Here is a 362,922-nt window from a genome sequence, read left to right on the forward strand (position 1 = left end):
TCTGTGCCCGATTCCATCTGGGACCGCTCCTCCGCTCGATATGGCGCGGACATAGACAGCTATCCCTCGTTTGCCGTTCTTCGGGAGATGCTGTGACCGGACTTGATGATTAAGTGCCAAGGCGCGCCTTGGCGAGTAAGGCGCGTTGTTGAGAACTGTCCTTGTGGACGCTGATAGGCGCAGTGCCCAAGGCGAAGCAGGCGAATGCAGAGCGATTCACTCTTATGGCGTGAGTTCGGCGCAAGGACGATGACACGCACCCTCATGCCAAAGTTCGACCTTGGCGTGTTGCAGGTTCTTGACGATGTCTGAGCGTGGTATCGCGCAACCCTCAATGCATTCCATTTGTTCGTCAATTGGTCGAAAATAATTCCATTGAGGAATTTAATTCCGTCGCTACACTAAATTTAGCGCAAAGAGGAAACTGACGAGGCTTTGAGATCCGAGTGCGGATGTCGTCGCCTTCCTCGCCAGCGCTCAGGCTTTCTATTTCCCAGGCTTGATTGTTCGGCGTCGGTGATCCCCGGCGTTTGAAGGCCATGGGCGTTTAAAGGGCGTGGCGAGATGACGACCAATAATCAGGTAATGTCCAACCTCGCGCGGGCGACCACTGCGACCTTGACGACCGTCCTCTTCAAGAAGGGTGTACGAAACGTCTGGATCCGGGGTACTGCGCCGCTATTGCATGGCCAACCCAAGATCGTGGGGCCGGCATTCACGCTGCGGTTCATCGCAGGCCGTGAGGACATCAACACCCCCGCTGCGTGGTCTTCGCCTGTTTCGACTCGCGCCGCCGTCGAGGCTATGCCGCCAGGCTGCGTTGCGGTCGCCGATGCATTGGGGACGACTGACGCGGGGATATTCGGGGATATCCTGTGCGCGCGCATGCGCGCTCGCGGCGTCAACGGTCTCGTCAGCGATGGCGTCGTTCGCGATCGTGCGGGCATCATCGCGAGCGAATTGCCGACCTGGTGCAACGGAATTGCCGCCCCGCCCGCCGTCGCGCAACTGGCCTTCGCCGGCTGGGAGCAGCCGATCTCGTGTGGCGGAGTGGCCGTCTTCCCGGGAGACATCATCGTGGCGGACGACGATGGCGCAATCGTCATCCCCGTCGCGATGGCCGAGGACGTCGCTTCTATCGCTGCCGAACAGGAGGATCTCGAGACGTGGATCCTTCGCGAAGTGCGCAATGGTCATCCGCTCACCGGGCTCTACCCGCTGAACGAAGAGAACGAAGCCAGATATCAGCGCGAAATGGGCCGCAACTGATGTCCGGCCGGCCCAATCGTTTGCCAGGCGCAGCCTGTTTGGCAGGTCGTGCCAAGCCTTTTGAAAGCGCTTTGTCATGATCGAGATCAACAACGTGTCCAAGCAGTACGGGGCGTTCCATGTCCTGACGGACTGCAGCACCAAGGTCGCCAAGGGAGAGGTCGTGGTGGTCTGCGGACCGTCCGGATCGGGCAAGTCAACCCTGATCAAGACGATCAACGGCCTTGAGCCGATCAACAAGGGCGACATCAGAGTAAACGGAACATCCGTGTGCTCGCCGAAGACCAATCTTTCCCAGCTTCGGTCGAAGGTGGGCATGGTGTTTCAGAATTTCGAACTCTTCCCGCATTTGTCGATCATTGAGAACCTGGCGATCGCACAAATCAAGGTCTTGGGCCGAAAGCGGAATGAGGCCGAGGACAAGGGGCGGACGTATCTGGATCGTGTCGGTCTGAAGGATCAGGCGACGAAATATCCAGCTCAACTCTCGGGCGGACAGCAGCAGCGTGCCGCGATCGCTCGCGCACTCTGCATGGATCCGATCTGCATGCTGTTCGACGAGCCGACCTCGGCTCTCGATCCGGAAATGGTCAGCGAGGTTCTGGACGTCATGGTCCAGCTCGCGGGAGAGGGCACCACGATGATGTGTGTCACCCACGAAATGGGTTTTGCGCGAAAGGTGGCGGATCGCGTGATCTTCATGGATGCGGGCAGGATCATCGAAGACACCTCGAAAGCCGAATTCTTTGGAAATATCGAGGCGCGAACCGACCGTGCGAAGCAGTTTCTCTCTCGAATTCTCCAACATTAGACGTTGTCGCTGGCCAGAACCGAAGGGACAGACAACGTATGTTCAAGAATTATTCCTGGGACTGGGGCGTGTTTCTGCAGCCCGTATCGACCGGAGAGCCCACGAATTATCTGGGGTGGCTGCTTGCCGGATTGTACAACACGGTCGTCCTGGCGCTGTCAGCAAGCCTGATCGCATTCGCGGTCGGTGTGGTGATGGGGGTGCTCCGCACGACCCCGAACCGGTGGCTTGCGGCATTGGGAACGACCTATGTCGGCATATTCCGAAACATCCCGGTGATCGTTCAGCTGTTCGCCTGGTACTTCGTGCTCCCCGAACTGCTGCCATCCGGTATGGGGATGTGGTTCAAGCAGCTTCCCGCTTCAACCCAGATGATGACATCCGCCGTGCTGTGCCTGGGCCTGTATATGGGCGCACGCGTGTGTGAACTGATCCGCTCCGGCATCGAGACGCTGCCCAAGGGACAACGATCCGCGGCTCTCGCATTGGGGCTGACGCTGCCTCAAGCCTACCGGTACGTTCTGCTTCCCGTCGCTTTCCGTGTCGCAATTCCCCCGCTGACCTCCGAAATGATCAACGTATTCAAGAATTCGGCCGTGGCCTCGACGATCGGTCTATTGGAGCTGTCCGCTCAAGCGCAGCAGCTTGTTGATTACACGGCTCACCCTTACGAGTCTTTCGCGGTGGCCACGGCAGTGTACATCTTGATCAACGTGATCGTCGTTTTGATCATGCGTCAGGTCGAAGTGTCAGTACGTTTGCCTGGCTATATCGGGGGCAAGTCATGACCGCTATCGACTTGTTGTCGGATATCACGAACTCACTCCCCTCTCTTGCGGCAGGCATGGTCACGAGCCTCAAGATCACCGCGATAGCGGTTGTCTTCGGTATCGTCTGGGGCGCGATTCTCGCCGTCATGCGCCTGTCTTCTTTCAGACCCTTTGCGCTGTTCGCGCAAGGGTACGTGATGCTTCTCCGTTCCATTCCCTTGATCATGGTGTTGCTCTGGTTCTTCCTGATGGTGCCACAGCTCATCCAGAACCTGTTTGGCGTGTCGCCGCGCACCGACATTCGTTTGGTCTCGGCGATGGTGGCATTTTCCCTTTTCGAGGCTGCCTATTACTCCGAGATCATCCGCGCTGGGATTCAGGCCGTGTCGCGGGGCCAGCTGAGCGCGGCCAACGCATTGGGTATGCCGTATCTGATGGCGATGCGGCTGATCGTGCTTCCCCAGGCCTTGCGCGCCACGGTTCCCGCACTCCTGACGCAGGGCATCGTCCTCTTCCAGGACACGTCCCTCGTCTACGTCATCGGCCTCGCCGATTTCTTCCGGTCTGCGAAGAACATCGCCGATCGTGACGGGAACACGGTCGAAATGATCCTTTTTGCAGGCAGCGTGTATCTCGTCATTTCGCTGCTTGCGTCCGCCGGCGTGCAGTTTCTTCAAAGAGGAGGACGATATGTCAAAATGGGCTAATTCTCTGATGCTCGGTGCCCTGTTAGTCGGCTCGCCTGCGTTTGGTCAGGAAGGCGGCACTTTGGCAAAGGTCAAGGCAAACGGCGTCATCACGCTCGGGGTTCGGGACTCTGCCGTCCCGTTCTCTTATCTTGACAATGACCAACAGGTGATCGGCTATTCCAGAGAACTTTGCGGACTTGTCGTCACGGCGCTCAAACAGAAACTGAACCTGCCGGATCTTGCGGTGAAGGAGGTGACCACCACGCCTTTGAGCCGCATCCCGCTGATCATCAACGGCACGATTGACCTGGAGTGCGGCTCAACGACCAACAATACGACCCGGCAGAAGCAAGTCGCTTTCTCCGATACGACATTCGTCATCGGTACACGGATGCTCGTGAAGAAGAGCGCCGGCATCAAGGAGTTTGCCGATGTTGCCGGGAAGAACGTCGTCACCATAGCGGGCACGACCCCGGAGCAGATCCTTCGTGAGGTCAATAACAAGAATAATCTGAAGATGAACATCATCAGCGCGAAGGATCATGCTGAATCGTTCCTGACGTTGCAGACCGGTCGCGCGGCCGCTCTCTTCATGGATGACGCGCTCCTTTACGGCCAGATGGCAAAATCGTCGGATGCCAAGGACTACGAGATCGTCGGACAACCCCAATCATTCGAAGCCTATGCGCTCGTCCTGCGCAAGGATGATCCGGATTTCAAGGCGCTTGTCGACGAAACGCTCGTCGCGTTCATGAAGTCCGGCGGGGCGAGCGAGCTCTACAAGAAATGGTTCATGTCTCCGATTCCGCCCAAGGGTATCAACTTGAACTTCCCGATGTCCGAGCAGCTTCGCGAGGCATTTGAGAAGCCGAATGACAAGGCTTTTCAGTAGTGCAGACACTGCGTTCCGAGCCGTATCACAAAGTGCGCCATGGCTGACGGCCTCACGTGCTGAGGGGCCGTCCAGGCGCGGACGCGCGTCCAGCTAAGCAAGCGAGATTGAATAATGTCACCAGAAGAGAAGATCGTGGCCATGGGATTGACGTTGCCAGCGGCGTTGCCGCCGAGAGGCAACTACGTTTCCTATCGCCGAGTTGGAGAAGTCTTGTTCTTGGCCGGTCATGGGCCTCGACTGGCAGACAACACGTATCGCCTTGGGAAGGTCACCTCGGAGGCGGATATTCCACGGGCCTATGCCGATGCACAGCTGACTGGCCTAAACATGCTCGCGACCTTGAAGAGTGCGGTTGGCGAGCTTAGCCGGATCGTGGCGGTCGCGAGAGTGATCGGCATGGTCAACGCCGAACCGACGTTTACGAAGCACCCGAAAATTATTGACGGTTGCTCGGATCTGTTGGTCGAGGTCCTCGGCGACGCAGGTCGTCACGCTCGTGCGGCAGTTGGGGTATCTTCGCTTCCAAACGGTATGACCGTCGAGATCGAGGCGATCGTTCACATTGCCACATGACGTTGCGAGCCGCTGGAGCGTAAGGAGCGGGTGTTCTGATTAAGAGAACGCCGCGAGCGCGTACGCATACTATTGGGCCGGAGTAGCCGCTGCCATACTCGACGAGGATTGCTCGGATGAGAAGGCAGTTGAGGCGGATCAGAAAGCGTCATCCACGAGACCACCCGGTCACAGCCCAAGACAAGGTCATATCGTTACAACTTGCAAGCTGCTGATTGGAGCGCGCCATCATGAAAAGGGTTAGTTCTGGGATCAATCACGTCGAGTACGCGATGGGCGAGCTCCGCGTCGTTGCTCTGCGTGACGGTTACGTTGACATGCCGCCCAGCAGATTGCGTCAGACGGACGGGCGGCCATTTGGGGCCGAGCTTCCGCAGCAGGTCGACTTGGTCGAAGGTCGGCTTCGTTTGTCGGTCAATGCCTTTCTCATCATTGACGGTGATCAGCACACGCTCATCGACACCGGAGCATCAAACTCGTGGGAGCCAACGATGGGCCTCCTGTTGAGTGCTCTGAGCGAGGCAGGCGTGGTCCGCGGGGCGATTGATACGGTCGCTTTGACGCACACGCATTCCGATCATGCAAATGGGCTTGTGGCCGCCGACGGGGCCGACGCATTTCCCAATCTTCGTCGACTATTTGTCCCCCGTGAGGAACTCTCGATGTTCGACAGAACCGAAAGGCTGGCTCGATTCCGGCCGCGCCGTTTACCATTGAATGACGGGTGCAAGCTGAGCGACTGCATCACGTCCATGCAAGCTCATGGGCACGAGGTCGGTCACACAGGGTTCGAGGTTTCGAGCAACGGCGAAACGTTGTTGGTTTGGGGAGATATCGTCCACGTGCCCTCGATCCAATTTGCCAGGCCCGAGCTGAGCTGGGAGTTCGATGCGGATCAGAGTGAGGCCCGTGCCACCCGGCAGAAATCGCTTCATCGCGCCGCACAGGCAAACGTGGCTGTCGCGGGCGCTCATCTGGACTTTCCCGGCATTGGGATGGTGTCTGGCGGTGGCGGCACGTTCCATTTCAGATCGCTGTGAAAGGTTCGAAGGCAATTCTGACCGGCCGCGACGCTGGTTGTGCTCGAATTCGAAAGTTGCTGGTGATCCGCTGCCGTTTGCGGAGCCGCCGTTAGGCGACAAAAGACGGCAATGCGCCTCTCTAGGGCGTTTCCTCCCATAACTTAGCGGGGTCTCGTGAGAGACCCCGCCATTTTTCGCCAGGGAAGGAAAGCGCGAGGGGACGAATGTTGGGTTGAGGGGTGTCGCGCTGGTCGCATTTGCGCGCGGATTTGAGAGCTCAGGAGAAGCAAGGATGATCGATATCGAGGCCATCGCAAAACTCGACCGCGCTTGTACTCTCCACCCATTGACTAATCTTAAGGAGTTCGCCCTCGGGAAGGTTGGACCGACGATAGTTACTGGCGGAAAGGGAATTCGTATCGAGGATGCGGAAGGTCGTAGTTACATCGATGGATTTGCCGGCCTCTACTGCGTCAACGTCGGATATGGCCGAACCGATGTTGCCGCAGCAATCGCGCGGCAAGCCTACAATCTCGCATACTACCACAACTATGCAGCTCATACGACCGAACAGCTGGCCATTCTGTCTGATCGCGTGATCCGAATGGCGCCAGGTACCCCTAGCAAGGTGTTCTTCGGGTTGTCCGGATCAGATGCGAATGAGACACAAGTAAAGCTCGCTTGGTACTACAACCATCTTCGTGGGCAGCCTCGAAAGAGAAAAATCATTTCTCGCAGGCTTGGCTACCACGGCTGTTCCGTGTTCTCGAGCTCCATGACGGGACTATCTTTCTTCCACGATAACATGGACCTTCCAGTCCCCGGCGTACTGCACACCGGAGCGCCCCACTTCTACCGGGAGTCCGAACCAGGTGAGACGGAGGAGGAATTTTCCCGTCGTCGCGCGGCCGAGCTCGAGGGGCTCATCGTGAGAGAGGGAGCGGAAACGGTTGGTGCCTTTATTGCTGAGCCGGTACTGGGAACGGGAGGAATCGTGCCGCCCCCTCGGGGATACTGGCGCGAAGTGCAGGCCGTGCTTCGGCGATATGATGTCCTTCTGATCGCCGACGAAGTGATCTGCGGGTTTGGACGAACCGGGGCAAACTTCGGCAGCTTGCTGTACGATATAGAACCTGATCTCACTACAATCGCGAAAGGGCTGACATCCGGATATGCTCCTCTTTCAGGCGCCATCATTAACAAGAAGATCTACGATGTCATGGAGGAGGCGGCAGATCGGGTCGGTGTATTCTCGCATGGGTATACTTATTCCGGTCATCCAATTTCGGTTGCAGCAGCCAACGCCGTTCTCGATATCTTCGAAAAAGAAAGGCTTAGCGATAGAGCCCGCATCGTGGGTGCGCATTTTCAAAGGCGGCTCAAAGAGCGCTTTGCCCAAATGGAAGTGGTCGGCGATGTGCGAGGTGTAGGTCTGCTCGGTGCGGTTGAGTTTGTGGCCGATCGCACAACCAAACGCCGATTTGATCCTAATCTTAAGGTCGCCGCCAGGATCGTTAAAGCTGCCCGTGATCGCGGTCTTATTGCGAGGGGAATGCCACATGGCGATATTCTCGGGTTCGCGCCGCCTCTGGTCGTTTCTGAATCTGAGATCGATGAGATCGTGGAAATTGCTTATGCGGCGACCATGCAAGTCGTCGACGAACTGGCTAGATAAATCTCCGGTAGCCACCTGGATCGGTGGGGTGGGCCGATAGTGTGCCTCTTCGGACAAGAGAGAATCCAGCGGGGCAGGCCGAGCGCGGAAAGGGCACTTTCGCTAGAGCGAAGGCAAAGACGCGCGAGCTTGGCCAGGTTTCCCTTTCATTCCTTTTGGTTGAATCACTCTCAAAAAGCGTTCCCTTGTGCAATTTCGGCGTGGTTTCTAATGTCCATCGATGCGCTCCCACGCTGAATGCTTAATCAATAGACCCTGGAGAAGTCGCAATGAATGCACCGGTGCTCATTCGGACTGTCGACACGCATGCGGAGGGGATGCCGCTGCGCGTCATCGTCGAGGGGTTGCCGCCCATTCGTGGCAACTCGATGCACGAACGGCTGGCGTGGGCCAGGACGAATCTGGAGTGGGTACGAGATCTACTCGTCAACGAACCCAGGGGCCACGGGCCCATGATGTTCGCTATCCTCACGCCACCCGTGCTCCCTGACTCCGATTGGGGTGTGATCTACATGAGCGGGGGTGGCTTCTGGCCGATGTGTGGGCACGGAACGATTGGCCTTGTCACGATGCTTGTCGAGCGTGGACTGGTTCAGGTCAAAGAGCCGGTTACCGAAGTTCGACTAGATACGGCTGCCGGCTTGATTGTCACAAGCGTCCGGGTGGAGTCTCGAAAGGCTGTCAACGTAACTTTCACGAACGTGCCCTCCTACGTTCTTGCGCCAAATGCTCGTATCGAGGTGCCCGGTTTTGATAAAATTGTGGTCGATGTGGCCTACGGCGGGAACGTGTACGCGATGATTGATGTCAAGCAGCTAGGGTTGCGGGTTCGTCAGGAGGATCTTCACACGCTTGTTGACCTAGGACTGGAAGTTGTCAAAGCAACGCGCGAGCAAGTTCGATACAGGCAACCAACAGGAGTCGATCTCGGTCGGCTTAGTTCGTCGCTCTTTACGGAAGAGCCGGAACAAGGCGCTCCGGCGCGCAACCTCATGGTCAAAGAGCCGCGCTATTTTGACCGCTCGCCTTGCGGTACGGGGACCTCAGTGCGAATGGCCCTGGCTCACTCCCGTGGTGAAATCGGACTGAACCAACCGCTCGTTTGCGAGTCGATGTTCGGCACACGCTTTGAAGGGCGGTTGGTCAGCTGCACTGATGTCGACGGCATTCCCGCGGTTGTCCCACAGATCACGGGGCGCGCCTGGATCATCGGTGGGGCTGAATTCACGCTTGACCCGTCGGATACATTTCCAAGGGGATTGAAGTATTGATCGGCATTGAGGTCTAAAAGGAGACGTCTCTGGGCCACTTGTAACCGCCGGATGAACGTGAAGCCAGTGCGGTAGTGCAATGACAATGATCGTGCGACGAATGCCCAGTTTCTGCCAGATAAGCCCAGCGGTGCGACCAGTAAGTCATTGATTGTTCTCTACTCGCTGCTATCTCTTAATCTGCTGCTCTGTCGTAACCGCTCGCTAGCGAGGCATGGCGCGACGCTGGTGGGCAGCGCATCGTTCGATGGCTTTCAGGACCAGGTAGCGAGACTAGCCCTATCGACCCGTTAGGCGGAGGTATGCGTGCATCCAGCGAGATAAGCTGTTGGGCTCCGAGGAAGCGCGGCGTTGTTCACCGTTCTCGCTCCAGAACGCCGCAATGAAATCGCAACGAATTGGGTGAAACGAGCGTGAACAAAACGGGACGGAAGTGCCCGTCACAGCGAGAAAAATCAACAACTTAGAAGATGCTCACTGCGTTCGGGACGCAGGGGTCGCAGGTTCGAATCCTGCCACTCCGACCAGAAATCATTAGGTTTTTCCTTCTGATCGTTGGTCGTTCCCGAGTCAACCACCGTTTCAACCCCCGAAACATACCGGCCCTTTTTACCAATCGCCGTAGCTGCCCCCTGCAAAAAGTCAGGGTGGTGGTGGCCATAAGTGTCCTGCAGGACCTCGGGAGACATGCCCAGGAACCCTGCCGCCTCCCAGCCCAGAGTGGCACGCCACGCTGCATAGCTATGTCGCAGCGCCCCGACCGCGCACCCAATCCCGCAACGGGACCTGAACGGAGACGTTGACCGTCGCGAGGACGGCGATCCACGAGATGCCGGCGATCAGGCACACCGCAAGTCCGATCCCGGGCAAGCGCGTCGGGTCCGAAGTTCGCCCTCATCCAGGGCAGCATGAACGCACCGACGACAGCCCCAGGCCGATCGCCCCGAGCAAGATGCCGTAGAGTTCTGGACCGCCGGCGACCTGATTGCACGCGACGAGCTCGAGCTGCCCTGAAGCTTAGCCAACCAATCCTCGCAGTCGTGCCGCCCTTGATGATGTCTTTCGCGATAGCGCGCAGCTTCGCTTCATCCCAAGGCTGGTGAGGACCCCCCCAGTCAGCCGTGTCGGGCGTCATGGATTGTGCCGAGGGACCATCATCGCTGTCAGGAATGCTCTTGCGATGTGAACGGGCAACTACGCGCGATCTGAGACTTTGGTCTGAAACTTCACCGGACCTAGGCCAGCGCGCATGAGACCTATGTACCTTGTTCCATGTCATTCCCCGGCGCAGGTTCGGCTTGGCTGGATCGTGATTGTGCAGGGGCTAGACATGTATCTCTCCAAAAACGAGTCAAAGCGCCGCTTGAAAGAGGCTGAGGACGCGCGCGCGAACCGCCTCGAGATTGTCAGCGCCCTTTCGCAGGGCACTATTTCGAAGCGCGATCTGTTTCGATGGGGCCTTCTGACGGCAACAGGCGCAATCCTGGCGAAGAACGGATTGAGTCCATTCGCAACAAGTGCATATGCGCAGGTGCCGACAGGCACGCCGCCAAGTCCTCTGTTCGGCGCAAAGAAATTCACCCACCGGATGCCGCGCCAGGAATTGCAGAAGCCAATTCCACTGTTGCGCCAGACCAATGGCGACGCGGCGTGGCAAGTCGCTCCTGGGGTGAACGAGCCTGCCGCCAGGAATTTCTCGTACCACACCGACTACGACAATTCGGGACGCGCCGGCTATCGCAATCCGGTCACCTATATCGGGCCGATGGAAGGGCGTCCGCCGGGGCCGCTATTCGCGCACCAGCGCTGGGAGGAGTTCTATCCGAAAGTCGGCTATCTGATGTCGATGGGCCAATGCCGCTCGGCGACGAAGTTCTGTGACGAGATGCCTGACCAGAATCCGAACGCCGTGTGGTCGTTCGGACCGCGACCGCCCGGAATGCAGGGCGCGCGGGAGGGGCGAAGGACGGGCTATGGCGCGCCGTGCCTGATCAAGGCCCGCTACGGCGAGCCCGTACTGACGCGAATCTATAACGATCTGCCGGTCGATCGCGCCCTCAACGGCGGCTTTGGGCGCAACGAAATCTCGATCCATTTCCACAATGCGCACAATGGCGCCGAGAGCGACGGCGCCTGTAACGCTTACCATTTTCCCGGGACGTTCTACGATTATCACTGGAGCACGGCGCTGGCGCGACGCGACATGCCGAGCGTCTGGCTGACCAGCGATCAGAATCACCTGCGCAAGGCCTCAGGTCCCGACGATGGAGACGGTGTTGTTCCGGTCGCCGGAGATTTTCGCGAACTACAGGGGACGCTGTGGCTGCATGACCACCGGTTCTTCTTCACTGCTGAGAATGTCCATAAGGGAATGTTTGCGAGTTGCAACTTCTACAGCGGTCCCGACCGCGGCAGCGATAGGGCCGACCGAAACAACATCAATCTGCGACTGCCAAGCGGCAATCGACTCGCCTGGGGCAATATCGATTTCGACGTCAATCTGGCGATCACCAACCCCGCCATGGACAAGGATGGCCAGCTGTTCTTCGATATTTTCGACACCGACGGATTCGTCGGCGACATGCTTCTGGTCAACGGGTCCTATTATCCGTATTTCGAAGTCCTTCCCCGCCGGTATCGCTTCCGCATCCTGAACGCCGCGATGTCGCGTTTCATCAAGCTGGCGCTGGCCGTGAACAAGAGCCTGAGGTTTGCGCCGGAAACGCCGGTCCCCTTCTATTTTATCGCCAATGACGGAAATTTTGTCGTGAGCCCGATCCAACTCACTCAGCTTGACGAGCAGGGCGTCGCGGAGCGCTACGATATCGTCATCGATTTTTCCGCGTTCCGGCCCGGCGACAGCCTGTACCTCCTCAACCTCCTGAAGCAGTCGGATGGACGCAAGCCGGATGGTGCTGTCTCGCTGAAGAAGGCCTTCAAGGGAGAGGAAGATCCGTGCGTCGGCCCCATCCTTGAATTCCGTGTCGTTTACTCGCTGAAGAGCGTTGACGATCCGAGCACGACCTATACGGCGGAAAGTCCGGATCCCAGCGTCGACCTGAGCGATCCGGATTGGAAGTCGGGTCGGCGGACGCTGACAACGCAAATTCCAGTGGTCGCGCCGGTTCGGGAAAGGGTGATCGAGTTCGGGCGGTTCGGCGATGGAGACTCGCGCAACAATCCAGAAAAACAATGCATCCCGGACTGCGGCGACACTCAGATATTCCCATGGTCGATCCGCGTGAACGGGCAGGCGGCGCACACGCTGAATGCAAACCGGATCTCGGCCCTCATTCCCAAGCCCGGTGAAGTCGAGCATTGGACCCTCATCAACGGCGGGGGCGGATGGGATCATCCAATCCACCTCCATTTCGAAGAGGGCGTCACTATCAATCGCGGTGTGGGCACGATCCCCGCAACTGAACTGCTGGTGAGGAAGGATGTCTGGCGGTTGAGGCCGGACGGCCGGGTCAAGTTCCAGGTTCGGTTTGGCGAATTTGGCGGTGCCTATGTCAACCATTGTCACAACACGGTTCACGAAGACTTCGCCATGCTGTTGCGATACCAGCTGCTGTCGCCGCCGCCTGGCGATCCTGATTTTGCCAAGACTGGGTCAAAGCCGCACTACCAGCCGACGATGACGCCGCTTCCGTCCGCGAGCGGCGTGACCTGGAAGCAGCCCGAAGTCTTGCCGGAGGCGGATCCGGTCAACAGCCGCTTCTTCACGGGTCCTGTTTCGAAGACTTAGGGGGCGAACATGCGCATCAACGTGGCGTCACTCGCGCATTTCTGGAGGAGAGCGGCGGCAAGCAGCTGGCTTGCTGCGCTCGTCATGTTTGTCTTCACCGGGATAACGCAGGCCGCAGAAACGCGCTGGAAGGAGGGTTACATCCCCAACGTCCCGGTGGTCACGCAGGATGGGCGTACGTTGCTGTTTTATGATGACGTGATGAAGGGCAGGATCAGCATCATCAGCTTCATTTACACCAGCTGTCGCGACATCTGCCCGGTCGTGACGGCGAGGCTGTCCCAGCTTGAGGACAACCTCGGCGACAGCGCGGGGCGGGATTACTTCTTTGTATCGATCAGCATCGATCCGCTGAATGATACGCCCGACAAGCTGAAGGAGTACAGCAAGGCCTTCGGCATAGGATCGCGCTGGCTCTTCCTTACCGGCAAGGCGCAAGACATCGAGCTCATTCGGCATCGGCTTGGTGAACGCAGCAGGGCTCTGACCGAGCATCGTAACGAAGTCCTTTTGTTCAACGACGTGACCGGCGAGTGGGAGAGGAATTCGGCATTTGGCGATATCAACGTGCTGGCGTCAGCCGTTCGCGCCATGGATCCCGTTCAACGCGCCGCCTTACGGCCCACAGAGCAGGCCAATGCGGGTACGTTCGTGGACGACCCGTTGAATCTGCCGGGACAGGCTCTGTTCCTGAAAACCTGTGGCGGGTGCCATACCATCGGACGCGGCAATAGAGTGGGTCCCGATCTCCAGGGCATCAGTACCCGAAGGAGCCGCGATTGGCTCACCGCCTATATCATGAAGCCGGAGAAGATGAGAGCCAGCAAAGATCCCGCCGCGCTCGCGCTTGCCCAAAAATATCCGGAAGTGCGGATGCCAAATCTGGGACTGTCGGAATTCGATTCGAGCGACGTCATCGCCTACATCGAGGCAATGACGTACGCAAGGCGTGCGGACGAGTCCACGCCACACGCCCACCACCATCATCATTGATGTGAAACCGGCCGGCGCGAAGCAGCGCTATCTGGCACCAAGCTGAATTTCGAAGGTTTTGCGCAGGACGTTTCCGTCACTTCCTGCCACTGAATAGGCTGCCGTGTAGCTGCCAGGCGTCCACTCGGCAGCTTTGCGTTTTCGTCCGGAAGCAACGAAGTACTGGGCCTTGTTGCGGTCGAGAGCGGGCGCCTCGTACTCCGAAAGGATGACGCCGTCGGGATCGCGGACCGTGACGGTCTGTTGATCGCCTTCCCGCAAGCCGATCACGCGGACGTAGGCAATAAGCGCCTCGGATTGCAAGCTCACGGGATATTTCGTTACTTCGCCGGACTCGATCTGGTCCATGGTCGGAGAGTGATCGGTGAAGCCGACGTTGAGGATTTCCCGCGACCGGTATTTCAACTGGTCGCTCGTCAATCCGGTCCAGATGGAATGCCCGCTCCCGCAGAGCGTGGGCTCCGATTCGTAAGCGAACGGGTCCACGATCTTGTTCCGATGCCTTACCGTGAGATGAAGGTGCGGAAACTCCGTATCGCCGGAGAGACCGATCAGGCCGATCGGATGCCCTGGCGAGACGCGCTCGTTTCTGCTGACGCGCACGCTGCCCCTGGCCAAATGGCAGTATTGGGTCTTCCATCCATTGGCGTGATCGATAACCACGCCGTTGCCGCATTCCTTGCCTTTGATTGCCGTCCTGCCGATCGTGCGTACCGAAATGTCATCAATCTCGTCACGGATCGCGGTGACCGTACCGGCAGCAGTCGCGAGGACTTCCACGCCCTGACGCTGAACAGCCATATCGGGAATTCTGATATCGGTACCGTCGTGGGCGTCGTAACTTCGACCGCCGCATTGATAGTCCCGAACCTGGTCGGTGCCATCATGGTCGACATAGCTCTGGATGAAGCAGGTGGAGCCTAGCACGCATCGGACGGGGAAGAGCAACTCGATCTCGTCGATTGCGCCCGCGCTAGCCGGAAGAACGACAGAGAGAAGAAGACTTGAAAGCAGCCGGAGGCCTGTCGCAGAACGCACCATACCGTCCGTCCTCCAGCCTGGGCTGGCAGCGTCATTCCTTTCGCACGAAAAGCCGCACTCGTGGATGCCTGGATTCTTACGAATGCAAACTGACCGGTGAGCGGGATTCGTTGAATTTCTGCGCAGCGATCACCACTTCCAGACGATTGCGAACCTGCAACTTCTGCATCAGGGCCGTCATGTAGTGCTTGACGGTCTTCTCGCTGATCTTGATCGCAATTGCGATCTCCTTGTTGGTCTTGCCATTCATGAGCAGGCGAACAATTTGCCGTTCGCGAATACTCAGGATCACAGCCTGCGCGGCCTTGCGCCTCAGCGAAGCGTCGCGAAGCCCGGCAATAACCCTGCTTGCGAAGCTCTGCGTTATATATGTCTCGCCGCTTTGAACCGACCAGATGGCCTGTATCAATTCGGCGGTGTTGCTTCCCTTCAGGACATAACCGCTGGCGCCCGCGTCCAGTGCGCGGATGGCCGAATCGACGCCGGTAGCTGCTGTGAAGGCAACGATTTTCGTCGTGGGCGAAATCCTTATCGCGTTCTCGATCGCGGCGTAGACGTCGCCCGGAATGCTGAGATCGACCACGGCGACCTGTGGCTGATTCCGTTCGCAGAGGTCGATAACATCGTAGGCTGTTGTCCCCGATCCAACGATCTCGAAACCCTTGGTGCGACGTAGCAGAGCGTGAATGGCTTCGATCATCAGCGGATGATCATCGATGACGGCAATTGTGACCGTACTCATGATTACTCCTACAAATTTCTTGTCGCACAAAGCCGGCGGCTCGGCCGGCCTGGAAGCCGAAACGCACGTCAGTCAAAACCAGGCGATCCAGTTCAGCGAAAATTAGGTAACGATCAATATTCCATATTCTTAGTACAGAAATCTCGAAAGTAAATGCAGATTGAAGGATGATGTTAATGTTATGTCGGCCCCGCGGCAAATTGGTTCGCCAAACGACAACGCCGCTACCTTAGTCCGTCAGGCTGGCGAGTGGTATCTTCACCGAAACACGAGTTCCGTCTGTCAATGAGATCACATCCAGCGATCCGTTGAACGCTTCGACGCGTCGGCGGACCCCGTTCAATCCCAGCCCTGCATGGTGACCTCGCTTGTGCGCCTGCGGTGGCGCAGTGGTTCTTGCTCCACTGTCGCTTACGACAACCGTTAGCGAGTTATACTCAATATATACAGCCACACGTTGTCCGTTTCCGCGGGCGTGCTGATATGCGTTGTTCAGCGCCTCCTGGACGATTCGGTACAGGCAGACTCGCAGCGGCGCGGGACATAATGGAAGATTTTCGATCTCCGATTTGACAGTTGTACCGGTCCTGCCTTCATGCTGTCGAACGGCGAGGCGCAAGGTTTCGGTCGTTGAGAGATCGCTGAGCTCGGGCAATACTAGGCCAGTCGCGATGTCGCGCAACTCGGTCAGCGTACCGTTCAGCAGTTCGTCAACATCTGCGACAGAGGGCCTACCATCGTCGGGGGCTTCCGGATCGTTTGTCTCCAGCAGCTCGCCGAGCTTCAGGCCGAGTACCGTCAGGACCTGGATTGGCCCGTCGTGAAGGTCTTGACCGAGTTGATTCAGGAAGCGCTCGTTCGATTGAATCGACTCCAACCGCGCGTTATCTGCTTCCTGGCGCAGTTTGTCGTTAAGAAGCGCCAGCGCAGCCGTTTGCGCCACTTTTTCCTTCAAGGCGACGCGGTGCCTTCGGACAGTGCTGGCTGCGCGCTTAACCAGCAGGAACAGCACGAACATCATCGGTGCCGCGATGGCGGCAACGATGGCAACCGACTTGATCCGGATGTCCCGCAACTCGCCGGCGAGCCTTTCGCCGTCGTTGAGGACCTTGCCTGCCGCGATGATCTCCTTCGTTCCCGACCGGTACAGCGGGGCGTAGACCTCGATCATGGGGTGCTGCGATACTTGATCGGCAATTTCTCGAATGGCTGCCGTCGCCTGTCCCAGAAGAGCGGCGTTCATCTCGGTCGGGATGGACTTCGTTCCGACACGATGCTTGTTGCCGCTGGAGTAGGCCAAGGTGCCGTCGCGCCGCCAGACCTCGATCGATTTCGAACGTCTGCCAAGCCTTGTCTCGAATATCTCGTCGAGCTTCTTGACGCTATCGTCCGACAATTTGTTGGCGGTTGCGAGCTCCTGCACCAACGGACTCAGAAAAAGATCGAGAAGTGATGCGCCTTCTTCGGCAGCCGTTAGCGTCAAGCTCGTCTGCAAGGCGTTGGACACGGCATAAGCAAGCAGTGTCATCGAGCAGATGATGGTGACTGCTGCCGCAAGCAGGAAGGTCGGCAGCAATCGCGTGGGACGCTGTAAAATGTCGGCCGAGGCCAATCCAATTTGCCAACCGGGCTGCGACATGGACGATATTCTTGAATCCAATGACATCGACTCGCCACACCACTCCGAGAAAAAACCAAATTCGATCCGGGTTATTCCCGGAACTGACCTTTCGCGTCCTTATGCCGCACTGTTGCAAACGTCATCGAGAGGATGTTTGAACGTATCGCGACGACAGTCCGGGAAAGTTAGGCAATAAATCCGGGAAATTTCGGCAATAAAAACGCCGCTTCCTTGCCACACCGATGAAACACAGGGGCATGGACGGGGCGCGTGAGACCGCGGCGCCAATTGTCCGTGCCCCAAAAGCGTCGAGGCGCAGGAACGCCGGTACGAGGCAAGCAACAATGGTTTCGGGCTTGTGGCTTGCTATCGACCTACGTCGCCGCGCGATGAGACCAAGGTCCGAGCAATCACCCCGGCTTCAGTCCCGACGAAGCTGGGACCTTGTCCCCTACCTCTCTGATCGTTTGCGGGCCTTAGTGGGCGCATCGCAAACGTTCCTGAGCAGCAGGGGATCCAGTCATGAGCACCAGCTTCGTCGTCAACCTCGCCGACCTCACCAAGATCCTGGACCAGATCAAGGTAGCTGAACGGAATGTTGCGGGAGAGAGCCTGGTCGATATCATCGGTCAGGACGCGGCGCTGCTGCCGATCGGACTGCGCACTGTGGACGGCAGCTTCAATCACCTTTTGCCGGGGCAGAGTCAGGTCGGCGCTGCCGACGAGATATTCCCGCGATTGCTAACCCCGGTCTACATCAACGAGGCTGACGGCGACACCATGATGCTGGTTCCTCCGGGAACCCCGGGTTTTCCCAACGGCCTGTTCGTGACCAACACCAATTATGATCCCGCGGTCCCGGTGGCTCCCGGTGCATTCGTCAACCCGCACAGTGTGGCCGATGCCGATCCGCGCATCATCTCCAACTTGATCGTGGATCAGACCCTATCCAATCGCTCCGCGCTGGTCGCCGCGCTCCAGGTGGTGGGCGCCGCCGACCCGAACGCGGCCGCCGACTCGATCCTGGCGGCGCGTGCCGCGGCGATCGCGGCTGCGGGCAACAGCGCCACCCACGGCGCTTATGTCGCCGCTGACGTCTCGGCCCTGGCGGTGAATAACGGCATGGCCGACGTGCTCGCCAAGCTGGTCGAGTTTCGCAACGGCATGAACGACAATTCGTTCGACCCGGCCGACCAGGCGGCGGTCGGCGACGCAGCTTCGGCCGCTCATACGGCCAAGTTGGCGCAAGATGCCGTCGTCGTCGCGCTGCAATCCGCAACCGGCGTCGCACAATCCGACATCGACAAGGCCGCGACCCTGCAGACGGCACTGACCGCGATGGACACCGCGCTGAGCGGCTATTCCGCAGCGCTCGGCGACGGACTGTCGTTTTCCGAATTCGCCCAGATCCTCCAGGCGCAGGTCGATGTGGCTGGATATTCCGCCATGGCGACGTCGAACCTCGCGGCGCTGGTGGCGGCCGAGCAAGGCACCACCGCGGCCGGCGCTTCCGCGGCCCTTGTCGCTGCGCTGCAGGACAACGGCCTCGAGATTTCGCCGGATGGTTCGCTTCTGATCGAGAACCGGTCTCCGGACATCGGCCTTTCCCCGCCCAACAGCGCCTGGATGGCCTTCTTCGGCCAGTTCTTCGACCACGGTCTGGACCTTGTGACGAAGGGTGGTAACGGCACTATCTACATGCCGCTGCAGGCAGACGATCCGCTGATCGCGGGCGCTGACCACATCCTCGGCACCGCGGACGACCTTCCGCCCGAGCTGCGCTTCATGACGCTGTCGCGCACCACGCCGTTCGACGCGAACGGCAACCCGAACCCGAACGGCACCGAGTCGCAGAACACCACGACGCCGTTCGTCGACCAGAACCAAACTTATACTTCCAGCGCCTCGCATCAGGTCTTCCTGCGCGAATACAAGTTCACCGTCGATTCGAATGGCGACAATGTCGCGGATTCGTTTGCGGCCAACACCGGTCATTTGCTCAACGGCGCTCATGGCGGCATCGCCAATTGGTCCGAGGTGAAAGCCCAGGCAGCGACGAAGCTCGGCCTGATGCTCAACGATGCCGACGTGCTCGACGTGCCCCAGCTGGTGGTCGATGCCTACGGTCGCTTCAAGCCTGGAGCGCACGGCTACGCCCAGGTCATGGTGACCGTAACCGAGGTGGTCGGCGCCCAGACCTTCACGACCCTGATGACCGTCGAGGGTAAGGCAGGGGGCCTCGACCTCCATAACATTACGCTGGCAGACCTGCCCGCCAGCTTTACGCCGCACGCCGGCGCGACCTCGTTCTCAGTCCACACCGTCGGCACCGGCCACGCTTTCCTCAACGACATCGCCAATACGGCGGCCCCGGTCATCGTCAATGGCCAGTTGCGGCCGGACGACGTCGATCCCGATACGGGCGTCGACGCACAAGTCGTCGGCAACTCCGTTCCGATGGACAATCAGGGCCATAACCTCGTCTACGATAACGAGCTGCTCGACCTTCATTTCGTCACCGGCGACGGCCGCGGCAACGAGAATATTGGCCTCACTGCTGTCCACACCATCTTCCATTCCGAGCATAACCGTCTGGTCGAGGTGAACAAGGACACCATCATCGCCTCGGCGAGCGCGGCCGTGGTCAATGAATGGATGGCGCCGGATATCAACGGCGTCCGCAACGGCATCTCCCAGGCCGAGCTCGATGCCATCCTGGCCGAGCCGAATGCTGCGCTCAAGGACGCCGCGATCGACGCGTTGAATTGGGATGGCGAGCGTCTGTTCCAGGCGGCCCGCTTTGTCACCGAGATGCAGTATCAGCATCTGGTGTTCGAGGAATTCGCCCGGCGCATCCAGCCGAACGTCGATCCGTTCGTGTTCACCAATTCCGCCGATCTCAACCCGACGATCATCGCCGAATTCGCACACACCGTGTATCGCTTCGGCCACTCCATGCTGACCGACACGGTCGACCGTCTCGACAACGATCTGTCGCTGGTCAACAGCGACACCCCGAACGCAGACGACGCGGCGCAGGTCACCCTGATCAAAGCCTTCCTCAATCCGATCGAATTCACCGCGGGCGGCATCACTCCCGACGGCCTCAGCGATGAGACCGCCACCGGCGCGTTGATCCGCGGCATGTCTCGTCAGGTCGGCAACGAGATCGACGAATTCGTCGTCGAAGCCTTGCGCAACAATCTGCTCGGCCTGCCCCTCGATCTCCCGGCCCTCAACATCGCCCGCGGACGAGAGACCGGTATCCCGCCGCTCAACGAGACGCGCGCTCAAATCTACGCGATGACCGGCGCAGCCGACGTCAAACCTTACGTCAGCTGGACCGATTTCGCCCAGCACATCAAGCATCCGCTGTCGGTGGTGAACTTCATCGCCGCCTACGGCACGCATCCGCTGATCGAGGCGGAAACCACCTCAGAAGGCAAACGCGCGGCCGCCATGGTGCTGGTGCTCGGCACCGACCAGGACGTGCCGGCCAACGCCAACATGAACCCGCCGGTTCCGGCGCACACGATCCACGCGTCGGATCCATTGGCGGCCGATCGGCTCGACTTCCTCAATGCCACCGGTGCCTACGCAGCCGACGGCACGGGACCGAATGATGACAGCCTTGGCGGTCTCAACCACATCGATCTGTGGATCGGCGGCCTTGCCGAGGAACTCAACGAGTTCGGCGGCCAACTGGGCTCGACGTTCAACTTCATCTTCGAGTATCAGCTCGAGCACCTGCAGAACGGTGACCGCTTCTACTACCTGAGCCGCACGCAGGGCATGAACCTGCTCAACCTGCTCGAACCCAACACCTTCACCGATCTGGTGATGCGCAACACGGATCTCGGCGATCTTCATTCGACCCATCTGCCGGGCGTCCTGATGTCGACCACCGACATGATCCTGGAACTCGACCGGTTTGCGGGTCAGGAGAATTACAGCGGCGATTCCTCCCGCGACCAGACCGATCCGCTCAACCGCAGCGACCTCGATCCAACCCACGATGATCCCTTCCTGCAGGCGATTGATCCCAAGGTGCTGCGTATCGAGGGGACTGCCCGGATCGTGAACGGTAACCCCGTGTTCGATGCCGATGGCAAGCCAATCCTGGACGGCGGCGTGCTTAAATTCTCGGGCGGCGAGCATGTCGCGCTTGGCGGCACCGAGGGCAACGACCGCCTGATCGGCGACAAGGGCATCGACACGCTCTGGGGCGACGGTGGCAACGACTACCTCAACGCCGGCATGGAGTCCGACCAGGTCTTCGGCGGAGATGGCGACGATATCATCGAGGATCCGTTCGGCGACGACTTCCTCCGCGGCGAGGCGGGAGACGATGTCATTGTAGCTGACCAGGGCATCGATCTGCTGTTCGGCGGCGAGGGCAGCGACTTCATCATGGGCGTGACGGACACGAAGGAAGTGTTTGCCGGGCCCGGCAATGACTTTATCCTCGGCGGTACTGCGCCCGACGGCCTGATGGGCAATGAAGGCGACGATTGGCTCGAAGGCGGCGAGGGCTTCGATAGCCTTTCCGGTGAAAACTCTGACCTGTTCTTCGATTCGCCCATCATCGGCCACGACATTCTCGACGGCCAGGGCAACGACACCGACTATGACGGTGAGTCCGGCGATGACATCATGGTTCAGGGTGCGGGCATTCAGCGCAACAACGGCATGCTGGGGTTCGACTGGTCGATCCAGAAGGGCGACGAGACCAATGGCATTATCGACCTCGGGATCTCGCGCTTCCTCACTCAAACCGCGCTGACGCTCCGCGACCGCAACGACTCCGTCGAAGGCGCCTCGGGCTGGAAGCACAACGACACCCTGATCGGCACCACCGCGCCGGTCGGCGCGGTCGGTGTCGGAACCGGCCCGGTCGGGGGACCTGCGACCGATAGCCAGCTGCTGTCGCAGAACGTCGACCTGATCCGCGGCATGGAAGACTTCATCAAGCTCGCGCCGGGAGGCTTGCTCGGCCAATCGGCGGCGACCGTTGCGGCGATCGCAGGCGGAGCGCACTTCCGCGACCTCGCCCCCGACACGACAGTCTTCGATCCGGCCAACGGCGGCGACATCCTGCTCGGCGGTGCTGGCAGTGACGTGATCACCGGCAACGCCGGCAACGACATGATCGACGGCGACCGCTGGCTCAACGTTCGCATTGCCGTTCATCAGACCAAAGATGCCACGGGGCCCACGGGCGCCGTGCTGTTCTCGGTCGACGGTCTGACAAGCATCGTGACTGGGTCCGGCCATTCCGACTGGGACGGCAAATCGCTCGCCGACCTGATGCGCACCGGAGAAATCAATCCGGGCCAGCTCGAAGCTGTCCGCGAGATCATATCGGATGGCGCCAGCGCAGCCGATGTCGACGTGGCGACCTTTGCCGGAGCCCGTGCGGACTTCACGATCACCCGCAACGCCAACGGCACCGTGACCGTGACCGACAACGTCGTGGCTCCGCTACTCGGCGCAGACGGGCTGCGGATTCCGTTGCTCGATGACGAGGGCATCGACACCCTCGCCAACATCGAAATTGCTCGTTTCACGACCCGCGATGCGGCGGGCTTGCCGAACGGCACGGTCGATGTCTTCATCGGCCGCGCCACCGGCTCGGTGACGATCACGGGCGCCGAGAACGTTCTCACGGCCGACCGCTCCGGCATTGTCGACGTCAACGGTCTGCCCGGGGCAGGCGGCTTCTCCTATCGCTGGGAGCAGTCGACCGATGGCCTGAACGGCTGGACACTCGCCCCAGGCACCGCGAACCAGCAGAATTACGCGGTGCCGGCCGGAAATCTCAATTTCTTCCGGGTCACCGTCAGCTACGTTGACCAGGATGGCCTCGCAGAGAGTTTCGTCTCGGCGAATTCGGCCAAGGTCGGCGGCAACGCGACCAACGACGTCCTGAACGGCAATATTCTGGCCAATCTCCTCAACGGTCGGGGTGGCAACGACACGCTGAACGGATCCGACGGGGATGACGTCATCAACGGCGGTGCCGGCACGGATGCGCTCAACGGAGGGCAGGGCAACGACCGACTCGACGGCGGAGCGGCCGCCGATGCGATGGCGGGTGGAGCCGGTGACGACACCTATGTCGTCGACAACGGCGCCGATACGGCGACAGAGCTCGTCAACGAAGGCACCGATAATGTGCAATCCTCGGTCACCTTCACGCTCGGCGCCAACGTCGAGAACTTGACGCTGACGGGAACCGCTGCGATCAACGGCACAGGCAACGCGCTCGCCAACGTGATCACCGGCAATGCAGCTGCGAACGTGATGTCCGGGCTTGCGGGGAACGACACTTTCAACATCATCGCCGGTGCCAGCGGCGCCGACACCATCAACGGCGGCGCAGACACCGATACGCTGGCCGTCGGGGGCACAGCGGGTAACAACACGTTGAATGTCACGCTCGCTGGCTCGGCACTTGCGCTCGTGTCGGGAAGCACGCTGACCAGCGTAGAGTCGGTCACAGCCGATCTCGGCGCAGGTGTCGATACTCTGGCCTATGCTGCGGCCAGTCCGGGGGTGAATGTGGATCTGCTCGCCGGAACGGCAAGTGGCTTCACCTCGATCGCCAATATCGAGAATGTCGTTGGTACCAACAATGCCGACACGATAACCGGCAACGCCGCGGCGAACACGCTCTCGGGTGGCGGCGGTGTCGACGTCCTCAATGGCGGCGTGGGCAACGACCGGCTCGATGGCGGCACGGGCGCCGATATCATGACCGGCGGTCTCAACAGCGACATCTACGTCGTCGACAACGCCGGCGACCAGGTGATCGAGTCGGCACTCGAAGTCGGGGTCGATACGGTGGAGACGACGCTTGCCGCCTACACGCTGACGACCGGCGTCGAGAATCTGACCAACACCGCCAACGGGGCGTTTGCAGGCAACGGCAACGCAAGCGACAACGTCATCACCGCGGCGGCCGGAAACTTCGCCGACACCCTGAGCGGTCTCGGCGGAGCAGACACGCTCAACGGTAACGGAGGCAACGACACGCTCAACGGCGGAGACGGCAACGACATCCTCAATGGAGGCACCGGAAACGACATCCTGAATGGTGGTGCCGACGACGACACCATCACCTGGAACGCCAGTCTGCTGGGTCTTACCCCCGACGGCCGCGATGTCGTCAACGGCGGGACGGAGGGGGCGCTCGGCGACACCTTCATCGTCAACGGCAGTGCCACCAATGAAGTCTACAGGATCTATTCCAACACCGACGACTGGAACAACAATGCGGCCGACGGCATTCAGAGCAGCGCTGTTCACGCAGGTCTCATCGGTCTCGGTGCGGGAACGGAAATCGTCGTTACCCGCAACACCAACGGTGTGGCCGGAGCGGTGACAAACGCCAACATCATTGCTGAACTTTCCGAAATCGAAGAAATCGTCATCAATACCGGCCTTGGCACAGATACAGTCCTTCCGATCGGAAATTTCAATCCGACGAACCTCTCGTTCAACACCATCACGGTGAACGACCAAGGTGGCGCGACCACCGTCGACCTGACCAATCTGGGATCGGCACACCACGTTGCCTTCCATACCACCGGTAACGACGACGTCATGATCGGTGCTCGTCCCCAGGACGAAGTCATCCCCGATGGTATCCCCGCTTCCGGCGGCAACGGCGGTGGCGGCGGTAACGACAACCCGGCCGGCGGCGGCAGCATCACCTTCAACGCCTCCGACGTGCTGGCGCTGAAGAACCTCGTCAACGGCCTCCAAGGCGGCGAGGACAATGACGCGGTCGGCATCCGCGATCTGGAAGGCACCGGCAACAACCTGGCGCATCCGAATTACGGTTCGGCAGACCAGCCGTTCATCCGCATCACCGACGCCCATTACGGCGACTACGATCCGGCGACCGGCAATCGCGCCATCAATCCGCTGTTCAACGGGCTCGATCCTCGCGCGATCAGCAACGCGCTCGGCACCCAGGAGGCTGGGCTTCCGAAAGAGGCGTCCGGCGTCAACAGTCTGTTCACGGCGTTCGGTCAGTACTTCGACCACGGCCTCGACTTCCTCGGCAAGGGCGGCAATGGCACGCTCCAGATTGGCGCGCCCGGGACCGGACACGCGCCGGGCACGGACAATCCCGCCGATCTGACCCGCGGCACGGTTGCCGGGATTGACGCCGATGGCGTGCCCCAGCACCTCAACAAGACCTCGCCCTTTGTCGACCAGAACCAGGCTTACGGCTCCGACGAACTGGTCGGCCAGCTGTTGCGGGAGGGCGATGGCAACGGCGGCTTCACGGGCCGGCTGCTCGCCGGCGGACCGGACCCGTCGAACCCGGACTTCAACCTGCTGCCCACGCTGCGGGAAGTCATTCTGCACCATTGGGCCAACAACACGGTGTTCACGGCGGACTCGCTGCCCGGCGACCACCACGTCGCATTCCGCGACTACTTCCCGGGCCTCGTTAACGGCGGTGTCATCGACGACGCGATGCTGCCTGCGATGGTCAACAACTTCATGAACAGCGGCTTCCCGCTGCTGCTCGACACCAATCCCTTCATGAGCCTTCTCGACCACTATGTGGCCGGTGACGGAAGGGCCAACGAGAATATCGCGCTGACTTCGATCCACACCATCTGGGCTCGCAACCACAACTTCCATGTGGACGGGCTTCTGGCCGCCGGCTTCACCGGCACAGCTGAGGAACTGTTCCAGGCGGCCAAGATCGTCAACGAGGCCGAGTATCAACGCGTGGTCTATACCGAGTTCGCCGATCATCTCCTTGGCGGAATGCGCGGCGACGGCGACCACGGCTTCGACGGCTATCATCCAGAGGTCGATGCCCGGGTCAGCCATGAGTTCGCTACGGCAGCCTACCGGTTCGGCCATTCGTTGATCGGTCAGACGATGACGGTGCTGAATGCCCAGGGTCAACCGACCCAGGTCAACCTGTTCGACGCCTTCCTCAACCCGACCAACGATGCAAGTGCGTTCGTGAACACGCTGCCTCCGGGCTACGTGCCGAAGCCTGGCTACGAACAGCTTGGTGTTGGTGCCATCCTCGGCGGCAGCGTCCTGCAGGCGGCCGAAGCGGTCGACGTCAACATCGTGGATGCCGTGCGCAACGATCTCGTACGGATCAGCGCGGACGTGTTCGCCTTCGACGTGGCGCGGGAATGGGACGTCGGCATCGGCTCGATGAACCAGATCCGCGCCGACCTGATGGCCTCTGCCGACCCGTACGTTCAGGAAGCGGTGGGTTTCGCAGGCGGCAACCTCACGCCCTACACCTCCTGGGAAGACTTCCAGACCCGCAACAATCTGAGCGATGCTTTGATCGCGCAGTTCAAGCAGGCCTACCCGGATCTCGTGCTGGCGGCCGGGGACATTGCCGCATTCCAGGCGATCAATCCCGGTATCGAACTCACCGGTCCGAACCACGATACCGTGAAAGGCATCGATCGCGTCGACCTGTTCGTCGGCGGGCTCGCGGAGAAGCACATCAATGGCGGCGTGGTCGGCCAGACCATGTGGGTCGTGCTTCACGAACAACTCGATCGCCTCCAGGAAGGCGATCGCCTGTACTATCTCGATCGCGTCGAGAACCTCGACTTCTATCAGACCGTCGAGGAGCAAGGCTTCGGTGCAATCATTGCGCGCAACACCGGTCTTGCAAATCTTTCGGAAGACGTGTTCGCGACCATCCAGACCGGCAGTGGCACTGGTACCGGCACTGGCACTGGTACCGGAACGGGAACAGGAACAGGCACCGGAACCGGGAACGGTGACGATGCGGGCAACGATGATGACGACGACAACGATGGAGATGACACCGGTTCCGGCGGCGACGACGATGGTGACGACGATGGCGACGATGCCGGGTCAGGGACAGGCACAGGCACAGGCACAGGTACAGGTACAGGTACAGGTACAGGTACAGGCACGGGCGATGGTACCGACACGGCGCCGCCGATCGCCGCGATGGTCCTGGCGGGTACGCCGCAGACCGACGTTCTCACCGGCGCTGGCGGGGACGACAATATCGTGGGCTTCGCCGGCGATGACGTCCTGGTCGGCAATGCTGGTGCGGACTCGATCTCGGCCGGCGAGGGCGCCGACTTCGTGAACGGCGGCGCCGGGCGCGACGTGATCCTCTCGGGGGCCGGCGACGACCAGGTATTCGCCGGCGACGGTGCCGATATTGTCTACACCGACGCGGGAGTGGATCGCATCTTCGCCGATGGCGGCAATGACCTGATCAATGCCGGCGCGGGTGACGATACGGTGTTCGGCGGTGCAGGCAACGATCTGATTGTGGCCGAGATCGGCGACGGCAACGACGCGTATTTCGGCGACGATAGCGACGGCGGCAGCGGCATCGATACGCTCGACATGTCGGCAATCACCGCAAACGCCTACGTCAACCTGGGCTCCGGACCGATGTCGAACGGAACGGCGATGAGCTCCCAGACCGGCAACGATACGCTCTGGGGAGTCGAGAACGTCAACACCGGATCCGGCAACGACACCATCGTCGCCAGCAACTCGGTGAACGTGATGAACGGAGGTCTCGGCAACGACATCTTCAAGTTCAACTCGGTGGCAGCGGCCAACGGTGACACCATCGTCGGCTTCGAGCCTGGCGACCGGCTCGACCTCAGCGGCATCGACGCCGACTACTCGGTCGTCGGAGACCAGGGCTTCACGCTGGTTACGGGTGCAGCCTTCACCGCGGCCGGACAGCTCGCGGTGACCTATGAAACCCGGGCAGACGGCGACTTCACCATCGTCCAGGGCAACGTGGACGGCAACACGGCCGCCGATTTCAAGATCGAGATCGCCGGACACCAGAACGTTGCGACCGCGAACACCACGCTGTAGTCGCGGCCGCCGAGAGACGGGATTGGCCCCGTCCCGTCTCTCTCGCTCCCCTCAGATTCCTCCGACCAGACGGCTTCACACCCAATGGCGAAATCGAAAGAACTTACCGCTGCGAAACGCCGCCGGCTCAGGGAATTGACGCAGGGCCTGCGAGGCGTTGCTCTCTTCCTCTTCATGGTCTCCGGCATGATCAACGTGCTGGCGTTGACCGGCTCGGTTTACATGATGCAGATATACGACCGGGCTCTGACCAGCGGCAGCGTGCCGACGCTGCTGGTACTCTCTACGCTTGCGATCGGGCTTTATTTGTTCCAGGGCTGTTTCGACGTAGTTCGCTCCCAGGTACTGGTGCGGGTCGGAGCTCGGATCGACCGCAAGATTGCACCGCTGGCGCATCGGGTCGCGATCGACATGCCGCGCTTCGGCTTCTCGACCTCCGAGGCGCTCGAGCGCGGTCGCGATGTCGATACGGTCCGCGGCTTCCTCGGCAGCCAGGGTCCTTCGGCGCTGTTCGACCTGCCGTGGATGCCAATCTACCTCACCTTCATCTATGTCCTGCATCCGATGCTGGGCGCACTGACCGTAGCTGGCGCCCTCGTTCTCGTCGTGCTCACGGTCGTGAGCGAGATCATGACCAAGCGGCTCGCCGTCAATTTACGAAAATCTGCGATCGCGCGAAATGGCATTGCGGACTGCAATGCGCGCAATGCCGAAGTCCTCAAGGCGATGGGCTTCGCGGGCCGTGCCGTGGGCCGCTTCAACGAGGCCAACGGGGAGCATCTCGAGCTCCAGACCCGCGCCAACGACATAACCGGCTCGTTCGCTGCGGTGTCGCGCGTGCTGCGCATGGTGCTCCAGTCGGCGCTGCTCGGTCTCGGCGCCTATCTCACCATCAAAGGCGAACTGTCCGCCGGCACGATCATCGCAGTATCGGTGGCCTCTGCCCGGGCGCTTGCTCCCGTCGATCTCGCGATTGGCAATTGGAAATCCTTCATCGCCGCGCGCATGGCCTATCATCGGCTTCGTGACACCGTTGTGGCGCTCGCTGCCGCCGATGAACCCATGCAACTCCCCGAGCCGACCGAGCGTCTCTCGGTCGACAAGATCACGGTCGCGGTGCCGGGATCAGGTCAAGTCGTGCTGAGCGAGGTCGGCTTCGAGCTCGAGGCCGGCCAGGCGCTCGGCATCATCGGCCCCAGCGCCGGCGGCAAGACCACGCTGGTGCGGGCGTTGACCGGGATTTGGCCAGTGCTGCGCGGCAGCGTCCGGCTCGACGGCGCAGATCTTTCGCAATGGCGGGAGGACGAGATCGGCAAACATATCGGCTATCTGCCGCAGGAGATCGCCCTGATGGATGCCACCATCCAGGACAACATCTGCCGTCTCGAGCCGGATCCGGACTACCGTAAGGTTATAGAGGCTGCGAAAGCGGCTGGCGTCCACGACATGATCGTCCGGATGCCGGACGGTTATCGCACCAGGCTTGGACCTCAAGGCTGCGCGCTATCCGCTGGCCAGCGGCAGCGGGTGGCGTTGGCACGCGCGCTCTATGGCAATCCCTTCATCGTCGTCATGGACGAGCCGAACTCGAATCTCGACGGAGAGGGAGAGGCGGCGCTGACGGCCGCGATCGAGAGCATACGAGCCCGCGGCGGCATCGCCATCGTGATCGCGCACCGGCCAAGCGCGCTGGTTGCAGTCGACCTCGTCGCCATCGTTCAAGCTGGCCGCATGGTCGCATTCGGCAAGAAGCAAGACATCATGACCCCGGTCCTGCAGCCGACGGCGGCTACCGAAACCCGTGAGACCGAATCCCAGATGAGGAGGCCCGCATGATCAACATTCAGGCCACCAAGCGGCAAACCAGCGAGACCGGGCCCGACCGTGAGGACTACGAGGAGAAGGAGGATCGGCGCCGTCGTTTCGTGCCGCTCATCTTTCTGCTGATCGTCGGCTCCTGCACTGCCTACCTGAAGAGCTTCCTGCCGGCGACGCTGGCGGAGCACGATGATCACCGGCCGCCGCACAGCTCGGATACTGAGGAGCAGGCCATCAAGGAGGACGACGCCGTCGCCGATTCGGAAGCCGAGCCCGGTGATGTCGAGATGGCTCCAAAAACGTCCGGCAAGACTGAAGCGGTACGGATTTCAGCCCGCCCGGACGAGGAAGCCGTTGCGTTTGGGTCCAGTGACGTCATCGCACTGGCGCGCACCTCGCAGCCGAAACTCGACACCGATTTCGGCGGCGAAACGCCGAGGAGCGCCAGCGACAGACGCTTTCCTGACCGCCCCGATGCTCCGAATGGCGGTGGCGGTGGCGGTGGCGGCGGAGGCGGGGGTGGAGGCGGCGGCGACAAGCCCAACAATACGCGCGATCCTCCAGGTCCGGCGCCGGATATCCGCAATCGCGCGCCGCGGCTTTCCGGCCCGGTCCACCTGCCCGATGTGGCCGGATGTCAGGCGCTCACCATCACCATCATGGCGCTGCTGGCGGGCGCCACCGATCCGGACGGCGATCGTCTCACCGTGGTCGGCCTGTCCTCCTCGTCCGGCACGTTGACGCGGACTGAGGACGGCGGCTGGGAGTTCGCGCACGACCGCGGCATGCTCGGCGAAGTCACTCTGACTTACGCCGTCAGCGACGGCAGCGATTTCGTGGTTCAGACCGCATCCTTCAATGTCGTCGAGGCGCCACCGATCATCGGGACCGAAGGCGACGACAATCTGCTTGGTACCAAGTGTGCGGATACCATTATCGCGCTCGGCGGCAACGACAACATCGACGCCCGCGAGGGGAACGACAAGATATTCGCGGGCGATGGCGACGATCACATCTTGGCCGGCGCGGGCGACGACGTCGTCTACGCGGGCGCAGGTAACGATATTGTATTCGCGGGCGCCGGCAACGACATCGTATTCGGCGGCGCCGGCAACGACAGAATTTTCGGTGAAGCCGGCAACGATACACTTTACGGCGAAGATGGCGACGACCACATCGAAGGCGGCGCAGGGCGTGACATCCTGTTGGCGGGCTCTGGAAACGATTTTCTTCAGGGAGATGAGAACGACGACACGCTCGATGGTGGTGCGGGCAATGACCAGATGTCGGGCGGCACCGGAAACGACGTATTGGCCGGAGGCGCGGGCAACGACGTCATGACCGGCAACGCCGGCAACGACACGCTTGCCGATGGAGCGGGCTCGGACGTCGTCATGGGTGGCGAAGGCGACGATCACGTCCTGGCTTCGGCTGACGCGACAAGCGACACGTTCGAGGGCGGCATTGGGACAGACACACTGGACTATTCGTCGGCCGAGCGCAGCATCGTCGTCGACCTCGGCACCGGCAGTGCGGTCGGTGAAGACATTGGTGCAGACAGCATCGCCGGGTTCGAAGTCGTTGTCGGCGGCGCCGGCGATGACATTCTCAGTGCGGGCACGACCGCAGCATCGATCGACGGCGGGGCCGGCGACGACGTGATCACGGGAGGTGCCGGTGATGACGTTCTGGTTGGAAACTCAGGCAACGACTCCATTTCAGACGGCGCCGGGGCCGACATCGTCAAGGGTGGGGAGGGCGAAGATCGCGTCCTGGCTTCGGCCGATGCGACAAGCGACACGTTCGAGGGCGGCAACGGGACCGACACGCTGGACTATTCGTCGGCCGTGCGCAGCATTGTCGTCGACCTCAGCACCGGCAGTGTGGTCGGTGAAGACATTGGTGTGGACAGCATCGCCGGGTTCGAGGTCGTTGTCGGGGGCGCCGGCGATGACATTCTCGGTGCGGGCACGACCGCAGCATCGATCGACGGCGGGGCCGGCGACGACGTGATCACGGGAGGTGCCGGTGATGACGTTCTGGTTGGAAGCTCGGACAACGACTCCATTTCGGATGGCGCCGGTGCCGATATCGTCAGGGGTGGGGAGGGCGACGATCATGTGGTCGCATCCGCCGATGCGGCTCCTGACAATTATGACGGAAATTCGGGTTACGACACGCTGGATTATTCGGCGACCGCGCTGAACGTCACCATCGATCTGCGCAACGGAACAGCGCAAGGCATCGGGATTGGCGAGGACCTGATTGCGGGTTTCGAGGAGATCATTGCGGGTTCCGGCGACGATCGCATCGTGTCCGCCGACGCCTCCGTGACGATGACGGGCGGCGCCGGTCGCGACGTTTTTGAGTTCCAGCGCGGGTCCAATGAGGATCCCGGTCGCGACGTGGTACGGAAGATCACGGACTTCACGATCGGGGACCGAATCGTCGTCGCAAGCTATCAGATCATTCTTGGTGATGATGACGCGCAGCAACAGATCGAGGACTTGTTCGAACAAGTCTACGCGGATGACGACAATAGCGGCCATGGCAGAGCGGTTCGCTTCCGCTTCGAAGACCTTGCGGATGGTCAATATACCGCCATTGACGTGGCCGACCGCCCCGATCCGGAAGACGTCCTGACTATCGAGATTTCCGGTCACCACCATCTGCAGTTCGCGGCCATTCACTCGTAAAGGACACCAAGCCATGAAGCATGTCGATGCCTCCGACTTCGTGCCCGCTCCGGCACCCGCCAGGTCCGACAGGCCGGCTGTAGCCGCGAGGCCTTTTCGCCTCTGGCCACGTATCCTGGCTGGCACGGTGCTGAGTGGAATGCTCGTGGCCGGCTGCGGCGGCTGGGCCGCGATGGCGATGCTGGAGGGGGCCATCGTTGCTCCGGGCTCCGTCAAAGTCGACCAGAACCTCAAGGAGGTCCAGCATCGGGACGGCGGCATCGTCAAGACGCTTGCGGTTCGGCAGGGAGAGTTCGTGCGTGAGGGACAAATACTGGCAACCCTCGACGACGTTCAGATCCGGGCGGAACTTCTCATCGTGTGCTCCCAGCTCGTCGAATCGCTTGGACGCCGCGCGCGTTTGCTAGCCGAACGCGACAACTTGGCGGCCATTGAAATCCCGTCGGATCTTCATGCCATCTTCTCGAGGACTGCCGACGACGTGATCCACGGTGAAACCCGCCTCTTCACCGGCAACAAGATCGCCAGGGACAGCCAGAAGGAGCAGCTCGAACTGAGCATCGGCCAGACCGGCGAGGAGATCAGGGGCATGGAAGCGCGCCTCGCCGCAAAGGAGGAGGAGTTGAAGCTGGTGATGTCCGAACGCGACAAGCTGCAAGATCTGTTCGAGCGCAAGATTGTCGAACATCAGCGCGTTTACGCAGCCCACCGTGATACGGCGCGCCTGCTCGGGGAGCGCGGCGAAATTCAGGCAAGCATCGCTCGCGCCAAGGTGCGGACCAGTGAGATTCGGGTCCAAATCATTGCCGTCGATCATAACGCGGCCACGGAAGCCCAGAAAGAGCTGCGCACGGTGGACGCGCGAATCGCGGAGCTTCACGAGCGTCGGCTCGCGATCGAGGATCGCCTTTCTCGCACCGAAATCCGTTCGCCGGCTTCTGGCCACATCAATGAACTGTTTGCCTTCACGGTGGGAGGCGTCATCACGCCGGCTGCCAAGATCGCGACCGTGGTCCCGGAGAACGCTGAACTGAAATTCGAGATCAAAGTCTCACCGGCTGACATCGATCAGGTAAGAGTAGGGCAGCCTGCCCGCATCAGGCTTACTGCCTTCAATCGTACAACGACACCGGAATTGAAGGGCACGGTGGCGATGGTGTCGCCAGCATCGGCGCGCGATCCGGCAAACGGTCAGGAGTACTATTTGACCCAGATAAAGCTGCTTCCAAGCGAGGATGAGATTGTCCAACTGAAGGGGCTCAAGCTCGTCCCGGGCATGCCCGCTGAAGTGTTTGTATCCACACAGGAACGCACCGCGGCCTCCTATCTCCTAAAGCCATTCAGCGATCAGATGAACCGCGCATTCCGCGAAAGGTAGATTATTGGCCGATAGTCCGCTGATTGAGCCGTGAAGGTGAGCTTGATCATGTGAGTCAGCTCATGTGAGAACCTGCCGCCTCGCTCGATGACGGGTGCGGATGCCAAGCTCATCGTCAATGTTTTCGCGATGACTGCCTGGATTTACTCAATTCCCGATGTGACCCCCCTAACCGTTCCGGCCGTTTACATCGCGGCTGTAACCGATTGACCTAGACGGAGCCTCCGCGAGTCGTTTTTACAGCTAAGTATCTATAATAACGCACAAAAGCCAGGGGCGGCTTGTGCGCGCGGCATGGCTCTTCGTTCGCCGGCAAAGATAGTCCGGCGCTGCGCGGTAGGTCAGAGGACTACCGTCGCACCACCAGCACGCCCACCAGGAACGCCATCATCGGCGACGGCAACGGCGCCTCGCGCACCATGCCGCGCGCGATGTTCGCTCAGCGCTGCTCCGGGACCTGCTTGGCGAACTGGCTTTCACCATCGGCGTCATGCCCCAATCCGAGGCGAAGTGATCTCGTTCGCGGCCAAACGCGGGCCGTCGGACGCGGAAGATGGCAGCCTCCTGTTGCTCGCGCCGCGCGAGCGCCATCACCGTCATCGTCGCGACCGCCGCGGGCAACGTCATCTCGTCAACCAGGGTGGACACCGCGCCGGCGACGCCGCGTGCGTGATGGGCTCGCATGGTCATGATCTTGTTCCATGCACTGCATGGAACTGGCGGCGAGGGGAGGCCGGTTCCCGAGTAACGCCGAATGATCGGGCGCCGGCAAGTTGCGCAGAAGCTCGCTTAACGACGCCGTTGCGTCGGCTCAGCTGATGTCGTCGATCTCGCGCGAGCGGACGTGAATTCTGGTGGTTCCTTCCACCGTCATCCTGATGTGGGCATGGAATCCTCGCTGATGTAGGGAACAGCCGAAAATTTAGGCGAAAGCCGAACAATTTTAGCTTTCATGAAGGGAGTTTTCTTAGGAGAGCTTGCCAGTCTGAGCTCCACGACCAATGGGGCTCTACATGTCAAACACGACGGTTACCAGCGCGTCGAGTTTCTTGAATTCTCTCGGCGCCAACACCAATGCGGGCGCTTATACCGACGCATATACAAACTCCAGCCTGATCATCAGCAGCCTGAACTATCTGGGCATCAGTCACGTTCGCGACTCTTACAGCGCAATCGGGCATGCAAATGCCGTCGTCGACGCGCTTGCCAATGCAGGTATCTCTTTCGATTTTCGCGTCAGCTACACGCTGCCCGAGTCGGGCAGCAGCGGGCTGGCCAGCTACATCGCTTCTCTTGCGGAGTTCGCGACGGAGCACCCGGGCGCTCTGTCGTCCATCGAAGGCATCAACGAAGCCAACCTGAACACCTTTTCCTACAACGGACTGACCTCGCTTGAAGGCGCAGCAGCGTTTCAGGAGGCTCTTTATACCGCTGTGAAGGCCAACGGTGTTCTCAGCGACGTCACCGTCGTCAACTTCAGTATCGGATACCAGACCGACGCGACGAACGCTGTAGTCGGCGACATGAGCGCCTATTCGGACGCGGCGAATGCCCACGTCTATGTGCAGACAGGCGCGCTTGCTGACGCTCAGATCGAAGACGATCTCGGTCTGGCGCAGGATATTTCGACGAACGATCCGGTCATTGTGACGGAGACCGGCTATACGACATTGTCGAGCGTCACCGGCATCGGCGTAAACGAAGACGCGCAGGCGAAGCTTGTCCTCTCCAATCTGCTTCTGGCGTATGAAGACGGATCCTCCGCCACCTATCTTTACGAGCTGTTTGACTCGCCATCCTCGGCGTCTCGCGGCGAAAAGGAAGCCTCGTTCGGTCTCTTCCATGTTGATGGAACGCCTAAGGAAGCCGCTGTCGCCCTCCACAATCTGACGACCATCTTGAGCCACGGTGACGACGGCAGCTCTCATACCGGCTCGGATCTGAGCTATACGCTTTCCAATGCGCCCAGCAACACTCATACGATGCTGATGAACAAGTCAGGCGGCGTCAGCGATCTCGTCGTATGGGCCGATACGCTCGTATGGGACAATGCGACCCAGACCGAAATCACGACGCCGGAAACTTCCGTTACCGTTCGTCTCGGGCAGGTGGAAAGTGTCATTTACGTTTATGATCCGCTGACAGGTACCGACCCGATTGCGGTGTATTACAACACCAGCACGATCCAGATCGGGCTCAGCGATCACCCGTTGGTGATCGAAGTCGGCGCGCCTTCCGCAGCGGCCGAAGTCCCGACGACGGTGGACTACGACCTCACGATGACATCGGCCGACTTCGTCGCTCAGATGGACACTCTGGTGAGCGCCGCCGGACTGGAAAAGGTGACCTTGAGCGACTCGCATGTTCTGGCCGTCTCGTCGTCCGAGACCATGCAATACGTCATTGCCCGCTATGGCGATCTCCTGTCGAAGATCGACGGCGGTTATTCCTTCTCCGTCACCTGGAGCGGCAGCGGCTGGATCAAGGAGCAGGATTTTGACGCCGGCGGTTCCCTTACCGAGACCATCGTTTGGGGTGTCAGCAGCAGCGGTGCGATCACCTCGAAAAGCATTGCGCAGACCGACGGGCGGCTCGACTATTATCACTACGGCATTACCGGCCAATCCTACACGTCAGATCACACTGCGTACGATGCGGGCGGCAAGGTCACGCTGATCGAGCGCTTCCACGCCGATGGCAGCTATCAGTACAAGGCTGTGTACAACACTGACGGTTCCAAGGTTTATGATTACTTCAGCGGCACCGGTGCGCTGAGCACGGAAATCAGCGTGACGTCTTCCAGCACGGTCACGACCACCTATGATCCCGCGACCGGATACAAGCTCCAGGTTCATACGATCAATTCGGACGGCAGTGCCGACAACAAGGCCTATACAAACGGCGTGTTGATGAAGGACAACGTCCTTCACAGGGACGGCTCGTCCGAGGTCTACGTCTACAATGTCATCGGCCAGTCCTATACGACGACCCACCAGGTGACTGACGCGAACGGCAAGGTCACGCTGATCGAGCGCTTCCACGCCGACGGCAGCTATCAGTACAAGGTGGTTTACAACTCGGATGGCTCCAAGGTCTACGATTACTATACGAGCACGGGAGCTCACAGCTCCGAAGTGGTCATCACGTCGGCCGGCACCACGACAACGACCTATGATGCGACGACGGGCTACAAGCTCAGCGTTTATACGGCAAACGTGGACGGCAGCGCCGACAACAAGGCCTATACAAACGGCGCTTTGATGAAGGACAACGTCCGTCACAAGGACGGCTCGTCCGAGGTCTACGTCTACAATATCGCGGGCCAGTCCTACACGACGACCCATCAGGCGAGCGACGCGAGCGGCAAGGTGACGCTGATCGAGCGCTTCCACGCCGACGGCAGCTATCAGTACAAGGTGGTTTACAACTCGGATGGCTCCAAGGTCTACGATTACTATACGAGCACGGGAGCTCACAGCTCCGAAGTGGTCATCACGTCGGCTGGCACCACGACAACGACCTATGATGCGACGACGGGCTACAAGCTCAGCGTTTATACGGCAAACGTGGACGGCAGCGCCGACAACAAGGCCTATGCAAACGGCGCTTTGATGAAGGACAACGTCCGTCACAAGGACGGGGCGTCCGAGGTCTACGTCTACAATATCGCGGGCCAGTCCTACACGACGACCCATCAGGCGAGCGACGCGAGCGGCAAGGTGACGCTGGTCGAGCGCTTCCACGCCGACGGCAGCTATCAGTACAAGGTGGTTTACAACTCGGATGGCTCCAAGGTCTACGACTACTATACGAGCTCAGGGCTTCACAGCTCCGAAGTGGCCATCACATCGACCAGCACCACGACAACTACGTATGACACAGCGACGGGCTACAAGCTCACGGACTACATTGCGAATGCAGACGGCAGCGCTGAGAACAAGACTTACACCAATGGTGTGCTGACGAAGGACAACGTCCTTCACAAGGATGGCTCTTCGGATGCCTATGTCTATCAAATCACCGGGCAGTCCTACACTTCGACCCATCAAGCCAGTGACGCCGGCGGCAATGCAACACTTGTCGAACGGTTCCACTCCGACGGCACTTACGACTACAAGGCGGCCTACCACGCGGATGGTTCGAAGCTCTACGACTATTATACCAGCACCGGCAAATTGAGCACGGAGGTCTCGGTCACCTCGACCGGCACCACCACCGCCACCTACGACACCTTGGCCGGCTACAAGCTGACCGAGTACACGGCCAACGTGGACGGTAGCGCAGAGAATAAATCCTATACGGGCGGTGTGCTGATCAAGGACAGCGTTCTTCACAAGGACGGCTCGTCGGATGCCTATGTCTATCAAATCACCGGGCAGTCCTACACCTCGACGCATCAAGCCAACGACGACGGCGGCAACCTAACGCTCGTCGAACGCTTCCACTCCGACGGCAGCTACGATTATCTGGAAAAGCACAATTCAGATGGTAGCAAGGAAATCTCCAACTACTCCAGCACCGGTGCGATCCTCAACCACACGCTCATCGAGGCTGGCGGCGCCCGTGCTGTCGACTATTACAGCCAGGATGGGACCGGTGATATCCGCACCGATACGATGGATCTTAGCGGCAACCTGACGATGCGCGAATATACGCACACCAGCGGGGCCCACGAAGTCTATGCTTATGCCGACAACTTGAATCTTGCCGGTGGCACGGGCAACGATTCGTTCTACTTCCGCTCCACCAATGGCGGCACGGTAGCCTATCAGGGCGGCAATGACACGGTCTACAGCTTCAACACCGATACCTCCGCCGGCACGGACAAGATCTCGGTCAGCTCTTTGCTTGCTGCAAGTTTCAACGATCTTCACATGACCCAGCAGGGTTCGGATGTCCTGGTCACACTGGACAGCCACGATACAATCCTGATCAAGGGGTCCACGGTCGCGAACCTTCACAGCGATTACTTCATGTTCACGTAATAGCGGCTCGGGTCCAAAGCTCGTGTCCAAGAAGGGCGCTTGCGGCGGCAGAAAGCGCCCTTGGCTCGCCGGCACTGATGGAGCGGCGCGGCACGGCAGGTCGGGGGACTACCGCCTCGCCACCAGCACACCGAGCATGAATGCCACCATCAGCGACGGCAACGGCGCCTCGCGCACCATGCCGCGAACGATTTCCGGCCAGTGCCGGTCTGGGACGAGTCGCGGGGACCTGACGTGAACCGTCGGCTCGATGCCCCAGCTCGACGCGAGTTCGGCGATCTCGCTCGTGGCCAGTCGCTCGCCGTCGCGGACACGGAAGATGGCGGTGTCCACCCGCTCGCGCGGCGCAAGCAGCATCAGCGTCGTGATGGCCGTGCGCAACGTCATCTCGCCGAAGCCTTGCAGCCTTACCGATTCCTCGGGGTCGGACGTCATGCGAATTACCTCACAGCGCGAAATGGCGCGCGATGGTGAATGCCGTCGCCGCGCACAGGACCAGCGTGGACACCGCGCCGGCCACCCCGCGGGCGAGATAGGTCCGCGTCAGGTGCCTAGTCATGATTTTGCTCCATGCTCGGCATGGCAATGGCGGGGGCCAACGTTGGTTCCTTGCGCGCCAGGCGAATCGCAAACGCCGGCTATTTCCGCAGCAACTCGCTCAGTGCCGCCGTCGCTTCGGCGCAGCGGATGTCGTCGATCTCGCGCGACAGCCTGAGCGCGCTCGATCTGAGTTCTTCGACCTTCCAGCTCTCCGGATGCTGGTTTTCGAGCTGACCGAGACGCTTGTTGAGATCGTCCAGTCTCGATTGAAGCTGCCCGATGCTGGCGGCCCCGTTCACTTTCCAAACGCGTTGTGCACGCATCGTCGTTCCCCTGCTAGTCTCACGGCGTTGTGAGAGCGGTTCGTGGCCGGAATGGGAGTTTGTTTTGTCCGGCTTCAGACGGCAGGGAACCGTTGCAGATGGGCAACGCGAGTTCCCTCGCGGTATCGGGGTGCGGCTCGAGCTATCGCCCAGATCGTGCGCGTCAGGCAGCGCGCGGCCACTCGGGCGACTGCTTTTCAAGCCGGCTTTCGAGAATTGCGATACTCACCTGGATATTGTCGCGCCGGGCCCTCAGGTTCTGCGCGAGCATGGGGTAGGCGAGGTTTTTGGGATCGGAGATTCCAGCTCTCCGCTCTTCGTCCAGAATGTCGGCGTCGATCATCTGCATGCGCCAACGCAGATCGGAGATCAGGGCGTGGAGCTGGGTCGGCATGGTCGCTTCGAAACGGTACGTCGGCTGCATGGCAATCGCCTCACTTTGAGACAGACCCACTGCGGATCTGAGGGATTGACTGTCGTGCAGCAAGGAGAATGCCAGCGCGCGGGCTGAGGGAGCAGATCTGGTTCTCCGCCGGGCGCGATTGCTTCGAGGACGCTCCGGAACGATTGCCACTCCTTCCCGTTGCTGCAGGGACCTCGACAACGAGGCGATCGAGGGACCCATGCCGCTCATCCGCTATTTCGTCTTCATCGGCGGCGCTCTGCTCGCCCTCCTGTTCCTTGCAGATCACTACATGGGTGGCCCCGTGAGCGCGGCCGCCGGGACGGGTCCGGATCGATCGATTGCGCGCGTTCATTCTGCGCAAGTCTGGCCCGAGAAGATCGTGCTTGATACCAGGGTACGGCAAATTTCCCTGTCCAAGGCCGAGGCGGTTCCGCCGACCTCCGTACCTGCCGTCGTAAACGCGATCCCGACGCAGGAGAGCCCGCGCCAAGCTTTTGCGATGGTGACGCAGCCTGCCGCGACGCCGAAGGAAGTGGCGCGGACCGTTCCGAACAAGCGCATTGCGGAGCGGCACCATCGACGCCAGCCATCGCGCATGGCGGCGCGCGATCAGACGATGTTCTTTAACGCGCCTGTCTCAGCCTCGGCGGGATGGTAAGTCGCGCGCTGTGAGGGCGTTTCCGCGCGATGTGTATGCGTTAAATCACAAGCCATAGTCGGCGCTTCCCCCGTGACGGTAGGGCTGCCTCTCGGTTGGGCACCCTGCCGGACACCGAGGCTGTGCGCGCGGCGCGTCGCGCGATAGGCTCTGCCGCGACGTGATCCGGGAAGCGGACGAAGGAAAGATTCGTGGCGAGATTTGTGAATGTCGCGGCCGGCCAGCTTGGCCCGGTCGCGAGGACCGAGACGAGGACCGAAGTCGTGGCGCGGCTGATGGCCCTGATGCGCCAGGCGAGGGCCAATGGCTGCGACCTGATCGTCTATCCCGAGCTCGCGCTGACCACCTTCTTTCCGCGCTGGTATTTCGACGATCAGGCGGAGATCGACAGCTTTTTCGAGCGCGAGATGCCGGGGCCGGAGACTCAGGCGCTGTTCGATCTCGCTCGCGAGATCGGCATCGGATTTTATCTAGGCTATGCCGAGCTGACGATCGAGGCTGGAATTGTCAGGCGCTACAACACCTCCATCCTGGTCGACCAGAGCGGCACGATCGTCGCCAGGTATCGCAAGGTCCATTTGCCCGGCCACGCAGAACACGAGCCGTGGCGCGAATTCCAGCATCTGGAAAAGCGCTATTTCGAGCCGGGTAGCGGTTTCGGCGTGACCGAGGTGTTCGGTGGCGTGATGGGGATGGCGATCTGCAACGACCGCCGCTGGAGCGAGACCTACCGGGTGATGGGCCTGCAGGGCGTCGAGATGGTGATGATCGGCTACAACACGCCGGTGCACAATCCGCCTGCGCCTGAGCATGACGATCTCTCGCTGTTCCACAATCATCTGGTGATGCAGTCCGGCGCCTACCAGAACGGCACTTTTGTGGTCGGCGTCGCCAAGGCCGGCGTCGAGGAGGGCGTGGACCATATCGGTGGAAGCTGCATCATCGCGCCCTCCGGCGAGATCGTCGCGAGATGCACGACCAAGGGCGACGAGATCGCGCTGGCGCGCTGCGATCTCGACCTCTGCAATTCCTACAAGCGCACCACCTTCAATTTCGACGTCCACCGCCAGCCGCGGGCCTACGCGATGATCGTCGAGCGGAAGGGCGTGACCCTCATGGCCGATGGGACGCCGGTGCGGCCGAAGGGATGATTTGGCCTCGTGTGTCGCGGCGTCGTCAATCCCAATACTCAAAAAGATTCCACTTTACCGAAATTCGGAAATGGCGTATGTGTCGCCCAACCCGGCTCATCCTTGAGGGGCGATCTTGTGGTCGTCATGTTCGCGAGCCGGGCTTGCGGTGGACGCGGCAGCGTCGGGCGCGAGGTCAAGGGCAGGGCGGATTGCTCTCCGTGAGCCCAAAACTTCGTGCTGGACGAGCGGCGCTGTCAGGTTCGTCTCGCCTGTAAGTTTCCGGCTCCGTCGACAGGGCTGGGAAAACTGCGGCGAAATGGCGAACCGCGCGTACGGCAAAACCGTGTGGTCATGACCGTCGTTGCTACGGTCAAGCTCTTGCGGATGCGGCAGTCGCGTCAACCGGCGCGGTGCCGGCGACTTTCGCGAAGGCGAGGGAGGCCAGAACGAACTCGGCTCCCGGGAGAGCGCGGCATAAGCCGTCCAACCACTGCGCAGGGAAGGCCGAGTGATTGGCTACACCTGTATGCTGCTGTGCGGTTTTCTCTGCGTGTGCTTTTCGCGCAGCGGACCGCGGGTGCCAGCCGGCACCCGGACTTCCCTGCGCCCTCTTGGCTTGGAGAGGATGGAGAAACGGAGCAAAGCTCGGGCGAATTGCGTCGCGAGGATGCGAAGGCGTGCCTGCAAGTCGAAATGTGTGTTGGAGGATAAGAGCGACGTGGAGAAAACGCGCGCTGACGCGCCTCGCGTGCCCCCGGACGCAGCGCAGCGCCCTTCAGCGGTGCGCTACAGATCCGGGGCCCATGTTTCCGAGACCCAGTTCATGTGGCATGGGTCCCGGCTCTGCGCAGCAATGCCAACGCCAAAGCGTTGCTGCGCGTCCGGGACACGGCGCCGGTACTCTTAATGTCTACCATCACGACCAGGTCTCTGGATTAGGAAACAATCATTCCCTATTATGCCGCAATGCAGAAAGCCGCACGACCATCCCAGCCTGTCGCCCATTCACCCGGCCGTCCCCGGGAATTCGACATGGACACGGCTCTGGACGGAGCGGTGCGGGTGTTTTGCGAGCGCGGCTATCATGCCACGTCGATCGGCGACTTGACCGCTGCGATGCGGCTGGCCACCGGCAGCGTCTACAAGGCGTTTCGCGATAAGCATGCGGTGTTTCTCGCCGCATTCGAGCGCTACGCCGCTCTGCGCGGGGAGCAGACCCGCGCCGCCGCGGCACGCGGCGAAAACGGTCGTGAGCGGCTGCGCAACGTCTTGCTGTCCTATGTCGAGCATTCCCAGGGTCTCGAGGGGCGGCGTGGCTGCATCGTGGTTGGCAGCGCGGTCGAGCTCTCAGCGGTCGATCCCGTGATCCGCGCGCGCGTCACCGCGCAACTCATGACCAACGAAAAGTTCATCGCCGGCCTCATTCGCGAGGGTCAGGCTGACGGCTCGATTCCGGCCCATGTCGAGGCCGATGACACCGCGCGGCTGATGATCTGCATGACACAGGGCCTGCGCGTCGTCGGCAAGGCGCGCCTGCCGCTCGATGGCGAGCGGCTGGCCGGCGTCGCCATGAAACTACTCGCCTGAATCCTTGACAAATTAGGGAACGTTCGTTCCCGATATCTGGAGTCCGTAAATGACGATGAATGCCACCATCGAGACCGCGCCCGGGCCGGATGTGGTGTCGCAGCGCCTGACTTTCGTGCTTGCTGCGGCTTGTGGCATGATCGCCGCCAACATCTATTATGCCCAGCCGCTGATCGCCCCGATCAGCGCCGCGCTCGGCCTGTCGCATGCAGCAGCCGGGCTGATCGTCACCATGACCCAGATCGGCTACGGCACCGGGCTCCTCCTGATAGTGCCGCTCGGCGATCTCGTCGAGAACCGCATCCTGATCTGCTCCGTCATTACGCTCGGCGCCGCGGCGTTGCTCGCCGCCGCCTTCGCCACCCATGCGCTGCCGTTCCTGATCGCGGCGCTGTTCATCGGGCTCGGCTCGGTCGCGGTGCAGATCATCATTCCTTATGCGGCGCATCTGGCGCCGGAAGCCATCCGCGGCCGTGTCGTCGGCAACGTCTCGACCGGCCTGATGCTCGGCATCATGCTGGCGCGCCCGGTGTCGAGCTTCATCACCGCGGCCCTGTCGTGGCATGCGGTGTTCTTCTGCTCGGCGGCGCTGATGATCGTGCTCGCAGCCGTGCTCTGGATGACGTTGCCGGAGCGCAGGCCGGTCGCGCGCATGCATTATGGCACGCTGCTGCTGTCGATGCCGCATCTGGTGCGGACCACGCCGCTGCTGCGGCGCCGCGCGCTCTACCAGGCGAGCCTGTTCGGCGCTTTCACCCTGTTCTGGACCGTGGCGCCACTCCAGCTCGCCAGCGCGTTCGGCTTCTCCCAGAGCGGCATCGCGCTGTTCGCCCTCGCCGGCGTCGCAGGCGTGTTCGCGGCGCCGATCGCGGGACGGCTCGCCGACCGCGGCCATAGCCGCGTGGCAACCCTGGTTGCGATGCTGCTCGCAGCCGCGGGCTTTCTCGTGACCTTTATCGGGGCTGCCGGCTCGATGCTGAACCTCACCTGCCTGGTCGTGGCTGCGATTGCCATCGATATCGGGGTCCAGGGCAACGTTGTGCTCGGCTTCCGCGCCATCTTCGCGCTCGGGCACGAACACCGCAGCCGCCTCAACGGCCTCTATATGGCGACGTTCTTCGCGGCCGGCGCCGCCGGCTCCGCGGTCGGCGCCTGGGCCTTCGCGGAAGGCGGCTGGACACTGGCATCGGCCATTGGCCTCGCCTTGCCCGTCGCGGGCCTGCTCTATGCGGCCACCGAGTAGCGGTAAAGTTGTGCGATGCAGCCCGTTTACCAAACGCTCAGGCATGCGTTTTCCACCTCGCGGTTTGGGCGCCACTGTAGTACTTTGGTCGCAAGCGGGCCTGGTTAACGGGCGGCAGGGGGAGGCTGATGAAGCGTGCGGGGCTGTTTGGCGTGCCGCGGGTACGGCCATGGTCGTGGCAGGCGTTTCTGCTGGGATTCGTCGTTGTCGCAATGTCGGCGGTGCTTCAGGGCATCTGCGTAGCGCTCGGCGCAAAACTCTATTTCGCGGCCTTCCTGCCCAGCCTGTTCGTGCTCGGACTTGTCGCGGGTGTGCCGGCGGCGGCATTCGCCGCGGTGCTGACCATTCCGCTGGTGTGGTGGGCGTTCATTCCGCCCTTCTTCGAGTTTACCCCGCTATCCAGCGCGAATGCGGATTCCATCAACCTGTTCTGCCTGCTCGCCGTGCTCCTGATCGGCCTTGCCGATCTCTGCCGGGAGACAATGGCGATCATCAGCCGCGGCGGGCTGAAGCGTACGGGCGAGAGCGCGGCAACAAATTCGCAATAAATCGGCATCGCGCGGCCACGCGCGTTGCGCGCGCGCAACAGTCCGGCAACCATGCGCGCGCTTGCCGCGCGCCGCTAACTTTTCGAAAAAGATTTGGCCGCAATTTCTCCCGCGGGAATGACGAGGGAGTTTTCGGACATGAACGGCCAAATAACCGGTCACGCCATCTTGGAGAACGTGCGCCGCTATCGCGGTATCGCATCGCTCTATCGCCAGACCGCTGCGTTCCGCCCGGGCCAGAGCTGGTCGCTGCTGGAGCAGGCGAGGGATTGGGAAGCGCGGGCGCTGACGGAGCTCGAAATCTATTTCGCGAGCCGCGTGGACCAGGCCGCTGTGCTGGCGGCCTGATCGTTAACCGTCGCGGCAAGGAGATCGGCGACAAGCCGCGCGAACGAGCTGCGAGGGATGTCCGACGACGCGAACGAATCGCCGAAACAGATGATGCCGGGCGCGGCCTCCCACATCGGCGTGAACTGGCTCCGGTCGGGACCAGAACCCGTGGCGACTACGGAGTTGCCCCGGCGCCTGCGTATGATAGCAAGTCGCCCGGGCCTGCTTCACGTCGGCCGGGGGCGAGCGATGACCACCTTCAACCGCATCTTCACGACCGAGCGCTTGCTTCAGATCATCGTCATTCTCGCGGCGACGATTGCAATGAAGCTGATGGGCTGAACGTCGGCGGGCTATCGCTCGCCGAACTCGGGTACATCGGGCAGATAATTCGAGCCCTCCGATCCCAGGAAATCGAACATCGCCTGCGCCGGCGGCAGCAGCACCTTGTCGCTGCGGCGAATCACGTACCATTGCCGAACGATCGGCAGGCCCGCGACGTCGAGCACGATCAGGCGGCCCTCGGCAAGCTCGTGCGCCACGGTGTGGGCCGAGATGAAGGCGATGCCGAGCCCCGCGATGACCGCCTGCTTGATGGTCTCGTTGCTGCTCATCTCCATGCCGATGACCGGCTCGAGGTCCGACTTCTGAAACATGCCTTCCATGAGCGTGCGCGTGCCCGACCCCGGCTCGCGGGTGAGGAAGGTCTCGTGCACGAGGTCGGTCAGGCTGAGGCCGGAATCCTTCGCCAGCCAGTGCCCCTTGCGCGCGACGATGATGTGCGGATTGCGCCCGAGTTGACGGACGTCGACGCTGACGTCGGCCGGTGGCCGACCCATCACCGCGAAATCGAGGTCGTAGCCGTGCATGGCCTCGCGGATCTCCTCGCGATTGCCGATGGTGAGCTTGATCTCGATCTTCGGATGCCGCTTCGAGAACGCCGCGATCGCGTGCGGCACGAAATACTTCGCGGTCGAGACTGCGCCGAGCTGCACGGTGCCGCCGGTCCTTCCCGCAAGCAGGTCGAGCGCGCCCTGGCAGTCCATGATCGCAGCTTCGACGCGCCCGGCGAGCGCAAGAACCTCCTTGCCGGCCTCAGTCAGCAGCATGCCGTCGCCGGTCCGCTGTACCAGCGGCAGGCCGGCGAGGTCCTGAAGCTGACGGAGCTGCTGGGTGACGGCCGGCTGGGTCAGGCCGAGCTGGCTCGAGGCCGCCGTCACGCTGCCCTTGGCCGAAAGCGCCGCGAGCGAGCGAAGCTGCCGGATCGTCAGATGCCGGAGCTGGGCCGCTGCATGGCCATGACCATTATAAGAAATTTCTTTGGCACCCATTATAATTAGAAATTTTCCTTATTAAGTCGGCGCTGTCAATCTTCATTGTGTTGGGACCAACCGCACCGACCTCCGCCGGGGAGGGAACTGGATGCGGCGCCAGCAAAGGGATGGACGCAGATGACCGGGCAACCCAGGCTGGACGATCACCTCCAACGGTACTCGGAGACCGCGCCCCACGCGCTGGCGGTGGCAGCTGCGGTCGACGCCATCGCGGCGGCGGCCATCGAGATCGCCGACCTTATCGGCACCGGAGATCTCGCGGACGCCTCGGGCCTGACGACGGGTCGCAACAGCGACGGCGACGTCCAGCGGGATCTCGACGTGCAGGCCGATGCGATCCTGCGCCGTTGCCTCGGCATGCTGCCGATCGCAGCACTGGCGTCGGAGGAGATGCGTGAGCCGCAGATCGGCGACCGCGAAGGCCGCATCTGCGTCGCGATCGATCCGCTCGACGGCTCCTCCAACATCGACATCAACATGACGGTAGGCACGATCTTCTCGATCCTGCCCGCGCCCGATGACCTGTCGCTGGCCTTCCACCAGCGCGGCACCGCGCAGCTCGCGGCGGGCTTCGTCACCTACGGCCCGCAGACCTCGCTGGTGCTGACGCTCGGCGAGGGCGTCGACATCTTCACGCTCGATCGTAAGGCCGGCTGCTTCCGCCTCGCACGCAGCGGCGTGCAGATTGCCGAGGCCTGCGCGGAGTTCGCGATCAACGCGTCGAACCGCCGGCACTGGGAGCCGCCGGTGCGCGCCTTCGTCGACGAGTGCCTCGCGGGCGTCGAAGGGCCTGCAAACCACGATTTCAACATGCGCTGGGTCGGCTCGCTAGTCGCCGAGGCCTATCGCATCCTCACCCGCGGCGGGATCTTCCTCTATCCCTCGGACGCGCGCCCCGGCTATGGCGACGGCCGCCTGCGGCTTACTTACGAGGCGCATCCGATGGCGATGATCATCGAGCAGGCCGGCGGCTCCGCAACGACGGGGCGCGAGCGAATCCTCGACCTCGCAGCGCAAAACCTGCACCAGCGCGTGCCCCTGATCATGGGATCGAGCAAGGAGGTGCGGCGGCTCGAAGAGCTGCATTGCGACCCGCTGCTGGTGGCCAGCGGCTCATCGCCGCTGTTCGCGCGGCGCGGATTCTTCCGCATCTGAGCGAGGCGACGCATGTCCAGGAAGTATCCCATCATTTCGATCACCGGCTCCTCGGGCGCCGGAACCACGTCGGTCAAGAAGACCTTCGAACAGATATTTTTCCGCGAGAAGGTCAACGCCGCCTACATCGAAGGCGACGCGTTCCACCGCTATGACCGCACCGAGATGCGCACGCAGATGGCCAGGGAAGCCGAGCGCGGCAACAGGCATTTCAGCCATTTCAGTCCCGAGACCAATCTGTTCGAGGAGCTGGAGCGGGCGTTCCGCGACTATGGCGAAACCGGCACCGCGACGACCCGGCACTACGTCCACGACGCCGAGGAATCCGCGCTGCACGGCGCGGCGCCAGGCACCTTCACCGAATGGGAACGGTTGCCGGAGAACTCGGACCTTCTGTTCTACGAGGGGCTGCACGGCGCCGTCGTCACCGACAAGGTGAACGTCGCGCGCTATGCCGACCTCAAGATCGGCGTGGTGCCCGTCATCAATCTCGAATGGATCCAGAAGCTGCATCGCGACCGCAGCGCGCGGGGCTATTCGACCGAGGCCGTCACCGACACCGTCCTGCGGCGGATGCCGGATTACATCCACTACATCTGCCCTCAATTCTCCGAGACCGACATCAACTTCCAGCGGGTCCCGACGGTGGACACCTCCAATCCGTTCATCGCGCGCTGGATTCCGACGCCGGACGAATCGATGGTCGTGATCCGCTTCAAGAATCCGCGCGGCATCGACTTCCCCTATCTGCTCTCGATGCTGCCGCAAAGCTGGATGTCCCGCGCGAACTCGATCGTGTGTCCGGGCGCGAAGCTCGATCTTGCGATGCAGCTGATCCTGACGCCGCTGATCATGCAGCTGATCGAGCGCAAGCGAAACCTGAAGTGAACAAGGGAAGAATCCGATGAACATCTCGGTTCACGCCGACGCCGACCTCACGGCGGTCGCGCATAGCGATCTCGCCAACGCCGTCCGCTTCCTCGCGGTCGACGCCATCGAGACCTCGCAGTCCGGTCATCCCGGCCTGCCCATGGGCATGGCCGACGTCGCGACGGTGCTGTTCTCGCGCTTCCTGAAATTCGACTCGGCGCATCCCAATTGGCCCGACCGCGATCGCTTCGTGCTGTCGGCGGGGCACGGCTCGATGCTGCTTTACGCGCTGCTGCATCTGACCGGCGGCGACGTCAGCCTCGGCGACATCAAGGCGTTCCGGCAATGGGGATCGAAGACGCCGGGCCACCCCGAATACGGCCACACGCCGGGCGTCGAGACCACGACCGGGCCGCTGGGGCAGGGCATCGCGACGGCTGTCGGCATGGCGATGGCCGAGCGGATGGGCAATGCGCGTCATGGCGACGGTCTCGTCGATCATTTCACCTACGTGATCGCCGGCGACGGCTGCCTGATGGAGGGCATCAGCCAGGAGGCGATCTCGCTTGCCGGACATCTTCAACTCGGCCGTCTGATCGTGCTGTTCGACGACAATGGCATCTCGATCGACGGGCCGACCTCGCTGGCAACCTCCGACGACCAGCTCGCGCGTTTCGCCGCTTCCGGCTGGTCGGTGCGCAGCATCGACGGACACGATCCCGAAGCCATCGCAAAGGCGATCGCAGAGGAGCGCGAGACCGCAAAGCCGTCGCTGATCGCCTGCCGCACCATCATCGGCTATGGCGCGCCGGACCGGCAAGGCACCGAGAAGGCGCACGGCGCCCCGCTTGGTACCGAGCAGACGGCAGCCGCGCGCCGGACGCTCGGCTGGGACTATCAGCCCTTCGTGGTTCCTGTCCCGATCATGAAGGCGTGGCGGATGATCGGACAACGCGGGCAAGTCGAGCGCCTCGCCTGGCTCGACCGCTACGAATGCGCGACGCCCGAGCAGCGCGACCTGTTCGTCGAAGGCAAGGCCGTTGCCCTGCCGGCTGCCTATGCGCTGGCCGCGGCGAAATTGCGCGAACGCTTTGCGTCCGAGCGTCCGAAGCTCGCGACGCGGCAAGCTTCGCAACAGGTGCTCGACGGCATCGCCGGGACCATTTCTGGCCTCGTTGGCGGGTCGGCCGATCTGACGCATTCGAACCTGACCCATGCCAAGACGCAGACTCCTGTGAGTCGCGACGCGTTCGCCGGCAATTACATCCATTACGGCATCCGCGAGCACGGCATGGCGGCCGCGATGAACGGCCTGGCACTCCATGGCGGCTTCATTCCCTATGGCGGCACGTTCCTCGCGTTCTCCGACTACAGTCGGCCGGCGATCCGTCTCGCGGCCTTGATGAGGCTGCGCGTCATCCATGTGATGACGCACGATTCCATCGGCCTCGGCGAGGATGGTCCGACGCACCAGCCGGTCGAGCATCTGGCGGCGCTGCGGGTGATCCCGAACCTCCTGGTGTTCCGCCCCGCCGACGCGGTGGAGACGCTGGAAGCTTGGGACTGCGCGCTCAATTCCGAAGACCGCCCCTCCGTGCTGTGCTTCTCGCGTCAGGCGTTGCCGACCTTCCGCAGCGATGCGCGCGGCAAAAACCGTGTCTCCCGCGGCGCCTATCTCGTCGTCTCGCCGGACGGCGGCCGCGACGTGACGCTGATCGCAACCGGCTCGGAGGTGTCGATCGCGATGGAAGCCGCCCGCCTGCTCGCGACCGAGCACATCCGCGCTGCCGTGGTGTCCGCGCCTTGCTTCGCCCTGTTCGAGGAACAGCCAGACGAATACCGCGCCACCGTGCTCGGCACCGCGCCGCGCGTCGGTGTCGAGGCGGCCGTACAGGGCGATTGGTCGCGCTGGATCGGCGCTGACGGTGAGTTCGTCGGCATGCGCGGCTTCGGCGCTTCGGCGCCGGCACCCGTGCTGTACCGCGAATTCGGCATCACACCGCAAAGCATCGCAGAAGCCGCCCGCCGGGCAATCGCCCGCAAGCGACAATAAGGAGAACCACTCGTGGCACGTATCACCCTCAGGCAACTGCTCGACCACGCAGCCGGCCATGGCTACGCGGTGCCGGCGTTCAACATCAACAACATGGAGCAGGGCATCGCGATCATGCAGGCGGCGGCCGAGGTCGATGCGCCCGTGATCATCCAGGCCTCGCGCGGCGCGCGCAGCTATGCCGGCGATCTCATGCTCTCGCACATGATCGATGCGCTGGAGCGGACCTATCCGGACATTCCGCTCTGCATGCATCAGGACCACGGCAACGACGAGGCGACCTGCGCCTCCGCCATCGCCCACGGCTTCACGTCCGTCATGATGGACGGCTCGCTCAAGGCCGATGCCAAGACGGCAGCCGATTACGACTACAATGTCGCGATCACCCGCCGCGTCGTCGATCTCGCTCATTGGGTCGGCGCTTCCGTCGAAGGCGAGCTTGGCGTACTCGGCTCGCTCGAACACGGCGGCGGGGAGCAGGAGGACGGACATGGCGTCGAAGGCACGGTCAGCCACGACCAGCTTTTGACTGATCCCGACCAGGCGGTCGACTTCGTCCGTGCCACCAAGGTCGATGCGCTCGCCATCGCCATGGGTACCTCGCACGGCGCCTACAAGTTCAGCCGCAAGCCGGATGGCAACATCCTGGCGATGCGGGTGGTCGAGGAGATCCACCGCCGGCTGCCGAACACGCATCTGGTGATGCACGGCTCCTCGTCGGTGCCGCAGCCTCTCCAGGACATGTTCAACCAGTATGGCGGCGAGATGCCTCAGACCTGGGGCGTGCCGGTCGAAGAGATCGTTCGCGGCATCAAGAGTGGTGTGCGCAAGGTCAATATCGACACCGATTGCCGCCTCGCAATGACGGCGGTATTCCGCAAGGTCGCCGCGCAAAGTCGCAGTGAGTTCGACCCGCGCAAGTTCCTCAAGCCCGCGATGGATGCGATGCGCGAGCTCTGCCGCGAGCGTTTCGAGCAGTTCGGCACCGCCGGCCATGCCAGCGAGATCAAGGTCGTCCCGATGAGCGAGATGGCGCGGCGGTACCGCGCCGGCGAGCTCGATCCGCGCGTCGATGCCCGTGAGCCCGTCGCAGCCTGAGCAGATTCAGAGATTAGAAGAGAGAAACGAGGGAGAAAGCCATGAACGCACATACAGGAACCGTCCGCGGCAAGGAGCGCTATCGCTCGGGCGTCATGGAATACGCCCGCATGGGCTATTGGGAGCCCGACTATGTCCCGAAGGACACCGACGTGATCGCACTGTTCCGCGTCACGCCGCAGGAAGGCGTCGACCCGATCGAGGCGTCGGCCGCGGTCGCCGGCGAATCCTCGACCGCGACCTGGACGGTGGTATGGACCGATCGGTTGACGGCTGCGGAAAAATATCGCGCGAAATGCTACCGCGTCGATCCGGTGCCGGGCACGCCGGGCTCGTACTTTGCCTACATCGCCTATGACCTCGACCTGTTCGAGCCGGGCTCGATCGCCAACCTTTCGGCCTCGATCATCGGCAACGTGTTCGGCTTCAAGCCGCTGAAAGCGCTGCGTCTGGAAGACATGCGCTTTCCGGTTGCCTACGTTAAGACCTTCCAGGGACCCGCGACCGGCATCGTGGTCGAGCGCGAGCGGCTTGACAAGTTCGGCCGGCCGCTGCTGGGCGCGACGGTGAAGCCGAAGCTTGGGCTGTCGGGCCGCAACTACGGCCGCGTGGTCTACGAGGCGCTGAAGGGCGGGCTCGATTTCACCAAGGACGACGAGAACATCAACTCGCAGCCCTTCATGCACTGGCGCGACCGCTTCCTCTACTGCATGGAGGCCGTGAACCGGGCACAGGCCGCCTCGGGTGAGGTGAAGGGTACCTACCTGAACGTCACCGCGGGCACGATGGAGGACATGTACGAGCGAGCGGAGTTCGCCAAGGAACTCGGTTCGGTCATCGTCATGATCGACCTCGTCATCGGCTACACCGCGATCCAGTCGATGGCGAAATGGGCACGGCGCAACGACATGATCCTGCATCTGCATCGCGCCGGCCACTCGACCTATACGCGGCAGAAGAGTCATGGCGTGTCGTTCCGCGTCATCGCCAAATGGATGCGGCTCGCCGGCGTCGACCACATCCATGCCGGAACGGTGGTCGGCAAGCTCGAGGGCGATCCCAACACCACGCGCGGCTATTACGACGTCTGCCGTGAGGACTTCAATCCGACGAGGCTCGAGCACGGCCTGTTCTTCGACCAGCCATGGGCCAGTCTCAACAAGATGATGCCGGTCGCATCGGGCGGCATCCATGCCGGCCAGATGCACCAGCTGCTCGACCTGCTCGGTGAGGATGTCGTGTTGCAGTTCGGCGGCGGCACCATTGGACATCCCATGGGGATTGCGGCCGGCGCGATCGCCAATCGCGTGGCGCTGGAAGCGATGATCCTCGCCCGTAACGAGGGCCGCGACTACGTCCACGAGGGTCCGGAGATCCTGGCCAGAGCGGCCGAGACCTGCACGCCGCTGAAGGCGGCGCTCGAAGTCTGGAAGGACGTCACCTTCAACTATCAATCCACCGACACGCCGGACTTCGTTCCGACCGCGCTGGAAACCGTTTGAGGAGATTTGACATGAAGCTGACCCAAGGCTGCTTTTCGTTCCTGCCCGATCTGACAGACGATCAGATCACCAAGCAGGTGCAATATTGCCTGACCAATGGCTGGGCGGTGAACATCGAGTTCACCGACGATCCGCATCCCCGCAACACCTATTGGGAGATGTGGGGCCTGCCGATGTTCGATCTCCAAGACGCCGCCGGCGTGATGATGGAACTCGCCGAATGCCGCAGGGTGTATGGCGACCGCTACATCCGCATCAGCGGCTTCGATTCGAGCCATGGCTGGGAATCGGTGCGGATCTCGTTCCTCGTCAACCGGCCGCCGCAGGAAGCCGAGTTCGACCTCGTGCGGCAGGAAGTCGGCGGGCGCGCGATTCGCTACTCCACGGTGCGCAAGCCAGCCGCGGCAGCGTCGCCATAAGCCATTGCTCTCCGCGTGGAGCACTCCCTGCTCCAGATCCTTGGCGGACAACTGCTCCGCCGCCGCCCCGCGGCGGGGCTTTTTTGTTCGAGGTGCCCATGCTCGACATTGCCCGTGCCACGCCCGCTGAAGGCGGTGAGACTACGTTCGATCTCCGCAAGGAAGCCGAAGCGGCGGGGATCACCGAGACGTTGCAACAGCTCGAGCGGGAGTTGATCGGCCTTCGGCCGGTCAAAGACCGCGTGCGCCAGATCGCATCGCTCCTGCTGATCGAGCGCATCAGGCAGCGTGCGGGTCTCGCCTCGGCGCCGCCCACACTGCACATGTCGTTCACCGGCAACCCCGGCACCGGCAAGACGACCGTCGCGCTGCGCATGGCGAAGATCCTGCACGGCCTCGGCTTCGTGCGGCGCGGGCAGGTCATCTCGGTGACGCGCGACGATCTCGTCGGGCAATATATCGGCCACACGGCGCCGAAAACGAAAGAGATATTGAAGAAGGCAATGGGCGGCGTGCTGTTCATCGACGAGGCCTACTATCTGCACCGGCCCGACAACGAGCGCGACTACGGCCAGGAGGCGATCGAAATCCTGCTCCAGGTGATGGAGAACCAGCGGGAGGACCTCGTTGTGATCCTCGCCGGCTATGGCGAGCGCATGACCAGCTTCTTCGCCTCCAATCCCGGCTTCCGCTCGCGCATCGCCCACCACATCGACTTTCCGGATTATGCGGAAGCCGAACTTCTCGTCATCGCCGAGCTGATGCTGAAGGAACGGGGCTATCGCTTCTCGGCGGCGGCGCGCGAGGCCTTCGAGAAGTATATCGCGCTACGCCGGACCCAGCCGTTCTTCTCCAACGCGCGCTCGATCCGCAACGCCGTCGACCGCATTCGCCTGCGGCAGGCCGATCGGCTGGTGTCGGATCTCGACCGCATGCTCGATGTCGCCGACCTCGAAACGATCGATCCCATGGACGTCCTGGCGAGCCGCGTCTTCAGCGGCGGAGCCGATGTGAGGAGTGCAAAGCCATGACCGCAGAGATCATCATCGCTCCCTCGATCCTGGCGGCAGACTTCGCGCGCCTTGGTGAGGAGGTCGCGGCGATCGACGCGGCCGGCGCCGACTGGATCCATTGCGACGTGATGGACGGCCATTTCGTGCCGAACATCAGTTATGGTGCCGACGTTATCAAGGCGATCCGACCGCTGACGAAGCGGGTCTTCGACGTGCATCTCATGATCGCGCCGACCGATCCCTATCTGGAGGCGTTCGCAAAGGCGGGCGCCGATGTCATCACCGTCCATGCCGAAGCTGGGCCGCATCTCGACCGCTCGCTCCAGGCGATCCGCGCGCTTGGCAAGAAGGCCGGTGTCAGCCTGTGCCCGGCAACGCCGGAAGCCGCGATCGAATACGTGCTTGATCGTCTCGATCTGGTGCTGGTGATGACGGTCAACCCCGGCTTCGGTGGTCAGTCCTTCCTCGACTCCCAGGTCGAGAAGATCAGGCGCATTCGCAGCATGATCGGCGACAGGCCGATCAGGCTCGAGGTCGATGGCGGCATTACGCGCGACAATGCCGCTGCCGTGGCCGCGGCGGGTGCCGATACGCTCGTGGCGGGTTCGGCCGTCTTTCGCGGCAAGAGCGCTGCCGACTATGCCGCCAATATCGCAGCGATTCGCGTCGCTGCCGAGTCAGGCCGGGTTGTGAAGTTCCAGGATAATTCCGCACGGGCGATGCGGACCGCAGAGAGTGCGCTCATCCGGTAGACTACGGGTGGGACGCGAGCCGCTGCGCTGTGGTGGCGGTTGTCCCACGGCGGGCCAGTTTTCTCCGGGGTTCCACGGAGGATGCCGCACAAAACGATGAGCCGTTTCAGGGCGGGGTAACCACGCGCGTCAGACGAAAGTTCGATTAACGACCGCGCAATGCTATGTGTCTCAATCTGCGATTAAGGAACGCTGAGAGAGCGCGGGAATGCGGATCGAGGACATCTGCAGGCATGAGGCCTGCACACGGCGCGGAGCGACGGCATGAGCATGCATCGCTTGTTCGCCGAACAGATTCGCTGCGCCACCGACGCGGCCGGACAGGTCGATCTCGTCAAGCTGGGCGAGCTCGTCAGTGCGGCCTACGAGGCAGGCGACCGCGACCGCCAGCGTATGACGGATATGCGCGCGCACACGCACGATGAGGTCGAGCAAGACCTGCTGCGAACCCAGGAGTTCCTCGACACCATCGTCGAGAACATACCGATTGCCGTGTTCGCCAAATGCGCGAAGGATTCCCGCTACATTTTGCTCAATCGCGCCGGCGAGGACTATTATGGCCTGCCGCGCGAGCAGATGCTGGGCAGGACGCCCGAGGAGATCTTCCCGGCCGACGTCGCCCGCGTGGTCAACGAGCAGGATCGTCGCGTCGTCGCCAGCGGCATGCCGATGTTTCTCGAGGAGCACCTGCTTGAAGTTGGCGTGAAAGGCCACGACCGGGTCGTCAATTCGCGCAAGATGCTGATCACCGATGATGCCGGCGATCCGCAATATCTGGTCGGTGTGATCGAGGACGTCACCGAGCGCGTCGCGACCCAGGAACGCATAAGACATCTCGCCCATCATGACGTGCTGACCGACCTGCCGAACCGCAGCGCCTTCAACGCAGTGTTGGACGAACGGCTGGAGCGGGCGCTGGAAGCGGCGACCAGTTTTGCAGTGCTCAGCCTCGATCTCGACCGCTTCAAGGAAGTCAACGACGTGTTCGGTCATCCCGTCGGCGACATGCTGATGCGGGCCGCGGCCGATCGCCTTGCCGCGGAGGCTGACGGCGCCTTTATCGCCCGCATCGGCGGCGACGAATTCATGATCCTGATGCCCGACGACGTCCGCCGGGAGAACGTTCTGGCGCTCGCCGAACGCCTGGTCGAAACGATAGGCAAGGAGCTAGAGGTCGACGACTATCTCTCCCATGTGGGCCTTAGCGTCGGCATCGCGTTCTATCCAGATGACGGCGTGGATGCCGCCACATTGCTCGCCAATGCCGATTCCGCGCTTTATCGTGCCAAGCGCGAGGGCAGGGGCACGGTCCGCTTCTTCGAACCCGAGATGGACCAGGAACTGCGCGACCGCAGGCTGCTGCAACACGATCTGAGGCAGGCGCTGGAGCTGAACCAATTCCTGGTCTACTTCCAGCCGCAGGCGCGGATTGATGGCGAAGTCATCGGCTTCGAGGCGCTGCTGCGCTGGAACCATCCGACGCGGGGCTTCGTGCCGCCCGACGAGTTCATTCCGCTCGCCGAGGAGAACGGGCTGATTATCCAGATCGGCGAGTGGGTCCTTGGCGAAGCGTGCCGCGAGGCGGCGTCCTGGCCGCGGCCGTTGCAGGTGGCGGTCAATCTGTCGCCGGTCCAGTTCCTGGCCGGCGACCTCGAACGCGCGATCCACCGGATCCTGCTGGAGACCGGACTTGCGCCGACCCGACTCGAGGTCGAGATCACCGAGGGCGTGCTGATCGGCGACTTCACCCGCGCGCTCAATCTGCTGCGGCGGCTGAAGGCGCTCGGCATCCGCATTGCGATGGACGATTTCGGCACCGGCTATTCCTCGCTGTCCTATCTGCAGTCGTTTCCGTTCGACAAGATCAAGATCGATCGCAGCTTCATCTCCAATCTCGAGACGACGCCGCAATCAGCCGAGATCGTCCGCGCGGTCCTGAGCCTCGCGCACGCCTTGAATATCCCGGTCGTCGCCGAGGGGGTGGAAACCGAGGCGCAGCGCGCCTTCCTGGCGCGCGAGGCCTGCGAGGAGATGCAAGGCTATCTCGTCGGCCGGCCCGACCTGATCGAGCGGTATCTCGATCTGATTGGCGTGGCCGTGGAGCAGCGCCTTTACGCCTAGACCCCAAGTTTTCCAAACCGGCGGGTTCCACGTGCAAACTTGCGCGTTTGGAACTAAAATATGTGCGCGCATTTCTCAAAAGTTAACTGCGATCAGTCGCGCTGTGCACGCAGCAAATGTTTTGCACAACTGCCATCGCCCTGACGCAAATAAGGGCAATAAGCCCTGTGAATGCGAGGGAGGGTCTCATGGAGAACGTACGTCGCTACCGGGCGCTAGCGTCACTCTGCCGCCAGCAGGCGGCCTACCGGCCGCTCCAGACTTGGGAGTTGCTGGGCCAAGCCGAGCATTTCGAGCATCTCGCCGAAGTCGAGCTCAAGGCGCATTTCGACGCGTGCAATGCGAAAGGCGAGGATGACGCCGTCGCCGCCGCCGCGTGGGAGGAGCCCGTCGCGGCGTGAGAGCATCCGGGCGGCTTCGCTAATGCGACATCAGCGTCGGCACCGTCATGGCTTCCAGCATGGCGCGGGTGACGCCGCCGAGAACGCGCTCGTGCAATCGTGAATGGCCGTAGCCGCCCATCACCAGGAGATCGAGGCTCTCGTCGGCCGCCAGCGACAGGATGGTCGGCTGAATCTCGGAGCGGGTCGCCGACAGGCCGACCGTGCGGGTCGACAATCCGCGCCGGCCGAGATGTCTTGTCAGATTGCGCGCCGAGACGTCGTCGGAAACGGCGTCTGCCTCGTTGATCGTGATGATCACGATCTCCTCGGCGCGGGCCAGGAACGGGGCGGCATCGCGCATCGCGCGGGCGGCGAGGCGGCTGCCGTCCCAGCAGATGCCGATCCGGTTCGCCCTGAATGCTCCACGGAAGTTATACGGCAGGAAGAGCACAGGGCCGCCCGCCTGGAACAGGATCTCGCTCGGTATGTCGTTGTCGAACGAGCCTTGCGCTGGATCGGGCTGCAGCACGATGCTGAGATCGTGTAGCCGCGCCATCCCGCCGAGCGAGCCGGCTGCATCCGCCGGGATCGCGCCGAGCGGGTGGCATGTAAAGGAAAGACCGGCGTTCGCCGCTTCGCTCTTGAACACTGTCAGCGCCGCCTCGGCCCGCTCCACCGCGCGCTCACGTTCCATCTCGAACACGGCTGCCACTGCGGCGCCGCCTTCCATCACGTAGGCCGCGCTGGTTGCGACATAACCGACGGCGACCGCGTCGATGTGGGCGTTGAGGTGCGCGGCCAGCGAAATCGATCCGTCGATCACGGGGCGCATAGGACGTTCGGTCGGGACGTGAACGAGAATGTCTTTGTACATGGCGCGCCTCCTATGGACATCATCCGTTGGCCGCAGTCTTTCACTGCGCAGGGGGGCCGTGTTGAGCTGCATCAAACGTGCAACCGCGATTTGGGCCGCGGCGCTGGCCGCATCAACTTTGCCAAGATTTAATCGCGTGGACGGGACGCTGTAAGGTGGTCACCGCCATGTTGGGTACAAGGCGACTCACCCTACATGGACATTTCGACATGAACGATCGCGTCAATTCCGAAACCCCCACGTTTCGCAAGATCCTGAGGCCGCGCGGGCTTGCGCTGCTCGGCACCGTCGCCGCGCTTGGCGTGGCCGTGCTGGCGACCGCTCCCGGCTCTTCGCCGTTCAGCGTGAGCTCCTTCATCGCACCCGCTCAGGCCGCGGAGGCCGCCGCGACACCTCCGGGCTTCGGCGATCTCGTCAGCAAGGTCAAACCGGCCGTCATCTCGGTGCGGGTCAGAATCGACCAGGACAACGACAAGAGCGCGATGCTGCAACAGAACCGGATGGATTCGGACGAGGACTCGCCGTTCGACCAGTTCTCGCGGCAATTCGGCTTCCGCGGTCCGGGCGGCATGAACGGCATGCCGCGCCAGCGCCACCAGGTGATCACGGGCGAAGGCTCCGGCTTCTTCATCTCGGCCGACGGCTATGCCGTGACCAACAACCACGTCGTCGATCACGCCGAGTCCGTACAGGTGACCATGGACGACGGCACGATCTACACCGCGAAGGTGGTCGGTACCGATCCGAAGACCGATCTCGCTCTGATCAAGGTCGATGGCAATAAGGATTTTCCGTTCGTCAAATTCTCCGACCAGAAGCCGCGCATCGGTGACTGGGTGGTGGCGGTAGGCAATCCCTTCGGCCTCGGCGGCACCGTGACGGCCGGCATCGTTTCGGCCAGCGGCCGCGATATCGGCAACGGGCCTTATGACGATTTCATCCAGATCGATGCGCCGATCAACAAGGGCAATTCCGGCGGCCCGGCCTTTGACATGAACGGTAATGTGATCGGCGTGAACACCGCGATCTTCTCGCCCTCCGGCGGCTCGGTCGGCATCGGCTTCGACATTCCGGCCTCGACCGCAAAGCTCGTGATCGCACAGCTGAAGGACAAGGGCGCGGTTACCCGCGGCTGGCTCGGGGTGCAGGTGCAACCGGTGACGTCGGATATCGCCGACAGCCTCGGCCTCAAGGAGGCGCGCGGCGCGATCGTCGACAACCCGCAGGACGGCAGCCCGGCGGCGAAGGCGGGCATCGAGGCCGGCGATGTCATCACCGCGGTGAACGGTACCGCGATCAAGGACTCCCGCGATCTCGCCCGCACCATCGCCGGCCTGGTGCCGGGCACGTCCGTGAAGCTCGATGTCCTCCACAACGGCGGAAGCAAGACGGTGACGCTCGCGCTCGGCGAGTTGCCGAACGATCGGCAGGCCCAGGGAAGCGGCAAGGCCGATGACGGCAAGACGCAGCCAGGCGCCGGCACGCCGCGCCTCGGGCTCAGTCTGGCTCCGGCCGGCGACGTGCAGGGCGCCGGTCAGAAAGGCGTGGTCGTCACCGAAGTCGATCCGGAAGGGCCGGCCGCGCAGCGCGGCATCCAGACCGGCGACGTCATCCTCAATGTCGGCGGCAAGGCCGTCGCCAATATCGGTGATGTCCGCTCGGAGCTGGCGCAGGCGAAATCATCCGGCAAGCGCAGCGTGCTGCTGCAGGTGAGGAGCGCGGAGGCGACCCGGTTCGTCGCGGTGCCGCTCGCGTAAGTCGAATTTCGATCGGCGCAAATCAAAAAGGCGGCCCTCGGGCCGCCTTTCTCTCGTTCGCCTTCAGGATGACCGGGCGCCCGCAGATAACATTCTCGTTAACGGCAGCGATGATGACCCGGTTCGTCCGAAAAAGCCGTGTTCGCACACCACAGTTTCGAGATGGTGCAAGGACTCGGCGGCAACGAAGCCGCCGAGCGGTTGCAAAGCGTGGAACCTCCCGCCGCCTCGTGGAGCCGGCCGGTGGTTCGCATTTGATCGGTGCCGACATGGATCGATTGAAGGTCTCGCTGAGGAGTGCGCTGCTCGTGGCGCCGTTCGTGCTGTGGGGCGGAAACGCGCTCGGGCGTGACGACGGCCGCTACGCGGACTCACCCCTCAAGCCGTGGTTCGACAGCCTGCGCAGCCATCTCGGTCCGTGCTGCTCGGACGCGGATGGATTTGCCGTCGCCGATCCCGACTGGGAATCGCACAACGGGCACTATCGCGTGCGGCTCGACGGCGAGTGGGTGGAGGTACCGGACGAAGCCGTGATCACCGAGCCGAACCGGGCCGGCCGCACAATGGTGTGGCCGGTGAAAACCGCGTTCGGCATTGCGATCCGCTGCTTCATGCCTGGCAGCATGATCTGACAGAGTCAGCGCGACCGTTTGGAGGATTTGCGCTTCGGCTTCGAAGTATTCTTCGAAGTCTTATTGGATGTCTTCTTGGCAGTTTTCCTGGCAGTCTTCTGCTTCGAGGCCTTCTTCGGGGCCTTCTTGCCTTTCTTGCGCGCCTTCGACAGTCCGATCGCGATCGCCTGCTTGCGGTTCTTCACGCGTCCGCCACGACCGCCGGGCCCGCTCTTTGCGGTGCCCTTCTTGTAGCGTCGCATCTCGCTTTCGACATCGCTGCCGGAGCTACGTGAGTAGCGGCGTTTCTTTGCCTTGCGCGCCATGCATTGTTCTCCCTTTGGCCGAGGAGAACCATCCGGGAATGGCATGGTTCCGAAACCGGGCAGGCAGCGTTCCGGATGCGCGATGCAGCCTAGAAGGAATTCGCCAATTCGATCTCGGCTTCCAGCACCTGGATGCGCCGTGCCGCCTCGCCGAAGGACAGACCCCGCGCATATTGCGCGGGTTGATACGCCTCCTCGCTCAGCCGTTTCAGCCTGAGGCCCTGCGCCCTGGTCATCTGCTCGGCGAGGAAAGCCCTGGCGTCGTATTTACCCTGAACCTGCATGTCGCGTCTCCGTCCTGAAATCGTGGCTTGACTATATGTTCTTATTTTGTTCTAACAAGCCATGGACAACAGAATTAATGAAATTCGACGCAAAATTAGCGCCTTGAGGCTAGAGATGGCCGATGTCGAGGCGTCCGTGCGCGAGCTGGTCGACCGCGATCGCGACTGCGCAGAGAAGGCCTCGGCGCAGATGGATCTGCGCCGGAAAATCAACCTGCTGATTGGCGAATGGAAGGCTGCAGGTGGCGGCGATGTCCTGCCGAATGTCCGCGACAGGGTACGCGTTCGTTCCGCGAAGACATCAGGCAACCCCCTGCGCGTGATCGCGCGCCGCTGAGAATTTTGGGAGCGCGCGGTGGAGGAAGACCCGGACGCCTACCGGATTCTGAAATTACGCGCCGAAATTCTCGAACTGGGCTCCGCGATCCGGCAGTTGCGGCGCGAGGCGCTCGACGATGCTGCGGCCCAATTGTTGATCGCGCGCAAGCGGGCCAGGCTCGAACACCTCGTCAAGGCATGTTCTTCGGACGCTCCCTGACATCCGACGCAGCAAAAGCGTGCGCGCGCTCGATTCGCGTGGCGATCATCGATGTCGGATGCCGACAGGAACGCCGTGCTTCACGGTGACAAGAAAGCCCCGCCGTGGCGGGGCCTTCTCGGTTGCGAATCCACTTATTTCGAGCTGCTCGGCGTGTTCACACTGCCGGCCTGATTGGTGCCCGGGCCGACATTGCCTTGGCTCGAGGGATTGGCAGCACCGCTGGATTTCGTGTTGGCGCCCGTGGTCTGCGACGACGATGACATCGAGGATCCATGTTTCGCCTTGTGCGATTTGGCCTGCACTGCGAACGGCGCCGCGGCGAGGCCGGTTGCCAACATCATTGCGAGGGCGAGCTTGGTCGACTTCATGCGCGGGAACTCCCTGAGTTAAATTGACGCAGGCAGCCAACCGCCATTCGGCGCGGGAGTTCCGGACAAAGAGAATTTCGCCCCTCACGCGTGCTTCAAGATTGCTTGTCCTCTACGAGGATGAATACGGCGCCGGTGAGCGTCGCGCCGATCGCGAACGTCGTCACCAGGGTGAGGGCGAACACTACGACGGCCTGGGTTCCGCCATGACTCAGCAGGTTGGCGACGGCCGGATTGGAGAGAATGAGCGCGAGGCCGAAAACAAGGCCGAGCGCTGCCCCCATCAGCGCATGTGTCATCAGCTTGATGAGCCCGGTGGGAGAGATCAGGTCCGACGACTTTTTCGCGCGCATGGGAACTGCATCCCGATCTGGCATACGAACGCAGACGATATCCGCTGGTTCCATCCGGATGGAGGACCGGATGGAGGAATTGTCATTGCCCGCTTCATCCGACGTTCATGCCGGGCCTGCGAGGATGAACGCCACAACACGGGAACATCCGATATGGGCAAGGTAGTCTTTCTTTACCGCTCGCTGGCCTATCGAAACGCCGCTGCGGACATCCTTCGCAAGGCACGCAAGCTGCCGCGCGGAGCCGAGCGCAGCGCGGCTCGCCGCTATGCACATGCGCTGCGCGATCTCGCCCGGACAGAAGCCTGGCTCGAAGGGCGCGTCGCGCGCGACCGGCGGACGGCGCAGCGCATGACGAGTGCGGCGTCCGGCTAACCGGATGCGCGCTGCAATTCGGCGGAGCCTGCGGCTTCGAATTTGCCGGGTGCGGTTGTCGCGGCAGTCTTGCGTGTCAACGGCACCTCCAGGCGGCACAACAGGCCTTCGGCGCGCCAATCGAATTGCGCCTGCCCGCCGAGCTGGGACTCGACGCTCGCAAGCAGGCTCCGCGTACCGAAGCCGCGGGATTTCGGAATCCCGACCAGCGGGCCGCCGGATTCCTCCCAGGTCAGCGTGAGCAGCTCGTCCTCGACCTGCCAGCCGATCCCGAGGCGTCCCGACCGCGTCGAGAGCGCGCCATACTTCGCCGAATTGGTGAAAAGCTCATGCAGCGCCAGCGCCAGCGTCTGCGCGGTCGCCGGCAGCAACTGAACTTCGGGACCTGCCAATTTGATCTGTCCGCCGAGGGAATAGGGCGCAAGCTCCTCGTCGATCAGCTTCGAGAGTTCGGCGCCCTGCCAGCTCGACAGCGACAGGATCGTATGCACGCGCGCCAGCGCATTGATGCGTCCCTCGACGGCGCTGACATAGGCCTTGACCTCGTCGGCGCGGGTGAGGCGCACGATCGATTGCGCGAGCGCCAGCGCATTCTTGGCCCGATGATCGACTTCGCGTGCCAGCAGGTTCTGCCGCTCCTCGGCGCGCTTGCGTTCGGTGATGTCGACCGTCACGCCGCTGACGCGCACGACCCTACCGCTGTCGTCGACCGTGGCGGCCGCCGTGCCGACACACCAGCGCACGTCGCCATCCGGCCGCACAATGCGGAACTCCGTTTCGTAGGCGCGCGTGCCCTTGTTGAATTCGGCGATCGCCTTGCGCAGCTGATCGACGTCGTCGGGATGCAGCAGTGCCTGAACGTTGGCCGGGTTGACCTCGAAGCTGTCGGGGCCGACACCAAAGATACGATATTGCCCCTCGTCCCACATCCAGTCGCCGGTGATCCAGTCCCAGTCCCAGGACCCCATCTTGCCTGCGGCGATCGCCATGCTGCGCCGCTCTTCGCTCTCGCGCAGCTTCGCGGTGGAATTCTCCAGCTCGGCGGTGCGCGCACGCACGCGGTCCTCGAGATCCTGGTTCAGCCGCTCGAGTTCGCGCGTCTTGCGATAGAGCTCGGCAAACACCTTGACCTTGGCGCGCAGCACCTCCGGCACGACAGGCACCGGCACGTAATCGACCGCGCCCATTTCATAGCCGCGCAACCGGTCGATGTCGCTGACCTGAATCGCCGAGATGAAGATCATCGCCGTCTTCTGGAAGCGCGGATGCTCGCGGATCATCGCGGCGAGCTCGAAGCCGTCGAGCTCGGGCATGCAGACGTCGACAAGAATCACCGCGATCTCGGTCTTGAGCAGTAACTCCAGCGCCTCGCGGCCCGACGAGGCGACCACGAGGTTCTCGCCGAGCTCCTTCAGGATCACCTCGTAGGCGAGCAGCTTGGCCGGCTGGTCGTCGACGAGGAGGATGTTGACCTTTTCGTGGTCCATTCGCAGATCCAAACTCAACGGTGCAGCCACATGCGGATCGCAAGCAGCAATTGATCGGTGTTGACGGGTTTGGCGAGGTAGTCGGACGCGCCGGCCTCCAGGCATTTCTCGCGGTCGCCCTTCATCGCCTTGGCGGTCAGCGCGATGATCGGAAGGCGGGCGAAGGCCGGATTTTCACGGATGACGCCGATGGTCTGGTAGCCATCCATCTGCGGCATCATGATGTCCATCAGCACGATGGCGATTTCCGGATTGGATTCGACTAGGGTCACCGCCTCGCTGCCGGTCGTGGCCGTCAGCACCTTCATGCCACGCCGTTCCAGCACGCTCGACAGCGCGAAGATGTTGCGGGCATCGTCGTCGACGAGCAGCGCGGTCCTGCCGATCAGGTCTTCGTCGGAACTGTTCAGCTTCTCCAGCATGCGCTGCTTCTCGACGGGAAGTTCCGTGATCACGCGGTGCAGGAACAACGCGGTCTCGTCGAGCAGGCGCTCCGGAGATTCCACACCCTTTACCACGATGCTGCGCGCCATGGTGTGGAGTTCCGCATCTTCCTCGGCCGACAGCTCGCGGCCGGTGAAGACCACGACCGGAACGTTCGACAGCGCGTCGTCGTTGCGAATCTGGTCCAGTACATCGAAGCCGCTCATGTCGGGCAGCCGCAGGTCGAGCACGACGCAATCACAAGGCGACTCGCGCAGCATCGAGAGTGCGTCGGCGCCGGTGCCGGTCGTCACGATCTCGATGTCGTCGTGATGCAGCAGTTCGCGGATCGAGAGCTGCTCGGCCTCGTTGTCCTCGACGATAAGCAGCCGCTTGCGCCGCGGTCGCGCATATTCCTTGATCTGCGTCAGCGCGGCCGAGACGCCCTCGGTCGTCGTCGGCTTGTTGACGAAGGAGAAGGCCCCGCGCGCCAGCGCATGCTGGCGGTCCTCGTCGAGCGTGATGATCTGCACGGGGATGTGGCGGGTCAGCGGATTGTGCTTGAGCTGGCTCAGCACGGTCCAGCCGAGCATGTCGGGCAGGAACACGTCGAGCGAGACCGCTCTCGGCTGATACTGCTTCGCAAGCTCCAGCGCCTCCGCGCCGCGGGCGGCGACCAGGACCTTGAAGCCCTTGTCGCGCGCGAGGTCGACCAGAACGCGCGCGTAATGCGGGTCGTCCTCGACGATCAGGAGGATGCTGTCGCCGGGTTCGAGGTTGAGCCGGTCGTCGGAAAGCTGCTCGATGACGCGTTGCTGTTCGGGCATGGTGGGCTGCAGCGCCGGCGGCTGGCTGTATTGAGACGAAGGTGCGGCGCGCGGCGCGAGCGTCGGGCCGGAGTATTTCAGCGGCAGATAGAGCGTGAAGCACGACCCCTTGCCCGGCGAGCTGCGCAGGTGGATTTCGCCGCCGAGCAGGCTTGCGAGCTCGCGGCTGATCGCAAGGCCGAGGCCGGTGCCGCCATATTTGCGGCTGGTGCCGGCATCCGCTTGCTGGAACGCCTCGAAGATCAGCTTCTGCTTCTCAAGGGGAATGCCGATGCCGGTGTCGGACACTTCGAACGCGATCACGGCCGGTGCCGAGTTCAGCACCGGGTGATCCGTCCCCCAGCCGCCGACCGCGCCGGCGACCGTCAGGCGCACTTCGCCTTCGGCGGTGAACTTGAAGGCGTTAGAGAGCAGGTTCTTCAAAACCTGCTGCAGGCGCTTGGAGTCGGTGACGATGCTGCGCGCGAGATTCGGATCGACGTCGATCTTGAACGACAAATTGCGGTTTTCCGCCTCGTGACGGAACGGTCGCCCGACGGTCTCGAGCAGGTTCGCGGTCAGGATTTCCTCGGCGTCGACCGTCACCGTGCCGGACTCGATCTTGGAGAGATCGAGAATGTCGCTGATGAGATTGAGCAGGTCGGTGCCGGCGCCGTGGATGGTGCGGGCGAATTCGACCTGCTTGCCAGTGAGGTTGCCGTCCGGATTGTCGGTGAGCTGCTGTCCCAGGATCAGGATCGAGTTCAGCGGCGTGCGCAGCTCGTGGCTCATATTGGCGAGGAATTCGGACTTGTACTTCGAGGTAAGCGCAAGCTCGGTCGCCTTTTCCTCCAGCGCGCGGCGGGCCTGCTCGATCTCCTGGTTCTTGCGCTCGACCTCGACGTTGCGCTCGGCGAGCTGCTGCGCCTTTTGTTCGAGCTGGTCGTTGGTCTGCTGCAATTCGCGCTGCTGGGTCTGGAGCTCGCCGGCGAGCTGCTGCGACTGCTTGAGCAGGCCTTCGGTCTGCATCGTCGCCTCGATCGAGTTGAGCACGATGCCGATCGAGTCCGTGAGCTGCTCCAGGAATGTCATCTGCGAGGTCGTGAACGAGGTCAGCGAGGCGAGCTCGATCACCGCCTTGACCTGGCCCTCGAACAGCACCGGCAGTACGACCAGGTTCTTCGGTGCGACGCGGAACAGTGCCGAATTGATCGGCACCACGTCGGCCGGAATGTCGGCGATGACGCGCGGCCGTCGGTCGAGGGCGCATTGGCCGATCAAGCCGTCGCCGAGCGGCAGCACGCGCTGATACGGATAGACGCCGTCGCCGGCGTAGGAGGCGAGCAGCAGAAGCTGCGGACTGTCCTCGCTCTCGACCTGGTAGATCACGCCGGTATGCGCGTTCACCAGCGGCGACAGCTCGGTGAGCAGCAGCCGGCCGACGGTGGCGAGGTCGCGCTGGCCCTGGAGCATGTTGGTGAATTTGGCGAGGTTGGTCTTCAGCCAGTCCTGCTCGGTGTTCACGTCCGTCGTCAGACGGAGGTTCGTGATCATCGTGTTGATGTTGTCCTTCAACTCCGCGACTTCGCCGCGGGCATCGACCTGGATCGACCGTGTCAGGTCGCCCTTGGTCACGGCGGTCGCGACTTCCGCGATCGCGCGCACCTGCGAGGTGAGGTTGGCCGCCAGCAGGTTGACGTTGCCGGTGAGGTCCTTCCAGGTGCCGGCTGCGCCGGGCACGTTGGCCTGGCCGCCGAGCCGACCCTCGACGCCGACCTCGCGCGCCACCGACGTCACCTGGTCGGCGAAGATCGCCAGCGTCTCTGTCATGTTGTTGATGGTGTCGGCGAGCGCTGCGACCTCGCCCTTCGATTTCACGGTGAGGTTCTGCTTGAGGTCGCCGTTGGCGACCGCGGTCACGACCTTGACGATGCCGCGGACCTGCTCGGTCAGGTTCGCCGCCATGAAATTCACGGTGTCGGTGAGGTCCTTCCAGGTACCGGCGACGCCCGGCACCGCGGCCTGACCGCCGAGCTTGCCCTCGGTGCCGACCTCGCGCGCGACGCGCGTGACTTCGCCGGCGAAGGCGTTGAGCTGGTCCACCATGGTGTTGATGGTATTCTTCAGCTCGAGGATTTCACCCTTCACGTCGACGGTGATCTTGCGGGACAAGTCACCGCGCGCCACAGCGGTGGTCACTTCGGCGATGTTGCGGACCTGCGTGGTGAGGTTCGCCGCGAGCAGGTTGACGTTGTCGGTGAGGTCCTTCCAGGTGCCGCCGACGCCGGGCACGACCGCCTGACCGCCGAGCCGTCCCTCGGTGCCGACCTCGCGCGCCACGCGCGTCACTTCGGCGGCGAAGGAGCGGAGCTGCTCGACCATCGTGTTAAGCGTGTCCTTCAACAGAAGGATTTCGCCGCGCACGTCCACGGTGATCTTCTTCGACAGGTCGCCGCCGGCGATCGCGGTCGCGACCTCGGCGATGTTGCGGACCTGTGCCGTCAGGTTCGAGGCCATGAAGTTGACGTTGTCGGTCAGGTCCTTCCAGGTGCCGGCAACGCCGGGCACCTCGGCCTGACCGCCGAGCTTGCCCTCGGTGCCGACCTCGCGCGCGACGCGCGTCACTTCGCCGGCAAAGCCGTTGAGCTGGTCCACCATGGTGTTGATGGTGTTCTTCAGCTCGAGGATCTCGCCCTTCACGTCCACGGTGATCTTGCGCGACAAGTCCCCGCGTGCCACGGCGGTGGTCACTTCGGCGATGTTGCGGACCTGGGCGGTCAGGTTGCCCGCCATCGAGTTGACGCTGTCGGTGAGGTCTTTCCAGGTGCCTGCGACGCCGGGCACGTTGGCCTGACCGCCGAGGCGGCCTTCGGTGCCGACCTCGCGCGCGACGCGCGTCACCTCGCCGGCGAAGCGGTTGAGCTGGTCGACCATCGTGTTCAGCGTGTCCTTGAGCTGAAGGATCTCGCCGCGGACGTCCACCGTGATCTTGCGCGACAGGTCGCCGCCGGCGATGGCGGTAGCGACCTCGGCGATGTTGCGGACCTGGGCGGTGAGGTTGCCCGCCATCGAGTTGACGTTGTCGGTGAGGTCTTTCCAGGTGCCGGCGACGCCGGTCACCTGCGCCTGACCGCCAAGCTTGCCCTCGGTGCCGACCTCGCGTGCGACGCGCGTGACTTCGCCGGCGAAGGCGTTGAGCTGGTCCACCATGGTGTTGAGCGTTTCCTTCAACTGAAGGATTTCGCCCGACACGTTCACGGTGATCTTCTTCGACAAATCGCCCTTGGCCACCGCGGTCGCCACTTCGGCGATGTTGCGGACCTGGCCAGTTAGGTTCGAGGCCATCGAGTTGACGCTGTCGGTGAGGTCCTTCCAGGTGCCGGCGACGCCGCGCACCTGGGCCTGGCCGCCGAGCTTGCCTTCGGTGCCGACCTCGCGCGCGACGCGCGTGACTTCGCCCGCGAAGGCGTTGAGCTGGTCCACCATCGTGTTGATGGTGTCCTTCAGCTCCAGGATTTCGCCGCGAACGTCCACGGTGATTTTCTTGGAGAGGTCGCCGCCCGCGACCGCGGTCGTCACCTCGGCGATGTTACGGACCTGTGCCGTCAGGTTCGAGGCCATCGAGTTGACGCTCTCGGTGAGGTCCTTCCAGGTGCCGGCGACGCCGAGCACGTTGGCCTGGCCACCGAGCCGTCCCTCGGTGCCGACCTCGCGTGCGACGCGCGTGACTTCGCCGGCGAAGGCGTTGAGCTGGTCCACCATCGTATTCAGCGTTTCCTTCAGCTGAAGGATTTCGCCGGACACGTTCACCGTGATCTTCTTGGAGAGGTCGCCGCCGGCGATGGCGGTGGCGACATCGGCGATGTTGCGGACCTGTGCCGTCAGGTTCGACGCCATGAAGTTGACGTTGTCGGTGAGGTCCTTCCAGGTACCGGCGACGCCCGGCACCTGGGCCTGGCCGCCGAGCTTGCCTTCGGTGCCGACCTCGCGCGCGACGCGCGTCACTTCCGAGGCGAAGGAGTTGAGCTGGTCCACCATCGTGTTGATGGTGTCCTTCAGCTCCAGAATCTCGCCGCGCACGTCCACGGTGATTTTGCGCGAGAGGTCGCCGCGCGCCACGGCGGTGGTGACGTTGGCGATGTTGCGGACCTGCGCGGTGAGGTTGCCGCACATCGCGTTGACGGAGTCGGTCAGGTCCTTCCAGGTGCCGGCGACGCCGGGCACGATCGCCTGGCCGCCGAGCTTTCCGTCGGTGCCGACCTCGCGCGCCACGCGCGTCACTTCCGAGGCGAAGGAGCGGAGCTGGTCCACCATCGTGTTGATGGCTTCCTTGAGCTGAAGGATCTCGCCGCGGACGTCGACCGTGATCTTCTTGGAGAGGTCGCCATTGGCGACCGCGATCGTCACCTCGGCGATGTTGCGAACCTGGTTGGTCAGGTTGTTCGCCATCGAGTTGACGCTCTCGGTCAGATCCTTCCAGACGCCGGTCACTTCCGGCACCTGGGCCTGGCCGCCGAGCTTGCCTTCGGTGCCGACCTCGCGCGCGACGCGCGTCACCTCGGAGGTGAACACGCCGAGCTGCTTGATCATGGTGTTGACGATGTTCGCCGACTGCAAAAACTCGCCGCGTAGCGGGCGGCCGTCGACGTCGAGCTTTACGGTCTCGAGCAGGTCGCCCTGCGCCACGGCTGCGACCGCGCGCGTCACCTCGCGCGTCGGCCACAACAAATCGTCGATCAGCGTGTTGACGGAGCCTTCCATGTCGGCCCAGGAGCCGCTGGCGAGGCCGAACTTCACACGCTGGCGCGTCTTGCCCTCGCGGCCCACCACCTGGCCGACAAGCTCGAGTTGCTGAGCCATGCGCTGGTTGGCGGCGATGATTTCGTTGAAAGTGTCGGCGAGCTTGCCGTCGATGCCGAGATAGTCGCCGCTCATGCGCACGGAAAAATCGCCGCTGCGCATGGCCTGCAGGGCGAGCAGCAATTCCGCCCGGGAATCCGGCTCCGACATGCTGTTGGTTTTTGGCTTTGGGACGCGACGACCGGAGCGTGATCCAGTTCCGGGATCGAGGTCGCTCATACTGATTCCCCCGCAGGCGTCGGCCGAATCCAAGGCAAGACGCGATTATCAAAATAGAGCGTCAGCCAAATTCGAAATCAAGCACCAACGTGGCGGCGCCGGGAATTGGAACCTGCTTTGCTCAGCCCAACGGAGATAATCCCCATGGGACGGAATGGTTCCATCGCGGCCTCCAGGATTTTCGGGCCGGAGGTGCTTGTCCCCTGTGCCTGTTTGGGGCTCGGGGCCATCGGAGAGTCGGCCCTGCCGTTAGGCCGCCAACACAGGGAGAGCGTCCATGAGAGCAGGATTAATTGTCGTCGGGGATGCAGGCCGGGACAGGATGCCGGAAAGCGATCGCACCGTTTGGCCGGAGAGCCAGCAACATCATCCGGGTAACAAATGATAAAGGTTACTTGTCCGCCATGGTGCGTTCGGCGTCCTTGACCTGTGAGCGCAACAGCGGGAGCTGCTCGCGCGCGAACGCTGCAAGGGCGGCGTTGTCGGGGGCCTTGAGGTAACGTTCGAGCAGGTCGATGACCGATTCGTATTCGGGAATCTGCGCGGCATAGAAGCTTCTTACGTAACTTGGTCCGTCCGAGGTTTCGGGCTGGACCAGGGCGCTTGCGCGGGCTGTCTTGGCGACGCGCGGTTCGGTGCCGATCGCTTCCTGAATCTGTTTCAGTACCTTGTCGCGCCAGTCTGCTTCTTCGGCGCGCAGGGCGGCGAGGTTGTTGACCTCCGCATTGCCCTTGAGGTCGGTGCTTTCCAGCAGGCCCTGCTGGAAGCGGCTGAACGCGTAGAGGCCGCTGACGACCTCGGTCGCGGTCGGCGGGGGATCGCCAAGGCGCCGCTCCCCGGTGCTGTCGGCGAGCGCCGCAGTGCTGACGAACGTCAGGACTATCGCGACAAGAATCTTCATGGGCATTCAACGGCGGACGGTGGGGCGAAGTTCCGCCCGTGTTACGATCCCGTAAGGGCGCTTGCGACGCGAAGGTTCCGTCCCCAATTTGAGTTCATGAAACAGTCTGATATCTTCAGGGACAACGCCGACAACTGCCTTCAGCTCGCAGAGCGGGCCGAAGGACAACCGGCGCACAAACGCTTTTCACGGATGGCGGACGCGTGGACGGCACTCGCGCACGAGCAGGAATGGCTCGACGGCGAGGTCCCGCCCGTCGTGGTCCGCATCCCTCGACAGCGGGACGCGTGACGCTCTCGTTTTCGTGAATCTGCGTGTGAGACTGCTCACGGAGTGCAAGCGACCAATTTGGGATCATTCGGGAACAGTCGATCGCGCTGATTTTCGATTCCAGAAGGAGGTTTTTGCAATGGCTCCACGTCTGGCTCTTCTCTCACTCATTCTCGCCTTTGGCGTCTCGGTCGCGTTCGCGACGGTGACGACCGTGCGGCAGGTGCATCATGAAAATGCATCGCCTGCCTTCCACGCGGCGCATATCTAGCGTCTTTCCGGAACATTCGACGCGGCCGGGCGTAAGCGCTTCGATGGATCAAGAGAGGCGAACGAACATCATGGCGAATTCGCATCAAGGCATCGCCAAGGACCAGCGCGGCGAGGAGCAGCCGCGTGACAAGCAGCGGGCACAGACCGTCCACAAGACGGATCCGCAAGCAAGCCGCAACGGCTCGCCCTCGCGAGAGGCGACGCGCGATCCGAAGCTGAATGACGAGAGCAAGACGCCGGGCTCAGGGGCGATGCCGGACGGTTCAAACGACGCGACGGGCTAGTTCCCGCGAGGAACGGATCCGCTCGCAAAAAGTCGACGGATTGTTTCCGGTAGTCATGCCCCTGGTGCGCCGGAAGCAATCTCCAAGGACGGCCCTGGAACCCTCGGTGCCGGGGTCGTTTGCTTGTGCGGGTCGTTTGTTTGTGGATGTCTCGTAAGACAGGTCAATCCTCTGCGTCGCGGTCGCCACCGATCGGCGCGTGCCCGTCCGGGCCGCGCGCGAAGACGCCGTAATTGCTCGACTTGACGCCGCTGCCCGCATCGTCTCCCACAGCGGCCAGGCCGAGCCTGAGCAGCTCGCGAACGGCTGCCGCCCGCGTCGGCATGCGATGCTTGAACCGGAAATCGTCGAGAGCAGACAGTTCTTCCGGCGAGAGCATCACCTGAAGCCGCTCGGCGCGGAGGTCATTCATTGGAAATCACTCCAAATGAGCTGTTTGAGTAGTTTACTCAACAATCCAATTTGGCAAGAGTTCCGCAAGCTGAGCCACAGGCGTCAAATGAGTAAAAAAATAAAATGAAATCAATAAGTTAAGTTGTTTTATCGGGTCCCGGAAAGGCGTATCCTTGGCCAAAAGGGAGAGACGTCATGACGGAAGAAGTCAGATTGCCCCGCAAGCTTTCCGAAGAGACCGAAGCAGCCAAACCGGTGCGCCCGAGCCACCAGAAGGTCATCGACCAGGCGGAGCGCTGGGCCAACAGTCCGGGCCTTCAACCGCCGAAGTCGCAGCCTTCGCCCAGCGCGAAAGCGGTCTAAGGTTTCAAGAAGGGAGAGCCCTTTAACGAGGGCGAACAGGCCGATCGGTGCGCGGTCCGTAGGAGGCGATGCGAAGCCTGCGCCTGAGCAACCAGGCCGATACGGAAATGACGGCCCAAACCGTCGATGCCGCGATGAAGGCGAGTGCGACGCTGGCCCCGACAGCGACATGAAACACACCTCCGAAACCGGCGCGCAGACCGAAGGCGACCACAAGCCAGGCGCCGAAGGCGAGGATCGTGGCGGAGCGCGCCGAGACGAAGCCTCATCAGCACGTGACGCGGAGCACACCGGAACGATCGCTCGTCTATCCGGGTTGCCTCCACACTGGCTGAGTGGAGAATTGAAATGCTGAATCAAGTCGAACTGGACCAAAGCGAGATGGGCAAGTTGATCGGCAGCGACAAGGTCGAGGGAACATCGGTCTATGGCGCCGATCGCAACAAGATCGGCTCGATCGAACGCGTGATGATCGACAAGGTCAGCGGCAGGGTGTCCTACGCCGTGCTCGGCTTCGGCGGCTTTTTGGGCCTCGGCAACGACCACTATCCGCTGCCCTGGCAGTCGCTGAAGTACGATACGGAGCTTGGCGGTTATGTTACCGGCATCACCACCAAGGAACTGGAAGGCGCGCCGAAATACCGCGAACGGAATGATTGGAACTGGAGCGATGACGCCGCGGTCCGCGGCATCAACTCCTACTACGGCGTCCCATTCGCGTAGGTCAGACCGACTGGGGTTCGCACGGACAGACGGACAAGCCCTGGAAGGGATCTCCGGAGAAGGAGCAGGGATCGGACGAGGTGAAGCCCGATCTCGAGAAATGGCACGTGACGAAGACGCACCGACACACCGGTGCGTCTCGTTCCGATACCCCCGCTGGCGCGCAGCCCCTGCAATGTTGAAGCTGTCATTGGACAGTTCCACTCGGCGACGCTTCTGGCACGGCTCGTAACGCTCGAACTGGGAGAGCGTAGCCACTAGCGCGAGCGTTCCAGCGCCACGACGATCAGGGCCCGGATGCCGTTCTGATCGGCCGCGCCGTTGATCCAGGTCAACGTGCGCCGACCGAGACAGGCATGTCTGGTCGTGGGGCTAAACCATGGAGAGCACGCATGATCAGGTTGTTTGCCGCCGCTGCGTTTGCCGTAGCCATTGCAACGTCGGCGCAGGCGATGTCGCCCGCGCCGCTTCATCAGCCGGACGGCATGGCCACACGGGTCGCCTTCCTTTGCGGGCCGGGTCGGACGTTGGTCGGCGGCGTCTGCATCTCCAGAGTCGCCAAACGGCAAATCCGCAGATGTGCGGTGTGGGGCGCGGGCCATGTCTGCCGTCAGTGGCACTGATGCCGGACGAAAGTGACGGACAATGAGAGCTCGCCGCTGTTGTCAGTGCAGGGAGCGGCGAGCCTCACGCGGACCTTAATAACAGGGTGGATACGGATAGTAACCACAGGCCCTGCGGTAGCGATAAGCGCCATAGGCCGCGGCGCCTCCCACGGCGGCCGCACCGTAATAGGCGCGCCGGTGCACTCTGCGGTTGACGCCTGCCACGCTCATCGGTGTAAGCGGTCGCCCAACTCTCGCCTCGGCGCGATCAAGCGATACGGATGGCCCGTTCGCCGGCGAGTAATCCGGCGACAGCGGAACTGCGGTCAAGAGCCCAGCCATCACGATCAGTCCAAGAAGCTTGGCGGTTCTTGTCATGTGTTCTCTCCCTGAGATGCGATCATCAGAGGGAACGTGTCATGGCGTTCGGGCTCACCCTTGACCAATATCAATGGAACCCAACTCCAATGCGCCGCAGAAAATCGAGCTGGTCGCGAGCCGTATCGTGCATCTTCGCGCAGTCGTGGGCACGATAGCGTGCACAATGACGTGGCTGTCGAGTTCGCCAGCGCGGGCTGAGCGGCGATCGCCGTAGCGACCTCGCGTCCGTTCACCCCGCCACCGCCTCCTTACGCCCTGGTCCCGGATGCACATGCACCTGCTTCGCATGCAGCACCTCGCCGCATTCCGAGCACACCATCACGGGGTCGAACTGCTTGCCGCAGGTCTTGTGCTCGTGCAGCAGCGGGCGGCCGCGTTCGTCGCCCATGTGGGCGTCGCCCCAATGCACCATCGCCATGATGATCGGGTAGAGGTCGAGGCCCTTCTGGGTGAGGATATATTCATAGCGTTTGGGCGCCTCTGAATAGGGGACGCGGCGCAGGATGCCGAAGCGGACCAGCTTCTTCAGCCGCTCCGAGAGCAGGTGCCGCGTGATCTGAAGCGAGGATTGAAAACCCTCGAAGCGCCGCACCCGCAAAAAGCATTCGCGCAGGATCAGCAGCGTCCAGCGGTCACCGACCACCGCGACGGTGCGGGAGAGCGAGCAGGGCTCTTCGTCCAGCGTGTCCCAATTCATGATGCCGTCTCCCGGCCGAGCCTAGTAAGTCAGAAAAAGGAACTGACTTGAATGATCAGCGCTATTTGCAAAGAAGCCTAACAGTCCGTCGCGAAGTTTGACAGTTCTATTTTAGAACTATAGCCTTCGGCCCAATTACACGCTCTCACCGGAGGAGGCGACTTTGCCCAAGCGAAACGCGACAGCTGCCGTGATCGGGGCCGGCGATTTCATCGGCTCGGAGATTGCCAAGAAGTTTGCCGCCGAAGGTTTCGCGGTCTTCGCCGGCCGCCGCAACGGCGACAAGCTCGCGCCGCTGGTGCGGGACATCGAGGCCGCGGGCGGCGAGATCCATGCGCGTTCGCTCGATGCGCGGAAAGAGGAGGAGGTCATCTCCTTCCTCAACGACGCCGACAAGCACGCGCCGCTGGACGTCTGCATCTTCAACGTCGGCGCCAACGTCAATTTTCCGATCCTCGACACCAGCGAGCGCGTGTTCCGCAAGGTCTGGGAGATGGCCTGCTATTCCGGCTTCCTCGCGGGGCGCGAAGCGGCGCGGCTGATGCTGGCGCGCGGCGGCGGCAAGATCTTCTTCACCGGTGCGACCGCGTCCCTGCGCGGCGGCAGCGGCTTTGCCGCCTTCGCCAGTGCCAAGTTCGGCCTGCGCGCGGTGGCGCAGGCGATGGCGCGCGAGCTTGGGCCGAAGAACATCCACGTCGCCCATCTCATCATCGATTCCGGCGTCGACACCGAATGGGTGCGGCAGCGCCGGCTCGAAGCCCTCGGGCCCAATGCGCTCGACAATCCCGACCTCCTGATGCCGCCATCGGCTGTGGCCGATTCCTATTGGCAGCTCTATCAGCAGCCCAAGAGTGCCTGGACCTTCGAGATGGAGATCAGGCCGTTCGGAGAGAAATGGTGACCGCCGCGCAAAAGTCCGGCTAGACTGATCCAAACACAAATCGAAACTTCGGGAGGCCCAAACGTGAAGACCGCGATCACCGAACTGTTCGGCATCGAGCACCCCATCATCCAGGGCGGCATGCATTTCGTCGGTTTTGCCGAACTGGCTGCCGCCGTCTCCAATGCCGGCGGGCTCGGCATCATCACCGGTCTCACGCAGAAGACGCCGGAATTGCTCGCCAAGGAGATCGCGCGCTGCCGCGGCATGACCGACAAGCCGTTCGGCGTGAACCTCACCTTCCTGCCGACCTTCGCGGCGCCGCCCTATCCGGAATACATCGCGGCCATCGTCGAGGGCGGCATCAAGGCGGTGGAGACCGCGGGTCGCAGCCCGGAAGCCTACATGCCGGCGCTGAAGGCCGCTGGCATCAAGGTCATCCACAAATGCACGTCGGTCCGGCATTCACTGAAAGCCGAACGCATCGGCTGCGACGCCGTCAGCGTCGATGGCTTCGAGTGCGGCGGTCATCCCGGTGAGGACGACATCCCCAACATGATCCTGCTGCCCCGTGCGGCGGAGGAGCTGAAGATTCCGTTCGTCGCCTCCGGCGGCATGGCGGACGGCCGCAGCCTCGTTGCGGCGCTCTCGCTGGGCGCGGCCGGCATGAACATGGGCACGCGCTTCATCGCCACCAAGGAAGCGCCGGTGCATCAGAACGTGAAGAACGCGCTGGTCGCGGCCACCGAGCTCGACACCCGCCTGATCATGCGGAGCTTGCGCAACACCGAGCGCGTGCTCAAGAACGCCAACGTCGATCGCCTGCTCGAGATCGAGCGCGAGAAGGGCGACAAGCTCAAGATCGACGACATCCACGACCAGGTCGCGGGCGTCTATCCCAGGATCATGCTGGAGGGCCAGATGGATGCGGGCGCCTGGAGCTGCGGAATGGTGGCCGGCCTCATCCACGACATCCCCTCATGCAAGGAACTGGTGGATCGCATCATGGGCGAAGCGGAAACCATCATCCGGAGCCGCCTGATGGGGTTCCTGGACGGGACGGGTGCAGCGCGAAAGGTCGCCTGACACCGCAAACTTCTTAACCACGGCGGCATTTGGCCGCTGGAATTGCGCGCGACGCCTCCTAGATAGAAGTAAATTACCCCTTAACAATCAATTTCAGGAGGCGTCCGTGGTCCTGAAGAGCGTATCTTTTGTCGTTGCCCTCGGCGTCGTGCTCGCATGGGGCGGCCTCGCGCGCGCTGATGACTACAAGCCCGGTGAATATCTCGGCCTTGACCTGTCCAAGGCAGTCCTGTCGCCGAAGCGGCTCGGGCCCGAGACGCAATTCGCTCCTGTTGCGCTGGAGGCGCGCGGCGGCAACGAAGCGCAGGCGCGGGCCGAACCGGTAGATGTGCCGAAGAAGGTCGCGGCTGAACGTGTGCATGTGTCCGAGCCGAAGGTCGCGCACGCTAGGCCCGCGCAGCCGCGCGGCGCCGCTCGCACCAGACTCGCGCATCGTCACGGCAATCCTCTGGATGCGCAGGCGATGGACACCCGAATCCAGACCTGGCCGTGCCGCAGCGGCGGCATCTGCAACTGGAAGCATTAGCTGGCGAGACAGCCGGACCCAACGCTCTCCCCGTAAGAACGGGGCGAACGAGTGCACCGTCGCGCAGGTGTAGCCCGATCCGTCATCTGTCCGTCGCAAAACCGTAGGCATGGAGTCAAGAAACCGTAAGCCGGGAGTCAAACGGCGCAGGCACCTTCCGTCGCGATTCGACGAAGGTTCCCTGAATGGCAACGCTCCGCGCCGCGCGCGCCTGGACCCGGCGGCAGTTCCTGGTCCGCTCCACCTCAAGCCTCGCCGTCGCCTCGCTCGGCACACTCGCCAAGCCGCACCTCGGCCGCGCCGCGGATCGTCCGCAGATCGCAGGCGGCATCCAGTCCGGCGATATCTCGGACGGCTCGGCTGTGATCTGGGCGCGCGCTGACCGGCCTGCGCGCATGCAGGTGGAGTGCTCGACCGTCGAGAGCTTCAAGACCGTCATCGCGTCAGCTTCGCGCGATGCGTTGCCGGACGCCGACTTCACGTCAAAAGTCCTTCTGAACGATCTGCCACCGGGGCAAGACATCTTCTATCGAGTCCGCTTCGACGACGTCGCGACCGGCGTTGCCGGCGAAACCCGCGTCGGCCATTTCCGCACCGCGCCGTCTGCCGGCCGGTCGATCTCGTTCCTGTGGTCGGGTGATGTCGCGGGGCAGGGCTGGGGCATCGACATCTCGCGCGGCGGCTATCGCAGCTATCGCACGATGCTCGACAACCGCCCGGACTTCTTCATCCACTCCGGCGACCACATCTACGCCGACTGCACGATTCCCTCCCAGCAGAAGCTGCCGAACGGAGAGACCTGGCGCAATCTGGTGACCGAGGAGAAATCCGAGGTCGCGCACACGCTGGCGCAGTTCCGCGGCAACTACAAATACAACCACCTCGACGAGCATTTCCGCGCTTTCCACGCCGAGGTGCCGATGTTCGCGCAGTGGGACGACCACGAGGTCACCAACGACTGGTCGCCGACCGGCAGCTATGACGACGCCGGCCACGAGGACGACGGCACGCCGCGTTTGGTCGCGCGCGCCCGCCGCGCCTTCTTCGACTTCATGCCGATCCGCGACATCGGCGCGCGGAAGGGGCGGGTCTATCGCAAGATCGCCTATGGTCCGCGGCTCGATGTCTTCATGATCGACATGCGCAGCTATCGCGACGACAGCTGGAACAAGGGCGATGACCATCGCGGCTGGATCCTGGGCGCCGAGCAGCTCGCCTGGCTGAAGCGCGAGCTCGCCGCCTCGCGCGCTACCTGGAAGGTGATCGCCGCCGACCTGCCGATCGGCCTCGTCAGCCCGGATGCGGTTGCGCTCGGCGACGGGCCGCCCGACCGGCGCGAGCACGAAATCGCCGATCTGCTGGCCTCGATCAAGCGCACCGGTGTTCGCAACATCGTCTGGCTCACCGCCGACATGCACTACACCGCTGCGCATTATTACGATCCAAACAAGGCGCAGTTCAGGGATTTCGAGCCGTTCTGGGAATTCGTCTCCGGTCCCCTGCATGCCGGCACCTGGGGGCCGGGCGAACTGGACGACACGTTTGGTCCGGTCGCGATGTACCAGAACGGATGCAGCGAAGCGCAGGGCGAGAATCTGGCGCCCTGCTTCGGCTTGCAGTTCTTCGGCCGCGTCGATATCGACGGCCGCAACGGCGTGATGACCGTGACGCTGAAAGACGTCGACGACCGCGACCTCTGGTCGGTCGACATCGAGCCGCAGCCGCAGGCACGCCCGGCCGTGGTGGCGCAGCATTCCTAAGGCATGCGCAGGCCGATGCCGCCGCGCACGGGCCGGGTCACGGGCTGCGGGGCTTCTGCGCGCGCATTCATCCAGGCCGGCAGCTGCGGGGCCGTGGATTGCCGGACGAAAAACTCGCCCTGCTTGGGTGAGCCCATATAGGCGAAGCCGTCGGCATAGGTCGGCGTGGCACCGGCAAGGGCGGCCGCCAGGATGGCCATCGTCAGAATCGTCTGCATGATCGTCTCCGTGTCGCGTGCGGCCGGAATGACCGCCATGGTCTGATGCTGACAGGAGAGGGGCATAAGCTGAAATGCCGTTTGGCTGTCGCGGCGATGCCCGCCGGCTATTTTGCTAACCCGATCTTGATTGGTCCAGGGGTGCCATCCGCGCTAAAGTGCCCGCTCCCGCCGCCTCTTTTCCATCACCGAAGAGTCCGTTCCCGCGGACCCACCGCGCGCTGAAATACGTCAGGAGTTAACTCATGGGCAATCTGAAGACACAGGGCATCAGCATGCCCAAGCTCGGCCTCGGCACATTCCGCATGCAGGGCGATGCCTGCCGCGACGCGGTCGAGAGCGCGCTGTCGATCGGGTATCGCCACATCGACACGGCCGAGATGTACGGCAACGAGGAACCGATCGGCGCGGCTCTCGCCGCGGCGCGGCTGCCGCGCAGCGAGCTGCATGTCACGACGAAGGTCTGGCACGAGAATCTGGCGCCGGACGCGATCCGACGGGCCTTCGACGCCAGCCTGAACAAGCTGCGACTCGACCATGTCGATCTCTATCTCGTGCATTGGCCGTCGAAAGCCGCGAACTGGGGCGCGGTTTTCGACACCTTGATGAAGCTGAAGGAGGAGGGGCGCACGCGGGCGATCGGCGTTGCCAATTTCACCACGGCGCTGCTCAAGATCGCGGTCGAGGACATCAAGGCGCCGATCGCCTGCAACCAGATCGAGTATCACGCCATGCTCGATCAATCGAAGGTGCTGGCCTATCTCCAGGCCAGGTCGATTCCGCTGGTCGCCTATTGCCCGCTGGCGCAGGGACGCATCGCCTCGGATCCGGTGCTGGCGGAGATCGGCACCAGGCACAATGCGACGGCTGCGCAGGTTGCGCTGAAATGGCTGCTCGATCAGGACGGCGTCGCGGCGATCCCGAAGGCCGCGCGCCGCGAGAGCCAGCAGGCCAATCTCGACGCAATGAAGATCACGCTCGACGATGCCGACCGCAAGAAGATCGCCGCGTTGCCCAAGGACAGTCGCTGCGTCAATCCCGGCTTTGCGCCGGCGTGGGATTAGCTTTGCCAGCACAGTTTTGAGACGCAAAGAAATGGCCCCGCGAGGGGCCATTTCCATGATGCGTTAGGCATTAATCCCAGTGGTGACGGTGACCGCGCTTGACCACCACGACCCGGTCGCGATGGTGCCAGCCGCGATGCCAGCCATGATCGCGATGCTCGCGCATTTCGGCGCGGGCGCCGTAGCCGTGATGGCCGCTCTTGATCACCACCGTTTCGGCATTCGCCATCGTCGGTGCAACGATCGCGAGCGCGCCGAGAGCCGCAACCACAAAACCAAGCTTCTTCATGATGTCCTCCTCCAATTCAATGCCAATGAGAACTGCGCATGCGCGCGAACGTTCCGGAGGAACGGGAAGAGAATTCTGAACACTTGTTCAGGTAGTTAATCGCAGCGTTGCTGCGCGGGTGTCGGCGCGCCGGTGGCGACGTATTTGCCGTCCCTGATCGTGTACTGGCCGCGCTCGCTGCGATTGTAGATCGCACGCAGCCTTCCTTGCTTTGACACCAGCAGGCCGAACTCTCGCGTCTGCTGGAGCGAGGGGAAGTACACCATCAGATTGAGCAGGCCCTCGGCGTTGACCGTTGCGGACACCACTTCGTTCTCGTCCCTGGCCTCGCCGAAATCACGCCGGTACATCACCCGGCCGTCCTTCCGGATCTCGTAGGTCAAGAGGGCGCCCTTGTCGCGGTCGGGCCGAGCTGCGCAGTCGACCGCCCATGAGCCGAGCAGGCCCCATTGCTCGACCGTTGCCGCAAGCGACCCGGCGCCGGCTGCGGCGGTGAACGCGACCCACAGCACCGCTGCCGCGATCAAGCGGCTCAAACCACGCGTCATGTCCTGAAGATCCCGCCTCGAAGAATTCCAAAGTGTAGCAGCCTGCTCGCAGCCGTCCATGGCAGCAGCCGATCGCGCGCGAATTTGATCCGCGTCAATGAGGCGGCCTGATTGCCCTGTAGGATGGTGCTTCCGGTAGGCGAATTGGATAGATCGATGCTGAATCAAGTCGTGGATTTTGCGGGCGAAGTGCTGCCGGGGAGCCGTGCCGCGCCGCCTTACTCCGAGACCGCGTTTCTGGCCGAGCTGGGCGACCGCCTGAGGTCCTCGCGCATGCGTTGCGACCTGTCGCGCCGCGAACTCGCCCGCCGCTCCGGGATTTCCGAGCGCTACATCGCCCAGATCGAGGCCGGTAAGGGCAACGTCTCGATCGTGCTGCTGCTGCGGCTGGCCTCCGCGATCCACGGCAGCCAGCCCCAGGCGGCCTGACGCTTTGAGGTGACCGCGATGGGGCAGCTCGTACTGGCAGCGAAGGTCACCCATGTTCCATCCTTGATGTTGTCGGAGCAGCCAGGAAGCTCCTTGCGCGCCGCGCGCGAAGCGGCCGTCCAATCCCTGCGCGAGCTTGGACGGCGGGCGAAACAGCGTGGCGTCACCAGCTTCGTGGTGTTTGACACCCATTGGCTCTCCAATTTCGGCTATCACATCAACGCCAATGCCCGGCATCGCGGCTCGTTCACCAGCCACGAGGCGCCGCAGATGATTCAGGATCTGCGCTACGACCTGCCGGGCGACACGCGGCTCGCCGAGGCAATCGCCAGCGGGGCCGGCGATGCAGGCCTCAATGTCATCGCGCACCAGGTGGCGAGCCTCGGGCTCGAGTACGGCACCATCGTGCCGATGCACTACATGAACCCGGATGGCTTCGCGAAGGTGATCTCGGTCGCCTCGCCGCTGTTCACGTCCTTCGAGGAAAGCCGTACCCTCGGCGAAGCGACGCGCCGTGCGATCGAGAAATCCGGCGAACAGGTCGCGATCGTTGCCAGCGGCTCGCTCTCGCATCGGCTCTGGCCCAACAAGAAGCTGGGCCCTGAGGCGTGGACGAGTGTTGCCAGCGAGTTCAACCGCCAGGTCGATCTCCGCGTGCTCGAGCTTTGGCAAAGCCGCCGCTACCGCGAATTCCTCGACATGCTCCCGGACTATGCCACCAAGTGCAATGGCGAAGGCGGCATGGCTGACACCATCATGCTATTCGCCGCGCTTGGCTGGTACGAGTACCATGGCAGAGCCGAGCAGCTCTGCGAGTACTTTCCGTCATCCGGCAGCGGCCAGGTGAACGTGGAGTTTCACGTCGAGGCGTGAGGCATAGCCTTCACGCTCGCGCCTTCTCGACATTGGCGCTGCGGGCTGGCACGCCGAACTCCCGGCGGCAGACCTCGGCCAGCACGGCGACGCCGTCGCGGATCTGCTGATGCGAGGGGCTTGCAAAGCACAGCCTGAGGCGCGAGCTGGAATGGCTCTTGTCGGTCGACCATTCCGGCCCCGGGTTGATCGAGACGCCGGCCGCGAGTGCAGCCTGGTACAGCTTCAGCGTGTCGACCTGATCGGGCAGCTTCACCCACAGGAAGATGCCGCCCTTGGGCTCCTCGAACTCGGCCGCGGTGCCGAATTGCTCGTTGAGGGCTTCCATCAGCGTATCGAGCTTGGTGCGCAGCGCCTTGGTCAGCGCCGGCACGTGGCTTGCGAAGTGCGGCTTGCAATAGGCGGCGAGCACCATCTGCTCCAGCGCGCCGGAGCCGGCGTCCGTCTTCAGTGCCAGCATCCGCGACATCACATCCCAGGGCGCGACGATGAAGCCGACACGCAGCGCCGGCGCGATCGATTTCGAGAACGAGCCGATATGGATCACGCCGCCGTTCGGGCTCATCGCGTAAATTGCCGGCGGCCGCTGGCCGGACCAGACGAGGTCGGCATAGCAATCGTCCTCGAAAACAGGCACGCCATATTCGGCGGCCAGCCGCACCAGTTCGGCGCGGCGGCTCTCCGGCATGATGCTGCCGGTCGGGTTCTGCACGGTCGGAATGGTGTAGATGTATTTCGGCCGGATGCCGCGGCTCTTCAGGTCGGCCAGCGTCGAGGCCAGCGCGTCCATGCGCATGCCGTCCTCGTCGAGCGGGATGCCCACCACGTTGACCCCGAGCCGTGCCAGGCGTGTCAAGGAGCCCTGATAGCTCTCCTGCTCGAAGATCACGGTGTCGCCGCGGCTCAGCAGCGTCGAGTTGACGAGGTCAAGCGCCTGCAGCGAGCCGGAGACGATCAGCAGATCGTCCACGGTGCAGTTGATGCCGGCATCGCGCTTGAGTTTTGTCACCAGGAATTCGCGCAAGGGCATGTAACCTTGCGGACCATGTGCCAACCCGTAAGTGGCAAGCGATCGGCCCTCACGTTGCAAGGCCGTGCTGGCGGCCTCGATCAGCTCATCCAGTGGCAGCTGCCCGGAATCGTTGTTGCCGCCGACAAAACTGTATTTGGCAAGGCCCGTCCAGCGCGCGGAAGGGGCCGGTAGCCCTGCGGGAAACAGGGGCGCGAAATCGAAGCTGGACGTCATGGGGGCGTTCCTCTTTTCTGTTTCTTGTTGAGCGGCCGGCGTTGCGCCGGTCAGCCTTGCTTCTGTCGTGCCGGCCGCCTCACTTCTTGCCGGCCGTCCGGGTCGGACGGCCTTGGCTGATGAAAGCGTAATGTGCATTGGCGACGCCGCCAACCATCAAGGCCTCGACAACAGGCTCGGCGATCTCGCCCGCGGCGGCCCAGTCGACGAGGAAATTGGCTCCGGTCCCGCCGCGAACGTCGTCGGTCGGAATGAAGATCGAGACGGTGGCCAGAGGCTTCAGCGCCACCTGACCCTTCAGGTAGGTCTCCACCTGCTTGCCTGCCGTGTCGAAATAGGCGATGCGTTTGACCACCAGAGGCTGGGTCTCGGAGGCGTTGTGCACGCTCAAGGTCACCGAGAAGTCGACACGCAGCTTGCCCTGGCTCATCGCGACGCTGGAATAGGCCGGCACGTAGAACCCGCCGGAGACCGTGAGTTCCTCCTTCGGCAGTGCGGTGAGCGAATCGGCAAAGTTTTGTTCGATATTGACCTTGGACTGCGCGGCCGCAGGCAAGACGGATGCGAGCGTGCCTATCAACACGGCGGCAGCGAACGCCAAACGCATGTGACGAATTGCTCGCTTGCCGCGCCGCACTCGATCACTAGGGTGCGGCAAAACGGACCGATCTGGCATGCACGAGCTCATTCGCGACATCACTCTCTGTATTCTGTTTGCCTGGATGCTGGGCTTGCTCGCCCATTTCTCCCGGCAGCCGCTGATCCTGGCCTATCTTATCGCCGGCTTCTGCATTGGTCCATTCGGCGCCGGCTGGGTCAAGTCGCAGGAATCGATCAGCGTCATCTCCGAGCTCGGCCTGATCTTCATGCTGTTCATGATCGGCCTGGAGATCGACCTGAAGAAGATCGTGCGGGCCGGAAAGGTGATCCTGTTCGCGGCGGGCGGCCAGCTCCTCGGCGGCTGCCTGCTCGGGGTGCTGTTCTTCGCCGGCATCGGTCTGTCGCTCGGCGGGGGGCAGTTCGACGCGGTCTATCTCTGCGTCGCCTGCGCGCTGTCGAGCACGGTCATCATCGTCAAGGTGCTGTACGAGAAGCGCGAGCTCGATACGCTGCCCGGCCGTATCACGCTCGGCGTACTGGTGCTCCAGGACATCTTCGCCATTCTCTTCCTGGCGGTGCAGCCGAGCCTTGCCAATCTCGAGATCAGCGTCATCCTGCTCTCGATCGCCCGGGTCGCGGTGCTGGTGGCCGCCGCGCTGTTGGTCAGCCGCTACGTGCTGCCGCGCCTGTTTCACCAGATCGCCCGCCGCCCCGAACTGATCCTGCTCGGCGCGCTCGCCTGGTGCTTCCTGGTCGCCGAGACGGCCGAGCGGCTGTCGCTGTCGCGCGAGATGGGCGCCCTGATCGCCGGCGTCTCGCTCTCGACCTTTCCCTATGCGCTCGACGTCACCGCCAAGGTCACGACGCTGCGCGACTTCTTCATCACGCTGTTCTTCGTCGCGCTCGGCATGACCATTCCCGTGCCAGGCCTCTCCGTGATCGGACTTGCCTTGATGATCGCGGCGTTCACGGTGCTGAGCCGCCTCGTCACCACCTTCGCCCCGCTCTATCTGATGAAGCAGGGCCTGCGCGCCAGCCTGTTGCCGGCCCTGAACCTCGCGCAGATATCCGAGTTCTCGCTGGTGGTGATCCAGACCGGCGTTGCCGACAACCACATCGCAGCCGAGACGGCGAATGCGGCCTCCTTCGCCTTCGTGGTGCTGGCCGTGCTCTCGACCTTCGTGATGACCCGCAGTGACGAGATCACCCGCTGGGCGATCGGCCCCTTGAAGCGCATCGGTCTGAAGGACCTCGACGACGGCCACGCGCACGGTGAGGACGGCCACGAGGGCGGCCACGGCGAGGCCCGCCGGATCGTCATCCTCGGCTTTTTCCGTGCGGCGAGCGCGCTGCTGGCCGAGATCGAACGGCAAGCACCGGTGCTGCTCGAGCAGATCACCGTGATCGACTTCAATCCCAATGTGTTCCAGACGCTGCTTTCGCGCGGCCTGCACGTGATCTATGGCGACATCAGCAGCGCCGACACGCTGCTCCATGCCGGCGTCGGCAAGTCCGAGATGATCATCCTCAGCGTGCCGGATGCGCTTCTGAAGGGCGCCAGCAACGAGAAGCTGGTCCGCCACGTCCGCACCCTCAACCCGACCGCCATGATCGTTGCCACCGCCGATCTCTTGTCGGATGTGGACGAACTCTACGCGGCCGGCGCCAGCTACGTCACCGTGACCCGGCTCAGCGACGCCCATGAGTTGTTCACGGTGATCGAGGCGGCCCAGGCCGGCCTGCTGGCCGACAAGCGCGCCGAGCTCGATCAGCGGCTCGGCGAGCGGCGCGAAGTGCTGCCCTGACGGTGTCCGGCGGCCTTCCTCCCGGGCTATTTGCTCCCAAATCCCTGGTATCTTCGGTGCAAGCCTTCAGCGGTGCACGCCTGAAACCCTCTGACCGGGTCGCCATCGGGCATATGCGGTTGCGTCCAGGACACTAGCGCCCCGGCCCAAGTCCGGCTAAGCCTCCGGGCCATAACCGATAGAGATTGGGAAATGCCCGATAGCGTTCAGGAAGTCTTGCAGGCCTTTGCCCGGGGTGAGCTCGTGGTCGTCACTGACGACGAGGACCGCGAGGGCGAGGGCGATCTGATCGTCGCCGCGTCGCTCTGCACCGCCGAGAAGATGGCGTTCATCATCCGCCACACCTCCGGCATCGTCTGCGCCCCTGTGACCACCGAGGACGCGCGCCGGCTGCGGCTCGATCCGATGGTCGCCCACAACGATTCCGCGCACACCACCGCGTTCACGGTCTCGATCGACTACAAGCCCGACGGCGGCACCGGTATCTCCGCCGAGGAGCGCGCCTCGTGCTGCCGCGCGCTGTCCAATCCCAATGCCGGCGCCAACGACTTCGCCCGTCCCGGCCACATCTTCCCGTTGATCGCCAAGGACGGTGGCGTGCTCCTGCGCTCCGGCCATACCGAGGCCGCGGTCGACCTGTGCAAGCTCTCCGGCCTGCCGCCGGTCGGCGTCATCAGCGAGCTGATGAACGACGACGGCAGCGTGATGAAGGGCGAGCAGGTCGCCCGCTTCGCCGCCCAGCACAAGCTCAAGCACGTCACCATCGCCGACATGATCGCCTACCGCCAGGCGCGCGAGAAGCTGATCGAGCGGGTGGCGACCTTCGTCACCGAGAGCCCGATCGGCCCGCTGCAGGGCTATGCCTACCGTTCGCCGTTCGATTCCATCGCCCACGTCGCCTTCGTCTATAACGGCGTCGGAGACGGCAAGAACGTGCTGACGCGCTTCCACAAGCCCAACATCGTCAAGGACACGTTTACCGGCCACAAGCGCATGGCGGCGGTGCTCGAGCAATTCAAGAAATCCGGCCGTGGCGTGCTGGTTTACCTGCGCGACGGCGCAGCCGGCGTCCCCGTGGCGCCGCTGCCCGATGAGAGCGCGACCGAGGCCGACCGCAACCGCCAGTGGCGCGAGGTCGGTGTGGGCGCGCAGATCCTGCGCGATCTCGGCGTCACCTCGATCCGGCATCTCACCTCATCGGTGCACGACTACAAGGGCCTGTCGGGCTTCGGCATCGAGATCGTCGCCAACGAGCAGCTCGAAAGCTAGCGCTGTCATGCTCCGGCGCGACCTGCGTCCCCGGGATTCACGCAGACCCATACATCTGCAACGCAATTGCACTTGTTGCCGCGGCGCTTTACTTTGTCGGGCAAATTTCGACGGAACCAGACGAAAGGACGTTTCATGAGCGTGCGCCCTCAGGCCAAGGACAAGCCGGCTGCGGCTTCTTTTCAATGGGACGATCCGTTCCTGCTCGACGAGCAGCTCACCGAAGACGAGCGCATGGTGCGCGACACCGCTCGCGCCTATGCCCAGGACAAGCTGATGCCGCGCGTCGCCAAGGCCTATCTCGAAGAGACGACCGATCGCGAGATCTTCAACGAGATGGGTGAGCTCGGCCTGATCGGCATCACCCTGCCTGAGGAGTATGGCTGCGCCAATGCGAGCTACGTCGCCTATGGCCTCGTCGCGCGCGAGATCGAGCGGGTCGATTCCGGCTATCGTTCGATGAACTCGGTGCAGTCCTCGCTGGTGATGTACCCGATCTACGCCTATGGCGACGAGAACCAGCGCAAGAAGTACCTGCCCAAGCTCGCCAGCGGCGAATGGGTCGGCTGCTTCGGCCTGACCGAGCCTGACGCCGGCTCCGATCCGGCCGGCATGAAAACCCGCGCTGAGAAGGTTTCCGACGGCTATCGCCTGACCGGCAGCAAGATGTGGATCTCGAATGCGCCGATCGCCGACGTGTTCGTGGTCTGGGCCAAATCGGCCGCCCACGACAACCAGATCCGCGGCTTCGTGCTGGAGAAGGGCATGAAGGGCCTGTCCGCGCCGAAGATCGGCGGCAAGCTCAGCTTGCGCGCCTCCATCACCGGCGAAGTCGTGATGGACGGCGTCGTGGTCCCCGAGGACGCGCTGCTGCCCAACGTCTCCGGCCTCAAGGGTCCGTTCGGCTGCCTCAACCGCGCCCGCTACGGCATCTCCTGGGGCGCGCTCGGCGCGGCCGAGGACTGCATGCACCGCGCCCGCCAGTACACGCTCGATCGCAAGCAGTTCGGCAAGCCGCTCGCCGCGACCCAGCTCGTGCAGAAGAAGCTCGCCGACATGGAGACCGAGATCGCGCTGGGGCTCCAGGGCTCGCTTCGCGTCGGCCGCCTGATGGACGAGGGCAAGTTCGCCCCGGAGATGATCTCGATCATGAAGCGCAACAATTGCGGCAAGGCGCTCGACATCGCCCGCGTCGCGCGCGACATGCACGGCGGCAACGGCATCTCGATCGAATACCACGTGATGCGCCACGTCCATAATCTCGAGACGGTCAACACCTATGAGGGCACCCACGACGTCCACGCCCTGATCCTGGGCCGCGCGATAACGGGTATTCAGGCGTTTTTCTGATTGCTCAGCTGTCATCGCCCGCCTTGTGCGCAGTTGCGCACCGGAGCGGGCGATCCAGCATCCCAGAGACCTCGCCTTCGCCACCGGCGCCGCGGCGTAATGGATACCCCGCCTTCGCGGGGGGTATGACGGCGAGGGGTGGGACCGTAGTGCACAGGAAGTCCCATGTCCGACAACGACGACGTCCCGTTCAACCGCAACTTTCCACTCAAAGCCGGAAGCGTCGAGGAAGTCCGACCCGGCGTGCGGCGCGTGCTCTGTAACAATCCGAGCCCGTTCACCTTCACCGGCACGGTCAGCTACATCGTAGGCCAGGGCAACGTCGCGATCATCGATCCCGGTCCGAACGACGAGGCGCATGCCGCGGCGCTGCTCGATGCCGTGCGCGGCGAGACGGTGAGCCATATCTTCGTCACCCACACCCACCGCGACCATTCGCCGAACACCGCGCGGATCAAGCAGGCGACCGGCGCGCCGGTTTATGCCGAAGGCCCGCACCGCGCCTCGCGCCCGCGCTTCGAGAGCGAGAAGCACAATCCGGAATCCGGCGTCGACCGCGACTTCGCGCCCGATATCAGGATCGCCGATGGCGACGTCGTTGAAGGCGACGGCTGGCGTCTGGAGGCCGTGGCAACGCCCGGCCACACCGCCAACCATCTTGCATTCGCCTGGCCCGAGCGAAAGTTCAACTTCGTCGGCGATCACGTGATGGGCTGGTCGACTTCGATCGTGGCGCCTCCCGACGGCTCGATGATCGACTACATGGCCTCGCTCGACCGCCTGGCCGCACGCGAGGAGGATCTGTATTTCTCCGGCCACGGCCCCGAGATCCCGGACGGGCCGCGTTTCGTGCGCTTCCTGATCCGTCACCGCAAAGCGCGCGAATCCTCGATCCTGCATCGCCTTGCCAAGGGTGAGACCGACATCCCGACCATGGTCCGCGCGATCTATATCGGCATCGATCCCAGGCTGACGACCGCCGCCGGCTATTCCGTGCTGGCGCATCTGGAGGATCTCGTCGCCCGCGGCGTGGTGGCGACGGATGGCGATCCCGTGATTGGCGGGACGTACCGGATGGCGAACGCCTAGCTCACGGTCACTTCTTGACCGTCTTCGCCGGCGCCTTCGGCGGGATCACCGGCGTCTTCTTCACCGGCTTGAGCGCGTCGGCATCGGCTGCGGTGTTGAGATCGTCGATGAATTTTTTCACGCGCGCGGCGTTGCTGCCGAGGTCGCTCTCGAAATAGCGCGAGGCGGAGCGGATATCGACGCGGGAATCGTCGCCGTCGGGCACGACGCGGATCGCGATGTCCTCGCGGAATCCCATGATCGGCGAGCGCGCCACCGCCTCGATGCGGCCGATGCGGCGCGGCGGCTGCGGCGCGCGCTCGTCGATGACAAGCCATTTGCGCTTGTTGACGAGCTGAAGTGCGATCGCATAGGCGCGGTCGACGGAAATCTCGAGCTCAATCGGCTCGATATCAGGATAGAACTGGCGCTGCTGCTCGGCCGAATAGAGGCCGGCATAGACGGCCGTGTTGGTGCCGTCGCCGGTACGCAGACGCGCCAGCGCATCGAACCGCGGCGGGTCGATCGGGTCCGTGGTGATGTCGTGGATCGCCGGCAGCTTGCGGTATTGCAGGCCGAGATAAGCGGGATAGCCGAGGATCGCTGCGTCGATAAGGAAGGCAAGCAGGATGCGCGCCATGCCGCGCGAGCCGTTCTGCCAGATTGCGGCAAAACCGGCGAGCCCGAACAGGATCGAGAGCGCGGCGATCCCAAGCCCGCCGAAGAAGGTCGCCAGCGCCGGCTTCATCTCCAGGAAGCCGAAGCGGAGGATGAGGATCGAGACCACCACCGCCACGACTGCGAACACGGCCAGATTGCGCGCCCAACTTGCGAGGCTGGACACGGGCTCCGACTGATAGGGAGCGGAAAACCTGCGGGCCATCGGGTGAGCTCTGCCGAAGTCTTGGGGCGCGGTGCCGGCCGATCTGGCGCGACGATGGGCCGTTGAGACCACGCCCCGGCCGTAAATTCAAGCGTTCCGCAGGCGTCCGGACCGTCATGGCCGGGCTTGGCCCGGCCTTCCACGCCTTTCTGCAGCCGAGACGCGGATGCCCGGGACGAGCCCGGGCATGGCGCCTGTGACGGTCTACCTATGCCGCCGCGTTGGGAAAGCGATAATCCTTGAACTGGTCGCGCAGCGCCGTCTTCAGAATCTTGCCGGTGGCGGTGTGCGGGATGCCGTCGACGAAGGCGACGTCGTCCGGCATCCACCATTTGGCGATCTTGCCGTCCATGAACTTCAGGATGTCCTCGCGGCTGGCCTGCTGGCCCTGCTTGAGCTGCACGATCAGGAGCGGCCGCTCGTCCCATTTGGGATGGAACACGCCGATCACGGCGGCCTCCGCCACGGCGGGGTGGCCGACCGCGAGGTTTTCGAGGTCGATCGAGGAAATCCACTCGCCGCCGGACTTGATGACGTCCTTGGAGCGGTCGGTGATCCGCATGTAGCCGGCCTCGTCGATGGTCGAGACGTCGCCGGTGTCGAAGAAGCCGTCCTCGTCGAGAATGTTGGTGTCAACGCGGTAATAGGCCTTGGCGACGGCCGGGCCGGAGACCTTGAGACGGCCAAAGGTCTTGCCGTCCCACGGCAGCTCCTTGCCGGCATCGTCGGTGATTTTCATCTCCACCGCGAACGGCGCGTAGCCCTGCATCTGCAGCACGTCCAGCCGCGCCTCGCCGGTGGCATTCTGGAACGGCGGCTTCAGCGCCGCCACGCTGCCGATCGGGCTCATCTCGGTCATGCCCCAGGCGTGGCGCACGTTCGCGCCCATGTCGAGGAAGGCCTTGATCATCGAGCGCGGCATCGCCGAGCCGCCGCAGATCACCATCTTCAGGTCCGGCAGCTTCAGATTGTTGGCGGTCATGTGCTGGAGCAGCATCAGCCACACCGTCGGAACGCCGGCGGTGTGCGTCACCTTCTCGGTCGAGAGCAGCTCATAGACCGAGGCGCCGTCGAGCTTGGCGCCGGGCATCACCAGCTTGGTGCCCTGCGACGGCGCGGAGAAGGCGATGCCCCAGCTGTTGGCGTGGAACAGCGGCACCACCGGCAGCATGGTCTCGGAGGCGCTGGTGCCGAGCGCGTCGACATTGTTCGCCATCAGCGCGTGCAGCACGTTGGAGCGATGCGAATACAGCACGCCCTTCGGATCGCCCGTGGTGCCGGACGTGTAGCACATCGCGGCTGCCGTGTTCTCGTCAAAATCCTTCCATTTGAATTGGCCGTCGGCCTCCGCAATCCAGTCCTCGTAGGCGACCACATTCTTCAGCGTCGTCTGCGGCATGTGCGCCTTGTCGGTGAGCACGACGTAGCGTTCCACGCTTCCCAGCTTGTCGGCGATCTTCTCAAGGACCGGAACGAAGGTGATGTCGGTCATCACGATGCGGTCCTGCGCATGGTTGATGATCCAGGCGATCTGCTCGGGGAAAAGGCGGGGATTGACGGTATGGCAGATGGCGCCGATCCCCATGATGCCGTACCACGCCTCGAGATGGCGCCAGGTGTTCCAGGCGATCGTTGCGACACGGTCGCCGAGCTTGATGCCGTCGCGCTCCAGCATCTGCGAGACCTTGAGCGCGCGCTTGTGGATGTCGCCATAGGTGGTGCGATGGATCGGCCCCTCGACCGATCGCGTGACGACCTCCTGCTTGCCATGAATCCTGGCGGCGTGTTCGATGATACGGTGGCAGAGCAGGGGCCAATCTTGCATCAAACCAAGCATTCCGTCGTTCCTCCGAGAATTCGCTGGGCGGTTGTCGCTCTCAGCGCTGGGCCAAAGAATTGTCATGAGTTTTAGCCTGCCGGACTTTCGCCGCAAATGGTCTTGTCGCGGCTATATGTCCGCCGGCGCGGCAATGGTTACCGTCGCGCTGGGGCTGTCGCTCGTGCTCGCCGAGAGGGCGGAGGCGCGAAAATATGCTGGTCCGCTGGATATCTTCGGTCTTGGTACACCACGGCCGCGCGCGACGCATCATTCCGCCAAGATCCCGCTACCGAAACCGCGCCCTGAGGAAGCCCCCAAAGCATCGGACGAGGCCGCGCCGGAGGCCGAAGGCAAGCCTTCCCCGGACAGGCCTTCCCCGGACAAGCCTTCTCCCGACAGGCCGAACGCCAGCAAGCCCGCCGAGGCCGCGGCGCCGCCCGAGAAGCAGGTCTCGGCCTGCCGCCTTGCGCTGACCGAGGACATCGCAGTCGCGCCCTCGATCCCGGATATCCGCGGTCCAGGCGCCTGCGGCGGCGAGGATCTGGTGCGGCTGGAGGCCATCGTGCTGCCGGACAAGCGCAAGGTGGCGGTCAAGCCGGCGGCGATTCTCCGCTGCACCATGGCGTCAGCGATCGCCGATTGGGTGCGCAAGGACATGGTGCCGCTGGCCGCGAGCCTCGGCTCGACCATCAGCGATCTCGACAATTTCGACAGCTTCGAGTGCCGAGGCCGCAACCGCGTCGCCGGTGCGATACTGTCCGAGCACGGCAAGGCCAACGCCATCGACGTCCGCGCCATCAAGCTCGTCAACGGGCAGTCGATCGGCCTGACCGACCGCACCTTGTCGCGCGACGTGCGCGAGCGCGTGCTGCATTCGGTCTGCTCGCGTTTTACGACCGTGCTCGGCCCCGGCTCGGACTGGTACCACGAGGATCACATCCATCTCGATCTGGCCCAGCGGCGCAACGACTACCGGATCTGCCAGTGGAACGTCTGGGACCCCCTGCCGCAGGTCGCCCCGCTGCTGCCGGCGGAACGGCCGGAAGAGGCCCCGCCGCGCGAGGTCGCGGCCAAGGCGGACGGCAAATCCGAGGCTGCCAAAGACCAGGCGGATGAGGCCGAAGAGCCCGAGAAGCCCGCGCCTCCCGCACCGAACCCGGCATCCAAGAAGCCCGCAACAAAAAAGCGCCGGTAAAACCGGCGCTTTTGCAATTCAGGAGATCGGGAGACGATCAGTATTGGCTCGTTTGGCTGGCGCCGCCCTGCAGCGCTAGCCGCGAGTTGTACGGGGAGTCACCGTGCTTCGGCTCGAGCACGACCACGATCGTGCCGACCTTGACGCGGCTATAGAGGTCGATTGCGTCCTCGTTGGTCAGGCGGATGCAGCCCGACGAGATCGAGGCGCCGATATATTCCGGCTGGTTGGTGCCGTGAATGCGGAACAGCGTGTCCTTGCCGCCCGAGTAGAGATACATGGCGCGCGAGCCCATCGGATTGTCCGGACCGGGCGCGACGAAGGTGGGCACGCCCAGGCGCGAAATCTCGCCGGGGGTCGGGTGCCAGGCCGGCCACTCGGTCATGCTGCCGACCTTGGCAATGCCGGACCAGGCCATTGCCTCTTCGCCGACGGTAATGCCGTAACGGATCGCCTTGCCGCCATCCATCACGTAGTAGAGATAGTGATTGTCGGAATCGACCACGATCGAGCCCGGCGCTTCCTTGCGATGGTAATCGACGATAGCGCGGCGGAACGGCTCAGCGACCGGGGTGTTCTCGTACCGAACCTTGGCAAGGAGTTCCTTGTCCTTCGGCTTGAAGGCCTTGGTGTCGGTCGCCTCAAAATGCGTGGCCTGCATGCAGCCCGACAGCATCAGGCCAGCGGCCAAAATACCCAGCATAACTTTCAGCGACGACATGATCTGATTCCAATCGAAAACAACAAGCTTTCGCGGGGCTTGAGCCAAGCCCAAATTCCACGATTCCGTTGACCCCCATTATCGTTGAAATCTGCCACAATTCCAGCGTTTCGGACCTTCTCCCGCACTGCGAGCCCCTAGCTGTGGCTTTTTTGCCGCAAGTTTTGCACCCCAGAGCTCGCTTTTGGACAAAGGATGCCGAACTGTCGATTCCATGCCACGGTCGGGCCACGGCGCCGCCACAAATGCAAACGCTCCGTTAATGTGCTTGTCATCATGAACTTGTCAGAATCGCGCTAAGGGCTGTCATTCTGTCGCAGGCCCTGCTGGAGTTGTGCATGTTTTCTGTGTTTCTTCCCTCCGAGGGCTCCCTCAAGAAGGCGGTCGTCGACGATCTCGCGGCACTACCGGAGGCGGCGGTCTGGATCGACCTGGTCAATCCGACCGCGGCCGAGGACAAGGCCGTTGAGCGGCTCGCGGGTATCGCGATCCCGACCCGGGAAGACATGCAGGAGATCGAGATCTCCAGCCGCCTCTATATCGAGAACAGCGCGCGCTACATGACTGCGACGCTGATGTGCCACTCCGATACCGACATGCCCCGGACCACGGCGGTAACCTTCATTCTGGGCGACCATCGGCTGGTGACGGTGCGCTACGATCTGCCGAAGCCCTTCGCCCTGGTCGAGGCCAAGCTTGCCCGTTCGTGCGTGCCCACGATCACCGGCGAGATGGTGCTGGTGGAACTGCTGGACGCCGTGATCGACCGCTGCGCCGACATTCTGGAGAAATGCGGCGCCGACATCGACCAGGTCAGCCACGACATCTTCGAGCCCGAGAGCGAGCGCCACGGCCACGCCAAGCAATATTCCCAGATCCTGATCTCGATCGGCCGCAAGGGCGATCTCACCTCGAAGGTCCGCGAGAGCCTGGTGTCGATCGGCCGCGTCGTCACGTTCCTGTCCGCGGTGGTGGAGGGCGTGAAATGGTCGAAGGACATGCGCGAGCAGCTCAAGACCATGCAGCGCGACGTCGCCTCGCTGACCGACCACGCCTCCTATCTCTCCAGCAAGATCACCTTTGTGCTCGACGCCATGCTCGGCGTCGTCAATCTCGAGCAGAACAACATCATCAAGCTGTTTTCGGTCATGGCCGTCGTCCTGATGCCGCCGACGCTGATTGCCTCGATCTACGGCATGAACTTCAAGGCGATGCCGGAACTCGAGTGGGCGCACGGCTATCCGTTTGCGCTGGTGCTGATGCTGATCGCGGCGATCGTCCCGTACTGGATCTTCAAGTGGAAGAAGTGGCTCTGATCTCGTAGCCCTCTCGGGAGATAGCTACCGAGACCTTACGCCGGTCGTAGAGACACGGTGCTTGGTGTCGCAGAATAGAGCGGGATTGAGGCCGTGCGGTGATGTGTGCGCAGTGCCCCAATTCCTCTCGTAAAATTTGAGCAGTGGGCTGAACGTTTGCGCGAAACTTGTCTGCGATAAGCAGTGGGTTAGCCGCGAGGAACAGCCATGGTTGAAAAACACATAACGTCGCTCCGCAACGTCATTGATCTGGCGAACTATCGTCAGGTCCTGGCGAGCGGCAAGGCGGCGTCGATGTCGGCACGCATGTGCCGGCACTGTGGTGCTCCGCTGCTCGACGGTGAGAATGACGACGACTGCTCGACTGCATTTAATGCCGCAGCTCCCCGGCTGCGCGATCGGTCGCGTCGGATTCGAATCGACTGAGCAACGGAAAGAAGGGCGGGCGATCCAGGTCTTGCGGCGGCGTTGTCTGGATCGCCTTGCTTCCCTGAGCACTTCCAATTCTCTCATTGCGAGGAGCGACTTGTCTGCCGTAACTCGAGGAGCGAAGGCGGCAGCGACGAAGCGATCCAGACCGTCTCCGTGGAGGCAGTCTGGATTGCTTCGCTTTCGCTCGCAATGACGCGCACCTACACGTGCTGGCCGCCGTTGATGTGGATCTCGGCGCCGTTGACGTACGAACTGGTGTCCGTGCACAGCACGTAGATGATCTTGGCGACCTCGTCGGGCGTACCGAGGCGGTGCATCGGGATCTGCTGCTCGACGATCTTCTCAGTGCCCGGCGACAGGATCGAGGTGTCGATCTCGCCCGGCGCGATCGCGTTGACGCGCACGCCGACCCGGCCGAAATCCGAGGCCATCTCGCGCGTCAGGGATGCCAGCGCGGCTTTGGAGGTCGCATAGGCCGCGCCTGCGAAGGGATGCACCCGCGAGCCCGCGATCGAGGTGACGTTCACGACCGAGCCCTTGGCCGCCTTCAATTCCTCGATCAGCCCCCGCGCCATCATGATCGGCGCGAAGAAGTTGACGTTGAACACGTGCGTCCAGGTATCGAGATCGGTGTCGACCGAGCCGAGCCTTGAGCCTCCAGGGCCCTTTGGCGAGATCGCGGCGTTGTTGACGAGCGCATGGAGCATGCCGCCTTCGAGGCGGTCGCGGATGTCGGAGATCGCACGCGTGGTATCGGCGGGGGTGGCAAGGTCGACCTGGATGTGATCCTCGGGGCCTGCGTCCCACGGGCAATCCTCCGGGAACGGATGCCGCGAGCAGGTGATGACGCGCCAGCCCGCCGACGAGAAGCGGATCACGGTGGCGTGGCCGATGCCGCGGCTCGCTCCGGTCAGGAGCAGCGTGCGGCGCGGCGCATTGGACGAATGCGGCATGGACATCTTTCAGATCGGCCAAAGCTCTAGGGATACATCCGCGTCTTGGACCACGGCTCGCCGGCCGCGTCACGGCGAAATTCGATGCGGTCGTGCAGGCGAAATGGGCGGTCGTGCCAGAACTCGATGCGCGCCGGCGTGATGCGCCAGCCGCTCCAGCCCGGCGGACGCGGCACCTCGCCGATGACGTGCTTGGCCGCGACCTTGGCGATGGCCTGCTCGAAGGCGAAGCGGCTTTCCAGCTCCTGCGACTGCTTGCTCGCCCAGGCGCCGATCTGCGCCTGCTTGGGGCGGGTCGCAAAATAGGCGTCGGCCTCGGCGTCGGTCACCGGCGTCACGTTGCCGCGGATGCGGACCTGACGGCGCAGCGACTTCCAGTGAAAAAGTAACGCCGCCTTAGGATTTGCGGCGAGTTCGCGGCCCTTCTGGCTCGCGATGTGGCTGTAGAAGACGAAACCATCGGTATCGAAGCCCTTCATCAGCACCATTCGCGCGTCCGGAAGCCCTTCCGGGTCGACGGTTGCGAGCGCCATCGCGTTCGGATCGTTCGGCTCGTTCTTGATGGCCTCGTTCAGCCAGGCCTCGAACAGCGCAAACGGCTCGTCGGCGGCGGTGAAATCACCGGATGTTAAGGGTGTCTGGTGTTTCATCGAAGTCGTGTCGGTCATGTCTGGAGTCCGAGTTGCGTCCTGCGGCCCAAAACGCGTTGTTGTCCGCTTCCGCCCTATATAGGGCATGGGGACGCGTTGGCCTATCGGCGATCCGGCCGTCCGGCTTCGTCATGACCGTCGTTCTGATCGGGCTCGGCACCAGCGGCTGCAGCTTTTCGCGCAATGACACGAGTGCCTACGCCAAGGCCGACGACAGCGACCTCACCGGCTCGATCGCGATGCCGGCGAAGGAGGCGGCCCCCACCGAGACCGATCTCGCCTTCGCCCGAAACGCCGCCTCCGACGTCCTCAGCAAGGGCGACAAGGATTCCAGCCAGCATTGGGAGAATCCGGAGACCGGGGCGCGCGGTTCGGTTACGCCGATCGCGCAATCCTATGCCGCCGAGGACGGCCGCAAGTGCCGCGATTTCCTGGCGAGCTACGTCAACGGCCGCACCGAAAGCTGGCTCCAGGGCGCCGGCTGCCAAAGCACCCGTGGCCGTTGGGAGATTCATACGCTAAAGCCATGGCGGAGCTGAGCATGATCCGGACCCGAAGGGCCGCGTTCGCGAAAAGCGGGAACCGGTTTTTCGATAAGATCGTGCTCCAGAGGTAGAGAATCAGCCCCGAAGACTAGTTGCAAAAATGCCACTCGCCCCCACATGAGGCTCAGATGGGGCGGGGAGCCCTTTGAACATATCGATTTCCCGAGAGGAGACGTGACGGATGCGCGACCCCTATGAGATCTTGGGGGTGCCGCGGAGCGCCAACGCTGCCGCGATCAAGAGCGCCTATCGCAAGCTTGCCAAGAAGCATCATCCCGACAGCAACAAGGATGACCCGAAGGCCGCAGAGCGCTTCTCCGAGATCAATTCGGCAAACGAGATCATCGGCGACGAGGACAAGCGCAAGCAGTTCGACCGCGGCGAGATCGACGCCGACGGCAAGCCGCGCTTTCAGGGCTTTCCGGGCGGCGGCGGGCCACGCGGTCGCGCGGGTCCCGGCGGGTTCGAAAGCTACACGTTCCGCGGTGGCGGCGCTGGCCCCGGTCAGGGGGCTGGCGCGTTCGAGGACATCCTCAACAGCATGTTCGGCGGTGCGCGCGGCGCGCGGCCCGGGGCCGGTGGCGCCGGGCAGTTCGAATTCGACACTGGCGGGATCGGGGTTGATCTCGACCTGAATGTCGCCATGACCGTCTCGCTGGAAGAGTCGGTGCAGGGCGGAGAGAAGCGCGTCCGGCTGCCGACGGGCAAGGAGCTCAACGTCAAGATTCCGGCCGGTGTTACCGAGGGCCAGCAGATTCGGCTCCGGGGGCAGGGCGAAAGCGCTCAGGGCCATCCGCCGGGCGATCTTCTGATCACCATCAGCATTGCGCCGCACCCCTTCTTCAAGGTCGAAGGCGCCGACCTCAGGATCGACCTGCCGGTCACGCTCTATGAGGCGGTGCTCGGCGGCAAGGTCCGCGTGCCCACTCTCGGCAATGCCGTGGAATTATCGGTCCCGAAGAACACCTCCAGCGGCCGGACCTTCCGCCTCAAGGGCAAGGGATTGCCAAAAGCCGGCGGAACCGGGGATCTCTTCGTCACCATCAGGATTATGCTACCGGACGGGAACGACGCCGAGCTTGAAGCATTGATGGAGAAGTGGCGGGACCAACACCCCTACAATCCACGTAGCGGGCTTGGCTGATGCATGATCCGCAAAAGCGCGTAGCGGTTTTGTGAAAAGATCATGCGCAAACAAAGAGCTAAGGCGCGGGCTATCGCGCTTTAGGGCGAGATCTGAACTGAAGGGGTTCTCCTAAGGTCTAGAGCATCCTCCCTGCAGATGATGCTCATCATACAGGTGAAGCGTGGTAGCGCTTCGACGCTCGACGTGTCGGTTGTCCGGCGGGGCAGCCGATAAAAAGGTGCGGCCTCGAGAGGGGGACCAGCGCGGTACCAAAAACCCCAATCGAGGCCGCCCGCGTCGATCGGCGGATCGAACGCTGCTCATTTTCGCGTGATCATCCGGTGCGATAATGAGACGCGCCGATGTCTTGATTCCAAATTTTCAATGTCGGAATCGAGGCACCGCGTTTGTGTGGTTGTCTAGGTACCGTTTTTCTCGGCCTGGTCGTACACGGCCTGCGCCACCTTGGTCAGCCGGTCGCGATCGCCGCCGCCGCTGACGACGTAGCCGACGCCGCGCTCGGCCCAGAACAGCGCGCCGTCCTTGTCCGTCCTGGCGTACCGCATCTGCGTCGCGCCGTTCTCGGTTTTGGCGGTGTAGATCGTGTATCGCTCGCCCGAGGCGCCCTCATACATCAGGAACGACGCCGGACCGTTCGGCCCCGGCAGGAGCCGGCCGCCGACCAGCTTCAGCCCGCTCGCCTCCAGGTTCGGCGCGAACACGGTCCAGCCGCAGCGCCTGGTGAGCCACGCCTGGAGGTGGTCGCGCTCGTTGCCGCCGACTTCGACGGGGTGGCGAACCTCGACGACATAGAGGCGGTGGGCGTCGAGCGCGTCCGTCGTGAAGCTCTGGAAGGTCGATGGTGCGTTGGCGGCGCCATGCGCCAGCCAGCCGGCAGTGCCGCCGGTGACGAAGGCAACCAGCACGGCCGCGGCGGCGCCATAGAGCCAGTGCCGCGGGCGGCGTTCCAGCCGCTCGAGCTCAAGCCGCGCCGGCACCGGCTCCTGGGCGACGGAATCATAGCGGGCGTGCAGCATCTCGGCCATGGCGCGCCACGACTGCACGCGTTCGGCATCGTCAGGCTGGGCGGCAAGCCAGGCCTCGACGTCGGCGCGGCGCTCGGCCGGCAACTCGCCGTCGACATAGGCGTGCAGCTCGTCTTCGGTCACTGGGATCTTGCGGTCGTTCATATCGGTCGTCTCTGGCTCTGCGGCCCAAAATGTCTTTCGTGATTCAACTGCGCCGCGTCCCACTCCATGCGTGGGAAGCGCCATGCGCAATGCATCAACCCTGCCATCATCATTTCACCCGCCTGAGCGCCGGGCGCTCGCCCTCCAGCGAGGCTTTAACGTGGGCACGGGCGCGGGCCAGGCGCGACATCACGGTGCCGATCGGCACGCCCTGGATGTCGGCGACCTCGCGGTAGCTCATGCCCTCCAGCATCACCAGGAGCAGCACCGAGCGCTGCTCCTCGACCAGCGTCGCCAGCGCCTTCTCGATGTCACGTCCTTCGGCTTCGGTCCCGCTGGCATCCGGGTTGTTCTCCGTCAGCTGCATGAATTGCGGACGCCTTGCCAGCGAGCGCCGCCGGTTCTTGTTGAGGTTGGTCAGGATCGTGTACAGCCAGCTCCTGACGTCACCCCCGAGGAACAGGCGCTCCGAACGCAGCGCCCGCACCAACGTATCCTGCACCAGATCGTCGGCCGCATCCGCCTCGCGCGTGAGCGCGCGGGCGTAGCGGCGCAACGCCGGGATCATGGCTTCCACACTTTGGCGAAACGCACTCATGCCGTCTTGACGTCCTGATGTTCGGCGCGAGCGCCACAACGATCATAACACCCGAGCGGAACAGCTATTCCGGCGCTCGAAACAGCGTTAACGCCGCGTATTAGGACTATACCGCAAGGGAGGGCTGGTGTACCTCCAGACCTTGACCCAGCTCGACGGGACGTTAGGAAATGGCGCAGAATTCGGGACTGATGCAAGGCAAGCGGGGGGTGATCCTCGGCGTTGCCAACAACCGCTCGATCGCCTGGGGCATCGCCAAGGCATGCCACGCGGCCGGCGCCGAGCTCGCCTTCACCTATCAGGGCGACGCGCTGAAGAAGCGCGTCGAGCCGCTCGCCGCCGAGATCGGCGGCCTCGTGCTCGGCCATTGCGATGTGACCGATGCTGCCAGCATCGATGCCGCCTTCGCGGTGCTGCAGGAGAAATGGGGCAAGATCGATTTCCTGGTGCACGCGATCGCCTATGGCGAGCAGCTCGACGGCCGCTACGTCGACACCACGCAGGAGAATTTTTCCAAATCGATGCTGATCTCCTGCTACTCGTTCACGGCGGTGGCGCAGCGCGCCGAGAAGCTGATGACCGACGGTGGCTCACTGATCACGCTCAGCTATTACGGCGCCGAGAAGTGGATGCCGCATTACAACGTGATGGGCGTCGCCAAGGCGGCGCTGGAGGCCAGCGTGCGCTATCTCGCCGCCGATCTCGGCGAGAAGGACATTCGCGTCAACGCCATCTCGGCCGGGCCGATCAAGACGCTCGCGGCGTCCGGCATTGGCGATTTCCGCTATATCCTGAAGTGGAACGAGGCCAACGCGCCGCTGCGGCGCAACGTGTCGACGGAGGACGTCGGCGGCAGTGCGCTGTACCTCCTCTCCGATCTATCGCGCGGCGTCACCGGCGAGGTGCATCACGTCGATTCCGGCTACCACGTGCTGGGCATGAAGCGCCCGGACGCGCCGGATATCCCGCTTGGTGGATAGAGCATGATCCGGAAAAGTGGGAACCGGATTTCCGATCAGATCATGCTCAAACAACAGAGCTAGCCTTTATCTGGAATGGCCGTGCCCACGATCTATTATCTTCGCCACGGCGAGACCGAGTGGAATGCGCTCGGGAGGCTTCAGGGCACCAAGGACATTCCGCTGAACGCGCGCGGCCGCGGCCAGGCCGTGCAGGCTGGCGGCATTCTCGCCGATCTGTTCAAGCGCAACGGCCGCGACAAGGCGGGGCTTCCCTACGTGTCGAGCCCACTCGGCCGTGCGCGCATGACCATGGAGCTCGCCCGCGGCAAGCTCGAGCTGCCGGTGGCCGGCTACGCGCTCGATGATCGCCTGCGCGAGATCGGCTACGGCACCTGGGAAGGGCTCACTCTGGCCGAGAGCGAGGCCTCCGATCCCGATGTCTACGCCCGGCGCCTCGCCGACAAATGGACAGTGGGTCCCGCGGGCGGGGAGACCTACGCTGATGTGCAGGTCCGCGTCCGCGCCTGGTACGACCAGCTCCGGACCGACACCGTCGCCGTCGCCCATGGCGGCACCTGCCGGGCCCTGATGGTCTCGCTCGGCCTGGAGACGCCGGCGAGCGCCGCCGAGCTCTATATCGAGCAGGGCGCTGTCTACGTGTTTCGCGACGGACGGCTGGAGAAGTATAGTTAAGGCGGGCCGCCGCCGTCCGGAGCGGCGGGTTTGACCCCCGGCCCCCCGCGCGTTACCACACGCCGGAACCGAGCCAGCGAGCAGCGATGTCCTTCAACACCTTCGGTCACATGTTCCGCGTCACCACCTTCGGCGAGAGCCACGGGGTGGCGATCGGCTGCGTGGTCGACGGCTGTCCGCCGATGATCCCGCTGACTGAAGCCGACATCCAGGGCGATCTCGATCGCCGCCGGCCCGGCCAGTCGCGCTTCACCACCCAGCGCCAGGAGCCGGACCAGGTCAAAATCCTGTCCGGCGTGATGGCGCATCCGGAGACCGGCGTGCAGGTGACGACAGGCACGCCGATCGGGCTCCTGATCGAGAACACCGACCAGCGCTCGAAGGACTATTCCGAGATCAAGGACAAGTTTCGCCCGGGTCATGCCGACTTCACCTATGAGGCCAAATACGGCCTGCGCGATTATCGCGGCGGCGGCCGCTCCTCCGCGCGCGAGACCGCGACGCGCGTCGCCGCCGGTGCGATCGCGCGAAAGGTGCTGCCCGATGTAAAGGTACGCGGTGCGCTGGTGCAGATGGGCCCGCACAAGATCGATCGCGACAAATGGGACTGGGACGAGATTGCGAAAAATCCGTTCTTCTGTCCGGACAAGGACAAGGCCGCCTTCTTCGAGACCTATCTCGACGGTATCCGCAAGAGCGGCTCCTCGATCGGCGCGGTGCTCGAGATCGTCGCCGACGGCGTGCCGGCAGGACTGGGCGCGCCGATCTACGCCAAGCTCGACGCCGAGCTTGCATCCGCAATGATGAGCATCAATGCGGTGAAGGGCGTCGAGATCGGTGCCGGCTTCGGCGCGGCCGAGCTCACCGGCGAGGAGAACGCCGACGAGATGCGTACCGGCAATGACGGCACGCGCTTTCTGTCCAACCATGCCGGCGGCGTGCTGGGCGGCATCTCCACCGGGCAGCCGGTGGTGGTGCGCTTCGCGGTGAAGCCGACCTCGTCGATCCTGCAGCCGCGTCTGACGGTGGATCGCAAGGGCGCCGACACCGAGATATTCACCAAAGGCCGCCACGACCCCTGCGTCGGCATCCGCGCCGTTCCCGTCGGCGAAGCCATGATGGCCTGCGTGCTGGCCGATCACTTCCTGCGCGACCGCGGGCAGGTTGGGCGGTAGGGCAGGGCGAGCGGTCGTGTCGCGGTACTAGCCCACCGCGCAGCTTGACGATCCCACAACTTCGTCCGCAAATGCGGACATGCAAAACTCCGAGATCCAGCGCATCACCAACTGGCTGATCGACGGCGCGAGGTCGTCGGGGACACCCTCCGAGATGATCGCCGAGGTCTGCGAGCATCTGGTCGCGGCCGGCCTCCCGCTGTGGCGGTTCGGCATCTTCATCCGCACGCTGCATCCGGAAATCTTCGGCCGCAATTTCGTCTGGCGGGAGGGGCAGAAGGTCGAGATCGGCACCGTCGATTTCGAGATCCTCGAGACGCCTGAATTCGCACGCAGCCCGCTGCGGATCGTGTTCGAGGAGGGACTGGAGGTCCGGGGGCGGATGGACGATCCGGACAGCAAGCGGTTTCCGTTCCTCGACGACATGCGCGCCGAAGGCGTGACCGACTATTTCGCGGTGCCGATGCCCTATCTCGACGGCTCGATCCACGCGACGAGCTGGGTCACGCGGCGTCCCGGCGGTTTCAGCGAAGACGACATCGCGGCGATCCGGACCCTCGTGGCGCCGCTCGCGCGCGTCAGCGAGATCATCAGCCTGCGCCGCACCGCCGAGATGCTGCTCGACACCTATGTCGGCAACCGCGCCGGCGCGCGCATCCTCGGCGGCCAGATCCGCCGCGGCCACAACGACACCATGCAGGCGGCGATCTGGCTCTCCGACCTGCGCGGCTTCACCGCGTTGTCGGACCGGCTGCCGGCCGAGACCGTGGTCGAGATCCTCAACCATTATTTCGACTGCCAGGTCACCGCGATCCGGGGCCATGGCGGCGAGGTGCTGAAATTCATGGGCGACGGCCTGCTCGCGGTGTTCCCGATCGACGAATATGTCGGCGACGCCGCCCATGTCTGCTCGCGCGTGCTGGAGGCGGCGCGGGAGTCCCGCGCCAGCGTCGAGGCGCTCGCCTATCCCGTCGGCGACGTCGTCGAGCGCTTCCGCTTCGGCGTCGCGCTCCACGTCGGCAACATCCTCTACGGCAATATCGGCGGCGGCAATCGCCTCGATTTCACCTGCATCGGTCCTGCGGTCAATCTCGCGGCAAGGCTGGAGAAGATCGCAGGCCGGACGGGACGGACCGTCGTGGCGTCCGAGGGCTTTGCCAGCGTCTGCAACGGCGGCTGGCGCGAGCTCGGCGAATTCCCGATCGCGGGCTTTTCCAAGGCGCAGCGCGTCTACGGACTGGCGGAGGAAACGCCGGTGGTGATGGCCTGAGGTAGTCCCCGGAAGTCGGCCGCCGCCAAACCGGTCGGCAGAATTTCAGGTGCCACTCGCCATCACCGACCTCAGCGGTACATCCAACTGATAGACAAATCCGGACGCTTCATAGGCGAGGCGCACCTGCCCGTTCAGTTGCTGGCCGAGTGACTCGATCATCCGGGTGCCGTAGCTCCGCCGGGTCGGCGGCGTCACTGCGGGTCCGCCGCTTTCGCTCCACTTCAGCCGCAGCCTCTGCTCGATCTCGTCTACGGTCCATGCGATCTCGACATGGCCGGAGGAATTGGACAGTGCGCCGAATTTCGTCGTGTTGGTGCAGAGCTCGTTGAATGTCATCGCGAGCGCTATCACGGCACCGGATGTGATCCTGAGGTCCGGTCCATTGAAATGGAATCGTCTGCCCCCCTGAACGTCAAAGGGATCGGTGGCGCCGCTCAGGGTATGGGTGAGGCTCGCATTTGCCCAGCTGACCTGGATCAACAGGTCGTGGGCACGCCCCAACGCCAGCAAGCGGCCGTCCATGGCCTTTTGCCCCTGCTCCAGATTGATTGCGGCCCGGAAGCTCTGGGCTGCGATTGCGCTCACCGTCGCAAGCGTATTCTTGATGCGATGATGCAGTTCTCCGAGAATGAGCTTTTGCAGCTTGTCGGCAGCCTGGCGCTCCTGGGCTTCGATGCCCGCTTGAGCGAGCAGCAGCTTGGCGTCGGTGTCGGCCTGTTCCAGCAAGAGGCGGAGATTGTCGTTTTCCGCGACCAGAATCGATTCCTGCGGCGATCGAACCACCTCGAGGTCTTCCCCGGAGGCCGTGGTTGCGCTCGGGACGATCTTCAACGCGCCCGCCCCGATCATTCCCTGCAACTGAGAGATCATTTCTTCGACAGCGAGCGGCTTGCGAAAGAAGCGGCTGTCTGCCGGCGCTTCGGCTTCAGACGGCTTTACCTGGCCGGACACCAGCACGATCTTGATGGCAGGCCAGCGATCGTGCACCGCGTGGGCCAGCTTCAGGCCGTCCATGCTGCCGGGCATTTGGATGTCGCTGAACAGAAGCGAGATGTCCGATCGCGACTCGAGGATCGCGATTGCTTCGTCGGCGTTGACGGCCTCCACGGGGTGGAATCCTGCATCCTCCACGATATCGACCGCGCGCATGCGCAGTATCATCTCGTCTTCGACGACGAGAACGTTCGGCGAGGACGTTGGAATCGTTGACATCTGTGCACCACTTTCCTGCATCGGCCGACAAGCCCGGTCGGCGCCTTGCAATTGTTGGTCTAGCGGCGCGCAGTCACCAAACGAGCGTCATGAACTCTGACATCCGACCCACTTCTGCGCAGGCACGATGCTTTGAAGTCCGGCCAGACTTGGCCGGAGCAATTCCGGACAACAGGATGGATTGCGAGCCGATCCGCTTTTGCCAGAGCGACTGTCTCGCGCGCCTTCACTTCGGGAGCAAAGCCGGGCAACACAATCACGGACGCTCCGAGGAGGAAGAACATCGCGAACGCGATAAGAGATTTCATCATTCGGGGGCCGCTTTGGCTGTTGTCTGCCCCCGCTTCGTTTGGGGAGTGCTGCTACAACGGCCAAACCGAAATATCGTTCATTATATGCAACTTATATTCGAGGTCGCATCTGTCGGCGGATGCCGACCGTGGCCGGTGGTCGCTCGACATGAAGAGACCGCCGTCCAGGGTTGGCTTTGCCGCTACCTTGGCACTTTCGGGCGAGGCGGGCTGATCCAGTTATGAATGTGCGAGGCGGTTTCGCTCAACTGCGCTGCCTTGAGAAGCGCTTCGCGCTGGGCTCCGGGTGGCGCGATCTCTGCGCGGCGGCGGGCTTCGTCTGCCAATTGGGCAAGACGATCGCTGAGCGGGATGCTTGTCTTGGTGGTGTTTCGCACGGGAGCTCCGCATGTGGGCGGGAGCGCGAGAATCTCTCAGTCACCGTTGGAGGCCGGGATGAGCCGGTGATGGCTCACCATGCGCTTCCTGGCGGCCAATAGATACCTTATTCGGCGGGCAAATCGGGCTGGAAACGAAAGACGGCGCGCCTCATTCCTCCGGCTCCGTCGTGAACAACAGCGGATAGCCCTTGGCCCGGCCGGCGTCGGTGGCGCGGGTCGCCTTGGTCTCGGCGACGTCCCTGGTGAACACGGCGACCACGCAGGCGCCCAGCTTGTGCGCGGTGATCATGACCTTGTAGGCCTGATCCTCGGTCATGCGGAATTCGGCCTTCAGGATCATGGTGACGAATTCACGCGGCGTGAAATCGTCGTTGATCAGGATGACCTTGTGCAGCTTCGGCCGCTCGACCTTGGTCTTGGTCCTGGTTTTCGGCTTGGTGACGGTGTCGTTCATTCCGCCTCCTGGACACGGCGGGCTCGGGGTTCGGCCGGAGCGCTCAGCCTCCGGTCTTCTCACCATATTGCAGGACCTGCACCTTCTCCAAGGTGATCAGCCCGCTCGACATCATGCCGTCCAGGATGGGCAGGAATGCGTTGATGTTGTCCTCACTGTCGACGATCTCGATCAGCAGCGGCAGGTCTTCTGACAGCCGCAGGATCTTCGATGTGTGCAGCCGGCTCGACTTGCCAAACCCCATCGGTCCGCGCAGCACGGTGGCGCCTGCCAGATGCCGCTCGCGTGCCGTCATCACGATGGCTTCATAGAGCGGCTTGCCGTCGAAATGGTCGCTCTCGCCGATGAAGATCCGGAGCGAGACAGCCTGATTGGGGATTTGCATGGTCAGCTCCTTTTCAAGCGGTTGTAGCGGCTTGCCATCATATGGCCTGCCCACACCGATACCAGCCAGCAGACGACCGACGCCGCGATATAGGCCAGCGCCGTGTATTTCAGGCCGCCATGGAGCAGGCGGAAGGTCTCCAGGCTGAAGGTCGAGAAGGTGGTGTAGCCGCCGCAGAAGCCGGTCATCACGAACTGCCGGTGCCCGGGACTGGCCAGCACACGGCCGTCGGGACCGGTCAGCGCCGCATAGAAGCCGATGATCAGCGATCCCGTGGCGTTGATGAAGAGCGTCGCGAAGGGAAAGCCCGGACCGGTATCGAGCGCGAGCCCGACCAGATAGCGCGTCAGCCCGCCGGCGATGCTGCCGGCTGCAACCCAGGCATAGAGCGTCGCACTGTGCCAGCGCTCGGCGGAGGAGGGAGCGTTCATCTGCGTCTATCCTCCAAGGCTGTCAGCAAGGAGGAAACCGCAGCTCACAGCGGCAAGACACAGTCCGACCGAGAACACGATATTGCCGAGCGCATGCATCGGCTCGCCGTTGCGCGCCAGGGTGAGCGTCTGCAGGCTGAATGAGGACACCGTGGTGTAGCAGCCGAGGAAGCCGGTGACCGCGAACAGCCAGGGATCGGGCGCGGCGAACACCGACCCGGGGTGGGTCGCCAGCGCGCCAAAAATGCCGATCAGGAAGGCGCCGGTGACGTTGATGGTCATGGTTCCCCAAGGAAAGGTCTCGCCCATCCGCCGCGCGATCGCGCCGGAGACGAAATAGCGCGCACAGCCGCCAAGGACGCTGCCGATCGCGATCGCAATCACTCCGCTCAGCACGACGAACAGTCCTCCGTCATCTCATTTGCTCCGCTGCGAGCCCGTTGCCGACGGCGAAGAGTCCCACGAGCGCGACCAGTGCGAAGCCGAGCCCGGCCAGGAACGTTGCGGCCGGACCATAGGCATCCCACAGCGCGCCGGCGATCACGCTTGCGGCCAGCAAGGCAAGGCCGGTGAACAGGTTGAAATAGCCGAACGCGGTGCCGCGCAAGCTCGGCGGTGCTGCGTCGGCGACGAGGGCCGAGAGCAGGCCTTGCGTCAATCCCATATGCAGCCCCCACAATACGACGCCAAGCGCGAGGCCCGCGAGATTGGGCAGCAGCGCAAGCGCAAGATCGGCGCCGGCGAGGAGGACAAGGCCGAGCGCGAGCAGGCCGGTGCGGTTGATCCGGTCCGAGAGCACGCCGGCCGGATAGGCCGACAGCGCGTAGACGACGTTCATCAGCACCAACACGGCCGGCACCCACATCGCGTTGAGCCCGATGTTCTGCGCGCGCAGGATCAGAAAGGCCTCGCTGAAGCGCGCCAGCGTGAAGACGATTCCAACCGCGACGACACGCCAGTACACCGATCCGAGCTGCCGCATCGCGACGGCGTTCAGCGGATTGCTCGACGGCTCCCGGCGCGGGTCCGGATCCGGCTCGCTCACCGCAAATGTGACCAGTCCGAACGACAGGAACGCTGGCAGCACTGCCACCCAGAACACGATCGTAAAATTGTCCGCCGTCCACCACATCAGGCCGATCGCCACGAGCGGACCGACGAACGCGCCGATGGTGTCGAGCGACTGTCGCAGCCCGAAGCTCGCGCCGCGCAGGCCGATGGGTGCGATATCGGCGATCAGCGCATCGCGCGGGGCGCCGCGAATGCCCTTGCCGACGCGGTCGATGAAGCGGGCGGCAATCAGCCATCCGACGCTTGGAGCAAGCGGAAACAACGGTTTTGTCAGCGCGGCCAGCCCGTAGCCGAGCGCGGCGAGCAGCTTGCGCCGGCCGAGCCAGTCCGACAGCGCGCCGGAGAAGATCTTCGTGATCGAGGCGGTCGCCTCGGCAATGCCCTCGATGAAGCCGACGGTGAGCGTGGAGGCGCCGAGCACGGTGACCAGATAGACCGGCAGCAGCGCATGGATCATCTCGGAGGAGATATCCATCAGCATCGAGACGAAGCCGAGCACCCAGATCCCTCTGGGCAGCCCCGCACGCGCAGCATTCGGTGTCGTCGTCACGCCTTGGACTTCTCCTTGACCTTCACGTCCTGACCCTCTCCTGGCCTTCTTCCAGGCAACAAAAAACCCGCCATTGGCGGGTTCGTCCATGCTCCCGCCGAAGGCAGAGGCCCAAAAGATTGCCTCTCCTCAAGCAGGAGTCATCAGCCCATTACAGCCGGAGGCCGCCGGGCGGTTGTCGGGGGACTCCATCCCCATCTGTGCGGCCAGCCTAGCATGGAAATCGCGCCGGACAAGTGGGCGGGACGCTCTGTCCAATGGCTCGTCATTCCGGGAGCGCCACACGAGCCGCGGCACGGCGGGGCCGGACGGCGCGTGTGTTCCAGCGGCGCAAGCGCGGCAACATGACGGCAGCTTTGCGCAAAGCGCGCCAGTCCCGACTCGCAAATCCTGTCTCGCAAGATTCTCAGCTCGCACAGCTTAACTGGAATGTGAAGCGCAAGCGATCTTCGCACTTTGCGGCAAGGAGATTGCATGTCACCATCGCGTCATACGACGGGAGGCTGCGATGCGCTTGCTGTTCTCGATCGGGGCTGTGCTGTTGACCGGCATGTTCGCCGGAGGGGATGTTGCGGGCATCGCGGCACCAGGACCCAGGTTTGGTTCGCCTGGATCCGAGCCGCCCAAGATTCATCCGCGACGGCTGGCGGCCGACCGGGACGCGCAGACGGTCGATGTCGAACTGATCCTCGCGGTCGACGTGTCCTACTCGATGGACATGGATGAGCTCGCGATCCAGCGCGAAGGCTATGCGCAGGCGATCCAGTCGAAGGAATTCCTGCAGGCGCTGAAGCTGGGTCCGAACGGCCGGATCGCCGTGACCTATTTCGAGTGGGCCGCTTCGACCGACCAGAAGATCATCATTCCCTGGCGGCTGATCGACGGGCCCGAGACGGCGGACGCCGTCGCCGCCGAAATCATGAAGACGCCGATCCGGCGCGCCTCGCGCACCTCGATCTCCGGCGCGATCAATTTCGCGATGCCGCTGTTCGATGAGGACCCCTATCGCGGCCTGCGCCGCGTGATCGATATTTCCGGCGATGGTCCCAACAACAATGGCGGCCCGGTCACGGTGGCGCGCGACGCCGCGATCGAGAAGGGCATCGTCATCAACGGCCTGCCGATCATGGTCAAGGAGCCGTCCTATTCGACCATGGATATCGACAATCTCGACTACTACTACGAGGATTGCGTCACCGGCGGCCCCGGTTCCTTCGTGATCACGATCAAAGATCGCGACAAGTTCAAGGAAGCAATCCGCACCAAGCTGCTGATGGAGGTCGCCGGCCGCACGCCGGAGCGCCCCGTGATGCACGTTGCGGAGAAGGAAAAGGAGCCGCGCGTGAGCTGCATGATCGGCGAGAAGATCTGGTCGGACCGCTGGGGGCGCTGAACGCCCACCTCCAATGAGACCTTTTGCCCGATCCCGCCCCGTAAGATCTTAACTGCGCGTTAACTGTCGCGTGGCCCTAATCGGTTGTTTCCAATTGTTTCCGGATAATGTTCTGACGTCGCTGTCGGCGCGCGAACGAAGCGGGCCCGTCAGACCAATCCGCCGAGCAACCCGATGGCCATCGTCACCTCGAGCACCAGCCAGATCGCTCCCGCCAACGAGCGGCTGTATCACCAGAGCTCCCTGCTCGGTGACTGGAAGGGCAATTGGGTTGGCAATAATCAGCCCGTCGGCTTCAAGGTCGTGAACATCCGCGGTAACCGGGCGCAGGTCGAGTATACCCACAACGGACACACCGAGCGCGGCTTTGCCCAGGTCAGCGGCACGCTCATCACCTTTGGCGGGGTCACGGTCGGCACCAAGGACGGCAAGAACATGGTGCTCCTGTTCTCCTTCGGGGGCGCCGGCAAGCAGACCGCCAATCTCGAGAAGCAGGCGCCGCCGGCCTCCGACAGCCGCCTGATGGGAAGCTGGGGCGGCTATTCCAGCGACAACGGCAAGAGCGCGAGCTTCAAGGTGCTCTCCGTCGATGGCAAAGAAGCGCAGGTCAGCGTCACCACCGACGGCATCACCCGTCAGGGCACCGGATACGTCTACAAGAACGTCATCATGTTCGGCCAGACGCAGATCGCGACCGACGACGGACAGAACGGCAAGATCATCTACCAGGTCGGCACCAAGTCCTTCATGGTGCCGGTGACGAAATATCCGCCGGCGGATTCGTCGTCCTCGGTGGACAAGACGGCGTAGGGGCCTCACGGCCGTCGCTGCGATATGAGGTCAGCGCCGCCGCACACCGTCGTTGCGAGCGCAGCGAAGCATTCCAGAATCTTTCCGGCATTGGCATGGCCGTATGCCGCAGGCTCGCGCCGGCATGAGGAAGATCAGATCCGTGCCTCCAGGATCAGGTTGAAAGGCGTTTCGGCGGCGCGGCGGAAACGCGTCAGGCCGCCCTCGCGCACGACCTTGCACAGCCTTGCTTCGCCGGCTTGTGCGCCCAGCGCGAGGCCGACCTCCTGGTCGAGCGAGGCCGGCGTGCAGATCATGGTCGACGCCGCATAGTAGACGCGGCCGACCGGATTGAGATTGTCTTCGAGGCGGTCGCCCGCGAACGGCTCGACCAGCATGCAGGTGCCGTCCTTGGCCATGGCTTCGCGCACGTGGCTGATGGCGCCGACCGGATCGCCCATGTCGTGCAGGCAATCGAAGAAGCAGACGAGATCGTAGCCTTCGGCCGGATAGGTCTTGGCCGAGTGAACAGCGAAGCTGACCCGGTCGCCCAGCTTTGCTTCAGTGGCCGCCTTTCGCGCGGCCTCGATCGAGCCCTCGTGATAGTCGAAGCCGTAGAAGCGGGAGTTCGGGAAGGCTTCCGCCATCAGCCGGGTCGAGACGCCGTGCCCGCAGCCGACGTCGGCGACCTTGGCGCCGCGCTTCAGCTTGTCCACGACGCCGTCGAGCGCGGGCAGCCACGCCTGTACCAGGTTATGCATGTAGCCGGTGCGGAAGAAGCGGGCGGTGCCGCAGAACAGGCACTCGCTGCGGCGATTCCAGCCGACGCCCTTGCCGCTCTTGAATGCGTCCGTAATCTTCGGCTCGTCGAGAAACGCCGCGGCGATGACATTGCCGACCGCGCCGAGAAACACCGGGCTGTTCTCGTCGGCAAGCGCCATCGCCTGCTCCGGGAGCATCGAGAACTTGCCGGAAGCGGAGTCGTACTCCACGTAACCGGAAGCCGCCTGGCTCGCCAGCCATTCGCGGACGTAGCGTTCGTTCGTTCCGGTGGCGCTCGCCAGCTCGGCGGAATTCATAGGCCCCTTGCCGGCGAGGGCGCGGTAGAGGCCGAGCTTGTCGCCCAGCAGGAGCAGCGATGCGTTCATCGCCGCCCCGACCTCGGTGATCATCTTGCCCATAAAGGCATTCAACCTGTCGGAATTGACCTCCATGACAGCCTCCGTGCAATGTCGGGCATTTTCAAAGGTCTTGCGCAACTGCGCGTTGCAGGACGTCTTCAAGCCGTCGCGGTCAAAGCGACGGTCTGGGCTTGCGCGTCCTGTAAATGGGTCAATCCGGAACGAGGGAGGTTCAATGCGTCAGGAAGAGGTGAATCCTGGAACCCCATGGCGTGATCGGCGGCGTCGCATCGCTGGCATTTGCGCGATCCGGGGCGTATAATTTGCGGGCTTTCCAGACGGTTACCCGAATGCCCGGCCTTGCACGTTCCTGCACTCTTGTCGCTCTCTTGGCGGTGCTTTGCCTCGGCGCAGCTCCGGTACGAGCACAAGTGGCGCCTCTGCAATATTGGATCCCGGGCGGACCATTCGGCTTTGGCGGCAGTGTTGTCCAGAGCGCCGACGGCTACGGCAACTTTCCAAGCTTCAATGCCGGCGATGCTGGCGGCTACGATTTTCGCCCGGGCTTCTTTGTCGGAAGCCAGCGCGGCACCCTTGGTTTGAGCGGCCTCAGCCAGAGCGCGCCCGCCGGCAATTTCAGCGCGCTCTCTTATGACAGCACGCAGTTCGGTTACAACACCAAGACCGCGGGCGGCATGCCCGTCACCTTCTTTGCCGGTTTCGACACGCTGAAATACGGCAACGGGATTGGCAGTTCGCTTGCGCCGCTCACCTCCGGCACCGCACCGGGCTATGGCGGGTTTGCCGGTGTCGAATTCAAGCCGACCTCCAACCTCAGCCTGTCGTTCGGGGCCGGGTTCGCCCAGCAGCAGTCGGGACGCATGGACAGCGACATCAACTCGTCGATGCTGCCCGGCGAGTCGCCGGCGTTGGGCGGACTTCGCCGCTAGCTATCGGCTGAACCGCGCCACCAGTTCCTCAAGGGACGGTTATGTCGCGCGGCGGCCGGATGGCGTCTGGAGCATGCCCCCGGAAAGTGTGTCGCCTGGGCGGACCGTCCCGTCGCGCGATCGATCAAAATCAGAGCCACTGTCATTAAGCCGCTGGCAAGGAGCAGCCAATCCTGCGGCACGCGCAGAAGAATTGCCGCGCTGCCGCCGATCAGCGACCAGATCACGGGGATTATAAGCAGGCCGGCAGGAAGGGTCCCGCGCGTGAGCAGCAGCATGCCGAATGTGAAGATCGTGACCGGGCACGGCGTCACTCCGAACATGGGCAGTTCGGGCCAGGAATGTCCTGTGATCAGGCCGATCAGTGGATACAGCAGCGCAGAATAGGTCACGAAGAATAGTCCGATCCAGCCAGCCAGATGGCAGCGAAAGCGGAACATGACACGGTGCTGCACCAGTCCTGCATGGATCAGCGCAGCCGCCTGAAGCACAAAGAGCGCGCCAAACAAAATGGCCGCCTTGTTGATCGTTGCGAAGAACACCAGGTGATAAGCCACGCCGGTCCAAGCCCACATGACGGCAAGGATCGCTGCGATGACACGATCCGACCAGCGGTTGGGCGCAACGAGCAGGACCAGCGCCGTGCCGCCAAGCAGATAGGCCAGCACCTGTGCCGGCCAGATCGCCTGGTTGTAGCTAGCGAAAATTGCGAGGAATTGGTATTCGGTGAACGGCAACATGGGCTAGCCGGGATTCCGGTGCGCCAGCTCCGGCATGATCGCGAACAGGAGCAGCAGCGACGCATAGATCGCGCCTTCGGCCGTCACGAAGCGAGCGATCTGTTCGCGCAGGCCGATTCCGCGAAGCGCCACACCGACGACGACGTCCGCGATCTGCTGCATGGCAAGCGCGGTCGCTCCGACGCCGAGCAGGGCGCGTGTCCGGGGCTCGAGCCGCACCGCACGCGGCGCCATCCGTGCGGCGACGAGGATGGCGGCCAGCAGGAACGGTGTCTCGCATAGCACGGCTCCGAGTGACCCGATGCGCGGCTCCAGCAAGAACACGCGGATTGGCCCCAGCAGAAATCCCGCGCCGAAGACGATCAGAAAATAAAGGCCGGCAGCCGCCATGATCCGCAACGTCATCAGCGCATCACCTGCTCCGGGGCGCGCCGGAGCGATTTCGGCAGATCCGGCCCGGCTCCGAAGCGCATGATGACATCGGGACGCCGATCGCCGAGGCCGAGCGAGGTCGCGAATTGCGGCCTGAGCGCCGCCACCTCGACCGGCTGGTTGAGGAAGGAATATTTGAGCCCGAGCGCGGTCGCCTGCAGGCCGAACCGCTGACAGGCACGGCCGACCGCAATCCAGTGCGGCGGGTCGCCGCGATCGGCGGCAAGCACGACGACGCCCGCCGAGCTGTCGAGCTCGGCGCGGTATTTCCCGTTCTCGCCGCTTTCGGTGAAGAAGAACCTCAGCAGCGGGCGCGCGATCCATGCCGGCAGGGACGGATTTCCCGAGGCCCGCGAGAACAACCCGTCCATGGTTGCGACCGCATCCGTCTCGTTGAAGCGCATCCAGCTCACGAGCTCGCGCATGAAGGCCTCGTCGCGCATTTGCGCGGAGTTGCCTGCGAGCACATAGTCGGCGACCTTCGCGATCGCGGCGCGTTCGGTCAGCAGGATCGCCGAGACATTCGGCTCGCGACAGGCATTCTCGAGCTGGCGCAACGCGTCGGGCCCGGCCGCGCGGCCGTCGAAGGTTGCACGGGTGCATTGCCTGAGCGGAATCGCGTCCGCGAGCGCCGATGCGGCAGGCGGGGCCTGTTCGAGTGCGATCACGATCCGGTCGCCGTCGACGATCGGGTTTGCGCGCCAGCCCAGCGTCGATGCCGCGAGGACGAGGTTCTCCACGGCGCAGCCGAGGCTGACGAAAAGGTGGTGATCGTCCGGATCGACCGCCGGACAGCGGCGCGCGAAGTCGGGCGCAATCACGATGTCATTGCCGCCTGCAGAGAAGATCCAGGGCTGGGTGTTGTGGCTGTTGGCGGCGAGTGTCGCAAAGCGTACGAGCTCGCGATCTCTCGGCGTCGCGCGCAGCGGCGCCCGCGACGCTTGCACGGCCTCCTTGTAGCTCATTGTCGTCGCTGCCGCGGGCCGGCCGGTGAGTGCCGCTGTGGAAAGCCCGAGCGCGGCCGCCATGAGTTGTCGCCGGTCAATCGTCATCATCCGCTCCGCGGCAATTCCGCACGACGCTTCTAGCGCCGCCGCAGACCCGGAGGCTTGACCGACGTCAAGGTCCGGAGTGCCTCGGCTAGCGCGTAAACCGCGCCACCAGCTCGACATGCGGCGTGTGCCGGAACTGGTCGACCGGCACGACGGTGTCGATCCTGTAGCCGCCATCGATCAAGAGCCGCGCATCGCGGGCGAAGGTTGCGACGTTGCAGGAGACCGCGATCACCACAGGAACCTTGCTCGCGGCGAGTTTCAGCGCCTGCGCCTGGGCGCCCTGGCGCGGCGGATCGAACACCACGGCGTCGAAGTCGCGCAGCTCCGGCGGCACCAGGGGGCGGCGGAACAGATCGCGCGGCTCGCATTTGATCGGCTTGAGGCCGGGCGTGCGCGCGGCCTTCGCCAGCGCTGCGATGGCGGCGGCGTCGTTGTCATAGGCGGTGACGCGGGCTTTCTCGGCGAGCCGGAGCGCAAACGGGCCGGCGCCGCAGAAGAGGTCCAGCACCTTCTTGGCCTTGCCGATGCGTTCGGCGACGAGCGTGGCAAGCGTCTCTTCGCCGGCAACGGTCGCCTGCAGGAACGAGCCCGGCGGCAGCGTCACCTCCGCCCGGCCCATCCTGACCGTCGGCAGCAGGCGTTGCAGCACCAGCTCGCCATGCCGCGTCAGCCGCGCCAGGCGATGCTGCTCGGCGACGCGCGACAGTGCCGTGACCAGCGGCGTCGGCAGCGGACCGGAGCCGCGTACGTCGATGTCGAGGCCGTTGATGGTGGCGGTGACCTGGATGTCCAGCGGCTTGGTCACCGACATTTTGGACGACAGCAGCTCGGCGAGCGCCCAGGCGGCATCGAGCACGCCGTCGAGCCCGGGATCGAGGATCGGGCAGCGATGAATCGGGATGACGTCGTGCGAACTCGCCGCCGAGAAACCGACCTTGAGCACGTCGTGCGAGCCGAAGCGGCCGTGCAGCGTGACGCGCCTGCGCCCCGTACCATGGGCGTCCACCAGCGGCGCCACCTCGCAGTCGATGCCGGCCTGGGCCAGCGTCTCGACCACGATGCCGCGCTTCCAGGCCTGGTACGGTTCGGTTGCCCAGTGCTGGATCGCGCAGCCGCCACAAACGCCAAAATGCGGACAGAACGGTGCGATGCGTTCGGGGCTGGCGACGTCTACCGCGAGCAGCTTGCGGCGGTCGGGATGGTTGCCCGGGACGTGGTCGACCTCGACGGTCTCGCCGCCGAGCGTGTAGGGCACGTAGACCGCATCGCCCGCCCTGAGCGAGACGCCGTCGCCGCGATGGCCGACGTGGTCGATCCTGACACGCTCAACCACGGCGCGCGCCCAGGAAGAATTCGATATTGCCGTCGCCGCCGGTGATCAGCGACGGGAACACCTCGATATCGGTGCAGCCGAGCGAGGCTGCAAAGGCGGCGATGTCGTCGCAGATCTGCTGGTGCACGGCGGCGTCGCGAATGATGCCCTTCTTGTTGTGCTTTCGGTCCGCCTCGAATTGCGGCTTGATCAGCGCCAGCAGGCTCATCGGCGCGGCCGCCAGCGACAGTGCCACGGGCAGCACCGCCTTGAGCGAGATGAAGCTGACGTCGATGACGACGACGTCGGGTCGCGCCGGCAGGCGCTTGCCGTCATAAGCGCGGATGTCGGTTTCTTCCATCGACACGATCTTGGGATGGTCGCGCAACGACGGATGCAACTGGCTGGTGCCGACATCGATGGCGAACACAAGGCTGGCGCCGTTCGTGAGCAGTACCTCGGTGAAGCCGCCGGTGGAGGCGCCGACGTCGAGGCAGACATGGTCCTCGATTTCGATCGGATAGCGCTCCAGTGCGCCGGCGAGCTTGACGCCGCCGCGGGAGACATAGGGGTGCGCAGGCTCGGCCTGGATCACGGCGTCCTCGGCGATGGTCTCCGACGGTTTTGCGACCTGCTTGTCATCGGCCGTGACGAGCCCGGCCTCGATCGCCGCGCGCGCCCGCGCCCGGCTCTCGAACAGGCCGCGCTCGACCAGCAGAACATCGGCGCGCTTGCGGGCAGGGGACATCGGTTCTCCGAAGGATCAAGTCGCACACGCGGCGAGATCGTATCGGACGTCGGCCGATCTCGGTCGCACCCGGCCGGAACACATTGGCGCCCGCCAGCCGGATTGTCGGGAGAGCGATCCGCCGACCAGGCACCGCGGCACAGTACAACGCCTCTCCCGGAGGGAGAGGCGAGGGGTATCCGATCGACGATCAGATCAGGCGAGCTTGACCGTCTCGGTCTTGACGTCCTTGCCGAGCGCCTCGAACACCTTGGCGACGATGCCCTTGGCGTCGAGACCGGCGCGGCCGTACATCGCGGCCGGCGTGTCGTGGTCCTGGAACACGTCGGGCAGCACCATGGAGCGGAAGCGCACCATGCCGCTGTCGAGCGCACCCTGATCGGTCAGGAATTGCGCGACGTGCGAGCCGAAACCGCCGACCGAGCCTTCCTCGATCGTGATCAGGATCTCGTGGTCACGGGCGAGCTTGAGCACCAGCTCGGTGTCCAGCGGCTTCATGAAGCGCGCATCCGCGATCGTCGTCGAGAGGCCATGGGCGGCGAGCTCGTCGGCCGCCTTCTCGCATTCGGCCAGGCGTGTGCCGAAGGAGAGCAGGGCGATCTTGTTGCCCTGGCGGATCACGCGGCCCTTGCCGATCTCGAGCGGAATGCCGACCTCGGGCATCTCGATGCCGCGGCCTTCACCGCGCGGATAGCGCAGCGAGCTCGGACGGTCGTTGATCGCGACCTGGGTCGCCACCATGTGCACGAGCTCGGCTTCGTCGGCCGCGGCCATGATCACCATGTTCGGCAGACAGCCGAGATAGGCGTTGTCGAACGAGCCGGCATGCGTCGCGCCGTCGGCGCCGACCAGGCCGGCGCGGTCGATGGCGAAGCGCACGGGCAGGTTCTGGATCGCGACGTCATGCACGATCTGGTCGTAGCCGCGCTGGAGGAAAGTCGAGTAGATCGCACAGAACGGCTTGTACCCTTCGGTCGCGAGACCGGCGGCAAACGTCACCGCGTGCTGTTCGGCGATACCGACGTCGAAGGTGCGGTCCGGGAAGGCCTTGTTGAAGATGTCGACGCCGGTGCCGGACGGCATCGCCGCGGTGATGGCGACGATCTTGTCGTCCTTCTCCGCTTCCTTGACGAGGCTCTGGCCGAACACGTTCTGGTAGGCCGGCGCATTCGGCTTGGACTTGGCCTGGGTGCCGGTCGCGACGTCGAACTTGACGACGGCGTGGTACTTGTCGGCGGAGGCTTCCGCCGGGCCATAGCCCTTGCCCTTCTGGGTCACGACGTGGACCAGGATCGGGCCGGTTTCCATGTCGCGAACGTTCTTCAGCACGGGCAGGAGATGGTCGAGGTTGTGGCCGTCGATCGGGCCGACGTAATAGAAGCCGAGCTCCTCGAACAGCGTGCCGCCGTCCATCATGAAGCCGCGGGAGTATTCCTCGACGCGGTTGGCGCGGTTGGCGAGGATCTTGGGCAGGCGCTGGTTGATCTGCTTGGCCACATCGCGCAGCGTGCGATAGGTCTTGCCGGAATAGAGCCGCGACAGATAGGCGCTCATGGCGCCGACCGGCGGCGCGATCGACATGTCGTTGTCGTTGAGGATGACGATCAGGCGCGAGTTCATCGCACCGGCATTGTTCATGGCCTCATAGGCCATGCCCGCCGACATCGCGCCGTCACCGATGACTGCGATAACGTTGTTCTTGCCGCCTGCGAGGTCGCGCGCGACCGCCATGCCGAGGCCGGCGGAGATCGAGGTCGAGGAATGCGCGGCGCCGAACGGATCGTAATCGCTCTCGCTGCGCTTGGTGAAGCCGGACAGGCCGCCGCCGGTGCGCAGGGTGCGGATGCGGTCGCGCCGGCCGGTGAGGATCTTGTGCGGATAGGCCTGATGGCCGACGTCCCAGATCAGCCGGTCGCGCGGAGTGTCGAAGACGTAATGGATCGCGGTGGTGAGCTCGACCACGCCGAGGCCCGCGCCGAAGTGACCGCCGGTCACCGAGACGGCATCGATGGTCTCCTGCCGCAGCTCGTCGGCGACCTGGCGAACCTGCTCGACCTTGAGCTTGCGCAGGTCGTCCGGCGTCCGGATGGTGTCGAGAAGCGGCGTTTTACTGTATGCGTTCACGGCGATTTCCAATTTGTCAGCGCCGGAAAGATCGTTCCGGTGCGCGATGGGTTTGCACAATATCGGCGCAGCGCGAGTCCTTAAACCGTCGGAGCCACCTGCATGGGGCAATGCCCCGTCTTCAAGCTTAGGTGAGCTTAAGTGCGCTCCGGTTCAGTCTCTGTGATCCCTGTCACTTAGATCGGCTTCGTCCGTCCCAACCAATTTCATTAGCAGTTTGAAGCGCTTGTCGTCGGTAATCAGTGCCCACGCAAGGCTAACAAAAAGCCACACTCCGCGCAGCTTTACACCAAAGCTTGGGCCAAAGCCAACCCGCTGGGCCGATTACGGGTATGCAGGTGCAACCCGTGGGCCAGAGTGGTTAACCCGGGCACCAGCGGAAGGGTTCCTGCCTTGCCCGGTTCCTCGGCAGGATTTTGGCCGAGAGCAAGGTCTTTTGGACGGGATTCAGAGGGGCAAAGGCCCTCGTGGGGGAGTTCCCCGATCGTCGTGCTTCGCCACCCGGGCCCAAACACGCAAATGGCAACGTGCGATCATGAAAAATTGCGGGCGGCCGTTGCTCGCGGCGGGCGGCTTCGAACGGTGGGCCTTACTGGACGTCGAGCGGCGCGGTTCCGGTAGCCTGGCCGCTGGCATCGGTGGTGATCTTGTCGACGCGCGCCTCGGCCTGGCGCAGCAGCTCCTCGCAGCGGCGCTTCAGGGCCTCGCCGCGCTCGTAGATCGTCACGGATTCCTCGAGCGGCACCTTGCCGTCTTCGAGCCGCTTCACGATCGTCTCGAGCTCCTCGATCGCGCGCTCGAAGGTCAGCCTGGAGACGTCGACTTGGGTGTTTTCGGCCATCTAGGTTTCCGATTGCCCGATTCGCTTCAGATCCAGAAGAAGCAGAGTTTTGCGGGCTTAATGTGGCGGGGGCGTCAGGCGCCCATCAGGGCGCCGACATGCGCCGTAACAGATTCTTTCAATCCTTGCAGGTCGTAGCCGCCTTCGAGCACAGAAACAACGCGCCCCCCGGCGCTCTTGTCGGCGAGGTCCATCAGCTTGCGCGTCACCCAGGCATAGTCCTCCGCGCGCAAATTCAGCGAGGCCAGCGGATCGCGGTAGTGCGCGTCGAAGCCTGCCGAGATCACGAGCAACTCGGGGCTGAATTTTTCGAGCTGCGGCAGGATCAAATTCTCGAATGCGGAGCGGAATTCGGGGCCGCCGTCCTCGGAAGCGAGCGGCGCATTGACGATGGTGTCGTGGTCGCCGCGCTCGCCCTTGGCGCCGGTGCCTGGAAACAGCGGCATCTGGTGCGTCGAGCAGTACATCACGGTCGGGTCGGACCAGAAGATGTCCTGCGTGCCGTTGCCGTGATGCACGTCGAAATCGACGATGGCCGCACGCTTGATGCCGTATTTGCGCTGCGCATGGCGCGCGGCGATGGCGACGTTGTCGAAGAAGCAGAAGCCCATCGGCTTGCCGATCTCGGCGTGATGGCCCGGCGGGCGCACCGCGACGAAGGCATTGCGATGCTCGCCGTTCATCACTGCTTCGGTCGCCGCGACCGCGCCGCCGACGCCGCGCATCACCGCTTCCCACGTGCCCGGCGACATCGAGGTGTCGCCGTCGATATAGACCTGGCCGCTGGTCGGCGCGATGTGGCGCAGCTCGGTGACGTAATCCTCGTTGTGGCACAGCGTGACCAGATCGAGGTCGCCCTCCGGAGCCTGGTCGCGCGCCAGGAACTGGAAGCGCTCATTCGACAGCGCTTCCTCCACCGCGCGCAGGCGGTCGGGCCTTTCAGGATGTCCCGGCGGCGTGACGTGGTCGAGGCAGGCCTTGTGGGAGAGGAGAAGCGTGCTCATCAGGTCGGCCTCACAGCTACGGGCTCTCGACGTCGCTTGGCGCATCCGGCGCCAAAACGCAATGCAAAACACAATCTATGCGTTCCATCGGGAATGGCAAAGGGTTGTCCCGGACCGGTCCATTTGATCCGAATCAATTCACGCGCAGGATGCGGCTCAGCGGCAGTGGCCCGATCGGTCCGTGCGCCCTGAAGAACGCGAACAGCGCGTCCGCGTCGTAGCCGCCATATTGCGGCGCCGTGCCCTGCTTGGCGACGGTAAAACCGTCGCCGCCGACGGCGAGGTAATCGTTGAGGGTGACACGGTAGCCGCTTCCGGCTTCGACCGTCCTGCCGTTGAGCGTGATCTTCTCGGCGATCACGCGCTCGCCGAAGGGCTTTGCCGCGTCCCAGGCATAACTGAACCCGTTCGACACCTGGAGGATCCGCGGCCGCTTCGGATCGAGCCATTGCTGCTCGAGCATGTCCTTGAGCTGGCTGCCCGTCAGCGTCATGGTGACGAGGCGGTTGCGGAACGGCTGGCTCGCGAAGACGTCGCCGAAGGATATCGCGCCGTTCTCCCTTGGAACGATGTCGGTGCGGATACCGCCGGGATTGGTGAGCGCGATGACGGCGCTGCCCTCCTTGGCGTCCCTGGTCGCGGCAAGCTGCGCGTCCGCGATGATATCGCCGAGCGCGCTTTCGCCGGCCTCGTTCGGAATGCGCGACAGCGTCTGCGTCACCGATCCGGCCGGACGATTGGCGATCGGCGCCGACAGCTTGTCGTAGGCATCGATCAATGCGGTCTGCTCGGGATCCCTGGCCAGCGAGGCATTGGCGACGATGACGTTCTCGCCCCTGGCGCCGACGACGTCGCGGGTTACAGGATCGAGCTTGAGGTCGATGGCAGTGACCAGCGTGCCGTATTTGTCGCCGCTGGTGACGAGCCGCCCGTCGATGTCGCAGACATAGGCGCGGTGAGTGTGGCCGCTGACGACGACATCGACGGCGCGATCGAACTTCTTCACGATATCGACGATCGGGCCCGTGATCGCCGGGCATTCATTGTAGTCGCCGGCGGGCTCGCCGCCCTGATGGATCAGCACCACGATCGCCTCGACCCCGCGCGCCTTCAGTTGCGGCACCAGCGCGTTCACCGTTTCGGCTTCGTCGCGGAATTCGAGGCCAGTGATTCCGGCCGGCGAGACGATGCCCGCCGTCTCCTTCAAGGTCAGTCCGATGAAGGCGACGGGGATGCCCTCGAATTTCCTGATCTCATAAGGCGGCAGCACGCTCTTGCCGGTCGACGTCTCGAAGGTGGACGCGGCGAGATAGTGGAATTTGGCGCCCGTGAAGGCATGCGGCCCCTGGCAGCCGTCGACGGGATGGCAGCCACCATTCTGCATCCGCAGGAGCTCAGCCGTGCCTTCGTCGAATTCGTGATTGCCGACCGAGGTGATCGCGAGCCCCATCATCGAGAGCGACTCGATCGAAGGCTCGTCGTGGAACATCGCCGACAAAAACGGGCTGGCGCCGATCAGGTCGCCGGCAGCGACGAAAATCGTGTTCTTGTGCCCCTCGCGCAACTGCTTCACCAGCGTCGCCATGTATTCGGCCCCGCCGGCGGTCACCGTCACTTTCTTGGTTCGATCCTCGGGATCGCCGATCCGGATGCCGCCCGGCGGCGGGCGCAGATTGCCGTGGAAATCGTTGATCGCGAGGATGCGCAGCTCGACCGGCGCTGCGGTCTGGGCCGAGGCGGGGAGGGCGGCGAGTGCCAATGTGAAGGCGGTCAGGCGGAAGAGATGTCGCATGGAACCAGATTAATCGTTCCGCGCGAAGATTTCACGAAGCCTTTTGCCGAAACACCGCGCGTGCCGCGCGCCTCCCCCCAGGGGAGAGTCGCGTGCTTCACCGCTTCTTTCTGTTCGCGAACGCGTTGAACGCGGCAATGGCTTCTTCCGATTTCAGCCGCTCGCCGAACAGATGGGCTTCCTGGTCGATGCGGCGGGTGAGCTCTTCCGGCTGCACGCGCAGCAATTTGCGCGAGATCGCGACGGCTTCGGCGGGCAGCTTGCAGATCTCGCGCGCCACCTTGCGCGCCTCGACCTCGGTATGTCCCGGCGAGACCACGGTGTTGACGAAGCCGGCGGCATGCGCCTCTGCGGCAGTGAAACTCCGCCCCATCACCAGCATGGCGAAGGCACGCTGATAGCCCATCGTGTTCGGCATCAGGAGGCTGGCCGCGCCGACCGGCACGAGCCCGAGGCGGATGTAGGGCGCCGAGAAGGTCGCAGCGTTCGAAGCCAGCACGTAGTCGCAGTGGAACAGCATCACGGTGCCCATGCCGATCGACGCGCCGTCCACGGCCGCGATGATCGGCTTGACGTTGAGGGCGAGCGAATAGAGAAATCTGGCGCCGTCCGACAACGTCTCGGGGCGGGAGGTGTCGGCGTGCATGAAATCGTCGATGTCGTCGCCGGCGGTGAACACGCCGGAGCCGCCGGTGATGATCATGCAGCGGATGTCGGGATTGTTCTGCGCAGTGTCGATCGCGCGGCTCATCTCCCGGTACATGTCCTGCGTGATCGCGTTCTTCTTGCTCGGGCGACGCAGGGTGATCACCCGCGTTTCCCGCTCTTCGGTGACGACGATATTGCCATTCGGCATGAAAGCCCCCTGCAGTCGCCGCGACGCTTGACGCTTGCGAGTCTCGCGAGGCGTCAGCCTACATCATCCTGCAGGCGTGCCAATGCGCTCGCTGGACCTTTTCCGAGCCGAATTGCTGGCGGCCACGATCGTCATGGTGGTGCTGGTGCTGCCGGTGGTCGTCATCCGGCCTTACCCCAGCAGCACCGCATCCGCCGCAGCAACCGAATCCGCGCTCTCCGTCACGGTGCGCTCGAGCGCACCGGCCTGCACGGTGATGTTCTCGGCGAAGAAACGCGCCAGCGAGACGTAGCGCGCGGCGTCCGTGTTGCCGTCGGCTTTCGCGGCGAGCGCTTCGGATGCCAGCATGCAGCCGCCGAGCGTGGCGCCGAACTGCTGCAGATACGGGGTCGCGCCGGCGAGGGCCTCGTTGGGCGCGGACGCAACGCGCTCCAGCAGCCATTTGCTGGTGCGCGTCAACGCATCGAGTGCCTCGCGCAGCTTTGTACCCGTGGTGCCGAAGGCGGGATCGTTGGAGGCCTCGACCTGCTTGACGGTTGCGGAGAGCTCGTCGAGCAGCGCCCACACCGCAGCGCCGCCATTGGCCGCGAGCTTGCGCGTGACGAGGTCGATGGCCTGGATGCCGTTGGTGCCCTCGTAGATCGCGGTTATGCGGGCGTCGCGGTAGTGCTGCGCGGCGCCGGTCTCTTCGATGAAGCCCATGCCGCCATGCACCTGCACGCCGAGATAGGCGACCTCGTTGCCGATATCGGTGGAATAGCCCTTGGCCATCGGCGTCAGCAGCGCTGCGCGCGCGGCAGCGTCGGCGCGGACCTTCGGATCCTTGGCACGCGTCGAGACGTCGAGCGCAACCGCCGTCGCATAGCAGATGGTGCGCGCCGCCGCGGTCTGCGCCCGCATCCGCATCAGCATGCGCTTGACGTCGGGATGGACGAAGATCGCATCCGACCCGTCGCCCTTCTTGCCGACGGCGCGGCCCTGCTTGCGTTCCTGTGCATACGACAGGGCCTGCTGAAAGGCCCGGTCGGCGACGCCGACGCCCTCGAGGCCGACGCCGAGCCGGGCCTGGTTCATCATCGTGAACATGCAGCGCATGCCCTGGTTCTCTTCGCCGATCAAAAAGCCGATCGCGCCGCCATGGTCACCCATGGTCATGGTGCAGGTCGGCGAGGCATGCATTCCGAGCTTGTGCTCGACGCCGCTTGCGAAAATGTCGTTGCGCTGCCCCAGCGAGCCGTCGGTGTTGACCATGAACTTCGGCACGAGGAACAGCGAAATCCCCTTGGTCCCGGCGGGCGCGTCGGGCAGGCGTGCCAGCACGAAATGCACGATGTTGTCGGTCATGTCGTGCTCGCCATAGGTGATGAAGATCTTCGTCCCCTTGATGCGATAGGTGCCGTCGGCCTGCTTTTCGGCGCGGGTGCGCAGTGCGCCGACGTCGGAGCCGGCCTGCGACTCGGTGAGCTGCATCGTGCCGGTCCATTCGCCGGAGACGAGCTTTTCGAGATAGATCTTCTTCAACTCATCGCTGCCATGCGCATCCAGCGCCTCGATCGCCGAGGCCGTCAGCAGCGGACAGAGGCCGAAGGCAACGTTCGCGGCGCTCCAGATCTCGGTGCAGGCGGCATTGATCGCGATCGGCAGGCCCTGGCCGCCGAAATCCTCAGGGCCCGACACCGCGTTCCAGCCGCCCTCGGTCCAGCGCTTGTAGGCATCCGGCCAGCCCGGCGCGGTCGTGACCTTGCCGTCGTCAAGCTTGATGCCGTGCTCGTCGCCGACACGGTTGAGCGGCGCCAGCACGTCCGAAGCGAACTTGCCGGCTTCCTCCAGCACGGCGCTCACGATGTCGGCGTCGAATTCGCCGTAATGGCCGGCTTCCAGGGCGGCCTTCAGGCCGGCGCCATGGTTGAGCGACAGCAGCATGTCAGAGATCGGCGCGCGGTAGGTCATGGCTCACTCCCCGTGGACAGGTCTTGGCGGGACAGATCTTGGCGCCGTATTCCCATGAAACGGCAGAGGTCTCAATGGGCGGGAGGCCGGGACAGCGGCGGTCCGGAACGGAGCGTTGCAAGGGCCCAATAATAGAGTGTGGCGCGATTTAAAGCCGGCGATTGCCGCCCGTATTTGCCCCCCGGGGGCTCTGAGTTTGATTCTGGGGGCCCAATTCGATCTGCGTGATGCTCGTCACAGCCAGAGAGAACCGCCTGGCGTACTCCTGCGGTCACAGGTGCCGAGGGGAATGGTTCTCCTCATCAGGGGGCGGAATGGTCCGCCCGATCTCAACAGGAGCAGACGATGCAGAACATAGAGCATAAGAGTTCGGAAATCATCGAGCTGACGGATTCGGATCTCGAAACGATTGTCGGCGGTAACTGGCTGGGCGACGCCTTCCGCGCCATCGGCGGCGCGATCAAGGACGCCGTTGAGTGGGTCGGCGGCGCGATCTTTGGCGCATTCCAGGGCCCGGGCAACCTGCGCGGCCCGTTCGGTCCCGGCTCGGGACCGGGCCAGCCGCCCCTCTGATATCATCCTTCCAGACTTCCCCGCTAAATTGGAGGCCGCCCGGTTGGCGGCCTCTTTCATTTGCGCCTGAAGCTATCCGAGTTCCTAATCCCTTTGGAAATGCCATTTCGTCCGCCATTATTGAGGCGGACTCCGCCCACATTTTTTGGATGGCTCAAGTCGCGCACGCGCCGTCGGCGGTGGTATTTTGCCCTTCAACCGGTTGAAATACCGCTTCTCTCCCTATAGACCGGCAGCGACCGGAGAGAGAATCCGCGGGCGCCAATTCTTCCGCCATCTCCGGTCGCCTGATGGGGCGTAGCCAAGCGGTAAGGCAGCGGATTTTGATTCCGCCATTCGGAGGTTCGATCCCTCCCGCCCCAGCCAGCTCGCCCGCCCAGCCCACAATCACTCACGAAACCGGCCTGGCTGGGGAGCTGCTGCACAGCTCTGCGACACATATATTCCGCTCAAGCTCCGCGCTGGGCATGTACAGCGCTCTCACTTTTTTGTCGCCCGTGCGCGGGCATCGGCGGCAACTCGCTTGAAGCCCTCGTAGTTCAGGGCCTGGGTCACACGGTACTGACCGACGATGTAGGCAGGCGTGCCCATCAAACCGAGCGAATCCGCCTGGGCGAGGTTGCGTCGCAGGAGCTTGGTGATGTCGTCCCCGTGGGCCTGGAGATCGGCATCGAGACGATCCATGTCGACGCCGGACTTCGCGATCGCTTCCCGCATCCGCTCGGCGGGAATCTTCGGCCCCGGCATTCCCATCATCGCGAAATGCGCGTCGTCGTAGCGATTCTGATACTTGGCGGCCAGAGCCCACTGCGCGCCCTTGATCGAGTCCGGCGTGAGGATGGGCCAGTCCTTGTAGACGAGGCGGATCTTGCCATCGGACTTTACCAACCGCTCGAGCTCGGGCTCCGCCTGTTTGCAGAAGGGGCAATTATAATCGAAGAAGACTACGATCGTCAGATCGCCCTTCGGGTTTCCCGCGGTCGGTGTCGCGGGATCGTAGAGGATGGCTTCGCGCGATACGTCCGCTTCGGTGGGGCCGTCGTCGGCGCGCGCGGGACCGACGAGGTAGCGGACGCCTGCGACCCCGATCATCTGGGCGAGCGTGCGTCGAGAAATGTGCTGAAGCATGTTTGCACTCCTTTTCCGTGAGGTGGGGTCAGTCGGCCGAAGCGACGGTCGACAGTTTTCCGAGCAGGGCGTCGGCATCGACCGCGCCAACGATTTTGATCGAGGGATTGGCGCTTCCGTGCGAGCCGAACAGCAGGATCGTCGGCGGCCCGACGATTTCGAAGCGTTTCATCAAGGCGCGGCTCGCGTCATCGACGGCGGTCACGTCGGCCCGTACCATCCTGAAATCCTGCAGCCGCTCTCGTACTTCAGGTTTGCGCAGGACGGCGTCCATGACCCTGCATTCGACGCACCAGTCGGCGGAGAAGTCGAGCATGACTGGCTTCCCGTCGGTACGCGCCGCAGCGAGTTCGTGCTCCAGCGCGGCGACCGATCGGATCGTTTGGACGGGGGCTTCAGGTCCGGGTTCGCGCGTCACGAATTGATCGAGGATGCGGGTCGCGTTGAGATCGTCGTCGCCCGCCGATCCGATCATCAGGACAGAGCCGACCAGGAGCGCGAAGCTCGCCATGCCCATCGACACGAAGCGCCATCGACTGTTCGCCATCAGGAACTGCGTTCCGAAATAGACCGAGACACCCGTCGCAAGGGCGCCCCAGAGCCGCAGCGTGGTCTGCTCCGATAGAACCCGGGAGAAGATGGAGATCGCGACGGCGAGGAGGATGATCCCGAAGGCATGCCTGACGCAGACGAGCCAAGGGCCTGGCTTGGGCAGGAATCTCGGCCCTAGCGCTCCGAAGACCAGGAGCGGCACGCCCATGCCGATGCCGAACAGGAAGAGGGCGGCCATGCCGCGCAGGACGTCGCCGGTGCGCGCGACATAGAGCAGGGCGGTGGCAAGTGGAGGCGTCACGCAGGGGCCGGCGATCAGCGCCGATCCGAATCCGAGAACGGCGGCGGCGGCCAACGGTCCGCGACTGCCTCCGGACGCCGCGCCTGATATCCGGTCGACAAAGGCAGCCGGGAGCTGGATTTCGAAGAGTCCAAACATCGAGAGTGCGAGGATGACGAGGACCGCGCTCATCACGCCCAGCGCGACGGGTGTCTGCAACAGGATCTGCAGGTTCTCTCCGGATCCGGACCAGGCCGCGAATGCGCCCAGCATGGAGTAGGCCGACGCCGACGTGCCGACGAACGTTGCCGCGAGGGCAAGACCGCGACCAAACGAAAGGCGCTCCTGCGAGCGGGCCATCAGGCCGAAGAAGATCGGCACCAGCGGGAAAGTGCATGGTGAGAACGACAACAGAGCGCCGAAGCCGAAGAATGACGCCAGCATGCCTCCAAGCGTCACCCAATAGGAAATGCCATCGGCAGACGTGGGCGCGGCTTTCGTCGAACCGCCGTCGCTGGGTCCGCCGGCTGCGTCTGGAGCGTCCGCGAACGGTGATGAGAGTCCAGACCGGGCAGCGCGCGCGTCGTCGCGGTCCTTGATCGCCAGCGTCTGCAGATCGATCGTCTTGGCGACCGGCGGGTAGCAGATTTGGTACTGTTCCGCACAGCCCTGATAGGCAACTACGATTTCGTGCAGCCCTCGCAGATCGGTCGACGCGATCTTGGCCTTTGCGGAGTTCCGGTAGATTTCCTGCGGTCCGAAATCCGGATCATCCTTGAGTTCTCCCTGGGGCGTTTGGACCGTGACGGGCGTCCCGGGGGGGACCACGTTCTTGGCGGCGATCATTGCGCGGTAGAGGTAGCTGCCCGGCCCGATCGTCCAGACGAGCGACAACCCCGCGTCGTCGCGCGAAACCTTCAATTGGAACGCCTGGTCTGCAGACGGCGGCGTTACCGCCTGCGCCGTCGCGAACGAGGACAGCAGAACAAGCAATACGATCGAAAGTCGCTTAAAGCCTGGCATGTTCGGTGGCGGCCTTGCGTTTTGTGAGCGGATGCCGCGTCTTGGATAGGCTACCTTAAGCCAGCCTTAAGGCGGGCGACCGAGAGGAACCCTCGGAGGTGCTGATGCGCATACTTGTCGTCGAAGACGATCCGATCCTGTCCGACGGTCTGCGGGCGGGCTTGTCGTTGACAGGCGCGACCGTCGACGCGGTCGAGACGTGCGAGGACGCCGACGCCGCGCTCGCGACGTCGCGCTACTCGGCGGTCGTGCTCGACATCATGCTGCCGGATGGAAGCGGCCTGGAACTGCTCCGCAAGCTCCGGGGACGCCGGGACGCGACGCCCGTCCTTCTCCTGACGGCGCGCGACAGCGTCGGCGACAAGGTCTCGGGACTGGATTCCGGAGCCGACGACTACCTGGCCAAACCGTTCGATCTCGATGAACTGGCAGCGCGCCTGCGCGCCATCGTCCGCCGGGAAGGGGGACGTGCCGCTCCAACCATGACCCACGGTGCGATCGTGCTTTCGCCAGCTGATCTTTCGGCGACTGTCGCCGGCGAGCCCATCAACCTATCGCGCCGCGAGTTCGCGATCCTGGCAGCGCTGATGGAGCGTCCGGAGCAGGTCCGTTCGCGTGCCGAACTGGAGGAGCGCCTCTACGGATGGCAGGAGGACGTCGAAAGCAACGCGGTCGAGGTCCATATCCACAATCTGCGAAACAAGATCGGAAAGGACGCGATCCAGACGCTGCGCGGCGTCGGATATCGGATGGGACGGACCCAATGAAATCGCTGAAGCTGAGGCTGTTCGCAATGCTCGTCTCGGCGACGGGTCTCATCTGGTTGGCCGCGGTGATCTGGATCTACGTCGGCAGCCGCGGTGAGCTGGAGCACGTTCTCGACACGCGCCTGCAGGAGGCCGCGCGCATGGTGGCCTCGCTCGCGTCCGGATTCGACGGCCTTCCCGGAAGCTCAGCGCCTGCCGCCGTGCAGCCGCTCGGCAGCTACGAGCGCCAATTGTCGTGCCAGATCTGGTCTCTCGACGGTCGCATGGTCGCGAAGTCGAGCGGCGCGCCCGACCAGCAGCTCTCGCCCGCCGCATCCGGCTTCTCCGACCGGATCATCGACGGCGAACCCTGGCGCGTGTTCTCCGTCGAAGACGCCGATCACAATCTGCGCGTGATGGTCGGGGACCGCGTCGGGCTGCGGGAGCGATTGGTGACCGATCTTATCAAGGGGCTGATGCTGCCCGCGCTGCTGATCGCGCCGCTACTTGGTGCGGCGATCTGGGCGAGCGTCGGGCAGGGCCTGCGCCCGCTGCGGCGAATGGCCCAGGATCTCTGCGCGCGGGAGCCGGACGACATGCGGCACGTGGCAACCGACCGGGCTCCAGCCGAAGTCAGGCCGCTGGCGGTCGCGCTCAACGGCCTTCTCAGCAGGGTGGAGGCCGCCCGCCGGCACGAACGAGAGGTAACTGCTTTCGCCGCTCACGAACTGCGCACGCCGCTGGCGGGCCTGAAGACGCAGGCGCAGGTGGCTCTGGCCGCCGAGGATCCACAGGTCGTGCGCGGTGCACTCGAGCAGATCGTAACCGCCGTCGACAGGAGCGCACGCCTGGTGCGCCAACTGCTGACGATCGCAAGGCTGGACTCCGACACCGTCGATGCGCCGCTGGCGCCCGTCGCGGTCGGACCGATCTTGGAGGAAATCGTCGCTGCTACTCCAAGGAACGATCGCACGACCGTGACGATCGATGCCAGCGTCCGGGCGATGGTGCTCAACACCAACGCAGAATGCCTCCAACTCGCGCTTCGGAACCTGCATGAAAACGCCATACAGCACACCCGCGAGGGGTGTGTCGTCTGGACCGCCGGAAGGAACGCCATCGCGATCGAGGACGAGGGGCCGGGGATTCCAGCCGACGAACTCGATCAAATCGGCAAGCGCTTTTTTCGCGGAAGACTGCGGAGTCCGGTCGGAAGCGGGCTGGGCCTTGCGATTGTCAAGCTCGCGCTTGCGAAGGTGGGAGCGGAACTCACCATATCGAACCGCGAGGGTCGCAGCGGCACCAGATCGGAGCTGACGTTCGGCGTTCGAGCAACGACCGGTGCCGCGGCATGACGCGCGACAGGCCTCTTGCCTACACGCAGGTCCGGGCGTCCCCCTTCAGCTTTACGGGAATCGTGAGGTAGTGCACTCCATTGGCTTCGGCCGGGGGGAATTTGCCGGCGCGGATGTTGACCTGGATGGAGGGCAGCAGCAGCCTGGGCGCCGATAGTTTGATGTCGCGCGCCTGACGCATGGCCACGAATTCGTCTTCAGAGACACCTTCCTTGACGTGGACGTTGTTCTCGCGCTGCTCGCGCACAGTGGTCTCCCAGGCGAAGGTGTCGCGGCCGGGAGCCTTGTAGTCGTGACACATGAACAGCCGTGTCTCCGGTGACAGAGCCAGGAGCCGCTTGATCGACCGGTAGAGCTTGTGCGCATCGCCGCCGGGAAAGTCGGCGCGCGCCGTGCCGTAGTCCGGCATGAAAAGAGTGTCGCCGACGAACACGGCGTCCTCGATCTTGTAGGAGATGTCCGCAGGTGTGTGCCCCGGCGTATAGAGGGTCTCGACACTGAGTTCTCCGATGCTGAATCGTTCGCCGTCCCGGAACAGATGATCGAAATCGCTGCCGTCGGTCTTCAAGTCGGTGGCGTTGAAGATCGGTCGGAAGATGCGCTGGACATCCTTGATGTGCTCCCCGATGCCCACTTTCGCGCCGGTCATCGCCTTGATGAACGGCGCGCCCGAGAGATGGTCGGCGTGCGCATGAGTCTCAAGAACCCATTCGATGGTGTTGCCCGCGTCTTCCGCTGCTTTCAGCATCGCCTCGACGGAGCGCGTATCCACCTCGCCTGAGTTGTGGTCATAGTCGAACACCGGGTCGATGATCGCGGCCGTTTTCGTTGTCGGATCGGCCACCAGGTAGCTCACCGTGTTGGTCGGCTCGTCGAAGAATGATCGGATGATGGGTCGCGCCATTTCTGGAACCTCCTGATGTCAGCGTCCGGTGGCCTTGACGTATATATTAGCAAAAGCTAAATAAGCAATGTCTAAACCAGAAGAGATGGACCGATGGCGTTCCCAACGTTCGATTCGGAAACTTTCGAGAAGCAGGCCGTCGAGGTTGCCGCCATCTTGCGGGCGCTCGCCAATGAGCGCCGGTTGATGATTCTGTGCAGGCTCGTTGAATGCGGCGAGGACAACGTGAGTTCCCTCGCTGAAGTCGCGGGCCTGTCGCAATCAGCTTTGTCCCAGCATCTCGCAAAGATGCGCGAGGAGGGACTCGTCACGTTCCGGAGGGAGAGCCAGACGCTCTGGTATCGCATTTCCGATCCGCGCATCGAGCAGCTCTTCGCAGCGCTCTACAGGCTGTTCTGCGCGCCTGTCAGAACGAAGAGCAGATAGGCCAACAGAAGGAGCCAAGAATGTCGCTACCCACAATCAATCCAGCAGACGCGCGCAATCTTATCGACAGTGGCGCTATCCTCATCGACATCCGCGAAGTGGATGAGCACGCTCGCGAGAAGATCCCGGGCGCCCGGAACCTGCCGTTGTCGACGCTCGACGAGGCCGATCTTGCAGCGCATCAGGGCAAGCAGGTCATCTTCCACTGCAAGAGAGGCGCTCGCACGCAAGCCAACGCATCGCGGCTCGCGTCGAAGCTGGACGGAGCCTGCGAAGCCTTCATCGTCGAAGGTGGGCTCGATGCATGGCGCAAAGCGGGTCTGCCGCTCGCGACTGGCCAGCATTGACTGCTCGAGGTTCAACACCAGGCGCCGATCGGCGCAAGAAGTCTCGCCTTCGTGGATACGCTGGTCGGACTTCCTGTGTTCCTCCGGTTCTTCGCCGGCCGGCCTTCGTCGTGCCGGGTTCGTTATGGCCGGCGTCATAGGGTTTTTGCGGTATGGCTCGCATCCTCATGCGGGCGCCTGGGACCGCAGCATCTGCCGGTGCAAGTCGCATGACGTTGCGAATTGAGGAGTTTTCACGATGCTTTCGCTGACGCAAGGCGCGCTCGGCGTCGCCTCTGGTTCCCTGGTCGGCTTTTCGCTGGGGCTGGTCGGAGGGGGCGGCTCGATTCTGGCCGTGCCGCTCCTGATCTATCTGGTCGGGGTATCGGACCCGCATGTCGCGATCGGGACCAGTGCGATCGCCGTCGCGGCGAACGCTGCCGCTAGCCTTGCAAACCACGTCCGCGCCGGCAACGTGAAATGGCGCTGCGCCTCTGTGTTCGCGCTCGCAGGCATCGCCGGTGCCCTTCTCGGTTCGACGCTCGGCAAGATCCTCGATGGTCAGAAGCTGCTCGCACTGTTCGCCGTCGTCATGCTCGTCGTAGGCGCCCTCATGTTGAAGGGGCGCTCCGGCGCAGGCGAGCCGTCGGTGCGGCTCAACCGGGAAAATCTGCCGAAGCTCCTCGCTTCGGGGCTCCTCACGGGAGCTTTGTCCGGATTCTTCGGCATCGGCGGCGGATTCCTGATCGTCCCGGCGCTGATCGCGGCCACTGGCATGCCGATCCTCTATGCTGTCGGATCGTCTCTCCTTGCGGTGACGGCATTCGGGCTGACAACGGCGGCAAACTATGCCGTGTCGGGCTTTGTGGATTGGTCTCTGGCCACGTTGTTCATCGCCGGCGGCGTTCTCGGCGGGCTCCTCGGCGCCCGTTCGGCCAATTCGCTTGCCGACCGCAAGGGGGCGTTGAACACCGTGTTCGCTGCAATGATATTCGCGGTGGCAATCTACGTGCTAATCCGCAGCCTGGGTTTGTTGTGACGACGCGAAGCCAAGCGGGACAGCAGCCCGATCGCGTGCGACGGCCCGATCGGTCCGTCCTCCGCTCACATCCTGGTACACCAATTGGGGTTCCTTCATGCCGATGAAGCCGCAAACCTGGGTATCCGCTCTCCAGGCACAAACGTCTCTTCGCGGGGACGGAGATGGCCGTGACCTGCGGCTGGATGCATGCCGCGGGCTGGCGCTATGGTTCATCCTCATCGATCATATTCCCGACAGTTCGCTCGATTGGCTCACCCTACGCAAATATGGCTTTAGCGATGCCTCGGAAGTGTTCGTGTTCGTATCGGGGTACACCTGCATGCACGCCTATGGCGGCGGGTTGCGCGAACAGGGGTGGCCAACGACGGTGGTTCGCGCGCTGCGGCGAGGCGGGGAAATCTACGCTTCGTTCCTTCTATTGCTGATCGCCTATTTCGCTCTGGTCTGGCTGCTCGGCGACGGTCACCGCTATCTTGATGAGACCAACACGAGGATATTCTTCGAAAATCCCGGTGCGGCCATTCTCCACGCCGCGGCGATGCAGTATGCGCCCCTCAATACCGACATACTGCCAACCTTCGTGCTTCTGCATCTGGCCTTTCCCGGCCTTCTTTGGCTTTTTACCCGCAACGCTGCGGTAACACTGGTAGCATCGCTTCTTATTTATCTGATGGTGCAGCTGTTCAGCTGGCACGTGCCAGCGTGGCCCAGCGGCGAGTTGTATTTCAATCCGTTGGCGTGGCAATTGCTGTTCGTGCTTGGTGCCTGGTATTCGTGCGAGGCGACGGGTCGGTTGAGGGCAATGGTCCGGTCGCGCGCCGCACTGGTGCTGTCGATGCTCTATCTTGCATTCAGTCTTGCCATCGCGTTGAGTTGGCAAATTGAGGCGCTTGAACAGATGACGCCTGATTGGCTTTCATCAATGATTTATCCTATTGATAAAAGCCACCTTTCACCGTTGCGGGTGCTGCACTTTCTGGCATTGGCGATCGTTGTCTCCCGCCTGATGCCTCGGGACTGGCGCGGCCTGATGAACCCATGGACGGTGGCGATGATCCGCTGCGGCGAAAACTCGCTGGCGATGTATTGCCTGAGCATTTTGCTGTCATTCTTCGGCTATGTCATTCTGGTCACAGCTTCCAGCACCATCGCGATGCAAGTCGCCGTTGGCATTGCCGGTATCGCCCTCCTGGTTGGAACGGCTACTCTCATGACCTGGACTGCCAAGCAGGATCGGCCTGGGCCAAAGCTGTTTTGAGGGCATAGCGCAATGAGCATCATCATTGGGCGATCAGATCGATAACAAGAAGCAGAACGCTTGAGGTGAGGCCCGCAACGGCACCCAGCGCGGGCAAATGAAGGCACCCGATGGCGGCATTTCGTTTCCGCTTTCTCGGCGGAGTGTCGCGCCGGGCAGACAGCAGGAATGGCTGTAAGGGCGCAAAAAGCGGACGTTAGACCGATTTCGTCGCTATTCAGGATAGCAGATCGCGTCCGACATGACGCTGACATGGATCAACTGTGTGCTGTAGTCCCTCGGTGTATTCTTGTCGTGTCGGCCAAGACTCGCGGCTCGCTTTCACAGATGCCCGGTGTCGCTCGATCGTCGGCAGACAATGGAACATTGATCATGCGTCTCCGTCCGGTGAACTTGAGCCTGCGCTCCTGGCAGAGCTTGGCGCGAGCAGTGCTTACGCTCGCGTTCGTCGGCCTCCCAGCCGCGTCGATGGCTGACGAGGAAGTGAAGCTTAGTCCCGCACAAGCGCAAACCCTGGGCGTTCGCGTCGTACATCCCGTCTCGAGCCGAACTGATCAGACCCTGCCGTACCCCGCTCAGATCGTGATCCCGACTCCCCAATTGTGGGTCGTGAGCGCTCCGGTAGCCGGTATGGTCGCCAGTCTCTCGGTCGCGCGAGGCGACCGGGTGGACTCCGGCCGGCCGCTGGTAACGCTTGAGAGCCCTAGCTTTGTCTCGCTTCAACGTGACTATTTGCACGCCTTCGCCCAAGACGTGCTTGCCGCCCAGCAGCTGAAACGGAATACGGATCTGTTTGAGGGAAAGGCGGTGCCGCAACGTGTTCTGGAGACCAGCCAGGCCGAAGCGCGGCAGGCAAGCATCGCCTTGGCCGAGCGGCGGCAAATGCTTCGGCTCAGCGGATTTTCAGACGACGCAATTGCGCGCCTGACCAGCGAGACGGCGATTACGGCAACCGTTTCGGTCGCAGCGCCACAGCAGGCAACGGTGGTCGAAATTGTGGTTTCCCCCGGCCAACGGGTGGAGCAAGCTGCGCCGCTCGTCAAGCTCGCTCGATTGTCGGCCCTTTGGGCCGAGATTGCGATTCCGGCATCGAGCATCCGTGCTATCCGGCCCGGCGCGAAAGTGGAAATCGACGGTTATGCGACTCCGGGCCATGTCGTGTTGGTCTCGGAAACGACCGATGCGGCGAGCCAAACCATCCTGGTGCGCGCGGAAGTGCCGAACACGGGTGAACTACGCCCCGGACAAACTGCCGCGGTGCGGATCAGCTTTCTTTCGTCGGGTGAAAGTGCCTGGGAGATTCCGTACGCGGCGCTCGTGCGTCGCGGTGATAATGCGTCGGTCTTTGTTGCAACCGAGAGCGGATTTCGCCTGGTGCCCACGACGCTGCTCGCCGAGGATCAGGATCATGTCGTGGTCGCGGGCGGGATTACGGACAAGGATGAGGTGGCCGTCAGCGGCATCTCGGCCCTCCGGGGAATTCTGCTGCGGCTCGGAGCCAGCGAGTAATGCTTGAGCGTCTGGTCGCGTTCGCGCTTTCGCAGCGCATGTTCGTCGCTTTGAGCGTGCTTCTGCTCATCGGCGCAGGCGTCGTTGTTTTGCCTACCCTGCCGATCGACGCATTTCCCGACGTTTCGCCCGTACAGGTGAAGATCATCATGAAGGCGCCGGGCCTGACCCCGGAAGAGGTTGAACAGCGGATCACGGTTCCGATCGAGCTTGAATTGCTCGGATTGCCCAACAAGAAGATCCTTCGCTCGACGACAAAATATGCACTCGCCGACATCACGCTCGACTTTGAAGATGGCACCGACATCTACTGGGCGCGCAATCAGGTCTCCGAGCGCTTATCGAACATCGCGCGCGATCTGCCTGAGGGGGTGACCGGTGGTTTGGCTCCGATCACTAGCCCCCTCGGCGAAATGTTCATGTTCACGATCGACAGCCCCGATCTCTCGCTGGCGGAGCGTCGAACGTTGCTCGATTGGGTGATCCGGCCGGCGTTGCGGACTGTTCCGGGGGTTGCTGACGTCAATTCGCTCGGCGGTCATGTCCGGGCATTCGAGATCGTGCCTCTGAACGATGCACTCGCAGCACGCGGCATTTCGTCTGAACTGTTCCGGCGGGCGATCGAGACAAATAGCCGCAACGATGGCGCGGGCCGCGTCAACCAGGGTGAAGACAGCGCACTCGTCCGCATCGAGGGCAGCATCCGCTCAATCGATGACATCAAGGCGATTGTCATTGACACCCGGGACGGGGTCCCGATCCGAGTGAACGATGTCGCCCGTGTTCAGGTCGGTTCGCTGACGCGCTATGGAGCTGTCACGATCGACGGTCGGGGCGAAACGGTCGAAGGACTCGTGCTTGGATTGCGCGGTGCCAATGCCGGCCAGCTCGTCAGCGATGTGCGCCGGCGCCTAGAGGAGCTGCAACCGTCGCTTCCGAAGAGCGTTACCGTCAACGTGTTTTACGATCGAAGCCGGCTGGTTGGCCGCGCCGTCGGGACGGTTGTCCGGGCGCTGGGGGAAGCCACCATCCTCGTCATCGTCTTGCTACTGTTGTTTCTCGGTAACTGGCGTGCGTCGCTGGTGATTGCCCTAAGCCTGCCGCTCGCGATCATGATCGCTCTGATGGTCATGCGCGTGGTCGGGATGTCGGCCAATCTGATGAGCTTGGGCGGCCTTGCGATCGCGATCGGCATGTTGATCGACGCTTTGGTGGTCGTCGTCGAAAATATCGTGGGAAACCTCAGCAAGGATCAGGAAGGACAGACAGCACCGCTCATTCACATTGTGTTTCGTTCAGTCTGCGAGGTGCTCGAACCGGTTGCAACGGGCGTAATGATCATCATCATTGTTTTCGTGCCGCTGCTTGCGTTGCAAGGTCTCGAGGGAAAGCTCTTCATCCCCGTGGCGCTCGCGATCATCTTTGCATTGGCCGCATCGCTTTTGCTGGCGCTCACCGTCCTTCCTGTCGCTACCTCGTTTCTTCTCAAGGCGGCCCCGCATCGGGAACCATGGCTGATTCGACTTGCTTCACGAGGCTACGCGCCGGCGCTACGCTGGGCATTGGCGAATGAACGCAAGGTGATGGTGGCGGCAGTGGCATCTCTCGTTGCTGCGGGCTTCGCCTACACCCAGCTCGGCAAGACATTCATGCCGACCATGGACGAAGGCGACATTATCGTCAGCGTCGAGGCAATTCCGTCGATCAATCTCGATCAGTCAATTGCGATCAATACCAGGCTTCAAGCCGCGATTTTGACGCAGGTATCCGACGTTGCGGGTGCCATCGCCCGAACGGGATCGGATGAGCTGGGTCTCGACCCGATGGGGCCCAATCAGACCGACACGTTTCTGGTCTTAAAGCCGCCGAACGAGCGGAAGACGACGGAAAAGTCCGTCCTGCTTCAGCAGCTTCGGCATGTGCTCGCCGACTTTCCGGGGCTGTCTCTCAGCTTTACGCAGCCGATCGACATGCGTGTCCAGGAGATGATAAGCGGCGTGCGTGGCGACGTCGCGGTGAAGATCTTCGGTCCTGACATCGCGAAGCTCAACGAAATTGCAAGCAGCCTCTCCGCGATCCTGTCCAGCATCGATGGTGCCGAGGATGTTTACACGACGCTCAACGAAGGCGCGCAGTACTATACGATTGTGGTCAATCGACTGGAGGCGGGTCGTCTCGGCTTGGCGGTGGACGCGATTGCCGCCTCTCTGCGCACGCAGATTGAGGGGCGCACCATCGGCACGGCGCTTGAAGAGGGGCGCCGCACGCCGATACTGGTGCGCGGCAGCGAGAAGACCCGCGAAGCACCCACCATGCTGGCCAATTTGCCCCTGACGCTTGCGTCCGGTCAGCACGTGGCCCTCTCACAGGTTGCGCGTATTCATCGGGTCGACGGTCCCGTGAAGATAGACCGCGAGGACGGGACCCGGATGAGCGTGGTTCGATCCAATGTTCGAGGTCGCGACATGGTGGGCTTCGTCCAGGCTGCGCAGCAGAGGGTTGCAACAGAGTTGGCGCTGCCGCAGGGCTATCGGCTGACCTGGGGCGGCCAGTACGAAAACCAGCAACGCGCCGCTGCACGTCTGTCGGTCGTCGTCCCGGTCGCCATTGGACTGATTTTCGTACTGCTTTTTACCACCTTCGGCTCGATGCGCCAGGCGCTGATGGTCCTGATAAACATCCCCTTCGCTCTCATCGGCGGCGTCTTTGCTCTCGTTTTGACGGGCGAGTACCTGTCCGTTCCGGCTTCAGTCGGGTTTATCGCGCTGCTCGGCATCGCCGTTCTGAATGGCGTTGTGCTGGTCTCCTACTTTAATCAGTTGCGCGCGCACGGCGTCCCGGAGGAGAGCATTGTCATGGAGGGCGCCAAGCGCCGGCTCCGGCCGGTGCTGATGACCGCCAGCATTACCGCGCTCGGACTGGTCCCGTTGCTGTTCGCCTCCGGCCCTGGCTCCGAAATTCAGAAGCCGCTGGCCATCGTGGTGATTGGCGGGCTGCTGTCATCGACGCTTTTGACGCTTGTACTTCTGCCAATTCTCTATCGTCGGTTCGGCCGCGCGGCTAAGGGGTCCAAATGACGGTTGAATCTGTCTGCCTGACGCTCGTCGCTGCTCGCAGGCTTCGCGAGGAACTGTTTGATTATCTCAGCGAGCAGCGCGATCTGCTATCCGGTTTTACGGCCTCAGAGAGCGCCGGCCACGGTCCGACCGTGCGGCTGCACACGACGGCCGAGCAGGTGAAGGGGCACGCCGATGAGGTCTTGGTGCGGACAATTCTGGAGAGGCGGGATGCTGCACGATTGCTGGGCCGGTTAAAGACGGCGTTCGCAGGAACGAGGCTGGTTTATTGGATCACGCCAGTCGTGGAATTCGGCACGATTGACGATCAATAGGAGAAACCTGAAGATTGAGCGGAGTTGCATTGTGTAAGGTCGCACTCGGTTCAACAGGAAGCCTACATGAGCACCTTCGAAGACAAAGTGTTCCTTTCCCTGGTCGTCGCAGTCTCACTCGCGTTCGGATGGATTCTCTGGCCATTCTACGGCGCGATTCTCTGGGGCGTTGTGGCGGTCGTGGTGTTTGCTCCGCTGTACCGGCGACTGTTGGAGATTCTCGATCATAGGCACAGCCTGGCTGCTATCTTGACGGTCATGATTATCGTGATGATGGTCATTTTGCCGTTGGCGTTGGTCGGTGGAGCGCTGGCTCGGGAAGCATCTTCCGTGTACGGGCGTGTCCAGTCAGGCGAACTGGATCTCGTCCGGTCGTTCCAGCAGATTGTGGATGCACTTCCCTCCTGGCTAACCAGTCTGCTCGATCGCTTCGGCCTCGCGAGCCTTGGTGGGGTTCAGGACAAAGTGTCTGGTGCCCTCTTGAAGGGCAGCCAGTTCATTGCTGCACAGGCGCTTGAGATCGGTCAAAGCACTTTCGGGTTCTTTGTGAACCTCTTCGCCATGCTGTACTTGCTGTTCTTCCTGTTTCGCGACGAGACGACGCTGTCGAGGCGCGTGAAAGGCGCAATACCGCTGCGCCCGGAACAATTGAACGCTCTTCTGCTCAAATTCACCATCGTTATCCGGGCGACCGTCAAGGGAGACTTGCTCGTCGCACTGCTGCAAGGTGGTCTTGGCGGAGTGATATTCTGGTTCCTGGGTATAAACGCATCGCTGCTGTGGGCAGTCTTGATGGCCTTCCTCTCGCTGCTGCCCGCGATAGGGTCTGGCTTGGTCTGGATGCCGGTGGCGATCTATCTACTTGCAACCGGCGCTATCTGGCAGGGCATCGTCCTGATTGCCTACGGTGCCTTCGTCATTGGCCTGGTGGACAATTTCCTGCGGCCGATGCTCGTGGGTAAAGACACCAAGATGCCCGACTATGTGGTGTTTTTTTCGACGCTTGGCGGGATCGAAGCCTTCGGTCTCAACGGCTTTGTCATCGGCCCCGTGATCGCTGCCATGTTTATCGCGCTGTGGGATATATTCTCGGACTCGCGACAGAGGAGCGACGGCGCCGCGGCTTGAGTCTTTTCAAGAGCTCAAGCGGCCATGACAGGGCATGGGCCCGAAAAGCGGATTATTCAGCGGACGTCCGTTGATCCATCGCAACAAAGATTTGGAGCGCTGCTATCTAATCCCCGGGTCCCGACCGAGGCCAACCACGCGGGGGGCTTGAGTGGAATAGCTTATGATGTCTCACTTTCGCGCGCTGAATGCCCCGACGCCGTATCTGTTTTTTACAGGAAAGGGCGGTGTTGGTAAGACGTCTCTTGCGTGCGCCACCGCCGTTGCCCTTGCGGACCGCGGACTTCGCGTTCTTCTCGTCAGTACCGATCCTGCCTCGAACCTCGACGAGATGCTCGAGGTCGGTCTGACCGATCGCCCAACGCCGGTGCCAAACGTGACCGGACTTTCGGCGATGAATATCGATCCCGAGGCTGCTGCGGAGAGTTATCGTGCACGGGTCCTTGAACAGCTCGGACCGCAAGTTACCGCTCCCGAGCGGTCGACCGTGCGCGAGCAACTGTCCGGCGCCTGCACCACTGAAATTGCCGCCTTCGACGAATTTGTAGGGCTGCTCGACGGCGATATTGCGGGCTTCGATCACATCATATTCGACACCGCCCCGACCGGCCACACGCTACGCCTCCTCAGCCTCCCAAAGGCATGGACCGGCTTTCTCAAGGATAATGATCGGGGAGCGTCCTGCCTCGGGCCACACTCGGGTCTGAAGATGCAGGAGAATCGCTTTCGCAAGGCGCTCGAGGCGCTGGGTGATTCCGCGCGGACCACCATCGTCCTGGTCACTCGCGCCGACCGGGGTGCGATCCGTGAAGCGGCCAGGACGGCCGGCGAACTCGACGGGCTCAATCTGTCGAACCAGCTCATCGTGGTGAATGGGGGTTTCCACGCCTCGGACCCGACGGATGCCGTCGCAGTTGCCCTCGAGCGGGATCAGGACGAGGCGTTGGCGGCAATGCCTGCCTCTCTCAAAAAACTGCCGCGAGACGAAATTCCATTGGTCGCTTTCGACATCGTCGGCCTGACGGCACTGAGGGGGCTCCTGTCGCCCTCCAGTCAACCGTCAGGTGCAATTATCAAGTCAGACCCAGAGACAATTGACCTGCCGGGTCTTGAGCGGTTGGTCGATGAAATTGCGCTGGGCAAGCACGGACTCATCATGGTCATGGGGAAGGGTGGCGTCGGAAAGACGACGATCGCTGCCGCTGTCGCCGTGGGATTGGCCAAGCGAGGCCATGCGGTCCACCTCAGCACGACCGATCCTGCAGCTCACGTTGCCTTCGTCGTTGATGGCGTTATGCCCGGCCTGACGGTCGACCGGATCGACCCGCGGGTCGAGACAGAGCGGTATGTCGCGAAGATATTGGCGAGCCGGGGCCGTGACCTCGACGAGCAAGGCAAGGCCCTGCTCGTCGAGGACCTTGCTTCGCCATGTACCGAGGAGGTCGCCGTGTTCCATGCCTTCTCGCACGTTGTTGCGGAGGCCCGGAGCGCGTTCGTGGTGCTCGATACTGCGCCAACTGGCCACACACTGCTCCTGCTGGATGCGACCGGCGCCTATCATCGCCAGATGACCAGCCAACTTGCACCGGGCGGATCGGGGCGTATCGTTACCCCGCTGATGAGGCTGCAGGACCCCGCATACACAAAGGTGATCCTGGTTACGCTGCCGGAGACGACGCCCGTTTCCGAGGCCGCTTCCCTTCAGGATGACCTGCGGCGTGCCGGTATCGATCCGTTCGGCTGGGTCATCAACAAGAGCCTCGCCGTCTCGGGGACTCGCGATCCTCTGCTGCGGCTTCGGCTCGATCATGAGCGAACGCAGATCGCTCGCGTTCGAAACAGGCTTACAAAGCGGGCCTTCATTATTGGATGGCGAAACAAGCCGCCGATCGGAGTGGACGAACTACGAACTCTGTCATGAACGTCCAGAAGCCAAGTCCATCCGACGACCAACGAGCTCCCGATACGTCGAGTTGGGCACCGTTGGCAAATGAAGAGCGGACATCTGCGGGGGGCCTGCTTCGCGCAAATGCCGGACCGCACTCCAGCTGTTTGACGCAGATCAACGTGATTGGAAATGTACCTTGCAAACTGTTTAGCCATGCAAACAACGGAGCTGCAAACAACGGGGCTAACGACACCTCCTCGTCGAACTCACACGGTGTGGGAGTGGATCTGGAAGTCCGCCATATCTGGATTTTGCGGTAGCGCCGCTTCGACGGCGCTCATGTACTTCAAGGCCAAGGCCGGAATCCTGCCGTCATTCCAGCCCTACGAGAACTTCCAGATGGCTGCAGGCCACTTGTTCGGGCACGACATTCACCCAGGAATCCTTTGGCTGGTTTCGTTTTTCAACGGATCGACCGTGATCGGCCTCGTCTTTGGGTATCTCTATCGATATCTGCCCGGGGGCAGCGGCACCTCCAAGGGACTGGTCTTCGGCATCTGCGGTTGGCTGGTGATGAATCTCCTGGCGTTTCCGATGATCGGTCTCGGCTCGTTTGCAACCTCAACCGGACTGGGCTTTTGGCCTGCGATGTTTTCGTTGGCCATGCTCACAACGTATAGTCTGGCGATGGGATCAGTTTACGGCGTACTGGAGCGATCTGAAGGAGCGAGACGATAGCGTGCATGGGATCATCAACCAACGGAAGCCCATCGACCTGATCGCCGTGGCGCAAGATCCGAATTGAAATTCCTCGTTTCTTCAATCGATAGTCTAGTATAACTCGACAATCGCTCGAGCGTATCGTCGATACCTAAGGCTGGTTGATCGATACGCTGCATGCCGGGCAAACCCGGCTGAGCCCGGCGAGCCTGTTTCGTCTCTCTCTATGCTGACGCACCAAACATCCGCCGGATCGCCGGCCACCATTCTCCGGTCATCGTATATTCGAGGCCAAGCCGCGCTCCGCAGGCGATGGCCAGCATCGTGATGGGCGCGGAGAGAGCGAGTGTGGAGAATGCGGAAAGGCCTTGTCCGATGGTGCAGCCCATAGACAGGATGCCGCCCGTTCCCATCAGCAGGGCGCCGATCATGTGACGCTTCAGCTCACGAGCGTCGTCGCAGGCCTCCCAGCGGAAGCCGCGCGAAAACAGCGCGGCGAGAAATGATCCGAGGACGACACCCGCAACCGACCCGATGCCGAAGTCGGCGCGACTGCCAGAGAACGTCGCAACGTACAGAATACTGTTTCCAAGCGGGGCGACGAAGGTGAGAGAGGCCAGACGATCGGGGTCGAACTCGTCGTGGCCGAGCCAGCCGGTCGCGAACCAGCCAAAGGCGACCGCCAGCCCCGCGGTGCCGCCGGCAAACAGCAAGCGCCGCGAGCGAAGGAGGTGGCCGTCAGCCAAGGCCCAGCCGACCAGCGAAAGCGACACGCAACTCGCCACGATGGCCCGTGCGTGAGTCCCGAAAACCGGCGCGAGCAGGGAGTCGAGACTTTGTGTCGTGCCTTCGGGAAGCCGGACGGAGAGGGGCTCGATCAGGGCGAGCCGCATGAAGCCGGTCAATCCACGCATTGCTGCGAGGGCGGAAATGCCTATCACGAGATAAGCTACGATTGCCCTGAGATCTCCGCCGCCGATTCGCACCAGTGTCCCAAAACCGCACGTGCCCACCAGAGCCATCCCGATGCCGAAGGCCAGCCCGCCTATGATTGCTCCGCCCAGTCCGATTGAGGAAGACAAGTAGATCGACGTGGAAAGGTCGATGAGACCAAGCGCCGCCATCGACTGGGTCAGGAGCAATGCAATCCCGGCAGCGAACGCAAACGACTTCAGCCGGCGCGTATCGGACGCGTAGAAGGCATCCTCCAGCATCGCAAGCGTGCAGAAGCGACCCGCGCGGCCGGCGACACCAAGCGCAGCGCCGGCGAGCAGCCCGTACACCAGGCTGACCTGAGAGAGGGTGAGCATATCCTCCGGATTTTCCTTGTCGTTCGCTTCGGGCAGTCTGCGCCAGGAAAGACCAGGAATCCAGAGCAATCCCGGCGTCAGCGCCGTCGGCGGCGTACCGGCTCGCAGAACACGTCGTAGATCGCGGTCAGAATCTTGCGTACGTCGTCATTCGCCAGGCTGTAGTAGATGGCCTTGCCGTCGCGACGGGTCGTCACCAGGCGATCGAGTCGTAGGCGCGCGAGCTGCTGGGACACTGTCGACTGGCGTTCACCGAGAAATTGCTCGAGCTCCGTGACCGATTTCTCCCCCTCGGCGAGAATGCAGAGCAGCAACAGCCGTGATTCATGCGAGAGCGCCTTCAGCATGTCGCTCGCCTCGCGTGCCCTCTCGATCATCTGCTCGAGCTCGGCGGAGCCCTCGATATCCTTCAACTTCGGCAGCGGCATGTCTTGCTCATTCCTCTCGCACCGTCAGGACTGACCTGCCCGCAATCCCGCATTGAGAAGGATCCGGTCCAGCAGCCCGAAAAAGAACGCATCCCCCGGGTAGCCCCTGATGCGTCCAACTTCACGCCCTTTATCTACTATCACGAATGTCGGTGTGAAAGGACCGGCGTCAATCCCAACAAGGTCCGTCGGCAGAGGTCGATCCACGTCAATGCGACGAAGCGGTGCGGATCGGCTCTCGTCCGTATTGGGGTAGATTGGTGCGATCTCGGCATTGAACCGCGCGCACCACACGCAACCTGCGCGCTCGAACATCACGAGCTCGGCGGCAAGCGCGCTCCCCAACTGAAGCGGCAACAGGGCAATGGCTATTGCTGCCAAGAATAGGAAACGGGCAGGGGACATCGCTGGACGTATCTTCTGGACTTCTCGACGGTATTATATCATTAAATTCGTATACGTATAGAGGGGAGCGGAGCAGTATGGGTCTGGACGTCTCGCTCGGCGCCGCCTTTCTTGCCGGTCTTCTCTCATTTCTCTCACCCTGCATCCTGCCGCTGGTACCGCCTTTCCTCTGCTACATGGCCGGCGTCTCGGTGACGGACCTGCCCGCCGAGGGGGCCCGGACAAGAGGGCGCGTTCTGCTTTCCGCCCTTTGTTTCGTGGCTGGATTTTCCCTCGTCTTCGTCGCCCTTGGATCGAGCGCAACGCTGCTGGGGCGCTTCATCTCGGCACATCTTTCGGCGCTAGGCACGATTGCGGGGATTCTGATCATTGTCATGGGCGTGCACTTTCTGGGGTTGATCAGAATTCCACTTCTTTACCGTAGCGCGACCGTCCAGATCGAGAATAAGCCGGCGGGTCTTGCCGGAGCATTCGTGATGGGACTTGCCTTTGCGTTCGGGTGGACGCCTTGTGCCGGGCCGATCCTTGCAGCGGTGCTGCTGATGGCGGGCTCCGAAGATACGACCGGTCGCGGTGCGCTGCTGCTGCTGTCCTATTCCGCGGGGACCGGCGTTCCCTTCATGATCGCCGCCGCCTTTACCGGCCATTTCATCGCGTGGCTTGGACGCGCGCGCAGGCACCTGGGGACCATCGAAAGGGCGATGGGCGTGTTTCTCGTAGCGACGGGCCTCGTGTTTCTCTCGGGCTTCATGCCCTGGATTTCTCAATGGCTGCTCGAGCGCTTCCCCGGGCTGACCAACGTCGGTTGACTAGCCGAAGCGAAAGTCGAGGAGTTGGGCGAAGGATTGCAGCTCGATCAGGTAACGATGGACAAGCGGAGCGTCGCCGGAGAGCGCGGCGCGGGATATCTCGCCGGAGCTTGCGATAGCGCCGTCGATCAGCCGGCGAAACTCAGACTGCTTCGAGATTTCGACGCTCGCCCAGTCGTTACAGCGCTGCAACCGGTCGCCGAACACGCTGGCGGCCGCAACCGTCCCTTCGGCCCGATGAGGAAGTTGTTCGCCGAATCGCGTCGCTTCGTCGCGAAGCGTGGTCATTGCAGGCCCGAGTTCGAAGACACAGTCGCTGAGATCGTAAAGGCCGGAGTGACGTCGCAGCTCGCGAAGCGCGCGTCGCAGGCCTTGCACTTCCCTGATCGCGCTGTCGGCATCGCCGCGGTCGAGTGCACGGTCGGCGGCAATGAGCTGTTCCCGCCCTGTTGTGAGAAAAGCATCCAATGCGACCGGTGGATACGGAGGTATTGCCGTGCCCTTGAAGTGCTGCAACTGCTTCCAGCCGACCAGGGCATCGCTGATCTCGATCTGCGCGAGTGCGATGTTACCCGTCCTCGCATAACTCATGGCCGTGCGCAGATTTGCCATCACAGGAACGATCCCGTTGGCGAATTCCGGGGGAGCTTCCGCGCCCGCGGCAGCGACATTCAAAGTGAGCCACAGCAATATCGTCGTGACGCGCCGCAACATCGGAAATCCTTGTCATATTCTAATATTCGAATATCATGAACGCAATTCTATAATGTGCAAGCAGGCAGGATGCACCTTTCCATCGCAACACCAAACGGCCTCACCAGACGCGGATTTCTCGCGTTCGCTCCCGTGGTGCTCGTGATGATGCAATCATCCGTTGCGCGCGCGGAGGCGATGCTGGGCGACGATGGGCTCTATCACCAGCCATGGTTCTTGCAGAGCTTTCTCGACCTTCGCGAGGATCTCGAGACGGCTGCTTCAAACCGCAAGCGGCTTGCCGTCATGTGGGAGCTGCGCGGCTGTCCATATTGCCGCGAAACGCACCTTGTGAACTTCGCCGACCCGGCGATCGCGGGCTATATTCGAGACAATTTTGAAGTCTTGCAGCTCAACCTGATCGGCTCGCGCAAGGTCGTCGACTTCGACGGGACGGAACTTGCCGAAAGGGACCTGGCGCAGAAATACGGCATCCGGTTCACTCCCACGTTTCAGTTCTTTCCGGCGACGGCCGACGGCATCGGCGGCAAGGAGCCTGCTGCGCGCGAAGTCGCCCGGGCGCCCGGCTATCTGAAGCCGCAGCACTTCCTTGCCATGTTTCACTTCGTGCGCGAGGAAGGCTACAGGCGGGGCAGTTTCCGCGACTTTCTGGAGCACCCGAAGGGGTAGGCGGGGCGGCTGCGGACAGTCGCAGAAATGTCCTTGACATCGTCCATCATATACAAATATCGTAATAAGTGAATTTGATGGGATCGTAAGTCCGTCATCACAACAAGCGAGAGTCTCGCAAAGGGATGGAAACATGCGCCGCCTCCTGCCGGCTGCCTTCCTGCTTGCCGTTTCTGCAGCCGCCGCGACGGCGCAGCAATCCGTCAAGCTCGATGTCGTCAACGACTCGCTCCCGAAATCCTTGAGCGGCGCGCCGGGCAATGCCGATGCAGGGAAGAAGGTTTTCCTGGCGCGCACGCTCGGCAACTGTCTCGCCTGTCATCAAGTGACGAGCCTCAAGTCCGAGGAATTCCACGGCGAGTTCGGCCCGTCGCTCGACGGTGTGGCCGGCCGCTACACCGAGGCGCAACTCAGGCTCATCGTGGCCGATCCCAAGCTCATCTTCACCGACACCGTGATGCCGGCGTTCTACAAGAACGAAGGCCTGAGCCGCGTGCGCCCCGAATTTGCCGGCAAGACCATTCTTTCGGCCGCGCAGGTCGAGGATGTGGTCGCATTTCTCGAAACACTAAAATGATGCCCCAGGAGAAATTGAGATGAAGCCCATCAGTCGAAGGCAGGCATTCGCGCTCGGGGGCGGCTTCGTCGCGCTGACCCTGGTGCCAATGGCTGCCGATGCGCAGGTGTCGAACGATGCCGCGCAATGGATCGCGAAGTTCACCGGCGGAAAGGAAGCGGCGAAGGGCAAGATTTCACTCGATTTGCCCGAGATTGCAGAGAACGGCAACACGGTCCCCCTGTCGTTGACCGTCCAGAGCCCGATGACCGCGGAGTCTTACGTCAAGGAAGTGATGCTGATTGCGGACGGCAATCCGAATGCCGGTGTTGCCACGCTGATGTTCTCGCCGCTCTCCGGCAAGGCGGAGGCTGCGGTCCGCATCCGGCTGGCCGCGACCCAGAACGTGATCGCACTCGCGAAAATGAGCGACGGTTCGCTGTTCACCGAGCAGAAGACGGTGAAGGTGACCATCGGCGGCTGCGGCGGCTGACAGAGGGGAAACGATCATGGCAGACAAACCGCGCATCAAGCTTCCCAAGGAAGCCACCAAGGGCGAGATCATCCAGATCAAGACCCTGGTTTCGCACGTGATGGAATCCGGTCAGCGCAAGGACGCGCAGGGAAAGCCGATTCCGAGAAAGATCATCAACAAGTTCAGCTGCGAGTTCAACGGCAAGCCTGTCTTCGCTTGCGCGCTCGAGCCCGCGATCTCGGCCAACCCGTACATCCAGTTCACCGCGCGGGTCGACGAGGACGGCACGTTCAAGTTCGCATGGACCGACGATGACGGCACGGTGATCACGGCCGAGGAAAAGATCGCGATCAAAGCTTGATCCCCACGATCAAATCAGAACGGAGAGCGCGAATGCCGTATCGTCATGTCGGCCTGCTGGCCGCCGTCGTTGCCATAACCGCGCTGGCTGGCGTACCCGCTGCCGCTCAGGATGCCGGGCGAAAGGGCATACCTGCGCCTCCCGGACACGTCTTCAAGACCATCATCTCGGGTTACGAATTCCGCACCAAGGAGACCCGGGCGGTGCAGGACGACGACCTCGAGAACCCGGGCTTTCTCGCCGTCGAGCGCGCCGCCGATGTCTGGAAGAAAGTCGAAGGCAGCGAAGGCAAGTCGTGCATGAGCTGCCATGGCGAGGCAGAGAAGTCCATGAAGGGTGTCGGCGCCGCCATGCCGAAGTGGGACGACAAGCTGAAGAAGCCGGTCAATCTCGAGCAGCGCATCAACATGTGCCGCAGCGAACACATGAAGGCGGAGCCTTGGGCATTCAAGTCACAGGCGCTCACCGATATGACCACTTTCGTGCGGTACCAGTCGCACGGAATGCCGGTGGCGGTGAAGACCGACGGCCCGATGTCACCCTGGTTCGAGCGCGGCAAGCAGATCTACTACACCCGCTATGGACAGCTCGATCTCGCCTGCGCGTCTTGCCACGAGCGCAACAACGGAAAGTTCATGCGCGCCGACTTCCTGAGCCAGGGGCAGACCAACGGCTTTCCCACTTACCGATTGCGGGATCAGCGCCTGGTCCCGCTGCACGAACGCTTCGAGGGCTGCATGTTCGACGTCCGCGCCGAGCCCTTCAAGCCGCTTTCCGACGAGTTTCTCGCGCTCGAGCTTTATGTCGGTTGGCGCGGCATTGGACTGCCGGTGGAGACCCCTTCGGTCCGCAACTGAGCCATCTGGAAGGCATGCAAGGGAACGGAACGGATGATCTCGCGCCGTGAATTCATTCAGGTTGCCGCAGCGACGGCCGCGCTTGCTGGTGGAACAGGTCTGGGCCTTGGCCGGGCTGCCGCCCAGCAACGGCTGACGCAGAAGGACCTGCTGGCATTCGAGCCGCTCGGCAACGTAACGCTCGTGCATGTCACCGACATCCACGGCCAGCTGATGCCGCTCTACTTTCGCGAACCCTCGACCAATCTCGGCGTTGGGGAAGCGAAGGGACTGCCGCCGCACGTTACGGGCGCTGAGTTCCTGTCACGGTTCGGCATCGCGCCCGGCTCGTCGGCTGCCTATGCGTTGACGTCCGAGGATTTCGAGGCGCTGGCGAAGAACTATGGCAAGATCGGCGGACTGGATCGCGCCGCTACCGTGATCAAGTCGATCCGCGCCGAGCGCGGCGATAAGGTCGTGCTGCTTGACGGCGGCGACACCTGGCAAGGCTCGTGGTCGTCTCTGAAAACGCGCGGCCAGGACATGATCGACTGCATGGCCCTGCTGAAGCCGGACGCGATGACCGGCCATTGGGAGTTCACGTATGGCGCCGAGCGGGTCAAGCAGGCGATCGAAGGTCTGGGTTTCCCGTTTCTTGGGCTGAACATCCGCGACACCGAGTGGAATGAGGCGGCGTTCGAGGCCTCCACCATGCTCGAGCGCGGCGGGGTCAAGATCGCTGTGCTGGGCCAGGCGTTTCCGTATACGCCGGTCGCCAACCCGCGTTGGATGATTCCGAACTGGTCTTTCGGCGTGCGCGAGGAGGACGTCCAGGCGCAGGTCGACAAGGCTCGCAAGGGCGGCGCGCAGCTCGTGGTGCTGCTGTCGCATAACGGATTCGATGTTGATCGCAAGCTAGCCAGCCGCGTCAAGGGGCTCGACGTTATCCTCACCGGGCACACGCATGATGCGCTGCCGGAGGCGGTGAAGGTTGGCAAGACCCTGCTGATCGCGTCCGGTTCGTCCGGAAAGTTCGTCTCGCGTCTCGACCTCGACGTGCGCGCCGGCGAGGTGAAGGCGTTCCGCTACAAGCTGATTCCGCTCTTTTCCGACGCCATCGCGCCGGACGAGGAGATGGCGGCCAAGATCGCCGAGGTGCGCAAGCCGTTCGCCGGAGAGCTCGGCAAGATTCTCGGCAAGACGGAGTCGCTGCTCTACCGGCGTGGCAATTTCAACGGGACTTTCGACGATCTCATCTGCCAGGCGCTGTTGCAGGAGCGCGATGCGGAGATCGCGCTGTCGCCCGGCTTCCGCTGGGGTACCAGCGTGCTACCCGGACAGGACATCACTTTCGAGGACGTGACCAACGCAACCGCGATCACCTACCCCGCAGTCTATCGCATGGGCATGACCGGCGCGCGGCTGAAGGAGATCATCGAGGACGTCGCCGACAACCTCTTCAACGTCGATCCCTACTATCAGCAGGGCGGCGACATGGTGCGGATCGGAGGTCTCGCCTACGCCATCGACGTCGCCAAGCCGCAGGGCCAGCGCATTACCGCCATGCAGCTCGTCAAGACCGGAGCTCCGATCGAGGCAGGCCGGGAATACCAGGTGGCAGGCTGGGCCAGCGTGAACGAGGGAACGGAAGGCCCTGCGATCTGGGATGTGGTTGCGAACTACCTGACCCGACAGAAAACCGTGCGGCTCGAGCCCAATCGTGCCGTCAAGGTCACCGGAGCTTGAGATCGATGACGACAGAGAGTCCGAAGCAATCCCGACGGAGCTTTCTCGCTGCCGGTGCCGGCGTTGCCGCGACCGTCCTGGCGAAGCCCGCAACTGCCGCCGGCAATCCTGCAAACCAGCCTCCGAACGTACCCGACTGGAGCAAGTCCCTCGGTGAAGGCGTGGCGGTGCGCCCCTATGGCAAGCCGTCGAAATTCGAGAAGGACGTCATCCGTCGCGATGTCGAATGGCTGACGGCGTCACGGGAATCGTCGGTCAGCTTCACGCCGCTCCACGAGCTCGAAGGCATCATCACGCCCAACGGGCTCTGCTTCGAGCGCCATCACGGTGGCATCGCGGAGATAGACCCTGCGGATCATCGCCTGGTGATCCATGGCCTCGTCGAACGCCCGTTGATCCTCTCGCTCGAGGAATTGAAGCGCTACCCGCGCGTCAATCGCATTCATTTCATGGAATGCGCGGCCAATTCAGGCATGGAGTGGCGCGGCGCGCAGCTCAACGGCTGCCAGTTCACGCACGGCATGGTTCATTGCGTGCAGTATACGGGCGTCTCCCTGCGCACCCTTCTGGAAGAAGCGGGCGTCAAAAGCAACGGAAAATGGCTCCTCGTGGAGGGCGCCGATGCGGCCGCGATGGACCGCAGCCTGCCGATCGAGAAGGCGCTGGATGACTGCATCATCGCCTACAAGATGAATGGCGAGGCCCTCTATCCGGAGCAGGGCTATCCGATGCGGCTCGTGGTCCCGGGCTGGCAGGGAAACCTGTGGGTGAAGTGGCTTCGCCGGATAAAGGTCGGCGATCAGCCCTGGCACACCCGGGAGGAGACGTCGAAATACACCGATCTGTTGCCGAACGGAAAGGCGCGTCGCTTCACCTGGGTGATGGACGCCAAGTCGGTGATCACGAGTCCAAGCCCGCAAGCCCCGATCAAGCACGGCAAGGGCTTCACAATCATCTCGGGCCTGGCCTGGAGCGGCAACGGCAAGGTCAAGCGCGTCGATGTTTCGCTCGACGGCGGTCGCAACTGGCGTCAGGCGCGGCTCGACGGCCCCGTGCTCGACAAGGCGCTGACGCGCTTCTACTACGAGTTCGACTGGAACGGCGAGCCGCTTCTGCTGCAATCGCGCGTGCAGGACGAGACCGGCTACGTGCAGCCGACCAAGGTCGACCTCCGCAAAATCCGCGGCGTCAATTCGATCTATCACAACAACGGTATCCAGACCTGGCACGTACTGGCCAATGGTGAGGTCGAGAATGTTGAAGTTGCCTAGATTGTTTGCCGCGGCGGCCCTGGCCTGCCTGATTAACACTCCGCTGTTGGCCGGAGAGAAGCCCGACGCGAAAGGCGGACCGAAATACAACATCGGACGCGCTCCGACTGCGGAGGAAATCCGCGGCTGGGACATCGACGTTCGGCCGGACGGGCAGGGACTACCCGAAGGCAAGGGTACGGTCGCCCAGGGCGAAAAGCTCTTCATGGACAATTGCTCCTCCTGCCATGGCGAGTTCGGCGAGGGCAATGGCCGCTGGCCTGTGCTCGCCGGCGGCAAGGGATCACTGACCAGCGACAATCCGGTAAAGACGGTCGGCTCGTACTGGCCTTATGCCTCGACGGTATTCGACTATGTCCGCCACGCCATGCCCTATGGAAACGCGGAGTCGCTCTCGGTCGATGAGTATTATGCGCTGGTGGCCTATGTTCTGTTCCTGAACGACGTGATCACGGATCAGAATTTCGAGCTCAGCAACAAGAACCTGGCGTCGATCAAAATGCCCAATGAGCAGGGCTTCTACATGGACGACCGCACGACGTCGGAAAAGGCTTTCTGGCAGAAGGATCCCTGCATGAAGGACTGTCTCGGACCGGTCAAGATCACGGGACGGGCCGCCGCCATCGATGTGACGCCCGAAGATTCGAAGGAAGGCAAGCCGCGAGGCGTCGAGTGACAAATTCCGTGGTGAGCCGCCGTGTCCTTTGCTTCACGGCCCTCTCCGCAGCGGTTTTCGTCGATGCGGCAATGAATGCGACCCGCGCCGCCGAGCCGCACAGGCTCGCGCTCCAGATCAGTGATGACGAACCCGCAAAGATGCGGGCGGTACTTGATATCGCGGCCAACGTATCTCGCTACTATTCCGGCCACGGCGAGGAGGTCGAGATCACCGTGGTCGCCTTCAATGGGGGACTGGACATGCTGCTGGACGATCGCTCGCCCGTCCACGAGCGGATGGGAAATTTCGCGAAATCCATGCCCAACGTGAGTTTTGTCGCTTGCGGCAATACGCTCGACACGCTGACCGCGAGGGACGGCAAGCGGCCCCGGCTGATGCCGGGCGTCAGGGTCGTCGAGGCCGGTGTTGCCGAGCTGCTCGACCTGGCGGAGAAGAACTGGACGATCATTCGTCCGTAATTGGGGTCGTCCTGAATGCGCCTTCTGGCCGTGCTTTTCGTCCTGGTATTTTCTCAGCCGCTGTTGGCCGCCGAGCAGGAACGCGAGCTGACCGTCGGCGGTCGCGTGGCGCTGGCGACTTTGCGCACGCCGAAGCCGATGACGGCGGAGACGCCGCTGGTGGTGATGACCCACGGCACGCTGGCCCACAAGGACATGGAGACCATCCAGGGGCTCGCCAGGCTGCTGCAGGAGCGCGGCATCGCGACGCTGGCGCACAATCTGACGCTCGGCCTCGATCGTCGCAAGGGCATGTTCGATTGCGCACAGAAGCACGACTATCTGACGGGCGACGCCGTCGCGGAGATCGGCGCGTGGATTGCCGAAGCCGGGAAGTCGTCGCGGCGGATTTATGCCTTTGGCCATTCCCGGGGAGCCAACCGGGTTGTGCGCTACCTGACGGCCGGATCTGACGCCGTGCGTGGGGCGGTGCTGCTTGCTCCGGCGACCCGCGCGACCGAGATCGACCTGCGCGCGGCCTATGCCAAGACCTATGGCGCGCCGCTCTCGCCGTTGCTGGATCAGGCTTCACGGGCGGTCGATGCGGGCCGCGGCGGCGAGTGGATCAATGTTCGCGGGTTTATCTATTGTCGCGATGCGGTCGTCACGCCGCGCGCCTTCCTGTCCTTCTACCGGGATGATCCGCTGCAGGACACGGCGGCTTTCGCCGCCACGCTGAAGCTCCCCGTCCTGGTACTCGCCGGCGCCAAGGACACCACGGTTCCCGATGTCCTGCCGTCATTCGGCCCATTGGCGGCCAGGCAGAGCGGCAACATTCGCATCGCGACCATCGACGATGCGGATCATTTCTTTCGGGACCTGGCGGCGGAAGACGCTGCGGACCGCATTGCGGAGTTCGTCAAGCAGACGCCTTAGGAGGAATCATGGAACGTCGATCGTTGCTGAGTGCCGGTGTCACGTTGCTGCTGGGGGCTTTCGGGGCCGGACAGGCCGTTGCCGCAGCTGGGCCCGGCCCGCGGCAGCGCGTGGTCTACCATCTTGCAGATATCGATCGCGTCGTGTTCGTGCTCGGCAATATCCAGAACCACGTCGACGGCGTTGGCGGGCCTGGTCAGGCCGACATTCGGCTCGTCGTTCACGGTCCGGCGCTGCGCGCCTTTCACGCGCTGTCGGCGGATAGCCACGTCGTCTCCACGATGGAGCGGCAAAGAGCAAGTCGGCTTCGACGCTTGCGCCAACACGATGAAGGCCCAGGGCGTGAAGCTCGACGATCTCACCCCGGGGTTCGTCGTGGCCGAGAAGGGCGGTGTCGTCCGGCTGGCCGAGCTGCAACAGCAGGGCTATGCCTATCTGCGCCCCTGAGCGCTTCGAAAATGCGTTATCGCCCTGTTCGACATCTGGTCGGTTTTGATCTGGCTCATTTGGGGAAAATGCAGGATCGATAGACTGGGCAGATCTCGAGGGAGTCGAAGCGAACGTGCTGACGTCCATCGCCGATCTCATAGGTGAGGATCTGCTGTCGTGGATCGGCGGGCTTCTGGTCGGCGGCCTTTTCGGCTTCTTCGCGCAACGCAGCCGTTTTTGCCTCCGCGCCGCGGCGATCGAGTTTTCGCGCGGGCAAGCAGGGCAGCGACTGGCGGTCTGGTTGTTGACCTTTGCCGGCGCTCTGATGGGAACGCAGTTGCTGGTTGCACTCGGATGGCTTGACGTCTCCGAGGCGCGTCAGCTTGCCCAGCAGGGCAGTATCTCCGGCGCGCTGATCGGCGGCTTGATGTTCGGTTGCGGCATGGTGTTGGCGCGAGGCTGCGCGAGCCGCCTGCTGGTGCTTTCGGCCAACGGCAACCTGCGCGCCCTTCTATCGGGTCTGGTGTTCGCTGTTGCGGCACAAGCAGCCTATCGCGGCCTGCTGTCGCCGGCTCGGGAGTGGCTGACCAATCTTTGGCTGATCAACGGCGGCCCGTCGCGGGACATCATGAGCCTGGTGGGCGGCGGGACGCCGGAAAAGCTTGCCTTCAGCGCGATCTGGCTGTTGGCCGGCTTCGGTTTCGCGTTTCGCAGCCGCCTTGCTCCACGGTTGCTCTGGTCCGCGCTTCTGACCGGCGCGGCCGTCGTTGCAGGCTGGGTTTTCACTTACCAACTGTCCCAGTCCTCTTTTTCGCCCGTGGCGCTGAAGAGTCTCACTTTCAGCGGACCATCCGCCGAGGTCCTGACCGTCGTGCTGAACAGTCCTTACATTCGTCTTGATTTCGATCTGGGTATCATCCCGGGCGTTTTTCTCGGTTCTTTCGCCGCCGCCGCCTGTGGGCACGAGCTCCGGCTGGAGGGCTTTTCCGACGGGCTCGGCATGCGCCGCTACCTGATCGGCGCCGTCCTGATGGGGTTCGGCGCCATGCTGGCCGGCGGCTGCGCCGTCGGCGCCGGAATCACGGGCGCCTCGGTGTTCGCATTGACGGCATGGCTCGTGCTTATCGGCATGTGGGTCGGGGCGGCACTCACCGATCTGCTCGTCGACCGCGGCTGGTCACCACAGCTGCGCCACGCCGCCAGCGCCGAGCGCGCGTGACGTGCCGGTATTATTTTAGATATTGCTAAATTCAATTTATTGAATATAAATAGTCTCGATGGCCATAGCGGCGGCCGCGAAAGTCGCTTTCGGGGAAGACGCACCATGACGACGATCACCCATGATATCGCACGAGACGTGCCGCGAAGTGCCCGGATCGACTGGTCCCCTTATCTGGTCGGCGCCGGCATCGGCATCCTGAGCTGGATCGCGTTCGGCCTGTTTGGCGATCCGCTCGGCGTCACCACCGCGTATTCACGCATCGCATCGCTGTTTGCCACGCCGTTCATCGGTGCCGATGCGGTTGCGCAAAACAGCTATTGGAAGAGCATGCCGCTGAAGTGGGACTACGGCGTTTGGTTCCTGGTCGGCATTCCCTTCGGCGCCTTCGTATCGGCCGTGCTGTCGGGGACCTGGCGCCTCGAACTCGTGCCCGAAGTCTGGAAGGAGCGTTTCGGCCCATCGGTGACGAAGCGCTTCATCGCCGCTTTTGCCGGCGGGGTCGTCATCATGTACGGCGCGCGCCTCGCCGGCGGCTGCACCAGCGGCCACGGCATCTCCGGCGGCCTTCAGCTTGCGCTGTCGAGCTGGCTGTTCCTGGGGGTGATGTTCGCAACCGGTCTCGTCGTGTCGGCCGTCATGTTCCGCAAGTCCTGAGGAGACGATCATGCTTGCTATCTTTGGTGCCTTGGTGATGGGGGCGGCCTTCGGTTTCCTGCTGCAGCGTGGCAAGGTGACAAGCTGCAACGTGATCGAGAACCAGTTCCGCCTGCGCGACTTCACGGTCCTCAAGGTCATGGGCACCGCGATCGTGGTCGGCGGGATCGGCGTCCTGCTGCTGGTCGATACCGGCAACTCCAAATATTACGTCAAGGATGCCAACATGCTCGCGGTCGCGCTGGGCGCGGCGCTGTTCGGCGTCGGAATGGTGGTCTACGGCTACTGCCCCGGAACGGCTCTCGGTGCGATCGCGACCGGCAGCGTTCATGCGTTGGTGGGTGCCCTCGGCATGGTGGCCGGCGCGATTCTCTATGCGCTGAGTTTCGACTGGCTCAAGGGGCATGTCTTGAATGTCTGGGCGCTTGGCAAGGTCCGGTTGCCGGATCTGACAGGTGTGCCCGACGCGGCGTGGTTCATCGCGCTCGCGATCGGGGCCGGATTGTTCTTCTGGTGGGTCGAGACGAGTCAGCCGAAGCGGGCCTGAAACACCGGGCGCCGGCAGGGCGGCTCAGTGAGCCTTCCTGCCGCAATACAGCCGGTGCAGGGTGGCAAACAGCTCTTCCACCCGCGGATCGGAAATGCGGTACCAGATCGTCTGGCTGTCGCGCCGGGAGGCGACCAGCCGTTCGCCGCGCATTTTCGCAAGATGCTGCGAGAGCGCCGAGGGTGAAATCCCGACGGAGTCCGCGAGGGTGCCGGCGCTCGCTTCGCCGAGCTCGACCAGCTGGCACAGGATCAGCAGGCGATGCTCATTGGCAAACATGCGCATCAGCGCGGCGAGCTCGCTCGCTTTTTTCTCCAGGATCTGAGTATCCGGCTTGCGCATCTGGTCCTTCAATAGCATTCGGCATTCCATCGTCAAGGGCCGCGCCGGCACCGCTTCCTTCGCGAAGATCGAGCGTGATGCCGCGATCGTTTGGATCCAAAAGGTTGAATATATTCGATAATTAGAATGTGAATTGCGGTGCGGCGGCTGGGTCGGTTTAGCGAAGCAAAGAAGGAATCTGCCATGTTGTCAGGATTGCTGAAGAAGTTTGCGGGGGCGACCAGCGTTGCTGCGATCGATCATGATGAGCTGGTGCAGGCGCATCGCGAGAAGAGCTGCACGATCGTCGATGTCCGGGAGCCGCACGAATTCCGTAATGGTCACATTCCCGGTGCTCTCAATCATCCGCTGTCGCAGTTCGATCCGGCGAGATTGGCGCAGGGCAAGCCGATCGTTCTGATTTGTCAGGCGGGAGGTCGCTCGGCGACCGCGCTGCGCCGCGCACTCGCCGCCGGCCAGCAGAACGTGCGCCATTATCCGGGCGGCATGAGCGGCTGGCGTTCGCGTGGTGGCCCTGTCGACTAGCCGTCTGCAGGTCGTCAAGCTCTGCGCGATCAACGGTACGAAGGGACAACGAAAGCCTGTCGCCAACCAGATCGGCGTCAGTCCAGAAGCGTTCTATCGGGAATTGGCCGGCTGATGCTCTACCAGAGGTGCCGCCAAAAGCGGCCGCGGTCCGAAGGCGAATCCAGTCGGCCCTTCTGCTCGTCGGTGAGAGTGGCGTAGAATGCCTCGAAAGCGGGACGCATGGTCTTGACCGACTGCAGCATCCCTTCCATGCGCTTCTCCATGAACTCCATTCGACCGACCGCGGTGGTTGGCACGTCGGTCGAACAGGCGAGGCGGAGGGCCTCCGAGGCTTTGTCGGATGCCGCCTTCAATTCATCGAACTTGGCACGTTGCGCATCTGTTGGCTTGATGACCTGTTCGAGCCGGTCAATGCGCCATCCGGAAAAGCCGGCGGCAGCGGGGCTGCACATGCCCCCGAATCCACCGCGACCCAAGAACCCCGGCCCCATCATCATGCCGGAGCCCATCATGTCCCGTCCCCATCCATGCGCCCCAGGTCCGTAAGGCTGGGCGTTGGCGGCTGGGGAAGACATTGCGATGGCGATTGATACGGAAGCTATTGTGACGAGTTGATTGAATTTGAGCACGGCATGGTCCTCCATTGCTAATCAATCTCTCGGTCGAGGCCCGACCTTACGAGGCGATGCTCGGTATGCCGTTGAGATGGATCAAAAGTGTCGCACAGCCCGCGAGACGTCCTGCATCCAGCAGCTGGACGACACGGATGGGCCGGGGCGATGTCTGCGATAGATCAATTCACCCTCGAATTGGGCACCTAGACTGATCGGAAGTTCAGTGGGAGGGCCCGATGGCCATCAGGGACGTTCTTCTAACGTTGACCAGCTACCCCGAACCGACCCCGGTTTCGGTCGTGGAAAAGGCGGTTGCGGTTGCGTCGTCCTTGGGTTGTCACATCGCCGCGCTCGCATGCGAGGTTCATGTTCAAGTTCCCGGCACGTTTCTTTCGAATTCTCTCGTGAATGTCGCGGGAATGGCTGCCAGCGAGGCCAAGAAGAGCCGGGAGAGCGCACAGGCGCTGCTCGCCGCGTTTGATTCCATCGCGGACAAAGCCGGCTTATCGCGCGAGAGGATCCTGGATAAATGCTTGACCAACGAGCTGCCGGACGTACTCGTGGAATATGGGCGGCTGCGCGATCTGATCCTGGTGCCCGTCCCCGAGGCCTACGATCAACGGTTTGCGGAGGCCATTATATTTGGCACGGGAAAGCCAACCTTGGTCCTGCCCGAAGCACAGCGAACCAAGCCATTCGAACTCAAGACCGCGGTGGTTGCATGGGATTTCAGCCGGGCTGCCGCTCGCGCGGTTGCCGATGCGATTCCGATCCTGGAGCATGCAAGGCAAGTGCGGGTCATAACGGTCGCGAATGAGAAGACCCTCGATACGAAGCATTCAGGCGATGAACTTGCCAAGAACCTTTCGCGGCACGGAATCGATGTGATCCTCGACAACGTCGATGCGGCGGGGCGGCCAATTGGGAAGGCCCTTGAAGCGCATGTCGCCTCCTGCAACGCAGACCTCCTCGTGATGGGAGCATACGGGCACTCTCGGCTCCGGGAGTTCATACTTGGAGGTGCGACCCAAAGCATGTTGTCGAACCCTCCCATCCCGATTTTGTTCTCGCACTGATCGATAGGGTTCTGCCCCCGGGGCGCGTGACGTCGGCCCGCGGCTTCAGGGCATTGTCAGGAGAACGATATGAGCCGCCTTCATGTGCACACCGAGAACCATCTCGTTGATCGGATCGGATGGCTCAGAGCTGCAGTCTTGGGAGCCAATGACGGTATCATCTCGACCGCGAGCCTGGTCGTCGGCGTTGCGGCAGCGGCGGCAACCCGAAGCGACGTCCTTATTGCTGGTATTGCCGGATTGGTCGCCGGCGCGATGTCGATGGCCGCGGGCGAATATGTCTCCGTCAGCTCGCAGTCGGATACCGAGCAGGCCGATCTTGCTCGGGAGCGCAAGGAGTTGAGCGAGAACCCTGGATTCGAGCTCGACGAACTTGCCGAGATCTACGTCAAGCGGGGTGTCGACACGTCGTTGGCGCGGCAGGTAGCGGTGCAATTGATGGTGAAGGACGCGCTGACGGCTCACGCGCGCGACGAATTGGGAATCTCGGAGATTACCGCAGCACGTCCGGTCCAGGCCGCGTTTGCCTCGGCTGCAATGTTCTCGGTGGGGGCCGCCATGCCCTTGCTGATGGTTTTCGTGTCGCCTGCCAGCGCCCTGGTCCCGATTGTGTCCGCTGCATCGCTGGCCTTTCTTGCCGTGCTGGGAGCGGTCGGCGCAAAGGCGGGAGGCGCGAATATGCTGCGTGCGACTGTCCGCGTGACATTCTGGGGCGCCTTTGCCCTGGCGCTGACCGCCGGCATCGGGAAGTTGTTCGGGACTGTGGTCTAGGGTCCGGACCCAATTGGTCCACCAAATAATGGCAGCGGCCCGAAGTGCATTTTGGCAGGCAGCGCGCCCAAAGGGTTCAGCAACGTCCCTCGGCTCCTGGCGACAAATCATTTCCAATAGCGACAAGGTGACTGCAGTCACATCAACCCCTCGTGCGTGCCGACACATTGCCCGTGGTTGCGGGATGGCCTCGCAGCGTCAACGGGAGAAAACGACGATGAGCGTTCCGACGAACAACGACTTTGCAAATTGTGAGCTGTCCCTTGAGGAGCTCGATTCCGTCGCTGGCGGCGGTCTGTGGGGCTGGATCAAGCACGAAGCGTCCTCGGCCTGGGACTGGCTCAAGCACGATGGCCTGAAAGTCGCGGAAGCCATCATCAAGGTGATCGCGCATCCCCCGACTGGCCCCGGCCCGGGTCCAACCGTGCCCCCGCTCAGAATGTCCTGACCCTGGACGGGACCAGCCGGTCAAGCTTGGGATTCCCGGGCCATCGGCCCGGGAATTTCGTCTGAGCGAACGAAAGAGAGGCCAAAATCCGGTGCGGGCTCCCCTCCATGCTCCTGTGTGAGGGGCCTCACAGTCTGGACGAACCTCGGGTCCTATACCTGTGACCACTGATTGAGAGGGGCGGTCCCTCCTAAGGCAAACAGGAGATGGCAATGACAAAATCTGAGACCTCGAAGAACGAACACTCTGCAATTCTGCTCGATGATGCGGCGCTGGAGACGGTGGTGGGCGGTTCTACCGAAAGCATGCTCCAGAGCATTCTGGATTCGCGCGCGGTCGGCGGCTGGACGATGCGAGACGTCTTCGCCAGGCCGGTGCTGGGACAGTACATCCCGCATTAGTCCCGCCGGACATGAAACGGACCATTTGCGGGTCGATCGTTTGTCGGTGGAATGTCTCCGTCGTCAATCCGGAGTGAAGAGGTCATCCGATCGGATGACCTCTTTCGTTCCGCCATTCGTTAGGGTTCGACGACGACAGGTTGGTGAGTCCGCCGCTTCATCCGGATCTCGTCGCGCGGGTATCACGACCGACGTCGGTTCATTTCAAAGTCGAGAACGAATAGAACTCAAAATCCCGGTTGTCGCGTCGACGACTTGCAAAGCCTGCTGAGCCTTGGCCAAGGCCAGAGCCGACCTCGCGCACTGATCGGGAAGCTGGGCAATCTTCTTGCGCTGGCTGGTCAGAATATTGGTCGACTGCTCGACGGCGAATTTCACCACGTCGCGGGTTGGGTCATTCTCACTGACGCTGATCAGCTCCTTCTCGATCGTGATCAGATATTCGAAACTGGACAGCTCTTGCGAAATCTCGACGAGATTCTGAATCGTGGACTTGACGCAATCTGCATCGACAGCGGAGATGTCGGGCCTCTTCGAGGTCTGGACCAGATCGCCCATCAGGCCCGCGAACATCGGCCTGAGATCCTCGACCTTCTTCAGGTCCGCCTGGCTGAGAACGCCCGCCATGCACACGTTCGTGGCGACCAGCAATCCAATGCATTGTCTGGTCAGCTGAGCGACGACCACGCGGGCCGCTGCGGTAAGTGTGACGCTGTCCGCTCGTCGTTTCATTTGATGCGTCCGATATCCTCAGCCCCGACAGTGTCATTGAAATATCAGCGCAAGCTTAGCGCCGCACGGCAGAGCGCTCAATTGTATTTTCCGCCAGCGCCGCGCGCAGGACTGGCCGTTCGGGGGTGTCGCGGCCCGTTGTGCAAAAAATGGCTCCTGTGTATCATTGGAGAATACTTCAGGCGTTCCCTGCTGGTTTTGACAAGCGACAAGCAGTTGCGCCGAACTTTCTTGCGGGGAGATTGAGGCGTGACTGAGGGCCCCGAACGTATTTTCCGCGCCAGTGCGTTGCAGCGTGCGGCATCGCCCGACGAACTCGATCATCTCGTTGCGATCACCAAACCGGCCGATTGGATTCTCGCCGCAGTCGTGACGATTGCGCTGGTCGCCGCGCTCGTCTGGGGCATCTACGGCCGAATTCCGTCGCGCGTGTCGGGGCAGGGCATTCTGGTCGGCAGCGGCCGCGTCGTCGATGCGGTGTCCGGCGCGGATGGCAGGCTCGCATCGCTCGGCGTTGCGGTCGGCGACCATGTCGAGCGCGGGCAGGTGATCGCCCAGATCTCGCAGACCGAGATCGAGCAGAAATACGGCAACGCCGTGGAAACCTACAAGGAGCGGCAGCGTGAGCACGACGACATGGCCGCGAAGGTCGAGGCGGAGCTCGCAGTAAAAGCCTCCAACTTCGAGAAGCTGGAGACCGCCTTCAACAAGGTCATCGAAGCGACGGGCCAACGCGTTCAGTCCCTCGATATCGACGTGAAGAATCTCGAGCAACTGATGGTGAAGGGCCTGACGACGCGCAAGACGCTGGAGGATCGCCGTCTCGAATTGACCGAGGCCCAGCAGCGGCGGACGGACTCGCAGAACGAGATCCTCAAGCTCCACGCGCAAAAGACCGATCTCGAAACGCAGCGATCGCGCGAATTGCAACAGGCCGAGTTCGCGGCCAACAATGCGCGCCGTGAGATGCAGGCACTCGCCGGAACTTTGGGACGGAATTCACAGGTCTTGAGCCCGATTGCGGGGCGCGTGCTGGAGATCAAGACGTCGACAGGCTCGGTCCTCGCCGTCGGCACGCCGGTCGTCCTGATCGAGGACGAGGGCGCAAGGCTCGAGGCCATCGTTTATGTCCCCGCAGACCAGGGCAAGAGCGTCAAGCCGGGCTTTCAGGTGCGCGTGGCGCCCAGCACGGTCAAGCGCGAGGAATTCGGCACGATGATCGGAGTTGTCTCGAGCGTTTCCGAATTTCCCGTGACTCCCCAGGGCATGACGGCCGTGCTCCACAACGATCAGCTGGTAAAAGTGTTTTCCCATGACGGTGCGCCCTATGCTGTCGCCGTGTCCCTCGACCAGGATGCATCGACGGCAAGCGGCTATCGATGGGCGGTCGGAAAGGGTCCGCAGGTTCATCTGACCAGCGGCACCTTGGCCCAGGCCGAGATCACCACCCGCAACCGGCGTCCGCTGGACCTCGTCGTTCCTCTCATCAGGAAGCTTACCGGGATCGATGGGTAGTCCAGCTTCGCCGACGTCAGGAGTCAAGAAGACGCCCACCGTCCTGCAGATGGAAGCGGCGGAATGCGGCGCGGCGTGTCTTGCCATGGTGCTGGCGCATTACGGGCGGTGGGTGCCGCTGGAGCAACTTCGCGTCGAATGCGGGGTGTCGCGCGACGGCAGCAAGGCGAGCAACGTCGTCAGGGCGGCACGGCGCTTCGGCCTGTCTGCCAAGGGATTTCGGCAGGAGCTCGCGACGCTCCGTTCGGCGCCGACCCCCTGTATTATCCACTGGAACTTCAATCATTTCGTCGTTCTCGACGGGATCGAGGAAAAATACGCCTACATCAACGACCCCGCCTTCGGGCGGCGGCGCATCGGCATCGACGAGCTCGACCGGAGCTTTACCGGCGTCGTGCTCACCATGGAGCCGACGGCCGATTTTGTGGCGCAAGGAAGCAAGCCCGGCGGATTGCGCTTGCTGGTCCGCGAGCTGCGCGGCTCGAAAGCTGCGGTCGGTCTGCTTGTCCTGCTCAGCTTCGTCATGGTCATTCCGGGGCTCGTCGCCGCGAGCTTTTCCAAGATTTTCATCGACGACGTGCTGATCCAGCATTTGAACGGGTGGTTGCGCCCGTTGCTGGTTGGCATGGCCGTCACGGCGCTGATTCGTACGGTCTTGACGCTGCTGCAGCAGTCCCTGTTGCTCAGGCTTCAGACAAAGCTCTCGGTGGTGATGATCAGCCGGTTTCTCTGGCGGGTGATGGCATTGCCCATGGAGTTCTTCACCCAGCGCCATGCCGGCGACATCGCGACGCGCGTTGCGGCCAACGAGCAGATTGCGCGGCTGCTCGCGGGTGGAATTGCCGCGAACGTGCTCAATCTTACCTCGGTGGTGTTCTTTGCGCTCGCGATGCTGATCTACGATGCGTGGCTTGCCGCGATCTGTATCGGCCTGTCGCTGCTCAACGTTCTGTCCTTGCGGCTCTCGCACCGGCGCCGGGAGGACCTCAGCCGCGGCCTCTCACAGGAGCGCGGAAAGTCGTTGGGAGCAGTGGTCAGCATTGTCAGAACCATCGAGACGATCAAGGCAAGCGGCCTTGAAGACGAGGCGTTCGGGCAATGGTCCGGCATCCAGGCCAAGCTTCTGAATGCGGAGCGCCAGCTGGCATCGTCGTCGATCATGCTCGATATGATCCCGACCTTGATCTCCGGAATGACCATGACGGCGATCCTGATTCTCGGCGGCATGCGGGTCATCGAGGGGTCCCTGACGCTCGGCAGCCTCGTCGCTTTCCAGTCGCTGATGGCCAGTTTCTCCGAGCCGGTCGCGACGCTCGTCAATCAGGCCAGCGGATTCCAGTTGATCCGTGGCGCGCTCGACCGCCTCGAAGACGTCTACAACTATCCGCTCGGCAACAAGCCGAACGGCGATGCATCGAACAAGCGCTTTCCCGCCAGGCTTGCTGGGCGCATCGAGCTCAGGAACGTGCAGTTCGGCTATTCCCTGCTCGAGCCTCCCCTGATCGCCGACCTTTCGATTGCCGTCGCTCCGGGATCGCGCGTCGCCCTCGTCGGTGCGTCAGGCAGCGGAAAATCGACGCTGGGCCGTCTGATTTGCGGGCTCAACAAGCCCTGGGCCGGAGAGGTCTTGATCGATGGGGCGCGGCTTGAGGATGTTCCGCCCGAAATCCTCGCGAACTCCATTGCCTATGTTGATCAGGACATTTTCCTGTTCGAGGGCACGGTTCGCGACAACCTCACGCTGTGGGACCGGACGACGCCGGACATCGATCTCATGAGGGCGTTGAAGGACGGCGAGATCCAGGACGAGATCGCGGTCCGGGCCGGCAACTACGACTCATACGTGAACGAGGGTGGGACGAATTTCAGTGGCGGGCAACGTCAGCGCATCGAGATCGCGCGCGCGCTGGTCGGTCGCCCGTCCCTCATCGTTCTCGACGAGGCGACCGCCGCGCTCGATCCGGTCACGGAGAAGGCGATCGACGACAATCTGCGCCGCTCCGGCTGCACCTGCATCATCATAGCGCATCGTCTCAGCACGATCAGGGATTGCGACGAGATCGTCGTGTTGCGCCAGGGAAAGGTCGCCGAGCGCGGGACGCACGAGACTCTGCTGGCGCTCGATGGCGAGTATGCACGGCTGGTGTCCCAGGAATGACGCATCCGATCGAAAGCATCGCGTCCGGCACGGGCCTCGTCGCATCGGCGAAATTGCCGATCAATATGGCGCTCGATGGTCGCAGGCCCATCCTGCTCGATCATCATGGCCATGTGTTCGAGATCGTGGCCGGTCACGTCGACATATTCGCTGTCGATGTCGACGACGGCAAATGCGGCGGCAGACATCATCTGTTCCGGATCGAGGCCGGAGACATCATCCCCGATCTGCCATCAGCCGGCGGCTTGAGCTTCATCGCGGTCGGCACCGAAGGCACACGCGCGTCCGCGCGTCTCAGAACCGACCTGCCGTCAGCGGCCTGCGCAACGCGTTGGATCGAGCGGCTCGCTCGCTTTGTCGCGGGCCCGGCACCGTTATGGCAGATGGCCGAACTGCCGGAGGGGGCGAGTGCGCTGGCCGCCGGCGAAAGCCGCCGGGGTCCGATGCGCGGTCTGCTCTGGCTGACGGTGGAGCGGGGCGCTGTGAAATTAATGGGCGTCGGAGCGGCCTATGCAAGCGGAAGCCGCCTGCTGCCGTTGACGGCAGGCCTGTGGGTGGAAGCGGGCGACGACGGCTGCGTTGCGAGCGCCGACAGCCGGGGGCCGGGTGACGGCGCGATCTGGCCCGCGATTGATCAGTTTCATAAAGCCTTCGTTGCATGTGTCCAGGGCATGCTGGCCCGTGAGACGCAGGGCGAGAGCGAGCGTCTGGCGAACCGGAACGCACTCGCGGCTTCGCAATCGATGGAAGCCTTCGATCGCCTGTCCGGCATCATCGTGCGACGTTTCGATCACGACGCGGTCGATGCATCCTATTCGGACAGGCTGGCCGGTGCCTGCCAGATCGTCGGCAACGCGATGCGTACGCCGATTGCGATCTCCGGCCGGATCGACGGCAGCCCGCAGGACTTCCCGAGCCTCGCTCAAATCGCGCAGGATGCCCGCTTGCGGCTGCGCCAGGTGCTGCTTCGGTCGGATTGGTGGAGAACCGATGCCGGCCCCCTTGTCGGCTGGGTTGGCGAGCAACGCAAGCCGGTCGCCCTGGTTTATGAGCCGGGCCGCGGATATGTCATGATCGACCCGCTCACGAAAGCGCGCCGGTTGGTCGATCGCTCCCTTGCAACCCAATTCGCGCCGGAAGCGGCGATGTTCTATCCCCCGCTGCCATCACGATCGCTCAAGTTCTCCGACCTTCTTCAGTTTGCACTGCGTTATGCGCGCGGCAGCGGCCTGCGTATTGCAGCGGCGGTGGTGGTGATCGGCCTGCTGTCCTTGGTGACGCCCTTCGTCACCAATCTGCTCATCAGCTCGATCATCCCGAGATCGGAGCTCGACCAGCTCGTCTTCTGTGCGTTGGCGCTTGGCCTGACGGCGTTGGCGGTGGCCGGCGTGCAGGTCATGCAGGGGCTCGTCATGCTTCGCATGGAGGCAACGATCGATTGGCGGTTGCAGGCGGCGATGATCGATCGCCTGCTCAGGCTGCCGACCGCCATCTTCCGGGAGTTCACGGCCGGCGAGCTGGTGGACCGCGCCATGGGCATTGATGCCGCGCGGCGTGCTTTGACAGGCCACGCGTTGCGCGGAATGATCGCCGGCCTGTTCTGCGTGTTCAGCCTCGGCTTGATGCTCTACTACAGTCCCAGGCTGGCGTTGATCGCGATTGCGCTGACCTTCGTGAGGGGCGCCGCCATCATCTCCACCAATCTGCTGCGGCTGCATTTCGAGAACAAGCACTTCAATCAGCAGGGCAAGGTCAGCGGATTCGTGCTCCAATTGCTGACCGGCGTCGGAAAACTGCGCGTGTCGGGGGCAACGCAACGTGCGCTCGGAATCTGGTCGAAGCAGTTTGCGACACAGAAGCAGTATTTCGTCTCGTCGCAAGTCGCGAGCAACGGCCTCGGCGCGTTCGAGACCGCATTTCCGTTGATCGCGACGCTGATCATCTTCGCCTACGCGTCCTATTCGGACAGCAATCTGCTGAAGGACATCGGCACGTTCTTCGCCTTCTTTTCGGCCTTTGGTCAATCGATGGGAGCCGTCGGGGCCTGGGCCGGCGGCGTGAGCGAGGCGCTCATCGCCATTCCGCCGCTGTTCCGGCTGCGGCCTCTCATCGTCAGTCCGACGGAGATCTCCGACGAGCGGAAGTCGCCGGGTGAATTGACGGGAGCGATCGAGCTTGCGCGCGTGTCGTTCCGGTATCTTGCGAGCGGCCCCCTGGTGCTCGACGACGTCACGCTGAAGATCGCGCCGGGAGAATATGTTGCGATCGTTGGGCCGTCCGGGAGCGGAAAATCGTCCTTGTTCCGGCTGCTGCTGGGTTTCGAGCGATCGGAATCGGGTGCGGTATTCTACGACGGCAAATCGATCGAGACGCTGGATGTCAGCGCGTTGCGTCGCCAGCTCGGCGTCGTCCTGCAGAACGCGAAGCTCGCGAACGGAAGCATCTACGAGAATATCTGCGGTGGGCTCCGGCTGCCGCTCGATCAGGTCTGGGAAGCCGCGCGGCTCGCAGGAATGGAAGACGACATCAAGGCGATGCCGATGGGCATGCTGACCCAGGTGTCCGAGGGCGTCAGCACGCTCTCCGGCGGCCAGCGGCAGCGCATCATGATTGCGCGGGCCATCGCGCGGCGTCCGCGCGTCCTGCTGTTCGACGAGGCGACGAGCTCGCTCGACAACCGGTCCCAGGCCGTCGTCAGCGACGCACTGGAAAATCTGAACGTCACCCGGATCGTGATCGCGCACCGGCTGAGCACCGTCCAGCGCGCTGACCGGATCATCGTGCTTGTCGACGGCAAGATCGTCGAAACCGGGACGTTCGAGCAACTCAGCGCCGCTTCGGGAACGTTCGCGGCATTTGCGCAGCGGCAGATGCTTTGAGATATGCCGGCGACATCGTTCGCGCGTCGGCCGGCGCTTGAAAGCAGAAGCTCCCGGACAGGGTCCGGGAGCTTCGCTGTGAGTTGACTTGGAGCGTCTTGCTTCGGGCTTGAGGCTCAGTTCTGCTTCATCGCAGCCTGACCACCGACGACGATCGCGCCACCACCGACGAAAATGCCGGCAAGGACGGCAACCGGCGTGCTCGAGAGGAACTTGCCGATGGCTTGACCCGCGTCGTGGATGAAGTGGGTCACGCTGCTGAACCAGCCGCCGCCGGCGACTTCATCGAGCTGGTCGATCGAGAGTTCGAAGTTCGCGCTGTCTTGCTTGATCAGATGGGCCATGTTGTCTCTCCTGTCTGGATGCTGCGGGATCATCCCCGCAACTGTGGACAGGATGCCGCATGCGTCCGACGATCGCCGTGACCGGAGTCACGCTGTTGCGGCGAGCGATGATTTTGTCGCTGGCGTGCCAGTCTTGGCAGGATTGTCCAGGCAGCGCTTATCCCTCGTATTGATCCGGGCCCATCGCCCATGACGCTTGATCATGTCCGTTCGCGTAGTTGCGATTATTGATTGCCGGATTGCGATTGACCATCGGCCGCATGAACATTGGATGGGTCGCGCTGCGCACTTCGTGCTCGACAGTGAAAAGATGCTTGCCGCTGTCGAGATCGACGATGTCGCAGAAGCGGTACTGGTACTGATTGTCCTCGCGCGAGACCAGGTCGCGGGCCAGCAGCTTGCGGTAAGGGCCGGAGAAATCGGTGATGTACATCTGCACATGGTGGCCGTCATAATCGCCTTGCGGCCGATCGGTCTCGCGAAACAACAGATGCTGGTCGCGGCCCGTCCTCACGGCGGCGACCGTGCCGTCGCCGTTCCACAGCTCGGATGGCATGCCCATGATTTCAGGGTAGAAGGCGCAGATGCGGGCCGCGGATCCCACCGGCACGTCGAACTCGACATAGGGAATGCCCAGCGCAATGCGCCCGAAGCGCGCGGCGTCGGGCTCGTAGCAGCGCAGGCGGTTGCCCCACGGACAGGTCGCTTCGACATGGTCGTTGCGCTCGGCGAACGCGAACGCCGTGCCCTCGAGCTTCTTCGCCACCGACGCCAATCGCGTCAGCAGCGCCTCGCGGCCTTCGATGACCAGCCCGGTATGGCCACGCAGCACCTGCGGCCTGCCGCTCGGCAAATGAAACTGGCTCCGTCCGGCGTTGATCCACATGTTGGTGTCGGACACCATCAGATAGGGATCGCGGGTCAGCCCGAGCCCGGTGACGTAGAACAGGGTGGCGAGGCGCTGGTCCGGGACCTGGATGTTGACGTGCTCGAAATGGATCGCGTTGCCGAGATCTTCTTTGGATCGATCGAATTGTTGCGGCATGGACGGGGCTCTGGTGGGGGATGGATGGAAGCATAATAGAGCACAATTTCCGCCAGTCGAAATGATTTGCCGGTCGCATCTTGAAGGCGGGGCAGGGAACGGCATGGCGTCCGTTGCTACCTTGCCGCAAAAGCCAATCCCTGTAAGCTGACGAAAGACACATAAGGAAAGAGGTCGATGGGAGGAGTTCTGGAGGGCGTGCGCGTCCTCGATTTCGGGCGCTATATCGCGGGGCCCTATTGCGCGACCTTGCTGGCCGAATTCGGCGCCGAGGTCATCCGCGTGGAAAAGCGCGACGGCAGCGAGGACCGTTTCGTCGCGCCGGTCGGCGAGGGCGGCGAAGGCGCGCTGTTTCTCCAGGTCAACCGCAACAAGAAGTGCATTACGCTCGATCCGATGAAGCCGGAAGGGCAGGAGGTGATGCGCCGACTGATCGCGACCGCCGACGTGGTCGTCGCCAATCTGCCGCCGCAGACCCTCCGTGCCATGAAGCTCGATTATGACTCACTCAAGGCGATCAAGCCCGACATCATCCTGACGACGGCAACCGCGTTCGGCGGGCCGGGGCCCTGGTCCGACCGCGTCGGTTTCGACGGCGTCGGCCAGGTCATGTCGGGCTCGGTGTACATGACCGGCGCCGGCGATCCGCCATACCGGGCGGCGGTCAACTGGGTCGATTTCGGAACGGCGCTGCATTGCGCGTTCGGCACGCTCGCCGCGCTGATCGAGCGCGGCAAATCCGGGCGCGGGCAGGTCGTCGAGGGCGCATTGCTGGCAACCGCGCTGTCCTTCACCAATGCGACGCTGATCGAGCAGGCCGTGATCAACGTCAATCGCGTGCCGACAGGCAATCTCGGCCAGACCGCGGCGCCGGCGGACATCTATCGCACCCAGGACGGCTGGGTGCTGTGCCAGGTCACGGGGCATCCGCTGTTCAAGCGCTGGGCCAGGCTGATGGGCGAGGAAGAGCAGTGGCTGAACGATCCGCGCTTTGCCGACGACATCAGCCGCGGCAACAACGGCCCCGTCATCAGCGAGCGGATGGCGCGCTGGTGCGCCGAGCGCACCACGCAGGAGGCCGTCGACACGCTCGGAAAGGCGATGATTCCGACCGGGCCGGTGCTGAGCCCGCAACAGGCGCTGGATCATCCCCACATCCGGGCCGCCGGCTTCATGCAGGACATCGACTATCCCGGCTTGCCGAAGCCCGCGCCGGTGACGCGCGCCGCCGTCCGCCTGTCGGAGACGCCGGGCGAAATCGTGAGCCGGCCGCCGACGCTCGGCGAGCATACCGATCTTGTCCTGACCGAGCTCGGCTACGACAAGGCCGCGATCGCGGCGCTTCGGCAAGGCGGCATCGTCTAGTCAATGCGCATCACGAATTTGCCCGATTACGAATGAGGCTGCGTGGCGGCGGTCGGAGACCGCCGCAGCCGCATCGAAGCGCCGCCGCGGGGCGGCGGATCGTCGTCGTCATCCAGCCTGCGCAGCGCGGCGAGGATGTCCGCGAGCCGGACGACGTGGTCCAGGCCGGGAATCTCGCGCAATGCAGGATGGGATTCGACCGCGTACATGTCCGAAGCCCACGAAGACAGGATGATCCGCTTCTCCGCTGTCGAGAGGGCGCGGTCGTTCAGGACGGCGGTCGGCGATTCGTAATGTGCGGCGGGATAAAACAGCGGGTCGAGACCGCCGGTGGTAGCATTGGCCTTGGTCATGGTTGTCTCCCTCTACACTCCTTTCAAAGGGATGGTTCCTGCTCGGCGGACGGCGACCAAGGTCGCCATCCGCCATGCTGGTTGCGGGCAGTGCCGAACTCGTTTTGGCGAGGCTAAGCCGCCTTCTTCTGCTCGATCTGCGGTGACGAGGCGCCCGCGATCGGGATCCGGCGCGGCTTCATCGCGTCCGGAATCTCGCGCACGAGATCGATGATCAAGAGACCGTCCTGAAAGGCGGCCTGCTTGACCTGGACGTAGTCGGCGAGATTGAACACGCGGCGGAACGGGCGTGCCGCGATGCCCTGGTAGAGATATTCGCGCGCGGCGCCGTCGGGCTTCCTGCCCTCGACGGTGAGCGCGTTCTGTTCGGCGGTCACGATGATGTCGCTGGCGCCGAAGCCCGCCACCGCCAGCGTGATCCGGTAGTGGTCTTCGCCGGAGCGTTCGATGTTGTAGGGGGGATAGTTGTCCTCGCTCGCCTGGCGCAGCGTGCTGTCGACGAGGTCGGCCAGGTGGTCGAAGCCGATGGTGGAGCGCCACAGGGGCGCGAAGTCAAAATTGGTCCTCATACCAAGTCCTCCAAAGAGCAAGATGGATACGAAGGAGCGCAAGACAGGGAATCGGAGCAGGTCCGAAGACCCCGGCCGGCGCCCGCGCCGGACCCGATCGGGCATCCGGCACACCGCTCTCGCGGCGAAAGACGACTTAGAATGGCGCAAGGACGTTGCAAGAGGGGAACTCCAAAAAATTTTCAGCCAGCGCCGGCGCCGGTGGGCGACGCCCTCCAACGGGCCGGGGAGCGGCGAGGGGACGTCTTGACAAGGACGGCAGTCCGAATATTTTTTACGCCGGAAGATTCCTCTTCCAACACGCTATTCGAAAAGGACTTTGAAAGACCGTCTGGAGTGACGATGATGCTCGATCAAGATCTGGCCCGCATTCGCGCGCACCGAAACAATCTCTCCCGCTACCGGCGCTTGCTGAAGACCAAGCTGTCGGACATCGAACGCCAGTTCATCGAACGACGTCTCGCCGAGGAGCAGGCCGCGCTGGACGCTCTCGCCGCCGGTACCTTCCCACTCACATTCATCCTTCCGAACACGCCATCGGGCGCCGCTGCCACGGGAGCGGAACGATGAGCAACGTCCGCGATCTCCTCATCCGGGGCAGCGGGAAGGTGATCTGGCACTATCGCCTGCTGCTGGCCGGCGCCAGGACCGAGAGCGAACGCAAACTCGAGCCGCGGCCTGACTGGAAGCTGCCGCGCGAAATCCCGTGACCGGTTTCGGCTGCGCTAGTTCGATGCCAGCGCTTTCTTGGCGACTTCCGCCATCCAGCCGGAGGCGACGGGAAGGATTGCGTCGTTGAAATCGTAGCGCGGGCCGTGCAGCTCGGCGCCCTCGCGCAATTCGCCATTGCCGATCCAGACGAAGGCGCCCGGCCGCTGCTGAAGATAGTGGGCGAAATCCTCGCCGGCCATGCTGGGCGCGAGGTCGCGCCGCAGCTCGGCCTGGACCTTGTCCGCGGCGAGGCGCGCGAGACCCGCCTCGGTCGGCGCGTTGATCACGACGCCGACGCCCATGACGATCTCCGGCGTCACCTTGACGCCGAAGCTCGTGGCAATGCCGGCGCAGATCTGATCGATCCGCGCCAGGATGGTGTCCTTCACCGCATCGCGATGATACCGCAGCGTGCCGCCGATCGCGACGCGTCCGGCGATCTGGTTGCGCGCCGTGCCGCCCTCGAGCGTGCACAGCGAGAGCACGGCGGTGTCGAGCGGATCGACACTGCGCGACACGATCGATTGCAGCGCCACGATCAAATGGCCCGCCGCCATCACCGGATCGCGCGTCAGATGCGGCATGCCGGCGTGCCCGGCATGGCCCTCGATGGTGATGGTGATGCGCCCGCCGGAGGCCATGACGACGCCGTCATGCACCGCGATGGTGCCGGCGGCAAGGCCCGGCCAGTTGTGAAAGCCGAACACCCGCTGCATCGGAAAGCGCTCGAACAGCCCGGCGGCGACCATCGCGCGCGAGCCGCCAAAGCCTTCCTCGGCCGGCTGGAAGATGAAGTCGACCGTCCCGCTCCAGCTGGTGTCGGAGGCGAGTAGCGCGGCGGCGCCGAGCAGCGAGGCGGTGTGCCCGTCATGCCCGCAGGCATGCATCACGCCGGCAGTTGTCGAGGCGTAGGGCAGGCCCGTGTCCTCGGTGATCGGCAGCGCGTCCATGTCGGCGCGCAGGCCGACGCGGCTCTGCGCATGGCCGCGCATCAAGGTCGCAACGATGCCGTGGCCGCCGATTCCGGCCTCGAAGGGAATGCCGAGCTCGGCGAGTTTTTCCCGCACGAAGGCGGAAGTGGCCTCTTCCTGCAGGGACAGCTCGGGATGCGCATGCAAATGCCGGCGCCACGCGGTCAGTTTCTGGTGCAGCTCGGGTGTCAAGGTGGGTCTTTCGGATGATGACGGCTGCCGCCACCATAACCGATTATTCGCCCGCCGCATCCAGCGCGGGGGAATAGCTCGCGTGCAGCAACACGCGTACTATGGCGCGAGCTTCGCCAGCCCGCTCCAGTCGAAACTGATGCCGTGGCCCGGCCGGTCCGGCGCGAGCGCCATGCCGTCCTGAAGCACCAGCGGGTGCTCGATATATTTGTCCAGCCCGAACCCGTGAGCTTCGAGGTATGACCGGTTCGGGCAGGCCGCGAGCAGGTGGACGGTGATGTCGTGCGCGCCGTGGCTGGTGACGGGCAGGTTGAATGCCTCGGCCAATCGCGCGATCTTCACGAAGGCACTCACGCCGCCGCAATTGGTCACGTCGGGCTCGGGATAGGACACCGCCCCGGCGACGATGTAGTTCTTGAACTCCCACAGCGAGCGCAAATTCTCGCCCGCCGCGATCGGCACGCCGCCGGCTTGCATGATACGCGCGTGGCCCGCGACATCGTCGGGAATGATCGGCTCCTCGAGCCAGGTGAGGTCATGGGGGACGAAGGCGCGGGCGGCGCGGATCGCTTCCTCGACCGTCCATTTCATGTTGGCATCCGCCATCAGCGGAAAACCGTCGCCGAGATGCCTGCGCATCGCCGCGACCCGCGCGACGTCGGATTTGAGGTCGGGCCGGCCGACCTTCATCTTGATGGCGCGAAAGCCCTTGGCCAGATTGCCGTCGGTCTGCTTGAGCAGCGCCTCGACGGAGAGATCGAGGTCGATGCCGCCGGCATAGCACGGCACACGCGCATCGAAGCCGCCGAGCAGCCGGAACAGCGGCAGCTTCGCGCGCCGCGCCTTCAAATCCCACAGCGCGATGTCGAGCGCGGAGAGCGCCAGCACCGCCGGCCCGCCGCGCCCGCCATAATGCAGCGCCCACCAGACCTGATGCCAGATCGCTTCGGTGTCGTCGGCCTCGCGGCCCTCGACGAGCGGCGGGATCTCGCGCTTGAGGATGTCGGCGACGGCGCCACCATTGCGTCCGACCGTATAGGTGTAGCCGACCCCTTCGGCGCCATCGGCATCGCGCACCCGGCAGGTGATCAACTCGAACGCCGCGATCTCGCCATGGGTCGAGTCGGAGAGCGTGACGGGGAGGGGGATCCGGTAGAATCCGGACTCGATGGTTGAAATGCGCGGCATGCGGCCTCCCTGCGTTTTCTTTGCAGGCTAGGCCGGCAGGCACCGCCAGGCAATGCAGTCGTGGTGAAAATCCTGGCGCACCTTGCGAGGGCCCCCGGCGTCGGTCGAGGCTAGCGGGTTGATGTAGATCAAGGAGGACCATCGCCGGGGTGGAGACATGCCGTACGACTTTCGATCAGAAGGAGCACCCGATGTGGATCCTGATGTATGTATTCTCCTACTCCGTCAGTCCGGCCGCCACGAATGACAGGGCCGAATGGAGACTGCTTCCGAATGTCGTATTCCAGGAGTTCTCCAACGAAAAGCGATGCAAGACGGCCAAATCGAAACTCGAGGACAGCTTGAAGGATGCCGGCGCGAGGTTGAGAAGCGGCCTGGAGGATTTGAAGGCCCTGGGCAAGGCCGACCCGGCGCAGATCATCATCGCTTTCAATGTGGAATGCGTCCCGAAATGAGTCGCGTGTCGACTGACCGCTTGCAGATGCAAGCCTGAGCCGGGCTACTGTGACGCCGCCCCCGCCGCCGGCCGCCGCGAAGCGTCCTCGGCCAGCTGCTGACCCTGGGCGAGCCTGCGCTCGATCAAGCCCATGACGGTGCTCGCGTCTTCGAATGCGCGCGAATGCGCCTGTCCCTGCAGGCGGGTGATGTCGAACACCAGAATATTGGCCCGCGCCAGCTCGCCCTTGTAAGGCTCTTCTTCGGGATTGACATCGCCGAGCCGGGCGAGGCCGCCCGCGATCGACTTCGACAGTTTCAGCGCGCCGTCATCCTGCGACAGGAACAGCGCGAAGCGCGGCCGCGACGTCCCCATGCCCTGCATCTGTTCGCGAAACGCCGCGAACGCGACGTCGGGGGCCACCATCGCCACGTTCTTGATCTTGCCGCCGATCTTCCCGGTCCGTCGTGCCCTGGCCTGGAGCGCATCCAGCGTGATCAGGCAGCCCATGGAATGGCAGAGCACGGTGATCTCGCGGATTGCGGGATTGAGTGCGACCTGGTCGATCAGCCCGTCGAGCGATCCGGCGGAGTCGCGGGCGACCTCGCCGTCGCGCTCGTAGGCGCGCAGTCCGACCAGACCTTGCGAGGGCCACGAGAACAGGATCGGAATCACTGGGGCCTTCGAGTCCTGGACGATCTGTGCGAAGCGATAGACCGCATCGTCGAAGCGGTTGTTGAAGCCGTGGATGAAGATCATCGCCTTGCTGCGGCGGGTCGTCCTGGCGACGCTGTTGACGGTGGTGTTGAAGGCGACCTTGTCGAGGTAGTCGGCCGACACCGTGACGAACTCGCGGCGCGGATCGCCGGGCGGCACCACCGGCCACTGGATCGCTCCGACCACACGGGCCTCGTCAGGCGGAATCGAGACCGAGACGATCGCGTAGGACATCGCGGCCGCGCGCTCGCGGCTGAACATGTCGCCGGTGTCGGTGGCTGCGCGCTCGCGAGTCGTCGCGACAAGGACCGGGACACGCGAGGTGCTCTCCGCGGCCTCGACCGGAACGAGCACGCCCTGCAAGGGCCGTCCCGCACAGGAAGCGCAAGCCAGAGACAGGATCAAGGCGGCTGTCACACGCCGGCAATTGCGGAAGGTGGCCTGGAAGCTCATGCTGCGGCGAAGCATGGCAACGGTTCCGTGCCTCGACGCTTGATTTAGATCAAGCGTAGCAGGCCGGTGGTGTTTTGGCTGGGCAGCTCACCGCATCGTCGCAAGCTGCACGGCCAGCGCACACGCCCGGTCGTATTCGTCGAGATTGATCCATTCGTCGATGGTGTGCGCCTCGTTCTGGCCCGCGCCGAAGGTGACGGTCGGGACGCCGTGGCGCACCATCCAGTTGGCATCGAGGCCGCCATTGGCGGCGCGCACGTTCGGGGTTCCGCCAACGGCAGAGACCGCCTCGATCGCGCGTTTCACGACGGGGAGGGTCTCCTTCATCCGAAACGGATAATAGTCGGTCTCGGCCTTGAACTTGACCTTGCCGGATTTGCCTTGCGCGTTGGTGACTTTCTTGGCCGCCTTCTCGAACGCGGCCTTGTAGGCTTTGGTGATTTCCTTGAAGAACTTTCCGTCATGACTGCGGCTCTCGCCGCGCACATGCACGTAGTCGGTGACGACGTTGGTGGCGTCGCCCGCGGGCCGGCCCTCGCCGCCGGTGACGGGGCCGACATTGCTGGTGCCTTGCTGCTTGCCCTTCACCACCTTGCCGAACCAGCCGCCGGCCTTCACCTCGGCGAGCGCGAGCGCCATGATCATGGTGGAGGAGATGCCGCGCTCTGGTGCGACGCCGGCATGCGAAGCGCGGCCGAATATCTCGACGCTCCAGCGGTCCGCGCCGACGGCGCCGATCACGACGTTGGAGGCCGAGCCGCCGTCATAATTGAAGGCCATCACCGGCGAGCCGAGCTCGTCCAGCTTGACGTGGCGCGCACCGTAGAGCCCGCTCTCCTCGCGCACGCAGAACAGCAGCGTGATCGGCGGATGATCGAGCTTCTGCTTGGCTAGCTCGGCGGCCAGCGTCACCAGCACGCCGCAGCCGCAGCGATTGTCGCCGCCGAGCGCGGTCCTGGCCTCGTTGACGATCTTGCGGCCGGATTTCTTCGGCTTGGCGCCGGCGCACAGCGGCACGGTGTCCATGTGGGTCATGAACATGATCCGTGGCTGGTTGTGTAGCGTGCCGCGACCGGGCAGGTCGACGATCAGGTTGCCGGTCTCGGTCGGCACCGGAATGCGGGTATTGGCGTCGTCGAGCCGGATCGCCTTGGCCGGCACGCCGCTCTCCTTCAGCGCGGCGGTGAGCTCACGCCCGATCGCCGCCTCCTGTCCGGTGACGCCCTCGATCGCGAGGAAGCGCATGAGGCGGTCGGTGGCGGCTTTGGTGTCGACAGGCATGGAGTTCATTCCCTTGATGCAATGTGCGCATCAGCATCCCCTGAGGCGCGCCGTTGTGCAAGGGCCTGAAACGGTGCGGCGAGCTTGCAGGATGGGTAGAGCGCGAAGCGAAAGCCATCCTGCGTGCTGGCGTCACATCGACCGCATCACGTATCCGCCGGCTGCCAGGGCGCACACAAGGGCGAGCCCAATCAGAAATGCTTCCTGCCCGGTGCAGTAACGCGTATGGACGCCCGGTTTGCCCATTATAGGAGTCCGTCGACCCTGCTCGCGTTCCTTCTTGCTGAACAATCGATAGTGCCCGATCATGCAGATGGGATGGAAAGCAAGCAGAACGGCAGCGACCGTGAACACGAGAATCGAGGTGTTGTCGTATTTTTGATGGTGGGCTAGAGGCAATACGACGCAGAATACGACCACGATCAGCATCATCAGGATATTGATGATATCCGGAACGGGAAACCACGTTTGGTTGTTGTTGTCTCCCACGTCGATCTCGCGTTTGATGCGCAGCTGGAACAAGGCAAATTGCGCCGCAAGAGTGACCGATATCAGCGTGTTGAGATTGAGCAGGCTCGAGTCCGTGTTCGGGGCCATGGGACCATCCTCGCGAAAGGTTTGCCGCACCAGCGGGGGACCGTCGAAAGCCGAGCCAGTCGACGCTGGGCACGGGCGATGAAGATGCACTTTGCGAGAAAAGAAACTAGCGCGTGCATAATGGAGGTCTTGTGAAATGGCTCACAATCCCTTCCGGACGCGCCGCCATTTCGTTCGCATGCCGCACGCGCGCTGATGATGGCTCTACCCATCCTGCGAGGTCAGACGCTCCGCGTGTATGCCATGAAGACCAGCGCGCCCAGAAGGAGCGCCCCCGCCATGAACAGCAGCACCGCCGGCAGCCCGGCCAACGCGGCTACCGCGCCGGTGACCGATTGCATCAGCGCCGCGCCGAGGAAGAAGGCGAGGTTGATCGCCGCGAGCGCCTTGCCCGCCATCTGCGCGTCGACCAGCTGCCGCGACATGCCGAACAGCAGCGGCTGGGCGGAGGTGGCAAGGCCGATCAGCACGAACAGCACCAGGTCATATTGCGGCGGCATCACGGGCACGCCGAACAGCGCGGAGACCGCATAATGCGGCGCGCCCAGCGCCATCAGCGCCAGCAGCAGCGCCCCGATCAGATGCGTGCCCGCCACCAGCCCGCGGCGGCGACCGAGCCTGCGATCGATCATGCCGATGCACAGGGGCCCCGCGATCATCGCAAGCGTGAACGCGCCGAGCTGGTTGCCGGCCTCGACCCGCGACAATCCCTTGATGTCCATCAGCCACGGCCCGCCCCACAGGCCGCGCAGCACCAGCGAGGTCGCCAGCGACACCAGCGCCAGCGCGATCAGGCCGCGCAGCGGTCGTGAGAAGCCCAGCCGCAGCACCTCGATCATCTGCGACAGCGGCGAGGAATCGTCCTTGTGCTCGGCTGGCTGTCTCGGCACCAGCAGGAACACCGCAAGCGCGACGAAGACGCCGCCGAGCGCCGAGATCCAGAACCCGGCACGCCAGCCGTAATGATCGACCACGAAGGCGAGCGGGCTCGACGACAGCAGCATGCCGATATTGCCGATCGAGAGGATCGCGCCCGACCACAGGCCGAACCGGGCCGCAGACAATTGCTTGGCCGCCAGCGTCATCGGACACATCAGCATGCCCGAGGTCGCGATGCCCAGCAGCACCTGCCCGACCGCGAAGCTTTCGGGCCCGGTCGCGAACCCCGACGCGATGGCGCCGACCACGGTTCCCGCGAGCAGGCTCAGCGATACCGGCCGCACGCCGAAACGGTCCATCGCGGCACCGACCGGGATCTGCGCCGCGGCAAAAGCAAAGGGATAGACCGAGGTGAGGCTCGCCAGCGCCTGCGGCTCCATGTGGAAATCCGCCGCCATCAGGTCGAGGCTGACAGCCGGAATGGTGCGCAGCAGGGTCGAGAGCATGTGCCCGCAGGCCAGCGCAAGCAGCGCAAGGATCAGCGCGCGGGTGGCGCCTCCCGCGTCGTCAGTGGCTGCGGTCTCCATGAGTGCCCCGTCCCGAGAAGGTTTTGGGGTGGGGTACATGATTGAGGCGACGGTGCCAATGGGGGCGCGCCGCGCAACAGCCTTGCCAGACTGCACCGATCCCGTTCGTGCGCGCCGGCGAGATCGACCGGGACGCTCTACGACCAGACGCCGACGGCGCTCAGCAGCTGCGCCTGACTGAAGGGCTTGGGGATGAAGCGAGCGTGGGTTGGCAGTTCCTCGTCGGTGGGACGCCTCTTCCCCGACATGATGACGATCTTGACCGGCGGCCAGCGGTCGCGCACCGCAGCGGCCAGCTTCAGGCCATCCATGGAACCGGGCATGTCGATGTCGGTCAGAATGAGATCCACGGCTTGCGTGCGCAGAACATCGATCGCCCTGTCCGCGTTGCAAACCGAAATCACGGTATGATCCGCCTGCTGCAATCCATCTTCGACGTCCAGAAGGATCAACGGCTCGTCCTCTACAAGAAGTATCTTCAATCCGGGTCTCCTATCTGCTCGCGGCTCAAGTGATGAAGACCAGGCTGGTTGCTCGGATCTTCGTTGCTGTGCGCGCGTGGGACGGAAGCGCGGAAGTGCGGCATCACCTGAGGCTGCCCAGGCCGTCCGGCTCGGGACAATTTCGCTGGTGATTTTCGATGGCTCGGTTTGCCAGCATGGTGGGCCGGCGTTCGTCCATTCGAACCCGCGCATGGATGCTCTGGACGATCAACCGGCTCGCCAGTCCGGGATTTCCGAGCCGGTCCGTTCGCACGAGACAGTCACAAGCGATGGCAAGGGAGCTGTGGATGAGGGGTAAGAGGCCACTTCGTTCATGACGCACCAACCCGCGCCAACGGCCCATGTTCCCGTTCGCCACCGCGATCGCAGCGATGCCGATATGTGCCAAAGCGAACATCGGTCGCAGTCGGGAAATGCGGTCGAAGCCGACAGCATTGAAACCTTTCAGTGCTGCACCGCTTGCCATTGCGGCGTGTGCCGCAGCCAGGAAGATCATCTTCCTGGTTCCATCCATGGATTTGATGCAGACCAAGGCTTGGGCTCGGCTTCTGTTCCTTAACTGACGCGGTAGTTGGACGCCGGCCAGTCACCAATTTCCTTTGACTTCGAATATACCTGCGCGAATAAGGCTTATGACCGCGCCGGCTGGTGCGAACGGAGTTCTATGGAACACGACTTTAAAGCCGACATCGATGCCATCGAGGCGATTGCGGCGGTCCCGACCATTCTCGCAGTCGTGTCCCAGGTTACAGGACTGGGATTTTCGGCCATCGCGCGCGTCACCGGTGATCGCTGGATCTGCCTCGCGGCCAACGACCAGGTCGGGCTCGGCCTCGGGGCGGGTGGGGAGTTGAAGGTCGAAACGACCATCTGTCACGAAGTGCACCAGGCGCGCGAGGCCGTCGTCATCGATCACGTCGCCCGGGACGAGCGCTACGCGAACCATCATACGCCGGCGATGTACGGCTTTCAGTCCTACATCTCGATGCCGATCTTTCTTGCCGACGGGAGCTTCTTCGGAACGCTCTGCGCGCTCGATCCGAAGCCGGCAAAGCTGAAGGATCCGGGCATCACTGGCATGTTTCGGCTGTTCGCCGACCTGATCGGCATCCATCTCGATGCGGCAAGGCGCCTCGCGACCGCGGAGGCGAAGCTGCTCGATGCCAAGGCCGCGGCCGAATTGCAGGAGCAGTTCATGGCGGTGCTCGGGCATGATCTGCGCAATCCGCTGGCTGCGATCGCGGCCGGCACGCGCCTTCTTGCAAGCACGCCGCTCGATGAAAGGGCGATCTCTCTGGTCGCCATGATGGCGACGAGCACCGTCCGCATGTCTTCGCTGATCGAAGACGTCATCGATCTTGCGCGCAGCCGTCTCGGGGGCAAAATATCGCTGGCGCCATCGATGGAGCCGCTTGAGCCTTTGCTCAGGCAGGTGGTCGATGAAATGCGCGCCACGCATCCCCAGCGCCGAATCGAAGCCGAGTTTGCCGTCACGAAGCCGGTCTTCGCCGACCGCCAGCGGATAGCCCGGCTGCTTTCCAATCTCCTCGGCAACGCGCTCAGCTACAGCCCGGCTGAGAGCCTCGTCTTCGTGCGCGCCCAGACCTATGGAAGTTTTTCGCTTTCGGTCACCAATCACGGCCCGGCCATTCCGCCGGCCACTCTGGGCAAGTTGTTCGTGCCCTTCGTTCGCGGACAGGACACGGGCAACCAACAAGGCCTGGGCCTTGGCCTGTTTATCGTGTCACAGATTGCATCGGCCCACGGTGGCACCATCGATGTGACCTCGACCGACGATGTGACACGCTTCACCTTTCAAATGCCGCTGGTCGTCCTCGACGAGAGGGCTCGGCTGGCGGCCGGGCCGGTGATCTCGTAGACCGCCGGTCTCGCGCATCCATCCTCCGCGCCGCTCAGCGCTTGCCATCTGGTGTCGCCTTCGCAGGCTGCGTGCTGCTCGGCGGATCGGATGCCGGAAAGCTGTCCTTCAAGCTCTTCTCGAGTTCGCGGTCGGCCTTGTCCGGGCGGCGGGCTTTTCCGGCTGGTTCGGCATGCTTGTCGGCACGGGCCGGATCGTACTTTTCGGTCATCTCACGCTCCTTCGTTGTTCAGCCAACGCGGGGGGTGACAGCCCTGTTCCAGAACCGGGAACGATTGGTCCTGTGCCTGCTTGAATCCCATTGTGAAGGGAAATGTGATGGCGCGGCTTGAAGACGGCCGTCGAGACACCTACGGAAGCGCGCCGGGGCGAGCGGGGACCCACCGTGCTCGTGCTGCTCGCCGCCAGTCTTGCCTTGTCCATCGTCCTCCTGGCGGTGGTATGGGAAATTTCCTGAGGGGCTGACGACTGGCTGCACTCGCGCTGGGCCGAAGTCCCCAGGACGATCACGTCAGTTCACCGAGCATTTTGCGGGCCTCATCCAGCAGCACCCGAGCCGCCCTCAACTCTGCAATGGCTTCTCCAGTGAACAGGCCATGCGTCCGCGCATTCCCGTTCCCTCTCGGCGCCCCGGTTCCCCGCGCCCCGCCGTGCATGCGGCAGCGCGCCTTGCCGTGCGCGGCAGGTGCGCGGCAGGTGCCGCCATCGCGGGTCCTGGCGCCGCAGCGGGGACTGGCCCGCATCGGGACGGTATTGCGGGGGTGACCGTCGGTCATGGGTTGGCGCCTTGCCTTGCGTCGCTCGGGCCCGCCTCCGCCACGATCACGTTCGCATGCTGCGTGACATTCCCCACGATCGCTCGTCCTCCGTCCTGCACCGACAGATTCCGAACCGTGATCGTGCGCTCGTCGCTGTTGCGATGGCGGCTCAGGGCCTCGACCTGAGCGGCGAAGGTGCGGGTCAGCCGGGTCAATGCGCGTGTGACGCTCTCCTGCTGTGGAAGATTGTCGGTGATGGCGAGACGACAGGCGCAGCGCATCGTCGCCATGTGAACGGACACCATCTGAGACACCAGCATGGCTTCGATGGAATCCTTCGGTGCAATGCTCCTGATCATCGAGACCATGAAGGCCAGATTGGCCTCGTCGGGCTTCTGACCGATCGCGCTCGCCTTGACCAATTGCTTGACGATGCCATGCAGCGCGTCGCGGTCCGCCGCGCCGAGCGCCTCGGCCAGCAATTGCTCACCGGCTTGCGGGTCGGGATGACTGATCGCAATGCGGCGCTTGTAGAGTCTGATCCGGGGGCTCGCGGCGGGGCCGCCGCGATCGTTTGCCGCAACCGGCGAGGTGATGGGGCGGTTCGGTACTGTCGTCATGTGCTGTGTCCTGTGCTGGCGCAGACGCGCGAGCGACCGTTCGCTCGCTGCGCGCGATTACGAATTTTGAGATATCGATGAAGGGCTTACGCACAATCGCGTCGAGGCGGCCCGTGGTCGGGCGGCGTGGACGCTGGCGATTGTTGCGATGATGGCATCATGAAGGTGTTTTGCCCGACGTGTCAAACGACATTGCGGGGCACCAAGCCCTTGCGGGGCATGCAAGTCCTTGCGGAGCATGCAAAGTCCTTGGGCCGACCGGGACCGGCTACTGTGCATGGGGTTGTTTTCTCAATTTTTGTTTGGATGCCGCTCTGACGTGCCGCGCGGCGGAATGCGTGCGCGGAAACGCGATTGCGAAATCCGGCGCGGCCGCTCATCATGTCCCTCGAATGCGCCGCATCAATACATGCAAAGCGGCAGCTAGCGTCCGGGGAGAGAACGAATGCAACGAACGCTTCGCCTGCTGGCGATCGTCGCCGGGTTGTGCGTGACGAGCGAGGCTCTCGCGCAGAAATATCCGGTGCGGCCGGTCAGGATCATGGTCGGATTCAGCGCGGGCGGTCCGGTCGATGTCGTCGCGCGGATCATTGGCGATCGCTTGAGCAACAAGCTCGGCCAGCCCTTCGTCGTCGAGAATCGCGCCGGCGCCAACGGCATGATCGCCGCCGAGGGCGTCGCGCATGCGGAAGGCGACGGCTACACGATCCTCGCCTGCAACTCGTCCACCATCACGCTCAACAAGACGCTGTTCAAGGACATCCGCTACGACCCGCAAAGAGACTTCGCGCCGCTGACCAGCGTCGTGTCGGCGCCGCTCGTCCTCGTGGTCAATCCCGAGAATCCCAAGACGGCCAACGTCAGCACCGTTGCCGATCTCGTCGCCGCGGCAAAGGCTGCACCGGGCGCGCTCGCCTACGGCTCTGGCGGCAACGGCAACCTTGCCCATCTCGCCATGGAGTTGCTCAGCCGGAAGGCCGGCATCAAGCTGATCCACGTGCCCTATCGCGGCGGCGCTGCGTCCGAGGTCGGTATTCTCGCGCAGGAGGTGCTGGCGGTGTTCGATCCCTTGTCGGCCGTGCCGCTGGTCAAGGCCGGAAAGCTGCGCGCGCTCGCGGTGTCGTCGGCCGAGCGGTTGCCGTCGCTGCCGGACGTGCCGACCGTCGCCGAAGCCGGCTATCCCGGCTTCGACATCTCGTTCTGGGTCGGCTTCTTCATGCCGAAGGCGACGCCCGCGCCGATCCTGGAAACGCTGCATCGTGAGATCGTCGCCGCTGCTGAGGATCCGGCGGTCGTGGAGCGGCTCGGCTCGCAAGGCGTCGTGAGCGTGCTCAGCCCCGCCGACTACGCCGCCACGATCGCGAAGGAGACCAAGGAGCTTTCCGAGGTCGTCGTGGCCGCGAACATCAAGGCGGAGTAGGGGCTGCTGCGCTTGTGCGTGGTCGTGCGCTCCGCTGTACCTCTCCCGCTTGCGGGAGAGGGAGCGCATCGGTTTCCATCACAGCCACAGGATCTGCTTGCGATAGCTGAGATCGTTGAGCAGCGGCGCGGCCGGTCCCTGGTGGAACACGGCGCCGCGCTCCAGCGCGAAGACGCGATCGGCGAGCGCGAGCACGAGGTCGAGGTTGTGCTCGACGATCACGATCGACATGTGCCGGCGGAGCTGGTCGAACACCCCGAACAGTTCGAGCGTCACCGCCGGTGCGAGACCCTCGAACGGCTCGTCGAGCAGCAACAGGCTCACATTGCCCGACATCGCGCGGGCCACCGCGACCATCTGCTGCTCGCCGCCGGAGAGATAGTCGGCGGCAACGTTCATGCGCTCCTTCAGGCGCGGAAAATACTGCAGGATCTGCTCCTCGTTCCAGACCACGCCGTCGCTGCCGTCGGTCTTGCGGGCGAGGCGGCCGAGCGCGAGGTTTTCGCGCACGGTCATGCCCGCGAACAGCCCGCGGCCCTGCGGCACATAACCGACGCCGCGGCGCGCGATGTCGGGGGCCGGGAGGCGGGCGATGTCGGCGCCACGGTATGTGATGCTGCCCGACGCCGCCGGCACGAGGCCGGCGATCGTCTTCAGCAGCGTCGATTTGCCGGCGCCGTTGCGGCCCAGCAGCGCGACGATCTCGCCCTCGCGAACGTCGAGCGCGGCGTCGCTCAGGATGTGGCTCTTGCCGTAAAAGGTGTTGACGCCATCGAGGAGCAGGACGGCGGCGCGCTCGCTTGCATCCTCAATGCTGCGCCGGTGCGCGACCGCGGGAATGCCCTTGCCGGTGTAGATCTCCTGCACCCGCAGATCGGCGCGCACCGCCTTGGGGCAGTCCGACATCAGGACCTCGCCCTGGTTCATCACGGTCACCACTTGCGAGAAGCCGAGCACGCGGTCGATGTCGTGCTCGACGATCAGCACGGGAATGTTGGTCGCGATGTTCTGGACGAGGTTGGACACGCGCTCGCGCTCGGCCGCCGCAAGGCCGGCGAGCGGCTCGTCGAGCAGCAGCACCTGCGGCCTTGAGCCGAGCGCGATGCCGAGATCGACCAGCCGCTGCCCGCCATAGGAAAGTTCGCCGCCCTCGATCTGCTCGATGCCTTCGAGCCCGAGGAATTTTGTCAGCGCGGCGGTCTCGGCGTGGATGTCCTCGTACGCGTCGATGTCGTTCCAGATGTTGAAGCGCATCGGCCGCCGCGCCTGCAGCGACAGGCGCAAATTCTCGTAGATGCTCAGTCCGCGGAACAAATTGGTGATCTGGAACGAGCGCGCCAGCCCCTGGTGGCAGATGGCATTCGCGGGCACGCCGGCGATGTCGCGGCCCCGCAGGCGGATGGTGCCTTGATCCGGCGCGTAGAGGCCGGAGACCAGATTGAACAACGTGGTCTTGCCGGCCCCGTTCGGCCCGATCAGGGCGTGGATATCGCCGGCGGCGACGCTGATGCTCGCATTCTCGACCGCGCGGATGCCGCCGAATTTTTTGGAGACGCCGGTCACCTCGAGCACAGTGCCCTGGAGCGATTCCGGTTGGAGGAAATCAGGCAGCGGCAGGCCGTCATAGATCTTGCGCCGGCTCATCGCGGCTGTTTCTTCCGCGGGTGGACGAAGGCGCCGCATGACCAGCGCGCCGATGCCGACGAGGCCGCCGGGCGAATACATCACGAAGGCCACGAAGATGAGTCCGAACCAGAACAGCCAGTCCGACGTCCAGATCGAGAACAGCTCTCTGAACAGGATGAAGAACAGCGCGCCGAGTGCGGGGCCGAGCAGACTGCGCATGCCGCCGATGACGACCATGGCCAGAAGCTCGCCGGCGAACGGCACCGAGACGGCCTCCGCCGAGACCAGATAGTTCAGGAATGCGATCAGCGCGCCGGCAAGCCCGGTGACCACGGCGGAGATCACGAACACCGCGAGCTTGTAGCGCTCGACCGGATAGCCCTGGAAGCTCGCGCGCAGCTGGTTCTCGCGGATCGCCACCAGGACATGGCCGAACGGCGAGCGCACGAGGCGCATCAGCATGTAGAGGACGGCGAGCCCGACGACAGAGACCACGATGTAATAGTTGAGCGCATTGTCGAAGCTCATGGAGCCGATGCTGCCGCGCTTCAGTCCGCCGAGCCCGTCCTCGCCGCCGGTGAGACTCGTCCAGCGGAAGGCGGTGGTGTAGACCAGCGCGGCCAGCGCCAGTGTCAGCAGTGAGAAGTAGACTCCGCGCCGGCGCAGGATCAGCATGCCGATGACGCCCGATGCGATCGCGACGACGATCATCGATCCCAGTAGCGGCAGCCAGATCTCGCCGGGGAAGAAACGCAGCTGGATCAGGCCCGCGGCATAGGCGCCGATGCCGAACCAGGCGCTGTGGCCGAACGAGACGAGGCCGGTATAGCCGATGCAGAGGTTGAGCCCCTTGGTCGCGATCGCGAGCCCGACGATCCAGGTGCCGGTGTTCAAGGACAAGCCGAACGCCTTCAGCAGGAAGGGCAGCGCGACGATGGCCACGGTCGCAATCAGCAGCGGCTTCAGCCTGTGGATGGGCGAGGCGCTCCTCATTCGAACTTCTCGATGCGTTCGCCGAGCAGGCCGCGTGGGCGCACCAGCAGCACCAGGAACATCAGGATGTAGATCGAGGCTTCACCGGCGGCCGGCTCGAAATGAATGGCGATGCCGCGCACCACGCCGACGAGCAGGGCGGAGATGACGACGCCCCAGAAGCTGCCGAGGCCGCCGATCACGACGACGACGAAGGCAATGGTCATGATCTCGGCGCCCATCGCCGGATGCACGGTGGTGATCGGCGCGAAGAAGGCGCCGCCGAGCGCGGCCATGCCGACGCCGAGCATTACGATCCCCGTCATGTAGGGCTGCAGCCGGATGCCGAGCGCCGCGACCATGTCGGGCCGCTGGATGCCGGCGCGCACCACGCGGCCGAACGAGGTCTTTTGCAGCAGCAGCCAGATCCCGAGCAGTATGGCGGCGACGACAGCGAGGATCAGCAGGCGATAGCGCGAGAACAGGAAATCGCCGACGATGACCGAGCCGCGAAAGCTTTGCGGGATCTCGGTCGAGACCGGCGCCGCGCCCCAGATCATGCGGATCGCCTGCTCTGCGACCATCGCAAGCCCGAAGGTCACGAGCAGGCTGAGGATCGGATCGGCGGAGTAGAAGCGCCGCAGGATGAAGCGCTCGAAGAGGATTCCGAGCAGCGCGACCGCGAAAGGCGAGATCGCCACCGAAGCGCCGAAGCCGAGACGCCTGGTCAGCTCGACGCTGACATAGGCGCCGAGCGCATAGAAGGCGCCATGCGCCAGATTGACGATGCCGCCGACCGAGAAGATCAGCGACAGCCCGAGCGCAATGAGAAGGTAATAGCCTCCGAGCACGAGGCCATTCACCACCTGTTCCAGCAAGAACTCGAACTGCATGTTGCGTCCAAGCCGCGCCTCAGGCCTTCATCTCGCAAGGGTTCTGTTCCTTGGTCGGATAGATCGTCTCCGGCGGATCGCCCGCCCCCGGAACCGCATCGCCCAGCACCAGCATGTCCCACTGGTCCTTCATCTGGTCCTTCGGCTTCACGGTGAAGGGATAGGCCTCCTGCACGAGCTGATGGTCCCAGGAGCGGAAATAGGCCTTTCGCGCCTTGCCGATGTCGAACTGGGCCTGCTTCTCGAAATAGGCGATCAGTTCGTTGCTCTCGGTCGACTTCGTCGTGTTGATCGCTTCCGCCAGCAGCTTCAGCGTGACGTAATCGATCCAGGCGTGGTTCTCCGGCGGCTTGCCGTACTTCTTGCTGAAGGCCGCGACGAAGGCCTGCGACGTCGGATTGTTCAGCGTGTGATACCAGACCGTCGGCCAGGTACCGCCGAGATTGCCCGCGCCCGCGGCCCATGCATCGCCGGTGTTGAGATTGAAGCCGACCAGCGGGTAGGGCAGGCCGAACTCGGCATATTGCTTGACGAGGTTGGTCACCTGGTTGCCGGCGAGATTGCAGCAGACCACGTCGGGCTTGGCCTGGCGCACTTTCAGCAGATACGGGCTGAAATCGGTGGCGTCGGTTGCGATCAGCTCGTCGCCAATCAGGTTCGCCTCGTGCGTGCCGAAGAACGCCTTGGCGGCCTTCAGCAGGTCGTGGCCGAAGATGTAGTCGGCCGTGAGCGTGAAGAACTTCTTGCCCTTCACCATGCCCTGCTGCGACAGCGCGGTACCGACCGCGTTGACCATCACGGTGTTGGGGATGTCGCAGTGGAAGGCGTATTTGTTGCAGTTCTTGCCGCGTAGCGCGTCCGAGCGCGCGCCGGTCGAGAAGAACACCTTCTTGTTGCGCTCGGCGACCTGCATGATGGTGAGCGATGAGGCCGACGAGATCTCGCCAAGCAGCACCACTGCGCCGTCCTGCTCCAGCATGCGCTGCGCCTTGGTTGCGGCGGTGGCGGGGTTGATCGAGTCTTCCGATAACAGGTCGATCCGCTTGCCGAGGATGCCGCCGGACGCGTTGATCTCCTCGGCGGCGAGCTTGACGCCCAGTTGGGCGTAGCTGCCGATCACTCCGAGGAAGCCGGTCAGCGGTGTCAGGTGTCCGATCCGGATCCGCTCGGCCTGGGCCTTCACGATCGCCGGAAACCCAAATGCGGACGCGCCGACGAAGGCTGCGCCCGCGCGTAACAACGTCCGTCGCGGGTAGCGGATCATGTCTGTCTCCTCCCGGGTGCACCGCGTGCCTCCCTTCAAAATCGGCAATCCGACAATGTGAGAGACGTTCTTCTAATGCTGGAGGATAATCCCGAACGCCGTCGCCGGTGTCAACCGGCAAAATCGCCGTTGATGCGCGTCCTAGACTTTCGGCGTGAACGCCTTGTGCGCCCGATCCTTGGCGCCGAATTCGGCCGACAGGCGGTCGGCGGCGGCCTGCACGATCTGCGCGCCGTCATGCAGCGCCTGGTTGGAGAGCCGCCAGATCGGCCCGGATATGCCGAGCGCGCCGATCACCTGTCCGGTGAAGTCGGTCACGGGCACGGCGACGCAGCGCACTTCCGGATTGAACTCGCCGTCGTCGAAGGCAACCCCGGTGCGCTGCACCTCGGCGATCTCGCGCATCAGCGCGCCGGGATTGCTGATGGATTTGGGCGTCGAGGGCTTGAGCTCCACGCGATCGATGAAACGCTTGAACTGTTCCGGGCGGAGCGAGGCCAGGATGATCTTGCCGAGCGCGGTGCAATGGGCGGGCCGCACCACACCGACACGGTCGGTCAGCTGAAACGCGCCGGGACCGCTGGTGCGGGCGACGACGATCACTGCATCGCCCATACGCACGGCAAAATGGCCGCTTTCGCCGGTCTGGCGCGACAGCTCCTCCAGTACGGGCGTTGCGACATTGACCATCTCGATCTCGTCCAGCGCGCTTGCCGCGAGCGCGAACAAGGGGCGCCCGATGCGGTAGCGCTTGTTGTCCTTCTCCTGGCGGAGGTAGCCGAGCGAGACCATGGTCTTGGCGAGATGAAAGGTCGTCGAGTTGTGCAGGCCGACCAGCTTGCTCAGTTCCGCAAGCCCGATTCCCTCGCGGTGGCGCGCCACTTCTTCGAGGATCGAGAAGGCGCGCCCGAGCGACTGAACCCCGCCGCCGCGCTGCTTGTCTTCGGCATCATCGTCGCCCTCAGCCTTGGGGGCGGAGACCAGTTTGGCAATCGCGGCCTTGCGCGGGCTGGCGGGCTTCTCGCTTGTGCTGGGCTTGGTACGCGATCTCAAGGACACCCCTCCGGCAAATCCGTCGTGACTCGATGCTGCGACAGTAGCACGCCAATTCGTGCCGGCGTCGGACTCGAGCTTCGCATTTTCCGCCGGCACGAGCCTACCACAATATAAATTGACGTACAGCATTATGAGAAATAGGGTGCCCGCGGCCTAACGACGACCGCGCCGTGTTTTCCGCCCCGGTCCACAAGAAGTCGTGGGCCGAGAGGGAGACGGGTTGATGTCGAGAAACATGCTCAATGGCGCCCAGGTCATTGTCGACTATCTGATCCAGGAGAAGGTGCCGCAGGTGTTCGGGCTCTGCGGCCACGGCAACATCCAGTTCATCGATGCTCTGTACGAACGTTCTTCCGAGATCAAGACGATCTCCGTGCATCACGAGAGCGTCGCCGGCTTCATGGCGGACGTCTATTATCGCGTCTCCGGCAGGCCAACCGCGACCTTCACCTCGTGCGGGCCCGGCTCGGCCAATCTTCCGATCTCGCTCGCCAACGCCTTCCTCGATTCCGTGCCGTTCATGGCGATCACCGGCAACGTGCCGACCAGCCAGTTCAACCGCGGCGCGTTCCAGGAGATGTACCGGCACTATCAGGCCGACTTCCCCTCGACCGTGCGCACGATGTGCAAGAAGGTGTTTCAGCCGACGCGCGGCGAGATGGTTCCGCTTGCGATACGGCAGGCCTGGAAGACGATGATCACGGGCCGGCCGGGGCCGGTAGTGGTCGACGTCCCCTTCGACGTCTTCATGGAATCAGCCGCGGAAGAGGCGCCGAAGGCGATCGAGTGGAACGCCAACATTTCCAGCCGCTGCGGTGCCGATCCTGAGGGCGTGGAGAAGGCGGTCGACATGCTGCTCGCGGCCGAGCGGCCGGTCATGCTGGTCGGGCAGGGCGTGCGCTATGGCGGTGCGGCGGACGAGCTGCGCAAGCTGGCCGAACGGCTTCAGATTCCGGTCGCCGCGTCCGCGAGCGGTCTCGGCGCGCTCGACGTCAATCATCCGCTTGCGCTCGGCCTCGTCGCGCGCGCCGGGCACTATCAGGCCAATCACGCGACGCGGCAGGCCGACGTGCTGCTCGCACTTGGCGTCCGCTTCGACGATCGCACCTCGAGTTCGTGGATTCCAGGCTATTCCTTCACGATTCCGCCGACGCGGCTGATCCACGTCGACATCGATCCCGAGGAGATCGGCCGCAACTATCCCGTCGCGCTGGGACTGATGGCCGATGTTCGCACCTTCCTGCGCCAGGTGCATGCGGAGCTCGACCGCCGCGACAACCTATTCAAGAAGTCAGACGCCCGCAAGAAATGGCTGGCGCAGATCGACACCTACCGAAAGGAGTGGGACAAATTCGTCGCGCCCGGCTTCTCCGACGACACCACGCCGATCAACCCGCAGCGCGCGGCCGCCGAGATCGACAAGGCGCTGCCGGAAGACGCCATCCTCGTCTCCGACATTGGCGTGCACCACAACTGGCTGCTCGGCTTCTGCAAGCCGAAGCGGCCGGACTCGCTGATTGGCTCGATGGGATTCGGTCCGATGGGCTTTGGCGTCGCCGGCGTGATGGGCGCGAAATTCGCGGCGCCCGATCGTCCCTGCGTGTCCGTCTGCGGCGACGGCGCCTTCTTCATGCATGCCCACGTGCTCGGCACCGCGGTCGAGTACAATCTGCCCGTGGTCTGGGTGGTCTGGAACAATTACGCTTATGCCTCGATCCGCGGACTTCAGCGCGGCTATCTCGGCGGGCGCGAGCTTGCGACCGACTTCAAGCATCCGGACACAGGCCAACGCTACAATCCGGATTTCGCGGCGATGGCGCGCTCCTGCGGCGTCGAGGGCGTGCGGGTCGATCGCGCCGGCGATCTTGGCGAGGCGATCCGCAAGGGCATCGCCGCCAACAAGCCGTATCTGATCGACGTCGACATCGCCGCCGACGTCAATCCGTCGGGCGCCGGCGTCTGGGAGCTGCCGGGCCTCGGCCAGAGCAAGGCCGGCATCGGCACCCGGTTCCAGCCGGGCTGACCGAGGGTCGCAAATCGCCCATCAAGAACATGTCGGGGAGATCGGAATGACGTTCGCAGGCAAAAAGGTCGTCGTGGTCGGCGGCTCCTCAGGCATCGGACTTGCCACGGCGGAGCTTGCGACGAGAGAGGGCGCGGAGGTCATCATCGCCTCGCGCAGCGCCGCAAAGCTCGATCCGGTCGCGGAGCGGTTGAAGGTGACTGCGATCCCCGCCGACGTCACCAGCGACCAGAGCGTCGCCGAGCTGTTCCGCCGCACCGGCCCGGTCGATCACGTCGTGCTGACGGCCGCCCAGCTTCGCACCGGCCCGTTCAAGACTGTGGCGATGGACGATGTCCGCGCCACCATGGAAGGCAAGTTCTGGGGCGCCTGGCGCGTCGCGCGCGAAGCCGAGATCAGGCCTGGCGGCTCGCTTACGTTCGTGACCGGCTTCCTCAGCGTTCGGCCGCGGCCGAACTCGGCGATCATCAGCGCCGCAAACGGCGCGCTGGAATCGCTGGCCCGCGCGCTCGCGCTGGAGCTGGCACCGGTGCGCGTCAATGCGGTCTCGCCCGGCGTGATCGACACGCCGATCCGGGCTGCGATGCCGGAAGCGGCGCGCCAGGAGATGCTGGCCAGGACGGCGGCCGCGCTGCCGGTCGGCCGTGTCGGCATGGCCGAGGACATCGCCCGGCAGATCGCGAGCTTCATGGCGAACGGTTTTGCGACCGGATCGATCGTCTATGTCGATGGCGGAGCGCTGGTGAATTGAGACGCGCGAAAGGGAGCATGATCATGGCCGAGGAGAGCAACGGCGCCTTCATCCGCAACATTGCCGAGGTGCCCTGGCGCGAATTCCCCAATCACTTCGGCGGCGCGCTGTCAAAGCCGCTGGTGATGCCGGAGACCGCGGGCTCGCGCCGGATCGACTACCGCATCTCGATGTACCAGCCGATGGCTTATGTCGCGCGGCACCGCCACAAGGTGCAGGAACAGGTTTATCACGTCCTCGACGGCGAGGGGCTGATGGAGATCGCCGGCAAGAACCACATCGTGCGCAAGCACGACGTGATCTTCCTGCCGCCCGGCGTCGAGCACGCGATCTCGAATTCGGGCCTGACCGACCTCGTTTTCCTGGTGGTGACGTCGCCGGTGACCGACGACGAGAAGCCGGTGTGACTGGTTAGCGCTCGCTCGATGCGAGGCGGATAGCGCGGGCCTTCGCGCTCTTTCCGGCCGCACGTGCCGCAATCATGCTGCGCGCCTTGCCATGGGTGCCCTTACGGATCACGGATGCAAGCCGCTTGCGCAGCCGGTCGGTCGCCAATCGCGCCGCCAGCTGCTCTGCCTTGCGAATGATGGTTGTGACCGAGGGCGTCAGGTTGACCGGAACCCAGGCGACGTCCTTCGTCTTGGACAGGCTGCCGATGCCTTCGCACGGCGCTTCGCGCGGCAGATCGATCCGGATCGCGAGCGCTTCGGTGCGTTCGGTCCAGTCCTCGGCCTTGGTGCCGGTGATGATGCGGACATAGTCGCGCGTCTCGCGCGGCAACTCGCTTTCTTTGGCAAGCCATTTCTGGATCCGGCCGGGGCCCGCATTATATGCGGCCGCGGCGAGGCCGAGATTGCCGAAATCGTCGCGGAGCTTGCGCAGGAACTTGGCCGATGCCGGCAGCGCCTTCATCGCATCGAAGGGATCATCCAGCCCGACCTCGGCTGCCGTTTCCGGCATGAACTGTGCAACGCCCTGCGCGCCGGCCTGGCTGACCTCGTTGGACTTGAAGCGGCTCTCCTGCCAGATCAGGCGCGCGAAGAACGGCACCGGAATGCCGCTGGCCTCGGCGGCTTCACGAAGCGCGTGGCAAAAGCGTTCAGTCGGCGACACCGGCGCTTGTGCGACCGGTTCGGCCGCAGGCAGCGGCTCGGGTGTCTCCTCATAGGCCGCGCGTGCATTGGCGAGCTCGATCGCGTGCACGCTTGCGAGGAACAGCTCGACCACCGGAACAAGTGGCGAGGCTTGGGTGTTTTGAAGAACGGCGCGATCGAAGGCCGATGTTTGCCGGGACGCCGACGGATCGAGGTCGCACATCAGAATCAGAAACGCGGCGCAAGCCGCGATGACAAATCGCATTGCGTGGACAACCTCGAACTGTGGGATGAACGGGCCAGCGTTGCGCCGGCGATAAGAAGTTCTTAACCGTCCGATTGCGGCAAAGCTGCGGTCTCGTCGGTTCCGTCGGTGTTACTACGGTGTTCCCGCAGAGAAACTTTCCGCGGTTCTTACGGGGCATTGGCGAATTGGGACGAGCGACATGATGCGATGGGTAATTGGCGCGGTGATCTCGCTGTGGGTGACCTGTCCGGCGCTCGCGAACAATCTCGATGCTGCCGCGGTGAACGACGCTGCGCGTCCTGCGAAGCAGCCTGCGACCGACAAGGTCACCGCATCGGTCGTGAAGCTCCAGGTCCTGCTCGATCGGGCGCAGTTCTCACCCGGCGAAATCGACGGCAAGTTCGGTGAGAACGCGCAGAAGGCGCTGAAGGCATTTGCCGAGCAGAACGGGTTCGCATCCGACAAGACTATTGCGCCGGAGCTGTGGGACAGGCTGAGCGCGGCAAGCGAAGGTGCCATGATCGTCGAATACAAGATCACCGACTCCGACGTGAAGGGGCCGTTCCTGAAAGAGCTGCCCAGCAAGCTGGAGGACATGAAGTCGCTGCAGGCGCTGAGCTACACCAGCGCGCGCGAAGGGCTCGCCGAGAAATTCCATATGAGCGAGGATTTGCTGCGGACGCTCAATCCCGGCAAGTCGTTCGACAAGGCGGGCGAGACCATCGTCGTCGCGAATGTCTCGGCACAGCGCGAGCTGCCGCGTATCGCGCGGCTCGAGGTCGACAAGACGGGCGAGACCTTGAAGGCGTTCGACGGGAGCGACCGCCTCGTCGCGTTCTACCCGGCGTCAATCGGCAGTCCGGACCGCCCCACGCCGAGCGGCGCGCTCAAGGTGACCGCTACCAACGAGAAGCCGACCTATCACTACAATCCCGAGTACAAGTTCCACAGCGTCAAGTCGAAGAAGCCGTTCGACGTCAAGCCGGGGCCGAACAATCCCGTCGGAGCGTACTGGATCGGTCTCTCCGCGCAGGGCTACGGCATTCACGGAACGGCGGAGCCCGACAAGGTCAGCAAGTCCGCTTCGCACGGCTGCGTCAGGCTGACCAATTGGGACGTGCGCCGGCTTGGCGACAACGTCAAGCGCGGCACGCCGGTCGTTTTCCTGGATGCGCCGACGGACTCCTCGTCCAGGCAGCAGGAGAAGTCCCGCGGCAAGCGCGCCTCGCACTAGTCCTTGAACTAGTCCTTGGGAAAGTCCTTGCGCATCGCGATCTCGGCGGCATCGCCGGGCGACAGCACCGTCTGGTCGAACGCTGCTTGCGGCCCCGTCATGATGTCGTAGAGCGAGATGCCCTTCACGGGCTTGCCCATGAGTTCGCGGACGCAGTCGGCGAGCGTGCCGTTATAGACGAGATAGGGCGGGCCGCGGTCCTTCTGCCTCTCGCCCTTCAGCGACGGCCACTTCTTCAGCTCGGCCGGCGCGTCATAGGCGATCGGCGATTCCTCTTTGAACATGCGCTTGGCCCCTGAAGGCGTGGATAGCCCAAAAATCCTAGGGTTGCCCGGTAAACGCTTGTTAAAGAATTAGTTCAAATCAGCCGGCAACGAAGGCGAGCAGGGTGCCGTTGGCCTTGGCGGGCGGCACGCAGATCGCAGCCCCGCTGCGCACAGCTGCCGAGCCAAGCGCCTTCTGGGTTGCCGCCAGATCGCTGCTGACGAGCACCAGCGCCGCGCCGCCGCGCTCGGAGAGACCTGCGAGCGGCACGCCGGGATAGCGGTTGCCGAGCTGCTCCAGGGTCAGATAGACGAAGTCGGCACGATCGCCGCCGGAGGGCACGGCCACCGCGCCGTCCGCCTCCGCCTTCGGCGCGCGGTCGATCAGGTGCGCGAGGTGCGCGGCTTCCTTCGCGGGCTCCGGCGTTGCGATCAGCGTCTGCTTGATGTGCCTCGCCGCATTGGCGTGCTTCATCAACTCGGGAATCCACACGGTCTCGCGCGTCTTGTGCTGGCAGGCGAAGATACGCACGCCGCCGGGCGCTTCCGCGGTCGGCCACATGAAGGTGCGGAATTTTGCCGCCGACACCGTGCCATCAGGCAGCGTGACAGGTCTTTCGAAATAGGTGGGACCGATTGGCTCCAGGCCGCGTGCGCGAATCTCCTCCGCGCCGGCGGCGGCATCGACCGCGGTGAAGGCGATACGCTCGATGCCTTCGCCGCGCTTGTCGAGAAAGGCGCGCGCGGGCGCGTTGTGCTCGGTCGCCGCCAGCACGCCGAGCAGTTCCATGTAATCAGGATCGAACATGATGGTGTAGTTGCCGGTGCCCATATGGGCGCTGTGGGTGCCGCGCGGCGAGAGTGTGAAGCCGAGCTGCCGATAATTCTCGGCGGCCTTGTCGAGGTCCTGAACCATGACCACGGCGTGGTCGATACCGATGACGTTCTTGAGGGTCACTGTTCTTTCCCCGAATGCAAACTGGACTTGAGCTGAATCTGGACCGCGCCAGCTGATCCTGTCTACGCCGGATGGGCGGTCAAGTCATTTTCAAATCGGCGGGACATGCAGAATTTCATTCCGCAAAATGCGGCATGGATGCGTAATGGCATCAGCGCGCCTGCTCGATATAGGCCGCGAGGATGGCGCGCTCCTCGCTCGTCATCTCGGTGATATTGCCCGGCGGCATCGCATTGGACCAGGCGGCGACGCGGCCGATCAGGCGGATGTTGCGATGGATGTGCTCGGGCGCGTCGAGCAGGATGCCCTTCGGCGCCGTCACGATGCCCTCCCAGACCGGCTCGGCGGCGTGGCACATGCTGCAGCGGGACATCACGATCTCCTCGACATTGGCGACCGTGACGGGCGCCGACAGCGCGCCGGTCTTGACCTCGCGCGGTCCGGCGGCGGACAGGAACAGGATCGCGATCACGCCGGCAGCGGCGACTCCCCACACCCACCAAGGCGATTTGCGCCCCGCATGACCCTCGTTGAAGAAGTGGCGGATCACGGGACCGAGCGCCAGGATGATCGCAACGATGATCCAGTTGAAGCGGGTGGCGTAGAGCAGAGGATAGTGGTTGCTGATCATCAGAACGACCACGGGGAGCGTCAGGTAGTTGTTGTGAACCGAACGCTCCTTGCTGGTCTTGCCGAGCTTCGGATCGGGCGCTTGCCCTGCGATCAGGGCGGCCACGATCTTCTTCTGGTTCGGGATGATCAGCGTGAAGACGTTGGCGACCATGATGGTGCCGATGATCGCGCCGATCTGGTTGAAGGCGCCGCGGCCGCTTAGCACATGAGTGAAGGCGTAGGTCAGCGCGACCAGGAACAGATAGCCGCCGATGGCAAAGGGCAGTTCGCGCTGCGCGAGCCCGGTGCGGCAGGCGCCTTCATAGAGCAGCCACGCCAGAGCAAGGCTGCAGAAGCTGAACAGGCCGGCCTGGAACGGCGTGAGGTCGAGGATCGACTTGTCGACCAGGAACAGGCCGGCCTCGAGATAGTACACCACCACCATCAGCGCGAAGCCGGACAGCCAGGTGGTGTAGGCTTCCCATTTGAACCAGGTCAGCTCGTCCGGCATCCGGGCGGGCGCGACCAGATATTTCATGATCCGGTAGAAGCCGCCACCATGGACCTGCCAGGCTTCGCCCTGCACGCCGTCCGGCAGCTCGCTGTCAGGCTTGAGGCTGAGGTCGAGGGCGATGAAGTAGAAGGAACTGCCGATCCAGGCGATCGCCGCCACCACATGCAGCCAGCGGAGCAGCAGGCTCGCCCATTCCGATACGATGGATCCCCACATGATCACCCCGACAGGTGCGACACCAATGCCGCAGCTTTGATGACCGCAATCCGCGGCCCCGCCCTTACAATGTGTCGCACCGATCAGCCGCATTTTCCAGTACGATGGGCTGCGGCTGATGCACATCGTGCGGGCATGAGCTGACGTGCGATTCGGCAGGCGTTTGACCTGTCGCAGAACGATTGCGGGTCGATCGGCGTAGACGCGCGACAGGTGAAGGCCGGGAGGAAGACGTGAAGAGCAGGATTTCGGCCGCGGCGCTGTCCGCGGGATTGCTGGTCGCCGCTATGACCGGTGTGCGCGCCGAGCCGGTGCTGCAGGGCAAGGATGCCTACGGCGATTGGCAGGCCGACAAGCCCGGCACGGTCAGGTTGATCCGGCCGCAAGATCTGGTCAGGCCCGGTGCCACGCGGTCGGTCGCGAGCTTCTCGCGCGTGGTGCCGCGTCCGTCCGAGGCTGCGCTTGAGGTGCCGGCCGGCTTCAAGATCGAGCTGTTCGCCGAAGGCCTGCGCGCGCCGCGCACTATACGCGTGGCGCCGAACGGCGATGTCTTCGTCGCGGAGACGCGGGGCGGGACCATCCGCGTGCTTCGCGCCGGCGAGGGCGGCAAGGTCGCCAGCAACGAATTGTTCGCCAGTGGCTTGAGGCAGCCGTTCGGCATTGCTTTCTTCCCGAACGGCGACAATCCGCAATGGGTCTATGTCGCCAACACCGACAGCGTCGTCCGCATTCCGTATCAGGCCGGTGACCTCAAGGCGCGCGGCAAGGCCGAAACGATCGTGGCGAGCCTACCGCATGACGGCGGCCATTCCACCCGCGACATCGTCTTCACGCCTGACAACAAGCGCATGCTGGTCTCGGTCGGCTCGCTCAGCAATGTCGCGGAAGGCATTGGCACGCCGCCGGGCGGATTGGAAGCATGGTCGAAAGCGCAGCCGCTCGGCGCGGGCTGGGCCAGCGAGACCGAGCGCGCCACGGTGCTCGCCTTCAATCCCGACGGCAAGGAGCGGAAGATCTATGCCACCGGCATCCGCAATTGCGTCGGACTTGCGGTGCAGCCGCAGACCGGTCTGCCCTGGTGCTCGACCAACGAGCGCGACGGCCTCGGCGACGATCTCGTGCCCGACTATGTGACGAGCGTGAAGGAAGGCGCGTTCTACGGCTGGCCGTGGTTCTATATCGGCGGCAACGAAGACCCGCGCCACGCCGGTGCGCGGCCGGATATCAAGGACAAGGTGACAGTGCCAGATGTGCTGGTGCAGCCGCATTCGGCCTCGCTCGGCATGACCTTCTATCAGGGCACGCAGTTTCCGTCCGAGTACCAGGGCGACGCCTTCGCCGCCGAGCACGGCTCCTGGAACCGTTCGAAGCGCACCGGCTACAAGGTCATCCGCATCCGGATGAAGGACGGCAAGCCGACGGGCGAGTACGAGGATTTCGTCACGGGGTTCGTGGTGAGTGACACCGAGGTGTGGGGGAGGCCGGTGGGCGTTGCGGTAGCGAAGGATGGATCGCTGCTGGTGTCGGAAGATGGCAACGGCACGATCTGGCGGGTGACGCATTAGAGTCGTGCCGCGCGATAGGTGCACCCTCGCCCCTTGTGGGAGAAGGTGCCTTCGCAAAGCGAATCCGGGTGAGGGGTTCTATCCGCGGTCCCTTCGCTTGTTGAATTTGCGGAGCGAGCCACTCATCCGGCGCTTGGCGCCACCTTCTCCCACAAGAGGCGAAGGGAAGCGGCACTGTGCTCACTTCTACCCCCGTCTCACACTCGCCCCGCCATCCACCGGAAGCGTCACACCGGTGATGAAGTTCGCCTCGTCAGACGCCAGGAACAGCGCGGCGTTCGCGACGTCCCAGCCGGTGCCCATCTTCCTGCGCAGCGGCACCTTGCTGTCGCGTTCGGCTTCGACCTCGGCGCGGGTCTTGTGCCATTCGCGGGCGCGGGTATCGACTGCCATCGGGGTATTCATCAAGCCGGGCAGGATGACGTTGGCGCGGATGCCATATTCGGCGTTCTGGTAGGCGAGCTGCTCGGTGAAGGCGATCATCGCCGATTTCGTCGCCTTGTAGGCGACATAAGGATACGTCGTGATCGCCGCCATCGAGGAGATGTTGATGATCGCGCCGCTGTTCTGCGCGCGCATGATCGGGATCACCTCTTTCGCCGCGAAAATGCAGCTCTTGAGGTTGATGGCGACGACGCGGTCGAAAGCTTCCTCGGTGAGTTGCAACAGCTCGGAATCGCCGCCGGACAGGCTGACGCCGACATTGTTGTGCAGCACGTCGATCCGGCCCCAGCGCGTCTGCGCGTCCGCCACCATCGCCTTGATGTCGGCGGATTTCGTGACGTCGGCCTTGAAGGCCGCCGCGGTGCCGTGCTTGGCGGCGATCATGGCGGCAGTTTCCTGCGCCGATTCCAGATGATGATCGACGCAAAGCACCTTGGCGCCCTCGCGCGCAAAGGTGATTGCGGTGGCGCGGCCGTTGCCCATGCCTTCGCCGGGGCTTTGCCCGGCTCCGACCACGATGGCGATCTTGTCGTTCAGGCGCATGTCAGTTCACTCCCGGGATCGGGTACTGCTGAAGTACCTCTTTGTAATATGGCTCGTTGTCGATCTCCATGGTGGCGAGCACGCGCACCACGCCGCAATAGAAAGCGATAGTCAGGACGAGATCGACCATGGGCTCGTCGGAGAGATGCTGCTTGATCTCGGCGAAGGTCGCTTCCGACATCGCGAGCGCGCGGACCATCTCGCGGGCGCCTTTCAGGATCGACCTGGCAAGCGGCTCGAGCTTCGAGGGCTTGCCCTCGGTCTCCGCAATCAGGCCGGCGATGTCCTCGTCGGTGACGCCGAATTCCTTGCCGATCTTCACATGGTGGGTGAACTCGTATTCCGACTTCTCGATCCAGCCGACCTGGAGGATCGCAAGCTCCCGCAGCCGCGGGTCGAGCTTGCTCTTGAAGCGTATATAGCTGCCGATGCCGTTGAAGGCGCGCGCCATCTCCGGCGAGTTGACCAGCAGCTTGTGCAGATTGGTGTTGCGCTTGAGCATGTCGCGATATTCGGGCGCGACCTGGTCGGCCTCGAGATAGGGCAGGCGGGCCATCCCTTTGTTTCCTTCTACTAGTGTTCCTGTGACTCGCGTTCTGGCGCTTGCAGCGTCACGCCGCCGTCGACAACCAGCACCTGGCCGGTGATGTAGCGCGCGAAATTGCTGAGCAGGAACTTGACGGCGTGGCCGACATCCCAGCCGGTGCCTTCGGTTTGCAGAACGGAGGCCTTTGCCCGCTGGGCGCGGGCCTGCTCGCTCATGCCGCGGGCATAGACCATCGGTGTGTACATTGGTCCGGGGCAGATGCAATTGACGCGAATGTTGTCGCGGCCGTGATCGACCGCCATCGCGCGGGTGAGACCGATGATCGCGGCCTTCGACGTCGTGTAGGTCGTGAGCCCGCGCGGCCGCAGCGCCGAGATCGAGGAGATGTTGACGATCGCGCCGCCCTGCGCGGTCTTGATCATGGCGGGGATCGCGTGTTTCGAGAGCAGGAACATGGTCTCCACATTGACCTGCATGACGCGGCGATATTGCTCGGGCGCCTCGTCGACCACGCTGCCACGGCTGCCGATGCCGACATTGTTGTCGAGGAAATCGAGCCGGCCCCAGCGGTCGAGCGCGGCTTCGACCAGCTGCTTGCAATCGCCCTCACTGGTGACGTCGCCGCCATGGGCAGAAGCAGTGCCGCCCTCCGCCGTGATCATCTCGACGGTGCTTTGGGCGAGCTTGGGGTCGCGGTCGCCGACCAGCACCTTGGCGCCGGCGCGGGCCAGCAACATTGCTGCAGCGCGGCCGTTGCCGATGCCGTCGCCCGCGGCGCCACCGCCGCTGATCAGCGCCACCTTGCCGGCGAGGCCGGCATCGTCCTCAGGGCCCTGCATCTCGTTCCATCCCTTTTTTCGTGCAAACTAGCAATGGAGTGCCGAGGTGAGAAGGCCAACTGTCCCGCGCAGATGTCATTGACATCGCACGGAATTGCATGCCGCCCCGCGAGATGACCGGCGGTTGAGCCGCGATGGTCCGGAACCCTCTTCACACAACCGCGTTTGTTGCGCGGGCTTTTCCGCGTTAGGCTCCTCTCGGGGTTTCCCAATCGCCAGTGGCTCGCCGATGAATTTGCTCGACCCACAAGGGCCGGTGGCTGCCGCCAACAGCACCATCCTGGTCGATTCCGTCTTCATCATGCTCGCGATCGTGGTGCCGACCATTTTCGCGATCCTGGCCTTTGCATTCTGGTTTCGCGCCTCGAATCCGAAAGCAAAATTCCAGCCCGACTTCGTCTATTCCGGGCGCGTCGAGATGGTGGTGTGGGCGATCCCCGCGCTCACCGTCATCCTGCTCGGCGGTGTTGCCTGGATCGGCTCGCATCGGCTCGATCCCGCGGCGCCCGTGCCGGGCACCGGCAGCCCGGTGAGGATACAGGCTGTCTCGCTCGACTGGAAATGGCTGTTCATCTATCCGGACCAGCGTATCGCCACGGTCAACACGCTGACGGTGCCGGCCGGCGCGGAGCTGAATTTCCAGCTAACATCGTCGAGCGTGATGAACACGCTCTTCATCCCGCAGCTCGGCAGCATGATCTACACCATGAACGGCATGGTGACGAAGCTCAACCTGCGCGCCGACAATGAGGGCAAGCTGCAAGGCCTGTCGGCGCATTTCTCCGGCGATGGCTTCCCGGACATGATGTTCGACGTCAACGTGATCTCGCCGCTGTCCTTTCCCGACTGGGTCGCGACCACGGCGAAGACCGATGCCGTGCTGAACGAGGACAGCTACAAGAAGCTGATGCAGCAGGGCATCGAAAAGGGCAGGCCGACCTATCGCCTCGACGATCCCCGCCTGTTCGACCTGATCGCGACCCAGCACATTCCGCCTGGGCCGGGGCCGGAGCTCGCATCCGAAGCGGGCCGATCGCACAGTGGAGCCCATGATGCTCGGTAAGCTCGATTGGTCGGCCATTCCGCTCGATCAGCCGATCCCGCTGATCGCGGGCGCGGTGGTGTTGGTCGCCATCCTCGGCGTGCTGGGCTGGGTCGTGGTGAAGGGACATCTGCCCTACCTCTGGCACGAGTGGATCACCAGCGTCGATCACAAGCGCATCGGCGTGATGTATATCCTGCTGGCTTCGGTGATGCTGTTGCGCGGCGGCAGCGACGCCATCATGATGCGGATCCAGCAGGCGGTCGCCTACCAGTCGCAGGGCTATCTGCCGCCCGAGCACTACAATCAGATCTTTTCGGCCCACGGCACCATCATGATCTTCTTCGTGGCGATGCCGTTCGTGATCGGGCTGATGAACCTGATCGTGCCGCTGCAATTGGGCGTGCGCGACGTCGCATTCCCGACGCTGAATTCCGTCGGGTTCTGGCTGACCGCGACCGGCGCACTGCTGGTCAATCTCTCGCTCGTGATCGGCGAGTTCGCGCGCACCGGCTGGCTCGCGTTTCCGCCGCTGTCGGAACTGTCCTACTCGCCGGGCGTCGGCGTCGACTATTACGCCTGGTCGCTCCAGATCTCCGGCGTCGGGACGCTGGTCGCCGGCATCAATCTGGTCACGACGGTGCTGAAGCTGCGCACCAAGGGCATGAACTATCTGCGCATGCCGATGTTCTGCTGGACCACGCTGGCCTCGAATCTGCTGATCGTCGCGGCCTTCCCGATCCTTACCGCCACGCTCGCGATGCTGTTGCTCGACCGTTATCTCGGCTTCCACTTCTTCACCAACGAGGCCGGCGGCAACGTCATGATGTTCATGAACCTGATCTGGGCCTGGGGGCATCCCGAGGTCTACATCCTGGTGCTGCCGGCCTTCGGCATCTTCTCCGAGGTAGTCTCGACCTTCTCCGGCAAGGCGCTGTTCGGCTATCGCTCCATGGTGCTCGCCACCATGGCGATCTGCGTCATCTCCTTCATGGTCTGGCTGCATCATTTCTTCACGATGGGGGCCGGGCCCGACGTCAACGCCATCTTCGGTATCGCCAGCATGATCATCGCGGTGCCGACGGGGGTGAAGATCTACAATTGGCTGTTCACGATGTATGGCGGTCGCATCCGCTTCGCGACGCCGATGCTGTGGGCGGTCGGCTTCATGGTCACCTTCATCATCGGCGGATTGACCGGCGTTCTGGTCGCGGTGCCGCCGGCAGACTTCATGCTCCACAACAGCATGTTCCTGGTGGCGCATTTCCACAACGTCATCATCGGCGGCGTGCTGTTCGGCGCGTTCGCCGGCTTCGAGTACTGGTTTCCGAAGGCATTCGGCTTCCGCCTCGACGAGCGCTGGGGCAAGCTGGCTTTCTGGTTCACCTTCCTCGGCTTCTACGTCACCTTCGTTCCGCTCTATGTCGCCGGCATGCTCGGCATGACGCGGCGCATGCAGCATTACGATGTCGCGGCCTGGCGGCCCTGGATGCTGGTGGCGGCCGCCGGCATGGCCGTGTTGACGATCGGGGTGATCTGCCAGATCATGCAGCTCGTCGTCAGCATCCGCAATCGCGAGGCGCTGCGCGACCGCACCGGCGATCCTTGGGACGGTCGCTCGCTGGAATGGGCGACCTCGTCGCCGCCGCCGGTGTTCAACTTCGCCTTCGATCCCGACGTCCGTGGTGAGGACGCCTATTGGGACATGAAGGCCCATGCCCAGCAGCAATCGCTCGAGCATGATCTGCCCGAGTATCATGATATCGAGATGCCCAGGAACTCGCCGACCGGTTTCGTTTGCGCCTTCTTTGCCACCATCATGGGCTTTGCCCTGATCTGGCACATCTGGTGGATGGTGATCCTGGGCGGTATCGGCGCGGTCGCGACCTTCGTGGTGTTCGCCTGGCGCGACCATGACGAATACGTCATTCCGGCCGGGGAGGTCGCAGCGATAGACCGCGTCAATATCGAGGAGCGGCGCAACCTCGTCAGCATGGCGGGGGCGGTCTGATGTCGATGACCGCGACCGCCGGCCGTGCGCACGCCGATCCCCATCACATCGGCGTCGTCATCGAGCATCCGGGGCCGGCGCCGAAGCGCATCGTCACCGCCTATGGCTTCTGGGTCTTCCTGCTCTCCGACATCGTGATGTTCTCCTGCTTCTTCGCGGCCTATGCGGTGCTGGTCGACCAGACCGCCGGCGGCCCCAGGGGCTCGGAGATTTTCGAGCAGAGAAATGTCGCGATCGAGACGGTCTGCCTGCTGTTGTCGAGCTTCACCTGCGGCATGGCCGGTATCGCGGCCGACGTCCGCAACCGCTTCTGGTTCTACCTCGGCATGGCCGTGACGTGTTTGCTCGGCCTGATCTTCCTGGTCATAGAGTTCCGCGAATTCGCCGATCTCGTCGCACGTGGCTATGGTCCGTCGCGCAGCGCCTTCCTGACCGCGTTCTTCTCGCTGGTCGGCTGCCATGGCCTGCATGTCTCGGCCGGCGTCTTGTGGCTGCTCACCATGATGGCCCAGGTGTTCGCAAAAGGCTTTCGCGCCGACATATTGCGGCGGATGATGTGCTTTGCGCTGTTCTGGCACGCGCTCGACATCATCTGGGTCGGCGTTTTCTCCGTCGTCTATTTGCTTGGGAGCGGCGTATGAGCGATCAGACGCATATGCAGGCCGAACATGACCTCGCACCGGGCGATGAGGAGCAACACGGCGTTGGGGCCAGGATCCTCGGTTACGTCGTCGGCCTTGCGCTTGCGCTGCTGCTCACGGCGACGTCGTTCTTCATCGCCGGCACCGATCTGGTCTGGCAGCCCTCGATCCCCGTCGCGCTGATCGTGCTGGCGATCGCGCAGATGGGCGTGCATCTGGTGTTCTTCCTGCACATCACCACGGGTCCGGACAACACCAACAATGTGCTGGCGCTCGCCTTCGGGCTGATGGTCGTGTTTCTGGTGGTCGGTGGAACCGTCTGGATCATGGCGCACCTCAACCAGAACATGCCGCCGATGGACCAGATCATGCAAATGCGCCGATAGCGGCGTACGAAAAAGAAGAGCCGCTTGTTGTGACAAGCGGCCCAAGTCTAGGGAGGAAACGCCCGAGCAAAGACAACCCGATGAGGATCGTCTGCCAAGGAAGCACTCGCGCAAAGCGCGTGCGCACGTTGATAAGTGCAGCAACTCGCGACGGAGTTCAATTCCGGATCAATACTGTCTCCGGCTACCACTCACGGCTGCGTGATCGCCTTGTTCACTTTGGCCGGCGGCAATTATACGCCTTGCGGAAGCCGGCGGCCTGGGCGTCGTCCTCGGAACAGAACCAGCGGTCCGGCTTGGTGGTCGCGGGGTAGCTCGGACAGCCCCGCAGATGATAGATGCCGATATTGCCGGTGACGCGTGCGCGCACCGCGAGCTTGCCCTTGATGCTGCAGCTCGGCGGCATCGTCAGGTCCTCCGGGAACAGCACCGCGCGGATTTCCTTGTCGCGGTCGGCGCGGCAGGCAGCACCCAGGAGCGTGCCGTCCTTTTTGCCGGTGCGGAATTCTTGCGGTGCAACAAAGCAGCCCTTCCAGATCCCGGCGGAGGCCGATCTGGCGTCGGTCGCGGCCGGCTTGACGTTGGCCTTGATCGGCTCACGCGCCACGGCAAAGCCGAGCTTGACCAGCTGCTCGTTCAAGCTGGTCTTGTCGCCCTCGGCCGTGCAGATCGCGCGGTGCCGCTTGCCGAAGCTCTTTTCCGGCCCGACATCATCGCAACGCACGGATCGCTTGTCGATCAGTTTGGCGAGCTGGTCGCGGGCCTCGATGCCGCAGGTCCAGGAATCGGCATGATCGTCGATGCAGACCTGGTCCAGCTCGGGCGCGTCGACGCCGTCGAGGCGGTAGGTGACGTCGCCGAGCTGGATGGCGTTGCCGTCGCGGACTGTCGCGGCGGCGGTCAGCGCGGAGGCGGGGCCGGAGGTGCCCAGAAATCCGGACAGAGCGAGACAGAAAACGAGCGCGAAAGCGCGGGCGGCGGCAAATGAATTCTCGCTGGACATACGGTCTCGCTATCGATTGCTCTTTCGCCTTGTTCCTAGCATCCGGATGTGGCGATACCAATGGTCTGCGCCCTGCGAAGTGCGACATTCCGGCCTCGCGGCTTTACTCAGCCGTAGCTCTGATCCTATCGTTCGCCGGCCTTGCAGGACCGTGCAGGCCGAATCGCCCGGAAAGCGGCGAGGGCGGGAGGAAAAATTTGCGATGAAAGACCCCGTGGACGTCCTGATCATCGGCGCCGGCGCTTCAGGCGCGGCGATGGCGTGGTCGCTGGCCGAGACCAAGATGCACATTCTTTGCCTGGAGCAGGGCGGCTGGATGAACCCGGCGGAATATCCCAGCACGGGCCGGGACTGGGAGGCCAAGTTCTATGGCGAGTGGTCGTCGAGCCCAAACGTCCGCGGCCGGCCCGAGGACTACCCGATCAACGACGACAATTCGCCGATCAAGGTCGTCAACTACAACGCGGTCGGTGGCTCGACGGTGATGTACACCGCGCATTGGCCGCGGCTGCATCCCTCCGATTTCAAGGTCAAGACGCTCGACGGCGTCGCCGACGACTGGCCGATCGACTATGACGCGCTGACGCCGTTCTTCGAGGAGAACGACCGCATGATGGGCACGTCAGGCCTGTCGGGCGACCCGCTCTCGCCGCTGACGCATCCGCCGATGCCGCAACAGCCGCTTGGATTGTCCGGCGCGATCATCGGCAAGGCCATGAACAAGCTCGGCTGGCACTGGTGGCCGTCGGATACGACGGTCGCGACCATGGACTATGATGGCCGGGCGCGCTGCATCAATCTCGGCCATTGCACGCCGGCCTGCGCGCAAGGCGCCAAATCCTCCACCGACATCACCTATTGGCCGCACGCGGTCCGCGCCGGCGTCGAGCTGCGCACCCATTGCCGGGTGCGCGAGATCACCACCGACGAGAACGGCATGGCCTCGGGCGTGGTCTACTACGATAATGACGGCGTCGAGCAGTTCCAGCCGGCGCATGTCGTCATCATCGCCTGCAACGGCGTCGGCACGCCGCGGCTGCTGCTGAACTCGGCATCCAGCCGCTTTCCGAACGGTCTTGCCAATTCGTCCGGCCTGGTCGGCAAGAACCTGATGTTCCATCCCTATGCGCAGATCTACGGCTATGTGAAGGAGCCGACCGACAGTAACCGCGCGCCGCCGACCTGCCTGTGGAGCAAGGAGTGGTACGACACGGATCTCTCGCGTGGCTTCGTGCGCGGCTACGGCGTGCAGTTCGTGCGCGGTGCCGGCCCGGTGTTCGAAGCCGTCGTCAGCGAGCAGAAGGGCATTCTGCCCTGGGGCGCCGATCATCACCGCGTATTCCGCAAGCTCAATGGCCATCGGCTCGGGTTTTCCGCGATCTGCGAGGACCTGCCGGAGGAGCACAACCAGGTCACGCTCGATCCGGTGTTGAAGGACAGCCACGGCATTCCCGCGCCGAAGATCGACTACACCATCAGCGAGAACAGCCGGAAGATGATGGACCATGCGCTGGCGCGCGGCCGGGAAATTCTCGAGACGGCAGGGGCGACCGACATCTGCGTCAATTCACCGATCCCCTGGGGCGGCTGGCATCTGCTCGGCACCGCGCGGATGGGCACCGATCCGGAGCGCTCCGTCGTCAACGAATGGGGCCGCACGCATGACGTGAAAAATCTCTTCATCATCGACGGCAGCATCTTCGTCACCTCGGGCGGCGTCAACCCGACCTCCACCATCCAGGCCCTCGCGCTCTACATCGCCGACCAGATGAAGCAGCGCCTCGCAAACCTGTTCGATTGATTGTGATGTGGATCGAAGCGAGCCGCGACTTCGCTGCACCTCTCCCGCTTGCGGGAGAGGTCGGCGTGAAGCGCCGGGTGAGGGCTCTCTCCTCTGGGAGAATCTCCTTGCGAAGGCACCATCTCCCCGACCCTCCCCCGCAGGCGGGGGAGGGAGTACACCTTCGATGCGGCGCGAATTTTGGAAGAGGACACAATGCCTGATCAACTCTCCCTCTCTTCGCGGCAACGCGACGACCTCCGCACCATCGCCGCGATGATCGTTCCCGCCAGCGACGAGTACAAGGTGCCCGGCGCCGACGATCCGGCGATCCAGGCCGACATGCTGGCGACGCTCGGCCGCGACACCGGATTGGTGACGGCGGCGCTGGACCATCTGGCGCGGCTCGCGGACCAGCCGCTCGCTGAGCTCGATGCCGAGAGGCGCGATGCGGTGGCGCAGGAGTTTCGCAAGCACGGCGGTGCGGCTGCCGCAACTCTCGTGCGGGTGGTGCTGCAATGCTATTACCGGGACGACCGGGTGCTGCGCTCGCTTGGGCTGGAGCTGCGCGCGCCGTTCCCCAAGGGCTATGTGCTTCCGGACGGTGACTGGTCGCTGCTCGATCCGGTCAAGGCCAAAGCCGGCACCCTGCGACGGGCGCCCTAACCAACAGTCCAGGCTTGCGCCCCAGGCGGGTCACTTGCGCGAGAGGAGATAGGCCACCATCTGTGTGAGCCTCAAGGACTCTTGCCATGCTGGATTTCACCTCGGATATCGTCGATGACGCCTCGTCATCGCGAACGACAGCGTCTGCCCCGATCGACGACCGGGCCCTGCTGGACGCCTATTCCAATGCCGTGATCGACGTGACCGACCGCGTCGGCCCTGCGGTCGTGCGGGTCGAGACCGGGCCAAAGGTCCCGAACGGCCGCGAGCGCGGCGGGCTCGGCTCCGGCATCGTGATCTCGCCGGACGGGCTCGTCCTCACCAACAGCCATGTGGTCGGCTCTTCCAAGGAGATCCGGCTGCGCGATGTCGAGGGTCATGTCGGCGACGCCCGGGTGCTGGGCGTCGACCCTGACACGGACCTTGCACTGCTGCGTGCCAGCGGCGTGCGCGACTTGCCCTATGCCGCGCTCGGCAACTCCCAGAGCCTGAAGCGCGGCCAGCTCGTGATCGCGATCGGCAATCCGCTCGGCTTCGAATCGACCGTGACCGCCGGCGTGGTTTCGGCGCTCGGGCGCTCGATCCGCTCGGTCAGCGGACGTACCATCGAGGACGTGATCCAGACCGATGCCGCACTCAACCCGGGCAATTCCGGCGGTCCGCTGGTATCGTCGAATGCCGAGGTGATCGGCATCAACACTGCCATCATCAATGGCGCGCAAGGCATCTGTTTCGCGGTCGCCAGCAACACGGCGCAATTCGTGCTGTCGGAGATCATCCGCCACGGCTACGTACGCCGCGCCCATATCGGCGTCGCCGGGCAGACCGCGCCGATCCCGCGGCGGCACGCGGTGCTGGCCGGTGTCGAGAACAAGATGGGCGCGCTGCTCGCGCAGATCGAGCCGGGCGGGCCGGCGGCGAAGGCGGGCCTGTTGCCCGGTGACGTCGTCATCAAGCTCGATGGTGCCGAGATCAACGGCGTCGATGACCTGATCCGCGTGCTCGATCGCGACCGGATCGGCCGGCGGCTGGTCATGGACGTGCTGCGGCTCGGCCGCCTGCGGGCGGTCGATATCGACCCGATCGAGCGAAAGCCGGCGCGCTAGTATTGGTGCCACCGGGCGAGGTATGACGGTGTCATGCCTCGCCCCTGGAAACTGGCCGCATGATGCCGGCGCAAGAGACTTATGACGTCATTGTGGTCGGCGCCGGTGCGGGCGGCATGACGGCCGCAGCGGTCGCCGCCGCCGAAGGCTTGCGTGTGCTGGTGATCGAGAAGACCGCGTTCGTCGGCGGCACCACCGCGTGGTCCGGCGGCATGGTCTGGATTCCCGCCAATCCCAAAATGAAAGAGGTCGGGCTTTCCGACAGCGTCACGGACGCCGTCCAGTATCTTTCGAGCACGGTCCCCGAGCCCGCCAATGCCGGCTTGCGCGCCGCCTTCCTTGCGCGCGGGCCGGAGGCGGTGGCCTATCTCGAAGCCAACACGGACGTCCGCCTCCAGCCTGTGAAGGCCTATCCGGACTATTATCCGGAGCGGCTGGGCGCGATGCCAGGCGGGCGTGTGCTGGAGCCGGTCGCCTTCGACGGCACGCGGCTGGGTGCAGGTTTTGCGCGGCTGCGCGCACCGCTGCCGGAGTTCACGCTGTTCGGCGGGATGATGGTCAATCGTCTCGACATCCCGCATTTGCGCCGGGTCGGAAAGTCGCTGCGTTCGACCCTGCGCGCGGCGCGGCTGGTCTCCGAATACGCGTTGCAACGGCTGCGAAGCCCGCGCGGCACGACGCTGCATCTCGGCAACGCGCTCGCTGCGCGGCTCTATGCTTCGCTATTGGCGCGGCAGGTCGAGGTGCTCTTCAGTGCGGATGTCGCGGACATATCGATGCAGGGCGATCGCGTCAGCGGCGTAGTCATCCGACATGGCTCGCGTGACCGCCTGATTGCCGCGCGTCGCGGGGTGGTGCTCGCGACCGGCGGCTTTTCTCATGATGCCGTCCTGCGCAAGCGGTTCTTTCCGTCTGCGGCGGGCTTGGTCTCGGCGACGAACACGGCCGGAACCGGCGACGGGATTCGGCTCGCGGCGGCCGCCGGCGCCGCGCTCAACACGGATGCGACCAGCCCGGCCTATTGGGTGCCGGCCTCGCTGTTCCGGCGTCCCGATGGCAGCCGTGGCATCTTCCCGCATACCGTGACGGACCGCGCCAAGCCCGGCGTGATCGCGGTCAATGCCGCGGGCCGCCGCTTCGTCAACGAGGCGCTGTCTTACCACGAGTTCGTGCTCGCGATGCTCCGCGACGGCAATGGCGAGCCGGACCGGCCGTTCTACCTGATCTGCGATCGCCAATTCCTGTGGGCATATGGCCTCGGCCGTATCAAGCCTTTAACGCGTGGTGTCCGGCGCTATGTGGCAAGCCGTGAGTTGATCGAGGCGCCCGACATCGCGCAGCTCGCAGAGAAGATCGGCGTCAAGCCGTCCACGCTCTCGGCGACGGTCGCAAGTTACAACATCGGTGCGAAGGAGGGCCGCGATCCCGAATTCGGCCGTGGCAGCACGATCTACCAGCGCCATCTCGGCGATGCTGCACACAGGCCGAATCCTTGCGTCGCGCCGATCCTCCGCGCGCCGTTCTTTGCCATGCGCATCTATCCGGCGGACCTCGGCACCGCGATCGGCATGAAGGTGGATGCGCAAGGACGCGTGCTGCGCGAGGACGGTACGCGGGTCGCGGGGCTCTATGCCTGCGGCAACGACATGGGCTCGATCATGAACGGCAATTATCCGGGGCCGGGGATCACGCTCGGGCCGGCGCTGACGTTCGGGTACATTGCGGGGCGGCATCTGGCGGAGGGGACGACCACAGCGTCGAGTGCAGCGAGGGCATCTGTCGAGTTGTAGTCTCCACGATCACGGTCATTGCGAGCGTAGCGAAGCAATCCAGACTGTCTCAGCGGAAAGATTCTGGATTGCTTCGTCGCAAGGGCTCCTCGCAATGACGCGGGGAGAGAGCCCGCCCTCTCACCGCTACTCCGCCGCCGCTGCAAAGCGGCTGTTCTCCAGCTCCGCCTCCAGCCGCGCCTTCTCGGCGGCGGCCAGCTTGATGTTGGCTTCCTTGACGTGGCCGAAGCCACGGATGGTCTCCGGCACGCGCGCGAGCCTCGTCAGCAACGGGATCTGTGCGGCATTCAGCCCGGCGATCCGCTGATCGATCATCGCATGATAGTCCTCGACCAGCTTCCGCTCGGTCCGCCGCTCCTCGGTTCGGCCGAACGGATCGAATGCTCCTCCGCGCAAAAACTTCAGCTTGGCGAGCACGCGGAAAGCGTGGATCATCCAGCCACCAAACTCCTGTTTCTGGAGATGACCGGTCGTCTTGTCGCGCTGCGCGAAGATCGGCGGGGCGAGATGGTATTTCAGCGTGAAATCGCCGTCGAATCTTTCGGACACCTTCGTGGCAAAGCTGCCGTCCGTGTAGAGCCGCGCGACCTCGTACTCGTCCTTGTAGGACATCAGCTTGAAGAGGTTCTTCGCCACGGCTTCGGTCAGCTCCGTGGATGCCGGCGAGGCCGCATTCTCCGCCTTCCGCACCTGGGCAACGGCCGCGAGGTAGCGGTCGGCGTACGCCTTGTCCTGATAGCCGGTCAAAAACTCCGCGCGGGTCGCGATGATGTCGTCGAGCGACTTCGTCGGCGCGGATGCCCGGCTCTTGAACTGCAGCACGCTGCGCACCCGCGACATGTCGTGGGCGGCGAGGCGCCCCCAGGTGAAGGCGAGCTTGTTCATCTCGATTGCGGCGCCGTTGATCTCGATGGCGCGGAGCAGAGCCTCCAGCGACAGCGGGATCGCCCCCTTCTGGAAGGCGAAGCCGAGCATGAAGGGGTTGGTCGCGATGCTGTCGCCCATCAATGCGGAGGCAATGCCTGTGGCGTCGATGATGTCGAGGTTCTTCTCGCCGATCGCGTCGCGCAGCACGGTCTGCATCGTGCCCATCTCGAAATCGAGATCGGGATTTTGCACGAAGCTCGCGGTCGGCTGCAGGTCGGCATTGATATAGGCCTTGGTCACGCCACGCTCGGCGCGGCTGAGCGCGGAGGGACCTGCCGAGACGATCATGTCGCAGCCGAGGATGACGTCGGCGCCGCCGGTTGTGATACGGACTGCGGAAATATCCTCCGGCTTCTGCGCGATGCGGACATGGCTCATCACCGCGCCGTTCTTCTGTGACAGGCCGGTGAAATCCAGCGCCGAGCAGCCGCGGCCGTCGACATGGGCGGCCATGCCGAGCAGAGCTCCGATGGTGATGACACCGGTGCCGCCGATGCCGGTGACGAGGATGTTGTACGGCACCTCCAGCTCGCGGGCAGGCGGCAGCGGCAAATCGGCGAACAACTGTCCGGAATCGACCGCCGACGTCTTCATGCGCTTCAGGCTGCCGCCATGCACGGTGACAAAACTCGGACAAAATCCCTCGACGCAGGAAAAGTCCTTGTTGCAGTTCGACTGGTCGATCTGGCGCTTGCGGCCGAACTCGGTCTCCAGAGGTTGCACCGAGACGCAGTTGGAGGCCTGCGAGCAATCGCCGCAGCCTTCGCAGACCAGCTCGTTGATGAAGGCGCGCTTGGCGGGATCGGGATAGAGGCCGCGCTTGCGGCGGCGGCGCTTTTCCGCGGCGCAGGTCTGGTCGTAGACGACGACCGTGAGGCCCTTGATGTCGCGCAGCTCGCGCTGCACGGCATCGAGCTCGCGGCGGTGATGGATGGTCGCGCCTTGCGGGAAGTAGTTGCCGTCAGGGTATTTGCTGGGATCGTCGGAGACGATCGCCAGACGCTTCACTCCCTCTGCCCAGACTTGGTGCGCGATCTGGGCGACGTTGAAGGCGCCTTCAGCGGGCTGGCCGCCGGTCATCGCGACGGCGTCGTTATAGAGAATCTTGTAGGTGATGTTGATGCCTGCGGCGGAGGCGGCGCGCAGCGCCAGCAGGCCGGAGTGGGTGTAGGTACCGTCGCCGAGATTCTGGAAGATGTGCTGCTCGGTGGTGAAGGGTGACTGGCCGATCCAGTTCACGCCCTCGGCGCCCATATGTGAGATCAGATCAGTGCGGCGGGTCGGCATGCTCAGGGCCATGCCGTGGCAGCCGATGCCAGCCATGGCGCGGCTGCCTTCTGGTACGCGCGTCGATGTGTTGTGCGGGCAGCCCGAGCAGAAGAACGGCGTGCGCGCCAGCTTGATTTGCGCAGCGGCCGGAACAGGATTGTCGAACGCCTCGAGCCGCGCCAGCCGCTGCTCCAGCAACGGGCTGTGATGACCGAGCTTTCGCAGCCGCGCCAGGAGTGCGGACGCGACGATGGTCGGCGTCAGCTCGCCTTCGCTCGGCAGCAGCGGCGCGCCACGTTCGTCGCGTTTTCCCGTGACGGTCGGGCGCCTGGACGCATCGATATTGTAGAGGATGCGCATCAGCTGGTCTTCGATGAAGCCGCGCTTCTCCTCGACAACCAGCACGTCCTGAAGACCTTCCGCGAAGCGCTTGGCGCCGCTTTCTTCCAGCGGCCAGGTCATCGCGACCTTGTAGATGCGCAAGCCGAGATCCTGCGCATCCTTGTCGGTAATACCGAGGTCGGCGAGCGCCTGGCGCAGATCGAGATAGGCCTTGCCGGTCGCGACGATGCCGAGCCGCGCCGGCTTTGAATCGAGTACGATGCGGTCGAGCTGGTTGGCGCGGGCAAAGGCCTGCACCGCGGCCATCTTCGGGCCGAACAGGCGCTTCTCCGCATCCAGCGGCGGATCGGGCCAGCGGATATTGAGCCCGCCGGGCGGCATCTCGAAATCGTCGGGGAGCTTGATCTGGATCCGCTCGGGATCGCTGTAGATGGAGGCCGAGCTTTCGACGGTCTCGCTGATCGCCTTGAAGCCGACCCAGCAGCCGGAGAAGCGCGACAGCGCAAAGCCATAGAGGCCGAGATCGAGATAGTCCTGCAGCGTCGCGGGATTGATCACCGGGATCAGCGCCGCCGCGAACACCTGTTCGCTCTGATGCGCCAGCGTCGAGGACTGGCAGCCGTGGTCGTCGCCGGCCAGCGCCAGCACGCCGCCGTTCAGCGAGGTGCCGGCTGCGTTGGCGTGCTTGAGCGCATCAACCGAGCGGTCGACGCCGGGACCCTTGCCGTACCAGATGCCGAACACGCCATCGACCTTGGCGCCGGGAAACAGGCCGACCTGCTGGCTGCCCCAAACGGCGGTGGCCGCGAGGTCCTCGTTGAGGCCGGGGACAAAGGCGATGTCGTGCTGCTGGAGGTGTTCCTTCGCGCGCCACAGCGCATGGTCGTACATGCCGAGCGGGGAACCGCGGTAGCCGGAGATGAAGCCACCGGTGTTGAGGCCCTGGAGCCGGTCGCGTTCGCGCTGCAACATGGGCAGGCGGACCAGGGCCTGAGTGCCGGACAGGAAGATCCGCTTCGATTCGAGCCGGTATTTATCGTCCAGCTCGACTTGCAACAGCGTCATTTCGGAAGTCCTCGTCTCTTGTTCGGCGTGGGGTTGCGCTGCGGGAGGGGGAGCGGCTGCGCGACGCGAATTGTGACAGTCAAGAGCATGGGCCAGCGAAGTCAATATCGCTGGCCGCATCCGTGGCGCTCCTGCTAGTCATGGCTTCCAGTGGAGAGCACCATGGCTGCAAACGCATTCGACACCGAAATCACAGAGACGGCCGAGGCGCTGATCGGACCGTGGCGCCAGCCGCGTCAGATGCTGCAGGCGCAAACTTACGACGCGCACGCGTCCATCCATGACGATGCGACTGCGCAAAAGCTCGGCTTCAAGGGCGGCACCATCGAGGGGCCGACGCATTTCAGCCAGTTCGCGCCGCTCGGCGAGCGCCTGTGGGGACGCGCCTGGTTCGAGAGCGGTTGCCTCTCCGCGCACTATCGCAGCGTCTGCTACGAAGGCGAGGAGGTGCAGGCGATCCTGTCGAAGCCGCTGCCCGGCACAAGCCAGTGTCAAATCCAGATGGTCAAGCGTGACGGCACCGAAGTGCTGCGCGGCACCGCCTCGCTCGGTGATCCGTCAGTGCCGACCGCCCTCGAGACGCGTCTGGCCGAACTCAAGCCGCTCGCCGATCCCGTGATCCTTCGCGACGTGAAGGTGGCGCAAACGAGCAAGCGGCGGGCGGTGCGGATGGCGTTCGACCAGACCATGGGCGATCTCTATCCATTCTCGCTGCAGCAGAAGCTCGCCGTCATCACCGAGGCCTCGCCATACTATTCGAGCGCCAACGATTCTTCTTCGAATCCTTGGCGCAAGGCCATCATCCCGATGGAGATGCTGAGCGTGCTGTTCCAGTACCGCTCCAAGGAGGATCCGCTCCCGGCCAAGGGTCCGGCGGTCGGCCTGTTTGCGGATCAGGAGATCAGGCTCATCAAGGGGCCGCTCTTCGTCGACGAAGAATACGAGGTCGAGCGCGAGGTGGTCGCGCTGTCCGGCAGTCGACGCACCGAGAGCGCCTGGATGAGGACGCGCGTGTTCGACAAGGCGGGCACGGTGGTGGCGACCATGCTGCTCAACATGGCGACGCTGAAGGATTCGTATGCACCCTATGAGGACGAGCATCGGCGCCTGTACGGAAGTACTGCCCGCTAGGAAAGCGAGCGCCACCGCCGCTCATCCTTTGAGCAATTGCACGTCGCTAAGCCGTCGCACAGGGAATAAGCAGCCGGTAGTTCTCCTTCTAACTTCCTGACAGCACAGCGAATTTCTTCGGAGATTTCGCTCCCCAGCTATTGTACACAATGGCATGGCGCTTGCAGAACTCCTGGCAAAGAGAGTTCTCGCGGGGCCTGCGTCATGTTGAACTCAGCCAAGCCGACACTGGGCGTCATCAGCGCCGAGCCCGAGCCGATCAAGCTCGACTGGCCCGCCACCGCGCTTCTCATCATCGACATGCAGCGCGACTTCATGGAGCCCGGCGGCTTCGGCGAGACGCTCGGCAACGACGTCAGCCAGCTCGCGCGCGCGGTCAAGCCGATCGGTGCCGTGCTGAAGGCGGCGCGCGACGCCGGCATGCTGGTGATCCACACCCGCGAGGGCCATCTGCCCGATCTGTCGGACGCGCCGCCGGCGAAAGTCGAGCGCGGTGCGCCGTCCCTGCGCATCGGCGATCCCGGCCCGATGGGCCGCATCCTCATTCGCGGCGAGGCCGGCCACGACATCATCCCGGAGCTTTATCCGCTCGACAGCGAGGTCGTGATCGACAAGCCCGGCAAGGGTGCGTTCTACGCCACCGAGCTGACGGACGTGCTGGAGAAATACGGTATCGAGAATTTGCTGGTGTGCGGCGTCACAACGGAAGTGTGCGTCAACACCACCGTGCGCGAGGCCAATGACCGCGGCTACCGCTGCGTCGTCATCTCGGACGGCTGCGCATCCTACTTTCCCGAGTTTCACGAAATGGGCCTGAAGATGATCAAGGCCCAGGGCGGCATCTTCGGCTGGGTCGCGAGCTCAGCTGCGGTACTGGAGGCGATGAAGACTTCGGACATTTCAGCTTAGGGGCATCACCATGAGCACAGGTATGACGGGGACGGCAGGCAAATCTGATCTGAGCAAGTCCGAGTTCAAGCCGGCACTTTGGACACCGGGCGACTGGAACGCGTTTTTCGGCTTCGGTACCAACATCCTCGTCAACATGCTGGTGCTCACGGGCCTGTTGCGCTTTGTGTTGAAGATGCCGGACAGTCTGGTGTTCGGCCGCATCCTGCCCGCGCTCGGGCTGATGATGTGCCTCTCCACCTTCTATTATGCCTTTCTCGCTTATCGTCTCGCGCAGAAGACCGGCCGCAACGACGTCTGCGCGCTGCCCTCGGGCGTCAGCGTGCCGCACATGTTCATCGTCACCTTCGTGATCATGCTGCCGATCACGCTCAAGACCGGCGATCCGCTGAAGGGCTGGTCCGCCGGCCTCGTCTGGGTGTTCTTCCAGAGCTTTATCCTGATGATCGGCGGCTTCATCGCGCCGTTCATCCGAAAGATCACGCCGCGCGCGGCGCTGCTCGGCACGCTCGCCGGCGTCTCCGTCACCTTCATCTCGATGCGCCCGGCGCTGGAGATGTACATGACGCCGCAGATCGGTCTGGTCTGCTTCGCCATCATTCTGGTGAGCTGGTTCGGCGGCGTGAAATATTGGCGCGGCATTCCGGCGGGCCTCGTCGCCATCGCGGTCGGCATGATCATCGCCTGGGGCTCGAACCTGTTCGGCCTCGGTCTCGGCGGATTGAGCATCGCCGGCGTCGGCGCAGCTTTTGCCAATTTCGGCTTCTCGGTGCCGATCCCGGCGGTGGGCCACGTGTTCTCCGGCTTCGAATTCCTCGGCGTCATCCTGGTCACGGCCATTCCGTTCGGCATCTACGACCTCGTCGAGGCCATGGACAATGTCGAGAGCGCGGAAGCCGCCGGCGACGAATATCCGACCACGCGCGTGCTCACTGCCGACGGAATCGTCAGCCTGATCGGCTGCCTGATGGGCAACCCCTTCATCAACGCGGTCTATATCGGCCATCCCGGCTGGAAGGCGATGGGCGGCCGCATCGGCTATTCGGCTGCGACCGGCATCATGGTGGTCGTGCTGGCCTGGTTCGGCATCATCTCGGTGCTGCTGGCGCTGGTGCCGGTGGTCGCGATCTCGCCGATCCTGCTCTATATCGGCATGCTGATCGGCGCGCAGGCGTTCCAGACCACGCCGGTCAAGCATGCGCCCGCGATCGTGCTGGCGCTGACGCCGCATCTGGCCGCCTGGGCCAAGCTCCAGATCGACACGATGCTGGGCTCGACCATGAATGCGGCGGCGACCGTCGGCGGCATGGCCGCCGACAAGGCCGACGCGGTCAAGCTGGCTGCGATCGCCGCGCTGCCGCAGCAGGGCGTGTTCTATCACGGGTTAGAGGTGATGGGCGGAGGCTCCATTCTCGGCGGCCTCATCCTGGGTGCGATCGGCGTCTTCATCATCGAGCGCGATTTCGAGAAGGCTTCGGCGTTTGCGCTGGTTGGTGCGGTTCTCACCTACTTTGGCTTCATGCACGGCGAAGCCGTCGGCATCGGTGGCGGCTTTGGCGTGACGCCGGCCGTGGCGTTCGCCTACGCGGTGATGGCCGCCGGTCTGTTCGCGGCCAGCAGGCTCGGCGCCAGCGAGCCCTACGTTGCGCATCCGGAGATGCACGCGGCACCGGCGGAGTAGGCAGGCAAAAACGACGCGGCCGAGCGACATGTAACGCCCGGCCGTTTCATTTCAGCCGCCCTTCACAGCTCCAGCCGTGAGCCCGGCAACGATCTGGCGCTGGGCAAATACCGTCAGCAGCAGCACCGGCAGGGTGACGATCAGCGCCGCAGCCGCCAGCGGCCCCCAGCTCAGCTGGTCGAACGAGATCATGTTGTAGACCGCGACGGGCAGGGTGCGCGTCTCGCGCCCGGCCAGCACGATGCCGAACACGAAGTTGTTCCAGGAGAAGATCACGGCCAGGATGAAGGCGACCGCGATGCCGGGCTTTGCGATCGGCAGCGCGACATGGCGAAACACCTGCCAGCGCGTGGCACCGTCGATGAGGGCGGCTTCCTCCAGTTCCATCGGCGTCGTCTCGAAATAGCCGATCATGATCCAGATCACGATCGGGACCGTCACGACGAGGTGGATGATGATCTGCGGCACCAGCGTGCCGAGCAATCCCAGCCATTGAAACAGCAGGAACAGCGGAATCAGGTAGGACAGGCCGGGCGTAATGCGGGCGATGAGGATCACGATCGCGGATTTGTGCGCGGCCATGCGCGCGATGCCGTAGCCGGCGGGGACGCCGACCAGCAGAGCCAGCGCGGTCGCGCTGCCGGTCACGATCAGGCTGTTGACGAAATAGGTCAGGAAACGGTTGGACGCCAGCACGTCGGCATAGTTCTTCCAGGCGATGCGCTCCGGGAAGAACACCGGCGGGTAGGCGGCATTGTCGACCTCGAATTTGAGCGAGAGCGACGCCATCCAGAGGAAGAACAGGATCGCCGGCGACACGATGACGAACACCGAGAGCCAGAGGCCGATCCTGCCCATGACCTGGCGCAGGTTGATCTGTCGTAGATTGGTCTGGCTTGGGTTCATGCGCCGCTCGAGATCTCGGTCCACAGCATGCGCTGACGGGCGTACAGCATCACCGCCGCAAGCAGGACAATCAGCAGGAAGAACACGACCGCGATCGCCGAGCCGTAGCCGAGGTCATAATAAGTGAAAGCGACGCTGTAGAGGTAGATGTTGATCGTCTCCGAGGCCGAGCCCGGCCCTCCTTGCGTGATCGCGAAGATGATATCGAAGCTTTTCACCGCGTCGATCATGCGGATCATGCCGGCGATGAACAGGAACGGCATGATCAGCGGCAACGTGATGAAACGAAACACCTGCCAGAAGCTGGCGCCGTCGATCTGCGCGCTCTCATAGGGCTCGGTCGGAATTGCGGCGAGGCCGCCGAGCACGATCAGCATGACCAGCGGCGTCCACTGCCAGGTCTCGACCAGCACGAGTGAGGGAATCACGGTTGCAGGGTGGAAGACCCAGAGCTGTGCGGGGAGTCCGACCAGCGACAGCAGGTAATTCAGGATGCCGAGCTGGGGATGGAACATCATGGTCCAGACCAGCGCGATCGCGACGGGCGTTGCCATCATCGGCATGATGAAGATGCCGCGCAGGAAGCCGCGGCCGGCGAATTTCTGGTGAAACACCACGGCGGCAAGCGTGCCGAGGATCAGGGGCAGCAACACCGACAGGACGGTGTAAACCATGGTGTGGCCCACCGCCTCGAGGAAGCGCGGATCGCTCGTCAGCCGCAGATAGTTGGAGAGTCCAACGAAGGTGGTGGGCGAGCCGACCTTCCACTCGTTCAGGCTCATCCAGATCGTGAAGACCCACGGGAATATAATGATGGTGAGCACGACGACCAGCGCCGGTACCACGAACGGCCAGTAGGACGGCGGCCGCAACTCCTTCTCCGGCGCGGCATCAGACTGTGCCGCGGCCGGAGCCGATTGTGTCAATGCGCTCACGCCTTTTCGCTACGCTCCAGGATCGGCCGGTACTGCTCGTGCGCCTTCTTCAGCTCGGTCGCAGGATCGGCGCCGGCCAGTGTCGCGGTGATGGCAGCACCGACGAGATCGCGGAATTCGGCGACCGGAATCACGACAGGCAGGCCGAGCTTGCTGATCTTGGCAGAATCGATCACCGATTGCAGCCATTCCTTGGGCATTTTCACGCCCTGCTGGACTGCGGGATCGCCAAGGATCGAGTTGCGGAACGGCACGCCGCCGCCGGCTTGCAACAGCCGCGCGCCCTGCTGCTTCGAGACCGCCCACTGGCAGAGCAGATAGGCGGCTTCCTTGTTCTTGCTCGCCGCCGCAATGCCGAGGCCGTCGCCATAAGTGGCCGAATATTGTCCCTTCGGTCCGGCCGGGACGACGGTATATCCGACCTTGCCGACGACGCGCGAGGCGGCCGGATCCTCCAGCGGCGGCGCCCAGCCGACGCCGTCGATCCACATCGCCGAGCGTCCTTGCGTGAACGAGGCCATCGACTCCATCCAGTTGAAGCCGGCCACGCCGGGCGGAGCGACTTTCGTCAGCAGCGTCTGATAGAGCTTCGTTGCCGCAATCGCTTCCGGACCGTCGGTCAGGATGTTGCCCTTGGCGTCGAGGAATTCGCCGCCATAGTCGAGGAAGAAGTTGGTCCACAACGTCATGTTGGCGTTGCGCAGGCCGCGTCCGACGAAGCCGTAGGTGCCTTCCTTGGTATCCGTGAGCTTCTCGGCGGCCGCAACCATCTCGTCGAGCGTCTTGGGGATTGCGACGCCCTTCTTCTGAAACAGCTCCTTGTTGTAGTAGAGGATGAAATAGTCGACCGACCAGGGCAGCGACAGCATCTGGCCCTTGTCGTTCTTGGCGTATTGCAGGCCCGCGGCCGAGAAATCGCTCTCGACGAGATCGGGCGCGGTCAGCGTCGGGTCTTTCATGTAGGGCGTTAAGTCGGCGAGCCAGCCGCCCTTTTCAAACTGCCGCTTCTGCACGTGATAGCTGAGATGGATGACGTCGAAGCTCGGCCGGCCGGAGGTCAGCTCGATCACCACCTTCTGGCGCTGCTGCTGCTCGGGAATCTGCTCGGATTCCACCTGGATGCCGGTGAGCTCGGTAAATTCCTTGATGTACTTTTGCAGATTGTCGCCGCGCGGGCCCTTGGCGAGGATGACCTCCAGCTTGGTCCCGGCGTATTTCTTCCAATTGACCTCGGCGTGCGCCGGCATTCCGGTCAGGCTGAGTGCGCCCGCCGCCGCGGTGCCCTTCAAGAGCGTACGACGTGATATGTTGTGGTTGGTCACTTCAAATCCTCCCTTTGTTCATTCTCTTTGGGAGGGATACTAGCGACCGTGCCGCGTCTGCCTAGTCCTAATCTACGATCAGGGGCGAACGGCCGGTGTCTCCATTGGCAGGCCGCGCGCCCGCGACATCAGGTAAAGCTCGAGCGCGACCAGCTCGGGCGAGCCGTAATCATAGGCCTGGGCGCGAACGCCGGTCATGCAACTGCGCAACCGGCGCTCGATCGACCCCAGTGTCTGCCACTCCAGGCGGTAAAGCGGATAGCCGGTCGGCTGCGCTTGCGTGATCGGCGCGCCCGCGAGGCGCTTGTCGAAATTGTGGTCGTGGCAATTGGCGCAGGCGAGGTTTAGCTGGCCCTCGCGCTGCATGAAAAGGTCGCGGCCCTGTTCGAGGAAGGGCTTGAGCTCCGGATCGCCGCCGGCCGTGATCGGAACGCCGCGGGACTGGTGGGCGACAAAGGCGGACAGCGCCAGCAGGTCGCGGCTCTCGTAGGACAGCGGTGTCGCTTTCTGATGATTGCCCCGGCAGAGGTTGATGCGCTGATCGAGCGTGACGGGACGCGCTAGCGTCTTGTCGAGGGCGGGATAGCGCGCTGCGACGCCTTTCATGCTGCTCCGGGCATCGCCATGGCAATCCGCACAGGCTTTCTCCGCGCTGCCGGTCTTCTTCGTCCAGAGCGCCTCGCCGTCGAGCACGAACAACATGCCCGGATTGGACGTGTCGTCATCCTGCATCGCGCGGCTGTCCCGACCCATGAAGGAATAGCCGGAGCGGCGCTCGTCCGGCGGAATCTCGCCGGCGAGCAGGGCGGAGTTCGTGGCGAGAAGCGCCGCCGCCGCTATCGCGCGCCAGAAAATCATTCGACCGTGATCGATGCCGATGCGCTGGACGAATAGCCGTTGTCGCCGGTCCACTCGAACTCGAACTTGCCGCTTTCTTTCGCAACCGTGAAGAACGACAGATATGGATTCGCCGCGATTGCCGGGAAGAGGTCGGCGCTGAAGATCTCGGTGCCGTTGTAGCGGCAGGTGAAGCTCGTGACGATGTCGCGTGGTACCAGCGCGCCGTCCGCGGTGTGACGGAAGCCGGTTTCCATGATGTGGGAGGTCAGCGTGCGGATCTCGATGATGTCGCCGCGTCTGGCCTTCGCCGGAACGTTGATGAGCGCGGTCATCAGTTCATCTCCTCGGTGCAGGCGGCGAGCGTCACGACGACGTCGGCGGCAACCTGCCAGAAAGTGTCATCGGAGAGGCGTGCGATCGCGATCACCCTCTGGGTGTCGGCGAGCCGGATCCTCGTCGAAACCTGGGCGCGGCCGGCCGAAAGGCCGAGATGGAAATTGCCGATGTTCGGCTGCGGGTTCTTCTCGTTGAAAACGTGGATGCTCTTGACGTAATCATCCGCGGTCATCGGGCTGGCGACGCTCACGGTCATCGGCACCGTGTTGCCGTTCTCGACCAGCGGTGGAATGTCGAGCTTCACCTTGCCGGTTCGTACAGCGGCTTCGCCGACGATGTTGCGTACCGCGGCGGTGAGCATCGCTGGTGTCGCTTGAAGCGGCTGCAGCGTGACGATCGGAATCGCCCCGGCGGCCGTCACGCCTCCGGCAAGGCCCAGGAATCGTCGTCGCGTGGTCGGCATGAACCTAGTCCCGAAGCGTTGCAAGAAAGGCCACGATGTCCTCGATCTCGGCGGCCGACAATATCGGTTTGCCGACAAAATTGCGCCCGACCCGCACGAGCCCGCCATTGCGATAATAGGACGGCATGATGGTCTGTGGGTTGAAGCGCGCCGCATCGACCAGCCGAAGCCGCAACTGGCTCGCCGACCAGCGGTTCCCGGTCCCCCTAAGGTCGGGCGCGAGGTCACCCTGGAACCGCGTTTCCGGGAAGGGGCCGGAATGGCAGAGGATGCAGGTCGTGGTGCGCGCGAGCACCAGCGCGCGGCCGCGCGCGGTATCGCCGGGCGCGCCGGTGAGCGATTGGCCAATTCCGTCGCCGGTGATCCTGTAGGGCACGAGGTCTTGTGCTTCTGCACCAGAGGCAAGAGTGGCGGCGACCAGCGTTGCGATATGGAGAGATGTCCTAGCCAAAGGTATCCGCCGTGATGGTTTGAAACCAGCGCTCGGCCTCGGCTGCCTCGCGGGCGCGCAGTTCTCGCGGGGCGTCGACCGGGCTGGTCGCGCCGCCCTCGACCTCGGCAAAGATATCGCCTTTGGGCTGGTAATTGCCGGCCAGCGAAAAGCCGTAACCGGGCGCGACGGTGTTGTAGCAGACGCCGGTCAGCCGCGGCGCCTCTGGCGTGCGACCCGCGAGCAGACTGACGATGGCAGCGGCGCAGGCCTTGCCCTGCGCGCTTGCGGCTGACGCCGATTTGGGAATGCCGCCGCCGAGACAGGCATCGCCGACGACATGGATGTTTGGGACGAGCTTCGACTCGAAAGTCGCAGGGTCGATCGGGCACCAGCCGGTCGCATCCGCAGCGCCGGCGATCCCGGCGATGAGGCCGGCGCGCTGCGGCGGGATGACGTTGGCGACGTCAGGGGTGTAGTTGCCGAACTCGGTGACGATGGTCTTGGTCGAAGCGTCAACCGAAGTCACGCGGCCGCCTTGCGACAGCGCGATGCGCTCGATCATGTCGCCGTAGAGCTCCTTCCACGCCCTCTCGAATAGCCGCTGCTGGGAGAAAGTGTCCTTGGCATCCAAGACCAGCACCTTCGAGCGCGGCTTGTTGATCTTCAGGTAATGCGCGATCAGGCTGGCGCGCTCGTAAGGCGCAGGCGGACAGCGCGAGGGATTGGCGGGGATCGTAATGGCAACCGTGCCGCCGTCCGGCATTGCCTCCAACTGCTTGCGCAGTAAAAGCGTCTGAGCGCCGGCCTTCCAGGCGTGCGGCATCTTTTCCGCCGCGGCCTCGTCGTAGCCGGGCAGGGCTTCGAAGTGGAAGTCGATGCCGGGGGAGAGCACAAGACGGTCGTAGGGCAGCGCAACACCATCGGCCGTCAAGATGCTGCGCCGCTGCGTCTCGATCGTGGTCACGGCCTGGCCGATCACGGTGACGCCCTGGGCCGCGAGCTTGTCGTAGCCAAACTGCTGCGCGTCGATGTCGCGCAGGCCCGCAATCACCTCGTTGCTGAAGGGGCAGGAAGTGAAGACTGCATTGGGCTCAATCAGGATGACCTGCAGGTTTCCCTGCGCACGCTTCAGCGCGCGAGCGCAGGCCGCGCCGCCAAAGCCGCCGCCGACCACGACGACGCGGCCTGCGGACTGCGCACGCAGGATCGAAGGTACGGCGAACGATGTGGCCGCGGCGGTGATGCCGAGGACGGCATTCCGCCGTGTCACCGGCGCATTCATGGGCCTCATCCGGAAAATGCCGCGGCGGCCGTCGTGGCCGCCGCGGCGTCTCTTAGGCGAAGGTGATGTTCTGGTCGCGCAACGGCACAGAGCGGATGCGCTTGCCGGTCGCGGCGAAGTACGCATTGAGCACCGCCGGCGCCGCGACGCCAATGGTCGGCTCGCCGACACCGCCCCAGAACCCGCCGCTCGGCACCATCACCGCTTCCACCTTCGGCATCTCGTTGATGCGCATCGAGTTGTAGGTGTCGAAGTTGGTTTGCTCGATTTTGCCGTCCTTGACGGTGCAGCCGCCGTAGAACAGTGCGGAGAGGCCGTAGACGAAGGAGCCGGCGATCTGCCGCTCCACCTGCGCCGGATTGACGACGTAGCCTGGATCGGTGGAGGCGACGATGCGATGCACCTTGATCTTGTTGCCGTCGGTCACCGAGATTTCGGCGGCACCGGCGACATAGCTTCCATAGCCCATGACCTGCGCGATGCCGCGATAGACGCCCTGCGGCGCCGGCGTGGTCCAGCCGATCTTTTCGGCCACGGCATTGAGCACCGCCAGATGCTTGGGATGTTTGCCCATCAGCTTGCGGCGGAATTCGAGCGGGTCCTGCCCTGCGGCCTGGGCCAGTTCGTCCATGAAGCATTCCATGTAGATCGCGTTGTGATTGACGTTGACGCCGCGCCAGAAGCCGGGCGGAACGTGCGGATTGCGCATCGCATGCTCGATCAGGAGGTTCGGCACCGAATAGCCGAACGCGGCCTCGCCGGATTGGGCGACGCCCTGGAATGCAGCCGGATCCATGCCGTTCTGCAGCGCTTCGGGGCGGAGCGAGAACAGGATCGACTGTCCGGACAGGCGGTAGTGCAGCGCGACCAGATTATTGTCGGCATCGAACGCGCCGGTCATCTTGCACTGGGTGATCGGATGATACCTGCCGTGCGCCATGTCCTCTTCGCGTGACCACAACAGCTTGATCGGCGTGCCCGGCATCTGCTTGGCGATTATGACCGCCTGGCGGACATAGTCGGTCTGGCCGCGCCGGCCGAAGCCGCCGCCGGGCATCACCTTGTGCACGTCGCACTTCTCGGCCGGCAGGCCGGACGCCTCCAGCACCGCCGCGAAGGCGGCCTCGCCATTCTGCGTGCCGCACCAGGCCTCGCACTTGTCTGCCGTGTAGAGCACGGTGGCGTTCATCGGCTCCATCGTGGCATGGTTCTGGTAGGGGTAGCTGTAGACGGCGTCGATCTTCCTGGCTGCGCCGGCAATCGCGGCCTTGGCGTCGCCGTTCTTGTTGCCGACATAGGCCGGCTGGCCGTTGTCGAGGCCCTCGGCCAGCCATTTTGCAATGGACTCGCTCGAGACCTTGGCGTTGTCGCCCTCGTCCCAGACGATCGGCAGCGCTTCCAGCGCGGTCTTGGCGTGCCACCAGGTGTCGGCAACGACCGCGACCGCGGTATCGCCGACCTTGACGACCTGCTTGACGCCTTTCATGCCGGCGATCTTGGCTTCGTCAAAGCTCTTCAGCTTGCCGCCGAACACCGGGCAGTCCTTGATCGCGGCGTTCAGCATGCCCGGCAGCTTGACGTCGATGCCGTAGATCATGGCGCCGGTGGTCTTGTCGGCGGTGTCGAGCCGCCTCACGCCTTTGCCGATCAGCTTCCAGTCCTTCGGATCCTTCAGCTTGACGTCGGACGGTGGCGTCAGCTTGGCTGCGGCCTCGGCCACCTTGCCGTAGGTGGTGGTCTTGCCGGATGGCGCATGGGTGATGACGCTGTTCGCGGCGGTGCATTCGGACGCCGGGACTTTCCACGCATCGGCGGCGGCCTGGATCAGCATCAGGCGCGCGGTGGCGCCGCCCTTGCGGACATAGTCGTGCGAAGAGCGGATGCCGCGGCTGCCGCCGGTCGAGAAATCGCCCCAGACGCGCTTGCGGGCAACGCTCTGGCCCGGTGTCGGATATTCGGTCGAGACCTTCGACCAGTCGCATTCGAGTTCCTCGGCGACGAGCTGGGCGAGGCCGGTGAGCGAGCCCTGGCCCATCTCGGAGCGGGCGATGCGGATCACGACGGCATCGTCGGGCCTGACCACGACCCAGGCGCCGATCTCGGGCGAGCCGTCGGCCGCGCGCACCACGGCGGGGCCGCCGAACGGGAGATCGAGGCCGATCGCAAGGCCGGTGCCGACCGCGGCGGTGCCGATGACGAAGGCACGGCGGTTCATCTTGGGAGAGACGTGCTTGTTCATGGGGCGGCTACTTACGCGCTTGCGATCATGTGGATCGCTTCGCGCACCTGTTGGAAGGTGCCGCAGCGGCAGATATTGGTGATGGCCTCGTCGATATCGGCGTCGGTCGGTTTCGGTCTTTCGATCAGCAGCGCCGCCACCGCCATGATCATGCCGCTCTGGCAATAGCCGCATTGCGGAACGTCCTGGGCGATCCAGGCTTCTTGCACCTTGTGCAGCGAGCTGCCGGACGCCAGTCCCTCGATCGTGGTGATCTTCTTGCCCTCGGCCTCAGCGACCGAGATCCCGCAGGAACGCGTGGCGACACCGTCCATGTGAACGGTGCAGGCGCCGCATTGTGCGATGCCGCAGCCATATTTGGTGCCGGTCAGGCCGGCATTCTCGCGGATCGCCCAGAGCAGCGGCGTATCTGGCTCGACATCGAGTGTGAAGGTTTTTCCGTTGATTGTTAGGTTTGCCATCGCAGTCCCCTGATTGGCCCAATCCACCGATTGAACTCAGGGGCGCAATGTGTCGGGCAAATTGGAACTGTTCAAATCAAGAGTCCGCGGGGTGTCGTCGATGATTTTCGCGCTCGCAGGATGATTAAGGGGCGGGCGGTGTTGCGTCCGCCTGTTTTGCGCGAAAACCTCCGCCCCGGGGTCCGCACCCGAGGCCATTCGCCGCGTCCCTTGTACGCCTGCGCACAGCCTCGGACGACGTCTCCTGCTTTGGCGCGCCAGCCACCATGGAACAATCGGCAACAGTTTGTCCCTTTTGCCGGGATGCAAGACCAAGATGCTCTGCTACACTGGGGCGAAGCCAGAAGGGGTTCCATGAACGTACCGAAGCCTTGCAACGTGCTGATGCTCTATCCGCTCTTCACGGCGGAGTCCTTCTGGAGTTTTGGCGAATCCTGCGAACTGATGGGCGTGAAACGCCCCGCTGCTCCTCTCGGCCTGATCACCGTTGCCGCGATGCTGCCGGCCAACTGGACGGTGCGCCTCATCGACTGCAACACGCAGCCTTTCTGCGACGACGATCTCGCCTGGGCCGACGTCGTCTTCACCGGCGGAATGTTGCCGCAGCAGGCCGACACGTTGCGCCTGATCGACGTATGCCGCGCGGCGGGCAAGCCGGTGGTGGTCGGCGGCCCTGATCCCACCTCCAGCCCCCATGTCTACGAGCGAGCCGACTTCCGGGTGCTCGGCGAGGCCGAAAGCGTCATCGACGAATTCATCGCGGCCTGGGACAGCGGCGCACGCGCCGGCGTCTTCACCGCGCCGAAATTCCAGGCCGACGTCACCTCGACGCCGGTGCCGCGCTTCGACCTGCTCAAATTCGAGGACTATCTCTACCTCGGTGTGCAGTATTCGCGCGGCTGCCCTTTCACCTGCGAGTTCTGCGACATCATCGAGCTCTATGGGCGCGTGCCGCGCACCAAGACGAATGAGCAGATGCTCATCGAGCTCGATAGGCTCTACAATATGGGCTATCGCGGCCATCTCGACTTCGTCGACGACAATTTCATCGGCAACAAGAAGTCGCTCCGGCTGTTCCTGCCCCAGCTCGCCGAATGGCAGCGCGCGCACGGCTATCCCTTCGAATTGTCCACCGAGGCCTCGGTCAATCTCGCCGACGATCCTGAATTGCTCGACCTGATGGGGGCGGCCAATTTCTTCGCTGTCTTCGTCGGCATCGAAAGTCCGGATCCCGCAACCCTGGTCGCGATGCGCAAGAAACAGAACACGCGGCGCAACATCGCCGAGAGCATCCACAAGATCTACGCCGCCGGCATGCTTGTCACCGCGGGCTTCATCGTCGGCTTCGACAACGAGAAGGTCTCGATGGCGGAGGCCATGGTCGATTTCATCGAGGAGGCCGCCATCCCGGTTGCCATGATCGGGCTGCTCTACGCGTTGCCGAACACGCAGCTCACGCGGCGCCTTGCAAAGGAAGGCCGATTGCACGCGGACCACGATCTGGCATCGACGACGGGCGGCGATCAGTGCACCGGCGGCATCAACTTCGATCCGGTGCGGCCGCTCCGCGATATCCTGATGGACTACAAGACCGTGCTCGAGCGTGTCTACAGCCCGGCCGCCTATGCGGGCCGCGTCGACAAGTTGATGACGCTGCTCGACCGGTCCAGGCAGCGCCACGAGCTTGCCGAAGGCGACATCCGCGCCAGGGTCGGGGCGATGGAGACCGTTCATCGCGTGGTCACCTCCATCCCCGACGGGCGCCCGCTTTGGCAAACCTTCATGAACTGCGCCAAGCGCGACACGTCATCGGCGCGGATCGCGGTACAGATGATCGCGGCCTATGCGCATCTCGGACCGTTCTCGCGCAAGGTCATCGATGCCATCGACGTGCGCCTGGCTGCGCTCGACGACGAGACGGTCATCGCGGCAGCGGCGACGGTCGACGCGACAGCCGCGCGGCATCTGGCCTGAGGGTCTTACTTCACCGCGAGCCGCAACAAGCTCATGACGCTGCCGAGCGCGGCAAAGCCGGCGCCGAGCGCCAGTGCCACCGTTGCGCCCTGGTGTCCGGCGAGAGCAAAACAGGCCGCGGCGAGCGCGGCTCCCGTCGTCTGTCCGGTCAGGCGCGCGGTCGCGACGATTCCGGAGGCGCTGCCGCTGCGGTGCGGCGGTGCGCTCGACATCACCGCCTTCATGTTCGGCGCCTGGAAGAAGCCGAACCCCATGCCGCAGATCACCATCCGCCAGATGATGTCGGGGATGGCGGGATTGGCCGGAAGCATCGCGAGCAGCGCCATGCCGAGGCCGAGCAGCACAAGGCCGATGCCGCCCAGCAATCCGACGGCATGGCGATCGGAGAGGCGCCCCGCGATCGGCGCCATGATGCCGACCACCAGCGGCCATGGCGTCATGAAGAATCCGGTCTCGACCTGCGAGCGTCCCAGCACGTCCTCGAAATAGAACGGCAGCGAGACGAAGGCGAGGCCCTGCACGGCGAAGGAGCACACCGCCGTCGCCGCCGACAGCGCGAACATCGGGCGGCTGAACAGGTCGATCGGCAGCATCGGTGCGGGATGGTCGGCGTGCCGGCGCGTCAGGATGAAGCCGAGCGCGAGGGCCGTGACCAGCTCGACGCCGACGACCACCGGCGACAGATTGTGCGCGGCGCTGCCGATGCCCGTGATGAACAGCCCGAGGCAGGCCGACGCCAGCACCGCGCCGAGAAAATCAAAGCCGTGATCGGCGCGCGGCGTCTTCGGCAGCATCGCAAAGCCGATGCCGATCGCGACGAGGCCGAACGGGATGTTGACGGCGAACAGCCACGGCCACGGCCCGAGCGCCAGGATGGCCGAGGCGATCGAGGGACCGAAGGTGAAGGCGGTCGCGACCACCAGCGCGTTGTGGCCGAAGCCGCGGCCCAGCATCCGGCCGGGATAGACGAAACGCACCAGCGCGGTGTTCACGCTCATGATGCCGCTGGCGCCGAGCCCTTGCAGGGTACGGGCGACCAGCAGGCTGTCCAGCGACCACGCCACCGCGCAGAACAGCGAGGCGATGGTGAAGAGGATCAGGCCGCCGAGATAGATGCGCTGGTGCCCGACGATCTCGCCGAGCGCACCGAGCGGCAGCAGCGTCGCCACCAGCGCGATCTGGTAGACGTTGACGACCCAGACCGACTGCTCCGGCGTGACATGCAGATCGGCGGCAATGGCGGGCAGAGCGATGTTGGCGATCGCGGTGTCGAGCGAAGCCATCGCCAGCGCGGTGAAGATCGCGGCAATGGCCCAGCGCCGCTGCGCAGCGGGCAGGCCGTCGGACACGGTGTGGTCGGGCTCGCGCGCGGCGGCAGGTAACGTGATTGTCATTGCCTTGTTATCATGGACTTGCGCGTTGTTTCGGCGGCGTGGCTGAACGGGACTTTCGGCATGTACTACGCCAAAGGCCGCTTCCACAGGCATATGCTTGCATGCTGTGTATGCGCGAAGGCTGGGCGAAGCCGCCGTGCTCCGGCGTATGATCGTTCTGCTGCTGCAATTTGAGGGGACCGCCATGCAACTCGTCGTTTTGCCCGGTGACGGCATCGGACCGGAGATCACGACCGCGACATCGGGCGTGCTGCGCGCGGCCTCCGAGCGCTTCCAGCTCAATCTGCGGCTGGAGGAGCACGCGGTCGGGCATGCGAGCCTGCAGCAGTTCGGCACGACGGTGCGCCCCGAACTGCTCGACATCGTCCGCGCCGCCGACGGCCTGATCCTCGGCCCGACCGCGACCTTCGACTTCAAGGACGAGGCGCATGGCGAGATCAATCCGTCGCGTCACTTCCGCAAGAGCCTCGACCTCTACGCCAATGTCAGGCCCGCACGCACCTATGCGGGGCGGCCCGGCCGGTGTGGGGATTTCGATCTCGTCGTGGTGCGCGAGAACACCGAAGGCTTCTATGCCGACCGCAACATGGAGCAGGGCAATGGCGAAATGCTGGTCACGCCTGATGTGGTGATCTCGCTGCGCCGGATCACGCGCCTATGCTGCGAACGCATCGCGCACGCCGCCTGCCGTCTGGCGATGAAGCGGCGCAAGCATCTCACCATCGTGCACAAGGCCAACGTGCTCAAGATCGGCGACGGGATGTTTCTCGACATCTGCCGCGAGGCGGCGAAAGCTTATGCCGGCCTCGCGGTCGATGACATCCTCGTCGACGCCATGATGGCGCATGTGGTGCGCAACCCGGATCGGTTCGACGTCATCGTCGCCACCAACATGTTCGGCGATATCCTGTCCGATCTCACGGCGGAGCTGTCGGGAAGTCTCGGCCTCGGCGGCTCGCTCAATGTCGGCGACCGCCATGCTATGGCGCAGGCGGCGCACGGTTCGGCGCCTGATATCGCGGGGCAGGACGTCGCCAATCCGGTCTCGTTGATCCTGTCGACGGCCTTGCTGCTCGCCTGGCACGGCGAGACGAGCGGCGCCGTCCGCTACGAGGAAGCCGCGCGTGCGATCGAGGCGGCGGTGGCGAAAGCGATCGGCGAGGGCAGGGCGACGCGCGACGTCGGCGGCAAGCTCGGCACCATCGCGGCGGGCGCCGCGATTGCGGAGATCCTGCAGGCGGAGTGAGTTGTTCGTGCGGGCCTTTGCGCTTTTTTCTCAGGGTCCAAAACTAAAACGTCGAAAAACAACCCCATGCACAGTAGAAGGTCCCTTGAAGGTTAAGGGTTTTTCGAGTCGCGCCGCGGTGACATTCGCTGCCGCGATCAAGTTGACCCGTCGGGCAAAACACTGGCAGAATGCTATCGTGACAGAGGCCCGGGCGAAGACCAGACCGCGTGTGCATGAATGCGCGATGTGCCCGCTCCCAGATGGGGCAGACCTGTGCAGCCGGCTCCGGCATTTCGCCTCCGACTCGTCGCGGTCAAAACAGGTCGGCGATAAAGCGCTGGTTGCGTAAAACCGGAACTAGAACCCTTGGCTTTTTCGATCATGGCTTTTTGGATAGCGGGCGCGGTTGGATTGGTGATCGCCTATCTCTTGGGTTCTACGCCCACGGGCTATCTCGCGGGAAAACTCCTCAAGGGCATTGATATTCGAGCGCATGGCTCCAGATCCACCGGGGCGACGAACGTATTGCGGACCCTGGGCAAGTGGCCGGCGTTGGCGGTGCTTGTCGCCGATGTGTTGAAAGGCGTGGCGGCCATCATCGTTGCCCGCTCCTTCTGTCCCTGGCTCTATACCGAGCTGTCTGCGACCCCGCCGACAGCGTCTGATTTGCAGATATGGGTGTCATGGGCAGTTTGCCTGGCCGGGATTGCAGCGCTGTTTGGGCATAGCCGCTCGATCTGGCTGAACTTTACGGGCGGCAAATCCGCTGCGACCGGGCTGGGTGTGTTGCTGGCGATTTCATGGCCCGTGGGATTGGGGGCTGCAACAGTCTTCGGCGTCGCGCTGAGCATCACCCGGATGGTTTCCGTGAGCTCGATCCTCGCGGCGTTGACGGCAATCGTTCTGGTCTGCGGGTTTGAGCAACCGTGGCCCTATCGGCTGCTGGTGATCGGAGGCGGCATATACGTGATCGTTCGCCACCGCGCCAACATTCAACGGCTATTGGCGGGGACGGAGCCGCGCCTCGGTCAGAGCAGCGCGGATGCGGAAGCGCAAGCCTAGCGCACGCGTGTAGCGGGCCTTCGATAGGGACCGCTTCTGACCGCGGTTACCCCATCCTGGACCGTCGGCGTCCGAGTGATGGACTCAGAATGTTTTCCGTACGCCGCATAATTGATGTAGCCTGATCGCTCAGCCGCCGACGGGTAGTGCCGAACGCCCGTCTATTCTCAGCGGTATCTTGCGGGGTCTATGGTCTTTCGCTCAACGCGGCTTTAGCCGCCTGTTTTTGTTGAGCCCGAAGTAAATCTTGCGCCCCAATTTTCCGAACATTCCCCGACAGGAGGAAGTCACTATGCATTTCTGTATGACAGGGCAATACACCCCAAAATCTCTCAACAGCATCATGGAAAATCCAAAAACCAACCGGTACGAAGCGGCCAAGAACCTCATCGAAGCCGCCGGCGGAAAATTGATATCTATGTACAGCACCTGCGTCTCTAGGTTGGGCTCAGAGCGCGTCAAAGAGCTGAGCCCAACGCCCCTTGATCGACAAGGTATCTTCAGGCGGCGCCGTCGCGACCCTGCGCGTCGCGACGACGTTGACAGGTCGGGCAAAACACCGTCACGATGCTATCGTGGCACCGATGCACGGATGTTCGTTAGGTTCGCGATCGCGTCTGGGATGTCTCGTGGCTGCTCCGCTGGCGATGCCGTTAGTCCGTTTCCTCAGCGCCAGGTCGCTTGCCGCTGCTGACTGGAGACCGGCTTCCTGAGACGGTCCAGCAACCTTCGCGCATCGTCGAGATCAGGCAAATCAATGCCTTCGGTGAATTTACGATAGATCGGCGCCAGCAACTTTCGGGCTTCAGTATCGCGGCCTTCCCCGCTCCACAGGCTGGCCAAGCTATGCGCAGCGCGCAGCTCCCAAAACGTTGCCTTCTGAGTCTGCGCGGATTTCAGCGCTGAGACAAAGCAGTCCTCGGCTCGCCGGCGATCGGTGGGATTTGCGGTGAGCAGGATCGTTCCCTTGAGGCGTTGGGCCTCGGCAGCCCACCAGTGTTCGCCGGACCGCTCGACCTCGCCGATCGCCTGCTCGGCGAAATCGAGTGCGCGTGCATGATTGCCGGCGCGGGCATAGGCCTCCGCGAGACAGGACAGGTTAAACGAACTCTGAAAATTCGCCCCGGTGTCGCGATGTTCCATGAGCGCAGCGTCCATCAGTGAAATTCCCTCCGTGGCCCGACCGCCCGCGACGAGATTGACAGCCTTCAGGATATTGGCGCGGGAAATGTGGTAGGGGCTGCGCTGCTCGGTGGCGATGGCAAATCCCTCTTCGGTCGCGGCGATCGCGGCCTGCAGGTCGCGTGTGTGGAGGAAGAAGCGTGCCGAGGCCAGCAGCGCCGATACCAGGGTAAAGGGATGGAGGCGGCTTCGCGCGTCGCTCACGGCGGCCTCTCTCGTTTCCGTCGCCAGTTTCAGCTTGCCGAGATAAAGGTAAGTAAGGCTGAGCCAGACCAGCGAAAACGTTCGGATATTATTGCCGGCCATAAATGCGACCGGTGTTTCTTCTTCGTAAAGCGAGAGCCCCTTTTCGAGGTGAAGTCTCGCGTCCTCGAACCTGCCGATGTGCAGATAGGCGGTGCCGGCCTCGTAATGACTAACCATCACGCCGGGCGGGTCAACGCGGCGACGAAGGAATGGCTCTGCAAGCTGCAGGAGCTTTGGCGATTCCGACCGGATCAAGTGATAGTTGCACAGGGCACCGAGCGCCCGAAGCGCTTCGATAGGATAGGCGGCTTCATCGAGCAGGGCCCGCGCCTTTGTCAGCGCGGTGGCGACATCGGGCGAGGCAAATCCTCTGGTCATGATAAAGGTGTTGCCAAGCTCGACCTGGATGCGGGCCTCGAATTGCTGACGGGCCGTCTGATCCGTAATGTTCGGCAGCAGCGTCATGGCCTTTTCCAATTGGGCCTCCGCCTCGATGCCGGCCGAACGAGCAAGCGACTTACGGGTGGACTTGAGCCAGTAATCGATGGCCTTGCCGGAGCTTCCCGCCTCGGTGCAGTGATAGGCAAGCACGTCCGGGTTACGTTCCAGCATTTCGGGAAATTGGCGCTCGAAGATCTCGACGATGCGGGTGTGAATCGCGGCGCGCTGGCTTTTGAGCATGGTGCCGTAAGCGGCATCCTGCACCAGCGCGTGCTTGAACGTGTAAACGGCGTGCGGAACGACGCCGCGCTGGTGCACCAGCCCGGAAGCGACCAGCTGCCTGAGCAGCGGCGCGAGCTCGGCATCGCCGAGATTGCAGACCGCCCGTATCTGCGGGTAAGCGAATTCACGTCCGAACGCCGCTCCGGCCTGCACCACCGCGCGCAGCGAGGCGAGCCGGTCCAGCCGGGCGACCAATGAAGCCTGTAGCGTCGTTGGCACGGCGAGAGACGGCAACGACTGCGTAAGCACGTAGCTGCCGTTTTCCTCGCGCATGATGTCGATTTCCAGAACCGACTTCGTCATCTCCTCGATGAATAGCGGCACGCCATCGGTTCGCGCCACGATCTGTTCGAGCAGGATGGGCGGGAAATCCTTGCCGTTCGCGACCTGTCGGATCACTTCGATGTTGTCGTGCCGGCCAAGCCTGTTCAGCGTCATGACCGTCACGTGGGACTGGCCAAGCCACGGCGGGACGAATTCTGGCCGGTAGGTGATAATGAGCAGAACTGGAAGCGTGCGGATGCGTTCGGTCAGGATATCGAACAGTTCCTGCGTGGTCGGGTCAACCCAATGCGCGTCTTCGAGCACGATCAGCACCGGCTTCTCGGCGGCAAGACCGGCGATCTGGCCGACCAACTGCTCCAATAGCAATTCCTTGCGTCGCTGCGGACTGATCGACAGCACGGACGAACCGGTCTGGCACGGAATCGAGAGCAGCTCACCGAAAAGCGCTGTGTCCCTCGCCAAATTTTGCGACGACGGCGCCAGCAACGCTTTGAGTTTATCGAGCTTGGTAGCATCGCTGTCACCGGCCGAAAGACCGGCCGCATGTTCGAGCTGATTAATGACCGGATAAAACGCAGTCTGGACGCGATGGGGCGAGCACTGCAGGCGCAGGCAATGGTGCGGATCCGCCTTGATCTCCTCCCGCAGGGCGAAAACCAAGCGCGACTTGCCGATCCCGGGCTCGCCATAGATCAGGACCAGCCGGCCCTCGCCAGTCTTGATCTGGCTCCAGCGTCGTTGCAACAGCGCGAGCTCTTCCTCGCGGCCGATCAGCCTCACGGGCTCAGCATGCAGCGCTTCGAAGCGGCTGGTTGCCGTGCTTTCCGAAAGCAGTTGCCAGGCCCTGACAGGATCGACGCTCGATTTCAACCCAAGCGATCCGAGATCGCGATAGGTGAACAGCGCGCCGACGAGGCGATGTGTAGTTGCGGAAATCACCAGCGCACCCGGCTCGGTAACCGCCAAGAGACCGGCCGCCAACGGCAGCACGTCACCTATTGCTGCATGGTCGGCAGCAATGCCGATCTCGTTCAGATCGCCGACAATGACGAGGCCGGTCGCAATAGCAACGCGCGCTTGCAACGGCATTTTGGCGTGGAGCCGCAACCCTGCGACTTCCTGGATGACCGCAAGGCCGGCGCGCACTGCGCGCTCCGCATCATCTTCGCGCGCGCACGGGTATCCGAAATAAACGACAACCTTGTCGCCCAAGGATTTGCCGATGAAGCCGTCGTGCCCGGCGATCACTGCCTTGATGCGGTCCTGACAAGCGGACATGAGAAACAGGAGGTCTTCAGGGTCCCGGCCCGATAAATGAGTGCGGGCGCCGATGAGGTCGCAGATCATCACCGAGAGTTGCCGGCGTTCCGGCCGCTCCATCTTGCGCGCCGCTTCGGGTCGATCCGTCGGCTGCGGGGGGGCCGCCGCTTCGCCCCCAGGAAGCGGTTCCCGCTCGCATCGTTCCTCGACCTCGCCCACAAAGCGAAACCCCTTGCGAGGCAGCGTGCGGATCAGGATCTGCCGCTCTCCATCGTCACCTATGGCATGGCGAACCGCGTTAACCTGGCTGCTGAGGGTCGATTCCGAAACGATACGGCCGCTCCAAATCGCAGCCAACAGGTCATCCTTGCTGACCACGCGCTCGCGATTTCGAACGAGATAGAGGAGGAGATCAAAGGTCTGAGGCTCGGCGGCGACCAGCGCAGTCGCACGCCACAATTCCCGGCGGTCCGTATCGAGTAGATACTCCTTGAATGCGTAGATCATTACAATCCCGCCAGCGCCTGCCGTTTCGAAAAACAAAACCAGCAAATTCCCAAGGCAAATCCAAGCATATCCCAAAGACGCCCTCTTGCTCTAGCGCTTATAGGAAGCCCGAAGAGCACAGGAGGCAGCCATGGACGTGTTTTTGACCGCAATCGCGATCTGGATCTCCGCCAATTACGCCCTGCCCGCCAGCCTCAATCACCCGCGCATCGAGCGGGTAGCCTCCGTCGAGATGGCGGGGCTTCGCACCAGGGGCCTGCTGTCGGCGCTTCAGCACGAGACCACTGCACTCCACGAGCAGGAATCATCCTTCGAAAAGAGGCGGGACGTGGTCGCTTTCTATGATGACCGAACCAGGACAATCTACCTTTCGGATAAATGGACCGGCACGACGCCTGCCGAATTGTCCGTTCTCGTGCATGAGATGGTGCATCATCTTCAGAACCAGGCCGGCGCAGCTTACGAATGTCCGGCCGAGCGGGAGAAGCTCGCCTACGAGGCGCAGGATAAGTGGCTGCACCTGTTCGGCCGCGATCTCGAGGCCGAGTTTGGAATCAACGGCCTTGCACTTCTGGTTTCGACCTCTTGCGCCATGGCCATGGGGCTGTACTGAGTTCGCGGGCAGCTCCGGCGCCCGCCTCGATGCGACTTAAGGCCTATCCGCCGCCCTGCGCGCTGGAGCTGAAGCGGGCGATTGAGCAGAAGACGCCAATCATCTCGAGCAAAGGTGCGAGCGAAGCAATGAAGAGTTCTTGCCGTTCTCAGAAGAGACTTTCCTAGGCGCAAATCGCATCTGACCCGGCCAAGCAGTGATGTCGCCATTGGACCACGGAGCCGATTCTGTCCGCTCAGGCGAGCAGAGCGGACGTCGCACGCTTTCACCAACCGACCGAATCCGCAGCCCGCCCTCAGAACTGATACCGCCGCAAGCCGCCATCCACCGGGATCACCGTTCCCGTGATGTAGCGGGCCACGGGTGATGCCAGGAACACCGCGAGTGCCGCGAGGTCCTCCGGCTCGCCCCAATAGCCGACCGGGATTTCTTCCTCCGCGAAGCGCTCGCGATAGTCCGGCGGGTAGTTGCGGCGGATTTGCTCGCTCATGATGCGCCCGGGCGGGATGCAGTTGATGGTGATGCCGTGCTCGCCGATCTCGCGCGACAGGCCCTTGGCCCAGGCGTGCACGGCGGCCTTGGCGGCGAACGCGGCGTTCAGGCCCTCCGGCTCGGACTTGCCGGTGATGTTGACGATGCGGCCCCATCTGCGCTCGATCATCTGCGGCAGCAGCGCATGCGTGATGCGGCGGTAGCTGGTGAAGTTCAGCGCGATCGCCTCGTCCCATTTGCTGTCGGGCGCATCGACGGGCAGGGGGCGGCTGCCGCCGGCATTGTTGACGAGAATGTCGACATGGCCGAGCTCCTTCAGCGCGAAGGCCGCGATCTTCTCCGCCGCGTCCTTGGCCATCACGTCCTGCTCGAGCGGCGTGATCAGCCCCCCGCCGACCTCCTGCACCAGCTCGGCGAGCAGCTCGGTGCGCCGGGCCACGCCGACGACGCGCACGCCTTCGGCAGCCAGGCCCTTGGCGATGGCGCGGCCGATGCCGATGCTCGCGCCGGTGACGACAGCGGTTTTCGATTTGAGCCCGATGTCCATGGTCGCACGCTCTCTTGTTTGCTTTTTTGCCTGTTGCCGTTGGTTTTGCTGTTCGATTCCCGCCCTGTCCCCGTCAGGGTGATTTGCCCGACCGGGACGAGCAGTGGTAACCAAGAGCCGCGTTGAAGGAAACACGAAAAAAGATAAAGGCGCTGAACGATGGTCTGGGACCCGCAGCAATATCTGAAATTCTCCGGCCACCGGCTCCGGCCCGCGGTCGACCTCTTGATGCGGATTCCGGAATTTGGTCCGAGCACGATCGCCGATCTCGGCGCCGGCGCCGGCAACGTGACGAAACTGATCAAGGAGCGCTGGCCGGATGCGACCGTGACCGGCGTCGAGGGCTCGGCCGAGATGGTAGCCGCCGGCCGCAAGGCGGCGCCGGAGGTGCAATGGTCCCATGAGGATCTCGGCCAGTGGCGTCCGGCCAAGTCATATGACCTGATCTATTCCAATGCCGCACTGCACTGGCTGCCTAATCATGCGGCACTCTTCCCCTCGGTGATGGAGAAGGTCGTGCCCGGCGGCATGCTCGCGGTGCAGATGCCGCGCAACTTTCTGGCTCCCTCGCATGTGCTTATCGGCGAGACCGCCCTGGACGGTCCCTGGCGCTCCAAGGTCGAGCATCTCGTGACCCCGCCGCCGGTCGAGGGGCCGGCCTTCTATCATGATCTTCTTCTGCCCCTGTCCCAAAACATCGACATCTGGGAGACCGAATATCTGCAGGTGCTCGAAGGCGATAACCCCGTGAAGGAATGGACCAAGGGGACCTGGCTGACGCGCTACCTCGATGTCTTGCAGGGCGACGAGAAAGCCGCGTTCGAGGCCGCCTACGGGACGCGGGTCGCGAAGGCCTATCCGAAGAATGCCGCGGGGCAGACGCTGTTCCCGTTCCGGCGCCTGTTCATGGTCGCCCAGCGAAAAGGCTGATTGCACTGCTGCAGTGCGACATAAGCGATCGCTCCACAGGAGGGGAGCAAGCGCCGGGTTGCGTCTGCAACGGCCGTCAAGATAGCTTGGCAGCGGCAAATTGGGCTTAGGTCTAGTTGTTTGGCTGTCGGATTGCTGCCACTACTGAAACCGCAAAACAAGAAAAGAACCCGGTTTTAGAAGTTGTTGGGAGGTTACTTCATGCGCAAGCTGCTTCTTGCGGTCGCTGCCGCTGCTATTCTCGTGGCTCCTGCCGTCGTCCAGGCCCAGAGCCCGATCGTCATCAAGTTCAGTCACGTCGTCGCCAACGACACGCCGAAGGGCAAGGGCGCGCTCAAGTTCAAGGAACTCGCCGAGAAATACACCGACGGCAAGGTCAAGGTCGAGGTCTATCCGAACTCCACGCTCTACAAGGACAAGGAGGAGATCGAGGCGCTCCAGCTCGGCTCGGTGCAGATGCTCGCGCCCTCGACCGCGAAATTCGCGCCGCTCGGCGTCAAGGAATTCGAGGCGCTCGATCTGCCCTGGCTGTTCAAGGACGACGAGACCTATGCCCACGCGATGAAGGGCACGGTCGGCAAGTGGCTGTTCCAGAAGCTCGAGGCCAAGGGCATCTCGGGGCTCGCCTATTGGGACAACGGCTTCCACATGGTCTCTTCGAATCGCCCGCTGATGAAGCCGACGGATTTCCAGGGACTCAAGTTCCGTATCTCCGGATCGAAGATTGCCGACCAGTATTTCCGCCTGATGGGCTCGATCCCGCAGATCATGGCGTTCTCCGAAGTCTACCAGGCGCTGCAGACCGGCGTGGTCGACGGCTGCGAGAACACCGCGTCCAACTATCTGACGCAGAAGTTCTACGAGGTGCAGAAGGACATCACCGTGTCCTATCACGCGCATCTGCAATACGCGGTCATCGTCAATTCGAAATTCTGGAATGGCCTGCCGCCTGATATCCGTACCCAGCTCGACAAGGCGATGGCGGATGCGACCGACTACACCAACTCGATCGCGCGCAAGGAGAACGAAGACGCGCTGGCCGAGATCAAGAAGACGGGCAAGACCACGCTGCATTATCTCTCCGATGCCGACCGCAAGGCGTGGCAGGAAGCGATGCAGCCGACTTATAAATGGGCAAAGGGCCGGGTCGGGCAGGAAGTGCTCGATCTCGTCGCCAAGGAACTCGACGTCAAGATGAACTGACGGCGGCGCTCCTTCAAGAACAACCATGAACGGTCGGGGGTGATCGCACTCCCGGCCGTTTCGCTCTTGAACGACCAGCCTATCCTGGGGGGACCAAGTTGCTGCGCGTGCTGAATCGTTTTCTCAATCATCTCGAGGAATGGCTGATCGCGACGCTGATTGCGGCCGCGACGTTGCTCATCTTCGTCGCCGTGCTGCACCGCTACGGGGCGGGGCTGTCGATCGACATTGCTAAATGGGCGGAAGCCCGCAACTTGACTTTCCTCGCCGTGCCCATGCGAGCGGCGTTCGTCTGGCTCGCCGCGCTCGACCTGTCCTGGGCGCAAGAGCTCTGCATCTACATGTTCATCTGGATGGCCAAGTTCGGCGCGGCCTATGGCGTGCGAACCGGAATCCATGTCGGCGTCGACGTGCTGGTCAATGTCCTTCCCGGCGGGTCGCGCCGCCGCGTGATCACCTTCGGTCTGTTGTGCGGCGCCCTTTTCACTTCCATCGTGTGCTATTTCGGCGCCGCGTTCGTCGGCCAGATGTGGCAGACCGGCCAGCAGTCGAACGATCTCGAAGCGCCGATGTGGCTGGTGTATCTCACGATTCCGCTCGGCTCCGGCCTGATGTGCTTCCGCTTCCTGCAAGTCGCCTGGTCGTTCTATCGCACCGGCGAGCTGCCGCATCACGACATGGCCGGCGTCGAGGGCGTCGAGGCAGACCCGGTTCATCCGGCACCGGTCACGCGCAGTCAGGTGGTCCGGGACGAGCGCAGTCCGCTCGGCTGGATCCTGATGCTGCTGCCGGTCCTGATCGTCGCAGTGTGCTTCGCCCATGCGGCCCATTTGATCACGTTGCCGCAAGGCCTGCGGGTCGCCATCGTTTTCGGTCTCCTGCTGTCATTGATGCTCACGGGCATGCCGATCTCGATCGCGCTCGGACTGACCGTGCTCAGCTTCATGTTCACGCTGACCGACGTGCGAACGGAATCGGTGGCGCTGAAGCTGTTCACCGGTATCGAGAGCTTCGAGATCATGGCGATCCCGTTCTTCATCCTTGCCGGCAACTTCCTCACCCATGGCGGCGTGGCGCGACGGATGATCGCGTTCGCGACCGCGCTGGTCGGTCATTGGTATGGTGGTCTTGCCCTCTCGGGCGTGGTCGCCTGCGCGCTGTTCGCCGCAATTTCCGGCTCGTCGCCGGCCACCGTGGTGGCGATCGGATCGGTGATCCTGCCCGCCATGGTCGCCCAGGGATTCCCGAAACGGTTCGGCGCCGGCGTGATCACGACTTCCGGCTCGCTCGGGATTCTCATCCCGCCGTCGATTCCGATGGTTCTCTATGCGGTCTCCACCAACACTTCGGTGGGCAAGCTCTTCATCGCCGGCATCGTACCGGGGTTGGTGCTCGCCATGCTGCTCGGCGCCACGACGTTCTATCGCGCCTGGCAGAATGACTATCCGCGGATGCCGAAGGCGACGTTCATGCAGCGCCTCGACGCGTTCAGGAATTCGATCTGGGGAATCCTGCTGATCGTGATCGTGATCGGCGGCATCTACAGCGGGCTGTTCACGCCGACCGAAGCTGCCGCCGTCAGCGCGGTGTACGCCTTCATCGTCGCGGTGTTCATCTACAAGGATTTGAAGCTGCGAGACGTGCCGCGGGTGCTGCTGTCATCGGCGAATCTGTCGGCGATGCTGCTCTACATCATCACCAACGCCGTCCTGTTCTCGTTCCTGATGACCTACGAGAATGTACCGCAGGCGCTCGCGCAATGGATGATCGACCAGGGCCTCGGCTGGATCGGCTTCCTCCTCGTCGTCAACCTCCTGCTGCTGATCGCGGGCAACGTGATGGAGCCGTCCTCGATCATCTTGATCATGGCGCCGATCCTGTTTCCGGTCGCGATCAAGCTCGGCATCGATCCGATCCATTTCGGCATCCTGATGACGGTCAACATGGAGGTCGGGCTGTGCCATCCGCCGGTCGGCCTGAATCTCTATGTCGCGTCCGGCATCGCCAAGATGGGCATCACCGAGCTCACGGTGGCGGTCTGGCCATGGCTCCTGACCATGCTGGCGTTCCTCGTGGTCGTCACCTATTGGCCAGGTCTGTCGTTGTGGCTGCCTCGTTTGTTGGGGATGTAGCGGAACCAGCCGCGATTGGCGGCGCCAGCGGGGACGCCGAGGGAAGCGTCTCCATCGGCCTCGCCCGAAGGGCGGCAGATGGCTAACGCACGGTAAACCCGCGCGCTCAAATGCAACTGCCGTGCGGTGAACGCCTTTTTACCGATGTGCGGTAGGACGATGCCAGCAGATGGGGCTGGCATGTTGTTCAACAGAATGGAAACAGGGCGGGCGTCGATTTCCGACGCCGTCTATATGGAAGTGATCGCGGGCCTGCACGGCACGACGATGCCTACCATTCTCGCGGCCGCCTGCCAGGCGATGGTCGGCGCCATTACGACCTACGAGACCGGCGACAAGGTGACGGCGGTCTTGACGGTCGCCGGTGTCGCGGTGGCCATCGTTCGCCTGTTCGAAATTTTTGCGTTCCGGCGCCGCCTCGCGCGGTCGCAGCAGCTCGGTCGGGCCGAGGCTGCGATCTGGGAGCGGTGCTATATTGCCGGCACAGTCGCGACGGCCTTCGTGCTTGGTGTGTTTGCCGCGCGCAGCATCGTGCTGGGTGATGCGCTCTGTTGCGTGATGGCGATCGGCATCGGCTTCGGGTTCGGCGCCGGCGTGGTGGCGCGGCTGGCGCTGCGTCCCGTCGCGGCGTTGCTCGATCTCGTCGCGATCGCCGCGCCGGCCGCGATCGTGACGTTCATGCAGCCCGATCTCCGCCATGTCGGGCTTGGGCTCCTCATCCTGATGTATGTGGTCGCGAGCTTCGAGATGGTGCGGCTGAGCTTCAACGCCTCGATCAGCCAGATCACGCTGAAGCGGCAGTTCGAGCAGCTCGCGCGCTCGGACCCCATGACCGGCGTGTCCAATCGCTCGGTGCTGGCCACGGACTTGCCGCCGATGCTGGCGGCGGGGATGGTTGCGGTCCATACGCTCGATCTCGACCGCTTCAAGGAAGCGAACGACAGGTTCGGCCACCCCGTCGGCGACGCGCTGTTGAAGCAAGTTGCAGGGCGATTGAAGATCCTTGCCACAGCCGACGACCTCGTGGTCCGGATGGGTGGCGACGAGTTCGTCCTGGTGCAGCGCGCGGCGGCTGATGCGGAAGCGGAAGCGATGGCACAGCGGATCCTGCAATCGATCAGCATGCCGTATGATGTGGACGGACAGGCGATCGAGCTCGGCGTCAGCGTCGGCGTCGCCGTTGCGCCGGGCGACGGGCGCACCGCGGAAGCGCTGCTGTCGCGCTCGGACAGGGCGATGTACCGGGCCAAGCAGGACCGCGGCGGCTATGTGCTCGCTCGCGCCTTGCGGATGCCTGACGCGACCGCATCGGCCCAGAGGGTCGCCGAAGGGCTGGCTGCATAAGGAGCAGTTGGAACCACAATCGAGATGCGGTTAGATGCCTCCCCAACAAAGATAAGCCGGGGAGAGCCTTATGAGCAGCTTCGAGACAGCTGATATGCCCAAGGACGCCTCGCCGTCCGTCATCGCGCGGCAAACGGCGATGCTGAATGCGCTGCCGTTTTCCGACACCCGGGATTTCGACGATGCCGCGCGCGGCTTCCTCGGCACGATCGAGAACGCGGAGATCACCAATCCGCAGGGAAGGACGGTCTGGAGCCTCAAGCCTTACGGCTTTCTCTCCACTGAGGCGGCGCCGCCGACGGTCAATCCGAGCCTGTGGCGGCAGTCGCGGCTCAACATGCAGCACGGCTTGTTCGAGGTCGTGCCCGGAATCTACCAGGTCCGCGGGCTCGACATCGCCAACATGACGCTGATCGAAGGCGACAGCGGTGTCATCGTGGTGGACACGCTGACCTCGATCGAGGGCGCGCGTGCCGCGCTCGATCTCTATTTCAGGCATCGCGGCGCGCGGCCCGTCGCCGCCGTGATCTTCACCCACACCCACACCGACCATTGGGGCGGAGCGCGCGGCGTGCTGGAGGAGGATGCGCTCGCCAGCGGCCGGGTGCCGATCATCGCGCCGAACCTGTTCATGGAGCATGCCGTCTCCGAGAACATCATCGCGGGACCGGCGATGCTGCGGCGGGCGCAGTACCAGTTCGGGCCGCTCCTCGCCAAGGGCGCGCGCGGGCAGGTCGATTGCGGCCTCGGCAAGTCGATGGCGGCGGGCTCGGTCGCGCTGCTGCGGCCGACCGATTTGATCATGGCGACCGGCGACACGCGCGTGATCGACGGCGTCGAATTCGAATTCCAGATGGCGCCGAACAGCGAAGCGCCGGCGGAGATGCACTTCTTCGTCGCGCGCTACAAGCTTCTGAACCTCGCCGAGAACTGCACGCACAATTTTCACAATCTGCTGCCGTTCCGCGGCGCCGATGTGCGCGACGCGCTGGCCTGGTCAAAATATCTGAACGAGGCCCTGCTGCTCTGGGACGGCAAGGCGGAGGCGATGTGCGGCCAGCACCACTGGCCGGTGTGGGGGCGCGAGCGCATCGGCACGATGATCCGGCAGCAGCGCGACCTCTACAAGTTCGCGCACGACCAGACCATCCGCCTGATGAACCACGGGCTGACCGCGGCCGAGATCGCCGAGACGGTCCAGTTGCCGAGGAGCCTGGAGGGCGCCTGGCACGGCCGCGGCTATTACGGCCACATCCGGCACAATGTGAAGGCGATCTACCAGAAATATCTGGGCTGGTACGATGCCAATCCGGTCAATCTCGATCCGCTGCCGCCGGTGGAATCCGGCAAGAAATATGTCGAGTATATGGGCGGCGCCGACGCGATCCTCGCGCGCGCGGCTGCGGACTTTGCCAAGGGCGAATTCCGCTTCGTGGCGCAGGCGCTCGGTCATCTCGTCTTCGCCGAGCCCGGCAATCAGGCGGCGCGTGACCTGCTGGCGGACACGCTGGAGCAGCTCGGCTACGCCGCCGAAAGCGCGACCTGGCGCAACGCCTATCTGTTCGGCGCGCAGGAGTTGCGACAGGGCATGCCGAAGGTGCCGCCGCGCCCGCCGATGCCGCGCGAGACGCTGGCCGCGCTGCGTACCTCCCAGATCTGGGACGTGCTCGGCATCCGCCTCAACGGGCCGAAGGCGGACGGCAAGCACATCGTGCTGAACTGGCGTTTTACCGATACCGGCGAGACGTTCGTGCTGAATCTGGAGAACTCTGCGCTCACCTACACCGAGGGCGTGCAGGCGGAAGGCGCCGATGCCAGCTTCACGCTCGCGCGGGCCACGCTCGACGAGGTGATCGCCAAGCTCACCAGCTTTCCGGAGGCGGTGGCCGCCGGCAAGGTCGAGCTCGCCGGCAACCCGATGCGCCTCGCCGAGCTGATGGGCTTGATGGACGAATTCCCGCGGATGTTCGAGATCGTCGAGCCGAAGCGGGCGGCAGTAACGTAGGCCACCGCTTTCTCCCGTCATTGCGAGCGCAGCCAGAGTCTTTCAACGGAGGCGGTCTGGATTCTTCGCTGTACTCGCAATGGCGGCTGATAGAGTGGGGCACTACCTGCAAACGTCAATGGCCGGGGCGAGCCCGGCCATGACGTCTACCATAGGAGTTGTCGCTACTCGGCGCTGCTCACCAGCTTGATCCGCGGCGCCTGTTGCTCGGCCAGGCTGCGATAGGCCGCGAGATAGTCGAGCGCCATGCGCCGTGCCGTGAAGCGCGTCTCGAACTGCTTGCGAATGGCGGAGCGGTCGAGTTGCGCGAGGCGGCCGACGACGCCGGCCGCGCTGAGGACGTCCTCGACGACGAAGCCGGTCAGCCCCTCGTCGATGATCTCGGGCACCGAGCCGCGGTTGAAGGCGACCACCGGCGTTCCGCAGGCCATGGCTTCGATCATCACCAGGCCAAACGGTTCCGGCCAGTCGATCGGCAGCAGAAGTCCGAGCGCGCCGCTCAGGAAGTCGGACTTCTCGTGATCGCCGATCTCGCCGATGAAATCCACCAGCGGATTATTCTCGATCATCGGCCGGATCAGCTCGTCATAATAATCCTGGTCGGCACGATCGACCTTGGCCGCGATCTTCAGCGGAATGCCGCAATGGGTCGCGATCTTGATGGCGCGGTCGACGCCCTTTTCCGGCGCGATACGGCCGAGCACGGCGAGGTATTCCTGCTTGGCGGGCTTCGGCGTCAGCAGATTCTCCGGCAGGCCGTGATGGATCGTCCTCACCCAATTCGCCTGCGGTACCGGCCGCCGCTGCGCGTTGGAAATCGAGATGACGGGGACCTTCGAGAAGGTTTTGAAGACCGGCTGGTGCTCCGGCAGATCGAGCCGGCCGTGCAGCGTCGTCAGGAACGGCGTCGGCTGCCGGTAGAACATTGACCACGGATAGTAATCGAGGTGGAAGTGGAGGAAGTCGAACTCCTCGTCGTCACATTTCTGCCGCACCCGCTCCAGCATCACCATATGCAGCGCATTGGGATCGCGCACGGAACCGTCGAGGCGAAGCGCCCGCGGCCAGGTTGCATCCAGCTTCGCCGATGTCTGCGAATCGCCGCTGGCGAACAGCGTCACGTCGTGTCCAAGGGCCACCAGCTCTTCCGTCAACCAGTGCACCACCCGTTCGGTGCCGCCATAGAGCTTGGGTGGAACAGCCTCCGTCAACGGAGCTACCTGCGCGATGCGCATTTCGCGATCTCCTCTGCGATCATGATCATTGAAACCCCAGCCTCGGCACCGGCATGCCAAGAGTGGAACGTTCTCGCATGTGCGAAGTTCCTCTTGGCGAACGTTACTTCTTCGACACACTGCGGCGTGGTCGCGATGATGCCATCAGCTCTTCTCACATCGTCCGCATCCGCATGTCGTGATGGTCTTGCCCGGGAACCGAGGCGAAGCGGTCGATGTTCGGTCGACAGTTAAGAACAATTGGAATCATCGCGACGGGGTTGCAGTCACATGGATCATCTTTCTGGATACGCGCGCAGGCCATTTGCCTTTGTCTTGCGCTATCTGCGGCGACGTCTGGCCTCACACCTGGTTATCCTGACCGCTGTCGTTGCAGCCGTCGCCTGCTCCGTGGGCACGCAATATGGCGTCAAATCACTGGTCGATGCTCTGTCGGCGGGACCATCGCATGGTGGCAGCGTATGGCTGGCATTCATTCTGCTCATGTCGCTGATCGCCGCGGACAACTTCCTCTGGCGGATCGCGAGCTGGACAGCGAGCTTTACCTTCGTTCGGGTCACGGGCGATTTGCGTCGTGACATATTTCGTCATCTGACCGGGCATGCGCCGAGCTATTTCTCGGACCGGATGCCGGGCATGCTGACCAGCCGCATTACGGCCACATCCAATGCCGTGTTCACGGTCGAGAACATGTTCGTCTGGAATGTGTTGCCGCCGTGCATTGCCACAGTTGCGGCGATCGGCTTGATTGGAACCGTCAGTCCCTACATGGCGCTTGGCCTGATCGTGATCGCGGGCGGCATGGTGGCCGCCATGTTCCGTCTCGCCGCGGCCGGCAAGCCGCTCCACGACGACTTCGCCGACAAGGCCGCTGTCGTCGACGGCGAGATGATCGACGTCATCAGCAACATGCCTCTGGTCCGCGCCTTCTGCGGCATCCGCCATGAGCACGAGCGGTTTGACGCCACTGTGAACCGGGAACTTACGGCGCGAAGCCGCAGTCTGCGTTATCTGGAGAAGCTGCGCCTGCTGCATGCCGCCGTGACCGTGCTGCTGACCGTCGCCTTGATGGCGTGGGCGGTCACGCTCTGGCAACAGGGCGAGGCGACCACAGGCGACGTCGTGCTGGTCTGTACGCTCGGGATTTCGATCCTCAGTGCGACGCGCGACCTCGCCGTGGCGCTGGTCGATGTCACCCAGCATGTCGCGCGCCTGACCGAGGCGATCGCGACGCTGCTCGTGCCGCATGAGCTGCGCGATCATCCCGAGGCAGAGCCGTTGGTCAAGAACGGCGCCGCGATCGCGTTCAACAACGTCACCTTCGGCTATCCCGGCGGCGAGAAGATCTTCGAACGGTTCAGCCTGCGGCTGCAGCCCGGCCAGCGTGTCGGCCTGGTCGGCCAGTCCGGCGGCGGCAAGTCTACGCTGTTCACCCTGCTGCAGCGCTTCTACGACGTCGACGAGGGCAGTGTCACCGTCGACGGCCAGGACATTTCCATGGTGACCCAGCTCAGCCTGCGGGATGCCATCTCCGTGGTGCCGCAGGACATCTCCTTGTTCCATCGTTCGATCCGCGAGAACATCCGCTACGGCAGGCCCAATGCGACCGACGACGAGGTGCTGCGCGCGGCGATCGCGGCGCGCTGCGACTTCATCGACAGCCTGCCGGAAGGCCTCGACACCATGGTCGGCGACCGCGGAGTCAAGGTGTCCGGCGGCCAGCGCCAGCGTATCGCGATCGCACGCGCCTTCCTCAAGGACGCGCCGATCCTGCTGCTGGACGAGGCGACCGCCGCTCTCGACAGCGAATCGGAGGAAGCCATTCGCGAGGCGCTGTCGCGCCTGATGCGCGGGCGGACCGTGATCGCGATCGCGCATCGGCTGGCAACGCTGCGGAATTTCGACCGCGTGGTCGTGCTGAAGGGTGGTAAGATCATCGAGGACGGCTCGCCCGAGCGTCTGATGCAGGGCCACGGGCCCTATCGTGAGCTGGTCACGCAGGAAATGAGCCGGCTCGCGCAAGCGGCCGCGTAAATCGACAGTCGCGTTCGAGTCGTTTGCGTCTTGAAACAAGCGCAGGGGAGCAGCCCATGGCGGCCGAAGCCGTAACACAACTCGTCTCGGTGACCCGGACCTCGGAACAGGTCGCCGAGCAGCCTTTCTATATTCCGATGACGGGGCCATCGGCGCGACCGCGGCGCTCGCTCAAGCATGACGATACGTTCATCGTGCTCGACAGCCACGGCGACATCGGCGCGTCCGCGGGCGGGCCGGACGGCCTTTTCAACCAGGACACGCGCTACCTGGCGAGGCTCGAGCTCGTGCTCGACGATCTCCAGCCGCTGCTACTCGGCTCGAACCTGCGCGACGACAATTCGGCGCTGACCGTCGATCTCACTAACCCCGACATCTACCGCGGTGGCAGCCTGGTGCTGCAGAAGGACCTGCTGCACATCGTGCGCACGATCTTCCTGTGGCGCGGCACGGCCTATCAGCGCATCGGCGTGCAGAACCATGGCGATCGGTGCGCCAGCTTCGAGCTGACGCTGCTTTTCGGCAACGACTTTGCCGATCTGTTCGAGGTCCGCGGCGAGCGCCGTCCGCGCCGCGGCATCGGCTCGAGCCGGCTGTTGGGTCCGACCGACGTGCTGTTCGATTATCGCGGTCTCGATGACGCCGAGCGGACCACCGGCCTGCACTTCGACCCGCGCCCGACCAAGCTGTCGGTGAACGCCGCGACCTGGCAGCTCGAACTCGACCCGCATCAGTCGAAATCACTGTTCGTCGCCGTCTCCTGCAACCGGCCGATCGCGGAGAAGCCGGCGCGCTTTTTCAGGGGGTTGCTCGCCCATCGCCGCGAGATGCGGCAATCGACGATGGGGGCGGCCAGCATCGAGACCTCCAACAACATCTTCAACGAGGTGCTGTGCCAGGCCATGGCCGACCTCAACATGCTGATGACGGAGACGCCGCAGGGGCGCTATCCCTATGCGGGGATTCCCTGGTACTCGACGACGTTCGGCCGCGACGGGCTGATCACTGCGTTGCAGATGCTGTGGGTCGACCCGCGGATCGCCAAGGGCGTGCTGCGGCGGCTCGCGCATTTCCAGGCGAAGGCGGTCGATCCGCTCGCGGATGCCGCGCCCGGAAAGATTCTGCACGAGATGCGTGGCGGCGAGATGGCGGCGCTGCGCGAGGTGCCGTTCGCGCAATATTACGGCAGCGTGGATTCCACCGCGTTGTTCGTCCTGCTCGCCGGCAGCTATTTCGAACGCACCGGCGACGAGAAGACGCTGACCGAGCTGTGGCCGGCGATCGAGGCCGGGCTGGCCTGGATCGACGGTCCCGGCGACCCTGACAAGGATGGCTTCGTCGAATACCAGCGCGCCACGGAAAAGGGGCTTGCCAACCAGGGCTGGAAGGATTCCTTCGATGCGATCTTCCATGCCGACGGCCAGCTTGCGGAGGGCAATCTCGCGCTGGCCGAGGTGCAGGGGTACGTCTTCGCCGCCAAGCAGCTCGCCGCGCGCTGCGCCCTGTGGCTCGGCAAGCCCGATCTCGCCGGCAAGCTCGAGGCGGAGGCCAAGGCGCTGGCGGAGCGGTTCGAGGCCGCGTTCTGGTGCGAGGAACTCGGTACCTACGCGCTCGCGCTCGATGGCAAGAAGCGGCCCTGCAAGGTGCGGACCTCGAATGCCGGTCAGGTCCTGTTCAGCGGCATGGTCAGCGAGGACCGTGCGCGCCTCGTCGCCGCCGATTTGATGCGGCCGCATTTCTTCTCGGGCTGGGGCATCCGCACCGTCGCTGTCGGCGAGGTGCGCTACAATCCGATGTCCTATCATGACGGCTCGATCTGGCCGCACGACAACGCGCTGATCGCGCTCGGGCTTGCGCGCTACGGGCTCAAGCATTCGGTCGCGCATGTCTTCAAGGGGCTGTTCGATGCCGCGACCTACATGGACCTGCGCCGGTTGCCCGAACTGTTCTGCGGCTTCCGGCGTGAAAAGCGGCGTGGCCCGACGCTCTATCCGGTCGCCTGCGCGCCGCAGGCCTGGGCCAGCGCGACGCCGTTCACGCTGCTGGAGGCGGCGCTGGGCATCGAGTTCGATGTGGCGCGCGGCGAGATTCGCCTGCGCAATCCGCATCTGCCGGCGTTCCTGCACGAGGTGATCTTGCGCGACCTGCGTCTGGGCGAGTCCAGCGTGGATCTGCGCGTCAGCCGCCACGGCGACGACGTGGCGCTCGAGGTGTTGCGCACGCGCGGCCGGATCCAGGTCTCGATCGTGCTGGCGCGCTAGCGGCGCGCCGGGAGGAGGGTGCATGCGTACGGGCAGTTGGATCCTGAGCGTGGCGATCGTCGCGGGATTGACGGTCGCCGTATCGCGGGCCGCGGAGGAGCCACCCGCGACCGAAGCGAAAGCGCCGCCGACGGTACAGCCGCCGGCCTCATCGGTGCCCGTCACGCCGAAGGATGCCGCGCCACCGCCGTCGGTGACGATCATCGGCGCGAGCGACGCGCACGGCGTGCTTGGCCGTGACGTGCTCAGCGCGGCGAATGAGGGCATGGGCCGCATCGTCGACGTCATCGTCGATCGGAGCGGGCACGTGCGCGCCGCCGTGATCGACTTCGGCGGCTTCCTCGGCGTCGGCAGCCGCAAGATCGTGGTGGACTGGAACGCGATGCGGTTCGGCAAGATCGTCAACAAGAAGGACAGCATTACGCTGGAATTGACCAAGGCGCAGGTCGCGGCCGCGCCGGAATACAAGGAAGACGCGCCGATGGTGGTGCTCGGCGCGTCCGGCAGCCTGCAGCCGCTGCAAGCGATACAGTGAGGCACGGGGAGGGATGGCGGCCGGTGCTGTTGTCGGGGAAGCCCAAACATGCAGATCGCGAGGGCCGCGTTGAGCAGGACAACGTTTCGGCACCGCGGCCTGCGGGCATTCCGGCGCCGTCGCGCCAGAGCCTGCGCGGCCTCGACTGGTTCATCTTCTTTCTCGCCGACGTCCAGACCGGATTCGGGCCTTTCATCGCGGTCTATCTGACGACCCAGAAATGGACCCAGGTCGAGATCGGCCTCGTGCTGTCGATCGGCGGCATCGTCGCCCTGATCGGCCAGATGCCGGGCGGCGCGATCATCGATGCCGCGAAATCCGAGCGGCTGGTCGCAGGCCTCGCCATCGCGACCATCGGCTGCTGCGCGCTCGCCTATGCGGCGATGCCCATCTTTCCGGTGGTGGTGGCGGCCGCAACGCTGCACGCGGCGGCAAGCTGCGTGCTTGGACCGGCAATCGCGGCGATCAGCCTCGGCCTGGTCGGCCCGTTCGCGATCGGCGAACGTCTCGGCCGCAATGCGCGCTTTGCCTCGCTCGGCAACGGCGTCGCCGCCGCGGTGATGGGCACGGCCGGCTATCTGCTGTCGAGCCGCTCGGTGTTCCTGGTCACCTTCCTGCTTGCGATCCCGACCCTGATCTCGCTGTCGCGCATCCGTGAAGAGGAAGTCGACATCGCGCGCTGTCACGGCGAACTGCCGCGCGAAGCGCCGGTTCCCGGCGACACCAATATCTGGCACCTGATCCGGCAGCGTCCGCTCATCGTCTTTGCGTTGAGCGTTCTGCTGCTGCAGCTCGCGAACGCCGCGATGATGCCGCTGATGGCGAGCGCCGTGACGGCGCGGTCGAGCCAGTGGGCGACGGTGCTCGTCGCCTTTTGCATCGTCGTACCGCAGGCCATCGTGGCGCTGCTGTCGCCGACCGTCGGGCGCAAGGCGCAAGCCTGGGGCCGCCGGCCGCTGCTGCTGATCGGATTCGCCGCGCTGGCGATTCGCGGTCTGCTGTTCGCGACGGTCCGCGACCCCTATCTGCTGGTGCTGGTGCAGGTGTTCGACGGCATCACCGCAGCGGTGTTCGCGGTGATGATCCCGCTGATCGTGGCCGACGTCGCCTTCGGCAGCGGCCATTTCAACCTCGCTCAGGGTATCGTCGGCACGGCAACGGGCATTGGCGCGTCGCTGAGCACGGCGCTCGGCGGCTATGTCAGCGACAAGTTCGGCAACGCCACCGCCTTCATCGGGCTGGCCGGCGTGGCTGGCGCCGGGCTCCTGCTGATCCTCCTCGTGATGCCGGAGACGCGGCGCATGGGCATGATCGCGGCAAAAAAGGAAATGGCCGGCTGAACCAGGTCAGCCGGCCATGAGTGGACGGGAAAGAAGACGTCAGGCGTCGAGATGGTGCAGGCGCTGGCGGTTGCGAAGCACGATCTGGCGGGCGCCGGAGAAACCCAGAATCCCTTGGGCGTGAAGCTGCGACAGCGCGCGCGACACGGTCTCCAGCGTGAGGCCGAGATAGTCGCCGATGTCGCGGCGGCACATCGGCAGCGCCATCATGCCGGCAACCGCGAGGCGGCGGTCCATTTCGAGCAGGAAGGTGGCAACGCGCTCCATTGCGGTCTTGCGGCCCAGGAGCAGCATGTGGTCTTCGGCGTGGCGAAGCTCGCCGGCGGTCATGGTCCATAGCTTGCGGGCGACCTGAACGTCGGTGCCGGCCGCCTTTTCCAGGCTCGCGCGCTTCACGAGGCGCACATTGGTGTCGATGATGGCCTCGGCAGCGAGGCGATGGGTGGGGCCGGATTCGAGGCCGAACACGTCGCCGGCAAGGTGGAAGGCGCCGATCTGGCGGCGGCCGTCGGAGAGGAGCTTGTAGCTGCGCACGGCGCCTGACACGACCTGGTAGACATATTCGGCCGGTTCGTCCTCGCCGTAGATCTCTTCTTCCTTGCGGTAGGAGAACTCGGTGGCGACGATGCCGACATGGCCCGCGATTGCGCCGAACTGGTCGGTGACGGGAAGGGCGGGGGCAATCTTGCCACCGATCTGGGTGTTGATCGCCTGGGTGTTGAGCGTCTGGGTCAGCATCTGCGCCATCTCCGTTGTGATGACGCCTTGGTACGCGGTATCGGGGGCTTCGAAAATTTCGCGAGATATCTTAAGGGGGGGGCCTTACGTAGAATCCCGTAGGTCAGTTTCCGCGCCTGGCCTGGATGGCGTGGCGGATGCGCTTGACCAGGTTTTCGTCGAGAAGCGGCTTCAAAATCACGTCCTTGACGCCCACGGCTGCCGCCCGGACCGAGATATTCCCGTCGGGATAGCCGGTGATCAGGATCACGGGCGTGCCCTCGTCGGACTGGCGCAGCCGGCCGGCGAGCTCGATCCCGTTGATATCAGGCATCTTGTAGTCGATCACGTAGCAGTCCGCTCCGTGCGCGCCGCTGGCATTGAGCAGCGCCGTGCCGCTCCTGAAGGTCCGCACGGCGAAGCCGTCGGTTTCCAGCAGGAACCGCAGGGATCCCAAGACGGCGGCGTCGTCATCGACCACAAAGACCGTGGGCTGTGTGGGGGACGGCAACCGCTCATGGTGCGAGCTGATCTCAATCATGATGCTTGGCTAGCACAGGGCGCGGGAAACGAGTTGACTTGCCTCAATCGTTCAGCATCCCGGCGCGCATGGCCAGCCGCACCAGTTCCGAGAGGCTGTTGGCCTGCATCTTGGTCATCACGTTGGCCCGGTAGACCTCGATGGTGCGCGGACTGATGTCGTATTCGCGGGCGATCAGCTTGTTGGAGAGGCCCGCGATCAGACCTTCCATGACCTGGCGCTCCCGCGGACTCAAGGAGGCGACGCGGGCGGCGATATCCTGGGCGACGGCCTCGTTCTTGGCCGCAGGCTCGGCCTGGCGAATCGCGGCCTCGATCATGGTGAGAAGACGGTCGTCCTCGAACGGCTTCTCCAGGAAGTCGACGGCACCGAGCTTCATCGCCTCGACCGCCAGTGGCACATCGCCATGACCGGTCATGATCAGGATGGGAAACGGGCTCGATTGCGCCTTCAGGCGCTTCAGAAGCTCGATTCCATCGAGGCCCGGCATGCGCACGTCGGAGACGATGCAGCCGAAGGCGAGGCCGGGCAGGGAATCGAGGAAGGCCTGGGCGTCGTCGAACAGGGTGACGCCGAAGCCGGCGGAATCCAGCAGGAAGTTCAGCGAATCCCGCATCGCCGCGTCGTCGTCGATGACGTAGACATGTCCCTTGGTCGTCATTGATCAGCTCTCATCGGCTGCCGGCAAGGTGAATCGGAATGTTGCGCCGCCCGACGCGTTGCTCTCGGCCCACATCCGGCCGCCGTGAGCTTCGATGATCGAGCGGCTGATGGACAGTCCAACGCCCATGCCGGTTTCCTTGGTGGTGAAGAAGGTCTGAAACAGGTTCGGAATGACATCGCCGTGGAAGCCGGAGCCGGTGTCGGAGACCTCGACCTCGATCATGTCGTCGGCGACGCTCGAGTTGGCGACGACGAGCTCGCGCCGCTCGGATTGTGCCATCGCCTCCAGCGAGTTGCGAAACAGATTGACCAGCACCTGCTGGATCTGCACCCGGTCGGCGAGGACGAGATCGGCGCCGGGATCGAGGCTGAAGCGGAGCTGCACGTTCTGCTCGCGTGCGCCGGCGAGCCCGAGCGCGCCGGCTTCCTCGATCAGCTTGGACAGGCTCTCGACCCGCTTCTCGGATTCGCCGCGGGAGACGAAGTCGCGCAGGCGCCGGATGATCTGGCCGGCGCGCAAGGCCTGCTCCGCCGCGCGGTCCAGCGCGCTCTCGATCTTCGGCGTGTTCGGGTCGATGCTGCCGGCCAGGAGGCGCCGCGATCCCTTCATGTAATTGCTGATCGCGGCCAGCGGCTGGTTGAGCTCGTGGGCGAGCGCGGAAGCCATTTCGCCCATCGCGGTCAGCCGCGAGACATGGACCAGCTCGGATTGCAGCTCCTGGAGCCGCGCCTGGGTCTGCTGGTGCTCGGTGAGGTCGCGGACGAAACCGGTGAAATAGGGCTCGCCGCCGGACTGCATTTCGCCAATCGACAGGTGCATCGGAAAGGTGGTGCCGTCGCGGCGCCTGCCGGTCACGATGCGGCCGATGCCGATGATGTGCGGATCGCTGGTGCTGCGATAGCGGGCGATGTAGCCGTCATGCCGGGAGCGGTCGGGCTCCGGCATCAGGATGCTGACGTTCTGTCCGATCGCCTCGTGCTCGGACCAGCCGAACAGGCGCTCCGCGGCCGTGCTGAACAGCTGCATGACGCCGTGGCCGTCGATGACGATCATGGCATCTGGAATGGTGTGGAGGATGGAGCGCAGGTGGCTCTCGCGCGTGCGCAGCGTCTCCTCGACCTGCTTCTCCTCGCCGATGTCGAGAAAGATTCCGCTGAGATGACGCGCGGCGCCGGCATCATCGCGGATCAAGCCGGCACGCGCCCTGATCCATTGTCCCTTGCCGGACGCTCCGGCGATCCGGAAGGAGACGTCAAAGCCGCCGCCGCGTTCGGAGACGCGCCGGATCGCATCCTCGACGCGCTCGCGATCCTTTGGCTCGAGCCGTGACAGCAAGAGCTGGTAGCTCTCTGGCTGGCCCGGCTCGACGCCCAGCAAGGCTCTGGACGTCTCGGACCATTCCAATTCCATCGATTTGAGATCGAGATCCCAGGTGCCGACGCCGAACCCTTCGATTCGAACGCGGAAGTGCTCGCCCCGACCGTCATCTTGCGGATGCGTAACACGGGTCGGCGACAAGCGATTGCTCCCATCTTCGTGCGGTAGCCCGGATGCCGCTACCGCCGATGCAATGTCGCCCAAGGCCGGGCCGGAGGCAAGTTCGGACGTCTTATTCCATCGGCGGATGCCCCCGCGGTGCCGTGCCCGGCACGTTTGATCTATCTCATTCTGCGGAGCGGCGACAGGCCTACAGTCTCACGAAAGCCCATCGCCCCGGAGAATCCCGATGACATATGCGACCGTGATGGTCAGCCTGGCGCTCGATCAGTCCAACGAGGCGCGCCTTCAGGCCGCCGGCGAACTCGCCGAACGATTCGAGGCAGCCATCATCGGCGTCGCCGCGGCGCAGTTCGCACCGCCGCTCTATTTCGCCGACGGCGTCGAGGCGCAAGCGCTCATCGACGAGGGCGAAGCCTCCGTCAAGCGGCGGCTTGACGGTCTGGAGGCGCAATTCCGCGCCGCCACAAAGAATCGCGGCGGGCACGCCGAGTGGCGCAGCGCCATGGATTTTCCGGCGCGATTCGTCCTGGCGCAGGCCCGCTGCGCCGACATCATCGTCAGCGGCGGGCGGAGCCCGGCCTTCTCCGACGCGTTCGCCCTCGCAAGCCCCAAGGATCTGGTGATGCAGGCCGGCCGCCCGCTTCTCGTCGTCCCCGACCGGGCCAACTGGCTCGACCTGCGCAGCGTGCTGGTGGCGTGGAAGGACACGCCGGAGGCGCGGCGGGCGGTGGTCGACGCGCTGCCGATGCTGCGCAAGGCGAGAGACGTCACTATCGCCGGGATTCCGGAGCGCGACGATGACCGTTCGGCGGTGATGGCCGGCGTCACCGATGTCGCCGCCTGGCTCGCCCGTCACGGCGTCACCGCGACCGCGCGCGCCCTGGATGCCGTGGGAGGCGAAACCGCCGCCGCACAACTGGAGAAAATCGCCAGCGACGTCGGCGCCGGCCTGATCGTTGCAGGCGCTTATGGCCATTCGCGCTTTCGCGAACTGATCCTTGGCGGGGTCACCGAGTATCTGGTCACGCAATCCGTCCGCAGCGTGCTGCTGTCGCACTAGGCCCCCATAAGGGCGATTCGAGGAGGACCGGTCGTGTACAAGTTTCTTGAAGAGACCGTCGACGGCTACATGACGCGCAACGTCAAGACGGTAAAGCGCGATCAGGATCTGCTCGCGCTCAGCGAGATGTTCGAGGCCGACGATTTCAACTCCTATCCGGTCGCGGACGACGGGCAGGTGGTCGGCATCGTCACCAAATTCGACATCCTGAAATGCTTCGCCTTCACGCCGAGCCAGATGCTGCCGCGCTATCACGACCTGATGAGCCGCAAGATCGGCGACGTCATGACGCCCGAGTTCATCTATGTCAGCCCCGACACACGGCTGACGCGCGTGCTCCAGATCATGGTCGAGCACCGCATCAGGAGCATCATCGTGCTCGACGGCGCACAGAAGCTGGTCGGAATCATCGCCCGCGAGGACGTCATCGCGGCGCTCAAGGCAACTGCACGCGACTGACGCCCTGCCTTTGATTCCTGCGATTCGGGGCTCCCGTGGTTTCACGGGAGCGAGCCGTCGTCGCGCGCGCCGCAGAGCATAAGCGATTGATATCGCTCTTTGATGCGCAAGCGCCTCACATTAACAGAAATCCATCTAGCTTGATTTCAATCAATTCCCCGCGAGGGTGAATGTGGTTTCTGGCCCGTGTTCTTTCGAAAGAGAATCCACATGAGCCAGCCCTCCATCTCCAAGTCCATGACGTCAGGTGAAAGCGGCCTGGCGGCGCTGTTCGCGGTCACCGCCTTCCTCTGCGTGATCGCCTCGGCCAAGGCGCTCGATGCGCCCTTCGCCTTCCACGCCGCGCTCGGCGCGGCCGCGAGCTTGGCCGCGGTGTTCGTCATCGTCAACCGCTACTTCGATCGTCCCGCGGCGCTGCCGCCGGCGGAGATCAACGGCCGGCCCAATTACAACATGGGACCGATCAAGTTCTCCTCCGTGATGGCGATGTTCTGGGGCATCGCCGGCTTCCTCGTCGGCCTCATCATCGCCTCGCAGCTGGCGTGGCCCGCACTGAACTTCGACCTGCCATGGACCAGCTTCGGCCGGCTGCGACCGCTGCACACCTCCGCGGTGATCTTCGCCTTCGGCGGCAACGTGCTGATCGCGACGTCCTTCTATGTCGTGCAGAAGTCCTGCCGCGTACGCCTTGCCGGCGATCTCGCGCCCTGGTTCGTCGTGGTCGGCTACAACTTCTTCATCCTGATCGCGGGCACCGGCTATCTGCTCGGCGTCACCCAGTCCAAGGAATATGCCGAGCCGGAATGGTATGCCGACCTGTGGCTGACCATCGTCTGGGTCGCCTATCTGCTGGTCTTCCTCGCCACGATCATCAAGCGCAAGGAGCCGCACATCTTCGTCGCGAACTGGTTCTATCTCGCCTTCATCGTGACGATCGCGGTCCTGCATCTCGGCAACAACCCGGCGCTCCCGGTTTCGGTGTTCGGCTCGAAATCCTACGTCGCCTGGGGCGGAATTCAGGACGCCATGTTCCAGTGGTGGTACGGCCACAACGCGGTCGGATTCTTCCTGACCGCCGGCTTCCTCGCCATCATGTACTACTTCATTCCGAAGCGCGCGGAGCGGCCGATCTATTCCTACCGGCTGTCGATCATCCATTTCTGGGCGCTGATCTTCCTCTACATCTGGGCAGGTCCGCACCATCTGCACTACACCGCGCTGCCGGACTGGACGCAGACGCTCGGCATGACCTTCTCGATCATGCTGTGGATGCCCTCCTGGGGCGGCATGATCAACGGCCTGATGACGCTGTCCGGTGCCTGGGACAAGCTGCGCACCGATCCCGTGCTGCGCATGCTCGTGGTCTCCGTCGCGTTCTACGGCATGTCGACCTTCGAAGGCCCGATGATGTCGATCAAGGTGGTCAACTCGCTCAGCCACTACACCGACTGGACCATCGGCCACGTGCATTCCGGCGCGCTCGGCTGGGTCGGCTTCGTCTCCTTCGGCGCGCTCTACTGCCTCGTGCCCTGGATCTGGAATCGCAAGGGTCTCTACAGCCTCAAGCTCGTCAACTGGCACTTCTGGATCGCCACGCTCGGCATCGTTCTCTACATCTCCGCGATGTGGGTGTCCGGCATCCTCCAGGGCCTGATGTGGCGCGCCTACACCTCGCTCGGCTTCCTCGAATATTCCTTCATCGAGACCGTCGAGGCGATGCATCCCTTCTACATCATCCGCGCCGCCGGCGGCGGGCTGTTCCTGATCGGCGCGCTGATCATGGCCTACAATCTCTGGATGACCGTTCGCGTCGGCGAGGCGGAAGTCCAGATGCCCGTCGCGCTTCAGCCGGCGGAATGAGGAGTTCTCCATGTCGTTCTGGACACGCCACCAAATCTTCGAAAAGAACTCGATCATCCTGGTCGTGGGCATCCTGCTGGTGATCGCGATCGGCGGTCTCGTCGAGATCACCCCGCTGTTCTACCTCAAGAGCACGATCGAGGCGGTCGACGGCGTCAGGCCGTATACGCCGCTGGAGCTCGCCGGGCGCAACATCTACGTCCGCGAAGGCTGCTATCTCTGCCACTCGCAGATGATCCGCCCCTTGCGCGACGAGGTCGAGCGCTACGGCCACTTCTCGCTCGCCGCCGAGAGCATGTACGACCACCCGTTCCAGTGGGGCTCGAAGCGGACCGGTCCCGACCTTGCCCGCGTCGGCGCCAAATATTCCGACGACTGGCACGTGACCCATCTGACCAATCCGCGCGCGATCGTGCCGCAATCGGTGATGCCTGGCTACCCGTTCCTGGGCAAGACCGAGGTCGATCCCGACACCATCGCCGACCACATGCGCACGCTGCGGACCGTCGGTGTACCTTACACCGACGACCAGATCGCGAGCGCAGGCGCCGATCTGAAGGCCCAGGCCGATCCGGACAATTCCGGCAGCGACGCCTTCAGCAAGCGTTATGCCAAGGCCGTCGTGCGCAATTTCGACGGCAAGGCCGGCACCCCGACCGAGATGGACGCGCTGATCGCCTATCTGCAGATGCTCGGCACGCTGGTCGACTTCAAGATCTACAACGAGAAAGCCAATCTTCGCTGAGAAGGCATCACCGATGAAAGCCATCCTGACACTCGACAATCTCGCGTCCGGTCTCGTGACCACGATCTGGACGCCGGTGTTCGTCGCGATCTTTCTCGCGATCGTCGCCTACGCACTTTGGCCTCGCAACAAGGCTGCTTTCGACGAAGCGGCGCGCCTGCCGTTGCGGGAGGAGTAAGAGATCATGACCGATCATCATAGCGACATCGATTCCGTCACCGGCAAGTCCACCACCGGACATGAGTGGGACGGCATCAAGGAGCTCAACACGCCGCTGCCGCGCTGGTGGGTGATCACCTTCTACCTCACCATCGTCTGGGCGATCGCCTACTGGGTCGTCTATCCGGCCTGGCCCCTGATCTCCAGCAATACCACGGGCATGTTCGGATACTCGTCCCGAGCCGACGTCGCGGTCGAGCTCGCCAATCTCGACAAGATCCGGGGTGACAAGATGGTGGCGCTGGGCGCGGCCTCGCTCGCCGACATCGAGAAGGATCCGGCCTTGCTGGCGCTTGCGCGCGCCAAGGGCAAGACCGTGTTCGGCGACAATTGCGCGCCGTGCCACGGCTCGGGCGGCGCCGGCGCGAAGGGCTTCCCGAACCTCAACGACGACGACTGGCTGTGGGGCGGCACGCTCGACCAGATCATGCAGACCATCCAGTTCGGCGCGCGTTCCGGCCACGCCAAGGCGCATGAGGGCCAGATGCTCGCCTTCGGCAAGGATGGCGTGCTGAAGGGCGACGAGATCGTCACCGCCGCCAATTACGTGCGCTCGCTGTCGGGCCTGTCGACCCGCAACGGCTTCGACCCCGCCAAGGGGCAGAAAATCTTTGCGGAGAATTGCGTCGCCTGCCACGGCGACGGCGGCAAGGGCAACCAGGAGATGGGCGCACCCGATCTGACCGACAAGATCTGGCTGTACGGCTCGGACGAGGCGACCCTGATCGAGACGATCAGCCAGGGCCGCGCCGGCGTCATGCCGGCCTGGGAAGGGCGGCTCGATCCCGCCACCATCAAGGCGATGGCAGTTTACGTCCACTCGCTGGGCGGTGGAAAATAGCCTGCCGGCGGCAGGCGGGGGCGAACAAAAGCGCCCCCGCTTGAGCTGGATCAACTGACGCGCGCGCGCCGGGTCTAGGTTCAATCGCACCTTTTCGAAAAGCACCAGGCGATGAACAAGACCGTGAATCCGAACGACCTCACATTGGAAGACGACAACGGGCCGCTCTACGCAGCCCGGAAGAAGGTCTATCCCCAGAGCATCTCCGGCACCTTCCGCCGGATCAAATGGGGCCTGATGGCGTTCTGCCTCGGCGTCTACTACTTCCTGCCCTTCGTGCGCTGGAATCGCGGCCTCGGTGCTCCCAGCCAGGCGGTGCTGATCGACCTTCCCAACAGCCGCTTCTATTTCTTCTTCATCGAGCTATGGCCGCAGGAGGTCTACTACTTCACCGGGCTGCTGATCGTCGCCGCGGTGGCGCTGTTCCTGATGAACTCGGTCGGCGGCCGCATCTGGTGCGGCTATCTCTGCCCGCAGACGGTGTGGACCGATTTGTTCTATGCCGTCGAGCGCCTGATCGAGGGCGATCGGCGCGAGCGGATGAAGAAGGACAAGTCGTCCGACCCGATGAGGCTCGAGCGCATCTCCGAGATCGTGCTCAAGCATTCGATCTGGCTGCTGATCGCGTGGTGGACCGGCGGCGCCTGGGTGCTCTATTTCAACGATGCGCCGACGCTGGTGAAGGAGCTCGTCACCTTCCAGGCGCCGATGATCGCCTATATCTGGATCGGCATCCTCACCGCGACGACCTACGTGCTCGCCGGCTTCATGCGCGAGCAGGTCTGCACCTACATGTGCCCGTGGCCGCGCATCCAGGCGGCCCTGACCGACGAATGGGCGCTGAACGTCACCTATCGCTACGACCGCGGCGAGAAGCGCACCTCGGTCAAGAAGGCGGCCGAACTGCGCGCGCTCGGTCAGCAGGTCGGCGACTGCGTCGACTGCTATCAATGCGTCGCGGTCTGCCCGACCGGCATCGACATCCGCAACGGGCCACAACTCGAATGCATCCAGTGCGGGCTCTGCATCGACGCCTGCGACAACGTCATGACCAAGATCGGCCGGCCGAAGCGGCTGATCGGCTACGACAACGACATCAACATCCAGCGCCGCCAGGACGGCAAGGCGCCGGTCTACAAGATCGTGCGCGCTCGAACCGTTGTCTACAGCGCGATCATCGCAGCCATCGGCGGTTTCATGATCTACACGCTCGCGACCCGCAGCCTGCTCGACGTCAACGTGTTGCACGACCGCAACCCGGTCGCGGTCAGGCTCAGCGACGGCTCGATCCGCAACGCCTACACGGTGCGGCTCCTCAACAAGAGCGGCTATGACCGCGTCGTTGCGATCGACGCGAACGGTCCGGCCAACTTGACCATTCACGTCGTCGGCGTCGATTCCGTAACGCCGGACCGGCCGATGATCGTGATCCCCCGCGATTCCACCAGCGAGCTGCGACTGCTGGTGACCGCGCCTGCAGAGGGCAATCCGGAGAAGTCGATTCCGGTCCGTTTCCACGTCACCGACATCGGGCTCGGCGAAGCCGCGTCCGCCACCGACAATTTCGTCTCGCCCTAGGATCAGGAGACTACCATGGCCTCCAAGCCGCTGACCGGAACCAAGGTGTTCCTGATGCTGGTCGCCTTCTTCGGAGTAGTGATCGGCGTCAACGTCACCATGATGAAGCTGGCGATCGCGACGCTGCCCGGCACCGACGTCGACAGCCCCTATGCCGCGAGCCTCGCCTACGACAGCGAGATTTCGGCGGCGCATGACCAGGATTCACGCAAATGGAAGGTCAACGCCCATATCGAGCGCCGTAACGATGGCGGCGCCGTTCTACAGGTCGAGGCGCGCGATGCCGCCGGCCAGCCGATCGCTGGGTTGAAATTCGGCGGCCGCCTGGAGCGGCCGACTGACAAGCGCGCCGATCTCGCGGTCGAGTTGTCGGAGTCCGGCATCGGCATCTATCGCGGCAATGCCGCGTCGGTTGCGCCGGGCCAGTGGGATCTGGTGATCGAGGGCGAGGCGCGGGGGACCCGCGTGTTCCTGTCGCGCAATCGCGTGATCCTGAACTGAAGGACTCCGTCATGCACGTCACGCGGGATTTCTCGCATTACGTCCGGACCGCGGGCGAAGGCGTCCAGCACATCGACCTCGCGGTCGAGGGCGTGCACTGCGCCGGCTGCATGGCCAAGATCGAACGCGGGCTGTCAGCCATCCCCGATGTCACCCTGGCGCGTGTGAACCTCACCAATCGCCGCGTCGCGCTGGAATGGAAGGCGGGCACGCTCGATCCCGCCCGCTTTATCGATCGGCTCGAAGAGCTCGGCTACAAGGCCTACCCCTACGAGACCGAGAGCGCGGAAGCGACGGAGGTCGCCGAATCCCGCTTCCTGCTGCGCTGCCTCGGTGTCGCCGCGTTCGCCACCATGAACGTGATGATGCTGTCGATCCCGGTGTGGTCGGGCAGCGCCGGCGACATGCTGCCCGAGCAGCGCGATTTCTTCCACTGGCTGTCGGCGCTGATCGCGCTGCCGGCGGCGGCCTATGCCGGACAGCCGTTCTTCCGCTCGGCCTGGCGCGCGCTGTCGCACAAGACCACCAACATGGACGTGCCGATCTCGATCGGGGTGTGCCTTGCGCTCGGCATGTCCGTGGTGGAGACCATTCACCACGCCGAACACGCTTATTTCGACGCGGCGATCATGCTGCTCACGTTCCTGCTGGTGGGCCGCGTCCTTGACCAGAACATGCGGCGGCGGACCCGCGCGGTCGCCGGCAATCTCGCGGCACTCAAGGCCGAAACCGCGGCCAAGTTCGTCGGCCCCGATGAAATATCGCAGGTGCCGGTGGCGGCGATCCATCCCGGCGACATCGTGCTGCTGCGGCCCGGCGAGCGCTGCGCGGTCGACGGCACCGTGATCGAGGGACGCTCCGAAATCGACCAGAGCCTGATCACCGGCGAGACGCTCTATGTCACGGCCGGGCAGGGCACGCCGGTCTATGCGGGCTCCATGAACATCTCCGGCACACTGCGGGTGCGCGTTTCGGCGGCCTCCGAAGCGACGCTGCTGGCCGAGATCACCCGACTGCTCGACAACGCGCTGCAGGCGCGCTCGCGCTACATGCGTCTCGCCGACCGCGCCTCGCGGCTCTACGCGCCCGTGGTGCACGCCACCGCGCTCATCACCATCCTCGGCTGGGTCATCGCGGGCGCCGGCTGGCACGATGCGATCGTTACCGGCGTGGCCGTGCTGATCATCACCTGTCCCTGTGCGCTCGGCCTTGCGATCCCGACCGTGCAGACGGTCGCCTCGGGCGCAATGTTCAAGGCGGGCGTGCTGCTCAATTCCGGCGATGCCATCGAGCGCCTCGCCGAAGCCGACCACGTCATCTTCGACAAGACGGGCACGCTGACGCTGCCGGAGCTCGAGGTCACTAATGCGGCCGACATTCCCGCCGCCATCTTCGATCTCGCCGGCCGCCTCGCGCTGTCGAGCCATCATCCGGTCGCCGCCGCGGTCGCGCAGGCCGCCGACGCGAAATCGCCGATCGTCGGCGCTGTCGAAGAGGCCGGGCAGGGCGTGCGCGCGACTGTGGACGGCGTCGAGATCCGTCTCGGCCGGCCTTCCTTCTGCGGCGCGGAGGCGTTGATCGGCCGCGCCACGCTCGATCCCGAAGCCTCCATCGTGGCCTTCAGCAAGGGGGCTGAAAAATTCGTGCTTTCGGTGCGTCAAGGTCTGCGCCCGGATGCGCATGCCGTGATCGCGGCGTTGAAGATGCGCAATCTCGGCATCGAGATTCTCTCCGGTGACCGTGAGCCCGCGGTGACGGCGGCGGCCCACGCGCTCGGCATTCCGGAATGGCGCGCCGGCGTCACGCCGGCCGACAAGATCGCGCGGATCGAGGAACTGAAGCAGCGAGGCGCAAAGGTGCTGATGGTCGGTGACGGCATGAATGACGCTCCGTCGCTTGCGGCGGCGCACGTCTCGATGTCGCCGATTTCGGCCGCGCATTTGAGCCAGGCGACCGCCGATCTCGTCTTCCTCGGCCGGCCGCTGGCGCCGGTCGTCGCCGCCATCGATTCCGCGCGCAGAGCGCGGCACCTGATGCGGCAAAATCTCTGGCTTGCGATCGGCTACAACGTCCTTGCGGTGCCGGTCGCGATCAGCGGAATCGTGACGCCCCTGATCGCGGCTGCCGCCATGAGCGGATCGTCGATCCTGGTCATGCTGAATTCGCTGCGGGCGCGCAGCGCCTCTCGGGAGGTCGTGTGATGGAGATCCTGGTCATCCTGGTCCCGCTGGCGCTGATGCTCGGTGGTGCCGGTCTCGTCGCCTTCCTCTGGTCGCTCCGGAGCGGCCAGTACGATGATCTCGACGGCGCCGCCTGGCGCGCCATCGCCGACGACGAGCCGCCTCAGGAAGCTCCGGCCAAGCGTTAGCGCTTCAACGCGAATGTGAGCAGGGCGGCGGCCGCGAGAGCTGCGCCGATTCCGGTGACGCACGCATGCCAGCCGAGGGCGTCGAACAGGCGTCCGAGCACGGCCGTGCCGACAAGCCCGCCACAGAAATAGCACGCCAGATAGGTGCCGCTGGCGACGCCGCGATTGTCGGCCGCAGCCTGTCCGACGAACCCGGTGGCGACTGCCTGCGCGAAGAAGGTGCCGATTCCGACCAGGATCATGCCGGCGAGCACTTCGCCCAGATGCGGCGCCAGCAGCAGCGGCAGGCCTAATCCAGCAACGGCCAGCGAGCCCCAGATCGTCGGCCGCGTTCCCAGGCGTGCCGCCACCTTGCCGGCCAGCAACGTCGTGACGACCGACGGCAGGAAGACGAAATAGACCAGGCCGAGGTCCATCATGCCGAGCGACAGCGGCGGCCGGACCAGCACGAAGTTGACGAAAGTGAAGGTGCCGATGAAGGCCAACAGGATGCAGAAGCCGATGCCGAAGGCGGCGCGCAGCCGCGGATTTCGCCAATGCGCGATCATGGCGGGGGGCGGTGATCCCGCCGGCATCATCGTGTGCATCGGTTGAACGTGCTTGATGGTGAAATAGACCAGCACGGCGCCGGCGAGATTGAGGGCTGCAAAGAAATAGAAATTCCAGGCGAGGCCCAGACCGTCGGCGACCGCCGCCGAGATCAGCCGGCCGATCAGGTTGCTCGCGACGTTTCCGGTGATATAGGCGGCAAAAGCGCCGCCGGCGTCCATGGCGCTGCATTGTTCGCCGAGATATGCGAGCGTGAGCGCGAAGGCGGACGCCATGCAAAGGCCCTGCGCGACGCGCAGAGCGGTAAAGACGGCAAGATTGGGAGCGGTCGCCAGCAGGCCGGTAGGGATCGCCAGAAACAGGAGGCTGAGCAGGATGCCGGTCCGCCGGTTGATGCGCGGACTGAAGAAGCCGACGACGAGGCTCGCGACGGCCATGCCGAAGGTGCTGGCGTTGACGGCAAAGCCCATCGCTGCCGGCGTGACCCCGTAATGACGGGTCAGCGAGGGCAGGATCGCCTGGGTCGCGAACAGGTCGACGACGGTCAGGAAGGCGGTCAAGCCGATCACGAGCGAGCGAAGCGCGAGCCCCGGCGAATGCGCGTCCATCGGTATCCTGATCGGCTTCATCCGTACGGACAGATCGGTCATGGCGTAGCATCTCCGGTGGGGGATGTGGCGCCCGGCATGCCGGATGGCATGGGGATTTCGGACGCCACATCCTGTAACGAACGCGCTGGGGCCTGAGGCGCTCGTCACATGTTGTGGTCGTGCGGATCCTTGCGGACGTCGCCGACATAGAGAATGACCGTCTCCTTGCCGAGGTTCTTCCACCAGTGCGAGGTGCCGTGGATTTCAGGGCGGAGGTCGCCGGCCTTGTGCACGATCGGATCGATGCAGTTGGAGGCGTGTTCGACGATCTCGCCCTGCTGCACGAAGATCAGGGCAGGGCGGTCGTCATGGCTGTGCCAGGGCACGATGCCGCCGGGCGCGATCGTCAGCTTGCGGAAGCGCAACTCGCGGCCTTCGATATGCGCCGGTTGCTTGCCGAGGTCGATGGCACCGAGCGTGACGTCGGTGACGCCGACGGGCTTGTAGTCGACCATCTGTTGCGCGTTCGGCTTGACCTTGTCGGCCGGACACTCGCCGGCGGACGCCGGTTGCGCCGAAACCATGAGGGCTCCGGCAAGCACGATGCCGGAACAGATCACGCGCGATGCGATGGGATGCTTGAACACGGGGAGGTCTCCTTTGTTGGCCGTGACCCCGCTGGTCGCCGGCGATGGCATCAGCTTCGTCGAAGCAGCCCTTGTGCTGAAATGCCCTCTTGCTCTCGATGCGATAGCCCCGCGCTATCGCGGCGCGATAGGCCGCAGCTATCGAACTGATTGGGTATCGGTATTGCCCCTCGACGAAGATTCGCGCTCGGATGGTGGATGCCCCCTTGCGGGAAGGGGCGAACGCAAAAATAATGCGAACTCCTGCTGCCGGAGCGGAAGATGACCTCACTCTCACCAGCGGATGCCGAACGGCTCAAGCTCGCCTTCCAGCGCTGCCGCGACATGGATGGTACGCTGAACGAACAGCTCCGCGCCTACGCCGATGCCAGCCGCGAGGTCTTTCCGGCCTATGGCGAGGCTGTCGATCGCTTGGTAGCGCGACTGGGCGAGAACGGCGGCGGCGCGACGGCGCCGCTCCCGGGCGATGCGATGCCGCCATTCATGCTGCCGGACGAAAGCGGACATCTCGTCACGCTGCCTGCGCTGCTGGAGAGCGGCCCGGTCGCCGTGATGTTCTTCCGCGGCCATTGGTGTCCTTATTGCCGGCTCAATGTCCGCGCGGTGGTCCAGGCGCTGGATCGCATCGAGGCCATGGGTGCGCGGATCGTCGCAGTCATGCCGGAGACGCAGGAATTCACCGGGCAGCTCAAGGCGGAAGCGGGTGCGCCATTTCCGATCCTGACCGATCTCGACAACGGCTATGCGCTGTCGCTGGATCTCGCGATCTGGCTCGGCACCGAGATCCAGGGCCTGTTGTCCTATCAGGACATGAATAAATTCCACGGCAATGACGGCTGGATGCTGCCGATTCCGGCCGTGTTCGTGGTCGGTCGCGACGGGATCGTGAAAGCCCGCTTCGTCGATCCCGATTTTCGCAAGCGCATGGAGATCGATGATCTCCTCGCGGCGCTGGAGAGCGCGAGTCGGGAGAACTGAGCCTGAAGGTTTGATGGCGCGGCATGTTCTTCCCCCCCCCTCCCACAGGGGGAGGAAGGAAGAAGAGCAGCGATCGTTCTACCAGCTACCCCGCGATCGCCCGCCAGTCCGCACCACGCAGCATCCGCATCACGGCATTGGCCACCGCCGTACGTTGCCGGCCGGCGACGCCGTAGAGACTGACCGTGCGGCGCGCGTCCAGCCCGGTGACTGCGGTGCGTTTCAGGCTCTCCGGCACAGGCGAGGTGCGCGGCATCATGGCGATGCCGATATCGGCTTCCACGAGCTCGATCAGGTCGTGCTCGCTTGAAATCTCGTGGCCCTGTTCGACGTCAATGCCGTGCTCTCGCAGGCTCGCGGAGATGCGCCGCGAATGCTCGCAGAAGGTTCGGCTGAGAAATTGTTCCGCGTGCAGATCGTCCAGCTCGATTGTGTCGCGCTCCGCGAGCCGATGCTCCTTGCTCACGACGAGCTCGAAAGCCTCGGTGAACAGCGGCCAGACGTCGAGCCGATCCCAGGATTCATCGATCTCGGCGGCGATGCCGAGCTCGGCTTCACCTTTCTTCAGGAGATCGGCGACCTCGCGGCTCGTTCCGCGCAGGAAGCGCAATTCGAGCCGGTTGAACTGCCGCTTGATCTCGCTGAGATGGGGAATGAGCAGGGCCAGATCGATCGAATGCGCCAGTGCGATGCGCAGTGCGCCGATCTCGCCGCCCTTGAACGAGGAGGCGAGCGAGCGCGCGCCGGCAGCGGCGTCATAGCACTGCTTCAGCAGCGGGTGCATACGCTGGCCGAGTTCGGTCAATTGAGACGCCGGCCGCTCGCGACGGAACAGGTCGCCGCCGAGCTCGGCCTCGAGCTGCTTGATCGCGCGTGTCAGCGACGGTTGCGTCACGTTGCATTCCTCGGCGGCGCGCGTGAAGTTCAACAGCTGCGCCACCGCGAGGAAATAGCGGACCTGGTGCATTTCCATGGATCGGCTCCGAGCAAGACCGGCCGCAAATCTAGCCGATCGGGCCGGGGAAAGACATCCCGCCCGCGATAGCGCGCGCGTATGGTTTCGGAAGCCAGCCGGTATTTCCGTTCGAGCCGGCGGTCCTCCAGAGTTCTGCGGAAGCCCGGACTTGCCATCGCTTTGGGCCATCGTCTTGGGCGATCGCCAACGGAGGATCTTGCCATGAACATCCCGGTGAAACTGCAGACGTCCGACCTCGCACGTGCTCTGGCCGGCAAGGTGGCGCTTGTCACGGGTTCGACCAGCGGCATCGGACTTGGCATCGCCAGAGCGCTGGCCGCAGCCGGTGCCGATATCGTGTTGAACGGCCTCGGTGTCGCGGCCGAGATCGGCCGGACGCGCGAGCAGATCGCCGCCGAATTCGGTGTCAGGGCGAGCTATTCGTCGGCGGACATGACGAGGCCGAGGTCGATTGCCGAGATGATGGCGGCCACGATCGCCGAGTCCGGCCGGCTCGATATCCTGGTCAACAACGCCGGCATTCAGCATATCGCGCCGCTCGACCAATTTCCGGTCGAGAAATGGGACCAGATCCTCGCAATCAACCTGTCATCGGCGTTCCACACCACGCGGCTCGCACTACCCGCGATGCGCGAGAACGGCTTTGGCCGGATCATCAACATCGCCTCGGCGCATGGCCTGGTCGGCTCGCCGTTCAAGGCGGCCTACGTCACGGCCAAGCACGGCATCGTCGGCCTGACGAAGGTCACGGCGCTGGAGACCGCCGAGCAAGGCATCACCTGCAACGCGATCTGTCCCGGCTACGTCTACACGCCGCTGGTCGAGGCGCAGATCGACGGGCAGGCCAGGGCGCACGGCATCTCGCACGATCAGGTCATCCGCGACGTCTTGCTCGCCCAGCAGCCGAACAAGCGTTTTGCCACGGTCGAGGAGCTCGGCGCGCTCTCTGTATTCCTGTCGACCGATGCGGCCGGCTCGATCACGGGAATCGCACTGCCGGTCGACGGCGGCTGGACGGCGCATTAGCATGAGCCGCGGTAGCCTGGGCAGGCGTAACAAGACGCAGCGGCCAGCGAATATTCGATCGGTGCAGGCTCACCAGGAGCGAGACATGAACGGCACGCAGGACAATACGCAACACAAGGGTAAGGACTTGCCGGGCCAGGTCGTGCTCGTGCTTCAGGGCGGTGGTGCGCTCGGATCCTACCAGGCCGGGGTGTATCAGGCGCTGCACGAGTCGGGGATCGAGCCGGACTGGGTCATCGGCACCTCGATCGGCGCCATCAATGCGAGCCTGATTGCGGGCAACGAGCCCGGACAGCGACTTGCACGCCTGAGGGAGTTCTGGAAGCGGATGGAGCAGAACCCGGTGTGGAATTTCCGCACCGCGTTTCCCGATTTCAACGAGAAACTTTCTTATTGGTCGACCGTCACCAATGGCATTCCCGGCTTCTTCCGGCCCAATGCTCTGGCGCACGCCGGCGATTCCTATCCGCTCGGCCCCGACAATGCCGGCTTCTATTCGACCGCGCCGCTCGAGAAGACACTGCTCGACCTTGTCGATTTCAGCCTGGTCAATCGTTGCGCGCCGCGGCTGACGGTTGGCGCGGCCCATGTCCGCACCAGCCAGATGCGCTATTTCGACAGCCGCGATGGTGAGCTGACGGTCAAGCACGTGATGGCCTCGGGCGCGCTGCCGCCGGCATTTCCTGCGGTGCGGATCGATGGCGATCTCTATTGGGACGGCGGCATCCTGTCGAACACGCCGACGGAGGCCGTGTTCGACGACAACCCGCGCAAGGACGCGCTGATCTTCTCCGTGCATCTGTGGAATCCCGTCGGCGCCGAGCCGACCACGATGGCGGAGGTGCTGAATCGGCACAAGGACGTGCAATATTCCAGCCGCATCGCAAGCCAGATCGTCCGCCAGCAGCAGGCTCATCGCCTGCGCCACGTCATCAACCAGTTGGCCGCGCGTCTGCCTGAGAGCGAGCGCAACGATCCGGCGGTTCGTGAACTGGCGAGCTATGGTTGCCCGACACGCATGCACGTCGTGCGCCTGCTCGCGCCGCAGCTCGACCGCGAGAACCACACCAAGGACATCGATTTCAGCCCGTCGGGCATCATGCGGCGGTGGGATGCGGGCTATGCTCACACGAGGTCTGTGCTCGAGCGAAAGCCGTGGGTCGGCGAATTCGACCCGCTCGCCGGTGTGGTGCTGCACGAGCATATGGACGTGCTGCCTATTGCGGCGGAGTGAGGGCGTTGTCCGTCATTGTTCTGCGTCGTGACGATTTCACGAGGACGCAGTCCGGGTTATTGTGGCCGCGTCTTCATCGCGAGGCTTGCAATTGGTCGTTGAGAGCGATCTGGAATTAGCCCTCGATATCGTCCGCGCCAACGCGGCGGGACCGGTTGCCGGCGTGTTCGGTCCGACCTCGGTAACCTGGCAAATCGACCGGGAGGCCGTGATCTTTCTCGGCGCCGGCCGTGCGCTGCTGCTTCAACTCGCGCACCCCTGGGTCGCTGCCGCCATCGCCGAGCATTCGAAAACCTTTGCCGATCCGATCGGCCGTTTCCATCGCACCTTCGACATCGTCTTTGCCATGGTGTTCGGCTCGCTCGACCGTGCCTTGCTGTCGTCCCAGCAGCTGCACCGTCGCCATGCCATGATCGTCGGGCAAATGCCCGAGACGGTCGGTCCGTTCGCAGCGGGATCGCGCTATTGTGCCAACGACATCCCGTCGCTGCGCTGGGTCCATGCCACGCTGGTCGAGACCGCGCTGATGGCGCATGACCTGGTGCTGCCGCAGCTTTCGGCGGGAGAACGCGAGCGCTACTGGGCCGAGAGCCGGACTTTTGGTGCGTTGTTCGGATTGACGGCGGATGATCTGCCGGCGGACTGGGCCGGCTTTGCCGCCTACACCGCGGCGATGGTGCAGTCGGATACGCTCACCGTCAGCCCGGCGGCGCGCGAGATAGCGACGCAAATCTTCAGCGGCGCGCGCCCGTGGCTGCGGCCGCCACGGTGGTATCGCGCGCTCACGGCGAGCCTGCTGCCGGAGCGCTTGCGCGCGGGCTTTGGTTTTGAGCTTTGCGAGCGCGATATCAGGTCCGCCGACAACGCGCTGAAATGGATCAGGCGCGTCTATCCGAGATTGCCCGATCGGCTGCGCTATGTCGGTCCCTATCAGGACGCGCAGGCGCGGCTGCGGGGAGAGCCGCAGCCCGACTGGATGACCCGCTGCCTCAACCGTGCCTGGATCGGGCGGCCGCGGATGGACCAGCGCCGGAAGGGGTGAACGGAGAATGTGGAAACGTCTCGGTCTCACGCCGACGCCAGCTTCCGGTACAGCGCGTTGTAGCTGCCGGCCGAGATGCTCCAGGAGAACGACCGTCCCATCGCGCTGCGGCGCATGGTGTCGAGCTGGTCCTGCGCCATGAAAGCCGAGAAGGCGCGGCGAACGCCGCCGAGGAAAGACTCGTGCGAGGGTTTCGAGAACAGGAATCCGGTCTCGCCGTCGGTGATGGTCTCGGCGAGGCCGCCGGTCTGGTGACCGATCGGCAGCGAGCCGAAGCGCTGGGCGTACATCTGGCTGAGCCCGCACGGCTCGAAGCGCGACGGCATCAATGTGAAGTCGCTGCCGGCGAAGATGCGGCGCGCCTGCGCGTCGTTGAAGCCGATCACGACCCCGATGGAGTCGGGACGGCGGCGATGCGCGTCGATCAGGGCCTGCTCGAGCGCGGGTTCGCCGGAGCCGGTGACCACGATCTGCCCCCCGGCATCGACGATCTCGTCGGCCGCCGCCAGCACGAGGTCGATGCCTTTCTGATGCACGAGGCGGGCGACGATGCCGAACATCGGGCCGCGCGATACCGCGAGCCCGAACTGCTTGCGCACATAGTCCGCATTGGCCTTCTTGCCGACCCAGTCGCCGGCGCCGAACTGCTGGGCGAGCTGGGCGCAGGAGCGCGGGTCCCAGCTCTCGTCGATGCCATTCAGGATGCCGGTGAGCTCCGAAGCGTCGGAGCGGACGCGAAGCAGGCCTTCGAGGCCGCAGCCGAATTCATCCGTGGTGATTTCCCGCGCGTAGGTGCCGCTCACGGTGGTGAGGTGCGAGGCGTAAACCAGCCCGGCCTTGAGGAAGGAGAGCTGATCGTAGAACTCGACGCCGTCGATGTGGAAGGAGCTCTCCGGTGCGCCGATCCGCCGCAACGAGTCCTTCGGGAACAGGCCCTGATAGGCGAGGTTGTGAATGGTCAGGATCGACGGCAGCTTGGCGCCGCGCCAGGCGAGGTAAGCCGGCACGAGCGAGGCCTGCCAGTCATTGGCATGGACCAGGTCTGCTGCCCAATTCTTGTCCAGCTTGCCCATGGCAAGCTCAGCGGCTGCCGAGGCGAAACGAGCGAAGCGGATGTCGTTGTCCGGCCAGTCGCGCCCGGACTCGTCGCCATAGGGATTGCCGGGCCGGTCATAGAGTTGCGAGCACAACAGCACATAGACCGGCAGGCCGTCCTTGGTCGCGGCCCGGCCGAGCGAGCAGGCCGGCATCTCCGCCAACGCCGGACAACGGCCAACGATCTGAAGATGCGTGAGTTGCTCGATGATGTCGCGGTAGCCGGGCAGCATGACCCGGATATCGGCGAAGGGGCGGAGGGCTCGGGGAAGAGCCGCGGAAACGGCTCCAAGTCCGCCGACGCGGACGAAGTCGTCCATCTCTGTCGTAACGAACAAGACCCTCAAGAACTGCTGCCCTCATCCGATCCCGTTTGCTGCTATGCAAGAACGGGTCCAGTTGCCCCTGGAATTCTCAAGCCCGCCCGCCTGACGCGTCCGTTCGGTAAAGACTTTCCTACTCAGCCGCCGCCCTCTAGGGTCGGCGCACCAACAATAGAGAACTTCGATAGTTCCTAAGCGACCGAGGACCGGCAAGGACGTAAGCAGGCATGCCACTAGCAGATAAGCATGAGGGGACGACGACAAAGGCCTTCGCGGGCCTCAGGGTTCTGGATTTTTCGACCACCATCGCCGGCCCCCATTGTGCCCGGATGCTCGCCGACATGGGCGCCGAGGTCATCAAGATCGAGACCGACGGCGGCGAGACGATGCGGACCCGGCCGCCGCTGCGCAAGGGCTGCAGCACCGTGTTCGGCCAGCTCAATGTCGGCAAGAAGAGCGTCGTGCTCGATCTCAAATCCGAAGACGGCAGGGAGGCGGTGCGCCGGCTGGCCGCGACCGCCGACATCCTGGTCGAGAACTTTCGCCCCGGCGTGATGCGCCGCCTGCGGCTCGACTACGACGATCTGCGGCCGGTCAATCCGAAGCTGATCTACTGCTCGATCTCCGGCTACGGCCAGAGCGGTCCCTCGGCCGAGCTGCCGGCCTACGCGCCGGTGATCCATGCGGCCTCCGGCTACGACATGGCGCATCTGGCCTACCAGCCCGGCCGCAGCCGTCCGGACTATTGCGGCATCTACCATGCCGACGTCGTCACCGGCACCTACGGTTTTGGCGCGATCGCGTCGGCGCTCTATCAGCGCACGGTCACGGGCCTCGGCCAGCACATCGACGTCTCCATGCTGGAATCGATGCTGACGCTGACAGTGATCGAGTTGCAGAGCTCGCAGTTCACCGTGAAGCCGCCGCCGCGGCCGATGTTCGGGCCGACCGAGACGGCCAATGGCTACGTCATGATCACGGTCGCGAGCGAGAAGACGTTTCAGGGATTGATGGGCGTGATCGGCCGCCCCGAATGGATCTCCGACCCGCGCTTCTCCGTCTACGCCGCGCGGCGCGAGAACTGGGCCGATTTGATGGACGGTGTGGAAGCCTGGTCGCGCCAACTCACGACCGACGCATGCCTCGTCGCGCTTGGCGCGGCCGGCGTGCCGGCCTCGGCCTATCGAACCGTGTCCGAGGCGCTGGCCGATCCGCAACTCGCGCATCGCCGCGCTCTCTCGTCCGTGGAGGACGCAGGCGGCTCGTTCCAGGTCCTCAATCTGCCGTTCCGGATGTCGGGCGCCGACACCGCGCCGGCCAGAACGATGGCCGTGCTCGGCGAGCACACGGACGCATTGCGCGAGGAAATCGGCCTCGGCGACGATGTCCCAATTCCGTCAGGCAAAACGGCCGTGCAGGGCTGAAGCGGGGCTGAAGAGGGGCCCGCTGCGGCGGGCAATGCGGCCTTGCGCGCCGGCGCCTTGCCACAATCGGCCGCCGTCAACTAGACAGAGGCAAGTTTGTCTCGCCCCGCCGGCCATGGCATGGTGGCGCGGCAACAAGAAGCATGCGGGAGGACGCCGATGAAGAGTTTCAAGGTCGCCGATTTCAAGGCGCCGCTGCAGGAGTTCGACGAGGCCACGCCGCAGCCGTCGGGCACGCAGGTGCTGATCAAGGTGAAGGCCGCCGGCGTCTGCCACAGCGACCTCCACATCTGGGAAGGCGGCTACGATCTCGGCCATGGCCGCAAGCCGCTGTCGCTGAAGGACCGCGGCATCAACCTGCCGCTGACCATGGGTCACGAGACCGTCGGTGAGATCCTGGCGTTCGGCCCCGACGTGAAGCCGACCGACCAGGGCGATCTCAAGCTCGGCGATGTCGGTCTCGTCTATCCCTGGATCGGCTGCGGCAAATGCGCGACGTGCCTCGCCGGTGACGAGAACATGTGCCTGACGCCGCGCTCGCTCGGCGTCTATTGCGACGGCGGCTATGCCGACCACATGCTGGTGCCGCATCCGCGCTACCTGCTCAATCTCAGGGGACTCGACCCGGCGTCGGCCGCACCCTATGCCTGCTCGGGCGTCACCACCTACAGCGCGCTGAAGAAGGTCGAGCAGTATTTCGACACGCCGATCGTGATGTTTGGCGCCGGCGGCCTCGGCCTGATGGCGCTGTCGCTGCTGAAAGCGATGGGCGGCAAGGGCGCGATCATGGTCGACATTGACGCCAGGAAGCGCGAGGCGGCGGAGAAGGCCGGCGCGCTCGCAACCGTGGATCCCAAGGCGCCGGATGCGCTGGAGCAACTCGCCAAAAAAGCGGGCGGCCCGATCCGCGCAGTGATCGACCTCGTCGGCAATGCCGCGACGACACAGCTCGGCTTCGATTGCCTCACCAAGGGCGGCAAGCTCGTCATCGTCGGCCTGTTCGGCGGCGGCGCGACTTGGGCGCTGCCGCTGATCCCGATCAAGGCGGTGACGATCCAGGGCAGCTATGTCGGCAATTTGCGCGAGACGCAGGAATTGCTCGACCTCGTGCGCGCCAAGAATATACCGCCGATTCCGGTGACGCGGCAGCCGCTCGCCAAGGCCAACGATGCACTGGTGCAGTTGCAGCAGGGCGCGGTGGTCGGGCGCACGGTGCTGACGCCGTAGCCAATGCTCTTTCCGCCGTCATTGCCAGGAGCGAAGCGACGAAGCAATCCAGGGTGTCTCAGCGGACGCATTTCTGGATTGCTTCGTCGCAAGAGCTCCTCGCAATGACGTGCTCCTCTTCGCGCAGGAACTCCCATGTCAGCAAACAACGCCTTCCACATTGCCGTGCTCGCTGGTGACGGCATCGGTCCCGAAGTCATGGCGCCGGCCATTGAAGTGCTGCGCAAGATCGAAGCCAAGTCGGGCCTCAGCTTTCGCTTCACCGAGGCGCCGGCCGGCGCCAACAATTATCTCGCGACCGGCAAGTCGATGCCGGATACGACGATCAAGCTGTGCGAGGAGGCGGACGCGATCCTGCTCGGGGCCTGCGGCCTGCCGTCGGTGCGCTACCCCGACAATACCGAGATCGCGCCGCAGATCGAGCTGCGTTTCATCTTCGATCTCTATGCCGGTGTACGTCCGGCGCGGCTCATTCCGGGTGTGCCGAGCCCGATCGTCGGCGCCGACACGCGCGGCATCGATCTCGTCGTGATCCGCGAGTCCACCGAAGGCCTGTTCGCCTCGATGGGCAAGGGCGTCGTCACCCATGAGGAGGCGCGCGAGACCATGGTGATCACGCGCAAAACCTCCGAGCGCCTGTTCGAGTTCTCGTTTCGCCTCGCCGAGCGTCGCAAGGCGCGCGGCAAGCCGGGGATGCTGACCTGCGTCGACAAGGCCAACGTGTTCAAGGCGTTTGCGTTCTTCCGCAGCATCTTCGACGAAATCGAGAAGCGTCATCCCGAGGTGAAGACCGACCGGCTCTATGTCGATGCCTGCTCGGCGATGCTGGTCAAGCGGCCCTGGGATTTCGACGTGATGGTGATGGAGAACATGTTCGGCGACATCGTCTCCGACATCACCGCGAGCCTGATCGGCGGCCTCGGCATGGCGCCGTCAGCCGACATCGGCGACAAATACGCCGTGTTCCAGCCGTGCCACGGCACCGCGCCTGATATCATGGGGCAGGGCAAGGCCAATCCCACCGGTATGATCCTGTCGGCGGCGATGATGCTGGACTGGCTCGCCGACAAGCACGGTGTCGAGAGCGCGGCGGAAGCCGGCGAGACGATCGAGCGTGCGGTGGATCAGGTTTATGCCGGCGGCATCAAGCCGATGGAGTTCGGCGGCAGCAACGGCACGGCTGATATTACGAAAGCTGTGCTCGCCGCGCTGTAGCCAATACATTTAGAGAAAAGGGGCCCAGTGGGCCCCTTCGTCATTCACCAGCGGCGCCAGTGGCGGTGGCCGCCCCAGCCCCACGGACGCGGACCGTAACCGTAGAAGCGTCGCGGGCCACCGTAATAGCCATAGGCGCGGTAATAGTTCGGACGCCACCAGCAGCGGCCCCAGGCATTGCAGACCATGCGCACCTGATCGACATTCGCGGCCGGACCGCTTGCGACGCGATCGGCCTGCGGGATGCCGTTCGGCATCGCTGCGATCGCTTGTCCCGACGCCAGCGCAGCGCTGCCGAGCGCAGCCAGACCGAGAACGGCAAACTTGATTTTCATCGCAATCTCCCTCGTTGGTGGCGGAAGAACTTGCGGGAGATCAGTTGGTTGCTACCGCAGCGAAGCGGCCGGGGAATTTAATCTTCCTGAATGAAAATTCAGCTTCGCGCGTTCGACGTCATTTGCCCTGGAACTGCGGCGTGCGCTTCTCCATGAAGGCCTGCCGGCCCTCGCGGAAATCCGCACTGTCCATGCAGGCCGTGCCGATCGCCTTGATCGCGTCCATGTCGCGCCCGCTCTCGTCCTTCAGCACCTGCGCGATGGTGATCCTGGCGGCCTTGATTGCGAGCGGGGCGTTCTGCGCGATCGTCTCGGCTACTCCCATGACCTCGCCCCAGAGCAGATCCTCCGGAAACACACGCTCGACGAGGCCAATACGCAACGCCTCCGCCGCATCGATCCGCATGCCCGTGTACATCAGAAAGCGCGCCCAGGACGGGCCGACCAGCGACACCAGGTGCCGCAAGCCGTCATAGCCATAGGCAATGCCGAGTTTTGCCGCGGGAATGCCGAACTGGCTGCCGTGGGAGGCGATGCGGATGTCGGCGAGCATCGCGACCTGCATGCCGCCGCCGAGACAAAAACCCTGGATGCAGGCAATGGTCGGCTTGGGGTAGTCGGCGAACAGCGCGCGCTGGGTGGCGCTGCGTTTGGCATATTCTTCGGACGCGGCGGCGTTGTGCCTGACCTTCTCGAACTGGCTGATGTCGGCGCCCGAGACGAAGGCCTTGCCGCCGGCGCCGCGCAGGATCACGACTCGCACGGCGTCGTCGTCGCGCAAGGCCGTCAGCGCCTCGCCAAATCCCTCCCACATCTCCAGCGACATCGCGTTGCGCTTGTCGGGATTGTTGAAGGTGACCACGCCGACGCCGCCGGCCGTGTGCTGGAGGATCTTGCCGTCGGCGTAGGATATTTCGGTCGTGCTGGACATGTCGGGCATCGCGCTCGCTTTTCGTTGGCGAGGCGCGATGTTCGGCCGGGGGGACGCCAGGGTCAACCGCGGCGAGGGAGGCGGCTTTGCATCCGCCTGTGCCGCGATTGCATGGCCGCTAGCGCGTCATATGCGCGGTCAGCGAGTGGCTGCCGGCATTGCTGAAGAATGCCAGTCGACCGAATGCGGGTCGATCGGGTTGTCGTGGGCGTCGAGCACCTCCATGTGCATGCGCGACAGGTAGGTCGGATCCTTGCGCATGTGCGCGGAGATCTCGGTCTTGGCGATCGAGGAGGGCACCGTCCAGGTCGGATTGAGGACCACGCTGGTGATCTGGGCCGTCAGTGTCGGCGAGGGCTTTCAGTCTTGCCGACGATCACGCGATAGCACCGCACCACCACGTCGTTCTCGACCGCCTCGGCGAAGGCCGCGGGGACGTTGACCACCACATAGCGTCGGACGCGCGGTCTCTGGATTGGGTCGCGACAAGGCCGGAATGGGTTCGCGAAAACCGCGGGCGACGGCGGGAAAAATCGTCAACAAAAAGGGGCGGCATACGCCCCGGGAAAGACCGCGCGCAAGCGCGCGGGTCCGGATGAGTCCAATCATGTACTCGTCCAATCCGGCCGCGTCCCCGTGACGCGGCGGATTGAACAATCGGCCGAACAGGCGCGAACGCCGATCGGCTCAGGCCTCGTTCGCTGCGATCGATTCCATCAGCGAGACCAGCTGCCGCTGCACCGTCTGGTCCTTGATCTTGCTGTAGGCGCGCAGCAGGCGGAGGCTGAAGGCCGAGTCCAGGAAGAGCAGGCTCTCGACTTCGCGCGCCTTGTTGTCGCCGTCATAGAAGAAGGTCACGGGCACGTCGAGGGAGGTGGCGATCTGCTGAAGCCGAGCCGCGCCGACGCGATTGACGCCCTTCTCGTATTTCTGGACCTGCTGGAAGCTCACGCCGAGCTTCTCGCCGAGCTCGGCCTGCGAGATCTTCATCTCGACGCGCCGCAGACGGATGCGTTTGCCCAGCTCAATGTCGGGCTTGCCGGCACTGCGCTGCTTCATTCTCTTCGCCGCTGTTTTCATTCGTTTTCTCATCGTTCTTCGGTTGAAAATCCCCCGAAGAGCTGGGTCAGGGGTTCGCCCATATACGAGTCCTTGAATTCATGCGGGTGCACGAATTCTTCCTTAAACCACGGGAATCGCGCCGGACTGAAGGCTTCGATCAGCCAGTCAATCATGTGCCGCACTCTCGGAATCCGGCCGCTACCGGGATGGTAGGACAACCAGATATCCAGCGGTCTGTTCAGCTCGACCTCCAGTGGAATCAACTTCCCGCCAAGCGCAATGGCGTAGCTCGGGAATACGCCGATTCCGGCGCCATTCGCGACCGCCCAGTAGTTGGCGCTTGAGACGTTGGTCTTCATGACCAGAAGGTCACGCTCCGGAACGCCGGGGAAGAAGCTCTCGAAAGTTTCCTTGGCGGCGAGCTGGTCGGCGAATTGCAGCACCAGGCGGTGCTTGATCAACTCCATCGCCGTGCGCGGCGCGCCATGTTTCGCAATGTATTTCTCGGAGGCCCAGAACATCAGATGCATGCGGCCGAGCCGCACCAGCTTGACGTCGAGCGCCGAAGGCCGCGCCAAATGGATGGCGACATCGGCCTCGTGGCGGGAGACGTCGGCCGAGCGCATCGCGCAATGCAGATCGACCAGGATTTTCGGATAGGCCTGCTGGAATTCGACCAGCCGCGGGGCGAGCCAGAACGTACCAAGTCCCTCGGTCACGGCGACACGGACCTCGCCAGACAGGGCATTCGCAGTCGAATCGCTGGTGCGCAGCACGTCGAATGCAGCTGCCTCCATCTGCTCGACGGCGGACACCACCAGCGCGCCTTCATCGGTCAGATGGGTGCCGTGCACGTCGCGGGTGAACAGGGTGGTGCCCGTCTGGCGTTCGAAATCATCGATCCGGCGGCGGACGGCATTGATCGACAGCGACAGGCGTTCGGCCGCCGAGCGGAAACTTCCGCATCGGACGACTTCCAGGAAAATGCGGGCCGCATCCCAATCGGAGAGGCCGCTGATGTTTGTTTTTGGGCGTTCCTCCAGTGGAACGCCCCTTTCCGCCAAGGAGTGCATACAAGTCCCTTCGGGTCGCTAAACTGGCAGAATCTTGCGGAAACCACAACCACGGCGGGTTGGGGAATGACGAGTTTTGAACGTCATCCTTACTGTGCCTCAAGTGGTATTCGAGTGCTGCCAAGGGCTGGGAATCGGGCAAGCTATCGTCCGTATGAGGGGTGTGGGCGTGAGTTCCGTTATGAGCCGTAACATGGCTGCGGGATCGTCGGCGCTGTCCGCGATGGACCTCCTTGCGCGAGCACCGGTGTTGCTCTCCGGGATGGATCATTCTCAGCAACCCGGGCGTTCTTTTCCTGGCCGTGTCGATAACAGTGGACGGCGCAACGGGGCGGCGTTCGCCGGAACCGCGTTTTCCACGCGGAAACACATTGAAATCATGTTCAGGGGCGCAATGGCCTCGTGCTATTCTCGATCCCCCAAGGGGGCCAAAGAGGTCGTCACAACCACGTCTCACAGGCCGAATTAACGGAAAGAACGCCGGTGTCGCATTCAGACCAACAATTGCAGTCGGTGCTGGAAACGCTCGTGGAGTGCCGCAGGGTTCTCAATGAGAGCAACAGCCGTGAGTCGGCCGAGCTGCTGTCCATTGTCATCCTCGACGTCAGGATGAAACTCAAAGGAATTGACGGTGCCGATCTCAAGGCATTGTGCGACGAAATGCTGCGGAGCGCCGGAAGCGAACCGCAGCCCCCTTCCAAGCAGACGCAGGACCAGCCCCGGCGTCCGCTGCTCCGCGTGGTGAAGTAGCCGCGCCGCCGAGTCTCGCTTTTTGGCGAGATTTGTGCGCGTCCCGATGCCGCATCTGTGATTGCGGACGGCATCGGGAGGAGCCCCGGTTTTGTGCGCCTCTGTTGCGCATTTTCCGGCATCGGCTACACCTGAGCCGGTTCGGCCCCGGGCCGCGCGCATTCCCCGCGCCGCACCGGGGCCTGAGATGGCTCCGACTGCATCATGCAAAATGTCTCGATCCCGGCGGCGCTGATTGCCGGCCTCGTCAGCTTCCTCTCCCCTTGCGTCCTGCCGCTGGTCCCGCCCTATCTGATCTATCTGACGGGCGCCACGATCGAGCACGTCGAGAGCGACGAGCCGGCATCGGCCTCCAAGCGCGCGATCATGATGTCGGCGCTGCTGTTCGTGCTCGGCTTCTCCACCGTGTTCGTGGCGCTCGGGGCCAGTGCCTCGCTGATCGGCGGGCTGATCCGCGCCTGGTCGGCCGAGCTCTCGATCCTCGCCGGCATCGTCATCATCGTCATGGGCCTGCACTTCCTGGGCTTGACGCGCATCGGGTTCCTGATGCGCGAAGGCCGGCTGCCGATCCCGAAGCCCGTCGGGCTGTGGGGCGCCTATATCATGGGGCTCGCCTTCGCCTTCGGCTGGACGCCCTGCATCGGCCCGATCCTTGCGGCAATCCTCTCGGTCGCCGCGGCTGAAGCGACGGTGACGAAGGGCGCGGGCCTGCTCGCGGTCTATTCGGCCGGCCTCGGCATTCCCTTCCTGATCGCAGCCTTGATGATCGAGCAGTTCTCGAAACTGTTCGCGCGCATGAAGGGCCATCTCGTCAATGTCGAACGCGCCATGGGCGTCCTGATGGTCATCACCGGCATCGGCTTCCTCACCGGCGCCGTCTCGAATGTCAGCATCTGGCTGCTCGAGACGTTTCCGGCGTTGCAGACGATCGGCTAAAGCGCGATGAGATTGGGGCGATCGTCATCGCGCTTTACGATATTGTTTGAGCATGATCTTTTCGGAAAACCGCTTCGCACTTTTCCGGATCATGCTCTAGGCACTCACCGCGAACCGCGCCAGCGCTTCGCGATCGACCTCGATGCCGAGACCCGGACCGTCCGGCACGCGCACGACGCCCTTCGCGTGCTCGATCGGCTCCTTCAGAATCGCCTGCCGGATCGGATGGTCGGTGCGGTCGAATTCGAGCATCGGCTCGAGCGGTGCCAGCGAGGTCGGCGTGTGCGACGGCAGCACGGCGAGAAGCTGGAGCGAGGCCGCGATCGCAATCCCGGTGCCCCAGACATGTGGATTGTAGCGGATGCCGAACGCCTCGCTCATGTCGGCGATCTTCTTGCATTCGGAGAGGCCGCCGGCTGCGCAGGTGTCGGGCTGGGCGATGTCGAGCGCATGGGAGGCAAACAGGTCGCGGAAGCCGAAGCGCGTGAACTCGCATTCGCCGCCGGCAATGGGAATGGAGAGCGCGGATTTCACCGCGCGATAGCCTGCGACGTCCTCCGGCGGTACCGGCTCCTCGAACCATCCGATATCATAGCGCTCGATCAGTCGGCCGAGCCGGATCGCAGCGATCGCGTCATAGGCGTGGTTCGCATCGACCATCAGCGCGACATCGGGGCCGATCGCCTCGCGCACCGCGCGCGTCACCGCGGCATCGTCCGCGATGCCGAAGCCGACTTTCAGTTTCACGGCGCGGAATCCTTCCGCGGCATAACCCGCCGCCTCCTCCGGCAGATATTTCAGTGGATCGCCCGACTTGCGCCGGTAGAGACCGGTCGCATAAGCCGCAACCTCCTTGCGCGCGGCGCCGCCGAGAAGCTGGTGCGCGGGCACGCCAAAATGCTTGCCCTTGATGTCCCATAACGCGATGTCGATGCCGCTCAGGCCCTGGATCACGACGCCCTTCTGGCCGTGATCGCGCAAACGCGCGTAGACCATCTGCCACAAGACGTCGGTGCGCAGCGGATCCTCACCGGTCAGCCATGGTTCGATGCTGCGGACCACTGCCGCCGTCATGCGTGCCGGGCCGTAACATTCGCCCCAGCCGACGAGACCGTCATCGGTCTCGACCTCGACCAGCATCGCGGTGCGCGTGTCGTACCAGGCGCGCGAATAGGCGAAGGGCTGCGAGAGCTTTGCTTCGAGGATGTGCGTGCGAACGCTCGTGATCTTCATTGCCATTCCCCGTTCACCGCGCCTCGTCCAGCGTGCAGATCACCGTGCAGACCACGCCGCGCGGCAGGAAGTCGACGGTCGCCTCGCCGCCGAGCTGGTCGCGCGCGCTGCGCTCGATCAGGCGCGAGCCGAAGCCGCGCTGCACCGGCGCCGTCACCGGCGGGCCGCCGATCTCGGTCCAGATCAGGCGCAGCCGCGGCTTCGGCGCATCGGCGATGACCTCCCATTCCAGCGTGACACGGCCGGTCTCGTTGGAGAGTGCGCCGTATTTTGCGGCGTTGGTGGCGATCTCGTGCACGATCATCGACAGCACCACGGCGAGCCGCGGCGACAGCGGCGCGGCGGGGCCGTCCATCCGGATGCGTTCGGGATTGTTCAGCAGGAACGGTTGAAGCGCGCGGGCAATCACGTCCTTCAGCTCGGAGCCTGCCCATTTTTCCTGGCTCAGCAGGTTATGCGCCTCGGCGAGGGCGCCGAGCCGGCCCTCGAATTTCGCCCGCTCGTCGCGGCTGGCGCTGCGGAAGGTCTGCACGGCGATCGCCTGCATCAAGGCGAGCGTGTTCTTGACGCGATGGTTGAGCTCGTCGATCAACAGATCGTGCAGCATCTCGCCGCGCGCGATCGTGGTCGCCATCCTGACCGCGAAGGTCAGGCCGGTCAGCAGCAGGATGCCGCCGATCAGGCTGGTGATCGCGATGTTGCGCCAGAGCGGGGCAATCAGCGAGCTCTCGGCGACGCCGGCGGCCACCGTCCAGCCCGTCAGCTGCGAACGGGTGTAGGCGGAGGCGAGCGGAATGCCGTCGAGCGACACGGTCGAAAGCGATGCCTCGTTGCTCCGGAACATCGCCGCGTAGAGCGAGGGGGAAGCCCGCTTGCCGAATGTCTCGCTCGGATTGGGAGTGCGCGCGAACACGATGCCCTTGGTATCGAGCAGCGATACGGTCCAGAGCTGGTCGGGCAGCTGCTTTTCCACCAGATGCTGAAAGATGCCGACCGGCGGGCTGAAGCAGAGGTCGTAGATCACCTCGCCATCGCGGAGCACCGGGACCTCGACCGTGAGCACCTGTCGCCCGTTGATCGCGCCGGTGAACAGGTCGGAATATTGCGGCGACCTGGTCGCAAATACCTTCTCGATGATCTCGATATGATCGCGCGGCGGCAGGCTTGCGGTGTCCTCCGTCGCGGAGGAGAACAGCAGCCGGCCCTTGCGATCGGAGATCAGCACGAGGCCGCCCTTGCCGTACTGGTCGACGAAACCGAGCGCGATGCGGCGGAAGTTCTCGAAGTCGTCGTTGCGCAGCGAATTCGTCAGCGCAAGGACTTGCAAGCCGCCGGTCATCCGCTGCACCTCGGAGTCCAGCACGAGGCGCATGCTGCGCACGTTCTCCAGCACGCGGCGGGTCGCGTCGTTCCGGTCCTGCTTGTAATTGTAGACGGCAATGCCGACCGCGAAGACGATCAGCGGCAACATCGTTCCCGTGACCAGAAGGGCGAGCCGGACCGGCAGGGTGAGCTTTGACAAACGCGGGCGTCCCGGTTCCGGCGCAGGAGAGCGCCGGATTTATGATTTTGGGAGACCATAGGGGCGGGATATGCGCTGCGCCATGATTTTCGCATCTGGGCGAGCCGCCCAGCGGCGGGATATTGCAGCGCAGTTCGGGCGCCTGCGCCTCAGCTCAGCTCATGCTGAGTGCGGTCAGTAGGAGACACATGGCGTAAACGGCCGCCAGGCTGAGCCCGGCGATCCGGGCCTCTCGATGCAATCTCATGCGGTCAACTCCGGAGAAGGCGGCCGCCTTGGAGGTGACCGCCCTCGCGCCTTGATCAATCGATTTCCTGAACGACCGTGCGCGAGCCGGGGTCGACGAGCATCACGCGTTCGCCGGAGTAGACATAGCGATACCTCGTGAGGGACGGACCCCAGTCTGCCGGAACGGCCTCGAGTTCGACATCGCTCGGCACTGTCGCGCCGACGATGATCTTTTGCTTCGTCGTCACCGGACGGAGATGGTGCTCGGTGACATAGGATTTGATCCTGGTCCGGTATTGCGGCTCGATCTGAACCGCTGCCGCGTGACCGGTTCCGGTCGTGGTCACCACGGTGGATTGCGCGAAAGCGCCGGTCGACATCAGGACGACAGCGGCGGATAGCAGGAACAGCTTCTTCATATTCTTCTCCTCATACGGATCAGGCGCCGCATCAACATCTCACCGTGCGCGACGTTCCTGCCCACAGGAACAAATTGCCGATTTTTCCCGTTGGTGAATCGACCGGGCCGGAAAGCCCGGCAACTGGAGGAGGAGAGTATGAAGCTGAAAGTAGCGACCGCAGCGCTGATGCTCGCTGCATTGTCCCTGCCGGCGTTCGCGGCCGACGAGTTCTACGTCGTCCAGGACGTCAAGACGAAGAAGTGCACCATCGTCGACAAGAAGCCGACGGACACGACCACGACCGTCGTCAGCCCCTCGGGCACGATCTACAAGTCGCGCATCGAGGCTGAGAGCGGCATGAAGACCGTCAAGGTCTGCACGTCAAACTGAGGAGGATGACAAATGCCGGTTCTGATTCTGTGGGCCGTGCCGGCCGTGCTGGTGATCGGCGGCGGCATCTATCTGATCGGCCACCTGCACTAAGCCGCAGTGGAAGGCGAGCGGGTCTGTGCGTGCAACGCACAGACCCGCAAGTCTTTCGTATCCCAAGTCGTCCGCCTCTTGCTGAATGGGAGGGCCCCCGTAGCCTGCCGCGCGCCGGCGGGAGCGCGAGTTGCAGTGCAACAGCCCGCGCAGGAGCGGCCCCTGCGACGAAGAGTACCTCCCGCGCGCGCGAAATGACTTCCGTCCCGCCGATGTTTTCCCTACGCTTCCCTTTCGCAAGCCGCATACCGGCTGCGCTCACGGCCCGGCTACAGGGCCGGAGCATCAAAGGGAGGGCAGAGGATGAAGCGAAGATCATTTCTCGCTGGGCTCGGCGCGACCACTGCGACGGCCGTGGTCGGCATGCCGTCGATCGCCAGGGCACAGGCGCCGATCACGCTGAACGGTGCGGTCCAGTTCAACGACGACCACGCCTTCAACCGGGCACTGATCCGGTTCGAAGAGCTGGTCAAGAAGTACTACGGCAAGCCGGTCAACTTCACGCTGCACAAGAACTCCTCGCTCGGCCTCGAGAAGCAGTATTTCGAGTACATGTCGCAGGGCAAGGCGGTCGACTACGGCATCGTCTCGCCGGCCCACATGTCGACCTTCGCCAAGGCGGCCCCGTTCATCGATGCGCCCTTCGTGTTCAAGGGCATCGAGCACATGAACAAGGTCGTCGAAGCCAATATCCTGGCGCCGATCGCCGACGAAGTCGCGGCGAAAGCCGAGGTCGTTCTGATCGGGTATGCCGGTGGTGGCATCCGCAACATCTTCGCCAACAAGCCGCTCAAGAATCTCGCCGATCTCAAGGGCCTCAAGGTTCGCGTGCAGGGCGCGCCGATCTGGTCGAAGACCTTTGCGGCGGTCGGCATGAGCCCGACGGTGATCGCCTATAACGAAATCTACAACGCGATCCAGAACGGCGTGATATCGGCCGGCGAAAACGAGGCGGCAGGCGTCGAGGCGATGAAGTTCTACGAAGTGGCCCCGCATCTCAACCTGACACAGCACGCGGTGTCGATCCGGCCGATCTGCTTCTCGGTGAAGACGCTGAAGACCTTGCCGAAGGATTTGCAGGACGCGATCATGAAGGCCGGCAAGGAGGCCGGCGACTACGGCCGTCAGCTCGAATCGAGCGAAGAGGTCGTCAAGCTCGACACGCTCGAGAAGGCCGGCAAGCTCAAGCGCGTTCCGTTCGAGGAGCGGGACGCCATGAAGAAGCTCGCCGACCCCGTGATGGCCGCCTACGCCAAGGAAATCGGTGCGGAAGGCATTTTCGAGAAGATCAACGTCGCCTGAGGTCGTTGCGTCCGTCGACAACAATCCGGGCAGGCCCCGCTTCCTGCCCGGACGCAGCGGACGAACTGCCGCACGGAGCCCAAATGTCTGAAATGCCCGTCCCGTCCGCACCGTCGCTGTGGCGTCGCGTAACGGCGGCCTATGCGAGATTGCTGGAATTCCTGCTGGCCGCCTGCGTCGGCGTCCTCGTCATTCCGGTCACGCTGCAGATCATCTCACGCTACACGCCGTTCATTCCATCCTACATCTGGACTGAGGAAATGGCGCGGTTCCTGTTCATCTGGACGATCATGATCGGCGCGATGGTCGGTGTGCGGGAAGCGCAGCATTTCGAGGTCGACGTGTGGCCTGACCTGTCGCGGCGTGCGGAGGCCGCGGTGCGGATCCTCGCGCGGCTCGGTGTGCTGGCCCTGGCGCTGGTGTTCGTCTCCGCCGGCATCGAGTTCACGCGCTTTGCCTGGAACAGAACTTCGGAACTGGCCGATCTGCCGCTTTGGCTGATCCACGTCGCCTGGCCGGTGACCGGCGCGACGTGGATCGCGTTTGCCGGCGAACAGATCGTCGATGAAATGCGCATTCTGGCTGGGGCGGAGCGATGAGCGGCAATGTGCTTTCCGCCGGACAGGCCGCGATGGTGCTGTTCGGGGTCTTCGTCGGCCTGCTCATCGTGCGTGTGCCGGTCGCCTTCGCGCTCGGCCTTGCCTGCGTGCCGATCCTGCTGATCGAGCCGCATCTGTCGCTGATGACGCTCGCGCAGGAAACCTTCAACGCCTACAATTCATTCATCCTGCTGGCGGTGCCGTTCTTCCTGCTGACGGCGAACCTGATGAGCATCGGCGGCATCACCGACCGGCTGGTGGCGTTGTCGCGCTCGATGGTCGGGCACTGGCCGGGGTCACTGGCGCAGATCAACGTCGTGTTGTCGGTGTTCTTTGCCGGCATCTCCGGCTCCTCCACCGCGGATGCGGCGAGCCAGTCGAAAATCTTCATCGACGCCCAGACCAGGGAGGGCTACGACCTTTCGTTCTCCATCGCCATCACTGCGGTTTCTGCGGTGCTTGCAGTCATCATTCCGCCGTCGATCCTGATGATCGTGTGGGGCGGGCTGATCTCGACCTCGATTGCGGCGATGTATCTGGCGGGCATCGTGCCGGGCCTGCTGATCGCGGGCGCGCAGATGGCGACGGTGCACATCTATGCGGTGCGCCGTGGCTACCCGACCTATCCGAAGACCACCTGGGTCGAGATGCGATGCGCCATCTGGCAGTCGATACCGGCGCTGATGACGCCGTTCATCATCGTTGGCGGCATTCTGCTCGGGTGGTTCACGGCGACCGAGTCCGCCTGCGTCGCGGTGCTCTATTCCGTGGTGCTCTCGGCCTTCTTCTATCGCGAGACGGGTCCACGCGAACTGTACAAGGCCTTGCTAGACACCGGGCGTCTGGCCGGTGTCGCGCTGTTTTGCGTGGGCACGGCCAGCGCGTTCGGCTGGCTGCTCGCCTACTACAAGATTCCGCAGGAGCTTCTGGCCAATGTCTCGACATGGGGGATGGGCACCGTCACGGCCGGCTTCTTCATCGCCTTCTGCTTTCTGGTGGTGGGCTGCTTCCTCGACGCCATCCCTGCGATCATCATCGTCGGCACCGTGCTGGAGCCGCTCGCCAGGTCCGTAGAGCTCCATCCGGTCCAGTTCGCGATCATCTCCATCGTATCGCTGGCCTTCGGACTGGTGACGCCACCCTATGGCTTATGTCTGATGATCGCCTGTTCGATCGCCGGCGTGCGGCTGCGTTACGCACTGAAGGACACGGTGATCATGCTGATTCCGATGCTGCTCGTGCTGGCGGCAGTCATCATCTGGCCAGGCGTGTCGCTGTTCTTGCCGCGTCTGATCGTGCCGGAGATGCTCAAATGAGGGCGCGATCCCGCGGCCGTCGGCCGCGAGATCGATTCAATTGGTTACAGATTGCTCTCGGTGATCGCGGCGTAGACCATGCTGCGCAGCTCGCGCCGGAGCGGATAGGCGCTCGACGGCAGCACCTGCGTCATGAAGATCGCGATCAGCTCCTCGGCCGGGTCGATCCAGAACGACGTCGTGGCCGCGCCGCCCCAATTGTATTCACCGGGGCTGCCGGCGATCAGCGTCTCCGCCGGGCGCATGGTCACGGCGAAGCCGAGGCCGAAGCCGATGCCGTTATAGGTCGCTTCGGAGAACAGCGAGCGCGATACCTCGGGGAGGAAGCGGCCGCCCGGAATGTGGTTGGTCGTCATCAGCGCCAGCGTCTTCGGCCCGATCAGCCTGACGCCGCCGAGTTCGCCGCCATTGAGCAATGCGCGGCAGAAGGTGAGATAGTCGGCGACCGTCGAGCACAGGCCGCCGCCGCCCGAGATGAAGGAGGGCGGGGAGAGGAACGAGCTCTTGGTGGGATCGTCCTGGAGCGTCAGGCCCTCGCGGCGCTGGCCGGCATGGAAGGTCATGCCACCGCCCGGATCGGCCGAGTAGCAGGCGGCGAAGCGATGGGCTTTCGAGGCCGGCACGTGGAAGTCGGTGTCGGTCATGCCGAGCGGATCGAGGATCCGTGTCTTGAGGAACTGCTCGAAGGGAATACCGGAGATCTTGCCGATGAGGTAGCCGAGCACGTCGGTCGCCACCGAGTAGTTCCAGGCTTCGCCCGGCGAGAACTCCAGCGGGATCTTTGCGAGGCTCTCGATCATGGTCTGGAGGGTGCCTGCCTTCTCGACCTCGCCGATCTTTTCAGTGCGATAGGCGGCATCGACGTTGGAGCGCTGCTGGAAGCCGTAGGTGAGGCCGGAGGTGTGGCGCAGCAGGTCGACGATCAGCATCGGCCGCGCCGGCGGCCGGGTCAGGAAGGCCGGCGCGGTGCCGGCGACGAAAACGCCGAGATCCTTCCATTCCGGAATGTATTTGGCGACGGGCTCGTCGATCGCGACCAGCCCTTGCTCGACCAGCATCATGAAGGCGACGCTAGTGAGCGGCTTGGTCATGGAATAGATGCGGTAGATGGTGTCGTCCTTGACCGGCAGCTTGCGCTCGACGTCGGCAAGGCCCTGCACCGAACTGTGGGCGATCTTGCCGCGGCGATAGACCAGCAGATGGGTGCCCGGGAAGCGGCCGGCATCGATGTAGCGGCTCTTCAGATGCGCATCGACGCGGTCGAGCGCGGCCTTGGACATGCCCACGGATTCGGGCGAGGCGGGGGTAGGGGCGAGCATCGGTTCCTCCGGGCAGTTTTGTCCGACGTTGATAGCCGAAATGGCGGTCTCATTCCAAGCCGGTCGCGCTTAACGCCGGCCGGCCGGTTGGTGTAGGCTCCAGCCTGGAACGCCTCCAAGCAGCCCCAAAGATCCCCAATGGGGCCAACGAGAAAACGCAGGCAAACGCACCATGACCCAGTTCAACGAGACCGAACTCACCGCAGCAGTGGTCGAAAGCTTCGACAAGACGCCGAACCCGCGCGCAAAATTCCTGCTCCAGGAATTGGTGAAGTCGCTGCACGATTACGTGAGCAAGACCGGTCTCACCTTCGAGGAATGGGAATACGCCATCGATTTCCTGACCCGCACCGGCCAGAAATGCACCGACACCCGCCAGGAGTTCATCCTCTTGTCCGACGTGCTCGGCGTCTCCATGCTGGTCGACGCGGTCAACCACCGTGAGCGCGAGGGCGCCACGCAGACGACGGTGCTCGGCCCGTTCTATGTGGGCGAGCACAAGGTGACGGCCCACGGCACCGACATCTCGCCGAACAACCAGACCGGCGAACGGATGTTCGTGCAGAGCCGCGTCACCGATCTCAAGGGCAAGCCGCTCGCAAATGTCCCCGTCGACGTCTGGCACGCCGACGATGACGGCTTCTACGATTCACAGAAGCCGAACTATGACGCGGTCGGCGCCTCCGCGCGGGCGCGCTTCATCACCGACGGCGACGGCCGTTTCTTTTTCCGCACCATCCTGCCGTGCAGTTACCCGATCCCGACCGACGGTCCGGTCGGCGAGATGATCGTGCAGACCAACCGCCACCCGATGCGCCCGGCGCATGTGCATTTCCTGGTCAATGCCAAGGGCTACGAGCCGCTGATCACCCACGTCTTCATGGACGGCGACAAATATCTGGACTCCGATGTGGTGTTCGGCGTCAAGGACGATCTCGTCGCCAAGGTCGAGCCGCGCAACGATCCGGCGATGCCCGACGGCACCAAGGCGAACGGGCGGTGGCACCTGATGAGCTACGAATTCCATCTCAAGCCGGGCGGCGGCATGGCGCCGAAGCCGCTGGGGGTGAGAAGCGAGGAGCCGGCCTGACGATCAGGCGAGCCGCATGCGCCGCCTCTCATGTGCCGAGATAGGCGGCAAGCTCGTCAGGCGTACCCATTGGAAAGGCTTCCTTCAAAAAGTCGAGGAAGGCGGATACGCGCGCGCTGAGCAATCGCCGCGATGGGTAGAGCGTCCACAACCTGATCTCCGGTCCATCGACGTCACCCCAATGCACCAGCGTGCCGGCGGCGATGTCGTGGCTGACAAGAGAAACCGGCAGACATCCGGCGCCGACCCCGGCCCGGACAGCATCGCGCACCATGACCAGCGATGACAGGCGAAGGACAGGATCGACCGCGATGCGGGATCTTCCGACGGGGCCCGTCACGTCCCAAGCCTTAGTCCGATCGCCGGCTCCGCGAACGACTGCGGGAGCCACGACATTGTCCGTCGGTCGTTCCAGGTCAGGGCTCGCCACGACCACAAGCCGGTCGCGCAGAAAAATCCTACCGACAAGGCTCTCGTCCGGATCCGGATTGACCCGAATGACGAGGTCATAGGCTTCCTCCACCATGTCGACGGCCCGGTCTTCCGTCGTGATCTCGAGCCGGACCTCGGGGTATCTCAGCGCAAACGCGGCGGCGAGCTTGCCCATCGCGGTCTGGGAGAACAGCAGCGGTGCGCTGATCCGCAAGCTGCCCCGCGGCCTGTTGCCGCCCGAAGCGATCGCGGCTGCCGTCTCGTCGAGCTCGGTGAGCAGTGCGCCCGTCCGCTCGTAGAGGGCGCGTCCTTCCTGGGTGAGTTTCAGGGCGCGCGCGCCGCGCTCGAACAGGCGCAGGTCGAGCGTGGCCTCCAGCTCGGCGACCCGCCGGGACAGGGTGGCTTTCGGGCGCCCGGCGGCCCGTGCGGCCCGTCCGAACCCGCCGTGCCGGGCGACGAGATTGAAATCGGCGAGTGCGAGCAGGTCCATCGTTCCACCAGTGAGACAGTCTGTCTAGATATACCGTCTATCGGTTCAAATGTGGATCGCTAGTTTCCCGGATGTCTACTGACCCCAACCCGGAGTGATCCCATGACCATCCTCGTTACCGGCGCAACCGGCACCATCGGCCGTCACGTCGTCGAACAGCTCGTCAAGCGCGGCGCCGATGTCCGCGCCCTTGCCCGCGATCCCGCCAAGGCAAACCTGCCGGCGGGCGTCACCGTCGTGCGGGGCGATCTGCTCGACGTCGACTCGCTCCGCGGCGCTCTCTCGGGTGTCTCCACCCTGTTTCTGCTCAACGGCGTTGTACCCGATGAATTCACGCAGGCGCTGATTGCGCTCAACCTGGCCCGCGAGGCTGGCGTCGAGCGGGTCGTCTATCTCTCGGTGATCCACAGCGACCGCTACGTGAACGTGCCGCACTTTGCGGGCAAGTTCGGCGTCGAGCGGATGATCGAGCAGATGGGCTTCAACGCCACCATCCTGCGCCCCGCCTACTTCATGAACAACGATGTCACGATCAAGGATGTGGTGACCGGCTACGGCATCTACCCGATGCCCATCGGGAGCAGGGGGCTGGCCATGATCGATGCACGCGACATCGGCGAGATCGCGGCCATCGAGCTCATTCGTCGTGAGCGAGCCGCAGCGCCGCTTCCACTCACTCGCATCAATCTCGTCGGTCCCGAGACGCTGACCGGCGCGAAAGCCGCCGCGGTCTGGTCGGAGGTGCTGGGTCGCGCGATCTCCTATCCCGGTGACGATACCGCCGCCTTCGAGAAGAATCTCAGGCAGTTCATGCCGAGCTGGATGGCCTTCGACATGCGGCTGATGAGTGAGCGTTTCCTCACCGAGGGAATGGTCCCCGAGGCCGGCGACGTCGAGCGGCTGACCGCGCTTTTGGGCCGTTCCCTGCGCTCCTATCGCGACTTCGTCTCCGAGATCGCGGCCTCTGCCTGACGCGGCAAGTGTCGATCACATCAACAAGGATTACGATCATGATCTATTCGACCGCCACCGTTCCGGTGAATCCGCAAGGCGAGACGCCGCTGACCCGCGCGCAAGTCTGGCAAGGCCTGGTTCTCAAGGCCCGCGATGCGCGGCTGTTTCTTCCACCCGATCTTTGCACCCGCTGTGAGGTGGTGGAGGAGAGCGCGACGCACATCGTGCGCGAAGCCACGATCGCAGGCGACGATCTGCGCGAGATCATCAGCTTCGAGCCGGAGCGCAAGGTGACCTTCTTCCAGGCCGCCGGTCCGCGCGAAGGCGCGATCATCAACGAGCTGTTCGAGGGCGAAGCCGGCGCGCTGCAACTGCGGTTCTATTGCTACACGGGCCTGCGCGGCAAGAAGCCCTTCGGCCCCGAAGAGCAGGCCGAACAGGCGCAGTTCGACAGCGACACGGGCTACAAGGCCGCCCTGCTGTCGACGCTGAAGCGCACACAACAATTGCTCGCCGAAGGCAAGCTCTGATCATCACAACAAACGTGAACCACGGGACTGCCTCTCCGGAGGCATCCCGAGGCCACGCCCTTGATCAGCGCGCGTGCAACATTGCGAGCAGGACGACCACGACGCAGGCGAGCGCCGCCGTGGTCAGCTTCCAGAACATCAGCGGACTGCGCTCCAAAAGCGGCGTGATCCGCGTGTCGAGATAGGCCGGATTGGGCGTGCGAAGCTCGAAGACGAATTCGGACAGGTCCTCGTGCCGCTTGTAGGGATCCGGATGGAGCGCGCGCCTGAGCGCGCCGTCCACCCACGCAGGCACGTTGCGGTTGTCGTCGGCCGAACGGTACTTGAGCCTTCGCACGTCCGACTTGCGCCGGATCCTGGCGACCTGCGTGCCATAGGGAAGCTTTCCCGTCAGCATCTGGTAGCAGATCACGGCCAGCGAAAACATGTCGGAGCGCGGCGAGCCGCCCTCGCCGAGAAAATATTCCGGCGCCGTGTACTGGACCGTACCCAGGATGTCGTCGACCTCGCCCAGCGGCGCGGCCTCCGCGACGCCCGCCACCCTGACCGATCCGAAATCGATGATCTTCGCGGTGCCGGTCTTGTCGATCAGGATGTTGTCGGGCCTGAGATCCTGATGCAGCATCTCCATGCGATGAAAGGCGCGCAGGCCCGAGGCGATCTGCTCGATCAGTCCGCGCACGGTTTCGAGATCGGGGCGCGGATTGTCGGTCATCCACTGCCTCAGGGTCTGGCCTTCGACGAATTCGGTTGCGACATAGAGATAGCTGCGCCGCCGCGACTGTGACAGCGGCTTCAGCACGTGCGGACTGTCGATCCGGCGCGCAATCCACTCCTCCATCAGGAAGCGTTTGAGATAGGCGGCATTGTCGCGCAAATCGATCGACGGCAGCTTGAGCGCGACCGGCTGCTCGGTCTCGGCGTCGACGGCAAGGTAGATATGGCTGCGGCTGCTGCCGTGGATTTCCCGGACGATCCTGTAGCCGTCGAACATCGCCCGCGGCTCCGGCAGCGGAGGCAGCGGCAATTGTGAGGTCTGATTGAAGATGCCGGCCGGCTCGCGCTGCGGTACCGCATCGATACGGAGGATCTGGACGGTGATGTTGTCGTCGCTGCCGCGCCGGTAGGCTTCCTCGACGATCGCCTTCGCCGCCCCGTCGAGCTCGGCTGCATGCTCGCCGAGCGCGTTCGTGATGAAGCGCGCATCGACGAATTCATAGGCGCCGTCGGTCGCCAGCAGGAACGTGTCGCCGGCCTCGATCTCGAAACTCTGGTAATCGATCTCGAGCTGCGGATTGATGCCGAGCGCGCGGCCGAGATAGGTCTGCTCTGAGGAGACGATGATCCGGTGATCGTCGGTCAACTGCTCGAGCGCCTTGCCGGCGACGCGGTAGACCCGACAGTCGCCGACATGGAAGATGTGCGCGGTGGTCGCCTTGATGACCATGGCGCTCAGCGTGCAGACGTAGCCCTTGTCGCGGTCATAGGCGTATTGGCTCTTGCGCGTCTGCGCATGGAGCCAGGAATTGGTCGCATCCAGAACGCGGCGCGCGGAGGTCTTCACCGTCCAGGATTCCGACGTGCAGTAATAGTCCATCAGGAAGCTCTTGACCGCCGACTCGCTGGCGATCTGGCTCACCGTGCTGCTGGAGATGCCGTCGGCGAGGACGGCCGCAATGCCCTTCAGGCTGAGCATCGGCTCGTCCGGAATCAGGACGCCGTGAAAATCCTGGTTGACGGGCTTGCGACCCTTGTCGGAATGCTGGCCGACCGAGATGTGAAGTCCGCGGGTCATCGTCATCACCGGCAGAAGGGAGCCTCACCCTGCTCGGGCGAGGCTCCCCTGTCGAGACGTTGTTTGATCAGGCCGCGACGCGGGGATGCGTGGCCTTGCCGGGCTGGCGCTTCGGCAGGGTCATGACGTGCGTGGCGTAGAGCGTCATGCCGGTGAAGGCGAGACCGCCCACGAGGTTACCCAGCACGGTCGGGATCTCGTTCCAGATGAAGTAGTCCATGATCGAGAACTTGGCGTGGAGCATCAGCCCCGACGGGAACAGGAACATGTTCACGACGGAATGCTCGAACACCATGTAGAAGAACACCAGGATCGGCATCCACATCGCGATGACCTTGCCGGGGACCGACGTCGAGATCATGGCGCCGACGACACCGGTCGAGACCATCCAGTTGCAGAGCATGCCGCGAATGAACAGCGTCGCCATGCCGGCCGCGCCGTGCGCTGCATAGCCGAGCGTTCGGCCTTCGCCGATATTGCCGATCGCCGCGCCGACCTTGTCCGGGTCCTGCGTGAAGCCGAAAGTCGTGACGAAGGCCATCATGAAGGCCACCGTAAGGGCGCCCGCGAAATTGCCGATGAAGACAAGACCCCAGTTCCGCAATACGCCGCCGACGGTAACGCCGGGGCGCTTGTCGATCAGCGCCAGCGGCGCCAGCACGAACACGCCGGTCAAAAGGTCGAAGCCCAACAAATAGAGCATCGAGAATCCGACCGGGAACAGCAACGCGCCGATGATCGGCTGGCCCGTGTTCACGTTGATGGTGACGGCGAACCAGGCAGCGAGCGCGAGGATGGCGCCGGCCATGTAGGCCCGAATGATGGTATCCCGGGTGGACATGAAGATCTTGGATTCGCCCGCATCCACCATCTTGGTGACGAATTCCGAAGGCGCGAGATACGACATCAATGGTTCCTTTTGCTTCGTAAGTGAGATCGGCACGCCCTGGAGAGCGTGGCTGAACGTCATTGGGCCGTGCGGACAGCTCTGCCGCGCACGAGGGCTATGGAAGGTTGGAAGCCTTGGGAATCGCGTCACAACGACAGAGCCGGGAAAGGCCGCGAAGCAGGTGAGCTTCCGGGCTGCAGCCGCCAGAGGCTGCAACATTGCGGTCAAGCCGCAGTCTTCGTTGACGTGAATTTAAATGCAAGTCGCGTGCCGTGTGCAGACCTCAGAAAAATCAAGCAATATCAATATGATATAGATTTTCATGATCCGGCTTTTGCGAGCAGTGCGGCCTTTTGCTTGAGCGATTGCACAACTCTTGTGCGACGCACAAGTATTGAGCAGGCCGCAAATTTCGCGAGCGGAAAATGCCTGCGACAGGCTTCACGCTGTTCAGAAGCTATTGATCTTTAAACGTTTTCGGCGACACCGCGCTTGGCACGAAGCTTGAATGGTTCCATGCCGACGCCATTGAAGCCGTCCCGCGAGACTTCTCATCCGATTTTGCTGACGCCACCAGACGGGGGACCCCCCGTCACGCGTTCGCACGCGCCCTTTTCTGGCGCCACGGACGGACGGGCTGCTCGTGCGCACTGACGCAATCATTCGCAACGACGCAAAGGACGACACCAGCATGACCAAGCGCATTCGCCGGCCTTCGGATACTGGCCTCAGCCGCCGTCAATTGTTGAAGGCCACTGGCAGCACGGCCGCTCTTCTTGCCGCCGCCAAGCTGAATTTCCCCGCCGGCGCGTTCGCGCAGGACGCCGGCCCCGAGGTCAAGGGTGCCAAGCTCGGCTTCATCGCGCTGAGCGATGCTGGCCCGCTCTTCGTCGCCAAGGACAAGGGCCTGTTCGCCAAATACGGCATGCCCGACACCGACGTGCAGAAGCAGGCCTCCTGGGGCACCACGCGCGACAATCTCGTGCTCGGCTCCGAAGGCAACGGCATCGACGGTGCGCATATCCTCACTCCGATGCCGTATCTGATCTCGGCCGGAAAGGTCACGCAGAACAACCAGCCGACACCGATGTACATTTTGGCGCGGCTCAATCTCGACAGCCAGTGCATCTCGGTCGCCAATGAATATGCCGACCTGAAGCTCGGGGTCGATGCATCGCCCTTCAAGGCGGCGCTGGAGAAGAAGAAGGCTTCCGGCAAGGCCGTGAAGGCGGCGATGACCTTCCCCGGCGGCACCCATGACCTCTGGATCCGCTACTGGCTCGCCGCCGGCGGCATCGATCCGGACAAGGACATCGAGACCATCGTGGTGCCGCCGCCGCAGATGGTAGCGAACATGAAGGTCGGCACGATGGACTGCTTCTGCGTCGGCGAGCCCTGGAACCTGCAACTGATCCATCAGAACATCGGCTACACCGCGATCACGACCGGCGAGCTCTGGAACAAGCATCCGGAAAAATCCTTCGGCATGCGCGCCGCCTTCGTCGACAAATACCCCAAGGCGGCAAAGGCGCTGCTGATGGCGGTGATGGAAGCCCAGCAATGGGCGGACAAGGCTGAGAACAAGGCCGAGCTCGCCGCCATCATGGGCAAGCGGCAGTGGATGAACTGCCCGGTCGAAGACGTGCTCGACCGCACCGCCGGCAAGTTCGACTACGGCATCCCCGGAAAGGTGGTGGAGAACTCCCCGCACATCATGAAGTACTGGCGCGACTTCGCCTCCTACCCGTTCCAGAGCCACGACCTCTGGTTCCTCACCGAGGACATCCGCTGGGGCAAGTACGAGGCGAATTTCGACACCAAGGCGCTGATCGCCAAGGTCAACCGCGAGGACATGTGGCGCGACGCGGCCAAGGCGCTCGGCGTCGCGAGCGCCGAGATTCCGACCTCCACCTCGCGCGGCAAGGAGACATTCTTCGACGGCAAGGTGTTCGATCCGGAAAACCCGGCTGCTTATCTGAAGTCGCTCGCGATCAAGCGCGTCGAAGTCTGATGGAGCCAGCGGCCGCCTTCGGGCGGCCGCATCGTCTTTTGAAGCCGGAGAGATTGCGATGAACATGCCTGCCACGAAGATGGACATTGAGACCGCAAAGCCCGCCGGCGCGGCCGCGCCGGTCGTCGCGATGACACCGAAGCGGCCGCCGCGTTCGGAGACTTACGCGCGGATGGCGCGGGAGACCGCCGTGCGCGTCATCCCGCCGCTGGTCGTGGTCGCGCTGCTCATGCTGGTATGGGAGCTGGTCTGCCGCCGCGCCGGCTCGGCGCTGCCGCCGCCGTCAAAGGTGTTCAAGGACACCAGGGAATTGATCCTCGACCCGTTCTTCGACCATGGCGGCATCGACAAGGGTCTGTTCTGGCACCTCTCCGCCAGTCTCCAGCGCGTCGCGCTCGGCTATTCGCTCTCTGCCATCGCCGGCATCGCGCTCGGCGTCCTGGTCGGGCAATCGGTCTGGGCGATGCGCGGGCTCGATCCGCTGTTCCAGGTGCTGCGCACGATCCCGCCGCTCGCCTGGCTGCCGCTGTCGCTCGCGGCGTTCCGCGACGGCCAGCCGTCTGCGATCTTCGTCATCTTCATCACCTCGATCTGGCCGATCATCATCAACACTGCGGTCGGCATCCGCAACATCCCGCAGGACTATCGCAACGTCGCCGCGGTGGTGCAGCTCAACCCGCTCGAGTTCTTCTCCAAGATCATGATCCCGGCCGCCGCGCCCTACATCTTCACGGGACTCCGCATCGGCATCGGCCTGTCCTGGCTCGCGATCGTTGCCGCGGAAATGCTGATCGGCGGCGTCGGCATCGGCTTCTTCATCTGGGACGCCTGGAATTCCTCGCATATCAGCGAGATCATTTTGGCGCTGTTCTATGTCGGCATCATCGGCTTCGTGCTCGACCGCCTGATCGCGGGTCTCGGCAAGGTCGTCACCCGCGGCACCGCGCAGAACTGAGAGGAGAGGGCCCATGACCGCCTATCTGAAGCTCGACCATATCGACAAGGTCTTTACCCGCGGCGCCGCTTCCACGGAGGTGCTGAAGGACATCAACCTCACCATCGAGAAGGGCGAATACGTCTCGATCATCGGCCATTCCGGTTGCGGCAAGTCGACCCTGCTCAACATTATCGCGGGACTGACCAACGCCACCACCGGCGGCGTGCTGCTCGAGAACCGCGAGGTGAACTCGCCGGGGCCGGATCGCGCGGTGGTGTTCCAGAACCACAGCCTGCTGCCGTGGCTCACGGTGTACGAGAACGTCAGGCTCGGCGTCGACAAGGTCTTCGCCAGGACCAAGACCCGCGCCGAGCGCGACGCCTGGGTCATGCACAATCTCAACCTCGTGCAGATGGCCCATGCCAAGGACAAGCGGCCCTCGGAAGTCTCCGGCGGCATGAAGCAGCGCGTCGGCATCGCCCGCGCGCTGGCGATGGAGCCAAAAGTGCTGCTGCTCGACGAGCCGTTCGGTGCGCTCGACGCGCTGACCCGTGCGCATCTCCAGGACTCGGTGATGGCGCTGCATCAGAAGCTCGGCAACACCATTCTGATGATCACCCACGACGTCGACGAGGCCGTGCTGCTGTCCGACCGCATCGTCATGATGACGAACGGGCCGAGCGCGCGTATCGGCGAGGTGCTGGAGGTGCCGCTCGCGCGCCCGCGCAAGCGGCTCGAGCTCGCGACCAACACCACCTATCTGAAGTGCCGGCAGCGCGTGCTCGAATTCCTCTACGAGCGCCATCGCTTCGTCGAGGCCGCGTAAACGCGTCGTTAACGCGTGAAACGCCGCGCCTAATTCGAAGCCACCAAGCTCAATCCTTGTGCGTCGCACAAGGATTGAGCGAATCGCAAAATTTGCATGCGAAATTGGCCTGCAAACATTTCGGGCAATTCGAACAAGCCTCTGAATTCCCTGTATTTCCCGATAACGCGCAACTGGCACGGAAATTGAAATGCTTTAGCGCGACGCCAACGACGACGTCCCTCAACATCATCAATCAGCATCGTAACTCGCCACCGGGATGAAGCCCCGGAGCGCGCCTCCGTGGCCGGAGGCTGAGCCTGCAACGACGCAGCGGTGAGACTGGAAGGGATATTCTTCAATGACCAAGAGTCCGACTGGAAATCAAACCTGGATTTCTGACTGGCGCCCCGAAGATGAGGCGTTCTGGAATGCGACCGGCAAGACCATCGCGCGACGCAACCTGATCTGGTCGATCGTGGCCGAGCATATCGGCTTTTCGGTCTGGCTGATCTGGAGCATCGTCACCACGAAGCTGCCGCAGGCGGGCTTCCATTACACCACCGACCAGCTGTTCCAGCTCGTCGCCGTGCCGGGCCTGATCGGCGCGTTGATGCGCTTTCCCTACACCTTCGCGGTGACGACGTTCGGCGGCCGCAACTGGACCATCTTCAGCGCGGCGATCCTGTTCATCCCGACGCTCTCGCTCGCCTATTTCGTGAGCCAGCCGGATACGCCGTTCTGGCTGATGCTGCTGATCGCCTCGACCGCCGGTCTCGGCGGCGGCAATTTCGCCTCCAGCATGACCAACATCTCGTTCTTCTTCCCCGACAAGATGAAGGGGTGGGCGCTGGGCCTCAACGCAGCCGGCGGCAATATCGGCGTCTCCAGCGTGCAGCTGCTGACCCCGATCCTGATGACGCTCGCGGTCATCAACCTGTTCCAGGCCACTCCGGTCGACGGCGTGTTCCTTCAGAACGCCGGCCTGATGTGGGTGCTGCCGATCGCGATCGCGGTGTTCGGCGCGGTGTTCTTCATGAACAACCTGACCACGGCGAAGTCGTCGATCAGGAACCAGCTCGCGGTGGTCAAGCGCAGGCACACCTGGATCATGGCATATCTCTATATCGGCACGTTCGGATCCTTCATCGGCTACTCGGCCGCGTTTCCGCTGCTGATCAAGACCCAGTTCCCGCAAGTCACGATCGCGATCGCGTTCCTGGGGCCGCTGGTCGGCTCGCTGTCGCGCCCGTTCGGCGGCTGGCTCGCCGACAGGATCGGCGGCTCGGTCATCACGTTCTGGAATTTCATCGTGATGGCAGGCGCCACGGTCGGCGTGCTCTACTTCGTCGGGCAGAAGGATTTCATCGGCTTCCTGTCGATGTTCCTGATCCTGTTCGTGACGACGGGCATCGGCAACGGCTCGACCTACCGCATGATCCCCTCGATCTTCCGCGAGCAGAATTTGTTCAGGGTGCGTGGCAAGGGCGATGCGGAGCGCGCGATCGCGTTGAAGACGGCGAGCATCGAGAGCGGCGCGGCGGTCGGCTTCATCGGCGCGGTCGGCGCCGTCGGCGGCTATCTGATCCCGAGCGGCTTCGGCAAGTCGATCGCGCTGACCGGCGGCCCGCAGCTCGCGCTGGCGATCTATCTCGGCTTCTACGCCTCCTGCCTCGCACTGACCTGGTGGTTCTACCTGCGTCGCAGCCCGCAGGGCGAAGGCGCGCCAAGCCTTGCTGGAGCAAGGGTGTAACGCTTGGTACGAATCTCGCTTCTCCCCGTACGCGGGGAGAAGCATTGCCCGACAGTTTGACCATGAACCTGGTTCGCAATGGCGCGCACCAAGGCAAACCCAACAGGCAGGAGAATATCATGACGCCAGAACAGATCACCCTCGTCCAGCAGAGCTTCGCCAAGGTCGCGCCGATATCGGAAACGGCCGCGGTGCTGTTCTACGACCGCCTGTTCGAGGTGGCGCCGTCCGTGCGTGCGATGTTTCCCGAGGACATGACCGAGCAGCGCAAGAAGCTGATGGGCATGCTCGCCGCCGTCGTCGGCGGCCTGTCGAACCTGGACTCGATTCTTCCCGCGGCCTCGGCGCTCGCCAAGCGTCACGTCGCCTATGGCGCCAAGGCCGAGCACTATCCCGTGGTCGGCGCGACCTTGCTGTGGACCCTGGAGAAGGGGCTCGGCGAAGCCTGGACGCCCGAACTCGCCACGGCCTGGACCGATGCCTATGGCGTGCTGTCCGGCTACATGATGTCCGAAGCCTATGGCGCCAAGGCGCAGGCTGCCGAATAGGAGATGCCTTGTGAGTGAACCGCTGGTCATCGTCGGCAACGGTATGGCGGCCGCGCGTCTGGTCGACGAGCTCGCCAAGACCGCGCTCGGCCGCTACGCGGTCGCCGTGATCGGCGAAGAGCCGCGGCTCGCTTACAATCGCGTGCTGCTCTCCTCCGTGCTGGCCGGCGAGACCGGCTCGCACGAGATCGAGCTGCGGCCGGCCGACTGGTGGCGCCATCGCGGCGTCACGGTACGTTACGGCTATCGCGTCACCGAGATCGACACCGGCCGCCGCGAGCTCAAGATCGAAGGCGAAGAAAGCATGGAATATTCCAAGCTCGTGCTCGCCACAGGCTCGACCCCGCTGCGGCTCAACGTGCCGGGCGCCGATCTTGCCGGCGTGCACACTTTTCGCGACACCCGCGATGTCGATCTGCTGCTGACGCTCGCCGCGGCCAGGAAACGCGTCGTCGTGGTCGGCGGCGGTCTGCTCGGGCTTGAAGCGGCTTACGGTCTTGCCAAGGCCGGCGCCCCGGTGACGCTGCTGCACCTGATGGACCGGCTGATGGAGCGTCAGCTCGATGCGCCCGCGGCCGATCTGCTGAAGACGCTGGTCGAGCGCAAGGGCATCCGCATCCTGCTCGATGCATCGACTGCCCGTATCCATGGCGAACGTCACGTCGAGGCCGTCGAACTTGCCGACGGCACGCGTATCGAGGCCGATGCGGTCATCTTCGCCGCCGGCATCAGGCCGAATGTGGCGCTTGCCAGGGATGCCGGTATCGCGGTCAACCGCGGCATCGTCGTCAACGACGAGATGCAGACCGCCTCGCCGGACATCTACGCCCTCGGCGAATGTGCCGAGCATCGCGGCACCTGCTACGGCCTGGTCGAGCCCGCCTACGAGCAGGCGCGCGTGCTGGCGCGGCATCTTGCCGGTCGGCCCGCCGCCTATCCGGGCAGCGTGGTCTCGACCAATCTGAAGGTGTCGGGCGTCAGCGTGTTCTCGGCCGGCGATTTCATGGGCGGGGAGGGCAGCGAGAGCCTCGTGCTGTCAGATCGCAGGCGCGGCACCTACAAGAAACTCGTCATTGCCGACGGCCGGCTCACCGGCGCCGTGCTGATCGGCGATACCGTCGATGCGCTCTGGTATCTCGAGCTGATCCGCAATCGCGACAAGGTGACGGCGATCCGTACCGACATGATGTTCGGCCGCGCGCTGGCGCGTCCTTCCAAGGCGGCTTGACAAGGCGGGTTGATATGACAGCGATCGATCCCACGCTCCGCACCACCAAGACGACCTGTCCCTATTGCGGCGTCGGCTGCGGCGTGCTGGCGACCCCCGACGGCAGGGGCGGCGCGGCGGTCGTCGGCGATCCCGATCATCCCGCCAATTTCGGCCGGCTGTGCTCGAAGGGGTCCGCGCTCGGCGAGACCGTCGGGCTGGAAAGCCGTCTGCTCTATCCGATGATCCGCTGCAAGGGCGCGCTCGAGCGCGTTGCCTGGAGCGATGCGCTTGACCACATCGCCCATCGCATGCAGCACATCGTCGCGCGCGACGGCGCCGACGCGGTCGCGTTCTATCTCTCCGGCCAGCTCCTGACCGAAGACTATTACGTCGCCAACAAGCTGATGAAGGGCTTTGTCGGCACCGCCAATGTCGACACCAATTCGCGGCTCTGCATGTCGTCCTCGGTCGCCGGTCATCGCCGCGCCTTCGGCGCCGACACCGTGCCCGGCTGCTATGAGGATCTCGACGAGGCCGATTTGCTCGTGTTCGTCGGCTCGAACGCGGCCTGGTGCCATCCGGTGCTGTTCCAGCGCATGCTGAAGAACCGGCAGGAGCGCGGTGCGCGCATGATCGTGATCGATCCGCGCCGCACCGATACCGCCACGGACGTCGACCTTTTTCTCGGTCTCAAGCCCGGCACCGACACCGCGCTGTTCTGCGGCCTGTTCGTGCATCTCGTCGACCATGGTGCGCTCGATCAGGACTACATCGCGCAATACACCTCGGGCTTCGACGACGCGCTGGCGCGCGCACGCAACATCGCCGGCAGCGTCACCGCGACTGCGCTGGCGACGGGGCTGTCCGAGCAGGACATCGCGACCTTCTTCAAGATGTTCCGCGACACGCCGCGCGTCGTGACGCTCTATTCGCAGGGTGTCAACCAGTCGGCGCAGGGGACAGACAAGGTCAACGCGATCCTGAACTGCCATCTTGCCACGGGCCGTATCGGCAAGCCCGGCGCCTCGCCGTTCTCGCTCACCGGCCAGCCCAACGCGATGGGCGGCCGCGAGGTCGGCGGCCTCGCCAACCAGCTCGCCGCGCACATGAACTTCACGCCGCCCGACATCGACCGTGTCAGGCGATTCTGGAAGGCGCCGCGCATCGCCACCCATGAGGGATTGAAGGCGGTACAGCTGTTCGAGGCCATCAATCGCGGCGAGGTCAAGGCGCTGTGGGTGATGGGCACCAATCCGGCGGTGTCGTTGCCCGACGCCGACTTCGTGCGCGAAGCGCTGAAGAAGCTCGAGCTGTTCGTGATCTCCGAGAACGTGCTCTCCAACGACACGGTCGAGGCCGGCCCGCATGTGCTGCTGCCGGCGCTTGCCTGGGGCGAGAAGTCGGGCACCGTCACCAACTCCGAGCGCCGCATCTCGCGCCAGCGCTCGTTCCTGCCGGCACCGGGCGAGGCGCGGCCGGACTGGTGGATTCTCAGCGAGACCGCCAAACGTCTCGGCTTCGGCGACAGCTTCAATTACAAATCCGCCGCGGATATTTTCCGCGAGCACGCGGCGCTCTCGGCGTTCGAGAACAATGGCAGCCGCGACTTCGATATCGGCGCGCTCACTGCGCTGTCCGATGATGGGTTCGACGCCTTGGACCCCGTGCAGTGGCCTGCCCGCGAAGGCGAGGCACCGGGCGAGCGCTTCTTTGCCGGCGGCGGCTTCTTCACCAATGACGGCAAGGGCCGTTTCGTCGCGCCGGAAGTGCCGGCGCTGCGCGGCGAGACCGGGCCGTCGCGGCCGCTGCGGCTCAACACTGGCCGCATCCGCGACCAGTGGCACACCATGACCCGCACGGGCCTCAGCCAGCGGCTGGGCGCGCATCTGCCCGAGCCGTTCGTCGAGATTCATCCCGACGACGCCAGCAAATACAGCATCGCCCATGACGGCTTCGCCCGTATCACCACCGATTACGGCCAGTGCATCCTGAAGGTCGTCGTCAGCGACCGCCAGCAGCGCGGCACGCTGTTCGCGCCGATCCACTGGAGCGCGATGAATGCCTCGCACGGCCGCGTCGGCGCGTTGGTCGCACCGTTCACCGATCCGTTCTCGGGGCAACCGGAATCCAAGGCGACGCCGGCCGCGATCGCACCGTATGAATACGTCTTCCGCGGCTTTGCGCTGTCGCGCAAGCAGCTCGATCTGCCGCCGAACCTGATGTGGACCCGCGTCACCGTGAGCGGCGGCTTCGGCTATCTGTTCGCCGACAATGCGGATCTGTCGCGCTGGCCGGCCTGGCTCGACAGCGTTGCCGGCGAGGACGTCGCCGACTATCGCGATTTCGGCGGCGGCGTCTACCGCGCGGCGTCGTTTGTGGGCGACCGCATCGAGACCTGCCTGTTCGTCGGCCCCGCGCATGATGCCGGCGATTGGGAGGTGGTGAAGAGCCTGTTCGTGGCCGACCACGTCACCGACGAGCAGCGCCGCATGCTGCTGTCCGGCAAGTCCAGCGAGGGCGCAGCTTCGACGGGTCCCGTCGTCTGCGCCTGCTTCGGCATCGGCCGCGGCACCATCTGCGACACCATCGTCGCAGGCGCCCGCACGGCCGCCGAGATCGGCGCAAAGCTCAAGGCCGGCACCAATTGCGGCTCCTGCATCCCGGAGCTGAAGCGCCTGATCGCAACGACGGAGGTTGCGCCGGTGAAGCAGGCCAAGCTCGCGGGCGCCGCGGGCTAGGCGCTGCTCTCGCCGTCGTCATTGCGAGCCAACGGGTCCGCGCGAAGCGCGGCCCGATGACGGGCTCCGTGAAGCAATCCGGAGTTCCTCCGCGGTGGGCAGTCTGGGTTGCTTCGCCTCCGCCTTCGCTCTTCGAGCTACGGCGGACAGGGCGCTCGTAACGACGGGGTTGATGGAGGCGTGCTTCCTATCTTTCCGTCGTCGTCCACCCATTGCCCCGATCAGTTGCTGAAGCGCACCGCCGCCACCATCTACTGCGGCAACATCTCCCTGTGGTAATGGGTCCTGGCTTTCGCCAGGACGACATAGATTTCGGAGACGAACATGAACACACATGCCTTCGGCAAGACCGGCGCCAACGTCTCCGTCATCGGGCAGGGCACCTGGTATCTCGACCACGGCGACCGCAAACGCGCCATCGCTGCGCTTCAGCGCGGACTCGATCTCGGCATGACCCATATCGATACCGCTGAAATGTATGGCGATGCGGAACTCGTCATAGCCGATGCGATCGCGGGCCGGCGCGACGACGTGTTCCTGGTTTCAAAGGTGCTGCCGAGCAACGCCTCGCGGCGCGGAACCATCACCGCGTGCGAGCGCTCGCTGAAGCGGCTGAAGACCGATCGTCTCGATTGCTATCTGCTGCACTGGCGCGGTTCCTATCCGCAGGAAGACACCGTGGCCGCCTTCGAAGAGCTGGTGAAGGCTGGCAAGATCAAATCGTGGGGCGTCTCCAATTTCGACGCAGACGATCTCGACGAGATGCTCGATGTCGCCGGCGAAGGCCGGATCGCCTGCAACCAGGTGCTCTATCATCTGAAGGAACGCGCGATCGAGCATGCGGTGATCCCGTGGTGCGCGCAGCATGGTGTCGCCGTGGTCGCCTATTCGCCGTTCGGTCATGACGATTTCCCAGCTGATGGCAGCAAGGGCGGCGCCGTGCTGGCGCGCATCGCAGAGGCGCGTCGTGCGACACCGCGTCAGGTCGCGCTGAGCTTCCTCACCCGTGCGACTACGGTGTTCGCGATCCCGAAGGCATCGTCTTCGGAACACGCCGGCGAAAATGCCGCGGCCGGCGATCTCATGCTGACGAAAGAGGAGATTGCTGCGCTGGATGCGGCGTTTCCGCGCGGTCCGAAGCCGCGCGGCCTGCCAATGCTGTAGTGCAGCAAACGGGCAAATTAACGGAGTATTGACGCGCGCGGACCTCAGCGCATATCGGCATCCTGTTTTCGGAAGTTGTGAAACCGGCGCATTTGTCGTTTTTTAAGGCCGTCCCCGATTCGCATTTTCCAGAGTTCCAGCCGTGACTCCGCCGCCCGCCGCAGCCGTTAGGCTCGACAGTATTTCCGTGCCCATGCCCGAGAAGAAGAGCGTCGGCCGTCGTGCTCCTGCGCGCGTCGATCATCCCTTCAAGGGCATCGCGCTTGTGCTGCTGTCGACGATCTTTCTAGGTTGCTCCGACGTCACCGCGAAATATCTGTCGACGAGCCTGCCGTCGATCGAGATCACCTGGATCCGCTTCGTGACGTTCGCGCTGATGTTCACGCCGGTGATGCTGCCGGGCTCGCCGCTGCATGCGATGCGCACCGAGCGCCTCGGCCTGCAACTGATGCGCGGTGCCGCGCTGCTCGGCTCCTCGCTGTTCTTCATAACGGGCCTGAGCTTCCTCCCCATCGCGGAAGCGTCCGCGACCGGCTTCGTCTCGCCGCTGTTCGTCACCGCGCTGTCGATCGTCTTCCTGAGCGAGAAGGTCGGTATGCGCCGCTGGATCGCGACCGCGATCGGCCTGACGGGCGTGCTGATCATCCTGCGGCCGGGCTCCAGCGCGTTTCACGTCGCCGCGTTCTTCCCGATCATCTCGGCATTCTGCTGGGCCGCGGCGCTGATCCTGACGCGCATGATGAGCGGCCGCGAAGCCGTCCTCACCACCATGGCCTATTCCGCGCTCACCGGTCTTGCGATCCTCAGCGTGATGGTGCCGTTCGTCTGGGTGACGCCGACCTGGACTGCAATCGGGCTTGGCATCGTGATCGGCGTTGCCTCGACCGTCGGCCAGTGGATCATCGTGTTGGCCTATCGCTACGGCGATGCCTCGGTGCTGGCGCCGTTCTCCTACACGCAATTGCTCTGGGTCAGCATTCTGGGCTTCTTCATCTTCGGCGAAGTGCCTGATGTCTGGACCGTCGTGGGTGCGGCCTTCATCGTCGCCAGCGGTCTCTACATCGCCCACCGCGAGCGCGTCCGCCGTGCCCAGCTCCTGGTGCTGGAAGAGCGTTCCCCAAACGCCTGACGCAATATCACGGCTTCCGCTTCGTGCTATCAACGGCTCCAACAACACGGGAGGAGCCGGATGCGCGCTGCGATCTTCAGGAACGGTGAGATTATCGTCGACGAAATGGCCGAGCCGACGCCGGGCAACGGCCAGGTGCTGGTCAAGACGCTCGCCTGCGGCATCTGCGGCTCCGACCTGCACGCGCGCCAGCACGCCCATCGCATGGTGGAGATGGCGCGAAAGACCGGGCGCAAGCCGATGGACCTCACCCGCGACGTCGTGTTCGGCCACGAGTTCTGCTGCGAGATCGTCGACTACGGCCCCGGCACCGCGCGCAAGCTGAAGCCCGGCACACGCGTCTGCTCGCTGCCAGCGCTCGTGACGCCGCAGGGCATCGAAGGCATCGGCTATTCCAACGACAATGTCGGCGGCTATGCCGCGGCGATGCTGCTCAGCGAGCCGCTGCTGCTCGAAGTACCCAATGGACTTGCGCCCGAACATGCCGCGCTGACCGAGCCTCTCGCCGTCGGCGTCCACGCCGTGGCGAAAGCCAACATAAGCGGTGGCGAAGTGCCGCTCGTGATCGGCTGCGGTCCGGTCGGGCTGGCGGTGATCGCGGCGCTCAGGATCAGGGGCCTGCATCCGATCGTCGCCGCCGACTATTCGCCGGCGCGGCGCGCCCTCGCGGCCAGGCTCGGCGCCGATATCGTGGTCGATCCAAAAGTGTCGCAGCCCTATGCGACCTGGGCCGAGCATGCGCAGATGTCCGAGGCCGAGAAGGCGGCGCGGCCGCCGCTGCAGGCGATGCTGCCCGCACTCAAGCCCGCGATCATCTTCGAATGCGTCGGCGTGCCCGGACTGTTGCAGCAGGTGTACGAGGGCGCGCCGCGCGATGCCAGGATCGTCGTGGTCGGCGTCTGCATGGAAAGCGACAAAAGCGAGCCGATGCTCGGCATCATGAAGGAGCTCAACGTCCAGTATGTGCTCGGCTACACGCCGGACGAGTTCGCAGCTTCATTGCGCCTGATCGCCGAAGGGCAGGTGGATGCGGCAGCGATGGTGACGGCGCAAATCGGCATCGATGGCGTCGCAAAAGCCTTCGCCGACCTCGCCAATCCCGAGGCGCACACCAAGATCATCGTGCAGCCGTGGCGGTGACGGTCCTGTAGGATGGGCAAAGCATAGCGTGCCCGCCATTCCCATCACAAGCGCGGACGCATGGTGGGCACGGCGCTACGCGCCTTTGCCCACCCTGCGAGATCTTCTTCAGTACTTCGACGGCACGTACATCTCCGGCGGAATTGGGCCGCGGTGATAGTCCGGATTGCGGACGCGCGGCGGCAGCACCACCGGCACGCGTGCGACCTCCTGGTACGGCATCTGGCTCAGGAAGTGAGCGATGCAGTTGAGCCGGGCGCGCTTCTTGTCCACGGCATCCACGATCCACCACGGCGAATCCGGCAGGTGCGTGTGCTCCAGCATCGTCTCCTTGGCCTTGGTGTACGCCTCCCAGCGGCTGCGCGCCTCGACGTCCATCGGGCTCAGCTTCCACTGCTTCAGTGGATCCCTGATGCGCATGCTGAAGCGGAACTGCTGCTCGTCGTCGGTGATCGAGAACCAGTACTTGACCAGGACGATGCCGGAGCGGATCAGCAACCGCTCGAACTCCGGCACCGTCTTGAAGAACTCCTGGTACTCGTCCTCGGAGCAGAAGCCCATCACCCGCTCGACGCCGGCGCGATTGTACCAGCTGCGGTCGAACAGCACGATCTCGCCGCCGGCCGGCAGGTGCGAGACGTAGCGCTGGAAGTACCATTGCGTGCGTTCGCGCTCGCTCGGCGCCGGCAGCGCGGCGACGCGGCAGATCCTGGGATTGAGGCGCTGGGTGATGCGCTTGATGACGCCGCCCTTGCCGGCGGAGTCGCGGCCCTCGAACAGCACGACGACCTTCTTCTTTTCGCTCTGCACCCAGTCCTGGAGCTTCACGAGCTCGCCCTGGAGCCGCAGCAACTCCTTGAAATAGAGCCTGCGATCCACCGTCGGACTGAGCGTGTCGTTCTCGTCCAGGAGCTCGTCGAGCCGGCTGTCGTCCAGCTCGAGCTCCAGCTCCTCGTCGAGATTGTCGGCCATTTCCTGGTAGATGCGCTCGCGCATGGCGGTGGTGGGGCGATCGGCTGCGGTCATGGGTCATTCTCTCGGCTCGGGTGCCAATCCCCACGACCATCGATGGGGTTTATTGCGCCCATGTGACACCGGCGGCCGGCCGGTTCCGAAATGGGCCGGGCAAGCCGTCACACCGGCAATGCGATCGAATATTTGACCTGGCTCAGCGCAAAGCTCGACTCGATCGAAGCGATGCCGTCGAGCCGGGTCAGCTTGGTCTTCAGGAATGTCTCGTATGACGCGAGGTCGGCCGCGACCACGCGCAGCAGGTAGTCGCGGTTGCCGGTCATCAGATAGCACTCCAGCACCTCGTCCCATTTCGAGATCGCGCGCGCGAAGCGGTTGAGGTCCTCCTCCTTCTGCCGCGCCAGCTTGATCGAGATGAACACGCTGACATGCAGCCCCAGCGCCTTCTGGTCGACGGTCGCGATGTAGCGCGAGATCACGCCGCGCTCCTCCAGCAGCTTGACCCGGCGATGGCAGGGCGAGACCGAGAGCCCGACCTTGTCGGCGAGTTCCTGCATGGTCAGTCGGCTGTCGTTCTGGAGCAAGGCGAGGATCTTGCGGTCGATGGCGTCGAGGTCCGGCATTGGGATGAAACCTGTATTTTGTGGGCATGCTTTGGTAAATTATCCCAATATCAGCGGGTATGGCGCGAAAAATTGAGAAGTTTGGCGCGCTCCGCAGGGGTATGATCGGGGCCTTGTTTTCCGGAGCATCGCCATGCCCGTTGAGTCCGCTCGCCTTGAAACCCTGACCGCGCTGGCCCGCAAGGCGCTGTGGCTGTCGTCATGGACCATCCACCACGCCAACCACATCCGCCCGAACTCGGACGGCCTGAAGGTCGGCGGCCACCAGGCCTCGTCAGCCTCGTTGGCAACCATCATGTCGGCGCTGTATTTCCACGTGCTGAAGCCCGAGGACCGCGTCGCGGTGAAGCCGCATGCGAGCCCGGTGTTTCACGCCATCCAGTATCTGTTCGGTCGCCAAACCCGCGACAAGCTGGAGAATTTCCGCGGCTTCAAGGGCGCGCAATCCTATCCTTCCCGCACCAAGGACGTCGACGACGTCGACTTCTCGACCGGCTCGGTCGGCCTCGGTGTCGCGCAGACGCTGTTCGCCTCGCTGGTGCAGGACTACGTCAAGGCGCATGGCTGGATGAAGGATCGCCGCGAGGGGCGGATGATCGCGCTCGTCGGCGACGCCGAGATGGACGAGGGCAACATCTTCGAGGCGCTTGCGGAGGGCTGGAAGCACGGCCTGCGCAACACCTGGTGGGTGGTGGACTATAACAGGCAGTCGCTCGATGCCGTCGTCCGCGAAGGGCTCTGGGAAAAATTCGAGACCATGTTCCGCAATTTCGGCTGGGACGTGGTGATCGTGAAATACGGCCGCCTGATGCGCGAGGCCTTTGCCGAGCCCGGCGGCGAGGCGTTGAAGCGCTGGATCGACAATTGCCCGAACGCACTCTATGCGGCGCTGTGCTTCCAGGGCGGCGCGGCCTTCCGCAAGCATCTGCACGACGAGATCGGCGACCAGGGCCCGATCACAAGGCTGATCGACAAGCGCAGCGACGACGAGCTGCTGGCACTGATGTCGAATCTCGGCGGCCACGACATGGCGAGCATGCTGGAAGCCTTCGAATCCATCGACCACGACCGCCCGGTCTGCTTCATCGCCTACACCATCAAGGGCGTCGGCCTGCCGTTCCAGGGCCATAAGGACAATCATGCCGGCCTGATGACGGTCGCGCAGATGGAGAAGTATCGCGAGAGCCAGAATATCCGCCCGGGCCACGAATGGGACAGATACGAGGGCCTCGCGCAGGATGCCGCCGAGCTCGACGCCTTCCTCGCGCGCGTGCCGTTCAACCAGGATGGCCGCCGGCTGACCGCGCCCGTGGTCGAGGTGCCCTCGCAGCTCGCGTTCAAGCCATCGGCGCAGATGTCGACCCAGCAGGGCTTCGGCCTCGTCCTGAACGAGATCGCGCGCGACGACAGTGAACTCGCCAGCCGCATCGTCACGACCTCGCCCGACGTCACCGTCTCGACCAATCTCGGCCCCTGGGTGAACCGCCGCGGCCTGTTCGCGCGCGGCGAGAAGGCGGATTTATTCCGCAGCGAGAAAATTCCCTCCACCTTCAACTGGGACTTCTCGCCCAAGGGCCAGCATCTCGAGCTCGGCATCGCCGAGATGAACCTGTTCATCATGCTCTCCGCACTCGGCCTGTCGCACCAGATCAACGGCGAGCGGCTGCTGCCGGTCGGCACGCTCTACGATCCCTTCATCGAGCGCGGGCTCGATGCGCTGAATTACGCCTGCTATCAGGATGCCCGCTTCATGGTGGCGGCGACGCCGTCCGGCATCACGCTCGCACCGGAAGGCGGCGCGCACCAGTCGATCGCGACGCCGCTGATCGGCATGGCGCAGGACGGCCTTGCCTCGTTCGAGCCGGCCTTCGTCGATGAGCTCGCAGTGATCATGGGTTGGGGTTTCAACCACATGCAGCGCGATCCGGGCGAGGGTGGTTCCGTTTACTTGAGGCTCTCGACGCGCAGCATCGAGCAGGCGCAGCGGATCATGACGCCGGAGCTGGAGCAGGGCATCACCGACGGCGCCTATTGGCTGCGCAAGCCGGGCCCGAATGCCGAACTCGTGATCGCCTATACCGGCGCGGTGGCGCCCGAAGCGATCGAGGCGACCGGCTTCATCGGCGAGAGCCGCCGCGACATCGGCCTGCTCGCGATCACCTCGGCCGATCGCCTGCATGCTGGCTGGACCGCCGCGCGAAAATTGCGGCGCGATCGGCGCGGCGTGCAGCATCTCAGCCACATCGAAAAGCTGCTGGCGCCGCTGCCGCGCGACTGCGGCATCGTGACCGTGATCGACGGCCATCCGGCAACCCTCGGCTGGCTCGGCAGCGTTCGCGGCCACCGCGTCGAGGCGCTCGGCGTCGAGCAGTTCGGCCAGACCGGCACCATCGCCGACCTCTATCGCCACTACGGCATCGACGCCAACGCCATCATCGATGCGGCCGAAAGTCTCACCACCGGCGCGCCGGTGCTGCATCGGAAGATGGCAGTGTAATGGAAATAGCGGGGTCGTCATTCCGGGGCGCGCGAAGCGCGAGCCCGGAATCCATAGCCACCATCGGGAGTATGGAGTCCGGGCCCGAGCCAAGAGGGCGCGTCCCGGAATGACGACCGAGGGAGCCTTGCCTCGTTCCCGCCATCGGCTCATATAACCTCCGTCCGCCGCAACGCTGGCCCCGCATATGGCGGGTTCAATTGCCGGCGCTTTCGTGCAAGGATGCCTGCCGAAACGCCCCCCAAGCCCCCAAGAAGAGGTTAACGATGGTCAATCGCATGCAATTCTACATCGACGGCGCCTGGGTCGATCCCGCCGTCAAGAAGTCGACCGCCGTGGTCAATCCGGCGACGGAAGAGGCGATGTACGAGGTTGCGCTGGGCTCCAAGGCCGACGTGGACAAGGCCGTTGCCGCCGCCAAGCGCGCCTTTGCAACCTTCTCCCAGACCAGCCGCGAGGAGCGTGTCGCGCTGCTCACGAAAGTCATCGAGATCTACAAGGGCCGTCTCAAGGAGATCGGCGCCGCCGTGTCCGACGAGATGGGGGCGCCGCTGCCGATGGCCGAGAAACTCCAGGCCGGTGCTGGCCTCGGCCATCTCATGACCACGCTCGACGTGCTCAAGAACTATCATTTCGAGGAGCCGGTCGGCACCGCCATGGTGCTGCGCGAGCCGGTTGGTGTGGTCGGCATGATCACGCCCTGGAACTGGCCGCTGAACCAGATCGCCTGCAAGGTCGCGCCCGCGCTTGCCGCCGGCTGCACCATGATCCTGAAGCCGTCGGAGTTCACGCCCACCTCGGCGCTGATCTTCGCGGAGATCCTCCATGAAGCCGGCGTGCCGAAGGGCGTGTTCAACCTCGTCAACGGCCTCGGCCCCGAGGTCGGCGCCGCCATGAGCGAGCATCCGGACATCGACATGATCTCGTTCACGGGCTCGACCCGCGCCGGCATCGACGTTGCCAAGCGCGCGGCGCCGACCGTGAAGCGCGTCAGCCAGGAGCTCGGCGGCAAGTCGCCGAACGTCATCCTCGAAGGCGCCGACCTCACGAAGGCGGTGACCGGCGGCGTGATGCACATGTTCAACAACTCCGGGCAGTCCTGCAACGCGCCCTCGCGCATGATCGTGCCGGCCTCGAAGATGAAGGAAGTCGCCGCGATCGCGAAGGCTGTCGCCGACAAGACCAAGGCCGGCGATCCCCGCGCCGAAGGCACCACCATCGGCCCCGTCGTCAATCGCGGCCAGTGGGACAAGATCCAGGGCCTGATCAAGAAGGGCATCGACGAGGGCGCAACGCTCGTCGCCGGCGGCCCGGGCCTGCCCGAGGGCGTCAACAAGGGCTTCTACGTCCGTCCGACCATCTTCGCCGACGTCACCCCCGACATGACGATCGCCCGCGAAGAGATCTTCGGACCGGTGCTGACCATCATCGGCGCCAAGGACGAAGCCGAGGCCGTGCAAATCGCCAACGACACGCCCTATGGGCTCGCGGGCTACGTCACGGGCGCTTCGGTCGAGGACGCCAAGCGCGTCGGCCGGCAGATCCGCGCCGGAAACGTCAACCTGCAGGGCGTGCCCAACGACCGCACCGCGCCGTTCGGCGGCTACAAGCAGTCGGGCAACGGTCGCGAGTGGGGCAAGTACGGCCTCGAGGACTTCCTCGAAGTGAAGGCGGTCGCCGGCTTCAACGCGGCGTAAGCGTTAGCTCCTGAACAGACAGACGCCGGAGCGGGAAACCGCTCCGGCGTTTTTCGTTCCGGCATCTCTAACCGCCGTCATTGCGAGCGAAGCGAAGCAATCCAGAATTGGTCCGCGGAGACAGTCTGGATTGCTTCGTCGCAAGCCCTCCTCGCAATGACGAGAGGCGTGACGACCGAGAACCTATCCCCCCACCGCGCCCTGCGTGTTCACATACAGCGCGTAGATCGACTGGCTCGCGGCCATGAACAGGCGGTTACGCTTGACGCCGCCGAAGCAGAGATTGGCGCAGCGCTCGGGCAGCGCGATGCGGCCGATCATGACGCCATCAGGTGCGAACACCACGACGCCGTCGAGCTCGGGATCGCCCATGCCCCAGCCGCACCAGAGATTGCCGTCGATGTCGCAGCGCATGCCGTCCGGCGTGCCGGGTCCTGCATCGATGTGGACGCGCTTGTTGGAGATCGTGGTGCCATCCGCCGAGACGTCATAGGCGAGGATTTTGCGGTTCGGCACGCCCCGCGATTCCACGACGTAGAGGATTTTCTCGTCCGGCGAGAAGCACAGCCCGTTCGGCCCGAGCACGCCCTCGGCGACGATGGTCGCCTTGCCGGTCGCGGGATCGAGCCGGTAGACGTTCGGATCGATCTCGGGCTCGGCCTTGTAGCCCTCGTAATTGCCGAGCAGGCCGAAGGTCGGATCGGTGAACCAGATCGAGCCGTCCGATTTGACAACGACATCGTTCGGCGAGTTCAGCCGCTTGCCGTTGAATTGATCCATCAGCACGGTGATGCTGCCGTCGTACTCGGTGCGGGTCACGCGCCGTCCGCCATGCTCGCAGGTGACGAGCCGGCCCTGGCGATCCCTTGTGTTGCCGTTGGCGAAATTGGAAGGCTTGCGAAACACCGAGACCGCGCCCGTCTCCTCCTCCCATTTGAGGATGCGCTGGTTCGGGATGTCGCTGCACAGGAGGTAGCGCCCGTCGCCGAACCAGACCGGTCCTTCGGCCCAGCGCAGGCCGGTCGTCAGCCGTTCCACCGCCGAAAGCTTCAGCCAGTATTTTTCGAAGCGGGGATCGAGTGCGTGAATGGCCGGATCTGGATAGTAGCTCGCCGGCCGCCAGCCTGACCGCTCCTGGGTGTGGGACGATGCCTCATTCATGTCGGTTCTCTCGTTTCGTTCCCTCTGGACAATGCTGCTATCATTAGAGACACGTGACGGCAAATCGGTTGAAGCAGCGAGGACTGACATGCGCATCTTGATGACGGGAGCTTCGGGCGGAATCGGAACGCGCCTGCGCAAATTGCTGCCGCCGATCTATCCGGATCTGCTGCTCTCCGATATCCGCAAGCCTGCTGATCTCGGCCCGAACGAGCAGTTCAAGGCGGCGGACCTGTCCGACATGGCGCAGGTGGAGGCGCTCTGCGAGGGCGTCGACGGCATCATCCATTTCGGCGGCTATTCGGTCGAAGGCCCCTGGGACGACATCCTCCAGGCCAACATCATCGGCGGCTACAATCTGTTCGAGGCCGCCTACCGCAAGGGCGTCAAGCGCGTGGTGTTCGCGTCCTCGAACCATGCCGTCGGCTTCTATCCGCGTCACCACAAGATCGGCACCGACGTCACGCCGCGCCCCGACGGCCGCTACGGCGTCAGCAAGGTGTTCGGCGAAGCGCTCGGCGCGCTCTATGCCGACAAGCACGGCCTCAAGGTCACCTGTCTGCGCATCGGCAATTTCGGCGACATGCCGCTCGACCAGCGCCGGCTCGCAATCTGGCTGAAGCCGGAGGATCTGGTGCAGCTCTGCCAGATTGGGCTGGAGCATCCCGACATCCATTTCGAGGTGTTCTACGGCGCCTCGCTCAACGAACGCGCCTGGTGGGACAACCACCGCGCCTACGAATTCGGCTACCGCCCCACCGGCCGCGCCGAGGATTTCCGCGACCACGCGCTGGCCGAGCAGGCCAAGCTGAAGCCCGACCCGGTCGGCGACCACTTCCAGGGCGGCGCATTCTGCAGCAACGAGTTCGACGGCGATGCGAGCCGCATCATCGACTGGAACAAGCGGTAGGCGCTTGACCGGATAGCTGAGCTGCCGCCGCGCTCCCTCGCCCCGTTCTTACGGGGAGAGAGTGGGGTGAGGGGCTGTCTCCGCGGGGACGGTGAGAGGCGAAAGAGGCCCGGCGCCCTAAACCACGCGTTTGCCGGCCTGGGCCGCAATCGGCCGCTGCACGAAATACATCAGGATCAGGGAAATCACCGCCGTCGTCACGACGACGTATCCCAGCCGGTCGAAGTGCCGCAGCGTACCGTCGGCCTCCTGCGCAATGAGCGCGGCGGCGAGCACGGAGCCGAGCCCGCCGGAGAGCTGTTGCAGCGAGGCGCCGACCGCGCTGAAGGAGCCGCGTTGCGCCGGCTCGGGGATTGCGGAAATCAACGCCTGCGACGGGATCATGCGGGAAAAGATGCCGACGAACATCAGGACGTTGACCAGGATCGCGACCGTCAGGCTCACCTCGCCGAGATGGGTGTAGATCAGCACCATGACGATGGACATCGCGCTGCCGAAGACGAAGGTGGGGTATTTGCCGAAGGCATCGCTCGCGCGTCCCACCAGCGGGCCGATGAAAATGCTGAACAGTCCGGAGACGAGATAGATCGTCGGCAGATGCACGATATCGATGCCGAGGTTGTGCACGGTGTAGGCGCTGCCGAACGGCATCAGCATGTAGCCGCCGGTCGCCAGCAGCGTCGTCACCGAAAACGCCATCCAATAGCGTGGCTGCGCGAGTGTTGCGATCAGATGCCGGAACGGATTTCTGTCCTGCTTCAGCGCGAGATGGCCGTTCACCGGCTTCATCAGGAACATCACGGCGGCCATCCCGATCACCGACAGGCCGACCAGTGCGCCGAACGCGACTTGCCAGTTCCACTGGTTGGCGAGGAAAAGACCGGCCGGGATGCCCAGCACCTGGCTTGCGGCGAAGGCGGTTTGCACGAAACCCATGACGCGGCCGCGCAATTGCAGCGCAAACAGATCGGTCACGATGGCGAGCACGACCGAGCCGATCACGCCGCCGAACAGGCCGGTGACGATTCGCCCGAACAGCAGCACGTGATAATTGGGCGCCATCGCGCACAGCGCCGTTCCAAGGGTGAAGCCGGCGTAGAAAAACAACAGCAGCCATTTGCGGTCGAACCGGTCGGCAAAGCCGGCCGCCAGGATGCCGGAAACTCCCGCGCTGAATGCGTAGGCCGAGACGGCCACTCCGAACTGTGCGGCCGAAATAGCGAGCGCCGGCATCATGATGGCGCCGAGCGGCGACATGATCATGAAATCGATGATGATCGTGAACTGGACCAGCGCCAGCAGCGCGACGAGGATCGACTGGTAGCGCGTAAAGCCGCGGGACAGCTCTTGCCGCTGGTCGATCGGCTCGGTCAGGGTTTGTTCGGTCATGCCAATTCATTCGGGAGGAAGGAGGGGAGGATTTGCGATTCGGGGTCGGGCGCCGGTCCCTATCTATTTCCGGCCGCGCGCGATTTCGATGGCTTGACAACCAATTTTGATACCGATCTCGACGCGCTGCCTCAGCTCATAGAGAACGAGCGCGTGCAAGGGCCGAGCTCCGGTTTTGGCCGTCCCGCCCATTGATCCAGGTCAACCTTGCTCTCGGCATCTGGGTCTCGATCTGTGCGATCGCGATTCGGCAACCGGTGCCTCGATCGCGGTTCAACGGCGGCAGCGAGGGTCACGACAATGAAAATCAAATTTTCAGCCGTCGTACTGCTCGCGATGATCGTGTCAGGATCGTCGCGAGCCGCAACGCTCAGCGACGCCGAGGCGACGTTTCTCGACCAGCTCGTCACCGCGTCCGCGGTGCTCGAACAACGATGCGTCGGCTACGAGGTCAATGGCGCGGGCAGCGTTCAACTCGGCGCCCGGCTTCTCGGCGGCCCCGAGGCCGCGATGGCCATGATCGACGCCTATGCTGCGGCCATCAAGGCCCGCGATGGCGAGAGCTATGATCCGGGCAAATTCCGCCCCGAGGTGTCCGAGGCGGCCGGCAAGGCGTTCAAGCGCGTGCGGGCGGATTTGATCAAGACCCCGACAAGGGCTTGCGCCGCTTACGGCGATGCCAGCGTGGATCGCGGTCTGCTGAGGCGGTACTGAACCGGGACTTGAGGGATTTAGATATCCGCAAACGAAAGGGCCGTCTCGAAAGACGGCCCTTGGTTGTTATTCGACGATCTCGACGATCCGGTGTGTTCGCGGTTCGACCAGCACGGTGCGACCGTTGACCACCGTATAACGATACTCGCGGGCGCCGTACTCGGCCGGCACCTCGTAATAGGTCACGCCCTCTTCAGGAAGAACCGCCCCGACTCTCACGTCCTCGCGATACTGATAGGAAGGGCGTCGCTGTTCGACGACGTAGGAGTGAAAGCGAGGACGCTGATCGACACCAAGGACTCCCGCCACGCCGCCAACGACGCCGCCGACCACGCCACCCACAACCGCCCCAACCGGGCCTGCCGCTCGCTCGCCATCCCGCGCACCGCGTTCGACACCTCCGGGTACGCCCTGGGCCTGGGTCGTTACGGGAAGCAGGACGGCGACGGCAACAGCGGCGGCTCCGACAAAACGGCAAATCATGGCAGCTCCTATGGTGGGGGATTGGTGCAAGACAAGCACCAAGCCGACCATAGGTTCCCCAGCAATGTGGACTGCGGGCGTTATCGCCGGAATGGGCTCGTACGGCCTGCAATTGCAAGCAATCCAGCGCGCTTTACCGCGTACGCTGCACCAACCTTGCTACGGGCTCGCCTGCCGCGAGGGATGTCAAGCACGCAGCCCGATCGCCGGCCGAAATGGCGGATCGTCATCGGACCGCGATATTGCGGCATAGTGGTCAAAGCGCATTGTTTGCGTGGCGAGCCGGTCATCCGGGAGTTTTTGTTGATTATCCCTGCGGCTTGACTGGCGTGTCGGCAAACGCCTTTCGAAGAGCATGCAATCGTTCTGCTAGCGCCATGTTTTCAGCGGCTCGCTCCAGATCACGCCAAAATCCGCCTTTGGCTGAGGTGAGGTGGCCAAGTTGTTCCAAAATGTCGAGCGCCAGCTCCAGTTCGTTGTGATCGAGGAATGCTTGGTATTGAGCCATGAGTGCTACGCGCTCTTGCTCGTGCTGCGGGATGGTCTCAGGCAGGGCGCGCCGCGCGCGCTCAAGCAGCGTCTCGGTAGTCTTCCAGCGTTTGATAAGTTCTGGGTCTGGCATCGAATTATTCCAGTGTGCGGCCGTAGTGTCACCTTGCTCTGGTGTCAGCTCTCCTCCCCCGCAATCCTTGCCAGATAATCCTTCTTGCTGAACTGCATGTGATCGACGCAGAGCTGGGCCAGCGCCCAGCTGTCACGGCCTTTCAACAGCTCGATCATCAGCTCGTGCTGGCGCCGTGACTGCGCGAGGCCGTCGCGGTCGGCGAGATTTTTCGCGCGCATCGGCAGCGTCAGGTTCATGTAGTCCTGCAGCGAGCGCACCAGATAGGGATTGCCGCAGGCTGAAAAGAGGGCGAGGTGGAAAGCGTCGTTGGCCTCGTGGATGCCGCGCAGGTCCTGCACGTCGGCTCTCGCGCAATATTGCCGCTGCAAGGCAGAGAGCTCGTCGATCAGGCCTTGCTGTGCGGGCAGGGGGATCATCAGCGCGGCCTGCCGGGTCAGCATCTCCCGGACCTCGTAGATCTGCCCGACCTCCTCGGCCGAGTAGAACCGCACGGTGGCTCCGACATTCTTCTCGCGGCGGACGATGCCGCGCCGCTCGGCATCCACCAGCGCCTGGCGCACGAAGTGGCGCGAAGTGCCGTAAGCCGACATCAGCGCGTCCTCGGTCAGGCGCGCGCCGGGCGCGAGGCGGCCGAAGATGATGTCCTCCTCGAGCCGCGCGACCACGTCGTCCGGATCGTCGCGCCGGACCGTCATGGCGTCTGCGGTGTGAATGTCGGGCATCCCTCAGCCTCCGGCTCCGCGCCGGTGCCTCCTGTGGAGCAGGGAAGGCCAGGATTGTCAATAATCTGCTCCTTTGGCGGTGCGGCAATGCAGAAATTGCCGGTTGGACGCCTATCTTATTGACAATCGGGGAGCAGACTGTACGACAATGGCATGGTGATTGGAGTGGCATGATGACGAGTGGCTTGCGCAAGGGTCTGACGAGCTACGGCGATGCCGGCTTCTCGCTGTTCCTGCGCAAGGCGTTCATCAAGGCCATGGGCTATTCCGACGACGCGCTTGAGCGCCCGATCGTCGGCATCACCAACACCTACAGCGACTACAATCCCTGCCACGGCAACGTCCCGCAGATCATCGAGGCCGCCAAGCGCGGTGTGATGCTGTCCGGCGCGATGCCGTTCGTGTTTCCGACCATCTCGATCGCCGAGAGCTTTGCGCATCCGACCTCGATGTATCTGCGCAATCTGATGGCGATGGACACCGAGGAGATGATCCGGGCCCAGCCGATGGATTCGGTGATCGTGATCGGCGGCTGCGACAAGACTCTTCCCGCGCAGGTGATGGCCGCGATCAGTGCCGATTTGCCGACCGTGGTCATTCCCGTAGGCCCCATGGTGGTCGGCCATCACAAGGGCGAGGTGTTGGGGGCCTGCACCGATTGCCGCCGGCTCTGGGGAAAATATCGCGCCGGCGAGATGGACGATGCGGAGATCGAGGCGGTCAACGGCCGTCTCGCGCCATCGGTCGGCACCTGCATGGTGATGGGCACGGCCTCCACTATGGCCTGCATGATCGAAGCCATGGGCCTGTCGCTGCCGATGAGCGCGACGATTCCGGCGCCGCATGCCGAGCGCTTCCGTCTTGCGGAGGCCAGCGGCAGGGTGGCCGCGGAGATGGCCAAGACCAAGGGCCCGAAGCCGAGCGAGGTGCTCACGCCGGCGTCTTTTAAAAATGCGCAAGTGGTGCTCCAGGCGATCGGCGGCTCGACCAACGGCCTGATTCATCTGACCGCGATGGCGCATCGCTCGCCGCACCGGCTCGATCTCGCGGTGTTCGACCAGATCGGCCGCGAAGTGCCGGTGCTGGTCGATCTCAAGCCGTCCGGCGAGCATTACATGGAGCATTTCCATCACGCCGGCGGCGTGCCGAAGTTACTGGCGCAGCTCGGCGACCTCGTCGATCTCGATGCCGGGACCATCAGCGGCCAGACGCTGCGCGACATCGTTGCGAATGCGGAAGACGTGCCCGGCCAGGACGCGATCCGCCCGCGCGACAATCCGATCAAGAAGGAGGGCGGGCTCGCCGTCCTGCACGGCAATCTCGCGCCGCGCGGCGCGGTGATCAAGCAATCGGCCGCGAGCGCAAAACTGTTGCAGCACACCGGGCGCGCGGTGGTGTTCGAGTCCGTCGAGGACATGACGCTTCGCGTGGATGATCCCGATCTCGACGTCACCGCCGACGACGTGCTGGTGCTGCGCAATGCCGGCCCGAAGGGCGCGCCCGGCATGCCGGAGGCGGGCTATCTGCCGATCCCGAAGAAGCTCGCGCGCGGCGGCACCAAGGACATGGTGCGCATTTCGGATGCGCGCATGAGCGGCACCGCGTTCGGGACCATCGTGCTTCACATCACGCCGGAATCCGCCGTCGGCGGACCGCTGGCCCTGGTGAAGAACGGCGACATGATCCGCCTCGACGTTGCCAAGCGCAGCATCGAGCTGCTGGTCGACACCGCGGAGCTGGAACGGCGTCGCCGCGCATTGAAGCCCGCGGCTGCGCCGGACGAAGCGCGGCGCGGCTACGCCTGGCTGTTCAACGAGACCATCATGCAGGCCGACGAGGGCTGCGACTTCGATTTCATGCAGAGGACTGGGAAGAAGACCGAGACAGGCTGACCGAGCAACGAACGCCCAGACCGCACAAGCGGCGGGCGATAACACAGGGGGAAACGATGATTGCACGATCCATGCGTGGGTTGGTGGCCATGGCCGCCATGCTGTTCGTCACCGGGGCCGGGGCACAGGAGGTGAAGCATTATCGCTTCGCCTACGACCAGCCGCGCAACACCGGCTATTCCATCGCGGGCGACCTCTTTGCCGACAAGCTCAAGGAATTGAGCAAGGGCACCATGATCATCGACCAGTATCCGGGCGCGCAGCTCGGGCAGGAGCCGCAGGTGCTCCAGCTCGTGAAAGCCGGAGACGTCGAGTTCTCGATCATCTCATCGGCCAACACCGCGACGATCTCGCCGCAAGCCGGCGTGATGTCGCTGCACTATCTATTCCGGGACGAGAACCACGTGGTCAAGGGGCTGGCGGATCCCCGCGTGTTCGAGGCGCTCAAGACCATGATCGACGAGACCACGCAGGGCCTGCATGTGATCGCGACCGGCTCGCAGGGCGTGCGCCACATGTACTCCAAGAAGGAGATCCACAATGTCGGCGACATCAAGGGCCTGAAGATTCGCGTGCAGGCGACCGCGACCGAGGACACCATGTTCCCGGCCTACGGCGCCCAGACCGTGCACATGCCGTTCGGCAGCGTCTACACGAGCTTGCAGACCGGCGTGGTCGACGTCGCCGAGAACAGCATCAACGTGTACCTCGTCAACAAGCACTACGAGGTCGCCCCGGTCCTGAACATCACCGAGCATGAGGCCAACAACGCGCTGGTGTTCATCTCCGACAAGCTCTGGCAGAGCCTGTCGGCCGAGCAGAAGGGGTGGGTGCAGACCGCGGCCAACGAGATCAGCACCAAGGAGCCGCAGAAGGCATTCGACCTCGAACGCACCGCGGCCGACAAGCTGAAGAAGATGGGCGTCAAGATCGTCGACAACGTCGACAAGAAGAGCTTCGCGGCGATCGCCGATCCCTATCTCGACAAGCTCGCCAAGGAACTCGGCCCGCACGCCGAGAAGATCAAGGATCTGATCCGGTCGATCAATTAGGTCGGCGGCCATCCTTCGAGACGCTTGCCTGCGGCGGGCCCTCAGGGTGAGGTCGCGTTTCGCGGCGAGATATCAGACCCTCATGGTGAGGAGCCGGCTGAAGCCGGCGTCTCGAACCATCGAGGCCGAGCACGATCGGCAGCTTCCCAGCTGTCGCAGGCGATAGCTCCGGGACGACGAGGAAGTAGATGGCCATCGCCGACAAGCTGCTCGTTCAGCGCCAGCGCCACCTCAAATGGCGCTGGCTTGACTGGCTCGAGCTCGCGCTGATGATCCTCTGCGGCGTGCTCTGCTTCGGCTTCTCGCTGTCGGTGACCGCCGACATCGTCACCCGCACGATTGGTCATCCCTGGCTGTGGCTTCAGGAGGTGACGTCGACCCTGTTCATCTACGCGATCTTCGTCGGCACGGCGGCAGCGACGCGGCGTAACGACCATCTCTATCTCACCGCGATCTCCGAGGCGATGCACGGCACGCCGCGGCTGATCGTCGAAGTGATCATCCGCCTCGTCGTGCTCGGCGTCGCCTTCTGCCTGATCTGTTACGGCTATCAGAACTATCTCCGCGGTTTCGGCAGCTTTCGCCTGCCGTCGGGCACGCCGATTGCCTCGCTCTATGCGATCATCCCGCTATCGGGCGTCTTGATCGGCCTGTTCACCATCGAGCAGCTCGTCAACGGCCTGCGCAACGGCTTTGACCATTCCGAGCCGCCGGAGGAGGACGGCGCACCCGTCATCACCGACGCGCAGATGAGGGCACAGCCGTGAGTGCACCCATCGTCCTGGCCTTGATGACGATCTGCTTCCTGTCGTTCGGCTATCTCGGCGTGCCGGTGCCGTTCTCGCTGATGGCCGGCGTCTTCATCGGCGCGATCCTGTCGGACGTTTCGCTCGCCGCGATCATCCAGAAGATATTCGACGGCGTCGATTCCGAGGCGCTGCTCGCGATCCCGTTCTTCCTGCTGGTCGGCGAGCTCATGAGCTCGGCCAACGTGGTGGTGCGAATAGCCAACCTGTCGGTGTCGCTGGTCGGGCACATCAGGGGCGGGCTGTCCCAGGTCGTGGTCGTCTTCAGCATGTTCTTCTCGGAGATGTCGGGCTCGACCACCGCCGACGTCGCGGTGATGAGCCGTGCGCTGGGCGGCCCGATGAAGCGCGAAGGCTACGAGCCCGCCTTTATCGCCGCCATCATCGCCTCGGCCTCGACCATCGCGGCGCTGGTGCCGCCGAGCATCACCGCCGTGGTCTATGGCGCGGTGGGCAACGTCTCGATCGCCGGCCTGTTCATGGCAGGCGTCGTGCCGGGCCTGATGATCGGCTTCGGCCTGATGATCTACTGCTATTTCTTCGGCCCCTCCGGCCTGCGCAAGCCGCGCGCGCCGCTGCGGCAGGTGGTGTTCGCGGCCGGCGATGCGGCGTTGCCGCTGATGATCCCGGTGATCCTGCTGGGCGGCATCCTGACCGGCTGGTTCACGCCGACGGAAGCCGGTGTCGTCGCCGTGGCCTGGATCGTCTTGGTCGTGATCCCCGCGCTCAACCGCGGGCACATCAGCAAGATCCCGTATGATTTCTGCCTTGCCGGGCTGATCTTCTCGCTGCCGCTGATCACGATCGGCGCTGCCAATGCGTTCGGCTGGATGCTCGCTTACTTACGCGGTGCGAGCTACATCGCCGACGTCATCACCTCGATCGCCGGCAACGATCCGCATCTGATCATGCTGCTGATGGTGCTGCTGTTCACGGTGGTCGGCGATTTCATCGAACCGGTCCCGACCATCATCATCTTCATGCCGCTGGTCAACACGCTGACGGAAGCCGGCGACATCAACGGCGTGCATATGGGCGTGGTGCTGATCGCCACGCTCGCCTTCGGCCTGATCACGCCGCCTTATGGCCTGGTGCTGCTGATGGCGTCGAAATTCGTCGGCGTCAGTTTCGCAAAAGCGCTCCGCGCGGCACTGCCGATCTACCTCGTGTTCTTCGCGACCATCGCGTTCGCGATCTACTTCCCGAGCGTGGTGCTGTGGCTGCCGCGGCAGGTGCTCCCCGAATCGGTCGGCTGCTTCAAGTCGCCGGCGGGCACGGGGTACATCTGTCCGCGGTGAAGGGCTACTTGCCCTTGCTCGTGAACTTCTTCACGGCGACGCGAAACTCGTCCGTGTTCATCGCCATGATGATCCTGTGCTCCTCGGCGTCGAGCTGCTGCTTCACCGGCGTGGTGGCGGCCTGATAGACCAGCGATTTGGTCCCGGCGATCGCGGCGAGCGGATTCTGTGCCAGCCGCTCGGCGAGCTGCCGCGTCGCCGCCTTCAGCTCGGTCGCCGGAACGGTCTTGGCGACGAGGCCCCATTCGAGGGCCTGCTGCGCGGTGAAATTGTCCTCGGACAGGAAGATCTGCAGCGCGCGGCGGGAGCCGACCGTGCCGACCATGCCGACCGTCGAGCCGCCGTCCGGCGACACCCCGATCTTGGCATAGGCCGGCGTGAACTTGGCGTCGTCGGCGGCGATGCAGAGATCGGTGACGAAGGCGAGGCCCATGCCGGCGCCGGCGGCCGAGCCGTGCACGCTCGACAGCGAAATCTTCGGCATGCGCCGGATCATCTCGATGAAGGCGTGGTAGTGCTTCAGGAGCTCGCCGACGACAGGCGTCACCGTGCCCGCCTCGGCGGCGGCCCCGATGGTCTGCAGATCGCCGCCGGCCGAGAAGGCGCGGCCTTCGCCCTCGATCACCACCACCTTGATGTCGTCGGCGCCCTCGAGATAGGCCGCAAGCTGCTCGAGCTTTTGCGCGATTGCAAGGTTGATTGAATTGAACGCGGCGGGCCGGTTCAGCGTGATGGTCGCGATCGGGCCGTCGATCCGCAGCAGGGCGGGATCATCGGGTCGGGAGACGGGAGCGGTCATTGGAAAATCCCCGGCAGGAGGTCATTTCTGCAACTAAATCGCAGAAGGCGAGGGGTGACAATCCCCGGCGCGAGCGGCCGGCGGAGGCTCTTGCGTCGGCCGGAACGATAGGGTCAAATGCACTGCCTTCGTTGAGGGACGGACACGAGCGCCGGCTCCTCCTGGGCAAGCAAAGCCAAAATCAGCGAGAGAGGAGACGACATGGGTGACGCTCGTGTCTCCGGAAATGGGCTGTTCCAATGACTGATGGTCCGGTGATCATCGTCGGGGCCGGCCATGGCGGCTACCAGGTCGCGGCATCCCTGCGCCAGGCGGGATTTTCCGCTCCCATCTGCCTGATCAATGACGAGGCGCATCTGCCCTATCAGCGGCCGCCGCTGTCCAAGGCCTATATCAAGGGCTCGGCCGGGCCGGAGAGCCTGATGTTCCGGCCGGAGAAATTCTACCATGACCAGACCATCGAGCTGATCGCGGACCGCGCGGTGTCGATCGACCGCGCGGGACGCAAGGTCCTGCTCGCTTCCGGCAAGACGCTGCCCTACGGCCACCTCGTGCTGGCGACGGGCGCGCGCAACCGGCTGCTCGATCTGCCCAACGCGAACCTTCCCGACGTGAAATACCTGCGCATCCTCGACGAGAGCGAGGCGCTGCGAAGCATCATTCCGTCGAAGACCCGCGTCGTGGTCATCGGCGCCGGCTTCATCGGGCTGGAATTCGCGGCCACCGCCCGCATCAAGGGCCTCGAGGTCGACGTGCTCGAGCTCGCCCCGCGCGTGATGGCGCGCGCGGTGACAGCCGAGGTCTCAGAATACCTCCAGCAACGGCATCGCGAGGCCGGCATCCGCATTCATCTCGGCGTGCAGGCAACCTCCATCGAGGCCGACGGTGGCAAGGTCACCGGTGTTTCCTTGAGCGACGGAAGGCATCTGCCCGCCGATCTCGTCGTGGTCGGCGTCGGCGTGCTGCCCAATATCGAGCTCGCGGCGGAGGCGGGGCTTCCCGTTGCCGCCGGCATCATCGTCGACGAATTTCTTGCGACGGCCGACCCCGACATCTCGGCGATCGGCGATTGCGCGTTGTTCGCCAGCCCGCGCTTCGGCGGATCGCTGCGGCTGGAATCGGTGCAGAATGCCACCGATCACGCCCGCTGCCTCGCGGCGCGGCTGACCGGCGACCGCAAGGCCTATGACAGCCATCCCTGGTTCTGGAGCGACCAGGGCGAGGACAAGCTCCAGATCGCCGGCCTCACCACCGGCTACGACCGCGTCGTGCTGCGCGGCAGCCCTGCGAACAAGGCGTTCTCCGCGTTCTGCTACAAGGGCGACAATCTGCTCGGCATCGAATCGATCAACCGCGCCGGCGATCACATGTTCGGCCGCAGGTTGCTCGGCATGGACCGCTCGATCACGCCGGCGCAGGCCGCCGACGAAAGTTTCGATCTGAAGAGCGCGCTGGCGTGATCAGCCGGCGCCGAGCACCGCCGCCACTTCCGCAGCCGTCGGCATCGACGGCCCGGCGCCCATGCGCTGCACGCTGATCGAGGCAGCGATGTTGGCATAGGCGAGTGCCGCGCGCAGCGGCGCGCCATCGGCCAGCTGCGCGGCAAGCGCGCCCACGAAGCAATCGCCGGCGCCCGTCGTGTCGACCGCCTTCACCACGCGGCCGGGCACCGCAAGCTCATCGCGTCCAGCGAGCGCGAGCACGCCGCGCTTGCCGAGGGTGACGCAGATGGTCTGGTCATCTCGTGCCTGAAGCTGCCGCGCCACGGCGATGATCCGCGCGGCCTCGTCGCTCTCGGAGAGCTCGGCGCCGGCGAGGAAGCCGAGCTCAGTCTCGTTCAGCACGAGGATGTCGACGAGCGCGAGAAGTTCGCTCGACATTTTCTGCGCCGGGGCCGGGTTGAGCAGCGTGATCGCACCGGCCTCGCGCGCCCGCTGGAAGAACGCGGCGATCGTGGGCAGGGGAATCTCGAACTGGCTGACGGCGACGTCGCCCTGCACGAGCGGCACGACACGGACATCCTCGGCGCTGAGCAGCGCATTGGCGCCGGGGATGACGACGATGGTGTTGTCGGCCTCCGCCACCGTGATGATCGCAGTGCCGGTGTGGGCCTGGGGGGTCTGCTGGAGATAGCCGAGGTCGATGCCCTGGTCGCCGAGAAATGTCCTCAGCTCGGCGCCGAACGAATCCTGGCCCAGCCGTCCGATCAGCGTGGTGCCGGCACCGAGCCGCGCCGCCGCCACGGCCTGGTTCGCGCCCTTGCCGCCCGGGAAATACAACACCTGCTTGCCGGCGACGGTCTCGCCCACCCTGGGGTGGCGATCGGCCGTCGCCACCACATCCATGTTGATGCTGCCGGCGACGAAGACGCGCCCCATGCGAGACCTCAGCGAACGCTAAACCCTGATTTCGAACTCGTGCCGGACCTTGGCGATGTCGACAAGCGTCGGCAGGCCGGCCTCGTTGCCGAGGCGCTGGATCTTGAAGGTGGAGGCGGCGCGGGCAAAATCGAAATGTTCGCGCCAGCTTTTGCCGGGATGGGCAAGGTAGGAATAGACATAGGCACCGTGGAAGACGTCGCCGGCGCCGTTGGTGTCGATCACGCGCTCGCGCGGGATCGGCATCGCCGGCATGACCTCGACCGCGCCTGTCTCGTTGTACCAGAGCAGGCCCTTCTCGCCCATGGTGATGCCGCCGATCTTGCAGCCGCGGCTCTTGAGGTAGTCGAGCATCTTCTCCGGCGTCAGGTCCATCTGCTCGCACAGGCGCTCGGCGACGATGGCGACGTCGATGAATTCGAGCAGCTCGTGCGTGTTGGTGCGCAGGCCGCCGCCGTCGAGCGAGGTCAGGATGCCGGCCTCGCGGCAGACTTTTGCGTAGTGGAGCGCGGCATCCGGCTGATGGCCGTCGACATGCAGCACGCGGCAGCCGCCGAGATTGAGCATCGGGAAGGGGTGGATGTGATCGTCGTCGCGGCAGCGGACGATGGCCCGCTTGCCGTCCTTGGGCATGATGAAGGAGAGCGAGGACTGGTTGACCTTCCGCCCATGCAGCGAGATTCCGTACTTTGCGCACATGTCCATGAACATGCGGCCGAGCCAGTCGTTGGCCGCGGTGGCGATGAGATCGGGCACGATGCCGAGCTTGGCGCAGCAGAACGCCGCCGTGACCGCATTGCCGCCGAAAGAGACCGCGTAGTCGGTCGCCACGTGCTTCTCGTCGCCGGTCGGCATGTGGTCGGTAATGAAGACGACGTCGATATAGGTCTGTCCGATGAAGAGAGCCTGCATTGCTTGTCCGTGATGCGCTTTGTGGTCCCGGCCGGCGCGCTTACTGTAACACCGGTTCCGCCGAGGGGCCGCTGAAATTATTCGCAAAACCGCCGCCCGAAGCGCTTGAGGTCGGCATGGGGCCGGAATACGACCATGACAGGGCAATGCCAAGCCCGGGCAAACGCCGTCTTTCGGTCCATGGTTCCGGGTCGATCAACGGGGGGAAAGATGATCACCGGTCTCGATCACGTCGTCGCTCTGGTCAGGGACATCGGTGCGGCCAGGGCGGCCTATCAGACGCTGCTCGGACGGGCGCCGGCCTGGCAGAATTCGGGCGAGGGCGCCGACCGGGTGCTGTTCACCCTTGCCAACATGACGATCGAATTGATGGCGCCGAGCGGCTCCAGCGTCATCGCCGACCGCATGCGCGCGCTGCTGGACGACCAGGAAGGCATGCTCGCGAGCCTGTGCTTTCGTGTCGCGGACATGAGCAGGATGCACCGGCGGCTGGAGCGGGTGGCGCTCAAACCGGATCCGGTGGCTGAGGTCGAAAGCGGCGACGCGGAGAGCGGCGCGGTCCTGCACTGGAAACGGACGCGCGCGGCCACCGAGTTGACGCGCGGGTTGCGCATGTTCTTCCTCGAACTTGCCGACGAGCGCCCACTCTCGCCCGCGACCGACATCGCGCCGATCGACGCGCTCGACCACGTCGTGATCACCACCGAGGATTCCGAGCGTGCCGCCGCGCTCTACGGCGCGCGGCTCGGGCTTGATCTGGCGCTCGACCGCTCGCATCAGGACTGGGGCCAGCTGATGTTCTTCCGCTGCGGCGATCTCGTCGTCGAGGTGGTGCGCCGCCCCGTCGCGGGCGGCGACCTCACGCGCGACCGTCTCTGGGGCCTGAGCTGGCGGGTGGCCGACATCGACGCCACGCGCGCCCGACTGATCGCCGGCGGCCTCGACGTCACCGAGGTCCGCAACGGCCGCAAGCCGGGCACGCGGGTGATGACGGTGCGGAGCGGCACCTGCGGCATCCAGACCGTGCTGCTGGAGCGCTCGCCGAAGCCGGTGGATTGAGGCCGGTCTCTCCGCTCGTCGTTGCGAGCGTAGCGAAGCAATCCAGCATCCCTCACCGGAGACAGTCCGAATTGCTTCGTCGCAAGGGCACCTCGCAATGACGGCGCGCGCGTGTTACACGGCATCCTGACAGCACCCAGCGAGCGACCGGTTTGGCGATAGCGAAGGCAAAGCGAACTCTGAAATGGCAGCGCGATCCCGAGGGGATGCGGCTGCGCATTCTCGAAGCCGCCAAGCAGGAATTCTCGGCTCACGGGCTCGCCGGCGCCCGCGTCGACCGGATCGCGGCCAAGGCCGGCGCCAACAAGCGCATGCTCTACTATCACGTCGGCAACAAGGACGAGCTCTATCTCACGGTGCTCGAAGGCGCCTATGACAAGATCCGCAGCGAGGAAAGGGGGCTCGATCTCGAGCATCTCGATCCGCCCGAGGCGATCCGGCGCCTGATCGAGTTCACCTGGAATTACTTCCTGCGCAATCCCGAGTTCCTGTCGCTGCTGCAGACCGAGAACCTCGCGCGCGCAAAGCACCTGAAGCGCTCGACCAAGGTCAAGTCGATGCACTCGCCCTTCGTCGAGATGATCCGCACCGTGGTGCGGCGCGGCGTCGACAGCGGCGACTTCCAGGTCGCGGTCGATCCGGTACAGCTCTACATCTCGATCGCGGGACTTTGCTTCTTCTATCTGTCGAACTCGGCGACGCTGAGCGTGATCTTCGGCCGCGATCTGCTGGACAAGAAAGCCAAGGACGAGCGGCTCGCCCACATGGTCGGCCTCGTGCTGGCGGCGCTGACGGGGCAGTCGACCGCGCTGTTCGACGTGGTGAAAGCGCCGAAAAAGCGCGCGACGGTGGCGCAGACGGTTTAGCGGCGCAATTCGCGCGCCGCCCAACGGGTACTCTCCCGCCTCACCAATCTCTCACCGCGCCCGCGAAAGCGGGCGATCCAGTATTCCAGACACGGTGAAGGAATACGGATAGGCCGCGGCGTCCTGGATTGCGCCTTCGCGGGGAATGACACCGAGGATGCGGCGCCACCAACGCATCCTCCGAATCCCGGAACCCCGGCGCAAACGTCACAGGGAAAGGGCTGGACAGTATTTATCCAACGGGTTAATTTCTCCCCAGAACGAACAAGAATGCCGGGAGTGAGACGTGGCTGAGTTGAAGCCGCAAAGTGCGGTGTCCAAGATGCTGAATGCGGCCTGGGTTCGGCCGTTCTTGTTCCTCGTCTTCATCGTCGTCGCCTGGGACCTGGCGATCCGGCTGTTCAGGATCCCCGCCTACCAGATCCCGTCGCCGGGCGATGTCCTTGCGGTGCTGCGCACCGACTGGCCGGAGCTGCTGCGGCAATCCTGGCCGACGACCTATGCGACCGTCTGCGGCTTCCTGCTGTCGGCGCTGTTCGGCATTCCGGTCGCGATGCTGATCGCGGGGTCGAAGACGGTGGAGAGCTACGTCTATCCGCTGCTGGTGTTCTCGCAGTCCGTGCCGAAGATCGCGATCGCGCCGCTGTTTGTGGTGTGGTTCGGCTTCGGCATCATTCCGAAAGTGATCTCGGCGTTCCTGCTCGGCTTCTTCCCGGTGGTGGTTTCCGCCGTCCAGGGCTTCAAATCTGTCGATCCCGATATGGTCGATCTCGCCCGCGCCATGCAGGGCAGCCGTTTCCAGGTGTTTTGTGCCGTGAACCTGCCGCATGCGCTGCCGGCGATCTTCTCCGGCCTCAAAGTATCGGTGACGCTGGCCGTGGTCGGCGCCGTCGTCGGCGAGTTCGTCGGCTCCAATTCCGGCATCGGTTATGTGATGCAACGCTCGATCGGAACCTTCGACCTTCCGACCATGTTTGCAGCGCTCGTGATCCTGGCGCTGCTCGGCGTGATGCTGTTCTGGATCGTGGACCGGATCGAGAAGCTGGTCATTCCCTGGCATGTCAGCCAGCGCGAGGACGTGATTTTCGCAGCATAATTAAAGCAACGAGCGGCCAGCAACGACCCAAGCAACAGAACATAAGTAACAGCACATAAGCAACAACGACAAGGGAGAGTGACGATGAAGCGGTGGATAGGAGCTGTCTCTGCGGCGCTGATGGTGTTCGCGGCCATGCCGGCGCAAGCGGCCGACAAGGTCGTGCTGATGCTGAACTGGTACGTCTATGGCGAGCACGCGCCGTTCTATTACGGCAAGGCCAAGGGCATTTACGCAGCCGAAGGCATCGATCTCGAGATACAGGAAGGCCGCGGCTCCGCTGCGACCACGCAGGCGGTCGCCGCCAAGACCGCCGACTTCGGCTATGTCGACGTGCCCACCATGATGCGCGCCGCGATCAAGGGCGCACCTGTGGTCTCGACCGGTGTGCTGCTCCAGACCAGCCCGATGTCCGCGATGGGCTTCGTCGACAAGAACATCAGGAAGCCCGAAGACATCAAAGGCAAGACGGTGGCGATCACGCCGGCCGACTCCATGACCCAGATCTGGCCGCTGTTCCTGAAGAAGACCGGCCTCAAGGAAAGCGACTTCCAGACGGTCGCCGGCGACGGCCAGACCAAGCTCAACGCGGTCATCAACGGCCAGGCCGATCTTCTGCTCGGCTACGTCATGGACCAGTCGATGAAGATCAAGGACGCCACCGGCAAGGATGTCTATCCGATCAAGTTCGCCGACTACGGCATCAACATGGTCTCCTCGGGCATCATCGCCAACTCCGACTACGTGAAGACCAATGCCGACCTCGTCCGCCGCTTCATGTCGGCGACGACCAAGGCGGTCGAGGCCGCCGAGAAGGAGCCGAAGGCGGCGGCGCAGTCGATCCTCGATGCCAACCCCAAGGGCGGCAAGATCGATACCCTGACGCAGGGCTTTGAGCTGACCATTCCGCTCTACCGGACCCCCGAGACCAAGAGCAAGCGGCCATTCCAGGTCACCGACCAGAACATGACTGATACGGTCAACCTCATGGTCGAATATGGCGGGCTCGATGCCAAGGCCAAGGAGAACCCGAAAGCCTTCTACACCAACGACTATCTGCCGAAGAGCGGCTCGTGAAACCAGCGACTATATCGAGTGACACCGTGCAGCCGGCCGCGCATCTGAGACTGGTGAGCGATCGGGCTGCCGGCGATGCGTCGGGCATCAGGCTATCAGGCGTGTCGAAGACCTACCGGACGCGCGACGGCGATGTGCCGTCGCTGCGGCCGCTCGACTTCCACATCAACGACGGCGAGTTCTTCGTCGTGGTCGGCCCGTCCGGCTGCGGCAAGTCCACGCTGCTCAAGCTGATCTCGGGATTGCTGCCGCCGACGGCGGGCGAGATCCTGGTCGAGGGCGAGAAGGTGACGGCGCCGCACGGCAATGTCGGCATCGTCTTCCAGAACGCGCTGTTGCTGCCATGGCGCAACATCCTGTCCAACGTGATGCTGCCGATCGACATGAAGCGGCTGCCGCGGCAGACATATCTCGACCGCGCCAAGGCGCTGTTGAAGCTGGTCGGGCTGGAAGGCTTCGAGAAGAAGCTGCCCTGGCAGCTCTCCGGCGGCATGCAGCAGCGCGCCTCGATCTGCCGCGCCCTGGTGCATGATCCCAGGATCATGCTGATGGACGAGCCGTTCGGCGCGCTCGATGCGCTGACGCGCGAGCGCATGAATGTCGAGCTGATGCGGATCCAGCGCGAGACGAAGAAGACCGTGCTGCTGATTACGCATTCGATTCCCGAGGCCGTGTTCCTCGCCGACCGCGTGCTGGTCATGACCGAACGGCCCGGCGCGGTCGCCGCGATCTACGACGTGCCGCTGCCGCGCCCGCGCTCGCTCGACGTGATGGCCGATCCGGTGTTTACCGAGCTCGTGCAACGCATCCGCAAGCACTTCTTTTCACAGGGTGCATTGGACTAGGTGGTTATGGTGTTCTCTGAACGGGCCATATGCGCGGTGCGCTCCCTCCCCCGCCTGCGGGGGAGGGCTGGGGAGAGGGTGTCTCCACTCGCGAGAACCCCCAAGGGAAGAAAGCCCTCACCCGGCGCTGCGCGCCGACCTCTCCCGCAAGCGGGAGAGGTGCACTGCCACCTGAGTCACATCTCGGGAGCCAGGTGACACCATGGCCCCCCGCCTGAAGCTGCGAGGCATCGCCTTCTTCGAACGACCCGTGCATTTCGCGCGGCCGTTCCGCTTTGGCGCCATCACCATCAACGCGACGCCGCAGCTGTTCGTGCGGGTCGAGATCGAGGTGGAGGGCAGGGGCAGTGCGGTCGGCGCCAGCGCCGAACTGCTGGTGCCAAAATGGTTCGACAAGCGGCCGGAGCTGTCGCCGGCGCAGACGGTCGACGGCCTGCGGCGCTCGCTTCAGATCGCACGCGGTCTTTATCTGGCGCGCACTGGATTTCAGACCGCGTTCGATCTGCATGCCGCGTGCCTCGGCGCCCAGGTCGCGACTTGTGCGAAGAAGAACATTCCGGCGCTCGCGGCGGCTTATGGCCCCGCGGAAATCGACAAGGCGATCCTCGATGCGCTGCTCCGGGCCGCCGAGACCAGCTTTTTCGACGGCATGGCCGGCAACATTGCCGGCATCGATGCGCGGCTTTCGCCAGACCTGAAGGAAACGGATGTTACGACGTTTCTCTCCGCCCGGAAGCCGCTGCCGCGCGTTGCTATCAGGCATACCGTCGGCCTCGACGACATCGTCGAAGGCAAGGGCGGCGTTGCCGATGTCCATGAGAACGCCGGCGCGAGGTACTTCAAGCTGAAGCTGTCGGGTGACCCATCGGCCGATGCGACGCGGCTGGCACGCATCGGCACGGAGCTCGAGGCGCTTGGTCATGACTATAAGGTGACGCTCGACGCGAACGAGCAGTACGCCGATCTCGACGCACTGCATGCCCTGGTCAATCGCCTCGATCATGACGCCGCATTGCGGCCGATCGCCTCGCGCCTGCTCTATGTCGAACAGCCGATGCCGCGCGACATCACCCGGCAGTCGCCGCTCGGCTCGCTGGCTGCACGCGGCTTCATCATCGACGAGGCGGATGATTCCTATGACGCCTTCCCGGCGGCGAGGGCCCTCGGCTATCACGGCATCTCCTCGAAATCCTGCAAGGGCCTTTACAAGTCCATCGTCAACGCAACGCGCGCGGCGAAGTGGAGTGAGGGCGGAGAGAGGTTCTTCGTAACCAGCGAGGACCTGACCTGTCAGCCCGGCCTTGCCGTCCAGCAGGATCTCGCGCTTGGCGCTCTGATCGGCGTCACCCATGCCGAACGCAACGGCCATCACTATGTCGATGGCTTTGGCGAGGCGCCCGCCGCCGAAGCGCAGGCCTTCGCGGCCGCACATCCCGATCTCTACGCCGATGCCGGGCAGGGCATCCGGCTCTCCATCCACGACGGCGATCTCCTGACGGGATCGCTTCACGCTGCGGGGTTTGCGACGTCGGTCCATCCGGACTGGCCGGCGCTCCGCCCGCTCGAACAGCCAACATCACTTCAGGAGCAATTGGCATGACCACCCAACGCCTCGGCCTCATCATGAACGGCGTCACCGGCCGCATGGGGCTCAACCAGCATCTGATCCGCTCGATCGTCGCGATCCGTGAGCAGGGCGGCGTCCGCTTGAAGAACGGCGACCGCATCATGCCCGATCCGATCCTGGTCGGCCGCAGCGCCGAGAAGGTCGAGGCGCTTGCCAAGCGCTACAACATCACGCGCTGGACCACCGACCTCGACGCCGCGCTCGCCGACAAGAACGATACCATGTTCTTCGACGCCGCGACCACGCAGGCCCGGCCCGGCCTGTTGACCCAGGCCATCAATGCCGGCAAGCACGTCTATTGCGAGAAGCCGATTGCGACGAACTTCGAGGAGGCGCTCGAGGTCGTCAAGCTTGCCAACGCCAAGGGCGTCAAGCACGGCACGGTTCAGGACAAGCTGTTCCTGCCCGGCCTGAAGAAGATCGCCTTCCTGCGCGATTCCGGCTTCTTCGGCCGCATCCTCTCGGTGCGCGGCGAGTTCGGCTATTGGGTGTTCGAAGGCGGCTGGCAGGAGGCGCAGCGGCCGTCCTGGAATTATCGCGACGAGGACGGTGGCGGCATCATTCTGGATATGGTCTGTCACTGGCGCTACGTGCTCGACAACCTCTTCGGCAATGTCCAGAGCGTGGTCTGCATCGGCAATACCGACATTCCCGAGCGCTACGACGAGCAGGGCAAGAAGTACAAGGCGACGGCAGACGATTCCGCCTATGCAACCTTCCAGCTCGAGGGCGGCGTCATCGCCCATATCAACATGTCCTGGGTGACGCGCGTCTATCGTGACGACCTCGTCACCTTCCAGGTCGACGGCACGCTCGGCTCCGCGGTCGCGGGTCTCTCCGATTGCATGATTCAGGCGCGGCAGGCGACCCCGAGGCCGGTGTGGAATCCCGACGAGAAACGGTTGCACGATTTCTACGGCGACTGGCAGAAGCTGCCCGACAACGTCACCTACGACAACGGCTTCAAGGAGCAGTGGGAGATGTTCATCCGCCACGTCTACGAGGATGCGCCCTACAAGTTCACCCTGCTCGAAGGCGTCAAGGGCGTACAGCTCGCCGAATGCGCGCTGAAGAGCTGGAAGGAGCGGCGCTGGATCGACGTCGCCCCGATCAAGGTCTGAGGAGGCAGACATGAACAAGCCCGTCCTGCCAATGTCGTCCCTATCGCTGAAGCTGCCGAAGGTCGATCGCTCGATCGAGACCTACCGGCTCGCGGCGTCGCGAACGTTTCCGGCCAAGCTCGAGGGCCCGCTGAACCGCATCGCGTTCTCGGCCGTCCATACCGTGACCGATCCCTTCGCCGTCAACGATCCCTGGCTCTCCGCCGCGGTCGACTGGGACAAGACCATCGCCTTCCGCGAGCACGTCTGGGACCTCGGGCTTGGCGTCGCCGAAGCCATGGACACCGCGCAGCGGGGCATGGGGCTGGACTGGCCGACCTCGCTGGAGCTGATCACGCGCTCGGTGTCCGCCGCGAAGCGGCGCAACGCGATGGTGTTCTCCGGCGCCGGCACCGATCATCTCGCGGTCGAGGATGCCAAGAGTCTCGACGACGTGATCCGCGCCTATGAGGAGCAGATTTCGGCGGTCGAGAAGGTCGGCGGCCGCATCATCCTGATGGCGTCGCGCGCGCTGGCCAAGCTCGGCCGCAACGCCGACGATTATGCAAAAGTCTATAATCGGGTGCTGTCGCAGGTTCGCGAGCCCGTGATCATCCACTGGCTCGGCGACATGTTCGATCCGGCGCTGACGGGATATTGGGGCACCAAGGATCTCGACGGGGCGATGGACACCGCCGTGGCCATCATCAACAACAACGCCGCCAAGGTCGATGGCGTCAAGGTCTCGCTGCTCGACAAGCAGCGCGAGATCGACATGCGCCGTCGCCTCGACAAGCGCATCAAGATGTATACCGGCGACGACTTCAACTATGCGGAGCTGATCGCCGGCGACGAGCAGGGCTTTTCCCATGCGCTGCTCGGCATTTTCGATGCGATCGCACCGGCGGCCTCCTACGCCCTGTCGCGGCTTGCGGCGGGTGACGAAGCCGGCTTCCACGACGTGCTGGGGCCGACGGTGCCGTTGTCGCGCCACATCTTCAGGGCGCCGACACGCTTCTACAAGACAGGCGTGGTGTTCATGGCCTATCTCAACGGCCATCAGGACCACTTCACCATGGTCGGCGGGCAGGAGAGCACGCGCTCGACGCTGCATCTGGCCGAGCTGTTCCGGCTGGCCGACAAGGCCGGGCTGCTTGCCAATCCGGAGCTGGCGACGCGGCGGATGAAGGCGGTGCTCTCAACGCACGGAATCGAATCCTGATGCGTGATTTCTCGTCCGACCATCGCTGGCTGTCGCTGAACACGGCGACGGTCCGCAAGCAGGGTGACCTCGTTCAGATCATCGATGCCTGTGCAAAGCACGGCATCCGCGCCATCGATCCCTGGCGCGACCAGGTCGCAGCCGTCGGTCTCGATCGCGCCGCGCGCGCGGTGCGCGAGGCCGGCCTCGAACTGTCGGGCTATTGCCGCGGCGGCATGTTCACCTCCGACGCGTCGCGCCGGGGCGAGGTGCGCGACGACAACCGGCGCTGTGTCGATGAAGCCAAGGCCATGGGTGCACCCTGCATCGTGCTCGTCGTCGGCGGCCTGCCGCAATATTCGCGGCCGGGCAGCGAGGTTTCGAAAGATATCGTGGCGGCGCGCGGGCAGGTCGAGGATGCCTTGGCCGAGATGCTAGACTACGCGAGGCAAGCAAAACTGCCGCTGGCGATCGAGCCGCTGCATCCCGCCTATGCGGCCGACCGCGCCTGCGTGAACACGACAAAGCAGGCGCTCGACATCTGCGACCGGCTCGACCCTGGCCGTAGTGGCATGCTCGGCGTCGCGCTCGACGTCTATCACATCTGGTGGGATCCGGAGCTGATGGGTCAGATCGCGCGCGCCGGCAAGAACCGCCTGCTCGCGTTCCATGTCTGCGACTGGCTGGTGCCGACCAGGGACATCCTCAACGACCGCGGCATGATGGGCGACGGCGTCATCGACATCAAATCGGTGCGCGCCGCGGTCGAGGCGCAGGGTTTTGCCGGCTTTTCGGAGATCGAGATTTTCTCCAACGACTGGTGGGGCAAGCCGATGGATGAAGTGCTGCGCACCTGCATCGAACGGCACAAAACGGTCGTTTAGCCTTCCCCGGTATCCATCGCGCGCAGCGCCGCTGATCGCCTGAACTATCAAACGGTTGCACGGAGTCGCCGGGGCATCTCGCGGCGACCGCCGCCTACTGTGCATGGGGTTGTTTTCGACTTTTTTGTTGTGGGGCCTCAGCCGATCGCGCAGGGCACGCTCAAAAACCCGCGGAACCGCACCCGTCCGCCCCGCACCGGCCGCCCGCTGACGGCATAATCCGGGAAGCGCGCCAGGAAGCGCGAGATCGCGATGGCGCCTTCCAGCCGCGCCAGCGCCATGCCGGCGCATTGATGCGCGCCGGTGGCGAAGGCGAGATGCCGGTTCGGCGACCGCGCGACATCGAAGCGTTCGGGATTCGGAAACTGCGCGGGGTCGCGGTTGGCAGCTCCAATGCACAGCGTCACCGACGTGCCGGCATCGAGCACGACGCCGCCGAGCTCGACCCGTTCGGTGGTCATGCGGTTACCGAGCTGGTTCGAGCTTTCGTAGCGCAGCATCTCCTCGACCGCGGTCTTGATCAGATCCGGGTTGTCGATCAGCCGCTGCTTCTGGTCCGGATTGCGGTGCAGCGCCACGAGGCCGTTGCCGATCAGATTGGTGGTGGTCTCGTGACCGGCATTGAGCAGGAAGATGCAATTGTGCAGCAGCTCCTTCTCGGTCAGCCGCTCGCCGTTCTCCTCCCCCTGGATCAGGCGCGTCAGCACGTCGCGCTCGGGATTGCCGGGCTTCTCGCGCCGGCGCGCAACCAGCGTTTCGAGATAGGCCAGGAAGTCCTTAACCGCCGTGTTGCCGCGCGCCGCCACTTCGCTGGACACCACGGGTTCGAGCGCACCGAGGATCGCCAGCGACCAGTCGCGCAGTGGCGTGCGCTCGTCATGGGGCACGTCGAGCAGATTGCCGATCACTTCGATCGGGATCGAGGCGGCGAAATCCTCGATCAGCTCGCAGGCACCCTTGGCGGCAATGGCGTCGAGCAGGCCGTTGACCAGCCTGACGATATCAGGCTCCATCCCCGCGATCGCGCGCGGTGACAGCGCGCCCATGATCAGGCGGCGCACGCGCGTATGCGCCGGCGGATCGTTGAAGACGAGGCTGGTGGTGTGGTGCTCGTAGAGCGGGGTGTCGCCGTATTTCGGCGCGAACTCGCGCTTCTTGTCCGAGCTGAAAGACTTGGTATTCTTGTAGGTGGTGACGAGGTCGTCGTAGCGGGTCAGGAACACGGTGCCGTTGGGGAGGCGCTTGACCGGCTCGTTCTCCCGCAGTGCACGATAGGTCGGGTAGGGATCGTCGTAGAATTCCGCCGTCAGCTTCTCCAGATCGAAATGGGCCGCCAGTTCTTTCGCATCTGCGTTCATGCCGCCATACTCGCCGGTTGAGACCGATATGCTGTTTTCGCTCTTTCGAGCGGTTGGGATCACCGTCTACAGTCGGGTCCTGATTTGCAAGCCGACCGGACAGGAAAATGCACGCCCGCGCTGACGCTGCCGAGACGACGGCGCCGACATGGCCCGACGATATCTTCGCGACCTTGCAACGCTTCGATGTCCGGCAGGTGCCTTACGTGCCCGACGCCGGCCATTCCAGGCTGATCAACCGCGTGCTGGCTTCATCCTCGATGCGCGGCATTCCGCTCACGACGGAGGAGGAGGGCGTGGCACTTCTCGCCGGTGCCTGGACCGGCGGACAGCGCGGCGTCCTGTTGATGCAATCGAGCGGGGTCGGCAATTGCATCAACATGCTGTCGCTGATCCCGATCCTGCGTTTTCCGTTCCTCACGCTCGTGACGATGCGCGGCGAGTGGGGCGAGTTCAATCCGTGGCAGGTGCCGATGGGATCGACCACGCAGGGCGTGTTCGAACTCTCCGGGGTCAAGGTGCTGCGCGCCTCCGATGCGGCCGAGGTGCCGGCCGTGCTCGAGGCGGCGTCGGCGCAGGCCTACAACGCGCTCACGCCCACCGCGGTCCTGCTGTCGCAGCGCCTGATCGGCGCCAAGGTCTTCACCAAATGAGCAAAGCCAATCTCCTCGACCGCCGCCAGGTGGTGTCCTCGTTGCTTGCGCACCGCAAGGATGTGGTTGCGATCGGCGGCCTCGGGGCCTCCACCAACGACATGTGCGCGGCCGGCGATCACGCCCGCAACTTCTATCTCTGGGGCGGCATGGGCGGCGCTGCGATGATCGGGCTGGGGCTCGCGCTGGCGCAGCCGAAGCTGCCGGTGCTGGTCATCACCGGCGACGGCGAGATGCTGATGGGCATGGGGAGCCTTGCCACCATCGGCCTGCAGAAGCCGCCCAACCTCTCGATCGTCGTGCTCGACAACGAGGCCTATGGCGAGACCGGCGGCCAGACTAGTCACACCTCGGCGGCCGCCGATCTCGTTGGCGTCGCCAGGGCCTGCGGCATCGAGGACAGCCGATCCGTCACGACCATGGCCGAGGTCGAAGCCTTCGCCAAAGCCGTCCACGACGTCGCGGCGGGTCCGCGCTTTGCCAATGTGAAGATCGACAGCGCCAATCTGGAGCGGATCTTGCCCAGCCGGGACGGGACCTACATCGTCAACCGGATCCGCGGTGACCTCGGCTTCCAACCGATCTAGGTGCGCGTTCCGGCGCACTGGTCTGCACGGTGGCCGTGCAGGCGAGGCCGATTTCCACTGAAACTACAACGCACTCAGGTTGCGATGCAGCATAGTGCTTGACTTTTGCGTGGGTGAGTGCTTACTCACCGCGCATGAGCTCACTGCGAATGACGAGCGACCTGAGGCGTCAATTGATCCTCGGCGCCGCAAAGCGCTGCTTTGCCCGACACGGCTATACCGGCACCACGACGAAGAGCGTGGCGGCTGCGGCTGCCATTTCCGAGGCGCTGCTGTTCAAGCATTTCCCGTCCAAGGCGGCGCTCTACGCCGAGATCCTCAGCGACGAATGCGAGGCGGACCCGGCATTGATGGAGCTGCTCGAGCGGGAGCCCTCGACGGCCACCCTGGTCGAACTGATCCGCGGCATGGTCCAACATTTCCTCCACATCGCCGACGGGCCCGACCAGGAAGAGGCCCAGCGCCTGCGACTGATGGCCACGAGCCATTTGGATGACGGCGAATTCGCCCGTTTGCTATACGCCAAGATCGAGACGCTGATCGGGGCTGTTTTCGTCGCTTCGCTCGAGCGCGCCGTTGCCGCCGGGGACGCGCGGCCGTGCGCTGGCGATCCGCTCAACCTGTTCTGGTTCGCGCATCATTCAGTGATGACGGCTGCGCTGACCAGGCTGCCGGCCACGCCCTGCCTCGCTTACGGCAGGGCGAACGATCTCGAGCGGCAGCTGTGTGAGTTTCTCCTGAGGGGTATCGGACTTAACGACGCCGCAATTGTTTCGCATTTGGGCCGCAATCAGGCCGGTTGTGCGGGCAAGACGGCGATTGCAGAAAGTGCATGACATGAACATCGTAACCGAACACAAGATTTCGGGCGAACCGATCGACAACAAGGCTCCCAAGCGTCCGGTCCGGCCGGTGCTATGGTTCATCATCGTCGGCACGCTCCTGGGCGTGCTCGTGGGCGGCCTCGTCTGGTTCAATTATTTCCGCGGCCAGATGATCAAGCAGTTCTTCGCCAACAACAAGCCGCCGCCGACGGCAGTCAGCGCGGCCGAAGCGAAGTCCGAGGTGGTGCCGAACCTGCTCACCGCGGTCGGCTCCCTTGTCGCCGTCCACCAGGTCGATGTCAGCGCCGACGTCAACGGCCGCGTCACCGAAATCAAGTTCGAACCGGGTACCCATATCGAAGCCGGTACGCCGCTGGTGCAGCTGTTCGACATGCCGGAGCAGGGCGACCTCGCCAATTACAAGGCGCAGGCGACCGTCGCGCAGCTGTCGCTCGACCGCGCCAAGCAATTGGCCTCGCGCCAGTTCGGTCCGCAGGCGACCGTCGACACCGCGCAGGCCGCCTACGACCAGGCGCTGGCCGGCATCGCCAAGACCGAGGCCTTGATCTCGCAGAAGCTGGTCCGCGCGCCGTTCTCCGGCGATCTCGGCGTCCGCAAGGTCGAGGTCGGCCAGTATCTGACGGCCGGCACGGCCATCGTGTCGCTGACCGATCTGTCGGAGCTGTGGGCCAACTTCACGGTGACGGAAAAGGATTCCGGCAACCTCAAGGTCGGTCAGGTCGTCAGGCTGAGGGTCGACGCCTATCCGGGCCGCACCTTCGAGGGCAAGATCACCACGATCGAGCCGCAGATCGCGACCGATACCCGCAACATCCGCGTGCAGGCGACCATTGCCAATCCGGAGAAGATCCTCAAGCCCGGCATGTTCGTGACCACCACCGTGGTGCTGCCGGACAAGCCGGCGGTGATCACCGTGCCGGAAACGGCGGTCGACTACACGCTGTACGGCGACTCCGTGTTCGTGATCACCGAGAAGAAGGATGCGGACGGCAAGACCAGCCTTTCCGCGGTGCGCACCTTCGTGCAGACCGGCAACCGGGTCGAGGGTCGTGCTGAAATCCTCAAAGGCCTGAAGCCGGGCGACAAGGTCGTCGCCGTCGGCCAGCTCAAGCTGCAATCGGGCGCAGCGGTGTCGATTTCGACCGACCCGGCTCCGGCAATCCCGGCGCAACCGCCGCGTTACTGACATGTGCTCGCGTGATCCGGCCTGGCCGGATCACGTTTCTTGAGACAAAGAGATCGAGATCGACGCGATGCGCTTTACCGACATTTTCATCAAACGACCGGTGCTGTCGGTCGTCGTCAGCCTGCTGATCCTGCTGATCGGCCTGCGCGCGGCGATGGTGCTGCCGATCCGGCAATATCCGAAGCTTTCGAACACGGTCATCAACATCACGACCGTGTATCCCGGCGCGTCCGCCGACCTGATCCAGGGCTTCATCACCACGCCGATCGAGCAGGCGGTCGCCTCCGCCGAGGGCGTCGATTACATCACCTCGTCCTCGGTGCTCGGCACCTCGACGATCCAGGTCTACATCAAGCTGAACTTCGATCCGAACCAGGCACTCACCGAGGTGCTGGCCAAGACGAACTCGGTCAAATACCTGATCCCGAAGGAATCCAACGATCCGATCGTCACCAAGACGACGGGCCAGACCACGGCCGTGATGTATCTCGGCTTCTCGTCCGAGGAACTGTCGGGATCGGCAATCTCCGACTATCTGACGCGCGTGGTGCAGCCGGTGCTGTCGACCGTCGACGGCGTCGCCTCGGCCGACATCCTCGGCGGCCAGACTTTCGCGATGCGGCTGTGGCTTGACCCGGTAAAGATGGCCGGCCGCAACGTCTCGCCGGCCGATGTGGCGGCGGCGATCGCCGCCAACAACTTCCAGTCCGCGGCGGGCCAGACCAAGGGCTACCTGATCGTCTCGAACATCTCGACGAATACCGGCCTCACCGACGTCAACCAGTTCAAGAAGATGATCGTCAAGGCCAAGGACGGCGGCTTCGTACGGATGGAGGACATCGCGACCGTCGAGCTTGCAGCTCAAAGCACGGACGCGAGCGTCGCCTTCAACGGCGAGCACGCGATCTTCATCGGTGTCCAGGCAACCCCGCAGGGCAACCCGCTGACGCTGGTCAAGGGTGTGCGCGCGCTGTTCCCCGAACTCGAGCGCAATTTGCCGCCGTCGATGAAGATGAAGGTGGCCTACGATTCGACCAAGTTCATCCAATCCTCGATCGACGAGGTCGAAAAGACGTTGGGCGAAGCCGTGATCATCGTGATCGTGGTGATCTTCCTGTTCCTGGCGTCGTTCCGTTCGGTCATCATTCCCGTCGTCACCATTCCGCTGTCGATGATCGGTGTCTGCACGCTGATGCTGGCGCTCGGCTTCAGCTTCAACCTGCTGACGCTGCTTGCCATGGTGCTCGCGATCGGCCTGGTGGTCGACGACGCCATCGTCGTGGTGGAGAACATCCATCGGCATCTGGAAGAGGGCAAGACGCCCGTGCAGTCGGCCTTGGAGGGCGCGCGCGAAATCGTCGGTCCGGTCGTCTCGATGACGATCACGCTCGCGGCCGTGTACGCGCCGATCGGCTTCCTGGGCGGCCTGACCGGTTCGCTATTCCGCGAATTCGCCTTCACGCTTGCCGGCTCGGTGATCGTGTCCGGCGTGATCGCGCTGACGCTGTCGCCGATGATGTGCTCGGTGCTCCTCAAGAATGCCGAAGAAGGTCGTTTCGCCAAGCTCGTCAACAGGGTCTTTGGCGCGGTCACGCGGTGGTACGGCCGCAGGCTCGACCGCTCGCTCGACTACAAGGCCATTACCGGCCTGTTCGCGGTGACCATCCTCGGGCTCGTCGGCTTTCTCTACATGCACACCTCGAAGGAGCTGGCGCCGGAGGAAGACCAGGGCATCGTGTTCGCGGTGACGAAGGCGCCGAAATACGCCAACATCGACTATGTCGATTTCTATGGCGAAAAGCTCGACAAGGAGTTCCAGAAATTCCCCGAGACCGATCTGCGCTTCGTGCTGAATGGCATCAACGGCCCGCAAGGCGGCATCGCCGGCATGCTGCTGAAGCCGTGGGACGAAAGGAAGCGTTCCTCGATTCAGCTGAAGTCACTGGTGCAGGCCGAGCTCTCCAAGATCGAAGGCGTTCAGGCCTTCGCGTTCAACCTGCCGCCGCTACCGGGCGGGCCGGGCGGCCTTCCCGTGCAGATGGTGATCAACTCGACCGCGGGCTTCCAGGCCGTCTTTGAGCAGATGGAGAAGCTGAAGGACGCCGCCCGCAAGAGCGGCATGTTCATCGTCTCCGACAGCGATCTCGCCTATAATCAGCCGACTGTAACGGTGAAGATCGACCGCACCAAGGCTCAGGATCTCGGCGTCAACATGCAGAACGTCGGCAGTGCGCTCGCCGTGCTGCTTGGCGGCAACTATGTCAACCGCTTCAATCTCGAGGGTCGTTCCTACCAGGTGATCCCGCAGGTGCCGCGCGGCCAACGGCTCTCGCCGGAAGCGCTCGGCGGCTTCTACGTGACGACCAATACCGGTCAACAGCTTCCGCTGTCGACCCTGGTATCGATCGAGACGAAGACCGCCCCCAATTCGCTGACCCACTACAATCAGCTCAACTCGGCGACCTTCTCGGCGGTGCCGATGCCGGGCGTGACTGTCGGCGCGGCGGTCGACTTCCTCGAAAGCGAGGCCAAGAAGCTGCCACAGGGATTCAGCCACGACTATCTCGCAGACAGCCGGCAGTATGTGCAGGAGGGCAACCAGCTCGCGATCACGTTCGGCTTCGCACTCGTCATCATTTTCCTGGTGCTGGCGGCGCAGTTCGAAAGCCTGCGCGACCCGCTCGTCATCATGATCTCGGTGCCGATGGCGATCGTGGGCGCGCTGATCCCGCTGTTCTTCGGCGCAGCGACCATGAACATCTACACCCAGGTCGGTCTGCTGACGCTGGTTGGTCTGATCACCAAGCACGGCATCCTGATGGTGGAGTTCGCCAACGAGCTCCAGGTCAACGAGCGGCTCGACCGCCGCTCGGCCATCGAGATGTCGGCTCGCATCCGGCTGCGGCCGATCCTGATGACGACGGCCGCGATGGTGACGGGCCTGATCCCGCTGCTGACCGCGACCGGCGCGGGTGCGGCCAGCCGTTTCTCGATCGGTCTGGTGGTCGTCGCCGGCATGTCGATCGGCACGCTGTTCACGCTGTTCGTGCTGCCTGCGGTGTACGTGGTGCTGGCGACCGACCATCGCGCGGCGGCCGATTCCGAGCGGAATAAGCAGGTCAACGATCTCGATCTCGGCAACAAGGCGCTGCGGCCGACCTGAGGTCACAGATCAGCGAACCGGAGGGCGGCGGCGGCCAACCCGTTGCCGCCCTTTTTCGTTATCGCCCGGGGTCATCCGCGGTTCCGCCGGCGAGACAAGGAGCGGCCTTCTTGCTAGGTTTGGCAGGATGAGCCTTTCCCTCCATCCCGATACCTCGCAAGCGAGGACGCTGCCAAGCGCGGCACCGGATGGCGCCGCCTCCGGAGCGGCGGCGGGGCAGGGGATCAGGACGCGACTTTTCACCAAATATGTCGCGCTGTTCGTGGCCGTTGTCGCCATCGCGCTGCTGGCCAACGGCCTGTTCGAGGTCTTCTTCTACTATCGCGAGCACAAGGCCGCTTTGATCCGGGTCCAGCATGAGCAGGCCGAGGCGGCAGCGGCCAAGATCGGCCAGTTCGTCAAGGAGATCGAGAGCCAGCTCGGCTGGACCACGCAACTGCCCTGGTCGGGGGGCTCGATCGAGCAGCGCCGGTTCGACGCGCTGCGGCTCTTGCGCCAGGTGCCTGCCATCACCGAGCTCGCTCAGGTGGATTCGACCGGCAAGGAGCGATTGCGGGTCTCGCGGCTGGCGATGGATGCGATCGACAGCGGGATCGACCTGTCGGGCGATCCGAAGTTCACCGAGGCGGTTGCGCACAAAGTAAATTACGGGCCGGTCTATTTCCGCAGGGAGTCGGAGCCTTACATGACGCTGGCGCTCGCCGGCCCGCGCAAGGATGCGGGTGTGAGCATCGCGGAGGTGAACCTGAAGCTGATCTGGGACGTCGTGTCCCAGATCAAGGTCGGCGAGCACGGACATGCCTATGTGGTCGGCCCGGAGGGACGCCTGATCGCACATCCCGATATCAGCCTGGTCCTGCGCAACACCGACATGTCCGGCCTCGCGCAAGTGCGCGCTGCGCTGGCCGGAGCTACCGTGGACGCGCTCTCCGAGGCGCGCAACATCCAGGGACAGAAGGTGCTGACCGCGTCGGCGCCGATCGCGCCGCTGCACTGGACCATGTTCGTCGAGCTGCCGGTCGAAGAGGCCTATGCCGCACTCTATGCCGCGTTGCAGCGGCTCGCGATCGTGCTGCTCGCAGCCTCGATCTTCGCGGTGCTCGCCGGGATATTTCTGGCGCGTCGCATGGTCGGGCCGATCCAGGCGCTGCGTCGCGGCGCCGAGCGGATCGGGGGCGGCGATTTCGCCCAGCGTATCTCGATCAAGACGGGCGACGAGCTCGAAGGGCTCGCCGACCAGTTCAACGACATGGGCGCGCGTCTGCAGGAATCCTATGCTGACCTCGAGAACAAGGTCGAGCAGCGCACCGCAGAACTCCGGCAATCTCTGAACGATCTGCGCGCCGCGCAGGATCGTCTGGTCCAGACCGAGAAGCTCGCTTCGCTCGGCCAGCTCACGGCGGGCATCGCACACGAGATCAAGAACCCGCTCAATTTCGTCAACAATTTCTCCGCGGTCTCGACCGAGCTGATCGACGAGCTCAACGAGGTGCTCGACGCGGCAAAGCTCGACGGCAAGACGAAGCAGGAGGCCGATGAGCTGACCGGCATGCTCAGGGGCAATCTCGAGAAGGTGGTGCAGCACGGCAAGCGCGCCGATTCCATCGTCAGGAACATGCTGGTGCACTCGCGCCAGGGTTCCGGCGAACATCGCTCCGTCGATATCAATGCGGTCGTGGAGGAGAGCCTCAATCTGGCCTATCACGGCGCGCGCGCCGAGAAGCCCGGCTTCAACGTCACGCTCGACCGCGACTTCGATCCCGCTGCCGGTATGGTCGATATCTACCCGCAGGAGATCTCGCGCGTCTTTCTCAATCTGGTCTCGAACGGCTTCTATGCCACCGCCAGGCGCAAGGAGAGGGCCACGGACGGTTTCGAACCCACCCTGCGCGCGACGACGAAGAATCTTGGCGACAAGGTCGAGGTCCGCATTCGCGACAATGGCACCGGCATTTCACAAGAGGTGAAGGAGAAGATGTTCAATCCCTTCTTCACGACCAAGCCGGCCGGCGAGGGCACCGGTCTCGGCCTTTCCATGAGCCATGACATCGTCGTGAAGCAGCACGGCGGCACGATCGACGTGAACACCGAGCCCGGTGTATTCACCGAATTCATCATCACCCTGCCGCGCATGATGGCGGCAGGCGGAACTACTGGAGACAAGGCTTGAACGTTTACATCCTGGTCGTCGATGACGAGCCTGACGTCGAGGCGCTGTTCCGGCAGCAGTTCCGGCGCGATCTGCGCGCCGGCCGTTTCCAGATGGAATTCGCGCCGTCCGCGCCGGATGCGCTGAAGCTCGCCGCCGAGGTGCGCGATCCTTCGCTGATCCTGATTCTATCCGACATCAACATGCCCGGCATGAGCGGGCTCGACATGCTGCCAAAGGTGCGTGACGCGCACCCAAACGTTCCCGTCATCATGATTACGGCCTATGGCGACGCGGAGACGCGCAGGAAGGCGATCGAGCGCGGCGCGGTCGGACTTCTCACCAAGCCGATCGATTTTGCGCTGCTGCGGCAGGAAATCGACACGCGGCTCGAGCAGGCCGCATGACCGCCACCATCCTCTTCGTCGACGACGAGCCGGATCTCGAGGCGCTGGTCCTGCAAAAATTCCGCAGACAGATCCGTGATGGGCTCATCGACATCATGTTTGCTCGCGACGGTCTCGAGGCGCTGCAATCGCTCGAGCGGAATCCGCATGTCGACATGGTGGTCTCCGATATCAACATGCCGCGGATGGACGGGCTGTCGCTGCTGGCGAAGCTCCAGGAAGCCGAGGACAAGAAGTCCACCATCATCGTCTCGGCCTATGGCGACATGAGCAACATCCGCACGGCCATGAACCGCGGTGCGTTCGACTTCCTGACCAAGCCGATCGACTTCGTCGACCTGGAGATGACGATCCAGAAGACTGTTCGCCATATCGAGATGCTGCGGGAGGTTCGGCGCCGACAGATGGAGGCGGAGCGCGCTCATGCTGCGCTGTCGCGCCATTTCTCACCCGAGCTCGCCAAGCGTCTGGCGGCGGGGGGCGAAGGTGAGGGCATCGAGGTGCAGTGGCGCGACGTCGCGACCATCTTCACCGACATCGCCGGCTTCACTTCACTGGTCGAGAGCGCGCCGCCCGAGATGCTGGGCGAGCTCCTCAACGAATATGTCGGCGGGATGACCGAAGTCGTCTTCGCGCATGAGGGGACGGTCGCAAAGATCATCGGCGATGCGATCCAGGTGCTGTTCAACGCGCCCGGCGACCAGCCCGACTATGCGACACGCGCGGTCGCCTGCGCCCATGATCTCGATGCCTGGGCGCAGGGCTTTTGCGCGCGCCAGAAGGCCAAGGGTTTGAATTTCGGCACCACCCGTATCGGCATTCACGCCGGGCCGGCGCTGGTCGGCAATTTCGGCGGCAACCGGTTCTTCGACTACACCGCGTATGGGGATTCCATCAACATCGCGGCGCGGCTGGAAGGTGCCAACAAGCATCTGGGGACGCGCATTTGCGTCAGCGCAAGCGTCGCCAAGGCGGCCGAGAACTTTCAAGGCCGTCCCGTCGGTGAGCTGATGCTGCGCGGACGCAGCGAGCCGTTGCGTGCATTCGAGCCGTTGCCGCAGAAAAAATTCGAGGCGCCGGAAGCGGCGCTCTATTCCGAGGCTTTTGGCAAGATGGAGGCGGGCGACGTCGCGGCCATGCCGGCCTTTGCCGCGCTGGTCGGCATGCACGCCGACGATTCCCTGGCCGGCTTTCACCTGAAGCGCCTGCTCAATGGCGCCAAGGGCATTCGCATCCAACTGGACTAGGAGTTCAAGATGAATCGTGACTTCGCCGCCGGTAATTATCGTTTCATTCCGTCCGTGTTCCAGTATTCGGCCGGTGCGGCCGCGGACGACGGCTATGAGATCGAGCGCGTCCGGTTCGACCGCCTGGTGCCGCTCGCCGAGGGATTTGCGCTCGCGGCAAAGTACATCCAGGAAGCGGGACGGCCGCTGACGGCCTTCTGCGCCTGCGAACTGCGCTCACCGGCGGCCTTCAGCGAAGAGGGCTTTCGCGCGTTCAACCTGCACTATGTGAAGACACTGTCCGAATGGGGTATCTTCGACGGCAGCACCAATCCGGTGGCACGCAGCAATGTCTGCCCCGAGATCGATCCGCCGTCCGAGCCGTCGTTCTATGCCTTCTCCTTCACGCGGCCGACAAGCTCGAAGGCACCGAGCTTCGTCATCGCCGGCGGTGCCGAGGCGCGCGAGGGCGGCGGGACCTATGTCGAGCGCACGGTGCGCTACCGCGACCTCAGCCCGGAGGGCCTTCGCGAGAAGGTGCGCTTCACCACGACGTCGCAGATGGAAAACCGGATGACGGCGTTCGGCTTCGGCTGGAAGGACACCACCGGCGTACAGGCCTATTCGGTGCACGACTTCCACCACGCGCTGGTCGACGAACTGGTCCGCCGCGGCGCGCTGCGGTCCGGCCTGACCTGGCACTTTGCCCGCCCGCCGGTGGTCGATCTCGAATACGAGATGGATTGCCGCCGCGTGCTGCGGGAGATCGTGATTTGAGGTCCTCATCCTGAGGAGCGGCCGTCAGGCCGCGTCTCGAAGGATGGCTCCAGGTGACAGTCGGGCCTTCATGGTTCGAGACGCGCGTAAGAACGCGCTCCTCACCATGAGGGAGATCTAAAGCGCGATGAGATTGGGATGAATCGTCATCGCGCTTTAGGTTCTTGTTTGAGCATGATCTTTTCGGAAAACCGCTTCGCACTTTTCCGGATCAT

Annotated in this window: 332 protein-coding genes, 1 tRNA gene, 2 pseudogenes and 1 riboswitch (1 of these 336 cut by a window edge); of the genes and pseudogenes, 204 read left to right on the top strand and 131 right to left on the bottom strand. The window is 63.8% G+C overall.

Annotated features, from left to right (window positions below):
* The 10 genes from OC450_RS05820 to OC450_RS05865 all read left to right on the top strand — a co-directional run.
* Positions 1-55, top strand: the final stretch of a protein-coding gene (locus OC450_RS05820; RefSeq protein ID WP_262047440.1) for a M20 family metallopeptidase. Its footprint begins 1,364 nt before the window's first position; only the last 55 of its 1,419 coding nucleotides appear in the window; its start codon lies off the left edge, out of view; the stop codon is at positions 53-55.
* Between the two features lie 509 nt (positions 56-564).
* Positions 565-1,269 (top strand): ribonuclease activity regulator RraA, encoded by a 705-nt coding sequence (locus tag OC450_RS05825; RefSeq protein WP_262047441.1) that lies wholly within the window; start codon positions 565-567, stop codon positions 1,267-1,269.
* 76 nt (positions 1,270-1,345) lie between these two features.
* Positions 1,346-2,080 carry an amino acid ABC transporter ATP-binding protein gene (locus OC450_RS05830; RefSeq protein ID WP_262047442.1) on the top strand — a complete coding sequence of 245 codons (735 nt, stop codon included), beginning with the start codon at positions 1,346-1,348 and terminating at the stop codon, positions 2,078-2,080.
* Positions 2,081-2,118: 38 nt separating this feature from the next.
* Positions 2,119-2,868 carry an amino acid ABC transporter permease gene (locus OC450_RS05835; RefSeq protein ID WP_262047443.1) on the top strand — a complete coding sequence of 250 codons (750 nt, stop codon included), beginning with the start codon at positions 2,119-2,121 and terminating at the stop codon, positions 2,866-2,868.
* Positions 2,865-3,557 (top strand): glutamate/aspartate ABC transporter permease GltK, encoded by a 693-nt coding sequence (gene gltK / locus OC450_RS05840; RefSeq protein WP_262047444.1) that lies wholly within the window; start codon positions 2,865-2,867, stop codon positions 3,555-3,557. Before OC450_RS05835 ends, gltK begins: the two co-directional genes overlap by 4 nt.
* Complete coding sequence (locus tag OC450_RS05845; RefSeq protein ID WP_262047445.1) at positions 3,541-4,431, top strand: transporter substrate-binding domain-containing protein; 891 nt, start codon at positions 3,541-3,543, stop codon at positions 4,429-4,431. Before gltK ends, OC450_RS05845 begins: the two co-directional genes overlap by 17 nt.
* A gap of 114 nt (positions 4,432-4,545) precedes the next feature.
* On the top strand, positions 4,546-5,007 hold the full coding sequence (locus OC450_RS05850; RefSeq protein ID WP_262047446.1) for a RidA family protein: 462 nt from the start codon (positions 4,546-4,548) through the stop codon (positions 5,005-5,007).
* Between the two features lie 230 nt (positions 5,008-5,237).
* Positions 5,238-6,047: an MBL fold metallo-hydrolase gene (locus OC450_RS05855; RefSeq protein ID WP_262047447.1), complete on the top strand. Its 810-nt coding sequence runs from the start codon at positions 5,238-5,240 to the stop codon at positions 6,045-6,047.
* A gap of 274 nt (positions 6,048-6,321) precedes the next feature.
* Positions 6,322-7,704: an aminotransferase gene (locus OC450_RS05860; protein ID WP_262047448.1), complete on the top strand. Its 1,383-nt coding sequence runs from the start codon at positions 6,322-6,324 to the stop codon at positions 7,702-7,704.
* Positions 7,705-7,973: 269 nt separating this feature from the next.
* Positions 7,974-8,975, top strand: coding sequence for a proline racemase family protein (locus OC450_RS05865; protein ID WP_262047449.1), 1,002 nt, complete (start codon positions 7,974-7,976; stop codon positions 8,973-8,975).
* 455 nt (positions 8,976-9,430) lie between these two features.
* Here OC450_RS05865 and OC450_RS05870 read toward each other — a convergent pair whose 3' ends face one another.
* Entirely contained in the window at positions 9,431-9,664 is a 234-nt protein-coding gene (locus tag OC450_RS05870) for a hypothetical protein (protein ID WP_315986375.1), read from the bottom strand.
* 641 nt (positions 9,665-10,305) lie between these two features.
* Between OC450_RS05870 and OC450_RS05875 the strand changes: the two genes are divergently transcribed.
* Complete coding sequence (locus OC450_RS05875) at positions 10,306-12,723, top strand: multicopper oxidase domain-containing protein (protein ID WP_211386740.1); 2,418 nt, start codon at positions 10,306-10,308, stop codon at positions 12,721-12,723.
* A gap of 9 nt (positions 12,724-12,732) precedes the next feature.
* Positions 12,733-13,716 carry an SCO family protein gene (locus OC450_RS05880; RefSeq protein WP_211386739.1) on the top strand — a complete coding sequence of 328 codons (984 nt, stop codon included), beginning with the start codon at positions 12,733-12,735 and terminating at the stop codon, positions 13,714-13,716.
* 27 nt (positions 13,717-13,743) lie between these two features.
* Here the strand turns inward: OC450_RS05880 and OC450_RS05885 are convergent, their stop codons facing one another.
* The 3 genes from OC450_RS05885 to OC450_RS05895 all read right to left on the bottom strand — a co-directional run bounded on the left by OC450_RS05885 (position 13,744) and on the right by OC450_RS05895 (position 17,138).
* The gene (locus OC450_RS05885; RefSeq protein ID WP_262047450.1) at positions 13,744-14,757 is read right to left on the bottom strand and encodes a M23 family metallopeptidase; all 1,014 of its coding nucleotides are present in this window, start codon (positions 14,755-14,757) and stop codon (positions 13,744-13,746) included.
* Positions 14,758-14,833: 76 nt separating this feature from the next.
* Entirely contained in the window at positions 14,834-15,499 is a 666-nt protein-coding gene (locus OC450_RS05890; RefSeq protein WP_211386737.1) for a LuxR C-terminal-related transcriptional regulator, read from the bottom strand.
* 229 nt (positions 15,500-15,728) lie between these two features.
* Positions 15,729-17,138, bottom strand: a complete 1,410-nt coding sequence (locus OC450_RS05895; protein WP_211386736.1) for a sensor histidine kinase — start codon at positions 17,136-17,138, stop codon at positions 15,729-15,731.
* 504 nt (positions 17,139-17,642) lie between these two features.
* Here OC450_RS05895 and OC450_RS05900 point away from each other — a divergent pair.
* The 5 genes from OC450_RS05900 to OC450_RS05930 all read left to right on the top strand — a co-directional run bounded on the left by OC450_RS05900 (position 17,643) and on the right by OC450_RS05930 (position 38,878).
* Positions 17,643-28,001, top strand: a complete 10,359-nt coding sequence (locus OC450_RS05900) for a peroxidase family protein (protein WP_262047451.1) — start codon at positions 17,643-17,645, stop codon at positions 27,999-28,001.
* 84 nt (positions 28,002-28,085) lie between these two features.
* On the top strand, positions 28,086-29,837 hold the full coding sequence (locus tag OC450_RS05905; RefSeq protein WP_211386734.1) for a type I secretion system permease/ATPase: 1,752 nt from the start codon (positions 28,086-28,088) through the stop codon (positions 29,835-29,837).
* Positions 29,834-32,515, top strand: coding sequence for a cadherin-like domain-containing protein (locus OC450_RS34315; protein WP_315986376.1), 2,682 nt, complete (start codon positions 29,834-29,836; stop codon positions 32,513-32,515). The genes OC450_RS05905 and OC450_RS34315 overlap by 4 nt, the downstream gene beginning before the upstream one ends.
* A gap of 13 nt (positions 32,516-32,528) precedes the next feature.
* Complete coding sequence (locus OC450_RS05925; RefSeq protein ID WP_262047452.1) at positions 32,529-33,893, top strand: HlyD family type I secretion periplasmic adaptor subunit; 1,365 nt, start codon at positions 32,529-32,531, stop codon at positions 33,891-33,893.
* A gap of 1,013 nt (positions 33,894-34,906) precedes the next feature.
* On the top strand, positions 34,907-38,878 hold the full coding sequence (locus OC450_RS05930; protein WP_256807957.1) for a hypothetical protein: 3,972 nt from the start codon (positions 34,907-34,909) through the stop codon (positions 38,876-38,878).
* 108 nt (positions 38,879-38,986) lie between these two features.
* Here the strand turns inward: OC450_RS05930 and OC450_RS05935 are convergent, their stop codons facing one another.
* The 3 genes from OC450_RS05935 to OC450_RS05945 all read right to left on the bottom strand — a co-directional run bounded on the left by OC450_RS05935 (position 38,987) and on the right by OC450_RS05945 (position 40,165).
* Complete coding sequence (locus OC450_RS05935) at positions 38,987-39,313, bottom strand: hypothetical protein (RefSeq protein WP_211386730.1); 327 nt, start codon at positions 39,311-39,313, stop codon at positions 38,987-38,989.
* 203 nt (positions 39,314-39,516) lie between these two features.
* Positions 39,517-39,741, bottom strand: a complete 225-nt coding sequence (locus OC450_RS05940) for a hypothetical protein (protein ID WP_211386729.1) — start codon at positions 39,739-39,741, stop codon at positions 39,517-39,519.
* Positions 39,742-39,904: 163 nt separating this feature from the next.
* Positions 39,905-40,165 (bottom strand): hypothetical protein, encoded by a 261-nt coding sequence (locus tag OC450_RS05945; RefSeq protein ID WP_211386728.1) that lies wholly within the window; start codon positions 40,163-40,165, stop codon positions 39,905-39,907.
* 199 nt (positions 40,166-40,364) lie between these two features.
* Between OC450_RS05945 and OC450_RS05950 the strand changes: the two genes are divergently transcribed.
* The 7 genes from OC450_RS05950 to OC450_RS05980 all read left to right on the top strand — a co-directional run bounded on the left by OC450_RS05950 (position 40,365) and on the right by OC450_RS05980 (position 45,988).
* Positions 40,365-40,805 (top strand): hypothetical protein, encoded by a 441-nt coding sequence (locus OC450_RS05950; RefSeq protein ID WP_211386727.1) that lies wholly within the window; start codon positions 40,365-40,367, stop codon positions 40,803-40,805.
* A gap of 191 nt (positions 40,806-40,996) precedes the next feature.
* Positions 40,997-41,956: an N-carbamoyl-D-amino-acid hydrolase gene (locus tag OC450_RS05955; protein WP_211386726.1), complete on the top strand. Its 960-nt coding sequence runs from the start codon at positions 40,997-40,999 to the stop codon at positions 41,954-41,956.
* A gap of 948 nt (positions 41,957-42,904) precedes the next feature.
* Positions 42,905-43,525, top strand: a complete 621-nt coding sequence (locus OC450_RS05960; RefSeq protein ID WP_211382443.1) for a TetR/AcrR family transcriptional regulator — start codon at positions 42,905-42,907, stop codon at positions 43,523-43,525.
* 49 nt (positions 43,526-43,574) lie between these two features.
* Positions 43,575-44,768, top strand: coding sequence for an MFS transporter (locus OC450_RS05965; protein WP_262047453.1), 1,194 nt, complete (start codon positions 43,575-43,577; stop codon positions 44,766-44,768).
* Positions 44,769-44,896: 128 nt separating this feature from the next.
* Positions 44,897-45,316 (top strand): DUF4118 domain-containing protein, encoded by a 420-nt coding sequence (locus OC450_RS05970; RefSeq protein WP_211382445.1) that lies wholly within the window; start codon positions 44,897-44,899, stop codon positions 45,314-45,316.
* Between the two features lie 138 nt (positions 45,317-45,454).
* Positions 45,455-45,664 carry a hypothetical protein gene (locus OC450_RS05975; RefSeq protein WP_211382446.1) on the top strand — a complete coding sequence of 70 codons (210 nt, stop codon included), beginning with the start codon at positions 45,455-45,457 and terminating at the stop codon, positions 45,662-45,664.
* A gap of 57 nt (positions 45,665-45,721) precedes the next feature.
* A complete protein-coding gene (locus tag OC450_RS05980) occupies positions 45,722-45,988 on the top strand; it encodes a hypothetical protein (protein ID WP_211382447.1) in 267 nt (88 codons plus the stop codon).
* 11 nt (positions 45,989-45,999) lie between these two features.
* Here OC450_RS05980 and OC450_RS05985 read toward each other — a convergent pair whose 3' ends face one another.
* Entirely contained in the window at positions 46,000-46,977 is a 978-nt protein-coding gene (locus OC450_RS05985; protein WP_262047454.1) for a LysR family transcriptional regulator, read from the bottom strand.
* A 120-nt stretch (positions 46,978-47,097) separates the two neighbouring features.
* Between OC450_RS05985 and OC450_RS05990 the strand changes: the two genes are divergently transcribed.
* The 10 genes from OC450_RS05990 to OC450_RS06035 all read left to right on the top strand — a co-directional run bounded on the left by OC450_RS05990 (position 47,098) and on the right by OC450_RS06035 (position 58,364).
* A complete protein-coding gene (locus tag OC450_RS05990; RefSeq protein ID WP_262047455.1) occupies positions 47,098-48,135 on the top strand; it encodes a class 1 fructose-bisphosphatase in 1,038 nt (345 codons plus the stop codon).
* A 12-nt stretch (positions 48,136-48,147) separates the two neighbouring features.
* A complete protein-coding gene (locus OC450_RS05995; RefSeq protein ID WP_211382450.1) occupies positions 48,148-49,023 on the top strand; it encodes a phosphoribulokinase in 876 nt (291 codons plus the stop codon).
* A 16-nt stretch (positions 49,024-49,039) separates the two neighbouring features.
* Positions 49,040-51,058 (top strand): transketolase, encoded by a 2,019-nt coding sequence (tkt, locus tag OC450_RS06000; protein WP_211382451.1) that lies wholly within the window; start codon positions 49,040-49,042, stop codon positions 51,056-51,058.
* Between the two features lie 12 nt (positions 51,059-51,070).
* Positions 51,071-52,156, top strand: coding sequence for a class II fructose-bisphosphate aldolase (gene fba / locus OC450_RS06005; RefSeq protein ID WP_211382452.1), 1,086 nt, complete (start codon positions 51,071-51,073; stop codon positions 52,154-52,156).
* Positions 52,157-52,197: 41 nt separating this feature from the next.
* Complete coding sequence (locus tag OC450_RS06010) at positions 52,198-53,658, top strand: form I ribulose bisphosphate carboxylase large subunit (RefSeq protein WP_211382453.1); 1,461 nt, start codon at positions 52,198-52,200, stop codon at positions 53,656-53,658.
* An 11-nt stretch (positions 53,659-53,669) separates the two neighbouring features.
* Complete coding sequence (locus OC450_RS06015; protein ID WP_211382454.1) at positions 53,670-54,077, top strand: ribulose bisphosphate carboxylase small subunit; 408 nt, start codon at positions 53,670-53,672, stop codon at positions 54,075-54,077.
* Between the two features lie 98 nt (positions 54,078-54,175).
* Positions 54,176-55,108 (top strand): CbbX protein, encoded by a 933-nt coding sequence (cbbX, locus tag OC450_RS06020; protein WP_211382455.1) that lies wholly within the window; start codon positions 54,176-54,178, stop codon positions 55,106-55,108.
* A complete protein-coding gene (gene rpe / locus OC450_RS06025) occupies positions 55,105-55,842 on the top strand; it encodes a ribulose-phosphate 3-epimerase (protein ID WP_262047456.1) in 738 nt (245 codons plus the stop codon). Before cbbX ends, rpe begins: the two co-directional genes overlap by 4 nt.
* 264 nt (positions 55,843-56,106) lie before the next feature.
* Positions 56,107-57,963 (top strand): putative bifunctional diguanylate cyclase/phosphodiesterase, encoded by a 1,857-nt coding sequence (locus tag OC450_RS06030; RefSeq protein WP_211382457.1) that lies wholly within the window; start codon positions 56,107-56,109, stop codon positions 57,961-57,963.
* Between the two features lie 188 nt (positions 57,964-58,151).
* A complete protein-coding gene (locus tag OC450_RS06035; RefSeq protein ID WP_211382458.1) occupies positions 58,152-58,364 on the top strand; it encodes a hypothetical protein in 213 nt (70 codons plus the stop codon).
* Between the two features lie 19 nt (positions 58,365-58,383).
* Here OC450_RS06035 and OC450_RS06040 read toward each other — a convergent pair whose 3' ends face one another.
* Complete coding sequence (locus tag OC450_RS06040) at positions 58,384-59,220, bottom strand: universal stress protein (RefSeq protein ID WP_211382459.1); 837 nt, start codon at positions 59,218-59,220, stop codon at positions 58,384-58,386.
* Positions 59,221-59,429: 209 nt separating this feature from the next.
* Here OC450_RS06040 and OC450_RS06045 point away from each other — a divergent pair, with 209 nt between their 5' ends.
* Both OC450_RS06045 and OC450_RS06050 read left to right on the top strand, forming a co-directional pair.
* Positions 59,430-60,977: a Do family serine endopeptidase gene (locus tag OC450_RS06045; protein ID WP_262047457.1), complete on the top strand. Its 1,548-nt coding sequence runs from the start codon at positions 59,430-59,432 to the stop codon at positions 60,975-60,977.
* A gap of 269 nt (positions 60,978-61,246) precedes the next feature.
* On the top strand, positions 61,247-61,609 hold the full coding sequence (locus OC450_RS06050) for a hypothetical protein (RefSeq protein ID WP_249128923.1): 363 nt from the start codon (positions 61,247-61,249) through the stop codon (positions 61,607-61,609).
* Positions 61,610-61,614: 5 nt separating this feature from the next.
* Here OC450_RS06050 and OC450_RS06055 read toward each other — a convergent pair whose 3' ends face one another.
* Positions 61,615-61,914, bottom strand: a complete 300-nt coding sequence (locus OC450_RS06055) for a DUF6496 domain-containing protein (RefSeq protein ID WP_262047458.1) — start codon at positions 61,912-61,914, stop codon at positions 61,615-61,617.
* A gap of 89 nt (positions 61,915-62,003) precedes the next feature.
* Positions 62,004-62,198 (bottom strand): DUF3072 domain-containing protein, encoded by a 195-nt coding sequence (locus tag OC450_RS06060; protein ID WP_211382463.1) that lies wholly within the window; start codon positions 62,196-62,198, stop codon positions 62,004-62,006.
* A gap of 115 nt (positions 62,199-62,313) precedes the next feature.
* Between OC450_RS06060 and OC450_RS06065 the strand changes: the two genes are divergently transcribed.
* Entirely contained in the window at positions 62,314-62,535 is a 222-nt protein-coding gene (locus tag OC450_RS06065) for a hypothetical protein (protein ID WP_211382464.1), read from the top strand.
* An 18-nt stretch (positions 62,536-62,553) separates the two neighbouring features.
* Entirely contained in the window at positions 62,554-62,736 is a 183-nt protein-coding gene (locus tag OC450_RS06070) for a hypothetical protein (protein WP_211382465.1), read from the top strand.
* A 134-nt stretch (positions 62,737-62,870) separates the two neighbouring features.
* Here OC450_RS06070 and OC450_RS06075 read toward each other — a convergent pair whose 3' ends face one another.
* A complete protein-coding gene (locus tag OC450_RS06075; RefSeq protein ID WP_211382466.1) occupies positions 62,871-63,107 on the bottom strand; it encodes a hypothetical protein in 237 nt (78 codons plus the stop codon).
* 95 nt (positions 63,108-63,202) lie between these two features.
* A complete protein-coding gene (locus OC450_RS06080) occupies positions 63,203-63,460 on the bottom strand; it encodes a hypothetical protein (RefSeq protein WP_262047459.1) in 258 nt (85 codons plus the stop codon).
* Positions 63,461-63,613: 153 nt separating this feature from the next.
* Here OC450_RS06080 and OC450_RS06085 point away from each other — a divergent pair, with 153 nt between their 5' ends.
* A complete protein-coding gene (locus OC450_RS06085) occupies positions 63,614-63,835 on the top strand; it encodes a hypothetical protein (RefSeq protein ID WP_211382468.1) in 222 nt (73 codons plus the stop codon).
* Here OC450_RS06085 and OC450_RS06090 read toward each other — a convergent pair.
* The 3 genes from OC450_RS06090 to OC450_RS06100 form a co-directional block, all read right to left on the bottom strand.
* On the bottom strand, positions 63,832-65,322 hold the full coding sequence (locus OC450_RS06090) for an HWE histidine kinase domain-containing protein (protein ID WP_211382469.1): 1,491 nt from the start codon (positions 65,320-65,322) through the stop codon (positions 63,832-63,834). The two genes, OC450_RS06085 and OC450_RS06090, sit on opposite strands and share 4 nt — an antisense overlap.
* A gap of 14 nt (positions 65,323-65,336) precedes the next feature.
* The gene (locus OC450_RS06095) at positions 65,337-71,630 is read right to left on the bottom strand and encodes a HAMP domain-containing protein (protein ID WP_211382470.1); all 6,294 of its coding nucleotides are present in this window, start codon (positions 71,628-71,630) and stop codon (positions 65,337-65,339) included.
* A 391-nt stretch (positions 71,631-72,021) separates the two neighbouring features.
* Complete coding sequence (locus OC450_RS06100) at positions 72,022-72,531, bottom strand: hypothetical protein (RefSeq protein ID WP_211382471.1); 510 nt, start codon at positions 72,529-72,531, stop codon at positions 72,022-72,024.
* 96 nt (positions 72,532-72,627) lie between these two features.
* On the opposite strand from OC450_RS06100, the gene OC450_RS06105 reads away from it, so the two are divergent.
* From OC450_RS06105 to OC450_RS06115, 3 genes are all read left to right on the top strand, one after another.
* Complete coding sequence (locus tag OC450_RS06105) at positions 72,628-72,822, top strand: hypothetical protein (protein WP_249128924.1); 195 nt, start codon at positions 72,628-72,630, stop codon at positions 72,820-72,822.
* Positions 72,823-72,940: 118 nt separating this feature from the next.
* Positions 72,941-73,072, top strand: coding sequence for a hypothetical protein (locus tag OC450_RS06110; RefSeq protein WP_262047460.1), 132 nt, complete (start codon positions 72,941-72,943; stop codon positions 73,070-73,072).
* Between the two features lie 70 nt (positions 73,073-73,142).
* Entirely contained in the window at positions 73,143-73,358 is a 216-nt protein-coding gene (locus tag OC450_RS06115) for a hypothetical protein (protein WP_262047461.1), read from the top strand.
* A gap of 163 nt (positions 73,359-73,521) precedes the next feature.
* Here OC450_RS06115 and OC450_RS06120 read toward each other — a convergent pair whose 3' ends face one another.
* A complete protein-coding gene (locus OC450_RS06120; protein ID WP_211382473.1) occupies positions 73,522-73,770 on the bottom strand; it encodes a hypothetical protein in 249 nt (82 codons plus the stop codon).
* Positions 73,771-73,946: 176 nt separating this feature from the next.
* Here OC450_RS06120 and OC450_RS06125 point away from each other — a divergent pair, with 176 nt between their 5' ends.
* The 3 genes from OC450_RS06125 to OC450_RS06135 all read left to right on the top strand — a co-directional run bounded on the left by OC450_RS06125 (position 73,947) and on the right by OC450_RS06135 (position 75,460).
* On the top strand, positions 73,947-74,114 hold the full coding sequence (locus OC450_RS06125; RefSeq protein WP_211382474.1) for a hypothetical protein: 168 nt from the start codon (positions 73,947-73,949) through the stop codon (positions 74,112-74,114).
* Positions 74,115-74,462: 348 nt separating this feature from the next.
* Complete coding sequence (locus tag OC450_RS06130) at positions 74,463-74,837, top strand: PRC-barrel domain-containing protein (protein WP_211382475.1); 375 nt, start codon at positions 74,463-74,465, stop codon at positions 74,835-74,837.
* A gap of 392 nt (positions 74,838-75,229) precedes the next feature.
* Positions 75,230-75,460, top strand: coding sequence for a hypothetical protein (locus OC450_RS06135; protein ID WP_211382476.1), 231 nt, complete (start codon positions 75,230-75,232; stop codon positions 75,458-75,460).
* A gap of 592 nt (positions 75,461-76,052) precedes the next feature.
* On the opposite strand, the gene OC450_RS06140 is transcribed toward OC450_RS06135, so the two are convergent.
* On the bottom strand, positions 76,053-76,520 hold the full coding sequence (locus OC450_RS06140; RefSeq protein ID WP_262047462.1) for a winged helix-turn-helix transcriptional regulator: 468 nt from the start codon (positions 76,518-76,520) through the stop codon (positions 76,053-76,055).
* A 163-nt stretch (positions 76,521-76,683) separates the two neighbouring features.
* Between OC450_RS06140 and OC450_RS06145 the strand changes: the two genes are divergently transcribed.
* The 4 genes from OC450_RS06145 (at position 76,684) to OC450_RS06160 (ending at position 80,772) form a co-directional block, all read left to right on the top strand.
* Complete coding sequence (locus tag OC450_RS06145) at positions 76,684-77,421, top strand: SDR family oxidoreductase (RefSeq protein WP_211382478.1); 738 nt, start codon at positions 76,684-76,686, stop codon at positions 77,419-77,421.
* 63 nt (positions 77,422-77,484) lie between these two features.
* A complete protein-coding gene (locus tag OC450_RS06150; RefSeq protein ID WP_211382479.1) occupies positions 77,485-78,486 on the top strand; it encodes an NAD(P)H-dependent flavin oxidoreductase in 1,002 nt (333 codons plus the stop codon).
* Between the two features lie 106 nt (positions 78,487-78,592).
* A complete protein-coding gene (locus OC450_RS06155; RefSeq protein ID WP_211382480.1) occupies positions 78,593-79,012 on the top strand; it encodes a hypothetical protein in 420 nt (139 codons plus the stop codon).
* A 185-nt stretch (positions 79,013-79,197) separates the two neighbouring features.
* Positions 79,198-80,772, top strand: a complete 1,575-nt coding sequence (locus tag OC450_RS06160; protein ID WP_262047463.1) for an alkaline phosphatase D family protein — start codon at positions 79,198-79,200, stop codon at positions 80,770-80,772.
* Here the strand turns inward: OC450_RS06160 and OC450_RS06165 are convergent.
* Positions 80,769-80,990, bottom strand: a complete 222-nt coding sequence (locus tag OC450_RS06165; RefSeq protein WP_211382482.1) for a hypothetical protein — start codon at positions 80,988-80,990, stop codon at positions 80,769-80,771. The two genes, OC450_RS06160 and OC450_RS06165, sit on opposite strands and share 4 nt — an antisense overlap.
* 245 nt (positions 80,991-81,235) lie before the next feature.
* On the opposite strand from OC450_RS06165, the gene OC450_RS06170 reads away from it, so the two are divergent.
* Positions 81,236-82,054: an aldo/keto reductase gene (locus OC450_RS06170; RefSeq protein ID WP_211382483.1), complete on the top strand. Its 819-nt coding sequence runs from the start codon at positions 81,236-81,238 to the stop codon at positions 82,052-82,054.
* Positions 82,055-82,124: 70 nt separating this feature from the next.
* Here the strand turns inward: OC450_RS06170 and OC450_RS06175 are convergent, their stop codons facing one another.
* Both OC450_RS06175 and OC450_RS06180 read right to left on the bottom strand, forming a co-directional pair.
* A complete protein-coding gene (locus tag OC450_RS06175; RefSeq protein WP_211382484.1) occupies positions 82,125-82,343 on the bottom strand; it encodes a hypothetical protein in 219 nt (72 codons plus the stop codon).
* A gap of 95 nt (positions 82,344-82,438) precedes the next feature.
* The gene (locus tag OC450_RS06180; RefSeq protein ID WP_211382485.1) at positions 82,439-82,891 is read right to left on the bottom strand and encodes a hypothetical protein; all 453 of its coding nucleotides are present in this window, start codon (positions 82,889-82,891) and stop codon (positions 82,439-82,441) included.
* A 156-nt stretch (positions 82,892-83,047) separates the two neighbouring features.
* Between OC450_RS06180 and OC450_RS06185 the strand changes: the two genes are divergently transcribed.
* Positions 83,048-83,320 carry a helix-turn-helix domain-containing protein gene (locus OC450_RS06185; protein WP_211382486.1) on the top strand — a complete coding sequence of 91 codons (273 nt, stop codon included), beginning with the start codon at positions 83,048-83,050 and terminating at the stop codon, positions 83,318-83,320.
* 18 nt (positions 83,321-83,338) lie between these two features.
* Entirely contained in the window at positions 83,339-84,193 is an 855-nt protein-coding gene (hpaD, locus tag OC450_RS06190) for a 3,4-dihydroxyphenylacetate 2,3-dioxygenase (RefSeq protein ID WP_211382487.1), read from the top strand.
* Positions 84,194-84,203: 10 nt separating this feature from the next.
* Here hpaD and OC450_RS06195 read toward each other — a convergent pair whose 3' ends face one another.
* Positions 84,204-85,439 carry a PLP-dependent aminotransferase family protein gene (locus tag OC450_RS06195; protein ID WP_262047464.1) on the bottom strand — a complete coding sequence of 412 codons (1,236 nt, stop codon included), beginning with the start codon at positions 85,437-85,439 and terminating at the stop codon, positions 84,204-84,206.
* A 79-nt stretch (positions 85,440-85,518) separates the two neighbouring features.
* Complete coding sequence (locus OC450_RS06200) at positions 85,519-86,046, bottom strand: DUF3124 domain-containing protein (RefSeq protein WP_211383508.1); 528 nt, start codon at positions 86,044-86,046, stop codon at positions 85,519-85,521.
* Between the two features lie 67 nt (positions 86,047-86,113).
* On the opposite strand from OC450_RS06200, the gene OC450_RS06205 reads away from it, so the two are divergent.
* The 4 genes from OC450_RS06205 (at position 86,114) to OC450_RS06220 (ending at position 91,552) form a co-directional block, all read left to right on the top strand.
* On the top strand, positions 86,114-87,844 hold the full coding sequence (locus OC450_RS06205; protein ID WP_211382489.1) for a cation:proton antiporter: 1,731 nt from the start codon (positions 86,114-86,116) through the stop codon (positions 87,842-87,844).
* Positions 87,845-88,036: 192 nt separating this feature from the next.
* Complete coding sequence (gene ribB / locus OC450_RS06210) at positions 88,037-89,113, top strand: 3,4-dihydroxy-2-butanone-4-phosphate synthase (RefSeq protein WP_211382490.1); 1,077 nt, start codon at positions 88,037-88,039, stop codon at positions 89,111-89,113.
* 135 nt (positions 89,114-89,248) lie between these two features.
* The gene (locus OC450_RS06215; protein WP_135177394.1) at positions 89,249-90,463 is read left to right on the top strand and encodes an acyl-CoA dehydrogenase; all 1,215 of its coding nucleotides are present in this window, start codon (positions 89,249-89,251) and stop codon (positions 90,461-90,463) included.
* 165 nt (positions 90,464-90,628) lie between these two features.
* Positions 90,629-91,552, top strand: a complete 924-nt coding sequence (locus OC450_RS06220; protein WP_211382491.1) for an MBL fold metallo-hydrolase — start codon at positions 90,629-90,631, stop codon at positions 91,550-91,552.
* A 7-nt stretch (positions 91,553-91,559) separates the two neighbouring features.
* Here OC450_RS06220 and OC450_RS06225 read toward each other — a convergent pair whose 3' ends face one another.
* Positions 91,560-92,414, bottom strand: a complete 855-nt coding sequence (locus OC450_RS06225; protein WP_211382492.1) for a DUF1499 domain-containing protein — start codon at positions 92,412-92,414, stop codon at positions 91,560-91,562.
* Positions 92,415-92,622: 208 nt separating this feature from the next.
* Positions 92,623-94,251, bottom strand: a complete 1,629-nt coding sequence (locus OC450_RS06230; protein WP_211382493.1) for a fatty-acid--CoA ligase — start codon at positions 94,249-94,251, stop codon at positions 92,623-92,625.
* A 64-nt stretch (positions 94,252-94,315) separates the two neighbouring features.
* Between OC450_RS06230 and OC450_RS06235 the strand changes: the two genes are divergently transcribed.
* Entirely contained in the window at positions 94,316-95,428 is a 1,113-nt protein-coding gene (locus OC450_RS06235; protein ID WP_211382494.1) for an extensin family protein, read from the top strand.
* A gap of 37 nt (positions 95,429-95,465) precedes the next feature.
* On the opposite strand, the gene OC450_RS06240 is transcribed toward OC450_RS06235, so the two are convergent.
* Complete coding sequence (locus OC450_RS06240) at positions 95,466-96,149, bottom strand: L,D-transpeptidase (protein ID WP_211382495.1); 684 nt, start codon at positions 96,147-96,149, stop codon at positions 95,466-95,468.
* 338 nt (positions 96,150-96,487) lie between these two features.
* Here OC450_RS06240 and OC450_RS06245 point away from each other — a divergent pair, with 338 nt between their 5' ends.
* Both OC450_RS06245 and OC450_RS06250 read left to right on the top strand, forming a co-directional pair.
* On the top strand, positions 96,488-97,465 hold the full coding sequence (locus OC450_RS06245; protein WP_262047465.1) for a magnesium transporter CorA family protein: 978 nt from the start codon (positions 96,488-96,490) through the stop codon (positions 97,463-97,465).
* Positions 97,466-97,672: 207 nt separating this feature from the next.
* Positions 97,673-97,891, top strand: coding sequence for a hypothetical protein (locus OC450_RS06250; protein WP_211382497.1), 219 nt, complete (start codon positions 97,673-97,675; stop codon positions 97,889-97,891).
* 206 nt (positions 97,892-98,097) lie between these two features.
* Here OC450_RS06250 and OC450_RS06255 read toward each other — a convergent pair whose 3' ends face one another.
* Positions 98,098-98,850, bottom strand: a complete 753-nt coding sequence (locus tag OC450_RS06255; RefSeq protein ID WP_211383509.1) for an SDR family NAD(P)-dependent oxidoreductase — start codon at positions 98,848-98,850, stop codon at positions 98,098-98,100.
* Positions 98,851-98,876: 26 nt separating this feature from the next.
* Positions 98,877-99,518, bottom strand: a complete 642-nt coding sequence (gene pdxH, locus OC450_RS06260; RefSeq protein ID WP_262047466.1) for a pyridoxamine 5'-phosphate oxidase — start codon at positions 99,516-99,518, stop codon at positions 98,877-98,879.
* Positions 99,519-99,631: 113 nt separating this feature from the next.
* On the opposite strand from pdxH, the gene OC450_RS06265 reads away from it, so the two are divergent.
* Positions 99,632-100,039 carry an RT0821/Lpp0805 family surface protein gene (locus OC450_RS06265; RefSeq protein ID WP_211382499.1) on the top strand — a complete coding sequence of 136 codons (408 nt, stop codon included), beginning with the start codon at positions 99,632-99,634 and terminating at the stop codon, positions 100,037-100,039.
* Positions 100,040-100,226: 187 nt separating this feature from the next.
* Positions 100,227-101,189 (top strand): DnaJ C-terminal domain-containing protein, encoded by a 963-nt coding sequence (locus tag OC450_RS06270; RefSeq protein ID WP_211382500.1) that lies wholly within the window; start codon positions 100,227-100,229, stop codon positions 101,187-101,189.
* A gap of 401 nt (positions 101,190-101,590) precedes the next feature.
* Here OC450_RS06270 and OC450_RS06275 read toward each other — a convergent pair whose 3' ends face one another.
* Both OC450_RS06275 and OC450_RS06280 read right to left on the bottom strand, forming a co-directional pair.
* Positions 101,591-102,361, bottom strand: a complete 771-nt coding sequence (locus OC450_RS06275; protein ID WP_211382501.1) for an anti-sigma factor family protein — start codon at positions 102,359-102,361, stop codon at positions 101,591-101,593.
* Positions 102,362-102,470: 109 nt separating this feature from the next.
* Positions 102,471-102,959 carry a sigma-70 family RNA polymerase sigma factor gene (locus tag OC450_RS06280; protein WP_211382502.1) on the bottom strand — a complete coding sequence of 163 codons (489 nt, stop codon included), beginning with the start codon at positions 102,957-102,959 and terminating at the stop codon, positions 102,471-102,473.
* Positions 102,960-103,129: 170 nt separating this feature from the next.
* Between OC450_RS06280 and fabI the strand changes: the two genes are divergently transcribed.
* The 4 genes from fabI to OC450_RS06300 all read left to right on the top strand — a co-directional run bounded on the left by fabI (position 103,130) and on the right by OC450_RS06300 (position 107,059).
* Positions 103,130-103,939: an enoyl-ACP reductase FabI gene (fabI, locus tag OC450_RS06285; protein WP_211382503.1), complete on the top strand. Its 810-nt coding sequence runs from the start codon at positions 103,130-103,132 to the stop codon at positions 103,937-103,939.
* A gap of 75 nt (positions 103,940-104,014) precedes the next feature.
* Positions 104,015-104,614 (top strand): histidine phosphatase family protein, encoded by a 600-nt coding sequence (locus OC450_RS06290; RefSeq protein WP_211382504.1) that lies wholly within the window; start codon positions 104,015-104,017, stop codon positions 104,612-104,614.
* An 86-nt stretch (positions 104,615-104,700) separates the two neighbouring features.
* The gene (gene aroC, locus OC450_RS06295; RefSeq protein WP_211382505.1) at positions 104,701-105,789 is read left to right on the top strand and encodes a chorismate synthase; all 1,089 of its coding nucleotides are present in this window, start codon (positions 104,701-104,703) and stop codon (positions 105,787-105,789) included.
* 79 nt (positions 105,790-105,868) lie between these two features.
* Positions 105,869-107,059 carry an adenylate/guanylate cyclase domain-containing protein gene (locus tag OC450_RS06300; RefSeq protein ID WP_211382506.1) on the top strand — a complete coding sequence of 397 codons (1,191 nt, stop codon included), beginning with the start codon at positions 105,869-105,871 and terminating at the stop codon, positions 107,057-107,059.
* Positions 107,060-107,104: 45 nt separating this feature from the next.
* Here OC450_RS06300 and OC450_RS06305 read toward each other — a convergent pair whose 3' ends face one another.
* The 6 genes from OC450_RS06305 to OC450_RS06335 all read right to left on the bottom strand — a co-directional run bounded on the left by OC450_RS06305 (position 107,105) and on the right by OC450_RS06335 (position 111,946).
* Complete coding sequence (locus tag OC450_RS06305; protein ID WP_315986377.1) at positions 107,105-108,295, bottom strand: sensor histidine kinase; 1,191 nt, start codon at positions 108,293-108,295, stop codon at positions 107,105-107,107.
* An 818-nt stretch (positions 108,296-109,113) separates the two neighbouring features.
* Positions 109,114-109,419, bottom strand: coding sequence for an ATP-dependent Clp protease adapter ClpS (gene clpS / locus OC450_RS06315; RefSeq protein WP_014497217.1), 306 nt, complete (start codon positions 109,417-109,419; stop codon positions 109,114-109,116).
* 43 nt (positions 109,420-109,462) lie between these two features.
* On the bottom strand, positions 109,463-109,804 hold the full coding sequence (locus OC450_RS06320; RefSeq protein WP_262047468.1) for a DUF190 domain-containing protein: 342 nt from the start codon (positions 109,802-109,804) through the stop codon (positions 109,463-109,465).
* Between the two features lie 2 nt (positions 109,805-109,806).
* Entirely contained in the window at positions 109,807-110,235 is a 429-nt protein-coding gene (crcB, locus tag OC450_RS06325; protein ID WP_211382509.1) for a fluoride efflux transporter CrcB, read from the bottom strand.
* Positions 110,236-110,241: 6 nt separating this feature from the next.
* Positions 110,242-110,631 (bottom strand): fluoride efflux transporter CrcB, encoded by a 390-nt coding sequence (gene crcB / locus OC450_RS06330; RefSeq protein ID WP_372703047.1) that lies wholly within the window; start codon positions 110,629-110,631, stop codon positions 110,242-110,244.
* 16 nt (positions 110,632-110,647) lie between these two features.
* A complete protein-coding gene (locus tag OC450_RS06335; protein ID WP_315986378.1) occupies positions 110,648-111,946 on the bottom strand; it encodes an MFS transporter in 1,299 nt (432 codons plus the stop codon).
* A 37-nt stretch (positions 111,947-111,983) separates the two neighbouring features.
* Positions 111,984-112,061: riboswitch (Fluoride riboswitch) on the bottom strand.
* Between the two features lie 303 nt (positions 112,062-112,364).
* Between OC450_RS06335 and OC450_RS06340 the strand changes: the two genes are divergently transcribed.
* Together OC450_RS06340 and OC450_RS06345 are read left to right on the top strand one after the other, a co-directional pair.
* Positions 112,365-113,249 carry a DUF1194 domain-containing protein gene (locus tag OC450_RS06340; protein ID WP_211382510.1) on the top strand — a complete coding sequence of 295 codons (885 nt, stop codon included), beginning with the start codon at positions 112,365-112,367 and terminating at the stop codon, positions 113,247-113,249.
* Between the two features lie 174 nt (positions 113,250-113,423).
* Positions 113,424-114,059 carry a hypothetical protein gene (locus OC450_RS06345; protein WP_262047469.1) on the top strand — a complete coding sequence of 212 codons (636 nt, stop codon included), beginning with the start codon at positions 113,424-113,426 and terminating at the stop codon, positions 114,057-114,059.
* A 134-nt stretch (positions 114,060-114,193) separates the two neighbouring features.
* Here the strand turns inward: OC450_RS06345 and OC450_RS06350 are convergent, their stop codons facing one another.
* The gene (locus OC450_RS06350) at positions 114,194-115,252 is read right to left on the bottom strand and encodes a class I SAM-dependent methyltransferase (RefSeq protein ID WP_262047470.1); all 1,059 of its coding nucleotides are present in this window, start codon (positions 115,250-115,252) and stop codon (positions 114,194-114,196) included.
* Between the two features lie 257 nt (positions 115,253-115,509).
* Between OC450_RS06350 and OC450_RS06355 the strand changes: the two genes are divergently transcribed.
* Positions 115,510-116,109, top strand: coding sequence for a hypothetical protein (locus OC450_RS06355; RefSeq protein ID WP_262047471.1), 600 nt, complete (start codon positions 115,510-115,512; stop codon positions 116,107-116,109).
* On the opposite strand, the gene OC450_RS06360 is transcribed toward OC450_RS06355, so the two are convergent.
* From OC450_RS06360 to OC450_RS06410, 11 genes are all read right to left on the bottom strand, one after another.
* Entirely contained in the window at positions 116,106-116,849 is a 744-nt protein-coding gene (locus tag OC450_RS06360; RefSeq protein WP_262047472.1) for a DUF6064 family protein, read from the bottom strand. The genes OC450_RS06355 and OC450_RS06360 overlap by 4 nt on opposite strands.
* 3 nt (positions 116,850-116,852) lie before the next feature.
* Entirely contained in the window at positions 116,853-117,254 is a 402-nt protein-coding gene (locus OC450_RS06365) for a hypothetical protein (protein ID WP_262047473.1), read from the bottom strand.
* Positions 117,254-118,333, bottom strand: coding sequence for an Acg family FMN-binding oxidoreductase (locus OC450_RS06370; RefSeq protein ID WP_262047474.1), 1,080 nt, complete (start codon positions 118,331-118,333; stop codon positions 117,254-117,256). The genes OC450_RS06365 and OC450_RS06370 overlap by 1 nt, the downstream gene beginning before the upstream one ends.
* 88 nt (positions 118,334-118,421) lie before the next feature.
* The gene (locus tag OC450_RS06375) at positions 118,422-119,669 is read right to left on the bottom strand and encodes a class I SAM-dependent RNA methyltransferase (protein WP_262047475.1); all 1,248 of its coding nucleotides are present in this window, start codon (positions 119,667-119,669) and stop codon (positions 118,422-118,424) included.
* A complete protein-coding gene (locus OC450_RS06380; RefSeq protein ID WP_262047476.1) occupies positions 119,662-120,396 on the bottom strand; it encodes a TlyA family RNA methyltransferase in 735 nt (244 codons plus the stop codon). The genes OC450_RS06375 and OC450_RS06380 overlap by 8 nt, the downstream gene beginning before the upstream one ends.
* A 195-nt stretch (positions 120,397-120,591) precedes the next feature.
* On the bottom strand, positions 120,592-122,520 hold the full coding sequence (dxs, locus tag OC450_RS06385) for a 1-deoxy-D-xylulose-5-phosphate synthase (protein ID WP_211382519.1): 1,929 nt from the start codon (positions 122,518-122,520) through the stop codon (positions 120,592-120,594).
* A 589-nt stretch (positions 122,521-123,109) separates the two neighbouring features.
* Complete coding sequence (locus OC450_RS06390) at positions 123,110-123,361, bottom strand: exodeoxyribonuclease VII small subunit (protein WP_008132970.1); 252 nt, start codon at positions 123,359-123,361, stop codon at positions 123,110-123,112.
* A 74-nt stretch (positions 123,362-123,435) separates the two neighbouring features.
* Complete coding sequence (locus tag OC450_RS06395; RefSeq protein ID WP_211382520.1) at positions 123,436-124,365, bottom strand: histone deacetylase family protein; 930 nt, start codon at positions 124,363-124,365, stop codon at positions 123,436-123,438.
* Positions 124,366-124,498: 133 nt separating this feature from the next.
* Positions 124,499-126,157 (bottom strand): bifunctional metallophosphatase/5'-nucleotidase, encoded by a 1,659-nt coding sequence (locus OC450_RS06400; protein WP_262047477.1) that lies wholly within the window; start codon positions 126,155-126,157, stop codon positions 124,499-124,501.
* 97 nt (positions 126,158-126,254) lie between these two features.
* Positions 126,255-127,013 (bottom strand): enoyl-CoA hydratase-related protein, encoded by a 759-nt coding sequence (locus OC450_RS06405; protein WP_211382522.1) that lies wholly within the window; start codon positions 127,011-127,013, stop codon positions 126,255-126,257.
* Positions 127,014-127,184: 171 nt separating this feature from the next.
* On the bottom strand, positions 127,185-128,963 hold the full coding sequence (locus OC450_RS06410; protein ID WP_211382523.1) for an acyl-CoA dehydrogenase: 1,779 nt from the start codon (positions 128,961-128,963) through the stop codon (positions 127,185-127,187).
* 345 nt (positions 128,964-129,308) lie between these two features.
* On the opposite strand from OC450_RS06410, the gene OC450_RS06415 reads away from it, so the two are divergent.
* Both OC450_RS06415 and OC450_RS06420 read left to right on the top strand, forming a co-directional pair.
* The gene (locus OC450_RS06415) at positions 129,309-129,536 is read left to right on the top strand and encodes a hypothetical protein (RefSeq protein WP_211382524.1); all 228 of its coding nucleotides are present in this window, start codon (positions 129,309-129,311) and stop codon (positions 129,534-129,536) included.
* 291 nt (positions 129,537-129,827) lie between these two features.
* Positions 129,828-129,902: transfer RNA gene (locus OC450_RS06420), tRNA-Gln, on the top strand.
* A gap of 114 nt (positions 129,903-130,016) precedes the next feature.
* Here the strand turns inward: OC450_RS06420 and OC450_RS06425 are convergent.
* Positions 130,017-130,652, bottom strand: a complete 636-nt coding sequence (locus tag OC450_RS06425) for a DsbA family protein (RefSeq protein ID WP_262047570.1) — start codon at positions 130,650-130,652, stop codon at positions 130,017-130,019.
* Between the two features lie 40 nt (positions 130,653-130,692).
* The gene (gene dsbD, locus OC450_RS06430; RefSeq protein ID WP_262047478.1) at positions 130,693-132,519 is read right to left on the bottom strand and encodes a protein-disulfide reductase DsbD; all 1,827 of its coding nucleotides are present in this window, start codon (positions 132,517-132,519) and stop codon (positions 130,693-130,695) included.
* Between the two features lie 104 nt (positions 132,520-132,623).
* Between dsbD and OC450_RS06435 the strand changes: the two genes are divergently transcribed.
* Both OC450_RS06435 and OC450_RS06440 read left to right on the top strand, forming a co-directional pair.
* The gene (locus OC450_RS06435; RefSeq protein ID WP_262047479.1) at positions 132,624-133,286 is read left to right on the top strand and encodes a response regulator; all 663 of its coding nucleotides are present in this window, start codon (positions 132,624-132,626) and stop codon (positions 133,284-133,286) included.
* The gene (locus OC450_RS06440) at positions 133,283-134,620 is read left to right on the top strand and encodes an ATP-binding protein (RefSeq protein ID WP_262047480.1); all 1,338 of its coding nucleotides are present in this window, start codon (positions 133,283-133,285) and stop codon (positions 134,618-134,620) included. Before OC450_RS06435 ends, OC450_RS06440 begins: the two co-directional genes overlap by 4 nt.
* 19 nt (positions 134,621-134,639) lie before the next feature.
* On the opposite strand, the gene OC450_RS06445 is transcribed toward OC450_RS06440, so the two are convergent.
* Positions 134,640-135,524: an MBL fold metallo-hydrolase gene (locus OC450_RS06445; RefSeq protein ID WP_262047481.1), complete on the bottom strand. Its 885-nt coding sequence runs from the start codon at positions 135,522-135,524 to the stop codon at positions 134,640-134,642.
* A 93-nt stretch (positions 135,525-135,617) separates the two neighbouring features.
* Here OC450_RS06445 and OC450_RS06450 point away from each other — a divergent pair, with 93 nt between their 5' ends.
* From OC450_RS06450 to OC450_RS06495, 10 genes are all read left to right on the top strand, one after another.
* Entirely contained in the window at positions 135,618-135,950 is a 333-nt protein-coding gene (locus OC450_RS06450; RefSeq protein ID WP_262047482.1) for an ArsR/SmtB family transcription factor, read from the top strand.
* Positions 135,951-135,970: 20 nt separating this feature from the next.
* A complete protein-coding gene (locus OC450_RS06455; protein ID WP_262047483.1) occupies positions 135,971-136,297 on the top strand; it encodes a rhodanese-like domain-containing protein in 327 nt (108 codons plus the stop codon).
* 238 nt (positions 136,298-136,535) lie between these two features.
* Positions 136,536-137,315: a sulfite exporter TauE/SafE family protein gene (locus OC450_RS06460; RefSeq protein ID WP_211382528.1), complete on the top strand. Its 780-nt coding sequence runs from the start codon at positions 136,536-136,538 to the stop codon at positions 137,313-137,315.
* 97 nt (positions 137,316-137,412) lie between these two features.
* On the top strand, positions 137,413-138,576 hold the full coding sequence (locus tag OC450_RS06465) for an OpgC domain-containing protein (RefSeq protein ID WP_306235319.1): 1,164 nt from the start codon (positions 137,413-137,415) through the stop codon (positions 138,574-138,576).
* 372 nt (positions 138,577-138,948) lie between these two features.
* A complete protein-coding gene (locus OC450_RS06470; RefSeq protein WP_262047484.1) occupies positions 138,949-140,085 on the top strand; it encodes an efflux RND transporter periplasmic adaptor subunit in 1,137 nt (378 codons plus the stop codon).
* Entirely contained in the window at positions 140,085-143,162 is a 3,078-nt protein-coding gene (locus OC450_RS06475) for an efflux RND transporter permease subunit (RefSeq protein ID WP_262047485.1), read from the top strand. The genes OC450_RS06470 and OC450_RS06475 overlap by 1 nt, the downstream gene beginning before the upstream one ends.
* The gene (locus tag OC450_RS06480; RefSeq protein WP_262047486.1) at positions 143,159-143,476 is read left to right on the top strand and encodes a DUF3240 family protein; all 318 of its coding nucleotides are present in this window, start codon (positions 143,159-143,161) and stop codon (positions 143,474-143,476) included. Before OC450_RS06475 ends, OC450_RS06480 begins: the two co-directional genes overlap by 4 nt.
* 66 nt (positions 143,477-143,542) lie before the next feature.
* A complete protein-coding gene (locus OC450_RS06485) occupies positions 143,543-144,604 on the top strand; it encodes an AI-2E family transporter (RefSeq protein ID WP_262047487.1) in 1,062 nt (353 codons plus the stop codon).
* 166 nt (positions 144,605-144,770) lie between these two features.
* Complete coding sequence (gene arsA / locus OC450_RS06490; protein ID WP_262047571.1) at positions 144,771-146,525, top strand: arsenical pump-driving ATPase; 1,755 nt, start codon at positions 144,771-144,773, stop codon at positions 146,523-146,525.
* 180 nt (positions 146,526-146,705) lie between these two features.
* A complete protein-coding gene (locus tag OC450_RS06495) occupies positions 146,706-147,230 on the top strand; it encodes a DUF6789 family protein (RefSeq protein WP_315986382.1) in 525 nt (174 codons plus the stop codon).
* 206 nt (positions 147,231-147,436) lie between these two features.
* Here the strand turns inward: OC450_RS06495 and OC450_RS06500 are convergent, their stop codons facing one another.
* The 3 genes from OC450_RS06500 to OC450_RS06510 all read right to left on the bottom strand — a co-directional run bounded on the left by OC450_RS06500 (position 147,437) and on the right by OC450_RS06510 (position 149,355).
* A complete protein-coding gene (locus OC450_RS06500) occupies positions 147,437-148,522 on the bottom strand; it encodes a YeeE/YedE family protein (protein ID WP_262047572.1) in 1,086 nt (361 codons plus the stop codon).
* 77 nt (positions 148,523-148,599) lie between these two features.
* Entirely contained in the window at positions 148,600-148,950 is a 351-nt protein-coding gene (locus tag OC450_RS06505; RefSeq protein WP_211382535.1) for an ArsR/SmtB family transcription factor, read from the bottom strand.
* Between the two features lie 24 nt (positions 148,951-148,974).
* Positions 148,975-149,355 carry a thioredoxin gene (locus OC450_RS06510; protein ID WP_262047488.1) on the bottom strand — a complete coding sequence of 127 codons (381 nt, stop codon included), beginning with the start codon at positions 149,353-149,355 and terminating at the stop codon, positions 148,975-148,977.
* 77 nt (positions 149,356-149,432) lie between these two features.
* Between OC450_RS06510 and OC450_RS06515 the strand changes: the two genes are divergently transcribed.
* Positions 149,433-150,164 (top strand): cytochrome c biogenesis CcdA family protein, encoded by a 732-nt coding sequence (locus tag OC450_RS06515; protein WP_211382537.1) that lies wholly within the window; start codon positions 149,433-149,435, stop codon positions 150,162-150,164.
* On the opposite strand, the gene OC450_RS06520 is transcribed toward OC450_RS06515, so the two are convergent.
* The gene (locus OC450_RS06520) at positions 150,165-150,878 is read right to left on the bottom strand and encodes a hypothetical protein (protein WP_262047489.1); all 714 of its coding nucleotides are present in this window, start codon (positions 150,876-150,878) and stop codon (positions 150,165-150,167) included.
* 144 nt (positions 150,879-151,022) lie between these two features.
* Between OC450_RS06520 and OC450_RS06525 the strand changes: the two genes are divergently transcribed.
* The 14 genes and pseudogenes from OC450_RS06525 (at position 151,023) to OC450_RS06590 (ending at position 161,696) form a co-directional block, all read left to right on the top strand.
* Positions 151,023-151,547 (top strand): thioredoxin family protein, encoded by a 525-nt coding sequence (locus OC450_RS06525; RefSeq protein ID WP_262047573.1) that lies wholly within the window; start codon positions 151,023-151,025, stop codon positions 151,545-151,547.
* 133 nt (positions 151,548-151,680) lie between these two features.
* Positions 151,681-152,124, top strand: a complete 444-nt coding sequence (gene soxX / locus OC450_RS06530) for a sulfur oxidation c-type cytochrome SoxX (protein ID WP_262047490.1) — start codon at positions 151,681-151,683, stop codon at positions 152,122-152,124.
* Positions 152,125-152,143: 19 nt separating this feature from the next.
* Entirely contained in the window at positions 152,144-152,596 is a 453-nt protein-coding gene (gene soxY, locus OC450_RS06535) for a thiosulfate oxidation carrier protein SoxY (protein WP_211382541.1), read from the top strand.
* Positions 152,597-152,612: 16 nt separating this feature from the next.
* Positions 152,613-152,939, top strand: coding sequence for a thiosulfate oxidation carrier complex protein SoxZ (gene soxZ / locus OC450_RS06540; RefSeq protein ID WP_211382542.1), 327 nt, complete (start codon positions 152,613-152,615; stop codon positions 152,937-152,939).
* 32 nt (positions 152,940-152,971) lie between these two features.
* Positions 152,972-153,796, top strand: coding sequence for a sulfur oxidation c-type cytochrome SoxA (gene soxA, locus OC450_RS06545; RefSeq protein ID WP_211382543.1), 825 nt, complete (start codon positions 152,972-152,974; stop codon positions 153,794-153,796).
* A gap of 33 nt (positions 153,797-153,829) precedes the next feature.
* A complete protein-coding gene (gene soxB / locus OC450_RS06550; RefSeq protein WP_262047491.1) occupies positions 153,830-155,521 on the top strand; it encodes a thiosulfohydrolase SoxB in 1,692 nt (563 codons plus the stop codon).
* Positions 155,522-155,526: 5 nt separating this feature from the next.
* Positions 155,527-156,792 (top strand): sulfite dehydrogenase, encoded by a 1,266-nt coding sequence (gene soxC, locus OC450_RS06555; RefSeq protein ID WP_211382545.1) that lies wholly within the window; start codon positions 155,527-155,529, stop codon positions 156,790-156,792.
* The gene (locus OC450_RS06560) at positions 156,761-157,468 is read left to right on the top strand and encodes a c-type cytochrome (RefSeq protein ID WP_211382546.1); all 708 of its coding nucleotides are present in this window, start codon (positions 156,761-156,763) and stop codon (positions 157,466-157,468) included. Before soxC ends, OC450_RS06560 begins: the two co-directional genes overlap by 32 nt.
* Positions 157,469-157,539: 71 nt before the next feature.
* Positions 157,540-157,929 (top strand): hypothetical protein, encoded by a 390-nt coding sequence (locus OC450_RS06565; RefSeq protein WP_211382547.1) that lies wholly within the window; start codon positions 157,540-157,542, stop codon positions 157,927-157,929.
* A 15-nt stretch (positions 157,930-157,944) separates the two neighbouring features.
* Positions 157,945-158,844, top strand: a complete 900-nt coding sequence (locus OC450_RS06570; RefSeq protein WP_262047492.1) for an alpha/beta hydrolase — start codon at positions 157,945-157,947, stop codon at positions 158,842-158,844.
* Positions 158,845-158,852: 8 nt separating this feature from the next.
* Positions 158,853-159,291 (top strand): annotated as a pseudogene (locus OC450_RS06575) (hypothetical protein).
* Between the two features lie 115 nt (positions 159,292-159,406).
* A complete protein-coding gene (locus tag OC450_RS06580; protein ID WP_262047493.1) occupies positions 159,407-160,492 on the top strand; it encodes a YeeE/YedE family protein in 1,086 nt (361 codons plus the stop codon).
* A 105-nt stretch (positions 160,493-160,597) separates the two neighbouring features.
* Positions 160,598-161,149 (top strand): YeeE/YedE thiosulfate transporter family protein, encoded by a 552-nt coding sequence (locus tag OC450_RS06585; protein ID WP_211382551.1) that lies wholly within the window; start codon positions 160,598-160,600, stop codon positions 161,147-161,149.
* Between the two features lie 10 nt (positions 161,150-161,159).
* The gene (locus tag OC450_RS06590; protein WP_211382552.1) at positions 161,160-161,696 is read left to right on the top strand and encodes a YeeE/YedE thiosulfate transporter family protein; all 537 of its coding nucleotides are present in this window, start codon (positions 161,160-161,162) and stop codon (positions 161,694-161,696) included.
* A gap of 24 nt (positions 161,697-161,720) precedes the next feature.
* Here the strand turns inward: OC450_RS06590 and OC450_RS06595 are convergent, their stop codons facing one another.
* Complete coding sequence (locus tag OC450_RS06595) at positions 161,721-162,038, bottom strand: ArsR/SmtB family transcription factor (protein WP_211382553.1); 318 nt, start codon at positions 162,036-162,038, stop codon at positions 161,721-161,723.
* Positions 162,039-162,221: 183 nt separating this feature from the next.
* On the opposite strand from OC450_RS06595, the gene OC450_RS06600 reads away from it, so the two are divergent.
* Positions 162,222-162,563 (top strand): rhodanese-like domain-containing protein, encoded by a 342-nt coding sequence (locus OC450_RS06600; RefSeq protein ID WP_262047494.1) that lies wholly within the window; start codon positions 162,222-162,224, stop codon positions 162,561-162,563.
* A 119-nt stretch (positions 162,564-162,682) separates the two neighbouring features.
* On the opposite strand, the gene OC450_RS06605 is transcribed toward OC450_RS06600, so the two are convergent.
* Positions 162,683-163,078, bottom strand: a complete 396-nt coding sequence (locus tag OC450_RS06605; RefSeq protein ID WP_262047495.1) for a Spy/CpxP family protein refolding chaperone — start codon at positions 163,076-163,078, stop codon at positions 162,683-162,685.
* A gap of 338 nt (positions 163,079-163,416) precedes the next feature.
* Between OC450_RS06605 and OC450_RS06610 the strand changes: the two genes are divergently transcribed.
* From OC450_RS06610 to OC450_RS06625, 4 genes are all read left to right on the top strand, one after another.
* Entirely contained in the window at positions 163,417-164,256 is an 840-nt protein-coding gene (locus OC450_RS06610) for a universal stress protein (RefSeq protein WP_262047496.1), read from the top strand.
* Positions 164,257-164,325: 69 nt separating this feature from the next.
* Positions 164,326-165,027, top strand: a complete 702-nt coding sequence (locus OC450_RS06615; protein WP_262047497.1) for a VIT family protein — start codon at positions 164,326-164,328, stop codon at positions 165,025-165,027.
* 217 nt (positions 165,028-165,244) lie between these two features.
* Positions 165,245-165,475: a hypothetical protein gene (locus tag OC450_RS06620; RefSeq protein ID WP_211382558.1), complete on the top strand. Its 231-nt coding sequence runs from the start codon at positions 165,245-165,247 to the stop codon at positions 165,473-165,475.
* 212 nt (positions 165,476-165,687) lie between these two features.
* Positions 165,688-165,876: a hypothetical protein gene (locus OC450_RS06625; protein ID WP_211382559.1), complete on the top strand. Its 189-nt coding sequence runs from the start codon at positions 165,688-165,690 to the stop codon at positions 165,874-165,876.
* Positions 165,877-166,080: 204 nt separating this feature from the next.
* Here OC450_RS06625 and OC450_RS06630 read toward each other — a convergent pair whose 3' ends face one another.
* Positions 166,081-166,608 carry a hypothetical protein gene (locus OC450_RS06630; protein ID WP_211382560.1) on the bottom strand — a complete coding sequence of 176 codons (528 nt, stop codon included), beginning with the start codon at positions 166,606-166,608 and terminating at the stop codon, positions 166,081-166,083.
* A gap of 249 nt (positions 166,609-166,857) precedes the next feature.
* On the opposite strand from OC450_RS06630, the gene OC450_RS06635 reads away from it, so the two are divergent.
* The 3 genes from OC450_RS06635 (at position 166,858) to OC450_RS06645 (ending at position 173,160) form a co-directional block, all read left to right on the top strand.
* On the top strand, positions 166,858-168,123 hold the full coding sequence (locus tag OC450_RS06635) for an NHLP bacteriocin system secretion protein (protein ID WP_211382561.1): 1,266 nt from the start codon (positions 166,858-166,860) through the stop codon (positions 168,121-168,123).
* Positions 168,116-170,281 (top strand): NHLP family bacteriocin export ABC transporter peptidase/permease/ATPase subunit, encoded by a 2,166-nt coding sequence (locus OC450_RS06640; RefSeq protein WP_211382562.1) that lies wholly within the window; start codon positions 168,116-168,118, stop codon positions 170,279-170,281. The genes OC450_RS06635 and OC450_RS06640 overlap by 8 nt, the downstream gene beginning before the upstream one ends.
* Before the next feature lie 65 nt (positions 170,282-170,346).
* Positions 170,347-173,160 (top strand): NHLP bacteriocin export ABC transporter permease/ATPase subunit, encoded by a 2,814-nt coding sequence (locus tag OC450_RS06645; RefSeq protein WP_262047574.1) that lies wholly within the window; start codon positions 170,347-170,349, stop codon positions 173,158-173,160.
* 116 nt (positions 173,161-173,276) lie between these two features.
* Here the strand turns inward: OC450_RS06645 and OC450_RS06650 are convergent, their stop codons facing one another.
* Both OC450_RS06650 and OC450_RS06655 read right to left on the bottom strand, forming a co-directional pair.
* A complete protein-coding gene (locus OC450_RS06650; protein ID WP_211382563.1) occupies positions 173,277-173,504 on the bottom strand; it encodes a hypothetical protein in 228 nt (75 codons plus the stop codon).
* Positions 173,505-173,661: 157 nt separating this feature from the next.
* A complete protein-coding gene (locus OC450_RS06655) occupies positions 173,662-174,549 on the bottom strand; it encodes a hypothetical protein (RefSeq protein ID WP_262047498.1) in 888 nt (295 codons plus the stop codon).
* 177 nt (positions 174,550-174,726) lie between these two features.
* Here OC450_RS06655 and OC450_RS06660 point away from each other — a divergent pair, with 177 nt between their 5' ends.
* A complete protein-coding gene (locus OC450_RS06660; protein ID WP_262047499.1) occupies positions 174,727-175,914 on the top strand; it encodes a CaiB/BaiF CoA transferase family protein in 1,188 nt (395 codons plus the stop codon).
* A gap of 26 nt (positions 175,915-175,940) precedes the next feature.
* On the opposite strand, the gene OC450_RS06665 is transcribed toward OC450_RS06660, so the two are convergent.
* Positions 175,941-176,267, bottom strand: a complete 327-nt coding sequence (locus OC450_RS06665; protein ID WP_211382566.1) for a hypothetical protein — start codon at positions 176,265-176,267, stop codon at positions 175,941-175,943.
* 113 nt (positions 176,268-176,380) lie between these two features.
* A complete protein-coding gene (locus OC450_RS06670; RefSeq protein ID WP_211382567.1) occupies positions 176,381-176,836 on the bottom strand; it encodes an Hsp20 family protein in 456 nt (151 codons plus the stop codon).
* 342 nt (positions 176,837-177,178) lie between these two features.
* Here OC450_RS06670 and OC450_RS06675 point away from each other — a divergent pair, with 342 nt between their 5' ends.
* Positions 177,179-177,406 (top strand): hypothetical protein, encoded by a 228-nt coding sequence (locus tag OC450_RS06675; RefSeq protein ID WP_372703041.1) that lies wholly within the window; start codon positions 177,179-177,181, stop codon positions 177,404-177,406.
* Positions 177,403-177,546 carry a hypothetical protein gene (locus tag OC450_RS06680; protein ID WP_211382568.1) on the top strand — a complete coding sequence of 48 codons (144 nt, stop codon included), beginning with the start codon at positions 177,403-177,405 and terminating at the stop codon, positions 177,544-177,546. The genes OC450_RS06675 and OC450_RS06680 overlap by 4 nt, the downstream gene beginning before the upstream one ends.
* Positions 177,547-177,561: 15 nt before the next feature.
* Here the strand turns inward: OC450_RS06680 and OC450_RS06685 are convergent, their stop codons facing one another.
* Entirely contained in the window at positions 177,562-178,710 is a 1,149-nt protein-coding gene (locus tag OC450_RS06685; RefSeq protein ID WP_262047500.1) for an amidohydrolase, read from the bottom strand.
* 99 nt (positions 178,711-178,809) lie between these two features.
* Positions 178,810-179,898: a mandelate racemase/muconate lactonizing enzyme family protein gene (locus OC450_RS06690; protein WP_262047501.1), complete on the bottom strand. Its 1,089-nt coding sequence runs from the start codon at positions 179,896-179,898 to the stop codon at positions 178,810-178,812.
* A 191-nt stretch (positions 179,899-180,089) separates the two neighbouring features.
* Between OC450_RS06690 and OC450_RS06695 the strand changes: the two genes are divergently transcribed.
* Positions 180,090-180,353 (top strand): hypothetical protein, encoded by a 264-nt coding sequence (locus OC450_RS06695; protein WP_211382571.1) that lies wholly within the window; start codon positions 180,090-180,092, stop codon positions 180,351-180,353.
* A gap of 44 nt (positions 180,354-180,397) precedes the next feature.
* On the opposite strand, the gene OC450_RS06700 is transcribed toward OC450_RS06695, so the two are convergent.
* The 6 genes from OC450_RS06700 to OC450_RS06725 all read right to left on the bottom strand — a co-directional run bounded on the left by OC450_RS06700 (position 180,398) and on the right by OC450_RS06725 (position 185,847).
* Positions 180,398-181,519: an alpha/beta hydrolase gene (locus OC450_RS06700; RefSeq protein WP_262047502.1), complete on the bottom strand. Its 1,122-nt coding sequence runs from the start codon at positions 181,517-181,519 to the stop codon at positions 180,398-180,400.
* A 72-nt stretch (positions 181,520-181,591) separates the two neighbouring features.
* Complete coding sequence (locus OC450_RS06705; protein ID WP_262047503.1) at positions 181,592-182,785, bottom strand: M20/M25/M40 family metallo-hydrolase; 1,194 nt, start codon at positions 182,783-182,785, stop codon at positions 181,592-181,594.
* A gap of 132 nt (positions 182,786-182,917) precedes the next feature.
* Positions 182,918-183,382 carry a hypothetical protein gene (locus OC450_RS06710; RefSeq protein WP_262047504.1) on the bottom strand — a complete coding sequence of 155 codons (465 nt, stop codon included), beginning with the start codon at positions 183,380-183,382 and terminating at the stop codon, positions 182,918-182,920.
* Positions 183,383-183,603: 221 nt separating this feature from the next.
* On the bottom strand, positions 183,604-184,848 hold the full coding sequence (locus tag OC450_RS06715; RefSeq protein ID WP_262047505.1) for an MFS transporter: 1,245 nt from the start codon (positions 184,846-184,848) through the stop codon (positions 183,604-183,606).
* A gap of 137 nt (positions 184,849-184,985) precedes the next feature.
* Positions 184,986-185,330 (bottom strand): response regulator, encoded by a 345-nt coding sequence (locus tag OC450_RS06720; RefSeq protein WP_249128931.1) that lies wholly within the window; start codon positions 185,328-185,330, stop codon positions 184,986-184,988.
* Positions 185,331-185,433: 103 nt separating this feature from the next.
* Positions 185,434-185,847 carry a hypothetical protein gene (locus OC450_RS06725; protein ID WP_262047506.1) on the bottom strand — a complete coding sequence of 138 codons (414 nt, stop codon included), beginning with the start codon at positions 185,845-185,847 and terminating at the stop codon, positions 185,434-185,436.
* A 75-nt stretch (positions 185,848-185,922) separates the two neighbouring features.
* Between OC450_RS06725 and OC450_RS06730 the strand changes: the two genes are divergently transcribed.
* Positions 185,923-187,230 carry a GAF domain-containing sensor histidine kinase gene (locus OC450_RS06730; RefSeq protein WP_306235318.1) on the top strand — a complete coding sequence of 436 codons (1,308 nt, stop codon included), beginning with the start codon at positions 185,923-185,925 and terminating at the stop codon, positions 187,228-187,230.
* Positions 187,231-187,264: 34 nt separating this feature from the next.
* Here the strand turns inward: OC450_RS06730 and OC450_RS06735 are convergent, their stop codons facing one another.
* The 3 genes from OC450_RS06735 to OC450_RS06740 form a co-directional block, all read right to left on the bottom strand.
* Positions 187,265-187,441, bottom strand: a complete 177-nt coding sequence (locus tag OC450_RS06735) for a hypothetical protein (RefSeq protein WP_211382576.1) — start codon at positions 187,439-187,441, stop codon at positions 187,265-187,267.
* Between the two features lie 295 nt (positions 187,442-187,736).
* A complete protein-coding gene (locus OC450_RS34320; protein ID WP_315986379.1) occupies positions 187,737-188,006 on the bottom strand; it encodes an HGGxSTG domain-containing protein in 270 nt (89 codons plus the stop codon).
* A complete protein-coding gene (locus tag OC450_RS06740) occupies positions 188,003-188,608 on the bottom strand; it encodes a hypothetical protein (RefSeq protein WP_256806524.1) in 606 nt (201 codons plus the stop codon). Before OC450_RS06740 ends, OC450_RS34320 begins: the two co-directional genes overlap by 4 nt.
* A 445-nt stretch (positions 188,609-189,053) precedes the next feature.
* Between OC450_RS06740 and OC450_RS06745 the strand changes: the two genes are divergently transcribed.
* Positions 189,054-190,028 (top strand): Bug family tripartite tricarboxylate transporter substrate binding protein, encoded by a 975-nt coding sequence (locus OC450_RS06745; RefSeq protein WP_211382578.1) that lies wholly within the window; start codon positions 189,054-189,056, stop codon positions 190,026-190,028.
* Between the two features lie 78 nt (positions 190,029-190,106).
* On the opposite strand, the gene OC450_RS06750 is transcribed toward OC450_RS06745, so the two are convergent.
* From OC450_RS06750 to OC450_RS06765, 4 genes are all read right to left on the bottom strand, one after another.
* Positions 190,107-192,647 (bottom strand): branched-chain amino acid ABC transporter ATP-binding protein/permease, encoded by a 2,541-nt coding sequence (locus OC450_RS06750; protein ID WP_211382579.1) that lies wholly within the window; start codon positions 192,645-192,647, stop codon positions 190,107-190,109.
* Positions 192,644-193,519: a branched-chain amino acid ABC transporter permease gene (locus tag OC450_RS06755; RefSeq protein ID WP_211382580.1), complete on the bottom strand. Its 876-nt coding sequence runs from the start codon at positions 193,517-193,519 to the stop codon at positions 192,644-192,646. The genes OC450_RS06750 and OC450_RS06755 overlap by 4 nt, the downstream gene beginning before the upstream one ends.
* A 19-nt stretch (positions 193,520-193,538) precedes the next feature.
* A complete protein-coding gene (locus OC450_RS06760; protein WP_262047507.1) occupies positions 193,539-194,783 on the bottom strand; it encodes an ABC transporter substrate-binding protein in 1,245 nt (414 codons plus the stop codon).
* A gap of 141 nt (positions 194,784-194,924) precedes the next feature.
* Complete coding sequence (locus OC450_RS06765; RefSeq protein WP_211382582.1) at positions 194,925-195,842, bottom strand: IclR family transcriptional regulator; 918 nt, start codon at positions 195,840-195,842, stop codon at positions 194,925-194,927.
* A 220-nt stretch (positions 195,843-196,062) separates the two neighbouring features.
* Here OC450_RS06765 and OC450_RS06770 point away from each other — a divergent pair, with 220 nt between their 5' ends.
* The 3 genes from OC450_RS06770 to OC450_RS06780 are packed head-to-tail and all read left to right on the top strand — an operon-like array spanning position 196,063 to position 199,020.
* Complete coding sequence (locus OC450_RS06770) at positions 196,063-197,862, top strand: thiamine pyrophosphate-binding protein (protein ID WP_211382583.1); 1,800 nt, start codon at positions 196,063-196,065, stop codon at positions 197,860-197,862.
* Between the two features lie 46 nt (positions 197,863-197,908).
* Positions 197,909-198,613 (top strand): SDR family oxidoreductase, encoded by a 705-nt coding sequence (locus tag OC450_RS06775; RefSeq protein WP_262047508.1) that lies wholly within the window; start codon positions 197,909-197,911, stop codon positions 198,611-198,613.
* A gap of 23 nt (positions 198,614-198,636) precedes the next feature.
* Complete coding sequence (locus OC450_RS06780; protein WP_211382585.1) at positions 198,637-199,020, top strand: cupin domain-containing protein; 384 nt, start codon at positions 198,637-198,639, stop codon at positions 199,018-199,020.
* Positions 199,021-199,024: 4 nt separating this feature from the next.
* On the opposite strand, the gene OC450_RS06785 is transcribed toward OC450_RS06780, so the two are convergent.
* Entirely contained in the window at positions 199,025-199,972 is a 948-nt protein-coding gene (locus tag OC450_RS06785; protein WP_211382586.1) for a lytic transglycosylase domain-containing protein, read from the bottom strand.
* Between the two features lie 181 nt (positions 199,973-200,153).
* On the opposite strand from OC450_RS06785, the gene OC450_RS06790 reads away from it, so the two are divergent.
* Entirely contained in the window at positions 200,154-201,188 is a 1,035-nt protein-coding gene (locus OC450_RS06790) for a L,D-transpeptidase family protein (protein ID WP_262047509.1), read from the top strand.
* Positions 201,189-201,196: 8 nt separating this feature from the next.
* Here the strand turns inward: OC450_RS06790 and OC450_RS06795 are convergent, their stop codons facing one another.
* From OC450_RS06795 to OC450_RS06805, 3 genes are all read right to left on the bottom strand, one after another.
* On the bottom strand, positions 201,197-201,472 hold the full coding sequence (locus tag OC450_RS06795) for a hypothetical protein (RefSeq protein ID WP_262047510.1): 276 nt from the start codon (positions 201,470-201,472) through the stop codon (positions 201,197-201,199).
* 79 nt (positions 201,473-201,551) lie between these two features.
* Positions 201,552-202,409, bottom strand: coding sequence for a VOC family protein (locus OC450_RS06800; RefSeq protein WP_262047511.1), 858 nt, complete (start codon positions 202,407-202,409; stop codon positions 201,552-201,554).
* A gap of 151 nt (positions 202,410-202,560) precedes the next feature.
* Positions 202,561-203,751 (bottom strand): urate hydroxylase PuuD, encoded by a 1,191-nt coding sequence (locus OC450_RS06805; protein WP_211382590.1) that lies wholly within the window; start codon positions 203,749-203,751, stop codon positions 202,561-202,563.
* Positions 203,752-203,984: 233 nt separating this feature from the next.
* Here OC450_RS06805 and OC450_RS06810 point away from each other — a divergent pair, with 233 nt between their 5' ends.
* On the top strand, positions 203,985-205,316 hold the full coding sequence (locus tag OC450_RS06810; RefSeq protein WP_211382591.1) for a PQQ-dependent sugar dehydrogenase: 1,332 nt from the start codon (positions 203,985-203,987) through the stop codon (positions 205,314-205,316).
* A gap of 186 nt (positions 205,317-205,502) precedes the next feature.
* Here OC450_RS06810 and OC450_RS06815 read toward each other — a convergent pair whose 3' ends face one another.
* From OC450_RS06815 to OC450_RS06825, 3 genes are read right to left on the bottom strand one after another with little or no spacing between them, the layout of a single operon-like run.
* Complete coding sequence (locus tag OC450_RS06815) at positions 205,503-206,303, bottom strand: SDR family NAD(P)-dependent oxidoreductase (protein WP_211382592.1); 801 nt, start codon at positions 206,301-206,303, stop codon at positions 205,503-205,505.
* A 1-nt stretch (position 206,304) separates the two neighbouring features.
* Positions 206,305-206,859 (bottom strand): carboxymuconolactone decarboxylase family protein, encoded by a 555-nt coding sequence (locus OC450_RS06820; RefSeq protein ID WP_262047512.1) that lies wholly within the window; start codon positions 206,857-206,859, stop codon positions 206,305-206,307.
* Positions 206,860-206,876: 17 nt separating this feature from the next.
* Positions 206,877-207,689 (bottom strand): SDR family NAD(P)-dependent oxidoreductase, encoded by an 813-nt coding sequence (locus OC450_RS06825; RefSeq protein WP_262047513.1) that lies wholly within the window; start codon positions 207,687-207,689, stop codon positions 206,877-206,879.
* A gap of 229 nt (positions 207,690-207,918) precedes the next feature.
* On the opposite strand from OC450_RS06825, the gene OC450_RS06830 reads away from it, so the two are divergent.
* The 4 genes from OC450_RS06830 to cyoD are packed head-to-tail and all read left to right on the top strand — an operon-like array spanning position 207,919 to position 211,769.
* Positions 207,919-208,752, top strand: a complete 834-nt coding sequence (locus OC450_RS06830) for a cytochrome ubiquinol oxidase subunit II (protein ID WP_211382595.1) — start codon at positions 207,919-207,921, stop codon at positions 208,750-208,752.
* A complete protein-coding gene (gene cyoB / locus OC450_RS06835) occupies positions 208,742-210,742 on the top strand; it encodes a cytochrome o ubiquinol oxidase subunit I (RefSeq protein WP_211383520.1) in 2,001 nt (666 codons plus the stop codon). Before OC450_RS06830 ends, cyoB begins: the two co-directional genes overlap by 11 nt.
* Entirely contained in the window at positions 210,742-211,383 is a 642-nt protein-coding gene (locus tag OC450_RS06840; RefSeq protein WP_211382596.1) for a cytochrome (ubi)quinol oxidase subunit III, read from the top strand. Before cyoB ends, OC450_RS06840 begins: the two co-directional genes overlap by 1 nt.
* Positions 211,380-211,769: a cytochrome o ubiquinol oxidase subunit IV gene (gene cyoD, locus OC450_RS06845; RefSeq protein WP_211382597.1), complete on the top strand. Its 390-nt coding sequence runs from the start codon at positions 211,380-211,382 to the stop codon at positions 211,767-211,769. Before OC450_RS06840 ends, cyoD begins: the two co-directional genes overlap by 4 nt.
* 214 nt (positions 211,770-211,983) lie before the next feature.
* On the opposite strand, the gene OC450_RS06850 is transcribed toward cyoD, so the two are convergent.
* Positions 211,984-212,772, bottom strand: a complete 789-nt coding sequence (locus OC450_RS06850; protein WP_262047514.1) for a thermonuclease family protein — start codon at positions 212,770-212,772, stop codon at positions 211,984-211,986.
* Between the two features lie 202 nt (positions 212,773-212,974).
* Between OC450_RS06850 and OC450_RS06855 the strand changes: the two genes are divergently transcribed.
* The 4 genes from OC450_RS06855 (at position 212,975) to OC450_RS06870 (ending at position 218,114) form a co-directional block, all read left to right on the top strand.
* The gene (locus OC450_RS06855) at positions 212,975-214,573 is read left to right on the top strand and encodes a GMC family oxidoreductase (protein ID WP_211382599.1); all 1,599 of its coding nucleotides are present in this window, start codon (positions 212,975-212,977) and stop codon (positions 214,571-214,573) included.
* 195 nt (positions 214,574-214,768) lie between these two features.
* On the top strand, positions 214,769-215,218 hold the full coding sequence (locus OC450_RS06860; RefSeq protein WP_262047515.1) for a hypothetical protein: 450 nt from the start codon (positions 214,769-214,771) through the stop codon (positions 215,216-215,218).
* 86 nt (positions 215,219-215,304) lie between these two features.
* Complete coding sequence (locus tag OC450_RS06865; RefSeq protein WP_211382601.1) at positions 215,305-216,324, top strand: S1C family serine protease; 1,020 nt, start codon at positions 215,305-215,307, stop codon at positions 216,322-216,324.
* A gap of 59 nt (positions 216,325-216,383) precedes the next feature.
* A complete protein-coding gene (locus OC450_RS06870) occupies positions 216,384-218,114 on the top strand; it encodes an FAD-dependent oxidoreductase (protein ID WP_211382602.1) in 1,731 nt (576 codons plus the stop codon).
* Positions 218,115-218,240: 126 nt separating this feature from the next.
* On the opposite strand, the gene OC450_RS06875 is transcribed toward OC450_RS06870, so the two are convergent.
* Positions 218,241-221,717: an indolepyruvate ferredoxin oxidoreductase family protein gene (locus OC450_RS06875; RefSeq protein ID WP_211382603.1), complete on the bottom strand. Its 3,477-nt coding sequence runs from the start codon at positions 221,715-221,717 to the stop codon at positions 218,241-218,243.
* A 162-nt stretch (positions 221,718-221,879) separates the two neighbouring features.
* On the opposite strand from OC450_RS06875, the gene OC450_RS06880 reads away from it, so the two are divergent.
* From OC450_RS06880 to OC450_RS06890, 3 genes are all read left to right on the top strand, one after another.
* Positions 221,880-222,848, top strand: a complete 969-nt coding sequence (locus OC450_RS06880; RefSeq protein ID WP_211382604.1) for a hypothetical protein — start codon at positions 221,880-221,882, stop codon at positions 222,846-222,848.
* A gap of 204 nt (positions 222,849-223,052) precedes the next feature.
* The gene (locus OC450_RS06885) at positions 223,053-223,757 is read left to right on the top strand and encodes a cysteine hydrolase family protein (RefSeq protein ID WP_211382605.1); all 705 of its coding nucleotides are present in this window, start codon (positions 223,053-223,055) and stop codon (positions 223,755-223,757) included.
* 10 nt (positions 223,758-223,767) lie between these two features.
* A complete protein-coding gene (locus tag OC450_RS06890; protein WP_211382606.1) occupies positions 223,768-225,438 on the top strand; it encodes a regulator in 1,671 nt (556 codons plus the stop codon).
* Positions 225,439-225,489: 51 nt separating this feature from the next.
* Here OC450_RS06890 and OC450_RS06895 read toward each other — a convergent pair whose 3' ends face one another.
* The 10 genes from OC450_RS06895 to OC450_RS06940 all read right to left on the bottom strand — a co-directional run bounded on the left by OC450_RS06895 (position 225,490) and on the right by OC450_RS06940 (position 234,655).
* Positions 225,490-226,344, bottom strand: a complete 855-nt coding sequence (locus tag OC450_RS06895) for a carbohydrate ABC transporter permease (RefSeq protein WP_249128933.1) — start codon at positions 226,342-226,344, stop codon at positions 225,490-225,492.
* Positions 226,341-227,279 carry a carbohydrate ABC transporter permease gene (locus tag OC450_RS06900; protein WP_262047516.1) on the bottom strand — a complete coding sequence of 313 codons (939 nt, stop codon included), beginning with the start codon at positions 227,277-227,279 and terminating at the stop codon, positions 226,341-226,343. Before OC450_RS06900 ends, OC450_RS06895 begins: the two co-directional genes overlap by 4 nt.
* On the bottom strand, positions 227,276-228,601 hold the full coding sequence (locus tag OC450_RS06905; RefSeq protein WP_211382608.1) for an ABC transporter substrate-binding protein: 1,326 nt from the start codon (positions 228,599-228,601) through the stop codon (positions 227,276-227,278). Before OC450_RS06905 ends, OC450_RS06900 begins: the two co-directional genes overlap by 4 nt.
* Positions 228,602-228,679: 78 nt before the next feature.
* Positions 228,680-229,459, bottom strand: a complete 780-nt coding sequence (gene soxA / locus OC450_RS06910; protein WP_262047517.1) for a sulfur oxidation c-type cytochrome SoxA — start codon at positions 229,457-229,459, stop codon at positions 228,680-228,682.
* On the bottom strand, positions 229,456-229,773 hold the full coding sequence (gene soxZ / locus OC450_RS06915) for a thiosulfate oxidation carrier complex protein SoxZ (RefSeq protein WP_211382610.1): 318 nt from the start codon (positions 229,771-229,773) through the stop codon (positions 229,456-229,458). The genes soxA (OC450_RS06910) and soxZ (OC450_RS06915) overlap by 4 nt, the downstream gene beginning before the upstream one ends.
* The gene (locus tag OC450_RS06920; protein ID WP_211382611.1) at positions 229,773-230,240 is read right to left on the bottom strand and encodes a SoxY-related AACIE arm protein; all 468 of its coding nucleotides are present in this window, start codon (positions 230,238-230,240) and stop codon (positions 229,773-229,775) included. Before OC450_RS06920 ends, soxZ (OC450_RS06915) begins: the two co-directional genes overlap by 1 nt.
* A 4-nt stretch (positions 230,241-230,244) precedes the next feature.
* Positions 230,245-230,691: a sulfur oxidation c-type cytochrome SoxX gene (gene soxX / locus OC450_RS06925; RefSeq protein ID WP_211382612.1), complete on the bottom strand. Its 447-nt coding sequence runs from the start codon at positions 230,689-230,691 to the stop codon at positions 230,245-230,247.
* Entirely contained in the window at positions 230,684-231,955 is a 1,272-nt protein-coding gene (locus tag OC450_RS06930) for an NAD(P)/FAD-dependent oxidoreductase (RefSeq protein WP_211382613.1), read from the bottom strand. The genes soxX (OC450_RS06925) and OC450_RS06930 overlap by 8 nt, the downstream gene beginning before the upstream one ends.
* 52 nt (positions 231,956-232,007) lie before the next feature.
* Positions 232,008-234,194: a xanthine dehydrogenase family protein molybdopterin-binding subunit gene (locus OC450_RS06935; protein WP_211382614.1), complete on the bottom strand. Its 2,187-nt coding sequence runs from the start codon at positions 234,192-234,194 to the stop codon at positions 232,008-232,010.
* Between the two features lie 11 nt (positions 234,195-234,205).
* Positions 234,206-234,655 (bottom strand): (2Fe-2S)-binding protein, encoded by a 450-nt coding sequence (locus tag OC450_RS06940; protein WP_256806508.1) that lies wholly within the window; start codon positions 234,653-234,655, stop codon positions 234,206-234,208.
* Between the two features lie 354 nt (positions 234,656-235,009).
* Here OC450_RS06940 and OC450_RS06945 point away from each other — a divergent pair, with 354 nt between their 5' ends.
* Complete coding sequence (locus OC450_RS06945; RefSeq protein WP_211382616.1) at positions 235,010-236,629, top strand: B12-binding domain-containing radical SAM protein; 1,620 nt, start codon at positions 235,010-235,012, stop codon at positions 236,627-236,629.
* A 5-nt stretch (positions 236,630-236,634) separates the two neighbouring features.
* On the opposite strand, the gene OC450_RS06950 is transcribed toward OC450_RS06945, so the two are convergent.
* Positions 236,635-238,023 (bottom strand): MFS transporter, encoded by a 1,389-nt coding sequence (locus tag OC450_RS06950; protein ID WP_211382617.1) that lies wholly within the window; start codon positions 238,021-238,023, stop codon positions 236,635-236,637.
* Between the two features lie 184 nt (positions 238,024-238,207).
* Between OC450_RS06950 and OC450_RS06955 the strand changes: the two genes are divergently transcribed.
* Together OC450_RS06955 and plsY are read left to right on the top strand one after the other, a co-directional pair.
* On the top strand, positions 238,208-239,269 hold the full coding sequence (locus tag OC450_RS06955; protein ID WP_211382618.1) for an isocitrate/isopropylmalate dehydrogenase family protein: 1,062 nt from the start codon (positions 238,208-238,210) through the stop codon (positions 239,267-239,269).
* A gap of 363 nt (positions 239,270-239,632) precedes the next feature.
* Entirely contained in the window at positions 239,633-240,313 is a 681-nt protein-coding gene (gene plsY / locus OC450_RS06960; protein WP_211383522.1) for a glycerol-3-phosphate 1-O-acyltransferase PlsY, read from the top strand.
* Between the two features lie 666 nt (positions 240,314-240,979).
* Here plsY and OC450_RS06965 read toward each other — a convergent pair.
* Positions 240,980-244,516 carry an AAA family ATPase gene (locus OC450_RS06965; RefSeq protein WP_262047518.1) on the bottom strand — a complete coding sequence of 1,179 codons (3,537 nt, stop codon included), beginning with the start codon at positions 244,514-244,516 and terminating at the stop codon, positions 240,980-240,982.
* 130 nt (positions 244,517-244,646) lie between these two features.
* Between OC450_RS06965 and OC450_RS06970 the strand changes: the two genes are divergently transcribed.
* Positions 244,647-245,129 (top strand): DUF6647 family protein, encoded by a 483-nt coding sequence (locus OC450_RS06970; RefSeq protein WP_262047519.1) that lies wholly within the window; start codon positions 244,647-244,649, stop codon positions 245,127-245,129.
* A gap of 295 nt (positions 245,130-245,424) precedes the next feature.
* Here the strand turns inward: OC450_RS06970 and OC450_RS06975 are convergent, their stop codons facing one another.
* Positions 245,425-246,168, bottom strand: a complete 744-nt coding sequence (locus OC450_RS06975) for an SDR family NAD(P)-dependent oxidoreductase (RefSeq protein ID WP_262047520.1) — start codon at positions 246,166-246,168, stop codon at positions 245,425-245,427.
* A 159-nt stretch (positions 246,169-246,327) separates the two neighbouring features.
* Here OC450_RS06975 and OC450_RS06980 point away from each other — a divergent pair, with 159 nt between their 5' ends.
* From OC450_RS06980 to OC450_RS07005, 6 genes and pseudogenes are all read left to right on the top strand, one after another.
* On the top strand, positions 246,328-247,098 hold the full coding sequence (locus OC450_RS06980) for a methyltransferase domain-containing protein (protein WP_262047521.1): 771 nt from the start codon (positions 246,328-246,330) through the stop codon (positions 247,096-247,098).
* Between the two features lie 201 nt (positions 247,099-247,299).
* Positions 247,300-248,301, top strand: a complete 1,002-nt coding sequence (locus tag OC450_RS06985) for a DctP family TRAP transporter solute-binding subunit (RefSeq protein ID WP_211382623.1) — start codon at positions 247,300-247,302, stop codon at positions 248,299-248,301.
* A gap of 269 nt (positions 248,302-248,570) precedes the next feature.
* Positions 248,571-248,933, top strand: a pseudogene (locus tag OC450_RS06990) (TRAP transporter small permease); the annotation flags it as partial.
* A gap of 219 nt (positions 248,934-249,152) precedes the next feature.
* Positions 249,153-250,433 (top strand): TRAP transporter large permease, encoded by a 1,281-nt coding sequence (locus OC450_RS06995; protein ID WP_249128988.1) that lies wholly within the window; start codon positions 249,153-249,155, stop codon positions 250,431-250,433.
* 180 nt (positions 250,434-250,613) lie between these two features.
* Positions 250,614-251,777, top strand: a complete 1,164-nt coding sequence (locus tag OC450_RS07000) for a GGDEF domain-containing protein (protein WP_211382625.1) — start codon at positions 250,614-250,616, stop codon at positions 251,775-251,777.
* Positions 251,778-251,847: 70 nt separating this feature from the next.
* On the top strand, positions 251,848-253,782 hold the full coding sequence (locus OC450_RS07005; protein WP_262047522.1) for an alkyl/aryl-sulfatase: 1,935 nt from the start codon (positions 251,848-251,850) through the stop codon (positions 253,780-253,782).
* Between the two features lie 164 nt (positions 253,783-253,946).
* Here the strand turns inward: OC450_RS07005 and OC450_RS07010 are convergent, their stop codons facing one another.
* Positions 253,947-255,017, bottom strand: coding sequence for a glycosyltransferase family 4 protein (locus OC450_RS07010; protein ID WP_211382627.1), 1,071 nt, complete (start codon positions 255,015-255,017; stop codon positions 253,947-253,949).
* A 270-nt stretch (positions 255,018-255,287) separates the two neighbouring features.
* On the opposite strand from OC450_RS07010, the gene OC450_RS07015 reads away from it, so the two are divergent.
* From OC450_RS07015 to OC450_RS07030, 4 genes are read left to right on the top strand one after another with little or no spacing between them, the layout of a single operon-like run.
* Positions 255,288-257,051 (top strand): ABC transporter ATP-binding protein, encoded by a 1,764-nt coding sequence (locus OC450_RS07015; protein WP_256806495.1) that lies wholly within the window; start codon positions 255,288-255,290, stop codon positions 257,049-257,051.
* Between the two features lie 56 nt (positions 257,052-257,107).
* Positions 257,108-259,312, top strand: a complete 2,205-nt coding sequence (locus OC450_RS07020; protein WP_211382629.1) for an amylo-alpha-1,6-glucosidase — start codon at positions 257,108-257,110, stop codon at positions 259,310-259,312.
* A gap of 22 nt (positions 259,313-259,334) precedes the next feature.
* Positions 259,335-259,847: a PRC-barrel domain-containing protein gene (locus tag OC450_RS07025; protein WP_256806492.1), complete on the top strand. Its 513-nt coding sequence runs from the start codon at positions 259,335-259,337 to the stop codon at positions 259,845-259,847.
* Positions 259,848-259,870: 23 nt separating this feature from the next.
* The gene (locus OC450_RS07030; protein WP_211382631.1) at positions 259,871-261,187 is read left to right on the top strand and encodes an MFS transporter; all 1,317 of its coding nucleotides are present in this window, start codon (positions 259,871-259,873) and stop codon (positions 261,185-261,187) included.
* 39 nt (positions 261,188-261,226) lie between these two features.
* On the opposite strand, the gene OC450_RS07035 is transcribed toward OC450_RS07030, so the two are convergent.
* From OC450_RS07035 to fixL, 4 genes are all read right to left on the bottom strand, one after another.
* Complete coding sequence (locus OC450_RS07035; RefSeq protein WP_211382632.1) at positions 261,227-261,925, bottom strand: helix-turn-helix domain-containing protein; 699 nt, start codon at positions 261,923-261,925, stop codon at positions 261,227-261,229.
* A gap of 103 nt (positions 261,926-262,028) precedes the next feature.
* Entirely contained in the window at positions 262,029-262,445 is a 417-nt protein-coding gene (locus OC450_RS07040; protein ID WP_211382633.1) for a response regulator transcription factor, read from the bottom strand.
* 43 nt (positions 262,446-262,488) lie between these two features.
* The gene (gene fixJ, locus OC450_RS07045) at positions 262,489-263,106 is read right to left on the bottom strand and encodes a response regulator FixJ (RefSeq protein ID WP_211382634.1); all 618 of its coding nucleotides are present in this window, start codon (positions 263,104-263,106) and stop codon (positions 262,489-262,491) included.
* Between the two features lie 3 nt (positions 263,107-263,109).
* Positions 263,110-264,627 (bottom strand): sensor protein FixL, encoded by a 1,518-nt coding sequence (fixL, locus tag OC450_RS07050; RefSeq protein ID WP_256806486.1) that lies wholly within the window; start codon positions 264,625-264,627, stop codon positions 263,110-263,112.
* 208 nt (positions 264,628-264,835) lie between these two features.
* Between fixL and OC450_RS07055 the strand changes: the two genes are divergently transcribed.
* The 10 genes from OC450_RS07055 (at position 264,836) to ccoS (ending at position 274,240) form a co-directional block, all read left to right on the top strand.
* Positions 264,836-265,669 (top strand): universal stress protein, encoded by an 834-nt coding sequence (locus OC450_RS07055; protein WP_262047523.1) that lies wholly within the window; start codon positions 264,836-264,838, stop codon positions 265,667-265,669.
* Positions 265,670-265,702: 33 nt separating this feature from the next.
* Positions 265,703-266,128 carry an HPP family protein gene (locus OC450_RS07060; RefSeq protein WP_211382637.1) on the top strand — a complete coding sequence of 142 codons (426 nt, stop codon included), beginning with the start codon at positions 265,703-265,705 and terminating at the stop codon, positions 266,126-266,128.
* Between the two features lie 210 nt (positions 266,129-266,338).
* Positions 266,339-267,988 carry a cytochrome-c oxidase, cbb3-type subunit I gene (ccoN, locus tag OC450_RS07065; protein ID WP_262047524.1) on the top strand — a complete coding sequence of 550 codons (1,650 nt, stop codon included), beginning with the start codon at positions 266,339-266,341 and terminating at the stop codon, positions 267,986-267,988.
* Positions 267,989-267,998: 10 nt separating this feature from the next.
* Positions 267,999-268,733, top strand: coding sequence for a cytochrome-c oxidase, cbb3-type subunit II (gene ccoO, locus OC450_RS07070; RefSeq protein WP_211382639.1), 735 nt, complete (start codon positions 267,999-268,001; stop codon positions 268,731-268,733).
* Between the two features lie 13 nt (positions 268,734-268,746).
* Positions 268,747-268,911: a cbb3-type cytochrome oxidase subunit 3 gene (locus tag OC450_RS07075; protein WP_211382640.1), complete on the top strand. Its 165-nt coding sequence runs from the start codon at positions 268,747-268,749 to the stop codon at positions 268,909-268,911.
* 6 nt (positions 268,912-268,917) lie between these two features.
* Positions 268,918-269,793: a cytochrome-c oxidase, cbb3-type subunit III gene (gene ccoP, locus OC450_RS07080; protein WP_211382641.1), complete on the top strand. Its 876-nt coding sequence runs from the start codon at positions 268,918-268,920 to the stop codon at positions 269,791-269,793.
* 111 nt (positions 269,794-269,904) lie between these two features.
* Positions 269,905-271,371, top strand: coding sequence for a cytochrome c oxidase accessory protein CcoG (ccoG, locus tag OC450_RS07085; protein ID WP_211382642.1), 1,467 nt, complete (start codon positions 269,905-269,907; stop codon positions 271,369-271,371).
* Between the two features lie 15 nt (positions 271,372-271,386).
* Positions 271,387-271,872 carry a FixH family protein gene (locus OC450_RS07090; protein ID WP_211382643.1) on the top strand — a complete coding sequence of 162 codons (486 nt, stop codon included), beginning with the start codon at positions 271,387-271,389 and terminating at the stop codon, positions 271,870-271,872.
* A gap of 11 nt (positions 271,873-271,883) precedes the next feature.
* Positions 271,884-274,073, top strand: coding sequence for a cation-translocating P-type ATPase (locus tag OC450_RS07095; RefSeq protein ID WP_211382644.1), 2,190 nt, complete (start codon positions 271,884-271,886; stop codon positions 274,071-274,073).
* Positions 274,073-274,240 (top strand): cbb3-type cytochrome oxidase assembly protein CcoS, encoded by a 168-nt coding sequence (ccoS, locus tag OC450_RS07100; RefSeq protein ID WP_008550618.1) that lies wholly within the window; start codon positions 274,073-274,075, stop codon positions 274,238-274,240. The genes OC450_RS07095 and ccoS overlap by 1 nt, the downstream gene beginning before the upstream one ends.
* Here ccoS and OC450_RS07105 read toward each other — a convergent pair.
* Both OC450_RS07105 and OC450_RS07110 read right to left on the bottom strand, forming a co-directional pair.
* Positions 274,237-275,439 (bottom strand): MFS transporter, encoded by a 1,203-nt coding sequence (locus OC450_RS07105; protein ID WP_262047525.1) that lies wholly within the window; start codon positions 275,437-275,439, stop codon positions 274,237-274,239. The two genes, ccoS and OC450_RS07105, sit on opposite strands and share 4 nt — an antisense overlap.
* Before the next feature lie 104 nt (positions 275,440-275,543).
* Positions 275,544-275,963: a cupin domain-containing protein gene (locus OC450_RS07110; RefSeq protein ID WP_410050505.1), complete on the bottom strand. Its 420-nt coding sequence runs from the start codon at positions 275,961-275,963 to the stop codon at positions 275,544-275,546.
* 324 nt (positions 275,964-276,287) lie between these two features.
* Between OC450_RS07110 and OC450_RS07115 the strand changes: the two genes are divergently transcribed.
* Entirely contained in the window at positions 276,288-277,004 is a 717-nt protein-coding gene (locus OC450_RS07115) for a peroxiredoxin-like family protein (RefSeq protein ID WP_256806471.1), read from the top strand.
* A gap of 85 nt (positions 277,005-277,089) precedes the next feature.
* Here the strand turns inward: OC450_RS07115 and OC450_RS07120 are convergent, their stop codons facing one another.
* Positions 277,090-277,977, bottom strand: a complete 888-nt coding sequence (locus OC450_RS07120) for a LysR family transcriptional regulator (protein WP_262047527.1) — start codon at positions 277,975-277,977, stop codon at positions 277,090-277,092.
* A 204-nt stretch (positions 277,978-278,181) separates the two neighbouring features.
* Here OC450_RS07120 and OC450_RS07125 point away from each other — a divergent pair, with 204 nt between their 5' ends.
* The 3 genes from OC450_RS07125 to OC450_RS07135 all read left to right on the top strand — a co-directional run bounded on the left by OC450_RS07125 (position 278,182) and on the right by OC450_RS07135 (position 281,282).
* Positions 278,182-279,006 (top strand): 3-hydroxybutyrate dehydrogenase, encoded by an 825-nt coding sequence (locus OC450_RS07125; protein WP_211382649.1) that lies wholly within the window; start codon positions 278,182-278,184, stop codon positions 279,004-279,006.
* Between the two features lie 85 nt (positions 279,007-279,091).
* On the top strand, positions 279,092-280,240 hold the full coding sequence (locus OC450_RS07130; RefSeq protein WP_262047528.1) for a patatin-like phospholipase family protein: 1,149 nt from the start codon (positions 279,092-279,094) through the stop codon (positions 280,238-280,240).
* A 91-nt stretch (positions 280,241-280,331) separates the two neighbouring features.
* On the top strand, positions 280,332-281,282 hold the full coding sequence (locus OC450_RS07135; protein WP_262047529.1) for an oxygenase MpaB family protein: 951 nt from the start codon (positions 280,332-280,334) through the stop codon (positions 281,280-281,282).
* A 26-nt stretch (positions 281,283-281,308) separates the two neighbouring features.
* Here OC450_RS07135 and glgA read toward each other — a convergent pair whose 3' ends face one another.
* On the bottom strand, positions 281,309-282,724 hold the full coding sequence (glgA, locus tag OC450_RS07140; protein WP_262047530.1) for a glycogen synthase GlgA: 1,416 nt from the start codon (positions 282,722-282,724) through the stop codon (positions 281,309-281,311).
* A 203-nt stretch (positions 282,725-282,927) separates the two neighbouring features.
* Here glgA and OC450_RS07145 point away from each other — a divergent pair, with 203 nt between their 5' ends.
* From OC450_RS07145 to OC450_RS07155, 3 genes are all read left to right on the top strand, one after another.
* Positions 282,928-284,124 (top strand): CaiB/BaiF CoA transferase family protein, encoded by a 1,197-nt coding sequence (locus OC450_RS07145; RefSeq protein WP_262047531.1) that lies wholly within the window; start codon positions 282,928-282,930, stop codon positions 284,122-284,124.
* 159 nt (positions 284,125-284,283) lie between these two features.
* A complete protein-coding gene (locus tag OC450_RS07150) occupies positions 284,284-285,351 on the top strand; it encodes an alcohol dehydrogenase (RefSeq protein ID WP_256806467.1) in 1,068 nt (355 codons plus the stop codon).
* 135 nt (positions 285,352-285,486) lie between these two features.
* A complete protein-coding gene (locus OC450_RS07155) occupies positions 285,487-286,566 on the top strand; it encodes an isocitrate/isopropylmalate dehydrogenase family protein (protein WP_211382655.1) in 1,080 nt (359 codons plus the stop codon).
* A 44-nt stretch (positions 286,567-286,610) separates the two neighbouring features.
* Here the strand turns inward: OC450_RS07155 and OC450_RS07160 are convergent, their stop codons facing one another.
* From OC450_RS07160 to OC450_RS07180, 5 genes are all read right to left on the bottom strand, one after another.
* A complete protein-coding gene (locus OC450_RS07160; RefSeq protein WP_211382656.1) occupies positions 286,611-286,901 on the bottom strand; it encodes a hypothetical protein in 291 nt (96 codons plus the stop codon).
* 118 nt (positions 286,902-287,019) lie between these two features.
* On the bottom strand, positions 287,020-287,841 hold the full coding sequence (locus tag OC450_RS07165; protein WP_211382657.1) for an enoyl-CoA hydratase: 822 nt from the start codon (positions 287,839-287,841) through the stop codon (positions 287,020-287,022).
* A gap of 129 nt (positions 287,842-287,970) precedes the next feature.
* Positions 287,971-288,156 (bottom strand): hypothetical protein, encoded by a 186-nt coding sequence (locus OC450_RS07170; RefSeq protein WP_256806466.1) that lies wholly within the window; start codon positions 288,154-288,156, stop codon positions 287,971-287,973.
* 363 nt (positions 288,157-288,519) lie between these two features.
* Positions 288,520-288,891: a helix-turn-helix domain-containing protein gene (locus OC450_RS07175; RefSeq protein ID WP_211382658.1), complete on the bottom strand. Its 372-nt coding sequence runs from the start codon at positions 288,889-288,891 to the stop codon at positions 288,520-288,522.
* 29 nt (positions 288,892-288,920) lie between these two features.
* On the bottom strand, positions 288,921-289,967 hold the full coding sequence (locus OC450_RS07180; RefSeq protein ID WP_211382659.1) for a LysR family transcriptional regulator: 1,047 nt from the start codon (positions 289,965-289,967) through the stop codon (positions 288,921-288,923).
* A 483-nt stretch (positions 289,968-290,450) separates the two neighbouring features.
* Between OC450_RS07180 and OC450_RS07185 the strand changes: the two genes are divergently transcribed.
* A complete protein-coding gene (locus tag OC450_RS07185; RefSeq protein WP_211382660.1) occupies positions 290,451-290,717 on the top strand; it encodes a hypothetical protein in 267 nt (88 codons plus the stop codon).
* 204 nt (positions 290,718-290,921) lie between these two features.
* Positions 290,922-291,653: a cytochrome c biogenesis CcdA family protein gene (locus tag OC450_RS07190; protein WP_211382661.1), complete on the top strand. Its 732-nt coding sequence runs from the start codon at positions 290,922-290,924 to the stop codon at positions 291,651-291,653.
* A gap of 96 nt (positions 291,654-291,749) precedes the next feature.
* Here OC450_RS07190 and OC450_RS07195 read toward each other — a convergent pair whose 3' ends face one another.
* The 3 genes from OC450_RS07195 to OC450_RS07205 form a co-directional block, all read right to left on the bottom strand.
* Positions 291,750-292,886 carry a mandelate racemase/muconate lactonizing enzyme family protein gene (locus OC450_RS07195; RefSeq protein WP_262047532.1) on the bottom strand — a complete coding sequence of 379 codons (1,137 nt, stop codon included), beginning with the start codon at positions 292,884-292,886 and terminating at the stop codon, positions 291,750-291,752.
* 13 nt (positions 292,887-292,899) lie between these two features.
* Positions 292,900-294,357, bottom strand: coding sequence for a sensor histidine kinase (locus OC450_RS07200; protein WP_262047575.1), 1,458 nt, complete (start codon positions 294,355-294,357; stop codon positions 292,900-292,902).
* 353 nt (positions 294,358-294,710) lie between these two features.
* Positions 294,711-295,055: a DUF1236 domain-containing protein gene (locus OC450_RS07205; RefSeq protein ID WP_211382663.1), complete on the bottom strand. Its 345-nt coding sequence runs from the start codon at positions 295,053-295,055 to the stop codon at positions 294,711-294,713.
* Between the two features lie 138 nt (positions 295,056-295,193).
* Between OC450_RS07205 and OC450_RS07210 the strand changes: the two genes are divergently transcribed.
* From OC450_RS07210 to OC450_RS07225, 4 genes are all read left to right on the top strand, one after another.
* Complete coding sequence (locus tag OC450_RS07210) at positions 295,194-295,427, top strand: hypothetical protein (RefSeq protein WP_211382664.1); 234 nt, start codon at positions 295,194-295,196, stop codon at positions 295,425-295,427.
* Positions 295,428-295,823: 396 nt separating this feature from the next.
* A complete protein-coding gene (locus OC450_RS07215) occupies positions 295,824-296,822 on the top strand; it encodes a TRAP transporter substrate-binding protein (RefSeq protein ID WP_211382665.1) in 999 nt (332 codons plus the stop codon).
* A gap of 83 nt (positions 296,823-296,905) precedes the next feature.
* Positions 296,906-297,421, top strand: a complete 516-nt coding sequence (locus OC450_RS07220; RefSeq protein ID WP_262047533.1) for a TRAP transporter small permease — start codon at positions 296,906-296,908, stop codon at positions 297,419-297,421.
* Positions 297,418-298,737: a TRAP transporter large permease gene (locus OC450_RS07225; RefSeq protein ID WP_211382667.1), complete on the top strand. Its 1,320-nt coding sequence runs from the start codon at positions 297,418-297,420 to the stop codon at positions 298,735-298,737. The genes OC450_RS07220 and OC450_RS07225 overlap by 4 nt, the downstream gene beginning before the upstream one ends.
* 44 nt (positions 298,738-298,781) lie before the next feature.
* Here the strand turns inward: OC450_RS07225 and OC450_RS07230 are convergent, their stop codons facing one another.
* Positions 298,782-300,056 (bottom strand): serine hydrolase domain-containing protein, encoded by a 1,275-nt coding sequence (locus OC450_RS07230; RefSeq protein WP_211382668.1) that lies wholly within the window; start codon positions 300,054-300,056, stop codon positions 298,782-298,784.
* Positions 300,057-300,228: 172 nt separating this feature from the next.
* Between OC450_RS07230 and OC450_RS07235 the strand changes: the two genes are divergently transcribed.
* On the top strand, positions 300,229-301,146 hold the full coding sequence (locus OC450_RS07235) for an intradiol ring-cleavage dioxygenase (RefSeq protein WP_262047534.1): 918 nt from the start codon (positions 300,229-300,231) through the stop codon (positions 301,144-301,146).
* A 28-nt stretch (positions 301,147-301,174) separates the two neighbouring features.
* On the opposite strand, the gene OC450_RS07240 is transcribed toward OC450_RS07235, so the two are convergent.
* The gene (locus OC450_RS07240) at positions 301,175-302,068 is read right to left on the bottom strand and encodes a LysR family transcriptional regulator (protein ID WP_262047535.1); all 894 of its coding nucleotides are present in this window, start codon (positions 302,066-302,068) and stop codon (positions 301,175-301,177) included.
* Positions 302,069-302,170: 102 nt separating this feature from the next.
* Between OC450_RS07240 and OC450_RS07245 the strand changes: the two genes are divergently transcribed.
* Together OC450_RS07245 and OC450_RS07250 are read left to right on the top strand one after the other, a co-directional pair.
* On the top strand, positions 302,171-303,040 hold the full coding sequence (locus OC450_RS07245; protein WP_262047536.1) for an SDR family oxidoreductase: 870 nt from the start codon (positions 302,171-302,173) through the stop codon (positions 303,038-303,040).
* Between the two features lie 38 nt (positions 303,041-303,078).
* Positions 303,079-303,552, top strand: coding sequence for an SRPBCC family protein (locus tag OC450_RS07250; RefSeq protein ID WP_262047537.1), 474 nt, complete (start codon positions 303,079-303,081; stop codon positions 303,550-303,552).
* A gap of 64 nt (positions 303,553-303,616) precedes the next feature.
* On the opposite strand, the gene OC450_RS07255 is transcribed toward OC450_RS07250, so the two are convergent.
* Both OC450_RS07255 and OC450_RS07260 read right to left on the bottom strand, forming a co-directional pair.
* The gene (locus OC450_RS07255) at positions 303,617-305,353 is read right to left on the bottom strand and encodes a bifunctional protein-serine/threonine kinase/phosphatase (RefSeq protein WP_262047538.1); all 1,737 of its coding nucleotides are present in this window, start codon (positions 305,351-305,353) and stop codon (positions 303,617-303,619) included.
* Positions 305,354-305,414: 61 nt separating this feature from the next.
* The gene (locus tag OC450_RS07260; RefSeq protein ID WP_211382674.1) at positions 305,415-306,254 is read right to left on the bottom strand and encodes a formate/nitrite transporter family protein; all 840 of its coding nucleotides are present in this window, start codon (positions 306,252-306,254) and stop codon (positions 305,415-305,417) included.
* A gap of 673 nt (positions 306,255-306,927) precedes the next feature.
* Here OC450_RS07260 and OC450_RS07265 point away from each other — a divergent pair.
* The 10 genes from OC450_RS07265 (at position 306,928) to OC450_RS07310 (ending at position 319,671) form a co-directional block, all read left to right on the top strand.
* Entirely contained in the window at positions 306,928-308,247 is a 1,320-nt protein-coding gene (locus tag OC450_RS07265) for a CmpA/NrtA family ABC transporter substrate-binding protein (RefSeq protein WP_262047576.1), read from the top strand.
* 58 nt (positions 308,248-308,305) lie between these two features.
* Positions 308,306-309,202, top strand: coding sequence for a nitrate ABC transporter permease (ntrB, locus tag OC450_RS07270; RefSeq protein WP_262047539.1), 897 nt, complete (start codon positions 308,306-308,308; stop codon positions 309,200-309,202).
* A 13-nt stretch (positions 309,203-309,215) separates the two neighbouring features.
* Complete coding sequence (locus tag OC450_RS07275; RefSeq protein WP_262047540.1) at positions 309,216-310,010, top strand: ABC transporter ATP-binding protein; 795 nt, start codon at positions 309,216-309,218, stop codon at positions 310,008-310,010.
* A gap of 340 nt (positions 310,011-310,350) precedes the next feature.
* Positions 310,351-311,742 (top strand): MFS transporter, encoded by a 1,392-nt coding sequence (locus tag OC450_RS07280; protein WP_211382678.1) that lies wholly within the window; start codon positions 310,351-310,353, stop codon positions 311,740-311,742.
* A gap of 119 nt (positions 311,743-311,861) precedes the next feature.
* Positions 311,862-312,290: a globin family protein gene (locus OC450_RS07285; protein WP_211382679.1), complete on the top strand. Its 429-nt coding sequence runs from the start codon at positions 311,862-311,864 to the stop codon at positions 312,288-312,290.
* Between the two features lie 10 nt (positions 312,291-312,300).
* Complete coding sequence (locus OC450_RS07290) at positions 312,301-313,518, top strand: NAD(P)/FAD-dependent oxidoreductase (protein ID WP_211382680.1); 1,218 nt, start codon at positions 312,301-312,303, stop codon at positions 313,516-313,518.
* 14 nt (positions 313,519-313,532) lie between these two features.
* Positions 313,533-316,238: a nitrate reductase gene (locus tag OC450_RS07295; RefSeq protein WP_262047541.1), complete on the top strand. Its 2,706-nt coding sequence runs from the start codon at positions 313,533-313,535 to the stop codon at positions 316,236-316,238.
* A 324-nt stretch (positions 316,239-316,562) separates the two neighbouring features.
* The gene (locus tag OC450_RS07300) at positions 316,563-317,402 is read left to right on the top strand and encodes an aldo/keto reductase (RefSeq protein WP_211382682.1); all 840 of its coding nucleotides are present in this window, start codon (positions 316,563-316,565) and stop codon (positions 317,400-317,402) included.
* Between the two features lie 187 nt (positions 317,403-317,589).
* The gene (locus tag OC450_RS07305; RefSeq protein ID WP_211383524.1) at positions 317,590-318,531 is read left to right on the top strand and encodes a DMT family transporter; all 942 of its coding nucleotides are present in this window, start codon (positions 317,590-317,592) and stop codon (positions 318,529-318,531) included.
* A gap of 60 nt (positions 318,532-318,591) precedes the next feature.
* Positions 318,592-319,671 carry a zinc-binding dehydrogenase gene (locus OC450_RS07310; RefSeq protein ID WP_262047542.1) on the top strand — a complete coding sequence of 360 codons (1,080 nt, stop codon included), beginning with the start codon at positions 318,592-318,594 and terminating at the stop codon, positions 319,669-319,671.
* A gap of 108 nt (positions 319,672-319,779) precedes the next feature.
* Here the strand turns inward: OC450_RS07310 and ppk2 are convergent, their stop codons facing one another.
* Together ppk2 and OC450_RS07320 are read right to left on the bottom strand one after the other, a co-directional pair.
* Entirely contained in the window at positions 319,780-320,697 is a 918-nt protein-coding gene (gene ppk2 / locus OC450_RS07315; protein WP_262047543.1) for a polyphosphate kinase 2, read from the bottom strand.
* A gap of 107 nt (positions 320,698-320,804) precedes the next feature.
* Entirely contained in the window at positions 320,805-321,266 is a 462-nt protein-coding gene (locus OC450_RS07320) for an Lrp/AsnC family transcriptional regulator (RefSeq protein ID WP_014497003.1), read from the bottom strand.
* 133 nt (positions 321,267-321,399) lie between these two features.
* On the opposite strand from OC450_RS07320, the gene OC450_RS07325 reads away from it, so the two are divergent.
* Together OC450_RS07325 and OC450_RS07330 are read left to right on the top strand one after the other, a co-directional pair.
* A complete protein-coding gene (locus tag OC450_RS07325; RefSeq protein ID WP_262047544.1) occupies positions 321,400-323,763 on the top strand; it encodes a transketolase in 2,364 nt (787 codons plus the stop codon).
* Positions 323,764-324,029: 266 nt separating this feature from the next.
* A complete protein-coding gene (locus tag OC450_RS07330) occupies positions 324,030-325,460 on the top strand; it encodes an aldehyde dehydrogenase family protein (protein WP_211382686.1) in 1,431 nt (476 codons plus the stop codon).
* Positions 325,461-325,643: 183 nt separating this feature from the next.
* Here the strand turns inward: OC450_RS07330 and OC450_RS07335 are convergent, their stop codons facing one another.
* Positions 325,644-326,621, bottom strand: a complete 978-nt coding sequence (locus tag OC450_RS07335) for an SMP-30/gluconolactonase/LRE family protein (protein ID WP_211382687.1) — start codon at positions 326,619-326,621, stop codon at positions 325,644-325,646.
* Positions 326,622-326,709: 88 nt separating this feature from the next.
* On the opposite strand from OC450_RS07335, the gene OC450_RS07340 reads away from it, so the two are divergent.
* Positions 326,710-327,531 (top strand): NAD-dependent epimerase/dehydratase family protein, encoded by an 822-nt coding sequence (locus tag OC450_RS07340; protein ID WP_249128935.1) that lies wholly within the window; start codon positions 326,710-326,712, stop codon positions 327,529-327,531.
* A gap of 117 nt (positions 327,532-327,648) precedes the next feature.
* Here the strand turns inward: OC450_RS07340 and OC450_RS07345 are convergent, their stop codons facing one another.
* Positions 327,649-328,920 carry an MFS transporter gene (locus tag OC450_RS07345; protein WP_211382688.1) on the bottom strand — a complete coding sequence of 424 codons (1,272 nt, stop codon included), beginning with the start codon at positions 328,918-328,920 and terminating at the stop codon, positions 327,649-327,651.
* Positions 328,921-329,220: 300 nt separating this feature from the next.
* Between OC450_RS07345 and OC450_RS07350 the strand changes: the two genes are divergently transcribed.
* On the top strand, positions 329,221-329,634 hold the full coding sequence (locus OC450_RS07350) for a hypothetical protein (RefSeq protein WP_256806445.1): 414 nt from the start codon (positions 329,221-329,223) through the stop codon (positions 329,632-329,634).
* A gap of 66 nt (positions 329,635-329,700) precedes the next feature.
* Here OC450_RS07350 and OC450_RS07355 read toward each other — a convergent pair whose 3' ends face one another.
* The 3 genes from OC450_RS07355 to OC450_RS07365 form a co-directional block, all read right to left on the bottom strand.
* Positions 329,701-330,117 (bottom strand): DUF1236 domain-containing protein, encoded by a 417-nt coding sequence (locus OC450_RS07355; protein WP_211382690.1) that lies wholly within the window; start codon positions 330,115-330,117, stop codon positions 329,701-329,703.
* A 307-nt stretch (positions 330,118-330,424) separates the two neighbouring features.
* Positions 330,425-330,739 (bottom strand): hypothetical protein, encoded by a 315-nt coding sequence (locus tag OC450_RS07360; RefSeq protein ID WP_211382691.1) that lies wholly within the window; start codon positions 330,737-330,739, stop codon positions 330,425-330,427.
* Between the two features lie 44 nt (positions 330,740-330,783).
* A complete protein-coding gene (locus OC450_RS07365) occupies positions 330,784-331,464 on the bottom strand; it encodes a GntR family transcriptional regulator (protein ID WP_211382692.1) in 681 nt (226 codons plus the stop codon).
* 173 nt (positions 331,465-331,637) lie between these two features.
* Here OC450_RS07365 and OC450_RS07370 point away from each other — a divergent pair, with 173 nt between their 5' ends.
* The 4 genes from OC450_RS07370 (at position 331,638) to OC450_RS07385 (ending at position 336,512) form a co-directional block, all read left to right on the top strand.
* Positions 331,638-333,356, top strand: coding sequence for an IlvD/Edd family dehydratase (locus OC450_RS07370; RefSeq protein ID WP_262047545.1), 1,719 nt, complete (start codon positions 331,638-331,640; stop codon positions 333,354-333,356).
* A gap of 56 nt (positions 333,357-333,412) precedes the next feature.
* Positions 333,413-334,408, top strand: coding sequence for a TRAP transporter substrate-binding protein (locus tag OC450_RS07375; protein ID WP_211382694.1), 996 nt, complete (start codon positions 333,413-333,415; stop codon positions 334,406-334,408).
* A gap of 188 nt (positions 334,409-334,596) precedes the next feature.
* The gene (locus OC450_RS07380; protein ID WP_262047546.1) at positions 334,597-335,175 is read left to right on the top strand and encodes a TRAP transporter small permease; all 579 of its coding nucleotides are present in this window, start codon (positions 334,597-334,599) and stop codon (positions 335,173-335,175) included.
* Positions 335,172-336,512 carry a TRAP transporter large permease gene (locus OC450_RS07385; RefSeq protein WP_211382696.1) on the top strand — a complete coding sequence of 447 codons (1,341 nt, stop codon included), beginning with the start codon at positions 335,172-335,174 and terminating at the stop codon, positions 336,510-336,512. The genes OC450_RS07380 and OC450_RS07385 overlap by 4 nt, the downstream gene beginning before the upstream one ends.
* A 4-nt stretch (positions 336,513-336,516) precedes the next feature.
* On the opposite strand, the gene OC450_RS07390 is transcribed toward OC450_RS07385, so the two are convergent.
* Positions 336,517-337,311 carry an enoyl-CoA hydratase/isomerase family protein gene (locus OC450_RS07390; RefSeq protein WP_211382697.1) on the bottom strand — a complete coding sequence of 265 codons (795 nt, stop codon included), beginning with the start codon at positions 337,309-337,311 and terminating at the stop codon, positions 336,517-336,519.
* Positions 337,312-337,550: 239 nt separating this feature from the next.
* Here OC450_RS07390 and OC450_RS07395 point away from each other — a divergent pair, with 239 nt between their 5' ends.
* A complete protein-coding gene (locus tag OC450_RS07395; protein ID WP_262047547.1) occupies positions 337,551-338,771 on the top strand; it encodes an NAD(P)/FAD-dependent oxidoreductase in 1,221 nt (406 codons plus the stop codon).
* Here the strand turns inward: OC450_RS07395 and rbsK are convergent, their stop codons facing one another.
* Together rbsK and OC450_RS07405 are read right to left on the bottom strand one after the other, a co-directional pair.
* A complete protein-coding gene (rbsK, locus tag OC450_RS07400) occupies positions 338,772-339,689 on the bottom strand; it encodes a ribokinase (RefSeq protein WP_262047548.1) in 918 nt (305 codons plus the stop codon).
* 18 nt (positions 339,690-339,707) lie between these two features.
* The gene (locus OC450_RS07405; protein WP_211382700.1) at positions 339,708-340,601 is read right to left on the bottom strand and encodes a sugar kinase; all 894 of its coding nucleotides are present in this window, start codon (positions 340,599-340,601) and stop codon (positions 339,708-339,710) included.
* A 210-nt stretch (positions 340,602-340,811) separates the two neighbouring features.
* On the opposite strand from OC450_RS07405, the gene OC450_RS07410 reads away from it, so the two are divergent.
* From OC450_RS07410 to OC450_RS07450, 9 genes are all read left to right on the top strand, one after another.
* On the top strand, positions 340,812-341,660 hold the full coding sequence (locus OC450_RS07410) for a VOC family protein (RefSeq protein ID WP_211382701.1): 849 nt from the start codon (positions 340,812-340,814) through the stop codon (positions 341,658-341,660).
* A 158-nt stretch (positions 341,661-341,818) separates the two neighbouring features.
* Entirely contained in the window at positions 341,819-342,526 is a 708-nt protein-coding gene (locus tag OC450_RS07415) for a TetR/AcrR family transcriptional regulator (protein WP_211383526.1), read from the top strand.
* Positions 342,527-342,812: 286 nt separating this feature from the next.
* Entirely contained in the window at positions 342,813-343,622 is an 810-nt protein-coding gene (locus OC450_RS07420; RefSeq protein WP_211382702.1) for an ABC transporter permease, read from the top strand.
* 84 nt (positions 343,623-343,706) lie between these two features.
* The gene (locus tag OC450_RS07425) at positions 343,707-344,699 is read left to right on the top strand and encodes an ABC transporter substrate-binding protein (protein ID WP_262047549.1); all 993 of its coding nucleotides are present in this window, start codon (positions 343,707-343,709) and stop codon (positions 344,697-344,699) included.
* On the top strand, positions 344,696-345,544 hold the full coding sequence (locus OC450_RS07430) for an ABC transporter ATP-binding protein (RefSeq protein WP_256806440.1): 849 nt from the start codon (positions 344,696-344,698) through the stop codon (positions 345,542-345,544). Before OC450_RS07425 ends, OC450_RS07430 begins: the two co-directional genes overlap by 4 nt.
* Before the next feature lie 202 nt (positions 345,545-345,746).
* Positions 345,747-347,144 (top strand): hypothetical protein, encoded by a 1,398-nt coding sequence (locus OC450_RS07435; protein ID WP_262047550.1) that lies wholly within the window; start codon positions 345,747-345,749, stop codon positions 347,142-347,144.
* Entirely contained in the window at positions 347,141-348,292 is a 1,152-nt protein-coding gene (locus tag OC450_RS07440; RefSeq protein ID WP_211382706.1) for a Gfo/Idh/MocA family protein, read from the top strand. The genes OC450_RS07435 and OC450_RS07440 overlap by 4 nt, the downstream gene beginning before the upstream one ends.
* Positions 348,293-348,302: 10 nt before the next feature.
* Entirely contained in the window at positions 348,303-349,493 is a 1,191-nt protein-coding gene (locus tag OC450_RS07445; protein ID WP_262047551.1) for a dihydrodipicolinate synthase family protein, read from the top strand.
* Positions 349,493-350,356, top strand: coding sequence for a sugar phosphate isomerase/epimerase family protein (locus OC450_RS07450; protein WP_256806438.1), 864 nt, complete (start codon positions 349,493-349,495; stop codon positions 350,354-350,356). Before OC450_RS07445 ends, OC450_RS07450 begins: the two co-directional genes overlap by 1 nt.
* A gap of 137 nt (positions 350,357-350,493) precedes the next feature.
* On the opposite strand, the gene OC450_RS07455 is transcribed toward OC450_RS07450, so the two are convergent.
* Positions 350,494-351,714, bottom strand: coding sequence for a cytochrome P450 (locus tag OC450_RS07455; RefSeq protein ID WP_262047552.1), 1,221 nt, complete (start codon positions 351,712-351,714; stop codon positions 350,494-350,496).
* 107 nt (positions 351,715-351,821) lie between these two features.
* Here OC450_RS07455 and OC450_RS07460 point away from each other — a divergent pair, with 107 nt between their 5' ends.
* From OC450_RS07460 to OC450_RS07500, 9 genes are all read left to right on the top strand, one after another.
* Positions 351,822-352,367, top strand: a complete 546-nt coding sequence (locus tag OC450_RS07460) for a phosphonopyruvate decarboxylase (protein ID WP_256806436.1) — start codon at positions 351,822-351,824, stop codon at positions 352,365-352,367.
* Entirely contained in the window at positions 352,364-352,954 is a 591-nt protein-coding gene (locus tag OC450_RS07465; RefSeq protein ID WP_256806435.1) for a thiamine pyrophosphate-dependent enzyme, read from the top strand. The genes OC450_RS07460 and OC450_RS07465 overlap by 4 nt, the downstream gene beginning before the upstream one ends.
* A 134-nt stretch (positions 352,955-353,088) precedes the next feature.
* Complete coding sequence (locus tag OC450_RS07470; protein ID WP_211383527.1) at positions 353,089-353,790, top strand: TetR/AcrR family transcriptional regulator; 702 nt, start codon at positions 353,089-353,091, stop codon at positions 353,788-353,790.
* A 1-nt stretch (position 353,791) separates the two neighbouring features.
* Positions 353,792-354,985 carry an efflux RND transporter periplasmic adaptor subunit gene (locus tag OC450_RS07475; RefSeq protein WP_211382712.1) on the top strand — a complete coding sequence of 398 codons (1,194 nt, stop codon included), beginning with the start codon at positions 353,792-353,794 and terminating at the stop codon, positions 354,983-354,985.
* A gap of 67 nt (positions 354,986-355,052) precedes the next feature.
* Positions 355,053-358,148: a MexW/MexI family multidrug efflux RND transporter permease subunit gene (locus tag OC450_RS07480; protein WP_211382713.1), complete on the top strand. Its 3,096-nt coding sequence runs from the start codon at positions 355,053-355,055 to the stop codon at positions 358,146-358,148.
* A gap of 127 nt (positions 358,149-358,275) precedes the next feature.
* Positions 358,276-360,318 carry an ATP-binding protein gene (locus tag OC450_RS07485; protein WP_262047553.1) on the top strand — a complete coding sequence of 681 codons (2,043 nt, stop codon included), beginning with the start codon at positions 358,276-358,278 and terminating at the stop codon, positions 360,316-360,318.
* Complete coding sequence (locus OC450_RS07490; protein WP_211382715.1) at positions 360,315-360,704, top strand: response regulator; 390 nt, start codon at positions 360,315-360,317, stop codon at positions 360,702-360,704. The genes OC450_RS07485 and OC450_RS07490 overlap by 4 nt, the downstream gene beginning before the upstream one ends.
* A complete protein-coding gene (locus tag OC450_RS07495; RefSeq protein ID WP_262047554.1) occupies positions 360,701-361,951 on the top strand; it encodes an adenylate/guanylate cyclase domain-containing protein in 1,251 nt (416 codons plus the stop codon). Before OC450_RS07490 ends, OC450_RS07495 begins: the two co-directional genes overlap by 4 nt.
* A gap of 9 nt (positions 361,952-361,960) precedes the next feature.
* Positions 361,961-362,707, top strand: a complete 747-nt coding sequence (locus tag OC450_RS07500) for a hypothetical protein (RefSeq protein ID WP_256806431.1) — start codon at positions 361,961-361,963, stop codon at positions 362,705-362,707.
* The last annotated feature ends 215 nt before the right edge of the window (positions 362,708-362,922 follow it).

The organism is Bradyrhizobium sp. Bra78, from assembly GCF_024519855.1.
GTDB lineage: Bacteria > Pseudomonadota > Alphaproteobacteria > Rhizobiales > Xanthobacteraceae > Bradyrhizobium > Bradyrhizobium japonicum_G.

Coding starts and splice junctions, on each gene's coding strand:
- OC450_RS05825 (WP_262047441.1), top strand. CDS start 565: ATGACGACCAATAATCAGGTAATGTCCAACCTCGCGCGGGCGACCACT.
- OC450_RS05830 (WP_262047442.1), top strand. CDS start 1,346: ATGATCGAGATCAACAACGTGTCCAAGCAGTACGGGGCGTTCCATGTC.
- OC450_RS05835 (WP_262047443.1), top strand. CDS start 2,119: ATGTTCAAGAATTATTCCTGGGACTGGGGCGTGTTTCTGCAGCCCGTA.
- gltK (WP_262047444.1), top strand. CDS start 2,865: ATGACCGCTATCGACTTGTTGTCGGATATCACGAACTCACTCCCCTCT.
- OC450_RS05845 (WP_262047445.1), top strand. CDS start 3,541: ATGTCAAAATGGGCTAATTCTCTGATGCTCGGTGCCCTGTTAGTCGGC.
- OC450_RS05850 (WP_262047446.1), top strand. CDS start 4,546: ATGTCACCAGAAGAGAAGATCGTGGCCATGGGATTGACGTTGCCAGCG.
- OC450_RS05855 (WP_262047447.1), top strand. CDS start 5,238: ATGAAAAGGGTTAGTTCTGGGATCAATCACGTCGAGTACGCGATGGGC.
- OC450_RS05860 (WP_262047448.1), top strand. CDS start 6,322: ATGATCGATATCGAGGCCATCGCAAAACTCGACCGCGCTTGTACTCTC.
- OC450_RS05865 (WP_262047449.1), top strand. CDS start 7,974: ATGAATGCACCGGTGCTCATTCGGACTGTCGACACGCATGCGGAGGGG.
- OC450_RS05870 (WP_315986375.1), bottom strand. CDS start 9,664: ATGTCTCCCGAGGTCCTGCAGGACACTTATGGCCACCACCACCCTGAC.
- OC450_RS05875 (WP_211386740.1), top strand. CDS start 10,306: ATGTATCTCTCCAAAAACGAGTCAAAGCGCCGCTTGAAAGAGGCTGAG.
- OC450_RS05880 (WP_211386739.1), top strand. CDS start 12,733: ATGCGCATCAACGTGGCGTCACTCGCGCATTTCTGGAGGAGAGCGGCG.
- OC450_RS05885 (WP_262047450.1), bottom strand. CDS start 14,757: ATGGTGCGTTCTGCGACAGGCCTCCGGCTGCTTTCAAGTCTTCTTCTC.
- OC450_RS05890 (WP_211386737.1), bottom strand. CDS start 15,499: ATGAGTACGGTCACAATTGCCGTCATCGATGATCATCCGCTGATGATC.
- OC450_RS05895 (WP_211386736.1), bottom strand. CDS start 17,138: ATGTCGCAGCCCGGTTGGCAAATTGGATTGGCCTCGGCCGACATTTTA.
- OC450_RS05900 (WP_262047451.1), top strand. CDS start 17,643: ATGAGCACCAGCTTCGTCGTCAACCTCGCCGACCTCACCAAGATCCTG.
- OC450_RS05905 (WP_211386734.1), top strand. CDS start 28,086: ATGGCGAAATCGAAAGAACTTACCGCTGCGAAACGCCGCCGGCTCAGG.
- OC450_RS34315 (WP_315986376.1), top strand. CDS start 29,834: ATGATCAACATTCAGGCCACCAAGCGGCAAACCAGCGAGACCGGGCCC.
- OC450_RS05925 (WP_262047452.1), top strand. CDS start 32,529: ATGAAGCATGTCGATGCCTCCGACTTCGTGCCCGCTCCGGCACCCGCC.
- OC450_RS05930 (WP_256807957.1), top strand. CDS start 34,907: ATGTCAAACACGACGGTTACCAGCGCGTCGAGTTTCTTGAATTCTCTC.
- OC450_RS05935 (WP_211386730.1), bottom strand. CDS start 39,313: ATGACGTCCGACCCCGAGGAATCGGTAAGGCTGCAAGGCTTCGGCGAG.
- OC450_RS05940 (WP_211386729.1), bottom strand. CDS start 39,741: ATGCGTGCACAACGCGTTTGGAAAGTGAACGGGGCCGCCAGCATCGGG.
- OC450_RS05945 (WP_211386728.1), bottom strand. CDS start 40,165: ATGCAGCCGACGTACCGTTTCGAAGCGACCATGCCGACCCAGCTCCAC.
- OC450_RS05950 (WP_211386727.1), top strand. CDS start 40,365: ATGCCGCTCATCCGCTATTTCGTCTTCATCGGCGGCGCTCTGCTCGCC.
- OC450_RS05960 (WP_211382443.1), top strand. CDS start 42,905: ATGCAGAAAGCCGCACGACCATCCCAGCCTGTCGCCCATTCACCCGGC.
- OC450_RS05965 (WP_262047453.1), top strand. CDS start 43,575: ATGACGATGAATGCCACCATCGAGACCGCGCCCGGGCCGGATGTGGTG.
- OC450_RS05970 (WP_211382445.1), top strand. CDS start 44,897: ATGAAGCGTGCGGGGCTGTTTGGCGTGCCGCGGGTACGGCCATGGTCG.
- OC450_RS05975 (WP_211382446.1), top strand. CDS start 45,455: ATGAACGGCCAAATAACCGGTCACGCCATCTTGGAGAACGTGCGCCGC.
- OC450_RS05980 (WP_211382447.1), top strand. CDS start 45,722: ATGTCCGACGACGCGAACGAATCGCCGAAACAGATGATGCCGGGCGCG.
- OC450_RS05985 (WP_262047454.1), bottom strand. CDS start 46,977: ATGGGTGCCAAAGAAATTTCTTATAATGGTCATGGCCATGCAGCGGCC.
- OC450_RS05990 (WP_262047455.1), top strand. CDS start 47,098: ATGACCGGGCAACCCAGGCTGGACGATCACCTCCAACGGTACTCGGAG.
- OC450_RS05995 (WP_211382450.1), top strand. CDS start 48,148: ATGTCCAGGAAGTATCCCATCATTTCGATCACCGGCTCCTCGGGCGCC.
- tkt (WP_211382451.1), top strand. CDS start 49,040: ATGAACATCTCGGTTCACGCCGACGCCGACCTCACGGCGGTCGCGCAT.
- OC450_RS06010 (WP_211382453.1), top strand. CDS start 52,198: ATGAACGCACATACAGGAACCGTCCGCGGCAAGGAGCGCTATCGCTCG.
- OC450_RS06015 (WP_211382454.1), top strand. CDS start 53,670: ATGAAGCTGACCCAAGGCTGCTTTTCGTTCCTGCCCGATCTGACAGAC.
- cbbX (WP_211382455.1), top strand. CDS start 54,176: ATGCTCGACATTGCCCGTGCCACGCCCGCTGAAGGCGGTGAGACTACG.
- rpe (WP_262047456.1), top strand. CDS start 55,105: ATGACCGCAGAGATCATCATCGCTCCCTCGATCCTGGCGGCAGACTTC.
- OC450_RS06030 (WP_211382457.1), top strand. CDS start 56,107: ATGAGCATGCATCGCTTGTTCGCCGAACAGATTCGCTGCGCCACCGAC.
- OC450_RS06035 (WP_211382458.1), top strand. CDS start 58,152: ATGGAGAACGTACGTCGCTACCGGGCGCTAGCGTCACTCTGCCGCCAG.
- OC450_RS06040 (WP_211382459.1), bottom strand. CDS start 59,220: ATGTACAAAGACATTCTCGTTCACGTCCCGACCGAACGTCCTATGCGC.
- OC450_RS06045 (WP_262047457.1), top strand. CDS start 59,430: ATGAACGATCGCGTCAATTCCGAAACCCCCACGTTTCGCAAGATCCTG.
- OC450_RS06050 (WP_249128923.1), top strand. CDS start 61,247: ATGGATCGATTGAAGGTCTCGCTGAGGAGTGCGCTGCTCGTGGCGCCG.
- OC450_RS06055 (WP_262047458.1), bottom strand. CDS start 61,914: ATGGCGCGCAAGGCAAAGAAACGCCGCTACTCACGTAGCTCCGGCAGC.
- OC450_RS06060 (WP_211382463.1), bottom strand. CDS start 62,198: ATGCAGGTTCAGGGTAAATACGACGCCAGGGCTTTCCTCGCCGAGCAG.
- OC450_RS06065 (WP_211382464.1), top strand. CDS start 62,314: ATGGCCGATGTCGAGGCGTCCGTGCGCGAGCTGGTCGACCGCGATCGC.
- OC450_RS06075 (WP_211382466.1), bottom strand. CDS start 63,107: ATGAAGTCGACCAAGCTCGCCCTCGCAATGATGTTGGCAACCGGCCTC.
- OC450_RS06080 (WP_262047459.1), bottom strand. CDS start 63,460: ATGCGCGCGAAAAAGTCGTCGGACCTGATCTCTCCCACCGGGCTCATC.
- OC450_RS06085 (WP_211382468.1), top strand. CDS start 63,614: ATGGGCAAGGTAGTCTTTCTTTACCGCTCGCTGGCCTATCGAAACGCC.
- OC450_RS06090 (WP_211382469.1), bottom strand. CDS start 65,322: ATGGACCACGAAAAGGTCAACATCCTCCTCGTCGACGACCAGCCGGCC.
- OC450_RS06095 (WP_211382470.1), bottom strand. CDS start 71,630: ATGAGCGACCTCGATCCCGGAACTGGATCACGCTCCGGTCGTCGCGTC.
- OC450_RS06100 (WP_211382471.1), bottom strand. CDS start 72,531: ATGAAGATTCTTGTCGCGATAGTCCTGACGTTCGTCAGCACTGCGGCG.
- OC450_RS06105 (WP_249128924.1), top strand. CDS start 72,628: ATGAAACAGTCTGATATCTTCAGGGACAACGCCGACAACTGCCTTCAG.
- OC450_RS06110 (WP_262047460.1), top strand. CDS start 72,941: ATGGCTCCACGTCTGGCTCTTCTCTCACTCATTCTCGCCTTTGGCGTC.
- OC450_RS06115 (WP_262047461.1), top strand. CDS start 73,143: ATGGCGAATTCGCATCAAGGCATCGCCAAGGACCAGCGCGGCGAGGAG.
- OC450_RS06120 (WP_211382473.1), bottom strand. CDS start 73,770: ATGAATGACCTCCGCGCCGAGCGGCTTCAGGTGATGCTCTCGCCGGAA.
- OC450_RS06125 (WP_211382474.1), top strand. CDS start 73,947: ATGACGGAAGAAGTCAGATTGCCCCGCAAGCTTTCCGAAGAGACCGAA.
- OC450_RS06130 (WP_211382475.1), top strand. CDS start 74,463: ATGCTGAATCAAGTCGAACTGGACCAAAGCGAGATGGGCAAGTTGATC.
- OC450_RS06135 (WP_211382476.1), top strand. CDS start 75,230: ATGATCAGGTTGTTTGCCGCCGCTGCGTTTGCCGTAGCCATTGCAACG.
- OC450_RS06140 (WP_262047462.1), bottom strand. CDS start 76,520: ATGAATTGGGACACGCTGGACGAAGAGCCCTGCTCGCTCTCCCGCACC.
- OC450_RS06160 (WP_262047463.1), top strand. CDS start 79,198: ATGGCAACGCTCCGCGCCGCGCGCGCCTGGACCCGGCGGCAGTTCCTG.
- OC450_RS06165 (WP_211382482.1), bottom strand. CDS start 80,990: ATGCAGACGATTCTGACGATGGCCATCCTGGCGGCCGCCCTTGCCGGT.
- OC450_RS06170 (WP_211382483.1), top strand. CDS start 81,236: ATGGGCAATCTGAAGACACAGGGCATCAGCATGCCCAAGCTCGGCCTC.
- OC450_RS06175 (WP_211382484.1), bottom strand. CDS start 82,343: ATGAAGAAGCTTGGTTTTGTGGTTGCGGCTCTCGGCGCGCTCGCGATC.
- OC450_RS06180 (WP_211382485.1), bottom strand. CDS start 82,891: ATGACGCGTGGTTTGAGCCGCTTGATCGCGGCAGCGGTGCTGTGGGTC.
- OC450_RS06185 (WP_211382486.1), top strand. CDS start 83,048: ATGCTGAATCAAGTCGTGGATTTTGCGGGCGAAGTGCTGCCGGGGAGC.
- hpaD (WP_211382487.1), top strand. CDS start 83,339: ATGGGGCAGCTCGTACTGGCAGCGAAGGTCACCCATGTTCCATCCTTG.
- OC450_RS06195 (WP_262047464.1), bottom strand. CDS start 85,439: ATGACGTCCAGCTTCGATTTCGCGCCCCTGTTTCCCGCAGGGCTACCG.
- OC450_RS06200 (WP_211383508.1), bottom strand. CDS start 86,046: ATGCGTTTGGCGTTCGCTGCCGCCGTGTTGATAGGCACGCTCGCATCC.
- OC450_RS06205 (WP_211382489.1), top strand. CDS start 86,114: ATGCACGAGCTCATTCGCGACATCACTCTCTGTATTCTGTTTGCCTGG.
- ribB (WP_211382490.1), top strand. CDS start 88,037: ATGCCCGATAGCGTTCAGGAAGTCTTGCAGGCCTTTGCCCGGGGTGAG.
- OC450_RS06215 (WP_135177394.1), top strand. CDS start 89,249: ATGAGCGTGCGCCCTCAGGCCAAGGACAAGCCGGCTGCGGCTTCTTTT.
- OC450_RS06220 (WP_211382491.1), top strand. CDS start 90,629: ATGTCCGACAACGACGACGTCCCGTTCAACCGCAACTTTCCACTCAAA.
- OC450_RS06225 (WP_211382492.1), bottom strand. CDS start 92,414: ATGGCCCGCAGGTTTTCCGCTCCCTATCAGTCGGAGCCCGTGTCCAGC.
- OC450_RS06230 (WP_211382493.1), bottom strand. CDS start 94,251: ATGCTTGGTTTGATGCAAGATTGGCCCCTGCTCTGCCACCGTATCATC.
- OC450_RS06235 (WP_211382494.1), top strand. CDS start 94,316: ATGAGTTTTAGCCTGCCGGACTTTCGCCGCAAATGGTCTTGTCGCGGC.
- OC450_RS06240 (WP_211382495.1), bottom strand. CDS start 96,149: ATGTCGTCGCTGAAAGTTATGCTGGGTATTTTGGCCGCTGGCCTGATG.
- OC450_RS06245 (WP_262047465.1), top strand. CDS start 96,488: ATGTTTTCTGTGTTTCTTCCCTCCGAGGGCTCCCTCAAGAAGGCGGTC.
- OC450_RS06250 (WP_211382497.1), top strand. CDS start 97,673: ATGGTTGAAAAACACATAACGTCGCTCCGCAACGTCATTGATCTGGCG.
- OC450_RS06255 (WP_211383509.1), bottom strand. CDS start 98,850: ATGCCGCATTCGTCCAATGCGCCGCGCCGCACGCTGCTCCTGACCGGA.
- pdxH (WP_262047466.1), bottom strand. CDS start 99,518: ATGACCGACACGACTTCGATGAAACACCAGACACCCTTAACATCCGGT.
- OC450_RS06265 (WP_211382499.1), top strand. CDS start 99,632: ATGACCGTCGTTCTGATCGGGCTCGGCACCAGCGGCTGCAGCTTTTCG.
- OC450_RS06270 (WP_211382500.1), top strand. CDS start 100,227: ATGCGCGACCCCTATGAGATCTTGGGGGTGCCGCGGAGCGCCAACGCT.
- OC450_RS06275 (WP_211382501.1), bottom strand. CDS start 102,361: ATGAACGACCGCAAGATCCCAGTGACCGAAGACGAGCTGCACGCCTAT.
- OC450_RS06280 (WP_211382502.1), bottom strand. CDS start 102,959: ATGAGTGCGTTTCGCCAAAGTGTGGAAGCCATGATCCCGGCGTTGCGC.
- fabI (WP_211382503.1), top strand. CDS start 103,130: ATGGCGCAGAATTCGGGACTGATGCAAGGCAAGCGGGGGGTGATCCTC.
- OC450_RS06290 (WP_211382504.1), top strand. CDS start 104,015: ATGGCCGTGCCCACGATCTATTATCTTCGCCACGGCGAGACCGAGTGG.
- aroC (WP_211382505.1), top strand. CDS start 104,701: ATGTCCTTCAACACCTTCGGTCACATGTTCCGCGTCACCACCTTCGGC.
- OC450_RS06300 (WP_211382506.1), top strand. CDS start 105,869: ATGCAAAACTCCGAGATCCAGCGCATCACCAACTGGCTGATCGACGGC.
- OC450_RS06305 (WP_315986377.1), bottom strand. CDS start 108,295: ATGCAGGAAAGTGGTGCACAGATGTCAACGATTCCAACGTCCTCGCCG.
- clpS (WP_014497217.1), bottom strand. CDS start 109,419: ATGAACGACACCGTCACCAAGCCGAAAACCAGGACCAAGACCAAGGTC.
- OC450_RS06320 (WP_262047468.1), bottom strand. CDS start 109,804: ATGCAAATCCCCAATCAGGCTGTCTCGCTCCGGATCTTCATCGGCGAG.
- crcB (WP_211382509.1), bottom strand. CDS start 110,235: ATGAACGCTCCCTCCTCCGCCGAGCGCTGGCACAGTGCGACGCTCTAT.
- OC450_RS06335 (WP_315986378.1), bottom strand. CDS start 111,946: ATGGACGAACCCGCCAATGGCGGGTTTTTTGTTGCCTGGAAGAAGGCC.
- OC450_RS06340 (WP_211382510.1), top strand. CDS start 112,365: ATGCGCTTGCTGTTCTCGATCGGGGCTGTGCTGTTGACCGGCATGTTC.
- OC450_RS06345 (WP_262047469.1), top strand. CDS start 113,424: ATGGCCATCGTCACCTCGAGCACCAGCCAGATCGCTCCCGCCAACGAG.
- OC450_RS06350 (WP_262047470.1), bottom strand. CDS start 115,252: ATGGAGGTCAATTCCGACAGGTTGAATGCCTTTATGGGCAAGATGATC.
- OC450_RS06355 (WP_262047471.1), top strand. CDS start 115,510: ATGCCCGGCCTTGCACGTTCCTGCACTCTTGTCGCTCTCTTGGCGGTG.
- OC450_RS06360 (WP_262047472.1), bottom strand. CDS start 116,849: ATGTTGCCGTTCACCGAATACCAATTCCTCGCAATTTTCGCTAGCTAC.
- OC450_RS06365 (WP_262047473.1), bottom strand. CDS start 117,254: ATGACGTTGCGGATCATGGCGGCTGCCGGCCTTTATTTTCTGATCGTC.
- OC450_RS06370 (WP_262047474.1), bottom strand. CDS start 118,333: ATGACGATTGACCGGCGACAACTCATGGCGGCCGCGCTCGGGCTTTCC.
- OC450_RS06380 (WP_262047476.1), bottom strand. CDS start 120,396: ATGTCCCCTGCCCGCAAGCGCGCCGATGTTCTGCTGGTCGAGCGCGGC.
- OC450_RS06390 (WP_008132970.1), bottom strand. CDS start 123,361: ATGGCCGAAAACACCCAAGTCGACGTCTCCAGGCTGACCTTCGAGCGC.
- OC450_RS06395 (WP_211382520.1), bottom strand. CDS start 124,365: ATGAGCACGCTTCTCCTCTCCCACAAGGCCTGCCTCGACCACGTCACG.
- OC450_RS06400 (WP_262047477.1), bottom strand. CDS start 126,157: ATGCGACATCTCTTCCGCCTGACCGCCTTCACATTGGCACTCGCCGCC.
- OC450_RS06405 (WP_211382522.1), bottom strand. CDS start 127,013: ATGCCGAATGGCAATATCGTCGTCACCGAAGAGCGGGAAACGCGGGTG.
- OC450_RS06410 (WP_211382523.1), bottom strand. CDS start 128,963: ATGACCTACCGCGCGCCGATCTCTGACATGCTGCTGTCGCTCAACCAT.
- OC450_RS06415 (WP_211382524.1), top strand. CDS start 129,309: ATGCAGAACATAGAGCATAAGAGTTCGGAAATCATCGAGCTGACGGAT.
- dsbD (WP_262047478.1), bottom strand. CDS start 132,519: ATGCCAGGCTTTAAGCGACTTTCGATCGTATTGCTTGTTCTGCTGTCC.
- OC450_RS06435 (WP_262047479.1), top strand. CDS start 132,624: ATGCGCATACTTGTCGTCGAAGACGATCCGATCCTGTCCGACGGTCTG.
- OC450_RS06440 (WP_262047480.1), top strand. CDS start 133,283: ATGAAATCGCTGAAGCTGAGGCTGTTCGCAATGCTCGTCTCGGCGACG.
- OC450_RS06445 (WP_262047481.1), bottom strand. CDS start 135,524: ATGGCGCGACCCATCATCCGATCATTCTTCGACGAGCCGACCAACACG.
- OC450_RS06450 (WP_262047482.1), top strand. CDS start 135,618: ATGGCGTTCCCAACGTTCGATTCGGAAACTTTCGAGAAGCAGGCCGTC.
- OC450_RS06455 (WP_262047483.1), top strand. CDS start 135,971: ATGTCGCTACCCACAATCAATCCAGCAGACGCGCGCAATCTTATCGAC.
- OC450_RS06460 (WP_211382528.1), top strand. CDS start 136,536: ATGCTTTCGCTGACGCAAGGCGCGCTCGGCGTCGCCTCTGGTTCCCTG.
- OC450_RS06465 (WP_306235319.1), top strand. CDS start 137,413: ATGCCGATGAAGCCGCAAACCTGGGTATCCGCTCTCCAGGCACAAACG.
- OC450_RS06470 (WP_262047484.1), top strand. CDS start 138,949: ATGCGTCTCCGTCCGGTGAACTTGAGCCTGCGCTCCTGGCAGAGCTTG.
- OC450_RS06475 (WP_262047485.1), top strand. CDS start 140,085: ATGCTTGAGCGTCTGGTCGCGTTCGCGCTTTCGCAGCGCATGTTCGTC.
- OC450_RS06480 (WP_262047486.1), top strand. CDS start 143,159: ATGACGGTTGAATCTGTCTGCCTGACGCTCGTCGCTGCTCGCAGGCTT.
- OC450_RS06485 (WP_262047487.1), top strand. CDS start 143,543: ATGAGCACCTTCGAAGACAAAGTGTTCCTTTCCCTGGTCGTCGCAGTC.
- arsA (WP_262047571.1), top strand. CDS start 144,771: ATGTCTCACTTTCGCGCGCTGAATGCCCCGACGCCGTATCTGTTTTTT.
- OC450_RS06495 (WP_315986382.1), top strand. CDS start 146,706: ATGCAAACAACGGAGCTGCAAACAACGGGGCTAACGACACCTCCTCGT.
- OC450_RS06500 (WP_262047572.1), bottom strand. CDS start 148,522: ATGCTCACCCTCTCTCAGGTCAGCCTGGTGTACGGGCTGCTCGCCGGC.
- OC450_RS06505 (WP_211382535.1), bottom strand. CDS start 148,950: ATGCCGCTGCCGAAGTTGAAGGATATCGAGGGCTCCGCCGAGCTCGAG.
- OC450_RS06510 (WP_262047488.1), bottom strand. CDS start 149,355: ATGTCCCCTGCCCGTTTCCTATTCTTGGCAGCAATAGCCATTGCCCTG.
- OC450_RS06515 (WP_211382537.1), top strand. CDS start 149,433: ATGGGTCTGGACGTCTCGCTCGGCGCCGCCTTTCTTGCCGGTCTTCTC.
- OC450_RS06520 (WP_262047489.1), bottom strand. CDS start 150,878: ATGTTGCGGCGCGTCACGACGATATTGCTGTGGCTCACTTTGAATGTC.
- OC450_RS06525 (WP_262047573.1), top strand. CDS start 151,023: ATGATGCAATCATCCGTTGCGCGCGCGGAGGCGATGCTGGGCGACGAT.
- soxX (WP_262047490.1), top strand. CDS start 151,681: ATGCGCCGCCTCCTGCCGGCTGCCTTCCTGCTTGCCGTTTCTGCAGCC.
- soxY (WP_211382541.1), top strand. CDS start 152,144: ATGAAGCCCATCAGTCGAAGGCAGGCATTCGCGCTCGGGGGCGGCTTC.
- soxZ (WP_211382542.1), top strand. CDS start 152,613: ATGGCAGACAAACCGCGCATCAAGCTTCCCAAGGAAGCCACCAAGGGC.
- soxA (WP_211382543.1), top strand. CDS start 152,972: ATGCCGTATCGTCATGTCGGCCTGCTGGCCGCCGTCGTTGCCATAACC.
- soxB (WP_262047491.1), top strand. CDS start 153,830: ATGATCTCGCGCCGTGAATTCATTCAGGTTGCCGCAGCGACGGCCGCG.
- soxC (WP_211382545.1), top strand. CDS start 155,527: ATGACGACAGAGAGTCCGAAGCAATCCCGACGGAGCTTTCTCGCTGCC.
- OC450_RS06560 (WP_211382546.1), top strand. CDS start 156,761: ATGGTGAGGTCGAGAATGTTGAAGTTGCCTAGATTGTTTGCCGCGGCG.
- OC450_RS06565 (WP_211382547.1), top strand. CDS start 157,540: ATGAATGCGACCCGCGCCGCCGAGCCGCACAGGCTCGCGCTCCAGATC.
- OC450_RS06570 (WP_262047492.1), top strand. CDS start 157,945: ATGCGCCTTCTGGCCGTGCTTTTCGTCCTGGTATTTTCTCAGCCGCTG.
- OC450_RS06585 (WP_211382551.1), top strand. CDS start 160,598: ATGACGACGATCACCCATGATATCGCACGAGACGTGCCGCGAAGTGCC.
- OC450_RS06590 (WP_211382552.1), top strand. CDS start 161,160: ATGCTTGCTATCTTTGGTGCCTTGGTGATGGGGGCGGCCTTCGGTTTC.
- OC450_RS06595 (WP_211382553.1), bottom strand. CDS start 162,038: ATGCGCAAGCCGGATACTCAGATCCTGGAGAAAAAAGCGAGCGAGCTC.
- OC450_RS06600 (WP_262047494.1), top strand. CDS start 162,222: ATGTTGTCAGGATTGCTGAAGAAGTTTGCGGGGGCGACCAGCGTTGCT.
- OC450_RS06605 (WP_262047495.1), bottom strand. CDS start 163,078: ATGATGGGCTCCGGCATGATGATGGGGCCGGGGTTCTTGGGTCGCGGT.
- OC450_RS06610 (WP_262047496.1), top strand. CDS start 163,417: ATGGCCATCAGGGACGTTCTTCTAACGTTGACCAGCTACCCCGAACCG.
- OC450_RS06615 (WP_262047497.1), top strand. CDS start 164,326: ATGAGCCGCCTTCATGTGCACACCGAGAACCATCTCGTTGATCGGATC.
- OC450_RS06620 (WP_211382558.1), top strand. CDS start 165,245: ATGAGCGTTCCGACGAACAACGACTTTGCAAATTGTGAGCTGTCCCTT.
- OC450_RS06625 (WP_211382559.1), top strand. CDS start 165,688: ATGACAAAATCTGAGACCTCGAAGAACGAACACTCTGCAATTCTGCTC.
- OC450_RS06630 (WP_211382560.1), bottom strand. CDS start 166,608: ATGAAACGACGAGCGGACAGCGTCACACTTACCGCAGCGGCCCGCGTG.
- OC450_RS06640 (WP_211382562.1), top strand. CDS start 168,116: ATGGGTAGTCCAGCTTCGCCGACGTCAGGAGTCAAGAAGACGCCCACC.
- OC450_RS06645 (WP_262047574.1), top strand. CDS start 170,347: ATGGCGCTCGATGGTCGCAGGCCCATCCTGCTCGATCATCATGGCCAT.
- OC450_RS06650 (WP_211382563.1), bottom strand. CDS start 173,504: ATGGCCCATCTGATCAAGCAAGACAGCGCGAACTTCGAACTCTCGATC.
- OC450_RS06655 (WP_262047498.1), bottom strand. CDS start 174,549: ATGCCGCAACAATTCGATCGATCCAAAGAAGATCTCGGCAACGCGATC.
- OC450_RS06660 (WP_262047499.1), top strand. CDS start 174,727: ATGGGAGGAGTTCTGGAGGGCGTGCGCGTCCTCGATTTCGGGCGCTAT.
- OC450_RS06665 (WP_211382566.1), bottom strand. CDS start 176,267: ATGACCAAGGCCAATGCTACCACCGGCGGTCTCGACCCGCTGTTTTAT.
- OC450_RS06670 (WP_211382567.1), bottom strand. CDS start 176,836: ATGAGGACCAATTTTGACTTCGCGCCCCTGTGGCGCTCCACCATCGGC.
- OC450_RS06675 (WP_372703041.1), top strand. CDS start 177,179: ATGATGCTCGATCAAGATCTGGCCCGCATTCGCGCGCACCGAAACAAT.
- OC450_RS06680 (WP_211382568.1), top strand. CDS start 177,403: ATGAGCAACGTCCGCGATCTCCTCATCCGGGGCAGCGGGAAGGTGATC.
- OC450_RS06690 (WP_262047501.1), bottom strand. CDS start 179,898: ATGCCGCGCATTTCAACCATCGAGTCCGGATTCTACCGGATCCCCCTC.
- OC450_RS06695 (WP_211382571.1), top strand. CDS start 180,090: ATGTGGATCCTGATGTATGTATTCTCCTACTCCGTCAGTCCGGCCGCC.
- OC450_RS06700 (WP_262047502.1), bottom strand. CDS start 181,519: ATGCTTCGCCGCAGCATGAGCTTCCAGGCCACCTTCCGCAATTGCCGG.
- OC450_RS06705 (WP_262047503.1), bottom strand. CDS start 182,785: ATGCCTGTCGACACCAAAGCCGCCACCGACCGCCTCATGCGCTTCCTC.
- OC450_RS06710 (WP_262047504.1), bottom strand. CDS start 183,382: ATGGCCCCGAACACGGACTCGAGCCTGCTCAATCTCAACACGCTGATA.
- OC450_RS06715 (WP_262047505.1), bottom strand. CDS start 184,848: ATGGAGACCGCAGCCACTGACGACGCGGGAGGCGCCACCCGCGCGCTG.
- OC450_RS06725 (WP_262047506.1), bottom strand. CDS start 185,847: ATGATCTTCCTGGCTGCGGCACACGCCGCAATGGCAAGCGGTGCAGCA.
- OC450_RS06735 (WP_211382576.1), bottom strand. CDS start 187,441: ATGACCGAAAAGTACGATCCGGCCCGTGCCGACAAGCATGCCGAACCA.
- OC450_RS34320 (WP_315986379.1), bottom strand. CDS start 188,006: ATGACCGACGGTCACCCCCGCAATACCGTCCCGATGCGGGCCAGTCCC.
- OC450_RS06740 (WP_256806524.1), bottom strand. CDS start 188,608: ATGACGACAGTACCGAACCGCCCCATCACCTCGCCGGTTGCGGCAAAC.
- OC450_RS06745 (WP_211382578.1), top strand. CDS start 189,054: ATGCAACGAACGCTTCGCCTGCTGGCGATCGTCGCCGGGTTGTGCGTG.
- OC450_RS06750 (WP_211382579.1), bottom strand. CDS start 192,647: ATGAGGAGCGCCTCGCCCATCCACAGGCTGAAGCCGCTGCTGATTGCG.
- OC450_RS06755 (WP_211382580.1), bottom strand. CDS start 193,519: ATGCAGTTCGAGTTCTTGCTGGAACAGGTGGTGAATGGCCTCGTGCTC.
- OC450_RS06760 (WP_262047507.1), bottom strand. CDS start 194,783: ATGATCCGCTACCCGCGACGGACGTTGTTACGCGCGGGCGCAGCCTTC.
- OC450_RS06770 (WP_211382583.1), top strand. CDS start 196,063: ATGTCGAGAAACATGCTCAATGGCGCCCAGGTCATTGTCGACTATCTG.
- OC450_RS06775 (WP_262047508.1), top strand. CDS start 197,909: ATGACGTTCGCAGGCAAAAAGGTCGTCGTGGTCGGCGGCTCCTCAGGC.
- OC450_RS06780 (WP_211382585.1), top strand. CDS start 198,637: ATGGCCGAGGAGAGCAACGGCGCCTTCATCCGCAACATTGCCGAGGTG.
- OC450_RS06785 (WP_211382586.1), bottom strand. CDS start 199,972: ATGCGATTTGTCATCGCGGCTTGCGCCGCGTTTCTGATTCTGATGTGC.
- OC450_RS06790 (WP_262047509.1), top strand. CDS start 200,154: ATGATGCGATGGGTAATTGGCGCGGTGATCTCGCTGTGGGTGACCTGT.
- OC450_RS06795 (WP_262047510.1), bottom strand. CDS start 201,472: ATGTTCAAAGAGGAATCGCCGATCGCCTATGACGCGCCGGCCGAGCTG.
- OC450_RS06805 (WP_211382590.1), bottom strand. CDS start 203,751: ATGTGGGGATCCATCGTATCGGAATGGGCGAGCCTGCTGCTCCGCTGG.
- OC450_RS06815 (WP_211382592.1), bottom strand. CDS start 206,303: ATGCGCCTGAACGACAAGATCGCCATCGTGGTCGGAGCCGGGCAAAGC.
- OC450_RS06820 (WP_262047512.1), bottom strand. CDS start 206,859: ATGGCCCGCCTGCCCTATCTCGAGGCCGACCAGGTCGCGCCCGAATAT.
- OC450_RS06825 (WP_262047513.1), bottom strand. CDS start 207,689: ATGCAGGGCCCTGAGGACGATGCCGGCCTCGCCGGCAAGGTGGCGCTG.
- OC450_RS06830 (WP_211382595.1), top strand. CDS start 207,919: ATGAATTTGCTCGACCCACAAGGGCCGGTGGCTGCCGCCAACAGCACC.
- cyoB (WP_211383520.1), top strand. CDS start 208,742: ATGCTCGGTAAGCTCGATTGGTCGGCCATTCCGCTCGATCAGCCGATC.
- OC450_RS06840 (WP_211382596.1), top strand. CDS start 210,742: ATGTCGATGACCGCGACCGCCGGCCGTGCGCACGCCGATCCCCATCAC.
- cyoD (WP_211382597.1), top strand. CDS start 211,380: ATGAGCGATCAGACGCATATGCAGGCCGAACATGACCTCGCACCGGGC.
- OC450_RS06850 (WP_262047514.1), bottom strand. CDS start 212,772: ATGTCCAGCGAGAATTCATTTGCCGCCGCCCGCGCTTTCGCGCTCGTT.
- OC450_RS06855 (WP_211382599.1), top strand. CDS start 212,975: ATGAAAGACCCCGTGGACGTCCTGATCATCGGCGCCGGCGCTTCAGGC.
- OC450_RS06860 (WP_262047515.1), top strand. CDS start 214,769: ATGCCTGATCAACTCTCCCTCTCTTCGCGGCAACGCGACGACCTCCGC.
- OC450_RS06865 (WP_211382601.1), top strand. CDS start 215,305: ATGCTGGATTTCACCTCGGATATCGTCGATGACGCCTCGTCATCGCGA.
- OC450_RS06870 (WP_211382602.1), top strand. CDS start 216,384: ATGATGCCGGCGCAAGAGACTTATGACGTCATTGTGGTCGGCGCCGGT.
- OC450_RS06875 (WP_211382603.1), bottom strand. CDS start 221,717: ATGACGCTGTTGCAAGTCGAGCTGGACGATAAATACCGGCTCGAATCG.
- OC450_RS06880 (WP_211382604.1), top strand. CDS start 221,880: ATGGCTGCAAACGCATTCGACACCGAAATCACAGAGACGGCCGAGGCG.
- OC450_RS06885 (WP_211382605.1), top strand. CDS start 223,053: ATGTTGAACTCAGCCAAGCCGACACTGGGCGTCATCAGCGCCGAGCCC.
- OC450_RS06890 (WP_211382606.1), top strand. CDS start 223,768: ATGAGCACAGGTATGACGGGGACGGCAGGCAAATCTGATCTGAGCAAG.
- OC450_RS06895 (WP_249128933.1), bottom strand. CDS start 226,344: ATGAACCCAAGCCAGACCAATCTACGACAGATCAACCTGCGCCAGGTC.
- soxA (WP_262047517.1), bottom strand. CDS start 229,459: ATGATTTTCTGGCGCGCGATAGCGGCGGCGGCGCTTCTCGCCACGAAC.
- soxZ (WP_211382610.1), bottom strand. CDS start 229,773: ATGACCGCGCTCATCAACGTTCCGGCGAAGGCCAGACGCGGCGACATC.
- OC450_RS06920 (WP_211382611.1), bottom strand. CDS start 230,240: ATGCCGACCACGCGACGACGATTCCTGGGCCTTGCCGGAGGCGTGACG.
- OC450_RS06930 (WP_211382613.1), bottom strand. CDS start 231,955: ATGAATGCGCCGGTGACACGGCGGAATGCCGTCCTCGGCATCACCGCC.
- OC450_RS06935 (WP_211382614.1), bottom strand. CDS start 234,194: ATGAACAAGCACGTCTCTCCCAAGATGAACCGCCGTGCCTTCGTCATC.
- OC450_RS06940 (WP_256806508.1), bottom strand. CDS start 234,655: ATGGCAAACCTAACAATCAACGGAAAAACCTTCACACTCGATGTCGAG.
- OC450_RS06945 (WP_211382616.1), top strand. CDS start 235,010: ATGAACGTACCGAAGCCTTGCAACGTGCTGATGCTCTATCCGCTCTTC.
- OC450_RS06950 (WP_211382617.1), bottom strand. CDS start 238,023: ATGACAATCACGTTACCTGCCGCCGCGCGCGAGCCCGACCACACCGTG.
- OC450_RS06955 (WP_211382618.1), top strand. CDS start 238,208: ATGCAACTCGTCGTTTTGCCCGGTGACGGCATCGGACCGGAGATCACG.
- plsY (WP_211383522.1), top strand. CDS start 239,633: ATGGCTTTTTGGATAGCGGGCGCGGTTGGATTGGTGATCGCCTATCTC.
- OC450_RS06965 (WP_262047518.1), bottom strand. CDS start 244,516: ATGATCTACGCATTCAAGGAGTATCTACTCGATACGGACCGCCGGGAA.
- OC450_RS06970 (WP_262047519.1), top strand. CDS start 244,647: ATGGACGTGTTTTTGACCGCAATCGCGATCTGGATCTCCGCCAATTAC.
- OC450_RS06975 (WP_262047520.1), bottom strand. CDS start 246,168: ATGGACATCGGGCTCAAATCGAAAACCGCTGTCGTCACCGGCGCGAGC.
- OC450_RS06980 (WP_262047521.1), top strand. CDS start 246,328: ATGGTCTGGGACCCGCAGCAATATCTGAAATTCTCCGGCCACCGGCTC.
- OC450_RS06985 (WP_211382623.1), top strand. CDS start 247,300: ATGCGCAAGCTGCTTCTTGCGGTCGCTGCCGCTGCTATTCTCGTGGCT.
- OC450_RS07000 (WP_211382625.1), top strand. CDS start 250,614: ATGTTGTTCAACAGAATGGAAACAGGGCGGGCGTCGATTTCCGACGCC.
- OC450_RS07005 (WP_262047522.1), top strand. CDS start 251,848: ATGAGCAGCTTCGAGACAGCTGATATGCCCAAGGACGCCTCGCCGTCC.
- OC450_RS07010 (WP_211382627.1), bottom strand. CDS start 255,017: ATGCGCATCGCGCAGGTAGCTCCGTTGACGGAGGCTGTTCCACCCAAG.
- OC450_RS07015 (WP_256806495.1), top strand. CDS start 255,288: ATGGATCATCTTTCTGGATACGCGCGCAGGCCATTTGCCTTTGTCTTG.
- OC450_RS07020 (WP_211382629.1), top strand. CDS start 257,108: ATGGCGGCCGAAGCCGTAACACAACTCGTCTCGGTGACCCGGACCTCG.
- OC450_RS07025 (WP_256806492.1), top strand. CDS start 259,335: ATGCGTACGGGCAGTTGGATCCTGAGCGTGGCGATCGTCGCGGGATTG.
- OC450_RS07035 (WP_211382632.1), bottom strand. CDS start 261,925: ATGCTGACCCAGACGCTCAACACCCAGGCGATCAACACCCAGATCGGT.
- OC450_RS07040 (WP_211382633.1), bottom strand. CDS start 262,445: ATGATTGAGATCAGCTCGCACCATGAGCGGTTGCCGTCCCCCACACAG.
- fixJ (WP_211382634.1), bottom strand. CDS start 263,106: ATGACGACCAAGGGACATGTCTACGTCATCGACGACGACGCGGCGATG.
- OC450_RS07055 (WP_262047523.1), top strand. CDS start 264,836: ATGACATATGCGACCGTGATGGTCAGCCTGGCGCTCGATCAGTCCAAC.
- ccoN (WP_262047524.1), top strand. CDS start 266,339: ATGAGCCAGCCCTCCATCTCCAAGTCCATGACGTCAGGTGAAAGCGGC.
- ccoO (WP_211382639.1), top strand. CDS start 267,999: ATGTCGTTCTGGACACGCCACCAAATCTTCGAAAAGAACTCGATCATC.
- OC450_RS07075 (WP_211382640.1), top strand. CDS start 268,747: ATGAAAGCCATCCTGACACTCGACAATCTCGCGTCCGGTCTCGTGACC.
- ccoP (WP_211382641.1), top strand. CDS start 268,918: ATGACCGATCATCATAGCGACATCGATTCCGTCACCGGCAAGTCCACC.
- ccoG (WP_211382642.1), top strand. CDS start 269,905: ATGAACAAGACCGTGAATCCGAACGACCTCACATTGGAAGACGACAAC.
- OC450_RS07090 (WP_211382643.1), top strand. CDS start 271,387: ATGGCCTCCAAGCCGCTGACCGGAACCAAGGTGTTCCTGATGCTGGTC.
- OC450_RS07095 (WP_211382644.1), top strand. CDS start 271,884: ATGCACGTCACGCGGGATTTCTCGCATTACGTCCGGACCGCGGGCGAA.
- ccoS (WP_008550618.1), top strand. CDS start 274,073: ATGGAGATCCTGGTCATCCTGGTCCCGCTGGCGCTGATGCTCGGTGGT.
- OC450_RS07105 (WP_262047525.1), bottom strand. CDS start 275,439: ATGACCGATCTGTCCGTACGGATGAAGCCGATCAGGATACCGATGGAC.
- OC450_RS07110 (WP_410050505.1), bottom strand. CDS start 275,963: ATGGTTTCGGCGCAACCGGCGTCCGCCGGCGAGTGTCCGGCCGACAAG.
- OC450_RS07115 (WP_256806471.1), top strand. CDS start 276,288: ATGACCTCACTCTCACCAGCGGATGCCGAACGGCTCAAGCTCGCCTTC.
- OC450_RS07120 (WP_262047527.1), bottom strand. CDS start 277,977: ATGGAAATGCACCAGGTCCGCTATTTCCTCGCGGTGGCGCAGCTGTTG.
- OC450_RS07125 (WP_211382649.1), top strand. CDS start 278,182: ATGAACATCCCGGTGAAACTGCAGACGTCCGACCTCGCACGTGCTCTG.
- OC450_RS07130 (WP_262047528.1), top strand. CDS start 279,092: ATGAACGGCACGCAGGACAATACGCAACACAAGGGTAAGGACTTGCCG.
- OC450_RS07145 (WP_262047531.1), top strand. CDS start 282,928: ATGCCACTAGCAGATAAGCATGAGGGGACGACGACAAAGGCCTTCGCG.
- OC450_RS07150 (WP_256806467.1), top strand. CDS start 284,284: ATGAAGAGTTTCAAGGTCGCCGATTTCAAGGCGCCGCTGCAGGAGTTC.
- OC450_RS07155 (WP_211382655.1), top strand. CDS start 285,487: ATGTCAGCAAACAACGCCTTCCACATTGCCGTGCTCGCTGGTGACGGC.
- OC450_RS07160 (WP_211382656.1), bottom strand. CDS start 286,901: ATGAAAATCAAGTTTGCCGTTCTCGGTCTGGCTGCGCTCGGCAGCGCT.
- OC450_RS07165 (WP_211382657.1), bottom strand. CDS start 287,841: ATGCCCGACATGTCCAGCACGACCGAAATATCCTACGCCGACGGCAAG.
- OC450_RS07175 (WP_211382658.1), bottom strand. CDS start 288,891: ATGAAGCAGCGCAGTGCCGGCAAGCCCGACATTGAGCTGGGCAAACGC.
- OC450_RS07180 (WP_211382659.1), bottom strand. CDS start 289,967: ATGCACTCCTTGGCGGAAAGGGGCGTTCCACTGGAGGAACGCCCAAAA.
- OC450_RS07190 (WP_211382661.1), top strand. CDS start 290,922: ATGCAAAATGTCTCGATCCCGGCGGCGCTGATTGCCGGCCTCGTCAGC.
- OC450_RS07195 (WP_262047532.1), bottom strand. CDS start 292,886: ATGAAGATCACGAGCGTTCGCACGCACATCCTCGAAGCAAAGCTCTCG.
- OC450_RS07200 (WP_262047575.1), bottom strand. CDS start 294,357: ATGTTGCCGCTGATCGTCTTCGCGGTCGGCATTGCCGTCTACAATTAC.
- OC450_RS07205 (WP_211382663.1), bottom strand. CDS start 295,055: ATGAAGAAGCTGTTCCTGCTATCCGCCGCTGTCGTCCTGATGTCGACC.
- OC450_RS07210 (WP_211382664.1), top strand. CDS start 295,194: ATGAAGCTGAAAGTAGCGACCGCAGCGCTGATGCTCGCTGCATTGTCC.
- OC450_RS07215 (WP_211382665.1), top strand. CDS start 295,824: ATGAAGCGAAGATCATTTCTCGCTGGGCTCGGCGCGACCACTGCGACG.
- OC450_RS07220 (WP_262047533.1), top strand. CDS start 296,906: ATGTCTGAAATGCCCGTCCCGTCCGCACCGTCGCTGTGGCGTCGCGTA.
- OC450_RS07225 (WP_211382667.1), top strand. CDS start 297,418: ATGAGCGGCAATGTGCTTTCCGCCGGACAGGCCGCGATGGTGCTGTTC.
- OC450_RS07230 (WP_211382668.1), bottom strand. CDS start 300,056: ATGCTCGCCCCTACCCCCGCCTCGCCCGAATCCGTGGGCATGTCCAAG.
- OC450_RS07235 (WP_262047534.1), top strand. CDS start 300,229: ATGACCCAGTTCAACGAGACCGAACTCACCGCAGCAGTGGTCGAAAGC.
- OC450_RS07240 (WP_262047535.1), bottom strand. CDS start 302,068: ATGGACCTGCTCGCACTCGCCGATTTCAATCTCGTCGCCCGGCACGGC.
- OC450_RS07245 (WP_262047536.1), top strand. CDS start 302,171: ATGACCATCCTCGTTACCGGCGCAACCGGCACCATCGGCCGTCACGTC.
- OC450_RS07250 (WP_262047537.1), top strand. CDS start 303,079: ATGATCTATTCGACCGCCACCGTTCCGGTGAATCCGCAAGGCGAGACG.
- OC450_RS07255 (WP_262047538.1), bottom strand. CDS start 305,353: ATGACGATGACCCGCGGACTTCACATCTCGGTCGGCCAGCATTCCGAC.
- OC450_RS07260 (WP_211382674.1), bottom strand. CDS start 306,254: ATGTCGTATCTCGCGCCTTCGGAATTCGTCACCAAGATGGTGGATGCG.
- OC450_RS07265 (WP_262047576.1), top strand. CDS start 306,928: ATGACCAAGCGCATTCGCCGGCCTTCGGATACTGGCCTCAGCCGCCGT.
- ntrB (WP_262047539.1), top strand. CDS start 308,306: ATGAACATGCCTGCCACGAAGATGGACATTGAGACCGCAAAGCCCGCC.
- OC450_RS07275 (WP_262047540.1), top strand. CDS start 309,216: ATGACCGCCTATCTGAAGCTCGACCATATCGACAAGGTCTTTACCCGC.
- OC450_RS07280 (WP_211382678.1), top strand. CDS start 310,351: ATGACCAAGAGTCCGACTGGAAATCAAACCTGGATTTCTGACTGGCGC.
- OC450_RS07285 (WP_211382679.1), top strand. CDS start 311,862: ATGACGCCAGAACAGATCACCCTCGTCCAGCAGAGCTTCGCCAAGGTC.
- OC450_RS07295 (WP_262047541.1), top strand. CDS start 313,533: ATGACAGCGATCGATCCCACGCTCCGCACCACCAAGACGACCTGTCCC.
- OC450_RS07300 (WP_211382682.1), top strand. CDS start 316,563: ATGAACACACATGCCTTCGGCAAGACCGGCGCCAACGTCTCCGTCATC.
- OC450_RS07310 (WP_262047542.1), top strand. CDS start 318,592: ATGCGCGCTGCGATCTTCAGGAACGGTGAGATTATCGTCGACGAAATG.
- ppk2 (WP_262047543.1), bottom strand. CDS start 320,697: ATGACCGCAGCCGATCGCCCCACCACCGCCATGCGCGAGCGCATCTAC.
- OC450_RS07320 (WP_014497003.1), bottom strand. CDS start 321,266: ATGCCGGACCTCGACGCCATCGACCGCAAGATCCTCGCCTTGCTCCAG.
- OC450_RS07325 (WP_262047544.1), top strand. CDS start 321,400: ATGCCCGTTGAGTCCGCTCGCCTTGAAACCCTGACCGCGCTGGCCCGC.
- OC450_RS07330 (WP_211382686.1), top strand. CDS start 324,030: ATGGTCAATCGCATGCAATTCTACATCGACGGCGCCTGGGTCGATCCC.
- OC450_RS07335 (WP_211382687.1), bottom strand. CDS start 326,621: ATGAATGAGGCATCGTCCCACACCCAGGAGCGGTCAGGCTGGCGGCCG.
- OC450_RS07340 (WP_249128935.1), top strand. CDS start 326,710: ATGCGCATCTTGATGACGGGAGCTTCGGGCGGAATCGGAACGCGCCTG.
- OC450_RS07345 (WP_211382688.1), bottom strand. CDS start 328,920: ATGACCGAACAAACCCTGACCGAGCCGATCGACCAGCGGCAAGAGCTG.
- OC450_RS07350 (WP_256806445.1), top strand. CDS start 329,221: ATGAAAATCAAATTTTCAGCCGTCGTACTGCTCGCGATGATCGTGTCA.
- OC450_RS07355 (WP_211382690.1), bottom strand. CDS start 330,117: ATGATTTGCCGTTTTGTCGGAGCCGCCGCTGTTGCCGTCGCCGTCCTG.
- OC450_RS07360 (WP_211382691.1), bottom strand. CDS start 330,739: ATGCCAGACCCAGAACTTATCAAACGCTGGAAGACTACCGAGACGCTG.
- OC450_RS07365 (WP_211382692.1), bottom strand. CDS start 331,464: ATGCCCGACATTCACACCGCAGACGCCATGACGGTCCGGCGCGACGAT.
- OC450_RS07370 (WP_262047545.1), top strand. CDS start 331,638: ATGACGAGTGGCTTGCGCAAGGGTCTGACGAGCTACGGCGATGCCGGC.
- OC450_RS07375 (WP_211382694.1), top strand. CDS start 333,413: ATGATTGCACGATCCATGCGTGGGTTGGTGGCCATGGCCGCCATGCTG.
- OC450_RS07380 (WP_262047546.1), top strand. CDS start 334,597: ATGGCCATCGCCGACAAGCTGCTCGTTCAGCGCCAGCGCCACCTCAAA.
- OC450_RS07390 (WP_211382697.1), bottom strand. CDS start 337,311: ATGACCGCTCCCGTCTCCCGACCCGATGATCCCGCCCTGCTGCGGATC.
- OC450_RS07395 (WP_262047547.1), top strand. CDS start 337,551: ATGACTGATGGTCCGGTGATCATCGTCGGGGCCGGCCATGGCGGCTAC.
- rbsK (WP_262047548.1), bottom strand. CDS start 339,689: ATGGGGCGCGTCTTCGTCGCCGGCAGCATCAACATGGATGTGGTGGCG.
- OC450_RS07405 (WP_211382700.1), bottom strand. CDS start 340,601: ATGCAGGCTCTCTTCATCGGACAGACCTATATCGACGTCGTCTTCATT.
- OC450_RS07410 (WP_211382701.1), top strand. CDS start 340,812: ATGATCACCGGTCTCGATCACGTCGTCGCTCTGGTCAGGGACATCGGT.
- OC450_RS07425 (WP_262047549.1), top strand. CDS start 343,707: ATGAAGCGGTGGATAGGAGCTGTCTCTGCGGCGCTGATGGTGTTCGCG.
- OC450_RS07435 (WP_262047550.1), top strand. CDS start 345,747: ATGGCCCCCCGCCTGAAGCTGCGAGGCATCGCCTTCTTCGAACGACCC.
- OC450_RS07440 (WP_211382706.1), top strand. CDS start 347,141: ATGACCACCCAACGCCTCGGCCTCATCATGAACGGCGTCACCGGCCGC.
- OC450_RS07445 (WP_262047551.1), top strand. CDS start 348,303: ATGAACAAGCCCGTCCTGCCAATGTCGTCCCTATCGCTGAAGCTGCCG.
- OC450_RS07450 (WP_256806438.1), top strand. CDS start 349,493: ATGCGTGATTTCTCGTCCGACCATCGCTGGCTGTCGCTGAACACGGCG.
- OC450_RS07455 (WP_262047552.1), bottom strand. CDS start 351,714: ATGAACGCAGATGCGAAAGAACTGGCGGCCCATTTCGATCTGGAGAAG.
- OC450_RS07460 (WP_256806436.1), top strand. CDS start 351,822: ATGCACGCCCGCGCTGACGCTGCCGAGACGACGGCGCCGACATGGCCC.
- OC450_RS07465 (WP_256806435.1), top strand. CDS start 352,364: ATGAGCAAAGCCAATCTCCTCGACCGCCGCCAGGTGGTGTCCTCGTTG.
- OC450_RS07470 (WP_211383527.1), top strand. CDS start 353,089: ATGAGCTCACTGCGAATGACGAGCGACCTGAGGCGTCAATTGATCCTC.
- OC450_RS07475 (WP_211382712.1), top strand. CDS start 353,792: ATGAACATCGTAACCGAACACAAGATTTCGGGCGAACCGATCGACAAC.
- OC450_RS07480 (WP_211382713.1), top strand. CDS start 355,053: ATGCGCTTTACCGACATTTTCATCAAACGACCGGTGCTGTCGGTCGTC.
- OC450_RS07485 (WP_262047553.1), top strand. CDS start 358,276: ATGAGCCTTTCCCTCCATCCCGATACCTCGCAAGCGAGGACGCTGCCA.
- OC450_RS07495 (WP_262047554.1), top strand. CDS start 360,701: ATGACCGCCACCATCCTCTTCGTCGACGACGAGCCGGATCTCGAGGCG.
- OC450_RS07500 (WP_256806431.1), top strand. CDS start 361,961: ATGAATCGTGACTTCGCCGCCGGTAATTATCGTTTCATTCCGTCCGTG.